At 64.0% G+C, this 325,876-nt stretch carries 322 protein-coding genes, 10 tRNA genes and 1 pseudogene; 194 read left to right on the top strand and 139 right to left on the bottom strand.

All coding sequences use genetic code 11. The features are described from left to right. The coding region (locus CYJ07_RS06935) for an aldo/keto reductase (RefSeq protein ID WP_197038277.1) at window positions 1–234 on the bottom strand (234 nt) is incomplete at its 3' end. Window positions 235–458: 224 nt separating this feature from the next. Here CYJ07_RS06935 and CYJ07_RS06930 point away from each other — a divergent pair. Further along, a complete protein-coding gene (locus CYJ07_RS06930; protein WP_197038276.1) occupies window positions 459–1,325 on the top strand; it encodes a helix-turn-helix transcriptional regulator in 867 nt (288 codons plus the stop codon). Window positions 1,326–1,337: 12 nt separating this feature from the next. Here the strand turns inward: CYJ07_RS06930 and CYJ07_RS06925 are convergent, their stop codons facing one another. Continuing rightward, window positions 1,338–1,649 (bottom strand): hypothetical protein, encoded by a 312-nt coding sequence (locus CYJ07_RS06925; protein WP_104202941.1) that lies wholly within the window; start codon window positions 1,647–1,649, stop codon window positions 1,338–1,340. A gap of 184 nt (window positions 1,650–1,833) precedes the next feature. On the opposite strand from CYJ07_RS06925, the gene CYJ07_RS06920 reads away from it, so the two are divergent. Next, window positions 1,834–2,172, top strand: a complete 339-nt coding sequence (locus tag CYJ07_RS06920; RefSeq protein ID WP_104202940.1) for a zinc ribbon domain-containing protein YjdM — start codon at window positions 1,834–1,836, stop codon at window positions 2,170–2,172. Between the two features lie 108 nt (window positions 2,173–2,280). Here CYJ07_RS06920 and CYJ07_RS06915 read toward each other — a convergent pair whose 3' ends face one another. Together CYJ07_RS06915 and CYJ07_RS06910 are read right to left on the bottom strand one after the other, a co-directional pair. After that, window positions 2,281–2,667: a septal ring lytic transglycosylase RlpA family protein gene (locus CYJ07_RS06915; RefSeq protein WP_104202939.1), complete on the bottom strand. Its 387-nt coding sequence runs from the start codon at window positions 2,665–2,667 to the stop codon at window positions 2,281–2,283. Between the two features lie 189 nt (window positions 2,668–2,856). Continuing rightward, the gene (locus CYJ07_RS06910; RefSeq protein WP_104202938.1) at window positions 2,857–3,744 is read right to left on the bottom strand and encodes a diguanylate cyclase; all 888 of its coding nucleotides are present in this window, start codon (window positions 3,742–3,744) and stop codon (window positions 2,857–2,859) included. 524 nt (window positions 3,745–4,268) lie between these two features. Between CYJ07_RS06910 and CYJ07_RS06905 the strand changes: the two genes are divergently transcribed. Both CYJ07_RS06905 and CYJ07_RS06900 read left to right on the top strand, forming a co-directional pair. Further along, window positions 4,269–4,661, top strand: a complete 393-nt coding sequence (locus tag CYJ07_RS06905; protein WP_104202937.1) for an HIT family protein — start codon at window positions 4,269–4,271, stop codon at window positions 4,659–4,661. A gap of 256 nt (window positions 4,662–4,917) precedes the next feature. Beyond that, window positions 4,918–5,292: a nuclear transport factor 2 family protein gene (locus CYJ07_RS06900; RefSeq protein ID WP_197038275.1), complete on the top strand. Its 375-nt coding sequence runs from the start codon at window positions 4,918–4,920 to the stop codon at window positions 5,290–5,292. An 81-nt stretch (window positions 5,293–5,373) separates the two neighbouring features. Here the strand turns inward: CYJ07_RS06900 and CYJ07_RS06895 are convergent, their stop codons facing one another. From CYJ07_RS06895 to CYJ07_RS06865, 7 genes are all read right to left on the bottom strand, one after another. Continuing rightward, window positions 5,374–6,690, bottom strand: coding sequence for a glycerophosphodiester phosphodiesterase family protein (locus CYJ07_RS06895; protein WP_104202935.1), 1,317 nt, complete (start codon window positions 6,688–6,690; stop codon window positions 5,374–5,376). Window positions 6,691–6,780: 90 nt separating this feature from the next. After that, window positions 6,781–7,392 carry a LysE family translocator gene (locus CYJ07_RS06890; protein WP_104202934.1) on the bottom strand — a complete coding sequence of 204 codons (612 nt, stop codon included), beginning with the start codon at window positions 7,390–7,392 and terminating at the stop codon, window positions 6,781–6,783. 74 nt (window positions 7,393–7,466) lie between these two features. Further along, entirely contained in the window at window positions 7,467–8,276 is an 810-nt protein-coding gene (locus CYJ07_RS06885) for an AraC family transcriptional regulator (RefSeq protein WP_231489559.1), read from the bottom strand. Window positions 8,277–8,804: 528 nt separating this feature from the next. After that, entirely contained in the window at window positions 8,805–9,110 is a 306-nt protein-coding gene (locus CYJ07_RS06880) for a hypothetical protein (RefSeq protein WP_104202933.1), read from the bottom strand. A gap of 355 nt (window positions 9,111–9,465) precedes the next feature. Next, on the bottom strand, window positions 9,466–9,891 hold the full coding sequence (locus CYJ07_RS06875; RefSeq protein WP_104202932.1) for a DUF2267 domain-containing protein: 426 nt from the start codon (window positions 9,889–9,891) through the stop codon (window positions 9,466–9,468). A 151-nt stretch (window positions 9,892–10,042) separates the two neighbouring features. Next, on the bottom strand, window positions 10,043–11,041 hold the full coding sequence (locus tag CYJ07_RS06870) for an NADP-dependent oxidoreductase (RefSeq protein WP_104202931.1): 999 nt from the start codon (window positions 11,039–11,041) through the stop codon (window positions 10,043–10,045). 43 nt (window positions 11,042–11,084) lie between these two features. Next, window positions 11,085–11,396 (bottom strand): hypothetical protein, encoded by a 312-nt coding sequence (locus CYJ07_RS06865; protein ID WP_104202930.1) that lies wholly within the window; start codon window positions 11,394–11,396, stop codon window positions 11,085–11,087. Between the two features lie 225 nt (window positions 11,397–11,621). On the opposite strand from CYJ07_RS06865, the gene CYJ07_RS06860 reads away from it, so the two are divergent. After that, complete coding sequence (locus CYJ07_RS06860; protein WP_197038274.1) at window positions 11,622–14,342, top strand: AsmA family protein; 2,721 nt, start codon at window positions 11,622–11,624, stop codon at window positions 14,340–14,342. A gap of 10 nt (window positions 14,343–14,352) precedes the next feature. Here CYJ07_RS06860 and CYJ07_RS06855 read toward each other — a convergent pair whose 3' ends face one another. Further along, window positions 14,353–14,706, bottom strand: a complete 354-nt coding sequence (locus tag CYJ07_RS06855) for a hypothetical protein (protein ID WP_104202928.1) — start codon at window positions 14,704–14,706, stop codon at window positions 14,353–14,355. A 274-nt stretch (window positions 14,707–14,980) separates the two neighbouring features. Here CYJ07_RS06855 and CYJ07_RS06850 point away from each other — a divergent pair, with 274 nt between their 5' ends. Further along, a complete protein-coding gene (locus CYJ07_RS06850; protein WP_104202927.1) occupies window positions 14,981–16,168 on the top strand; it encodes a GGDEF domain-containing protein in 1,188 nt (395 codons plus the stop codon). A 21-nt stretch (window positions 16,169–16,189) separates the two neighbouring features. Here the strand turns inward: CYJ07_RS06850 and CYJ07_RS06845 are convergent, their stop codons facing one another. Further along, entirely contained in the window at window positions 16,190–17,656 is a 1,467-nt protein-coding gene (locus tag CYJ07_RS06845; RefSeq protein WP_104202926.1) for a dihydrolipoyl dehydrogenase, read from the bottom strand. A 106-nt stretch (window positions 17,657–17,762) separates the two neighbouring features. Beyond that, entirely contained in the window at window positions 17,763–17,951 is a 189-nt protein-coding gene (locus CYJ07_RS06840) for a DUF3008 family protein (RefSeq protein ID WP_104202925.1), read from the bottom strand. Window positions 17,952–18,337: 386 nt separating this feature from the next. Between CYJ07_RS06840 and CYJ07_RS06835 the strand changes: the two genes are divergently transcribed. The 7 genes from CYJ07_RS06835 (at window position 18,338) to CYJ07_RS06805 (ending at window position 25,512) form a co-directional block, all read left to right on the top strand. Then, window positions 18,338–19,726: a putative bifunctional diguanylate cyclase/phosphodiesterase gene (locus CYJ07_RS06835; RefSeq protein WP_104202924.1), complete on the top strand. Its 1,389-nt coding sequence runs from the start codon at window positions 18,338–18,340 to the stop codon at window positions 19,724–19,726. Window positions 19,727–19,868: 142 nt separating this feature from the next. Then, the gene (locus tag CYJ07_RS06830) at window positions 19,869–20,069 is read left to right on the top strand and encodes a tautomerase family protein (protein WP_104202923.1); all 201 of its coding nucleotides are present in this window, start codon (window positions 19,869–19,871) and stop codon (window positions 20,067–20,069) included. A gap of 51 nt (window positions 20,070–20,120) precedes the next feature. Beyond that, on the top strand, window positions 20,121–20,873 hold the full coding sequence (locus tag CYJ07_RS06825) for a creatininase family protein (RefSeq protein ID WP_104202922.1): 753 nt from the start codon (window positions 20,121–20,123) through the stop codon (window positions 20,871–20,873). A gap of 108 nt (window positions 20,874–20,981) precedes the next feature. Continuing rightward, complete coding sequence (gene ftsH / locus CYJ07_RS06820; RefSeq protein WP_104202921.1) at window positions 20,982–22,916, top strand: ATP-dependent zinc metalloprotease FtsH; 1,935 nt, start codon at window positions 20,982–20,984, stop codon at window positions 22,914–22,916. A gap of 338 nt (window positions 22,917–23,254) precedes the next feature. Continuing rightward, a complete protein-coding gene (locus tag CYJ07_RS20270; protein ID WP_156085477.1) occupies window positions 23,255–23,797 on the top strand; it encodes a hypothetical protein in 543 nt (180 codons plus the stop codon). A gap of 63 nt (window positions 23,798–23,860) precedes the next feature. Continuing rightward, complete coding sequence (locus tag CYJ07_RS06810; protein ID WP_104202919.1) at window positions 23,861–24,298, top strand: phage holin family protein; 438 nt, start codon at window positions 23,861–23,863, stop codon at window positions 24,296–24,298. After that, window positions 24,295–25,512, top strand: coding sequence for a DUF3618 domain-containing protein (locus tag CYJ07_RS06805; protein WP_104202918.1), 1,218 nt, complete (start codon window positions 24,295–24,297; stop codon window positions 25,510–25,512). Before CYJ07_RS06810 ends, CYJ07_RS06805 begins: the two co-directional genes overlap by 4 nt. Window positions 25,513–25,579: 67 nt before the next feature. Here the strand turns inward: CYJ07_RS06805 and CYJ07_RS06800 are convergent, their stop codons facing one another. Further along, window positions 25,580–26,302 carry a YebC/PmpR family DNA-binding transcriptional regulator gene (locus tag CYJ07_RS06800; protein ID WP_104202917.1) on the bottom strand — a complete coding sequence of 241 codons (723 nt, stop codon included), beginning with the start codon at window positions 26,300–26,302 and terminating at the stop codon, window positions 25,580–25,582. Between the two features lie 149 nt (window positions 26,303–26,451). Here CYJ07_RS06800 and CYJ07_RS06795 point away from each other — a divergent pair, with 149 nt between their 5' ends. Both CYJ07_RS06795 and CYJ07_RS06790 read left to right on the top strand, forming a co-directional pair. Continuing rightward, a complete protein-coding gene (locus CYJ07_RS06795) occupies window positions 26,452–27,645 on the top strand; it encodes a M24 family metallopeptidase (RefSeq protein ID WP_104202916.1) in 1,194 nt (397 codons plus the stop codon). 108 nt (window positions 27,646–27,753) lie between these two features. Continuing rightward, on the top strand, window positions 27,754–27,975 hold the full coding sequence (locus CYJ07_RS06790; protein WP_104202915.1) for a hypothetical protein: 222 nt from the start codon (window positions 27,754–27,756) through the stop codon (window positions 27,973–27,975). An 81-nt stretch (window positions 27,976–28,056) separates the two neighbouring features. Here the strand turns inward: CYJ07_RS06790 and CYJ07_RS06785 are convergent, their stop codons facing one another. Next, window positions 28,057–28,668, bottom strand: a complete 612-nt coding sequence (locus CYJ07_RS06785) for a glutathione S-transferase family protein (protein ID WP_104202914.1) — start codon at window positions 28,666–28,668, stop codon at window positions 28,057–28,059. A gap of 131 nt (window positions 28,669–28,799) precedes the next feature. Then, window positions 28,800–29,249, bottom strand: a complete 450-nt coding sequence (soxR, locus tag CYJ07_RS06780) for a redox-sensitive transcriptional activator SoxR (RefSeq protein ID WP_104202913.1) — start codon at window positions 29,247–29,249, stop codon at window positions 28,800–28,802. Between the two features lie 396 nt (window positions 29,250–29,645). Between soxR and CYJ07_RS06775 the strand changes: the two genes are divergently transcribed. Next, the gene (locus CYJ07_RS06775; RefSeq protein WP_104202912.1) at window positions 29,646–31,535 is read left to right on the top strand and encodes an ABC transporter ATP-binding protein; all 1,890 of its coding nucleotides are present in this window, start codon (window positions 29,646–29,648) and stop codon (window positions 31,533–31,535) included. Between the two features lie 31 nt (window positions 31,536–31,566). Beyond that, complete coding sequence (locus CYJ07_RS06770) at window positions 31,567–31,983, top strand: RidA family protein (protein ID WP_104202911.1); 417 nt, start codon at window positions 31,567–31,569, stop codon at window positions 31,981–31,983. Between the two features lie 34 nt (window positions 31,984–32,017). Here the strand turns inward: CYJ07_RS06770 and CYJ07_RS06765 are convergent, their stop codons facing one another. Further along, entirely contained in the window at window positions 32,018–32,995 is a 978-nt protein-coding gene (locus CYJ07_RS06765) for a LysR family transcriptional regulator (protein WP_104202910.1), read from the bottom strand. A gap of 305 nt (window positions 32,996–33,300) precedes the next feature. On the opposite strand from CYJ07_RS06765, the gene CYJ07_RS06760 reads away from it, so the two are divergent. From CYJ07_RS06760 to CYJ07_RS06725, 8 genes are all read left to right on the top strand, one after another. Then, window positions 33,301–34,503 (top strand): efflux RND transporter periplasmic adaptor subunit, encoded by a 1,203-nt coding sequence (locus CYJ07_RS06760; protein WP_422666947.1) that lies wholly within the window; start codon window positions 33,301–33,303, stop codon window positions 34,501–34,503. 101 nt (window positions 34,504–34,604) lie between these two features. Next, window positions 34,605–37,781: an efflux RND transporter permease subunit gene (locus tag CYJ07_RS06755; protein WP_104202908.1), complete on the top strand. Its 3,177-nt coding sequence runs from the start codon at window positions 34,605–34,607 to the stop codon at window positions 37,779–37,781. Further along, window positions 37,774–39,216, top strand: a complete 1,443-nt coding sequence (locus CYJ07_RS06750) for an efflux transporter outer membrane subunit (RefSeq protein ID WP_104202907.1) — start codon at window positions 37,774–37,776, stop codon at window positions 39,214–39,216. Before CYJ07_RS06755 ends, CYJ07_RS06750 begins: the two co-directional genes overlap by 8 nt. Window positions 39,217–39,457: 241 nt before the next feature. Next, window positions 39,458–40,858 (top strand): ATP-dependent RNA helicase DbpA, encoded by a 1,401-nt coding sequence (dbpA, locus tag CYJ07_RS06745; protein WP_104202906.1) that lies wholly within the window; start codon window positions 39,458–39,460, stop codon window positions 40,856–40,858. A 29-nt stretch (window positions 40,859–40,887) separates the two neighbouring features. Then, window positions 40,888–41,757, top strand: coding sequence for a PA4780 family RIO1-like protein kinase (locus CYJ07_RS06740; protein WP_104202905.1), 870 nt, complete (start codon window positions 40,888–40,890; stop codon window positions 41,755–41,757). Between the two features lie 140 nt (window positions 41,758–41,897). Beyond that, the gene (locus CYJ07_RS06735) at window positions 41,898–43,694 is read left to right on the top strand and encodes a sensor domain-containing phosphodiesterase (protein ID WP_104202904.1); all 1,797 of its coding nucleotides are present in this window, start codon (window positions 41,898–41,900) and stop codon (window positions 43,692–43,694) included. 96 nt (window positions 43,695–43,790) lie between these two features. Then, window positions 43,791–44,390, top strand: a complete 600-nt coding sequence (gene aroQ / locus CYJ07_RS06730; RefSeq protein WP_104202903.1) for a gamma subclass chorismate mutase AroQ — start codon at window positions 43,791–43,793, stop codon at window positions 44,388–44,390. A gap of 38 nt (window positions 44,391–44,428) precedes the next feature. Then, window positions 44,429–45,700, top strand: a complete 1,272-nt coding sequence (locus CYJ07_RS06725; RefSeq protein ID WP_104202902.1) for an NAD(P)/FAD-dependent oxidoreductase — start codon at window positions 44,429–44,431, stop codon at window positions 45,698–45,700. A gap of 4 nt (window positions 45,701–45,704) precedes the next feature. On the opposite strand, the gene CYJ07_RS06720 is transcribed toward CYJ07_RS06725, so the two are convergent. Next, window positions 45,705–46,454 (bottom strand): NAD(P)H-dependent oxidoreductase, encoded by a 750-nt coding sequence (locus CYJ07_RS06720; protein WP_104202901.1) that lies wholly within the window; start codon window positions 46,452–46,454, stop codon window positions 45,705–45,707. 92 nt (window positions 46,455–46,546) lie between these two features. On the opposite strand from CYJ07_RS06720, the gene CYJ07_RS06715 reads away from it, so the two are divergent. Continuing rightward, window positions 46,547–47,428 carry a LysR family transcriptional regulator gene (locus tag CYJ07_RS06715; protein WP_104202900.1) on the top strand — a complete coding sequence of 294 codons (882 nt, stop codon included), beginning with the start codon at window positions 46,547–46,549 and terminating at the stop codon, window positions 47,426–47,428. Between the two features lie 4 nt (window positions 47,429–47,432). Here the strand turns inward: CYJ07_RS06715 and CYJ07_RS06710 are convergent, their stop codons facing one another. Continuing rightward, window positions 47,433–48,257 (bottom strand): helix-turn-helix domain-containing protein, encoded by an 825-nt coding sequence (locus tag CYJ07_RS06710; RefSeq protein WP_104202899.1) that lies wholly within the window; start codon window positions 48,255–48,257, stop codon window positions 47,433–47,435. A gap of 111 nt (window positions 48,258–48,368) precedes the next feature. Here CYJ07_RS06710 and CYJ07_RS06705 point away from each other — a divergent pair, with 111 nt between their 5' ends. Next, window positions 48,369–48,689, top strand: a complete 321-nt coding sequence (locus CYJ07_RS06705) for a DUF1330 domain-containing protein (protein WP_104202898.1) — start codon at window positions 48,369–48,371, stop codon at window positions 48,687–48,689. 143 nt (window positions 48,690–48,832) lie between these two features. After that, complete coding sequence (locus CYJ07_RS06700) at window positions 48,833–49,267, top strand: META domain-containing protein (RefSeq protein ID WP_197038273.1); 435 nt, start codon at window positions 48,833–48,835, stop codon at window positions 49,265–49,267. 31 nt (window positions 49,268–49,298) lie between these two features. Here CYJ07_RS06700 and CYJ07_RS06695 read toward each other — a convergent pair whose 3' ends face one another. Then, window positions 49,299–49,835, bottom strand: a complete 537-nt coding sequence (locus tag CYJ07_RS06695; RefSeq protein ID WP_104202896.1) for a GrpB family protein — start codon at window positions 49,833–49,835, stop codon at window positions 49,299–49,301. Between the two features lie 120 nt (window positions 49,836–49,955). Between CYJ07_RS06695 and CYJ07_RS06690 the strand changes: the two genes are divergently transcribed. Then, complete coding sequence (locus CYJ07_RS06690; protein ID WP_104202895.1) at window positions 49,956–50,159, top strand: putative motility protein; 204 nt, start codon at window positions 49,956–49,958, stop codon at window positions 50,157–50,159. A gap of 89 nt (window positions 50,160–50,248) precedes the next feature. On the opposite strand, the gene CYJ07_RS06685 is transcribed toward CYJ07_RS06690, so the two are convergent. From CYJ07_RS06685 to CYJ07_RS06670, 4 genes are read right to left on the bottom strand one after another with little or no spacing between them, the layout of a single operon-like run. Beyond that, window positions 50,249–50,953 carry a DUF899 domain-containing protein gene (locus tag CYJ07_RS06685; RefSeq protein ID WP_197038272.1) on the bottom strand — a complete coding sequence of 235 codons (705 nt, stop codon included), beginning with the start codon at window positions 50,951–50,953 and terminating at the stop codon, window positions 50,249–50,251. Further along, window positions 50,950–51,369, bottom strand: a complete 420-nt coding sequence (locus CYJ07_RS06680) for a VOC family protein (RefSeq protein ID WP_104202894.1) — start codon at window positions 51,367–51,369, stop codon at window positions 50,950–50,952. The genes CYJ07_RS06685 and CYJ07_RS06680 overlap by 4 nt, the downstream gene beginning before the upstream one ends. Continuing rightward, window positions 51,342–51,893, bottom strand: a complete 552-nt coding sequence (locus tag CYJ07_RS06675) for an SRPBCC family protein (RefSeq protein WP_104202893.1) — start codon at window positions 51,891–51,893, stop codon at window positions 51,342–51,344. Before CYJ07_RS06675 ends, CYJ07_RS06680 begins: the two co-directional genes overlap by 28 nt. Beyond that, window positions 51,880–52,344: an ArsR/SmtB family transcription factor gene (locus CYJ07_RS06670; protein ID WP_231489558.1), complete on the bottom strand. Its 465-nt coding sequence runs from the start codon at window positions 52,342–52,344 to the stop codon at window positions 51,880–51,882. Before CYJ07_RS06670 ends, CYJ07_RS06675 begins: the two co-directional genes overlap by 14 nt. 114 nt (window positions 52,345–52,458) lie before the next feature. Between CYJ07_RS06670 and CYJ07_RS06665 the strand changes: the two genes are divergently transcribed. Then, on the top strand, window positions 52,459–53,358 hold the full coding sequence (locus tag CYJ07_RS06665) for an arylamine N-acetyltransferase family protein (RefSeq protein ID WP_104202891.1): 900 nt from the start codon (window positions 52,459–52,461) through the stop codon (window positions 53,356–53,358). Between the two features lie 5 nt (window positions 53,359–53,363). Here CYJ07_RS06665 and CYJ07_RS06660 read toward each other — a convergent pair whose 3' ends face one another. Continuing rightward, entirely contained in the window at window positions 53,364–53,693 is a 330-nt protein-coding gene (locus CYJ07_RS06660) for a hypothetical protein (RefSeq protein ID WP_104202890.1), read from the bottom strand. 202 nt (window positions 53,694–53,895) lie between these two features. Here CYJ07_RS06660 and CYJ07_RS06655 point away from each other — a divergent pair, with 202 nt between their 5' ends. Both CYJ07_RS06655 and CYJ07_RS06650 read left to right on the top strand, forming a co-directional pair. Beyond that, window positions 53,896–54,819 carry a LysR family transcriptional regulator gene (locus tag CYJ07_RS06655; protein ID WP_104202889.1) on the top strand — a complete coding sequence of 308 codons (924 nt, stop codon included), beginning with the start codon at window positions 53,896–53,898 and terminating at the stop codon, window positions 54,817–54,819. Then, window positions 54,816–55,478 (top strand): glutathione S-transferase family protein, encoded by a 663-nt coding sequence (locus tag CYJ07_RS06650; protein ID WP_104202888.1) that lies wholly within the window; start codon window positions 54,816–54,818, stop codon window positions 55,476–55,478. The genes CYJ07_RS06655 and CYJ07_RS06650 overlap by 4 nt, the downstream gene beginning before the upstream one ends. Window positions 55,479–55,499: 21 nt before the next feature. On the opposite strand, the gene CYJ07_RS06645 is transcribed toward CYJ07_RS06650, so the two are convergent. From CYJ07_RS06645 to CYJ07_RS06610, 8 genes are all read right to left on the bottom strand, one after another. After that, window positions 55,500–56,099: a cell wall hydrolase gene (locus tag CYJ07_RS06645; protein ID WP_104202887.1), complete on the bottom strand. Its 600-nt coding sequence runs from the start codon at window positions 56,097–56,099 to the stop codon at window positions 55,500–55,502. Window positions 56,100–56,222: 123 nt separating this feature from the next. Continuing rightward, window positions 56,223–56,420 (bottom strand): hypothetical protein, encoded by a 198-nt coding sequence (locus tag CYJ07_RS06640; protein ID WP_104202886.1) that lies wholly within the window; start codon window positions 56,418–56,420, stop codon window positions 56,223–56,225. A gap of 325 nt (window positions 56,421–56,745) precedes the next feature. Continuing rightward, window positions 56,746–57,357: a cell wall hydrolase gene (locus CYJ07_RS06635; RefSeq protein ID WP_104202885.1), complete on the bottom strand. Its 612-nt coding sequence runs from the start codon at window positions 57,355–57,357 to the stop codon at window positions 56,746–56,748. Window positions 57,358–57,462: 105 nt separating this feature from the next. After that, a complete protein-coding gene (locus tag CYJ07_RS06630; protein WP_104202884.1) occupies window positions 57,463–58,056 on the bottom strand; it encodes an NAD(P)H-dependent oxidoreductase in 594 nt (197 codons plus the stop codon). Beyond that, window positions 58,053–58,811 carry a carbon-nitrogen hydrolase family protein gene (locus tag CYJ07_RS06625; protein ID WP_104202883.1) on the bottom strand — a complete coding sequence of 253 codons (759 nt, stop codon included), beginning with the start codon at window positions 58,809–58,811 and terminating at the stop codon, window positions 58,053–58,055. The genes CYJ07_RS06630 and CYJ07_RS06625 overlap by 4 nt, the downstream gene beginning before the upstream one ends. Window positions 58,812–58,851: 40 nt before the next feature. Further along, entirely contained in the window at window positions 58,852–59,811 is a 960-nt protein-coding gene (locus CYJ07_RS06620) for a DMT family transporter (protein ID WP_197038271.1), read from the bottom strand. After that, window positions 59,808–60,071 carry a hypothetical protein gene (locus tag CYJ07_RS20565; protein WP_269320536.1) on the bottom strand — a complete coding sequence of 88 codons (264 nt, stop codon included), beginning with the start codon at window positions 60,069–60,071 and terminating at the stop codon, window positions 59,808–59,810. The genes CYJ07_RS06620 and CYJ07_RS20565 overlap by 4 nt, the downstream gene beginning before the upstream one ends. Window positions 60,072–60,080: 9 nt before the next feature. Then, complete coding sequence (locus CYJ07_RS06610; protein WP_104202882.1) at window positions 60,081–60,749, bottom strand: dihydrofolate reductase family protein; 669 nt, start codon at window positions 60,747–60,749, stop codon at window positions 60,081–60,083. A gap of 169 nt (window positions 60,750–60,918) precedes the next feature. On the opposite strand from CYJ07_RS06610, the gene CYJ07_RS06605 reads away from it, so the two are divergent. Continuing rightward, the gene (locus CYJ07_RS06605; protein WP_104202881.1) at window positions 60,919–61,659 is read left to right on the top strand and encodes a dienelactone hydrolase family protein; all 741 of its coding nucleotides are present in this window, start codon (window positions 60,919–60,921) and stop codon (window positions 61,657–61,659) included. Window positions 61,660–61,819: 160 nt separating this feature from the next. On the opposite strand, the gene CYJ07_RS06600 is transcribed toward CYJ07_RS06605, so the two are convergent. The 4 genes from CYJ07_RS06600 to CYJ07_RS06585 form a co-directional block, all read right to left on the bottom strand. After that, complete coding sequence (locus CYJ07_RS06600; protein ID WP_197038270.1) at window positions 61,820–62,335, bottom strand: DUF1801 domain-containing protein; 516 nt, start codon at window positions 62,333–62,335, stop codon at window positions 61,820–61,822. Next, window positions 62,332–63,195: an NmrA family NAD(P)-binding protein gene (locus CYJ07_RS06595; RefSeq protein ID WP_104202879.1), complete on the bottom strand. Its 864-nt coding sequence runs from the start codon at window positions 63,193–63,195 to the stop codon at window positions 62,332–62,334. The genes CYJ07_RS06600 and CYJ07_RS06595 overlap by 4 nt, the downstream gene beginning before the upstream one ends. Window positions 63,196–63,310: 115 nt before the next feature. Beyond that, the gene (locus CYJ07_RS06590; protein WP_104202878.1) at window positions 63,311–63,580 is read right to left on the bottom strand and encodes a hypothetical protein; all 270 of its coding nucleotides are present in this window, start codon (window positions 63,578–63,580) and stop codon (window positions 63,311–63,313) included. A gap of 195 nt (window positions 63,581–63,775) precedes the next feature. After that, window positions 63,776–64,690, bottom strand: a complete 915-nt coding sequence (locus tag CYJ07_RS06585) for a LysR family transcriptional regulator (RefSeq protein WP_104202877.1) — start codon at window positions 64,688–64,690, stop codon at window positions 63,776–63,778. A gap of 186 nt (window positions 64,691–64,876) precedes the next feature. Here CYJ07_RS06585 and CYJ07_RS06580 point away from each other — a divergent pair, with 186 nt between their 5' ends. Continuing rightward, a complete protein-coding gene (locus CYJ07_RS06580; RefSeq protein WP_197038269.1) occupies window positions 64,877–65,149 on the top strand; it encodes an EF-hand domain-containing protein in 273 nt (90 codons plus the stop codon). A gap of 144 nt (window positions 65,150–65,293) precedes the next feature. Here the strand turns inward: CYJ07_RS06580 and CYJ07_RS06575 are convergent, their stop codons facing one another. From CYJ07_RS06575 to CYJ07_RS06565, 3 genes are all read right to left on the bottom strand, one after another. Beyond that, a complete protein-coding gene (locus CYJ07_RS06575; RefSeq protein WP_104202876.1) occupies window positions 65,294–66,181 on the bottom strand; it encodes a carbon-nitrogen hydrolase family protein in 888 nt (295 codons plus the stop codon). Window positions 66,182–66,193: 12 nt separating this feature from the next. Next, on the bottom strand, window positions 66,194–67,570 hold the full coding sequence (locus CYJ07_RS06570) for an APC family permease (RefSeq protein WP_104202875.1): 1,377 nt from the start codon (window positions 67,568–67,570) through the stop codon (window positions 66,194–66,196). 197 nt (window positions 67,571–67,767) lie between these two features. Further along, window positions 67,768–68,733: an arsenic resistance protein gene (locus CYJ07_RS06565; protein ID WP_104202874.1), complete on the bottom strand. Its 966-nt coding sequence runs from the start codon at window positions 68,731–68,733 to the stop codon at window positions 67,768–67,770. 125 nt (window positions 68,734–68,858) lie between these two features. On the opposite strand from CYJ07_RS06565, the gene CYJ07_RS06560 reads away from it, so the two are divergent. Next, window positions 68,859–69,665: a LuxR family transcriptional regulator gene (locus CYJ07_RS06560; RefSeq protein WP_104202873.1), complete on the top strand. Its 807-nt coding sequence runs from the start codon at window positions 68,859–68,861 to the stop codon at window positions 69,663–69,665. A gap of 80 nt (window positions 69,666–69,745) precedes the next feature. Here the strand turns inward: CYJ07_RS06560 and CYJ07_RS06555 are convergent, their stop codons facing one another. The 4 genes from CYJ07_RS06555 to CYJ07_RS06540 all read right to left on the bottom strand — a co-directional run bounded on the left by CYJ07_RS06555 (window position 69,746) and on the right by CYJ07_RS06540 (window position 73,337). Beyond that, entirely contained in the window at window positions 69,746–70,096 is a 351-nt protein-coding gene (locus CYJ07_RS06555; protein ID WP_104202872.1) for a VOC family protein, read from the bottom strand. 89 nt (window positions 70,097–70,185) lie between these two features. Beyond that, window positions 70,186–71,787, bottom strand: a complete 1,602-nt coding sequence (locus tag CYJ07_RS06550; RefSeq protein WP_231489557.1) for an SLC13 family permease — start codon at window positions 71,785–71,787, stop codon at window positions 70,186–70,188. A 161-nt stretch (window positions 71,788–71,948) separates the two neighbouring features. Next, window positions 71,949–72,677 carry an NAD(P)-dependent oxidoreductase gene (locus tag CYJ07_RS06545; RefSeq protein ID WP_104202870.1) on the bottom strand — a complete coding sequence of 243 codons (729 nt, stop codon included), beginning with the start codon at window positions 72,675–72,677 and terminating at the stop codon, window positions 71,949–71,951. Between the two features lie 252 nt (window positions 72,678–72,929). After that, entirely contained in the window at window positions 72,930–73,337 is a 408-nt protein-coding gene (locus tag CYJ07_RS06540) for a GFA family protein (protein ID WP_104202869.1), read from the bottom strand. A gap of 374 nt (window positions 73,338–73,711) precedes the next feature. Between CYJ07_RS06540 and CYJ07_RS06535 the strand changes: the two genes are divergently transcribed. Further along, window positions 73,712–74,548: a PhzF family phenazine biosynthesis protein gene (locus CYJ07_RS06535; protein ID WP_104202868.1), complete on the top strand. Its 837-nt coding sequence runs from the start codon at window positions 73,712–73,714 to the stop codon at window positions 74,546–74,548. A gap of 60 nt (window positions 74,549–74,608) precedes the next feature. Here CYJ07_RS06535 and CYJ07_RS06530 read toward each other — a convergent pair whose 3' ends face one another. The 4 genes from CYJ07_RS06530 to CYJ07_RS06515 all read right to left on the bottom strand — a co-directional run bounded on the left by CYJ07_RS06530 (window position 74,609) and on the right by CYJ07_RS06515 (window position 76,871). Continuing rightward, window positions 74,609–75,013 (bottom strand): hypothetical protein, encoded by a 405-nt coding sequence (locus CYJ07_RS06530; protein WP_104202867.1) that lies wholly within the window; start codon window positions 75,011–75,013, stop codon window positions 74,609–74,611. Next, on the bottom strand, window positions 74,997–75,194 hold the full coding sequence (locus CYJ07_RS06525) for a helix-turn-helix transcriptional regulator (protein ID WP_104202866.1): 198 nt from the start codon (window positions 75,192–75,194) through the stop codon (window positions 74,997–74,999). The genes CYJ07_RS06530 and CYJ07_RS06525 overlap by 17 nt, the downstream gene beginning before the upstream one ends. Before the next feature lie 118 nt (window positions 75,195–75,312). After that, entirely contained in the window at window positions 75,313–75,771 is a 459-nt protein-coding gene (locus tag CYJ07_RS06520) for a carboxymuconolactone decarboxylase family protein (protein ID WP_104202865.1), read from the bottom strand. A gap of 179 nt (window positions 75,772–75,950) precedes the next feature. Beyond that, window positions 75,951–76,871: a LysR family transcriptional regulator gene (locus CYJ07_RS06515; protein ID WP_104202864.1), complete on the bottom strand. Its 921-nt coding sequence runs from the start codon at window positions 76,869–76,871 to the stop codon at window positions 75,951–75,953. Window positions 76,872–77,002: 131 nt separating this feature from the next. Between CYJ07_RS06515 and CYJ07_RS06510 the strand changes: the two genes are divergently transcribed. Next, complete coding sequence (locus tag CYJ07_RS06510; RefSeq protein WP_104202863.1) at window positions 77,003–78,202, top strand: MFS transporter; 1,200 nt, start codon at window positions 77,003–77,005, stop codon at window positions 78,200–78,202. 78 nt (window positions 78,203–78,280) lie between these two features. Continuing rightward, window positions 78,281–79,171 (top strand): helix-turn-helix transcriptional regulator, encoded by an 891-nt coding sequence (locus tag CYJ07_RS06505; protein WP_197038268.1) that lies wholly within the window; start codon window positions 78,281–78,283, stop codon window positions 79,169–79,171. Window positions 79,172–79,201: 30 nt separating this feature from the next. Here CYJ07_RS06505 and CYJ07_RS06500 read toward each other — a convergent pair whose 3' ends face one another. Further along, window positions 79,202–79,933: a DUF899 domain-containing protein gene (locus CYJ07_RS06500; protein ID WP_104202861.1), complete on the bottom strand. Its 732-nt coding sequence runs from the start codon at window positions 79,931–79,933 to the stop codon at window positions 79,202–79,204. Between the two features lie 145 nt (window positions 79,934–80,078). On the opposite strand from CYJ07_RS06500, the gene CYJ07_RS06495 reads away from it, so the two are divergent. After that, on the top strand, window positions 80,079–81,002 hold the full coding sequence (locus CYJ07_RS06495) for a bifunctional helix-turn-helix transcriptional regulator/GNAT family N-acetyltransferase (protein ID WP_104202860.1): 924 nt from the start codon (window positions 80,079–80,081) through the stop codon (window positions 81,000–81,002). Window positions 81,003–81,054: 52 nt separating this feature from the next. Here CYJ07_RS06495 and CYJ07_RS06490 read toward each other — a convergent pair whose 3' ends face one another. Continuing rightward, entirely contained in the window at window positions 81,055–82,080 is a 1,026-nt protein-coding gene (locus CYJ07_RS06490) for a MerR family transcriptional regulator (protein ID WP_104202859.1), read from the bottom strand. 125 nt (window positions 82,081–82,205) lie between these two features. Here CYJ07_RS06490 and CYJ07_RS06485 point away from each other — a divergent pair, with 125 nt between their 5' ends. The 3 genes from CYJ07_RS06485 to arsH are packed head-to-tail and all read left to right on the top strand — an operon-like array spanning window position 82,206 to window position 84,584. Beyond that, a complete protein-coding gene (locus CYJ07_RS06485; protein ID WP_104202858.1) occupies window positions 82,206–82,628 on the top strand; it encodes a PadR family transcriptional regulator in 423 nt (140 codons plus the stop codon). A 52-nt stretch (window positions 82,629–82,680) separates the two neighbouring features. Beyond that, entirely contained in the window at window positions 82,681–83,841 is a 1,161-nt protein-coding gene (locus tag CYJ07_RS06480) for an MFS transporter (RefSeq protein WP_104202857.1), read from the top strand. After that, window positions 83,838–84,584, top strand: a complete 747-nt coding sequence (arsH, locus tag CYJ07_RS06475) for an arsenical resistance protein ArsH (protein ID WP_104202856.1) — start codon at window positions 83,838–83,840, stop codon at window positions 84,582–84,584. The genes CYJ07_RS06480 and arsH overlap by 4 nt, the downstream gene beginning before the upstream one ends. Window positions 84,585–84,685: 101 nt before the next feature. On the opposite strand, the gene CYJ07_RS06470 is transcribed toward arsH, so the two are convergent. Beyond that, window positions 84,686–85,405 (bottom strand): FMN-dependent NADH-azoreductase, encoded by a 720-nt coding sequence (locus CYJ07_RS06470; RefSeq protein ID WP_104202855.1) that lies wholly within the window; start codon window positions 85,403–85,405, stop codon window positions 84,686–84,688. A gap of 142 nt (window positions 85,406–85,547) precedes the next feature. On the opposite strand from CYJ07_RS06470, the gene gcvA reads away from it, so the two are divergent. Further along, complete coding sequence (gene gcvA, locus CYJ07_RS06465) at window positions 85,548–86,477, top strand: transcriptional regulator GcvA (protein WP_104202854.1); 930 nt, start codon at window positions 85,548–85,550, stop codon at window positions 86,475–86,477. Here the strand turns inward: gcvA and CYJ07_RS06460 are convergent. The 3 genes from CYJ07_RS06460 to CYJ07_RS06450 are packed head-to-tail and all read right to left on the bottom strand — an operon-like array spanning window position 86,454 to window position 88,139. Next, window positions 86,454–86,900 carry a GNAT family N-acetyltransferase gene (locus tag CYJ07_RS06460; protein WP_104202853.1) on the bottom strand — a complete coding sequence of 149 codons (447 nt, stop codon included), beginning with the start codon at window positions 86,898–86,900 and terminating at the stop codon, window positions 86,454–86,456. The genes gcvA and CYJ07_RS06460 overlap by 24 nt on opposite strands. 22 nt (window positions 86,901–86,922) lie before the next feature. Next, a complete protein-coding gene (gene sigJ, locus CYJ07_RS06455) occupies window positions 86,923–87,813 on the bottom strand; it encodes an RNA polymerase sigma factor SigJ (protein WP_104202852.1) in 891 nt (296 codons plus the stop codon). After that, window positions 87,813–88,139: a putative quinol monooxygenase gene (locus tag CYJ07_RS06450; RefSeq protein WP_104202851.1), complete on the bottom strand. Its 327-nt coding sequence runs from the start codon at window positions 88,137–88,139 to the stop codon at window positions 87,813–87,815. Before CYJ07_RS06450 ends, sigJ begins: the two co-directional genes overlap by 1 nt. Before the next feature lie 491 nt (window positions 88,140–88,630). On the opposite strand from CYJ07_RS06450, the gene CYJ07_RS06445 reads away from it, so the two are divergent. Then, window positions 88,631–89,089, top strand: coding sequence for a cupin domain-containing protein (locus tag CYJ07_RS06445; protein WP_104202850.1), 459 nt, complete (start codon window positions 88,631–88,633; stop codon window positions 89,087–89,089). 125 nt (window positions 89,090–89,214) lie between these two features. Here the strand turns inward: CYJ07_RS06445 and CYJ07_RS06440 are convergent, their stop codons facing one another. Then, window positions 89,215–90,099 carry a LysR substrate-binding domain-containing protein gene (locus CYJ07_RS06440; RefSeq protein WP_104202849.1) on the bottom strand — a complete coding sequence of 295 codons (885 nt, stop codon included), beginning with the start codon at window positions 90,097–90,099 and terminating at the stop codon, window positions 89,215–89,217. 115 nt (window positions 90,100–90,214) lie between these two features. Here CYJ07_RS06440 and CYJ07_RS06435 point away from each other — a divergent pair, with 115 nt between their 5' ends. From CYJ07_RS06435 to CYJ07_RS06425, 3 genes are all read left to right on the top strand, one after another. Continuing rightward, entirely contained in the window at window positions 90,215–90,973 is a 759-nt protein-coding gene (locus CYJ07_RS06435; protein WP_197038267.1) for an SDR family oxidoreductase, read from the top strand. 107 nt (window positions 90,974–91,080) lie between these two features. Beyond that, on the top strand, window positions 91,081–92,640 hold the full coding sequence (locus tag CYJ07_RS06430; RefSeq protein WP_104202847.1) for an MFS transporter: 1,560 nt from the start codon (window positions 91,081–91,083) through the stop codon (window positions 92,638–92,640). Between the two features lie 233 nt (window positions 92,641–92,873). After that, window positions 92,874–97,253, top strand: coding sequence for a DEAD/DEAH box helicase (locus CYJ07_RS06425; protein ID WP_104202846.1), 4,380 nt, complete (start codon window positions 92,874–92,876; stop codon window positions 97,251–97,253). A 68-nt stretch (window positions 97,254–97,321) separates the two neighbouring features. On the opposite strand, the gene CYJ07_RS20265 is transcribed toward CYJ07_RS06425, so the two are convergent. Beyond that, the gene (locus CYJ07_RS20265) at window positions 97,322–97,480 is read right to left on the bottom strand and encodes a hypothetical protein (protein ID WP_156085476.1); all 159 of its coding nucleotides are present in this window, start codon (window positions 97,478–97,480) and stop codon (window positions 97,322–97,324) included. Between the two features lie 281 nt (window positions 97,481–97,761). Between CYJ07_RS20265 and CYJ07_RS06420 the strand changes: the two genes are divergently transcribed. After that, window positions 97,762–98,769 carry a zinc-dependent alcohol dehydrogenase family protein gene (locus tag CYJ07_RS06420; protein ID WP_104202845.1) on the top strand — a complete coding sequence of 336 codons (1,008 nt, stop codon included), beginning with the start codon at window positions 97,762–97,764 and terminating at the stop codon, window positions 98,767–98,769. Between the two features lie 21 nt (window positions 98,770–98,790). Here the strand turns inward: CYJ07_RS06420 and CYJ07_RS06415 are convergent, their stop codons facing one another. The 3 genes from CYJ07_RS06415 to CYJ07_RS06405 form a co-directional block, all read right to left on the bottom strand. After that, window positions 98,791–99,147: a DUF1428 domain-containing protein gene (locus CYJ07_RS06415; RefSeq protein WP_104202844.1), complete on the bottom strand. Its 357-nt coding sequence runs from the start codon at window positions 99,145–99,147 to the stop codon at window positions 98,791–98,793. Window positions 99,148–99,239: 92 nt separating this feature from the next. Continuing rightward, a complete protein-coding gene (locus CYJ07_RS06410) occupies window positions 99,240–99,665 on the bottom strand; it encodes a VOC family protein (protein ID WP_104202843.1) in 426 nt (141 codons plus the stop codon). Window positions 99,666–99,934: 269 nt separating this feature from the next. Then, window positions 99,935–100,705: an SDR family oxidoreductase gene (locus tag CYJ07_RS06405; protein ID WP_104202842.1), complete on the bottom strand. Its 771-nt coding sequence runs from the start codon at window positions 100,703–100,705 to the stop codon at window positions 99,935–99,937. Between the two features lie 239 nt (window positions 100,706–100,944). Here CYJ07_RS06405 and ada point away from each other — a divergent pair, with 239 nt between their 5' ends. Continuing rightward, window positions 100,945–102,066, top strand: coding sequence for a bifunctional DNA-binding transcriptional regulator/O6-methylguanine-DNA methyltransferase Ada (gene ada / locus CYJ07_RS06400; RefSeq protein ID WP_104202841.1), 1,122 nt, complete (start codon window positions 100,945–100,947; stop codon window positions 102,064–102,066). Between the two features lie 10 nt (window positions 102,067–102,076). After that, window positions 102,077–102,559 (top strand): GNAT family N-acetyltransferase, encoded by a 483-nt coding sequence (locus tag CYJ07_RS06395; protein ID WP_104202840.1) that lies wholly within the window; start codon window positions 102,077–102,079, stop codon window positions 102,557–102,559. Here the strand turns inward: CYJ07_RS06395 and CYJ07_RS06390 are convergent. Beyond that, window positions 102,549–103,097, bottom strand: a complete 549-nt coding sequence (locus CYJ07_RS06390; protein WP_104202839.1) for an Lrp/AsnC family transcriptional regulator — start codon at window positions 103,095–103,097, stop codon at window positions 102,549–102,551. The genes CYJ07_RS06395 and CYJ07_RS06390 overlap by 11 nt on opposite strands. A gap of 67 nt (window positions 103,098–103,164) precedes the next feature. On the opposite strand from CYJ07_RS06390, the gene CYJ07_RS06385 reads away from it, so the two are divergent. Together CYJ07_RS06385 and CYJ07_RS06380 are read left to right on the top strand one after the other, a co-directional pair. Continuing rightward, entirely contained in the window at window positions 103,165–104,379 is a 1,215-nt protein-coding gene (locus CYJ07_RS06385; RefSeq protein WP_231489555.1) for an MFS transporter, read from the top strand. Between the two features lie 3 nt (window positions 104,380–104,382). Then, window positions 104,383–105,018 (top strand): LysE family translocator, encoded by a 636-nt coding sequence (locus tag CYJ07_RS06380; protein ID WP_104202837.1) that lies wholly within the window; start codon window positions 104,383–104,385, stop codon window positions 105,016–105,018. 30 nt (window positions 105,019–105,048) lie between these two features. On the opposite strand, the gene CYJ07_RS06375 is transcribed toward CYJ07_RS06380, so the two are convergent. Further along, entirely contained in the window at window positions 105,049–105,840 is a 792-nt protein-coding gene (locus tag CYJ07_RS06375; protein WP_104202836.1) for a helix-turn-helix transcriptional regulator, read from the bottom strand. A gap of 106 nt (window positions 105,841–105,946) precedes the next feature. On the opposite strand from CYJ07_RS06375, the gene CYJ07_RS06370 reads away from it, so the two are divergent. Further along, window positions 105,947–107,530: an MFS transporter gene (locus CYJ07_RS06370; RefSeq protein ID WP_104202835.1), complete on the top strand. Its 1,584-nt coding sequence runs from the start codon at window positions 105,947–105,949 to the stop codon at window positions 107,528–107,530. A 7-nt stretch (window positions 107,531–107,537) separates the two neighbouring features. Here CYJ07_RS06370 and CYJ07_RS06365 read toward each other — a convergent pair whose 3' ends face one another. Together CYJ07_RS06365 and CYJ07_RS06360 are read right to left on the bottom strand one after the other, a co-directional pair. After that, a complete protein-coding gene (locus CYJ07_RS06365; protein ID WP_104202834.1) occupies window positions 107,538–108,083 on the bottom strand; it encodes a putative glycolipid-binding domain-containing protein in 546 nt (181 codons plus the stop codon). Between the two features lie 104 nt (window positions 108,084–108,187). Beyond that, window positions 108,188–109,201, bottom strand: a complete 1,014-nt coding sequence (locus CYJ07_RS06360) for an AraC family transcriptional regulator (protein WP_104202833.1) — start codon at window positions 109,199–109,201, stop codon at window positions 108,188–108,190. A 79-nt stretch (window positions 109,202–109,280) separates the two neighbouring features. Here CYJ07_RS06360 and CYJ07_RS06355 point away from each other — a divergent pair, with 79 nt between their 5' ends. Then, window positions 109,281–110,459, top strand: a complete 1,179-nt coding sequence (locus CYJ07_RS06355; RefSeq protein WP_104202832.1) for an MFS transporter — start codon at window positions 109,281–109,283, stop codon at window positions 110,457–110,459. A gap of 31 nt (window positions 110,460–110,490) precedes the next feature. Here CYJ07_RS06355 and CYJ07_RS06350 read toward each other — a convergent pair whose 3' ends face one another. After that, window positions 110,491–111,522: an aldo/keto reductase gene (locus tag CYJ07_RS06350; protein WP_104202831.1), complete on the bottom strand. Its 1,032-nt coding sequence runs from the start codon at window positions 111,520–111,522 to the stop codon at window positions 110,491–110,493. Between the two features lie 99 nt (window positions 111,523–111,621). Here CYJ07_RS06350 and CYJ07_RS06345 point away from each other — a divergent pair, with 99 nt between their 5' ends. After that, window positions 111,622–112,551, top strand: coding sequence for a LysR family transcriptional regulator (locus CYJ07_RS06345; RefSeq protein WP_104202830.1), 930 nt, complete (start codon window positions 111,622–111,624; stop codon window positions 112,549–112,551). A 17-nt stretch (window positions 112,552–112,568) separates the two neighbouring features. Here the strand turns inward: CYJ07_RS06345 and CYJ07_RS06340 are convergent, their stop codons facing one another. Next, window positions 112,569–113,186 carry a TetR/AcrR family transcriptional regulator gene (locus CYJ07_RS06340; protein WP_104202829.1) on the bottom strand — a complete coding sequence of 206 codons (618 nt, stop codon included), beginning with the start codon at window positions 113,184–113,186 and terminating at the stop codon, window positions 112,569–112,571. Between the two features lie 103 nt (window positions 113,187–113,289). On the opposite strand from CYJ07_RS06340, the gene CYJ07_RS06335 reads away from it, so the two are divergent. Continuing rightward, on the top strand, window positions 113,290–114,030 hold the full coding sequence (locus tag CYJ07_RS06335) for an SDR family NAD(P)-dependent oxidoreductase (RefSeq protein WP_104202828.1): 741 nt from the start codon (window positions 113,290–113,292) through the stop codon (window positions 114,028–114,030). 87 nt (window positions 114,031–114,117) lie between these two features. Here CYJ07_RS06335 and CYJ07_RS06330 read toward each other — a convergent pair whose 3' ends face one another. Beyond that, window positions 114,118–114,807 (bottom strand): FMN-dependent NADH-azoreductase, encoded by a 690-nt coding sequence (locus CYJ07_RS06330; RefSeq protein WP_104202827.1) that lies wholly within the window; start codon window positions 114,805–114,807, stop codon window positions 114,118–114,120. Window positions 114,808–114,930: 123 nt separating this feature from the next. Here CYJ07_RS06330 and CYJ07_RS06325 point away from each other — a divergent pair, with 123 nt between their 5' ends. The 3 genes from CYJ07_RS06325 (at window position 114,931) to CYJ07_RS06315 (ending at window position 117,268) form a co-directional block, all read left to right on the top strand. Then, window positions 114,931–115,827, top strand: a complete 897-nt coding sequence (locus CYJ07_RS06325) for a LysR substrate-binding domain-containing protein (RefSeq protein WP_104202826.1) — start codon at window positions 114,931–114,933, stop codon at window positions 115,825–115,827. A 131-nt stretch (window positions 115,828–115,958) separates the two neighbouring features. Beyond that, window positions 115,959–116,585, top strand: coding sequence for a LysE family translocator (locus CYJ07_RS06320; RefSeq protein ID WP_104202825.1), 627 nt, complete (start codon window positions 115,959–115,961; stop codon window positions 116,583–116,585). 44 nt (window positions 116,586–116,629) lie between these two features. Continuing rightward, window positions 116,630–117,268 carry a LysE family translocator gene (locus CYJ07_RS06315; protein WP_104202824.1) on the top strand — a complete coding sequence of 213 codons (639 nt, stop codon included), beginning with the start codon at window positions 116,630–116,632 and terminating at the stop codon, window positions 117,266–117,268. 90 nt (window positions 117,269–117,358) lie between these two features. Here the strand turns inward: CYJ07_RS06315 and CYJ07_RS06310 are convergent, their stop codons facing one another. Together CYJ07_RS06310 and CYJ07_RS06305 are read right to left on the bottom strand one after the other, a co-directional pair. After that, on the bottom strand, window positions 117,359–117,706 hold the full coding sequence (locus CYJ07_RS06310; protein ID WP_104202823.1) for an antibiotic biosynthesis monooxygenase family protein: 348 nt from the start codon (window positions 117,704–117,706) through the stop codon (window positions 117,359–117,361). After that, window positions 117,703–118,902, bottom strand: a complete 1,200-nt coding sequence (locus CYJ07_RS06305; RefSeq protein WP_104202822.1) for a cytochrome P450 — start codon at window positions 118,900–118,902, stop codon at window positions 117,703–117,705. Before CYJ07_RS06305 ends, CYJ07_RS06310 begins: the two co-directional genes overlap by 4 nt. 87 nt (window positions 118,903–118,989) lie before the next feature. Between CYJ07_RS06305 and CYJ07_RS06300 the strand changes: the two genes are divergently transcribed. From CYJ07_RS06300 to CYJ07_RS06290, 3 genes are all read left to right on the top strand, one after another. After that, complete coding sequence (locus CYJ07_RS06300; RefSeq protein ID WP_104202821.1) at window positions 118,990–119,694, top strand: ArsR/SmtB family transcription factor; 705 nt, start codon at window positions 118,990–118,992, stop codon at window positions 119,692–119,694. A gap of 154 nt (window positions 119,695–119,848) precedes the next feature. Beyond that, on the top strand, window positions 119,849–120,397 hold the full coding sequence (locus CYJ07_RS06295) for an NADPH-dependent FMN reductase (RefSeq protein WP_104202820.1): 549 nt from the start codon (window positions 119,849–119,851) through the stop codon (window positions 120,395–120,397). A gap of 16 nt (window positions 120,398–120,413) precedes the next feature. Further along, the gene (locus tag CYJ07_RS06290; RefSeq protein WP_104202819.1) at window positions 120,414–121,268 is read left to right on the top strand and encodes an arylamine N-acetyltransferase family protein; all 855 of its coding nucleotides are present in this window, start codon (window positions 120,414–120,416) and stop codon (window positions 121,266–121,268) included. Between the two features lie 33 nt (window positions 121,269–121,301). Here the strand turns inward: CYJ07_RS06290 and nfo are convergent, their stop codons facing one another. After that, the gene (nfo, locus tag CYJ07_RS06285; RefSeq protein ID WP_104202818.1) at window positions 121,302–122,147 is read right to left on the bottom strand and encodes a deoxyribonuclease IV; all 846 of its coding nucleotides are present in this window, start codon (window positions 122,145–122,147) and stop codon (window positions 121,302–121,304) included. A gap of 120 nt (window positions 122,148–122,267) precedes the next feature. Here nfo and CYJ07_RS20260 point away from each other — a divergent pair, with 120 nt between their 5' ends. The 4 genes from CYJ07_RS20260 to pdxR all read left to right on the top strand — a co-directional run bounded on the left by CYJ07_RS20260 (window position 122,268) and on the right by pdxR (window position 126,015). After that, entirely contained in the window at window positions 122,268–122,891 is a 624-nt protein-coding gene (locus CYJ07_RS20260; protein ID WP_156085475.1) for a LolA-like protein, read from the top strand. 20 nt (window positions 122,892–122,911) lie between these two features. After that, window positions 122,912–123,424: an SRPBCC family protein gene (locus tag CYJ07_RS06280; RefSeq protein WP_156085474.1), complete on the top strand. Its 513-nt coding sequence runs from the start codon at window positions 122,912–122,914 to the stop codon at window positions 123,422–123,424. Between the two features lie 64 nt (window positions 123,425–123,488). Then, entirely contained in the window at window positions 123,489–124,493 is a 1,005-nt protein-coding gene (locus CYJ07_RS06275; protein WP_231489554.1) for a GGDEF domain-containing protein, read from the top strand. After that, window positions 124,477–126,015, top strand: coding sequence for a MocR-like pyridoxine biosynthesis transcription factor PdxR (gene pdxR / locus CYJ07_RS06270; RefSeq protein WP_104202815.1), 1,539 nt, complete (start codon window positions 124,477–124,479; stop codon window positions 126,013–126,015). Before CYJ07_RS06275 ends, pdxR begins: the two co-directional genes overlap by 17 nt. Before the next feature lie 6 nt (window positions 126,016–126,021). On the opposite strand, the gene CYJ07_RS06265 is transcribed toward pdxR, so the two are convergent. Genes CYJ07_RS06265 through CYJ07_RS06255 form a run of 3 tightly spaced genes read right to left on the bottom strand, consistent with a single transcriptional unit; the run spans window position 126,022 to window position 127,839 of the window. Then, window positions 126,022–126,759 carry a GNAT family N-acetyltransferase gene (locus CYJ07_RS06265; protein ID WP_104202814.1) on the bottom strand — a complete coding sequence of 246 codons (738 nt, stop codon included), beginning with the start codon at window positions 126,757–126,759 and terminating at the stop codon, window positions 126,022–126,024. Next, window positions 126,756–127,358: an FMN-binding negative transcriptional regulator gene (locus tag CYJ07_RS06260; RefSeq protein ID WP_104202813.1), complete on the bottom strand. Its 603-nt coding sequence runs from the start codon at window positions 127,356–127,358 to the stop codon at window positions 126,756–126,758. The genes CYJ07_RS06265 and CYJ07_RS06260 overlap by 4 nt, the downstream gene beginning before the upstream one ends. 16 nt (window positions 127,359–127,374) lie before the next feature. Beyond that, entirely contained in the window at window positions 127,375–127,839 is a 465-nt protein-coding gene (locus tag CYJ07_RS06255) for a GNAT family N-acetyltransferase (protein WP_104202812.1), read from the bottom strand. A gap of 210 nt (window positions 127,840–128,049) precedes the next feature. Between CYJ07_RS06255 and CYJ07_RS06250 the strand changes: the two genes are divergently transcribed. Beyond that, window positions 128,050–129,543, top strand: coding sequence for a DNA-3-methyladenine glycosylase 2 family protein (locus CYJ07_RS06250; RefSeq protein WP_104202811.1), 1,494 nt, complete (start codon window positions 128,050–128,052; stop codon window positions 129,541–129,543). Continuing rightward, window positions 129,527–130,051, top strand: a complete 525-nt coding sequence (gene ogt / locus CYJ07_RS06245) for a methylated-DNA--[protein]-cysteine S-methyltransferase (protein WP_104202810.1) — start codon at window positions 129,527–129,529, stop codon at window positions 130,049–130,051. Before CYJ07_RS06250 ends, ogt begins: the two co-directional genes overlap by 17 nt. A 34-nt stretch (window positions 130,052–130,085) precedes the next feature. Here ogt and CYJ07_RS06240 read toward each other — a convergent pair whose 3' ends face one another. Then, window positions 130,086–130,580, bottom strand: coding sequence for a MarR family winged helix-turn-helix transcriptional regulator (locus CYJ07_RS06240; RefSeq protein ID WP_104202809.1), 495 nt, complete (start codon window positions 130,578–130,580; stop codon window positions 130,086–130,088). A 69-nt stretch (window positions 130,581–130,649) separates the two neighbouring features. Here CYJ07_RS06240 and CYJ07_RS06235 point away from each other — a divergent pair, with 69 nt between their 5' ends. Both CYJ07_RS06235 and CYJ07_RS06230 read left to right on the top strand, forming a co-directional pair. After that, a complete protein-coding gene (locus CYJ07_RS06235) occupies window positions 130,650–131,630 on the top strand; it encodes a DMT family transporter (RefSeq protein WP_231489553.1) in 981 nt (326 codons plus the stop codon). Beyond that, window positions 131,627–132,268 carry a nitroreductase family protein gene (locus CYJ07_RS06230; protein ID WP_104202808.1) on the top strand — a complete coding sequence of 214 codons (642 nt, stop codon included), beginning with the start codon at window positions 131,627–131,629 and terminating at the stop codon, window positions 132,266–132,268. Before CYJ07_RS06235 ends, CYJ07_RS06230 begins: the two co-directional genes overlap by 4 nt. A gap of 32 nt (window positions 132,269–132,300) precedes the next feature. On the opposite strand, the gene CYJ07_RS06225 is transcribed toward CYJ07_RS06230, so the two are convergent. After that, window positions 132,301–132,612 carry a cupin domain-containing protein gene (locus CYJ07_RS06225; protein WP_104202958.1) on the bottom strand — a complete coding sequence of 104 codons (312 nt, stop codon included), beginning with the start codon at window positions 132,610–132,612 and terminating at the stop codon, window positions 132,301–132,303. A 147-nt stretch (window positions 132,613–132,759) separates the two neighbouring features. After that, window positions 132,760–133,428: an FMN-dependent NADH-azoreductase gene (locus CYJ07_RS06220; protein WP_104202807.1), complete on the bottom strand. Its 669-nt coding sequence runs from the start codon at window positions 133,426–133,428 to the stop codon at window positions 132,760–132,762. 246 nt (window positions 133,429–133,674) lie between these two features. On the opposite strand from CYJ07_RS06220, the gene CYJ07_RS06215 reads away from it, so the two are divergent. The 10 genes from CYJ07_RS06215 (at window position 133,675) to CYJ07_RS06170 (ending at window position 152,301) form a co-directional block, all read left to right on the top strand. After that, window positions 133,675–134,541, top strand: a complete 867-nt coding sequence (locus tag CYJ07_RS06215; RefSeq protein ID WP_104202957.1) for a LysR family transcriptional regulator — start codon at window positions 133,675–133,677, stop codon at window positions 134,539–134,541. A 73-nt stretch (window positions 134,542–134,614) separates the two neighbouring features. Then, window positions 134,615–143,878 carry a LysM peptidoglycan-binding domain-containing protein gene (locus tag CYJ07_RS06210; RefSeq protein WP_197038266.1) on the top strand — a complete coding sequence of 3,088 codons (9,264 nt, stop codon included), beginning with the start codon at window positions 134,615–134,617 and terminating at the stop codon, window positions 143,876–143,878. A gap of 30 nt (window positions 143,879–143,908) precedes the next feature. Next, the gene (locus CYJ07_RS06205; protein ID WP_104202805.1) at window positions 143,909–145,477 is read left to right on the top strand and encodes an SAM-dependent methyltransferase; all 1,569 of its coding nucleotides are present in this window, start codon (window positions 143,909–143,911) and stop codon (window positions 145,475–145,477) included. A 466-nt stretch (window positions 145,478–145,943) separates the two neighbouring features. Next, on the top strand, window positions 145,944–146,141 hold the full coding sequence (locus tag CYJ07_RS06200) for a hypothetical protein (RefSeq protein WP_104202804.1): 198 nt from the start codon (window positions 145,944–145,946) through the stop codon (window positions 146,139–146,141). 131 nt (window positions 146,142–146,272) lie between these two features. Next, window positions 146,273–147,511, top strand: a complete 1,239-nt coding sequence (locus CYJ07_RS06195) for a SctD/MshK family protein (protein ID WP_104202803.1) — start codon at window positions 146,273–146,275, stop codon at window positions 147,509–147,511. 37 nt (window positions 147,512–147,548) lie between these two features. Beyond that, window positions 147,549–147,947, top strand: coding sequence for a hypothetical protein (locus CYJ07_RS06190; protein WP_104202802.1), 399 nt, complete (start codon window positions 147,549–147,551; stop codon window positions 147,945–147,947). Beyond that, window positions 147,944–148,276: a tetratricopeptide repeat protein gene (locus CYJ07_RS06185; RefSeq protein WP_104202801.1), complete on the top strand. Its 333-nt coding sequence runs from the start codon at window positions 147,944–147,946 to the stop codon at window positions 148,274–148,276. The genes CYJ07_RS06190 and CYJ07_RS06185 overlap by 4 nt, the downstream gene beginning before the upstream one ends. Continuing rightward, on the top strand, window positions 148,273–150,474 hold the full coding sequence (sctV, locus tag CYJ07_RS06180; RefSeq protein ID WP_104202800.1) for a type III secretion system export apparatus subunit SctV: 2,202 nt from the start codon (window positions 148,273–148,275) through the stop codon (window positions 150,472–150,474). The genes CYJ07_RS06185 and sctV overlap by 4 nt, the downstream gene beginning before the upstream one ends. 43 nt (window positions 150,475–150,517) lie before the next feature. Next, complete coding sequence (locus CYJ07_RS06175) at window positions 150,518–151,855, top strand: type II and III secretion system protein family protein (protein WP_104202799.1); 1,338 nt, start codon at window positions 150,518–150,520, stop codon at window positions 151,853–151,855. Between the two features lie 17 nt (window positions 151,856–151,872). After that, window positions 151,873–152,301, top strand: a complete 429-nt coding sequence (locus CYJ07_RS06170) for a hypothetical protein (protein WP_104202798.1) — start codon at window positions 151,873–151,875, stop codon at window positions 152,299–152,301. A 49-nt stretch (window positions 152,302–152,350) separates the two neighbouring features. Here the strand turns inward: CYJ07_RS06170 and CYJ07_RS06165 are convergent, their stop codons facing one another. Further along, complete coding sequence (locus tag CYJ07_RS06165) at window positions 152,351–153,118, bottom strand: tetratricopeptide repeat protein (RefSeq protein ID WP_197038265.1); 768 nt, start codon at window positions 153,116–153,118, stop codon at window positions 152,351–152,353. 4 nt (window positions 153,119–153,122) lie between these two features. Between CYJ07_RS06165 and CYJ07_RS06160 the strand changes: the two genes are divergently transcribed. The 15 genes from CYJ07_RS06160 to CYJ07_RS06090 all read left to right on the top strand — a co-directional run bounded on the left by CYJ07_RS06160 (window position 153,123) and on the right by CYJ07_RS06090 (window position 164,112). Then, window positions 153,123–153,911 (top strand): hypothetical protein, encoded by a 789-nt coding sequence (locus CYJ07_RS06160; RefSeq protein WP_156085473.1) that lies wholly within the window; start codon window positions 153,123–153,125, stop codon window positions 153,909–153,911. 53 nt (window positions 153,912–153,964) lie between these two features. After that, window positions 153,965–154,144 carry a hypothetical protein gene (locus CYJ07_RS06155; RefSeq protein ID WP_104202795.1) on the top strand — a complete coding sequence of 60 codons (180 nt, stop codon included), beginning with the start codon at window positions 153,965–153,967 and terminating at the stop codon, window positions 154,142–154,144. 74 nt (window positions 154,145–154,218) lie between these two features. Then, the gene (locus CYJ07_RS06150) at window positions 154,219–154,620 is read left to right on the top strand and encodes a hypothetical protein (protein ID WP_156085472.1); all 402 of its coding nucleotides are present in this window, start codon (window positions 154,219–154,221) and stop codon (window positions 154,618–154,620) included. Window positions 154,621–154,652: 32 nt separating this feature from the next. Further along, the gene (gene sctJ, locus CYJ07_RS06145; RefSeq protein ID WP_231489552.1) at window positions 154,653–155,417 is read left to right on the top strand and encodes a type III secretion system inner membrane ring lipoprotein SctJ; all 765 of its coding nucleotides are present in this window, start codon (window positions 154,653–154,655) and stop codon (window positions 155,415–155,417) included. Continuing rightward, window positions 155,414–156,112, top strand: a complete 699-nt coding sequence (locus tag CYJ07_RS06140) for a hypothetical protein (protein WP_104202792.1) — start codon at window positions 155,414–155,416, stop codon at window positions 156,110–156,112. The genes sctJ and CYJ07_RS06140 overlap by 4 nt, the downstream gene beginning before the upstream one ends. Then, window positions 156,084–156,680: a type III secretion system stator protein SctL gene (gene sctL, locus CYJ07_RS06135; protein WP_197038264.1), complete on the top strand. Its 597-nt coding sequence runs from the start codon at window positions 156,084–156,086 to the stop codon at window positions 156,678–156,680. The genes CYJ07_RS06140 and sctL overlap by 29 nt, the downstream gene beginning before the upstream one ends. Next, window positions 156,677–158,014, top strand: coding sequence for a FliI/YscN family ATPase (locus tag CYJ07_RS06130; protein ID WP_104202790.1), 1,338 nt, complete (start codon window positions 156,677–156,679; stop codon window positions 158,012–158,014). Before sctL ends, CYJ07_RS06130 begins: the two co-directional genes overlap by 4 nt. After that, entirely contained in the window at window positions 158,011–158,490 is a 480-nt protein-coding gene (locus CYJ07_RS20430; protein ID WP_104202789.1) for a hypothetical protein, read from the top strand. The genes CYJ07_RS06130 and CYJ07_RS20430 overlap by 4 nt, the downstream gene beginning before the upstream one ends. Then, window positions 158,487–159,629, top strand: coding sequence for a type III secretion system cytoplasmic ring protein SctQ (sctQ, locus tag CYJ07_RS06120; protein ID WP_197038263.1), 1,143 nt, complete (start codon window positions 158,487–158,489; stop codon window positions 159,627–159,629). Before CYJ07_RS20430 ends, sctQ begins: the two co-directional genes overlap by 4 nt. Continuing rightward, window positions 159,622–160,278 (top strand): type III secretion system export apparatus subunit SctR, encoded by a 657-nt coding sequence (gene sctR, locus CYJ07_RS06115; protein ID WP_104202788.1) that lies wholly within the window; start codon window positions 159,622–159,624, stop codon window positions 160,276–160,278. Before sctQ ends, sctR begins: the two co-directional genes overlap by 8 nt. A 5-nt stretch (window positions 160,279–160,283) precedes the next feature. Further along, window positions 160,284–160,553 (top strand): EscS/YscS/HrcS family type III secretion system export apparatus protein, encoded by a 270-nt coding sequence (locus CYJ07_RS06110; RefSeq protein ID WP_167111613.1) that lies wholly within the window; start codon window positions 160,284–160,286, stop codon window positions 160,551–160,553. 6 nt (window positions 160,554–160,559) lie between these two features. Further along, window positions 160,560–161,405: a type III secretion system export apparatus subunit SctT gene (sctT, locus tag CYJ07_RS06105; RefSeq protein WP_104202787.1), complete on the top strand. Its 846-nt coding sequence runs from the start codon at window positions 160,560–160,562 to the stop codon at window positions 161,403–161,405. After that, window positions 161,402–162,451, top strand: a complete 1,050-nt coding sequence (locus CYJ07_RS06100) for an EscU/YscU/HrcU family type III secretion system export apparatus switch protein (RefSeq protein WP_104202786.1) — start codon at window positions 161,402–161,404, stop codon at window positions 162,449–162,451. The genes sctT and CYJ07_RS06100 overlap by 4 nt, the downstream gene beginning before the upstream one ends. Before the next feature lie 86 nt (window positions 162,452–162,537). Next, the gene (locus CYJ07_RS06095; RefSeq protein ID WP_104202785.1) at window positions 162,538–162,897 is read left to right on the top strand and encodes a YciI family protein; all 360 of its coding nucleotides are present in this window, start codon (window positions 162,538–162,540) and stop codon (window positions 162,895–162,897) included. Window positions 162,898–162,906: 9 nt separating this feature from the next. Continuing rightward, window positions 162,907–164,112, top strand: a complete 1,206-nt coding sequence (locus CYJ07_RS06090; protein ID WP_331280921.1) for an RNA polymerase sigma factor — start codon at window positions 162,907–162,909, stop codon at window positions 164,110–164,112. Window positions 164,113–164,127: 15 nt separating this feature from the next. On the opposite strand, the gene CYJ07_RS06085 is transcribed toward CYJ07_RS06090, so the two are convergent. Next, window positions 164,128–165,405 carry an MgtC/SapB family protein gene (locus CYJ07_RS06085; RefSeq protein ID WP_104202783.1) on the bottom strand — a complete coding sequence of 426 codons (1,278 nt, stop codon included), beginning with the start codon at window positions 165,403–165,405 and terminating at the stop codon, window positions 164,128–164,130. A 145-nt stretch (window positions 165,406–165,550) separates the two neighbouring features. Between CYJ07_RS06085 and CYJ07_RS06080 the strand changes: the two genes are divergently transcribed. The 4 genes from CYJ07_RS06080 to CYJ07_RS06065 all read left to right on the top strand — a co-directional run bounded on the left by CYJ07_RS06080 (window position 165,551) and on the right by CYJ07_RS06065 (window position 168,817). After that, entirely contained in the window at window positions 165,551–166,009 is a 459-nt protein-coding gene (locus tag CYJ07_RS06080; protein WP_104202782.1) for a LexA family protein, read from the top strand. Further along, complete coding sequence (locus CYJ07_RS06075) at window positions 166,006–167,283, top strand: Y-family DNA polymerase (RefSeq protein ID WP_104202781.1); 1,278 nt, start codon at window positions 166,006–166,008, stop codon at window positions 167,281–167,283. Before CYJ07_RS06080 ends, CYJ07_RS06075 begins: the two co-directional genes overlap by 4 nt. 272 nt (window positions 167,284–167,555) lie before the next feature. Beyond that, complete coding sequence (locus CYJ07_RS20895; protein WP_104202780.1) at window positions 167,556–167,903, top strand: con-10 family general stress protein; 348 nt, start codon at window positions 167,556–167,558, stop codon at window positions 167,901–167,903. A gap of 161 nt (window positions 167,904–168,064) precedes the next feature. Further along, window positions 168,065–168,817 (top strand): phosphatase PAP2 family protein, encoded by a 753-nt coding sequence (locus CYJ07_RS06065; protein WP_104202779.1) that lies wholly within the window; start codon window positions 168,065–168,067, stop codon window positions 168,815–168,817. A 58-nt stretch (window positions 168,818–168,875) separates the two neighbouring features. On the opposite strand, the gene CYJ07_RS06060 is transcribed toward CYJ07_RS06065, so the two are convergent. Both CYJ07_RS06060 and CYJ07_RS06055 read right to left on the bottom strand, forming a co-directional pair. After that, window positions 168,876–170,576: a methyl-accepting chemotaxis protein gene (locus CYJ07_RS06060; RefSeq protein WP_231489551.1), complete on the bottom strand. Its 1,701-nt coding sequence runs from the start codon at window positions 170,574–170,576 to the stop codon at window positions 168,876–168,878. A 201-nt stretch (window positions 170,577–170,777) separates the two neighbouring features. Beyond that, window positions 170,778–171,599, bottom strand: a complete 822-nt coding sequence (locus CYJ07_RS06055) for an acyl-CoA thioesterase (RefSeq protein WP_104202777.1) — start codon at window positions 171,597–171,599, stop codon at window positions 170,778–170,780. A 63-nt stretch (window positions 171,600–171,662) separates the two neighbouring features. On the opposite strand from CYJ07_RS06055, the gene tadA reads away from it, so the two are divergent. After that, the gene (gene tadA, locus CYJ07_RS06050; protein ID WP_104202776.1) at window positions 171,663–172,151 is read left to right on the top strand and encodes a tRNA adenosine(34) deaminase TadA; all 489 of its coding nucleotides are present in this window, start codon (window positions 171,663–171,665) and stop codon (window positions 172,149–172,151) included. Between the two features lie 24 nt (window positions 172,152–172,175). On the opposite strand, the gene mltF is transcribed toward tadA, so the two are convergent. Beyond that, window positions 172,176–173,642 (bottom strand): membrane-bound lytic murein transglycosylase MltF, encoded by a 1,467-nt coding sequence (mltF, locus tag CYJ07_RS06045; protein WP_104202954.1) that lies wholly within the window; start codon window positions 173,640–173,642, stop codon window positions 172,176–172,178. 153 nt (window positions 173,643–173,795) lie between these two features. Between mltF and purL the strand changes: the two genes are divergently transcribed. Further along, window positions 173,796–177,740: a phosphoribosylformylglycinamidine synthase gene (purL, locus tag CYJ07_RS06040; protein WP_104202775.1), complete on the top strand. Its 3,945-nt coding sequence runs from the start codon at window positions 173,796–173,798 to the stop codon at window positions 177,738–177,740. A gap of 137 nt (window positions 177,741–177,877) precedes the next feature. On the opposite strand, the gene CYJ07_RS06035 is transcribed toward purL, so the two are convergent. Then, window positions 177,878–178,372 (bottom strand): hypothetical protein, encoded by a 495-nt coding sequence (locus CYJ07_RS06035; protein WP_104202774.1) that lies wholly within the window; start codon window positions 178,370–178,372, stop codon window positions 177,878–177,880. A gap of 321 nt (window positions 178,373–178,693) precedes the next feature. Here CYJ07_RS06035 and CYJ07_RS06030 point away from each other — a divergent pair, with 321 nt between their 5' ends. Both CYJ07_RS06030 and radD read left to right on the top strand, forming a co-directional pair. Continuing rightward, window positions 178,694–179,497, top strand: coding sequence for a crotonase/enoyl-CoA hydratase family protein (locus tag CYJ07_RS06030; protein WP_104202773.1), 804 nt, complete (start codon window positions 178,694–178,696; stop codon window positions 179,495–179,497). Window positions 179,498–179,576: 79 nt separating this feature from the next. Next, complete coding sequence (gene radD, locus CYJ07_RS06025; protein ID WP_231489550.1) at window positions 179,577–181,346, top strand: DNA repair helicase RadD; 1,770 nt, start codon at window positions 179,577–179,579, stop codon at window positions 181,344–181,346. Between the two features lie 72 nt (window positions 181,347–181,418). Here radD and CYJ07_RS06020 read toward each other — a convergent pair whose 3' ends face one another. Next, window positions 181,419–181,868 (bottom strand): bactofilin family protein, encoded by a 450-nt coding sequence (locus CYJ07_RS06020; RefSeq protein ID WP_231489549.1) that lies wholly within the window; start codon window positions 181,866–181,868, stop codon window positions 181,419–181,421. A 327-nt stretch (window positions 181,869–182,195) separates the two neighbouring features. Between CYJ07_RS06020 and CYJ07_RS06015 the strand changes: the two genes are divergently transcribed. The 7 genes from CYJ07_RS06015 (at window position 182,196) to nadA (ending at window position 187,190) form a co-directional block, all read left to right on the top strand. After that, on the top strand, window positions 182,196–182,747 hold the full coding sequence (locus CYJ07_RS06015; RefSeq protein ID WP_104202770.1) for a bactofilin family protein: 552 nt from the start codon (window positions 182,196–182,198) through the stop codon (window positions 182,745–182,747). A gap of 83 nt (window positions 182,748–182,830) precedes the next feature. Then, complete coding sequence (locus CYJ07_RS06010; protein ID WP_104202769.1) at window positions 182,831–183,781, top strand: segregation and condensation protein A; 951 nt, start codon at window positions 182,831–182,833, stop codon at window positions 183,779–183,781. Further along, complete coding sequence (gene scpB / locus CYJ07_RS06005; RefSeq protein ID WP_104202768.1) at window positions 183,778–184,683, top strand: SMC-Scp complex subunit ScpB; 906 nt, start codon at window positions 183,778–183,780, stop codon at window positions 184,681–184,683. Before CYJ07_RS06010 ends, scpB begins: the two co-directional genes overlap by 4 nt. Further along, window positions 184,680–185,537, top strand: a complete 858-nt coding sequence (rluB, locus tag CYJ07_RS06000; RefSeq protein ID WP_104202767.1) for a 23S rRNA pseudouridine(2605) synthase RluB — start codon at window positions 184,680–184,682, stop codon at window positions 185,535–185,537. Before scpB ends, rluB begins: the two co-directional genes overlap by 4 nt. 222 nt (window positions 185,538–185,759) lie before the next feature. After that, a tRNA-Lys gene (locus tag CYJ07_RS05995) sits at window positions 185,760–185,835 on the top strand. Between the two features lie 16 nt (window positions 185,836–185,851). Beyond that, window positions 185,852–185,927, top strand: a tRNA-Lys gene (locus tag CYJ07_RS05990). Window positions 185,928–186,161: 234 nt separating this feature from the next. After that, complete coding sequence (gene nadA, locus CYJ07_RS05985) at window positions 186,162–187,190, top strand: quinolinate synthase NadA (protein ID WP_104202766.1); 1,029 nt, start codon at window positions 186,162–186,164, stop codon at window positions 187,188–187,190. 94 nt (window positions 187,191–187,284) lie between these two features. Here nadA and CYJ07_RS05980 read toward each other — a convergent pair whose 3' ends face one another. Further along, complete coding sequence (locus tag CYJ07_RS05980) at window positions 187,285–188,745, bottom strand: M48 family metalloprotease (protein WP_104202765.1); 1,461 nt, start codon at window positions 188,743–188,745, stop codon at window positions 187,285–187,287. A gap of 143 nt (window positions 188,746–188,888) precedes the next feature. On the opposite strand from CYJ07_RS05980, the gene CYJ07_RS05975 reads away from it, so the two are divergent. Both CYJ07_RS05975 and CYJ07_RS05970 read left to right on the top strand, forming a co-directional pair. Then, window positions 188,889–189,137, top strand: a complete 249-nt coding sequence (locus CYJ07_RS05975) for a sulfurtransferase TusA family protein (RefSeq protein ID WP_104202764.1) — start codon at window positions 188,889–188,891, stop codon at window positions 189,135–189,137. Next, entirely contained in the window at window positions 189,134–190,243 is a 1,110-nt protein-coding gene (locus CYJ07_RS05970) for an AI-2E family transporter (RefSeq protein WP_104202763.1), read from the top strand. The genes CYJ07_RS05975 and CYJ07_RS05970 overlap by 4 nt, the downstream gene beginning before the upstream one ends. Window positions 190,244–190,278: 35 nt before the next feature. On the opposite strand, the gene CYJ07_RS05965 is transcribed toward CYJ07_RS05970, so the two are convergent. Continuing rightward, a complete protein-coding gene (locus tag CYJ07_RS05965; protein ID WP_104202762.1) occupies window positions 190,279–190,755 on the bottom strand; it encodes a peroxiredoxin in 477 nt (158 codons plus the stop codon). 229 nt (window positions 190,756–190,984) lie between these two features. Here CYJ07_RS05965 and dapA point away from each other — a divergent pair, with 229 nt between their 5' ends. From dapA to purC, 4 genes are read left to right on the top strand one after another with little or no spacing between them, the layout of a single operon-like run. Next, window positions 190,985–191,869, top strand: a complete 885-nt coding sequence (gene dapA / locus CYJ07_RS05960) for a 4-hydroxy-tetrahydrodipicolinate synthase (RefSeq protein WP_104202761.1) — start codon at window positions 190,985–190,987, stop codon at window positions 191,867–191,869. A 51-nt stretch (window positions 191,870–191,920) separates the two neighbouring features. Next, window positions 191,921–192,889, top strand: coding sequence for a lipoprotein, NlpB (locus CYJ07_RS05955; RefSeq protein ID WP_231489548.1), 969 nt, complete (start codon window positions 191,921–191,923; stop codon window positions 192,887–192,889). After that, on the top strand, window positions 192,889–193,701 hold the full coding sequence (locus CYJ07_RS05950) for an MBL fold metallo-hydrolase (protein ID WP_104202760.1): 813 nt from the start codon (window positions 192,889–192,891) through the stop codon (window positions 193,699–193,701). Before CYJ07_RS05955 ends, CYJ07_RS05950 begins: the two co-directional genes overlap by 1 nt. A gap of 43 nt (window positions 193,702–193,744) precedes the next feature. Further along, on the top strand, window positions 193,745–194,458 hold the full coding sequence (purC, locus tag CYJ07_RS05945; protein ID WP_104202759.1) for a phosphoribosylaminoimidazolesuccinocarboxamide synthase: 714 nt from the start codon (window positions 193,745–193,747) through the stop codon (window positions 194,456–194,458). Window positions 194,459–194,578: 120 nt separating this feature from the next. Here purC and CYJ07_RS05940 read toward each other — a convergent pair whose 3' ends face one another. Together CYJ07_RS05940 and tsaA are read right to left on the bottom strand one after the other, a co-directional pair. Further along, the gene (locus CYJ07_RS05940; protein WP_104202758.1) at window positions 194,579–194,920 is read right to left on the bottom strand and encodes a hypothetical protein; all 342 of its coding nucleotides are present in this window, start codon (window positions 194,918–194,920) and stop codon (window positions 194,579–194,581) included. A gap of 68 nt (window positions 194,921–194,988) precedes the next feature. Continuing rightward, window positions 194,989–195,741 carry a tRNA (N6-threonylcarbamoyladenosine(37)-N6)-methyltransferase TrmO gene (gene tsaA / locus CYJ07_RS05935; RefSeq protein ID WP_231489547.1) on the bottom strand — a complete coding sequence of 251 codons (753 nt, stop codon included), beginning with the start codon at window positions 195,739–195,741 and terminating at the stop codon, window positions 194,989–194,991. Window positions 195,742–195,831: 90 nt separating this feature from the next. On the opposite strand from tsaA, the gene CYJ07_RS05930 reads away from it, so the two are divergent. Further along, window positions 195,832–196,359, top strand: a complete 528-nt coding sequence (locus CYJ07_RS05930) for a GNAT family N-acetyltransferase (RefSeq protein ID WP_231489546.1) — start codon at window positions 195,832–195,834, stop codon at window positions 196,357–196,359. A gap of 35 nt (window positions 196,360–196,394) precedes the next feature. On the opposite strand, the gene nadC is transcribed toward CYJ07_RS05930, so the two are convergent. After that, complete coding sequence (nadC, locus tag CYJ07_RS05925) at window positions 196,395–197,249, bottom strand: carboxylating nicotinate-nucleotide diphosphorylase (protein ID WP_104202756.1); 855 nt, start codon at window positions 197,247–197,249, stop codon at window positions 196,395–196,397. A gap of 78 nt (window positions 197,250–197,327) precedes the next feature. Here nadC and ampD point away from each other — a divergent pair, with 78 nt between their 5' ends. The 6 genes from ampD to CYJ07_RS05895 all read left to right on the top strand — a co-directional run bounded on the left by ampD (window position 197,328) and on the right by CYJ07_RS05895 (window position 205,416). Beyond that, window positions 197,328–197,897, top strand: coding sequence for a 1,6-anhydro-N-acetylmuramyl-L-alanine amidase AmpD (ampD, locus tag CYJ07_RS05920; protein WP_104202755.1), 570 nt, complete (start codon window positions 197,328–197,330; stop codon window positions 197,895–197,897). Between the two features lie 311 nt (window positions 197,898–198,208). Continuing rightward, a complete protein-coding gene (aceE, locus tag CYJ07_RS05915) occupies window positions 198,209–200,881 on the top strand; it encodes a pyruvate dehydrogenase (acetyl-transferring), homodimeric type (protein ID WP_104202754.1) in 2,673 nt (890 codons plus the stop codon). A gap of 61 nt (window positions 200,882–200,942) precedes the next feature. Beyond that, on the top strand, window positions 200,943–202,970 hold the full coding sequence (gene aceF / locus CYJ07_RS05910) for a pyruvate dehydrogenase complex dihydrolipoyllysine-residue acetyltransferase (RefSeq protein ID WP_104202753.1): 2,028 nt from the start codon (window positions 200,943–200,945) through the stop codon (window positions 202,968–202,970). Between the two features lie 239 nt (window positions 202,971–203,209). Beyond that, entirely contained in the window at window positions 203,210–203,866 is a 657-nt protein-coding gene (adk, locus tag CYJ07_RS05905) for an adenylate kinase (protein ID WP_104202752.1), read from the top strand. Between the two features lie 126 nt (window positions 203,867–203,992). After that, window positions 203,993–204,697 carry a tRNA (adenosine(37)-N6)-threonylcarbamoyltransferase complex dimerization subunit type 1 TsaB gene (gene tsaB, locus CYJ07_RS05900; protein ID WP_104202751.1) on the top strand — a complete coding sequence of 235 codons (705 nt, stop codon included), beginning with the start codon at window positions 203,993–203,995 and terminating at the stop codon, window positions 204,695–204,697. After that, window positions 204,697–205,416 (top strand): class I SAM-dependent methyltransferase, encoded by a 720-nt coding sequence (locus tag CYJ07_RS05895; protein WP_104202750.1) that lies wholly within the window; start codon window positions 204,697–204,699, stop codon window positions 205,414–205,416. Before tsaB ends, CYJ07_RS05895 begins: the two co-directional genes overlap by 1 nt. Window positions 205,417–205,498: 82 nt before the next feature. Here the strand turns inward: CYJ07_RS05895 and plsB are convergent, their stop codons facing one another. Beyond that, window positions 205,499–207,940 (bottom strand): glycerol-3-phosphate 1-O-acyltransferase PlsB, encoded by a 2,442-nt coding sequence (gene plsB / locus CYJ07_RS05890; protein ID WP_104202749.1) that lies wholly within the window; start codon window positions 207,938–207,940, stop codon window positions 205,499–205,501. Between the two features lie 106 nt (window positions 207,941–208,046). On the opposite strand from plsB, the gene CYJ07_RS05885 reads away from it, so the two are divergent. After that, window positions 208,047–209,168 (top strand): phospholipase D-like domain-containing protein, encoded by a 1,122-nt coding sequence (locus CYJ07_RS05885; protein WP_104202748.1) that lies wholly within the window; start codon window positions 208,047–208,049, stop codon window positions 209,166–209,168. 33 nt (window positions 209,169–209,201) lie between these two features. Here the strand turns inward: CYJ07_RS05885 and CYJ07_RS05880 are convergent, their stop codons facing one another. The 4 genes from CYJ07_RS05880 to CYJ07_RS05865 form a co-directional block, all read right to left on the bottom strand. After that, window positions 209,202–210,137 carry a phosphatidate cytidylyltransferase gene (locus tag CYJ07_RS05880; RefSeq protein ID WP_104202747.1) on the bottom strand — a complete coding sequence of 312 codons (936 nt, stop codon included), beginning with the start codon at window positions 210,135–210,137 and terminating at the stop codon, window positions 209,202–209,204. 1 nt (window position 210,138) lies between these two features. Continuing rightward, entirely contained in the window at window positions 210,139–210,768 is a 630-nt protein-coding gene (locus CYJ07_RS05875; RefSeq protein WP_104202746.1) for a lysophospholipid acyltransferase family protein, read from the bottom strand. Between the two features lie 52 nt (window positions 210,769–210,820). Continuing rightward, the gene (locus CYJ07_RS05870) at window positions 210,821–211,444 is read right to left on the bottom strand and encodes a CDP-alcohol phosphatidyltransferase family protein (RefSeq protein WP_104202745.1); all 624 of its coding nucleotides are present in this window, start codon (window positions 211,442–211,444) and stop codon (window positions 210,821–210,823) included. Between the two features lie 338 nt (window positions 211,445–211,782). Beyond that, window positions 211,783–212,427 carry a YecA/YgfB family protein gene (locus CYJ07_RS05865; RefSeq protein ID WP_104202744.1) on the bottom strand — a complete coding sequence of 215 codons (645 nt, stop codon included), beginning with the start codon at window positions 212,425–212,427 and terminating at the stop codon, window positions 211,783–211,785. 81 nt (window positions 212,428–212,508) lie between these two features. Between CYJ07_RS05865 and CYJ07_RS05860 the strand changes: the two genes are divergently transcribed. Both CYJ07_RS05860 and acs read left to right on the top strand, forming a co-directional pair. After that, window positions 212,509–213,084: a SprT family zinc-dependent metalloprotease gene (locus CYJ07_RS05860; protein WP_104202743.1), complete on the top strand. Its 576-nt coding sequence runs from the start codon at window positions 212,509–212,511 to the stop codon at window positions 213,082–213,084. 143 nt (window positions 213,085–213,227) lie between these two features. After that, on the top strand, window positions 213,228–215,177 hold the full coding sequence (gene acs / locus CYJ07_RS05855) for an acetate--CoA ligase (RefSeq protein ID WP_104202742.1): 1,950 nt from the start codon (window positions 213,228–213,230) through the stop codon (window positions 215,175–215,177). Window positions 215,178–215,233: 56 nt separating this feature from the next. Here the strand turns inward: acs and ku (CYJ07_RS05850) are convergent, their stop codons facing one another. The 5 genes from ku (CYJ07_RS05850) to CYJ07_RS05830 all read right to left on the bottom strand — a co-directional run bounded on the left by ku (CYJ07_RS05850) (window position 215,234) and on the right by CYJ07_RS05830 (window position 220,539). Further along, complete coding sequence (gene ku / locus CYJ07_RS05850; RefSeq protein WP_231489545.1) at window positions 215,234–216,388, bottom strand: non-homologous end joining protein Ku; 1,155 nt, start codon at window positions 216,386–216,388, stop codon at window positions 215,234–215,236. After that, complete coding sequence (gene ku / locus CYJ07_RS05845) at window positions 216,381–217,157, bottom strand: non-homologous end joining protein Ku (protein WP_104202741.1); 777 nt, start codon at window positions 217,155–217,157, stop codon at window positions 216,381–216,383. Before ku (CYJ07_RS05845) ends, ku (CYJ07_RS05850) begins: the two co-directional genes overlap by 8 nt. Further along, on the bottom strand, window positions 217,157–217,342 hold the full coding sequence (locus CYJ07_RS05840) for a hypothetical protein (protein WP_104202740.1): 186 nt from the start codon (window positions 217,340–217,342) through the stop codon (window positions 217,157–217,159). Before CYJ07_RS05840 ends, ku (CYJ07_RS05845) begins: the two co-directional genes overlap by 1 nt. Window positions 217,343–217,360: 18 nt before the next feature. Further along, on the bottom strand, window positions 217,361–219,925 hold the full coding sequence (gene ligD / locus CYJ07_RS05835; protein WP_104202739.1) for a DNA ligase D: 2,565 nt from the start codon (window positions 219,923–219,925) through the stop codon (window positions 217,361–217,363). A gap of 161 nt (window positions 219,926–220,086) precedes the next feature. Further along, a complete protein-coding gene (locus CYJ07_RS05830) occupies window positions 220,087–220,539 on the bottom strand; it encodes a hemerythrin domain-containing protein (protein ID WP_104202738.1) in 453 nt (150 codons plus the stop codon). A 419-nt stretch (window positions 220,540–220,958) separates the two neighbouring features. Between CYJ07_RS05830 and CYJ07_RS05825 the strand changes: the two genes are divergently transcribed. Both CYJ07_RS05825 and CYJ07_RS05820 read left to right on the top strand, forming a co-directional pair. Then, a complete protein-coding gene (locus CYJ07_RS05825) occupies window positions 220,959–222,251 on the top strand; it encodes an ATP-grasp domain-containing protein (RefSeq protein ID WP_104202950.1) in 1,293 nt (430 codons plus the stop codon). 15 nt (window positions 222,252–222,266) lie between these two features. Beyond that, window positions 222,267–224,309, top strand: a complete 2,043-nt coding sequence (locus CYJ07_RS05820; RefSeq protein WP_197038262.1) for a CocE/NonD family hydrolase — start codon at window positions 222,267–222,269, stop codon at window positions 224,307–224,309. Window positions 224,310–224,531: 222 nt separating this feature from the next. Here the strand turns inward: CYJ07_RS05820 and CYJ07_RS05815 are convergent, their stop codons facing one another. From CYJ07_RS05815 to CYJ07_RS20945, 3 genes are all read right to left on the bottom strand, one after another. Further along, entirely contained in the window at window positions 224,532–225,050 is a 519-nt protein-coding gene (locus CYJ07_RS05815) for a ferritin-like domain-containing protein (protein WP_104202737.1), read from the bottom strand. Window positions 225,051–225,090: 40 nt separating this feature from the next. Next, window positions 225,091–225,930, bottom strand: a complete 840-nt coding sequence (locus tag CYJ07_RS05810) for a manganese catalase family protein (protein WP_104202736.1) — start codon at window positions 225,928–225,930, stop codon at window positions 225,091–225,093. Window positions 225,931–226,096: 166 nt separating this feature from the next. Continuing rightward, window positions 226,097–226,384: a con-10 family general stress protein gene (locus CYJ07_RS20945; protein WP_104202735.1), complete on the bottom strand. Its 288-nt coding sequence runs from the start codon at window positions 226,382–226,384 to the stop codon at window positions 226,097–226,099. 338 nt (window positions 226,385–226,722) lie between these two features. Between CYJ07_RS20945 and CYJ07_RS05800 the strand changes: the two genes are divergently transcribed. Further along, a complete protein-coding gene (locus CYJ07_RS05800; protein WP_104202734.1) occupies window positions 226,723–227,385 on the top strand; it encodes a LuxR C-terminal-related transcriptional regulator in 663 nt (220 codons plus the stop codon). A 165-nt stretch (window positions 227,386–227,550) separates the two neighbouring features. Here CYJ07_RS05800 and CYJ07_RS05795 read toward each other — a convergent pair whose 3' ends face one another. From CYJ07_RS05795 to CYJ07_RS05780, 4 genes are all read right to left on the bottom strand, one after another. Next, window positions 227,551–231,504: a hybrid sensor histidine kinase/response regulator gene (locus CYJ07_RS05795; protein ID WP_104202733.1), complete on the bottom strand. Its 3,954-nt coding sequence runs from the start codon at window positions 231,502–231,504 to the stop codon at window positions 227,551–227,553. Window positions 231,505–231,582: 78 nt separating this feature from the next. Then, the gene (locus tag CYJ07_RS05790) at window positions 231,583–232,098 is read right to left on the bottom strand and encodes a hypothetical protein (RefSeq protein ID WP_104202732.1); all 516 of its coding nucleotides are present in this window, start codon (window positions 232,096–232,098) and stop codon (window positions 231,583–231,585) included. A gap of 94 nt (window positions 232,099–232,192) precedes the next feature. Further along, window positions 232,193–233,974, bottom strand: coding sequence for a sodium:solute symporter family protein (locus tag CYJ07_RS05785; protein ID WP_104202731.1), 1,782 nt, complete (start codon window positions 233,972–233,974; stop codon window positions 232,193–232,195). 6 nt (window positions 233,975–233,980) lie between these two features. Then, window positions 233,981–234,241, bottom strand: a complete 261-nt coding sequence (locus CYJ07_RS05780) for a DUF4212 domain-containing protein (protein WP_104202730.1) — start codon at window positions 234,239–234,241, stop codon at window positions 233,981–233,983. A 761-nt stretch (window positions 234,242–235,002) separates the two neighbouring features. On the opposite strand from CYJ07_RS05780, the gene CYJ07_RS05775 reads away from it, so the two are divergent. The 3 genes from CYJ07_RS05775 to ttcA all read left to right on the top strand — a co-directional run bounded on the left by CYJ07_RS05775 (window position 235,003) and on the right by ttcA (window position 238,522). Continuing rightward, complete coding sequence (locus CYJ07_RS05775; protein ID WP_104202729.1) at window positions 235,003–236,823, top strand: putative nucleotidyltransferase substrate binding domain-containing protein; 1,821 nt, start codon at window positions 235,003–235,005, stop codon at window positions 236,821–236,823. Between the two features lie 39 nt (window positions 236,824–236,862). Beyond that, window positions 236,863–237,492, top strand: a complete 630-nt coding sequence (locus tag CYJ07_RS05770) for a 3'-5' exonuclease (protein ID WP_104202728.1) — start codon at window positions 236,863–236,865, stop codon at window positions 237,490–237,492. Window positions 237,493–237,583: 91 nt separating this feature from the next. Continuing rightward, window positions 237,584–238,522 carry a tRNA 2-thiocytidine(32) synthetase TtcA gene (gene ttcA, locus CYJ07_RS05765; RefSeq protein ID WP_104202727.1) on the top strand — a complete coding sequence of 313 codons (939 nt, stop codon included), beginning with the start codon at window positions 237,584–237,586 and terminating at the stop codon, window positions 238,520–238,522. Between the two features lie 91 nt (window positions 238,523–238,613). On the opposite strand, the gene fnr is transcribed toward ttcA, so the two are convergent. The 11 genes from fnr to ccoN all read right to left on the bottom strand — a co-directional run bounded on the left by fnr (window position 238,614) and on the right by ccoN (window position 249,745). After that, window positions 238,614–239,360, bottom strand: a complete 747-nt coding sequence (gene fnr, locus CYJ07_RS05760; protein ID WP_104202726.1) for a fumarate/nitrate reduction transcriptional regulator Fnr — start codon at window positions 239,358–239,360, stop codon at window positions 238,614–238,616. Window positions 239,361–239,482: 122 nt separating this feature from the next. Beyond that, complete coding sequence (gene hemN, locus CYJ07_RS05755) at window positions 239,483–240,898, bottom strand: oxygen-independent coproporphyrinogen III oxidase (protein ID WP_231489544.1); 1,416 nt, start codon at window positions 240,896–240,898, stop codon at window positions 239,483–239,485. Window positions 240,899–241,005: 107 nt separating this feature from the next. After that, a complete protein-coding gene (locus tag CYJ07_RS05750) occupies window positions 241,006–241,707 on the bottom strand; it encodes a sulfite exporter TauE/SafE family protein (protein WP_104202725.1) in 702 nt (233 codons plus the stop codon). Further along, window positions 241,707–241,952, bottom strand: coding sequence for a cbb3-type cytochrome oxidase assembly protein CcoS (gene ccoS / locus CYJ07_RS05745; RefSeq protein WP_104202724.1), 246 nt, complete (start codon window positions 241,950–241,952; stop codon window positions 241,707–241,709). The genes CYJ07_RS05750 and ccoS overlap by 1 nt, the downstream gene beginning before the upstream one ends. After that, window positions 241,949–244,426 carry a heavy metal translocating P-type ATPase gene (locus tag CYJ07_RS05740; RefSeq protein ID WP_104202723.1) on the bottom strand — a complete coding sequence of 826 codons (2,478 nt, stop codon included), beginning with the start codon at window positions 244,424–244,426 and terminating at the stop codon, window positions 241,949–241,951. The genes ccoS and CYJ07_RS05740 overlap by 4 nt, the downstream gene beginning before the upstream one ends. 11 nt (window positions 244,427–244,437) lie before the next feature. Further along, window positions 244,438–244,947, bottom strand: a complete 510-nt coding sequence (locus CYJ07_RS05735) for a FixH family protein (RefSeq protein WP_104202722.1) — start codon at window positions 244,945–244,947, stop codon at window positions 244,438–244,440. 5 nt (window positions 244,948–244,952) lie between these two features. Then, window positions 244,953–246,392: a cytochrome c oxidase accessory protein CcoG gene (gene ccoG, locus CYJ07_RS05730; protein WP_104202721.1), complete on the bottom strand. Its 1,440-nt coding sequence runs from the start codon at window positions 246,390–246,392 to the stop codon at window positions 244,953–244,955. Window positions 246,393–246,518: 126 nt separating this feature from the next. Next, window positions 246,519–247,448 (bottom strand): cytochrome-c oxidase, cbb3-type subunit III, encoded by a 930-nt coding sequence (gene ccoP / locus CYJ07_RS05725; protein WP_104202720.1) that lies wholly within the window; start codon window positions 247,446–247,448, stop codon window positions 246,519–246,521. After that, on the bottom strand, window positions 247,445–247,684 hold the full coding sequence (locus tag CYJ07_RS05720) for a cbb3-type cytochrome oxidase subunit 3 (RefSeq protein WP_104202719.1): 240 nt from the start codon (window positions 247,682–247,684) through the stop codon (window positions 247,445–247,447). Before CYJ07_RS05720 ends, ccoP begins: the two co-directional genes overlap by 4 nt. A gap of 2 nt (window positions 247,685–247,686) precedes the next feature. After that, a complete protein-coding gene (gene ccoO, locus CYJ07_RS05715) occupies window positions 247,687–248,295 on the bottom strand; it encodes a cytochrome-c oxidase, cbb3-type subunit II (RefSeq protein WP_104202718.1) in 609 nt (202 codons plus the stop codon). A 22-nt stretch (window positions 248,296–248,317) separates the two neighbouring features. After that, the gene (gene ccoN / locus CYJ07_RS05710; RefSeq protein WP_104202717.1) at window positions 248,318–249,745 is read right to left on the bottom strand and encodes a cytochrome-c oxidase, cbb3-type subunit I; all 1,428 of its coding nucleotides are present in this window, start codon (window positions 249,743–249,745) and stop codon (window positions 248,318–248,320) included. Window positions 249,746–249,905: 160 nt separating this feature from the next. Between ccoN and CYJ07_RS05705 the strand changes: the two genes are divergently transcribed. The 10 genes from CYJ07_RS05705 to CYJ07_RS05660 all read left to right on the top strand — a co-directional run bounded on the left by CYJ07_RS05705 (window position 249,906) and on the right by CYJ07_RS05660 (window position 258,775). Beyond that, on the top strand, window positions 249,906–250,634 hold the full coding sequence (locus CYJ07_RS05705) for an alpha/beta family hydrolase (protein WP_331280920.1): 729 nt from the start codon (window positions 249,906–249,908) through the stop codon (window positions 250,632–250,634). Between the two features lie 137 nt (window positions 250,635–250,771). Further along, window positions 250,772–250,847: transfer RNA gene (locus tag CYJ07_RS05700), tRNA-Val, on the top strand. A 50-nt stretch (window positions 250,848–250,897) separates the two neighbouring features. Beyond that, window positions 250,898–250,974, top strand: a tRNA-Asp gene (locus CYJ07_RS05695). A gap of 27 nt (window positions 250,975–251,001) precedes the next feature. Continuing rightward, window positions 251,002–251,078 (top strand) — tRNA-Asp (locus CYJ07_RS05690). A 47-nt stretch (window positions 251,079–251,125) separates the two neighbouring features. Continuing rightward, window positions 251,126–251,202, top strand: a tRNA-Val gene (locus CYJ07_RS05685). A 3-nt stretch (window positions 251,203–251,205) separates the two neighbouring features. After that, window positions 251,206–251,282: transfer RNA gene (locus CYJ07_RS05680), tRNA-Asp, on the top strand. 279 nt (window positions 251,283–251,561) lie between these two features. Further along, window positions 251,562–253,505 carry an FAD-dependent oxidoreductase gene (locus CYJ07_RS05675; protein WP_479688550.1) on the top strand — a complete coding sequence of 648 codons (1,944 nt, stop codon included), beginning with the start codon at window positions 251,562–251,564 and terminating at the stop codon, window positions 253,503–253,505. A 465-nt stretch (window positions 253,506–253,970) separates the two neighbouring features. Then, window positions 253,971–255,893 (top strand): PrkA family serine protein kinase, encoded by a 1,923-nt coding sequence (locus CYJ07_RS05670; protein WP_104202715.1) that lies wholly within the window; start codon window positions 253,971–253,973, stop codon window positions 255,891–255,893. A gap of 24 nt (window positions 255,894–255,917) precedes the next feature. After that, window positions 255,918–257,201, top strand: a complete 1,284-nt coding sequence (locus CYJ07_RS05665; RefSeq protein WP_104202714.1) for a YeaH/YhbH family protein — start codon at window positions 255,918–255,920, stop codon at window positions 257,199–257,201. Window positions 257,202–257,218: 17 nt separating this feature from the next. Then, window positions 257,219–258,775: a SpoVR family protein gene (locus tag CYJ07_RS05660; protein ID WP_104202713.1), complete on the top strand. Its 1,557-nt coding sequence runs from the start codon at window positions 257,219–257,221 to the stop codon at window positions 258,773–258,775. 75 nt (window positions 258,776–258,850) lie between these two features. On the opposite strand, the gene CYJ07_RS05655 is transcribed toward CYJ07_RS05660, so the two are convergent. Beyond that, window positions 258,851–259,165: a high-potential iron-sulfur protein gene (locus CYJ07_RS05655; protein ID WP_104202712.1), complete on the bottom strand. Its 315-nt coding sequence runs from the start codon at window positions 259,163–259,165 to the stop codon at window positions 258,851–258,853. 346 nt (window positions 259,166–259,511) lie between these two features. Here CYJ07_RS05655 and CYJ07_RS05650 point away from each other — a divergent pair, with 346 nt between their 5' ends. Then, window positions 259,512–259,934 carry a CopD family protein gene (locus CYJ07_RS05650; RefSeq protein ID WP_104202711.1) on the top strand — a complete coding sequence of 141 codons (423 nt, stop codon included), beginning with the start codon at window positions 259,512–259,514 and terminating at the stop codon, window positions 259,932–259,934. 47 nt (window positions 259,935–259,981) lie between these two features. Here the strand turns inward: CYJ07_RS05650 and CYJ07_RS05645 are convergent, their stop codons facing one another. After that, window positions 259,982–260,446: a DUF2231 domain-containing protein gene (locus tag CYJ07_RS05645; protein ID WP_104202946.1), complete on the bottom strand. Its 465-nt coding sequence runs from the start codon at window positions 260,444–260,446 to the stop codon at window positions 259,982–259,984. Window positions 260,447–260,584: 138 nt separating this feature from the next. Between CYJ07_RS05645 and coxB the strand changes: the two genes are divergently transcribed. From coxB to CYJ07_RS05620, 5 genes are all read left to right on the top strand, one after another. After that, the gene (gene coxB / locus CYJ07_RS05640) at window positions 260,585–261,544 is read left to right on the top strand and encodes a cytochrome c oxidase subunit II (RefSeq protein WP_231489543.1); all 960 of its coding nucleotides are present in this window, start codon (window positions 260,585–260,587) and stop codon (window positions 261,542–261,544) included. After that, complete coding sequence (gene ctaD / locus CYJ07_RS05635) at window positions 261,541–264,072, top strand: cytochrome c oxidase subunit I (protein WP_104202710.1); 2,532 nt, start codon at window positions 261,541–261,543, stop codon at window positions 264,070–264,072. The genes coxB and ctaD overlap by 4 nt, the downstream gene beginning before the upstream one ends. Continuing rightward, the gene (locus CYJ07_RS05630; protein ID WP_104202709.1) at window positions 264,069–264,419 is read left to right on the top strand and encodes a hypothetical protein; all 351 of its coding nucleotides are present in this window, start codon (window positions 264,069–264,071) and stop codon (window positions 264,417–264,419) included. Before ctaD ends, CYJ07_RS05630 begins: the two co-directional genes overlap by 4 nt. A gap of 116 nt (window positions 264,420–264,535) precedes the next feature. Beyond that, window positions 264,536–264,811 carry an Lrp/AsnC family transcriptional regulator gene (locus CYJ07_RS05625; RefSeq protein WP_104202708.1) on the top strand — a complete coding sequence of 92 codons (276 nt, stop codon included), beginning with the start codon at window positions 264,536–264,538 and terminating at the stop codon, window positions 264,809–264,811. Between the two features lie 77 nt (window positions 264,812–264,888). After that, entirely contained in the window at window positions 264,889–265,773 is an 885-nt protein-coding gene (locus tag CYJ07_RS05620; protein WP_104202707.1) for a DNA/RNA non-specific endonuclease, read from the top strand. A 105-nt stretch (window positions 265,774–265,878) separates the two neighbouring features. Here the strand turns inward: CYJ07_RS05620 and CYJ07_RS05615 are convergent. From CYJ07_RS05615 to CYJ07_RS05605, 3 genes are all read right to left on the bottom strand, one after another. Then, window positions 265,879–265,965: transfer RNA gene (locus CYJ07_RS05615), tRNA-Leu, on the bottom strand. Between the two features lie 36 nt (window positions 265,966–266,001). Continuing rightward, a tRNA-Leu gene (locus CYJ07_RS05610) sits at window positions 266,002–266,088 on the bottom strand. A gap of 58 nt (window positions 266,089–266,146) precedes the next feature. Further along, window positions 266,147–266,233 (bottom strand) — tRNA-Leu (locus CYJ07_RS05605). A 231-nt stretch (window positions 266,234–266,464) separates the two neighbouring features. Here CYJ07_RS05605 and rnr point away from each other — a divergent pair. The 11 genes from rnr (at window position 266,465) to hemH (ending at window position 277,120) form a co-directional block, all read left to right on the top strand. Beyond that, window positions 266,465–268,864 carry a ribonuclease R gene (gene rnr, locus CYJ07_RS05600; RefSeq protein ID WP_104202706.1) on the top strand — a complete coding sequence of 800 codons (2,400 nt, stop codon included), beginning with the start codon at window positions 266,465–266,467 and terminating at the stop codon, window positions 268,862–268,864. Beyond that, complete coding sequence (rlmB, locus tag CYJ07_RS05595) at window positions 268,864–269,694, top strand: 23S rRNA (guanosine(2251)-2'-O)-methyltransferase RlmB (RefSeq protein WP_104202705.1); 831 nt, start codon at window positions 268,864–268,866, stop codon at window positions 269,692–269,694. The genes rnr and rlmB overlap by 1 nt, the downstream gene beginning before the upstream one ends. Before the next feature lie 151 nt (window positions 269,695–269,845). Next, window positions 269,846–270,226 (top strand): 30S ribosomal protein S6, encoded by a 381-nt coding sequence (gene rpsF, locus CYJ07_RS05590; protein WP_104202704.1) that lies wholly within the window; start codon window positions 269,846–269,848, stop codon window positions 270,224–270,226. A 23-nt stretch (window positions 270,227–270,249) separates the two neighbouring features. Beyond that, a complete protein-coding gene (rpsR, locus tag CYJ07_RS05585) occupies window positions 270,250–270,477 on the top strand; it encodes a 30S ribosomal protein S18 (RefSeq protein ID WP_010629658.1) in 228 nt (75 codons plus the stop codon). Between the two features lie 12 nt (window positions 270,478–270,489). Further along, a complete protein-coding gene (locus tag CYJ07_RS05580) occupies window positions 270,490–271,344 on the top strand; it encodes a YybS family protein (protein ID WP_104202703.1) in 855 nt (284 codons plus the stop codon). A 15-nt stretch (window positions 271,345–271,359) separates the two neighbouring features. Further along, entirely contained in the window at window positions 271,360–271,806 is a 447-nt protein-coding gene (gene rplI, locus CYJ07_RS05575; RefSeq protein WP_104202702.1) for a 50S ribosomal protein L9, read from the top strand. A 262-nt stretch (window positions 271,807–272,068) separates the two neighbouring features. Beyond that, the gene (locus tag CYJ07_RS05570) at window positions 272,069–273,568 is read left to right on the top strand and encodes a carbohydrate porin (protein WP_104202701.1); all 1,500 of its coding nucleotides are present in this window, start codon (window positions 272,069–272,071) and stop codon (window positions 273,566–273,568) included. A 157-nt stretch (window positions 273,569–273,725) separates the two neighbouring features. Further along, window positions 273,726–275,114 (top strand): replicative DNA helicase, encoded by a 1,389-nt coding sequence (gene dnaB, locus CYJ07_RS05565; RefSeq protein ID WP_104202700.1) that lies wholly within the window; start codon window positions 273,726–273,728, stop codon window positions 275,112–275,114. Between the two features lie 75 nt (window positions 275,115–275,189). After that, on the top strand, window positions 275,190–275,483 hold the full coding sequence (locus tag CYJ07_RS05560; RefSeq protein ID WP_104202699.1) for a hypothetical protein: 294 nt from the start codon (window positions 275,190–275,192) through the stop codon (window positions 275,481–275,483). Between the two features lie 143 nt (window positions 275,484–275,626). Then, on the top strand, window positions 275,627–275,929 hold the full coding sequence (locus CYJ07_RS05555) for a DUF6482 family protein (protein ID WP_104202698.1): 303 nt from the start codon (window positions 275,627–275,629) through the stop codon (window positions 275,927–275,929). Between the two features lie 123 nt (window positions 275,930–276,052). Further along, window positions 276,053–277,120: a ferrochelatase gene (gene hemH, locus CYJ07_RS05550; RefSeq protein ID WP_104202697.1), complete on the top strand. Its 1,068-nt coding sequence runs from the start codon at window positions 276,053–276,055 to the stop codon at window positions 277,118–277,120. Window positions 277,121–277,133: 13 nt separating this feature from the next. Here the strand turns inward: hemH and CYJ07_RS05545 are convergent, their stop codons facing one another. The 6 genes from CYJ07_RS05545 to CYJ07_RS05520 are packed head-to-tail and all read right to left on the bottom strand — an operon-like array spanning window position 277,134 to window position 282,966. After that, entirely contained in the window at window positions 277,134–277,526 is a 393-nt protein-coding gene (locus CYJ07_RS05545; protein WP_104202696.1) for a Na+/H+ antiporter subunit G, read from the bottom strand. Between the two features lie 8 nt (window positions 277,527–277,534). Continuing rightward, entirely contained in the window at window positions 277,535–277,804 is a 270-nt protein-coding gene (locus CYJ07_RS05540; RefSeq protein WP_104202695.1) for a K+/H+ antiporter subunit F, read from the bottom strand. Further along, window positions 277,798–278,295 (bottom strand): Na+/H+ antiporter subunit E, encoded by a 498-nt coding sequence (locus CYJ07_RS05535; protein WP_104202694.1) that lies wholly within the window; start codon window positions 278,293–278,295, stop codon window positions 277,798–277,800. The genes CYJ07_RS05540 and CYJ07_RS05535 overlap by 7 nt, the downstream gene beginning before the upstream one ends. Beyond that, window positions 278,292–279,800 (bottom strand): monovalent cation/H+ antiporter subunit D, encoded by a 1,509-nt coding sequence (locus CYJ07_RS05530; protein ID WP_104202693.1) that lies wholly within the window; start codon window positions 279,798–279,800, stop codon window positions 278,292–278,294. The genes CYJ07_RS05535 and CYJ07_RS05530 overlap by 4 nt, the downstream gene beginning before the upstream one ends. Then, window positions 279,797–280,138, bottom strand: coding sequence for a Na+/H+ antiporter subunit C (locus CYJ07_RS05525; protein ID WP_104202692.1), 342 nt, complete (start codon window positions 280,136–280,138; stop codon window positions 279,797–279,799). Before CYJ07_RS05525 ends, CYJ07_RS05530 begins: the two co-directional genes overlap by 4 nt. Then, window positions 280,138–282,966, bottom strand: a complete 2,829-nt coding sequence (locus CYJ07_RS05520) for a monovalent cation/H+ antiporter subunit A (RefSeq protein WP_104202691.1) — start codon at window positions 282,964–282,966, stop codon at window positions 280,138–280,140. Before CYJ07_RS05520 ends, CYJ07_RS05525 begins: the two co-directional genes overlap by 1 nt. 257 nt (window positions 282,967–283,223) lie before the next feature. Between CYJ07_RS05520 and CYJ07_RS05515 the strand changes: the two genes are divergently transcribed. From CYJ07_RS05515 to CYJ07_RS05480, 8 genes are all read left to right on the top strand, one after another. After that, window positions 283,224–285,551 (top strand): putative monovalent cation/H+ antiporter subunit A, encoded by a 2,328-nt coding sequence (locus CYJ07_RS05515; protein ID WP_104202690.1) that lies wholly within the window; start codon window positions 283,224–283,226, stop codon window positions 285,549–285,551. Then, entirely contained in the window at window positions 285,544–285,975 is a 432-nt protein-coding gene (locus CYJ07_RS05510; protein WP_104202689.1) for a Na+/H+ antiporter subunit B, read from the top strand. The genes CYJ07_RS05515 and CYJ07_RS05510 overlap by 8 nt, the downstream gene beginning before the upstream one ends. Before the next feature lie 15 nt (window positions 285,976–285,990). Further along, window positions 285,991–286,338, top strand: coding sequence for a Na+/H+ antiporter subunit C (locus CYJ07_RS05505; RefSeq protein WP_104202688.1), 348 nt, complete (start codon window positions 285,991–285,993; stop codon window positions 286,336–286,338). Then, entirely contained in the window at window positions 286,335–287,852 is a 1,518-nt protein-coding gene (locus tag CYJ07_RS05500) for a Na+/H+ antiporter subunit D (protein ID WP_104202687.1), read from the top strand. The genes CYJ07_RS05505 and CYJ07_RS05500 overlap by 4 nt, the downstream gene beginning before the upstream one ends. Then, window positions 287,849–288,322: a Na+/H+ antiporter subunit E gene (locus CYJ07_RS05495; RefSeq protein ID WP_104202686.1), complete on the top strand. Its 474-nt coding sequence runs from the start codon at window positions 287,849–287,851 to the stop codon at window positions 288,320–288,322. The genes CYJ07_RS05500 and CYJ07_RS05495 overlap by 4 nt, the downstream gene beginning before the upstream one ends. Window positions 288,323–288,337: 15 nt before the next feature. Further along, window positions 288,338–288,607: an MrpF/PhaF family protein gene (locus CYJ07_RS05490; RefSeq protein ID WP_104202685.1), complete on the top strand. Its 270-nt coding sequence runs from the start codon at window positions 288,338–288,340 to the stop codon at window positions 288,605–288,607. Further along, window positions 288,600–289,007, top strand: a complete 408-nt coding sequence (gene mnhG / locus CYJ07_RS05485; RefSeq protein WP_104202684.1) for a monovalent cation/H(+) antiporter subunit G — start codon at window positions 288,600–288,602, stop codon at window positions 289,005–289,007. Before CYJ07_RS05490 ends, mnhG begins: the two co-directional genes overlap by 8 nt. 125 nt (window positions 289,008–289,132) lie before the next feature. Continuing rightward, complete coding sequence (locus tag CYJ07_RS05480) at window positions 289,133–290,434, top strand: lytic murein transglycosylase (RefSeq protein WP_231489542.1); 1,302 nt, start codon at window positions 289,133–289,135, stop codon at window positions 290,432–290,434. Between the two features lie 45 nt (window positions 290,435–290,479). Here the strand turns inward: CYJ07_RS05480 and CYJ07_RS05475 are convergent, their stop codons facing one another. Next, window positions 290,480–291,073, bottom strand: coding sequence for a hypothetical protein (locus tag CYJ07_RS05475; protein ID WP_104202683.1), 594 nt, complete (start codon window positions 291,071–291,073; stop codon window positions 290,480–290,482). 123 nt (window positions 291,074–291,196) lie between these two features. Between CYJ07_RS05475 and rloA3 the strand changes: the two genes are divergently transcribed. Further along, entirely contained in the window at window positions 291,197–291,814 is a 618-nt protein-coding gene (gene rloA3, locus CYJ07_RS05470; RefSeq protein WP_104202682.1) for a retropepsin-like aspartic peptidase RloA3, read from the top strand. A 14-nt stretch (window positions 291,815–291,828) separates the two neighbouring features. Here the strand turns inward: rloA3 and CYJ07_RS05465 are convergent, their stop codons facing one another. Then, window positions 291,829–292,542, bottom strand: coding sequence for a 16S rRNA (uracil(1498)-N(3))-methyltransferase (locus tag CYJ07_RS05465; protein WP_104202681.1), 714 nt, complete (start codon window positions 292,540–292,542; stop codon window positions 291,829–291,831). Window positions 292,543–292,634: 92 nt separating this feature from the next. On the opposite strand from CYJ07_RS05465, the gene phaR reads away from it, so the two are divergent. From phaR to CYJ07_RS05430, 7 genes are all read left to right on the top strand, one after another. Then, window positions 292,635–293,129, top strand: coding sequence for a polyhydroxyalkanoate synthesis repressor PhaR (phaR, locus tag CYJ07_RS05460; protein WP_104202680.1), 495 nt, complete (start codon window positions 292,635–292,637; stop codon window positions 293,127–293,129). 93 nt (window positions 293,130–293,222) lie between these two features. After that, window positions 293,223–294,518 (top strand): phosphoribosylamine--glycine ligase, encoded by a 1,296-nt coding sequence (purD, locus tag CYJ07_RS05455; protein ID WP_104202679.1) that lies wholly within the window; start codon window positions 293,223–293,225, stop codon window positions 294,516–294,518. Window positions 294,519–294,559: 41 nt separating this feature from the next. Continuing rightward, complete coding sequence (locus CYJ07_RS05450; RefSeq protein ID WP_104202678.1) at window positions 294,560–295,000, top strand: acyl-CoA thioesterase; 441 nt, start codon at window positions 294,560–294,562, stop codon at window positions 294,998–295,000. Next, on the top strand, window positions 295,000–295,872 hold the full coding sequence (locus tag CYJ07_RS05445; RefSeq protein WP_104202677.1) for a phosphoribulokinase: 873 nt from the start codon (window positions 295,000–295,002) through the stop codon (window positions 295,870–295,872). Before CYJ07_RS05450 ends, CYJ07_RS05445 begins: the two co-directional genes overlap by 1 nt. 36 nt (window positions 295,873–295,908) lie before the next feature. Then, complete coding sequence (locus CYJ07_RS05440; RefSeq protein WP_104202676.1) at window positions 295,909–296,250, top strand: histidine triad nucleotide-binding protein; 342 nt, start codon at window positions 295,909–295,911, stop codon at window positions 296,248–296,250. A 170-nt stretch (window positions 296,251–296,420) separates the two neighbouring features. After that, on the top strand, window positions 296,421–297,065 hold the full coding sequence (gene coq7, locus CYJ07_RS05435) for a 2-polyprenyl-3-methyl-6-methoxy-1,4-benzoquinone monooxygenase (protein ID WP_104202675.1): 645 nt from the start codon (window positions 296,421–296,423) through the stop codon (window positions 297,063–297,065). 14 nt (window positions 297,066–297,079) lie between these two features. Beyond that, window positions 297,080–297,682, top strand: a complete 603-nt coding sequence (locus CYJ07_RS05430; protein WP_104202674.1) for a DNA-3-methyladenine glycosylase family protein — start codon at window positions 297,080–297,082, stop codon at window positions 297,680–297,682. 74 nt (window positions 297,683–297,756) lie between these two features. Here CYJ07_RS05430 and CYJ07_RS05425 read toward each other — a convergent pair whose 3' ends face one another. The 3 genes from CYJ07_RS05425 to CYJ07_RS05415 all read right to left on the bottom strand — a co-directional run bounded on the left by CYJ07_RS05425 (window position 297,757) and on the right by CYJ07_RS05415 (window position 299,949). Continuing rightward, window positions 297,757–298,176 carry an OsmC family protein gene (locus CYJ07_RS05425; protein WP_104202673.1) on the bottom strand — a complete coding sequence of 140 codons (420 nt, stop codon included), beginning with the start codon at window positions 298,174–298,176 and terminating at the stop codon, window positions 297,757–297,759. Window positions 298,177–298,237: 61 nt separating this feature from the next. Further along, entirely contained in the window at window positions 298,238–298,909 is a 672-nt protein-coding gene (murU, locus tag CYJ07_RS05420; RefSeq protein WP_104202672.1) for an N-acetylmuramate alpha-1-phosphate uridylyltransferase MurU, read from the bottom strand. Further along, window positions 298,906–299,949, bottom strand: a complete 1,044-nt coding sequence (locus CYJ07_RS05415; RefSeq protein WP_104202671.1) for an aminoglycoside phosphotransferase family protein — start codon at window positions 299,947–299,949, stop codon at window positions 298,906–298,908. The genes murU and CYJ07_RS05415 overlap by 4 nt, the downstream gene beginning before the upstream one ends. A 138-nt stretch (window positions 299,950–300,087) precedes the next feature. Here CYJ07_RS05415 and CYJ07_RS05410 point away from each other — a divergent pair, with 138 nt between their 5' ends. The 8 genes from CYJ07_RS05410 (at window position 300,088) to CYJ07_RS05375 (ending at window position 307,951) form a co-directional block, all read left to right on the top strand. Next, window positions 300,088–302,514, top strand: a complete 2,427-nt coding sequence (locus tag CYJ07_RS05410; protein ID WP_104202670.1) for an LPS-assembly protein LptD — start codon at window positions 300,088–300,090, stop codon at window positions 302,512–302,514. 92 nt (window positions 302,515–302,606) lie between these two features. After that, window positions 302,607–303,272, top strand: a complete 666-nt coding sequence (locus tag CYJ07_RS05405) for a SurA N-terminal domain-containing protein (RefSeq protein WP_104202669.1) — start codon at window positions 302,607–302,609, stop codon at window positions 303,270–303,272. Further along, entirely contained in the window at window positions 303,272–304,327 is a 1,056-nt protein-coding gene (gene pdxA / locus CYJ07_RS05400; RefSeq protein WP_104202668.1) for a 4-hydroxythreonine-4-phosphate dehydrogenase PdxA, read from the top strand. Before CYJ07_RS05405 ends, pdxA begins: the two co-directional genes overlap by 1 nt. A gap of 26 nt (window positions 304,328–304,353) precedes the next feature. After that, on the top strand, window positions 304,354–305,166 hold the full coding sequence (rsmA, locus tag CYJ07_RS05395; protein WP_104202667.1) for a 16S rRNA (adenine(1518)-N(6)/adenine(1519)-N(6))-dimethyltransferase RsmA: 813 nt from the start codon (window positions 304,354–304,356) through the stop codon (window positions 305,164–305,166). Further along, entirely contained in the window at window positions 305,163–305,561 is a 399-nt protein-coding gene (gene apaG, locus CYJ07_RS05390; protein WP_104202666.1) for a Co2+/Mg2+ efflux protein ApaG, read from the top strand. The genes rsmA and apaG overlap by 4 nt, the downstream gene beginning before the upstream one ends. Window positions 305,562–305,623: 62 nt before the next feature. Next, complete coding sequence (locus CYJ07_RS05385; RefSeq protein ID WP_104202665.1) at window positions 305,624–306,451, top strand: symmetrical bis(5'-nucleosyl)-tetraphosphatase; 828 nt, start codon at window positions 305,624–305,626, stop codon at window positions 306,449–306,451. 25 nt (window positions 306,452–306,476) lie between these two features. Next, entirely contained in the window at window positions 306,477–306,815 is a 339-nt protein-coding gene (glpE, locus tag CYJ07_RS05380) for a thiosulfate sulfurtransferase GlpE (RefSeq protein WP_104202664.1), read from the top strand. After that, a complete protein-coding gene (locus CYJ07_RS05375) occupies window positions 306,812–307,951 on the top strand; it encodes a tRNA nucleotidyltransferase/poly(A) polymerase-related protein (RefSeq protein WP_104202663.1) in 1,140 nt (379 codons plus the stop codon). The genes glpE and CYJ07_RS05375 overlap by 4 nt, the downstream gene beginning before the upstream one ends. Window positions 307,952–307,987: 36 nt before the next feature. On the opposite strand, the gene CYJ07_RS05370 is transcribed toward CYJ07_RS05375, so the two are convergent. The 3 genes from CYJ07_RS05370 to folB are packed head-to-tail and all read right to left on the bottom strand — an operon-like array spanning window position 307,988 to window position 309,843. Further along, entirely contained in the window at window positions 307,988–308,917 is a 930-nt protein-coding gene (locus tag CYJ07_RS05370) for a DHH family phosphoesterase (protein ID WP_104202662.1), read from the bottom strand. Between the two features lie 57 nt (window positions 308,918–308,974). Next, window positions 308,975–309,478 (bottom strand): 2-amino-4-hydroxy-6-hydroxymethyldihydropteridine diphosphokinase, encoded by a 504-nt coding sequence (gene folK, locus CYJ07_RS05365; protein ID WP_104202661.1) that lies wholly within the window; start codon window positions 309,476–309,478, stop codon window positions 308,975–308,977. After that, on the bottom strand, window positions 309,478–309,843 hold the full coding sequence (gene folB, locus CYJ07_RS05360) for a dihydroneopterin aldolase (RefSeq protein WP_104202660.1): 366 nt from the start codon (window positions 309,841–309,843) through the stop codon (window positions 309,478–309,480). Before folB ends, folK begins: the two co-directional genes overlap by 1 nt. A 131-nt stretch (window positions 309,844–309,974) precedes the next feature. Here folB and plsY point away from each other — a divergent pair, with 131 nt between their 5' ends. Continuing rightward, a complete protein-coding gene (gene plsY / locus CYJ07_RS05355; RefSeq protein ID WP_422666945.1) occupies window positions 309,975–310,565 on the top strand; it encodes a glycerol-3-phosphate 1-O-acyltransferase PlsY in 591 nt (196 codons plus the stop codon). Window positions 310,566–310,660: 95 nt separating this feature from the next. Here the strand turns inward: plsY and tsaD are convergent, their stop codons facing one another. Then, window positions 310,661–311,698, bottom strand: a complete 1,038-nt coding sequence (tsaD, locus tag CYJ07_RS05350) for a tRNA (adenosine(37)-N6)-threonylcarbamoyltransferase complex transferase subunit TsaD (protein WP_104202659.1) — start codon at window positions 311,696–311,698, stop codon at window positions 310,661–310,663. 253 nt (window positions 311,699–311,951) lie between these two features. Here tsaD and rpsU point away from each other — a divergent pair, with 253 nt between their 5' ends. From rpsU to rpoD, 3 genes are all read left to right on the top strand, one after another. Further along, window positions 311,952–312,167, top strand: coding sequence for a 30S ribosomal protein S21 (gene rpsU / locus CYJ07_RS05345; protein ID WP_010629611.1), 216 nt, complete (start codon window positions 311,952–311,954; stop codon window positions 312,165–312,167). 146 nt (window positions 312,168–312,313) lie between these two features. Next, window positions 312,314–314,161 (top strand): DNA primase, encoded by a 1,848-nt coding sequence (gene dnaG / locus CYJ07_RS05340; protein WP_104202658.1) that lies wholly within the window; start codon window positions 312,314–312,316, stop codon window positions 314,159–314,161. A gap of 215 nt (window positions 314,162–314,376) precedes the next feature. Continuing rightward, window positions 314,377–316,236, top strand: coding sequence for an RNA polymerase sigma factor RpoD (rpoD, locus tag CYJ07_RS05335; protein ID WP_104202657.1), 1,860 nt, complete (start codon window positions 314,377–314,379; stop codon window positions 316,234–316,236). 98 nt (window positions 316,237–316,334) lie between these two features. Here rpoD and CYJ07_RS05330 read toward each other — a convergent pair whose 3' ends face one another. Continuing rightward, window positions 316,335–316,994 carry a hypothetical protein gene (locus CYJ07_RS05330; protein ID WP_104202656.1) on the bottom strand — a complete coding sequence of 220 codons (660 nt, stop codon included), beginning with the start codon at window positions 316,992–316,994 and terminating at the stop codon, window positions 316,335–316,337. A gap of 51 nt (window positions 316,995–317,045) precedes the next feature. After that, window positions 317,046–317,990 (bottom strand): LysR substrate-binding domain-containing protein, encoded by a 945-nt coding sequence (locus tag CYJ07_RS05325; protein ID WP_104202655.1) that lies wholly within the window; start codon window positions 317,988–317,990, stop codon window positions 317,046–317,048. A 165-nt stretch (window positions 317,991–318,155) separates the two neighbouring features. On the opposite strand from CYJ07_RS05325, the gene CYJ07_RS05320 reads away from it, so the two are divergent. The 6 genes from CYJ07_RS05320 (at window position 318,156) to CYJ07_RS05295 (ending at window position 324,634) form a co-directional block, all read left to right on the top strand. After that, window positions 318,156–319,535, top strand: coding sequence for an L-serine ammonia-lyase (locus CYJ07_RS05320; protein WP_104202654.1), 1,380 nt, complete (start codon window positions 318,156–318,158; stop codon window positions 319,533–319,535). Window positions 319,536–319,818: 283 nt separating this feature from the next. Continuing rightward, a complete protein-coding gene (locus CYJ07_RS05315) occupies window positions 319,819–320,592 on the top strand; it encodes an ABC transporter ATP-binding protein (RefSeq protein WP_104202653.1) in 774 nt (257 codons plus the stop codon). Beyond that, entirely contained in the window at window positions 320,589–321,341 is a 753-nt protein-coding gene (locus CYJ07_RS05310; protein ID WP_104202652.1) for an ABC transporter ATP-binding protein, read from the top strand. The genes CYJ07_RS05315 and CYJ07_RS05310 overlap by 4 nt, the downstream gene beginning before the upstream one ends. A gap of 135 nt (window positions 321,342–321,476) precedes the next feature. Further along, a complete protein-coding gene (locus CYJ07_RS05305; RefSeq protein WP_104202651.1) occupies window positions 321,477–322,697 on the top strand; it encodes an ABC transporter substrate-binding protein in 1,221 nt (406 codons plus the stop codon). A gap of 61 nt (window positions 322,698–322,758) precedes the next feature. Beyond that, on the top strand, window positions 322,759–323,646 hold the full coding sequence (locus CYJ07_RS05300) for a branched-chain amino acid ABC transporter permease (RefSeq protein WP_104202650.1): 888 nt from the start codon (window positions 322,759–322,761) through the stop codon (window positions 323,644–323,646). 4 nt (window positions 323,647–323,650) lie between these two features. Further along, the gene (locus tag CYJ07_RS05295) at window positions 323,651–324,634 is read left to right on the top strand and encodes a branched-chain amino acid ABC transporter permease (RefSeq protein WP_104202649.1); all 984 of its coding nucleotides are present in this window, start codon (window positions 323,651–323,653) and stop codon (window positions 324,632–324,634) included. A 66-nt stretch (window positions 324,635–324,700) separates the two neighbouring features. Here the strand turns inward: CYJ07_RS05295 and CYJ07_RS05290 are convergent, their stop codons facing one another. Next, window positions 324,701–325,606, bottom strand: a complete 906-nt coding sequence (locus CYJ07_RS05290; protein ID WP_104202648.1) for a LysR family transcriptional regulator — start codon at window positions 325,604–325,606, stop codon at window positions 324,701–324,703. Between the two features lie 114 nt (window positions 325,607–325,720). Here CYJ07_RS05290 and CYJ07_RS05285 point away from each other — a divergent pair. Beyond that, a pseudogene (locus CYJ07_RS05285) lies at window positions 325,721–325,876 on the top strand (S-(hydroxymethyl)glutathione dehydrogenase); the annotation flags it as partial.

Raw genomic sequence — 325,876 nt, 5'->3', positions numbered from 1 at the left:
GAGATTCTTCAGCGCCTGGCCGGTGATGGTCTCCGATAGCCCTTCGGAGTAGACGTCGGCGGTGTCGATGAAGTTGATGCCTGCGTCGAGCGCGCGGGCGATCAGGTTCTCGGCATCGCGCTGCTGCAGGTCGCCGATCTTGCTCCATAGCTCGCCCTCGCCGCCGAAGGTCATGGTGCCCAGGCATAGCTCGGAGACGAACAGCCCGGTATTGCCAAGTTTGCGATAGTGCATGTTGTCACTCCTGGTGGAAACGCTCCTTGGTGCGCCGTAGAGCGCCGTGATGACGACGAGCGGGCGTATACTGATGGGGCCCGATTGATCATTCAGCGTCGTTGCTTTTTTCAGCGCTGCCAACCGAAACGGCGGCTACGGCAACGACAACCTTAGGTGAGCCACAACCGGGGGATAAGGGAGGCTCTATCCTGGTATCCATACTTCCCCCCAAGGATTCGGTAGTGCTCAGTAGCGTTCGGCGGCGTGAAATCGCCGCATTCCTCAAGGTCAGGCGGGCGCGGCTGCAGCCCGAACAGCTTGGCCTGCCGCGCGGTGCCCGTCGGCGCACCCCTGGGCTGCGCCGGGAAGAGGTGGCGGAGCTGGCCGGCATTAGCACGGAGTGGTACGCCTGGCTGGAACAGACGCGCGACGTGCGCCCCTCGCAGGAAACACTGCAGCGCATTGGCGTGGCGCTGCGCCTCGACCCCGCAGAGCAGCAGCATTTGCTGACGCTGGCCGGTTACGGTGGAGAATCCCGGGGGCAGGAGGCGGCGCGCGAGGCGGTGGTGAGCTCGCCTCTTCAGAGCCTCATGGATCAGTTGGGAAGTTGTCCGGCGTGGGTCATTGGGGCGCGCTCGGACATCCTGGGCTGGAACCGGGCCGCCACCGTGATTCACGGCAACCTGGGTGCCCTGTCGGGCCTCGAGAGGAACGGCATCTACCAGCTTTTTCTCGGTCCTCGCATGCGGGTGATGCTGAAGGATTGGGAAGCGCATGCCCGCGACTGCGTCGCCAAGCTGCGCTTGGTCCATGCCAACTACATCGACGACCCCTGGTTCAACGAACTGGTCGACCTGCTATGTGAAGACAGCGCCGAATTCGCCGCTTGGTGGAGCGAGCACGACGTGCTGCTGCCCCTAGATGGCGTGAAGGTCTACGACCATCCCGCCATGGGCCGGCTGGCTTTCGACTACGCTATTCTCCGGGTGCTCGGCGGCAACGGCGTTCCTTTGCAACTGATCACCTACATGCCCCGGAGCGGTACCGACACGCGTGAGAAGATGGAGTCCCTGATACACCATCCCGTTGATGTGCTGTTCCCTCAGTAGGCGAGCGCACGCTCAACGACCCGCTTCCCACGGTGCCGGGGGGAGGACGTTCGGTCCCTTGGCAGCTTCGGTTGCGTTGCGGTCGGCGTCCTCCGAGCCCAGCCCCTGGGCGACGAGGGCGTCTGCCACTTTACGCGCCGCGAGGGCGAACTCCACCCGAGCCGCCGTCAGTGCGCTCAGGTCTTTCGTGGTGACGTCTCGCTCCAGGCGGTCGAGCTTGAGCTTGGCGCGTGCCAGCCTTCGGCACAGTGCGTCGTCCGCCTTGGGGCAGGGCGTGGTTGCCAGTGAGTCCGGCGCATCGCCCGGCATGTTCAGAAGGTTCATCCTGCGCTCTCCACACTACCCATCGGAAAAGAGCCATCGCCAACGCATGCAGCTCTCATCAATATATATCGGCCCGAGACGTCTGAACTGAAGTCTCGAATGATAGTGGGTACGGAGTAGGACGACGGGTAACACACTCCCCCATCTGGCATGATGCTCGCTTTCCAGATCCAGGCGAATGACGATGAGCAAATTACCGAACTGTCCCGAATGCGGCTCCGAATATACCTACGAGGATGCCGCCATGTACGTCTGCCCCGAGTGCGGCCATGAATGGGCGCAGGGGGCGGTTGCGGTGAGCGCCGACGAAAAAGTCGTTCAGGATGCCAACGGCAATGCGCTTCAGGATGGCGATAGCGTCACCGTGATCAAGGACCTCAAGGTCAAGGGGTCCTCTTCGGCGGTCAAGGTGGGCACCAAGGTGAAGAACATTCGCCTGGTGGAAGGCGACCACGATATCGACTGCAAGATCGACGGCTTCGGGCCGATGAAGCTCAAGTCCAAATTCGTCAAGAAGGCGTGATTCACAGCGCGACGCCATCCGGCGGATCGCGCCGGTGGTCTTTTCGACCGCGAGGGACAGTTCCGCCATTGCGGCCCATTGGGCCGCTCATGCTGCGGCGTTGCTGCGTCACTGCACGGCAGTGACCTGGACCGGGGCGATGCCGCGGCTGAGCATGCCGAGTTCCCGTGCCGCGCGTTTGGAGAGGTCGATGATGCGCCCCCGGACAAAGGGACCGCGATCGTTGATCAGCACTTCCACTTCCTGCCCCGTGTCGGGGCGCGTGACGAGCACCTTGGTGCCGAGAGGAAGGCTGGGATGCGCGGCGGTCAGGGCCTGCTGATCGAAGGGCTCGCCACTGGCGGTGGTGGCACCCTGGAGGCTGTCGCTATAGTAGGATGCCAAGCCCTCCTGGATGTCAGGAGGCGTTTCGTGCGCCTGGGCTTGACCGGCCGTAGCGAACGCCAGAATCCCTGCCAGGCACAAGGCCCGGATCGGGCTAGGTAGTGCTCCCATATCGGTTACCTCAGGGCTATCGTGCAGCGTTTATCGCTTTCATCGATGAGGTGCTGGGTGAGCAGCCTGGATAGTAACCGCCCGGAGGCATCGCGGCAACCCGCAAGTAGACGAAGTTAGCGCTTGTTCGCCTGAGATGGGCGCGGATTGGCCATGTATCATGCTGCAGATGTACCCGGCGCTGTCCGCTCAGGCACCACTGGCCCGTTGCAATGAACTTGTCTGCCCCGAGGCGATCAGTCGCAGGCGCGGAACGGCAACGGTCTGATTGCGACCGTTCTCCTTGGCGGCGTAGAGCCCTTCATCGGCCTGACGCACTAGGGTATGCGCATCGATGTGACGCTTGGGCAGGAGCGCGGAGACTCCGATGCTGACGGTGACGCGTTCCGTGACCGGCGAGGCGGGGAAGGGAAGGGCGTGCTCGGCCAGCATTTCATGCACCCGCTGGGCCATGCGTGAAGCGCCGTCCAGGTCGGTGCGAGGCATCAGAATGACCATCTCCTCACCACCGTAGCGGGCGACCAGATCGCCCGGACGGGCAGCCGCTTCCCGCAACACGCTGGCTACCTGGCACAGACAGGCATCGCCTTCCAGATGACCGTAGGTGTCGTTGAAGACCTTGAAGCAATCGATGTCGATGAGCACCAGGCTGAGCGGCTGACGCTCGCGGGCGGCACGGCGCCACTCCAGGTCCAGCACCCGCTCGAACTCGCGGCGATTGGCGATGCCGAGCAGACCGTCGCTTGCCGCCTGCTGCTGCAGTGCCTTGCTGCGCTCCTCCAGCCGCTTGCGGTCCCGCACCAGGCGCGCCTCGCGGGCGCGGTAGGCTCGGCGCATGGGCAGAAGGATCAGCACCACGGCGAGTATCACACCACTGACGAAGGCGACCACTGCACCGGTATGCAACAGTTTGGGGATCAGCGTCGAAAACAGGGCCGAAGCATTGGGGAACAGGGCCGCCTTGGCGGGAACCATGCCGCCGAGCGAGAGGGCTGCATCCAAGGCTAGCGCGACAGCCAGGACAAGGCCGGCAAGGCCGGGGTTGATGTACAGCGTGGGCTTTGATTTCGTACGCATGTCGTTGCCTCGTTGCTGAATCCGTTCCTCGTCTGGCTGAGTCTTGCCGCGCTAATGGTCTGGGCGCGTCAGCCAAAAAAAAGAGGCCGCAAAGCGGCCTAAGTACGCAGGGAACTAAAGGGATCTTGCTGCATATCGCAAGCAAATCGACACTGCGGCCAGGCCGTGACTGAGAATGTCCTACCTCGCTACTACCACTCTCTAAGCGATAAGAATGCCAGAAATTTGTTTTTCCTGTCGTAACAATAAGATGTTTTTGGTTATCGGCCTCTGGAGCGATGGGAGAGGCGGCGAGACCGGGTTCGGAGATAGGGAAACGTTGCCGTTTGACGACACATATTGGGCGGTTTCGATTAGTCGTTTCGAATCATTGGGTTACGAGTAGCCTTTTGGCGACGCCCGGCGGCGATGGAATCGCCCCAGGGATGCAGCGGTCGACAGTGATTGGGCGATAGGCGGTCGGCGCCGCCTGTGGCATCTTTGGCCTTACGAACATCCCGTACCACGACACGGAGAGAAGCGATATGGCAAGTATCTTTACCCGCATTATGCAAGGCGAGCTGCCGGGACACTTCGCTTGGGAGGACGACCGGTGCGTGGCGATCATGTCCATAAACCCGATGAAGCCGGGACATCTGCTGTTGATCCCGCGCGAGGAGATCGATCACTGGGACGACCTGCCCGCCGCCCTGAGCGCTCACCTGATGACGGTTTCGCAAAAGCTGGCCAAGGCGCAGAAGCAGGCGTTCCCCTGTCAGCGGGTGGGCATGATGATCGTCGGCCTTGAAGTTCCCCATGTGCATCTGCATCTGGTGCCGATCGATGCGATGCAGGACATTCGGCTCGAGGGGCTGCCTCAGGCCGAGCCCGATGCCTTGGCGCAGGCAGCCGTGCGCATTCGCGACGCACTGGCCTGAACCGCGTCGTGGGGCGGGCCCGACCCGGCGACGCGCCTAGCACGTTTAGGTTCCTCTTCGCTGCCCTGCTGGAGACGCCACGAATGACGCCATGCGGCGCGCTTCACTATGTACGTCCTGGCTTACATGGCTGGGCGGTAAACGCTGATACCACTTGGGTGCCGCTGATCTAGTATGGATTGCTCCGTTAGCCTGCTGCGTTCGTGGTGGGCAACGGGTCGTGACGATCAGGTAGGTGAGCCAGGGGAGGGCAAACGTGCACGAAAGATTGCTTGAAACGCGCCAGCAGTGGTACGCCGCCTATCTGGATGGCAACGTTGGCCTGATGGACGAGATCGAATGCGACGATTTCATCGTCGTCAACGAAAGGGGATTGCAGGGAAAGATGGACCAGCTTGGTTACGTGGCGGATGCCGTCGGGTCGAACCGCTGGTATGCGCGGGGCAGCCGGGCCGAAGATCTGACCCTCAAGCTTGTGCCGCTCGGCGATGTGGTCTCGATTCACGGCATGGGGCAGGTCGTCGGCGACGTCAAGCAGCGCGCCCCCCTCTTCTTCAGCGAGCTGTGGCGAAAGATCGACGGCCACTGGCAGGTACTCTCGCTTCACTACACCTTCAGCGCCGCCTGGTAGCACCTGGGCCACGGGGGCGCCTTATCGCGCTGCACGAGGAAATCACCCTGACCGAGGACGTGTCGGTCAGGGCGCCTTCGGTCAGTCTCGCTGTTGCAGGCAATTGGCATAGAACGACACGGTGGCGGGCCAGTCGGAGAAGACGCCGATGACGCCGACATCCTGCACCAGCGTATCGAGCGTGATCAGCTTGTCGCCGTCACGACGTATCACTTCTTCCGTGGTCTGGTGATACCACTGTCCTCCCTCAGCCAGAGGGCCTGAACGCTCCAGTGTCCAGGTGATCAATTCCAGTCCCGCTTCGCGAGCTCGTTCGGCATAGACCGATGGCACGATCCGGCTGTCGCCCTCGCCGAAGTCGGGATTGGCTTCCAGCAGCATCCAGAGCGGTGGCGCCAGTATCTTCACGCCCTGTTCGGCCAGCTCCTCCATGCTCGGCGACCAGGTGGCGGGGTCGGTATGATCGAATCCTTCGTCATCGTAGCGATCGTCGAGATACACCGCCTGCTCGCCGAATTCGGGCTCATGCTCGACCCAGTAGCGCACGTCATCCAGGCTGAAGGACTGAGCGTAGACATCGCTTGGCGAGACGTCGGCGGCCTTGTACTCGTCGACGAGCTTCTGGGCGTAGTCCTCCTGGCTCATGCCGTTGAAGGGCATCTCGACCTCGGGCTCCTTGAGTTCGGGTGTCATCTTGACGCCCAGCTTCCGGAACAGGGCGATGCTGTCGGCATGGCTCATCAGAGTGCCGCGTGTGGCATACAAGTCGCTGCGCCAGGCGGGGTTGCCGGCCATGTACGCCTCGACGCTGCGGGCTTCGGTATTGGCGCCCTCCATGGTGCCGCGCAGAGTGCGGAACTCGGCCAGGGTGATGTCGCTGGTGCAGCAGCGTATATCGGCGGCATTGGTCAGTTCGCCGCTGTCCGGGTCGACCTGGGGCGGAACGCTGCATTTTTCGGCCAGTTCGGTTTCGACGATGTTGGTGGTGGTATGCAGGTCGCACTGGGAGTGGCGACACACTAGTTCGTTGTCGCTGGTGAAGGTCACGTCGCACTCGATGATGCCGGCACCCCCCTGCGCCCCGGCCAGGTAGCCTTCCAGGGTATGTTCGGGGAACTGCAGCGGGGCGCCGCGATGGGCGATGGAGAGCTCGGTGGGCTGCCATTCGGTATGGCGTGCGGCGCATTCCAGCAGCTCATTCTTGAGTTCGCGCTCGCGCTCGGTCTCCTCGCTCATGTCGTTGACCAGGAAGAGCGGGCGCGGGCCGAGCGTGACGTTCTTCGCCGCTTCGAGCAGGGCATCGCTCCACTCGGGAGAATTCTCGGATTCGCTCTGGGCCATGGCGGTGCCGGTAAGCAGCAGGCCCAGGCAGGCCAGGGTGGGGAGGGATCTATGCATGACGTGCCTCGCTTTCTTCCTTGTTGGCGTGTGCCGCAGGCAAGCCGCAGCCGTTTATGAGCGTAGCCAGACGCAGCGATGGCGGCCAGGCTAGCGTTCCGCCAGCGCCAGGCGTGCCGCCAGGGCGAGAAAGCCGGCCGCGAAGCCACGGCGTAGCCAGGCGAGCGTCTGGGGACGGGCCGTCACCTGCCGACGCAGAACGGCAGCGGTGACGCCATAGACGATAAAGACGATAAATGTCAGCAACATGAAGGCGAGGCTGAGCTCGACCATCTGCCAGAGCGGAGCGCTGGCGTGCGAGTCGATGAATTGCGGCAGGAAAGCCAGGAAGAAGAGCGTGAGCTTCGGGTTGAGCAAGTTGAGCAATATCCCGGCGGCGATCAACTCGCGGGCCGGGCGGGTCGCGCTTTCGCCGCCGGGCGTCAGCGCGTCGCGCGAGGTCAGGGTGCGCCAGGCGATATAGAGAAGGTAGGCGACGCCCAGCCCCTTGAGCACCTGGAATGCCATTGCACTGGTGTTAAGCAGCGAGGCGAGCCCAGTTATCGCCGCGACCGTATGCGGTACGATGCCCAGCGTGCAGCCAAGCGCGGCCAGCCAGCTGGCGCGAACACCCTGTGACAGTCCCGTGGCCAAAGTGAAGAGCACTCCCGTGCCGGGAGAGGCGACGACCAGCAGTGCGGTCAGCAGATATTCGATCGACATGGCGAGGCTCCGACGATGTATTACAGTCATCGTCGTCGCGGCGGGCGAGGAAATCTTGAATGAAATTGCAGCCGTCAGACGCGGCAGAGCGCTCGGCGATAGCGGCCCGGGGAGAGGCCGAATTGGCGCACGAAGGCACGTGTCATGTGGCTCTGGTCGGCGAAGCCGGCTTCGAGCGCCGCCTGGCATAGCGAATGGCCGGCCGCGATCAGGCGCCGGGCCTCGAGCACCCGACGCTGGAGCAGGTAGGCATGCGGCGTGATGCCCAGCATACGGGTGAAGCCGCGCAGCAGCTGATAATGGCTCACGCCCGCGATACCGGCCAGCTCGGCCAGCGTGACGCATTGCTGCGGGGCATCGTCGAGACGTTGCCGCACCCGGGCGATGTTGCCGGGAACTGCCGGCATGTCGAGTCGGCACGATGCATGGCGGTCGAACGCCTGGCCCAGCAACCGGCAGCAGTGCTCCTCCACCGCCAAGGTATCGCCTGGCGCGGATACGACCTGGCGAAATAGCTGCGTCAACTGCTCGCCCAAGTGGGCATCGCGGAAGGTGGGGCGAGTCAGTTCGACCGAGGCCGGAGGCACTTCCGCGACCTGGCGGAGCAGGCCGGGATCGAAATAGAGCATGTGCCAGGTGCGCCCGGTGGCGTCGAGCGGGGCGCCGTCGTGCATCTCGCCGGGGTTCACCGTGATGATGTCGCCCGCCAGGGCATCCACCCAACCGGTGCCGCTCCAGGAGCGATGACCACCGGCCGCGATCACGCCGATGCCGAACTGATCATGGGAGTGACGGGGAAAGACGCGATTCGAGGCCAGGCTCATCGCGACCAGGCCGGGCAGGCCCGTGTTGTAAGGAACCGCACGATGAAGATCGGCTGGCATCGTGTCTCCTGCGTATCGGGCCCGGCCCACTGTCTCGTCGGGAATTATTGTTGGATTTTGATGAAGGGTCGTTGGAAGAAAGCTGCCTGGCGCTCAGTTCGGCGAGTTCGTGCCGCTTGCCGGCTTCGCCGACTGGCTGTGGGAAAGTTTAGTACGCCTACGCTAGTCAGGCCTATGGGTCAGCCAAGCGAACTTGGCAGGCGATTGAAATAAGCCCTGATAACTTCCTGGGCCGCCTGCTGGCGACGGGCCTGATCGGCCCAGTAGCGAAGGACGTCTTCGTTGAACCCGGTACGGGACGGTTGCGAAACGGTCATAGGCTTGCCCTCCGTTGGGGTGCAATCCCAGCATAGACCGTTTTTGTGCAATGCAGCATTGGTTTTTTGTAACCGCTGCTCGCTTTCTCATGCCATCGGTGCTGATAGCCAGCGGAGAGGCATTTGCTACGCGACGCTCCGATGCAAGACGCCCCAGCCGGCGGTTGCCGAGTGGGGCGTCTACAGGGTCAACGGTAACACGGGTATTCCTCTAGCGGTGGTCCTCGTACAGCTCGGCCTTGGCATCTCGCATCACGTCTTCGCAGGCGGCTTGGTGGGCCAGCTGGGTCAGCAGGCTCTGGGTGACGGCGAAGCCCTTGCCCAGGCAGGTGTCCACCTCTTCGCGGCTGACCTCGGGGGTCACGCTGTAATCGATCTTGATCGTTCTGCCGCTACCGTCCAGCCTGTCGGCGAGGCTGCGTATGAACCAGGCAAGTCGCTCTCGCCATCCCGCCGCTTCCTCCACGCCTTCGTTTACGCTGAACGTGCACCGCCATTCAGGTCTGTAGACTCGCATGAGTACCTCCTGCATTGGCTTGGTAGTGAATGATCGATCGTTGTTGCTCGCTCCGCTTGTTGGACGAAAAGACTTTCTAAGCGTACCAAACTTGTACCGGGCTTTCACGAACTGTGCCGCTTCGCTACGCTTATCATTTTCCGCTACTCGGCTCCATGCCTGACGGGCGAGCCTCTCGCGGTCGTAGGGTGAACGTCCGCAAGGAATATATCGGCGCGAGCGAGAAAAACCTGAGCGGTGATTGAACGGTTTCCCACCGGGCGCCAAGGTGTGCTGGGTAAATGCGTAAAATGCCCGGCTGCCTTCTCGGCAACCGGGCGTTTCGACGCTTAACGAGGGGGTTAGCCGGTGGCCGCTAGGCCGCCCATAGTTCGCGCGTTTCGTCTGGCAGGGCGTGACGCAGCTTCTCGACCAGCCCGGCATCGACGTGGTGAGAGAGTACTTGAAGAGCGGCCGATACCGCTTCGGCGTCGATTTTTTGCGTCATGCCCGGAGTCGCCTGGACCTGCTGGATGAACTCCTCTCGCGTACGCAGCGGCATGGGTTGACGTGCCGGGTCGTACTGTTCGTAGAAGGCGCCGCGCAGCAGCATCGGCAGTTGTGCGGCGAGATGCGCTGCGAGATCGGCCGGCAGCTTATCGCGTAGCGTACGCAGCGTAGCAGTCAGCGTATGCCAGGCCGACGGTTTACTGATCCCGGGCTGAGCCTCCATCAGATCGTCGAGCCAGACGTGGGTCTTCTGCAGGGTCTTGTCGAAGACATCGAGACCAGTAGCGCTCATCGTTCACCTCCTTATGCGTGCTTGCGAAAGGATGTCAGGTGACATGACAAAGACTAGTCAGGAGACTGACGACAAACCAAGCGGGAGTCGGTAACGACTCTTGGGGATGGGTAACCTTGCGCTACCGACTCCCGCGTTGGGCGCAGAAGGGTTACAGGCGTACCAGCATCTTGCCGCGGTTGGCGCCTTCGAAGAGCTTGAGAAAGGCGTCGGGCGTCCGCTCGAGGCCCTCTTCGACGGTCTCTTCGTAATCGATCTCGCCCTTGGCGACGCGAGGCCCGACCTCTTCGAGAAAATGCGGATATTCGGTCCAGTGATCGAAGATGATGAAGCCCTGCATGCGCGCACGCTGGACCAGCAGCATTGCCAGATTGCTGGGGCCGGGGTCGGGCGTTTCGTCGTTGTAGCGCGAGATCAGGCCGCATACGGCAATGCGTGCGCCGACCTTCAGGTTGTTCAGCGCCGCCTCCAGGCAGGCACCGCCGACGTTCTCGAAATAAACATCGAAACCGTCGGGGCAAGCCGCCTTGAGATCGGCGCTGAGCTGCTGAGCGTCCTTGCCGCGGTAGTTCACCGTGCGAATACCGAGTTGTTCCAGCCATTCCAGCTTGTCCGGCGCCCCGGCGATACCCACCACCGTGCCGCCCCGCGACTTGGCCAGCTGTACCGCGAGCGAGCCCACGGCACCGCCGGCGGCACTGACCAGTACGTTGTCGCCCTCGCGCAGGTTGGCGATGCGGTTGAGCCCGGTCCAGGCGGTCATGCCCGGCATGCCGAGTACGCCCAGGTAGGCCTGCTCGGGTACTCCGAGGTCCGGCAGTGGTTCCACCACCTCGCCTTTGAGCTGGGCGAGATCGCGCCAGCCCGCCATGTGGCGAACCCGATCGCCGATCTTGAAGCGAGCATGGCGCGATTCGATCACCTCGCCGACCGCGGCCCCCTCTAATGGGGCACCCAGCTCGAACGGGGCGACGTAGGTCTGCACGCCGCTCATGCGGCCGCGCATGTAGGGATCCACCGAGAGCCAGGTATTGCGTATGCGCACTTCGTCATCGCTCAGCTCGGGCAGCGTTGTGTGACGCAATTCGAACAGCTCCCGCGGGGGTGTTCCCTGGGGATAGTCGTGAATGGTGAAAAAGTTTGCCTGCATGTCGCGCTCCTTGGCATGGCCTCGCCGCGGCGTCAGGCGGGCGTCAGCGATACGGATCCTGCTCGTAGAGCTCGGCTTTGGCATCACGCATCACGTCTTCGCAGGCCGCCTGCTGGGCGAGTTGGTTGAGCAGGGTATGGGTGACCTCGAAGCCCTTCACCAGGCAGGTGTCGATGTCCTGGCGGCTGACTTCGGGTTCGACGTGACATTCGATCGATACCGTGCGGCCCTTGCCATCGAGTCGATCGGCGAAGCGCCGCAGGCGCCAGGCGAAGCGTTCACGCCAACTCGCCTCGCGACCTGCCCCCTCGTTGACGGCAAACGTGCAGTGCCATTCCGGTCTGTATACCCTCATGAGAACCTCCCGTTCCGATTGGGAACATCTCGCTGCTATCCCTGGTGCATGCGTTCTTCGGTTTTCAGACTTCCTTTTTTCAGCATAGAAGCTTTGACGGCGTGAGGCAGGTTAGGGCTTGTGTCGAAACGGTTATGGCTGCGTAGGGGAGGGGACAATTGGACCGTTGGCGAATCCGTGTCCATGGTTAGGGCAACGGCTTACGCTAACCCCAGGGATGGAACGATGACGAAGTCAGTACGGCGATTCGGCATGATCCTGGGCATCGTCCTGGGCCTTGTGTTGCTGCTGCTCGTGTCGGCGGCGCTGTTTCTGGAATCCGCCTGGATGCGCGGCTGGCTGGAAGACCGGGCCAGTACACAGCTGGGCCGCGACGTCGAGATCGGCGACCACGACATTGCCTGGGGATTGCCGCTGACCCTGCGGCTCGACGAGGTGCGCGTCGCCGATGTCGACTGGGCCGATGACGACACCATGGCGAGCGTCGATGAGCTCGCCCTGACCCTCAACGTGCCCGAGCTGCTGCAGGGCCGACTCGAGTTGGAGCGGGTCGAGGTGAACCGCCCCGAGATTCGCCTGCTGCGCCGCGAAGACGGCACCACCAACTGGGACGATCTGCTTGATGAAGAGCCGACGCAGGAGCAGGAGATCCCGCTATGGCCTAAGGTCTTCGTCATCGAACAGGGGCTGCTGACCTATCGCGATGACACGCGAGCGATCGATATCGAGGTGGCCTTCGAAACCCCCGGCGAGAGCGTCGATGAGCTCAGCCTGGAGCTGGACGGCGAGGGGAGCTTGCAGGACGATCCCGTGGCCTTCCAAGGGCTGGCGCACGTCGAGGTGGAAGAGCGTCGCGGTGACATTGAGGATTTCGAAGGACGCATCGGCGAGAGTCGCCTGGAGGGGACGATGTCACTCGACCTGGGGCGCGAGGTCCCGCGGCTGGTGGCGGAGCTGGAGGCCGATGCGCTGGACCTGAATCGCTGGGGGCTGACCGAACCGGGAGGTGCCGAACAGCGCGACCAGCCCGAGGCCAACGGCGAGACCGACGCCGACGAGGAGCGCGCGGATCGGCCCGACTGGGATCGTCGCATCGGCGAGACGCTCGAGGGCTTGGAGAGCTTCGAAGCCGATCTAGACTTGGCGCTTGGCCGCCTGCGCTATGGCGACCAGACGCTGCATGACCTGACGGTGGTGGGTACCCTCGAGGAAGGGCGGCTTACCATCGAGCAACTGCGAACATGGCAGCAGGTCGGCGAGGACGAGCCGCGCGAGCTGAACCTGAGTGGTTGGCTCGAAGTCGATGAGCAACGTCTGGTAGCCGACCTGCAGGCGCGCTTCGAGCGCCTCGACCTGACCGCGGCGCTGGCCCCCTTCGGCCTGGGCCGGCTGGGTACGCTGGAAGGCAGGCTGGAGACTCGGGTGGTCAACGGCGGTCTGGTATTCGAAGACACCGAGCTCGATTATCGCGCGCCGCACTGGGGCCTGACGCTGGCGCTGCGCGCCGATTCTCGCAATGTCGAAGGCGAGGGCGAACACCGGGTGCACCTGGTGGGTGACGGCACCTACGAAGGGGAGCCCTTCGCCTTTGACCTGCTGGTGGGGCCGCTGCTCGACCTGACCGACGACGAGACGCCTTATCCCGTCTCCGGCGAGGTGACATCGGGTGAGACCCATCTGGCACTGGATGGCAGCGTCGTACAGCCGTTCGCGCTCGAGGCGGTGGAGGGCAACCTCACCCTGGAAGGTCCCTCGCCGGCGGACATCACGGAGCTGACCGGCATCAACCTGCCCGAACTGCCTCCCTACCGTGTGAGCGGTTATCTGCGCTACCGCGACGACCTGCTCAACCTGAGCGACATGGAGGGCACCTTCGGTGACAGCGACGTGGCCGGCGACGTGCGCCTACGCTTCGGCGAGCTGCCCAAGCTCTGGGCGACGCTGACCTCCGAGCAGTTGGAGGCGGACGACCTGCTGCCGATGCTGGGCATGTCGCCGGATACGGACCCGGGCGAGACGGCTTCGGCCGAACAGCAGCGCTGGGAGGCGGAAGAGCAGCAAGGAGGGGCTGTATTTCCCGATCGCGAGTGGGACCTGGAAGCGCTGCGCGGCACCGATATCGTGCTGGAATATGAGGCGGCCGATGTCCAGGCGAAGCATATACCGTTCACTGACATGGCCTTGACCCTTGAGCTGGAGCGGGGCGTGATGACGGTCGATCCCCTGCAGGTGGGGCTCGGCGGCGGTGAGGTCCGAGCTTCCTGGTATATGGATGCGCGTCAGGCCGCTCTCGAGGGGAACCTTGAGCTGGCGCTCGATCAGGTCAACCTCAAGGCGCTGCTGGACGAGGCCGGGCTGCCCGATGTGGCCGAAGACACGCTCGGCACGATCGGTGGTCGCGGCAACATGAGCTATCACGGGCGCTCCATGCATGAGGTGATGGCGGGTCTAGACGGTGAACTCGAATTGGCCATGTCACAGGGTTGGATGGACATCATCGCGGCCGAACTGCTGCCGTTGAACGTGGCCAATGCACTGTTAGCAGCACTGGCCGACGAGGAGCAGGTGCGTCTTGAATGCAGCTATGCGCACCTGGTGGCCGACGACGGTCTGGTCGATCTGTCGCAGTTCTTCATGGCCACCGAGATCGCCCACTTCATGGGAGCCGGTGCCATCAACCTGGAAACGGAACGCATGGATCTGGCCTTCGAGGGTCACAACAAGGACCCGACCCTGTTCACCGGCAATTCGCCGGTAACGCTCAAGGGCTCGCTGCGCGAGCCGGAAGTCGACGTGGTGACCCGTGAACTGCTGGCGCGCGGCGCACTCTCCGCGCTGGGAGCGCTGGTGGCACCGCCGCTGGCGATCCTGCCTTGGGTCGATCCGGGCGGCGGCGAGGAGGTCGGCATGGGCTGTGAGCGGGCGCTATCTCAATTCGAGGAATAGGGAGAGGGCATCACTCCACCTCGATCCACGCCTCGTGACCGCAACTCAGGCAGTGGTAGAGTGCCTCGAAGCCTGTCGCGGAGTCGTGAGCTTCGCGCACCGTGCCTGGCCGGTAAGTGAACGAGCGCAGAGAACAGACCGGACAGCGCAGCGTCGTGTGACGAGGAGCGCTCGGTAGGGGCGGTGTGGCGTCGTCCGGTGACGTGAAAGTATTATCGGTGGCGTCGTCAATGACACGGTCGAGTTCGCGCCCCAGGGTCTCTGCCAGTTGGCGGGCGGCATCGTTCTGGTCCGGAGCGGCGAGTCTTGCCAGTTGTGTGACGCCATCCTTGATCGACCGCAACCGGGAAGCGATATCTGCCATTACGATTCTCCTGTGTTTGAGCGTCCGCTCCGAGGAGCGCTTTGGCGATGGATCCTTTCATCAGCATAACGCCAGCTGACCGGCTTGGCGGGTTCGTCATGGAGTATTGGTCCGGCGAGGCGGTTCGTCGGATTGCGTGAAAAGCTGTCCCGCACGAGTGCAAAGCGTTGGACTCCGTTATGTTGCAATCTGGTAACTTGTTAATTCGACTTTAGCCAAGCTCGGCCTGACGCACTGCAGCGCATACGCCGGGCACGATTCGAAAGGACAGGCAATGAGCAAGCCAGAGCGCGTCATGGTGGAGCAGCATGCTTGCCCGACTCGAAATGATCCACCCGACGCCCCCCAGGGTGTTTTGTCACGCATCTGGCGCAACCTGCTGACCTCAGGGGGGCGTACCTCGGAGCGCAGCCCCGACTACTTGCGCATCACTCTGCTCAACCTGATCCAGAGCGCCGCCATCTTCGTCTGGGGCACTTTCCTCATCCTCAACTTGGTGACAATGAAGGAGGGGACGTTCGGCCGTTTGGCCATCGACATGGCGGGCCTGGCGGTCGCCGTAGGTGTCATCGTCGCCCTGCGCCGCGGCGTTTCGGTGACGATGGCATCACGCATTACCCATCTATGCTTGTTCGTCTTCTTGCTGGGACTGGCCATCGTCGGAGCCAACAATCCCCTGACCATGACCCTGCCATTGATTTATCCTGCCTTGGCCTTCCTGTTGCTCGACGACATCCGGCGCGGCCTGGCCGGCACCCTGCTGATGACGGCGGCGCTCAACATTGCGCTCTCGTCGGGCTTCGGACCCGGGCTGCGCGATAGTGCCATGCTGCTCGATGGAGCCCTGACCTTCACCATGGCGATGTGCTTTCAAGCGGCTGTCATGGCGCTTTACGTGCATCACCGCAAGCAGGCGATGACGCGGCTGCGTGAGGTCAGCGATCAGCTCTCCGAGCTGGCCAGCCACGATCCGCTGACCGGTCTCTACAATCGCCGAACATTCGTCGACGTGCTCGATCGTGAGCTGTCACGCCATGACCGGGACCACCGCCAGCTGGCCTTCCTGCTGTTTGATATCGACCGCTTCAAGGCCTTTAATGACCACTATGGACACCCTCAAGGCGACGAACTGCTCAAGCGGCTGGCGAGCGTCGTTGGGCGGGTTTTCTCTCGCGGCGAGGATATCGTGTTCCGGCTCGGCGGCGAGGAGTTCGGCGTGGTCTTCCATACCGAGACCCGTGAGCAGGCGGCCGCCATGGCCGATCAACTGCTTGCCGCCGTGGAGGCGATGGGCGAGCCGGCACCCGTGGGGCCGCGCGCCACCGTATCGGTTTCCGCGGGACTCTATCTGGTGGGACACGGTCGCGGCATTACTCCCAACCATGTCTATCGTCAGGCCGACGAGGCCCTCTATCGCGCCAAGTCGTCGGGCCGGGCACGCTGGCTATACGCTAACGATTGAGCCGATCAGGAATAATCTTGATCAACCCCCCGGGCCGAACTCCATGCACCGCTCGGTGAGAGCGGGTCCCTGCTGCAGGTTGGCGCTCAAGTCGCGCAGGGCGCTGCGTAGGCCCTCTTCGAGAACCGGATGGTAGAACGGCATCTCCAGCATACGGCTGACCTCGCTGCGCTGTTCCATGGCCCAGGCCAGCAGGTGGGCGAGATGCTCCACGTGGGGGCCGAACAGCTCGGCGCCGAGAAACTGTCCCGTGCCGTGTTCGGCGTACAGGCGCATCAGTCCGCGATTCCGGCGTATTACCACGGCACGGCCCTGGTCCTCGAAGGAAGCTTCGCCCACGGCGACACCGCTGCATCCGTCCAGGTGCTGTTCGAGCTCGCGCCGGCTATGGCCGATGGTGGCCATCTGCGGGTCGGTGAAGACGATGGAGAAGGGGGTGACGCGCCGGCCTGCGCGCCTGTCCGGATAACGCCCGGCGTTGTCGCCGGCGATGCGCCCCTGCTGGTTGGCCTCGTGGAGCAATGGACGCTCCTGATTGGCGTCACCGGCGATGAAGATTGCGCTGCCCTGCCCATCGGCGGTTTGGCACTGCAGGGTGAAGGGGTTGTAGTGCGGCACGCCCTTGTCGTTAAGTACAAGGCCGGCATTCTCGAGATCGAGCCGGTCGAGATTGGGGCGTCGGCCGGTCGCTGCCAGCAGATAATCGAAGCGTTCGGTCAGGCGCTTGCCGTTGCTGCGCTCGAGGAAGGTAATGGCCACTCGGTCGCCATCGCGTTCGATGTTCTCGATCTTGGCCGCCGGATCGAGATAGAAACTCTCGTTGAAAGTGCAGTCGGCATAGTCGCGAAGGGCTTCGTCCTCGAACGGGCCGATGGAGCCGCTCTTGCCGAACACGCGCAGACGCACGCCGAGGCGCTGCAGCGCCTGGCTCAGTTCCAGGCCGATGATGCCCGGACCGAAGACGGCCACCGACTCGGGCAGGTCCTGCCATTCGAAGACGTCGTCGCTGGTCACCAGGCGATCGCCTGCGGCGTCCAGCATATCGGGCCAGTGCGGACGAGAGCCGGTGGCGATCACAATGCTGCGGGCATGCAGGCGCAGCCGATCGCCAACGAGCAACGTATGCGGATTCTCGAACCGGGCGTGGCCGGACAGGCGATTGTCCGGCTCGATGCGCTGCATCGAATCGAAGACGCTTTCCACGAAGCGGTCGCGTTGCTCGCGTACCCGAGCGAGAACCGCCCGGCCGTCGACTCGCACGTTCCCGGTATAAATGCCGAAACCGGAGGCCTCACGGGTCTGATGGGCGGTCTCGGCGGCCGCGATCAGTAGCTTGGAGGGCATGCAGCCCACCCGAGCACAAGTGGTACCGGGCTCGCCGCCTTCGATCAACGCGACTCGATCGCTATAGTGGCGGGCGGTCTGCCAAGCACTCAACCCTGCCGTACCGGCACCGATGATGGCGACATCGACGTCGCGCTCCTGCATCGCTAGCCTCCTGTCGTGATTCTTGGCGTTACGTTACAGCGTAGCCCGCCCACGTCAGGAAGCGTCAAAGCGAAAACCGGTCAAGGTGTGGCGACATATCCTTGGGTCACGATTTCCTGTTGTGCTCGGGTTTGTTCTTCTGGCTGGACGAAGCCATCTTCTCCAGCTCCTGCTCATCCATCGATTCGTACATCTGCTTGGCGGCGCCCTCGAGTTCGCTGACTTTCTTCTCGCCACGCTTGGCTGAGAGGGCGGCACCGGCAGCCATCTGCTGGGCCTGGGACTTGGCTGGCATGGTGTCCTCCTTCTTCTATCAACGATCTTGCGTTTTCGTGGGATCTCATTCTCCGGCTTGCTTGAATTATCTTAGTCAGTCGGAATGAGTCCAGATGTTTCAATACGTTACCAAACTTGTTGCCGAGTAGTCATGAACAAGCGGTGATTGTGACATCGTGTGGGAATGTGCTGAAACGGCGCACGTTTCAATAACTTGAGAAGAAGGCTTAAAAAAGGGTTTAAAAGAGTAACCGGAGGCTTTTGACTGAGTCTGTTACTCCATGGTATTTGACGATTTCATACCGACGTTTTTGCCCCTGGCCAAGTACGAGCCGTTGGACATGCGGCTCCTTAATCAATAATTACTAATCCTTGTGCTGCCATTTTCATGGGGAAGGGAATCTCATGCGCCAGTTCGCCACCCGGCGCCGGTCGCCTAGCAGGGCGTCCAGCCAAACCCGACACGACCATTCACGTGACAGTCGACACTCGCTCTCTCCCCCGGCGTTCGGTGACGACGAGCCCCGCTGTGACGACATCACCGGTCTGACGACACGCCGCCAAGCCGAGCGGCAGCTGGCGACGCTGTTGGCGCAGGCCGCGGCACGGGAGACCCGCGTAGGCATCCTGCATCTCGATATCGACAGGCTCAAGGAGATCAATCACTCGCTGGGCTATGTCACGGGCGATGCCTATCTGCAACGAGTGGGGCAGCGCATCGCGAACTTCATCGGTGAGACCGGCAGCGTCAGCCGGCTCGGCAGTGACGAGTTCATGGTGGTGCTGCCGGACGTGGCGGATGTGGATGAGCTGTTGCCGCAGATCGAGGGCTTGCTGACCTCAATTCGGCAGCCGGTCGAACTGGAGGGACAGGAGGTGCTCGGCAGCTGCTGCATCGGTGCCAGTCTTTATCCCGATGACGGCCATACGGTCACCATGCTCATGCGGCACGCCAACCTGGCGCGGCGCCGGGCGCAGGTCGGTGGCAGCGGACAGTTCTGCTTCTTCTCGCCGGAACTGCTCGACGACGGCCCCGATTGCATTGCCCTGCGTTGCGACTTGCGCGGGGCACTGGAGCGCCGTGAGCTGGAGTTGCGCTACCGCCCCATCCTCTGTGCCCAAAGTGGTCAGGTGGTGGCGGTGTCGGCTCAACCCCGCTGGCACTCGCCCCGCTTCGGCGTGCTGGAGCCGGGCGAATGGATGCGTGCGGCGCGCGACATCGGCCAGGTGGACGCGATCTGCCAGTGGGTATTGACCCATGCTTGTCGACACGCCTACTCGTGGCACGAGGCGGGGTCGGGCGTGCGGGTGGTCGTGAACGTCGCCGACGAGGGCTTGAGGGGGAACGTACTGCCCGAGCGGGTGCGAGACGCCCTGCTCGACAGCAGCCTGCCGGCGGAATTGCTCGAAATCGAATTGACCGAGAGTAGCCTGATGCAAGACCCCGAGCATGCCATCGACATACTCGAGCAGCTCAAGGTCATCGGCGTGCGTTTGGCTATCGATGGGTTTGGCAGCGGCTATTCGATGCTCAGCCATATCAGCCGCTTGCCCGTTGATACCCTCAAACTCGGACCGCTATTCATCGACGGCTGCCTGGACAACGCTCGTCATCAAGCGATCGTACGTTCGGTCATCGGCATGGCCCATGAGTTGGGTATCCGCGTTGCCGCCAGCGGCGTCGGCTCACGCAGCCAGGTCGACTACCTTCGCGAGCAGGGCTGCGATCTTCTGCAGGGGCGCCTGTGGTCGCGCATGGAGTATAGCGACCCGAAGCCAATGCAGCGGAAGTAGCGCTCACGACATGAGGTTCGCTGGGGCGCTTGCGGGAGGAAAGGACCAGCGGCGGCGCAGGAGCAGCCGACACTCCAGTCGACATTGTTGCGAGGCGACCGCATTCGGCCGAATATGTCTCTGTCATCAAAAGGAGTCGGCCATGCCCATCGTGACCATTCAGCAATTCTCCCGCGACCTGGATCGCAAGCGCGAACTGGCGAGTCGCATTACCGAGGCATTTGCCGACGTTTATGGCTTGCCAAACGATAGCGTTCAGGTCTTCTTCCATGAAGTGGACGGCGAGAACTGGGCCAAGGGTGGCATGATGGGGTGCGACAGATCCCAGGTGGGCCAGAGCTGATCGCACGTCATCGCATGGGAAGTCACCAAGAGCGCTAACGGGGAGAACAGCATGAGGCTGCAACATGCCACCTGGCCCGAGGTCGAGGCCTACCTGCAACGCGATACCGGCATCATCGTGCCGATCGGCTCCACCGAGCAGCACGGCCCCAACGGCCTGGTTGGGACCGATGCCATCTGCCCCGAGACGATCGCCTGGGAGATAGGCGAGCGCCACGGGGTGCTGGTGGCGCCGACCCAGAACCTGGGCATGGCCCAGCATCACCTGGCGTTTCCCGGCACCATCAGCCTGCGGCCCAGCACGCTGATCGCCGTGTTGCGCGATACCATCACCTCGCTCTCGCGGCACGGCTTCACGCACGTATACTTCCTCAACGGGCACGGCGGCAACGTCGGCACCATGAGTGCCGCTTTCGCTGAGGTGTATACCGAACGCAGCATGCGATTCGGCCCTCGGTCCGATGCCGAGCTCCACCTTACCTTTGGCAACTGGTTTGCCGGACCGCGGGTACGGGAACTGTCGACGTCTTTCTACGGCGATGCCGAAGGCTCACACGCCACCGCTTCCGAGATCTCTCTCTCCTGGTTCGCGCGACCCGAGGCAATGAAGGAGGTGGTGATGTCGCCGCGGATCGCACCCGTCGGCAGCGCCCAATGCGATGCCGACGAGTTCCGCCGTCGCTTTCCCGATGGCCGCATGGGCTCGGATCCGTCGCTTGCCAGCGTCGAACATGGCCAGCGGCTATTCGAGGCCGGGGTGGACGATGTGTGGGAGAGTTACCGGGCCTTTGCCGGCCGTTCCTAGACTTTTACTGCAATCCGTTCCCACTCTCCGTTTCGCCGCGCCGACCTTGCAAAGGTCGGCCGGGGTAACCATGGTCATTAGGCACATTCCAAGGAAGCGAGTGCCTCAATGACCTCTGATTCGCAGAAGCCATCGAACGCCCCTTCCGGTGGTCGTTCACCCATGGACATGGAGCCGGGCTCCGCGTCGCCCCGGCAGCAGCGCCCGCAGTGGCTGCTGTTTCTCTGGTTCGCCATCGCCATATTGCTGCTCTTCAATTTCCTGGAGAACAATGAACAGCGCGCCCAGGTCGAGCTGACCTACTCCGAGTTCCTCGAAGCCGTTCAGGAGGGGCAGGTCGAGGAGGTCACGTTGCGCGGCCAGTCGATGGAGGGCCGTTTCAACGAGGCGGGGCAGGAAGCCCGCGAAGAAGAGCAGGTCGAGACCTTCGAGACCACCCGACCCGATGTCGAGGATTCCCGCCTGCTCGAGCGCCTGGAGGCCAACGGCGTGCACGTCGCTGCCGAGCCCATCGATCCGCCCTGGTGGCAGCGCGTGCTGCTGGGGGCGCTGCCGTGGATTCTGATTCTCGGTCTGCTGTTCTGGTTCTGGGGCCGGATGCAGCAGCGCGCCATGTCGGGAGGCGGTGGTCTTTTCAGCATGGGCAAGTCCGGCGCGCGACAGATACGCAGCGAGGAGAGCCAGGTGCGCCTCGATGACGTGGCTGGCTCCGAGAATGCCAAGCAGGAGATCACCGAAGTGATCGACTTTCTCAAGGAGCCCGACCGCTTTCACGCCCTCGGCGCCAAGATTCCGCGCGGAATCCTGATGATGGGGCCGCCGGGCACGGGCAAGACGCTGATGGCGCGTGCTGTGGCCGGCGAGGCCGGGGTGCCGTTCTTCAGTATCAGCGGCTCGGAGTTCATCGAGATGTTCGTCGGCGTAGGGGCCTCGCGGGTGCGTGACCTGTTCAAGCAGGCCAAGGAGCAGGCCCCGGCGGTGATCTTCATCGATGAGCTCGATTCCATCGGCCGCTCGCGCGGTGCGGGCATGGGAGGCGGACACGACGAGCGCGAACAAACCCTCAATCAGATCTTGGCCGAAATGGATGGCTTCGAGGTCGAGGAATCCGTGGTGGTACTGGCCGCGACCAACCGCCCCGACGTACTGGATTCTGCGTTGCTGCGTCCGGGCCGCTTCGATCGCAAGATCACGCTGGAGAATCCGCATCGCGAGGCGCGTCGTCGCATTCTTGAGGTGCACACCCGCAAGATGCCGCTGGCCGACGATGTCGACCTGGCGCGGTTGGCGGAGATTACCATCGGCTTCTCCGGTGCCGACCTTGCCAACCTGACCAACGAGGCGGCGCTGTTCGCCGGTCGGCGGGGCCAGGACGAGGTCGACTGGGCCTGCTTCGCCGATGCCCGCGACCGGCTGCTACTGGGCGAGACCAAGGACGTGGGTCTGGCCCAGGACGAACGCCACGTAGTCGCCTATCACGAATCGGGTCATGCCCTGTTGGCCTACCTGCTGCCGAAGGCTGATCCGCTGGAGAAAGTGACCGTGTTGCCGCGTGGCAGGGCGCTCGGCGTAACGGCACAGGTACCCGACGAGGAGCGCTACAACCTGGGCGAAGCTTACCTGCGCGATCGCATCACCGTGATGTTCGGCGGACGCCTGGCCGAAGCGGTCACGTTCGGTGAGGTCAGTAGCGGCGCCGAGAACGACATCGAGCAGGCGACCCGTCTGGCGCGCCGCATGGTGGGGCGCTGGGGCATGAGCGAGCGCGTGGGACCGGCGGCGTTTTCGGAGAGCCATGAGCATGTCTTTCTCGGCAAGGAGATGGCCCAGGCCCGCGAGCACAGCGAGGCCATGGCGGGCGTGGTTGACGAGGAGATCCGTCGCTTGCTGATTGAGCTGGAAGCGCGCGGGCGCGAACTGCTCGAGCGCAACCGCCGGGCGCTGGATACTCTCGCCCAGGCGCTCGAGGAGCGCGAGACCCTGGATGCCGCCGAGATCCGCGAACTGATCGATGGATTGGTGGAAGTGGAAATGGTGGAGTGAGGCCGCCCATCCGGCTGGAAATGAGCCGCTCGGGTCTCGGGTCGGTGAGGCTCCGCAGAGGGTGGGCTTCGCTGCGGCGAGCCTGGCGCGATGCCGGAGCGGGACAGCATGATGAGTGGGCTTGATTGCGTATCTTTGTGTTAGTCGAAATGAGGTGAAACGTTACCTAACTTTTCCTTTCTTGCTGGGATTTCACTCTTTTTGGGTGCAGCGGTCGCGCTGCATTGACAGCGGAGGCATGGGGACTATTTTTCGAGTGTTAGCTGGAAATTCGTGAATGGATAAGCCACGTCGGTATTGGCGGGCTTTGTCAGATGGCGAGACAAGGAGGTGGCGTAATGAGCGATACCCATAGCCGCGACAATGCTGGAACTTCGAGCGGGGCAAATCCCGGTGCCAACGACAGCCGCGATCACGGGCTGAACCGCGAGGAACTGAAGCGAGAAGCGAGCGAAACCAAGGACGAGCTGCGCGACGCCGCGCGCCAGCAGGCCGAAAGCCTGCTCGACCGTCAGAAGTCGGCGGCAGCCGATCAGGCGGAAAGGGTCTCGACGGTGCTGCACAAAATGGCCGACGAGTTCGACAAGCAGGAACAGCCCTATTTCTCCGGTTGCGTCAACGAGCTGGCCAAGCGCTCCGATGCCTTCTCGCAGACTCTGCGCGAGCGCGACCTTTCCTCGCTGATGGAACAGACACGCTACTACAGCCGCCAGCATCCCGCTGTGTTCTTTGGCGGGGCGGTTGCCGCAGGCTTCATGCTGTCCCGCTTCCTGCGTAGCTCCAGCCAGGACGATACGTCGCGCTACGGCCAGGACGATACGTCGCGCTACAGCCAGGGCGATACGTCGCGCTACAGCCAGGGTGATTCACCGCGCTACTGAGCGTCTCGGCACTCGCCGTTAACGTTCGCCAATGTCGAGTAACGCTAAGGGAGGCAAAACCTCATGGAAGCGGATAACAGAATCAGGACGGAAAGTGCTTCGCTCGGCTCGCTATTTACGGAGTTGGCCCGTGAAGTGACGGCCCTCGTGCGCAAGGAGTCCGAGCTGGCCAAGGTCGAGATGAGCGAGAAGACCACCAAGGTCATGGGTGGCATCGCATCGATCGCCACGGCCGGGGCAGTGCTGTTCAGCGGTTTTCTCGTACTCCTCGCTGCAGCGGTCTTCGGTCTCAATACCGTGCTTCCTCCGGAAACGACACCTTGGCTCTCCGCCCTGATTGTGGGTGGTGTGGTCGTCGTGATCGGCTTGATCATGCTGCAGGCAGGGCGCAATAAGCTCAAGAAGGAAAACCTAATGCCGACGCGCACCATGGCCAGCCTGCGTCGCGACAAGGAGCTGACCCAGGAGCATGAAGAGGCGGTCAAGGAGGAGCTCAAATGAGCCAGCAGGATGACCGGCGCACATCGGACGAAATCGAACACGAGATTCATCAGACGCGGGCGCGTCTGGATGAGACCCTTCACGAAATCGAAGAGAGATTCTCTCCCCAAAAGCTTATGAATACTACCTACGATTACCTACGTCATGGCGGGGCCGAAGATGCCGTCACCTCAATCGGAAGAGCGATCCGTGAAAACCCCTTGCCCGTCATGGTGACCGGCATCGGTCTGGGTTGGCTGCTGCTCGCACAGCGCCGCTCGAGCCATGCACACGACGACCATGGGCGTTATGCTGGCGGTTATCCCGGCTCGACGATGCCTGCCACGCGCATGCCCGACGGTGGCGGCATGCCAGGTAGCACAGTCAGCGGCGCCGGTACCACCACCATGGGGCATGACCCCGCTGCGCTGGGGGCCTCCCAGCAGCATGGTTCGGATGAGCACGGCCATGGCGGCATGACGCAGAAGGCCCAACAGATGGCCGGCAACATGAAAGAGCGCGCCCAGCACATGGGTAGCCAGGTACGTGACCGTGCCCAGCACATGAGCGATCAGATGCGCGAGCGCGCTCAGCACATGGGCGGACGGATGCGCTCCCAGGGCCAGGGAGGGCAGTCGATCACTCATCGCGCGCGCGATGCCGGCTCCCAGGCTGGTCACTTCGTTCAGGATCATCCGCTGGTAGCCGGGGCTCTCGGGGTTGCCATGGGTGCCGTGCTCGGCAGCCTGTTTTCGCCGACTCGGGTGGAGAACGAGTATCTCGGAGATATCCGCGACCGCGCCATGCATCGTGCCACCGAAGCTGGCCAGGAGCAGGCCGAGCGGGCGCAGGAGAAACTGCACGAGACCGCGGAGCGGGTGAAGTCGGAAGCCCGCGAACACGGTGCCCAGCCAGCTCGTGATACGAGCCCCTCCAATGCGTCCAGCTACGTGGAGAATCGGTCGAGCGAGGAGCGCTACGCCAAGGCCGGTTCGACTTCCACGGGGGCTGGCTCGACTTCCACGGGGGCCGGTTCGACTTCCACGGGGGCTGGCGCAAGCACCGGAAGCGAATCGGCGGCGAAAAAGGGTGGGACTGGCGCTAGCGGTTCCCATGCCCCCGGCAGCACCTCCGGCTCCGGCACTTCGGGTTCCAGTACCCCGGGCACCGGTTCCCCAGGCTCCTCCGGCTCGAAGCCCGGCGGCAGCGGCTCCACGCCGCCCCGCGGTGCTTGAGAAACATCAAGCCTGAAAAGGTGTGACTGCGCCGCACCGTGCCTGAAGGCCGGTGCGGCGCGCTGCGTCAGGTGACTACTTCGGCGTTGTGGTAAACGTTCTGCACATCGTCCAGCTCGTTGAGAGTGTCGAGCAGCTTCTCGAACATGGCCACGTCGTCGCCCTCGACCGGGGTGGTAGTCTGCGGAACGAACTGGATCTCGTCGACCTCGAACTCGATCTCGCCGAAGGCATCTATCAGCGCCTGCTTGGCCTTGGCGTATTCGGTATGTGGGGCGAAGACGGTGATATGGCCCTCCTCGTTCTCGATGTCGGTGACATCGACATCGGCCTCCATCAGCGCCTCCAGCGTAGCTTCCTCGTCGCTGCCGGAGAAGGCAAGGATGGCACAGTGGTCGAACATGTGGCTGACGCTGCCCGGCGTGCCGAGCTTGCTCTTGGCCTTGTTGAAACAGGCGCGCACGTCGCCGAAGGTGCGGTTCGGGTTGTCGGTCAAGCAGTCGACGATGACCATGCAATTGCCCGGACCGAAGCCTTCGTAGCGAGCCGGCGAGTAGTCTTCGCCACCCACCCCGCTAGCCTTGTCGAGCGCCTTCTCAATCACGTGGCTGGGCACCTGGTCCTTCTTCGCACGCTCCATCAGCCCACGCAGCGCCAGGTTGCCGTTGGGGTCGGTGCCGCCCTGCTTGGCGCAGACATAAATTTCGCGCCCGTACTTGCTGTACACCTTGGTCTTGGCGGCGGCCGTCTTGGCCATGGATTCCTTGCGGTTTTGAAAGGCCCTGCCCATAACGTTGTCCTGTTGCATCGGATACGAGGCTGGATTCTACGAAACCGACATGGCTCGGAACAGCCTTATTTCGCCTTCGCCATGGGTGGCATGACCAGAGTCATGACTACACTGCCAGGGGACAACCCTTGCCGCCGGAGGCCCTGTAGATGGACCATCATCGTTACCGCCACGCCCTTGCCGAGCAACTCGAGTCCGCCGAGCTGGCCTTTCCCGTCAGCGAATTCGATGCCCGCCTGAGCCGCGTGCGCCGTGCCATGCGTGAGTCCGGCCTGGACGCCCTGCTGCTGACCGATCCCGCCGATATCTACTACCTGACCGGCTACAACACCTTCGAGGTGTCGGTACATACCTGCCTGGTGTGTTCCGCCGAGCGGTTGGTGCTGCAGGTCCCCTCCATCGAGACCGGACCGGCAGTCGTGACCGCACGGGCGGACGAACTACTGGGCTATCGCTGGGAGGGTATCGGCGAGGTGATCGAACCGCTGGCCGAGACGCTCGCACCTTTTCGCGCCATCGGCCTCGATCTGTATGGCGCCGGGCTGCGTCATGGCGTACTGCGTGAACTGCAGGCGCGCCTGGGCGCCGAACGTTTTCGCGACGACGGTGGTGATCTCGTCGACCGTATCCGCATCGTCAAGAGCCAGGCGGAGCTGGCCTGCCTGCGCGAGAGCGCCAGGATCACCTCGCTGGGGCTCGATGCGGCCACCCAGGTCCTTGCCGCCGGCATGACCGACGGTGACGTGGCGGCGGAGGGAGCCCGCGCCATGCTGGCGGGCGGCAGCGAGTTCATGAGCATGCAGCCTATCGTTACCGCCGGGCGGCGCAGCAGCGTGATCCACATGAACCATCAGCGGCACCGTATCGCCTCGGATGAGCCGGTCTTCCTCGAATTCGGCGCGGCCTATCGTCGCTACACCGCGCCGATGATGCGCACCGCAGTGGCGGGGCGGGCCAGCGCCGAGATGCAAGCGCTACGCGACGTTTGCCGAAGTGTCTACGATGCCCTGATCGATGCCATGCGCCCCGGCCGCAGCTTCGACGATGCCGCCCGCGCCGCCGAGGCCGCGCTCGCGCCCCACGCCGAGCGGGTGTTCTTCTCCGGAGTGTTCGGCTATGCCGTGGGGGCGCAGTTCCCGCCGAGCTGGGTCGAGGGCAGCGGCTACATCGCCCGCGGGCAGCCGCGCGAATTCGAGGCCGACATGGTCTTTCACCTGCCGCTGTGCCTGCGCATTCCGGGACAATGGGGGATCGGACTGAGCGATACCGTGCGGGTCACGCCAGAGGGCGGCGAGGCGCTGACCGACAACGACTGGCAGCTTCACCAAAGCGCTGTGCCCTGAGCGAACTGGACGATGTGAGCCATTCACTATACTGGGAGTAGCATAGGGACATCCCGCGCGGCGGGATGACCGTCGTGCCTGACCGGCAACCAATGGAAGGAGGATCTCATGACTCAGACCTTAACGGCGACGTATCACGACCTCATGAAGGCGACCAACGCCTACGATGATCTGATCTCGAAGGGTTACCCGCGCGAGAAGCTCCATTTCGACAAGGAGGCCAGTCAGATCAAGGTCATCGTACCGGATGAATCGAAGCCGGAAGCGGAGGAGATCCTGGGTCGCCATCAACCCGACGACATGTGGGCCCGCCCCTACGAGGCGCAATGACCGAAAGAGTGCGTGCCAGGCGCTGACGCCCCATGCCGGCTCTCGGCCGTGTCGTTGAGTCGAGAGAGGTTCGAACGAAGCTTAGCGCATGGCCTGATCGTCCAGCGCCTTGGCGCGCCGATAAGCCTCGCGATCGCTGACACGGGCCCAGTAGTCGGTAAAGGCGGGGCAGGGCTCCAGGCTGCCGTACTGTAGCCCCCATCCTATATGCGAACCCAGGTAGACGTCGGCTGCCGTGAAATGGGCGCCGGCGATGTATTCATGCTCACTTATTGCCAGTTCCAACGTTTCCAGCACCGACTCGATGGTGCCGTAGCCGACCCGACCCTGCTGCTCGATATTGGGTTCCATGCCGAGATCTCGGTCGGTCACCGCAGCTTCGAAGGGGCCGGCGGCGAAGAATAGCCAGCGATAATAGCTGCCACGATCGGCCGGCGGTGGGGCCAGGTCGGCGTCGGGAAAGGCATCGGCCAGGTAGGCGCAGATCGCGGCGCACTCGGTCACCACCGTGTTGCCGTGACACAGGACCGGCACCTTGCCCATGGGGTTGAGAGCCAGAAAGGGTAGCGACTTCATGGCCGAACCGAAGGCGACGAGTTCGGTGCGATAGGGGGCACCTACCTCTTCCAGCATCCAGCGAGCGATCCGCCCGCGGGACATGGGGTGGGTATATAGCACGAGTGGATCGTTCATTGTTGTTCTCCAGGGGGTGACGACAGAATAGCAGCTTGTGTCGTCTTCACTCCGTGGCGCTTAAACGTTGCGCCTTCGCTCGGTCACGCTGTCGAAACCCCGCTCACCGAAACGACAGGAAAAGACATGCTTCAATCGGGATCCAGCAGCCGGGGCCCGCTGCCCTGTTCGGCCAGTTCATCCGCCGGGTTGCGAAGGGGGCACTCCTCCATCGACAGACAGCCACAGCCGATGCAGTGGTCGAGCTGGTCGCGCAGCTGCGTGAGGCGATCGATGCGCTCGTCCAGCGCCTCTCGCCAGCTGGCCGAGAGGCGCCGCCAGTCGGCGGCGGTCGGCGCGTGGGAGTCGGGCAGGGTCTCGAAGGCGCGCCGTATCTCGTCCAGGCTGATGCCGGTGCGCTGGGCGACCTTGATGATCGCCACGCGGCGCAGCACGTCCCGGGAGAAGCGGCGCTGGTTGCCGGCGTTGCGGCGACTCTTGATCAGCCCCTTGGCCTCGTAGAAGTGAATGGCCGACACCGCCAGGCCGCTACGGCTGGCAACCTCGCCGACACTGAGTTCGCGCTGGAGTGGGGCCGACATTTCGCGTCTTCCTGGGACAGTGGAGGATGACTTTTTAACGTGTCGCTGGAAGTCTGACAAGCCATCAAGGGGACCTCTACAGTGAACTTTGTCACGCATTCTTAATATATAAGCGTGCTTGATATATAGGATTTCGAATAGTGATTTTCCTTTTGGTGAGGTGGCTCCTACTGTATTCGCTTTCACCGAACTCGGCGGCGAAGAAGTGCTTGACCTCGACTTAACTTGAGGTCTTAGGCTCCCTTCATCGCCGCTCGAAGGTTGGCAACTACCCGAGAGGTAATCGCCATTGCGAGGGAGTCAGGCGAGGCTGATGGAGTCATCCTTCGTTGGATAACTATCATCGCCAAACGGTAAAAAGTGAATTTCCGAAGTTTTCTTGACGATGGAGTTGTCATGTTTCGTTTTTTCGAAACCCTGGTGAATCCCTATCCTTCGGGGCAGACCGAGACACCGCCGCGTGGGCTCGCCGCCTTCGTTCTTCATTTTTCGCGTCCGCTGTTGCCGCTGCTCGCGGCACTGGCACTGCTGACGGCCCTGGTCTCGGCCGCCGAGGTAGTGTTCTTCAGCTACATGGGCGACCTGGTGGACTGGCTCTCGGATGCCGAGCGTGAGGGGTTCTTCGCCGAGTATGGCTGGCGCCTGGCCGGCATGGCGGCACTGGTGGCGATTGGCCTGCCGCTGCTCACACTGTTCCAGTCGCTGGTGATGCACCAGGGCATCTTCGGCAACTATCCCATGATCGGCCGCTGGCTGGCGCACCGCCACATGCTCAGCCAGAGCCTGGCGTTCTATCAGGACGAGTTCGCCGGGCGCGTCTCGCAGAAGGTGATGCAGACGGCCCTGGCGATCCGCGAGACGGTCACCAAGCTGCTGGACCTCATGGTCTACGTGCTGGTCTATTTCGCCGGCGCCATGCTGGTGATGGGCCAGGCCGAGCCCTGGCTGATGCTGCCGCTGGTGGTATGGCTGGCCGGCTACGTGGCCATCCTGTGGTACTTCGTGCCGCGCTTGCGGCGGGTCTCCATGGCGCAGGCCGACGCCCGCGCGGTGATGACCGGGCGTATCGTCGACAGCTACAGCAACATCCAGACCATCAAGCTGTTTGCCGACACCCGGCGCGAGCAGGCCTACGCCCGCGAGGCCATGGAGCAGTTCATGGTCACCGTGCATCGCCAGATGCGCCTGGCTACCGGTCTTACCGTGAGCCTGACTCTGCTCAACTCACTGCTGCTGGCCGGGGTGGCGGCGGTTGCCATCGGCGCCTGGTATCTCGAGGCCGTGTCGCTCGGCATCATCGCCGTCGCCATCGCCCTGGTGATGCGCATCCGCTTCATGTCCAACTGGATTCTGTGGGAAGTGGCGGGACTGTTCGAGAACATCGGCACGGTGCAGGACGGCATCAACACCATCGCCCGCGAACCGGCGATCAAGGACGCACCCGATGCCACCGCGCTCACGGTCCCCCGTGGCGAGATTCGCTTTGACGCGTTGCGCTTCGGCTACGCCCGTCCGGACGGCGAGACGAATCGGGTGTTCGATGGCCTCACGTTGAACATCGCCCCGGGCGAGAAGGTGGGGCTGATCGGCCGCTCGGGGGCCGGCAAGTCGACCCTCGCCAACCTGCTGCTGCGTTTTTACGACTTGGAGGGCGGGCGCATCCTGATCGATGGTCAGGACATTTCCCGGGTCACTCAGGAGTCGCTGCGCCAGAAGATCGGCATGGTCACCCAGGACACCTCGCTGCTGCATCGCTCGGTGCGCGACAACATCCGCTACGGCAGCCCCGACGCCAGCGAAGAGGAGATCTTGGAGGCGGTACGCCGCGCCCACGCCGACAGCTTCATCGACGAACTGGTGGATCTCGAAGGTCGTCGAGGGCTGGATGCCCACGTCGGCGAGCGCGGCGTCAAGCTCTCCGGCGGCCAGCGCCAGCGTATCGCCATCGCCCGGGTGCTGCTCAAGAACGCGCCGATCCTGGTGCTCGACGAGGCCACCTCGGCGCTCGACTCCGAGGTCGAGGCGGCGATCCAGGAGCAGCTCTATACCCTGATGGAGGGCAAGACGGTCATCGCCATCGCTCATCGCCTGTCGACCATCGCCATGCTGGACCGCCTGGTGGTGATCGACGAGGGGCGCATCGTCGAGAGCGGCACCCACCGTGAGCTGCTTGCCCAGGATGGCCTCTATGCCTCGCTGTGGCGCCGGCAGTCCGGGGGGTTCCTGGCGTTGGACCTCGACGAGGACGCCGAGCGCAGCGACCGGGCGCTGGGCGTGGAGTCGTGAGCAAGCACGCCCACAACAGGAGGAGAAGGTAGTGAAAGGAGTGGAACGGGAAGTCGTCAATCCGCGTGGGGTGCCGGATACGCTGCAGTACGGTTTCAGCCAGGCCGTTATGGTGAAAGGCGGTTGTAGAGTCCTGCTCTCGGGCCAGGTCGGTGTCGACGCCCATGAATGCCTGGTCGGTCCAGATCTCGAAGGGCAGGCCTTCGCTGCGCTGGACAATATCGAAGCGATCCTCGGCACGCTGGGCGGCGATCTGTCGGACATTGTGATGATGCGCATCTATATCGCCGAGGCCGCCCGCTACGATCAGGAGGGGGTGGTGAAAGCGCTGCGCTCGCGCTTTCCCCAGTCGCCACCGGCGACCTCCTGGATGATCGTAAGCGGCCTCTCCGAGCCGGAATGGCTGATCGAGATCGAAGCGGAGGCGGTAATGCCCGACATCGCATGACGGAGCAGCGGCAGGCAACGCGCCGGCAACCGGCTCAAGCCGTCTCGTCGACGGCCTCGGCCGAAGCGCCAGTGTAAACCGGAGGCTGCCACGGCTCGGGTGCCGATAGGCTCTCGATCCGCATGCTCTCGACGACGAAATCGACGAAGGTGCGAACCTTGGGCGAGATGAGTTGCCCGCCCGGAAAGACCGCGTTCAGCTCCACCTCGGGGCCCTCCCAGCCTTCGAGGATGCGCCGTGGCCGCGTGGGTTCCGCACCGAGGCAGACAACGAACTCATTGGCGAGCATGATGCCCTGTCCATCTTCGAGCATGCCACGCAGGGCGAAGGGGTCGTTGGCGATGGCCACCGGGTCGACTTCCACTTCGACGGTTTCCTGGCTCGCGCTGTTGCGCAGTTGCCAGACGTAGCGCTGGCCGCGTTGATCCATGGCTTTGGCCAGGACCGGGTGAGAAGCCAGTTCCGACGGCACTCTGGGTTCGCCATGACGAGCGAGGTAGGTCTCACTGGCATAGACGAACGAGCGAAAGCGGGCCAGGGGACGCGCCACCAGGCTGGAGTCGGGCAGGGCGCCCACACGCAGCGCCACGTCGATCTGGTTGGCGACCAGATCGAGGCGCTCGTTGGAGAGCACCAGTTCGATGCGCACCTGGGGGTGCAACTGGCGGAAATCCCGTATCAGGACCGAGGTGAATTCGGTGCACATGGTGAAGGGGGCAGTGACTCTGAGCCAGCCACGGGGGCTCTCCTCGAGATGGTGCACGGCTCTTTCCGCCTCGCCCAGATCGCGGGCGATGCGGTTGCAGTAATCGAAGTAGATGGAGCCGGCCTCGGTCAGGCTCAGGCGGCGGGTCGTCCGGTGCAGGAGGCGCGCGCCCAGGCGCTGTTCGAGAGCCTGCACCTTGCGACTGACGGTGGTCTTGGAGAGGCGCAGCTGGTTGGCAGCGGCGATGAAACTGCCTTGCTCCACCACCTTGGCGAAGATCAGGGCGTCGTTCAGATCCTGCAGCATATCGATGTCCTGTGCCGTGCCTGCAACGTCAGGGAGGGAGTGCTGCGAAAGACGAGAATGGCCGCACGGAGACTATCCCGCCAATGGGACAGTATTTCCCTGTCGGCCTGACTAATCAAGTGTTCGGCAACGTAATAGAGTGGCATACGGCAAAGTTTGCTGATGTCGAATCACAACGCCAATAAACGACATAAACAAAGTCACGCAAAAACTAAGTCAATTAAAGAATTTGCCTGCCGGATCCAAACCGACAACTGCAAACTGCTACTTGGTACTAGGAGAGGGAAACAATGAACGTCCACAAGATGTTCGTGAAACAAGGGAGCCGGCGAATCTTCATGGTCACCGCCATGGTTGTCGGACTCATCGTTCTGGCGGGTTGCGATAGCCTGGCGGATGGCGCCGAGGAGGAGGGTGCTCAGCAGGGCCCGCCACCGCCTCAGGTCAGCGTCGCCCAGGTGCTGGTCGAGGACGTCGAGCTGTGGGATGCGTTCACTGGCCGCATCGAGGCGGTGGAAACGGTGGACCTGCGTCCTCGCGTTTCGGGCTACATCGATAGCATCCACTACACCGAAGGCCAGGAGGTCGAGAAGGGCGACGTGCTGTTCACGATCGACCCGCGCCCCTATCGTGCCGAGCTGGAACGCGCCGAGGCCGAGCTTCAGCGGGCCCAGGCCCGGGCCGAGCTGGCCCGCAGCGAGGCCGCCAGGGCCGAGGCGCTGGCCCAGAGCCGCTCGATCTCCCGCGAAGAGTTGGACCAGCGGCGGGCGGCGGCGGCCACGGCCGAGGCCGACATACTCGCCGCCCGGGCCAGTGCCGAGACGGCCCGGCTCAACATGGAATTCACCGAAGTGCGCGCACCGATCGCCGGACGCACCGGTCGCGCCCTGGTGACGCCGGGCAACTTGGTGTCCGAAGCCACCCCGCTGACCCGTATCGTCTCCCTGGACCAGGTCCACGTGCATTTCCATAGCAATGAGCAGGCCTACCTGCATTACGACGCCATGGCGCGCAGCGGCGAGCGTTCCAGTTTCCGCCTGGGCGGCATACCGGTGCGCGTGGGGCTGGCGTCCGATGAAGGCTTTCCCTACCGCGGCGAGGTCGACTTCGTCGACAACCACCTGGATGCCGAGGCCGGTACCATCCTGACCCGCGCCGTGCTCGACAATAGCGAAGGCCGCTTCGCCCCGGGCATGTACGCCCGTGTGCAGCTACTCGCGGGGGAGGCAGAGGGCTCGCTGCTGATCGACGACAAGGCCGTGCTCACCGACCAGGACCGCAAGTACGTCTACGTGGTCGACGAAGAGGGACGCGCCATGCGTCGCGACGTGCAGTTGGGGCGCATGGCCGATGGGCTGCGTGTCGTCGCCGCCGGTCTCGAACCCGGTGACCAGGTGGTCGTGAATGGCGCCCAGCGGATCTTCTTCCCCGGCATGCAGGTGGCGGCGGAAAGCGTCGACATGCGCGGCCAGGCTGAGGGTGGCAGCGAGCTGGCCGCCGTGCGCTGAACGCCCCAGGCGGCACCGCTCGATGTGACATAACAAACGTATAAACCCCTGAACGATCTTCGGCGCGGACTTGGCTGTCCGCACCGGGAGGGAGTCTTGTCATGGATTTCGCCAAGTTCTTCGTCGACCGGCCGATCTTCGCCGCGGTGCTGTCGATCCTGATTTTCATCGCCGGGGCGATCACCATCCCGCTGCTCCCGGTCAGCGAGTACCCCGATGTGGTGCCGCCCACCGTACAGGTGCGCGCGGTCTATCCCGGCGCCAACCCCAAGGAGATCGCCGAGACGGTGGCCACGCCACTGGAGGAGGCGATCACCGGGGTCGAGAATCTGATGTACATGAAGTCGGTGGCCGGCTCCGACGGGGTGCTGGCGATGACGCTGACTTTCCGTCCCGGCGCCGACCCGGACGAGGCCCAGGTTCAGGTGCAGAACCGGGTCAGCCAGGCGCTGGCCCGGCTGCCCGAGGCGGTGCGTCGACAGGGCGTGACCACCGACAAGCAGTCGCCCGACCTGACCATGGTGCCGCAGCTGATTTCGCCCGACGGGCGCTATGACAGTACCTACCTGCGCAACTATGCGGCACTGCACGTGCGCGACGAGCTGGCACGCCTGCCCGGGGTGGGCCAGGCGATGCTGTTCGGCGCCGGCGACTACGCCATGCGGGTGTGGATCGACCCCGATCGTGCCGCTGCCCTCGGACTCACCGCGGGCGATATCATCGCCGCGATCCGCGAGCAGAACGTGCAGGTTTCGGCGGGGCAGCTCGGTGCGCCGCCGACGCCCACGAGCTCGGACTTCCTGATTTCGATCAACGCCCAGGGGCGCCTGACCACCGAGGAGGAGTTCGGCAACATAGTGGTCAAGGCCGGCAGCGACGGCCAGATCACCTATCTCTCCGACGTGGCGCGCATCGAACTCGGTGCCGCCGAGTATTCGCTGCGCTCGCTGCTCGATAATCAGCAAGCGGTGGCCATCGGTATCTTCCAGGCGCCGGGCTCCAATGCCATCGCGCTGTCGGATGCGGTACGCGACAAGATGGACGAGTTGGCTGAGCGCTTCCCCGACGGCGTGGAATACGAGATCGTCTACGACCCCACCGTGTTCGTGCGCGACTCGATCAAGTCGGTGATCAAGACCCTGCTCGAGGCGGTGCTGCTGGTGGTGCTGGTGGTGACGCTGTTCCTGCAGACCTGGCGCGCCTCGGTGATCCCGCTGCTGGCAGTGCCGGTGTCGATCGTCGGCACCTTTGCCGTACTCTACCTGCTGGGGTTCTCGATCAATACGCTGACCCTGTTCGGGCTGGTGCTGGCGATCGGCATCGTGGTCGACGACGCCATCGTGGTGGTGGAGAACGTCGAGCGCAACATCGAGGAGGGGCTCGCCCCGCTAGCAGCGGCCCACCAGGCCATGCGCGAGGTAAGCGGGCCGATCATCGCCATCTCGGTGGTGCTGTGCGCGGTGTTCGTGCCGATGGCCTTTCTCGAGGGCGTTACCGGGCAGTTCTACCGTCAGTTCGCGGTGACCATCGCCATCTCCACGGTGATTTCGGCGATCAATTCGCTGACGCTGTCGCCGGCGCTGGCGGCGATGCTGCTCAAGCCCCACGACGCGCCGAAGGACCGCCTGTCGCGCCTGATCGATTTCCTCTTCGGCTGGTTGTTCCGGCCCTTCAACCGCTTCTTCGGCGCCAGCTCCGAGCGCTACCAGCGCGGCGTGACGCGTAGCCTGCGTCGGCGCGGCGTGGTGTTCGCCGTCTATGCGCTGCTGCTGGTGGGTACCGGGACGATGTTCCAGCTGGTACCCGGCGGCTTCATTCCCACGCAGGACAAGATGTACCTGATCGGCGGAGCCAAGCTGCCGGAAGGGGCCTCGCTGGATCGTACCGAGGAGGTGATCCGGCGCATGACCGACCTGGCGCTGGAAACCGACGGTGTCAGTTCGGCGGTGGCCTTCCCAGGGCTCAATCCGCTGCAGTTCACCAACACGCCCAACACCGGCACGGTGTTCTTCGGCCTCGACCCGTTCGAAGCGCGCTCGCGCAGCGCCGAGGAGATCGTCGCCGAACTCAACGGCAAGTTCGGCGGCCTGCAGGAGGCGTTCAGCTTCGCCTTCACCCCGCCGGCGATCCTCGGTATCGGCTCGGGTTCGGGCTTCTCGCTGTTCATTCAGGACCGCGCCGGGCTGGGCTATGGCGAACTTCAGCAGGCTGTCGATGGTTTCAGCGGCGCGCTGATGCAGACGCCGGGCATGGGCTATCCGATCACCTCGTACCAGTCCAACGTGCCGCAGCTCGACCTGCACGTCGACCGGGTCAAGGCCAAGACCCAGGGCGTGGCGTTGACCGACCTGTTCGAGACCCTGCAGGTCTACCTGGGCTCAGTCTACGTCAACGACTTCAACCGCTTCGGTCGTACCTGGCAGGTCATGGCCCAGGCCGACGGCGATTACCGTATGGACGTGGAGAACATCGATCGCCTGCGCACCCGTAACGCGTACGGCGAAATGGTGCCGATCGGTAGCATGATCCGGGTCGACCGGACCTTCGGGCCCGACCCGGTGATTCGCTACAACGGCTACCCGGCCGCCGACCTGATGGGCGAGGCGGACCCGCGAGTGCTGTCGTCGAGCCAGGCGATCGAGGTGGTCGAGCACCTTGCCCCGGCGGTGCTACCGGCGGGCATGACCTTCGAATGGACCGACCTCAGCTACCAGCAGGTCAACCAGGGCGGGGCGGCGCTGGTGGTGTTCCCGCTGGCGATCCTGCTTGTATTTCTGGCGCTCGCCGCGCTCTACGAGAGCTGGACACTGCCGCTGGCGGTGATTCTGATCGTGCCGATGTGCATGCTCTCGGCGCTGATCGGGGTGAAGCTCACCGGCGGTGACAATAATATCTTCGTGCAGGTGGGACTGGTGGTGCTGATCGGCCTGGCGTGCAAGAACGCCATCCTTATCGTCGAATTCGCCCGCGAACTCGAGATACAGGGTCGCGGCATCGTCGAGGCCGCGCTGGAGGCGTGCCGCCTGCGCCTGCGGCCGATCATCATGACCTCGATCACCTTCACCGCGGCGGTGGTGCCGCTGATGCTGGCCGGCGGTGCCGGCGCCGAGGTGCGCCAGGCGCTGGGCACGGCAGTGTTCGCCGGCATGCTCGGCGTGACCCTGTTCGGTCTGTTCCTGACCCCGGTGTTCTACGTCGCCTTGCGCAAGCTGGTCACGCGCGGGCAGGAAGAGCCGCCCCGAGAGGAGATGCCGATGGAGGGGCAATACCATGCGTAACCTGATGATCCTGCCGTTGACGCTGGCGCTGGCCGCCTGCGCCGTGGGCCCCGACTACCGGACGCCGGAGCCGACGGCTCCCGCCAGTCTGGCGCGTGCCGAGGCGGGGCTGATCACGACCGAGGCAGCCGAACGCGACTTCTGGCGCCGCTTCGACGACCCGATGTTGAACGAGTTGGTCGATGCGGCGTTCGACGCCAATCACGACCTGCGCATCGCCCTGGCCAGTCATGACCGCAACCTGGCGCTGCTGCGCCAGGCGCGCCGCGACCTGGCGCCCAGCGTCACCGCCCAAGCCGGCGCCGCCCACCAGCGCGCCAGCGCCGACCAGATGCCGGAGGCGACGCGCTCCCAACGCGACTTCGACAGCTTCGACGCCGGTGTGTCGGCGCTATGGGAACTCGACTTCTTCGGTCGCGTGCGGCGCAACGTGGAGGCCCAGCGGGCGGAGGTGGAAGCCTCGGCCGCCGACCTGCGCGCCATGCAAGTGGTAGTGGTCGGCGAACTGGTCGACCAGTACGTGCGTCTGCGCGGCTTGCAGGAACAGCTGCGCGTGGCGCGGGCCAACGCTGACAACCAGCGCGAGTCGCTGGCGCTGGTCGATGCCCGGCTCGAGGCGGGGCGTGGCACCGAATTCGACAGCGTGCGTGCCCGGGCGCAGCTCGAGAGTACCCTGTCGCGCATCCCGTCGCTGGAAGGGGAGATCGCCGCGATCACTCATCGGCTCGCCGTATTGACGGGTCGCGAGCCCGCCGCCTTGATCGCTCGATTGGAGACACCTGCGCCACTGCCGGCGCTGCACGACCAAGTGGCCGCGGGGCTTCCCGGCGAGCTGCTGCGTCGCCGCCCCGACATCGCTGCGGCGGAGCGGCGTCTGCATGCCGCCACCGCGCGTATCGGTGTGGCCACCGCCGACCTCTACCCGCGATTCACCCTGAACGGCCTGCTGGGCACCCAGGCCGCCAGCACTAGCGACCTGTTCGGCCGCGACAGCGAGACGCGGCTGATCGCACTGGGTGTCGACTGGTCGTTCCTCGACAGCGGTCGGGTGAGGGCGCGAATGGCGGCGGCCGACGCCGATGCCGATGCCAACCTGGCCCGCTATGAGCAGGCAATCCTGCTGGCCCTGGAGGAGACCGAGACGGCGCTCGCCCGCTATGCCCAGGCGCGACGTGAGCGCGAGCACCTGGAAGCGGCCGCCGAAGCCAGCGCCGAGGCGGCCCGTCAGGCACGGGTGCGCTTCGAGGTGGGGGTGGTCGACTTCCTCGCGGTGATCGACGCCGAGCGTTCGCTGCTGGAAGCCGAGGACAGCCTGGCGCGCGGTAATGTTCGCGCCGCCACCGCGTTGGTAGGGCTCTACCGGGCGTTGGCCGGTGGCTGGGAGGAGCGCATCGGTGAAAGCGTGAGCGGCCCGAGGGAGGTTGAAACCACCTAATCGCCCCACAGCAACGCTCGAGCAACGCGAGAGTGACAGACGGGCAGGGTGCCGGTGGAGGCCGGCACCCTGCCCGGCATCCTCCGTCATCATCGTGACCTTGAGCCGTAGTTCCCCATCGCCCGTCGCTTTCTGCTATTCTGTCTGCCTTCCTTTATCCTCGGCTCGTGCCTCTCGGTACCCCGCCTTCGTTTGCTTGCCGCCTCGGCAACCGCACAATCCGTTGCAGGTCCTCTTTATAGTGTCCGATTCTCCCAACGATGGGGCTTTTGCCTCACTGCCGCTGACGCCAGAGCTGCTGGCCAATCTCGATTCGCTCGGCTACCGCGCCATGACCCCCGTCCAGGCGAGGAGCCTGCCTTTGATGCTGGCGGGCCGTGACGTGATCGCCCAGGCGAAGACCGGCTCGGGCAAGACTGCGGCGTTCGGCCTGGGGCTGTTGTCGCGTCTCGTCGTGACGCGCTTTTGCGTACAGACGCTGGTGCTCTGCCCGACCCGCGAGTTGGCCGACCAAGTGGCGGGGGAGATTCGGCGGCTGGCGCGTACCCTGGCCAACGTCAAGGTCCTTACCCTGTGCGGCGGGTCCCCTTTCGGACCACAGCTTGCCTCGCTGGCTCATGGTGCGCATGTCGTCGTGGGTACCCCGGGCCGGGTGGAGGAGCACCTGCGCAAGGGGTCGCTCGTTCTCACTTCTCTCGAGACTTTGGTGCTGGACGAAGCCGACCGGATGCTCGACATGGGTTTCCAGGCCAGCATGGAGGCGATTGTCGCCGAGACGCCGGCCAGCCGTCAGACCCTGCTGTTCAGCGCAACCTACAGCAACGACATCCGGCGCATTGCCGAGGGACTGATGCGTGACCCTGCCGAGGTGGCGGTGGCCGAGGTCCATGACGAGACCACCATTCGCCAGCGCGTCTACCGGGTGGCGGACGAGCCGGAGCGCTTCTCTGTGCTGTGCAGGTTGCTTCTGCAATACAAGCCGCGTTCCAGCGTAGTGTTCTGCAACACCCGGCGCGAGACCCAGGAGGTCGCCGATGCCCTTTGCGAGGCTGGCTTCAGTGCTCTGGCACTGCATGGCGACCTGGAACAGCGCGATCGTGACCGCATCCTGATCCTGTTCGCCAACCACAGCGTTTCCGTTCTGGTGGCGACCGACGTGGCAGCACGCGGGCTGGATATCGAAGCGCTGGATGCAGTGTTCAATTACCAGATTGCCCGTGACCTCGAGGTGCATATACACCGCGTCGGGCGTACCGGCCGTGCCGGCAGCTCCGGTGTGGCTTGCACTCTGGTCACCGAGCGCGAAGCCTATCGGCTGGAGCGGTTGGTCGAGTTCCTCGGTGAGCCGCTCGAGGATGCGCCGCTGCCGCCGCGCGATGTATTGGCACAGGCACCCTTCAAGCCGGATATGGCCACGCTGCAGCTCGACGGCGGCAAGAAGCAGAAGGTGCGCCCTGGCGATATCCTTGGCGCCCTGACCGGCGATGGCGGCATCGCCGGCGATCAGGTCGGCAAGATCAAGGTACTGGAGCGCAGCGCCTACGTGGCCGTGCAGCGCGAGGTCGCCAAGGCGGCGCTCGCCCAGCTCGGCACGGGCAAACTCAAGGGGCGCTCGTTCCGCGCCCGGCGTGTCAGCCGCTGATTGGCCGCTGAGAGAGAAGAGGGGGAAAGGTGAAGATACCCAAGCGATTGCAGCCACTGGTCGATGACGGTCTGATCGAGGCGGTCGAGAGTCAGCTGATGAGTGGCAAGGAGGCCCAGGTCTACGTGGTGCGTTCCCACGGGGAGCGTCGCTGCGCCAAGGTCTTCAAGGAGGCGAAACAGCGCAGTTTCAAGCAGGCGGTGCAGTACCAGGAGGGGCGCCGCGAGCGCAACAGCCGCCGCTCGCGAGCCATGGCCAAGAAGACCCGCTATGGCCAGAAGGAGCAGGAGCAGGCCTGGCTCAACGCTGAGGTCGATGCCCTCTACCGGCTGGCTGCAGCGGAGGTGCGGGTGCCGCAGCCCTATGGGTTCATCGACGGTGTGCTGCTGATGGAGATGATCAGCGATGCCGAGGGCCTGACGGCCCCGCGCCTGGACGATGTGACCCTGAGCTCCGAGCAGGCCCGCGAGTACTACGACAAGATCATTCGCGACGTGGTGAAGATGCTGTGTGCGGGCCTGGTTCACGGTGACCTGTCCGAGTTCAACGTACTGCTGGCCGCCGATGGCCCGGTGATCATCGACCTGCCCCAGGCAGTGGATGCCGCGGGTAACAACAGCGCCGAGATGATGTTCGAGCGAGACGTCGACAATATGCGCCGCTACTTCGGCCGCTTTGCCCCGGAACTGTTGAGCACCGACTATGGTAAAGAGATCTGGGCGCTCTACGAGGTCGGTGAGCTGCATCCGGAAAGCCAGTTGACGGGCTGCTTCGAGCATGACACCCGCGTGGTGGACGTCGATGACCTGCTGGCCGTGATCGAGGATGCGCGGGAAGAACAGGCCGAGCACCTGGCAGCGCAGGCTCGCAACGAGCAGGATGACGAGGACGAGCGTTAGGGCGATCTGCCGGTTTGAGCTGCAAGAGGGGAGATCGGCCGTTTCGCGGCAAATCCAAGTTATGGTCACGATAGCTAGGTTTGATTAGGCTGAAGGGGCGACGTTTAACGTGCCGGCGCACAACGGCGGAGACCCCTTGAATGGACGAGCACGGTTACGGCCCCGAGCAGGCGCACCAGGAACGGGAGCAAGGTCGAGAGCAGGCGCGACTTTATGCCCTGCGCCAACTCAATCTGCTGGATACGCCGCCGAGCGAGAGCTTCGACCGCATCACCCGGATGGCCAGCAAATTCTTCGGCATGCCCATCGCCGCGGTCTCGCTGACCGATGCCGATCGCCAGTGGTTCAAGTCGCGGGTGGGGGTGGAGCACTGGCAAATCCCGCGTTTTCAGGCGTGCTGTGGCGAGGTGGCCGACTCGTCGGACGTGGTGATCGTGCCGGACCTGCTGGAGTCGCCGACCTATCGCGACAGCTTGCTGGCCCGGTCGGGTATTCGCTTCTATGCCGGCGCGCCTCTGCAGACCCAGGAGGGTTATACCCTGGGCGCCATGTGCGTGCTCGATACCCAGCCGCGCGACATCAGCGAAGAGGAGGTGGCGATTCTCCAGGACATGGCCGCCATGGTCATGGCCCAGATCGAGATGCAGCATGCCTTCGGACGCATCGATCCGCTGACCGGCCTGCCCAACCGCAGCCAGTTCGTCGAAGACCTCGACGACCTGCTGCGGGACGCGCCCGGTCAGCAGCGCTATGCCCTGTTCACCGAGGTGCTCGATATCGCCCAGGCCAGCATGCTGAATCGGGTGATGGGGCCCGCCTACCTGGATGAACTGACCCACGTGGCGGGGCGCGGTCTGCAGGAAACGCTGGGCATCGCGCAGCGGCTCTACTCGGTCGGACCCTGTCAGTACGTGCATCTGGTGGAAGGCAATGACGAAAGCGAGCTGCTTGATGAGGCGCTGCGCCTGCGTCAGGCGCTAATGTCCCTCGACCTGATTCGCGAGGCCCCGGTGCTGGTGCGTCCCGCCATCGGCGTGGCCCCGCTGAGCCTGGGGGCGGAGGGAGCGGCGGATAGCCTGCGCACCGCCCATAGCGCCTGCCAGGATGCCCGTCAGACGGAGTCCGGCGCTGGCGTCTATTCGCACGCTCTCGATGCACGCTACCGGCGACATTTTCGGCTGCTGTCCGATTTCCGCGAGGCGCTGGAGAGCCGCGACCAGTTGCGCCTGGTTTATCAACCGCGCGTCGAGCTGGGGTCGCGCGCTTGTCGCGGCGCGGAGGCGCTGCTGCGCTGGCGTCACCCGGAGCTCGGCGAAGTCTCGCCCGTCGAATTCATTCCGCTGATCGAAAATACGCCGCTGGCCACCCCGCTGACCGCCTGGGTCTTACGCACCGCGATTGACCAGGTAAAGGCCTGGCACGATCAGGGGCTGGCGCTCTGCGTGTCGCTCAACGTCTCGGCCTGCAACCTGGACGAGGCCGACTTCGCCCAACGCTTGTTGGCCCGAATAGCGGAAGCGGGGCTGCCGCTTGCAGCCATCGAGATCGAGCTGACCGAGACCGCGCTGTTCTCCCAGGGACGGGCCGCCTGGCAGCAGCTCGATACGCTGGAAGCGGCCGGCATGCGCATCGCCATCGACGACTTCGGTACCGGCTACAGCAGCCTGGCCTACCTGCAGGACATCCCCGCCAAGATCGTCAAGATCGATCGCACCTTCATTCGCGGGCTCGATGTCGAGTCGCGCAGCCGCACCCTGGTCAAGTCGATGCTGAGGATGGCCCACGATCTGGGCTATCACGTCGTCGCCGAAGGCGTGGAGACGAAGCGGACCTGCGAATACCTCGAGGCGCTTGGCTGCAACGAGGTGCAGGGCTACTGGTTCGCCAGGCCCATGGAAGCCGCGGCATTCCAGAAGTGGCTCGGCGAGTTGCGCTAGCGACACGGGCCCGAACAGTCGAATCGCAAGCGAAGGGAGGCCGAAACGCCGATTCCTTGCCACAATGGCTGCGAATCCCCAACGGAGAGTGACTCCATGCATCCTGATAGCGCGCGACGCTTCCTTTCGTGGCGGCATACCGCCTTTTCGGTCGTCCTGAGTCTGCTGCTGGTCGGTTGCCAGCTCCAGCCGCCGGAACCGCCCGACGAGGACAAGGCGGTGATCGACCGTATGTTGGTACTGGTCGACGAGCGACTGGACGTGGCCCCGGCGGTGGCGAAGGCGAAGTGGAACTCCGGCGCGCCCATCGAAGCCCCCGAACGGGAAGCGCAGATCCTCGACCAGGTGACGGCGCAGGCCGGGGAAGCCGGCGTCGACGAGGACTTCGCCCGGCGCTTCTTCGAGAAGCAGTTCGAGGCCAGCAAGCAGGTCCAGCGACGCCTTCACCACCAGTGGCTGCAGGAGGGGCGCTCGCCCTTCGCCGATCCCCCCGACCTCGCCGAGGACGTGCGTCCGGTGCTCGACCGGCTGACCCCGCAGCTGATCGAAGCGCTGGCCGACATCGAGCGTATCGCAGAGGTCGAAGGTTCAGGTCGCTATCTGCAGCGGCGCGCTCAGGAGCTGGTACGCGACGACTTCGACGGTGAGCCTCGCAACGTTTCCATCCAGCCGTTGATGGAGAGACTGGCACGCTGACACCATCATTCTGGCACGCCAGCCATGGAGGAGCGTGAATGATCCAGGCCAACGCTGGCTCTCGTGTCGCCGTGGTGGGCGCGGGGGTAATTGGCATGACTACCGCGCTGGCGCTCCAGCAGCGCGGTCTGTCGGTCACGGTGCTGGATTCCCAGGGGCCGGGCGAGGGAACCTCCTCCGGCAATGCCGGTTTTCTCGCCATCGAGTCGATCGACCCGCTGTCGACGCCCGCCATGCTGCGCCAGGCGCCACGCCTGTGGCTGGACCCGCATGGCGCCGTGGCCTTGCCGTTTCGCTATTTGCCGCGGCTGCTGCCCTGGCTGGCGCGCTTCATCGCCGCGGCCCGCCCCGCTCAGGTGACGCAAGGGCGCCAGGCACTGGCGGCGCTCAACGAGTCGGCCGTGGCCGCCTGGCGGCGCTGTCTGGCCGGTATCGGCGCCGAGGAGGAGCTGGTGGCCTCGGGCTACCTGCTGGTGTGGGAATCCGACCGGGGGCGTGCCGAGGCCAAGCGTCACATGGCCCATCTGCAGCACTGGGGGGTCGAGGTGGAGTGGCTCGAGGCCGAAGAAATCCGCGCGCGGGAGCCGGGATTGTCGGGACGTCTGAGCCATGGCCTCTTATTTCCCGGTGCCCACCAGGTGCGTGACCCGCTTGTCCTGGTTCGTCGTCTGGCGCAAGCGTTCGAGGCCCGTGGAGGCGAGATTCGCCAAGCCCGGGTCGAGCGCCTGATACCCACGCCGAGTGGCGTGACGCTGGCAACCGATGAGGGGGAGCTGGCCTTCGCCCAAGTAGTGGTGGCGGCAGGTGCCTGGAGCCATCATCTGGCCCGGGGCGTCGGCCTCGAGGTGCCACTGGAAACCGAGCGCGGCTACCATTTGACGCTTCCCGGGCGGGGGACTGCCCTGCGTCGGCCGGTGGGCTCGGCAGAGCGCCGCTGTGTGATGACGCCGATGACTTGCGGCCTGCGAGTAGTCGGCTTCACCGAGCTGGGTGGGCTCTCGCTGTCGCCGATCAAGCGCCGCTATGCGTCGCTGCGTCGTCATACCGCCCGGCTGTTGGCGGAAGCGTCGGGGCTCGACGCTTCCACGGAGTGGATGGGCTTTCGCCCGACGCTGCCCGATTCGCTGCCGGTCATCGACACCCATCCCGACTCTGCGAACATTCACTTCGCCTTCGGTCACCAGCACCTGGGTCTGACTCAGGCGGCGATTACGGCGGAGCTCGTCACAGCGCTGGTGGCAGGAGAGAGGCCGGCGCTGGACATGGCACCCTACCGCGTGAACCGCTTCCACGGGCGGCGGCCCGCCTAAGCTTTCAAAGCCGCCAGGCCTCGGGATGCCCCGCCTTCAGCACGCCCTGCTCGTCCCAGTCGTCCCAGCCGGCGAAGGGAATCGGCGCTTCGTTGTCGAGCCCTTCGAGCCGCTGCGCCCAGGCCTCCTTCTCGGCTTCCAGGCGCTGGTGGAATGCCGTTTCCGCCTCGTAGCTCAGCCCGCCGCCCTGAACGCCGTAGGTGACCTGGGGCGGCAATACGCTGACGCCGAGGTAGTAGAGCGAATAGTGGATCGGCCATAGCAGCGCCACGATATGCCCGCTGCGGCCGTGGCGGGTGAAGGTCGGTGCCGGGGCGCCGGTGGTCACCGAGAGCATCACGCGCTTGTCGGGGAAGCGACCTCGGTTGTAGCGCATCCTGCCGGAGTAGAGCCCGCCGTAGACGAACACCCGGTCGAACCAGCCCTTGAGCATGGCCGGTTGAGCATGCCACCACAGCGGGAACTGCAGGATCACCAGGTCGGCGCGCTCGAGGCGCGCGATCTCACGCTGCACGTCGCTGGGCAGACTCCCCTGGTCGTAAGCGTGGCGCTGCTCGGTGAGCGGAAAGAAGGTGTCGGGCTCGGTGCGCTCGGGGTAGTGCGCCGCTCCCTCCACCGGATCGAAGCCCTCGGCGTAAAGATCCGAGACTTCCACCCGGTGACCCTGCCGTTCGAGGGTTTCCATGGCGACGTCCTTTAGAGCGCCGTTGAAGGAGCGAGGTTCGGGGTGGCAAAACACGATCAGCACGTCCATGGCGGTGTCTCCGGTTAGCCAAGGGGGAACACCTCCAGGCTATGCGGTACTCTGTTGAACGGACATTCTCAAAAAACGACAACGAACCTTGCATGAATGAACAGGCATTGCACTGGGATGACCTGCGCGTGGTACAGGCCATCGCCGAGATGGGTACGCTCTCCGGCGCCGGGCGTCGGCTGGGGGCCAGCCATGCCACGGTCTTTCGGCGGCTGAACGCCATCGAACAGCGCCTGGGCGTGGCGCTGTTCGAGCGTTCGCGTACGGGTTACGCGCCGACGCCGGCGGGGGAGGACCTGGCGGCTACTGCGGCCCGTGTGGCGGCCGAGGTACATGGCGCCGAGCGGCGCGTGGCGGGACGCGACCTGCGCCTCTCCGGCAGCATCCGTGTGACCACCACCGATACGCTGCTGATGGGACTGCTGTCGCCAATCTTCGCCGACTTCCAGCGCGCCCACCCCAAGATCGTCCTCGAGGTGGCGGTCTCCAATCAGCTGTTCAATCTCTCTCAACGTGATGCCGATGTGGCGGTGCGGCCCTCGCTGTCGCCGCCCGAACACCTGGTGGGGCGGCGGGTCGGACGCATCGCCCAGGCGGTCTACGTCCGCGCCGGTACCGCTACCGATGCCTGGGTGGGGCCGGATCGACACCTAGGCTATCTCGCACTAGACACATGGATGGCCGAGAACGGCGCGAACGAGCATTGCCGTTATCGCGTCGATACCATGTTCGGCATGCTGGCGGCCGCCCGCGACGGGCTCGGCCGCGCCGTGCTGCCCTGCTACCTGGCCGACGCCGAACCGTCGCTCGTGCGCCTTGGGGAACCGATTGACGAACTCGCCACTGACTTGTGGTTGCTGACCCACCCCGACCTGCGCCGGGTGGCGCGCATCCGTGCCTTCATGGCCTTCGTCGCCGAGGCGGTACAGGCAAGCCAGGTGCGGCTGTCGGGGCAGGGCGATAGCCGCGCCTGAGAAGTTACCGTACCTGTTCGTCGGCGGCCAGCCGCTGCATGATCTCACGGGTCGCCTCGTCGGCAGGGAAGAACGACTCGATGGCGAGCTCCTCCAGCGTCACGTCGAGTGGGGTGCCGAATACCGTAGTGGTACTCAGCAGCGTTAGGACGCTGCCATCCGGCAGGGCCAGCTCGAGCGGCACGGCGATCCCGGCGTATTGTGCGCGTGAAGTCGGGTGGTGGGGGCGAGCGCCGATGGGCACGGGAAAGCTGCGCAGCTCGTCGGCCAGGTCGGCCAGGGAGCCATCGGGCATGCTTTCGCTCTGACGGGCCAGGCGCTCGAGTATGTGCGCCCGCCATTCGCGGAAATTGAGTATGCGCGAGGCGAGCCCTCGCGGGTGGAGGCTCAGGCGCAGCACATTGACGGGGGGCTCGAGCAGCGCCGGGTCGACGCCCTCGAGCAACAGGCCGAGCGGGCGATTGGCGGCGACGAGCGACCAGTGGCGATCCACGGCCAGCGCCGGGTAGGGCGCATGAGCATCCAGCAACTGGTCGACCACGCGGCGTACCGTGGCCAGCTCCGGCGTATCCAGCGCACGTTCGCCGTAGGCCGGGGCCAGGCCGGCGGCGAGAAACAGCCGGTTGCGCTCGCGCAGGGGGATGGCCAGTTGCTCCGCCAGGCGCAGCAGCATCTCGCGGCTGGGAGAGGCGCGTCCGGATTCGAGAAAGCTCAGGTGGCGCTGGGATATGTCGGCGTCCGCGGCGAGTGCCAACTGGCTCAGCCGGCGCCGCTGGCGCCAATGGCGCAGTAATTCTCCAACGCTGGGTGTCGGTGTCTGGGTCGTCATGCTGGCACGATACCTCCGCTCGGTAAGTGTGGCTATTACCTCACGGGTAATCGCCACGACGACGAACCGGGGCGATGATCGATGGCGAACCCACCACAAGAGGAAAGCGCCATGCCCGCCTACGCCATCGCCCGCCTGCAGGACGTCACCATGGGGCCGGAGATCGTCGAATACCTGCAGCACATCGACGCCACCCTGGCACCCTACAGGGGCAAGTACGTCGTCCACGGCGGCAAGACCGAAGTGCTGGAAGGCAGCTGGCAGGGCGATACGATCGTGCTCGGCTTTCCCGACATGGAGAGTGCCCGCGCCTGGTATCGCTCCGACGCCTACCGGCGCATCATGCCGCTGCGCACCGCCAATGCCGTGGGCGATGTCATCCTGGTGGAAGGCGTCGAGGAATGGCACCGGGGCGTCGACATTCTCGGCTGAGAACACGTTTCGTGCCGGTAGGCCGGTCGTGATACCGGCAAATCTTGACTGGCTATTCGCCATGGCTTCTCCGACAGTAACGGCGTATGGAGCCCGCCGCGCTAGCGGCGGGAGAACTACATCGCTTGTCGAGGGAACGAGAAATGAAAAGGCGTTTCGCCACGTTGTTGGGGTCGCTGGCTATCGTCCTGGCGGGTTGTGCCAGCATGGAGAGTCCGATGCATGATGAGCCACTGGAGAACACCTATTGGAAGCTGATCCGAGTCGGCGATGTCACTGCCGAGGCGGTGGACAACCAGCGCGAGGCGCATTTCGTGCTGCACGCCGAGGAGAACCGCCTGGCGGGCTCCACCGGCTGCAACCGCCTGGCAGGCAGCTACCGGTTGGAGAACGACTCCCTGCGCTTCGGCCCCTTGGTCACCACGCGTATGGCTTGCCTGGAGGGCGCCGAGACCGAGCAGGTTTTTCTTGGCGCACTCGAAGCAGCGACGACTTGGCAGATTGAAGGCCAGGCGCTGACTCTTGAGGATGCGGACGGCGAAACCGTGGCGCACTTCGAGGCGGTGCATCTTTACTGAGGGGCTCAGGCTCCTTATGGAAGAAGCTCCGTCATCCCGACCCGACGATCGAGCGCACGAAATCCCTCTTGGCCTGGGTATAGGCTTCGCGGTCCGCTTGGTGACGGGAAGCCAGTTCGCGCTTGAGAACGGCGTAGCGAGTGGCCTGGATCGGATCGGCGCGCAAGGCATCACGAAAGGCCAGCCGCTGGTGCCACAGCTCGCCGTCGTGAACCACCACGTGCAGGTGATGGGTTCGCCGGCCATGGGCGTGGCGCATGAACCAGCGTCGGTCGGTCAGGCTGGCGTTGAATACGGCGGAGGTCACGTAGCCGTGAGCTAGAATGGGCTCGAACAGGGAGTCGGCCACGGCCATGGAAGCGACGCCGGCCATGACGTCGATGATGGGTTTGGCCGACATGCCCGGTATCGCGGTGCTGCCGATATGCTGCACGTCGATCAGGCTTTCAGGGAAGCCTTCCTGCAAGCGGCGACACTCGGCGTCGAAGCGTATGGGCCAGCGGGGGTCGTAATCTACCAACTCGACCCGCTCATCAATGGCGAGGCGCAGGGATTCCGCTTCCGTCATGTGGCGCTCCTTGGCGAGTTGTCTACGCCGTCGAACCCGCTTGTTGATCGACCTTTTGCCAGCGACGCCATTCGCTGTTAATTTGACGAAACAGAAGAACCAAGAACAGGAGAGCGGGACATGGATTCAGCCGTCAACAGTATCGTCAGCCAGGCGTTGGTCATGCAACAGGCCCAAACCGCCCAGCAGGCGCAGATGCAGGTCTTCAAGCAGGCCCTGGACATGCAGAAGGATCAGGTGACCGCTCTGTTGGAGTCGGCTTCGCTGCAGCCGCAGCTCGCCAGCGACGGCTCGCTGGGGACATTGGTCAACACCTACGCCTGAAGCCCTCTTCAAGCAATCATTTCCGCGCCCCTGTCCAGGGGCGTTTACTTTTGCCCGTCTCGATGGCGTGCCGCTTAACAGCGGGCACGTCATGCCTCGTACTCGTCATGGCGTCGGTTCCACACGTAGGGCGGCGTCTGCGGCCAGCCTTGCGGTGAATCCTCCCAGCTTTCCTGTCGGCCGTAAGGCGTCAGGTCCAGATAGGTCCACAGGCTGCCCAGGTACTCAACGCCTCGCTTGCCGGTGGCGTAGGTACGAAACACCCGTTCGCCATCGTGCAGGAAAACACTGATACCGTGGCGCTCGCCGCGGTCCGCATCAGGGGCATCGCAACAGGTCGTCGCGCCCATGTCTCGGTTGAAATCGCTGCCTTGGGACGAGTACCACGTCGGGTGTTGCCAGCCCATGCGCTGGCGGTAGCGCTCAAGCTTCTCTCGCGGCGCCCGCGAGACCAGCGCCAGCGTGGTGTCGCGGGCATGCAGGTGCGCGGGATGAGTCATGGCATCGACCACCCACGAGCAGCCGTCACAGCCGGCCTCCCAATCGGGGCCGAACATGAAGTGGTAGACGATCAACTGGCGCCGACCTTCGAAGAGATCGACCAGGGTGACCGGGCCCTTCGGCCCTTCGAAGACGTAATCCGGGCGCACCTCGACCATCGGCAGCCGCCGGCGAGCGGCGTTCAGTCTATCGCGCTCGCGCGTGTGGGCCTTCTCGCGGGCGATCTGTGATTCGAGAGCGGCCTGCCACTCCGCTTGGGAAACGATGGGCGGCAGGGCGATTGGGGGCGTCATTGTCGCGTCTCCACAGAAGCTCGGGCCAGGTTGAGCTGCCACGACACGCCGAAGCGGTCATTGAGCCAGGCGAAGCGTTCGCTGAAGCCGTAGTCGTCTGGTGGCATCAGCGTCTCACCCTGTTCCGATAGCTGCTCGAGTAGGCGCTCGAACTCCTCACGGCTGTCGCACTCGACGAACAACGATATCGAAGGGGTGAACGTGAAAGGGTGCGCTATGTGGCTGTCGATACAAGTATAGCGCCGACCCGCCAGGGTGAATTCGGCCTGCTTGATGCTGCCTTCCCTATCCGGTGCTTCGGGGCCATAACGCTCGAGCCGGACGATGTCGGAATCGTCGAACAGCGAGACATAGAAGTGCATGGCCTGCTCGGCATTGCCTTCGAACATCAGTTGCGGGGTGACATGATGCGGCATCGGTACTCCTCCTCCAGGCGTTCGAACGTGGGCCAGAAAGGGGCAGGGCGGTAGCTCTGCAGCACGTCCTCGAGAATGGTGAGATGGGTATGCCAGCCGCTGGCCACGGTGATCCGGGTGTCGTCATCGGCGAGGCGGCGGTGCGTCACGACCAGGCGCACCTGATCGCCGGCCTCGCTGAGTTCGAAGGTGACCTCCGAAGGGGCTTCGTCGCCACCGCCCCAGGTCCAGGTGAGCACGTGGGGTGGCTCGTAGCGCAGCACCTTGTGATACGTCGTGAAGCTGCCATCGTAGTGACGAAATCGCTCGGTTGGCGGCGTTCTGTCGGGCGTCAGCGCGGTGTTGTGGAAGCGTAGAGCGAAGGAGGCGCCCTGGCGGGCTTCCATGGCACCGGGGGCGAGCCACAGGCCACGCTTGTCGGATTCGGTGAGATAGGCCCAGACCCGCTCGATGGGCCCCGGCAACAGGCGCTCGAAGCGGATGCTGTCCTCGGCGATTGGCCGGCCGTAATCAGCGTCGTCCATCCGCTTTTTCCTCCTTTGGTGACGTGCCATCAAGTTCCGCCTTCAGGGCCGCTTCCAGCGCATTTAAGCGCTGGCTCCAGAAACCTTCGTAGAAGCTTAGCCACCGCTCCGCCTCAACCAGCGGCTCCGGCTGCAGCCGGCAGTAATGGGCGCGCCCTTCGATACGTCGCTTTACCAGCCCCGCCTGCTCCAGCACGCGCACATGCTTGGAAACGGCAGCCAGCGAGATGTCGAACGGCTCGGCCAACTCGCCGACCTTGCACTCGCCGGCCGTCAGTCGTTGGAGCAGGGCGCGTCGGGTCGGATCGGCCAGGGCGTGGAAGATCCGGTCCAGGTGTGTTTCGTTATGTTCAACCATATGGTTTAAATAGTGGCTCCATGCCTCTTTGTCAACCAAGTGGTTGAGAGAAAAGTCGGCGTGCCATTCGGCATCGTGAATGGCTATGAGCACGATAGAAATTTGTTTCCTTTACCTGAGGTTAGCTTGAGGTATTAGCCTGCGTTTCAAGCTCACTCCTAGGGCATTCACTAAGGCTCTAGGCCACTCGGTACAGGAGAGTTCATCATGCAGGCTGAAACGATTGACCATCCACTCCATGAATCGGCCCGGTGGGAGACTCCGGCGCTCGATCTCGAGGCTTACCTGGCACGTGTCGGTTATCGGGGCGACCTGACTCCCAGCCTGGAGACATTGAAGGCCCTCCAGCAGGCGCATCTCGCCGCGGTGCCGTTCGAGAATCTTGAAATCATTACCGGTGGCGAAATACGCCTCGACCTGGAAAGCCTTCAGGACAAGTTGGTACGGCGCCGGAGCGGCGGTTATTGCCATGAGCAAAACATACTGTTTGCTACAGTGCTGGATCGGCTTGGTTTCGACGTCGAGGGCCGTAGCGCAAGAATGCTGATGGGCGACGACGAGCGTGTGGTCACCCCGCTCGGCCATACGATGCTGGTGGTGAAAGTGGCTGGCCGCGACTGGCTGATCGATGTCGGGGTAGGCAACATCGGACCGCGAGAGCCAATTCTGCTCGAGGCCGGTAACGAGGTGAGTCACGGCCCGTGGGAGTATCGCCTGGAGCGCTCTCCGCTGGGGTATTGGCTGCTGCGCCATCGGCGGCACGGTGACTGGTTCAATCTTTACCAGTTCAGCGACGAGCCCTACTACCGTGCCGACTTCGCCGAATACAATTACCTAGTGTCACATCATCCTGCGTCCCCTTTCGTGCGGCGAATCGTGGCTCAGCACAATGGCGCTGAGTTACGTCTTGCGCTGACCGATCTGGAGTTGAAGGTCTTCCGGCCGGGTAGCGAGCCGGAGCTGCATCAGATCGCTGCCGGTGAACTGGCCGGCGTGCTGCATGAGCGGTTCGGGCTGAAACTGACACCGGAGCAGGAGAGCATCCTGCTCCGGCGAGCCGAGACGCTCGCTGAGACTTCCTCCGAAGGTGAACAGCTTGGGACCTGAGGGGGCTAACGTCGGCGCCTCTGCTGCGCCGCCTTGCGTATCGCCCGGCGCTGCTCCAGCGCCTGTTCCGCATCTTCCTTCAGCGGCAGGCGCGAGGCCCACAGGATGTCATCGCGGCAGTGGCCCATGTCTTCGAGCATATGGTCATCGTAGGCCAGCAGGTGCAGGAAGCGTCGGCGGAATTGCCGGCGAAACCGGTAGGTCTGCCACCAGCGCTCGATGGCGCGGATCAGTCCCAGGGGCGGCATAGCCGGCATGTAGAAATCGGGCTCGGGTTCCGGCGCGTCGCGTCGCTCGACGGGCTCGATTCGATGCAGCGGTTCGTACTGGCTCATCTCTCACCTCCTGATGGCGAAAGCGACCGGCGCCGCCGCCGCTTTCGCCATTGCTCTGCCTGAGTGACGTTCGAGACCGCCGTCCCCTCGCGAGAGATAGGAAGCTTCGATCTCGATCTTAGAAGGAGGATGGAACGAGCCTTTTGATCAATCCAACGAAAAGGTCTACATTGAGTTTTAAATAAAACTGAACGGTAAGGCCATGACACAACACGCCGAACTATCGAGCGCCCCCCTCTCGTTGCCGCTGCTGGACAGCGACGTGCTGCGTACCTTCGTGGCCATTGCCGAATGCGGCAGCTTTACTCGCGCGGCGCGCCAGGTGTTCCGTACTCCATCGGCGCTCAGCATGCAGATCAAGCGTTTGGAGGAGACTCTCGGGCAGGCGCTGTTCGTGCGTGAAGCCCGTCAGGTGCGACTGACGCCGGAGGGGGAGGTGCTGCTGGGCTACGGGCGAAGGTTGCTCAAGCTCAACGAAGAGGCGGTGACCCAGTTCCTGGCGCCCAAGCTGGAGGGGCGGGTAGCCTTCGGCACCACCGACGACGTGGGCACGCGCATCCTGCCCAGCGTGCTGGCGCAGTTCGCACGCTCGCATCCGGCGGTGCAGGTCGATGTGGTGGTGGGCAGTAGCCGCGAGATGCTCGCGCGCCTGGATGCCGGCGAGCTCGATCTGGTGCTGCTCACGGCCGGCAATCCCGGGCAGGAGCCGCGTGGCGAGATCGTCCACAGCGAACCACTGGTGTGGGTCGGGCGTGAAGGCGGCATTGCTGCCCAGCGTTCCCCGCTGCCGGTGGCCTTGGCGCATCAAGGCTGTGCCTGGCGGGGCATGGCGCTTGACGCTCTGGGCCGTGCCGGGGTGAGTTACCGTATCGCTTACTCCTGTGAGCACTGTGCCGGTCAGGAGGCCGCCATGCTCGCCGATCTGGCGGTCGCGCCATTTCCCGTGAGCCTGGTCCGCCCGCCGCTGCGACGCATCGATCCGAGCCTGCTGCCGCCGCTCGGCGAGTACCAGCTGGCGATAGTCAAGCGGGGCGGTATCGGCCAGGCTTGCGAGGCCTTGGCGGGCCATGTGATGGCCGCGTTTGGCGACCTTTCACCGCAACACGTACGCAAGGATACCGCATGATCAAACTGCACCACTGCGTCGGGGCGCGCTCGTTTCGTCCGCTATGGATGCTCGAAGAGCTGGACGTGCCCTACGCGCTGACGATGCATCCTTTCCCGCCCCGTGTGCATGACGAGGCTTTCCTGGAGATCAATCCGCTGGGAACGGTACCCGCCTTCATCGACGGCGAGGCGCGCATGACGGAGTCGGCGGCCATCTGCGAGTACCTCGCATGGCGTTACCCCGAAGCGGGCCTGGGCGTGGCCCCTGTCGAGCCGGACTATGCCGCCTACTTGAATCTCCTGCACTTCGGCGAGGCGACCCTGACCTTTCCGCAGACTTTGGTGCTGCGCTACACCCACTTCGAACCGACGGAGCGGCGACAGCCGCAAGTGGCCGAAGACTATACCCGCTGGTTCCTGTCGCGGCTGCGCACGCTTGAACCGCTGTTGTCGCAGCGGGCATACCTGTGTGGACGCTTCACCGCCGCCGATATCTCGGTGGGATATGCACTGCTGCTGGCGGAGTCTCTCGGGCTGGACGAGCGTTTCAAGCCGGCGGTGGCGGACTACTGGCAGCGCCTGAAGTCGCGTGAAGGGTATCGGCGCGCGCTCGAGGCGGAGCATGCCGCGGCGCTGGCGCAAGGGGTTTCGCCGACGCCGGCACCGGCCACACGCTGATCCGCGTATCGGGCCGACTGGCTAGTCGTCGGCGGGTCGATACAGCAGGAAGTGCTCGGTTTCGCCGGTTTGAACGAACTGACTGGCCCAACTGGGCATTACGCTGCGGTCATGAAAAAAGAGAGCACCGTTGGTACGGTCGGGCAGCTCCTGGTTGAGTGCCCTGCGAGCGACTCTCCTGGCGACCTCGAACGCTTCCTCTTCGACCACGGTGTCGGCACGTCCATCGCACCACCAAGAGAACTGGCAGGGGGGGCGTTCGGTTCCTTCTTTTACCACCTCGCAGACCGAGTCGGGGAAGGCCTCGTGGGCGAGCCGGTTCATCACCACGTTGGCAACGGCTTCCTTTTCCGTTTCGGACTTGCCCTTGGCCTCCCAGTAGAGCGTGCGCGACAGGCAGGTCAGCGGATCGTCGAGCGGTGCTTCGCCGGCAGGGTCGATGGCCCGTGCTTCGCCGGCCGTCAGCGGACCGCTCTCGGGCACCTCGCCCTGGCGGGCGGCTTGCTCCAGCTCTCCCGCCTTGTCGACGGCGGCTTCCGCCGACCGTTCCGGCTCGGCAACGGCTGACGGGCTGTTCAGCAGCAGTGCCAGCAGGCAGGCGGCTATCCCAAGATGACGCATGGGCGGCTCCGTGTCTCGCTCCCCCGCTCGTTGAGCCAGCGTGCCTGGGGAGATGAAAAGGGTGGCAGAGCCGTAGCAGGCCTTTCAACGCGCCGTGCCTGTCGCGGTCGGTTGTGTGTTGCGTCAGCTGTGCTCCTCGCGCAGGCGATTGAGCTGGCGCTTGATCTCGGCACGCTCGAGAATCAGCAGATCGAGCAGTTGATCCTGCTGCTGACGAGTGAGTCCCTCGTCACTCATCATGCTGTCGAGCAACGATTCGATGTCCGTCTCATGCGGAGTGGAGGAAATGGGGGCGGTGCGGGGAAGTAGTGACACGAACATGGCGCGTTCTCCTGCGTGAGATCCTTGGCGACATTAGCCATAACGAGAATGCCCGGATCCATTTGGGCTTATTGTTTTTCCTAGCGTGGTCACTTGGCTGAGTAGCGTCAACTCCGATTCGACCGAAACCGTGCCGTAACGTGCTTCTGTGGTGACTTTCGACTTCCAGCAATTGGTCTTGGTGCGAGAGTATTACAATTCAATTCGAGTTCTTGCTACTTTGGTAATTATTTTTTTGCATTTGTTAGGGAGCTCTGCGTTTGATCTCTTGCAGCGGTGGTCTGGCTTCGCCTGGAGTAATGGCTGTCGAGCGCAAACACACTTATCACTTTACGCTGGCTTGAGGCCGGTAGAAAAAGAAGGCATCGGTCTCGGTGGTGAGTTGGAACTCATGTGCCCAGTCGGGCATTACGCTGCGGTCATGAAAATAGAGAGCGCCATCGGTCTTGTCGGGTAATTGCCGGTTGAGCGCTCGCCGCGCCACCTCCTTGGTGATTTCGTAGGCGTTGCCTTCGACGACTTCATCGGGGCGTCCGTCGCACCACCAGGAGAACTGGCACGGGCTCCGTTCGGAGCCCTGCTTGACTACTTCACAGATGGTATTGGGAAAATCCTCATGGGCCAGTCGGTTCATGACGACGCTGGCCACCGATTCCATGTCGAGGCCAAGGGTGCCTTTCGCTTCCCAGTAGATGGTGCGTGCCAGGCAAGTCAGCGGATCATTCAGTGGATTGGTGCCAGCAGGGTCGACTACCTGAGCTTCCTGCCGAGTAATCGGCTCGGCCAAGGCACTCGCCTCCTTGTCGGGTGCAACGACTTGCTCCAAAACTTCGGCCTTGATGATGATGACTTTCTCCTCGGATTCCGGTTCGGCGAAGGCGAGAGGCGCCAACAGCAGGGCGGAAAGGAGGTAGCCGGCTACCCTGGAATGGCGCATGAAGAGAACCTTTTCGTATCGTTATAGTGGGTTCCATTTCGTAACTCGATGCGTTGCGTAACGTTAAAAGTAAAGCGTCAGCGCGCCATGTCCAGTGGGTATCTCTTAGCAAGGCCAGTGCCGTAAAGTCCTCTCGATTTGTGTCTTAAAACGTGTCACTCGTTCGGCTGACAAGCTTTCGCTGCCGTAGATTGACAGCATTCGAAGACGGCAGCCCGGGGCGCAAGTCCGTACAATGGCGGTCTTCAACACGCGCTTTACCGGCTGCCACAGCACCAGCCGGTCGACCCACCAGGGCGAGCCCAGAGACGTGACGACGAGCATGTGCTTGAGCCTGTCCAGCCTCGGCGCGATCGGACCTAGGTCGTCAGCATGATCGTAGGCGATGCCAGGCGCCCAGACGCGATCGAACCAGCCCTTGAGAATGGCAGGAAAACCGAACCACCAGGTGGGAAAAACCAGCACGATCGCCTCCGCCGATTGCAGCCGCTCAGTCTCGGCGCTGACCCGTTCGGCGTCGTAACGGATGTAGTAGCTGCGCCTTTCGGCGGCGGTCAGGGCCGGTTCGAAAGCCTGGGCGTACAAGTCCTCGAGTTCCACGCTATGCCCAGCACGCTCAAGCACTTCGACGACATGCTCCGTTAGGGAAGAACACAGGCTTTCGTCCAAGGGGTGGGCCTTGACCACCAGGCACTTCATCGTGCGTTTCCTCTCGCTTCCTCAGCATCGCCTGGCAGAATGGCCACGGTGTGTCGTTCGGTGTCGTACAAGAGCAGAGCTTCCCGAGTGTCGTCGAGCGAGGCGACAAGCTCGCCCTGATGATTCCAGGCTGCCGAGCGTCCCGCGCCCGCATCGCCGTCGCAGGGGCCCAGGCAATTGGCGAGCAGCACCGTCATGACGTGCTCGCGGGCAATGGCGGCATAGTGCGCATGGGCGGCCTCCATGCCGCCGGCTTGTTTAGCCACGCTGGCTAGGTATATCTGCGCGCCGAGGCCTGCGGCTGCTGAGGCATGCTCGGGTTGCAGCGATTCATAGCAGATGGCCGGCACGATGCGCCGACCGTCGGCTTCGAAGACCAGCGACCGTTCTCCAGCGCTGAAGTAGGGCAGCTCGTCGGTATGCAACATCTGCTTGGCATACGCCTGACGCGCTGCATGCGGCTGGAACAGCACCATGCCGATGCGCGGTTTGTCGGGCGTGACCAGCGGCAGCCCCGCGGCGATTGCGATGCCGTGGGCGTCGCTGAGCTGCTGCAGAGCGTCCAGCCGGGCATCGTCCGGATGGGTGGCCAGTCGCTTCGCCAGCGAGGGCGCGTAGCCGGTCAATGAAAGTTCGGGGAAGACGGCCAGCCCTGCCCCATGCGACACGGCCAGCGCGACGCACTCCGCGTGCCGAGCCACGTTGCGTTCGATATCGCCCGTTATGGAGGCGCACTGCACGGCACAGAGTTTCATCGCTTGTCTTCCTTCCGTTCGGTTCCGCCAAACGCTTATATTATTCGCGGGATCGGTTTCTATACAGGGCGCCGGTCCTCTTCTTTAGCTCTCTGATCCTCTCCAGTGGTCGCCCATCGATGGCCGCGAGTCCCACCCCAATCAGCCCCATGCCGGCAAGGTGTCGAGGTTCCAGCCGTTCGCCCAGGAAGAGCGTGCCAAGCAGAATGGCGCTGATCGGTATCAGGAAGGTTACCAGTAGCAGATTGGTGGCCCCTGCAGTGGCCAGCAGGCGAAAGTAGACGATATACGCCAGCATGGTGGACAACAGGGCCAGGCCGAGCAGCGCCGACCAGGTTTCGAGCCCCGGCCAGGGAGGCTCCCAGAAGCGTTCCTCCATCAGGGCCAGGGGCATCAGCACCGTGGCCGATGCCGTGACCTGTCCGCAAGCAGTGATCATGGGTGAGCAGCCAAGCGTGCGGAAGCGACGCCCGAATACACCGGCGAAAGCATAGGAAAGGGCACCTGCCAGCACTGCGATCTGAGCCCATGAGCGGTTGCTCGTTCCTGCCTGAATATCCGCACCGAGCATGAAGGCAACCCCGGCAAAGCCGATCAGGACGCCGGCGACGCGACCCGAGGTCAGAGGCTCGTCGCGAGTTAGGTAGTGCGCCACGACGACGGTGAAGAGGGGCGTGGTGGCATTGAGAATCGACGCCAGGCCGCTGGTGATATGTCCCTGGCCCCAGGCGATAAGGCTGAATGGGATCATGTTGTTGAGCAGGCCCATGGCGAAGAAAGCTGCCCAGAGCGCCGGATCGCGCGGCATGCGCTTGCCCAGCAGTATGATCAGCGCATTCAGCGCCAACGCCGCCAGCCCCACACGCAACGCCACGATGGTAAGCGGCCCCAACTCCTTTACGGCCACCCCCACGAAGAAGAATGAGCCGCCCCACAGCAGAGACAGCGTCACCAGGAGCAGCCACTCAAACGGGCCCATGGTTCGATGGATCGTATTCATCTGCAGCGCTCGGATAGGGAATGAGATTCCAACCTAGAGCGGCGCAGGGCGTGGAAAACTCCGTTTCTTGCGAATGAAGTCGGCTTCGAGGCCAGCACCACGGCGCTGACCCTGTTCATGATACCCTTGTTGTGGGTAGCAGCTCGGTACGGGTCCAAGTCGGCGAAACGGTAGGCAGACAGCATGCCATCGCGTATCTCCTCTCCACCGACCTGATCCAGACGCCAAGTGGCCCGCGCCCGCACCAGCCGCTCATGCATCACGGAGCGCTAACCTTCCTGCTGCATCTTCTCGCGTCTTGCCACTTCCGCCGCAGTGGGCGGGTCCATGGCGAAATCGCCGGTCTTCACCGCGCCGTCGCGTACATACTTCGCGATCACGATACCGTTGGGTGACACGCGATTGGCCGCGAGTTCGAATGCTGCCGGCTTTGCGCCATCGTCGAACAGCTTCTTGCCTTTTCCCAGCACGACGGGGCAGATGAAAAGATTGATCTCGTCGACCAGATCGTTCGCGAGCAGCGAGTGGATCAGCTCGGTGCTGCCTTGGGTGACGAGCGCCGGACCGTCGTCCTGCTTCAGCTTGGCGACATCCGCCACCGCATCGTGGAGGGCTACCGAGTCCTTCCAGGTCAGCTCCAGGCCCTTTCGTGTCGCCACGTATTTATTGATCGAATTGAAGGTCTTGGCGATGGAATCGTCCGGCCCTTCCTCGGCATACGGCCAGTGCGCGGCGAAGATCTCATATGTCTTGCGGCCGAGCAGCAGGTCGAACGGCTGGCCGAACAGCTTGTCGATCTCTTCTCCGAATACCTCGTCCACCAGCGGCGCGACCCAGCCGCCGTAGCGGAAACCACAGGTCGGATCTTCCTGCGGCCCGCCGGGTGCCTGCATGACACCATCCAGTGACACCATCGCGCCAACGATCACTTTTCGCATGAGCTCATCCTCCTGGTTTGCTTTGCATCCAGTCGTCGAATGAGGTGCTGCGAAATCGACGGGGCGGCAAAGCAACGACCTCGTCAACAGGGCCGGTCTCTGGTTAGATGGCTTTGGTGACATTCGTCGCGGACGACATCCATTCTCCATCGACAACCCGGAGCCCATCATGTCTCGTGCTATCGAAATCCCCGCTGCCGACGGCACCATGGACGCTCATGTCTTCACGCCAGGGGGCACCGATCGCCCCCTTCCCGCCGTGGTGGTGTTTACTGATATCGGAGGTCTGCGCCCCTGCTATCACGAAAAAGCCCAGCAGATCGCGGACAATGGCTATGCCGTGTTGATGCCCAACATCTACTACCGCGATGCGAGCGGCCACGTCGTGCCGGAAGGCAAGTCGTTCCGCGACCCGGACGTGCGACCGACGCTGGTCGAGTATGCCGGCCGCCTCACGCCCGAAGCGCAATCCCGCGACTTCGCCGCCCTGTTGGACTGCATCGATAACGAGGGTGAGTTCGCGGAGGGAAAGATAGGCGTGGTGGGCTACTGCATGACCGCGACCTTCGCACTGCGGATGGCGTCCGAGTACCCAGACCGCGTCGCCGCTGCGGCGGGTTTCCACTCGGCCCGGTTGGCGGAAGCCGACGATCCGAACAGTCCCGTGCCCGTAGTTGGCACCATTAAGGGGCGCGTCTATTTCGGCCACGCCGACAAGGACGAGCTGCTGCCCCCCGAGCAGATTGCCCGCATGGACGAAGCGCTGGCCGCAGCTGGCGTGCACTTCACCACCGAGCTCTACAAGGGCGCCGCCCACGGCTTCACGGCCAAGGACGCCCCCTCCTACGATGCCGCCGCCGATGCCCTGCATCACAAACGAATCGCCATGCTGCTGGAAGAGACGCTGTAACGGGAGCGCGTCCTTCATCCCGGCGGTCCCGCTGTACAGGGCCGCGATGTCGTGAGAAAACCCGCCTTGGGCGAGGGCTAAGGGAGCCTGTTCCTGATTACTAACTTAAGGCTTCTTTTCGGCCACAGAGAGCACTGCTGAGGGTAGGCCGCGCCATACATCAAAACATTTTCTCCCCAGGTAGCTCGGATGCTTGCCCGATCCAGTTCGCCATGAGTTCCTCGTCCAGCGGATCGTCCTCATGGATATGGAAATAGCGGGTATTCGGAACCTTTGACTCGCCAGGCGGCATTGGGTGCAACGAAGCGCCATTGAGGAACGTCACCTTGATGTACTTCGTGAAGCAATGGAAGGCGAGAAACCAGCCCTGGCCCTCGATGCCGTAGAAGGGCGTGTTCCATCTCACGGCCTTGCGCACATCGGGCACGGTCTGGACGATAAGCGCGTCGAGGCGGCGCCCGACTTCGCTCTTCCAGCCCGGCATGGCCGCGATGTAGGCTTGGACCGGGGCATCGCCATCGGCCTTGGCGATCTGAGGGTTGCCGCCCGAGAGGAGAGCGGGCTCCTTGTCGGAACCTTTCATAGGCTTGGAAGCCTTCGCGGCGGTTTGTTTGGTTTCTTTTTTCATGATGACCTGTAAGCGTTCATTCCAGCGTCTGCCTTGTGGTCGAATCACCCAGTTGCTTCCACGTTACCTCGAATGAAATCACGTAGCGTGGTCGTCCCGCGTTCAGGGCGGTCCGGCCATTCGGCCTTGTCGTCTACAACCGTACCCGTCATGCAAGCATAGGACTTCGCGGCTTCTTGCGAGAAACCGAACTGCAAGAATGTCTTCTCCCAATCTTCGCGCGGGATAGTTTCGACCTCGACCGTAATGCCGAGCGCCTCAGCGAACGCGTCGGCCACGTCGCGTGGAGAGTAACGCTCCGGCCCTTCCACAAAGTGAAGTCCGGTTTCGTGTGCCGATTCCATAAGTCGGCGCGCGGCCGCCTCGCCCAGGTCCTGTGGTGCGACCATCGGAAAGGCGAAATCGGCCGGAAAGAAGCTCGTCAGCGTGCCGTGCTTACGCACGGTGTCGAGCATCCCGAGCCAATTGCTCATGTAGTAGGCGCCACGATTAATTGCCGTAGGGATGGATTGGGCACCAAGCTTTTCCTCGAATTCGTAGAGCACGGTGAGATCGCCGCATCGCTCCCCAGGGCGTGCGCCGTAGGTGGATGCGGCAGCTATCTTCTGCAATCCCGACCCGTCCAGGGCTTCAACGATAGCCGTGACGCTCGCCCGCTCTTCGGTGTCAGTGTCGCCGGAAGGCGCGGCGGGGGGATTGAGTAGGAAAGCGCGCGTGCCGGTGCGGAACACATCACGCAAACCTGTGATGTCATGGATGTCGACGACAGCGATACGGGCACCTGCGTCCCTCAAGTCCGAGCCGTGTGAGGCATCGCGCGTGACGACGGTGACTGGCTCGCCGCGTTTCAGCAGCGCACGGGCCGTCGCTGATCCACCCTGGCCGGTTCCTCCAAGAATGATGTGCAAGCCTGTTCTCCTTCCTCTCAACTGGGCAACTGCAATATGGCGTCCATAGGATTAAATACTCGAGACTAGGAGGCACGACCCACCGATGCCCGTCATCCCTATCTACGGTGAAGTGTCACTCCTCGTAGGGGGCATCGGTACGCGGCGCGCTTGGCAACTGCTCATCCAGAGATTGGCGGTACTTTATGCATCCCTTCATGAACTCAGGCCATTCCGGTACCACGGGAACCGGATCGGTACTGTCGGGTAGCAGTCCCCAGAGGGCAGGGTGATGCCAACAGAGATCGTGTCGGCTGCAGTCGCGGTGCTCACGGATACCTTGGCGTAATCGCTTGGTTTCTTCGATCAGTGCTTCGCGACTCATCCGTTCGAGGTCTTCATCCATAATGGTCTCCGTAATAATGTCCGGAGCAGCGATGGCCTGGTCTGCATGACGTTAGATATAGCGTAAAGCGCATCAGTGCGCCTGTTACCTTGTCTGCTAGTGGCATCGGGCCTACAGGAAGCACACCCTGGGCTCGGTGCCGGGGTTCGGATGCGTACGCTAGAGAGCTGAATGTCGAGCCGGCGCGAGCTGATCTCAGCCCTCGACCGAAAGCTTGCAGGGAATGGCTTGGGCGAGAAAGTCGATCAGGGCCCTCACGGAGGGAACGAGACCCTTGCGTGAGGCGAAGACCGCCTGGATCGTGCCGAAGGGTGAGCGCCACTCCGGCAGTACGTGGACGAGATCCCCTTTGGCAAAGCTCACCCGGCAGATGTGAATGGGCAGCAGCGCCACGCCAAGCCCCTGGCACGCTGCGGCAAGCAGCATGTCGAAGTTACTGCACATCAGGCGCGGGCGCAGGGTGATCAGGCGCGTCTCCTCGTTCGGCCCCGTCAGTTCCCAGCGGACCTCATCCGTTTCTCCCCCCATCGAAAGCGTCGGCACCTCGGCGAGTTCGTCGATGGTCAGCCCCTGTTTGCAGGCGGCGTGCACGGCAGGGCTCACCGCCATCACCAGGTGATTCTGCCCCAGCGGGCGCATGATCAGCGAGGCGTCCGCCATGTCCGGCCGGCTGCGAACGCGGATGGCGATGTCGAGACGATCCTCGATCAGATCGGCGCGACGGTCGAAGACCTGCATGTGTACGCGGACCTTGGGATAAGTCTTCATGAAGGCCGGCAGCACTTCCTCGATGAGGTTCTGGATCAACCCCTGCGGACAGCTGAGCCGCACGATGCCGTTGGGCTCAGCATATGCTTGCGCCGCCACCGTTTCCGCCGCTTCGGCGCCGGCGAGCACGGTCTGGCAGTGCTCGAAGAACGCATGACCCACGTCGGTGGTGCGAATCTTGCGGGTCGACCGCTCCAGCAGGCGAACCTGGAGCCGCTCCTCGAGCCGCGCGATGCGCTTGCTGAGCGTTCCCTTGGGTACGCCGATATGGCGCGAGGCAGCGGAGAAGCCCTGATAGGTCACCACGGCATGGAAAAAGTAGAGGTCATTGAGATCGTTCATCGCATCGCTACCGGGCGGGAATCCATCGCAGTTTAATCGTTTCCCAGGGGAAACGCTAAGTTTGAATATCACGCTCTAGTCAGAGGATTGGTGTCCTCTAGAATACAACCATCGGGTCGGCACTAGTAACACCATCAATCGAGAAGTGCGGACCTAATCCCTGTAACGAATCGAGAGAGTGAAATGATGAAAACTCAGAAAACCGCCCTGTTCCTGGCACTTGCCCTTGCCTCCGGTGTTGCCCTGGCCGAAAGGGGCGCCGAGGAAATGCAGATGCCGTTGGCCGCCTCATCCGCCCATTCCGACCAGAACAGCTTCGAGAAGCTGGACCTCGACGCCGATGGTCGTCTCTCCCGCGAAGAAGCCGAAGCGGGCTCCCTGCCGGGTATCTTCCAGTTCATGGACCGCAACCACGACGGCGTGCTTACCCGTCAGGAGTTCAACTACCGCGAGCGTTGATCGCGAGTGTCTGGCATGACCAAGCGCTGCGGGCGAGTTCACGAAGCTAGCCCGCACAAGAGAGGGAGGCGTACGCCTCCCTCTTTTCTTTTTAGATGCTTTCTATTTTTCATTCTGTCGCGGAATAGTGGCCTCGCGGACCGTTCATCGTTCAGGATTCCAGCGGCGTGGATCGATACGGCCATCGTACATCGGCAGTTCCAGCACCGGGTCGTCGTTGCGACATTGCGACCACATGCGGTTCAAGCCCGCCGTGCCGAAGGTACGTACACGCTCGACCTCATCCAGGTTCAGGACATCGGTAAGGGTGCCCGAGGACGCCCCGGGCATTTGCGTACGAACGTTGCCCTCGGGGTCGACGATCAGGCTCTGGCCTTCGCCGGAGGGAGTGGCCGCGTTGGCGCTGACCATGAACACCTGGTTAAAGATGGCGTTGGCCTGCACCAGCACCAGTTCCTGGGCGCGGTCACAGGTGGAGGTGGCGGCCTGGTTGATGACCACCTCGGCCCCCAGCCAGGCCAGTTGTCGTACCACTTCGGGAAACCAGATGTCGTAGCAGACCGCCAGGCCGACCCGGCCCACGCCGGGTATATCGAATACTTCGACGCGTCTCCCCGGCCGAAAAGGCTCATACGGGCGCCAGGGGAAGCACTTGCGATAGGCGGTCACCCGCTCGCCCTGGGGCGAATACACCGGTGCGGTGTTGTACAGGTGGCCATCCTCGCCCCGTTCGCAGACCGTGCCCGGCAGCAGCCAGATGCCCAGATTGCGGGCGATACGCGCCAGGTGCCGGTGGCGGGGGCCGTCGATCGGCTCGGCGGCGGCCTCCCACTGAGCGCGTCGCTGCTCTGGGGTGCCGGTGGCGCCGCAGAGATGGAATTCGGGGCAGACCACCATCCTTGGCGGCTCGAACCCGGCCCCGAAGTCGCTCAGGTGCTCCGCCAGTGCGGCCTCGAAATCCCGCAGCTCGGCGTCCGTGCCGGGCGGTCGGGAGGCGTCCTGGAGAACCAGGACAGGCAAGTATCTGGGCATGGGGTGTCTCCGTTACAGGTTGGCTTCCACTCCGGCGGGCGCCGGCTCGGGTTCCGATTCGTCGAAGTCCACTTCCGGCGGTTCGCGACGGAAGAAGCGGGTCAGATAAATCAGCTGTGCCAGCCCGATGGACAGCCAGACCAGCCCCAGGACCACGGCATTGATGTCCAGCTTGCTCATCAGCCAGAGGTTGATCAGGGCACCCACCAGCGGCACGACCACGCCCTTGAGGACACCATAACGGCGCATCGCATCCGCATCCCTGTTGACCAGGAAGATCACCGAGAGGTTAACCATAGTGAAGGCGATGAACGCGCCGAAGTTGATGAACGAGGCGGCGGACAGCACATCCATGAACAGGGCGATGATGCCGATGGCGCCGGTCAGTACGATGCTGAACACCGGGGTGCGAAAACGCGGATGCAGGGCACCGAACAGCTTGCGCGGTAGCACGGCGTCTCGCCCCATGGCGAACAGCAGGCGAGAGGCACTGGCCTGGGCGGCCAGGCCGGAGGTGAACTGCGCCAGCACCATCCCGGCCAGGAAGATGGCCCCGAACAGATCCGCGCCGATCATCCTGGCGATCTCGAAGGCGGCGGAATCGGCGTTGACGAAATTGCTGCCCGGATGCGCCAGTTGCGTGGTGTAACCCACCAGCACATAGATACCACCGCCGATCAGCGCGGTGAGCATGATCGCCCGCGGAATGTTGCGCTTGGGCTCGATGGTCTCCTCGGTCAGGGTGGTAACGGCATCAAAGCCGAGGAAGGAGTAGGCGGCCACCGCGGCGCCCGCGGCAATGGCGGTAAAGCCGGCATCGTCACCCAGGAACGGTCCCAGGCTGAACAGCGCATCGGTACCGCCGGTGGCGAATACGTGGCGCACCGACAGCAGCACGAAGAAGGCGATCACCAGGATCTGGAACGCCATCAGCAGCGAGTTCACCTTGGCCGCCAGCTTGATGCCGTAGACGTTGAGGAACGTGGTGATGCCGATGAAGCCCAGCAGGAAGATCCAGCTCGGCACTTCCGGGAACCGTGCGTTCAAGTAAGCGGCGCCGATCAGCCAGATCACCATGGGCAGGAAGAAGTAATCCAGCAGCACGCTCCAGCCCACCATGAAGCCGACCCGCGAGTCGATGGCCTTGCGCGCGTAGGTGTAGGCCGAGCCGGATACCGGATAGGTCCGCGCCATGATGCCGTAGCTATACGCCGTGAACAGCATGGCGACGGTCGTGATCAGGTAGGCCGTGGGCACGGCGCCCTCGGTGGCGCTAGCGATCACGCCGAAGGTGCCGAGCACGATCAGTGGCGTCATGTACGCCAGCCCGAACAGCACCACGGCCTTCAGGGATAGGGTTCTTTCCAGTTTGATATTGTTTTCCGTCATGATCCGTCTCCAGGACACGTTGGCGCCGTCGCCTGGCCTTTGCCAAGCCGGTACGACGCGTTCGTGTGGCGAGCGGGGTCCCGCCACACCACTCCTCTACAACGGTATTGAGCGGCCTTCGGAGCGTATATAACCCCAGCGTGGTATGGCCTGCGAGTATGGCCGGGAGCGGCGAAGGGAGTCAGAAGGTCGTGAAACTAAGCGTGCGAGGGCTCGGGGAGCAGCTTGCCCGGCACCCAGGTCAGGTAGGCCACCATGCCGAACAGTTCGACCAGCGACTGGAAGACGATGACTACAGCGGCAGCATGCCAGGCCTCGGGCAGCGTCAGGGCGATGGGCAGCACCACGAAGGAGTTGCGGGTGCCGAAGCTGAACGTCAGGGTTCTGGCCGAACGCGTGGGAAGCTGGAATATTGTGCCGAGGGTCTTGCCCAGGAAAGCGGCGAAGATCAAGTAGGCGACGAAGATCAGCCACACCTTCAAAAGCACCCCGCTGAGGTCGGCGACGGTCGTTACCTGTGATGCCGCAATGACGAAGACTACCAGCGCAAGCAGCGGCACGGGCAGCATGCCCAAGCCGTGAACGCACCGTCGGGCATTGAGGCTGCGCTTGGCCAAACACTCGGTCGCCCAGGCCAGGGCCAGGGGGGTGAGGATCAGCCCTCCAAACGCGCTGAGCAGATGGTGGCTGATCGCAGACTGCAACCATTCCACGCCCAGGAAGAGCCAGAGATAGATGGGTAAGGCCAGCAGCTGTACGAGCAAGAGCACCGGCGTGGCGGCAATGGCCCTGCCAGCATCGCCTTTGCCAAGGTGGGTAAAGCTGATGAACCAGTCGGTACAGGGGACGAGCAGAACCAGCAGCACGCCGGCCTGCACGGCGGGCGACATGGGCAGGATGGCCATCAGCCCGCCCAGAACAAGAGGAATCACCACGAAGTTGCCGAGCAGCAGGGCCGCCATGAAACGCCCATCCTTCATGCCCTGGCCAATCCGCGTCAGGGGAACCTGGGTGAAGGTGGCATAGAGCAGGCCCCCAAGCAGTGGCCAGAGGAAGGCTTCCAGCCGGGAGGTCATCTCCGGCAGGCCTAGCCCGATAGCCAGTCCCGCCAGGATAAAGGCCAGATAAATCCAGGATTGCCGTCGCTCCAGCCAGTCGCGCATGAATGCTCTTTCCTCCGTAAGGTTACAATGATCACTGTCGGCAGTAAGCTACCGAGGGTTTCTGTGAGAAAGGCGCCGGAAGGGCGGTAAGTTTCCCCATTCATTTGATCCGGACACACGAATTGGTGAAACAGAGCGAACGTGACGAGCTTCTGGCCGCTGCCGTCAAGGCCCTGGCGACCCCCGAATTGCCCCATCGATTCTCGGCGCTGGCGAAAGGTCTGGCCGCCTTCGACAACCTGATCGTCATTGCCTACCACGGCGAACACCGGCCGGCCGTGCTCTATCGGGAGTACACCGATCCGGTAGTCTACCTGCCGATGGACAGCCAATACCTGGGCGGAGCCTATCTGCTGGATCCGTTCTATCGCGAGCATCTCAAGGGCAGCGTGCGGGGGATACGACGGCTGATGGAGGTGGCGCCGGATCATTTCCGACGCACTCACTACTACAACAATTACTACAAGCAGACCACGCTACTCGATGAAGTCGCGGTCTTCGCCAGCATTGACGTGGACATTACGCTAACCGCCTGCCTTGGGAGGGATCGATCCAGCGGGAAGCCCTTCGGTAAGCGTGAGATCCAAGCGCTGCGGCAGAATGCGAAGGTCCTCTGCGCCTTGTTGGAAGCGCACTGGCGGGACTATCGCCCCGCCAGTGCCGCCGAGGCGGTGCCGGCGCCACTGGTCGAGCGCCTGCGCGAGGCCTTGGAGCAGGAATACCGCATCCGGCTGAGCCCGCGCCAGGCCGAAGTCGCCCTGTTCATCCTGCGAGGTCACTCCTCCTTGTCCATCGGCCTGCACCTGAACGTCAGCGCCCAGACGGTGAAGGTCTTCCGTCGCCAGCTCTACGCCAAGTGCAGCATCTCCTCACAGGCGGAGCTGTTCGCGCTGCTGATGCCGCTGTTCGCGCGGCTGACCGGCCACGGCTGAGCCAAGGGGCACGAAGGATTCCCGCTAACGCCTGCCGCTCTCGGCAATGGCCACGCGATACACCCTTTGGCCGGGCGCATTCACTCATGCTGCAGGATATTGACGAGCTTGCCGAAGGGATCACGTACATAAAACCGCCGCACGCCCCACGGCTCGCTGGCCGGTCCATACTCGATGGCCACGTTTGCCTCCTCGCACCGCGCCAAGGCCGCTTCGATATCGTCGACTTCGATGGAGAGATCGGGCAACGGCGTGCCGGAGCCGCCCTCGGTGCCGAAGCTCACCTGAACGGTCATCTTTTCGTTCGTGCCGTACGTTCGAAACCAGCCGTGATCCATCAGGAGCTCGAGGCCCAGGATATCTCCGTAAAAGGCTTCCGCCTTGGCGAGGTCCGAGGTCGCTGTGTTGGACATGATGCGTTTGACTTGCATGGCTACCTCGATTCTTGTTGTTACGCCAGAACGTCATAGCGCTTCGGTCGAAGCAACGGCAGAAACTTCTGATGTCCCACGTCGCGCCATCAGAACTGTAGCCCAAGTGCTACGCCGCCGAGCAGATAACAGAAGGCGGTGATCAATACGATACCGATCAGATTGAGAACGACCCCGCCACGTGCCATCTGGGCGATGGTGACCGCTCCGGTGCCGAAAACAATGGCGTTAGGTGGCGTGCCGACCGGCAGCATGAAGGCACAGGTCGCGGCTAAGGCGGCCGGGATGAGCAGCGTCATCGCGTCGGCGCCGATACCGACCGCCACGCCCCCGAGCACGGGGATAAAGGTAGCGGCCGTCGCCGTGTTGCTGGTCACTTCGGTCAAGAAGAGCACGATCGTGGCGACAGCCGCGACCAGCAGCAGGATCGGGAGCACCTCGAGACCGGTAATTTGCTCGCCAAACCAACTATCCAATCCGGTGCCGGCGACCGCGCCGGCGAGACTCAGGCCGCCGCCGAACAGCAGCAATACGCCCCAAGGCAGCCCGTCCTCGGCATCATGCCAATTCAGCACCATCTCGTTGCGACCTCTGGCTGGCAGGATGAACAGCGCAATGCCGGCGGCGATAGCGATGGCGGTATCATCGAGTTCACCGAGCGGTCCCAGCCATTCGCCCACCCCGGGGATGTTGCCGAGAACGCCGGGCACGACCCACAGGAACGCTGCCGAGCCGAAGACGATCATCACCATTTTCTCGCCTTGGCTGAGCAGTCCGAGCTTTTGGATCTCACCGTCGATCATTTCCTTGCCGCCGGGTATCTCCGCGACGTCGAAGCGGTAGAGCACGCGCGTCATCAGTACCCAGGCCACCAGGATGAAGGTAAAGGCCAGCGGCACACCAAGCATCATCCATTCGAGGAAGCCGATGGTGCGGCCCAGTTCATCGGCGGCGTAGCCGGCGACGATGGCGTTAGGCGGGCTGCCAAGCAAGGTGCCAAGACCGCCCATGCTCGCCGACCAGGCGATCGCAAGAAGGAGGCAGACGCCAAAGCGCTGTATATTCTCGTCGAAGATGAAGTCGACGTGGCCTGCCCGGTGATGATCGTGGCTGGAGGCGACCGTTTCCGCAGATTCGCCGCTACGCTCGGCCACCAGACGGAGCACGGACAGCCCGATCGGCAGCATCATCAGCGTCGTCGCGGTGTTGGAGACCCACATCGACAGGAAGCCCGTAGCGAGCATCATGCCAAGTACGATCCGTTTCGGCTCGATCCCCACACGAGCAAGCGTCAAGAGCGCGATGCGCCGGTGGAGATTCCATTTCTCCATCGCGATGGCGATGAGGAAGCCGCCGAGGAAAAGAAACACGATGGAGCTGGCGTAGGGCGCCGTAGCCTGGCCGACGGTCCGCTCCGTCAGCATCGGAATCAGCACGATCGGTAGCAGCGCCGTGGCCGAGAGCGGGATCGCCTCGGTCATCCACCAGACCGCCATCAGGGTGGCGATCATCGCGACCCAACGTGCGTCTGACGACAGCCCTTCGGCTTGGCCCATGGCGAGCCAGACGAGCAGCGCCGCGACCAACCCGAAGACGCGCAAGCCCCAAATCATCTTGGCTGATCGCCCACCCTTCCCTTGCCCCCCGGGCGGGTCCGCATTACTGCCGGGCGGGCGATGCTGTTCGTCCATGTCCAGTCTCCCTCTTCCCTAATGCTGCTTCCTTTGTGGAGCGTAGCCCAAAAGCATTGGACACGGCATAGGCAAGGTCTCGGCCGCCCATCGGGTGTCCGTTAGTTCCAGAAAGACAAAAGCGTAACGGGGGCCAGCGGTGTGTCTCGCCCTTTCTCGCTCTACGCATAGCCCTCGTTGTAAATCACCGGCATCTGCCCTTTCCATTGGTTCCAGGTGGCGTCGTTGGTAATCAACTCGGCCATGAAGTGCGCCACGTTGATCCGGCTGGTCTTGCCCGCATTGAATACCGCGCTGCGTGTGGGGGAGGGATGCACCTCGTACGCCGTGACTTCATCGGCGTCGATGAGAGAATCCGGCCGGACCGCGACCCACTCGACTGCCCGGGCCCTCTGGCCGACCTGAGTGCGCAGGTAATCGGCTGCCAGCTCATTATCCACATGAGGAGGCAGCAGCACACGAACCAGGCCGATGGCGCACCGCTGGCCAACGGAGATCGGCTCGTCGAGATCGGGGTTGGGGTTGCCGGCGGAATTCATGAGCACGAACTTCACGGGCCGCGGTGGTCGAGCCGACCGGGCAGCCTCGCACAGCCATTGGGTGGCATCTGCCACGAGCCGGCGCGGCGGCCCATACATTCCTCGCAGGGTGAGATTGTGCCCCAGGCACGACGCGATCGCCGTGCATCCACCGACATGCTGGACGAGATCGTCTTCGCTGAGCTCATGGAGCGTTGCGTGAAAGATGGACAAGGAGGGGTGGGACTTAAGATCGTTCGGCAGTTTTTCGGGCGAACGAACGATGACCTTCACCCGCTGGCCGCGCTCGAGTAGCTGTGCCACCAACAGCCGCCCCGTCGCGCCGCTGGCGCCCACTACCAGTGTGGTCATGGTGTCTTCCTTGTAGTGTGCCAACTGGGGAGTGCTGGCAGGTTCCCTTGTGAGATTAGCGCTCTTTCCTTGAGCGTAGACTTACCCTACGTGGCGCAAACAAGCGCAGGCATGATCAATCAAGCGGAAGGGGCGCTCGTCACTCTGCTTCGAAAAGGCAGACGAGATGTAGGCTGGTGCAACCAAAAGTGGCGGGCCTAGGCGCACCACTTGGTTGGTGGGGTCGATAGCCTTGGCTAGCTGCGGGTTCCTTCATGATTGTTTTTCATACGCCTCGACGCCCTCGGGTATCGTATACCAGGCTTGCTTTTCGCTCACCCAGACATGGACGATGGGGTTGATGATGCTCGTGTCCGACAGGTTGGAGGGTTTGAGCTTGATCTTCTCCGGGGCGTTCGGGTTGTAGTGATAGATCCGATTGCCGCAGGTGGGGCAGAATTTCGCGGCATTGATGTTCCCGCTCTCTGCCGCCCTTTGCCAATCCGCCATTTCTCCTTGGAACTCCACCGCATCGGCATTCACCACCGCAGTGATGCTGAAGGCGCTCGTGGAGAGTTTCTGGCACTCCTTGCAATGGCAGGCGAAAACCTTCAAGGGGGGTTCCAGCAATTGATAGGTTACCCCGCCACATTGGCAAGAGCCTTTGATTGGGTATTCCATGATTCTTGCTCCGAAAAGAATTGAAGCCAACGATGACGGGGCCGAATGCACCGAATCCACTTCAGCGCGCAAGACAGGGATGATGCACCTTAGCTGGCGAGGAACGTCTCGGATGGCTGAACCTCTCTAGGCCGCCTCCTTCGCGCCACGCGCTGCCCCGGTATGGCTGGGTGGCAACGACCCCGTTCTCAACGTTACCGCATTTTTTTCGCCGTGCCACTTGGCCGAACACCAGATTCGCACGCATTACCACGACGCGAGCATCGATATACTTCGGCCATCAACTTCAGTGAACGCGACAGACGGCAGCGGCCATTGTGTTCGCCCCGGTTCGGCCCACAATGAGGGGACCCATCGCTCCCAAGGAGACAATCATGAGCGGAACCCTCTATCGCCTTGCTGCCTTCACCGACGACCCGCGCGGCGGCAACCCCGCCGGAGTGTGGCTGGGCGAGGCGCTGCCCGAGCCGACAGAGATGCAGCGCATCGCCGCCGAGGTGGGTTATTCCGAAACCGCCTTCATCGCGAGGACGGGTGAGCGACGCACGGTGCGTTACTACAGCCCCGAGGCGGAGGTGAGCTTCTGCGGCCATGCCACGGTGGCAAGCGGCGTGCTAATGGGTCAGTTGGGCGGGGCCGGCAGCTACATGCTCGACACCGCCGTGGGCGAGGTGATGGTTACGGTCAATCAGGTGGAAGGGAAATGGCAGGCCTCGCTGGTCTCGGTGACGCCCGAGTTCCGGCCCGCCGAGCCGGAGTTGGTCGAGGAGGTGCGTGAGCTGCTCGGCTGGCAGGCAGAGGAACTCGATCTCGAGATTCCGCCCGCACTGGCCTACGCCGGGGCCTGGCATTTGGTACTGGCGTGTAAGGAGAAAGCGCGCCTCGAACGGCTCGAATACGACTTCGAAGGGCTCAAGGCGCTGATGCTGCGCGAGGGCCTGACCACATTGCAGCTGGTTTGGCGCGAGGGCGAGGAGCACTTCCACGCTCGCGATCCCTTCCCGGTGGGCGGCGTGGTGGAGGACCCGGCTACCGGCGCGGCGGCCGCAGCCCTGGGCGGTTACCTGCGCGACGCGGGCCTGCTCCAGACACCCGCCCGGCTGACGATCGTGCAGGGCGAGGCGATGGGACGGCCCAGCCGGATCGAGGTTGATATTCCCTTGAGCGGCGGCATCGTCGTGACCGGACAGGCTGTTGAGCTTGGCCGCTAGCGGCAGATCCCAGCGGACGTTCGAGTACCGAGGCGTAACGACCGGCGACCCGCCGGTAACTCAAAGGCGCCGGCGCAGGATGACGGTAGCGAGTAGGTGCGTGCCGCCACCAACGGCGCATATCAACGTGAAGGCGCCCGGAGCGCCGCGGGCGATCTCCCAGAAGAAGCCGACCAGCGCGACGGCGAGCACGACGAAGTAGGCGGCGCGCAGGGCATGCAACTGGATCAGGGCGTGACGTTCATCCAGCGGTGAGTCGTGGCTGAGCAATTGAACCGACTCGAAACGTTGGCCGAAGCGCATTACCGCAGCATAGCCCAGCATGATGGCAAGCATTGCCAGACCCACGCCGGGGGCGCCCGCGGCCAGCCACGAAAGCAGGCACATCGCGATGCCGAGCGCTACGGCGAACAGCGGTACGACCAGTGGCTTGGAGCCGTCGCGCGCGTCACGGTGTGCAGTCATCGAATACCTCCTCGACGGGTTTGTCGAAATAGCGCGCCAGGCGAAAGGCCAGTGGTAGCGAAGGCACGTAGCGGCCGACTTCTATGGAGTTGATGGTATTGCGTGAGACACCCATGGCCTCGGCCAGGGCCGCCTGGGTCAAACCTCGCGCCTTGCGCAGCGAGCGAATGCGATTGTCCATAGGCCAAGCTTGTTTGGCACTGAGTGTTGTGACAAGCAAGCTTGGCATCTCGGGCATGACAATGACTGACGTCCGCCGAGGTGCGCCGCTCGCGCCAAGGTCGAGCGGCGCGCTATCCTCAAGTGGGCTGATAGCTGCCGGCATCGGCGGCAAAGCTGATCGACAGGCGGTTCCAGGCGTTGATGGTACAGATCGCCAGGGTGAGGTCGGTCAGCCCCTTCTCGGAGAAGTGCTCGCGGGTCGCCTCGAACAGGGTATCGTCGATGCCATTCCCGGCGACCAGGGTATTGGCCTCGGCCCAGGCCAGGGCGGCGCGCTCGCGGGGAGTGTAGAAGGGCGTTTCGCGCCAGGCGCTCAGGGCGTATAACCGCTGTTCGGTCTCGCCGGCCTTGCGGGCGTCCTTGGTGTGCATGTCGATGCAATAGGCGCAACCATTGATCTGCGAGACGCGGGTGTAGATCAAACCCAGCAGCCCGTCGCCCAGTTCGCCCTCTTCCCCTGAGCGGGAAACGTGGCGCTGAAGTTCGATCATTGCCTTTAGACCGGTGGGGCTGGCGGAAAAGTAGTTCATGCGCATGGAAGGAGCTCCTGACGGTGAATGACAAGCCCCAAGCTAGCCCGGGCGTCGGGCGCGGCATTGTAGATTTTCGACCTGCTAGTGTTCCTGTTCGAATATCGTGGATGGCATGCAGAGAGGGCATGGGGTCGCTGGGCGAATCGGTACGAAGTCCGATCCAGCGACTTGTTCGTCTCTTCTCATATGCCGCATCGCTGTTCCGCCTTCCGAAGCACGGGTCCAACCTCTTCGATTAGGAAATCGATGAAGGCCCGTATGCGACCCGCCATGTGGCGTCGATCGACATAAACCACATGGATATCCTCCGTGTGACTGAGATCGTGCTCGGCCAGCACTCGGAGGAGCCTGCCGCTGGTAATGTCGTCAGCGACATGGAAGGCGGCTAACCGGCCCATGCCGAGTCCTGCCAGTACGAGCTGACGTAGTGTTTCGCCGTTGTTTGCTTCTGCATTGCCTGTGATGGGCGCATCGATTCTATCTTCAACAAAACGCCACGGTCCGATAGTGCGCTGGAAATTGAAATTGAGACAATTATGGAGTGCTAGGTCGGCCGGCCTGTCTGGTGTGCCGTATTGCGCTAGATAGTCGGGTGAGGCGACCATATAAAGCCGAGTCGTGCCGAGCCGCCGTGCCTTGAGGTCGGAGTCCGGTAGGGGACCCATGCGTATGGCAATATCGGCTCGTTCTTCCACCAGATTGGCTGTCTCATCGGAAAAACTGAGATCAAGCTTTATCCGAGGGTACTGAGCCAAGAAGCGTGGTAGCAGCGGTGCGAGCAGGTTGTTGCCGAATGGAATTGACGCATATACGCGTAATCTGCCGCTGGGCGCAACGCCTTCCGTCGCAGCGCGGTCCGCCTCATCAATGTCGGCAAGAATGCGCACACTGCGCTGATAATAGGCTTCTCCTTCAGGTGTCGGCGCCAGGGTCCTTGCGGTGCGTGTCAGAAGGCGTATGCCAAGGCGTACTTCCATTCGGGCAATCAGCTTGCTGACGGCCGATGGGGTGAGTCCCAATTCGCGTGCCGCTGCGGAAAAGCTTCCCGCCTCGATAACCCGTACGAAGACTTCCATTTCGCCGCTGCGGTTGCCGTAGTTCATATGCTGTCGATCCGTGAAACAAATTCACATATGCTATTCCAAAGTGCCATGTAGTCAAATAATTTCTCTCGCAGCATGCTTGGGCCGAGCCCCTTTCCTTAGGGTCAAGTTTTCCAAGTGAGGATCTCAGCATGGTGCCGCAGTACTCCGGCCTTCCTATCGCTCTTTACGCTTTGACGGCAACTGCCTTCGGTATCGGCACGACGGAATTCGTGATAATGGGCCTTCTGCTGGAAGTTGGCAGGGACCTCGAAGTATCAATCTCAGCGGCTGGGCTTTTGATCACAGGTTATGCTTTGGGTGTCGTTGTAGGTGCACCATTGCTGACAGCACTTACGGCGGGACTCCCTAGAAAGCAGTTACTGCTGGGCCTGACGGCCCTGTTCACCTTTGGAAATCTTTGCTGCGCGATCGCGCCTGATTATTGGATGCTGATGTCTGCGCGCATAATGACGGCCTTCGCTCACGGCGCTTTTTTCGGTGTTGGTGCGGTGGTGGCAACGAGCCTTGTGCAAAAGGAGAAGCAAGCGACAGCGATTGCCGTCATGTTCACCGGCGCCACGCTGGCAAACATCCTTGGGGTGCCACTCGGAACCTACATTGGACAGGCATTTGGCTGGAGGGCGACTTTTTGGGCCGTCACCGGCATTGCTATCGTTGCCTTCATCGCTACTGCACTGCTCGTGCCCGAAACGAAACAAGAATCACGGCAGGGGGTTCGTGCGGAGTTGGGTGCGCTCAAGCGCAAACAGGTTTGGCTGGGTCTGGCGATGACGATACTTGGCTATGGGGGTGTCTTCACTGCCTTTACCTATATCGCTCCCATTCTGACGCGTGTTACGGGCTTCGCCGAGACGTCAGTAGGGCCGTTGTTGATCCTGTTTGGTGCCGGTCTCATCCTTGGCAACTTGGTGGGTGGTCGCCTCGCTGATCGCCGTCTCATGCCGACAGTCGTCGGCTCCCTGGGATTTTTGGCGATTGTGCTAGCCTTTCTGTCGATTGCCCAGCATCAAACCATTCTCATGGCTGTCGCCGTCTTTCTCCTGGGGGCTGCGGCTTTCGGTACAGTGCCGCCACTACAGATGCGTGTCTTGAAGTCGGCGGAGGGAGCGCCAAGCCTTGCCTCGGCGGCGAATATCGCTGCGTTCAATGTCGGAAACGCTGGCGGTGCGGCGCTAGGTGGCTTCGTGATTGAAAGCTTTTTGGGCCTTCATGCTCTGGGTTGGGTGGCAGCACTGGTTACCCTTTCCGGCCTTGCAGTGGCTTTGTGGAGTTGGAGGCTCGATCGTCTTACCCGACCCGCTGCTGCCTCATGCATGGCCAGAACTTGAAGGCTAGGTGCAAGAAGTCAGCGTACTATAGAAAGAACGATACCCAAGACGACTCAGAACGCAGAGGATCTCCTGACGGTGAATGACAGGCCCCAAGCTAACCTGGGCGTCGGGCGCGGCATTGTAGATTTTCGATCTGTCGGTGTCGCGCCCGCGGCCGGCCTGCGCTTGCAGCAGTTCGCCCCCACCTCCGCGCTGCGCTCTCACGTGCAGTGCTTCTGGCACGCCAAGGGTGTCGCCGCCCCGGGGGCGGATGCGGTGGAATTGCTGCACCCCGATGGCGGCCTGGGACTTTTGTTCAACTTCGGTGGTGCCTTGAGCCGCGACGGGAAGGCCGTTGCCGGTGCCTGTTGGGTCGACGGCCCCAAGCTGCGCACGGCGCGACTGACAGTTGACGAGGATCTCGACCTGCTCGGCGTGCGCTTCCTGCCGGGAAGCGGGGCGCTGTTTCTGGGCGAGGCGTTGTCCGCGCTGGTTGGAGGGGATCTGGTGCCGGGCGATGCTCTGCGTCACCTGGCGCTCGAGGCGCTCCACGAGAGGTTATGCCAGGCGCCCGATCTCGCTGGGTGCATTGCGCAGCTGGAACGCTTCCTGCTGGAGCGGCTGCGCCATGCCGAGGCGCTGCATCCGGCATTGCCGGCATCGCTCGAATGGCTGCGCCGCCGCTCACGCCAGGGACATGGCCCGGGCAGCATCGCGGCCCTGGTCGACGGATTGCCGATCGGGCAGCGTCGGCTGGAGCGGTTGTTCCAGCACCACGTGGGGCTCTCGCCCAAGCGCTATGCCCGCCTGCTGCGCATCGCACGCAGCCGCGAGCTGATCAAGCAGGGTGGGGCGGCGGTATCGCTGATCGATACCGCCTACGCGGCCGGGTACTTCGACCAGTCGCACTTCATTCATGACTTCAAGGCGGTCACCGGCTTCACCCCGGGCGGTTACCTGGGCCACGTGCAGCGGCGTTATGGGTAGTTGCGACTGGCCCGATTCGGTTCGTCCACACTATCTCGCCGATTCGTATTCGTCGTGGCGTTTCACCCAGTCCATCAGGTTGTGATGGGGCCCTGTTTCGTTACGGCCCCTGGGTGTCATGTCGAGCAGCATGTAGGTGCTGTCGACGAGTTCGTCGCCGCGCCCGTAGGTCGAATAGGTGTGGAAGATATCGCCACCGGCGTCTCGGTAGAACACGCTGAGACCGCTCAGATCTTCGATCGAGACATCGGTCTTGGTGAAGTTGTAGGTGACCGCGCCCTGAGCGATTTCCTCGGGTCGGAACGAGACATGATAGTCGTAGTTGAAGTCGCTTTCGTACGAGGATACCCACTTCGCGCGCCAGCCCATGCGCTTGCGATAGGCTTCGAGCTCGGCGAGCGGTGCGCGCGAGACTCGCACCAGGCTCACATCATGATGCTCAAGATGCACCAGCGTGCCTTCGATGTGGTCGGCCGTGAAGGAGCAACCGACGCAGCCCGCTTCCCAGCCGGGGCCGAACATGAAGTGGTGGACGATCAACTGGCTGCGCCCGTCGAACAGCTCGGCGAGCGTCTTGTGCCCTTCGGGCGTATCGAAGATATATTCCTTCTCGACTTTCACCCACGGCATGGCACGGCGCTTGGCGTTCAGGTCGTCGCGCAGGCGAGTGAGCTCCTTTTCCCTTGCTAGTAGTTCCTTGCGGGCGGCGAGCCATTCTTCACGGGAGACGACGGGTTGAGATATTTCATCGTGCGTTGACATGAGGATTTCTCCTTTTGTGAGGTTGCACGAGTTCATCGTCCTGGAGGAGTCGGATTCGACAGGTGCGCGAGTGCACGGCCGTTGACATACTTGCTAAAAGCAACTAATAGTTTGCTTTAGGCAACTTTTGGCAAGGGCTTCTTCCGTGGATACACATCAGCTTCTTGATGAGCGCGCCGGGATCGTGCGGAGCTTCAACCGTTTCTATACGCGGCAGATCGGGGTGCTGCACGAGCATCTTCTGGAGAGTCGGTTCTCTCTGACCGAGGTCCGCATCCTGTACGAGTTGGCACATCGGCCGTTGCTTACCAGTTCGGACCTCTGCCGGGAGCTTGGCCTCAATGCGGGTTACGTGAGCCGTGTTCTCAAAGGGTTCGAAACGCAAGGGCTCATCACCAGGTCTCCTTCGCCCTCCGATAGGCGTGCCGCCCAGTTACAGCTTACGGACTTGGGCAGGGCGACTTACATGCCGCTGGATGAGGCCTCCCAGAGTGAAGTCGTTGCCATGCTGAAGCGGCTTTCGGAGCCTGAGCAGCAGCAATTGATCGATGCCATGAACCAGATCAAGAGCCTGCTCAGCGAAGCGGATTCGAACTATGTGTTGCGCGACCCACAACCAGGCGACATGGGCTGGATCGTCCACCGCCAGGCGGTTCTGTATGCGCAGGAGTACGGCTGGAGCAGCGAGTACGAGGCATTGATTGCGGAAATCGCCGCGAAGTTCTTGCGTGATTTCGATCCGCGTGCGGAGCGGTGCTGGATCGCCGAGAGGAATGGACGAGTTGTTGGGTCCGTGTTCGTCGTCAAGGAAAACGAAACGACGGCAAAACTACGGCTCCTCTATGTCGACCCCAGCGCCCGAGGGCTTGGGATAGGTGGCCGCCTCGTAGACGAGTGCTTGAAATTCGCCCGCCAAGTCGGCTACGAGAAAATGGTCCTATGGACCAACAGCGTGCTCACCGGTGCACGAAGAATTTACGAAAGAGCTGGCTTCGAACTGATTGACGAAGCGCCGCATCACAGCTTCGGGAAGGACCTGATAGGCCAAGTCTGGAGTCGCGAACTTTAGCAAAAATAAGAGCGGCATGCGGCCAGCGCCGATGGCGCCGGCCGTGGGTAGGTCATGCCGCCGTCAGGTGGGCGATGGCCTGGCCCAGGTAGGCCTCTAGGCGCTCGTCCAGCCAGGTGCCTTCGCGCAGTGCGGGCTCCTGTGCGTTGGCCTGGCGGATCTTGCTGTGAGTGGCCGGGTCATCGCCGGCGAAGCGGCGCAGTAGCTCCAACCAGCGCCGTGCCAGACGCTGCACCTCGGGCGCTTCCGGGGCGATCCCCTGGTCCAGTCGTTGGCGCAGCTCGGCGATCAGCGGCGGCCACTCGGGCAGGCAGCGGGGATAGTGTTCGCGCATGTGGGCGAACTCCGCATCCGATAGGTGGCGGCGGTAAATCGCCAGCTTGCTCTCGGCGAAAGCCCGGGTCATGTATTCCGTCACCTGGGGCGAGACCCCGAGTTGTTGCTGTGCGGCGGGTTCGTTGGCATGCATGGCGTTCAGCTTGTCGAACAGCGTCGGGTCGGCGGCGGTGTCCCGCTCGAGCTGTGCCATCCAGCGCGCGGCCAGGGTCTGGGCCTTCGGATCCTGCGGAGACACGTTGCGGGCGAGCAACGCTTCGGCGGCTTCTATCATCTCCCGCCACGCCGGCTGTTGAGTCGCCTCGACCTGGTAGAGAGGCAGGCGGTCGAGTTCGTCACGCGAGAAATATCGGTCGTACATCGTCATCAGCTCCAGTGTATTCAGCCATTCGGTCAGGTCCGGCTCTTCGGTGTCGACGAACTGGCGATGCAGCCGCTGGAGGCGGTCGAGCAGCCGAGTCTGCTGTGCGATCCGTTCTTCCAGCATGCCGATCTGCCGCTCGACGATGTTCGCCAGAGGCGGTTCCGGCCGATCCAACAGGTCTCCGATGTCGGCCAGCGACACGCCGAGGGAACGCAGCGCCTGAATGCGATGCAGACGCGCAATGTCCCGGCGGCTGTATAGCCGATAGCCGGCCTCGGAGCGCGTGGACGGCACGAGCAGACCGATGTCGTCGTAGTGGTGAAGCGTTCTAATGGTCAGGCCGCTGCGTTTGGCCAGTTCACCGATACGTAACAACATCGGGGGCTCCTCTCGTCCAGGCGAGATACAGGCTGGAGGCTCACGTCGCGTGAGGGTCAAGGGAGATTATAGGAAGATTACCGACGCGCTTGACGCCTCGATGATCGAGGTATAGGTTTCGAGGCATGACCCAAGCGAAAACCGAGACGGCCGCAGGCCGCAAGGTTCCCGACTACAGCGATCCCTCCTACTGGCGCGGCACGATCAAGATGTCGCTGTCGAAGTTCTTCGTGCTCAGCGTGCTGCACCGCAAGCCGATGCACGGCTACGAGGTAGTGCAGGCGGTGGAGAAGAGCACCAAGGGCTGTTGCAGCCCCTCGGAGGGTACGGTCTACCCGATGCTCAACGAGTTCGAGACGGGCGAGTATCTGAGCTCGACCGCCGAGGTGGTGCAGGGGCGAACGCGCAAGGTCTACGCGCTGACGGAAAAGGGGCGTGAGGCCTTCCAGGTGGCGGTGGATGCCTGGCTGGAAGCCACGGACTGCATCCTCGAGAGCCGCCGCATGGCGGGCGGGGCGAATAGCGACCGGGAGGGGAGCGAGACGTGAAGGCGAGTCTTTTTTCAGGCATTGATACCTCGATGGTCGAGGTAAATGGTGCATGAACCGTTCCCGAGTGGTGATCGCCTTGGGTGTTTCCCAGACCCTCGCCTGGGGCTCGACCTACTACCTACCGGCCATTCTGGCGGTACCCATGGCACGCGATCTCGGCCTTTCCACCGGGACGGTATTCGCGGCGTTCTCCTCGGCGCTGGTGGTGTCGGCGCTGTTGGGGCCTGCGGTGGGGCGGCGCATCGACGGCTTCGGTGGGCGCGACGTGCTGACGGTTTCCAGTCTGGTGTTCGCCCTGGGGCTGGTGCTGCTGGGGCTGGCAGACGGGCCCACGATGCTCTGGCTCGGTTGGCTGGTCATCGGCGTCGGCATGGGCATGGGGCTGTACGAATCGGCCTTTTCGACCCTGGCGGGGCTCTACGGCCGCGAGGCACGCGGCCCCATCACCGGCATTACACTGCTAGCGGGCTTTGCCAGCACGGTGTGCTGGCCGATCACCGGCTGGCTCAACGCCGAATTCGGCTGGCAGAACGCCTGCTTTACCTGGGCAGGGGTGCACCTGCTGCTGGGCTTGCCGCTCAACCGCCTGTTGATTCCCTTCGGCATCCAGCCGTCCGCACCCCGCGCCGAGACGTCGCCCTCCGAAGTCGAATCGACCTGGCTGCCCATGGCGCTGCTGGCCTTCGTCTTCGCTGTGACCTGGTTCGTCAGCACCGGCATGGCGGCGCATCTGCCATGGCTACTGCAGATTGCGGGCCTGTCGCCAGCTTCAGCCATCGCCGCGGCGGCGCTGGTGGGGCCGGCTCAGGTGGCGGCGCGTCTGCTCGAGTTCTCGCTGCTGCAGCGCTTCCACCCACTGCTTTCGGCAAAGCTGGCGGTCATCGCCCACCCAATCGGGGCGCTCGGCGTAATGACGCTGGGCACGCCGCTGACGTTCGTCTTCGTAGTGCTGCACGGCGCCGGCAACGGCATCCTGACCATCGCCAAGGGTACGCTGCCGCTGGTCATCTTCGGGCCGCAGGGCTACGGCCTGCGCCAAGGCGTGCTGATGGTACCGGCACGCTTCGGCCAGGCGCTGGCACCGCTGGCCTTCGCCCTTCTGATCGAGCAATTCGGTACCCAGGCGCTGTTGTTTTCCTCCGCCCTGGGGCTCGCGGCCCTGATGGCGATGCTTGTTCTACAAACCCACTCCATGAAGGAGGCGACATGAGGCTCCGAACGCTTACCGATCCTGACTACCTGCCGGCCCTCGACGAGCGCTTCGCTCGCCAGCGACCCGGTCAGGGCCTGCCCGATCCGCTGGGTCATCCGCCGCGTATCCTGCTGCTCTACGGTTCATTGCGCGAGCGCTCCTACTCGCGCCTGGCGGTGGAGGAGGCGGCACGGCTGCTGCGTCACTTCGGTGCCGAGACGCGCATCTTCGACCCTTCCGACCTGCCGTTGCCGGACCAGGTGGCCGGCGACGAGCACCCCGCCGTACGCGAACTTCGCGAGCTGGCCATCTGGTCGGAGGGCCAGGTGTGGTGCAGCCCCGAGCGCCACGGCCAGATCACCGGCGTGATGAAGACCCAGATCGACCACTTGCCGCTGAGCATGGGGGCGGTGCGGCCCACCCAGGGGCGCACGCTGGCGGTAATGCAGGTCAGCGGCGGCTCGCAGTCGTTCAATGCGGTGAATACCCTGCGCCTGCTGGGCCGCTGGATGCGCATGTTCACCATCCCCAATCAATCCAGCGTGCCCAAGGCATATCAGGAATTCGACGACGCCGGGCGCATGCGGCCCTCGCCGCTCTACGATCGCATCGCCGATGTGATGGAGGAACTGGTGCGCTTCACCCTGCTGCTGCGGCCCCACGCCGAAACACTGGTGGACCGCTACTCAGAGCGACGCGAAGCGGCGGGCGCCAAGTCCGACCCGGTAACGGACAAGGCGGCGGTCGGCCAGACCTCATAGCGTCGGGGTAAGACGGCAGTGGCTGTGTGATCGATAAGCAAAGGCCATCTCCCTTGAGGAAATGGCCTTGTTTCATCGCAACGTGCTGAGGGCGGCGACTCTCAGGCTGGCAATGGCATGCTGGGTGTGGTCATGCTGGCGTGGAGTTCACCGACCAGTCGATCGATATGCGCCAGGGCGCTCTCGACCGAGGCGGCCAGCTCCTCGCCACCTTCCTCCTGGTGCTCGACGGCGATGTCGTGGAAGCCGCCGATACCGATGAACTGCAGGGCGGTGCGCACGCTCGGCTCCAGGTGATTGAGTGCGGCAAGGGGGCGCCCCGGGCCGAAGTCGAAACCACCGCGGGAGGAGAGCAGCACCGCGTGGCGCGGACGGTCGGCCAACAATGGCACATAGCCCTCCAGCGGCAGGTGGGGATGGGCGACGTATTGCGGATCGAAGTCGACGGTGCGGCCGATGCGGACGATATTATCGATCCAGGACTTGAACGCGGCCGGCGGCCCGAAATTGTACATGGGCACGCCGAGCACCAGGATGTCGGCCTGGAGGACCTCGTCGACTAGCGCATCACTCTCGGCGAGCAGTTCTCTCATCGGTTCGGTTTGCTGCTTGGCGGGCGTGAAGGCGGCTTCGATCCATTCGACGCTGGTCAGCTGCGGAGGAGTCGCGCCGATATCGCGATAGACGACCTCGGCCTCCGGATCCAGTGTGCGCCAGCGGGAAATGAAGTGGTGGGTCAGGCGGCGGGTATGCGAGCCGTGGATCTGGCTGCCGGCGCGACCGGGTCGTGGGCTGGCATCGAGGTGAAGTAGGCGTGTCATGGGTGGCTCCTTTTCTGCAAATTGGCGTCGCTGAGGTGAATTGCTTTCAGCCGTTACTTGACAGCTCGTGTCATCAAGCCAGAAGCTCCATGGGAGCGACAAACGATGATTCTTTTCCGCTAAGGAAAAATTAAACTCAGCCATGACGCCACGCCGATTGCCCTCCCTTTCCGCCCTGCGCGCCTTCGAGGCGGCGGCGCGACACCTCAGCGCCAAGCGGGCGGCAGAGGAGCTCTCGGTGACGCCAACGGCGATAAGTCACCAGATTCGTCAGCTCGAGGAGAGCCTCGGCGTGGTTCTGTTCGTGCGGCGACCGCGACAGCTGGTGCTGACGGCGCAAGGGCAGACGCTTTTGGCGGTGCTGAGCGACTCCTTCGATGCCATCGCCGAGGTGGTGGCGAAGCTGCGTCGACCGTCGGCGCGCCACAGCGTGACGCTCTCGACCACGCCGGCCGTTGCCGCGCGCTGGCTACTGCCCTGGGTCTGCCTGCTGCGCGACGCGCATCCGGATATCGACTTGAGCATTCAGGTCTCCCACGAGTGGGTTGCCCTGGACGGCATCGTCGCCGACATGGCGATTCGCTATGGCGAGGGCCCCTGGCCCGGGCTGGTCGCGGAGAAGCTGTTCGACAATGTCTTCGTACCCGTCTGCAGCCCCGTACTGAGGCTTCGTGAACCCGCCGAACTGGTGAGCCAGACGCTGCTGCATTTCTCTTCGCCCAAGGCCGTCGCACCGGTGGACTGGGCGGCCTGGCAGCGTCAGGTCCAGGTGCCGGGTCTCGACGTCAGCGCCGGTCTGCTGTTCTCCGACGAGACCCATACCATCACCGCTGCGCTGGACGGCCAGGGCGTAGCGCTCATGAGCCGGCAACTGTTCGAGGAAGAGCTGCGCCAGGGGCGCTTAGTCCAGCCGTTCGGCCCCGAAATCAAGACCGCTCCCTTTCATTTGGTCTATCCACGCGAGCGACTCGAGGAGCCGGCCATCGCTGCCGTGCGTGACTGGGTCATGGGGTTGAGGGACGCCCCGTCCAGGGAGAGCGCCTGTCGGTCAATAGTCGAGGGCCAGTCGTAGCCTGTCCTTGTGCTGAATGCCGTTCTCAAAGATCGGCTCGTCGTAGTGGGTCAGAAAGTGATCCCGTTCCACGGCGACGACCCGAAACCCCGCACGCTGGTAGAATGCGAGCTGATAGCCGAAGGTGCCGGTGCCCAGCTCCAGGCGCCGCGCGCCCAGTTCGCGGGCCATGTTCACGGCATGCTTCAGCAGCTTCGCGCCGATGCCTTTTCCTCGATGCTCCGGGGCGACCGTGATGTTCATCAGCTCATGAATGCCGTCGCCAATGGGCTGGATGACATAGGCGCCGATAGTTTCCTCCCCCACTGTTGCGACACAGCAAGTCGAATGCTTGAGGTAGCGCCTGATGTTGTCCGCCGAAGGGTCCGCTTCCAGCAGGAGTTCGAAAGGCGCTTCGGCGTTGGGTACTGGCTTGATCACCATGCCTGGATTCCTGATAAACGATTCAAGAAGTTGCTGGGGTTAAGGGCTCTAGCAGTGCGAGCTTGTCGGGATTGCGCACGATGAAGATATCCGTGACCCCGCCGTCAGGATCGTAGCCGAAGGTGACTGCGGCCGTGACGCTGCCCCGCTGCTGCAGGACGATGCCGCGCAGGCCGTTGATATCGGCCTCGAGCCATTGGTAATCGGCCCAGTAGTCATGCAGCCGGTTCGTCAGGAAGGCCAGCACATCCGCCTGGCCATGTAATGGCTCGGGTATGGTGGGCACCTTGCCGCCGCCGTCGGCGCTGAGGCGAATCTCGGCCGAAAGCAAGGCGGCGAGCTGTGACGTGGCACCTTCGGTAATGGCGAGTCGGAACGCCTCCAGAAGCGCCTGCTGGCGTTCGCGAGGCGGGGCATGTCGAGCCTCGGTGATCTTGAGATTGCCACGCGCACGGGACACGAGCTTGCGACAGGCGGGTTCCTTGATGCCGAGCATGGCGGCGATCTCGGCATACGAGGTGTCGAAGATCTCGTGCAGCAGGTAGGCGGCGCGTTCCCTGGGCGACAGCCGCTCAAGCATCAGCAGGAAGGCGGTGGAGAGCGAGTCGGCCAGCAATGTGCCGCCCTCCGTGTCGGAAACGGCGGGCGTCGGGATGGGCTCGGGCAGCCAGGCGCCGACATAGTCGACCCTGGCCCGGTGGGCGTTGCTCAGCAGATCGAGGCAGCGCCGCGTGCAGGTCGTGGTCAACCAGGCGGCGGGAGCCTCGATGGTTTGTCGGTCCGCCGCCTGCCACTTGAGGAAGGTGTCCTGCACCGCATCCTCGGCATCCGCGCGCGAGCCGAGGAGGCGATAGGCCAGTCCCACCAACATGGGCCTGGCCTTTTCGAAATGGAGTAGGTCCGCAGGTGACATCATGGAGTCTCGGTGGCTGGGGTACCCTTGGCCCAGGCCACGGTGGCGGCGTGGATCTCGGGCGGATGAGCGAGCAGTGGCGACACTGCGGTGACATAGGCGTCGTAGGCCGGCCCCTGCATGAAGGCCTGCGGATCCACACCGTCTGCATAGCGCTGGAAGACGCGGATCGTGTCGGGATCGGCATCATCGTAGCAGTAGAAATAGGCGTCGTGGGCCTGGCGCGCCTCGATGCTGGGCATCAGGTGGGCCTCCCAGGCGCGCCGCACCTCGTCGCGCTTGCCGGGCAGTGCCTTGTGCTTGATGAATAGAGTGTTCTGGCTCATGGGTCGCTCCTGAATCGTGGGGGTGAAGGCAGAGAGATGAAGGCCGAGAGGCCGTCACGGATATGACGATTCAGGAGTGGGACTTGTGACAGGGGCAGACGAATCCATCGCTTCCTCCTGCTGCGGATGGAGCGGCAGGAGGCGGCCATGCTCACGATATAAACCGATGTCGCGCAGCATACGGGGGGCGCACTCTCTCAGTGCGAGATGGTCCCGATAGCTGGCTGCGTTACGGCCTCTCTTCCGTCGGGCGATCAAGTTGCGCAGGTTCATGTCGTTTCCTCGACGCTGTTGTGTCTGCGCAACTTGCCGGGTCCTGCCGTGTGGCACACTCTGTTTATTGCCACCAAAGCCGATTCGATTTTCGTTGTCTTCCGTCAATGGTTGCAGGCAAATGAATCGTTTCCCCACGCTGCGGATGGAATGGCACGTTATGATCGTGCGATGCCCGTCGGCGACTCGATAGCGGCTCCACACGAAGGAGGACGGCCATGTTCCTATCGGCGCAGGATATCGAAGCCCTCGAGGGCGTCAGGAAGGTGCACTTGCTCAATGCCCAGGCCGTTCGCATCAACAAGTCGCTGGGCGATGCCGTGGGCATGACGCAGCTTGGAATCCATATGATCAGCGTGCCGCCCGGCCACTTCTCCACGGAGTACCACTGCCATCGCTACGAGGAGGAGGCCATCTACGTGCTTTCGGGGTGTGGCGTGGCCACCCTGGGCGACTGGAAGCAGCCTATCGCCCCCGGCGACTTCATCGGCTGTCCGACCAATGGCGTGGCGCACGAGATGTACAACGACGGTAACGAACCGCTGGTATGCCTGGTGATGGGCCAGCGGCTGGCGCAGGACGTTTCCGACTACCCCCGCCTGGGCAAGCGGCTGTATCGCAACAGCGGCGAGTGGGACCTGGTCGATTGCGATGCCATCGTGCGCGTGCAGCGCTAGATCAGCCTGGGGCTCCACGACCCCGAGACGACCCCGGTATCGGAAGCGGCCATGGGCCGTCGTCAGCAGTGTTTGAGGTGAGACGCGCTGCACCTGCTCGACGCCCATCCTGACGGCACATCGAACTAGCCAAGTTGCTCGATGATGAGGTTAGCCACCACGCGAACCGAGGGCAGCTGGCCGCGTCGATGTGGCATGAGCAGAGTGGTCGTTATCTCGCCGGCAGACCAGTCGGGGAGTATTCGGACCAACGTGCGGTCCGCCATCGCTGCGCGACACATGGAGCCAGGCAGGCAGGCAATGCCCAGCCCGGCAATCGCGCCCTCCAGGAGCCCTGTGCCTTCGTTGGCGTAATAGCGGGGCTGGGGTGTCACCACGGCGTTTTCTTCGCTGCTCGACAAGGTCCAGCTACGGTCATTCGGCGTGGTGAAAAGCCCGTCCATGGTGTCGATGTCGGCAGGAGTGGCAGGCAGCTTTCTGTCGGCGAAGTAGCCCGGTGACGCCACCAGCCAAAAGGTTTCGGTTCGGATGCGGCGCTGTACCAGACCGGAATCGGGCAGCGGACGCAAGTGATCGCGAATCGCGATGTCATAGCCCTCCTGGACGATATCGACGAAGCCGTCGGTGGCATGCAGAACGATGCGGATCTTGGGGTACGCCTTGGCGATGCGCGGCAGTAGCGTGGCCAGCGATTGCTGTGCCGTCGGCACCGAGGCCGTGATTCGGACCGTGCCGCTGGGCTCGGCGAGGCGCCCCAGAATAATATTCTCCGCGGCTTCCGCCTCGACCAGCATGGCGGCGGCGTGGCGATAGAGTTCCTGACCGAGTTCGGTCACGGTGAAGCTGCGGGTGGTTCGGTGGATCAGTCGTACACCAGCTCTTCGTTCCAGTTCCGCCACGCGCTTGCTGAGCGTCTGCTTTGGCAGACCGAGTGCCCGGCTGGCCGCGGTGAAGCCGCCGTGGTCCACGACCTGAACGAAGACTTGCAGGTCGTTGAGATTGAGTGCCATTTATTGTCTCCATGCAGAGATTAAGTATCAATTTTCCCCCGTCTACTAAGTAAATGTCCATGTAATTACTCTTTTCTCAGCGCATATGGCGCTCACAACACAAGAGGAAAGAGTCATGCAATACCAAGGAAAGAACGCCGTTGTTATCGGTGGTACCCACGGCATGGGCCTCGCCACGGCCAGGCTGCTGGTCGAGGGTGGAGCCCGTGTGCTGGTGACCGGGCGCAACGAGAAGCATCTTGAGGCCGCGCGCGACGCGCTGGGCGAGCGGGCCCAGGCGATTCGCTCCGATGCCGCCGACATGAACGACATCGCTCTGCTAGGCGCCGTGGTCGGGCAGCGACTCGGCTCCATCGACTTGCTTCATGTCAACGTCGGAATCGCCGAGCTCGAACCGTTCGAGCTGGTCACCGAGGCTTCCTACGACCGCCAGTTTGCGGTGAACACCAAGGGAGCCTTCTTTACCGTGCAGCGACTCTCGCCGCTGCTTCGTCGAGGCGGTGCCATCGTCATGACCTCCTCGGTGGCGGACGAGGGAGGCGAGGCCGGCATGAGCGTCTATAGCGCCACCAAGGCCGCCCTGGTTTCCTTCGCTTCCGGCTTCGCGGCCGAGCTGCTGACGCGGGGAGTCCGCGTCAATGTTGTCAGTCCGGGCTTCATCGATACACCCACCAAGGGCGTGGCTGGCCTGTCGCACGAGGAACGTGAGGCCTTCAAGCAGGTGGGCGACAGCGTGACGCCGATGCAGCGCAACGGTACCGCCGAAGAGGTAGCGCGCGCCGTGCTGTTCCTGGGCTTCGAGGCCACTTTCACGACCGGTGCGAAGCTCGCCGTGGACGGCGGGCTCGGCCAGAAAATTTCCGCTCCGCAATGAACTCAACCGGGGCGCACCCGTCGGAGCGCCCCTCATGGATTATCTCTTCAGGCGCGTTCGACCGGTTGGCTGAGCAGTGCCTGCCATTACCTGCGAGAGGAAGAGGGATGACTACCACGACGTCACTGCACGGGCCGGCATCGACCGATGACCGTGGCGAAAGCCCCAAAGCGGGGAGTCGCGAATGGTGGGGGCTCGCCATGCTGGCCCTTCCGTGCCTGCTCTATTCGATGGATCTGACGGTTTTGAATCTGGCCGTTCCGCACATCATCGCCGATCTCGGGCCGAGTGCGGAGCAGACGCTATGGATCATGGATATCTATGGTTTCGTCCTCGCCGGCGCCCTGATCACCATGGGCGCCATCGGCGATCGAATCGGTCGTCGTCTCCTGCTGATGCTGGGTGCTGCCGCCTTCGGTCTCGCTTCGTTCTTCGCGGCTTTCTCCAGCAGTGCCGAATTGCTGATCGCGGCGCGTGCCCTGCTGGGCCTTGCCGCTGCCACCCTGGCACCGTCCACGCTCTCGCTGATCCGCAGTATGTTCGGGGACGAACGCCAGCGCAGCTTCGCGATCGGCGTCTGGATGGCAAGCTTCGCCATCGGAGGGGCTATCGGCCCACTGGTCGGCGGGGTGCTGTTGGAATACTTCTGGTGGGGATCGGTGTTCCTGATCGCCATACCTGTCATGGTCATGCTTCTCACCGTCGGCCCCTTTATCCTGCCGGAGCACAGGGACGCTTCCGGCACGCGCATCGATGTGATCAGCGCCGTCATGTCGATCCTGACCATGCTGGCCCTGGTCTATGGGATGAAACACGTTGCCGTGGGAGATCTCAGTGCCATGTCTGTTGCTTCGCTGCTGCTAGGCGTGGGGCTGGGGTGGGCATTTGCACGCCGCCAGCAGCGACTTGTCAGTCCCATGATCGATATACGGCTGTTGCGCTCGTCACGCTTCCTAGTGGCGCTGCTGGTCAACCTGGCAGGCTTCTTCTTGGCATTCGGCACGCTGCTGATCCTGGCCCAGCATCTCCAACTTGTGGTTGGGATGGGGCCGATGGAAGCGGGGATGTGGACGCTGTTTTCGGCAATCGGCTTTGTGAGTGGCTCGTTTCTCGCTCCGGCCATGCTTCGCTTCCTGCAGTCGACAACCATCATGGCGTTCAGTCTTGTCATCGCAGCCTTCGGCTTTGGCCTGCTCGCCTATGCGCTGCTCGAGCAAGCATTCCCGCTGCTCGTGATCGCAACGTTCGTGTTCTCGATCGGGTTGGCGCCTGTGTTCACGCTTGCGACCGACCTGATCGTAGGCTCCGCTCCGGCGGAGAGGGCAGGTTCCGCTGCTGCACTTGCTGAAACCAGCTCTGAACTGGGCGGGGCGCTCGGGATTGCCGTGCTCGGTAGCATCGTTGTCGGCCTTTATCGCGCCAGGATCGGCCCGCTACTGCCTGACGAACTGTCGCCCGACGCCCTTGCGGGAGCGCGAGATAGCATCGGTGCTGCCATTGAAGCCTCGGCTGCGTTGCCGGGAGAGGCTGCAATACGCCTCGTGGCCGCGGCCCAGGACAGCTTTGCCGGAGCCTTCATGGTTGCCGCAATGATCGGAGTCGCCATGTCGATTATTGCCGCTGCTGTCGTAATGGCGCTCCGCAATGTCAGCGGCAGCGGCCATTAGCATCCGACGAAGCAGTGCACTTCGAGGCTGAGCGCTTCACTGCCGATTCGCTATGCATGATGCACGCAACGAAGGAGCTGGCTTCAGGTTGCCTTCGCACTGGTGGCCAGTCCCTGGGGCTGGCCGGCTAGGAAGTCCTAGCGGCACTTAGCCATATCGTTTTCTATCGGCGCTATCGCGTTCTGCCATCCGCTCGATTACGTTTGAAGAGACATGAGCTATCCGGAGCGCCCATGCCGCTCGACATCTTCCATCCCGCTGTCGGCCAGTGGTTCGAACGCGATCTCGGTGTGCCCACCGAGGTCCAGGCGCGCGCCTGGCCGGCCATCGGCGAGGGCGGACACGTTCTGATCGCCGCGCCCACCGGGTCGGGCAAGACGCTGGCGGCGTTTCTTGCCGCCATCGATGGGTTGGTGCGTCGTGGGCTGGAGAGTGAGCTGCCCGACGAAACCGTGGTGCTCTACGTCTCGCCGCTGCGGGCGCTCTCCAATGACATCCAGCGCAACCTGCAACTGCCCATCGTCGGCATCGGCGAGGCGCTCTCGACAGGGGGCCGGGAGGCACCTGAGATTCGCGCCTGGGTGCGCACCGGGGATACCTCCTCCTCGGAGCGCGAGCGCATGCGCAAGCGTCCGCCGCATATCGTGGTGACCACGCCGGAATCGCTGTACGTGCTGCTTACCTCCGAGTCGGGGCGGCGCATGCTGTCGAACGTGCGCACGGTGATCGTCGACGAGATCCACGCGATCGCCGGTACCAAGCGCGGCTCGCACCTGGCGCTGTCGCTGGAGCGCCTGGCCGGGCTGACGTCGCAGCCGCCGCAGCGCATCGGGCTTTCGGCGACGCAGAAGCCGGTCGAGGCGGTGGCGGCGTTTCTCACTGGGAAAGCCGAGTGCACGATCATCGATACCGGCCACGTGCGCGAGCGCGACCTGGCCATCGAGGTGAGCGGTTCGCCGCTTACCGCGATCATGGCCAACGAGGTATGGGAGGAGGTCTACGACCGCCTGGCGGCGCTGGTGCGTGAGCATCGCACCACGCTGATTTTCGCCAATACCCGGCGCGTCTGCGAGCGGGTGGCCCGACACCTCGCCGACCGGCTCGGTGAGGAGTGGGTGACCTCGCACCACGGCAGCCTGGCCCGCGAGCATCGCCTGGACGCCGAACAGCGCTTGAAGCAGGGCGAGCTGCGCGCGCTGGTGGCTACCGCCTCGCTGGAGCTGGGTATCGATATCGGCGAGGTGGACCTGGTCTGCCAGCTCGGCTCGCCGCGCTCGATGTCGGCCTTCCTGCAGCGGGTGGGGCGCTCCGGCCATGGCGTGGGGCGCGTGCCCAAGGGGCGCCTGTTTCCGCTGACCCGCGACGACCTGGTGGAAAGTACGGCATTGATGGGTGCGGTGCAGGCCGGCGAGCTCGATCGGCTGCACATCCCCGAGGGGCCGCTCGACGTACTGGCTCAGCAGATCGTTGCCGAGGTTGCCGGGGCGGGCGAGACCGACGAGGCAGAGCTGTTCGAGCGCATCCGTGACGCCTGGCCCTACCGGGCGCTGACGCAGGAGAGCTTCGACGCGGTAGTGCAGATGCTCGCCGACGGCTATACCACCCGGCGCGGACGGCGCGGCGCCTACCTGCATCGCGACCGGGTCAATGGCCGCCTGCGTCCGCGGCGCAACGCGCGGCTCGTCGCCCTGACCAACGGCGGGGCGATTCCCGACCACTTCGACTACGACGTGATCCTGCAGCCCGAGGAGATTCGCGTCGGTACCGTCAATGAGGACTTCGCCTTCGAGAGCATGCCGGGCGATATCTTCCAGCTCGGCAACCAGGCCTACCGTATCCTCAAGCTCGCCACCGGCAAGCTCTATGTCGAGGACGCCCGCGGTGCGCCGCCGAGCATTCCGTTCTGGTTCGGCGAGGCGCCGGCGCGCACCGCGGAACTCTCCGAAGCGGTGTCGCGCCTGCGCGAAGGCGTCGACCGGCAACTGGCCGAGGGCGACGAGAGCGTCGCCCAGCAATGGCTGGAAACCGAGTTTGGCCTCACGCCCGCCGCCGCCGATCAGCTCGTGTGTTACCTCGCCGTGGCGCGGGCGGCGCTGGGCCGGCTTCCTACCCAGCATCACCTGGTACTGGAGCGCTTCTTCGACGAGGCCGGCGACATGCACCTGGTGCTGCACGCGCCGTTCGGCTCCAAGCTCAACCGGGCCTGGGGCCTGGCGCTGCGCAAGCGCTTCTGTCGCAAGTTCAATTTCGAGCTGCAGGCGGCGGCGCTGGAGGACAGCATTGTGCTGTCGCTGGGGCCGACCCACAGCTTCCCGCTTGACGAGGTGTGGGGCTATCTCAACAGCAAGACGGTACGCGAGGTGCTGATCCAGGCACTGCTCGACGCGCCGATGTTCGGCTTGCGCTGGCGCTGGAACGCCTCGGTGGGGCTCGCCGTGCCGCGCACGCGCAACGGCCGGCGGCGCCCGCCGCAGCTGCAGCGCCAGGATTCCGAGGATCTGCTCTCGGTAGTGTTTCCCGATCAGCTCGCCTGCGCCGAGAACCTGGCTGGGGCGCGGGAGATTCCCGATCATCCGCTGGTCAGCCAGACCCTGCACGACTGTCTCTCCGAGGCCATGGACATCGAGGCCCTGGAGCGGCTGCTGGCGCAACTCGAAGCCGGTGAGGTCGCCGTCAGCGGGCGCGACTTGGCGGCGCCCTCGCCGCTCTCCGAGGAGGTGGTCAATGCGCGGCCCTACGCCTTTCTCGACGACGGCGCCCAGGAAGAGCGGCGCACGCTCAGCGTACGCACCGGCGATGCGTTCGATGTGGCAGAGGCCGCCGCGTCGGCGCGCTACGCCCCCGAGGTGGTGGCCCGCGTACGCGAGGAGGCCTGGCCGTTGCCGCGCGATACCGACGAGCTGCACGATGCCTTGGTGATGACGGGCTTCATTGCCACAAGCGAGACCGACGCCGACTGGCGCCCTTGGCTCGAGGCGCTAGCCGAGTCGCGGCGTGCCACCGTGGTCACGCCGCTTGGCGGCGAGCCACTGTGGGTGGCGGCGGAGCGCCTTGACGACTTGCTCGCAATCCACCCCGAGGCGCTACTCGAACCGATGATCGACGCGGTGGGCGAGGCACCGGAAAATGCCGACGAAGCACTGATCGAGCTGCTGCGTTCGCGGCTGGAAACGCTGGGGCCGGTCACGGTGGCAAGCCTGGCCACGCCGCTAGGCGTATCGATCGAGCGCACTATGGCGGCGTTGGCACGCCTGGAGGTCGAGGGCTTCGTGCTGCAGGGCGCTTTCCTGGGCGGCAGCGAGGTGGCCTGGTGCGAGCGGCGCCTACTGGCGCGACTGCATCGCTACGCCATCGACCGCCGGCGCGCCGAGATCGAGCCAGTGAGCATCCAGCATTACCTGCGCTTTCTGCTCGACTGGCACGGCCTCACCGAACGTCCCGAAGGGCCCGAGGCGCTGGTCGGTGCGGTGGAGCGCCTGGAGGGCTTTCCCGTTGCCGCAGGAGCCTGGGAGAGCGACGTGCTGCCGGCACGGGTGGCCGATTTCACCCCGCACATGCTCGACCAGTTGCTGGCCAGCGGCCGTTTCATCTGGCTGCGCCTGCTGCCGCCGCGCCTGGCGGAGGGGGATGAGCGCCAGCGACCCGGGCCGCTGCGCAACACGCCGATCGCTCTTATCGACCGCCAGGCGTTGGCCGACTGGCGCCAAGCCGCACCGCCGCCGGAATTGGACGAATTGCCACTATCCGGCGGGGCGCGCCGGGTGCTCGAGGCGTTGCAGGGCGGCGGAGCGATGTTCTTCACCGACCTGCTCGGTCCCACGCGCATGTTGCGCACTCAGGTCGAGGAGGCGTTGGGCGAGCTGGCCTCCTGGGGGCTGGTGACCTCGGACAGCTTCACCGGCCTGCGCGCCTTGACTGCCCCGGCCAGCAAGCGCCCTCCCATTGCCGCGAGCGGGCGTCGTCGGCGTCGACACGCACCGGGCGTGGATGCTGCCGGGCGCTGGTCGTGGCTACCCGCTCCCGAGCGGGAATCGTCCGCCGAGAAGCGCCGCATCACGACCGACATGGAGAGCCTGGAGCACATCGCCTGGGTGCTGCTGGAGCGCTATGGCGTGGTATTTCGCCGAGTGATCGAACGCGAGCCGGCGTTGCCGCCATGGCGCGAGCTGCTGTATGCCTATCGCCGCCTCGAGGCGCGTGGCGAGCTCCGCGGCGGACGCTTCGTGCAGCAATTCGCCGGCGAGCAGTTTGCCCTGCCGGAGGCGGTGGGTGCCCTCAAGGCCATGCGGCGACGGCCACCGGACGACACCCGGGTGGTGGTGGCCGGTGCCGACCCGCTCAACCTGATGGGCATCCTCACGCCCGGCATGCGGCTGCCGGCCGTCTCGGGCAACCGCCTGCTCTACCGCGACGGCGTGCCGGAGGCGGTGCTGCAGAACGGCGAGGTGCACTTCCTCGAGACGCTACCCGCCGAGGTGAAGTGGGAAGCACAACAGATGCTGCGCCGTGGTCCGGGATACCGTTCTTCCGTCCTGGTGTCGTCTGCTCCCGACGACTCCGCGCCGAGCGGTCACGACCGTGCGGTGGGGTCCCGCCTGCGCTCGCGCAGCTGAAACAAAAGAAGCAGCCCCTGGCACCGCAAGGTGCCGGGGGCTGTCGAACGATCTGTCGCGGGTCTGGATTACTTGCGCCGCACACGGTTCCGGTAAGGCTCGCGCTCATGCTCCTCGATACGCACTTCCTTGCGGATGGGGCGCCGCTGCTTCTCGCTCATGGCGTAGGCCAGAGCCAACAGTGCCACTGCGGCCACGCTCACGGTCAGCGCTTCGATGATTCCCATGCGCATGTCCTCCTGTGGGTGGATGGGGCGACCCCCGGGACGCTCACTGTCCCTACGAGAGGCGTGCCTACGAATTGAGGGTGGCAGTTTTCTCGCTGGTCGACAAATGCTTTGACCCAATGGATTCGATTAAGTTTTAACGCTGTGTTCACTAAAACGGCTGTGGTTGTCTGAGCCAGTGAGGGCTGCCAAGGTTCTTCAGGCAATCGCAGAATCGATGTCGTTTCGATGAACCGTCCTATTATTCCGTGACGTTCGTCATTACGTTAGAGGAGAGTGCAATGAAAGTGGTTACCGTACGCCGCCCCGGCGGCCTGGATCGTCTTGAGGTGGGCGAGCAGCCCGCGCCCGGTGAGCCGGAGCCCGGTGAGATTCGCGTCCGGGTTCATGCCAGCTCGCTCAATTTCCACGACTACGGCGTCGTCTCGGGCAACATGCCGACCGAGGATGGCCGCATCCCGATGTCGGATGGTGCCGGTGTGGTCGAGGCGGTCGGTGACGGCGTCGAGGAGTTTGCGGTGGGCGATGCCGTGGTCTCCACCTTCTTCCCCTACTGGCTCGATGGCCCGGCACGGGTGGGCGACTTCAAGACCACGCCCGGCGACGGCGTCGACGGCTACGCCCGAGAGCAGGTGGTGCGCCCGGCGACCTGGTTCACCCACGCGCCCGAGGGTTATAGCCATGCCGAGGCCGCGACCTTGACCACCGCAGGGCTGACCGCCTGGCGCGCGCTGGTGGTCGATGCCGGCCTCAAGGCGGGTGATACCGTCCTGACCCTGGGCACCGGCGGGGTGTCGATCTTCGCCCTGCAATTCGCCAAGGCAATGGGCGCACGAGTGATCGCCACGTCGTCTTCGGACGAAAAGATCGAGCGCCTGCAGCAGTTGGGCGCCGACCATACGCTCAACTACAAGGCAGAACCGGAGTGGGGCAAGCGCGTCAAGGAGCTCACCGAAGGGCGCGGTGTCGATCACGTGATCGAAGTTGGGGGGCCCGGCACGTTGCCGCAGTCCATCGAGGCGGTGCGCATCGGCGGCCACATTTCGTTGATCGGCGTGCTGACCGGCCGAGGCGGCGAGGTGCCCACCGCCAAGCTGATGGCCAAGCAGGCGCGCCTGCAGGGACTGATCGTCGGCAGCCGCATTCACCAGCAAGAGATGATCCGTGGCATCGAGGCCAGCGGCATGCGGCCGATCCTCGATAGCAGCTTCAGCCTCGACGAGATTGCCGATGCCTTCCGCCACGAAGAGGCCGGCCGCCACTTCGGCAAGATCTGTCTCGAATTCTGAGACCCGATCCTGGCGCAGGTATTACAGCTCGACGACCGCCTTGAACCCGCCCCAGAACATGCGCTTCATGTCGAAGGGCATGGTCTTGGGGTCGAAGCCGGCGATGCGGGGATCCTGCATCACCTTTTCGTTCACCTGGTCGCGCTGTTCCCGGGACTCGTAGACGATGTAGGAAAAGATCACCGTCTCGCCCTCCTTCAGGTCGACGCTCTGGGGAAACGAGGTCAGCTTGCCGGGCTGCACGTCGTCGGCAACGCACTCCATGTACTCCAGCGCACCGTATTCTCGCCAGACCTCGCCCGCCTGCCGGGCTATGGCAATGTACTCGTCGAGCTTGTCCTTGGGGACCGGCAGCACGAAACCGTCGATGTATTTCATCATTTTTCTCCCTATAGCGTGCCCAGGCGGCGAAAGCGCTCGATCGCCGCGCCCGTTGAAATCCTCGAAATCCTACTGCTGCAAGCGAATGCTTACTCCGCCTTGTCGTAGTTGATCATCCAGGCAACGCCAAATCGATCCACCAGCATGCCGAAGCGATGCGCCCAGAAGGTTTCCTCGAGCGGCATCTGCACGGTGCCGTTGTCGGCCAGGGCGTTGAAGAGCCGCTCGGCTTCCTGTACGGAATCGACGCCGACCGCAATGCTCGCACCCTTGATGCCTTCGTAGGGCGCTGGGCACATGGGAGAGTTGTCCGAGGCCATCAGCATCTGGCTGCCGATGCGTAGCCGGGCGTGCATCACCAGGTTGCGGGCTTGCTCGGGTATTTCCATACCCTCGCTGTCGGGCATCTCGGCGTAGGTGGCCATGGCCTCGAGCTTGGCGTCAAAGCAGCGCTGATAGAAATCGAAGGCATCGCGGCAGTTGCCGTCGAAGATCAGGTAGGTGGAAAGCTGCATGGTGGGTCTCCAGAGGGTTGTTGTTGGTGTTACTCCTCTTCGTCGATTCACCGTAGTCGATTTCGACTCGATCGCTCACTTTCTTTCTGCCGATCGGTGGGGCGGCAGCGCTTCAAGGACATTATGTTCGCAGGAGAAGCTGTCGAGATTGACTTTTCAGGTAAGTAAGCGCTCACCGGGGCGCCGCTTCTGACTGGAGGGTAGCAGGGCGTTTGAGCATGCTGAATAGGAAACGGTGCTGCCAAGAGGGCGGCACCGTTTCCTGACGGTCAGGTGCGGTTGATCGAGACGCCGCCGTCGACCGGCATCGCCGCCCCGGTGACGAAGCTCGCTGCGTCGGAGGCGAGATACAGGGCTGCCTGGGCGATCTCCTCCGGCTTGGCCATTCGCTTGAGTGCGTGCAGACCTTCGACAAAGGCCAGTACTTCCGGACCGGCATCGGGCGCATTGGTGATGCTCGCGGGCGTGTCGGTGCCGCCGGGCAGTAGCGCGTTGGCACGGATGCCATGCGCGCCCAGCTCCACGGCGAGGCATCTCACCAGGCCGAGAATACCGGCCTTGCCGGCGGCATAGGCTGCCATGCCCGGCATGCCGGCGGTATGGCCGACGAAGCTCGACGTGAACAGCAGGCAACCGCCGCCACGCTGTAGCAGCGCGGGAATCTGGTACTTGGCGCCGAGGTAGGCGCCGGTCAGGTTGATGTCGATCACGTCATGCCAGTCGCTCGTCGCCAGGTCGTGCACCGGCTGTGAGGGGCCGACCATACCGGCATTGTTGAAGGCGATATCCAGGCCGCCGAAGCGCTCGACGGCAGTTTCGACCAGGCGTTGAGCCAAAGGCTCGTCCCGTATGTCGCCGCTGACGGCCACGGCCGTGCCTCCGGCTTGCGCAATGGTGGCGACCAGGGCATCGAGTTCGGCCTGGCGGCGTGCGCTCACTACGACCCGCGCGCCTTCGCGAGCGAAGAGCAGGGCGGTGGCATGGCCGATTCCCGAGCTGGCTCCGGTGACGATGGCGACTTTTCCGGCAAGTGTGTTCATCTGGAAGTCCTCTATGGGTTGGCTGGGGACGTCGTCGCGTCCCCCATGCCGAACACTGAGGGAAAGCGCCGGTGGACTCACTCCGCTTCTTGCCGCTGAATCGAAAAGCCCAGGCAATGCTATGCTGCGGATGTTGCGAGGGGCTGGCTCGTTTTGAAAGCAAGGGACGGAGTGTGTCCGGCGGGCCCAAGGTTCATCCTGGACTCATGGATAACGCCGAACCCCCACGGAGGCCCGTCATGATCGAGACACCGACAGAGTCACTCGTCACCTTCGATTCCGATGAAACGAAATGGGCGGCGGTACTGGCCCGCGACGCGGCGGCGGAAGACGCTTTCGTCTATGCGGTGCGTACCACCGGGATCTATTGTCGTCCCACCTGCGCATCGCGCCGACCGCGCCGTGAAAACGCCGAATTTCATGCCGATGCGGCGGCCGCCGAGCAGGCCGGCTATCGGCCGTGCCAGCGCTGTCGACCCCAGGAGCTATCGTTGACCCAGCGGCACGTCCAGAGTGTCGCCAAGGCCTGTCGTCTCATCGAAACATCGGACGAACTCCCCTCGCTCGACGAATTGGCACAAGCCGCGGGCCTGAGCCGCTTCCATTTCCACCGTATATTCAAGTCGATTACCGGCCTGACGCCCAGGGCCTACGCCGTGGCATGGCGTGCCGAGCGGGTGCGGGCCGAACTGCTGAACAGCGAGACGGTGACCGAGGCAATCTACGAAGCGGGTTACCACTCCAGCGGACGCTTTTACGCCGATTCGACCCACATGCTTGGCATGACGCCGAAGCGATATCGTTCGGGAGGGGAGGGCATGAAGATCCACTTCGCTCTGGGCGAGTGCTCACTGGGCACGATACTGGTAGCGGCCAGCGAAAAGGGCATCTGCGCCATTTCCCTGGGGAACGATCCGGAACGGTTGTTGCAGGAGTTCCAGGATCGCTTCGCGAACGCCAACCTGGTCCCGGGGGGAGCGGATTTCGACGCCTGGGTGGCCCGAGTGGTGGGCTTCGTCGAGGCTCCCGGCGTCGGGCTGTCGCTGCCGCTGGACATTCGTGGCACTGCCTTCCAGCAGCGGGTCTGGCAGGCGCTGACCGAGATCCCGGTGGGTACCACCATCAGCTATGCGGAGCTGGCGGAGAAAATCGGCTCTCCTCGGGCGGTGCGCGCCGTGGCCAGGGCCTGCGCCTCCAATACCATTGCGCTCGCCATTCCCTGCCACCGGGTCGTGCGTACCGACGGGGCGCTCTCGGGCTATCGGTGGGGCGTAGAACGCAAACGGGCACTGCTCGAACGGGAAGCCGCCGGTCGGTCGGGCGTCTCGGGGGCTAGGATTCTTTACATGGAACCGACTTAGGAAATAGCCGGTGCAGGTACGCAACGCCACCGCTCGGGATGTCGCCGAGATGGCCGCGATATTGAATGCCTATGTTGTGGTGGGGGGTGTCACGGCCGTCGAAGCGCCCTTGAGCGAAGCGAAGGCCAGGGAATGGTATCTCACCGGAGAGCATTCCCTCTGCTGCGTCGTCGCCGAGGATCGCGATGGCAAGATGCTGGGCTTCCAGGCGTTGGACCTGAGCCAGTCGCTACCCGACGGCTGGGCCGACATCGCGACGTTCGCCAGAACCTTCCCCAGGCCGCCGGGGGTAGGCACGGCGCTTTTCGCCGCCACGTTCGAGCAAGCGCGGCGTGCCGGCCTGCATGCCATCAATGCCACCATCAGGGCCGACAATGCGGCAGGGCTCGCCTATTATGCCCGGCTTGGCTTCGAAACCTATGATGTATGGCGCGGCGTTCCCCTTCGGGACGGAACGCCGGTCGATCGTATCTTCAAGCGCTTCACCCTGTAGCGATGTCGAGCGGGTTCCTCTTTTCTTCCAGCGCTTCGGTGATTTCCGCTTGCGGGGTGCGTTCGAGGAAGGTCGACAGCACCACGTAGCTGCGGGTGGCCTTGACGCTCGGCAGGGCATAGAGCCGGGCGAGCAGGCCCTCCAGGGCACGGCTGCTGGCGCAGCGCACCTTGAGCAGCATGCAGGTATCGCCGGCCACGGAGTGGATCTCCTCGACTTCGGGCAGTTCCGCGAGCGCCAACAGTTCCTGTGTCTTGCCCCAGCCGGTGGAATCGACATGAACGAAGGCCAGGAAGGGCTTGCCCGTGGCGGGACCATCCAGTACCGCCACGGTGCCGCGGATGCGCCCCGTGGCACGCAGCCGTTTCACCCGTTCGTGCACGGCCGGAGCCGAGAGCCCGGCGCGGCTACCCAACTCGGCGTAGCTGAGTCCGGCATCCTGAGCCAGTTCACCTAATATTCTTCGGTCGAAGGCATCCAGCGGACGAGCCTCTTGGGCCTTGTCCCGAACGGTTTCTGTTTTTTCCAGGTTCGGCATTTTCGCAATTGCTCCGAATGAGATTCCTTTCTTCAATGTTAGTGTCTAACGTCATTTGGAGCGAGCTGTGATCACTCGTCCTCTTCTTTTATTGACCGTGGCCATTGCAGTGATCGGCGCCAATTCGCTGGCGCTGAGTCCCATTTCCGTGGCGGTGGCGGGATCGTTCCCGGGACGTAGTGCTGCCGACGTGATGACGGCAGCGGCGCTCTACGGCCTCGCCACGGCGGGCAGCGCGCTCTTCCTGGCTTCCATGGCCGACCGTGTCGGCGCCGAGCGCGCGCTGGTGCGTGCCTTGGTGACGTTGTCCACGGCGCTGGGGCTTGCCGCGTTCTCGCCTGGGCTCTGGATGTTGATCGCCGCTCAGGCCCTTGCCGGGCTGGCGGCGGGCGTGGCGCTACCGGCGATCTATTCGCTGACCGCCCAAGTGGCGAAGAAGGGGCACGAGAGCGAGACCTTGAGCTTCGTGCTGACGGGATGGACCCTGAGCCTGGTGGCGGGTGTCGGGCTCGCGGCGATGCTGGCCGACCTGGTGCATTGGCGGGCCGTGTTCGCGACGCTGGCAGTGGCGGCACTTTGCCTGGCGCTGGGGGTGGCAGGCTGCCGTGAATGGGGGGAGTCGGCTCGTACGGTTCTGCCGACCTCTCCGCTGACCGCGCTGCGAGTGTCCGGGGTGTCTGCCGTGCTGGTCAACGTAGGAGCCTTCATGACGGCGTTCTATGGCCTGTACTTCTACCTCGGCCCCCACCTGGGCGATGTCCTGCAGCGACCTGCCAGCTTCTCAGGCCTGGCCATTGCGATCTATGGCACCGGCTTCGGCATTGCCGCGCCGCTGGGGCGCTGGGTCGACCGCCACGATGCGAGCACGGCGGCCTGCGTCACCTTTGCCGGCTTGATCCTCGCCTACTTCGGATTGATGCTGACGGCGGCGTTGCCCCTGCTCCTGCTGGCCTTCTGCCTGGCCTGGGGCATCGGCAACCATGTCGGTCTCAACCTGCTGCTGCGCCGCTTGGGAGAACTCGACCCGGCGCAGCGCGGTGCGATCATGGGGCTCTACAGCGCCATCACCTATGTCAGCGTCTTCACCGGTGCGCTGCTCTACCGGCCGATCTTCCTGCACTTTGGCTTTGCCGCCTGCGCCTGGGCTTCGGCGATGCTCGTGTTGCCGGCGCTCGGCTGGGCATTGCATCAACGACGCAGTAGCCGGGCAGTGCCGAGCGCACCGGTAACGGCCCCGCCCACTGGGAAATCCGTTGCACAGCCACCCGCACGAAGGACATGAGCCGTGTTCGAATACACACTGATCCACTGGGGTACGTTTCTGTCTGCGGCTGTACTCCTGAACCTGTCTCCAGGGCCGGATATTGCCTACATCATGGGGCAAACGATACGCAGTGGCCGCAAGCACGGCTTCGCCGCCATGCTCGGCATCTGGACCGGCGCGGGCTTGCATGTGCTTATGGCAGCGATCGGGCTCTCGGCTATTCTTGCCACCTCTGCCCTGGCCTTTTCCGTCGTCAAGTGGGTGGGAGCGGCATACCTGATGTGGCTTGGCATCAAGTTGCTGCTATCTCGAGGCGAGCCACTCACCCATCGCGATGGGGGCGCTGGCCAACGCATGTTCCCTGTGTATTGCCAGGGGGTACTCGTTTCCGCGTTGAATCCCAAGGTGGCGATATTTTTCCTCGCGTTCTTGCCTCAGTTCGTTGTGGAGGGCGCCGGTCATCCGAGTGCCCAGCTTTTCCTGCACGGCATTCTGGTCATCGCTGTTGCCGCGTTCATAGAGCCACCTTTAGTAATGGTTGCTGCAAAGCTGGGCGATTTCTTGAATAAGAGGCGGAGGGTCGGCCTGTGGATGGACAGGAGCCTTGGCGTTCTGTTCGTCGTCTTGGGGGCACGGCTTGCCGCTAGCGCCAGGTGAAAAGCGGTCGAACGGTATGCGACCGCACGCTCAGGCTGAGGAGAAATAGGCCACCATCTTGAGATGCCGGTGCTCGTCGACGATCAGCGTCTCGTGATCGTAATCCCGCTGAGTGCCGTCGGCATCCGCTATCGTGCCGATACCGTGCCCGAAGGTCTCCAGGTCCGGCTTTTCCCACCAGCGGCGGAAATCCGGTGACAACACGGTCAGTTCCTTGATCAACGCCTGCATCGCCGGGTCTTCGGGGGCGGCCGCCAGGTCGCAGCGAAACTGGGCGAGCAGTCTGTAGGCATCTCGATGCCAGGCGGGTAGGCGCCTGCGCAGGGTCGGGTCGGCGTAGACCATGCGCAGGATGTTGCGCTCCGGTAGCGCGCGGCCGGCGAAATCGAGCAGGCGATCTGCCTCTGCGTTCCAGGCGATGACGTCCCAGCGCAGGTTCATCACGTAGACGGGGCGGGCCAGGCCGTCCATCAGCGTCTGGATCCGCGGCGGGATGAATTGCCACTGATATGCCTCCACCGGGGGTGGGCGTCGGTGGGCAAGGAGGAACAGGTGGCAGCATTCGGCGTCGTCAAGCTTGAGGGCTTGGGAGACGCGAAGCAGAAAGCTCTCCGAGACGTTGATGTCGCGTCCCTGTTCGAACCAGGTGTACCAGGTCAGGCCCACACCGGCGAGAGTGGCTACTTCCTCCCGGCGGAGCCCCGGCGTGCGCCGCCGCCCGGCAGATGACAGCCCCACGTCGGCCGGCGTCAGCTTGTGGCGATGGTGAAGCAGGAACTCGGTGAGTTCGCTGCGCGTGCGTTCGAGGCTTCTTCCGCTCATGCCGGTGTCCTTGGCCGTTGCCGATAGTAATAGGATAACTGGCTATATTGTACCCCCATAAAGTGAGCCCGAGTATGTCGTTTCCGATCCTTTCTCAGGAGGCGACATGACATACCACAGCGATAATTATCCGGCGCCCGCCGTTACCGGGGCGGGCATCCGTGAGTGGGCGGGGCTGGCCGTGCTGGCGCTGCCGACCCTGCTGCTTGGCCTCGACGTCACCATTCTCTATCTGGCGCTGCCCGCCATGGCGGTGGATCTGCAGCCGAACAGTACCCAGGCGCTGTGGATCATGGATGCCTACGGATTCATGATCGCGGGATTTCTGATCACCATGGGCACCCTGGGCGATCGCATCGGCCGTCGGCGGCTGCTGTTGATCGGCGCCCTCGCTTTTGCCACCGCTTCGGTGATTGCCGCCTACGCTACGAGTGCCACCATGCTGATCGCAGCACGAGCGGCGCTGGGAGTGGCGGGCGCCACGCTGATGCCATCGACGCTGGCGCTGATCAGCAATCTCTTCGGCGTGGCGCGCCAGCGCGCCCTGGCGATTGGCATCTGGGCCACGATGTTCGCCCTTGGTATGGCCGCCGGGCCGGTGGTGGGCGGCTTGCTGCTGGACCGGTTCTGGTGGGGGGCGGCGTTCCTGATCGCCGTGCCGGTGGTGGGTGTGCTGCTTGTCGCGGCACCGCTGCTGCTGCCCGAACATCGCGCCATTACGCACGGTCGGCTGGACCTGGTCAGCGTCCTGCTGTCACTCATGGCCATTCTGCTCGCCATCTATGGTTTGAAGGAGATGGCGAGAGTTGGGTGGGCACCGGCGCCTGCGGTTTCCCTGGTGACCGGCGTTGGGCTGGCCATCCTCTTCGTTCGCCGACAGTACCGTCTTGCCCATCCGCTGCTCGATATGCGCTTGTTCGCCAGCCGGACCTTCAGCGCCGCGCTGCTCGTACTGCTCATCGGCTTGATCGGGGTCGCCGGCGTGATGCTGCTGGTCACTCAGTATCTGCAACTGGTGGCCGGGCTCTCACCGTGGGTGGCCGGGCTGTGGATGGGCCCGCCGGCGCTGATGATGGTCGCTGCCGGTATCGCAGCGCCATTGATCGCGCGGCGTGTTCGGCCAGGCCATGTCGTTGCCGGGGCGTTGGCGTTATCGGCGCCGGGCTACTGGCTGCTCGTCGGGGTCGATATCTCCCCCGAGGGGGTGGGCGTGGCCGTGGCGGGGTTTTCCCTGGTTTATCTGGGTCTGGGCACTCTGGCGGCGCTGGGTACGGATCTTGTCGTCAGCTCGGCACCGGCGGACAGGGCCGGCTCGGCCGCGGCCATGTCGGAAATGGTTCAGGAGTTGGGTGTCGCGTTGGGGGTGGCCCTGCTCGGCAGCCTGGCCACCTTCGTCTACCGCACGCGGATGAGCGAGAGCAACCTCGACGATCTCCCGTTCGAAGTCGCCGGCGTTGTGGAGGAGGGGCTCTGGGGAGCGGTTTCCGCCACGGGCCATCTGCCGGCGGAGATCGTGTTGGAGGCCCAGCGGGCCTTTACCGCGGGGCTTAATGTCACGGGGGCGATAGGCGGTATCGGCATTCTTGCTCTGGCTAGCGTGGCAGCCGTCTTCCTCAGGCACGTCCACGCGCTCGATGAGGCCGTTCCCAGTGAAGCCGCGGAAGGGCGCGGCTCATGCCCGATACCTTAGCGGTCGCCTAGTCGAGCGTCTCGAACAGCCCCTCGTAGGTGACGACGAGACGGTCGTCGTCGACCTCCAGGTCGGCCTCGAAGCCCTTGGCGATGCCGAGGTCGGTGTAGCGCCAGCGGTTCTTGTCGAGCATCGTGTAGCGCTGGCGGGAGGGCAGCAACTGGAGAGAGGGCAGGTCCACATATAGCGTGGTCAGCTCGCCCGGTCCTTGGAGCTGGTGCATGGCCAGCGTGTTGCAGAACGGCGTTGCCGACAGGTCGATTTCATCGCACTCCGCGAGGTCGGGGCGTGGTCGGCCGTTCACCTGCCAGCCCTCGCCGCTGCGCTCGATCTGCAGGGTCTCGACCGTGGGGCTGGCGAGGTGCAGCTCCAGGCGATGGGTGCGCCAGTCGCGATCGAGTTGCCACAGGTAGGATAGGCCGAACGCCTCGGCGCCCGCGTGTACGACGGTGGCGAGCGCCAGGATGCCGTCGTCGTCGGGCTGCAGGTGCAGGATTTCCAGGCCCGGCTCATCCAATCGACGCCACTTGCGTGTTATCGATAGCGCTGACATGTCGGCACCTCTTTGTTTCACGGATTGGGTTGCTTCACAGACAGGGTCGTTTTACTGGCCCGATGGCTGGATGGCTTCACTGGCTGACGGTATATCGAGCCTTGTCATGTCGCGACCGGGTCCATGCTCCGTTCTGGTTGCGCCGCGGCACGTATCGCGCCGGGGGATTGTCCCGTGATGCGCTTGAAAGCGCGGCTGAAGGCGGCTTGCGAGCCGTAGCCCAGTCGCAGGGCGACGGTCTCGATCGGCATCCGGTCGCGTCCTATCCACTGCGTCGCCAGGCGCATCCTTAGTTCGGTCACGTAGCGATGCGGCGTCATGCCGGTGACCGCCAGGAAGCGTTCGGCGAAGACCGAGCGCGAGCTGCCCATTTCCGCGGCCAGCTCGGCCACCGTCCAGTGACGGCCCGGATCGCGATGCAGGGCGCTGATGACTCGCCCCAGACGCGGGTCGCGCAATGCCTCGACCCAGCCGGTCGCATCGCCGCAGCCGCACTCGACCCAGCCGCGCACGATATACGCCGAGATCACGTCGGCGAGGCGTGCCAGGATGCCGGCGAACCCCGCGCGCTCCGTGCGCGCTTCGCGCTCCATAGCTTCGAGCATAGGCAGAATTTCGGGATGTCGCTCGAGTAGCGTGCCGACTCGCATCACTTCGGGCATCAAGGCCACGAGGGGATGCATGCCGCCGAGATCGAACTCCAGACAGGCGCTGAAGAACACGGCGCGGGCCGTCGGACAGCTTGTCGCCGTACACGCTTCGACCGAGCTGACCGCTTCGCAAAGCGTGGCGCTCTCGTAGTCGGCGATGTCGCGGCTGGGCTGATCCGGTGCCGAGAGCAACTCGTGTCGGCCTCCGCGCGGCAGGAGCAGGGCGTCGCCTGCCTCCAGGGCGTGCAGCGCCCCGCCGGGGCTGCGCAGGAAGACCGGGCCTTGGGCGATGAAGTGGAACTGGGCCCACCCCTCCTTGGTGCCGAAGCATAGGCCAAAGGGCGGTGTCACCTGGATGCGGCGATAGCGAATGCCACGCAGCCTCATGCCCATCAGCAATTCGCTGACCCGGTCGCCGGGAAGCGAAGCGGGCAGTGCCGGTACCGTTTCGGACGAATGATCAATCATTCGAGAGCATTTAGCATGGATCGTCCGGCGTGTCCATTTTATTCTGCATCGCAACAACCCCCTGATACAGGAAATGAAGATGAATGAGCTGACACAACGGGCCGAGCCCGCCTGGGCGGCGGTGATCTCGGTAACGCTGGGCGTCTTCGGGCTGGTCACGGCGGAGTTCCTGCCCGCCAGCCTGCTCACGCCCATGGCGATGGACCTGAGCATTACGGAAGGCATGGCGGGCCAGGCGGTGACCGCGACCGCGGCGGTCGCCCTGATGACGAGCCTGCTGATCACGGCGGTCACGCGGCGCATCGACCGGCGCTTGGTGCTGCTGGCCTTTTCCCTCCTCCTGATCGCTTCGAACCTGATCGTTGCGCTGGCACCCAACCTGCTTGTGCTGCTGATCGGGCGCGTGCTGCTCGGCATGGCCTTGGGCGGATTCTGGACCATGTCGATCGCCACCATCATGCGCCTGGTGCCGGAGGACCGGGTGCCGCGCGCGCTGTCGATCATGTTCAGCGGCGTTTCCGTGGCGACCATCGCCGCGGCACCGCTGGGCAGCTTCTTCGGCGATCTGATTGGCTGGCGCAACGTCTTCCTGGCGGCGTCGCTGCTGGGCCTGCTGGCCCTCGTGGTGCAGTACGCCACCCTGCCGCGCATGGCGCCTAGCGGCGTGACTCGCCTGCGCACCCTGTTCGATGTGCTGATGCGGCCGCGAGTCGGTCTCGGCATGCTGGCGGCGGGGCTGGTCTTCACCGGTCACTTCGCCTTCTTCACCTATATTCGTCCTTTCCTCGAGAGCGTGACCGGTGTCGGCGTGCACGGCATAGCCGCCATCCTGCTCGGATTCGGTGTGGCCAACTTCGTGGGCAACTTCCTCGCTGGCGCGCTGGTCGAGCGTAGCCTGCGCCTGACCCTGGTCGTGGCACCGCTGCTGATGGGCACGCTGGGGCTGAGCCTGGCCAGCCAGGGCGGCGTGGCCATGCTGGATGGCGCCCTGGTCGCGCTCTGGGGGCTGGCCTTCGGCGCCATCCCGGTGGCCTGGTCCACCTGGCTCTCGCGCACGGTGCCGGACGAGGCCGAGAGCGCGGGCGGGTTGCTGGTGGCCGCCATTAACATGGCCATCGCGACCGGCGCGGCCGTTGGCGGCCTGATCTTCGATGTCAGCGGCGTCACCTGGGTCTTCGTCGCCAGTGGGGGCATGCTGTTCCTGGCCACGCTGGTCATCGTGGCGGGCGTACAGGCACGGGTGGCTGCCACCGCCTGATCTCGGCCGGCCAGGCGCCGAGCGACGACGGTCAGACGGGAGCGGGATTGCGCTCGGCGAACTGACCGTTCCAGTAGGGATAGTAGGGATAGGGCGGCGTCACGCGACTGGCTTCGTCGAGCCGCCCTATCTGCTCCACGTCGAGTCGCCATCCGCCGGCGCCCAGGTTGTCTCGCAGTTGGGTCTCGTTGCGTGCGCCGATCAACACGCTGGACACGGTGGGGCGTCCGAGCAGCCAGTTGAGGGCGATCTGGGGAATCGACTTGCCCGTCTCTTCGGCAATCTCGTCGAGCACATCGACGATCCGGTACAGGCGCTCGTCCTCCACCGGCGGCGCGAAGTCGACGGTTTCGTGCAATCGACTCTGTTCGGGAAGCGCCTGGCCGCGTCGAATCCTGCCGGTCAGGCGCCCCCAGCCGAGCGGGCTCCAGACGATCGCCCCCAGGCCCTGGTCCTGCCCTAATGGCATCAGCTCCCATTCGTAGTCGCGTCCGACCAGTGAGTAGTAGGCCTGGTTGGCGACGAAGCGGGAATAGCCGTAGCGTTCGGCTACCGCCTGGGATTTCATGATCTGCCAGCCGGAGAAGTTCGAGACGCCGAGATAGCGCACCTTGCCGGCGCGAACCAGATCGTCCAACGTCGCCATCACGCTCTCCACCGGCGTCATGGCATCGAAGTGGTGCAGTTGAAGAATGTCGATGTGGTCGGTACCGAGCCGTTTCAGCGCCTGGTCCGTCGCCTTGAGCAGATGGTGGCGGGAAGCGCCGACGTCGTTCGGCTCATCGCCCACGCGCAGTGTCAGCTTGGTGGAGAGAACGACGCGATCGCGCCTGCCCTTGATGGCGGCCCCGAGAATCGACTCGGACGCGCCATCGGAGTAGGCGTCGGCGGTGTCGAACAGGTTGACTCCGGCGTCGAGGCAGATGTCGATGAGACGGGTCGCCTGCTTGACGTCGGTATTGCCCCAGGCGCTGAACAGCGCGCCCTTGCCGCCGAAGGTGCCCGCCCCCAGCCCGAGTGACGATACCTTGAAGCCCGATTGGCCCAAAAAGCGATATTCCATGGTTCAGCTCCTATCGGTGGAATGCCGATGGAGCATAGGCCGTTGCGCTTTAAAGTTATGCGGCATAAAACGGCAAAGACATTCAACGAAGTTTTGAAAATGAGCCGAGTCGAGGATCTTTCGCTATTCCTGCGCATTCTCGACCTGGGGTCGATCAGCGAAGCGGCACGCAGCCTGGATCTGTCCGCGGCCGTCGCCAGCCAGCGCTTGAAGCGCCTCGAGCGGGAGCTCGGCGTGCGACTCCTGCAGCGCACCACCCGACAGCTGCGTCCGACGCCGGAGGGCCGCAGCCTGGCCGAACAGGGGCGGGAGGCGGTGGAGGACCTCGAGGCGCTGATGGGTGGGCTGCACCGGTCGACACGCGAGGTCGCGGGCACCCTGCGCCTGACGTTGCCCCCCACGTTTGGCCGCCTCTATGTGTCGCCGTTGTTGCCCGATTTCCTGAGCCGACATCCCCGGCTACGGCTCGATCTCGACCTGTCCGACCGGCGGCGGGACATCGTGGCTTCGGGGTTCGACCTGGCCATTCGCATCGGTTCGCTTGCCGATTCCAGCCTGGTGGCGCGCCGGCTGGCCGCGAATCGCCGCGTGCTGTGTGCTTCTCCCGCTTATCTGAAACGCCACGGCACTCCGCATACGCCCGAGGAATTGACCCGGCATGAATGCCTGCTGCTGACCGACGGCGAAGGAGAGTCCGGCATCTGGCGGCTTCGCGATGTCAGCGGCGAGAATGTGGGCGTCAAGGTGAGCGGGCGCATCCGCAGCAGCCAGGGCGAGCTCCTGCGCGACGCCGCTGTGGCGGGGTTGGGTATCGTGCAGCACTCCACCTGGCATGTATGCGACGACCTGCGGGCCGGCCGGCTGCTGCGGATTCTGCCGGACCACGCGCTGCCCGAGACGGGCATCCATGCGGTCATGCCGCAGCGTCGCCTGGTGCCGCCCAGGGTGCGCGCCTTCATCGATTTTCTCGTAGAAGAGTGGGAGCCCGCTCCTCCCTGGGAGCGCCATGCAGATGACGGCAAGGGCTAGCCAAGCCGCTCCTGGCGCTAGGCTTCGTGTGAAACGCCGACGAGAGCTTCCCAGCCTGACATCGCACAGTCGGCGATGGCCAGCAGCGTCTCGCGCGAGGCGCCGTCACGGGCCTGGATCGACATGCCGTGCTGCAGGGTGACGAAGTAATTGGCAATCGCACGGCAGTCGGTGGAGGCGGGCAATTCGTTTTCATTTATGGCGCGCTGCAAGCGCCGCTCCAACTGGCATACGTTATGTTGGCGACGAGCTTTCAGCGCATCGCAGACTCCGGGATTGGCGCCCTGCATCTGCGGTGCGGCTAGTACGATCAAGCAGCCCCTGGGTTCGTCACCGCGTGTGAAGGCCTCGGCCGTGGTGCGCAGCACTTGCGCGATGGCGTCGCGTGCGGTCGGCGCCGTTTCCACCTGTTCCCAGATACCGCTGCCTTCCGTGCGACTGTAGAGTTCTACCGCCTCCTTGAACAGCGCTTCCTTGCTGCCGAACGCCGCATAGAGACTGGGTGAATTGATACCCATGGCGCGGGTCAGGTCGGTCAACGAGGCGTTATCGAATCCTTTGGTCCAGAACACTTCCATGGCTTGACGCAGGGCGCTTTCCCTATCGAAGCCGGGGGGCCGACCGCGCTGGGGCATGTCGCACTCCTTTCTGTATCGATAGCTACAAAATATCTTGACAGACTGCCGGGTGTCTAGCCATCTTGTTTTTGTATCGTTCACTATATAAATGGAGGCAAGCATGCAACGACTCGAAGGCAAGGTGGCACTGGTGACTGGTGGAAGCCGAGGGATAGGCGCTGCCATTGCCCGACGATTGGCAGGGGAGGGGGCAGCCGTCGCGCTGACCTATGTCAACGGCGAGGCGCAGGCACAGTCGGTGGTGGACGGGATCGTGTCGGCGGGTGGGCGAGCTATGGCTGTGCGTGCCGACAATCGTGACGCCGCAGCACTCGAGGCCGCTGTCGAGCGTACGGTAGCCGAGTTGGGTGGGCTCGATATCCTGATCAACAACGCAGGCATCTTCCCGAGCGGGACGATCGAAGAGGCGACGCTGGAAGAACTGGACCGCACCATTGAGATCAACCTGCGCGCTCCCGTCGTGACTGCCATGGCGGCGGTGAGGCATATGCCGGAGGGAGGGCGCATCATCACCATCGGCAGCAACCTGGCCGTGCGAGTCCCCTGGCCCGGCATCAGCTTGTACGCCATGAGCAAGGCGGGCCTGGTGGGACTGACGAAGGGGCTGGCGCGAGACTTGGGACCGCGCGGGATCAACGTCAATGTCGTGCATCCGGGCTCCACCGATACCGACATGAACCCGGCCGATGGCGAACTCTCCGATCCCCAGCGCAGCTTGATGGCGATCCCACGCTACAACGAAGCCGACGACGTGGCCGGCCTGGTGGCCTGGCTGGCGGGCCCGGAAGGTCGTTCGGTTACTGGCGCCGAGTTCACCATCGATGGCGGCGCCAATATCTGAGAGATCGTAATGCCCCGATGCTGTTCGGGGCCGAAGTCGCGTTGGCCCGCTGCCTTTCGGTGCGGGCCAACGTCGCTTCCCGTTCTCTCAGCAGGCTAGCGGCTCGAAGCTCTCCGCCAGATCGGACACCAGCGCCTCGATACGACGCTCGGCCTGGGCCAGCGAGGCCTGCAGTCGCTCGTCGCCGAACTCGTCGTACTCCACCGCGATACTCTGCACGTCGTCGATGCCCAGGTAGCCGAATACGGTGCGGATATGTGGCTCGACGTGGTTGGCCTGTGCCATGCGCTCACCCGCCTCGTAGCCGTAGTCGCCCCGGGAGCTCAATATCACTAGCCGCTTATTCATGTCGGTCAGCATCGGCCAGTAGGGTAGGCCGGCGCGGGAGCGGTCGAAGCCGAAGGTGCGACCGACGCGTACGATATTGTCGATATACGCCTTGAAGCCGGCCGGGACGCCGAAGTTGTACATCGGCACACCGGCCACGATCACGTCCGCTGCCAGCAGCTCGTCGACCAAGGCGTCGCTCTCGGCGAGCGCCGCATGCATCCAGGGCTCGCGCTGCGCCGGCTGGGTGAAGGCCGCATGAATCCATTCGCCGGTGACGGGCCTTGGCGGTTGCTGACCGACGTCGCGATAGACGATGCGGTCGGCGGGGCGGGCAGCCCGCCACTGTTCCACGAAGCGGGCGCTCAGGCGCCGTGTGTGTGAGCCATGCGGCTCAATGCCGGAGCGGCCGGGACGGGCACTGGCATCGATATGCAGCAAAGTAGCCATGGCGGTATCCTCAAAGAAAATTCAAGCATGGATGGACGCTACGAAGCATCGAGCCTGAAGCAAAAGCTGACAAACGAGCATTTTTCGTCAGATAGACAAGCTGAACTAAGCTATGGAGGGGCCATGAATCGCCGCCTGCTACCGCTCTCCCAACTGCGCGCCTTCGAGGCGGCCGCCAGGCATCGCAGCTTCAAGCGCGCTGCCGAGGAACTGGCGGTGACGCCAGCGGCGATCAGCCATCAGGTGCGCGAGCTGGAGGATCTGCTGAAGGTGTCGCTATTCGAGCGCCGGACGCGTCAGGTCGTGCCCACGGCGGCGACTGAGGCGCTCTATCCCGTCCTGCGGCAAGGCTTCGATGCCTTTGCCGAAGCGCTCGATGCGCTGCGGGAGCGGACGCGTTCGGCCAGCGTGACGCTTTCCTGCACGCCAGCCTTTGCCAGCCAGTGGCTGCTGCCCCGGTTGGCAGATTTTCATGACCGCCATCCCGATATCGACCTGCACATTCATGCCAGCGAAGCCACGCTGGATCTTTCCCGTGGCGTATGCCTGGCGATTCGCTACGGCATGGGGCCTTATCCGGATCATGAATCCGTCGAGCTGGCGCAGGACACCTTCGCCCTGGTCGCCAGCCCGCGCCTGGGCCTGGCGCGAGTCGAGGATCTCAAGGCGGTGCGCCATGTCGTCTTCGACTGGTATTGCCCCTCGCTGGGACTACCCACCTGGCCGCAGTGGTGCCAGGCCGCCGATTGCTCGCTCGCCGAGCTGGGGCCCAGCCTGAGCTTTTCGGACGAGAGCCATGCGGTGCAGGCAACCATTGCCGGGCAGGGGGTGGCCCTGCTGAGTCAGACCTTGATCCGAGCGGAACTCGAGCGTGGTGTGCTGCACGTGCCCTTCGGCCCGAGCCTGCCGGGGCTTCGCTACCATCTGCTGATGCCTCGTGGACGGTCCGACCACGCCGAGCTTCAGCGAGTCGCGGCATGGCTGAGAGCGGCCTTTGCCAATGAGACGGCGGTGGGCTGAGTGCTCCTTCGTGAAGCCGGATCGCATGCCTGTGCTTGCCGGACGGGGCGGGACCGGGCACATTGTGAAATGTGCCGGCATGACAGTTCGCGTGACGTCGATCCGGCTCCGCCATTGGTGAGACAACGCAGATGAATATCGAGCTCTGGCTGGCCTTCATGGCCGCTTCCGCTGTGATGCTGGCAATCCCGGGACCGACGATCCTCACCGTGATGAGCTACTCGCTGTCCTCTGGGCGGCGTGCCAACTTGCCGCTGGTCGCCGCTGTCGCCTTGGGCGATTCCACGGCCCTGGCGATGTCGCTGCTGGGCCTCGGTGCATTGCTGGCCGCCTCGGCGTTCTGGTTCACCGTGGTCAAATGGATCGGCGGACTCTACCTGATCTACCTGGGTATCAAGCTACTGCGTGCCGGGGCGAGTACGAGCGTCGTGCTGACTCCGGCGGAGTCCGTGTCGCGCTGGAAGCTTTTCGGCAATACCTACCTGGTCACAGCGCTTAATCCTAAGGGCATCGTGTTCTTCGTGGCTTTCCTGCCACAGTTCCTTGACCCCAAGATGCCAGTGACGCCGCAGCTGTGGGTGCTGGCCGCCACCTTCGTCGCACTGGCCACGCTGAATGCCGCTCTCTACGCGCTCTTTGCCGCTAGCGCCCGTCGCCTGCTGTCCACGCTGCGTGCCCAGCGCGGCTTTCACCTGCTGGGCGGCTCGTTGCTTTCGGCGGCTGGGGTATGGGCACTGCTGGCCAGACGCCCGACCTGACGCATGCCGAAGCTGAACGGCTCCCGTCCGACAAGGAGAACGTCGTGATACCGCTGACCGATCTGCTGCTTTTCGCCATGGCCGCCCTGATCGTGGTACTGACCCCGGGGCCGAACATGATCTACCTGATCTCGCGCTCGATCTGCCAGGGGCGTGCTGCGGGCGTGATTTCGCTATTCGGCGTGCTGGCCGGCTTCCTGGTGCACATGTTGGCGGCGGCCGTCGGCCTGACCGCGCTGTTCCTGGCCATCCCGCTGGCCTACGAAATACTCAAGTGGCTCGGCGCCTTGTACCTGCTCTTCCTGGCCTGGCAGGCGGTCAGGCCTGGTGCCCGCTCGCCTTTCGAGGCGCGCACGCTCGCCGTGGACCGGCCGCGCAAGCTGTTCCTGATGGGATTTTTGACTAACCTGCTCAACCCCAAGATCGCCGTGTTCTACTTGGCGATCTTCCCGCAGTTCGTCTCGCCCGAGCATGGCCCCGTCTTTCTTCAGAGCCTGGTGCTGGGCTTCACGCAAATCGGGGTGAGCTTTACGGTCAACCTGGCGATTGCCCTGTCGGCGGCGGGCATCGCCACTTGGTTCCAGCAGCGCCCGACCTGGCTGGCCGTGCAGCGCTATGTCATGGGCGGCGTGTTGGCCGGCATGGCGGCCAAGCTCGCCACGGAGCCGCGGCACGTCGCCTAGGACGAGGGCCAGGGGAAGCTCATCGCCGTCGCTCGGTTGACCTCTTGTGCCGAGATCGGCGCCGCCCCCGGCTTGCCGCGTCCAGCGGGTTCAGACGTCGTGCCGTTCGCGGCTGTCGGCCGGGGCCTGTTCACGCTCGTGCATGCCATAGTCGCGAATCACGCCTGCCACTCGCAGCCGGTAGTCGGCGAATACCGTGTTTCGTCCCTTGGCCTGGGCGCCACGATGACGCTCGAGCTGGCGCCATTGGGCGATGGCCTGTTCGTCGCGCCAGAAAGAGAGCGACAAAATCTTGCCGGGCTGGGTCAGGCTCTCGAAGCGCTCGATGGAGAGGAAACCGTCGATTTTGTCCAGTAGCGGGCGCAGTTCAGCGGCGATGTCCAGATAGTGCTCGCGATGGCCCGGCTTGGGCTCGACTTCGAAGATGACGGCGATCATGGGTTGGGCTCCTTGTTTGTTGGCGTGGGGGAGGCGAAAAGCGGCAGGCGTGCGTTCTGAGAATGTTGGTAGGCCATGTTCTCCAGCAGCGTGACGGGCTCGAGCCCTGTGGCGAGCAGCCGCCGTACGCCTATCTCGGCGATCGTCACCGCCAGGGTCTCGCCGGGGCAAGCGTGTCGCCCTGTGCCGAAGGTGTAGCAGGCTTGTCGTGCGCGTTGGGGATCGAAGTGGCCCGGGTCGGGGAAGCGTGTGGCATCGTGATTGGCGGCGGCGAGGACGACCAGGATGACTTCGCCCGCGTGCAGTGTCTGGCCTGCGATCTTGGTGTCGTGGGCAACGAAGCGGCGCGTGTTGTGGATCGGCGGGTCGTGGCGCAGCACCTCCCGAATCGTTGCCTCGAGATGGCGGGTAGAGGAGTCGGCACGCTCGCAAGCTTGCGGCGAACGGCCCAGCGCCACCAGGGTATTGCCGATGAGGCCCGCCGTGGCTTCGTAGGTCTGCAGCAACAAGCCGATGGCGTTGGCCATGAGAGCCTCTCGATCCTCGAAGCCTCGTCGATGCGTCTGGTCGGCGAGTCTCATCAGCAGTCCTTCCTCTTTTATAGGCAAGCCAAGCCTGGCTTGCAGCGTGACGTACAGGTTCTCCGCCGCCTGCTTGCCGGCTTGCTGCTGTGTTTCGCTGCTGCCCGGCGCGATACAGCGAGCGAAGGCATGGCCCCATTCCGCAACGGCCTGGTGCTGCTCTGCCGCCAGGCCCAGTAGCTCGGCCATGACCAGGATCGGGAGCCGGAATGCATACTCGGTCACCCGCTCGGGAGTGCGATCTTTCGCATCCACCAGCAGGCGATCGGCGCAGTTCTGGATTCGCCGCAAGGTCGAAGTCTCGTGCAGAGCGCCCAGTGCCGCCGAGATCGCCTGCTTGATCGGGGCGTGATCCGCATCGTCCCGCATCCTCGCCATATCGCCGTACAGTTTTCCGGCCCGGGAGCCGAGCAGGGAATCCGGCACGGGCTGGTCGACCGGGCGTACCCGACAGGCCTCGTGCGCGAGAACCGATTCGACGACGTTGGCGCTGGCGGCGATCCAGCCGCCGAATGCATCATCGCGAACCAGCCGGTCCTGCCGGGCCAGCTCCGCATAGTAGGGGTAGGGGTCGTGGTGAGTGGTCGCTTCGAGCGGCGACGTCGGCATGTGCATGGGCAAGATCCGAACGATTGGCGTCGCTCAAGTGTGCCGTCGGGGGCTATGCTTGTCAGGCAGAAACCCTTCGCTGATGGCCTAACGATGATTGCAGAACCCGACTTGGCGCGCCTGGCACGTACCCTCGGCGAGCCGACCCGCCTGAACATGCTGTCCCTGTTGATGGAAGGACGTGCGCTAACGGCCAAGGAGCTGGCCTATGGTGCTGGCGTGCAGCCGGCGACGGCGACGGAGCATCTCAAGCGCTTGCAGACGGATGGGCTGGTGGAAGCGACATCCCAGGGGCGCCACAAGTACTTTCGGCTCGCGACGCTGGAAGTTGCCCATGCCGTCGAGTCGCTGATGGTGGTAGCGAGACCGCTGCCGGCCAGAACGTTGCGTCGCCAGCCGAGCGAAGCGATGTCGGCGGCGAGATACTGCTACGACCATGCGGCGGGACGCCTGGGTACCGGTATCGCCGAATGGCTGTTTCGACATCGGCTGATCTACCCGGAGGGCGAGGCCGTCGCCCTCACGCCGGAGGGAGAACGCTGGTTCACTGCCTTCGGTATCGATATCGCCGAGGTGCGGCGTCGACGCCGTCGCTTCGCCTATTGTTGCCTCGATTGGAGCGAGCGATGCGACCACTTGGGAGGCGCCCTGGGAGCGGCGCTGACGCAGCGTTTGCAGGAGTTGGACTGGATTCGCCGATGCAAACGCTCTCGGGTGATCGAGATCAGCGAGTCGGGACGTCGGGCGCTGAGCGAGACGTTCGGGCTGGAATTCGAAGCGGCGAGCGCAGCCTCGTGAACGGTGCCCATGGCCGAGCGACCGGCTCACGCTCGTGGAGAGACAGCATAGGCGCAAGCTATCGTCCCCATTGGGATTGTCACGTTTGACCTCAACAGAGCTTGAGGTCGTATAAGAGTCGTGTCTCTCATCCAAACTAGCAGGAGGACACGCCATGAATGATGCCATCAGGCTCGCCGTAATCTACGGCAGTGCAAGGGAAGGACGTTTCTGCGACACCGTGGGCGCCTGGGTCGTCGACTGCATAAGGCGCCGCGAGACGTTCTCGCTGGATGTGATCGACCCCGCCGTCGAACCCGTCTCGGCCTTCGGAGATCGCCTTGCCGCCGCGGACGCCTTCATCGTGGTCACACCCGAGTACAACCACTCCTATCCCGCCGCGCTCAAGGCCCTCATCGATAGCTACAACTCGGAGTGGCAGGCCAAGCCGGTGGCCTTCGTCTCCTACGGCGGGGCCTCGGGCGGGCTGCGTGCGGTAGAGCACCTGCGCCACGTATTTGCCGAGCTGCATGCGGTGAGCATCCGCGACGGCGTCATGTTTCCCAATGCCTGGGAGCAGTTCGATGCCCAGGGCCGACCCCATCAGGCCCAGCGTTTCGAGCGCGGCATGACGACCATGCTCGCACGCCTGAGCTGGTGGTCCCGGGCGCTGCGCGAGGCACGTGGCGTGCGGAACTACGCCGATGCGGTAACACTGGACTGAGAGCGGGAGAGACGTCATGCAGGAACGATACGTACCGGTCGACCTCGAGGCCTACTGTGCGCGGATCGGTTACGCGGGTGGCCTCGCTCCCACGCTGGAGACGCTGCGTCGCCTCCAGGCTCATCACGTGGCCGCCATTCCCTTCGAGAACCTCGATGTCCTGCTGGGAAGGGGGATCGCTCTCGCACCGCAGGCCATCGATGCCAAGCTGATCGCGGCTCGGCGCGGCGGCTATTGCTTCGAGCAGAACGCTCTGTTCAAGCGGGTATTGGAAGCGATCGGCTTCGAGGTGGTGGGGCTGCTGGCGCGCGTGCAGTGGCAGGCCCCGCCCGAGTCGCCGCCATCGCAGCGCACCCACATGCTGCTGCGGGTGAGCGTGGATGGGCGGCCCTGGCTGGCCGACGTCGGGTTCGGTGGCAATGTGCCGGCGGCACCGCTGGCACTGGATATCGACGTCCCCCAGCCGACTCAGCATGGCACCTATCGGCTGATCCCGGTGGGAGAAGAGCGGCAGCTGCAGCTTCGCCTGGGACAGGCGTGGGCACCACTCTATCAGCTCTCGCCGCAGCCGCAGCTGGCGGTGGATTACGAGCTGCCCAACTGGTATACCTCGACGCATCCCTCGTCACACTTCCTCCACCAGTTGAGCGTGGCGCGAACCACGCCCGAGGCGCGCTACGCACTGAAGAATGCGCGCCTGACGGTGCGCCTGCCCACCGGTGAGGAGACCCAGCGCAGCCTCGGGTTGGACGAGCTGGAAGCGACGCTGCGTGGCACCTTCGGCCTGCCGGTGTCGGCCGAGTGGCGCGCCGTGCTCGAGCGTACCGTGGCCGCCGAGCGCGAAGCCGAGCCGCCGCTGGCTTCGGCCTGAACGTTCACGGCTCCAAGTCACTGGCGGCACGTATCAGTCGGTGGCCTGGGCGCGCAGCCAGGCGATCTCCTCGGCCCATATCTCGGGCTCGATGGTTTCCAGCACCATGGGAATACCGTCGATGCGCGGGTCGCGCATCAGGGTGGTGAAGGCCTCGAGCCCGATGTTGCCCTGGCCGAGGCTGTGGTGGCGGTCGACGCGACTGGCGAGCTGGCTCTTGGCGTCATTGAGGTGCATGCCGCGCAGGTACTCGAAGCCCACCACGCTGCCGAACTCGTCCAGGGTGGCGGTGCACGCCTCGGCCGTGCGTAGATCGTAACCTGCGGCGAAGGCGTGGCAGGTATCGATGCACACGCCGACCCGCGCCTTGTCGTCGACCTGTTCGATGATCTCGGCGAGATGCTCGAAGCGCCAGCCCAGGTTGGTGCCCTGGCCCGCGGTGTTCTCGATCACGGCGGTGACGCCGCGGGTCTTGTCGAGGGCATGGTTGATCGACTCGGCGATGCGGGTCAGGCACTCGCTCTCGCTGATCTTCTTCAGGTGGCTGCCGGGATGGAAGTTGAGCAGGGTCAGGCCCAACTGCTCGCAGCGCTGCATCTCGTCGAGAAAGGCGTCGCGCGACTTGGCCAGCCCCTCGGCGTCGGGATGGCCGAGATTGATCAGGTAGCTGTCGTGGGGAAGGATCTGGCCGGGACCGAAACCGTGCTCCTGGCAGGCCCTGCGAAAGGCCTCGACGGTGGCGTCATCCAGCGGCTTGGCTCGCCACTGACGCTGGTTCTTGGTGAACAGGGCGAAGGCGTCGGCACCGATCTCCACGGCGCGCAGCACGGCCTGATCGGGCCCTCCGGCGGCACTGACATGGGCGCCGAGGTATTTCATCGGGTGTCTCCGTGATGTTGGGAACGCCTCTACCATAGCACGTGCCGTTTCTCGTCACCCCGCGAGACCCTGCTAGTCTCTAATGAGAAAGGCAAGAGTCAGAAGGGCAAGGAGACGCTCATGCTGCCGCTCGTTCTGGTCTCGATGACCGCCGCCGTGGAGGACGATCCCATCACCGCTTCCCTCGCATGTGTCGATGCGCTGGAGGGCTATCGCCTGACCCTGCGTAGCCAGGGCGAGCGCGGCGAAGAGGTCATTCACTACAGCTACTGCCGCCCCGGCTACGTGCGCATGGACTTGGAGTCGCCCTACCGCGGGGCGGTGCTGATCTACCGCCCCGACACGGGCAAGGTTCAGCTGTGGCCCTTCGGTTCGCCGGGCGGGCGTACGGGCCTTTCGCTGCGCCCTACCAACCGCATGGTACGCAGCGCGCGAGGGCATCGGGTCGATCAGTCTGACGTCGGCACGCTGCTGCGCAACGTTCAGCGGCTTCAGGCCCAGGGCAGCACTCGACGACTGGAACCGGCGACCCTCGACGGGCAGCGTGTGCAACACGTGGTAGTGGAGACCGAGCCCGGGCGGTCGCCTGGCGAGGTGGCGCGCTACGAGCTATGGCTCGACGACGAGACGCTGTTTCCGCGTCGTGTGGCGAGCTACGATCGGCGCGGCGAACGACTCGAGAGAGTCTCCCTGGAAGCGCTGGACCTGGCTCCCGTATTTTCCCCATCGCACTTCAACCCTTGATCCGTTCGCAGGTTGCCGCCGTGACCGTATTCCGGTTCGACACACGCTGGGTTCTGGAAGCGCCTGCCGAGGTGGTCTTCGAGGCGCTGACGGATTCGCTGCGCTGGCCGGAGTGGTGGCCCGGACTGGTCGAGGTGCGCCAGTATCGGGCCGGTGACGAATGTGGGATCGGGCGTACCCAGTGTTTCGTCTGGCGCAGCCCGCTGGGCTACCGCCTAAGCTTCGATATTCGCATCGTCCGGGTCGAGCGGCCCTGCCTGATCGAGGGGGAGGCGAGCGGTGACGTCGTCGGCATCGGGCGCTGGCAGCTGCGGGAGGAGGGCCCCTGGACCTGCGTTCGCTACCGTTGGCAGGTGCGTACCGTGCGCCCCTGGATGAGCCTGGCCTCGCGCCTGGCGCGACCGCTCATCGTCTGGAACCATCATGTCCTGATGCGTCGGGGGGCCAGAGGCTTGGCTCGCCATCTCGACTGTCCTCTCGGTAACCAGCGGCACGAAGCGATCCTCGTCCCCGCCGGGGAGCATGACAGTTGATGCGAGCAAACGGTATGCTGCCACGACAACGACACCTATAAAGCATTCGACACCCAAGGCAATGATGGATCCGCGCGAATCCCGCCAGGCCGCAAGCGACGACAAGGGCAGCGAGAGTGCTGCCTCCCCAGCCGAATGCCAGCAGGCTCGATATGAGCTCGAGGTGGCACGGCAGGAGATCGTCCGCCTCAACCGTACCTTGGAGCGCATCCAGCAGATCGCTCGGCTCGGCTATTGGAAGGCCAGTCTGACGGCAAACGAGCTTTACTGGTCCAATATCATCTACGATATTTTCGGCGTGTCTCAGGCGTCCTTCACCCCCAGCGTGCGGGCTTTCAAGGCCATGGTGCATCCCGAGGATCGCGACAGCGTCGATGCCAGTATGCGGCGGGCGCAGGAGACCGGCGTCCACGACGTGGTGCATCGCATCATTCGCCCCGATGGCGAGGTGCGCTGGGTCCATGAGCTGGCCGATTACGTCCCCGAGGGCGACGACCAGGTTCTGGTGGGCACGGTACGCGACATCACCGAGCAGAAGACCCTCGAGTTGCGTCTGCGCCAGCTCTCTCGCACCGATGAACTCACCGGGCTCTACAATCGGCGCTACTTCATGAAGCGCCTGGTCCAGGAGTTGGCGCGCTTCCGCCGCCATGGCCGACCGGCGGCCGTGGTGCTGTTCGACTACGATCACTTCAAGCGCATCAACGACACCCATGGCCACGCCGCGGGCGATCAGGTCCTGGTCAACGTGAGCAAGCTGCTGCGGACCCGCCTGCGAACCAACGACCTCCCGGCGCGACTGGGAGGCGAGGAGTTCGCGCTGCTATTACCGGAAACCGACCTTCCGAGCGCGATCGAGGCGGCGGAAAAAGTGCGTGAGATGGTGCTGCGTCAAACCTTCACCACGGAAACGGGAAATCGTTTCACCACCTCGATTACCTGCGGCGTGGCGGCCTTTCAGGATGGCGAAGAGACCCTGGAAGCCATTCTCCAGCGTGCCGACCGGAACCTCTACCAGGGCAAGCGTACCGGCCGTAACCGTGTCGTGAGCGATGCATCGAGCGCTTGAAACGGGAGGCTTCCCATCTGTTACTGACAGCCCGGCGCGCGCCGACTGGCTGGTCGATGCGCTGGGCCTCGCCCTGGCGGGAGCGCAGCCCGGTACCCTGGCGCAACACCTCTATCGCACCCTGCGCGACTGGATCCAGTCGGGGCGCCTGGTGCGGGGGCAACGCTTGCCTTCCACCCGTCAGTTGGCTCGCGAGCTGGGGCTGGGGCGCAATACGCTGCTGGCGGCCTTCGATCAACTGATCGCCGAGGACTTTCTCGCCACCCGACAGGGAGCGGGCACCTTCGTGGCTGACCTGGTCTTTCAGGAGGGGCGTGGCGGCGCCGAGCCCAGCGCTACACGGGAGACGGCGCCGCCGTTTGCACCATGCCCGCTCTCCTCGCGCGGCGCCGAGCTGTTGACCTACAGTGACGTCCTGCCGCAGCGTCATGCCGCCTTCGTTCCCGGTGTGCCGGCGCTGGATCGCTTTCCCCAGGCGCTGTGGCGACGGCTACTGCGCCGGCACCTGCAGCACATGCCCCTGGCCTGGCTGGATTATCAGACCCAGGGTGGGGTGCCGGAGCTGCGCGAGGCGCTGAGCGATTATCTGCGCCATTCCCGCTCCGTGCGCTGTCGGCCCGAGCAGATTCTCATCGTGCAGGGTGCTCAGCAGGGCTTCGAACTCGTCGCGCGGCTGCTTGCCGATGCCGGCGATGAAGTGTGGATCGAGGAGCCAGGCTACAACGGCGCCCAGGCCTGCTTCGCCGCTGCCGGGCTCGACATGACGCCCGTGGCGGTGGACGAGGAGGGCATGAGCGTGGCGTCGCTGGCCGGGCGAGGGTGTCCGCGGCTGATTTATGTCACGCCCTCGCACCAGTACCCCAGCGGGGTGACCATGAGTTTGGCGCGGCGGCTGGCGCTGCTGGATGCCGCCGAGCGTCACGGCGCCTGGATCGTCGAGGACGACTACGACAGCGAGTTCCGCTACGGTCAGCGTCCGATCGCCGCCCTTCAGGGGCTGGTGGACGGAGCGCGCGTGATCTACGTCGGTACCTTCAGCAAGGTGATGTACCCCGGCATGCGGTTGGGCTACTTGGTGCTGCCCGAGCCGCTGGTCGCGCCGTTCCGGCGGGCTAACGCCCGGCTCAATCGCGAAGGGCAGTATGCCGTGCAGGCCGCTCTGGCCGAGTTCATTGCGCGCGGCCATTTCTCGCGCCATGTGAGCCGCATGCGCGAGTGCTATCGCCGGCGCCAGGCGCGGCTGCGCAAGGCGTTGGCGCCGGCCGTGGCGCAGGGCCTCGCCCTCTCCGCCGGCCAGGCCGGGATGCACCTGGTCGCCTGGCTCGACGAGCCGGCGCTCGAGAGGACACTGGTCGAGCGTGCCGTCGACCAGGGCATCACGCTCTCGCCGCTGTCGCGGTATTACCTGAAGCCCCCGGGGCGCCCCGGGCTGGTGCTGGGCTACGCCGGCACGCCCGAAGCCGAGATCGAACGTGCGGGGAGATGGCTGGCCCAGGCGTGGTGTGAATCGAAGCGCGGTTAACGCTCCTCAGGCGTGCAGCGGCAGCGCCGACAGCGAGCTCAGCTGTCTGCCCTGGGCGTCGAAGTTTTCCGGTGAGAGCCAGCGTTCGAGGCGCGCCTCGATCGCCGGCCACTCTCCGTCGAGAATCGAGAACCAGGCCGTATCGCGGTTGCGCCCGTTCATCACCCGATGCTGGCGGAAGACCCCCTCGAAGCGAAAGCCCAGACGCTCGGCGGCACGACGCGACGCGGCGTTGAGCGCATCGCATTTCCACTCGTAGCGGCGATAGCCCAAGGCGAAGGCGTGGCGCATCATCAACAGCATGGCCTCGGTGGCCGCCGGCGTGCGCCGCAGCGGCGGAGTGAAGTGCAGGTGGCCGACTTCGATGCTGCCGTGCTCCGGCACGATATTGAGATAGCTGGCCAGGCCCAGGGCCCGGCCGCTCGCGGGGTCTACCAGGGCGAAGAACAGCGGATCCTGGCTCGCTGCGCGCGCCTTGAGCCAGTCACGATGCTCGGCGGCGCTGCGAAACGGCATGCCGCCGGAGTAGGTCCAGCGGGCCTCGGACGCATCGAGGGGGCCTTCGCCGGGTGACAGGAAGGCGACATGCAGCGGGTCGGCGTGGCGCTCGGGCGACAGCGGCTCGAGGTGGACCCGCCTGCCCTCGAGGGTCTCGGGCCGGGGGCGTTGGGCCGTCTGCCACTCGGGCAGCGGGGCGCCGACCGGTTGCCCGTGGTCGTTGCAGTGCCTCTCGGTAGGGTTCATGCGCCATGTTCCTCGTTCGCGAGACGCTGCATGTAGCGCCATAGCTGGCGTGCCTCGGGGTCGCGACTCTCGGCCAGTGCGCCTTCGACTCCCGCCTGGTCGGCCTGGGATCGCTGGCGGCCGAGTTTGGCCTTGCCCTGGAGTGACTCGATAGTGAGGCGAAAGCCGACGACGCCGGCCTGCATCTTGTTGAAATAGTCCGGTTCGAGGTCGGGCAGCGTCGGCTCGTAATGCGCCATGGTGCGATGGAGCAGGGCGCGTGTGGCCTCGGAATCGAGCAGTTCTAGGGTGCCGGCGGCGTGCACCGCCACGTAGTTCCAGGTGGGCACGGCGGGACGCGAGGCGTACCAGCTCGGCGAGATGTAGGCGTGCGGGCCCGAGAAGATCGCCAGGGCCCGGCGACCATCGAGTGAGTGCCAGTGTGGATTGGCCCGAGCGAAGTGGCCGTAGAGGGTGCCCAGTTCGCCGGCGCTGCGGTCCAGCAGCAGCGGCAGGTGGGTGGCTTCCAGATCGTCGCCGACCAGCGCGGCGAAGCCGTAGCGGTCGATCAGTTCCCAGGCCTGCTCGCGCTCGAGCCGCATCGATGGAGGAATATACATATCGCCTCCGCTTCCGTCAGGCCCGGCTCGCTGTTGTTTCAAACAGCAGGCCGTAGTGATGGAAGGTCGTGTCGCGCTGCCAGCCGAGCGACTCGTAGAGGGCCTGGGCGGCATGGTTCTCGATCTGGGTGGCGAGCTTGAGGTGACCAACGCCCTGGGATTCGGCCAACTCCCGGGCGGCCTGCATCAGGGCACGGCCGACTCCGCCACGACGCGCCGATGGTGCCACGAAGAGATCGTTGAGCAGCCACAGCGGCGCCAGGCGCACGGTGGAGAGCAACGGGTAGAGCTGCACGAAGCCCTCCAACTCACCCTTCGCTCCCTCATGCACCAGAATATGCGAATCGCCACACTCCAGGCGTGCCTGCAGGAAGCGTCGGGTGCCTTCGATATCGGGTGCCTGGTGGTAGAACTGTCGGTAGCCGTCGAGCAGCACGCTGAGCGGGGCAAGGTCGTCGGGAGTGGCAGGTCGGATGGCCATGGGGGCTCCTCTCGTTGCGTTGGGATGCTTGCCAGTGTGGGGGCTGGATGGCCCCTTGCTAAGAGCCAGTTCGGTGTCGTTTTGGGGAACCACTTCGTCGCACAGGCGACGGCCTGCATCGACTTGCCGAGCCGAGTGGTCAGCAGAGCCGTTGAACATTCGCGTCCGAAAACCGCCAGTCGGTCGCTGCGTCGGCGCTAGAATGGAGCCATGAACCTGACCCCCGAGACCTGCTACCAGGCGCTGCTGGCGCGAGACTCCCGTTACGATGGGCGTTTCTTCACCTGTGTCACCAGCACCGGCATCTATTGCCGTCCAATCTGCCCGGCGCCTGCGCCCCGGCTCGAGCACTGCCGCTTCGTCGGCACGGCCGTAGCGGCCCAAGAGGCGGGCTTTCGCCCCTGCCTGCGCTGTCGGCCGGAGAGTGCGCCGGATTCGCCCGCCTGGGCCGGCACTTCGACCACGGTGGCCCGGGCGCTGCGGCTGATCGAGGAGGGCGCGCTGGACGACGGCGACGTCGAGGCGCTGGCCGAGCGTCTGGGGCTCGGCTCGCGCCAGCTGCGCCGACTGTTCCGGCGTCATGTCGGCGCCTCGCCGCTGGCCGTGGCCCAGACCCGCCGGGTGCTGCTGGCCAAGCAACTGCTGCATCAGACCGACTTGCCGCTCATCGACGTGGCGCTGGCCAGCGGTTTTGGCAGCGTGCGCCGCTTCAATGAGGTCTTCCGGGCTCTCTTCGGTCGCCCGCCGAGCGCCCTGCGCGGTCGACGCGACGTGGCCACGGACTCGCCGAGTCTGACGCTGCTGTTGTCGTACCGGCCGCCCTACGACTGGCAGGCGATGCTGGCATTCCTGGCACGGCGGGCGGTCAAAGGGCTCGAGCAGGTCGATGGAGAGACGTATCGCCGCGTCGTTCGCCTGGGTGGCACCGTCGGTCGTGTCGACGTGAGCCATGCGCCCGAGGCAACGGCGCTGCGGGTCACGATCCGGCTGCCTGAATTGGGGCAGCTGCCGAGTCTCATCGTTCGCCTGCGGCGCCTGTTCGACCTGCAGGCCGATCCCGACGCCATACGCTGCGGCCTGTGTCGCGACCCGGACCTGGCGACGCTGGTGGCGAGTCGCCCCGGTCTGCGGTTGCCGGGCGGCTGGGACCCGTTCGAAATCGCGGTGCGAGCGATCCTGGGACAACAGGTGAGCGTGACGGTGGCGACCCGACTGGCCGAACGGCTCGTCGAACGGTTGGGCGAGCGGCTGCCCGGTGACGGCGAGACCGAGCTCGATCGGCTCTTCCCCGCGCCCGAGCGCTTCACCCTGGAGGCAGTGAAGGCGATCGGCATGCCCACGGCCCGGGCCACGGCGCTGGTTCGTCTGGCCGCGGCCTACAGCGAACGGCCATCTTTGTTCGACCGCCGCGGCGATCTCGACGCCAGCGTGGCACGGCTGCGTGAATTGCCGGGCATCGGCGAGTGGACGGCGCAGTACATCGCCATGCGCGGCCTGCAGGAGAGCGACGCCTTCCTGGCTTCGGATGTGGCGCTGCAGCGCGTGCTCGCCCGAGAGGGCCGGCGCCCGACACCGCGCGAACTGCTCGCCCGCGCCGAAGCTTGGCGACCGTGGCGCGCCTACGCCGTGATGCACCTTTGGCATGCCGATGCGCCGGCAGCGGCGATCCGGCAGAAGGAGACATGCGATGCAACTCTGGCTTGATTCCCTGGCTTCCCCCGTGGGTGAGCTGCGCCTGGTGGGCGATGCCCAAGGCGTGCTGCGCGCGCTGGAATTCCACGACTACGACGAGCGCCTGCATCGCCTGCTGACTCGCCATTACCGCCACTACGAATTCGTCGAGGGCAAGGCGCCGGCATCGATCCGCCAGGCGCTGGAGGCTTACTTCGACGGTGAACCGTCCTATCTGGATGCGGTGCCCGTCGCCACCGGCGGCACCGAGTTTCAGCGCCAGGTATGGCAGGCGCTGCGCGGGATTCCTATGGGCGCCACGCTCAGCTACGGCGAGCTGGCGGCGCGGGTCGGACGACCCGGTGCCAGCCGCGCCGTGGGACTGGCCAATGGCGCCAATCCGATCGCCATCGTGGTGCCCTGCCACCGCGTGATTGGCGCCAATGGCACCCTGACGGGCTACGGCGGTGGGCTGCCGCGCAAGCGCTGGCTGGTCGCGCATGAGCAGCGCCTGAGTGGCGCGACGCTGGCGCTTTTCTAGCCATCGCCCGATGCCTGGCCCAGATTAGCTCGGCTCAGGCGTCGTCGACGGCAAGGCTCTCGAGCAGCTTGCCCAGCAGCTCGCCCAGTATCGCCTGTTCCTCGCGGCTGAGTGCGGCGAGCATCTTCGCTTCGTTCTCCACGTGCCGGGGCAGCATGCGGTTCATCAGTTCGAGCCCCGCATCGGTCAGCGATACTAGCGTGCCCCGCCGATCCTCGGGGTTGGGCGAGCGTTCGATCAGTCCCGCCTTCTCCAGCCGATCCAGCCGGCTGGTCATTCCCCCTGACGAGACCATCAGCGCCTCGAACAGCTGCGTCGGCCCCAGCTGGTAGGGTTCGCCCGAGCGGCGCAACGTGGCCAGTACATCGAACTCTCCCGTCTGCAGGCCGTACTCCTTGAAGAAGGTCTGCAGTCGGGCCTGAGTGAGCTGTTGGGTCGTCTTCATGTACCCCACTACTTCCATTGGCAGCAGATCGAGTTGGGGCATTTCTCGCTGCCATTGGGCAATTGCCTGCTTGACTCGGTTCATACGAGCATTTATCTTCCTATCAAGATACTTTTCGTCAAGATTCTTCTTGGCGTGCTAGAGGAGCCGATCATGGCGAATTCATCGATATCACGCAACCGCACCGGCTGGTATGCCCTTGGCTGCCTGTTCCTTGTCGGCAGCCTGCTGGCGTTGTCACTGGCCGTGGCCAAGCTCGCCGATGGCGCCGGCGCGCCTCGCCTGAGCTTTCTCATGATTGCCGTGGCGGGGGCGGGAGCCTTGCTGCTGGGTCTGGCGGCGCTGCAGCGCCAACCGATGCCGCTCAACCGGCGAACGCTGGAGTACGCACTGATCTCGGGCGCGCTGTTCGCCCTGCCCAATGCGCTAGGCTTCCTGGCGGTACGCCACGTGGGTGCCGGCTTCGTATCGCTCAGCTTCGCTTTTCCCATCCTCGTCACCTGGATGTTGGCGGTGGGACTGGGACTGGAGCGCCTGCATCCGCTGCGTCTGCTGGGCGTCCTGCTGGGTCTGGCGGGCGGGATGCTGCTGGCGTGGGCCAAGGCGGGTGGCATGTCGGGTGCCCAGAGCTGGGTGGTGCTGGTACTGACGATTCCGCTGATTATCGCGCTGGGCAATATCTATCGCACCCTGCGCTGGCCGGGCGATGCGGGCCCAGTTTACCTCGCTGCGCTGATGCTGTTAGCCGGTGCGCTGGCGCTGGCGCCCTTCGCGCTGACGCTGGAAGCAGGGCAGACAGCCCAGTTGCTCGGCTCGGCCGAGATGATTCGGCTGCTGCTCGCCGAAGTCGTGGTTTTCACGGTGCTCTACGTCTTTTATTTCGTACTGCAGAAAATCGCCGGCCCCGTCTACCTCAGTCAGATCGGCATGGTGGCGGCCCTGGTCGGCACGCTGATCGCCGTTACCCTGCTGGGAGAGGCGATGCCGCCCAACCTGGCGTTGGCAGGCGCACTGGTCGTGTGCGGTGCCATCGTCTTTCACCGCGGGAATCGGGCCGCCGGCCCGCATCGCGCACTGCGCACGTCGATCTCGGCGGAGCGTCCTGCCACTTCGACTTCGGGAGAAAACGCATGAGTTTGATGGAAGCCCTGCAGTGGCGCTATGCCGCCAAGCGTATGAACGGCGAGAAGGTACCCCGGCAAACCCTCGATTCCATTCTCGAAGCCGTGCATCTGGCGCCGTCGTCATACGGCCTCCAGCCCTACACTGTGCTGGTGGTGGAAGACCCAGCGCTGCGCGAGCGAATCCGATGCGCGGCATGTAACCAGCCCCAGGTCAACGAATGCTCCCACCTGCTCATTTTTGCCACCTGGGCCGAGGTGGATGGTCGGCACGTGGATGAGCTGATCGCGCTGACAGCTGCGGCCCGAGGTCTCGATCCGGAGGAGCTGGAAGGATATCGGCAGTCGCTCCACGCCGCCGTTGCCGGTTTTTCCACGCCGGAGGGGCGGCATCACTGGGCGGCGCGGCAGGCCTATATTGCGTTGGGCACGGCCCTGACCGCCGCAGCGGCGGAGCGGGTCGATGCTTCTCCCATGGAGGGCTTCGATCCGCCGGCACTGGATGCATTGCTGGGGCTCGAGGAGAAGGGGCTTCGCAGCGTGGTGCTGCTGGCGCTCGGCTATCGCGATATCGAACGGGACCGTCTGGCCGGGCTGGCCAAGGTGCGCTGGCCACGTGCGCGAGTCGTGCTGGAGTGGAGCGGGGCCTGACGGCCCCGTTTGACGCCCGTTCCTCTAGACGCTTAGACGCTGCCTTCCTTCTCGATCACCAGTACACGGGTCTCGCCGATGGGGCAGGCGACATGTTCGGTGCCCACCGAGGCAAAGAAGATGTCGCCCACTTCCAGCAGCTGCGCATGTTCGATGCCTTCGCTGCGGTAACGCATCTCGACGCGGCCATCGAGCACCACGAAGACCTCTTCACCGTCGTTGACGTGCCAGCGGTAGGGATGGTCGGTCCAGTGCAGGCGGGTGGTAATGCCGTTCATGCTGGCGATGGTCTTGGCGCCCCAGGCACGCTCGGCGGCGAAATCCCGGCTGCGGGTGATCTCCATGGTCCAGTGTCCTTCTCGGTGCGATGTTTCCCGAGCGAGCGCCCAGGACTCGAACACGAGCCGAAGCGCCTCCTCGAACTCGTGCAGGTGGATATTATGCTCGGCGGACAAGTCGTTTCGCCACTCCCCATGCCGATTTGCGATGGGTCAGGAGGGGATCCGAGCGGTCTGTTGGGACTGTGCAAGATTTCTTGCGAGTTGCGCGGCCTGAAAGCAGGCCTGCTCGCGTGCCGCGCCATCGACTTCGGTGCCGAAGAGCGTCTTTTCGACGATGACCGATTCGACTTCCTTGATGCCGACGAACTTCAGCCACTGCTCGAAGTAGGACTTCTGGTAGTCGAACTCCGGCGCGGGAGTGAAGGAGTCGGCCACGTAGCTCAGCCCCCTGGCGTATATGACGATGGCTTTCTTGCCTGTGAGTAGACCACTGAAACCCTTTTCCGGATCGAACGAGAAGAGAATGTCTTTCTGCGATACCAGATCGATGAAGTGCTTGAGCCTATAAGGGATGCTGAAGTTCCAGATCGGGATCGAGAACAGGAGCAGGTCTGCCTCGTGCAGGTGGGACGCGAGCTGATGCAGGCGATCCCAGGCCTGCTGCTGACTTGCCGTCAGTGGGATTCCCTCTAGCCCCGCATATTTGGCGGCCATGGCATGGGCATCGAATTCGGGTAGTTCAGTTTCCCAGAGATCAAGATCTGTCACTTGGACGTGCGGCATGCAAGCCCGATAGTCGCTTACGAAAGCGCGCGCGACCTCCAGCGATGCCGATCGATGCTTACGCGGTGAGGAGGCGATATGCAAGAGGGTGGGCATGGTATGAAGTGTCCGTGTCAGTTTTGTTATTGCTCCATGTCAGCATTTCCCGGCGCATTATATAAATCAAATTGCGTGATGGTATTTATAATAAACCTAGATGAGGCGTTTTCTGAAATTCTGCTACTCTGGTGGTGGGGTGGCAAAGAGCTAGAGAGGGCAGATGGCAATCATCCGCGGCGTGTCGCGCACGCTGCCGAATGATACATAAAAAGAAAGCTCCATTTATCATGGAAAGATATGCATATGCTCGATTTGCTTCTCTTGAGAAGTTTCGTCGCCGTCATCGATGAAGGAAGCTTCACCCGCGCCGCCAATCGTCTGCACCTGACTCAGCCGGCCATAAGTGGGCACTTGCGTCGGTTGGAGGCGCAGGTCGGTAAACCCTTGCTCCGGCGTACGACGCGGGCTTTCGAGGTAACGCCGGATGGTGAATGTCTGGCGGCCTACGCACGTGCCATCCTGGCACTCAACCGCGATGCCATGACGCAACTTTCCCGTTCCTCCTACCAGGGTAACGTGCGTCTGGGTATCGCCGAGGACTGTGTCAGTCCCTCGCTGATGCGCACCCTCAAGAGCTTCGTTAACGACAACCCCCAGGTCGAGCTGGGCGTTCGAGTCGGCATTCCCGGTGACATGGTCGTTGCCATGAAGCGCGGCGATGTCGACCTGGTACTAGGCGCTCAATGCGGCTCCCAGGAGCCAGGGCGCTTGCTGTGGCACGAGCCCTTGGTCTGGGCCTGGGCCGAGCGATCTCCCATGCGCCTTCCCTCTCCGCTTCCCCTGGCCTTGTTCCCGGAAGCGTGTCCTTACCGAGAGGCGGCCTTGACCAAGCTCGCCCTCTCCGGCATTCCCCAGCGCATGGCAATGCTCTGTACGAGCGGCGCGAGCCTGCGAGCGGCAGTGGAAGGAGGATTTGCGCTGGCGCCAATGCCGGCCAGTCAACTTGGCTCGGGTCTCATCGCTTTGTCGGAAGATCATGGTTTGCCACCGCTGCCGGACGCCGAGTTCATGCTGATGGCCAGCCCGTCGGGCGACCAGGCCATGCTGTCTGCCCTGGCGGATCGGATTGCCGAGCATCTGGCTCCTACGCGCATAGCGGAACCCGCCTAAGCACGCGAAGGCGAACAACTAAAACAGGCAATGACCCACGTCATGTGTCCTCGTCATGGAGGAGAGAACAGTGATGAGGCTGAGTAGCGTATGGCGGCTTGCCGCCAGAATTTCATCTGGCAGCGATTCGACTTTCTCCATGGCGCTGTTGGTGGCGTCCGCCAAGCCGCGCCCTCCTAGCCCCCCGGCGTTCACGCCGCAACAGACCGTGACCCCAGCGACACCTCAACTGACTGGGGGAACGCCGTTCCAGCCGATCAACACCAGCCACACTCCCATGGAGGGCTACGGCGTCTACTCGCCGGAATATCTGCAGCAATTGGAGCTCAACTCAGAACCTCCTGTTTATGGTCCTGCGGTACCGGACAATTTCGATTCCTCGAGTTTCGATCCGCTGTACTTCGATCCTCTGGACCAGAACGACGTTTTCCTCCCTGTCGATAACGCATCCGAGCAAGAGCCTGTCATCGACGAGGAGGCGGTCGAGCAGGCAGAAGACCTCGCCGAGGAAATTACCGAGGGGAAAGGGCTCAATCTTTTCCATGACTCCGAGATGAACAGAGAGGAGGTTATCGAGCAGCTCGAAGCGGGTGGCTACGAGGTGGAGTCATCCGAGTGGGGGCTTGCCGGCGACAACGTTACCCGGACGACGATCACCGACCCCGAGACAGGCGAAACCATCCACGAATACTACGATCACGACACCGATCGATATTGGGTCGAGGTGACGGGCGAAGATGGCGAAACGCTGAGCCAATCACCTCTCCGGGACGATGAGGGGCGCAAGTTCACCGTCAGTGAGGACGAAGAGAGCGGCGAAAGGACGACGCGCCTCGAAGACGACTTGGGCGATGGCAGCGTCGTCGAGATAACCGAACTGCCCGGCAGCGATGTCGTAACGATCACGACCACCGATAGCGACGGCAACAGCGAGACGGTAGTGGTGGCCGAAGATGGCACCCAGACGACGCTGGATCCTGAGCAGGAGACGACTCGTGAGGGCATCGATGATATCGCCGAAGACGTCTCCGAGGGCAAGAGCATCGACCAGATAGCCGAGGAACGGGAGCTCACTCGCGAACAGGTGATTGCCCAGCTCGCTGCGGCTGGCTATGAAGTCGAGTTTGAGACCGATGAGCTGACCAATGGCGGGGAGCAGTACACTACCAGGATCGTCGATGCAGAAGATGGCGAGGAGGTGATCGCGAGTTACAGCTCCGGGCGAGGCATCGGAAGCTCTTCGATCTATATCGACGCCGAGGGCAACGAGACTCGCCGGACCGAATATGGCAATGGCACGATAGTTGAAATCGTAATTGAACCCGATGGACGTGAAACCAAGACGACCACGGTAGTGGAGAACGATGGAGAGGCCAGCGAGTATGAAGTTCAGGATGGCGACTATCTGATCGCCATTGCCGAACGCCACGGTGTGACGCTGGAGGAACTCGGGGAGAGTAACCCCGAACTCTTCGATTCGCCTCGCGACCCTAATGTTATCCACGTAGGCGAAACGGTGGTCATTGAGGGTGCCACGCAGACGACGGTCGAAGTAACTGACAATGGTTATACGCTGACCACCTCGCCGGATGGGAGTAAGACACTGCGGCGTGACGAGGATGGCCTCGAAATCGACATCGAACCCGCAACGCATGAGGAGTCACTTACCGAACTGCTGATGGGGCTGGACGGCGACACGGACGAGGAACAGGCCCTACAGGGGATTCTCGAAAGTATCCTTCTGGGAAGCGAGGAGCTGGCCCGCATCGAGGAACTGGAAGAGGAGCTGGAGGGGCTGGAGAAAGCGACACAGGACGCTATCGAGGAGATCCTCGGGGAAGAGGGCGATGCGGAGGACACTATCAAGCCCGCCTCCGATGCGGCCGGCGATAATCCCGGTACGCCACCGGACGAGGCGGCGCCTTCCGGTGGGGAGTGGGAAGCTGTGCGGCGCAACGGGGTATGGGTTTGGGTTGATGCCGAGCTCGTCGAGGCGGTCGAGGCAGAGGAGGCGGCACGTCGTGCCCGTGACGAAGCAATGACCAGCGTCCTGCAAAGACAAGCGGAGCTGGATGTCTACGCCCTGGACCCGGAGTACGAGAACGCCTGGAACAATGCCCTTGAACGCCTCAACGCCGCGGGTGAGGCTCATGGTGTCTACTGGGAGCTGCCGGATCCGGATAGCTCCCTGAAAGAGGCACAAGAACGGCTGGAGGAGATCACTACCTGGATCGAGTACCTCGATGCGGAGCGCGAGTGGCAGGAACTGCAAGGGGAGGCGGAGGATATCGAGGAACGCCTCGTCACGCTCTATGAAGAAGACGAGGAGTTTTCACGGTATTTCGATGAGGATGGTTACGAATATACCGTGAGCCGCGGCCGGGCCGGTTCGAAGACGGAACATACGGGCGAGCTGGAGAACCAGGAGATTATCGAGCGGGACGGCCAGCTTTATTTGGTCAACACCTACGAGAACATGGACGAGGAGGTTGAAGTCCCTCTCACTTACGCCCCGGGCGACGCGCCAAGGGAGCGCCCTGATCTGGCGCGTGGGCTCGACCGTGAGTGGGATGAGCTGATGAGTGGGGGCGACTCCCTCAAGTTGGCCGATATCAAGCAAGACGCGCTCGCTGCCGAACGTGAAGAGAACCCGCACTATTTCGAGGAAGGGGGATACGAGTATGAAGTAACGTCCCGGGGGCGAGGGGGGCGGAGCACTCGGGACAGGCATACTGGGGAGTTAATGACGCAGAACGTCATCGAGCGTGATGGGCAACTCTACTTGGTGAATACCTATGCCTCCGAGGAGGTTGAGATCCAACTGACCCATGCCCCTGGGGAGTCCGGTCGTACTGACGCGCAGCAACAGGTCGATGGGAACTGGGCGCACTGGAAAAGGGAGCGGGATGCCTCGGCAGACGGCTTGATCGATGTTACGGAGCGCTATAACGAGGCGAAGGAAGACTATCAGGAGATGCGTGCCGAGCAGTTCGCTGAACAGCGCGAGAGTCTCGAGGGCGAGAATGGTGAGATTGCCAATGCTCAGCAGACCCTCGACGACGCTGAGGAACGGCTCGGGGAAGGCTCGCTGGTGTCTGACGATGAGGATACTGTACCGATCGAGCGAGACGGTGAGACCTGGTACGTGCATCCGGAGGTGGCCGCGGCCCATGAAGTATTGAACGACGCCGAGGAGCGGCTCGCGGAATATTCGCGTCTTGAGGAGGCTGCACTCGAGGCCTATCGGGAACAGCACCCGGAACGCTTCGGCGATAACTACCGCTACTATGATGCGAGCCGCGACCATCGGGGAGAGGGTCGCATGCAGTCTGCTGGGAGGTTCAGTGAGAACGACGTCACTGTCACTGTTGAGGACGGCCAGCTACATCTGACTATCGTCTATGAAAACTACACACTGGAAGATGAACTGACCTATACCCCCGATGAAGCTCCGGAGTGGATGGAGCGTACCGAGGCAGAGCAGCAGCTCGATCGGCAGTGGGCGGACTGGATCGTCGAAGGCAGCCTGGAGGAGGCCAGGACGGCCGTAGAGGAGGCTCAGACATCCTATGACGATACCGTCGAGGAGTATGGCCTCGGCGGGACGGAGAAGCTCACCGGCTCCCTGCCCGATGACGTGGATCCGGTGCTGGTGCCGATCATTGATGAAGAGATGGGAGAGGGGATGCGCTGGGTGCATCCCGAAGTGGCGGCGGCGCAGGAGGAGTTGGTGTTGCTTGAGAGGCAACGTGACTCTCTCAAGGCGGGTGAGTGGCACGCACGAATGGAAGCCTATCGTGCTTCCCAGCCGTCGACCTGGCAACTGCTCGACGGCGGGACCTCGGCCGGGCCAGCACAGGAAGGGCCTGGGCCCGCAGAATCCTGGCAGTGGGAGAATGACTACCTCGAACTGGAGGGAGGGTATCTTGAGGCCCAGCAACACCTCTCCGACAGTCGCGAGGCGCGTATCCTCACTCAGCTGGGCATCATACGGGCCGGTGTTTCATTCATGGAGAAGGCGCCGGAAGAGTGGAAGGAACAGCATCCGGAGTTGGATCTAGCCGATGAACTGGACCTCCTGGAAGATAAGGCAAAGGCTCTCCTAGAGGCCTTGGATGAGAACGCTGACCACCGACTAAACATCGAGAGGGCCAGTCGGTTCAACGCGCACCTGCTGGGACAGGAGGAGGCGCATCGCCTCGATCCGGACAACTGGCCGGCGATTGCTACGGCATTCAGGGATCAGGAGGCCGATGAGGCGCGTGTCGAGGCGGGGTTGGACGACCTGCCGGAGGAGCGTGTCATCACCATCGACGAGGAGCTGGACGCAAATCTGAGCGCGGTGCTCGGGACGGACGACGCCGAGCTGATCGACCCGGTGGCCGACCAAATCCGTGAGCTTGGCGATAAGGGAGACGAGGTTGAGATCATCCCGATTCTCTATCAGGAGAGTGGCTCCACTTACGACACAGCCCTGTTCCGTATGAGCGAAGACGATACCCATCCCTGGCTCATCGACGACAGCGGCAGCCGCTATCGAAACTTTGCGGACTTCCAGTACAACAATTATCTGTCCGAGAATGGCCAGGTCTATGTACCGGAGAACTTCGCCGAGATCGCTAATATCAGCGGCGACATTCAGTACGAGTGGGAGCAGGCTCGTGAGAAGAGCTTTACCGAAGAGTGGCTCGACCCGGTGATTGGCATCGGTACCAGCATTGCCACCCTTGCTTCCTTCATTCCGGTCTTGGCACCGGTCGCTGCACCGCTAGCCGTTGCGGGCGGTGCCTACTTTGCTGCGCGCAGTGTCGGCAACCTCGCCAACATGCAACGGCATGGCCGGTCCTGGGCCAGCACGGAAGGCCTGATGCAAGGCGCCATGCTGGCGACGTCTGTGCTGCCGATGGCATCGAGCGGTCTACGTCTCGCCGGAATGACGGCGCGCGGAGTCGAGGGAACGGTGGCGGCACGTACCAGCATTGGCGCGTTCAATGCCAACAGACTGAACCCAAGGCACGCTAATTATAGTTTGGAGTATCGCCAGGCATCGCAGATGCTCTCCCAGCCGGGTGGGGTCTTCGCGGCGGCCCGCTGGTCGGATGTCGGTGCCATGGGGATAGGTACGCCGCTATTGGGCTACTCCGTTTATAACATCGCGGCGCACGGGGGCGAGATGTCGAGCCTTGAGCGAACCGACGCTTGGCTAGGCGTTGCCAGCGGCATCTATGGTACCGGGATGGGTTACCGGGGGTTGCGGGCCTCGTGGCCGAATCAGAGGGGGGCGAGGGAGCAAGCGCCCCCCGCCTTACCGGAACTCAACCGCACTTCTACCCCTTGGAGTACGTCCGGGGAGTTTTCCACGACGACGAGGCTCTACCCGACGGCACACATGCGTGCCGGCTCGGAGGCCATCGATACCGCAGCGTTGCAGGCCAGCTTAGGAGGGGAGTCCCCTACGCCTACCACGGCCAACCATCCCCCTCATGTTCCCGATAGTCTGGCTGGCCCTTTCCCTGGCCATATGCCAGAAGCTGCCTTCCCGCGGATCTCTCGCCAAGAATTGGCAGTCGCGTCGACCGATCCACAGAGTGTGGCTCGGTTGACGTCGACGCAATTTTCAGATTTTTCATTTTTCCAACTGGCACGTTTTAGTCTTGCACAGATGAGGACTGTTCGTGCCTCACAACTGAACGCTTTGTCGAATGATCAGCTCGCAGCGTTCACACCCGAACAAGTTGCAGCGCTGGATCCTCAAGTGCTTGGCAAGCTAGCGCCGGAGAAATTCGCCTCGCTGTCGACAAGGCAGCTGAGCAAGCTGACCGAAGACCAAGGAGATGCGCTACGCTCCTGGCAACTGGAGAGGCTGCCCAGCGAACAGCGGGCATTGCTCCCATTGACAACACGCTCATTTCCAGGGGAGGAAGTATCGGCCGCTTACCAGAACATCCCTGACACTAGTACAAAGGGTAATACTCTCACAAAGTTCCGGGATTTCGTTTGGTATTTAGTCCAGCAGAACTCCCGGCTAGGGGATGAGGGGGCTGTGCGCTTCGATCTTCTAATTCCGTGGCTGGGGGGCTCACCGAACTCGACGAAATCGCACACCAGTCAAGCGATTCCTTCAACTGAGGGTCGTGCGTGGCTTTATCATCCTGGGCATGCGCGCCAGAATCACATCGAGGCGATAAGCCGAGCAATCACCAATGGGGAGTTGCCAGCAGGATATCATGTCCACATTATTCGCTCTCAGAGAAAGCCTGGTGAATTTGTCTTGACCGATGGAACGATACCGTTGAGCGGAACAATACAAGGCGATGGGGAAATTGTCTGGCCAGCCCGCCGTACTGGGTCAGTAGAGAATATTGCCGTCACTACTAACAACGAAAATCAGGCAGTGATTCGGATCGAGAGTGTAAAAAGTGACGGAAGTTCTCATGCGAAGGATGTAAAGTATAACGAGGATGTTTACATTGTCGTATCCGAGTTGTCGGCGGGTGCCATACGAGACCGTTTCAGGCATGACCAGGGGCGGTTATATATTGCCGAGTATGACAGTGATCGTGCCAGTGGCTGGAATGTTCCCACGAGGCCAGAGGCAACGACTCTCGACATCGGGAAATTACCAGGGGAGGCTATTGTGTTCATTCCCCCCTCCCATCTGGCACAGGTGGACAAGCTGTCCGGAATGCTAAGGCCTGAACAGGTGCCGCATCTGACGGAAGATCAGGTTGGGGCGTTAAACGATGCTCAACTTGAGTCATTGACCGATAGCCACATTCAGTCATTGACCGATGACCAGATCCGAGCGCTAGGGGGGCGGATTCGGATATTGACGGCCGATCAGATCGGAGCGATGAGCGACAGCCAACAAGGGGCATTCACGCATTCCCAGTGGGATGCTCTCCTGAGGCCTCAACTCGATCGGATCAGCACCTCGTTGTTGCAGCAGCATGCGACACCGACGGCATTGGAGAACGCTGCGCGCCAAGGTACGATTTCCTTGGTCAGGGATGGCTCAGGAAACGCAAAGGTCGTGTTGGTTCACGGGATAGACAATGGAAATAGAAAGAATATTGATACGCGCCCAGTGCTAGGGAGATCCAGCAGCGAGCTCTTCGTCCTGCAGGCATCCAGGCTGTCGGCATACAACCTGGCGGCAAAGAAAAGCAGTGCAGAGATACTGAACAGCATCCCCCTCGACGATAATATTCACGGTGCACTGTTGAGAGCATTAAGCCCTGATGCCCGTAGTATCTTGTCTGAGATTGATCCGCAAAACGTCCGGGTACAGATGGTGCGTGACCCCTTATCGCCTAAGGGAACAACACCTCAAGTCCGGGAGGCGAATACTCTGAGTGAACCCAAGCCACTAGGCTGGTTGTCTCGGTTAGTTTCCTCCATGTCCCCATCAGAGCGGCAAGGGAGCTGGGCCGCCGGTATTTCGGCCGGCCTGTTCCTGGGGGCGGCCGAACTGCATCGGCATGTACCTTTGGTCGCCGAGCCTTTGAATCGCCTGGATGTACTGGCCCCTGCCATGGTGATTTCCAGTGTGGCGGCTGCGACTCGCGGTCTGGGGATCTTCAGTGATTCCAGCTATAAGCTTAAGTTTGATTCAAAGAGAGAAAGAATCGAAACGGGAGAAAGTATTACTGGGGAGTTGCTGAACTGGGGGGTAAGCCGTATTTACGCGGCCAGGAAAGCCTTTAACCTAAACAATGATAGTTTGTTGGCAGCCAGCAATGCGACCGAAGAATTCTGGCTTGGCTATCAACTGCTGAAAAATCTTCCGACCCAGGAAGGCTCGGCTCAACAGGGCTGGACTCAATCCGAGCAAGCATTTGCCATTCGGGAGGCAGCCAATGAATATCAAAAACGTCTCAAGGAAGCAGTGGGGGAGGAGGCGCTGTTTTTGAAAGCACTCGATCCTCGCCTGGGGGCGGGGCGTGCATTCCTGGGTGGAATATCACTGACCCATCTGCTGAATGTCGCCGTATCCTGGCAGTTTCTTACTAGCGGGGGCGTTTTCCCCCATCTCTTTTCGAATGATTCGCCGTGGTTGATGGTCGCCGACAATGCCGGGCTTGCAGGCTTCATGATTGCCAACTTGACGCTAGGTATGAGTGCGGCGGCCAAGCTGGGGGCTGGCCTACGCAACATTGATCCAACGTCGAGTCCCCTGCGAAAGGCGTGGATTCAGAGCGCTACGACCAATGGTTCTTATTTCTACGGCATTCTGACTCCGTCCTGGGCCGGTAGTGCTACTGCCGTGATGGCAGCCAATGCCCTCGCCAGTGGTAATCATTGGCTTGCATTGTCCTATGCTAGCGCGACTATCCCCCAAGTTTTTTTGGGCTATTATGGCTTGAAAGGCCTTCGCGATGACTCCATCGCCATGCGTAACGTGTGGCGCGATGTCATTGCATCAAAGTGGCCCAATAGCAAGGCTGTTTTTGCACCAGAAAGAAGCTGGCTCTCCCTGAATCGCGATCCTGACAGAGCCTGGTTAAGTCCAAAAGGCAGGACTTGGCTTGCACAGCATTTAGCTGGCCTCCCTGTTACAGGACTGTCCGCCCTTACCATGGGGGAGTCTCTTAATCAATTTTTTTCTCAGGATGGTTCGATCCTGCTAGGAAGCACTCTGGCAGCGGCCACTGCCATGCAGGCCAGCTTTCTTGCGTACATCTATGGATTGAAGTTCAAGCCATTGAACTTTCACATGCATGGATTCGATTGGCTAGCGGAGGGGAACCGAACTGACTGGCGCGGCAGACTTCATACGGAAGATACAGCCCCTTTATGGGTGGCGAACGATGAACAAAAAATATGGAGAGGCGTCGGTAGTACTCTGTTTTTAAGTATGGCAATCCCCGCCGCCATCGAAAGCTGGCTACGTAGTCAGCGACTGGAGACTGAGGAGCCGGTCGAGGAAGAGGAACAAGAGCCCGAGCAGGAGCCTGCCGAAACTCAACCTCCCTCACCGTCGCCGGACTCTTCTCCATCGCCGGAATTCTTTCCGTCGCCGGAGCCTTCGTCATCGGCGGAGTCTTCACCATCGCTGGAATCTACGCCATCACCAGATTCCTCTCCATCCCCGACACCTGCTTCGACGCGACAGTACACTTACGCTGTAGCAGAGAACAGGCGCACCAACCCGGCTCTCGAGGGGCAGGGGCATGACTGGGTCGAGGTCGAGTCACACCTGTCGCTGGGAAGCATCGCCATCAGCCGGGGACACGATGTCGCGGAAGTGGTGGAGCTTAACCTCGGCCATATTGGTGATCCCAGCGCCCTGCAGCCAGGAGACCGGGTTTATCTACCAAAGCGGGAGATGGCTTAGCGCTATCGAGAACGACGGGAAGCCCAGTTGATGCATTCTGCTATTGCCAAGAGTGAAGCGAATCCATATCCGGCACTGGGGTTACGGCTCGATCCTCGCTTTGTCGGTGTGTTGATCGAGTATGTCAGGGCGAAGGGGGGGATTTCCTTTGCCGAGTTCATGGACCGCTCTCTCTATGGGCTCGATGGTGAAGGGGGATATTACAATTCGGGAGTCGTCTCGATCGGCAATGCGAGGGACGACGATTTTGTCACGGCACCGGAGCGAAGCCGTTACTTTGGCCGTACGCTTGCGAAAGCGCTGGTCGATATGCATACGGCGATGGGCCGTCCCCGGCGCTTCGATGTGGTCGAGATGGGGGCGGGTAATGGGACGCTGGCTCGCGATATCATCGAAACCTTGCAGGTCGAGCATATCGAGCTTCATGACGCACTTCGCTATACGATTGTCGAGCGCAGCCGGGCCTTGATTGTGCGTCAACAGGGCATCCTGGCGGAGCGGCCACGGGTTCGCTGGCTCCACGCAGGCGCAGACAGTTTGCCGTTGCGGAGGGTCCGAGGCGTGTTTCTCTCCAACGAACTCCCTGATGCCTTTCCGGTGCACCGTGCCGTGATTCGGCGTGGGGAGCTCAAGGAAATTTACGTCACCCTCGATTCGCATGGGAACTTCAGCGAAGAGGAGCGATCGCCGAGTGCGGCTCTCGCCGCCGTGCTCATGGACCTGAACAAGGTGTTCCCGATCGCTGCACAGCCAGAGGGCGAGCGGTTGACGGTCAATGTCAGGGCCATGCATTGGATGCGCGAGCTAGGAATGGCTCTCGATGAGGGCTATGTGCTGACTTTCGACTACGGAGAGCCGGGCGCCATCAGGAAAGCCCCCTACACCGTCTTTGACTGGGAGCAGTATCCTTTGAACATAGGCTACCAATATCCCGGTGCGGTCGACATGACTTCGCATGTTGACCCAATCATCCTTGCCAAGATCGGATCTGGTGAAGGGCTGGAACCCATAGCTACCGCTAAAGCTCCTCAGGGGGTATATGCCCAGCCTGCATTTCTGGAAGCGTATGGATTGAGGGAAAGCCTGCGTAGAGAGAAAGATTCCATTAGGCGGAATAGGGGCTTGAGACTGTTAGGAAAAGATTATTCCAATTTCTTTGCCTTGGTTCAGAGAAAAACTCGCCAGCTTTCAGGCCCTGACAAAAGAGCCAGCCGGAAAGACCCTCTTTCTAGGATGCCACCAGTTCGGCATAAAGAAAGTGCTCACGTCTATCGCCTTGGCGATATCCCGGCGTTGAACGACATATCGCGGCGAGGAAAATTTCCGGCTGGCTACTACGTTCATTTCATGCAGCTTCCCAACATGGATATCAATTTGTCTTCGTTCCGCCGGGGCAAAGTAATCTGTAGTGGGTGCATCGGAAGGGATGGTCGCATCCTCTGGCCCGATGGCCTTAGGGTGCGTGCTGCTCATGACACATATATCGTAATTACTTGTCTCTCAGCGCCCGAGATGAAGAATCACTTGGATCGTGGCGAGTCGGTCACCTGCTGTGGACCCTGTGTTCAGGGTTGCCTGCTTGGTGAGACTAAGCAATAGCAGAGAGGCCGCTGTTCGCAGGAGGCACGGTTGGCACTTCGCCACCATGGGATAGGGTGGCGCTACTAGGGTTTTTATCGAATTTCTGCACTTTCTCAGAGTTATTTTCTGTGCGCCTGATTTTTTCTGAATTCAGTGGTATGGATTAAAGAAAATTATTTATTTTATGGCGTGTGAAAAGCTTAATTAAACTGTAGCTTTTATGTGCTTGAGAGGGGTTTTTAACAATTCATTGCGGGGCGTTATTGTATTTCTCGACATGCTTTATATGTTTTTATTGAGTTTCGTGATAAGTGGTTTTAAGTCGTTTTTTTCTCCTTTCTTGCATTGCACTAGCTGTTCGTTTGTCTATGATTTGGTGGAGCGGTAACCCATTCGATCCAGTTCTTCTTCCTCGGCGCGCTGATACGAGTTGGGGAGTAGGTAGCCGCTACTCAGATTTTCCATCCTAAAAAGGAGACATGGCATGGCGATCTTCAAGATCAAGGAAAAGAAAAAGGCTGCTGATGGTGTTTCAGGTGCTGGCGGCGGCGGTGGCATCGATGTACAGCAGCTAAAAGACGTCTTCGATCAAGCCGCCAAGAAATCGATGGAGGTCAGTAAGGTCAAGACCGAGGGAAACACCGAGGTCGATACGGCCAGGGCGGCACGTCCCAATAACTGACATTGCCACGACGGACGCTGGCGGGCACCAGCGTCCGTCCAGGCTTTCGCAATCCAGGCTGCGTATCTTGGCTGCTGTCATGTTCGAGATGGGGGCTCGGGCTTGATGGTATTTCATGACAGGTGGCGTCCATGGCTTCCGTGACTTCGTTCTTGATGCCGACGACCGAGGTGTTCTCCACGCTGGAAGTGAGGAGCGGCCTTCATGCGGGAGTGTCCGTGCCGCTCGAGCAGCCGGTCTGCCGTATCGGCTCCGCGACCCGCTGCGACGTAATACTGAGCGATGCCGACGTTGTCGGTGAGCATGTCATTCTGCGCTTTCACGCGCGCATGGTGGCCATCGAGGCGGTCGGTGGCGCTGTCGAGGCCAACGGTAAACCGCTGGCGCAAGGTACCGGTTGGCGTACGCCTATACCGGTCACCCTTGCCATTGGCGAAGTGAAGCTCACGCTTACCCGCCCTGAGCTGTTGCTTCCGCCAGCTCTGCAGAGCGCCCTGCGAGGGGTGGGCACGCTTCAACGTCGTGTGCAGGCAAGCGTGCCCGTAGTAAGGGCAGCCCTGAATCGTCGGCTTGCTCCTTTGCAAGCCGCCCTGCAGCGCTTCGCTCTACCCATCGCATTGACTCTTCTAGGCAGACTGGTGTGGTTGTGGTCACGCACTGGGCAAGCCCTGGCACCGGTGAGTCAGCGCCTCGGTGCCTGGTTCGCACCGTTGGGAAGCTTCGTCTCCCATCAATGGCGTCGGGCGCCGATCCCGGCGCACTGGCGCCAACGCCTGGCTCAGGCGCGCCAGGGTCCGGCGCATGTTTTGGCCAGGCGCAGCGCCGCGGTGACGGCACTCTGCACGACCCTGGCGATCGTTGGTATCTATCAGCTCGTTGGCGTCGGCACGGCAGGGGCCAACATCTCTGCCAGCGCGCTCCATTCCACGGGCATGCTGCATCCACAGGCAGCCGAGGCGGCCCGCTCGCTGATGGTCGTCGATACGCCACCCGGCGAGGCATTGGTCCAGCGGCTCGCCGAGGTCGGGTTGGAGGGGCTGCAGGTCCGAGATGCCGGTAATCATCTGGTCGTCGACGGTGAGTTCCCCCCCGAACGCTATGACGAGTGGCGCGACGTGCAGCTCTGGTTCGATCAGCACTATGGCGGTAGCCAGTTGCTGATCAGCGAAGCCCGTCCGCAGCTGTCGACCGATTCGCCAGCCCTGCAGTTTCAGGCGGTGTGGTTCGGTGAGAATCCTTATGTCGTTGGCCCCCGGGGGGAACGCCTCTACCCCGGTGCCGCCCTGCAGGAGGGCTGGGTGCTGGCCGAGATCGCCGACAACCGCGTCACGGTACGCCGTGGCAGTGATGAATTCTCCCTGACGCTGTAGCGAAACGCTGCCGGCATCTTGCCATGGAGGCGACGCCATGAGAGTTACCGCCGATCGTGTTCATGACGATCATCGTCTTCGCACCAGCGCAGGGACGGTGCCCCATGTCGGCGAAGCCGGCGGCAGCAAGCCCGTCGATCCGGAGCGACAAGCCGATTTCGCCAGAGCGGTGGAGGGCAGCCAGGCGCGTCGCCAGGAGGGCGGCACGCTGCGTGAGCAAATCGAGCGCATGGCGCAGCCCGCTGCCGGCGATCCTTCGCTTTATGCCGATGAACGCAGCATCGGGCTGCTGCAGCACGTGGTCGATGCGGTGTTGCCCGAGATGGACACGCAGACCGAGGTCGTCGAGATGGCAGCGCAACTGCTCAACGAGGAGATCGCGCAGCGCCTGGAGTGGGCGGAACGCCGTGCCGAGGCCGAGGAGTTCGAGCGATGAGGGATGGTGACCAGGGAGCGGCGGAGCTGATGCACATGATGGGGCATCTTTATCTCAAGAGCGGCGAAACGAAGCGTGGTCTGGTGCTATTGCTGATCGCGGCGCATATCGCCCCCGATCATGCCGGCATCCTGCACACGCTGACCCGGGCCTTCATCGCGGTAGGCGACACGCCGAGGGCGCTCGAGGCGATCGAGCGCCTCGAGCGTCTACAGGGAGCCTCGTCCGGGCTGATATTGCTGCAGAGCCGGGTGCTGTGGGCGGCTGGGCAGAAGGATGAGGCCCGACGTCTTTTCCGCGTTTACCTGCAGCAGCGGAGGGAGGCATGAGCGTGGCCCTGTCGAAGCTCAACCTCGTTGCCCAGCGGGCCGCTCAGCGCAGCGACGTGGTTATCGCGCTGTTCATCGTGCTGGCAGTGGTCATGATGATCATCCCGCTGCCGACGGCGCTGGTGGATGCGCTGATCGGCATCAACATCGGCTTCAGCCTGCTGATCCTCGTCGTGGCGTTCTACATCTCGCACCCGGTCGAGTACTCCTCACTGCCGCCGATCATCCTGCTGGCCACGTTGTTCCGCCTGGCGCTGTCGATCACCACCACGCGCCTGATCCTGCTCGAGGGCGATGCCGGGCAGATCGTGTCGGCGTTCGGTAATTTCGTCATTGCCGGCGAAGTGGTGATTGGCCTGGTGGTGTTTCTGATCATCACCGTGGCTCAGTTCCTAGTAATCACCAAAGGGGCCGAGCGGGTCGCGGAAGTGGCTGCCCGCTTCATTCTTGATGCGATGCCGGGCAAGCAGATGAGCATCGACAACGACCTGCGCAACGGAGATATCGAGCAGGGAGAGGCGCGCAACCGGCGTCAGCGCCTGGAGCAGGAGAGCCAGCTCTACGGGGCGATGGACGGTGCGATGAAGTTCGTCAAGGGCGATGCCATCGCCGGACTGGTGATCCTTTGCGTCAACCTGATCGGCGGCCTGTCGATCGGCATGGTCAAGCGGGGCATGTCGTTCGGCGAGGCGGTGAATACCTATTCGCTGCTGACGGTCGGCGACGGACTCGTGGCCCAGATCCCGGCGCTGCTGATCGCCGTCGGCGCCGGTACCGTGGTGACGCGGGTCAGCTCGAACTCCGGCCACAGCGGTGACCTGGGCAGCGAGATCGTCGGCCAGCTCGGCAGGAGTTCCCGGGCGCTGGGGCTGACCGCCGTCATCCTGCTCTTCGCTGCCTTCATCCCGGGGTTCGCTCCCGGCGTTTTCCTCACCTTGGCGGCCGGGCTGGGCTTCGCGGCCTACGTGATACGTCGCCGGGAGCGCAGGCTCTTGGCGCAGGTTGATACCGGAGGGGAGCTGTCGTCCCCCGCGCCCATGCCGGCAAGCGCCGCCCCCGCCAGGGAGGCGGCAACGCCGGCTGACCAGGAGCCCGCGCCGGACGCCGGCACGGCGCCGGAGCCAGGTGAATCGCATCGTGTGGTGCTGTGCCTGGCGACCTCGCTGGCTGAGGCTCTCTCTCTCGATGCCCTGCGCTGGGAACTCGACGATGCGCGTCGCCGTGCCGGGGCGAGCCTGGGGATCGAGATGCCGAGCGTCGGCCTGCGCGCCGATGCGTCGCTGGAAACCGCCCATTTCGCCATCGAACTCGATGAAGTCCCGATCATGCAGGGAGAGCTTCCCCCCGGGCGAGTGCTGCTCGACGACGATCCTGTGCATCTGGAGCTGCTGGAGGTCGAGGCCGTCGAGCATCCATCGCCGTTGGGTCGGCACTCGGGGCGCTGGGTGGCTGTGCAGGAGGTCGAGCGCCTGGATGAGGCCGGGATCGGCTATCGCCGGGACGACCAGGTGCTGTGCCTGTGCCTGGAACGCACCCTGGCTCGTTATGCCGGGGAGTTCGTCGGTATTCAGGAGACCCGGACGCTGTTGTCGCGCATGGAGCAGGACTATGCGGAGCTGGTGGGTGAGGCGGTGCGCGTGGTTTCGCTGCAGAAGATTTCGGACATACTGCGCCGCCTGGTGAACGAGGGTATTCCGCTGCGCGCGCTGCGCACCATCCTCGAGGCGGTGGTGACCTGGGGACCCCAGGAAGCGAACGTGCCGCGGCTGACTGAGCGGATTCGGGCCGCCCTGTCGCGCCAGATCTGTCATCGCTTCGCTCGGGCCGATCGGGTATTGCCGGCCTGGGTGGTGACTCGTCAGCTCGAAGAGGCTATTCGCTCGACGCAGCGCAGTGCCGATGGCCCCGCCAGGAGTGGCAGCGTACCGGCATCGCTGTCGCGCGCCTTGAACCGCTGGTTTCAGCAGCGCCTGGAGGCGCTGGACAACGATGTATCGCCGGTAGTGGTGGTTTCCGCCGACGTGCGTCCGGTGCTGCAGCAGTGGGTAAAACGACACGAGCTGGACCTGCCGGTGATTGCCTGGTCCGAGGTGGCGCCGGAATTCAGCCTCCAGTCGCTGGCCCAGGTCAGGTTGCCGCAATTGCACTCGCGGGGCGATGGCGAAGCCGCCGACGCGCCCAAGGGTGAAGCGGAATGAGCAATTCGAACGACAACCCTCCCGTCAAGGAGCAGTGACTGCGATGGCAGCCAGACCCTCGATTTTTCCTCTCTCCCTCGGCTCGGTACTCTTTCGCTGCCTGGCAACGCTGCTGTCCTGGCTCGTGCTGGTGGCTTCCGCGCAGGCCCAGAATGCCGATAGTGGCGGGGAACAGGGGCTTACGCTGGAAACCGGGCAGGGACGCATCCTGCGCTTCGGTGAACCGGCCGAGTCGGTGTTCGTGGCCGACCCCGATATCGCCGACGTACAGGTCGTTTCTCCCGGTGTGCTCTACCTCTTTGGCAAGGCACAGGGCGACACCAACCTGATCGTATTGGGAGCGGACGAGCGTACCCAAGCGTCGATGCGCCTGCAGGTGCGTGACGGCGCCCAGGCGGTCAACCAGGCCCTGCAAGGAGCGGGAGGCGGGGCGCCGATCGTGCTGCGCATGGCCGGCAACCAGCTGGTGGCGGAGGGTGAAAGCGCGGATGTCGACAGCGCCATCGCCATCCAGTCGACGCTCGAGAGCCACACGCCGGAACAGGGGCGAGCGCTGGATGCCACCACTTACCAGGGCAGCACCCAGATCAACTTGCGCGTGCGCTTCGCTGAAGTGTCGCGCGAGGAATTGCTGCAGTACGGCGTCAGTTGGAGCGCGTTGATCAACAACGGTTCCCTGTCGCTGGGTGTGCTGCCCGGCTCCCAGGCAGGCATGTCCTTCGGCACCCTGGGAGCCGGTAGTGACAGCATCGATGGGTTGCTGCAGGCACTGCAGGAGAACGGCCTACTGCAGATCCTGGCCGAGCCCAACATCACCGCGGTGACCGGGGAAACCGCCAGCTTCCTGGCCGGTGGCGAGATCCCGATCCCGGTGCCGGTCAATCGCGACCTGGTCGGCATCGAGTACAAGCAGTTCGGCGTCTCGCTGCTGTTCACGCCGGTACTGCTGCCCAATGACCGCATCTCGCTGCAGGTGCGCCCCGAGGTGAGCAGTCTGACCGGCAGCAGCGTGGAGATCGGCGGCATCAGCGTGCCGGGGCTGCAGGTCCGGCGCGCCGATACCCTGGTGGAGGTGGGCAGCGGACAGACCTTTGCCATCGCCGGCCTGTTCCAGCGCGACACCTTCAACAATATCGAGCGTGTCCCGGTGCTGGGCGATGTCCCGATTCTCGGCAATCTGTTCCGTTCGCGGCGCTTCCAGCGCAACGAAACCGAGCTGGTGATCCTGATCACCCCCTACATCGTCGAACCCGTCTCGTCGCCGTCGTCGGTGCGACAGCCAATGGACCATGCTCGGGTCGTCGGGGACGAGGGGATGCTCGACACGAGCAGCGCCTACCGGGTCGCGAGTGACGACCCCTTCGGCTTTCACCTGCAATGAACAAGGAGAACGAGGGTATGCGCTATCACACGGGCTGGCGATCCTGTCGACTTCTCCCCCTGGCGCTGCTGCTGAGTGGCTGCGTCTCGTCGATGGGGCCGAGCTCCTGGGAAACCGGCTATCGACAGGTGGACGAGCCCGCGGGGAACGATGCCGAGGCGCTGCGACGTGCCATTGCGCCCAACAGCTGTCGGGTGTCACCCGGGCAGGCCGGCATCGTCCCTCTGCCGCCCGGCTGTGCCAACGACCTCAACCTGCAGGCCATGGTCGAGCGCCCCGGCGATCTGCTCCACGGCCGCGAGATGGGGCCCGCACGGGGCGCCCCGGTAGCGGCGGCTGCCCGTGAGCGCCTGGAAGATCGTGAGCGTGCCAACAGCCGTCGCATTCAGCTCGAGTCGGAAGCGCGCGGTTCTGCCAGTCGCAGCGCCACCACGGGGGATTTGTGAACGTGCACCTGCAGCCACTGCTTCCCCGAGACACCTGGCCCCAGGTGCTTTATCGCGCCATGGCCAGGCCCATGGCACGGGCCCGGGTGGCGGGGTCGGCGATCTCGCCGATGCGCGAAGCCTGCTCGATCAGTGATTGGCGCTGGCTGGGAGACATTTCCGGAAGGGTGACGCTGTGGGCCTGTTCCAGCTCCTGGGCCAGCACCAATATCAGGACCATATTGCGGAAGTGGCGTTCCTCGGCCAGCGGTGAGTCGCTGACACGACGCATCAGCTCGATGGCCTCGTCGTCCTCTCCGGTCAGCGAATGTGCCAGCGCCAGGTTGGTAAGGGCATCGGGGCTATGCGGCGAGAGTGCCGCCGCCTGGGAGAAGGCGTGCTGCGCTGGTTCGCCTTGGCCCATCAGGGCGTGGGCGGCGCCCAGGCGGCTCCAGGCAGCCAGAGTGTCTATTTCCGGCGCCGCCTTCTGCAGGTTGCGTACCGCACTCTCGACCTCGCCGAGGCGCAGTTGGGCCGTGCCCAGCCCCAGCAGGGCATCGGTGTTTTCGATATCGAGGGTAAGGGCGGTACGGAAGGAGGCCTTGGCGGCCTCCGCGTTGCCGGCGTTGAGCCGGGCATTGCCGAGCCGCACATGGATCTGCGGATCGTCGGCGGACAGCTCCGCCGCCCTTTCATACATGGCGGCGGCCGTGGCGTGGTCGCCGCGCTGGCCGATGTCGTCCGCCAGGCTGAGCAGGCGGGCTTCCTCCCCGGCCTGGCCGCTGCCGATGGTCGAGCAGGCACCGAGTGTCAGACAGGAGAGCAGGAGAGCGGCCATTCGTATGTCGTTTCGCATCACCAATGAAACCTCCTCGTATGTGGATGCACGCCCCAAGTTTGCTTGTCGTGAAATACGCCTTTTAAGGAGCTTTCCGTTGCGGGTATTCCAAGGGAGCCTGTCTCCTTGTAAGGCAAATACGTTTCGATACTACTGCACCTTTATTCTTCTTGGTATAGGAAAAAACCTTTCGATATCGATGCGAAATGGTTATGCAATATTCGCTCTTCTTGGCGTGGGCCTGGCCGCTACAGCAGGAAATTGTGTTGCGGAAGAGCAGGTGAATAGTTGGCCGGTGGATGAGTGGAAAGAGCGCGAGTATCGCTACGTCATCATCGATCAGGATGTGCGTGACGTACTCCGGGAGATGGGCCACAACCTGTCCCTTCCCGTGGAGATTTCGCATGAAGTAAGGGGGCGGGTGCGAGGCGATATACGCGCCGGTACCGCCGAAGAGTTCCTCGAAAGAATCAGCGCAGCCAACGGCCTGGCCTGGTTCTTCGATGGCAGTGTACTGCATGTCGCCACGCGGGGAGAGATGTCGCAGCGCCGCTTCGAACTCGATGGAATCGACTCGCAGCAGTTGATGGAAAACATCGAAGCATCCCGTATCGGTACGCCGCTGCGGGTGCGGCTGGTGGATGGCGGTTCGACGCTCCAGGCCTGGGGGCCGCCAGCGTGGATAGACAATGTGGCAAGGCAAGTCGAGCGCCTGCGTCAACCGACCCCGCGCGGTCCATCAGCTGTCAGGGTGTTTCGCGGCGGAACGACCGAGACAGCCGTCAGCGAATGATGGCGAAACGAAGAAAGTAGACGAAACGAAGAGAAGAAAAGGAGGAAGCGAACATGGCGACTGAAGCCGTGGGTGCACCCGGTGGCAACGACCTCACCAGCACGGATCAGCAGGCTTTTGATGCCGCCGTCGAGAACGCCCAGGCCCAGGCCATCGTCGGTCAGGCAGTGGGTTCCTTGGCGATGATGCACTTGATGGATTATGCCGGCGACATGCTCAAGGACGAAGGCTGACGTCGACACGAATACGGCAGGGATTGTCTGCCGTCCAGGCACACGTTATGAGGTAATTCGTGATGATGTCCACGATGACGACAGGCACAACGCCCGCCCCAATGGCGGAGGGCATGGTGAATTCCGGAACGCTTGCCGAGCAGAATCTGTTCGAGCACATGGCACGCGCTTCCGGCTCGACTCTGCAAGCCGTGACCCCGGCCGAGCTGGGCGAGAACATTCTCAATCGGCTGGAAGGTACCCTCGAGCGGATGCAGGTGTTCTCCGGGCAGGGCGGCGAGGGGAGTGACGCTTCCAAGCCCGTGGCAGGCAGCGAGGGTGCCGAGGGAGACAATGCCGAGGCGCTGGGCGACGCCCAGTTCGAGCGCATGATCGAAGCGTTCGGCTCGATGTTCGACCATGCGGTCGAGTCTCGGCTGATGGCATCCTGCGCTGCCCAGACATCGGGCGCCTGCTCGACGCTGCTACGGGGATGACCGGCTTGCCACTCGCCCAACGATGCAGGGGGTTGCTCCGAGCGCTGTCGATTCTCGCCCTGGCGCTGCTGCTGCAGGCGTGTGATACCGAGCTGTATACCGACCTCAGCGAGCGCGAGGCCAACGTCATGGCGGCGGCGCTGGCCAGGCACGGTATTCCTGCCAAGCGGATCGCTGCAGATGGCGACCGCATGACAGTCACCGTCGATGAGGATCGCTTTGCCGAAGCGGTGGAGATACTGGATCGCCTGGGGTTGCCCCAGGAGCGCTTTTCCAATCTTGGCGAGGTCTTCCAGGGTAACAGCCTGGTCTCGTCGCCGGTGCAGGAGCGCGCACAGATGCTCTATGCACTCAGCGAAGAACTGTCGCATACGGTGTCGCAGATCGACGGCGTTCTCACGGCCCGGGTGCACGTCGTCCTTCCCGAGAACGACCTGGTGCGCCAGGACAGCACACCCTCGTCGGCTTCGGTGTTCATTCGCCACGCACCCGAACTCGAGGTGGGACCGCTGATCCCGCGGATCAAGACCCTGGTGGCCAACGGCATTGCCGGGCTCTCCTACGACAACGTATCGGTGGTGCCGGTGGCGGCGGTCAGGCTGGAGCCTCGGGTGCAAATACTGCCACCGCAGACGAGTGCCTTTCTCGGCATCGCCATGCCGGCGAGCAGCGTCGGTCGTGTCAGTTGGCTGTTCGGTATCGTCGCCGTCGCTCTGCTGGGGCTGGTCGGGGCGGTGGGGTGGATGACCTGGCAGCGGCGTCGGCGCGCGCCCTACGACCTGGAGCCGCCGACATGAGCGGAACGCATACCGTCGCCGAACGGGAACCGTCGGCCTCGGCATGGCGATCCTTCGTCGAGTCGCCGGCGCGCTGCATGGCGCGCCCCTGGCTGCAGGATTGCCTGGGGGGGATTGCCGACGACGCCATTCTGGAGGCGCTGATGCGTCATCCTCGCTTTCAGCGCCGTCTGGCGCAGCGGTTGATTGACCGGCATGGCCTGACGCCGCCCGAAGCGCTGCCCGTACCCACCGAAGAGGACGCCCGGTTGCTGGCGCTGCCGGCGCGGGCCGGTGCCACGCTGGCCCATTATTGTGGCGTGATCTGGCATGCCACCGCTTTCGTGCGCGAGATTCGTGCACCGCGCGTGGTGGCACTCAAGCAGCGCTTCGGCGATGCCGCCTTCGCTGCCGCACTGGCCAACCGCGAGCTGGCGGTGGCGACAGCGGCCGCTGACGACATCGAAACGCTGGCACGGGAGGTCAGGCGCGGTGGGGAGGCCTGCGTCTCGGCCTGGCTGTCGCTGCAGCCGCCCGAGCTCGCCGCCTGGCTGAGGCTGGGGCTGGCCGCCGGCTTGCCGGAGGAGGAGGCGCTGGAGGCAGCCTCCCCCGAGGTTCGCCGGCAGGGGCCGCGCATCGTGCGCTGTGCCGCCGCCATCGTCGATGCAGAAATCAAGGAATCAGAGCATGCACGAACTGCCGACGCGTCCGGGTAAGGTCATCCTGCGTAGCGACGAGGCCCAGGCCTGGATCGATGGTTACGCTTTTCTCGAGCGCGCCCAGGCGCATGCCAGGGAGATGGAGTCGAGAACGCGACATACCGCCGCCAGCGCCTACGCCGACGGCTTCGAAGAGGGGCGGCGGGAAGGCGAGGCCCAGGCGGCCGAACTGCTGGCACAGACCACCCAGCGGGTCGAGCGCTACCTGGCGGGGCTCGGCCAGTCGCTGGCCGAGCTCTCCCTGCGCATGGTGCGTCGCGTACTCGGCGAGTTCGACGACGCCGAACTGGTGAGCCGCTGCGCGCGCCAGGCCCTGCGCGAATTGCGCCATGACATGCGAGTCAGCGTGCGCGTCGCGCCGGAGCGGGTGGCGGCCGTGGAGGCGCTGTTGGCTCAGGGGCCGCCATTGCCCGAAGGCCCCGCCTATCGAGTCGAAGGCGATGCGCAGCTGGGCTCGGGCCAGTGCCTGCTGGTCAGCCCGGTGGCAATCGTCGACGTCGGGCTCGATGCCCAGTTGACCGCCCTGCGCCGCGCGCTGGCGAGTGGCCAGGAGCCGCGTCGATGACGCCCCCCGAGATCGACCTCGAATCGCTGCTGCCGCGGTTGGGCGCGCGGCTGGAAGATGCCGAACTGCGCCCGGTGCACGGGCGGGTGCGGCGCATTCGCGGTCTGCTGGTGCATGCCAGCGTCGACGGCACCGGCATCGGTGAGCTGTGCTATCTGCGGGATCCTCTCAGCGGGCGCCATGTCGCCGCCGAGGTCATCGGCTTCGAGGAGGAGCACGCCATCCTCTCTCCGATCGGCGACCTGCAAGGTATGTCCACCCGGGCCGAGGTCATCGCCACCGGAGGGCCACAAGGCGTGCCGGTGGGAGAGGCGCTGCTGGGGCGGGTGATCAGTCCGCTGGGCACCTTCATCGATGCTGCACCGGGTCGCGACACCGATACCCTGCGCCTCTGCCCCGTACATGCCGAGCCCCCCAGTCCTCTGGCGCGGCAGCTGATCCAGCATCCGCTGGCGCTGGGCATTCGTGCCATCGATGGCCTGCTGACCGTGGCGCGTGGCCAGCGCGTCGGCATCTTCGGCGAGCCCGGGGTGGGCAAGTCGTCGCTGCTCTCCGCCATCGTGCGCGGCAGCGAGGCGGAGGTCATCGTGCTGGGATTGGTCGGCGAACGCGGGCGCGAAGTACGCGAGCTGCTGGACGTGCAGCTCGATGCAAAGGCCCGGCAGCGCACGGTCTGCGTGGTGGCCACGTCCGATCGCCCGGCCATCGAGCGGGCGCGGGCCGCCATGGTCGCTACCACCGTGGCGGAGTACTTCCGCGACCAGGGGCGCGACGTCCTGCTGCTGGTCGACAGCATCACCCGCTTTGCCCGCGCCCAGCGCGAGATCGGCCTGGCCGCCGGCGAACCGCCAACCCGGCGCGGCTATCCGCCTTCGCTCTTCGCCGCTCTGCCGCGCCTGCTGGAACGGGCGGGACCGGGGGCCAGCGGGAGCATTACGGCGCTCTATACCGTGCTCACTGAGGGCGACGGCAGCCTCGATCCGGTCGCCGAGGAGACGCGGGCCATTCTCGATGGCCACATCGTGCTCAGCGCCGACCTGGCCAAGCGCGACCACTTTCCAGCCATCGACGTCCTCGCCAGCCGCAGCCGCCTGATGGATACCGTCATCTCGGACGAGCAGCGATGCAACGCCGGCCGGATTCGCGACCTGCTGGCACGTCATCGCGACGTCGAGCTGCTGCTGCAGGTCGGTGAGTACCGCGAGGGCAGCGACCCTCTTACCGACGAGGCGGTGGCCAGGCATGCCGCCATCGAAGCCTTCCTGCGCCAGAGCGAGAAGGAGTACAGCGACTTCAAGGAGACCCAGAAACGCATGAATGAACTGCTGCTATGACCGACCGCTTCCGACTCGAGCAACTCATGGCGCTGCGTGAGCGGCGCGAGCGACTGGCCGAGGCCGCCCTGATGGCGCAGCAGCGGCGCTGTCGGGACGAGGCGCGCCGCATCGACGAGCTCGACCTTACCCTGGCGCGTGAGCAGGACGATTTCGATCGGCTCGAACAGGCCTGGTTCGAGGCGGCGGAGGGCTCCCCCCTGTCTCCGGCGGAACTGGAGCAGGCGCGCCAGGCCATCGACGACCATCAGCGGCGCCAGGCCGAACTGACCGACGCGCGGTCGGTGGCCGAGCGGGAGCGATGCCGGCTGCTCGAGGAGTGTGCCCGGCAGGCCGAGGTCTGGAAGCAGCGCTCCCATGCCCGGGAGGCACTGGGGAAGCTGTTCGAGCGTCGCCGCGGAACCGACCGCATCGTGCAGGAAGGCCGCCTCGAGGCGGACCTCGAAGACACCCTGCCGCGCGGAGGGCCGGAATGACGAAGCTAGACCTGATGCCGGTGACGGAGTGGCAGGGTCCGGTGGCGAGGACAGGGGACACGATGAATACCGCATGCCTGCCCCGGTTGTCGCCGGAGCAGATGACCATGCTCAACGCACTGCACCGCCCCCGCCCCGCGCCCGTTCTCTCCTTGGGCGAGCGGGCGCTGCGGTTGAGCATCGTCCCGGAGGCCGAACCGCCTCCCTTGCCCGTGGCGCTGGGACTATCGATAGGCGGCGCCCCCGCGCTGCTGCAGCTCTGCCACGACAGCCTGGCGCTCTTGACGGATCGCCTGGCGCTGCGTGCTGGGCTGGAGACGTGCGAGCCCGACCTCATGGCGCTGTGGCTAGAGTATGCCCTGCTGGAGTGGATCGAGCCCCTGGAAGCGCGACTGGGCGTTGCTCTGCGCCTGGATGAGGCGGCCCCTTCGGCCGAGGAGGCCTCGGCCATACGCATCTCGCTGCGCCTGGAGGCCGACGGGCGCGCCGGTCAACTGATGCTGTCGCTGGGCGCCGCCGCCATGCGGGCTGTCACGCCGCTGCTGGACGCGCTTCCTCCCGTCGAACCCAGGCCCTGCTCGGCGCTGCCTCTTCCCGTGCAGTGGGTCGCGGGCCATCAACGGCTGCGGCTGGACGAGCTGCGCAGCTTGATGCCCGGCGACGTGGTGCTGCTCGAACGGCCTGCCGAGGCACTGGCGATCGCCGGGCGCCCGATGGCCGTGGTGGTGGAGCAGAAAGATGGCCTGAAGTTGCTTACGACACCAACCGCCGGGCATGGCGACGACCTCGATGTGCCCCAGCCGGCGCGGGCCGGCAACGATCCTCTCGGTAACTATCCCCTCAATAACGACAGGAGCCGTGACGACATGGCAGAAAATCCTCGCAACCCGAAACCGTCGCCCACGGATGCGGCGGCCCTGGATGGCCTGCCGATGCGTCTGGTGTGCGAACTCGGCCGCCTGGAGCTTTCGCTCGGTGAACTGCGCGAGCTGGGGCCGGGGAGCGTGCTGCCGCTGTCTCGGCCGGCGGAGGGCGCCGTGGACCTGATGGTCAATGGGCGGCTCATGGGGCGGGGGCGGCTGGTGGAGATTGGCGATAGCCTGGGTGTGCAGATAGTGAGGCTCACGGGCGATGAGTGAGTTCGAGCCCAACCTGGTCGGCATGATCATCGTCATGGCCGGCCTGGGGCTGCTGCCCCTGGCGGTGGTGACCATGACCTCGTTTCTCAAGATTGCCGTGGTGTTGTTCCTGATTCGCAACGCCCTGGGCATCCAGCAGACGCCGCCTAACCTGGTGCTCTACGGCATCGCCCTGGTGCTGACGGTCTACATCACCACGCCACTGGTTGGCGAGATTGCCTACCGGCTCGAGAACCACGGTGGGTCGCTGGAGAGCGTCGAGGACATACGTGAGACCGGTATGCTGCTGCGCGGGCCGCTACAGGAGTACCTGTCGCTATACGCCAACGAGCGTGAGCGCGTCTTCTTCATCGATGCCACTCAGAACATATGGTCGGAGCAGGCGCGCGAGAATCTGCAGGATGACGACTTGGTGGTACTGATTCCGGCCTTCGTTACCTCCGAACTCGTGCGTGCCTTCGAGATCGGCTTTCTGATCTACATCCCGTTCCTGGTCATCGATCTGGTGGTGGCCAACGTGCTGATGGCGATGGGCATGGTGATGGTCGCGCCGCCGCTGATCTCGGTGCCGCTGAAGATCTTTCTTTTCGTTGCCGTGGACGGCTGGTCGCGCCTGATGCACGGCCTGATCCTCAGCTACGGAGGCTAGCCACCGTGTCCGGCGAGATCTTCCTCACGCTGATGAACAATGCCCTGTGGACCGTGCTGTTGCTCTCCGCACCCGCGCTGCTGGCGGCGATCGTGATCGGCTTCGGCATCGGCCTGCTTCAGGCGCTAACGCAGATTCAGGATCAGTCCCTGCCCCAGGCGGTCAAGGTCATCGTGATCATGCTGGTGCTGATCGTAGGAGGGCCGCTGCTGGTGGGGCAGCTCGTCAACCTGACCGACCAGGTGCTGGACAACTTCGCCGCCTGGTCGCGCTGAGGTCCCATGACATTCGACGAGTTCTTTCCCCTCCTTGTCGAGCTGGTCTATCCCATGCTCGTGGCCGCTTCCATCGGCATGACCCGAGCATTGGGGGTGATCCTGATCACGCCGGCCTTCAACCGGCTCGGCCTGACCGGGATGATTCGCTCCGCCGTGGCCGTGACCATTGCCTTGCCGGCGATACCGTTCATCTTTTCCGCGCTGCCGGCGCTGGGGCCATTGTCGGCCTTCGGTCTCGCCGCCCTGCTGATCAAGGAACTGATGATCGGCGCCGTCATCGGTGTGGTATTCGGCATTCCGTTCTGGGCGGCGGAGGTGGCGGGGGAAGTGGTCGACCTGCAGCGTGCCTCGACCATGGGGCAGTTGCTCGATCCGATGGGCAGCACCGAGTCGGGCGTCACCAGCACGCTGCTGGTGGTGACTCTGGTGGCGCTGTTCTTCGTCTCGGGTGGCTTCATGATCATGCTCGAGGGGTTCTACGCAAGCTATGCGCTGTGGCCAGTCGAGCGCTTCGCGCCGGTGCTGGAGTCACGCGCCGCCTTGGCGATGCTGGGTATGCTGGACCAGGTAATGCGGGTGGGCGTGATGATGGTCGCTCCTCTGGTGATCGCCCTGCTGGTCGCCGACCTGATGCTCGCCTACCTGGCACGCATGGCGCCCAGCCTGAACGTATTTTCGCTGTCGCTGGCAATCAAGAACCTGCTCTTCACCTTCCTGATGCTGCTCTACATCGTGTTCCTGATACCGTTGCTGGTAGAGGAACTCGGCACGCTGGGTGATGGCTATCGACGCCTCGAGACGCTGCTGGGTGGCACCTTCTGGCTGCCTGGGGAACAGGAGCGCGCATGAGCGAAAAACCCAGCGAAGAGAGATCGCTGCCGCCCTCCGAAAAGAAGCTGCGCGACGCGCGCAAGAAGGGGCAGGTAAGCAAGAGTTCGGACATGGTTACCGCCATGGTGATGCTGGGTTGCACGCTCTATCTCGTCATGGCCGCCGGCGGCATCGAACAGCGAGTGCGCCACCTCATCAGCACCACTACGCGCCTCTATCACGAGCCTTTCGACACTCTGTGGCCACGCATGCTGGCGCTGGGAGCGGAAATCGTGGTGCGCTCGGTACTGCCGATCATCGTCATCTCCGTCGTGGCCGCCGTGCTTACCAACATCCTGATCATGCGCGGCCCGGTATTCTCGGTGGACCCGGTCAAGCCGAAGTTCGAGCGCATCAACCCCGCCGAGGGCTTCAAGCGAATCTTCTCGGCCCGCGGCGTGATCGAATTCGTCAAGTCATTGATCAAGATGGCCGCGCTGGGTACGGCGTTCGTGATCGTCTTTCGGCTGGGGTTGCAAACCCTGATGGACTCGCCGCGCTGTGGCTTCGATTGCCTGGATGGCATCTTCATGGCGCTGCTCGAGCCGCTGATCATTACCGCCCTGGTCGCGTTTCTCGCGGTCGGGACGATCGACGTGCTGATGCAGCGTTGGTTGTTCCGGCGCGACCAACGCATGACCCGAACCGAGCACAAGCGCGAACGCAAGGACATGGAGGGAGACCCCGAGATTCGACGTGCCCGTCAACGCGAGCGGCGAGACATGTACGCCCACACCGCGCGAACCGGCCTGGAGCACGCCTCGCTCATGCTGGGTGCCGCCGGCGACTGGCTGGTGGGACTGCGCTACGTCAAGGGCGAGACACCCGTGCCGGTGGTGGTATGCAAGGCTTCCCCCGAGCAGTCCGCCGCGCTGTTCGAGGCGGCTGCCGCCCAGGGGATTGCCGTGGCGAATCGGCCAGGGCTGGCGGCCCGAATCGCCAAGCAGGCCGGTAACGGAGGGCCGGTTCCTCAGGATACGTTCCAGGCGGTCGCCGACGAGTTGGTGGCGGCCGGGTTGATCTAGAAGAAAATGTCGATTCCGAGGAAGGTCGTACGACTCATGAGTGACAGCCAATGAGCTAGTCTTGTGAACGACCAGGAGAAACTGCCATGCAATACATGCTGATGTGCTGTATCGACGAGGCGCTGTGGGAGGGACTGCCCGATGCCGAACGTGATGCGGTGATGAACGACTACAACGCCCTGATCCAGGAAATGGTTACCAGCGGGCACTATCGTGGCGGTGCCCGCCTGCAGTCGGTCGCGGCCGCCACCACCCTGCGCGAGCAGAACGGCAAGGTGGTGACGCTGGACGGGCCCTTCGCCGAGAGTCGCGAACAACTGGGCGGCTTTCACGTGGTGGAGTGCCGCGACCTGGACGAGGCCTTGGGGCTGGCCCAGCGCATCCCGCCGCTGCGGGTCGGCGGCTCGGTCGAGGTGCGACCGGTGGACCCCGCCTATCGATTGTGAGGGATTTGCGTGACCCTGGACGACATCTATCGTCGCGAGTATGGCCGCGTGCTGGCCAGCCTGATTCGTCGATTCGGCCATTTCGAGCTGGCCGAGGACGCCGTGCAGGCGGCTTTCGAGGCGGCGATGGTGCAGTGGCCGGTCCAGGGCTGGCCGCCGAACCCAGCCTCGTGGCTGATCGCCACCGCCCGCCACAAGGTGGTCGATCAGTTGCGCCATCAGCAGATGCGCGAGCGCAAGGGCGACGAGCTGCGCCAGCACCTGGAACTGGTGCTGGAACGCGACCTCGAGGCCGAGCCGCTCGACAGCCTGCGGCTGATTTTCGCCTGCTGCCATCCGGCCCTGGCACGACCCGCCCAGGTGGCACTGACACTGCATACCCTGGGCGGGTTGCGTACCGAGGAGATCGCCCGCGCCTTCATGGTGCCAGTGCCGACCCTGGCCCAACGGCTGGTACGGGCCAAGGCCAAGATACGCGACGCCGGCATTCCCTTCGAGGTGCCCGACGACGACATCCTGGGCGAACGTCTGGAAGCGGTGCTGGCGGTGATCTACCTGATCTTCAACGAAGGTTATGCCGCCAGCTTCGGCGACGACTGGGTGCGCACCGATCTATGCCGCGAGGCGATTCGCCTGGGGCGCATGCTGGTGCGGTTGCTGCCGGCCGAGCGCGAGGCGCGCGGCCTGCTGGCGCTGATGCTGCTGCACGACGCGCGGCGCGATGCCCGCACCGACGACAACGGCGACATCGTGCTGCTGGAGGACCAGGATCGCTCACGTTGGGACCGGGACGGCATTGAGGAGGGACTCGCCCATGTCCAGGAGGCGTTGCGCGGTGCCTCGTTCGGCCCCTACGCGGTACAGGCCGCCATCGCGTCGTTGCATGCCAGGGCAACGGCCCCGGAGGAAACCGACTGGCGGCGCATCGCCGCTCTTTACAGCCTGCTCTATGCCCTTCAGCCGACGCCCGTGGTGGCGCTCAATCGCGCGGTAGCCATTGCCATGGCCGACGGGCTGGAGGCCGGTCTCGAGCTGCTCGAGGCGATCCACTTACCCCATTACCACCTGCTCCCGGCAACCCGCGCCGACCTGCTGCGCCGGCTGGGCCGTCATGACGAGGCCGCAGCGCATTACCGTGAGGCGCTCGCCTTGGTGACGCACGATACCGAGCGACGCTTTCTCGAGCGCCGTCTGGGCGAGGTGCTGGGGAGCTAAGCCTTCGACGGTTCGCTATACCAACCAGGCCGAGGCGAGCCCCGCCGTCGCCGAGGCCAGCATCGGCCAAGCGATGTAGCGGGACAGGCGAGCGTTGCCGGCCGTAGCGGTTAGCACCACCTTGAACAGGTTGTTCACCGAGGCGGCCAGCACGATGCCCAGCATGGCGGTGTGGGCCTCGATGGAAGTCAGCGCCAGACGGCTCAGCGACAGGGTAATGGCGTGCACATCGGCGATACCCGAGACGGCGGACAGCAGAAAGATACCGGCGCTGCCGAGCCAGGCCTGCAACCACTCGCCGAGCAGCATGACCGTGGCCAGCAGGGCGCCGAGCATAAGGGCCAGGCGCAGCTCCAGCGGGTTCTGGGTCATGGGGCGGTCGGCCTTGAGCGCGCGGCGATGCCGGCGCCACAACCATAGAGCGGGAAGGTAGAGAGTGACGCCCATAACCGCAACCGGTACCGTCAGCTGCGGCAGCAGAGTGGGGCCGACGAGGGCGGCATAGAGCAGTATGCGCGGCAGCATGGTGCCGCAGGCCAGCAGGATACCCGCGGCGAGCATCGGTGACAGCGACGGATCGCGCTGCGCCTGGCGGGCATATTGCAAAGTCAGCGCGGTGGACGAACTCAACCCGGCGAACAGGCCGGTGAAGAGGATGCCCTTTTCGGTGCCGCCGAGCCGCACGGCGAAGTAGCCGACGAAGGAGATCGAGGCGATCAGCACCACCAGCCACCAGATCTCGTAAGGGTTGAGCACGCCCCCGGGACCCATGTCCTCGTTGGGCAGCAGGGGCAGCACGACCACGCTGATCAGGAGCAGCTTGAGGCCAGCGTCGAGTTCGTTGGCTTGCAGCTTGTGCAGCAGGCCGTGAATCTCGCGCTTATTGTCGAGAATCAGCGCCGTGACCACGGCACAGGCCGTGGCCAGGGCCAGGTCCACGGCAACCGCCAGGGCGCCGAAACAGAAGGTGAGCAGCAACCCGACCAGGCCGGTGATGCTGTAGTCCCGGCTCTGTTCCATGCGTTCGCGATAGGCGACCAGGGCGATGATCGCCATGGCCAGGAAAATCAGCGGGAAGGCCCAGCGCGTCAGGCTTTCCGCCAGCAGTGCCGCGATGCCGCCAAGCAGCCCCACCAGGGCGTGGGTGCGTACTCCGGCCACGCGCTCGCCCCACTCGCGTTCACGCGCGACCCAGCCGCGTTCGATGCCGATCAGGGCGCCCAGTAACAGCGCTACGCCGAGTTCGATGAAATCCTTATGAGTAAAAAGAAACTCACGAGTAGCTTCTTCCATTACATCCCTGTCCCTGGAGGTTCTGCCCTTCAGGGTGGTCTGTAACGAAGCCTTGATCAATCCGGTGCCAGCGACGGTGGGCAGTTGCCTTCCGACGAGGGGTGTCGAATACTGTATGGAAATACAGTTATCGTGAGGTGCTTCCATGACGCTCGCTCCACCCCCCGCGCTGCCTGTCGTCGGCCGGGCCTCGGCGCCCACCGGCGCTCATGGCCTGCCCCTGCTGGGATGTCGGGTTCGGGCCGGTTTTCCCAGTCCCGCCGACGATCATCTCGATGTCGACCTCAATCTGCACGATTACGTGGTGCGGCGCCCTGCGTCCACCTACTTCGTGCGTGCCGAGGGCGACTCGATGCTGGGCGACGGTATCCATGACGGCGACCTGCTGGTGGTGGACCGCGGCCTGGAACCTCGCTCCGGTCGCGTGGTGGTAATCGCCGTGGATGGCGAGCCCACCGTCAAGCGATTGGCACGCCGGGGCGGGCGTACCGTACTGCTGGCCAGCAATCCACGCTTCGCCCCGATCCCGCTGGAAGGGCGCGAGTGCCATGTCTGGGGCGTGGTGACCTACGTGATCCATGCGCTGCCGGGAGCGTCGTCATGATCGCCATGGTCGACGGAGACAGTTTCTACGTCAGCTGCGAGCGGGCCTTCAACCCGCGGCTGGAAGGCCTGCCGGTGGGCGTGCTGTCGAACAACGATGGCTGTGTGGTGGCACGTTCCCGCGAGCTCAAGGCGCTGGGTGTGGCGATGGGAGCGCCGCTGCATCTGCTGCCGCCCGCCATTCGCCGCCAGTCGGTACTGCTGTCGAGCAACTATGCCCTTTATGGTGATGTCTCGCGACGGGTGAATCGTGTATTGGCCGATTTCTCCCCCGATGTGGAACCCTACTCCATCGACGAGAGTTTCGTCGGTTTCGCCGGCTTCGCCCCCGATGCGCTGGAAGCCCACTGTCATCGGCTGCGCGATACGGTGCGACAGTGGACCGGAATTCCGGTTGGGGTGGGGGTGGCACCGACCCGAGTGCTGGCCAAGGTGGCCAATCGTCTGACCAAGCGGATCCCGGCCTACGAGGGGGTCTGCCGTCTCGATGCCGATGGCGACGTGACCCGCCATGTCCTGGAACAGCTGCCGGTTACCCAACTGTGGGGGGTGGCGCGGCGCACCGGTGAACGGCTCGCCCTGATGGGCATCGAGACGGCCTGGCAGCTGCGCCAGGCCGACCCCAAGCAGATTCGTGACGCCTTCTCGGTGGTGCTGGAGCGAATCGTCTGGGAACTGCGCGGCCATTCGGCCATCGAGCTGGAGGATGTGAACGCGCCGCGTCAGCGCATCCTGGTATCGCGCTCCTTCGGCCGGCTGAGTGGTGAGCTCGACGACCTGCAGGCGGCCGTTCGCCAGCATGCGACGCGCGCCGCCGAGAAGCTGCGCCGCCAGGGGAGCCTGGCGCGGGCGGTGCTGGTCTTCCTGCGCACCGATCCCCATCGGCTTAGCGATCCGCAGTACGCCAACAGCCAGGTCGTGGCGCTTGAGGAACCCAGCGATTCCACGCCGGCCTTGCTCGAGGCGGCCCGCCGGGCGCTGGCGGCGATCTTTCTCGAGGGGCATCGCTATCAGAAATGCGGCGTGATACTGCTCGATCTGGTGAACGCCGAGCGGCGCCAGCTTTCGCTGCTGGACGATCCTGCGGACGAATGGCGCCGCGACCGCAGCCGGCGGTTGATGGCTACGCTCGACCGGCTCAACCGCGAGATGGGACGAGACACCGTGCGTTTCGGCCTGCCTCATGCCGACAGTGCCTGGGCGCTGCGCTGCCAGCGGCGCACCGGGCGCTATACCACGCGCTGGGACGAACTGATGCGGGTCCGGACGGGGTAGATGGGGTAAGTGTTAGCTTGAGGGGCAAGAGTTGTGGCAGGTCTCCACCAGCCGTGTTTCAGGCATGACTGCTGTCCGCTTCAATGGGTAATACGCTGCAGAAAGGTACGGACAAAGGATGGTGCAAAGAAGAGAAGGTAAAGATAACAAAGCCTCACAGAAAGACGCGCGCGCTGGCTTGCAAGAAGTGCACAGCGCTCTCTATGTTGAAGGCGCACAGCAAGGATGTATCGCCATTCACGAAGCCGTGTGAAACGGAAAGGAGGCAAATCATGGCGGATAAGCGCAACGATCAAGACAAGATGTCAGTCAACGAAGCGGGTAAGAAAGGCGGTGAAACCACTGCCAAGACCCATGATCGCGAATTCTACGAGGATATCGGTCACAAGGGCGGTCAGCAGAGCGGTGGCAACTTCGCCAACGATCCTGAGCGCGCCTCGGAGGCCGGCCAGAAAGGCGGTCAGCAAAGCGGCGGCAATTTTGCCAATGATCCGCAGAAAGCTTCTGAAGCCGGCCAGAAAGGCGGCCAGCAGAGCAGCGGCAATTTTGCCAACGATCCGCAGAAGGCTTCCGAAGCCGGTCAGAAAGGCGGCAAGAACAGCGGAGGCGGAAACCGCTAACGCTGCTTGAAATTTGCAGAACGAGGCCGTCACGGCATTAGCCGTGGCGGCCTTATTTCTGTCAGTCCATTGGCGTCGATCGGCTCAGTACCTGATCGGCTTGCTCTGAGTGAGCGAACCGAATAACTATAACGTTGGGCATATCTTGGCAAGGAGAACGCATGAAGGGATTCGCAGGAGCCGATCTGAGGCGCCGTGCCTCATCGGTGCTGGCCTGGCTGGGGCAGCACGAGTTCTCAACTCTGCTCTCGGTGCTGGTGCTCTCCGGCGGCATCTGGACATTCGTCGAACTGGCGGACGAAGTCACCGAGGGCGACACCTTGAGCGTCGACGAAACCGTTCTGCTGATGCTGCGCAACCCGGCCGATCATGCCGACCCTCTCGGCCCTGGCTGGGTCGAGGAGATGGGGCGGGACTTCACTGCGCTCGGTGGTGTCGGAGTGCTTGTCATGATCACGGTCGGTGCACTGGGATATCTGCTGCTCGCACGCCGTTTCCGGGCCGCTCTGTTCACGTCCGTTGCCGTACCCGGTGGCATGCTGCTCAGTACGCTGATGAAGATAGGCTACGATCGTCCTCGCCCCGACCTGGTCCCCCATGAGTCGCTCGTCTATACCGCGAGTTTCCCCAGCGGCCATGCCATGATGTCGGCGGTGACCTATCTCACGCTCGCGGCCCTGCTCAGTCGGGTGCAGGCCGAAATGCGTTTGAAGGCCTATTTGTTGACGATGGCGATACTGCTCACCCTGCTGGTGGGTGCGAGCCGTGTCTATCTCGGCGTTCACTGGCCGACGGATGTGCTTGCCGGCTGGACGGCCGGAGCGGCCTGGGCGGCGCTATGCTGGCTTGCGATGAGGTGGCTCCAACGGCGCGGGCAGATGGAGTCGGATGGGGCGAGTCAGGCCGGCCCTTGATCGAGAAATTACTCAGCAAGGGGTAGGCGCCCCGGTGTGGCCAGGGCGCCTACTTCCATCAGAAGGTTTCCCATTCCTCCTCGCCGGCGTGCGCCTTGCGCGGCTTGGGATCCGTCGCGGGCCGCGGCAGCGAGGCGAGTCGGGCAGTGGGGGCGGCGCGCTGTGGCGCCTTCGCCGCCGCAGGGGCATCCTCGCCGAGGATGAAGGTACCGATCAGATTGCTGAGGTGCTGGGCATGACGACGCATCTCGGCGGCGGCGGTGGAGGACTGCTGGACCATGGCGGCGTTCTGCTGGGTCATGGTGTCCATCTCGGCCACGGCGGTGTTGATCTGGCCGATGCCGGCATTCTGCTCGCGCGCCCCGGCGCTGATCTCGGCGATTACGTCGCTGACTCGGGCCACGCTGGAGACGATCTCCTGCATGGTGGCACCGGCACGCTGGACGATCTCGCTGCCGTCGCGGGCGTGGGCCACGGAGGTGTTGATCAAGGCGCGGATCTCCTTGGCCGCTTCGCCGGAGCGACTGGCCAGGGTGCGCACTTCCTGGGCGACCACGGCGAAGCCGCGCCCATGCTCGCCGGCGCGCGCCGCTTCCACCGAGGCGTTGAGCGCCAGGATGTTGGTCTGGAAGGCGATGCCATCGATCAGGCTGACGATCTCGGCGATGCGGCTGGACGAGGCATCGATGTCGGCCATGGTGCGCTCGACCCGCTGCATGGCGCTCTCGCCGTCGCGGGCGACCTGGGTGGTGGCCACTACCAGCTGGTTGGCCTGTTCAGCCGACTCGGTGCTGTGGTTCACCGTGGCGGTGATTTCCTCCATCGAGGCGGAAGTCTCCTGCAGGTTGGCGGCGGCCTGCTCGGTGCGGGTGGCGAGCTCGTCGCTGCCCTGGGCGATCTCCTCGGCGGCCTGGTTCACGCTTGTAGTGCTGCGGCGTACGTCGCGCAGCGTATCCTGCATGCGCGAGACGAAGGCGTTGAACTGGCGGGCCAGCTCGCCGATCTCGTCGCGGCTCTCCACCTTCAGCCGGCGAGTCAGGTCGCCCTGGCCCTTGGCGATGTCGCGCATGGCTTCGGCGGTGCGCCGGATCGGGCGCACGGTGCGGCGCACCAGCCAGATCGACACGATCGCCACGCCGACAAAAAGTCCCAGCCCCAGCAGCGTCGAGGTCAGGATGGAGTGGCGCAGTTCGGCGGCCGCCTGCGTCTCGGCGCTCGCCATGGCGGCGTCGATTTCGGTGGCATAGACCCCGGCGCCGATCATCCAGCCAAACTCGGGTACGTTTGCCGCGTAGGAGTACTTGGGCTCGACGGTTCCTGTGCCCGGGTGCTCCCACGGGTACTCGTAGAAGTCGCCTCCCCGCTGTGCCGCTGCGATCAAGTCACGCAGGATATAGGAGCCATCCGGGGCCTGGAGATCGTACATGTTGGTGCCTTCGCGCTCGGGCATGGGCGCGGTGACCACGTTGAGACCATCGTACTGGTAGGCGAAGACGTAGTTGCCTCCCTCGAAGCGGATGGCGCGCAGGATCTCGGCGGCACGCTCGCGCCGCTCGGCGTCGCTGAGGTCGGCTGCCTTCAGAATGGGCTCGATGGCCGTATGAGCACTCTCGACCACGTCGCGCACCCCGGCCTTGCGGGTCTCGATGAGCAGCTGACGCTGATGCTCCAGGTTGACTCGATTGTCCTGGATGCGGGTATAGGCCTCGATGACCACCAAGCTGAGGGTGGTCAGCAATAGGGGCAGCAAGACCAGCATCAGGAGGCGGGCCTGAAGGCTCAAGGCGAATGAGGTTTTGGGAACCGATGCTTTCATTGCGGGAACCTCGGAAGAAGAAGGAGTGCTGCAGAAACGGGTGGCAAGCACTCACTAACTTCGGCGGATTTCGCCGATTCTTGAGGTCCTCCAGGCCTGCGGAGGCTACGACATTAGGCGTATATCAACCGTTGGTCGCCTACGCTAGCGAGCATCGCGCAGGCGGGTAAGGCCCTCTTGCGCCGAGGAGGCGACCAAGCGGCCGTGGCGGTCGTAGATGCTGCCGCGAGCGAAGCCGCGAGCACCGCCGGCCCAGGGGCTGTCCATGTCGTAGAGCAGCCAGTCGTTCACTTTCACGTCGCTGTGAAACCAAAGGGCATGGTCGAGGCTGGCGATCTGCAGGCGTGGATCACGGAAAGTGATGTCATGAAGCACCAGCGCCGTGGTCAGCAGATTGAAGTCGGAGCTGTAGGCCAGCAGGTAACGGTGCAGGGCGGGGTCGTCGGGGAGCTCCCCGGTCAACCGGAACCACAAGCGCTTGCGCGAGGGTTGCCCGGGTTCGGCTTCGTCGCCAAGGTGCAGAAATTCGATGGGATGACCTGGGAAACGTTCCAGACGAGCGTTCGGATCCCGTTCCAGCACATCGGGCAGGGCGAGCTCGGGCATGGCCATCTGGTGGGCCATGCTTTGTTCCTCGCCATGAAAAGAGGCGCTGCAGAAGAAGATCGGGCGCCCCTTCTGGATCGCGGTGACGCGCCGGGTGGTGAAGCTGCCGCCATCGCGTACGGCGTCGACCTGATAGACTACGGGGCGATGGGGATCGCCGGGGCGCAGGAAGTAACCGTGCAGTGAATGCGCCTGACGGCTGGGGTCCACCGTGTGCGTGGCGGCCGAGAGCGCCTGGCCGAGAACCTGGCCGCCGAACAGTTGCGGCAGGCCAAGATCCTGGCTGCGGCCGCGAAACAGGTTCTCCTCGATCTCTTCCAGGCCGAGCAGGGCGACGAGCTCGTTCAGGGCGTCGGTCATGGGGCTTCCTCAAGGGCGACTCATACGGTTGTTTCAGGCATCAGCATAACGGAGTCCTGGCCGATGCGCAGTGACGAATTCTACATGCATCGGGCGCTGGACCAGGCGCACGAAGGATTGGCGGTTGGTGAAGTGCCGGTGGGGGCGGTCGTGGTGGATGCGACGGGGGAGATCGTCGGGGCGGGCTTCAACGCGCCGATTTCGCGCCATGATCCCAGCGCCCATGCCGAGGTGCGCGCGCTGCGCGATGCCGCCGTTCGCCTGGGTAACTATCGCCTCGATGGCTGCACTCTCTATGTCACTCTCGAGCCTTGTCTCATGTGTACCGGTGCGATCATCCATGCCCGCATCGCCCGGCTGGTGTATGGCGCCGCCGAGCCTCGCACGGGCATGGTGGAGTCGAAAGCCAACCTGTTTGCCCAGCCGTGGCACAATCACCGGGTGAGCGTGCAAGGGGGGGTGCTAGCGGTGCGCGCATCGCGGCTGCTCAAGACGTTTTTCGAGGCTCGCCGGGATAGCGGCGACGATACGACCGGGCCTGGCTGTCGCTAGTCTTCGGCTGGAAAATGCTCAGCGCTAGAGAATGGGATCGATGATATCGAAGAGTGGGGGGGAGGCGGCCTCGCCCGATCCCGGTTCGGCGAGCTGAAGATACTGCTGCTGGCTGCGGTCGACGTAGGTCAGAATCTCGTAATAGCGGCGAATGTTGCGTACGTAGATGACCGGTTCGCCGCCGCGGGCATAGCCGTGGCGGGTCTTGCTGTGCCACGCCTGCTGCTGCAGTAGCGGCAGGGCTTCGCGCACGTCGGCCCAGCGATCGGGATCGCCGCCGAGCTCCTCGGTGATCTTGCGCGCATCGTAGAGATGACCGAGACCGACGTTATAGGCTGCCATGGCCATGTACAGCCGATCCTCGCCCTGGATCGATTCGGGTAGCCGGTCCATCAATTGTCGCAGATAGCGCGCCCCGCCATTGACGCTCTCGGCCGGGTCGAGGCGGTCGTCCACGCCAAGCTCGTTGGCGGTGGGCTGGGTCAGCATCATCAGCCCGCGCACCCCGGTAGGCGAGGTGGCCTGCGGATCCCAGTGAGATTCCTGATAGGCTAGCGCCGCCAGCAGCTTCCAGTCGAAGCCGGTGTTGCGGGCCGCTTCGCGAAACAGCTCGGCATAGGTGGGTAGGTGCTCGTTGAGCTGCGAGATGAAGACTCTCGCACCGACGTACTCGAGATAGTCGTCATGGCCGAAGTGCTGGGCAACCAGCCGGTCGAGCTCACCTTCGTGCTTCAGCTCGTCGAGGAAGCGGTTGGCTTCCTGCTGCAACCCCAGGCCGCCGCGAGCGGGAAAGGCCCAGGCCATGGAGAGCGGCTTGCCGAGAAGGAAGCCGCGCTCGACGCCGGGGAAGAAGATGCGATTGGTGCGGAACTGGTGTTCATAGACGACTGCCGCATCCAGCCGGCCATCCTCTACCCGACTGAGCAGCTCGGCCACTTCCAGCTCCGATGACTCGCGCCAACCCAGCTCGGGGTGCTCGGCCTGCAGCTCGCGCAGCACGCGGTCGGTGCCCGAGCCGCGGATGGTGCCGATCGAGAGCCCGGCGAGCGACTCCGGCTCGCTGACCGGAGGCAGGCCGCGGCGATAGACCAGCACGGGCTGCAGTTCCAGAATGGGACGGCTGAAGAGCAGCCCCTGCTGAGTGGGATCGAGCGGCAGGGCGGCGGCGCCCAGGTCGCCTTCCTCGCGCACGGCGTTCAGCACGCTATCGGCATTGTGCCGGGCATCCAACGCCAGGCTCACGCCGAGGTGGTCGGCGAAGCGCCGCATCAGCTCGTACTCGAAGCCGATGGGGCCGTGACGGCCCTCGTAATAAGTCGTGGGCGTGTTGCGCGTATGAATGCTGATGAAATCGCGCTCGCGCACCGTTTCCAGCAGGTTGTCGGCTGAATGGTAATGACGGTAGGGAAACAGGCACAGCACGCCCCCCAGCAACAGCAGGGCAGCGAGACGCAGGCGACTCGGTGAGAGACGGCTCGAAAATACAGGCATCCGGACGGTGATCGGCGATGAGAGCTCCACCATAACGGCCCGAGCCGCGACTGTCATCCGCCGCATTTCGTCCCACCCTCCGTTTCCAGTATCATAGCGGCTTTCTGCGCCGCCCTGCGGCCCTTCCTCCGCTTGCTTCAGAGGCTTCAAGACATGCTCGAACTTCGAGGCGCGCCTGCCCTTTCCGCTTTCCGTCACGACAAGCTGCTGGCTGCCCTGCGCGCACGGGTTCCCGAGGTCGAGTCCCTGCATGCCGCCTATGTGCATTTCGTGGATCATGAAGGTGAACTGACCGAAGACGAGCGGGACGTGCTCGACCAACTGCTCGACTACGGGGCCAGGCACGAGGACGAGTCCCCTCAGAGTTCCGCGGACGGCGAGGGCCAGCTGTTCCTGGTGGTGCCGCGTATCGGCACCCTGTCGCCGTGGTCGTCCAAGGCCACCGATATCGCCCACAACTGCGGCCTGGGCCGGGTGCGCCGTATCGAGCGGGGCATCGCCTATCGGGTTGCGCTCAAGGCGCCGATGTCGGAAGCGGCCTTCACCGCGATCCTGCATACCCTGCACGACCGCATGACCGAGACCGTGCTTACCGATGCCTCCGATGCCGCCCGGCTGTTCGCGCATCATGAACCGGCGCCGCTGGGGCAGGTGGCTATCCTGGAGGGGGGCCGGGAGGCACTGGAGAAAGCCAACGTCGGACTGGGCCTTGCGCTGGCCGACGACGAGATCGATTACCTGGTCGATGCTTTTCGCGATTTGGGTCGCGACCCCACCGATGTCGAATTGATGATGTTCGCCCAGGCCAACTCGGAGCACTGCCGGCACAAGATCTTCAACGCCGACTGGGTAATCGACGGCGAGGCGCAGCGCCATTCACTGTTCAAGATGATCAAGAACACTCACCGGGCCTCGCCCGATGGCATCCTGTCCGCCTACAGCGATAACGCCGCGGTCATCGAGGGCAGCGAGGCGGGACGTTTCTTCGCCGCGCCGCTGACCGGCAAAGCCGCAGAGCGTGCCACCTACGGCGCGCATCGCGAGCCGATCCATATCCTGATGAAGGTGGAGACTCACAACCATCCGACGGCCATCGCTCCCTATCCGGGAGCGGCCACCGGCGCCGGCGGCGAGATCCGCGACGAGGGAGCCACCGGCATCGGCGGCAAGCCCAAGGCCGGCCTGACCGGTTTCACCGTCTCCAACCTGCGCATTCCCGAGTTCGTCCAGCCCTGGGAGGCATTCGATTACGGCAAGCCCGAACGCATGCAGTCGGCACTGGACATCATGCTGGAAGGCCCCATCGGGGGCGCCTCCTTCAACAACGAGTTCGGCCGTCCCAATCTCACCGGCTATTTCCGCACCTACGAGCAGGACACGCTGGGTTTGGGTGGCATCGAACGCCGTGGCTACCACAAGCCGATCATGATTGCCGGCGGCTACGGCAACATTCGCGAAGGGCACGTCGCCAAGGGCGAAATCCCGGTCGGCGGTAAGCTGATCGTGATGGGCGGGCCGGCCATGCTGATCGGCCTGGGTGGCGGCGCGGCCTCATCGATGGCTTCCGGTGTTTCCAGCGCCGATCTCGATTTCGCCTCGGTGCAGCGCGAGAATGCCGAGATCGAGCGGCGCGCCCAGGAAGTGATTGATCGCTGCTGGGCGCTGGGCGACACCAATCCCATCCGCTTCATCCACGACGTGGGCGCCGGCGGGCTTTCCAACGCCCTGCCGGAGCTGGTCAAGGACGGCGAGCGCGGAGGCCGCTTCGAGCTGCGCGCGGTACCCAATGCCGAGCCGGGCATGAGCCCGTTGGAGATCTGGTGCAATGAGGCTCAGGAGCGCTACGTGCTGGCGGTGGCGCCGGAGGATCTCGACACCTTCGATGCACTTTGCGCGCGAGAGAGATGCCCCTACGCCGTGGTCGGTGAGGCGACCGAGGCGCATCATCTGGAGGTGCGCGACGGTCACTTCGCGACGAAGCCGGTCGACCTGCCGATGAGCGTGCTGTTCGGCAAGCCGCCAAAGATGCAGCGTGAATTCCAGCGCGAGAGACTCGACCTGCCCGGGGTGATGCTCGACAACCTCGACCTGCGCGAGGCCATGGAGCGGGTGCTGCGCCTGCCCACGGTGGCCTCCAAGAGCTTCTTGATCACTATCGGTGACCGTTCCATCACCGGCATGGTGGCCCGGGACCAGATGGTAGGCCCTTGGCAGGTGCCGGTGGCCGACGTCGCGGTGACCACGGCGAGCTACGACACCCATGCCGGCGAAGCGATGGCCATGGGCGAGCGGTCTCCGGTGGCGCTGATCGACCCGGCGGCGAGCGCCCGCCTGGCGGTGGCCGAGACCATCACCAACCTGGCTGCGGCACCCATCGCCAAGCTCGGTGACATCAAGCTTTCCGCCAACTGGATGAGTGCCGCCGATCACATGGGCGAGAATCAGGCGCTGTACGACGCCGTGCATGCGGTGGGCATGGAGCTTTGTCCCCAGCTCGGCATCGCCATCCCGGTTGGCAAGGATTCCATGTCGATGCGCACCGCCTGGCAGGCCGGCGACGACGAGGCCGAGGAGAAGAGCGTGACCTCGCCGCTCACGCTGGCGGTCACCGGCTTTGCCCCGGTCACCGATGCGCTGTGTACGCTGACGCCGCAGATCAACCTGGAGCAGGACGAGAGCGACCTTATCCTGATCGACCTGGGCGGTGGTCGTAATCGTCTGGGCGGCTCGGCGCTGGCCCAGGTCTACGGACAGCTCGGCAATGAGTGCCCCGACCTCGACGACCCGGAGGATCTCAAGGCGTTCTTCGCCGTGATCCAGGGACTCAACGCCGACGGCAAGCTGCTCGCCTATCACGACCGCAGCGACGGCGGCCTGCTGGTCACGCTGCTGGAGATGGCCTTTGCCGCGCATGCCGGCCTCGAGATCAAGCTCGATTGGTTGATCGACGAGCCCACCCAGGCGGTGGATGCGCTGTTCGCCGAGGAGCTCGGCGCGGTGATCCAGATCAATCGTCGGCATACCGAGGAAGTGCTGGCGCAGTTCGCCGCGGCTGGCATCGAGACCTGCGGCGTGATCGCCCGTCCGCGTTACGACGACCAGGTGCGGGTGACCCTGTTCGAGGAACCGCTGCTCGAGACCACCCGGCTGCTGGCCCAGCGCACCTGGACCGAGACCAGCTATCGCATGCAGGCCCTGCGCGACAACCCCGAGTGCGCCAAGAACGAGTTCGACGGCCTGCTCGACGGCCGCGACCCGGGCCTCTCGGCCAGCCCCACCTTCGACGTCGACGAGGATATCGCCGCGCCGTACGTCAACGTGGCGCGCCCGGCGGTGGCAATCATGCGCGAGCAGGGCGTCAACGGCCAGCTGGAGATGGCCTGGGCCTTCGACCATGCCGGTTTCGAGGCGGTGGACGTACACATGAGCGACCTTCTCGAGGGGCGTGTCGATCTCGAGAGCTTCAAGGGGCTGGTGGCCTGCGGTGGCTTCTCCTACGGCGACGTGCTGGGCGCCGGCGGTGGCTGGGCCAAGTCGGTACTGTTCAACGCTCGCGCGCGGGAACAGTTCGCTGCGTTCTTCGCCCGCAGCGACAGCTTCGCGCTGGGCGTATGCAATGGCTGCCAGATGTTCTCCCAGCTCAAGGAGATGATTCCCGGCGCCGAGAACTGGCCGCGCTTCGTGCGCAACGAGTCCGAGCAGTTCGAAGCCAGGGTGGCGATGGTGCAGGTGGAGAAGAGCCCGTCGATTCTGCTGGCCGGCATGGAGGGGTCGCGCTTGCCGATCGCCGTGGCCCATGGTGAGGGGCGCGCCGAGTTCCGCGACAGCGCGCACCTGCGCAGCATGCAGGGTAGTGCACAGGTGACGCTGCGCTACGTCGACAACTACGGTCAGGTGACCACCCAATACCCGACCAATCCCAATGGCTCACCGTCGGGCATTACCGGGCTGACCACGCCGGATGGCCGCGTCACCATCATGATGCCTCACCCCGAGCGGGTGGTGCGGGCGGTGACCAACTCCTGGCGGCCGGCCGACTGGACCCGTGACGGAGCCTGGATGCGCCTGTTCCGCAACGCCCGGGTCTGGCTGGGCTGAGCTAGCGACGAAGACGAAGAGGCGGCCTGCGGGCCGCCTCTTCGTTGATATGCTGCGTTGGGTACGCTGCATGGATTCGTTGCGTTGCTTTTCCCGCGAGGCGCTCGGCCTAGCCATCTACCGGCAGTGCCGGACCACTAGGCGCGCATTCCTTCCTGCTCGGCGTCGTCGCGGGTGGCCAGGAAGCCCTCCAGGACAGCGTGCTCTGCCTGTTTCTGCTTGATGATGGCGGTCATCACCGGGAACAGGGAAGGAACGGCGCTGGCCTCGCGAAGGTGCTTGTGGAAGCGCAGCGAATAATCGGCGTCGTGGACGGCCTGGCGCAGAGTCTCCAGCGCCATGACCGGATCACTGACGAAAGCGTGGGGTATGGCGGAGCTCGATGAACCCTGCGCCATGGCGGAGTCGGTCAGCCCCAGTTGGTGCGAGACACGACGCAACTCATCAATGCGCATCTCGCACTGAATCCCGAGGGAGGCCATCAGGCGGCTGACGGCGGTATCGTAGGGCAGGAAGCTGAAAGCAAGTCGTCGATAGCGTGTCAGTTCGGCTCGTTCGTGAGCCTCTGCCAACGTCAACAGCTCATCGAGCACCAGCACCAATCTGGCAATTTTTGTTGGTATTTCCGACATGGCGGTGTCCTCTTTGACGGAGCGAAGCGTCAATGCTTCCCCTCGGGCGCATCCTGTCCCGACGGTGCCTCCAAATCACATGATTTTCATCAAGTTTCGCGTAATTCCAGCGCGAATTCCCAGCAAGTCCATTCACAGGTATGACGAAAACCAATCCCACCGACACCCCATTGCCCAGTCGTGGCTTAGGCCTTCGTCTGACACGGCTCTGAATGCTCAATATAGACGAGGCGTACGGAATCTACCTGCTCTACGCTAAAACGTGTGTTTGAATATGCCTTGGAGGAGCGGGTTTTCCCAACATAATCAGGAGCCAACGGCATGGAAAAATTTCACGACCGGGTGACGCTGAGCGTCGAGGACCATGTGGCCGAGGTCGTGCTGAGCCGGCCGCGTGAACATAACGGTCTGGACTGGGCGATGATTGAGGGTCTGCTGGCGGTGCAGCGTCGTCTGGTCGAGAGTGAAGGGCTGCGTGCCGTGGTTTTGGCGGGTGAGGGGGAGAGCTTTTGTGCCGGGCTCGACATGGCGGCGATCCTGGCACGTCCCGAGCGCTTGCCAACACTGTTGGCAGCCGACAATGGGGGTGTCAATCCGGTGCAGCGCCTGGCCCTGGGCTGGCGCGCGGCTGGCGTGCCGGTGATCGCCGCCCTACATGGACACGTCTATGGCGGCGGCCTGCAGATCGCGCTGGGCGCCGACATCCGCGTGGTGCATTCTCAGGCTCGGCTGGCCTTGCTTGAGATCGTCTGGGGCATCATCCCCGACATGGGGGTCAGCGTGACGGCCGAGGGCATTCGCGGCGATGTGCTGCGCGAGTTGGCTTGGACGGGGCGTAAGGTCGAAGGACGCGAGGCAGTCACGCTCGGTCTGGCCACACGGCTTTCCGACGAGCCGCGACGCACCGCACGCGATATCGCCATGGCGGTGGCGGCGCACTCGCCCAGGGCGGTGGCCGCCGCACGCGAACTCTTCACTCGCGCACCGGGCATGACGGAGCGTGAGCGCCTGGCGCTGGAAGCGCACCTTCAGCGAGGACTGCTCGGTGGCGATGAGCAGCTCGAGGCTGTCGCCGCTCGGTGGGAGGGCAGGCCGCCTCGCTTTCCCGGCTCCGACGGGCCCTGACGCGGGGCGCGGCGACAGGTAAGATGGCGATCCCGTATTTCTGTCCGGCCGTTTCATGCCCCTGCCGACCGTACCTACCATGAGCGCCCATCCGCTGCCGACCCTGCGTCCCTACCAGCAGGAGGCGGTCGAGCGGGTGGTTGCGCACTTCCGCGGCTCCGACGAGACGGCGGTGGTCGTGTTGCCCACCGGCAGCGGCAAGTCGTTGGTGATCGCCGAGCTGGCGCGCCTGGCGCGGGGGCGGGTACTGGTACTGGCTCATGTGCGCGAACTGGTCGAGCAGAATCATGCCAAGTTCCTGGCCTACGGCCTCGAGGCGGATATCTTCAGCGCGGGGCTGGGGCGCAAGGAGAGCGGGCGTCAAGTGGTTTTCGGCTCGGTGCAGTCGGTGGTGCGTCACCTGGCGCTCTTCGACGACAGCAATTTCACGCTGCTGGTGATCGACGAATGCCATCGGGTCTCGCCGGAAAAAGACGCCAGCTATCGTCGCGTGATCGAATCGCTGCGACAGGCCAATCCACGCCTCAAGGTGCTGGGGCTGACCGCCACGCCCTATCGCCTGGGGCAGGGTTTTATCTATCACCGCCATCACCATGGCATGGTGCGCGGCGATGATGACTGCTTCTTTCGCGACTGCGTGTTCGAGCAGCCGCTGCGGCTGATGGTCAAGCAGGGCTACCTGGCGCGTCCGGTGCGCATCGATGCAGCCGTCGAGCGCTACGATTTCTCGGCACTGCGTCCGGCATCCAGCGGCGTGTTTCGCGAGGAGGAACTCAACCGGGTGGTGGGGGGTAGCCGCGCCACGCCGGGCATCGTTGCCGAGATCGTCGAGCGCGCCCGTGATCGCGGGGGCGTGATGCTGTTTGCCGCCAGTGTCGCCCATGCTGAGGAAATACTGGGCTATCTGCCGGCCGGGCAGTCGGCCTTGGTAACGGGCGAGACGCACCTGTCCGAGCGCGAGCGAGTGATCGCCGACTTCAAGGCGCGCAGGCTCAAGTACCTGGTCAACGTCGCGGTGCTCACTACCGGCTTCGATGCGCCCCACGTGGACCTGATCGCGATCCTGCGACCTACCGAGTCGGTGAGCCTTTACCAGCAGATCGTCGGAAGAGGACTGCGCCTGTCGCCGGGCAAGACCGATTGCCTGATCCTCGACTACGCCGGCAACCCCTGGGATCTTTACGCGCCCGAGGTGGGCAGCCCGCGGCCGGCCTCGGACACCGAGCCGGTGCAGGTCGAATGCCCCGCCTGCGGCCACGCCAACCTGTTCTGGGGACGGCGCGACGGTGAAATCGTCATCGAGCACTTCGGCCGCCGCTGCCAAGGGCTGGTTGATGACGCATCGAACAGGCGACAACAATGCGATTTTCGTTTTCGCTTCAAGGTATGCGATAGCTGCGGCACCCAGAACGACATCGCCGCGCGCCGTTGCCACGGCTGCCAGACACTGCTGGTCGACGCCGACGACAAGCTCAAGGAGGCGCTGCGTCTCAGGGATGCCAGGGTGCTTCGTGTCAGCGGCATGCAGCTCGAGGCCACCGTCAACGGACGCGGCCTGCCGCGGCTCAAGGTGACCTACCACGACGAGGACGGTGTGACCCTGGCCGAATGGTTCGCCTTGGAGACGGCGGCCCAGCGCGCTGCCTTCAGCGCCATATTCCTGCGCGATCATCTACGCGCCCCGGGGGTACGCTGGCAGCCGACGACGCCGGAAGAGGTGATCGCCGAGCGCCGACGGCTGCGCGCGCCGGACTTCGTGGTGGGGCGCAAGGTTGGCCGTCACTGGCAGGTGCACGAGAAGTTGTTCGATTACACCGGGCGCTATCGCAAGGCCGAAGCGGCGGAGTGAGGGGGCGATCCGTTCGCCGCCAAGCGTCGGTTAAGATCGGTCGCTCGGCCTGCCGGACATCGCATCATGGCGTCATGGCGCGGGTGTTGCGTCGGGTGCGTCGGAGTCGCTGTCGTCGCAATCAAACGAGGCGAGCGTCTGGCCGCTGTCGGCAATCCCGCTGAAAGCACTCTTGAGGGCATCGCTGTCGGGATCCATGTCGATACTGCCATGGAAAGCACTGCCGTCCTCGAGCACCAGGCATGGCGCGACGATCGTGCCTTTGACGTTTGCGCCCTTGTGGATCGTGGCGCGATGCGATGCCACGAGGTTGCCCTCGACCTCGCCAGAGACATGCAGGGTGTGAGCATATACGTCACCTATGATCTGGCCGCTAGTTCCCAGGGTGACGGTGTTCTGTTTGCAGGTGATCGTTCCCTTGACGTATCCCTCCACGGTCAGGTCCTCGTCGGCATCGATGTCTCCCTGCACTCGGGTATGGCTGCCGACCACCGAAACGCCAGGCCGTGTTACGGAGGACATCTCCTGCCGAGGCGATGGGGGCCGGCTGGTATCGGTTGCGACGGCACTTGTCGCCGTTGCTTCCGGCTGTCGTTGCTTTGCCTTGTGGAACATGCAGCCTCCTGGCAGTAAGAGTCTTGATGCCCCGCGTCATGCTCGGACGGTCCTTTCCTCGTGGCACCGAACCTTTTCTGAAGGGCATGTCGTCGTATCGACGAATAGCCAAGCAGCCTAGCTCGCTTCCAGAGATAGCAAAGCGCGGAGCTGTGCGAGATCCGGTGCCCTATTCTCGTCACTATGCTCGGGGTTGGGCGCCTATAAGGGACATGCAGAGCATGGAGAAGGAAAATGGGTATTCAGACTTGGCTTATCTTTCTTGGCGTGGTTGTCATGACCTTGATCATCTGGGATGGAGGGCGGCGCAAGTTGAAAAGCCGCGCCGCGGGTTCCGCTACACCGGGGAGCGCTGCATCGGTTGCCTGCATGTCCCAGCAAGGCCTATTGCCGGCCGCGACGATGAGTGAACCGATTATCGGGACGGAAAGCGCCGGGGGGATATCCGTTGCCCGGAGTGGCGACGAAGGGAGTCGTATCGGTGTGGCTACGCGAGTGACGGGCAAGCTCATTGCCAATGAGCCGGTGATGGTCAAGGGCAGTATAGAAGGAGCCGTTATCGCCAAGGACCATCACGTCACGGTGACCGTGAACGGAAGAGTGGCGTCATATCTGGAAGGGCGCGAGATCAGCGTCGATGGGCAGGTGGCGGGAATGCTCAAGGCCGGCGACAAGATCACGCTACGGTCGCGGGCTCGTGTACGGGGTGTCATTGAAGCCAGGCGCCTGGAGTGTCTTGCCGGCGCGAGCCTCCAAGGGGAAGTCGTTCGGCTGACGGTTGGCTGAACCGGACTTACCCTCTCCCTCACGCTCTTGGTAGACTGCGTGATCGATCTTCAGACGAGTCCAGCCGGGAGGCCATCCCCCGCGTGAGCGAGACGCCCCATACGGCTGCCCCCGAGCAGCATGCTACGCCTGACGCCGCCGTCCGGACGGAGGCGCTCGCCAGGCTGTTCGACGAGCCGATCACTGAACTCCCCGAGGATCTCTACATCCCGCCGGAGGCGCTGCGGATCTTTCTCGAGGCCTTCGAGGGGCCGCTCGATCTTCTGCTCTACCTGATCCGTCGTCAGAACCTGGATATTCTCGCCATCGACGTGGCCGCCATCACCCGGCAGTACATCGAGTACGTCGAGCTGATGAAAGCGATGGAGATCGAGCTGGCCGGCGAATACCTGTTGATGGCCGCCATGCTGGCCGAGATCAAGTCGCGTACGCTGCTGCCGCGTCCACCGAAGGAGGGGAACGAGGACGACGAGGAGGATCCCCGCGCCGAGCTGATCCGTCGCTTGCAGGAGTACGAGCAGCTCAAGAGTGCTGCCGAGGCGCTGGCGGAACTCCCCCGGGTAGGGCGCGACTGGTTTCCGGCCCGGGCCGCGCTGCCGCCGCTGCAGGCGCGGGTGATTCATCCCGATGTCGAACTCGACGAGCTGTTAGGGGCGCTCGCCGGCATCCTGCGCCGGGCCGAGCTCAACCAGGCCCACCATGTCGGCCGTGAGGTGCTCTCGACCCGAGAGCGCATGCTGGCGATCATGGAGCGCTTGAATCACGAGCACTACACGCCGTTCGAGGCGCTGTTCACCCTGGAGGAGGGACGCGCCGGCGTGATCGTCACATTCATGGCCATCCTCGAGCTGGCCAAGGAGGCGATGATCGAGATCGTGCAGAACGCGCCTCTGTCGCCGATCCACGTGCGCGCCCGAACGCCGCGCGACACCAAAGAAGACGAGATGCTGGAAGGCGAAGAATACGATGTCGAAAGCCCCTTCGCCGAAGATGCGGGAGCGGCGGACCTGTCGCAGGGGAACGATCGAGCATGACTGCCATGGAACTGCCCGACAGCCTCGACGATATTCTCGAGGCGGCGCTGCTGGCGGCGGCCGAGCCGCTCTCGCTGGAACGCCTCGAGGGCCTGTTCGACGACCATGAGCGGCCGCAGCGTCGCCACTTGAGGGAAGCGCTGGAGCGGGTCGCGGCACGACATGAGCGCGGCGCCTTGGAACTGCTCGAGACGGCTTCGGGTTACCAGCTGCGCATTCGCTCACGGCTCTCGCCGTGGATCTCGCGTTTGTGGGACGAGCGTCCACAGCGCTACTCTCGCGCCCTGCTGGAGACCCTGGCGCTGATCGCCTATCGTCAACCGGTGACCCGTGGCGATATCGAGGAGGTGCGCGGGGTGGCGGTGAGCAGCTCGATCATGCGTACGCTGGCCGAACGTGGCTGGATTCGCGTGGTCGGACAGCGCGACGTGCCGGGCCGCCCGTCGGTCTATGCCACCACGCGCCAGTTTCTCGACGACTTCGGCCTGAAGACACTGGATGAATTGCCGCCCATGCATGAACTCAAGGGAATGGCGGAGCCGATATTCGAAGACGAGGCGCCGCCGCCGCCGAACCGCTTGCTGGCCCAGGCCGACGAGGCGGGCGAAGAGGACGAAGAGACGAATGTCGAGGAACTCGGCGCCTCGGCCTGGGACGCGGGGGAGCAAAACGAACCTGCGGCTGCGGGCGAGGTTGCCGCGGAAGCGGGAAGGGAAAAGAGTGCTAGCGAGACGACGGCCGGGACGGCCGACGCGACACACGCCGGGAAGGCGTCCGACAGGCCAGGGTTGAGCTTCGCCGATCTCGAAGCGCGCCTGGCCGAACGTGCCCGCACCAGCGTCGACGATGACGGCGGAGCGGGGGCGGAATCCACCGATGATGAGAAGCCCGACAACACATGACGAGCCATTCAGAAAAGCTGCAGAAGGTCCTGGCCCGTGCCGGGCTGGGTTCGCGTCGCGAGATGGAAACGGCTATCGAAGCCGGCCGCATCAAGGTCAACGGCAAGGTCGCCACGCTCGGCGATCGCATCGAGATGCGCGACAAGGTGACCTTCGACGATCGCCCGGTGACCCTGCGCGGGGCCGAGGAAACGCCCCGTCGCGTGATCATGTACAACAAGCCGGAAGGCGAGCTGTGTACACGCAAGGACCCGGAAGGACGGCGCACCGTGTTCGAGCGTCTGCCGCGCCTGAAGGGTGAACGCTGGATTGCCATTGGCCGGTTGGATATCAATACCAGCGGGCTGCTGCTGTTCACCACCGACGGCGAGCTGGCCAACCGGCTGATGCACCCCTCCACCCAGATCGAACGCGAATACGCCGTGCGCGTGATGGGAGAGGTGCGCAAGGAGCACGTGAAGGCCATGGTCGAGGGCGTGATGCTGGATGACGGTCCGGCGCGTTTTACCGACGTGCAGGAGTTCGGTGGCGAAGGCATCAATACCTGGTTTCACGTGGTGATCATGGAGGGACGCAACCGCGAGGTTCGCCGGCTGTGGGAATCCCAGGGCCTCACCGTCAGTCGGCTCAAGCGGGTGCGCTACGGCAATATCTTCCTCGACAAGCGGGCCAAGGCCGGGGAGTGGGTGGAGCTTTCACAGGACGAGATCGACGATCTGGCCCTCTCCGCCGGCCTGGCGCCACGCAAGGTGCCCGAGCTGACCCCCGACGAGAAGAACCGCTGGAGCCGCGACAAGAACAAGCGTCGCCCGGTGCAGGCGATGCGCAAGCCCAGGAATCCCAAGGGCCGCTAGATAAACGCTCACAAATGTCTGTGCGAGCGAATCGCTGTGTTGCTGTGGTGCTCAGGCCCGTCACATATACCCCATATGCTTCAGGCCTTGCGCTCCTCGCGCCTAGCGCTTCATTTCGCTCGCCGATTTGTCCAGTGCTTCCCTGGGACGGAATGGTCGCCTAAAGTCAAAAAGTCCTTGCCAGCCAAGGGGGCGATCAGTAATATCTGCACCCGTTCGGAAGGGTCGTTAGCTCAGTTGGTAGAGCAGTTGGCTTTTAACCAATTGGTCGTAGGTTCGAATCCTACACGACCCACCATTCCGGGCCTGTGATCGGGTCGTTAGCTCAGTTGGTAGAGCAGTTGGCTTTTAACCAATTGGTCGTAGGTTCGAATCCTACACGACCCACCAGCTTCCGCGCCCCCGCCTCCTCGAGGCGGGGGCGCCTTGCGTTTGGATTGACTTCAACGCTGGCGCATCGGAAAGGGTATCCAAGGTCCCTGGCGTATGGTGTAAGATGGCGTGACGGGCACGATGGCGAGAGACGCCGTCCGGCCCAAGGCGCATCGTCCGTGCGGAGCGCGCGAACCGCGATGCACCCGGTACACGCAGGGGGAGCCCCTGCCAGTCGCAGTGGTAGACACGATGACGATCATGACTTCCCGAGTCGAGGTGCGCGAGCACCTGGCCCGCGCCTATTGCCCCACCCGCATTCCTGCCCAGGACGAGGCTCGCATCGACGAGATCAAGCGCCTGCTCAAGGTCCACAATGCGGTACTGGTGGCGCATTACTACACCGACGACGCCATTCAGCAGTTGGCCGAGGAGACCGGTGGCTGCGTCGCCGACTCCTTGGAGATGGCCCGCTTCGGCGCTCGCCACGAGGCCGATACCCTGGTCGTGGCCGGAGTACGCTTCATGGGTGAGACGGCCAAGATCCTGTCCCCCGAAAAACGCGTGCTGATGCCGACGTTGGAAGCGACCTGCTCGCTCGATGTCGGCTGTCCTGCCGACGAGTTCAGCGCCTTCTGCGACCAGCATCCCGACCGTACCGTGGTGGTTTATGCCAACACATCGGCGGCGGTGAAGGCGCGCGCCGACTGGGTGGTGACTTCTTCCATCGCGGTGGACGTCATCGAGCATCTGCAGGCTCGCGGCGAGAAGGTCCTGTGGGCGCCGGACAAGCACCTGGGGGGGTATATCCAGCAGAAAACCGGCGCCGACATGCTGTTGTGGGACGGGGCGTGCATCGTGCACGAGGAGTTCAAGGCCAAGGGCATCGAGGACCTGAAGGGGCTCTATCCCGACGCCGCCGTGCTGGTGCACCCGGAGTCGCCCGCCTCGGTGGTGGCGCTGGCCGACGTCGCCGGCTCGACCTCGCAGCTGATCAAGGCGGCTCAGACGCTGCCGAACGACAAGCTGATCGTCGCCACCGACCGCGGCATTTTCTACAAAATGCAGCAGATGGTGCCCGAGAAGATCCTGTTCGAGGCGCCCACCGCCGGCAATGGCGCCACCTGTCGCAGCTGCGCACACTGCCCGTGGATGGCGATGAACGCGCTGGACAACCTGGCCGGCGCCCTGCGCGAGGGCAGCGGGGAGATCTTCGTCAATGCCGACTTGCGCGCCCGCGCACTCAAGCCGCTGGAGCGCATGCTCAATTTCAATTCTTGAGCTTCGGGCTTCGGGCAAAAGCCCGTGACGTTGTCACTGGCTTTTGCCTTATAAATTGCTCGCGGCTCGCGGCTCGCGGCTCGCGGCTCGCGGCTCAGAACTTCTCCATCGTCTCGCGATAACCCACGAAATCCTCCCGTCGCTGCTCGATGCGCGCCAGGGCGTTGCTGTCCCCGCTCTGTTCCGCAACACGACGGGCCACATCGAGCTGGCGAATGGCGCGATCGATCTCGCCGGTAAGCTGCATGTGTTCGGCCCGGGCCAGGTGGCCCCAGGCTTCACGACCGCTGCGTCCGGCGGCTTCAGCCAGCAGGGTGAAGACCTGCGGGTCCTCGGGCCGGCGATCGGCCAGTTCGCGCAAGATGCGATACGCCTCGTTGGGGTCTCGCTGCAGCATCGCTTCGCCGAGCAGCTGGGTAGCTGGCACATAGCCCGGCATCAGCCGCAGCAGGCGCCGGCTGCGCTCGATGGCATCGTCGTAGCGTCCCGCCTCGAAGGCGATTTCGGCTGCGCTGGCCGGGATCATGGCGAGGTCGGGTAGCTCGCGGGCCAGGGCGTCGAGCTCACCGAGTGCGCTATCGACCTGGCCACGTTCGGCGGCGATCAAGGCATCCAGGTAGCGTCTGGCCGCTGCCGGGGCGTCATCCTGGGCCAGGCGCGTGGCGGCTTGCTGCGGGTCGCGTTCATGTACCGTCAGCAGCGCCCGCGCGCGAACCAGATGATAGGTCGGATCGCCTTCGCGACTATGGGTGGGCTCGAGCTGGGAGGCGCGCGACTCGGCGTCGCTAATGCGCGATTCGGTGAGTGGGTGCGTCAGCAAAAATTCCGGCGGATTGCCGCCCTGCAGGCTGACCTGGCGCTGCATGGCGCGGAACATCCGTACCATCGCCTGTGGGTCGTACCCTGCCTGGGCCATGGCCTGCAGCCCAAGGCGGTCGGCTTCCTGTTCGAAGCGCCGCGAGTAGGCCAGCTGGTCCTGAATGAAGGCGGCTTGGGAGCCCATGGCGGCGGCGATGCCGGCATCGCCGCCGCCGCTGGCGGCGATCAGCATGCCGGCGAGCATGGCCGCCATGGCGGGCAGCTGGGTCTGCTCGGCGCGTGCCTGGCCGCGCGCATAGTGGCGCTGCGACAGGTGGCCGAGCTCATGTGCCATCACCGAGGCGACAGCATCCTCCTCGTCGGCGAAGGCGAACAATCCGGCATTCACGCCGATCACACCGCCCGGCACGGCGAAGGCGTTCAGGGCGCGGCTATCCACCAGGGTCACCACCGGGCGTGTGTCGGTGAGCTCGCTGTGAGGCAGCAAACGCGTCACCAGTGCTTCGAGGTAATCCTGGGCAATGGCGTCCTGCCAGAGGGGAGCCCGGGCGCGGAATTGGCGCAGCCAGGCACGACCGAGGCGAAACTCCTCGCCGGTCACGGCCTGGCTGCTGCCGGTGAGACTTGGCAAGCCATAGTCGTCTGCCGCGGCGGCAGGGGCAGGGGCGGTCAGCGTCAAGCTCAGGGTCAGCGCGAGGGCGCCGCGGCTCAACTGTGTTCGTGGGTTGCGCAGCATGTGCTGTCTCTTCGAAGCGGCAGTCGGTTAACTATCCGACATTGATTCGGCCTGCAAAGTGCCTTTAAATCTCAGGGGTTTCGCCCTTTTGTGCAAGCACAAAGGGCCATTGCGGCAGTTCGTTCATTTTCCCGGGGGACACCATGGCGCTGCAACCAGATGACGTGCTCGATGCCTGCGGCCTGCCTTGTCCGCTGCCGCTGCTCAAGGCCAAACAGGCGCTGGCCCGACTGAGCGGCGGGCAGCTCCTTGAGGTCATGGCGACCGATGCCGGTTCCTGGCGGGACTTCGAGACCTTCGCCGAGAACAGCATCCATGAGCTGGTGGCGCGCGAGGAGCGCGGCGAGATCTATCACTACTGGCTGCGCAAGGGCGCGGAGCCCACCACATGACCCTACGCCAGGTATTCAAGGGTTGGATCGATCACTATTTCTCCGATGAGGAGGCGGTCATCCTCCTGGTGCTGCTGGTGCTGGGGTTTGCCGCGGTAATTCTGTTCGGTCGCATGCTGGCGCCTTTCTTCACCGCTCTGGTGATCGCCTTCCTGCTGCAGGGCGCGGTCAATGCGTTGACGCGGCAGGGCGTGCCGCACCTACTGGCGGTGATCATCGTCTTTCTCGCCTTCATCGGTGTGCTGCTGACGTTGGCCTTCATCCTGATGCCGTTGATCTGGAATCAGCTCGTGGGGCTGGTTCAGGAGACGCCGCGCATGTTCGCCAGCGGGCAGCGCTGGCTGGATGAGGTGCAGGAGCGTTATCCCAACCTGGTGACTCCCGATCAGGTCCAGGAGTGGATCGCCGTGGCCGGGCGCGAATTCACTCAGTTCGGACAGCGTGCTCTGACGCTGTCGCTGGCGTCGCTGGGTAACATTCTGGCGCTGATCATCTACTTGGTGCTGGTGCCAATCCTGGTGTTCTTCCTGCTCAAGGATCGCCAGCAGCTCGTGGGCTTCACGCTCTCGCTATTGCCTCAGCAGCGCACACTAATGACGCGTATCTGGCAGGAAATGGACGCTCAGATCGCCAACTACGTTCGCGGCAAATTCATCGAGATACTTATCGTCGGCACGGTGTCGTTCTTTACCTTCGCCTTCTTCGGACTGCCCTATTCGGCGCTGCTGGCGGTACTGGTGGGGTTCTCGGTACTGGTGCCCTACATCGGGGCGGCGGTGGCTACGCTACCGGTGGCGGCGGTGGCCGGCTTCCACTTCGGCATGACCGAGCAGTTCCTCTACGTGCTGGTCGCCTATGGCGTGATCCAGGCGCTCGATGGCAACGTGCTGGTACCGATTCTGTTCTCGGAGGCGGTCAACCTGCATCCGGTATCGATCATCCTGGCGGTGCTGTTCTTTGGTGGCGTGTGGGGGTTCTGGGGAATTTTCTTCGCCATTCCGCTGGCCACCTTGCTCAAGGCGCTGGTCTATGCCTGGCCGCGGGGGATTCGGCATTACTATGATTCGCGCGGGGCGCTGGAGCTGGAGGAGCCGGCCGGCAAGTAGGCAGGGCGCACCTCCAGCCGGCCGGGGTGGCGGGGTCAGCCGCCGGCGTGGAGTGTCTGGGCGGCCTGCAGTACCTCGTCGGCGTGCCCCTTCACCTTGACCCCGCGCCATTCGCGGGCCAGCTTGCCTTCGGCATCGATCAGGAAAGTGCTGCGCTCGATGCCGAGATGCTCCTTGCCGTAGAGCTTCTTGAGCTTGATGACGTCGAACAGCCGGCAGACCGTTTCGTCCTTGTCGGAGATCAGGGTGAAGTTGAAACCCTGCTTGGCCTTGAAGTTTTCCTGGGCACGGATGCCGTCGCGGGAGACACCCAGCACGACCGTATTGACCGCCTCGAAGTCCGCCTTGCGATCGCGGAAGTCGCCGCCTTCGGTCGTGCAGCCGGGTGTGCTGGCCTTGGGATAGAAATAGACGACCACCTGGCGTCCCTTCAGCTCGGAGAGAGTGATCGTGGTGTCGCCGGTGGCGGGGGCGGTGAAGTCGGGCACGGGCTGGCCGATGGCAAGCGTCATGGGCGCTCCTTTCGATGATGACCGATGTTGGACGGACGGGGAGGGCCGGCGCGTAGATACCGGCTCGCGAGGCCCGATTACACGCAACCCGGCCCGAGCTGTCAAAGAGCCAACCGCCGCGCTGTACACGCTTGTGCCGCCTGAGTACCATTTACCCTTTGCATCGAGGGTGCATTGCAGAGCGGCGCCCGAGTGCAGCAGAGCGGCTCATGCGTAGAGGAACGACAGGATGATCACTGGCAGTATCGTCGCCCTGGCGACGCCGATGAAGGCCAATGGCGACATCGACTGGGAGGCGTTGCGCCGCTTGGTGAATTTCCACCTGGACAACGGCACCGACGGCATCGTTGCAGCCGGCACCACAGGTGAACCCACCACCATGTCGTTCGCCGAACACTTCGACGTGATTCGGGCCGTGGTGGAAGAGGTCAATGGGCGCATTCCGGTGATCGCCGGTACCGGTGCCAACGCGACATCCGAAGCCGTGGAGTTGGCGCGCTATGCCAGCGAAGTGGGGGCCGACTACTGCCTGTCGGTGTGCCCCTACTACAACAAGCCGACTCAGGAAGGTCTCTACCGCCACTTCAAGGCCGTGGCCGAAGGCAGCCGACTGCCGGTCATCCTCTACAACGTGCCCGGCCGCACCTGCTCCGACCTTTACAACGAGACCGTCATGCGCCTGGCCGAGGTCGACGGCATCATCGGGCTCAAGGACGCCACCGGCAACCTGGAGCGTGCCGAGGATCTCATCGCTCGCCTCAAGGGCAGCGGCTTCATGCTCTACTCCGGCGATGACGGTACCGCCTGCGAGTTCATGCTGATGGGAGGCAATGGCGATATCTCGGTGACCGCCAACGTCGCTCCCAAGGCCATGCATGAGCTATGTGTCGCCGCGGTGGCGGGAGACGCCGACCGAGCTCACCAGATCAATACTCGACTGATGCCGCTGCATACCAATCTGGGAATCGAATCGAACCCGATCCCGGTCAAGTGGGCACTGCATCGCATGGGGCTGATCGAGCCGGGCATACGCCTGCCACTCACATGGCTGTCCGAGAAGTACCATGCGACGGTGGACGAGGCCCTGCAACTGGCTGGCGTCATCGAAGACTGACGCTCGCGGGTAGATCCCCGAGGTCCCGATAACTGACTGCAAGGTGGAAGCATGAATTCTGCGCTGAAATGGATGCCGCTGGTGGCGGCCGTTGCCTTGGCTACCGCCGGCTGTGCCCGAGAAGGCTTCTATGACGATCGTAACATCGACTATGTGGAGGCCCAGCGCAGTGCGCCCCTGGTCCTGCCGGAGGGACGCAACGAGCAGCGTTACCGGGATGCCATGCCGGTACCGGAAGCCAGCAGTGACCTGCATCGAAGCGACAAGCGCTTTCGCGCGCCGAGCCCCGAGCGCCTGTCGTCGGGCGGTGCGGAGCGCGACTTCGTCGAGCGGCGCGAGATCGGTAACGACCGCTGGCTGGTGGTGGGCGCCGACCCGGGCATGGTGTGGCCGCAGCTGCAGGATTTCGCCCGCGCACGGGGGCTGCAGGTACAGGCCAGCGACGACCGCCGTGGCGTGCTGGAGACCAGCCAAGGCCGGCTGAGTGTCCGTCCCGGGCTGCGTGCCGGCGATAGCGAAGTGCGCTGTGATCAGAATGGACGCTCGGTGGAAGCCTGCCTCGATGCGCTGGAGCAGCACTTCAGCGCACGCACCGCCACGGCAAGTGCCGCTTCGCTGGCCGGCCAGCAGATCGCCGGCGAGGATCGCCTGCGCATCGAGCGGCTTCCCGACGGCGAATGGGGAGTGATCATTCCGCTCGACATCGACCGCGTCTGGGCCGAGCTGAGTCACCAGCTCGAAGCCGACTTCACCGTGGAGGGGCGTCGCGAACTGCTCGAGCAGAGTCCCGAACGGCACGACTTCCTAGTCGATTACATGACGCTTACCGAGCGCGACCGCAATCCGCTGCAGATCATCTTCAGTCCGGACGTACGCCAGATGTCGCAGAACATTCGCCTGGTGCTCGAGTCCGCGGGGCCGCAGCGCACCGTGCTGCGGGCCGTCAATGAAAGTGAGCGCGCCTTCTCAGACGAGGACGCGCGTGAGCTGCTCGAGCGGGTGTCGGGCCTGCTGCGCTGATGAGTCTTCTGCAATCCATCGAGGCGGCATCGGCCGAGGATACGAGCAAGCTCAATTTCGCCTCGCTGGGTAGCGGCAGCAAGGGCAACGCCACGCTGGTCAGCGATGGTGAGACGCAGGTACTGGTGGATTGCGGTTTCGGTCTGCGCGAGGCCGAGCGCCGTCTGGCAAGGCTCGGCGTGCATCCGCGTCAGCTCGATGCGGTGCTGGTCACCCACGAACACGGCGATCACCTGCGCGGGGTGGGGCCGCTGGCTCGCCGCCACGGAGTGCCGGTATACATCACTCCCGGCACCTGGCTCTCGGGGCGGCTTGGCGAGGTCCCGCAGCGTTACTGGATCACTCCCCAGTCGCGCTTCGCCATCAAGAGCCTGGTGATCGATCCGATCACCGTGCCCCACGATGCTCGCGAGCCCGTTCAGTTTCGCTTCGAATCGCGAGATCGTCGCCTAGGGGTGCTGACCGACCTGGGGCATCCCACCGATCACGTGATCGAAGCCTTCAGCGGCTGCGATGCGCTGATACTCGAATGCAACCACGATCGCCACCTGCTCGAGATAGGGCCCTATCCGCCACGGCTCAAGCGCCGGGTTGGCGGCAACTGGGGCCACCTGGCCAACAGCCAGGCCTCCATGCTGCTCAAGCGGTTGGGCCTCGACCGGCTGCAATACATCGTCTGTTCGCATCTGTCCGAGCACAACAATCGTCCCGAGCTTGCCCTCGAGGCCTTGTCGCCACTGCTCGACGGCGATGCGTCGCGCCTGATCGTCGCCGCCCAGGACAGCGGGCTGCACTGGCAGGCGATCAACTGAATTGCCACCTTTCAGGTCATGCCTTCATCCTTTGGAGACTCCCATGGAAAAGCGCCAAGAACTCTACGCCGGCAAGGCCAAGTCGGTGTACGCCACCGACGACCCCGACCTGCTCGTGCTGCACTTCCGCGACGACACCAGCGCCTTTGACGGCGAGCGCATGGAGTCCCTGGCGCGCAAGGGCATGGTCAACAACCGCTTCAATGCCTTCATCATGGAGAGGCTGCAGGCGGCGGGCATTCCCACTCACTTCGTCAAGCGTCTCTCCGACACCGAGAGCCTGGTCAAGAAGCTCGAGATGATTCCGGTGGAGTGTGTGGTGCGCAACCTCGCGGCCGGTGGCCTGGTCAGGCGCCTTGGCGTCGAGGAGGGCAAGGAACTCGTGCCGCCCACCTTCGAGCTGTTCCTCAAGAACGATGCGCTGCACGACCCGATGATCAACGAGTCGTTGGCCGAGACATTCGGTTGGGCCACGCCCGAGCAGCTCGCCGAAATGAAGGCGCTGACCTTCAGAGTCAACGAAGTACTCAAGCAGCTCTTCGCCGACGGCGGCCTGCTGCTGGTGGATTACAAGCTCGAGTTCGGCCTGTTCAAGGGCCAGATCGTGCTGGGTGATGAGTTCTCGCCGGATGGCTGTCGTCTCTGGGATGCCGAAACGCGCAACAAGATGGACAAAGATCGATTCCGCCAAGGCCTGGGCGGGGTGATCGAGGCCTACGAGGAAGTGGGCCGGCGCATCGGGATCGGCTTCGACTGAACGTCGCTGCCTGAAGTTCTGCGAGTCCCGGCCTGGGCAGCAGTCTACTGCCCCAGTCATACCAACGGCGCCCTTCCAGAGCCCGACGAGTCGCCGGCTCGTCGGCGGGAGCGCGCCGTTTCAGTTGCTGGAAACCGGCGTCAGCGGTTCGTCGTCCTGATCCGGATCATGATCGAAGGTGGCGACGATCGTGTTCTGCTCCTCTTCGACTTCGATATCCTCGCTCGCGTCGATGAGCAGGCTGCTTCCTTCCACGACGCCGTTCAGGGCCGTCGCCGTGAGCGTGAGTTCGAAGCGCGGGTCCTCTTCGTAGGTATAGAGAAATTCATGCTTGGTGCATTGATCGCCCAGAACCCTCATGCCGCCTTCCCGATAAGTGAAGTCATCGGCCTCTATGCGAATGCTCTCCTTGCCGTCGCCGCTGATCCTCAGTGCGACGAAGCCTTCCAGTGTCAAAGGCATGGCCAGATCCTCTAGCGCGTGTGTTGTCGGGGCTCATGCTGATCAGCGTAGGTCAAACGGAGTTGCTGTCACAGCGCAGCGGGCGGGGGAGGCACGATGTCGACTACCCGCAGAACGGTTTGCCCCAATGCGTCGACCATGGCCTGGAAGCGTACGTCCACGTCGCGCAGCCGCACGCCATAGGTCCGTTCCGTCATCCGTCGGTGATAGGCCGGCCGGGGATCCTGGGCCAGCACCTGGCGGATCAGTTCGCGCAGCGAGTCGCCATCGGAGCGGGCGGCGAGGGTGCTCTCGGCCTCGGCACTGAACGACACCGAATGCTGGGGAGGTGGCTCGGGGGCGAAGCCGGCACGGGCATCGGGGCGAGACTCGGTCCAGGGCAGATAAGGTTTGATGTCAAGCACCGGTGTGCCGTCGACCAGATCGCAACCGCCCAGCACCAGACGTACGCCGCGGTGAGTATCGACACTGCGGAGTTCCACCAGCGATAGCCCCAGCCGGTTGGGTCGATGGGTACTGCGACTGGCGAACACGCCGACCTTGGCGTTGCCACCGAGCCGTGGCGGACGCACCAGTGGCGACCATGCCGTGCCGGGTTCCGGGCTCAGATGGAAGACGAAGGTCAGCCACAGGTGGCTGAAGGCGTCCAGGCCGCGTATCGCCAAGGGGTCGTCGAAGGGCGGGACGAAGACCAGCGAGGCATGGGCGGCCGGCGCCAGGCCGGGTTGACGAGGCACGCCGAACTTGTCGGGAAAGTCGCTCGCGATATGGCCGATGGGCTGCATCGCGTAGTGGCCGGCGGAAGGAGAAGGGGGCGTCATGGGACGAGTATGCCTTCCATTGGCCGCGGCGGCGAGCTTGTGTACCCTGCATGCCGGGTAATTCACTCAGGGCATGAACAGATGGAATCGATGACGACAAGTGAAGCTTCGTCGCGTGAGGCTCGGACGCCGCGGGTACTCTACCGCCAGGCCCAGGCGCGTGACGGTGCCGACCAGGCGGAAGTCTTTCATCACGCCGTGATGCAGGGCGCTGCGACCCATTATAGTGTGCCCGAGCGCGAGGCATGGGCCGGCTCGATGCCGCGTGAGGCCAGCGCCTGGGCGGCACGCCAGGCGTTTTATACGACGCTGGTGGCCACCTGCGACGGTCGTTGCGTGGGGTTCCTGGAGGTCGACCTTCCCCGAGCCCACGTCGAGACGCTCTACGTGTGGCCCTCGCTGGCGCGACGGGGTATCGGCTCGACGCTGCTGGTGCATGCCGAGCGCATGCTGATCGAGCACGGCACCGACAAAGTGACCGTCGACGCCAGCCTGATGCTGGCCGAAAGCCTGCTGCGCCGCGGCTGGCACGACCTCGGCGTCGAATGGGTGACGCGGGAGGGTGTACGCCTCGAAAGGAGACGCCTTGAGAGGCGCCTCTCGGCTGTCGAGACCTGAGCCGAGCGCGTGTCGGCGAGCGCGGCTCTATGCGTTCAGGCGTCGTGCAGCTCGACGATACGCATCGACAGGTCGATCGCGCGAACATCCTTGGTCAGTGCGCCGCTGGAGATGCAGTCGACGCCGGTCTCGGCGATCTGACGTAGGGTGGTTTCGTCGACGTTGCCGGAAGCCTCCAGCGTGGCCCTGCCGGCGCTGCGCCGCACCGCCTCGCGCATATCGTCGAGCGAGAAATTGTCCAGCATGACGATATCGGCGCCCGCCGCCAGGGCCTGATCGAGTTCGTCGAAGGTTTCCACTTCCACTTCCACCGGCAGGTCGTTGGCAATGCGGCGTGCCGCCTCGACGGCAGCCGCGATGCCGCCGCAGGCAGCGATGTGGTTCTCCTTGATCAGGAAGGCGTCGTAGAGTCCGATTCGGTGGTTATGGCCCCCGCCGCACGTTACCGCATATTTCTGTGCCAGACGCATGCCGGGCAGCGTCTTGCGGGTGTCGAGCAGGCGCACGCCGGTGCCGTCCAGCAGATCGACGTAGCGGCGGGTCCGGGTGGCGGTGGCGGAGAGCGTCTGCAGCAGATTGAGGGCGGCACGCTCGCCGGTGAGCAGGCAGCGGGCGGAGCCTTCGATTTCGAGGAAGCACTGGCCGGCTTCCAGGCGGTCGCCATCGGCGGCGCTCCAGCGCAGGCGGACGCTGGGATCGAGGCGGCGAAAGATCTCCTCGACCCAGGCCATGCCGCACAGGATCGCGTCCTCGCGTGTGATGACACGCGCCATGGCTCGCTGCGATTCGGGGATAAGCTGCGCAGTGATGTCGCCAGGCCCCACATCCTCGGCCAGCAGGTGGGCGGCGGCTTCACGGATCGCTTCGACTAGGGCGTCCTGATAATGCATGGCAGGCCTTTTCAATGTTCATGGAGCGTCGGGACCGCCATTATAGGGAAACATCAGCGAGGACGTCAGGGGAGTACCATGCGAATCGACAAGGGCTGGCTGGAGGCGGCGCGCCGCGTGCCGTCGCCCAACCAGGACGAGCGTCCCGCCGGCGAGGTCTCGGCGATCGTGCTGCATTCCATCAGCCTGCCGCCCGGCCAGTTCGGCGGCGAGCACATCGAGTCTCTCTTCACCAACTCGCTCGATCCGGACTCCCACCCGTACTTTGCCACCATCGCGGGGATGCGCGTTTCCGCACACCTGTTGATCCGCCGCGATGGCGAGTGCGTGCAGTTCGTGCCCTTCGATCGGCGTGCCTGGCACGCGGGGCGTTCGTGCTGGATCGACGGTGGTCAGGCGCGTCGAGGGCTTAACGATTTCACCGTGGGCATCGAACTGGAAGGGGATGAGGTCCACGCCTATCGTGACCCGCAGTATCGGACCCTGGCGCTGGCCACGAGAGCGCTGATGGTGGACTACCCTGAAATGAATCCCGCGCGCATCACCAGCCACGCGAGGGTGGCGCCACTGCGCAAGAGCGATCCCGGCCCCGCCTTCGACTGGGCCTACTTCCGCCAGTGTCTCAAGGCGTTGAGAAATGGGAGCTGAAACGCATAGCGATTATTCATACGGTAGTTTTATTACATTCGGCATTCGAGGCACCCTATTAGCGGGATAGTTGTCGTAACATCTTGTGTTGCAATGCAATATCGAAAATATGGAAAAAAATTCCATTCCTATCCGATTGGCAGGGAGGCCACTTTACGGTATGTTCTACGCCATTCGTTGTATACGCGTCTGTAATATGACTACAAGAGCCGCGTCGCGGCCTGGCATTCCCCTGATCGTCAGTAGTGCGACCCGCCCCATCGGCACGCCTGGGGCCATCTGACATCACATTGTCACTCGGAGAGACGTCTATGAGTCTGGAGGCAAGAGAAGATTTCGATCCGGTCGAAACCACGGAATGGCTGGATTCCCTGGAGTCGGTCCTGGATCGTGAGGGCGAGGAACGCGCTCGGTACCTGCTGACACGCCTGGCCGACCGGCTGCGCCGTGACGGCATGCAGGCACCCTTCTCGGTGTCCACACCGCATCGCAACACCATCCCGGTGCACCGCGAGGCGCCGATGCCGGGTGATCTGTTCATGGAGCGGAGAATTCGCTCGCTGATCCGCTACAACGCGATCGCCCAGGTCATTCGCAACAACCGTGCCAACCCGGGCCTGGGTGGCCACATCGCCAGCTTCATGTCCGCCGCCACGCTCTACGACGTGGGCTTCAATCATTTCTTCCGCGCGCCCAACGGCGACTTCGAAGGCGACCTGGTCTACATCCAGGGACACGTCGCTCCCGGCGTCTACGCCCGGGCTTATCTCGAAGGCCGCCTCACCGAGGCGCAGATGGACAAGTATCGCCAGGAAGTCGACGGCGATGGTCTGTCGTCCTATCCGCACCCTTGGCTGATGCCGGACTTCTGGCAGTTCCCCACGGTTTCCATGGGCCTCGGGCCGATCCAGGCGATCTATCAGGCCCACGTCATGAAGTACCTCGATTCGCGCGAGCTCAGGGCAATGCACGATCGCAAGATCTGGTGCTTCATGGGCGACGGCGAATGTGACGAGCCGGAGTCGCTGGGCGCCATTCATCTGGCCAGCCGCGAGAAACTCGACAACCTGATCTTCGTGGTCAACTGTAATCTTCAGCGTCTCGACGGCCCGGTGCGCGGCAACGGTCGCATCATGGACGAGCTCGAGGGCGTCTTCCGCGGTGCCGGCTGGAACGTGCTCAAGGTGGTCTGGGGCCGGCTGTGGGATCCGCTGTTCGAGAAGGACAAGAAGGGCATCCTGCAGAAACGCATGGACGAGGCGGTCGACGGCGAGTATCAGAACTACAAGGCCATCGATGGCGGCTACACTCGTGAGCACTTCTTCGGCAAGTACCCCGAGACCGCCGAGATGGTCAAGGACATGTCCGACGAGGACATCTGGCGCCTGAATCGTGGCGGCCACGATCCGTTCAAGGTCTATGCGGCCTATCACGAGGCGGTGAACAGCGCCAATGGCCGTCCCACCGTGATCCTGGCACACACCGTCAAGGGTTACGGCATGGGCAGCGGTGAGGGCGAGGCTTCCATGGAGGCTCACCAGGTCAAGACCATGGAATACGAGGCGCTGCGGAAGTTCCGCGATCGCTTCGGCATTCCGCTGTCCGACGAACAGCTCAAGGAAGTGCCCTACTACAAGCCGGAAGACGATTCGCCCGAGCTCAAGTACATGCACCTGCAGCGCGAGCGTCTGGGCGGCTATCTGCCCCAGCGTCGCAGCGACTTCGAGGCGCTGCCGATCCCCTCGCTCGAGGACAAGACCTTCGCCACCCAACTGGCCGGCTCCAAGGGGCGTGAGATCTCCACCACCATGGCGTTCGTGCGCGTTCTCAACGGCCTGGTGAAGGACAAGAAGATCGGCAAGCAGGTGGTGCCCATCGTACCCGACGAGGCGCGCACCTTCGGTATGGAGGGGATGTTCCGCCAGCTCGGCATCTACACGTCGGAAGGCCAGAAGTACGAGCCTGTCGACAAGGGCCAGATCATGTTCTATCGCGAGGACAAGAAAGGTCAGATCCTCGAGGAGGGCATCACCGAGGCGGGCGCCATGTCGGCGTGGATGGCGGCGGCCACCTCCTACAGCAACCACAACCTGACGCTGCTGCCGTTCTACATCTACTACTCGATGTTCGGTTTCCAGCGCATCGGCGACCTGGCCTGGGCCGCCGGCGACCTGCAGGCGCGCGGCTTCCTGGTCGGCGGCACCGCGGGACGCACTACGCTGAACGGCGAGGGTCTGCAACACCAGGACGGCCATAGCCACTTGCAGGCGGCGACCATCCCCAACTGCCGCAGCTACGATCCCACTTACGCCCATGAGCTGGCGGTGATCGTGCAGGATGGCCTGAAGCGCATGTTCTCCGACAAGGAAAATTGCTTCTACTACCTGACGGTGATGAACGAGAACTACGAGCACCCCGAACTCGAGGAGGTGCCGACCGAAGACATCATCAAGGGCATGTACCTGCTTCGCGAGCATCAGGGCGACAAGGGGCATGTGCAGCTGCTCGGCTCCGGTACCATCCTGCGCGAGGTCGAGGCCGCCGCCCAACTGCTCGCCGATGAGTGGGGCGTGGGCGCCGACGTGTGGAGTGTCACCAGCTTCAACGAGCTGCGCCGCGAAGCGCTGCTGCTCGAGCGCGAGGCATTCCTCAATGCGGCCGACGAGCCGGTCAAGCCGCACGTCACGCGTTGCCTGGAAGGTCGCAAGGGGCCGGCGATCGCCTCGACCGACTACATGCGGTTGTTCGCCGACCAGGTTCGTGCCTGGGTGCCGACCGACTACCATGTATTGGGGACCGACGGCTATGGCCGCTCCGACACGCGCGAGAAGCTGCGCCACTTCTTCGAGGTCGATCGTTACTTCGTCACCGTAGCGGCGCTCAAGGCGCTGGCCGACCGCGGCGAGCTGGATCGCAAGGTCGTCGCCGAGGCGATCAAGAAGTACGGCATTGATCCCAACAAGCCCAATCCGCTGACGAGTTGATCCGGTGGCCAGGCGGGCGCGAGCCCGCCTGTTCCAGGCACGATTTGGAAGGAGCGCGACCTTGAGTAGCGAAATCATCAAAGTTCCCGACATCGGCGGCAGTGAAGATGTCGAAATCATCGAAATCGCCGTATCCGAAGGGGATGTCATCGAGCCCGAGGACACCCTGATCACGCTGGAGTCCGACAAGGCCAGCATGGACGTGCCGTCGCCCAAGGGCGGCAAGGTCGTGAAGGTGCTGGTGAAGGAGGGCGACACCGTCTCCGAAGGCGACGACATCGTCGAGCTCGACGTCGAAGGGGGCGGTAGCGACGATGCCGGTTCCGAGGACAAGGGCGAAGGGGAGGCCGAGACCAAGCGCGAGGAAGCTCCCAAGGAGTCGACGTCCCAGGCTTCCGATGAGAAACCGGCGGCCGGGAAATCCTCCGGCGGCGGCAAGCGCACCGTCGAGATCAAGGTACCCGACCTGGGCGGTTCGGAGAACGTCGAGGTAATCGAAGTCGCCGTCTCCGAAGGCGACGAGGTGAGCGAGGAGGATCCGCTGATCACTCTGGAGTCCGACAAGGCCTCCATGGACGTGCCCAGCCCCTATAGCGGCAAGCTGGCCTCTCTCACCGTCAAGGAGGGCGATACCGTCTCCGAAGGCGACGTGATCGGCACCATGGAGATCGCGGGGGAAGGCGACGAAGGCGATCAGGCCGAGCCCGATGCGGTGGAAACCACTCAGGAGCCCGCCGAGCAAGCCGAGGCGCCGGCCGAAGAGGAGGCCATCAGCGGTGAGCCCGAGCGCAAGGAGATCCGCGTGCCCGACCTCTCCGGCTCGAGCGACGTGCCGATCATCGAGATCGCCGTCAGCGCTGGTGACGAGGTCGACGAAGAGGATCCGCTGATCACCCTGGAGTCCGACAAGGCCTCCATGGACGTGCCGAGCCCCTACAAGGGCAAGCTGATCGAACTCAGCGTCAAGGAGGGCGACACGGTTTCCGAGGGTGACCTGATCGGCTACATCGAGGTCGCCGGTGCCAAGCCCCGTGCGGCGACGCCGAAGGCCAGCAAGGCGCCGAGCGAGCCGAGCGAAAAGCCGGCATCGCCCACCCAGGCCAAGCCGACGCCGGCCGGTACGCCGAGTCCCGAAGCCCAGATGGCCGACCACAAGCCGCGCGACGGCAAGCTGGTCCACGCCGGCCCCGCGGTGCGCATGCTGGCGCGTGAGCTGGGGGTGGATCTGGCGCGGGTCAAGCCCAGTGGACCGAAGGAGCGCGTGCTGAAGGAGGACGTCCACGCCTACGTCAAGCAGGTGATGGCGGGCAAGGCACAGACGCCTGCCGCCGCACCGGCCGCCGCGGGCGGCGCTGGCATCCCGCCAGTGCCGGACCAGGACTTCAGCCAGTTCGGCGAGGTGGAAGAGAAGCCGATGGGGCGCCTGCTCAAGATGGGTGCGACCAACCTGCATCGCAGCTGGCTCAATGTACCCCACGTCACCCAGTTCGACGAGGCGGACATCACCGAGCTGGAGACCTTCCGCAAGTCGATGAAGGCCGAGGCGGAAGCGCAGGGCGCAAAGCTCACCCCGCTGCCGTTCCTGGTAAAAGCGTGCGCCTTCGCCCTGCGCAAGTTTCCGCAGTTCAACGTCAGCCTCAAGAGCGACGGCGAGACCCTGGTATGGAAGAAGTACGTCCATATCGGCGTCGCCGTGGATACCCCGGATGGACTGATGGTGCCGGTGATTCGCGACGCCGACCGCAAGTCGCTGATCGAGTTGGCCAAGGAGAGCGTGGAGTTGGCCGGCAAGGCGCAGTCGAAGAAGCTCAAACGCGAGGAGATGACCGGTGGCTGCTTCACCATCTCCAGCCTGGGCTCCATTGGCGGCACCGCCTTCACGCCGATCGTCAACGCCCCTGAGGTCGCCATTCTGGGAGTCTCCAAGGCCCAGATGAAGCCGGTGTGGAACGGCTCGGACTTCGAGCCGCGGCTGATGATGCCGCTCTCACTCTCTTACGACCACCGTGCCGTCAACGGGGCCGACGCGGCGCGCTTTACCGCCTTCCTGGCGGCGGCGCTCAGCGACATACGGCGCCTGCTGATGTAACCGTTGCCTGAGGCAGCATTCGACGGCGCCCTCCGGGGCGCCGTCGGCATTTGCGCCCTCCACTTTAGGGTGGGAGACCAAAGTGCAACCCGGCCTTAATTGGCTGAAAATGCAGCAGCTTTGGGTGGGGGCGTGAGGCTTGCCCAGTAGCCTGTGGTTGTCTGGTGTCGCCGCCGCGGTTATCGTTCATGACATTCCATTTACTCACAAGAATTTCTACTCTCTCAAGGAGCAGCTAGATGCGTTTGATCCTGTTGGGCGCGCCGGGGGCCGGCAAGGGAACTCAGGCCCAATTCATCTGCGAGCGGTACAAGATTCCGCAGATCTCCACTGGCGACATGCTGCGTGCGGCGGTCAAGGAGGGCAGCGAGTTGGGGCTGAAGGTCAAGGAGATCATGACCAGCGGCGGCCTGGTGTCCGACGACCTGATCATCTCCCTGGTCAAGGAACGCATCGCTCAGCCCGACTGCGAGAACGGCTTCCTGTTCGACGGCTTTCCGCGCACCATCCCCCAGGCCGACGCCTTGAAGGAAGCCGGCGTGAAAATCGATCATGTGCTGGAGATCGCCGTGGCGGACGAGGAGATCGTCAAGCGCCTGGCAGGTCGCCGCGTGCACCCGGGCTCCGGTCGGGTGTATCACGTCGAGTACAACCCCCCCAAGCAGGAGGGCAAGGACGACGTGACCGGCGAACCGCTGATCCAGCGCGACGACGATCGTGAATCCACCGTGCGCAATCGTCTGGCGGTCTATCACGAGCAGACCGCGCCGCTGGTCGACTATTACCAGCAGTGGGCCCAGGAGGAGCCGCAAGCGGCGCCTGCCTACCACCGGGTGGAAGGCGTCGGCAGCGTCGACGAGATTACGCAGAAGGTGATCGAGGCGCTGGAGGGCTGAGAAAAAGACCTATTGTGTTTTATCCCTGGCCCGCTTCGGCGGGCCATGCTCGTTGTGGGCTGGCCATCGTCCCGCACCGCGCGGCGGCGTATAATGGTTCGCCCATGCTCAGACGCGATATCTCCTATGCCGATACTGCTGGCCCTCGATGCCTCCTCCAGCGCTTGCTCCGCCGCTCTGCTGCTTCAGCGTGACGGCGCCGAGGAGCGGCTCGTGTCCCGCTTCGCCCTCACCCCCCGCGAGCATACTCGCCGCCTGCTGCCCATGGTCGATGAGGTGCTGGCCGAAGCGGGCGTGTCGCCCGCCGAGTTGGACGCGGTGGCCTACGGGCGCGGCCCGGGCTCCTTCACTGGGCTGCGTATCGCCGCGGGGGCGGCCCAAGGGCTGGCCTATGGCCTGGATCGACCGCTGTTGGGAGTGTCCACCTTGGAGGCTCTAGCGCTGGGAGCGCATCGGCGCCACGCCGCCGAGCATGTCGTGACTGCACTGGACGCGCGTATGGGCGAGATCTACGTCGCGGCCTGGCACTGTCGTGACGGTGCGACCGAAGCGCTGTCAGCGGAGGCGGTGATGCCTCCCTCCCGGCTTCGCCTGCCGAGAGGCCCGGGGGAGGGCGGCTGGCTCGGCGTTGGCTCCGGGTGGGCGCTTTGGGATGAGCTGGCGGAAGAGGTTCGCAGCACGATCGACCGCTGCCTGATTGAGCCTGAGCCGGCCGCCGAGGAGATGGTGCTGCTGGCCGCGCGCGCCTATGCGGCCGGCGAGCGTCATGCCGCCCACGAAGTCCAGCCGATCTATCTGCGCGATCAGGTCGCCTGGCAGAAAGGCGGGTAATGGACACGGACGCTTCGCTTTGCGACGGCGCTCCCGGCAGTGGCGAGCTGGCGCTGCGGTGGGAAGCGGGCGCTCTGGTGCTGGCCGGCGACCCCGCCCGCTACGGCAAGCCGCTCAAGGTCGATTTCGCCGAAGGGCGTGCGGCGCACCGGCGACGCTTCGGCGGTGGCCGCGGCCAGCTCATCGCGCGGGCCTGCGGTCTTGCCGCGGGCGCCACCCCCAGCGTGATCGATGCGACGGCTGGCCTGGGGCGGGACGCTTTCGTGCTGGCGAGCCTCGGCGCCGAGGTTCTGCTGATCGAGCGCATCGCGGCGATCCACGCCTTGCTGGAAGATGGCCTGGCGCGTGCCGCCAGGGACCCGGAGGCTGCGCCGATCGTTGCCCGCATGCACCTTACCCGCGGCGACGCCACTCGTGAACTCGCCAGCTTGGTGGTGAACAGCGGCGTGCTCCCCCAGGTGATTCATCTCGACCCCATGTTCCCCCACCGCGAGAAGTCGGCGCTGGTCAAGAAGGAGATGCGCCTGTTCCGCGAACTCGCCGGCGACGACGGCGACGCTCCGCGACTGCTGGAAGCGGCGCTGGACGTGGCCACGCATCGCGTGGTGGTCAAGCGCGCGCGCAAGGCACCGCCCATCGAAGGGCCGGCCCCCCACCACGTCATCGAAGGCAAGACCAGCCGCTACGATCTCTACGTGCACCGTTCCCTGAAGTCCTGAAACCTTATCCTCTAGCCCCGTAAGCGTATGTCGTATGCTTGCGGGAAACACCGCGCAACGCAGCGATTCGCTCAGCGTTTCCCTAACCGTGGCTGACGAGCTGTAACCTGTGCCGCAGCGCCGGGTCGAACAGCTCGCGCGACTGCTGCGCGGCGGCGCGCAGCCGCTCGTCGTACCACAACCGATCGTCACGCTCCCATAGCCAGCCCTCGGCCTCGAGGCTGTCGATCAGACTGGCGAACAGCTTGCGGTCGAAGAACTCCGGCGCATCCCGCCCCGACAGCAGCGCGAGGCGCTCGGTCAGCTGCTGACTGCGCTCGGCAAGGGCCTCGCGGCCAAGCTCGCCGGGCGGCTGGCCGAGCAGGCTCGATAGCAGCAGGTAACCGCGCTCGAGCGACGGTTGCATCAAGCGGCCCAGTAGGTCGAGTCGCTCGCCATCTCCCAGTGCCTCGGGGCGCTGCCAGCCCGCCTCGTCGCGGCGCAGCAACCCCTCCGAATCGAGAGCCGCGAGCATGTCGGGGAGGGCTTGTTCCAGCGGCATCGCCTCGAGGAACAGCTCGCGGGTGAGGATCGGCCAGGGCGGCTCGAGACGCGCCTGGAGAGTGGCGAGGTCGTGGCGTGGCGTATGGCGAAAGGCGAACGCGACCAGGCCGGCCAGGGCGAAGAGATGCAGCACGTTGTTGCGATACCACACCAGCAGGTTGGCCTGCTCCGGGGTGATCACCAGGATGTCGCCCAGCGCCTGCGCGCGGCGCTCGAGCATGCCCAGCGCCAGGACCTGTTCGATCCACTCCTCCGGCTCACCCTTCGGCAGGCTGACATGGCTGCCTCCCGGGCAGCGACGCTGGAGGGCGGCGAGCAAGGCGAGCTGGCGGCGCATGAGGCTCGCCTCGATGGCGCGGTGGGGGGTGGTCAGCATCACCAGGGCCACGAGGTTGACCGGATTGAGTGCCGCCGCCGCGTTGATCCGTCGCGCCAGCTGGTCGCCGAGCCTCGGTACCGCCGTCTTGATCCAGGCCGGTTTCGGCTCGACCGTGTCGGCACGCCAGTCGCGCGCAATGTCGTCGAGCCAGGGCCCGAGGTGCAGCGGCTCACCGACGTTGACCGCCACCCGGCCGAAGGGCTGGCGCAGCTTGCCGAGGACGCGCAGCAGCGCCAGCGGCGACTCCTTGCGCTTCTTGCCACCTCGCAGCTCGCGCTGATAGCTGGCATTCTCGATGATACGCTCGTAGCCGATGTAGACGGGGACGAAGGCAAGCCGAGGTGGGCTGGTGCCGCTGGCGCTGCGGATAAACGAGCGCAAGGTCATCGTCAGCATGCCGGGGCGCGGCTCCAGCATGCGGCCGCTGCGCGAACGGCCCCCTTCGATGAAATACTCCAGCGGATGGCCGCGCTCGAGCAGACGATGCAGGTACTCGTTGAAGACCGCGGCGTAGAGCGGCTTGTCGCGAAAGCTGCGACGCAGGAAAAAGGCGCCGCCGCGGCGCAGCAGCGGGCCGATCATCGGCATGTTCAGGTTGCGCCCGGCGGCAATGTGGGGCGGCATCAAGCCGTCGCGGTAGAGCACGTAGGAGAGCAGCAGGTAATCGATGTGGCTGCGATGACAGGGCACGTAGACCAGCGTGTGGTCGCCGGCGAGCGCCTTGACCCGATCGAGGCCGCGTACCTCGACGCCGTCGTAGAGGCGATTCCACAGGCGACGCAGCAGACCGTCCATGAAACGCAGCACCGGGTAGGTCATGTTCGAGGCGATCTCGCGACCGTAGCGTAGAGCGCGCCGCTGCAGCCGCTCGGGAGAGCGCTTCTCGCGCTCGGCCTGCTCGTGGATCACCCGTCGCACTTCGGGACTCGTCGCCACACCCTCGATCAGGGTGCGGCGGTGGGAGAGGTCGGGTCCCAGCACTCGGGTGCGCATGCGTCGGAAGTGAATACGCAGCAGGCGGGCACCCTTGCGGTTGGCCACGGCGGGGCCGCGTGCATCGAGCAGGTCGCGAAGGCGCAGCGGGGCGCCGAAGTGCACCTCCACGCTCTTTCCATTGACCAGGACCGACAGCGCCCGACGCAGCCGCCCCGTCAACTGCCAGCTGTCGGCGGCCAGCAGGCTCCAGAAGCCGAAGCGCTTCCCCGGGGCGCGTCCCCAGAATATGCTGACGGGCACCAACTGAACATCGGCGTCAGGATGCGCCGCCAGATGTTCCAGGGCGAGGCGAAAGGGGGCCTCGTGCCTGGCGGCACGCCGCCATAGTCGCCGCTGACGTGAGGGCAGGGCCACGCAGGCGGGCAGCTCCTGACCGTCGAGGCGGTGACGACCTCGAGCCGGCGGCAGACCGTGCCGTTGGCTCAGGCTGTCCAGCAGCAGAGCGTCGGAGAGCGCGGGGTGGGGCAGCACATAGAGCGTGGGGAGCGCCGGGTCGAGCGTCAGCTCGGTGGGCTCGGGTTCGACCAGCCGGGTTTCCACCCAGACTTCGATGAAGCGTCTAAGCGGGGCGCACAGCGCAGCGAGCAGCGTTTGGATCAGGGGCATCCCATACCTCGATATCGAACCAGGGGCCAGTATACGGTGACGCTGCCCGCAGGTCAGGGGGACGTACCATGCGGCGGGTTTATCACGGGCAGGAAGGGGGCATGCCATGCATGGCGTATGGCGAGAAGGCAATCGTTTCGAATTGCTGGCGGAGTCGTCGCGTTTCCTGCCGGCAATATTCGCGGCGATCAAGGGAGCGCGTCGTTCGATACTGATCGAGCTCTATCTGGTGGAGTCGGGGCGCCTGGCCACGATGCTGATCGAAGCGCTGGAACAAGCTCGACAGCGCGGTGTGAGCGTCGCCTTGCTGCTGGATGCCTACGGCGCGATGGGGCTTTCCAGCGAGGATCGGCGTCGGCTCGAGTCGGCGGGCGTGGCATTGCGCTGGTTCAACCCGCTGGGGCTTCGCTCCCTGGCGCGCAATCTCACCCGCAATCATCGCAAGCTGGTGGTGATCGACGGCCGTGAGGCCTTCACCGGCGGATTCGGCGTCTTCGACGAGTTTCTCTCTGCTTGGTACGAAATAGCGGTGCGCATCGAGGGGCCAGTCGTGGCCGACTGGGTGCGACTGTTCTCGCGCTTGTGGGACTCGCCGATGACCCGTGGCGAAGGGGATCCCGCGCTGGTTCGTCAGCTGGCGCTTTCGCTGGGTGAGAGTGAGGACTATCGAAGCATGCGGGGGCGGGTGGTGTGGGGGCAGGGGTATCGCTATCAGGCCATTCGTCACTCCCTGCATGCCCGGGTTTCCTCCGCGCAGCGCCGGATCTGGCTGTGTACCCCGTATTTCGTCCCCACCCTCAGCTTACGGATGCGCCTGGTGAGGGCCGCGCGCCGCGGCGTCGACGTGCGCTTGCTGCTGCCGGGGCGCGATCACGATCATCCGGGGGTCCGCTATGCCGGCCAGCGCTTCTACAAGCGACTGCTGCGCGCCGGAGTGCGCATCTTCGAGTTCCAGCCCGCCTTCATCCATGCCAAGTTCACGCTGGTCGATCAGTGGTCGAGTATCGGTTCGTGCAACTTCGATCACTGGAGCCTGCACTGGAACCTGGAGGCCAATCAGGAAGTGGAGGACCCCCGCTTCGCCGCCGAAGTCGTCGCCCTGTTCGAGCGCAACTTCGCCGCCAGCCGCGAAATCTCCCGCGAGGAGTGGGCACGTCGGCCGCGCTGGCAGCGCTTCAAGGAGTGGTTGTTCGGCAGTCTCGATGCCTGGCTGACACGGCTGCGTTAATGCTGACGGCCTCGGGCTCGCTTACTGTGTCACCTAGGGCACCCACCAATAGCGCACCACATGGAAGAAGATCGGTGCTGAAAAGCATACCGAATCCAAGCGGTCGAGCATGCCGCCATGGCCTTCGATCATGTGCCCCCAGTCCTTCACTCCCCGGTCACGTTTGATCGCCGACATTACAAGCCCACCGAAGAATCCGAGCAAATTGATCAATAGCGCGACCAGCCCGGCTTGCCACGGATTGAACGGAGTGATCCACCAGAGCGATGCACCGGCCAGAGAAGCCAGGGCAATGCCGCCAACGAAACCCTCGACGGTTTTCGACGGCGAAAGGTTCGGCGCGATCTTGCGCTTGCCGAACAGTTTGCCGCAGACGTACTGCAGCACGTCGGAAAGTTGTACGACGATCACCAGGTAGGCGATAAGGAGGAGGTGCCGACCTTCGAAACCGGGTATGTCGAGGGTCAGCAGCGCGGGCACGAAGGAAATGCAGAATACGGCCAGCATCAATCCCCATTGGACCGTGGACGCGCGCTCGAGAAAGCGCGCGCTGTCGCCCCCCAGAGAGGCCAGGATTGGCAGAAGAAGGAAAACATAGACGGGAACGAAGATCGAGAACATGCCGTACCAGTCGATGGCGATCAGCAGGTATTGTATCGGCAAGACGAAGTAGAAGGCTGCCACCAGTGCGGGATAATCGCTGCGCCGGGTTGGGGCCAAGGTAATGAACTCACGCAGGGCAAAGAATGACACCCCATAGAACAGCAGGATGACGGCCGTTTGGCCCAGCAGGAACGCGAATCCGATCACGGCCACCATCAACCACCATGCCTTGATCCGTGCGTTGAGGTTGTCAATGACCGGGGAGGAACCCGCACCTGCGCGCCACTTCAGCACGAAGCCCACCAGGGAAGCCAGCACCAGAAGGCTCCCGATACCAGCGAAGAGCAAAAGGGTATGGCGATCCATGTCAGGCTTCCTCCGCCGGCGCTAGTTCCTGCAGTGCCTCTACGGCACGTGCGAGGAAGGACTCCTTGCTCTCGTCCTGTTCGGCCATCAGCGGTGCACCAAAGCTAACAGTGCACAATAACGGCAGCGGCAATAATTGACCCTTGGGCATCACCCGCTTGAGATTGTCGATCCACACCGGTACCAGTTCGACCTGTGGACAGGCCTTGGCCAGATGAAAGATGCCGTTCTTGAAGGGGAGGAGCTTCACCTCGTCATCGAGATTACGCGTGCCTTCCGGAAACAGAATCAATGAGTCACCCGCGGCCAGGGCTTCGAGCATCGGCTCCAACGGATTGTGATCGCTGGCGGTGCGCTGGCGATCGATCAATACGCCCCGGAACACCTTGCCGATGAGGAAGCGGCGCAACGTCCCCTTGGCCCAGTAATCGGCACCGGCGACTGGGCGGGTCCGTTGGCGCAGCGCTGATGGCAGTGAAGCCCAAATCAGGACGAAGTCGCCGTGGCTGGCATGGTTGGCATAGTAAATGCGCTGTTTCGCCTTCGGCGTGGTGCCTAACCACAGGCTACGCATGCCGGTGATGGCACGGGCACTAGCGATGACGCTATAGGCGACAACGGTATCGAGCATGCAGACTCTTCCGAAGTGAACAGTGAAGTGAAATGCGTCGTGCACAGGATGGCTATTCGTTGACCGGTTGCCCTGCGACTTCCGCCAATCCCTGTCTTATACGGTTATACAGCGTGGCCAACAGCAGCACGGCAATCAGCATCAACGACCAGTCGATCCAGCCCAGCGGCAGCCAGCCGCTGGCGACGCCTGCACCCAGTACACCAAAGCCCAGTGCGCGATCGCTCTTGCCCATCGGACCGTCGTATCGGCGCGAAGCGCCTATCATCGGACCGAGTGCTCCAGCATATTCGCTGATCATGGCGAGCAATATCACCAGCCCCACCCAGAGCGGGTTTACCCCGGGAAGCAGGGCGAACGGCAGATAAAGAGCGCTGTCGGCGACGACATCGGTCAGTTCGTTCAGGTAGGCGCCCAGCCGACTCTTTTGTCCGAACTCGCGAGCGAGCATGCCATCGACGGCATTGAGTGCCATGCGCAGCAACATCCAGAGCGGAATCAGGGCGAACAGCCAGCGTTGATCGGCAAAGATGGCCACCACGGCTGCTATCGACAGCGAAGCCAGGCAGGCACTTAGGGTGACCTGGTTGGCCGTGATGCCGTGTTCGAACAGGCAGCGAACGGCAGGGCGCAGAAGGCGCTGGAAGCGTGGCTTGAGACGATAGATGGAAACCAAGGTCTTTTATTTCCTATGGCATGCTGTTACCCGAACAGGACGCTTGGCGCCTTCCGAGCGGGGGCTAAGCAATGGGGATCCTGTGGCGATGGGGGAAATGGGCCATGCCATTGACTGCCTAGCCAAGCGAGCGTGAGTACACGTTCTTGCCCTGGCTTTTCTCACTCATCTCGGGATGATGACTCGCCATACCGACGCCCCTGCTGAAAGCGCACGAGCGTATCGACAGGTGTGAGAGGACACAATCCCCAAGCGGGAATAACGTCAATTTCCTACAGCAAGAAACGTATATGTCTTACGTCGGAATCAAGACGCAATTGGGTTGAGAGGCTTCGAAGTCAGTTCTTGCCTTTGCCTCGCCTCGCGGGCTGCTTCTTGCGCGGCATGGGCTTGGGCGTTTCCGGTGGCACGCGGTAGTGCAGGTAGAGGTCGAGCACCAGCTCGGGCAGCTGGCTGACCAGCGACTCCATGCGGGCGGTGTCCGCGGCCAGTTCGGCCATGTCCGGCTCGTCGTCGAACAGGCCGGAAAGCGCCATGAACGGCAGCAGCAGAGTGGCGACGTTTTCCTCGTCCTGCTCGAACCAGGCGGCCTCGTCGAGGAAAACGCCTTCCATGAAGCCGGCACACCAATCGCCGATGGGAGTTTCCTCCGCTGGCAGGCCGTCCAGCGTCAGCTCGAAGGGCAGTTCCGGCAACCCGCCCTGCTCCAGCGTATCGATGGCATTGCGCCGCAGTTTTTCCAGCAGCGCCAGGATCTCGCTGCGCTCGGTGTCGTCGGCGAATTCCGGTTCGCCATGGAACAGCTCGGCTACCCAGGTGGCGGCCTCGAGCTCGCGCGGAGCCACGGCCAGGGCGACGAGAAAGCCGTGGGCCGAAATCAGGTCCAGTGCGTCGGGGTCGACGCATTCGGAATCGAGAAATTCGTCGAGGCGTTCGAGCTCTTCGTCCTCGAGCAGGGGCTGGGGCAGGGGCGTGTCGGACATCGGGCCTCTCGCATGGCAAGGTGAACGGATAGCATCAGCAGGGCTGGACGCCACCGTGGCGGGGCGTCATTCTAGCACCCCATGAAACAACCCGCGCTTCCCGAACTCTCTCGCGACTGGCTGGCAAGCCTCGACGACGCGGCGCTGCAACGCGCCCTGCTCGACCGCGTGGAGGCCGCCTGGCAGCTGTGCCGCCAGTACCATCCCGATCTGCCCAGGCCCAAGGTCTGGTGCGACCTGCGCGGCAAGTGCGCCGGCCAGGCTCACTATGGCCGCGGCGGGCTGCGCTTCAATCCGGTGCTGTATCGCGAGAATCGCCACGCCTATCTGGTCGAGGTGGTGCCCCACGAGATGGCCCACTGGCTGGTGAGGCATCTGCGTGACGGCCACCGCGCGCGGCCCCATGGTCGTGAATGGCGTACCGTGATGGAGCGTCTGTTCGGCCTGCCGCCGCGGGTCACCCACGCCTTCGACACGCGTCGGGCCAGCCCCATGCCGTATCGCTACCATTGCGGCTGCCAGGATCACTACTTCACCGCTCGGCGCCATGCGCTCGCTCGCAAGGGACGTCGCTATCGCTGTCTGTCGTGCGCTCAGACCTTGGTCTATCAGCCTTTTGTTGACGCTGAAAAATCATTACAACTGGCTGATATTTAAAGGAAAAATCGTGATACCAATGTCTAAGAGGAAGGCGTGTCCAGGCGGTATATGCTGGAAGGCAGATTTGGTGCCGGCGCAACCAAGAACAAGCAGCCGGTAACATCCACCGAGAGGGTGCATCTCCTGGAAGAGGCTATTCAATGACCGATCAGCAGAAAGTCTATCCGGTAAGCGACGACTTCGCCGCCAATGCCTGGATCGATCGCGAAAAGTATCAGACGCTGTACAAGCAGTCCGTCGACGACCCCGAGGGATTCTGGGCGGAGCAGGCTAAGCGCGTCGACTGGTTCAAGGCGCCGACGAAGATCAAGCACACCTCCTTCGATGCGAACAACGTCGATATTCGCTGGTACGAGGACGGCACCCTCAACGCCAGCGTCAATTGCCTCGATCGGCACCTGGAGACCCGCGGCGATCAGACCGCCATCGTCTGGGAGGGTGACGATCCCAACGATTCCAAGCACGTCACCTATCGCGAGCTGCATGCCAGGACCTGCCAGCTGGCCAACGCGCTCAAGGAGCTCGGCATTGGCAAGGGCGACGTGGTCACCCTCTACATGCCGATGATTCCCGAGGCGGCGGTGGCCATGCTGGCCTGCGCGCGCATCGGTGCCGTGCATTCGGTGGTTTTTGGCGGCTTCTCCCCGGATGCCCTGGCCCAGCGCATCATCGGTGCCGACTCGAAGCTGGTTATCACCGCGGACGAATCCGTGCGCGGCGGCAAGCACGTGCCGCTCAAGGACAACGTCGACGCCGCGCTGACCCGCCAGGGTACCGAGGTATGCGAGAACGTGCTGGTGGTCAAGCGCACCGGCGGCGAGATCGAGTGGAAGGAAGGGCGCGACGTCTGGTATCACGACCTGGTCGACAAGCAGGCGAGCGACTGCCCGGCCGAGGAGATGAACGCCGAGGATCCGCTGTTCATTCTCTATACCTCCGGCTCCACCGGCGCGCCCAAGGGGCTCAAGCACACTACCGGCGGCTACCTGGTCTACGCCAGCATGACCCATCAGTACATCTTCGACTACCAGGATGGCGAGGTGTACTGGTGTACCGCCGATGTGGGCTGGGTCACCGGCCACAGCTACATCGTCTACGGTCCGCTGGCCAACGGTGCCACCACGCTGATGTTCGAGGGCGTGCCGAGCTATCCGAGCCACGGCCGTATGGGCGAGATCGTCGACAAGCACAACGTCAGCATCCTCTACACCGCGCCGACCGCGATCCGTGCCCTGATGGCGCACGGCGACGGCGTGATGGACTCGAGCAAGCGTGACAGCCTGCGCCTGCTCGGCTCGGTGGGCGAGCCGATCAACCCCGAGGCGTGGGAGTGGTTCCACCGCGTGATCGGCAATTCCAAGTGCCCCATCGTGGATACCTGGTGGCAGACCGAGACCGGCGGCATCATGATCGCGCCGCTGCCGGGCGCCATGGATCTCAAGCCGGGCTCGGCCACGCTGCCGTTCTTCGGCGTGGTGCCGGCGCTGGTCGACAACGAGGGCAACGAGCTCAAGGGCGCCGTCGACGGCAACCTGGTGATCCTCGACTCCTGGCCCGGCCAGGCACGCTCGATCTGGGGCGACCACGATCGCTTCGTGCAGACCTACTTCTCGACCTACAAGGGCATGTATTTCACCGGCGACGGTTGCCGCCGCGACGAGGACGGCTATTACTGGATCACCGGTCGCGTCGACGACGTGCTCAACGTCTCCGGCCATCGCATGGGCACCGCCGAGATCGAGTCCTCGCTGGTGGCGCACGAGGCGGTGGCCGAAGCCGCCGTGGTCGGCTTCCCCCACGACATCAAGGGCCAGGGCATCTACATCTACGTGACCCTGACCGATGGCGTCGAGCCGAGCGACGAGCTCAAGAAGGAGCTGACCCAGTGGGTGCGCAAGGATATCGGGCCGATCGCCTCGCCCGACGTCATCCAGTGGGCGCCGGGCCTGCCCAAGACCCGCTCGGGCAAGATCATGCGCCGCATCCTGCGCAAGATCGCCGCCAACGAGACCGAGGGCCTGGGCGATACCAGCACCCTGGCCGACCCGAGCGTGGTGGAGGATCTGATCGAGAATCGCGCGAACCGGTGAGCCAAGCGCGACGCCTAACGAGACTCTAGCCGGCCTTCGGGGCCGGCTTTTTCGTTTCAACCCGCGTTGGCGATCGCCTCGACCAGTTCGGCCTTGCTCATGCGGCTGCGGCCGGGGACATCGAGCTTTTGCGCCCGCTCGTAGAGTTCGTCGCGCGAGAGCCGCTCCAATTCGGCGGGGCGGCGCTTCCTGCGCGGCGGCGCCTTGCCGTCGCCGCTCGCCTTCTTGCCCGTACTGCGCTTGGCTTTCGCCTTGCTGTCGGTGTCGGGGCTGTCTCGCTTGTCGGCGGACTTTCGCGAGGCTTTTACGTTTCGGCTTTCCTGTTCGGGCGGGCGCCCCTCGGTGAGGCTCTGCTTGAGCACCTGCATCAGGTCGATCACTTCGCCGCCCTGTTCCGGTTCGACATCGGGCTCGGACGACACCTCCTCGAGCGCCACCACGTCCTCTCCCTTGGCCAGCTTCTCCTCGGCGCGCTCGACGATTCGCTGACTCTGCAGGTCCTGCAGCGCCTCGCGTTCGAGCATCTCGTGGCTGAGCGCGGCGATGGCCTTCTCCATGGCCTTCACGCGCCGCTTTTCGGGAGCGTGCTCTTCGGGTAGATCGATGTCCGCCGGCGAGCGGATCTCGTCGGCGAAGCGCAGCGTCTCGGCACGCAGGATGCCTTTATCGGCGATGATCGCCACCAGATACTCCTTGCCGCGCATGACGAAGGTGGCGACGCCGGCGCGCTCGGAGGCCTCCATGCTGCTGGCCAGGAGGCGGTAGGCCTTGGTGACGCCCTTGTCGGGCGTCATGAAGTAGGCGCGCTCGAAGTACATTGGGTCGATTTCGTCGAGGCCGACGAAGCGTTTGAGATCGATCTCCTGGGATTTCTCGGGGGCCAGCGATTCGAGCTCGCGATCCTCGACCACGACGAATTCATCCTTTTCGACCTCGTAGCCTCGAATCAGCTCGTCATGGTCGAGCGTACGTCCCTCCTTCTCGCAGAAATAGCGGCGTGCGAGCGGCGTCCCGTCACGATCGACCATGCGCATCGACACCGGCTTGGCGCGGTTGGCGGGGTAGAGGTTCACCGGCAGGCTGACCAGCCCGAAGGTGATGGTACCCGACCACATGGGCCGGGGGCCGCTGGCATGGAAGCGCTTCTTCTTCTCTTCGTTCTCCGACGCCTCGTCCTTCGGCTTGCGCTTGCTTGAGCGTTGGCTAGGCACGCTTGCGCTCCTTCTTCAAGCTGGCCTCGAGCGCCTTGGACAGATCGTCGGAGGGCTCGCGGCGGCGGATGGGGGTGACCTTGACGCTCTTGCCCTGGCGCTTGGCCTCGATCAGTTCCAGCACGCGGGCGCGGTACTCGTCGTGGTAGTCGTCGGGCTCGAATTCCGCTTCCAGCATGCCGATTAGCTGACGCGCCATGTCGAGTTCCTTGGCATCGAGCGGCTTGCCCTTGGGCGGTTCCAGGGCGTCCACCGAGACGACCTGTTCCTCGTGGCGCAGCGACATCAGCATGGGCACGCCGCGATGCAGACGCAGGGCGCCGACATAGGACTTCTTGCGCATAACCCAGCGTGCCAGACCCTCGCGGCCGCTATGATCGAGCGCCTCGGCCAAGGCGAAATAGTCCGATTCGCTGCCGTCCGGACCCAGGTAGTAGGGGCGGTCGTACCATCGGTGATCGATGGCCTGCGGCGGCATGAAGCGAATGACCTCGATGTCGCGGCCCGAGTCGGGCTCAAGCGCCTCGAGCTCCTCCTTGTCGAACATCACCAGGCTACCCTCGTCGGTGCGATAGGCGCGACGCGTATCGGCGTAGGGGACGATCTCGTCGGTCTCGGGGTTGACCATGGCCTGCTTGACCGGGGAGCGATCCTTGGCGTGCAGCAGGCGAAAGTGCACGCTGCGATCCTGCACCGCCGAGTAGAGCTTGACGGGGACCGACACTTCGCCGAAGCGGATCACGCCCTTCCACATTGCCCGTGCGCCCATCAGCGATCCTCCTCGTGGCATTCGGGACATACCGTCTCGCGACCCTCGAAGCGTTCCGCCACGCACGCGGGACAGATGGGGCGGTCGCAGTAGATGCAGTGATAGCCTGCCTCGTAGTGAAACGTGCACAGGCAGAACTGACAGGTTTCGGGGCCGGATTCCAGCCACCAGGGTGCATCGCTCATGTCACCTCCCGGTTGCGATCATTTCACGCTGAGAGACCCGAGCAGGTCGGCGTCCAAGGGGCGTGCGGCCGCGGCGAAATCGGCCCAGGGATCCTGGCGCAGAGCCGAGAGTCGGCGGCGCAGATTCTCGACATTGTAGCGGTCGGCGCGCAGCGCCGCGTTGAGCTCGTCCCAGCGGATCGGTACCGCCACAGGGGCGTTCTCGCGGGCGCGTACCGTGTAGGAGGCCACCGCCGTCGCGCCCCGGCCGTTGCGCAGGTAGTCGATGAAGATGCGCCCCTCGCGTTTGGCCTTGGACATGTTGGTGGTCAATCGCTTGGGATCGTCCTTGGCGTGCTGTTCGGCGACGGCGCGGGCGAAGGCCTTGGCCCGGTCCCAGTCGGCGCTGGGTTCGAGCGGCACCACCAGATGCAGCCCCTTGCCGCCAGTGGTGCGCAGGAACGGCGTAAGCCCCAGCGACTCGATACGCTCGCGCAGGGTCCCCGCGACACGCAGGATCTCCTGCCAGGCGATGCCTTCGTCCGGGTCGAGATCGAACACAAGATAGTCGGGCTGCTCCAGATGGTCGATGCGGCTACCCCACGGGTGGAGTTCCAATGCCCCGGCCTGGACCAGGCTAACCAGGTCGGCGGCGGTCTCGACGTAGACGTATTCGGCGCTGCCTTTCTTTTCCGGCACGTTGACGCGCGGCACGCTGTTCGGGATGGCGGTGCGCGGATGCTTCTGGAAGAAGCATTCGTCGTTGCGGCCCTGGGGGCAGCGCACCAGCGACAGCGGGCGCCTCGCCAGGTGCGGCAGCACCCACTCTTGAATCTGTTCGTAGAAACGCGCCAGGTCGAGCTTGGTCAGCCCCTGCTCGGGAAACAGTACCCGGTCGGGGTGGGTCAGGCGCACGCCGAGCAGCGACGTCTCGCCCTTGCGGCTTGCGCCGGCCTTGCGACGAGGGGTGGGCTTGTCGTCGGCTGCCCCTTCGCCTTCGGCGGCCATCTGCTTGGATGCGGTCATGCGTATCTCCTCAGGGTTGCGGTCCTCGCGCAGGCCGCGAAAGGCCGGGTGGCGCAGGCGTCCGTCGCGGGTGCGCTCGGTGAACTCCACCTCGATCACCAGATCGGGGCGCACCCAGTGCACCGAACGGCTGTCCGGCACACTGCCGTGGAAGGGTGAGCGGTCGATCTCGAGCGTTTGCAGGGTCTCGCTCAGGCGTTCCAGCAGGCGGTTGTTGAAGCCGGTGCCGACACGGCCGGTATAGACCAGTCCTTCGTCGCCGTAGGCGCCCATGAGCAGGGAGCCGAAGCCGCTGCGCGAGCCGCCGGGATCGGTATAGCCGCCGACCACGAATTCCTCGTGGCTGACGCACTTGACCTTGAGCCAGTCGCGGCTGCGCTTCTGCTGGTAACGGCTGTCGGCGCGCTTGCAGATGATGCCCTCGAGCCCCATGTGGCAGGCGCGCTCATGGAACGCCTTGCCCTGGGTCTCGATATGGTCGGAATAGCGGAGGGTGGCGTCCTTCGTCCCGGTGGCACCGAGCAGTGCCGCGAGGGTGCGCTTGCGCTCGATCAGCGCCACATCGCTGAGGTCGTGGCCCTCTAGGTAGGGCAGGTCAAAGAGCTGATAGACGAGTTGGGCGGTGCGGCCGCTGGAGAGCGCTTCCTGCAGCTGGCCGAAGCGGGTAATGCCGTCCCGGCCCATCGCCACCACCTCGCCGTCGAGTAGGGCCGTTTCCACCGGCAGCGCCTCCAGCGTCTTGCGCAGGTGAGGAAAACGCTCGGTCCAGTCCTTGCCGTTGCGGGTGATCAACCGGACCTGGCCCCGCTCGACGCGGGCCAGCAGGCGGTAGCCGTCGAGTTTGATTTCGTGAATCCAGTCGCCTCTGGACGGCACGTCGCGGGCCAGGGTGGCGAGCTGCGGCTGCATCTCGCGCGGCAGCTTCGCGCGCCGGGCGCCGTCGAGTGTCGACGGATCGGGCAGGGCGGGGGAGGGCGTTTCCGGTGCCTCGCCATGGTTCGACGACCAAGTGGCGTCGCGGTCTTCGGCGATCTGCGCCATGCTGCGACCGCTGGCGATGCTGCTGTCATCATCGACGCTGAGCGAGGCATCCATGCGTGGCTTGTCGTCGTGGCGCTTGATCATCAACCAGTTGCGGCCATGCTTGTCCTGACGCTTCCCGCTCATGCGGGCCAGGGTCCAGCTGCCCTTGAGCCGCTCGCCGTCGAGCTCGATATCGATGCGATCCTTCTTCGGGCGGCCCTTGACTCGCCAAATGCCGCGGTCCCACAGCATCACGGTGCCGCCGCCGTAGGCTTTCTCGGGAATCACACCCTCGAAATCGCCGTAGTCGAGCGGGTGGTCCTCGACCTCCACGGCCAGGCGTTTCTCGCCGGGTTCCAGGCTCGGTCCCTTGGGCAGCGCCCAACTCCTGAGAACGCCATCCTGCTCCAGGCGCAGGTCGAAGTGGTCGTGACTCGCCGCATGCTTGTGCATGACGTAAAGGTCGCCCGAGCCCGTGACGCGGTCTGTCTCACCGGCGGGTTCCCGGGTGCGCGTGAAATCGCGCTTGCGGCGATACTCCTCGAGTCTCTCCATCGGCTCCGTCCCTTGGCCGTCGAGTTTCCCTTGACGAGGTCTCGTGTCTCAGCCTAGTTGTGCCCAGCGCAAGCGCCAACCCACTGCACCCAACGCAGCGGGCCCCGGCGTCTTCACGCCGAGGCCCATGCTGTCCTATGGTGAGGAGTCGCGCTGCGCGATCAGGCTGCCATCAGCTCCTTCTTGCGTGCCTGCATCTTCTCGCCCAGTTCTTCGAGTTCACGCTCGGACATGGTCTTCCTGGCCTGCGGAAACATCTCTTCCTCTTCTTCCTCGGCATGATGCTCGATCAGCTCCTTGAGCACCTTGGCGCGGCCGGAGAATTGCGTTCCGCCGGGGTCGGTCTTCTTCAGGTCGGGCAATACCAGGTCTTCTACGGCGCGGTGCTCCTCGTGGGCCTCGTAGTACATCTTATCGTTCTCTTTGCCGCTGGCCTTCTTGAAGGCGGGATAGAAGATCTCTTCCTCGATCTGGGTATGGACTTGCATCTCCTTCTCGATCTTGGCCAGCAGATCGGGGCGCTTCTTCTCGGCTCGCTCGGTCGTATTGACCAGCTGCTCGAGCAGGTCGCGTACTTTGTCGTGGTCTTCCTTGAGTAGATCGAGGGCATTCATGATGTTACCTCCTGTAGGCATCAATTCCTTTTGGCTTCTCACGGTGATATCGCCAATTCGCCGTGGCGAATCGAACGTTGAATTGGCATCGGCCGAATCGTTTGTTTCAAATTAGACGGGACTGACAGCGTGTCAAATCGCGCTTCGCTTCTTTAGCTTTATACAGATTGCCTGTTGCCTGAATGCTCAAAGGTTATGCATCGGTCTCTGAGTGTGCTACTGCGGCGTATCGTTGCGGCGACAGAAAAGAGGCATTGCGTGCTTTTTTGTTTCTTCGGGTTTGCGAGGGTAAAGAATCGTCTTCTACATGGAACCTTGTCCGCATCGTACTTATCTTCTGAGATGATGGAAGTACAGGAGTCTGAGCCTGGACCCAGGATGCCAGGCGCTCCCATCAATACGATCAAGGAGAGATAATGATGAAACGGAACATTTTCGTCGTCGCGCTGGAGGACCAACAGCGCCAGGAGCTCGAGACCCTACGCCACTCCGATGAGTTCGAGGTGCACAGTCTGCTATCGGTCAAGACGGCCGTGGAATCGGAGCGCTTCTCTTTCAATGCGCTGCTGGACGAGGCGCGCAGCAAGCTCGAGTCCTTTTCAGGCTCCATTGATGCCATCGTGGCTCAATGGGATTTTCCCACCAGCGTCCTGGTACCGATCCTGTGCCGAGAGTACGGCATTCCCTCGCCTTCGGTCGAAAGCGTACTGAAGTGCGAGCACAAGTACTGGAGCCGTCTGGAGCAGCAGAAAATCGTTCCCGAGGTCGTGCCAGAGTTCTGCGGCGTCGACCCCTTCGCGGAGGATCCGCTTTCCCAGGTCACGCTCGACTACCCGTTCTGGATCAAACCGATCAAGGCGTTCTCTTCTCATCTTGGTTTCAAGATCGAGAATGAGGAGCAATTTCGCGAAGCGATCAAGGAGATTCGCGAGGGCATTCGTCAGCTGGGCGATCCGTTCAACGAGGCGCTGGGCCATGTCGGCCTGCCGCCGGAAATCCAGGAAATGGATGGTAACTCCTGTATCGCCGAACAGATCGTCTCCGGCGTGCAGGGCGCCCCGGAGGGTACCGTCTACCGCGGCGAGTTCAATGTTCACGGCATTATCGCCCAGCCCAAGGCAGAAGGTAGCGAAGTCCCCTTCGATCGACTGGAGTACCCCAGCAATCTGCCGGAAACGCTGCATCACAAGATGGTCGAGGTTTCCAAGAAGTTCCTCGAGCATATCGGCTATGACAACGGCTGTTTCAACGTCGAGTTCATGTGGGACGAGGAGACCGACCAGCTCTGGCTGATCGAGGTGAATACGCGTATCTCACAGTCACACAGCGAGATATTCATCATGGTCGACGGCATGTCGAATCATGAGGTTGCCGTCGATATCGCACTGGGAGAGCGTCCCTCGCTGGTCAATCGCCAAGGGGAGTTCCCGGTCGCCGCCAAGTGTTTCATTCCCTATGAACACAAGGATGGCATCGTGCGGCGGGTACCGAGCGAGGAGGAGATCGAAGAACTCAAGCGGCGCTACCCGGGCACCATGGTGCGGCTCGATGTGGAGCCGGGCGATCGACTCGGGGACCTGATGCATCAGGACAGCTTTAGCTATCGCTTGGGAACCCTCTACATTGCGGGTGAGGATCACGATCAGATAGAGGAGCGCTACAAAGCGTGCCTCGAAGAGCTCAAGTTCGAGATCGAACCCGTACAGGACTGAACTCAAGGAGGTTTTGTGAGTGTCGTAGAGTCGTTTCCTTACCAGGTTCGCGAGATCGAGAACGTCTTTATCCCGATGCGCGACGGGGCGCAGCTGGCCGCACGGATCTGGCTGCCCGAGGAGGCCGAGCAAACGCCGATGCCGGCGATTATGGAGTACATTCCCTACCGTAAGCGCGACATTACGCGTGGGCGGGATGCCGCCAACCATGCCTACCTGGCCGGCCATGGCTATGTCTGTGTCCGGGTCGACATGCGCGGCAGCGGCGATTCGGACGGCGTGCTGACCGACGAGTACACACAACAGGAGCAGGAGGATGGCGTTGACACCATCGCCTGGCTTGCCGAGCAGCCTTGGTGCGATGGCAATGTCGGCATGATGGGCATCTCCTGGGGTGGCTTCAACAGTCTGCAGGTGGCGGCCAAGCAGCCGCCGGCGCTCAAGGCGATCATCAGCATCTGCTCGAGCGACGACCTCTACGCCGACAACATGCACTACATGGGTGGTTGCCTGCTCGGCGACAACCTGTCGGAAGCGACGGTAATGTTCGCCTTCAATACGCTGCCACCGGATCCGCTGATCGTAGGCAACCGCTGGCGCGACATGTGGTTCGATCGCATGGAGAACAGTGGGCTGTGGCTGGAGCAGTGGGTCGAGAACCAGCGCCGTAACGCCTATTGGTCGACCAGCTCGGTGAAAGAGTACTACTCGGACATTCAGTGTCCGGTCTACGCCATCGGCGGCTGGGCGGACGGCTTCACCAATACCGTGCTGCGTCTGATGCAGCATCTTGAAGTGCCGCGCAAGGGGCTGATCGGGCCCTGGGGGCACAAGTACCCCCACCAGGGGATACCGGGGCCGGCGATCGGTTTTCTGCAGGAATCGCTGCGCTGGTGGGACTACTGGCTCAAGGGCAAGGACAACGGCATCATGGACGAACCCATGCTGCGAGCTTGGGAGCAGGATAGTATGCCGCCCGACCACTCCTACTCGGAGCGCCCAGGACGCTGGATTGGCGAGTCGAGCTGGCCCTCGGAGAACGTCCATACCAGGCGCTACGGATTGGGGCCCTACACCATCCACATGGGCGAAGGACATGGTGGCCCGCACCAGCGCGACGAGCACGAGAGCGCGCTGGCGCTACAGTCGCCACTCAGTGTGGGCCAAGCCGCGGGCAAGTGGTGCTCCTACGCCGCCACGCCCGACCTGCCCGGGGATCAACGCGAGGAGGACGGCGGCTCGCTTATCTTCAGCAGCCGCCAGCTGGCCGAGCCGCTCGATATCTTCGGCATGCCCGTGGTGGAATTCGAACTCTCCTGCAACAAGCCGCAGGCGATGCTGGCGGTGCGCCTGTCGGACGTGGCGCCGGACGGCAAGTCCACCCGCGTCACTTACGGTCTGCTCAACCTCTCCCACCGCGACAGCGATGCCAACCCCGAGCCGCTGGTGCCGCATCGCCGCTACCGCGTGCGCATCCCGCTGAACGGGATCGCCCAACGCTTCTCGGCCGGTCACCAGTTGCGACTATCCGTCTCGACGTCCTACTGGCCGCTGGCCTGGCTGCCACCGGAGCCCGCCCAGGTCGACATCTACCCAGGCAGTTGCGCTCTGGTGCTGCCGGAGCGAACACCGGGCGAGGAGGACAAGCGCTTGCCCGAGTTCGACGAGCCGGAGGAGGCGCCGCCGCTGGATGTCCATACCTTCGAGGCCAGCGAACACAACTGGTTGCTGCATCGTGACCTGGCGACCAAGGAATCAACCCTTGAGGTGATCAACGATCAGGGACACTTCCGTATCGAGGACATCGGGACGGAGATCCGTCGCAGTACGCGCGAGTGGTACAGCACCTTCCACGACGACTTCACCTCGGCGCGTGGCGAGACCTATACCGAGCGCTCCTTCAAGCGCGACGATTGGAACGTGGAGATCTATACGCGCAGCATCCTGAGCTGCGATGAGAGCAACTTCTTCATTCACGCTCAGCTCGATGCCTACGAGGACGACTATCGGGTCTTCTCCAAGAACTGGGAGAAGGTAATTCCCCGCGACCATATGTGAGGCGCGCCGGCAATGGCTGGCCTGGCCGCATCCTCGGGGTGCGGCCTTCTTCTTGTGGTTTCTTCTTCGGCACGGGCTGGTGCCCGGTCGAAGCGGCCAAGCGGCGCTGGCCAGGTGAATGCTTGGTGGCTCGTCGCGGGCGCAAGCAAAAAAACCCCGGCCTATGCCGGGGTAAGGAGGGCCTACGAAACGCCCTTCACTCACGGAGAGTTGGGGTGTGTATTACTTTTTGGCGGTGAGCTGGTCATCCTCCGAGCGCTCCAGGAACTGCCGAGTGGTGTCGTCGAGATGGTCTGACAACCACTGCGCCATGGCTTCCTCTTCGCGGAGGATCTCTTCGCAGATGCGCGCGATTTCCGGCTTCGAGGCCTTCTCCGCCGCCTGGATCAGTGCCTTGTAGCTGGCGATCTCGAAGTGCTCGAAGGCATAGCTTGCCAGGCCGCCCTTGACGACCTCATCGCCAGCCATCATGCCCCCCATGGCTTGGCCGAAAGCCGCCAGCTTGCCGCCGAGATCCTTCATGGCCGACAGGTCGGCGCCGAGCAGCGAAATGCACTGCTCGATCTTTTCTGCCTGACCGCGGGTTTCGGTCAGGTGCTGTTCGATGCGCGCCTTGAGCTGCGGATAGTGTTCGAGCCGGCTGGCCTGGGCCTCCAGCATCTTCTCCGCCTGCTTTTCCATGGCGTGAGCATCGCGCAGCCAATCTTCGAGATGCTTGGGAGTCTGCGGTACGGTGCCCATGTGTTACCTCCTTGCGGTTGCGATGGTTTGAACTCTCCGCTCACTGCTTGGGCGGATTGATCTGCTCTTCCTGAGCTCCGGAGTGCGGCTTGGCCGGGCCGAGCTTGGGCTCCTGGCCCTCGGGTGCCGGCTGGTTCTTGACCGAGAACTCGCCGCGACCGTCGAAAGACGGACCCTGCGACCAGCGGCCCTGCGGAGCTTCTTTGTCGAGCAGTGTGTTGAGGTAATAGTAGGAGTGCTGCATGGCTTCGTGAGCCTCGGGCGTGGCGTTGGGTACCGGGAGCTGTGCCTCCATGCCGCCCATTTCCTCGATAACGGCCAGCCACTGTTGCTGATGCATGGTGTCGCGGGCTATCAGGAAGGAGAGAAAGTCCTTCATGCCGTGGTCGTCCGTCCAGTTGTACAGGCGCGACGCCAGCACCCGACCGCTCGCTTCGGCGGTAACGTTGGCTAGCATATCGGCGGCCACGTTACCGGTGGCGTAGATGTGGCTCATGTCGAACGGGACGCCGTTCGAATTGACGGGCATGGCGGACAAGCCCGATGAGAGCAGATGCCTGGGGTTGGCGCCGCCGAGTATGGCGCGTACCACAGGATCCTGGGCCGATTTCTCCTGGTAAGAGACGGGAGCGCCTTCCAGGTTGAGCGCCACTGCATGGGCAAGCATCTCTATGTGGGCCAGCTCCTCGGTCGCCGTCGACATCAGCATGTCGCGGATCCTGTCATCACCGCGGGCCCCCATGGCCTGGAAGAAGTACTGCATCGCAACGCGGATTTCGCCCTCGACACCGCCGATCGCCTGCTGCAATAGCATGGCGAACTCCGGATCGGGCTTGTCTACCTTGACGGGGTATTGGAGCTTTGACGAATGGTGAAACATGACGTCTCCTTCGTCTTGCTTGCGCCGGTAACGGCTAAGGCAGTGCGCATCTAACCCCAGACCAGGGAAAGTGACCTGCCAGCGGCCGCCCGGTGGGTGAGAAGAAGCTGCCGGAGACCATTCTCCGGCAGCCTGGGTTGTTCAAAGCTTGGGGAAAGGACGGTGCTTAGCTGTTCTTGCCGCCCTTGCGACCGGCCTCAGACGCTTTTTGGCGATCGTTGGCGAAGTTGCCGCCGCTTTGCTGACCGCCTTTCTGGCCGGCTTGTGAGGCTTTCTGGGGATCGTTGGCGAAGTTGCCACCGCTGTGCTGGCCGCCCTTGCGACCGGCCTCGGAGGCCTTCTGGGGATCGTTGGCGAAGTTGCCACCGCTGTGCTGGCCACCCTTGCGACCGGCTTCGGAAGCCTTCTTCGGATCGTTTGCGAAATTACCGGGATTCTGGTTACGCTGTGGCATCGTGTTTCTCCTTAACGTTACACCTGCATGCGTCTATGCATGCAATCCGTACTTCCCTTTACCGGCATCCGGCATCACTGGCGTATGCCATCGTCTTTGAAGATAGAAGGCACGTGAAACAGCCTTCAAGGACGATGCTGTATTCTTATGCAAAGAAAGGTGTCGCTTTTTCTGGCCGGGCACGTCTTGCTGGCGAAACATACCGACCATCCATTGTCGACAACCGCGTGCATATACTTGGGAAAGCGTTCCGGCATGGGGTAACATGCGGTTATCAATCGATGAGCCCAGTGTGGCGGCTCTGGCCCCGCGCTCGAGGAACCGGAGGAGTATCATCCATGGCCTTTGCCCAGAAATTCATCGTTGCCGATGACCATCCGCTGTTCCGCGCAGCGCTGACGCAGGCACTGCGCCAGCTGGCGCCTCAGGCCGAAATCGTGGAGTCCGACACCATGGAAGCGACTTGCGAAGTGGTGACACGTCATCCGGATGCCGATCTGATTCTTCTCGACCTTCACATGCCCGGCGCCCATGGCTTCTCCGGCCTGATCCAGCTACGGGGCCAGACGCCCGACATTCCGGTGGCCGTGGTATCGGGCAGCGACGAGCCACATGTCGTGCGTCGCGCGATCGATTACGGGGCCTCCGGCTTCATTCCCAAGTCCTCATCACTAGCGCTGATCGCTGAGGCGGTGGGAGAGATCCTGGACGGCGAGGTATGGCTGCCGCAGGAACTGGCCGACGCGTTGGGCGACGGCAGCGAGGAGGAGGCGCGGTTTGCCGAGGCTATTGCTTCGCTAACTCCGCAGCAATTCCGTGTGCTCAACATGCTCACCGAGGGCCTGCTCAACAAGCAGATCGCCTATGAGCTGAACGTTTCGGAAGCCACTATCAAAGCTCACGTTACCGCCATTCTGCGCAAGCTGGGGGTGCATTCCCGGACGCAGGCGGTGATCGCGGCCCAGAAGCTCGAGGTGGAGCCGCCCAAGGTGGAATCCTGACCTTCGGCCATGAGCTTGAAGCGCGGCGCTTTGCGCCTGGAAGTTTGAAGCTGAAAGAATAACCGCCTCCGTGGCCAGGGCCATGGAGGCGGTTTTGTTTAGGCTGGCTTCGGGCTTCGGGCTTCGGGCTTTGGGCTTCGGGCTTCGGGCTTCGGGCTTAGAGTGTCAGCTCTCCTGCCGTGTGGCACGGCTGGCCTGTAGCGTTCGCGTCAGCAGGGCGCGCAGCGCGGCGGGGCGAACCGGCTTCTGCAGCAGCTGATAGCCGCTTCGCCGAACCTTTTCCGCGACCTCCTCGGTACGGTCGGCGGTTATCACGATGCCTGGCACGGCATTCTCCAGCCGCTCGCCCAAGGCCTCCAGTGCCATCAGACCGGTGACCTCGTTGTCGAGATGGTAGTCGGCCAGTATCGCATCCGGTTCGCCGTCCAGGTTGCGTAGGACTGATTTGGCGCCGCCGATACTGGTCGCGGTATAGACCTCGCAGCCCCAGCCCGAGAGCATCGCTTTCATGCCTTCCAGAATCAGCGTCTCGTTGTCGATGCATAGGATACGGGTACCGGCCAGCTTGTTGCCGGCGCGGCGCGGTGCTGCATCCTCCTCGGCGCGCTCAGCCTCGCTGCGAGGGGCGACGACGGGAACGCTGACCGCGAACATGGTGCCGTAGCCTTCCCGCGAGCGCACCGTGATCGGGTGGTCGAGCACCCGACTCATACGGTCTGCGATCGACAGTCCCAGCCCCAGCCCCTTTTCGCTCTCCTTGTGTCGCGAGACCTGATCGAGGCGGCGAAACTCCTGGAATATTTCGGTCTGTTTGGATTCGGGAATCCCGGGACCGCTATCCCACACCTCGATGGTGAGCCGCTCCCCGCGGCGTCGACAGCCCAGCAGCACCCGACCCTCCTGGGTGTAGCGAAGCGCGTTCGAGAGGAAGTTCTGGACGATACGACGCAACATCTGGGGGTCGCTATCGACCCAGGTGCGGGTGGGTACCACCACCAGGTCGAGACCGCGCTCTTCGGCCATGACTTCGAACTCGGCGCGCAGCGGACGGAAGATATCGGCCAGGGCGAAGTGGCTGCGTCGCGGGGTGAGGGCACCGGCGTCGAGCTTGGAAATGTCGAGCAGGGTACCGAGCAGTTCCTCGGCCGCCTGCAGCGAGTTGTCGATATGGCCGATGGTGCGCTTCATGTCGATGGCGTCCAACTCCTGGGACAGCGCCGAGGTGAACAGCCTGGCGGCATTGAGCGGCTGCAGCAGGTCATGGCTGGCGGCGGCGAGGAAGCGTGTCTTCGAAGCATTGGCGTCCTCGGCCACCTGCTTGGCCTGACGCAGGGCCTGCTCGGCCTCGGCTCTCACGCGGTTCTCCTGGCGCAAGGCGCTGTTGGCCTCGGATAGCGCCTGGGTTCGCTCGCGTACCCGCTCTTCCAGCGTTTCGTTGGTCTCCTTCAGCGCGATCTCGGCCAGGCGGCGCTCGGTGATGTCCTGGTAGAGGGCGAAGAAGCCGAGTATCGCACCGCTGTCGCCGAAGTGCGGGGTGTAGGTCACCAGCATGTAGCGCAGGTCGTCGGTAATGCGCATCGAGACTTCGAAGCTGACCCGCTCGCCGGCCAGGGCACGATGTATCCAGGGCTCGCGCTCGCGCGCCATGTCGTCGCTGATCACGCTATCGACGTGCTTGCCGATCACCTCGTTGCGGTCGATGCCGAAGGCCTGTTCGTAAGCACGGTTGGTGAAGAGGTAGCGGCACTCCTTGTCGAAATAGGCAATCAACGCCGGCACGTTGTCGGTATAGATGCGGATGTTGTTCTCGGAACGGATCAGCGCTTCCTCGATGCGCTTCTGCTGGGTGATGTCCTGGTAGGTGTAGACGAAGCCGCCGCCGGGCATGGGATTGCCTTGTACCTCCAGCACGCTGCCGTCCTGGCGGTAGCGTACGTAACGATGGGGCTGACCCTCGCGAATGTTGTCGATTAGCAGCTGCACGTGCTCTTCCGGATCGCCGGGGCCGTATTCGCCGTTATGGGCGTTGTAGCGGAAGATCTTGTCCATCGGTGCCCCGACCCGGATCAGGTGGTCGGGAAAGCGGAACAGCTCGAGATAGCGCTGGTTCCAGACCACCAGGCGCATGTTCTGGTCGACCACGCTGATGCCCTGATTGATATTCTCGATGGTGGCCTGGAGCAGAGCGCGGTTGAACTCCAGCACCTGCGAGGCTTCGTCGACGATGGAGATCACGTCGGAGATGCCGATGCCGCGCCCCTGCAGCGCCGAGTTGACCACGATGCGTGCCGAGGAGGCGCCCAGCACCGAAGCCAGGAAGCGCTCGGTGAATTGAATCACGTCGATGGAGGCCCGATTGCCGTCTTCCAGCGGCTTGCCCGTGCGGCGCGCGTAGTCCTCGAAGGCTCGGGCCACCTGGCTGGCGCCGAGGAAGCGTTCGCACAGCACCTTGAGATCGCCGACGGTGGTGGCCCCGGTCCAGGGGCGGTTGACCGAGGTCTGTCGGGTCTCGACGCTATCGACGAACAGCGAGGCCTGAATGCGTTCCACGACTCGCTGCGAGGTGATCTGGGAAACGAAGATATAGCAGAACAGGTTGACCCCGAGCGAGAGCATCACGCCGTGGGTGAAAGGATCGCCGAAGTTGAGCCCGAACAGCGAAGTGGGTGTCAGCCACGGATGATTGAAGGGTCCGCCGGCGAGCCAGTGACTCGGCAGGACGCCGCCCTGAATCATCGTCGGCATCAGCAGGCTATAGACCCAGATGGCGAAGCCGGCGTTCATGCCCACGATCACCCCGAGACGGTTGCCACGTTTCCAGTAGAGCCCGCCGAGCAGGGCGGGGGCGAACTGGGCCGCCGCGGCGAACGACAGCATGCCGATCGAAGCCAGCGAATTGAACTCGCCGATGAGATGGTAGAAACCGTAGGCCAGCGCCAGGATTGCGCCGATGGTGATGCGCCGTGCCTGGAGCACCAGGCGACCGTAATCGCGCGGCCGGGTGTCGAGCCAGCGCAGGCGGAACAGCAGCGGGATCACGATCTCGTTGGAGATCATGATCGAGACCGCCACCGTGGCCACGATCACCATGCCGGTGGCCGCGGAGAAGCCACCGATGTAGGTGAGCAGGGTTAGCCACTGTTGGCCGGCCGCCATCGGCAGCGCAAGCACGAAGGTATCGGGCTCGACCGTTCCGCCTGGAAACATCGACAGCCCGGCGGCGGCGATCGGGAGAATGAAGAAGGCGAAGGCCACCAGATAGAGCGGGAACAGCCAGCGTGCCTTCGCGGCGTCGTCCGGGTGAGTGTTCTCCACCACTGCCACATGGAACTGGCGTGGTAGGCAGAAGACCGCCAGCATGGCGAGCAGGGTCTGGGCCCAGAAACCTCGACCGAAGTCCTGGTCGGCCAACTGGCGCTGCAGCTCTAGCTGGGTATCGGCGAGGGCCATCAGCTCGCCGAGCCCGTCGAACATGCCCCAGGTGACATAGATCCCAAGTATCAGAAATGCCAGCAGCTTGACTATCGATTCGAAGGCGACGGCATGAATCAGGCCTTCATGGTGTTCGGTGGCGTCCGTATGTCGTGTGCCGAACAGAATGGCGAATGCCGCCATTACGACCGCGACGAAGAAGGCGGTGTCGGCGAACAGCGGGGCGTGAGTGATATCGGCGGCGTCGGTCAGCACGGCAAAGGAGGTGGCGACGGCCTTCAGCTGCAGGGCGATATAGGGCAGCGTGCCGACCAGAGCCACCAGGCTGGCGAAGGCGGCCAGTGACTGCGCCTTGCCATAGCGCGAGGCGATGAAGTCGGCGATCGACGTGATGTTCTGCCGTTTGGCCACGCGGATCATCTTGGCCAGAATCGGCCAGAACAGCAGAAACGTGAGGATCGGCCCCACGTAGATACTGGCGAACGACCAGCCGGCGGTAGCGGCCTGGCCGACCGCGCCGTAGAAACTCCATGAGGTGCAGTAGATGGCCAGCGCCAGGATATAGATGACGGGGCGCCGACGGCTGGCGCCATGCTTGCGGGCACGCCGGTCGCCGAGCCAGGCAATGATGAACAGCACGGCAATGTAGAGCAGCGAAACGGCGATCAATAGCCAACCGGCGAACATGCGCTTCCCCCCAGAAGATTGCCGACCATTCTAAAGGGTATTGCGACGCGAGGGCACGCGCCGGGCCGTTGGCGGACCTTACCCGTTGGTGCAGACCGCTTCGTACAGCGGCGAGGATGCATCCACTTCGTGCAGTGCCTGCAGGTTCGGGCTGCGGTCCTCGCCGGTCAGCGGCACCATTTCACGGGTTGCGCAATTCATCAGGTGAGGCTGGTGGTCCAGGCGATCCACGTACTCCCTCTCGAAGCGGTAGAGAATGAATTCGACCAGGGACTCTCCATCGACCTCTTGATACCTCGTGCTGCTCTGATCGACCACGCTGAAGCCGACCGTCAGAGGGAGGGCGTAGGTCCAGGGGCGCCAGAACATGCGCTCTTCCTCGGTTTCGACCACCTGCGCCGTCGCCGGCAGCTGGCTGCGCTTGTGCTCGAACCAGCTGTACTCGTGATTAATCTGGTAGCCGAGGATGCCCAGCCCGGCAAAGACCGGAACGATCCAGCGGGGCAGTCTCTTGGCGCTCAGGGTTCGGAGCAGGAGTCCGACGCCTGCGGCGCCCAGTCCGGCGAAGACCGCCGCAATCAAGTGCCAAATCATGTTGGGAGCTTCCTGACAGCCATCGGGCTTCCCGTAGGAAGCCCGATGTGAGATGGGTTCCGGCGCCGGGACGACGCCGGGGTGGGATTATGACTCAGTGATCGACCGCCATGCCAGCTCCCTTGGGATAGCGAACGCTTTCCACCAGTTCCTGGATTTCCTGTGGCGGCTCCTGGGTCACCCTGGAGATGGCGAAGGCCACGGCGAAGTTGATGAGGGCGCCGACCGCCCCGATGGACAGCGGCGAAATACCCATCACCCAGTTGTCCGGCGTGTCAGGCAGGTTGTTGGTGCCCGGGATGAAGAACCAGCCTTTGTAGACGAAGATGTACGCCAGAGTGAAGACCAGACCGGACAGCATACCGGCGATGGCACCCACGTTGTTCACCCGCTTGGAGAAGATCCCCATCATCAGTGCCGGGAACAGCGAGGCGGCGGCGATACCGAAAGCTAGCGCCACCACCTGAGCGGCGAATCCTGGCGGATTGGCCCCCAGGTAGGTGGCCACCACGATGGCGACTGACATCGATATCCGCGCCGCCAGCAGCTCGCCCTTCTCGGAGATATTGGGATTGATCGAACCCTTGATCAGGTCGTGACTGATCGCCGAGGATATCGCCAGCAGCAGACCCGCGGCCGTCGACAGGGCTGCTGCCAGACCGCCCGCGGCGATCAGGCCGATAACCCAGCCGGGCAGGTTGGCGATCTCCGGGTTGGCCAGTACCAGGATATCGTTGTTGACGCTCAGCTCGTTGCCTTCCCAGCCGCGATCGGTGAAGTCGGCGCTGTCGTTGTAGAACTGAATGCGGCCATCGTCGTTCAAGTCCTCGAAGGAGATCAGGCCGGTTTCTTCCCAGGTGCGGATCCACTCGGGACGGTTTTCATAGAGGATGGGGTTGGTGGCGGCTTCCTCCATGTTCTCGACCTGGCCGGCCATCTCGGGATAGACGGTTGTCGCCAGGTTCAGGCGCGCCATGGATGCTACGGCCGGAGCGGTCAGGTAGAGAAGACCGATGAACACCAGGGCCCAGCCGGCGGACCAGCGCGCGTCGGCCACTTTCGGCACGGTGAAGAAGCGGATGATGACGTGGGGCAGACCGGCGGTACCGATCATCAACGTCAGGGTGAACAGCACCATATTGAGCTTGTTGTCCACATCCGCCGTGTACTCATTGAAGCCCAGCGCGGTGACCACTTCGTTGAGCTTGGTCAACAGCGGCACACCGGATTCGGCATGGTCGGAGAACAGACCTAGCGGGGGAAGCGGATTGTTGGTCAGCTCCAGGGAGATGAACACCGCGGGAATGGTATAGGCGACGATGAGCACGATGTACTGGGCCACCTGGGTATAGGTGATCCCCTTCATGCCACCCAACACCGCATAGAAGAACACCACCACAGCCGCAATGATCAGACCGGTGGTTGCATCGACCTCCAGGAAGCGAGAGAAGGCTACGCCCGCGCCCGCCATCTGGCCGATGACGTAGGTCACCGAGGCCACGATCAAACAGATCACTGCCACCAGTCGGGCTTGCTTGCTGTAGAAGCGGTCGCCGATGAACTCGGGAACGGTGAACTTGCCGAACTTGCGTAGGTAGGGAGCCAGCAGCATGGCCAGCAGTACGTAACCTCCGGTCCAGCCCATGAGGAAGGTGGAGTTGGCATAACCACCTGCGGCGATGAGGCCCGCCATGGAAATGAATGACGCCGCTGACATCCAGTCGGCGCCGATCGCCATGCCGTTGGTGACCGGGTGAACCCCACCGCCGGCGACGTAGAAATCCTTGGTAGACCCTGCCTTGGCCCAAATCGCGATGCCAATATAGATGGCAAAGGATCCGCCAACAAATAACAGGTTGATGGCAAATTGACTCATGCTGGCTTACTCCCCGAGGCCGAACTGCTTGTCGAGCCGATTCATCTTCCAGGCATAGAAGAAGATCAGGACGATGAAGGTCAGGATGGATCCCTGTTGGGCAAACCAGAATCCGAGATCTGTACCGCCGACAGGAATTCCTGAAAGCAGGGGGCGGAACAGGATGGCGCAGCCGTAGGAGACGAATGCCCAGACGATCATGCAGCCGGTTATGAGGCGCAGGTTCGCCTTCCAGTATGCAGTCGCGTTGGATTTGTCATCAGCCATAGTGTTGCTCTCCACTTGTTTTTAAGGTTGGGAAGTCGCACCGAGGGAGGTCGAGTTTCATCAGGGAGGTCACACGAAGCGAATCGAATCAGGTGGCCTCGACGACGGCGCGGCACGCGCCCTTTTTCTTGTCTGATCCCTGCGAACGAGCCGCTCTTCCCACCACTTCGTACTGCCGATTGTCGAGTCGCCTTATCGACTTACGATCGCCGGTATGACTCATGGGCAATACTGGTCAATAACGAAAAAAAATAAATCCCAGACTTTGGTATCATGAGCAGACTATAATGAACTGATATTAATTATTTTTCTTTATATACAGTGTGTTATGGTAATTTTCCTCTCCTGTTCCGATGCCGGTGGATGAGCCGATAGACGAATGTCTAGCACAGAGGTTATTGGACTTTTGTCTAGAGGCTTTGCTCTGTGTCGATAGCCCCACGACCATTGTCTAACATGCTTGCATTGGTTCTCGTCGGGTCAAATAAACCTTAGTACGTTGGTCTAGGTTATATCCGAAAAGTCGGCCCTGTTATGCTGCATTGAACCGCGCCATTGGAAACGCATGCCCAGGTGTCTTGCGACGTTCGGGCAACAAAGCCATAGGTGACGTGGGTAGGGCTTTTCTGGCACAGAGGTCGCCATCTAGGCTTTCCGCCAGCTTGCCCGGTCGGAGATGGCGGCGCGCTACATCGAAGTCGTATGCCGATGCCGACCGACGATCAGGCGGTTCATGACGGCCGTTCAACGAGGGCAACAGCATGGTCGAGGTCGATCTCTCACAACCGCCTTTCTCCCTGCTCGACGAGGCGGGGCGAGAGCGGGTTCGCCATGGCGTCGACCTGGCCTATTTCGAACGCGACGAGATCATCCTCGAAACCGGTCAGCCCGGCGAGTACGTCTTTTTGATTCACAAGGGCGAAGTGGCCGAGCTGGATACCACCCAGCCGGGCGCCCGCGAGCGAATCGGGCATTACACCGCAGGGGATCTGTTCGGCGCCATCAGCATTCTCAACGGCAAGAGCCGCTACCGCTTTCGCGCCGAGCAGGAAAGCCTCTGCTACCTGCTGCCCAAGGCGCTGTTCCTGCAGCTCTGCGACGACTATCCGGCCTTCGCCGAGTTCTTTCGCCATACCCTGGCGCACAAGGCTCGGCTACTGACCGAGCAACGTGCCGAGAGCGGCGTGACCATGGCCGGCTTCATGTTGGCGAGAGTCAGCGAATGCATGCGCCCTCCGCTGTGCATGGGACCGCACACCACCATCGCCGAAGCCGTGACCAGGCTGCATGAGAGTCACGCCGACAGCTTGCTGGTCGAAGGCGAGCGGGGCGCCGGCATGGTCACAAAGACCGATCTGCTCAATGCGCTGGTGCTCGAAGGACATGGCCGGGACAGTCCGCTGCGAAACATCGCCCACTTCGAGTTGGTGACCGTGCGGCCCGACCAGTACCTGTTCGAAGTGCTGGTGTCGATGACCCGCTGCAAGGTGGAGCGGGTGGTGGTCATCGAACAGGAAGCGCCCATAGGCGTGGTTGAGTTGACCGATGTGCTGAGCTACTTCTCCAGCCGCAGCTACGTGGTCAGCTTGCAGGTGGAGCAGGCCGATAGCCTCGACGCCCTGTTCCGTGCCAGCCGTCGGACCCCCGAGCTGATCAAGGCGCTGATGGCTCAAGGCGTCAAGCTGCGCTTCGCCATGGGACTGCTGGCGGCGCTCAACGGGCGCATCATGTCCAAGGCCTGGGGATTTCTCGTCGACGAGCGCTACCAGCACGACAGCTGTCTGATGGTGATGGGCAGCGAAGGGCGCGGCGAACAGATCCTCAAGACCGACCAGGACAACGGCCTGATCCTGGCCGATGGCCTGGAGTGGCCCGGTGTCGACGAGCAGATGCAGCGCCTCACCGAGACGCTGATAGATCTGGGCTACCCACCCTGCCCGGGCGATATCATGGTTTCCAATGCCGAATGGCGGGGAACCGTATCGCAGTGGCGCGAGCGCATCGCCCGCTGGGCTCAGGCCCGCGACGGCGACAGCCTGATGAAGCTGGCCATCATGCTTGATTCGCATGCGGTGGCGGGCAATCCGGCGCTGCTCGACAGCGTCCGCAAGGCACTTTTCGAGCAATGTTCGCGCGACGAGCTCCTGCTCTCTTATTTCGCTCGCACGGCGCTGCGCTTCTCCACGCCGCTGACGCTGTTCGGCTCGTTGAAGAAGCCGCAGCACGGTATCGATATCAAGAAGGGGGGAATTTTCCCCATCGTGCACGGGGTGCGCACCATGGCGCTCGAACGGCGAATCCAGCCGACCTCGACCCTAGAGCGGCTGGAGGCACTGGCCGCCGACGGGCGCCTGAGTGAGCGTGTCGCCGAAGATCTGGCCGAAGCGCTGTCGCTGTTCACCGAGCTGCGCCTGAAACAGCAACTGGAGCGTCTGGACGGGCAGGTCCCCAACAAGAGTTCCGATCGCGTGGTGGTGCAGCAGCTGTCGTCGCTCGAGCGCGACCTGCTGCGCGAAGCGCTGCATATCGTTAAGGATTTCAAGCAGAGTCTGTCGCAGCGCTATCACCTCGAATACTCCTGATGCAATGCGACGGTTCGAGAACAAGACGGGAGGTATGGCATGTTTCGCGCCCTGCGCCGGGCCAATGACCGGCGTCGCCACGCCAATGGCGAATATGGCTGGCTCTTTCATCCCTACACCGGCGACGAGCTGGTGGCCATCGACTGCGAGACGACCGGTCTCGACACGCGTACGGCGGAGCCCGTGTCGATCGGGGCGGTCAAGGTCCGCGGCGATCGCGTGCTGACCAGCGAGTCGTTGAGCCTGCGCCTCAAGCGCCCGGCCACCCTGACCGGCGACTCCATTCGCGTGCACGGACTGCGTGGTATCGATCTCGATGACGGGGAGTGTCTCGACGAGGCGCTGGCACAACTGCTCGACTTCGTCGGCAACCGGCCGCTGCTGGGCTGGCGGCTCGATTTCGGATTGAGCATCCTCAACCGCCAGATCCGTCCGCGCTTTGGCTTCGACCTGCCCAACAGCGGGATCGATGTGGCCCAGCTTTATCACCGCCAGCAGCGGCGCAGCGTGATGGAACCCGAGCCGCGCTCGCTGCGCTTCGATACCGTCGCCGAAGCGCTCGACGTGCCGGTCATGGGACGCCACACGGCATTGGGCGATGCGGTGACCACGGCACTGATGTACCTGCGGCTGGCGCGTGGTGCGGTACCGATTCGACACAAGGCTTGAGCGGGCATTTCGCCGCATCGACATCGCCACTCGGCGGAGGCGGTGGTAGGATGGCCGGCGTCATCCAACCAAGCCGTGGCACCCCATTACCATGCAAGACGCCATGATGTTCGACCCGCTGGCGACCGCCGGCTCCGTTAACGACACTCGCTCCGAGGCACAGCAGACCGCTGCGCCGGGAGATGCGCTGGACGCCAAGGCGAGACGCGAATTCAACAAGCTGCAGAAGCGCCTGCGGCGTCAGGTGGGCCATGCCATCATCGACTACGGCATGATCCACGAGGGCGACCGGGTCATGGTCTGCCTGTCGGGGGGCAAGGACAGCTATACGCTGCTCGAGATCCTGCGCAATCTACAGCGCAATGCGCCGGTGAACTTCTCGCTGGTGGCGGTCAACCTCGACCAGAAGCAGCCCGGATTCCCCGAACACGTGCTGCCCGATTATCTCGAGTCTATTGGTGTCGATTACCACATCCTCGAGCGCGATACCTATTCGGTGGTGAAGGAGAAGACACCGGAGGGCAAGACCACCTGTGCGCTGTGCTCACGGCTGCGGCGCGGCTCGCTCTACGGTTTCGCCGAGGAAATAGGGGCCACCAAGGTGGCTCTCGGGCACCATCGCGAGGATATTCTCGAGACGCTGTTTCTCAATATGTTCTACGGCGGCAGCCTGAAAGCCATGCCGCCCAAGCTGCTCTCCGACGACGGCAAGAACATCGTCATTCGGCCATTGGCCTATTGCCGCGAGGCGGACATTGCCGAGTATGCGCGGCTGATGGCGTTTCCCATCATTCCTTGCAACCTGTGCGGCTCCCAGCCCAACCTGCAGCGCCAGGTGGTCAAGGAGATGCTCGCGGAATGGGAGCGCAAACATCCCGGGAGGCTCGAGAGCATGTTCAAGGCGGTCACCAATGTGGCCCCTTCGCAGCTCGCTGACCGTGAACTGTTCGACTTCGAGGGGCTCGAAGCCAAGCGGGAGAAGCGTCTCGCCAGTCGTATCGATGCCCTGGATCTGACACGCGACGTCTAAAGGTTCGATGTAAAACGCCCCGCTCGGCCATGCCGGGCGGGGCGTTTCGCTGTCGATCGATGCCGTCCTGGTGTCGTGACGGGGGACGGGCTCAGGGCTCGTCCTGGGCCTGGGTCGCCAGCGCCTCAAGATTGAGAATATGCACTTCACGGCCCGAGACCTCCACCAGCCCCTGCTGCTGGAAGCGACCGAGTATGCGGCTGACCGTCTCCACCGCCAGGCCTAGATAGTTTCCGATATCGGCTCGCGACATGGAGAGGCGAAAGCTGTAGGGCGAATAGCCGCGCCGCCGGAAACGATCCGACAGGCTGGTGAAGAAACTGGCCAGGCGCTGGTCCGCGGTCTTGCGTGAGAGCAGGCGCATCATGCGGCGATCGTCCCGCAGCTCCTTGCTCATGCTGCGATAGAGCTGGCCGCGCAGTTCGGGCAGCATCTCGGAGAGCGCATCGAGGCGGTCGAAGGGAATCTCGCAGACCGTGGTGGTTTCCAGGGCGATCACGCTGCCGGGATAGGTTTTTTCGTCGATACCGTCGAGACCGACGAGTTCGCTGGGTAGATAGAAGTTGGTGACCTGGTCGTCGCCCGACCCTTCGGTGGTCATCTGCTTGAGGCTGCCGGAGCGTACCGCGAAGACACTGTTGAAAGGGTTGCCCTGGCGAAACAGCGCCTCGCCCTTCTTCAGCGGCGCGCGCCGACGGATGATGGCATCGAACTGCTCCATGTCCTCGAGTTCCAGGGCCAGGGGTAGGCACAGCGAGCTCAAACTGCAATTCTGGCAGCGCGTTTCGTGCAGCAATGAACGCCGCTTGCCGACCGCATTGGCTGCGTTGACCGGCATGGTCTACCCCCTCTGTTCGTATAGCATTGAGGGCATTATGGAGCATTATGCAACCTGAGCAAATGCCCACTGCGACCATTTACCACGCCTGCGAATAAGCTCACGCGGCCCGTGTCGGCACGTCAGACGATGCGCGAGTAGCGAGCGTCGGGATGGCGGGGCAAGTGGGTGTCGAAGGCCATGGCCAGATGACGGATCAGTAGCCGGCCGAGGGGGGTGGCAACCAGGCGCTGGCCTTCGCACATGAGTAAGCCGTCACGCTCCGGCGCTTCCAGGCGTGCCAACGCATCGGCGAGATAGCTCGGAGCGTTGATGCCGAAGGTCTCGCTCAGTTCCTCCAGGTCCAGCTCCATGTCGCACATCAGGCGTTCGATGGCATGCCGCCGCACGCGATCGTCGAAGGTCAGACGAAGGCCTCTGGCGGTGGGTAGCCGGCTGGCGTCCAGCGCGGCCTCGTAGTCCTCCAGACGGGAAGGGTTCTGGGCGTAGACGTCGTCGATGCAGGAAATCGCTGACACGCCGAGGCCGACCAGATCGCACTGGGCGTGGCTGGAGTAGCCTTGGAAGTTGCGTTGCAGAGTGCCTTCGCGCTGAGCGATCGCCAGACTATCGGTGGTACGCGCGAAGTGATCCATGCCGATATGCACGTAGCCGGCCGCCGTGAGCATGGCGATCGTAGTGCGCAGTATCGCCAGCTTCTCCTCGGGGCCGGGCAGCTCCTCACGGCAAATGTTCTGCTGCGCGGCGAAGCGCTCCGGCATGTGGGCGTAATTGAAAATGGAGAGACGGGCAGGGGCCATGGCGATGACCTGCTCCAGGGTCGCCGCAAAGCTGTCGCGGGTCTGCAGCGGCAGGCCGTAGATCAGATCGAGGTTGAGGGACTGGAAGCCCAGACGATCGGCTTCGTCGAGCAGCGCCTCGGTCAGAATGCGCGGCTGCACGCGGTTGACGGCGCGCTGCACGCGCGGATCGAGATCCTGCACGCCCAGGCTCAGACGGTTGAAGCCCAGCGCCTGAAGGTGGCGCAAGGTAAACACGTCGGCCTCACGGGGGTCGATCTCGATGGCGTAGTCGCGGTCGCGCGCGCTGGAAAGTCCGAACCGAGCGTCGAGCCGGTCGATCAGATCGCTCATCTGGTCGAGACTGAGGAACGACGGCGTACCGCCGCCCCAGTGGAGCTGTGCGACTTCGCGGCGGGTGTCGAGGTGCGGCTTGATCAGCACCATTTCGCGGTCGAGGCGTGAGATGTAGGGTTCCGCCACGCGCGAGGCCTTGGGCGCGATCTTGTTGCAGGCGCAGTAGAAGCAGGCCTTGCGGCAGAACGGGATGTGCACGTAGAGCGACAGCGGCCGACCGTCGGCGTTGCTGCGTGCCAGGGCGGCCCGGTAGTCGGTCTCGCTGAAATCCTCGCGGAAAGAGAACACCGTCGGGTAGGAGGTGTAGCGTGGCCCGCTGGTGTCATAGCGGCGTAGCAGCGCCTCGTCCCAGACGAAAGGGTCGGCCGTCGCTCGATGCAGGGGCATCGCGGGAAGGGACATGAGAGCACTCCGGCATTGACATGTGACTCAATGCTAGCGGTACCGGCTCCCGAGCGGGTTGAGCTGCGTCAAACGAAGTGGCAATGCCCGTCGGGGCCGGTCTGTCTTCAGTGGCCGGATGTGCCGTGCGGCAGCAGGACGGCGAGTTGCCACAGGGCGAAGGCGATGATCGACAGGGCGGCGAGGGTGCGGGTGGCACGGTGCCGGATCAGCGTGCCCAACTGGCGTGCAGCGAAGCCGGTCACGAGAAGCGCCGGCAGCGTGCCGAGGCCGAACGCGCCCATCAGTGCGGCGCCGCGCAGTGGATCGGCGATGGCCAGGCTCCAGGCGAGCATCGAGTAGACCAGCCCGCACGGCAGCCAACCCCAGACCGCGCCCAGGCCGATGGCCTGCGGCACCTTGACTACCGGCATCAGGCGTTTGCCGATGGGCTCCAGATAGCGCCACAGGCGCCTTCCCAGGGCTTCCACCCACAGCAGGCCCTTCCACCAGTTGGCAATGTAGAGCGCCATCAAGATCAGCATCACGGCGGCGAACAGCTGCAGTCCCAGGCGTGCCGCCGGCGACAGGGCGATCACGGTGCCGAGCGAAGCCACCAAGGCACCGGCGGACATGTAGCTCGCGATGCGACCCAGGTTGTAGCCCAGCAGCAGCCCCGACAGGCGCGCGGGGCTGCGCATGCTGGGTGGTACGGCGAAGGTGAGGGCGCTCATGATGCCCCCGCACATGCCGATGCAGTGGGCGCCGCCCAGCAGGCCGAAGACGAAGGCCGCCAGTAGCGGCGGCAGGCCGAGTCCGGTGGGATCCATCAGCGTCCTGATGCGGTGTCGGAGTCGTCGGGAGTGCCGTCGCGGCGTTCGCGCTCCTGGGCGGCCCGCTGTCGACGTGCCCGCTCCTCGGGAGGAAGGTCGTTCACGTCCTCGTCGAAGAGAATGCGATGCGCCGGCCCCTCGAGGTCCTCGAACTGGTCGTTCTTCACTGCCCAGAAGAACGCCCACACCGCCAGGCCGAGCAGGATCAGCGACAGGGGGATGAGCAGGTAGAGAATGGTCATGCGTTCACCAGGCGAGCGGATGCGGTGGAGGACGAGGACGCCAGCCGGTAGCGGTTGAGACGCAGGGCGTTGCCGACCACGACCAGAGAGCTGCCCGACATGCCCAGTGCCGCGACCCATGGGGGCACGATGCCGATGGCCGCCAGTGGCAGCGCCGCGAAGTTGTAGCACACCGACCAGATCATGTTCTGGCGCATGATGCGCCGAGTGGCGCGCGCGATTTCGATGGATTCGACGATACGCATCAGGCGCGGGCTCAGCAACACCGCATCGGCACTGGTACGGGCCAGGTCGGTGGCGCCGTTCATGGCGATCGAGACGTCGGCGCCGGCGAGCACCGGGACGTCATTGATGCCGTCGCCGACCATTGCCACCTTCTCGCCTGCAGCCTGACATTCGCGGATGCGCTCGAGCTTGCTCTCGGGGCTGGCGCCGGCACGCCACTCGTCGATGCCGAGCTGCTCGGCCAGAGCGCGTACGGCATCCATATTGTCGCCCGAGAGCAGCTCCACCCGCATGCCGCTCGCCTTGAGGGCGACCACCGTGTCGGCAGCGTCCTCGCGGACGCGATCACGCAGAGCGAACCAGGCGCGCGGTTCGCCGGATTCGGCGAGCAGCAACCATTGACCGATACCGGGCGGCTCGGGCATCGGGCGGCCGTCGACGGCGAATTCCGGCCGCCCCAGGCGCCAGCGCTGCCCGTCGAAGCTGCCTTCGACGCCTTGGCCGGTGCGGCTCACCCGCTCGCCGGCTTCCACCGTGGCCTGTCGCCAGGGGCGGAAGGCACGAGCGATGGGGTGCTCGGAGTGGGCTTCCAGCGCGGCGGCGATCACTCGTGCCCTATCTGCCGACAACCCCTCGAGGGTGCGGGTCTCGACCAGTTGCATCTCGCCACAGGTCAGGGTGCCGGTCTTGTCGAAGATCACCCGATCCACCTGTGACAGCGACTCGATGGCGTCCGCTCGGGTGATCAGCACGCCACGCCGGCGCAGCTGTCCATGGCCGACGGTCAATGCGGTGGGGGTGGCCAGGGCCAGGGCGCAGGGACAGGTGACCACCAGAACCGATAGCGTCACCCACAGCACCCGCGAAGGATCGATGAACCACCAGGCGGCGGCCACCACGGCGGTAACCACCAGCAGCCGCAGCACGAACAGGTGCGACATTCGTGCCGCCAGCTGTGCCAGGCGCGGTCGGCTGGCGAAGGCGCGGTCGGTGAGATCGACGATGCCGGCGACGCGAGCCTCCTTGCCGGCGTGTGTGACGCGCACCACCAGCGGGCTTTCGATGTTCTGGCTGCCACCGGTGACGTGATCGCCGATGCGGCGAGTGACCGGCAGGTATTCCCCGGTGAGCATCGACTCGTCGAGACTCGATTCACCCTCCTCGATCACGCCGTCGGCGGGGACCCCATGGCCGGGCCGGATCAGTACGCGATCTCCGGCGGCAAGCTCGCTTGCCGGCAAGATGCGCTCTTCGCCGTCGTCGGTGAGGCGCACCGCCGACAGCGGCAAGGCGCCGGATAGGGCGTTGCCGGTATGGCCGCTGCGACGACGAGCGCGAGATTCCACGTAACGGCCGAACAGCAGGAAGAAGGTGAACATGGTCACCGAATCGAAATAGACCTCGCCGCTGTCCGACAGCACGGCGTAGCCGCTCGCCAGGTAGGCGCCGGCGATGGCGATCGACACCGGCACGTCCATGCCCAGCGCGCGCGCGCGGAGATCGCGTATGGCGTTGCGGAAGAAGGGCTGGGCCGAGAAGAACACCACCGGCGTGGCCAGGGCGAACGACAGCCAGTGAAACAGGGCATGGAAGTCGGCGCTGATGCCCTCCGGCCCGGCGACATAGATCGGGATCGAGAACATCATCACCTGCGCCATGCCCACCGCGGCGACGATCAGCCGGCGCACGTTCATGCGCTCCTCGTGATGCAGCCGCTGCTGAGCGGCATCCGGTTCGTAGGGCTGGGCGGCATAGCCGATGGCCGCCATCTCAGCCAGAATCCGTGACAGCTTCAGCCGCGCCGGATCCCATGCCACGCGTACCCGGTGGTGGCTCAGGTTGACGGCGCTCGAGGTCACCCCTTCGAGGGCATTGAGACGATGCTCGATCAGCCAGGCGCAGGCGGCGCAAGTGATGCCGTCCACCGCCAGGGTGGCGTGGACGCGGTCGGTATCGCCTTCGGCGTGCACGAACTGTCGCTGCAGACCAGGGTCATCGAACACGGCCCAGGTCTCGGCCCTGACCGCCTGACGCTCGTCGGGACGCTCCGGCAGCTCGGTACGATAGCGATAATAGCTGGCGAGCCCACCATCGACGATGGCATGGGCGACGGCCTCGCAGCCGGGGCAACAGAGCGGGTGCGCCTGGTCGTCGAGTACGATCGACCAGGGAGCCCCTGACGGAACCTGGCTGCCACAGTGGTAGCAACCGGCATCGGCCGGCGTCACGTGGCTGGCGGTCTGGGTCATGGTGGTTTGCGTCAACTGCGTGCCGGAACGCGGGGGGTCATGGTGAAGCTCTCCTCGCTGGGAAGCTTCGCCTCGCCCACCAAACGCCATTCGGGCTGCTCGGCACTGGGATGAAGCTGCAGGTACCAGCGGTAGCGCAGGTTGTCAGGCGCCTGGCCCAGGTAGAGGCCGTCACGAACGTGCTCGAGGGTGAGCTCTTGATCGCGATCGTTCTCCGTGGGAAAGATCATTTTCAGGTAGAGCCGCTCCGGGCGGTCTTCGCCGTCCAGCTGTACGACGATGTCGCTGGTCAGCGGATCGATGCGCAGGTCGGCGGCGAGTCCCAGCTCATGGGCACGCTGCTGCTTGGCGAGTTCCATGTTGATGGCGCGCCCATGCTCGTAATAATCCTCCTGGACCAAGCCGTCGAAGGAGCGCACCGACAGCACGGCGAAGCTGGTGCTGACGGCGATCGCCAAGAACAGCAGGCCGATCATGAACCAGGGCCAGAACTGCTTGTACCAGGGGGAGGGGGTCGTCATGTTCACTATCTCCGGGTCTCGCCGATGAAGCGCGTCTCGCGATCGATGGCGATGTGCTCGTCCTGACGCGATTGTAGATGGAGCACGATCGGTTGACTGGGGCGTTCGATGACGTCGGGCGGCGCGGTCACCTGGATGGCGAAGGTACGAGCGGCGCCGGCCGGGACGCCAAGCGAATCGGTATCGAGTTCGAGACCGGGCATGCCGCTGACCTCGAGGCGGTAGTCGTGGTCGCGGTCGTCACGGTTGCGTACGGTCAAGGTATAGACGTTGCTGATGCGCCCGTCGCGCGTCATCTGATAGAGCTGGCCGCGCTCGCGCTCGGCCTCGAAATCGAGCGGCATTCGCTCGCCCAGGGCCCACACGAACAGCCCGATCATCACCAGCAGGGCAGCCAGATAACCGAGCAGGCGCGGGCGCAGGATATGGGACCGCTTTCCTTCAAGAGCGTTCTCGTTGGTGTAGCGAATCAGCCCCCGAGGATAGCCCATCCGATCCATCACGCTGTCGCAGGCGTCGATACAGGCCGCGCAGGTGATGCATTCGTACTGCAACCCGTCGCGGATGTCGATGCCGGTGGGGCAGACCTGGACGCATAGATCGCAGTCGATACAGTCGCCGTGGCCGGCTTCGCGCGCCTGGGCGTGGGTGAGGTTTTTCTTGCGCGCGCCGCGAGGTTCGCCGCGGGCCGCATCGTAGGAGACGATCAGGGTGTCAGCGTCGAACATTACCCCCTGGAAGCGGGCGTAGGGGCACATGTAGATGCAGACCTGCTCGCGTAGCCAGCCGGCGTTGAGATAGGTGAAAACGAGAAAGAAGCCGACCCAGAAGTAGGACCATCCATGCGCCCCGAGCGTCGGCAGGTCGACCACCAGCTCGCGGATCGGTGTGAAATAGCCGACGAAGGTCACCCCGGTGGCCAGGGCGATGGTGAGCCAGGCGGCATGCTTGGCGGTCTTGCGCCAGGCCTTGTCGAAGGTCAGCGGCTGCCTGTCGAGCTTGATGCGACGGTTGCGCGAGCCCTCGAGGCGATGCTCCACCCAGATGAACAGAAAGGTCCAGACGCTTTGCGGGCAGGTATAGCCACACCATACGCGGCCGGCAAATACGGTGACGAAGAACAGGCCGAAGGCACAGATGATCAGCAGCCACGACAGCAGCATGAATTCCTGCGGATAGAAGGTGGCGGCAAAGATATGGAATTCGCGGCCGGGAAGGTCGAACCAGATCAGCGGTCGATCGCCCCAGGTGAGCCACGGCAGGCCGAAGAAGGCCAGCATCAGGACCCAGTTGGTCACCCGGCGGAGACGCTGGAAGAAGCCCTTGATCTCGCGCACGTAGATATGACGCCGTTTGGCGTACATGTCCTGGCGGGTCGCGTCGTGCGGCCGCTGTTGACCCACGCTGTCGTGGGTCACGTCGTGGGTGGGGATCTTTTCAATCATGTCGGACTCGCGGCGGGCACGGGGCCTGCGGGGGTAGGCAATGAAGTGGCTTCATTGTATCGAGAGCCCGTCGCCAGGCGGGGATGTGCGACCGCGGGTCGCACATCCCCGCTTGGGCGGGTGGCCTCAGTCGCGCTCGCGCAGGCTGTAGACGTAGGCGGCGACCAGGTGGACGCGCTCTTCACCGATATAGGCTTCCTGCGCCGGCATGTGGCCATTGCGGCCGTTGCGCAGGGTCTGGCGCACCGAGTCGAGAACACTCTGGCCCGGGGCCAGGTAGAGCCAGGTATTGTTGGTCAGGTTGGGAGCCCCCAGTGCCTCGTTGCCGGTACCGTCGGGCCCGTGACACGCGGCACATACCGAGGAGAATACGGCGGCGCCCTGCTCGGCACGCTCGGCATCGTGCTCCAGGTCCGAGAGCGACAGCACATGGTTGGCGACGTTCTCGATGTTCGCCTCGCCCAGCTGCTGCCAGGAGGGCATCAGGCCGTTGCGTCCGCGCACCAGGGTGGTGACGATGTGCTCGGGCTCGCCGCCGTAGAGCCAATCGTCATCGGTCAGGTTGGGGAAGCCGTAGCCACCGCGCGCGTTGGAACCGTGGCACACCGCGCAGTTGTTGAGGAAGATTCGCTCTCCCACCTGCATGGCCTCGGCGTCCTGGGCCAGCTCGGGGATGGGGATCTCCTGATACTGGACGAAGATCGGCGTGAAGTGCTCCTCGGCTCTGGCGACTTCTTCCTCCCACTGCCCCTCTTGGCTCCAGCCGAGCAGACCGGCGAAGTTGCCGAGCCCGGGGTAGAGCAGTAGATAGCCCAGCGAGAACACCACGGTGCCGACATAGAGCTGGAACCACCAGCGTGGCAGCGGGTTGTCGTACTCCTCGATCTCGTCGGCGGCATGGCCGGTGGTTTCCACGTTGCCGTCGGCATCGGGCACCTTGTCGGTCTTGCGGTTGGCATAGAGGATCCAGAAAGCGAAGGCGATGGAGCCCAGCGTGATCAAGATGATCCAGGCGCTCCAGAACCCGGAAAGGGAGTCATCCCAAAGATTGCTCATGCGTTTTCGTCTCCCCTGTCTTTACGGGAATCGGCTTCGCTTTCCTGCTCGCGGGGCGAGCGCTGCTGCGAGGCGCTGCTGTCTCGGTTCGGTTGTTCGTCATCGTCGGCGAAGGGCAACTGGGCCGCCTCGTCGAAGTCCGGCTTGCGTCGCCGGGAATAGGCCCACCAGGTAATGCCGAGGAAGGCGATGATCAGAAGGCCGGTGATGATGCCTCGGAAGGTCCCGGTATCCATGATCAACGGGTGCCCTCGAGCACGGTTCCCAGCTGCTGCAGGTAGGCCACCAGCGCCGTGATCTCTTGCTGGCCGCGCACTTCGCGCGTGGCGCCTTCGATGTCCTCGTCGGTATAGGGCACGCCCAGGGCGCGCAGGACTTCCATCTTGCGCGGGGTGGCCTCGCCGTCGAGGGTGCGCTCGAACAGCCAGGGGTAGGCGGGCATCACCGACTCCGGCACCACGTCACGCGGGTTGTACATGTGGGCGCGGTGCCAGTCATCGCTGTAGCGGCCGCCGACACGGGCCAGGTCCGGGCCGGTGCGCTTGGAGCCCCACAGGAAGTTGTGCTCGTAGACCGATTCGCCGGCCACGCTGTAATGACCGTAGCGCTCGGTCTCGGCGCGGAACGGGCGGATCATCTGCGAATGGCAGCCCACGCAGCCCTCGCGGCGGTAAATGTCGCGGCCTTCCAGCTCCAGCGCCGAGAGAGGGCGCAGGCCGTCGACCGGTTCCGTGGTCTGTTTCTGGAAGAACAGCGGCACGACCTCGGCCAGGCCGCCGAAGCTGATCACCACCAGGATCAGCACGGCGAGCAGGCCAACGTTCTTTTCGACGATCTCGTGTTTCATTGGTGTCGGTTTCCCCGGTTGCTCAGGCGGTCTGCGGCAGCGGCTGCTGGCTCAGGGCCTGGCTGCGCTTGACGGTCATGAAGACGTTGTAGGCCATGATCAGCATGCCGATGACCCAGAACAGGCCGCCGATCAGGCGCACGATATAGCCCGGGCCGCTGGCCTCGACGGCCTCGACGAAGGTGTACATCAGCGTGCCGTCGGGGTTGATGGCGCGCCACATGAGCCCCTGCAGGATGCCGTTCACCCACATGGCGGCGATATACAGGACGGTGCCGATGGTGGCGAGCCAGAAGTGCACGGCGATCATGCCGACGGAGTACATCTCGGTGCGGCCGAACAGGCGCGGAATCAGGTGATACATGGAGCCGATGGTGATCATCGCCACCCAGCCCAGTGCGCCGGCATGCACGTGACCAATGGTCCAGTCGGTGTAGTGGGACAGGGCGTTGACCGTCTTCACCGCCATCATCGGGCCCTCGAAGGTGGACATGCCGTAGAACGACAGGGCGACAACGAGGAAGCGCAGCGTGGGATCGGTGCGCAGCTTATGCCAGGCGCCGGAGAGTGTCATCATGCCGTTGATCATGCCGCCCCAGGAGGGAGCCAGCAGGATGATCGACATCACCATGCCCAGCGACTGCGCCCAGTTGGGCAGCGCGGTGTAGTGCAGGTGGTGCGGGCCGGCCCACATGTAGACCATGATCAGCGCCCAGAAATGGACGATCGACAGGCGATAGGAGTAGACCGGGCGCTCGGCCTGCTTGGGCACGAAGTAGTACATCATGCCGAGGAAGCCGGCTGTCAGGAAGAAGCCCACCGCATTGTGGCCGTACCACCACTGCACCATGGCGTCGATGGCGCCGGCGTAGATGGAGGTGGAGTACATCATCGTCACCGGGATTGCGGCATTGTTGACGATATGCAGCACCGCCACGGTCAGGATGAAAGCGGCGAAGAACCAATTGGCCACATAGATATGGGAAGTCTTGCGCTGCTTGATGGTCATCAGGAAGACGATGGCATAGCTGACCCAGACCACCGCAATCAGGATGTTGATCGGCCACTCGAGCTCGGCGTACTCCTTGGTGGTGGTGTAGCCCAGCGGCAGCGTGACGACGGCGGACACGATCACGGCCTGCCAGCCCCAGAAGGTGAACGCGGCGAGCCTGTCGGAGAACAGCCGTGTCTGGCAGGTCCGCTGTACCACGTAGTAGGAAGTCGCCATCAGGGCGGAGCCGCCGAAGGCGAAGATGACGGCATTGGTGTGCAGCGGACGCAGGCGGCCGAAGCTCGTCCACGGCAGATCAAGATTGAGTTGCGGCCATACCAGTTGCGAGGCGAGGATGACACCGAGGAGCATGCCCACGATGCCCCACACCACTGTCATGATCGCGAACTGCCGAACTACCTTGTAGTTGTAGGTCGGGTGCTCTAGTGCTGTGCTCATGTCAGGTTCCCATCGAACGCGTAACGGGAACTCGCGATGGCGAAGGCCATGACGGGGTCCCCGGTGGGTGATGCAGGTCAGAAAGCAGGGCGGATTCTAGCGCAGCCGCCTGACAGACTGAAACTAGGATACCGGCGAAACTCGTATAGGAATTTGACGCGTGTCGGACTTTGCACGATTTACTCCGTTAGCCATTGGGCCCATTTCGCTGCGCGAGCGGGGGCTCGACCGGGAACCCGGTCATTGGCTCGTCGAAGGCTACGGTCCGCTCGACATTCGTGGCGACGGAAGCACCGGACGCCTGCTGATCGCCCATGGTGCGGGGGCTGGGCAGGCGTCGACCTATATGAGTCGTTTGCGTGATGCGCTCAGTGTGCAGGGGGTTCAGACCCTGGCGATCGAGTTCGCCTATATGCAACGCATGCGTCGGGAAGCGAGACGAATTCCGCCGCCACGCATTGACCGCCTCGTAGAAGAATTGTCGCGCTGGTGCGACATTCTGACACATCCGCAAGGAGGTACCCTGTGGCTCGGAGGCAAGTCGATGGGTGGGCGCGCCGCCAGTCTTTTGGCGGCACGTGACCGGGCCGCCGGCCTGGTGCTGTGCGGCTACCCTTTCCATCCTCCGGGCAAGCCCGACAACCTGCGCCTGTCGCACTGGCCGCTGATCGATTGCCCTGCCCTGGTGGTGCAGGGCAGCCGTGACCCCTTCGGCACGCGCGAGGAAGTCGTCGGCTACGCGCTGGGGCAGGCTCGGGTACATTGGCTGGAGGATGGCGATCACGACTGGAAGCCTCGCCGAGCCTCGGGTTATACCCAGGAGGGTCTGATCGAGGAGGGCGCGGCGGCAATCGCTGCTTTCATGCGCGAGAATCGGACCGTGACATAGGCCATGCCACGGCTGGCACGGGCTTCAGCCGCGCGGGGCTGTCGCACGTCGCGATCCTGGCATTCGACCACCATGATAAGCGGCGAAAGGCATTGACAACCAAGACGATCCCTGTAGAATTCAGCGCCACGTGACCGGGGTGGTTAGCTCAGCTGGGAGAGCACCAGCCTTACAAGCTGGGGGTCACAGGTTCGAACCCTGTACCACCCACCATCGCTCTCGAATAGCAAGCGATAGCGTGCGATCACGTAGGAAGCAGCAGCGGACCGGTAGTTCAGTCGGTTAGAATGCCGGCCTGTCACGCCGGAGGTCGCGGGTTCGAGTCCCGTCCGGTCCGCCATCGTTTCCAGCTAGCGTCATCTGTTGTGGACCGGTAGTTCAGTCGGTTAGAATGCCGGCCTGTCACGCCGGAGGTCGCGGGTTCGAGTCCCGTCCGGTCCGCCATGATGTCCTGGTTTGACAAGTCCTCATCGCAGCGATGCGATACCCGTGGGTGATTAGCTCAGTTGGTTAGAGCACCAGCCTCACATGCTGGGGGTCACTGGTTCGAGTCCGGTATCACCCACCATGCGGACCGGTAGTTCAGTCGGTTAGAATGCCGGCCTGTCACGCCGGAGGTCGCGGGTTCGAGTCCCGTCCGGTCCGCCATTACGTTTTCGACCCCGAGCCCTGCGGCTCGGGGTCTTTCGTTTCGTCTATACTCACTCCGCTTTTCGCCTAGCAGCGCCTCAGCCGCGCTCGGTGGCGCCGGCCTGGTGCCGGCCCGTCGTTGGCGGGATATCTTTTTCCTTTGCGCATCCCGCCTGGCTATCATACAGTTGTTTGAAAACAGCCGTGACCGAATTTCAGGAGGAGTCTGGCGTGCGCTATCCTCATCTTTTCCGTCCGCTCGAGGTGGGTCACCTGACCCTGCCCAACCGCGTGCTGATGGGTTCCATGCATACCAACCTCGAAGAGGCACCCCATGGCTTCGAGCGTCTGGCGGCCTTTTATGCCGAACGTGCGCGCCAGGGAGTGGGGCTGATCGTCACCGGCGGCATCGCGCCCAATCCGGAGGGGGCGGTCTTTCAGGGAGCGGCCACGCTGGAGCGTGCCGAGCAGGTCGTGGACCATCGCCACGTGGTCGAGGCGGTTCACGCCGAGGATGGACGCATCTGCATGCAAATTCTTCATGCCGGGCGTTACGCCTATACCCCCGAGCTGGTGGCACCGTCGCCGATCCAGGCGCCGATCAATCCCTTTGCCCCACGCGAGCTCAGCGGCGACGAGGTGGAGCGCCAGATCGACGATTACGTGCGTTGCGCCTCCCTGGCACGCGAAGCCGGCTACGACGGCGTCGAAGTCATGGGTTCCGAAGGCTACCTGATCAACCAGTTCCTGTGTCTGCGTACCAACCGGCGCGACGACCGCTGGGGCGGCGCCTTCGAGAATCGCATGCGTCTGGCGGTTGAGATCGTCCGGCGTATCCGGGAAGCGGTAGGCGATGAGTTCTTGATCATATTTCGCTTGTCGATGATCGACCTGGTGGAAGAGGGCAGTACCTGGGAGGAGGTCGTCACCCTGGGTCGGGCCGTCGAAGCGGCCGGTGCCAGCATGATCAACACCGGCATCGGCTGGCACGAGGCGCGCGTGCCCACCATCGTCACCAGCGTGCCGCGGGCGGCCTTCACCGAAGTGACCCGACGCATGAAGGCCGAGCTCACGATTCCGCTGATCACCACCAACCGTATCAACATGCCCGACGTGGCCGAGCGGGTCCTGTCCGAAGGGCACGCCGACATGGTGTCCATGGCGCGTCCCTTCCTCGCCGATCCGGCCTGGGTGGCCAAGGCCGCCGAAGGACGCGCCGACGAGATCAATACCTGCATCGCCTGCAACCAGGCGTGTCTGGATCACACGTTCCAGGGCAAGCTGACCTCCTGTCTGGTCAACCCCCAGGCGTGTCACGAGACCGAGCTCGAAGTGTTGCCGGCCGAGACGCCGCGTGATGTCGCCGTGGTCGGCGGCGGTCCGGCGGGACTGGCGGCGGCACTCACCGCCGCCCGACGCGGCCACCGGGTGGTGCTATTCGAGCGTACCAAGGAGCTGGGCGGGCAGTTCAACCTGGCGCGCAAGATTCCCGGCAAGGAGGAGTTCGACGAGACTCTGCGCTACTTCCGGGTCATGCTCGACAAGCATGGCGTGTCGGTGAAGCTCGGCGTCGAGCCGGATGTGCAGACGTTACGCGCCTTCGATGCCGTGATTCTGGCTTCCGGTGTGCGCCCGCGCCGCCTCGAGCTGCCGGGCATCGATCATCCCAAGGTCATGAGCTATCCCATGGCGATTCTGCATCCCGAGCGGGTGGGGCGGCGGGTGGCGATCATCGGCGCCGGCGGCATCGGCTTCGACGTGGCCGAACTGCTCACTCATGCGGGGCATCCTGCGCTGGATAGAGAGGCGTGGTGCGCCGAATGGGGTGTCGACCTGAGCGTCACCGAACGCGGCGGCGTTCGCCCTCCCGTGCGCCCCGACACGCCACGCCAGGTCTTCCTGCTGCAACGAAAGTCCTCCAAGCCGGGCAAGGGGCTGGGAAAGTCCACCGGCTGGGTACACCGGATGTCGCTTCGCCATCGCGGCGTCGAGGCATTGGCCGGCTGCGAGTATGTCGGTATCGACGAAGAGGGGTTGCACATCCGTCACAACGAGGAACCGCGGCTGCTCGAGGTGGACAGCGTGGTGATCTGCGCCGGCCAGGACCCGGTGCGCGAACTGCTCGAGCCGCTCAAGGAGGCCGGCGTGGCGGTGCATCTGATCGGCGGCGCCGACGAAGCCGCCGAGCTCGACGCCAAGCGCGCCATCGACCAGGGAACGAGAGTGGCAGCCGGGCTGTGACCCGGCCGGCCTTGCGTTGAGAGCGATATTCGCGGGGCCAGCTACGCTGATGAAATCTCTTGCTCATATTCACGACCCCGTTGCGCGGGTCGTTCATCCGGGCCCGGCCACTGCGCCGGGCCTTGTCGTTGCCGAACGCCACCTAGGTATCTCATGCTTCTATAATAGCCGGCAGGCCGCGCACCACGCGGCTTGGCCCCTGGTTCGACTGCTCTCTCAGCTGCGCTGATCAGGGGCGGGCGAGCGCATTGGCGCTGCGTCATAGCAGCGTTGACTGAACGAAATAGTTTATTAGCGAACCCTCGACGCTCCCTGCGTTCTCATGGTTAGTCATCCACTGCGTTGATATTTTGCCGCCCATTAGGCCCGGATGCTGTCTAGGCTGATGAGTAACCCGAGGTTGAGTGACCCGAGGCGGCCATCTGATACCAGATGGTTCAAGGGGTGGCCAAACAGGAGGCTTCGATGAGCATCTTCGATCATGTGCAGAACCGCTTCTCTCGTGTCCAGCAGGAGGAAATGACCCTGCAGGAGTACTTGGAGCTGTGTCGCGAGGATCCCATGGCCTATGCCAGTGCCGCCGAGCGTATGCTGAAGGCCATCGGCGAGCCCGAGGTGATCGACACCGCCAAGGATCCACGGCTCTCGAGGATCTTCTCCAACAAGGTGATTCGCCGCTATCCAGCGTTCTCTGAGTTCTATGGCATGGAGGAGGCGATCGAGCAGATCGTGGCCTACTTCCGCCATGCAGCCCAGGGGCTCGAGGAGCGCAAGCAGATCCTCTATCTGCTGGGGCCGGTGGGGGGCGGCAAGTCCTCGCTTGCCGAGCGGCTCAAGCTGCTGATGGAGCGGATCCCCTTCTATGCCATCAAGGGGTCGCCGGTCTACGAGTCACCGCTGGGGCTGTTCTCGCCCGAGGAGGATGGCGAGCTGCTGGAGAAGGAGTACGGCATCCCGCGCCGTTACGTTAAGAGCATCATGTCGCCGTGGGCGGCCAAGCGACTCAAGGAGTATGGCGGCGACATCTCGCAGTTCCGTGTGGTGCGCCTATATCCCTCGCGGCTCAACCAGATCGCCATCTCCAAGACCGAACCGGGCGACGAAAACAACCAGGACATCTCCTCTCTGGTGGGCAAGGTCGACATCCGTCAGCTCGAGCTCTACTCCCAGGACGATCCGGACGCCTACAGCTTCTCCGGTGGGCTGTGCAAGGCCAACCAGGGGCTGATGGAGTTCATCGAGATGTTCAAGGCACCGATCAAGGTGCTGCATCCGCTGCTTACCGCCACTCAGGAGGGCAACTACAACCCCACCGAAGGCATGGGGGCGATTCCCTTCGACGGCGTCGTGCTGGCGCACTCCAACGAGAGCGAGTGGCAGGCATTCCGTAACAACCGCAACAACGAGGCTTTCCTCGATCGTGTCTACATCGTCAAGGTGCCCTACTGCCTGCGCGTGACGGAAGAGATCAACATCTACAAGAAGCTGCTCGAGCACTCCTCGCTCGACCAGGCGCCCTGTGCCCCCGATACCCTGCGCATGCTGGCGCAGTTCTCGGTGCTCTCGCGGCTCAAGGAGCCCGAAAACTCCAGCATCTATTCGAAGATGCGCGTCTACGACGGCGAGAATCTCAAGGATACCGACCCCAAGGCCAAGTCGATCCAGGAGTATCGCGATGCCGCTGGGGTTGACGAGGGCATGGAAGGGCTCTCGACCCGCTTCGCTTTCAAGATCCTGTCGAAAGTCTTCAACTTCGACAATCACGAGATCGCCGCCAACCCGGTGCATCTGCTCTACGTGCTGGAGCAGCGCCTCGAGCAGGAGCATCTGCCCAAGGAGACCTTCGAGCGTTACCTGCGCTATATCAAGGAATTCCTGGCGCCTCGCTACGTCGACTTCATCGGCAAGGAGATCCAGACCGCCTATCTCGAATCCTATTCGGAGTACGGCCAGAACATCTTCGACCGTTATGTCACCTACGCCGATTTCTGGATTCAGGACCAGGAGTATCGCGATCCCGAGACCGGCGAACTGTTCGATCGCCAGTCGCTAAACGAGGAGTTGGAGAAGATCGAGAAGCCGGCGGGCATCTCCAATCCCAAGGACTTCCGGCACGAGGTGGTCAACTTCGTGCTGCGTGCGCGGGCTCAGAACAATGGTATGAACCCGAGCTGGCAGTCCTACGAGAAGCTGCGCGGGGTGATCGAGCACAAGATGTTCGCCAACACCGAGGAACTCTTGCCGGTGATCTCGTTCAACGCCAAGGCGTCGACAGCGGATCAGAAGAAGCATGAGGACTTCGTGGAACGCATGAAGGATCGGGGCTACACCGAGAAACAGGTGCGCCTGCTCTCCGAGTGGTACCTGCGGGTGCGCAAATCGCAGTAAGCCGGCGCGAGCCAGGAGGTCAGCATGACCTATTTCATCGATCGACGCGCCAATGCCAAGAACAAGAGCGCCGTAAACCGCCAGCGCTTTCTCGATCGTTACCGGGCGCACATCAAGCGCTCGGTGGAGGAGGCGGTCAATCGGCGTTCTATCACCGACATGGAGCGCGGCGAGAAGGTCTCGATTCCCGCGCGGGACATCTCCGAGCCGGTCTTCCAGCACGGCCCGGGGGGCAAGCGCACCATTGTCAGCCCCGGCAACAAGGAATTCGTCGAGGGTGACCGCCTGCGTCGCCCCAGCGGCGGCGGTGGCGGCGGGGGCTCCGGCGAGGGCAGTGCCTCCAACCAGGGCGAAGGCATGGACGAGTTCGCCTTCTCCCTGACCCGCGAGGAGTTTCTCGACTTCGTCTTCGATGGTCTGGAACTGCCGCATCTCGAGCGCAAGGCGCTCAAGGACCTGGATGAAGTAAAGCCGGTGCGCGCCGGGGTTTCCCGCGACGGAGTCCCGTCGCGGATCAATATCGTGCGATCCATGCGCGAGGCGTATGCCCGGCGTATCGCCATGCGCGCTCCCATACGCCGCGCCCTGCGCGAAGCGCAGGAGGCGCTGGCCGAGGAGGAGCGCAAGGATCCGGTGCTGCGTAACCCATCGCGCATCAGCGAACTCAAGACGGAGATCGAACGGCTCGAGAAGCGTCTCGAGGCGGTGCCGTTTATCGATACCTACGACCTGCGCTACAACAATCTGATCAATCAGCCGCAGCCGTCGAGTAAGGCAGTAATGTTCTGCGTGATGGACGTCTCGGGGTCGATGACCCAGGCGCACAAGGACATTGCCAAGCGCTTCTTCCTGCTGCTGTATCTCTTTCTCGAGCGCAACTACGAGAAGGTCGAGCTGGTCTTCGTGCGCCACCATACCGCGGCCAAGGAGGTCGATGAGGAGGAGTTCTTCTACTCGCGGGAGACCGGTGGCACGATCGTCTCCAGCGCCCTGACGTTGGTTGACGAGATTATTACCAAGCGTTACCCGCCGTCGCAATGGAACCTCTACGTGGCGCAGGCCTCGGATGGCGACAACTGGGATGACGACTCCGTTACCTGCCGTGAGCGGCTGGTGAAGACCCTGATGCCGCGCCTGCAGTACTACACCTATGTGGAGATCACGCCGCATGCGCACCAGGCGCTATGGGAAGAGTACGAATCGGTTGCCGCCGAGTACCCAGACCGCTTCGCCATGCGCCAGATCGTCGAGGCGGGCGACATCTATCCGGTTTTCCGCGAGCTGTTCAAGCGCCGCGCCGCCCACTGAGCGGATGAGGAGGCACCATGACCCGACGCAAGCCGATTGCCACCGGATCCGACTGGAACTTCGAGGTGCTCGAAGCCTATGAGCAGGAGCTGGCCCGCCTGGCCGACGAGTACCGGCTGGACACCTATCCCAATCAGATAGAGATCATCACCACCGAACAGATGATGGATGCCTACGCCAGCGTGGGCATGCCGGTGGGCTATCACCATTGGTCGTTTGGCAAGCAGTTCCTGGCGGTGGAACAGGCTTATCGGCGCGGCCAGATGGGGCTGGCCTACGAACTGGTCATCAATTCGGACCCCTGCATTGCCTACCTGATGGAGGAGAATACCCTGATGATGCAGGTGCTGGTGATGGCACACGCCTGCTACGGGCACAACTCCTTCTTCAAGGGCAACTACCTGTTCCGCACCTGGACCGATGCCAGCTCGATCGTCGATTACCTGGTATTCGCACGCAAGTACGTGGCCGAATGCGAAGAGCGCCATGGCGTGACGGCGGTAGAGCAACTGCTCGACGCCTGCCATGCGCTGCAGAACTACGGCGTGGATCGCTACAAGCGGCCGTCGCCGATCTCCGCCGAAGAGGAGGTGCGGCGCCAGGCGGAGCGTGCGGAGTACCTGCAGGCTCAGGTCAATACCTTGTGGCGCACCATTCCCGGGCGCCAGTCGGTCGATACCCTGCCCGGCGGCACGGAGGACAGCGACGATCCGCTGGGATTGCGTTCAGGGGGGCGTTATCCGCCCGAGCCCCAGGAGAATCTGCTCTACTTCATTGAAAAGAACGCGCCGCTGTTGGCGCCTTGGCAGCGTGAGATCGTACGCATCGTGCGCAAGCTGGCGCAGTACTTCTACCCCCAGCGTCAGACCCAGGTAATGAATGAGGGGTGGGCTTCGTTCTGGCACTATACGCTGATGAACCGCCTCTACGACGAGGGGCTGGTCGACGAGGGGCTGATGCTCGAGTTCCTCCAGTCGCATACCGCCGTGGTCAGCCAGCCCGGCTTCGACAGCCCCTTCTACAACGGGATCAACCCCTATGCGCTGGGGTTCGCCATGTTCAGCGATATCAAGCGCATGTGCGAGGATCCCACCGACGAGGATCGCGAATGGTTCCCCGATACGGCGGGGGGGGATTGGCTGGAAACCGTGCACTTCGCCATGCGCAACTTCAAGGATGAATCGTTCATTCAGCAGTTCCTCTCGCCCAAGGTGATTCGCGATCTGAAACTGTTCGCCATCGTCGACGACGATCAGGAGGAGATGCTCGAAGTGGCCGCCATCCACGACGAGCGTGGCTATCGGCGGGTACGCGAGGCACTGGCGTCGCAGTATGCCCTATCGCTGCGGGAGCCCAACATCCAGGTCTATGAGGCCAATATCCGGGGCAACCGCTCACTGACCCTGCATCATGTACAGGATACTCGCCGACCGCTGGGGCGCAGCGTCTACCCGGTGATCCGGCATCTTCACCAGCTGTGGGGGTTTCCCGTGCGGCTCGAGTCGATTTCGGAGGATGGCAGCGTCGTGCGGCGTTACCAATGGCCGCTTCCGGACGAGGAAGTCCAGGAGTAGAAGGCTTAAAGGAGTGGGAGGAGGAGAAGCGACAGCGCCTGGGCAGCGCTGTCGATGGCGAGTCAGGGCTTGGCGTCAGTCACGAGTGACCCATGATTGACACCAGCCGTCGGGTTCGACGCTGTTCTGGGGAAAAAGTTGGCAGCTCTGGCTGCGTCGTTCGAAGAACATGCAGTTCGCGCAGACTTCCCCCTCTTCGTAGGAAGGATGGTCGCTGGCCTGCTCGGCGTCCTCGACATAATTCAGGGCCTGGGCCTGTTCGTCATTCGGGTCCAGGCGCGGCAGTTCCTGAGCGTAGGACTGGCGCGAAAGGATGCCGACACCCAAGGGCAGGGCGGCTACGCCCAGCAGGCTGTTGCGAAGGAATGCGCGTCGGCTCTGTTTGCCCATCGTGAGGTCTCCTGCTCTGGCACGATTCAATGCATATCGTCACCCCAACGTGCAGCATGGCGCATAGGGTGAGCGGGGTATGCCCCAACGCTGCGTTGTCACGGCGAGGTGTATGGGGTCCGGCTGGATGAAGTTAAGCAGAGGAAACACTTTTTCTTCTGCAAGAGCAATTGCCGTGCGTATCTCGACGTTGCTGTAAGGTATCGGGGGATTGCGTCGCGATACGTCCGGTAAGCAAGGGCGCTGTGCCGGGGCGAGAGGCCGGTTGGTGCCGGTAGCGGTAGGCCTGGCTCAGGTTCTCTACATTGGGTAGGGTAGCTTCACACTGGACCGCAAGGACGCTGTCATGACGTGGATTAAATTCCTGCATATTGCCACGCTGGTCTGCTGGTGCGGGGCGCTTCTCTACCTGCCGGCGCTGCTGCTCGCCAACGCCAAGTCGCGCAGTGCTTCCTCGTTCGATGTGCCCGCGCCGATCATCCTGCGTTTTCTTTTCACTCATATCGCCACGCCGTTCGCCCTGCTCGCGATCATGAGCGGAACCCTGCTGTTCATTGTCGGACAGATAGCGGGAGGCTGGCTGGTGCTGAAGCTCACCGCCGTCAGCGGCATGGTGCTGTGCCATGTGCTGTGCGGGGCGCTGATTGTGCGGCTGGAACGGAAGCGGCGGCGTGGGCTGGTAGCGGCCAGCGCCCTGATCGCGATGACGGCGGCCGCGCTGATGCTGGTGGTGTTGGTGCTGGTATTGAGCACCCCCTTCGAGGCATGACAAGGAGAGTCACAATGCGCTATTCGACCCGCCGTGCATGTCCCGTTTCACTTGTCGTCGATCTCGACGCCCACCGCCCTGTCGTAGACGAGCATGCCGCCGATAATGCCGGCCAAGATGATCAGCCCCGCCGTCATCAGCGTGAGCCCAATTGCCCAGGGCATCAGGTCGACGGGGTCCAGGTAGCGCCACAGCCAGTTGAGCGAAGCCAGCGACAGCATCATCACGGCCAGTATGGCGTGGCACCAGCCCATGATCATGTGGCGGATGCGTCGCACCGTGATCAGGTCGATCAGACCCGCGATGCTGGCGGCCCAGCCGCCCAGTGCGCCCACTCCCGCCAGCCACAGCCCCATCTGGGCCCAGAACCGGTCGCCGGTGAGGAGAAAGGCGGCATCGCTGCCGACCACCAGCATCAGGCAGGCAATGGGAAAGTGCACCATGGTGGGATGCAGGGGATGTCCGACGATGGCGGCGCGGCTCTTGATCGAGCGTTTCGGTTCGTCAGCCATGTTCGCGTCCTTTGCGATCGGATAGGTCGACTACCCTGCATTCAACGCCTTGGGGCGCGTGCGGTCAACTGCCCACGCCGGCCCGGGCGGCTCGCCGGGCTCCCGCTCGTGTGGCTGCTTGCCGGTTGTGCTGGCGAGATGTCGATACTCGACCCGACCGGGCCGGCCGCGCGAAGCCAGTTCTGGATCTGGTGGGCCATGCTCATCGTCACCGTCGTCGTATCGCTCGGCGTGTATGCACTATGGCTCTACACGTTTCGTCGTCGCCACCAACCCGAGCGCACGCCACGCGAGGAGCGTCGCGTCATGCTGCGCTGGGTGCTGGGTGGCGGCATCCTGCTGCCGGTGGTCAGCATCGTGGCGCTGATGATCTTCGCTGCGCCCACCGGGCGGGGCATGCTGCCCCTGCCGCTGACGGATGCCGACCCTGAGCGCATCGAGGTGATTGGCCATCAATGGTGGTGGGAGGTGCGCTATCCCGGTGGCGAGGGAGAGGCCGATGTCGTCACCGCCAACCGGCTGGTGATGCCGGCGGGGGAACCGGTCGACTTTCGACTCGGCAGCGCCGACGTCATCCATGCCTTCTGGCTGCCCCGCCTGGGAGGCAAGCGCGACATGGTGCCGGGGCGTTTTAGCACCATTCGCCTCGAGGCCGATTCGCCGGGGGTCTTCGGCGGCCAGTGCGCCGAGTTCTGCGGTGCTCAGCACACCGGCATGCAGCTGCACGTCGAGGCGCTGGAACGCGAAGACTACGACGCTTGGCTAGCCGAACGGCGCGCAGCGCCCGAGCCGATCGAGGAGGACGATACGATCCGCGCCTTCGGCGAGCACTGCGCGGCCTGCCACCGGGTCGCCGGCTTTCCCAAGGTGCTGGTCGTCGACGATGTCGAACACGACATCGAGGGGCCGGACCTCACGGACATCGGCTCGCGCCCGACGCTAGGCGCCGGTGAGCTGCCCATGGAAGAGGGGGCTATCGCCTACTGGCTGCAGCATCACCAGACGCTCAAGCCGGGTAACCGGATGCCGCCTCACAACCACATCGAGACCGAGACGTTGCAGGACATCGGTGCCTGGCTGGAGACACTGGAACCATGAGCGAGAGCAAGGATGCTTCCCTGACGCCCGAGACCCGCCGGCTTCACGAGGGCCTGGCCAGGGTCTGGGCCAACCCGCGCGGCCTCGGTGCGCTGACCGTGGTCAACCACACCACTCTGGGGCTGCGCTTCATGGCCACCGGGGCGGTCTTCTTCCTGATCGGGGGGCTGCTGGCGATGCTGATTCGCACTCAGCTCGCCTTTCCCGATAACAATTTCATGTCGAATGAGACTTACAACCAGGTCTTCACCATGCACGGCACGGTGATGATGTTCCTGTTCGCCATTCCCATTCTCGAGGGGCTGGCGATCTACATGATCCCCAAGATGATCGGTGCGCGCGACCTGGTCTGCCCGCGTCTGACCGCCTTCGGCTACTTCTGCTATCTGTTCGGCGGCATCATTCTCACATCGAGCCTGTTCCTGGACATGGCCCCCAACAGCGGCTGGTTCATGTACACCCCGTTGAGCAGCGGCGATTACTCGCCCGGCAGCGGTTCGGACTTCTGGCTGCTGGGCATCACCTTCGTCGAGATCTCAGCGCTTTCCGCGGGGGTGGAGCTGGTGGTATCGATCCTGCGTACTCGTACCGAGGGGATGGCGCTGCACAAGATGCCGCTGTTCGCCTGGTACATCCTGGCCATGGCGCTGATGATCGTGGTGGGGTTCCCGCCGCTGATACTGGGCAGCATCCTGCTCGAGCTCGCGCGCGCCACCGGCATGCCGTTCTTCGACCCCGCCGGCGGCGGCGACCCGGTACTGTGGGCGCATCTGTTCTGGCTGTTCGGCCACCCCGAGGTCTACATCATCTTTCTGCCGGGAGCGGGTATCGTCGCGACGCTGATCCCGGTCTTCGCTCGGCGCCCCATCGTCGGCTACGGTTGGGTGGTGGCGGCGATCGTCATCATGGGGTTCGTCAGCTTCGGCCTGTGGGTGCACCACATGTTTACTCTCGGCATCCCACAGCTGGCGACGGCATTCTTCTCGGCGGCGAGCATGCTGGTGGCGATCCCCACCGGCATCCAGATATTCGTCTGGCTCTCGACGCTGTGGCTGGGGCGGCCGGTCATGTCGTTGCCGATGCTATGGATCCTCGGCTTTCTGGTCATCTTCGTGCTGGGCGGGTTGACCGGGGTGATGCTGGCGCTGGTGCCGTTCAACTGGCAGGTGCACGATACCCACTTCGTGGTGGCCCACATGCACTACGTGCTGGTGGGCGGCATGCTGTTCCCGCTGCTGGCCGGGCTCTATTACTGGCTGCCTCAGGTGTCGGGCCGCATGCCCTCCGAGCGGCTGGGCAAGTGGAGCTTCTGGCTGATCTTCCTCGGTTTCAACATCACCTTCCTGATCATGCACTGGACGGGACTGCTGGGCATGCGCAGGCGGGTATTCACCTACGATACCGCCATGGGCTGGGACATCTACAACCTGATTTCGTCGGTCGGCGGCTTCATGATGGCGGGCGGGGTGGCGTTGCTGATCCTCGATGTGGCCTTGCACTTCCGCTTCGGCAAGCCGGCGTCGCAGAATCCCTGGAATGCCGACGGACTGGAGTGGGCCATGCCCAAGCCGCCCACCCCCTACAACTTCGTCAGCCTGCCCCGACTCGAAACGCGAAATCCGCTATGGGATGCACCGGAGCTGCCGCGCACCATCCTCGAGGGCCAGCACGGTCTGGCCACCATCGACCATGGGCGTCGCGAGACCTGGGGCAGCGATCCACTTACCGGCAAACTGCGCGAGGTCATTCATCTGCCGACCAACTCCTGGTGGCCGCTGCTCGCCGCCCTGACCCTGGCGCTGGTATGCATCAGCCTGCTGGTGAGGCTTTATCCGCTGGCCGCTGCCGCAACGCTGGTGGCCGTGGGGTTCCTGCTGCGCTGGTCGTGGGAGAACGGGGCGCACCCCAAGGCTGCGCCCGACGCCACGGTGGCACCCGGCCAGCCGCCGCTGCATTCTCGAACCATGAACGGCCCTGGCGTATGGACCATGTCGGTTTCCCATCTGGCCAACGGTTCGCTCTATCTTTCCCTGCTGTTCGGCTGGTTCTATCTCTGGACCGTGGCCCCAGAGTGGCAGATGCCGGCCGCATCACCGCTTGCGTGGCCATTGCTGGTCGGCGCCGGAGTTGCGCTGACGCTTGGCATACTGCTGTTGGCCAAACTGGTACGGCGGCTGCGGCGCGGCCACGACGCCAGCCTGGGCACGGGACTTTTCGTCGTCGCGATACTTGGTGCGCTGCAGTCAGTGCTGCTGATCGGGACGATCTGGCTGGCGAAGCTCGCGCCCACCGAGAGCGCGCATGACGCTACGCTGCTGGTGGCACTGCTCTACATATTGATCCACGCGCTGCTGGGCGCCCTGCTGTGTCTGCTTCAGGGGCTGCGAGTGGGCTATGGCTTCGTCGGCGCGGAGGCCCCCCTGGAACCGGTGGTGGTGTTGCGCCTGTGGTACTACAACCTGGTGGTCTACTGGAGCCTCTTCGTGGCCATCTGGGTCATGCCGACAGTTCTGGGAGGGACCTCATGAGTCATTTGCTGAGATTGACCCACCCGATCCATCTGGTCGGCGGCCTGACGCTCTGGGGGATCTGGTTCGTGGCCATCTACGGCGGGCTGTCGGTCGCCTGCACGGTAGCGCCGCCATCTCCCGACCGCGATGCCCTGACCGGCATCAACGTGGTGCTGGGCGTGTCGACCCTGGGCACGGCGATACTGTTGCTATGGCTGACCTGGGCCTGCATGAAGGCGTCGCGACGGACCCAGGTGCGGCGAGAGCGATTCTTCGCCCTCGCCTCGGCGGGCATCTATCTGTTTTCCGCAGGCGCGACCCTGTTCGTCGGCTATCCGGTGATGTTTCTACCGCCCTGTATCTAGCCGGCGCGAAGCGTGGCGGCCAAGCCTGGCGGATTCAGCCATAGCGTGCGGCCTGTTATACTCGCGCCAGCGCGGCGGTGCATGCCGCACGAATACCTAACCGGGGAGGGTGCCCGATGCAGAATGCCGTGATCCTGATCAACACCGACAAAGGGCAGGTCAAGGCGGTTGCCGAGCGGCTCGCCGATGTCGAGGGCATCAGCGAGGTCTATTCCACCTGCGGCCGCTACGATCTGGTGGCGATCGCCCGTACCCGTGACTTCGAGAGCCTGGCCGAGCTGGTCACCGAACGTCTCAACGCGGTCGATGGCATTCGCGACACCGAGACCCTCAACGCCATGCAAGTGCATTCCCGCCACGACCTGGAGACCATGTTCTCGTTGGGCTGGTAAGCGAGCGCCGCGTTAGCCGCTTCATTCTCTTACGACCGTCGGCATAGGTCGACGGTCTCTTGCCTGGATCGTTACGAATGGCCACTGCTCGCTCACGGTCGCGGCGCCGACGCGCGTCGCTCCCGCGTTGGCGCCCACGGCTGCGCCGATTCGCCGTGACTCTCGTATTCGTGCTGGTCGGCAGCGGCCTGTGGTACGGCCAGGAGCAGGCCTACCGCGACCAGCTGAGCTGGATGGGCGTTCCCGCCTGGGAGCGCCTCACGCCGCTTTCCGTGTATCGCGTGCTACGCAACGACGGCTTCTTGGTGGGCTGGTCGGACGTTCGGGTCAACCCGCTCTGGGTCAGCTATCTGCTGCATGAGGTCGAGGACCCGCGAGCCGGCCAGCGGCCCGATTTTCGTCAGGATTGGCGCACCCTGTGGCCGATCTCCACCGAGAGTTACTTCGGCAGCGGCTACGACCGAGGCCACCTGGCGCCCAATTATGCCATCGCCACGGTGCACGGACGCGAGGCCCAGCGGCAGTCGTTCTTGATGAGCAACATCTCGCCCCAGCGGCCCGATCTCAATCGACGGCTGTGGCAGCGCCTGGAAGAGGTAGTGATCGATCACTTCGTGCCGCGCTTCGGTGTGGTGCAGATAATCACCGGTCCGGTGTTTCCCGAGCGCTTTTTCGATAACGTGACCCAGCGGGTGGGGTTGGTGGAGATTCCCGAGGCTTTCTACAAGATCGTCGTGGTACCGGCCGAGGAGCCGCTGGCACTGGCCTTCATCATGCCGCAGCAGGTTCGCGGCGATGAACCGCTGGACGACTTTTTGGTGAGCGTCGACGAGGTGGAGGCGCGCACCGGGCTGAATTTCTTTCCGCAGTTGCCCGAAGCAGTCGCCGAGAGGCTGGAAGGGCGGGTGACGACTCGGGGGTGGGCGCTGGAGGAGGTGGCTCGGCTGCCGGCCAGGTATTGATCAGCCACCATGGAGGCGCTGAGCACAAAAAAACCGCGATCTTCGTATCGCGGTTTCCTGTGTCGTTGCCATTTGCTGCATGACGCGATGTGCTTATGAAAAGCGTGGTGCCCAGGAGAGGACTTGAACCTCCACATCCGTAAGGATACTAGCACCTGAAGCTAGCGCGTCTACCAATTCCGCCACCTGGGCGCATCATGCAGTCGTCGTGTTCGCGGTCCCGAGGGATGGTGCCCAGGAGAGGACTTGAACCTCCACGTCCGTAAGGACACTAGCACCTGAAGCTAGCGCGTCTACCAATTCCGCCACCTGGGCGAGCACGGCGAATCGAGCTGACAAAGAGCGTGGGCGCCTACCCGACCATTGAATCAAATGGTGCCCAGAAGAGGACTTGAACCTCCACATCCGTAAGGATACTAGCACCTGAAGCTAGCGCGTCTACCAATTCCGCCATCTGGGCAGGCGACGCGTATGTTACCCAATTTGGGCCCCATTGCAAGAGTGCCATGAGGTGAAGACGAGAAATTTCATCCGGTACATGATGCCGGGTAACGGCCATGGTTGGGTCGCAACGGCGCCGGCGCTATACTGCGGGCATGACAAACGACTCCATTAGCAATATCCCACGCGCGCGGTGCCTCGCCAGCGCCCTTTCCCGAACGCTGCCCTGGTTGCCAAGGATGCCCCACGCATGACCCATTGGACGCTCAGCGACGACCCCCACGCCAGCCGCGAAGCCCACAAGTACGACAAGCCGGCACCCAGCCGCGAGTACCTGTTGGCCCGCCTGGAAGAGTACGGCAAGCCGATCACCCACGAGAAGATGAGCCGCATGCTGGGCCTCGACGACGAGGACCTGCAGGAAGCGGTGCGCCGACGCCTGGCGGCCATGGAACGAGACGGCCAGGTACTGCGCAACCGGGCCGGCGCCTATGCGCTGATCGACAAGCTCGATCTGATCAAGGGCAAGGTATTGGGCCATCGCGACGGCTTCGGCTTCGTGCTGCGCGACGACGGCAAGAAGCCCGACCTGGTGCTGCCGCCACGCCAGATGCGCCGAGTCTTTCATGGCGACTACGTACTGGTGCGTATCAGCGGGCGCGATCGCCGCGGTCGCGACGAGGCGACCATCGCCGAGGTGTTGGCGCGCAATACCCAGACCATCGTCGGTGTCTTCCGTGCGAATACCTCGGAATTCGGCGTATTGATTCCCGAGAACCCGCGCATCACCCAGGAAGTGATCATTCCGCACAGCGCCTGCGGCGGTGCCCAGGATGGCCAGGTGGTGTCGGCCAAGATCGTGCAGCAGCCCGATACCCGCGTGCAGCCGGTAGGGGAGGTGGTCGAGGTGCTCGGCGAACGCATGGATCCGGGCATGGAAATCGACATCGCCATTCGCAGCTACGAGATCCCGGCCGAGTTCCCGCCCGAGGTGCACGATCAGATCGCCGAGATGTCCGCCGAGGTGGCCGAGCAGGACAAGCAGCACCGCATCGATCTACGCGACGTGCCGCTGGTGACTATAGACGGCGAGGACGCCAAGGACTTCGACGACGCGGTATGCGCCTGGAAGACCAAGTCCGGCAGCTGGAAGCTGCTCGTCGCGATCGCCGACGTGTCGCACTACGTGCGCCCCGGCAGCCCACTGGACGAGGAGGCGATCCGCCGCGGCAATTCGGTCTATTTCCCCGGGCAGGTGGTGCCGATGCTGCCCGAGCTGCTCTCCAACGGGCTGTGCTCGCTCAATCCCCATGTCGACCGTCTGGCTCTGGTCTGCGAGATGAACATCTCCAAGGGCGGGACGATCAGTCGTTACCATTTCTACGAGGCAGTGTTTCGCTCGCATGCGCGCCTGACCTACAACAAGGTGGCGTCCATCCTCGACGCGGACGACCCCGAAGGTGATGCGCTGCGTGAGGAGCATCGCGAGCTGGTGCCGTCACTGCAGAACCTGCACGCGCTCTACAAGGTATTGCGTCAGGCCCGCGAAGAGCGCGGCGCCATCGACTTCGAGACCACCGAGACGGCGATCATCTTCACCGAGGAGCGCAAGATCGAGAAGATCGTGCCGCGGACGCGCAACGACGCCCACAAGCTCATCGAGGAGTGCATGCTGGCGGCCAACGTCGCCACCGCCCGTTTCCTCGACAAGCACGACCTGCCGGCGCTGTACCGTATCCACGAGCGTCCCTCGCCGGAGCGTCTCGACAAGCTGCGTCTGTTCCTCAACGAACTGGGACTGTCGTTGGGCGGAGGCGACGAGCCCACGCCCCAGGACTACCAGGCCCTGGCCGAGGCGATTCGCGGCCGTCCGGACGCGGACGTGATCCAGACCGTGATGCTGCGTTCAATGAGCCAGGCGGTCTATTCGCCTCACAACGAGGGGCACTTCGGCCTGGCCTACCCGGCCTACGCTCATTTCACCTCGCCGATTCGCCGCTACCCCGACCTGCTGGTACACCGCGCCATTCGTTCGGTGATCCGCGGTCCGCGCCAGACCAACACCGTGCTGCGTGCCGAAGGGGCGCCGGTGGAACCGCCAAGCAAATGGTCACCTTACACCTTCGAGCAGATGCTCGAACTCGGCGAGCACTGCTCGATGACCGAGCGCCGCGCCGACGACGCCACCCGCGACGTCGAGGGCTGGCTCAAGTGCGAGTTTATGTCCGACAAGCTCGGCGAGGTCTATGAAGGCACCATCGTCTCGGTGACCCAGTTCGGCATCTTCGTGCGTCTCGACGAGTTCTATGTCGAGGGGCTGGTGCATGTCACTTCGCTGCCTTCGGACTACTACCACTACGAGCCCGAGAAGCATCGTCTCAAGGGCGAGCGCACCGGCATGAGCTATCGCCTGGGCGATGGCGTCACGGTGCAGGTGGCTCGGGTCGACCTCGACGAGCGCAAGATCGACTTCGTGCTCGAGGACGAGAAGCCGCGTCCCAAGCGTCAGCCGCGCAAGCGCCGGGGCGGCGCCGAGGCGACGGATACGCCGCGTCCCGCCAGCGGCAAGGGCAAGGACGACGACAAGGGCGAGCGTGGCAAGGGCGGCAAGCGTCGCCGCGGGCCGCGCAAGTCGAGGGCGCGCGGCTGATGTCAGGTCGCAAGGGCAGGTCGCGCGAGGCAGGAAGAGGGGCGGCACGCCGCAAGTCGGAGCTGCCCGGCGTGCCCGGCGGTCTCGATGCGGTATTCGGCGTGCATGCGGTACGAGCCCTGCTGCAGCGAGGCGAAACGCCACGCGAGCTGTGGGTGCAGGAGGGCGATGCGACGGCTCGGCTGGCCGAGCTGGTCGAACAGGTCCGCGCCGGCGGTTGTCGCGTGCGAAACCAGCCGCGAGAAGTGCTGGACGAGCTGGCGCGGGAAGCTTCTCATCAGGGCATCGTCGCCTTCGCCGCGCCGCTGGCCTTCGAGAGCGAAGCGTCGCTGTGGTTCAAGCTCGAAGCCTGGCCCCACGAGGCGCCTCCCTTGCTGCTGGTGCTCGACGGAGTGACCGACGTGCACAACTTCGGTGCCTGTCTGCGTAGCGCCGACGCCGCCGGCGTGCACGGCGTGATCGTGCCCAAGGATAAGTCCGCACCGCTCAATGCCACGGTGCGCAAGGTTGCCTGCGGCGCTGCGGAGAGCGTGCCGGCCTACCAGGTCGTGAACCTGGCGCGTGCCCTGGCCCGACTCAAGGAGTTCGGCGTCTGGATCACCGGAACCGCGGGCGAAGCGGAGACGATGCTCTTCGATGCCGATCTCACCGGCCCCACGGCCCTGGTGATGGGGGCCGAAGGCAAGGGTATGCGTCGTTTGACCCGTGAGGCCTGCGACGGTCTGGTCAAGTTGCCCATGACCGGCAGCGTCTCCAGCCTCAACGTCTCGGTGGCCACAGGCATCTGCCTGTTCGAGGCGGTTCGTCAGCGCGGCGCGGGCCGGGATTGAAATCGCTCGCCGCCTTGCAAGTGGCGGCGTGGCTCACTAGAATGCATGCGCCCGTTCCTGTGTGAGCGGGCGTAATTATTTGACTATCACTCCTTGCTTCCCCTGAGTGCGAAAGCCTCCCGAGGAAGCTGCCAACCCGCAAGGAGACCCCATGCGTCATTACGAAATCGTGTTCATGGTCCACCCGGACCAGAGCGAGCAAGTGCCGTCCATGGTCGAGCGTTACTCCAGCATCGTCACTGAAAGTGGTGGCACCGTGCATCGTCTGGAGGACTGGGGCCGTCGTCACCTGGCCTACCCGATCAACAAGATTCACAAGGCTCACTACGTGCTGATGAACGTCGAGTGCAGCGGCGAGACTCTCGAGGAAATCGAGAACATCTTCCGCTTCAACGACGCCATCATTCGCAGCCTGGTGGTGCGCTGCAAGGAAGCCATCACCGAGGCTTCGCCGATGATGAAGCCGGCAGACGACAAGCGTGCGCGTCGCGATGAGCGCTCGCGTACCGAAGAAACTGCCGAAGCCAACTGATCGCACGTCCAAGGAGTTTTGACATGGCACGCTTTTTCCGCCGCCGCAAGTTCTGCCGTTTCACCGCTGAAGGCGTGAAGCAGATCGATTACAAGGATCTGGACACGCTGAAGGCCTACATCACCGAGACCGGCAAGATCGTACCCAGCCGCATTACCGGTACCAAGGCACGCTATCAGCGCCAGTTGGCCACCGCCATCAAGCGCGCGCGCTACCTGGCACTGCTGCCTTACACCGACAGCCACCAGTAAGCCGCTGACCCGATGTTGCCGATTGCCCGCTGGCTGATGCGGGGTACGCCCTACGCGGCTGGTGGGGCGGCCCTGGCCGCGATCGTGCCTTGGCTGTTCTGGCTAAGTGCGGCCATCGTCGCCCTGGTGACGCTGCGTCGCGGCATGCTATCGGCGCTGCCGGCGCTGGTCGCGGGCGCCTTGCCTGCCGGCTGGTGGTGGACGCAGGGCGACGTCATTCCGCTGGCCAGCGTGCTGCTGGTTACGCTGATGGCGGTGGTGCTGCGCGAGCGCATGCGCTGGAGCGAGGCATTGATTGCCGGCACTCTGGCCGTTGCGGTGTTGGTTCAACTGGGCGTCTTCATCCCGCCGGGCGGTACCGGGCCGCTGCTGGAGCAGCTGCGGCAGAGTTCGGACGAGATCGATCAGGTACTCGGCGAGCTGGTACGCCAGGGGTATGACACCGAGGAGTTGGCTACGCTGCTGATCGGTGGCATCACCGGCCTGATGGTACTGATCGCGGCCATCGGCTGTCTGGCGCTGGCGCGCAGCTGGCAGGCGGGGCTCTACAACCCCGGTGGCTTTCGCGAGGAGTTCCACGCGCTGCGCCTGGCGCCGCGAGAGCTGGCATTGCTGGTGCTCCTGGGCGTGGTCGGCATGGTGCTGGGGCTGCCCTCGCTCTCCATGCTGGCCTGGGTTCCGCTGTTGGTAGCCGGCATCGCGCTGGTCCACGGCTTCATCGGACTGAAAGGCATGAACGGGCTGTGGCTGATCGCTTTCTACGGACTGCTGATCACCACCTGGCCCATGATTCTGATCGTGCTGTTGGTGGCTTTCATCGACGTGTTCGCGGATTTTCGCAGCCGTCTGGCCCCCCGCAGCGACTGACAAGAGGTTAACGAGATGGAAGTCATTCTGCTCGACAACATAGGCAAGCTGGGCGGTTTGGGTGACAAGGTGTCCGTCAAGCCCGGTTATGGTCGTAACTACCTGGTACCTTACGGCCTGGCCGTGCCGGCGACCAAGGACAACGTGGAAGCCTTCGAAGCGCAGCGCGCCGAGCTCGAGGCACAAGCCGCAGAGCGCAAGGCCATCGCCGAGTCTCGTGCCGCACAGCTGGCCGAAATCGAACTGTCACTGGTGGCCAAGGCCGGCGAAGAGGGCAAGCTGTTCGGCTCCATCGGTCCGCGTGATCTGGCCGAGGCGCTGGGCCAGGCTGGCATCGAAGTCGCCAAGAGCGAAGTGCGCATGCCCGAAGGTCCGATTCGCCAGACCGGCGAATATGACATCGACCTGCACCTGCACGCCGAAGTCGACGCCACCGTTCGTGTGGTCGTAGTGGCCGAGTAAGTTTCCGCCACGCATCACCCTCAAGGGGCGCGAGGAGTTTCCTCGCGCCCCTTGTTCATGTCTGAAACTTAGACATTGGTAGTAATATTACGTTTTATTTTTGCGCCACTGTTCTTAAACGATTAAGTTTGCCTGGGCTGGATGCGCCGCGTCCGGACCAGGGCAGCAGGACTTCGTGGCGCTTAAGTCGCGCCCAACTATCGATACAGCTCAGCGCCTGCCCCGTTCACCTTGCGAAAACCAACAAAAAGGAACAACTGCGATGAAGACTGCTTTGCTACGAACTCCGCTCGTCGCTGCCGTCGCCATGGCCAGCCTCGGTTTCTGTGCTGGCGCCAGCGCCGACACCGCAAGCCTGGAGCAGCGCCTGCTCGAACTCGAAAGCCGTATCGCAGCCGCCGAACAGCGGGCCGCTGCCGCCGAGCAGCGCGCCGAGCTGGCCGAAGCCCAGGCCGAAAATCGGCTTGCGGCGGACGAAGTCGAGGAGCGCCTGGCCAAGGTCGAGCGTCAGGCCAGCGGTGAAGAGGGCTTCTCCTTCGACGTTTATGCCCGTTCCGGTCTGCTGCTGGGAGAGGATCGCAAGAGTATCGAAGGCGGCCCCTACGTGACGCCTGCAGGTGGCTTGGGCGGTGCCGTGGGGCGCCTGGGCAACGAGCCCGACACCTACGCCGAGGCCATCCTCAATTACCGCATGCAATACGACAATGGCGCCAAGGCGCTGTACCGCACCATGCTGGCCAGTGGTACGCGGACGAGCGATGATTGGGACGACGATTCCGACCTCAATGTGCGCCAGGTCTATGCCGAGTTCAGCGAGCTGCCGAGCTTCACCGGGGCTTTCGAGAATGCCTCGATCTGGGCCGGCAAACGCTTCGACCGCGACAACTTCGACATCCACTGGCTCGACAGCGACTTCATCTTCTTGGCCGGTACCGGCGCCGGTATCTACGACATGCAGCTGGCCGACAATTGGCGCTCCCACTTCTCGCTCTACGGGCGCAGCTTCAGCGATTATCCCGTCGATAGGGAGAATCCCGGCGTCACGGACGATACCGACAGTTTGATCCTCACCTCCAACAACTACTTCGGCAACTGGCAGTGGATGGTCAATGCCCTGTCGGCGGCCGACAATGAGGAGCGTGACATCGGCGAGGGCCAGGCTGCAGCAAACGGCGGCTTCCACACCATGGTGGCCTACCATGGCGACAGCTTCTTCGGCCTGGGCGAGGGCAGCTTCAAGGTGGCGCTACTGCATGGCCGGGGCCTGGGCGCTGAGGTCAAGGGGCTCGGCAGCGACGGCAACCTCACCGATGACGCCCAGGCCACCCGCCTCGGCCTCTACGGCACTACCTACCTGACGCCCAGTTGGCGCATCGCCCCGGTGCTGTTCGGTGAGATGAGCAAGGACCGCTACGTCGACGGCGACGAATACGAGTGGCTGACGCTGAGCGCGCGGCTGGCCAACGAGATCACCCAGAACTTCGAGATGCAGTACGAGGCCAGCTACCAGTACATGGATCTCGCCCCCAACGGCTACGATGGGCGCAACGCGGTGAGCGGCGACTTCGGCAAGTTCACCATCGCGCCGACCTTCAAGCCGCAGGTGGGTGGTTTCTGGCAGCGCCCGGAAGTTCGTGTGTTCGCCTCCTATACCGATTGGACGAGCGAACTCAACGACTACCAGGTGGATTCCGCTTTCGGTAGTGACGGCTTCACCGGTGGCCAGTGGAGCTTCGGCGTCCAGACCGAGGTCTGGTTCTAAGTTCAAGCCGGCCCGCCAGGTCGGGCCACGCTCGTATGCTGTTTCGATCCCTTGCCGCGACCGGTTTCGGTCGCGGTTTTTGTCGTTTCGAAAGGTAGGGTGGACCCAAGCCATCGGGTAGAATGGCACGGCCCGCCATTACCAAGGTTGTCACGCCATGAACGACACGCTCGAGCTCGATAGGGAAGCCGCCGCGCTGAAGGTGCCGCCGCATTCGCTGGAGGCGGAGCAGTCGGTCCTCGGGGGGCTGATGCTCGACAATGCCGCCTGGGACAATGTGGCCGATCGACTGGTGGCAGACGATTTCTATCGCTACGAGCATCGCCTCATCTTCAATGTCATGACCGGTCTCGCCGAGACGGGGCGACCGATGGACGTGGTGACCCTCTCCGAAGCGCTGGAGGGACGTGACCAGCTCGATACCACCGGTGGGCTCGCCTACCTGGCCGAGCTGGCGCGCAATACGCCTTCGGCCAGCAACATCCGCGCCTACGCCGATATCGTTCGCGAGCGGGCGACCCTACGCAAGCTGATTCGCGCCGCCAGCCAGATCGCCGACGGCGCTTTCAGCCCCCAGGGCCGGCCGGCCGATGAACTGCTCGACGAGGCCGAGCGGCTGGTGTTCCAGATCAGCGAGGAGCGCCCCAAGTCGGGCGGCCCCATCGGTATGAGCGAGCTGCTGGCCAAGGCGGTGGATCGTATCGACGAGCTGTTCAACATGAAGGGCGAGATGACCGGTCTGTCGACGGGCTTTCGCGACCTCGACGAGATGACCTCGGGCCTGCAGCCTTCCGACCTGGTGATCATTGCCGGCCGTCCCTCGATGGGCAAGACCACCTTCGCCATGAACGTCGTCGAGCACGCGGTGATCGCCAGCGACAAGCCGGTGATGGTGTTCTCCATGGAGATGCCGGCGGATGCTCTGATGCTGCGCATGCTGTCGTCGCTGGGCCGTATCGATCAGACTCGGGTGCGTACCGGTCAGCTCGAGGACGAGGATTGGCCGCGGCTGACCTCGGCGGTCAACCTGCTCAAGGACAAGCAGCTGTTCATCGACGATACCGCCGCGCTGTCGCCCAACGAGATGCGCTCGCGCATTCGCCGTGTGGTGCGCGAGCACGGCAATCTGGCGATGGTCATGATCGACTACCTGCAGCTGATGCAGATCCCCGGTTTCTCCGAGAATCGCACCGGCGAGATCTCGGAGATCTCGCGCTCGCTGAAGGGCATGGCCAAGGAGTTCGGCTGCCCGGTGATCGCGCTCTCTCAGCTCAACCGCTCGCTGGAGCAGCGTCCCAACAAGCGCCCGGTGATGTCGGACCTGCGCGAGTCGGGCGCCATCGAGCAGGACGCCGACCTGATCGCCTTCGTCTATCGTGATGAGGTCTACAATCCGGATAATCCGGACAATCAGGGACTGGCCGAACTGATCATCGGCAAGCAGCGTAACGGCCCCATCGGCACCGTGCATATGGCCTTCATCGGCAAGTACACGCGCTTCGAGGACCTGGCGCCGGACAGCTACGGCGAGGCCTTCGGCGAGTAAGGCGCAACGCGCTTGAGCCATGGGCGCGAAGCCGTATAATGCCGACCCCCGATAGCTGGCAACCGAGGAGAGACCATGGCAGGCGGATTTCGGCGCGGCAAGCGTCAGCGCACCCCAAAACTGGAGGCGCGCGGTGAACTTCAGTCACTGGAACGCGAAGGCCCTTTCAAGGAGTGGTTGGGCATGCCGGATCTCTACCGCTTTCACCTGGTCGTCGACGGCGAAGCCTACAGCTACCAGACCGAGGATGCCGAACTCACCGTGGCGGTAGGCGACCGCGTGGTGTTTCGCTACAAGGAGACCAAGGCAGGCAAGTGGGTCGACCGCAACTCCCTGGCCAAGGCGATCGATCCTTCGGATTATCAGTGATACCGAATGGTGTCGGAACCCTTGGACAAGGTCACTGTCATACAAAAGTTAGAATTTCGTCATGTAATTGATATCGGGCACAGTCAAGCTGTGCCCGAATCGTATATTCTCAAACGGACGTAGAACGAGACATGGAGGGAGCCATGCAATTCGAAGAACTCAAGGACTTCGCCGCCCGGAGCGACAATTTCGAGATTCGAGTGATCACTCACGCCGGCAGTCGCTGCTACCAGGTGGAGCTCGAAGACGTCGAGGGCCGTCGGCACATGCTGACGCGGCGCGGCAAGCCGATCGTATTTCGCGCGCTGGAGGACGTTTACCTCGAACTGCAGCGCGCCGGCATTCATCATGCCTTTCTGGTCCAGCACGTGCCGGAGGACGAGGTGATCGGCCGCGAAGCGCACTACCACGATTCGCTGACATCGCGCACCCCGCTGGTATTCTGACGCTTCCGATCCTGCTACCTTCTCTGCAAGTTATACAAATTACTTTGATAGTATAACTTCATACCGCCCACGGCTCCGGCCTGATACACTAGGCGCTCCGTCGTTCAGTAAGGAGCGCAGTGCATGCCCTCACCGCAAGTGGAGCCGTCGGGCCGCGAACGCCCCGCCCATGCTCCGCCGGATCATCCACCGGTATCACGCGCCAGGGTTGGCGTCGTACTGGCCAACCTGGGAACGCCGGATGCCACCGACTACCGGTCGATGCGGCGGTATCTCAACGAATTCCTGTCCGACAAGCGAGTGGTCGACTACCCGAGCTGGAAGTGGCAGCCGCTGCTGCAGCTGATTATCCTGACCCGTCGACCGTTCAAGTCCGGCGCGGCCTATCGCAGCATCTGGAACACGGAAAGGAACGAGAGCCCGCTGCTGACCATTACCCGCGAGCAGACACGCAAGATGGCCGAAGCCCTGGAGGCACGTCACGGCGACCGAGTGCGCGTCGACTTCTGCATGCGCTACGGCAATCCTTCCACCGACAGCGTTTTGCGCCGCTTGCAGGCCGAGGGCTGCGAGCGCATCCTGTTTTTCCCGCTCTACCCGCAGTACGCCTCGCCGACTACCGCCACCGCCAACGACCAGGCATTTCGCACGCTGATGACGCTCAAGCATCAGCCGGCCCTGCGCACGGTGCCGGCCTACTTCGAGCATCCGGCCTATCTCGAGGCCTTGGCCAATTCGGTGCGCGAAGCGTATGCCGCCGCCAAATCGCCGCCGGAGGTGCTGGTGAGCTCCTATCACGGCGTGCCCAAGCGCTTCCTGCTCGAGGGCGATCCGTACCACTGCCAATGCCAGAAGACCACGCGCCTGCTGCGCGAGAGGCTCGGCTGGCCCGAGGACGCCATCCAGACCGCCTTCCAGTCTCAGTTCGGTCCGGAGGAGTGGGTGGGGCCCCAGACCGTGGACCATGTCGCCGAGCTGGCACGCCGGGGATACAAGCATATCGCCGTGGTGTCGCCGGCGTTCGCTTCCGACTGCGTGGAAACCCTGGAGGAGATCAACGAGGAGATCCGTGAGAGCTTCCTGGCCGCCGGCGGTGAGAGATTCACCTACATTCCTTGCCTCAACGACCGCGACGACCATATCGCCGCGCTACTGGCGATCGCCGAGAGCGAACTGGCCGGCTGGCTGTAGCCGGCCGCCTCGCTCAGCCGTGGCCGCGGTCGGGATGGGGGACGGGCTTCTCGCCGATCTCCTCCGGGCGTAGCTCGGGTGGGCGTCCGCCGGTTTCGTCGATGTGCTTGAGCTGCATGTGCAGCCCGGTCTTTGCCATCAGGTGAGCGCTCACCGGAGCGGTGATGAACAGAAACAACGTGATCAGCATCTCCTGAATGTCGGGCTTGCCCTGGGTGACCCAGAAGTAGAGCATCGAAGCGATCAACATGCAGCCGATTCCCAGGGTGGTGGCCTTGGTGGGGCCATGCAGACGCATGTAGAAATCGGGCAGGTGGGCCATGCCCAGCGAGCCAATGAAGGCGAAGACGCCGCCGGCGACAAGGAAGAAGGCGATCACGCCCTCGAGAATCACGTAAAGGGTCATAAGGCCTCCTATTCGATGATGTCGCCGCGCAGCAGGTACTTGCAAACCGCCACGGTGCTGATGAAACCGAGCATGGCGATCAACAGCGCCGACTCGAAATAGGTCTTGGTATTGAGCCACAGTCCCATCAACACGATCAGCGCGATGGAATTGATGTACATGGTGTCCAGCGCCAGGATGCGGTCGGGCATGTCCGGCCCCACGGCGAGGCGATAGACGTTCAGCAGCAGGGCGAGGACCACCAGTGTCAGGCTGATCATCAGTGCGATGTCTAGCATTCGTAGATCTCCTTCAGCGGCTGCTCGTAACGCTCGCGGATATGCGCGATCAATGCCGCTTCATCCTGCGCATTCAGGGCATGGATCAGCAGGGTCTTGCCGTCCATGCGCAGGTTGGCCGATACGGTCCCCGGCGTCAGGCTGATGGTGTTGGCCAGCAGCGTGATGGTGAAGCGTTCCTTTAGCATCAGCGGGTATTCCACGAAGTGAGGGTGCATGCGACGGCGCGGGTTGATGATCAGCCAGGCGACTTCGATGTTGGCGATCAGGATGTCGCCCAGCACGCGAAAGACGAAACGCAGCAATAGCCAGGGCTTGGCGATACGCGGCTGGGCGTCCCAGAAGCGATGGGTCGCCAGCGGAATCGTCACCGCCAGGAAACCGCCCAGCAGCAGGTGGCCGAAGGCCAGGCTGCGCACCAGCAGCAGCCAGACCACCAGCAGCAGGATCGACATCAGCGGCGTCGGCAGCCAGGGGCGTATCTTGATCATCGGGTACCTCCGGCGGTGGGCAGCAGAGCATCGATCATCAGCCGTGGATCGGCCAACTGCTCGGCGGTGGCGTTCGTGTAATCGCTCACCGGTCCGGCGAGCACCACCAGCAGCGGCGAGGCGGCTAGCAGCCAGGTCACGCCGAACCACTTGCGCCACGACAGCGTTTCTCCGGCAGGCTCGCCCTGACTGCGCCAGAACAGGGTGGAGCCGGCGCGGGAGAGCGCGATCAGCGAGCACAGCCCAGTCAGCAGCAGGGTCGGCCACAGCCAGGGTTGCTGGTTGCCTTCGGCGGCGGCGAGCAGCAGCGCCTTGCCGATCGCGCCGGAAAGCGGCGGCAGGCCGGCCACCGACACAGCGCCGAGGAAGAACAGGGCTGCGAGCCAGCCGCCGTGCTGCAACGGGCGGCCCCGAACCAGGCGGGTGCCGGCCTTGCCGCGCTGTTCGCCGATCAACTCGGCGAGCAGGAACAGTCCGCCGGTGATCAGGGTGGTATGGATCAGATAGTAGAGCAGGGCGGAGACGGCCCTTGGCGAGCCCATGCCGATGCCGGCGAGCAGGGTGCCCACCGAGACCAGCACCAGGTAAGCCACCAGCAAGCGCAGGTCGCGTGCCGCCAGCACGCCGACACCGGCCGCAATCAGGGTCGCCAGCGCCAGCCACCAGACCCAGGCCTGCTCCAGGTTGGCCAGCGGCCCCGCGGCTTCGCCGAAGATCAGCGAATAGACGCGCAGGATGGCGTATACGCCCACCTTGGTCATGATGGCGAACAGCGCCGCCACGGGGGCCGGTGCCGCTGCATAGGTGCGCGGCAGCCAGAAGTAGAGCGGCAGCATGGCGGCCTTGAGCCCGAACACCACCAGCAGCATCAGCCCGCCGGCCACCACCAGTCCTTCGCGTTCGGCGGGCAGTTCGGCGAGGCGCGCGGCCATGTCGGCCATGTTCAGGGTGCCGGTAGCGCCGTAGAGAACACCCACGGCGATCAGGAACAGGGCGGAGCCGGCCAGGTTGAGCACGACATAATGCACCCCGGCCTGGATGCGTGCCTTGCCGCCGCCGTGCAACAGCAGGGCATAGGAGGCCAGCAGCAGAACCTCGAAGAAGACGAAGAGGTTGAACAGGTCGCCGGTCAGGAAAGCCCCGTTGATGCCCATCAGCTGCCACTGGAACAGACCATGAAAGTTGCTGCCGCGCTCGTCGTCGCCGTCGCAGGCGAAGACCACGGCGCCCAGCGCCAGCACGGCGGTGAGCAGTACCATCAGGGCCGACAGGCGGTCGAGTACCAGCACGATGCCGAAGGGGGGCTGCCAGTCGCCCAGGGCGTAGTAGGTCACCTCGCCACCTCCGGCCCGACTGACAAGGGCGATGCCGACCGCCACCAGCAGGGCGGTGCTGCCCACACCGATAAGGCGCTTCAAGCGAGTGCCGCCCTGGCGGCGGTACAGCAGCAGGATTCCGGCCACCAGGGGCAGCACGATAGGCAGAACGATGAGATGCGGCATCAGTTGCGCTCCTCGTCATCGTGCGAGCGACCATCGACGTGGTCGTTGCCGACCTCGCTGCGTGCGCGCATCGCCAGGATCACCACGAAGGCGGTCATGGCGAAACCGATGACGATGGCGGTGAGCACCAGCGCCTGCGGCAACGGATCGGCATAGGGGCCGCCGCCGTCGACGATGGCCGCGCCGTCGGTGGTGAGCCCGCCCATGGAGAACAGGAAGAGGTTTACGGCATAGGAGAGCAGGGTCAGGCCGACGACGACCGGGAAGGTGCGCCCGCGCAGGGTCAGGTAGAGCCCGCAGGCGGTCAACACGCCGGTGGTGATGGCGTAGAGGCTTTCCATCAGGATGTCTCCTTGCTGGGGCGCGTGGTGGTGTCGACGCTTTCGACGGGCTCCTTGGCCGGCCGATGGGGTGTGGTGACCTTGCCCAGGTTGGCCAGGATCATCAGGGTGGCGCCCACCACGGCGAGGTAGACGCCGAGGTCGAAGAGCAGCGCGGTCGCCAGCTCGAAATCGCCCACCAGCGGCAGGTGAAAGTGACCGAAGGCCGAGGTCAGGAAAGGATAGCCGAACAGCCAACTGCCGAGGCCGGTCAGCGTGGCGATGCCGACCCCGGCGATGGCCACCGGCTGATAGGGAAAGTCGAGTCGCTGCTGTGCCCATTCCACACCGCGCGCCATGTAGAGCAGGATCAGCGCCACAGCGGTGATCAGACCGGCGATGAAGCCGCCGCCGGGCAGGTTGTGGCCGCGCAGGAAGATGAAGGCGGACACCAGCAGGGCCAGGGGAAGCAGCGCCATGGAGATCGAGGTGAGGATCGACGGATAGCGGTCCGGCGACCACACGCGCCCCTCGCCGTCGCTGTGCGGCATGTACAGCCGCAGTCGATTGAGCAGCTTGAAGATGGCCAGGCCGGCCAGGGCCAGCACGGTGATCTCGCCCAGGGTGTCGAAGCCGCGGAAGTCGACCAGGATGACGTTGACCACGTTGTGGCCGCCGCCGCCGGGCACGCTGTTCTCGAGGAAGAAACCCGAGATCGGCGCGTTGTCCCGGGTCAGTACGGCATAGTTGAGGCTCGCCACCACCAGGCCGAGGGAGCCGGCCAGGACGATATCGCGCAGGCTACGGCGGCGCGAGGATTCCGGCGGCGTTTTCTGCGGCAGGAAGAACAGCGCCAGCATCAGCAGGATCATGGTCACCACTTCCACCGAAAGCTGGGTCAGGGCCAGGTCGGGGGCGGAAAAACGCGCGAAGGTCAGCGACACCACCAGTCCCACGACCGACAGCAGCAGCAGCGAGACCAGGCGATAGCGATGCGTGATCGCGGTGCCGATGCCGCCGAAGAGCAGCAGGCCGGCACCCAGCAGCAGGATGCCGTCTAGGGGTTGGTTGCCTTTCGCGCCGGTCAGGCCGCTCATGACGGTGAGTCCCAGCGCACCGGCGATCAGGGTAGCGAACAGCAGCCAAGTCATGTAGCGCTGCAGCGAGCCACCATCGAACCAGGCCAGGCCGGCTTCGGCGGCGTTGCCCAGGCGCTGCATGGCGGATTCGAAGACCAGTCGCGCATCGACCGGATGGAAGCTGCGGGCGAAGCGTTGCAGGTCGGCGTGGCGCCAGTAGAGGCCCGCGCCGGCGATCAGCGCGATCAGGCTCATGAAGAGCGGCAGATTGACGCCGTGCCATATCGCCAGGTGGAAAACCAGCGGCTCGTCCAGCACGGCGCGGGTGGCGGGCGCGAGCACGCCCTCGGCCAGCACCGGCGCGACCCCCACCGCCACACACAGCGTCACCAGCAGTTCCACGGGCGCGCGCATCAGGCGCGGGGGCTCATGGGGAGGCTTCGGCGGCGCTTCCTGGGCGGGCTTGAAGAAGACCGCATGCGCCAGGCGCAGAGAGTAGGCGACGGAGAGCACGCCCCCCAGGGTGGCCAGGGCCGGCAGCAGCCAGCTCAGCCCGCCCAGCACCGGAGTGGCCAGGGTCTCGGTAAAGAACATCTCCTTGGAAATGAAGCCGTTGAGTAGCGGCACGCCGGCCATGGCGGCTGCGGCCAGGGTAGTCAGCACGGCGGTGACCGGCATGGCGCGGCGCAGTCCGCCCAGGCGCCCGAGCTCTCGGGTGCCGGTTTCGTGGTCGACGATACCCGCGCTCATGAACAGTGCCGCCTTGAAGGTGGCGTGGTTGATGATATGAAAGAGCGCGGCGAGCACGGCCATGGGGCTGCCGATACCCAGCAGCAGCGTGATCAGCCCCAGATGACTCACGGTAGAAAACGCGAGGATGCCTTTCAGGTCGGTCTTGAGCAGTGCGAACCAGGCGCCGTACAGCAGCGTGGCCGCGCCCACCAGCGATACCGTCACCGACCACAGCGCGCTGTCGGCAATGGCCGGGTGCAGTCGCGCCATCAGGAAGATGCCCGCCTTAACCATGGTCGCCGAATGCAGGTAGGCGGAGACCGGCGTCGGCGCGGCCATGGCGTGCGGTAGCCAGAACTGGAACGGAAACTGGGCCGACTTGGTGAAGGCGCCCAGCAGTACGAGGACGAGCATCAGCGGATAGCGCGGGTCGGCAACGACGAGATCGCCACTCGCGAGTACCTGATCCATGGAGTGGCTGCCCACCATGTCGCCAAGCAGCAGCAGGCCGGCAAGCAGGGCGAGGCCGCCGGCACCGGTCACGGCCAGGGCCATCCGAGCCCCCTTGCGTGCATCGCTCTGGTGGGACCAGAAGCCGATCAGCAGGAAGGAGGAGATGCTGGTCAGTTCCCAGTAGAGCCACAGCAGGATCAGATTGTCCGCCATGACGATGCCGACCATGGAGGCCATGAACAGGATCAGATAAGCATAGAAGCGACCGAAGGGTTCCGTCGGCGAGAGATAGTAATGCGCATAGAGCAGGATCAGCAGGCCGATGCCAAGGATCAGCAGATTGAACAGCAGCGACAGGCCGTCCAGCCGAAACGCGAGTTCCAGGCCCAGGGCGGGCAGCCACTCCAGGGAGAAACGTAGTGCCTCGTCAGCCGCCAGCGCCGGCCACAGGGCCAGGGTCAGGATGAGGGCGAGGGCCGGTGGCACGGCAGTGGCCAGGCTACAGAAGCGTCGGCCACGGTGCGCGCTGAGCATGGGCACCAGCATGCCCAGCAGCGGTAGCAGGGGTATCCACAACAGTGTCATCGTTCGCTCATCCTGCGGGGTCCGTGAGGGGAGGGGCATAGTTTGCCTACGGGACAGGACGACGCAAGCATCAAGCGTTTGTTTCCCGTCCCTGGGCCGCACCGCTTCTATAATGCCGTCTCCTGGCACGTCAACGCAAAGCGAGCGCATCCGCGGTTCCTTGCCATTCAATACCTTGTCTCTATAAAGTGGGTTGCGACGAACCGGTGGGAGCGATGCTTCGGCGTGGCTCCGACTACGACTGGGGAGGACGCCGTATGCAGCTGGCCGTGCTGGGAGGCTTCGTGGTGGCGGGGATGGCACCGCTGCTGCACCGCTGGTTCGGGGCACGCACGCCGCAAGTGATGGCCCTGCTGCCGGCTTCGATGGCGATCTGGCTGCTCGGGCAGTGGCCGACCATCGCGGCGGGCGAGGCGCTGCTGCTCGAATGGAGCTGGGTGCCGGGGCTCGATATTACCCTCAGCTTCCTGATCGATGGCCTGGCCTGGCTGTTCGCCATGCTGATCACGGTGATCGGCAGCCTGGTCCTGGTTTATACCGGCGATTACCTGCGCGGTCACCGCGACCTGTCGCGCTTCCTGGTGGTGATCGTCGCCTTCATGATGTCGATGCTCGGCCTGGTGCTGTCCGACAGCCTGGTGACCCTGTTCGTGTTCTGGGAGCTCACCAGTATCACCTCCTTTCTGTTGATCGGTTTCAATCACGCAGACCTGTCGGCGCGCAAGGCCGCGCAGCAGGGGCTCTACGTCACCGCCGGCGGCGGGCTCGCGCTGCTTGCCGGCTTCGTCATGCTGGCAGCGGCCGGCGGCAGCTGGTCGCTGGCCGAACTGATGGAGCGAGGCGATACGCTGCGTGACCACGCCCTTTACCTGCCGCTGCTGCTTTGCCTGCTGATCGGTGCCTTTACCAAGTCGGCCCAGTTCCCGTTCCATTTCTGGTTGCCCAACGCCATGGCCGCACCGACGCCGGTCTCCGCCTACCTGCATTCGGCGACCATGGTCAAGGCGGGGGTCTATCTGCTGGCCCGGCTGCATCCGGCCCTCGGCGGCACCGAGACCTGGACGGTCACGCTGTCGCTGGTGGGCGCCATCACCATGGCCACCGGCGCCTTCCTCGCGATACAGCACACCAACATCAAGAAGCTGCTGGCCTATTCGACGGTAATGGCGCTGGGGACTCTGACCCTGCTGCTGGGGCTCGGCACCCCGGGAGCGCTCGTTGCGTTCGTGACCTTCCTGCTGGCGCACTCCCTGTACAAGGGAGCACTGTTCATGGTGGCCGGCATTCTCGATCACGAAACCGGCACCAAGGACGTCACCCACATGGGCGGGTTGCGCCACGTGATGCCACGCACCGCTGCGGTGGCCGCCATTGCCGCGCTGTCGCTGGCCGGTCTGCCGCCCCTGCTGGGCTTCGTCGGCAAGGAGTTGATGCTGGAGTCGGCACTGGCCGCCGAGCACTATCGCGTGCCGATCGTTGTGCTGGCGTTCGTGGCCGCCTTCCTGACTCTGGCGGTGGCGGTCATCGTCGCCCTGAGGCCGTTCTTCGGCCCTCCTCGTCGAACGCCTCGTACGCCCCACGAGGCCCCGCCGGGCATGCTAGTGGGGCCGGCCCTGCTGGCTGGGTTGTCGCTGCTGCTCGGCCTGGCGCCGGGGTGGCTCGACGCGCTGGTGGCGGTGACGGTAGCCGGGCTCGGCGCCGACGATCACGAGGTGCATCTGGCACTCTGGCACGGTATCAACCTGCCGCTCGTCCTGTCGCTGGCGAGTTTGGCGCTGGGGCTGGCGGTGTGGCGCCGCTGGGATCGCCTGCGTGCTCATCTGGCGCGATTCAGGCCGCTCATGGCGCGGGGGCCCGAAGCCGGTTACGAGGCCCTGATGGCGGGGATGGTGGCCGGTGCCGAATGGCAGACCCGCATGCTGCAGAACGGCCATATGCGCAATTACCTGATCGTGACGCTGCTGACATTGCTGGGGCTGGTCGGCCACGCGCTGTTCTTCCGCCACGCGCCGAGTCTCGAGGTGCCGCTCGACCTCTACCTGCACGAGGCCATGGTCGCCGGCCTGATGGTGGCTGGGGCGGTGACTGCCTGCGTGATGCGCTCGCGCCTGGCTGCCGTCGCCGCCGTGGGCATCATGGGCTTCTCCATCGCCTTGACCTTCGTCCTGTTCAGCGCTCCGGACCTGGCCATCACCCAGCTGCTGGTCGAAACCCTGACGGTGATCCTGTTGGTACTGGTGCTTTTCCGCCTGCCGCGTTTCGTCACCTTGTCCACGCCCACCGAGCGCATCCGCGATCTGGTTGTGGCGGGGTTGTCCGGAACCCTGGTCACACTGTTGATGCTCTCGGTGCTGGCCGGCGAGCGGCTGCCGCGCATCTCCGACTACCTGGTCGCCAATAGCCAGCCACAGGGGCACGGCCACAACATCGTCAACGTCATCCTGGTGGACTTCCGTGCCCTGGACACTCTGGGCGAGATGTTCGTGCTGGCGCTGGCAGCCGTCGGGGTACTGGCCATGCTGCGCTTCCATGCCGAGGAGAGCGATGCCGGGCGGACCCCGGCGCAGGAGCGTGACGATGGTTAGATCGGGCACTCTGATCCTCAGCGTGGCGGCGCGCCTGCTGCTGCCGCTGCAGCTGCTGTTCTCGCTGTTCCTGCTGCTGCGCGGCCATGACGAGCCTGGCGGCGGCTTCATCGCTGGGCTGGTGGCGTCGGGTGCCTTTGCGCTCTATCTCTTCGCCTACGGAGGGCGGGCCATGCATGCCATGCTCAAGGTCTCGCCGCGCGACCTGATCGGTGTCGGGCTACTGCTCGGCGTGCTCTCGACCCTGCCGGCCTGGTGGCAGGGCGAGCCGTTCTTCACCGCGCAGTGGTGGACGGTCCCGGTGATCGGCTTCAAGGCTTCGACGCCGTTGCTGTTCGATATCGGTGTCTATCTCGTGGTACTTGGCTCCGTGCTGACCGCCATCACCGCCCTGGTGGAAACCGATAGGGAAAACGATGCCTGACGTCGAGGAGGCGCCATGGAACCCTTGTTAGCCGTTGCCATCGGCATTCTGTTTGCCGCGGCCATCTACATGATGCTGCGGCGTTCGATCGTCAAGCTGGTAATCGGCCTGATGCTGCTCTCCAATGCCGCCAATCTGCTGATCTTCGTCTCTGCCGGTCTGACTCGCGGGGGGCCGCCGCTGGTGCCGCAGGGAATGGTCGCGCCGGAGGGCGTCGTGGCCGACCCGCTGCCGCAAGCGCTGGTGCTCACCGCCATTGTCATCGCCTTCGGCGTGCTGTCGTTCGCCGTCGTACTGGTGCGCCGCGCCTGGGAAATCGTGCGCGCCGACGACCTCGACCGGATGAGGGATACCGATACGTGAACCCGCAGATCGCGTTGCCCATCCTGATCCCGCTGCTCGCCGGAGCCGTATCGCTGGTGTTCTGGCGCTCACGCCTGATGCAGCGGATGATCGCGGTGGCCGGTACCGCGCTGCTGCTGGCGTCCAGCATCTGGCTGCTGGCGTCGGTCAGCCGTGAGGGGATCCTGGTACTCCAGGTAGGCGATTGGCCGGCTCCCTTCGGCATCAGCCTGGTAGCCGATCTGCTCGGTGCCATCATGGTGGTGCTCACGGGTATCATCGGTTTCGCGGTGGCGCTCTACTCCCTGGCCACCACCGGCCGCGGCCACGAGGCCTACGGCTATTTTCCGCTGATGCATCTGTTGCTGGCCGGGGTCTCCGGTGCCTTCCTCACCGGTGACATCTTCAATCTCTACGTCTGGTTCGAGGTGATGCTGGTCGCTTCCTTCGCGCTGCTGATACTCGGTAGCGAGAAGGCGCAGATGGAAGGGGCGATCAAGTACGTCACCCTCAACCTGCTGTCGTCGGTGATCTTCCTGGTGGCCGTGGGGCTGCTCTACGGCATGGTCGGCACGCTCAACATGGCCGATATCGCGCGCCGCCTGGCGAGCCTGGAAAACAGCGGTATGGCCGATGTCCTGGCGATGATGTTCATGGTCGCCTTCGGCATCAAGGCCGCGGCCTTTCCGCTGTTCTTCTGGCTGCCGGCCTCCTATCACACGCCGCCGGTCGCGGTGTCGGCGCTGTTTGCCGGGCTGCTGACCAAGGTCGGCGTTTACGCCCTGTTCAGAGTGTTCACGCTGATCTTTCATCACAGTCCGGGCTACACCCATGAAATCCTGCTGTGGGGCGCGGGGCTTACCATGCTCTCGGGGGTGCTGGGGGCGGCGGCCCAGTACGAGTTCCGGCGCATCCTGTCGTTTCATATCGTCAGCCAGATCGGCTACATGATCCTGGGGCTGGCGCTGTTCACGCCGCTGGCCATCATCGGCGGCGTCTTCTACATCGTCCACCATATCCTGGTGAAGACGAATCTCTTCCTGATCAGCGGCATCGTCCATCGCTTGCAGGGCAGCTACCAGTTGAAGCGCCTGGGAGGGCTCTACCGCAGCCATCCGTGGCTGGCCGTGCTGTTCCTGATACCGGCGCTGTCGCTGGCCGGCGTGCCGCCGCTGTCGGGGTTCTTCGCCAAGTTCATCGTGATCCGTGCCGGTATCGAGGCCGAGGCCTACGGAGTGACCGCCATTGCGCTATTGGTGGGGCTGCTCACGCTCTACTCGATGGTCAAGATCTGGTCCGAAGTGTTCTGGAAGACGGCGCCCAGCGTTGAGGAGGATAATGCCCATCCGGCGGTCGGCCAGCAGGAGTTGTGGTTGATGTCGCTGCCGGCGGTGGGCCTGGCGCTGTGTACGCTGTTCATCGGGCTCAACGCCGAGCCTCTCTACGCCCTGGCCGAGGCCTCGGCGGGCGAGCTGCTCGCGCCCGAGCGTTATATCGAGGCGGTGTTGGGACCGCTCGGGGAGAGCTCGCCATGATCGGGGCCGCCTGGAACTTGCTGCTGGGCGTCGCCTGGGTCGTGCTGACCGGCGACTTCAGCGGTCGCAACCTGCTCGCCGGCCTGGCCTTCGGCTACCTGGTGCTGGCCCTGATCCAGCCCCAGGTGCCGGCCCTCGCCGGCTATGCCCAGCGCCTGCCGCGACTGATCCGCTTCGTGGGCTTCTTCTTCAAGGAGCTGCTGCTGGCCAATCTCAAGGTCGCCTTCGATGTGGTCACGCCGCCCTGGTACATGAAACCCGGCGTGATCGCCATGCCGCTCAAGGCGCGCAGCGAATTCGAGATTGCGCTGGTGGCCAATTTGATATCGCTGACGCCGGGCACCCTGAGCCTGGACGTTTCCGACGACCGACGAGTGCTCTATATCCACGCCATGTTCCTCGATGACGAGGCCGAACTGCGCCGCAACCTGGCGGAGCTGGAACGCCGCGCGCTGGAACTGTTCCACTAGGAGAGGGGACGATCCGTGTCGACCGTGATCATGCTGAGCCTGATACTCATGACGCTGGCGCTGTGCCTGGCCTTCGTGCGTCTTTTCATAGGGCCCAGCCTGCCGGACCGAGTGGTGGCGCTGGAACTCTTCTCCTCAATGATCGTCGGCATCGTCGGAGTGGTGGCCATCGCCACCGACGTGCCGAGCCTGCTGGATGTGGCCATCGTCATGGCGCTGATGGCCTTCATGGCAGCCATCGGCTTCGCGCGTTTCCTCGAGCGCGGGGGGCCGCGCGATGATTGAGGCGCTCAAGGCCGGCCTGATCCTGGTCGGCGCCATCTTCATGTTCCTGGCGGCGCTTGGCCTGGTACGCCTGCCCGACCTGCTGACCCGCATGCATGCCACCACCAAGGCGGCCACGCTCGGGGCCACGCTGATCATGCTGGCGGTGGCGCTGCACTTCGGCGAGGTGGCGGTGGTGGCGCGGGCGCTCGGAGTGATCATCTTCATCATGATGACGGCGCCGGTTGCCGCCCACGTGATCGGCCGTGCCGGCTATTTCGTCGGCGCCAAGCTGTGGCACGGTACGGTAAAGGACGAACTGCGCCCCCACTACGATCCCCTGACCCATGAGCTCAAGAGCGGTATGGAGCCCGACGATGACGCTCGGGTACGGGGCCCGGGGGACGATGCGAGCGGGTAGCGCCAGCGCCGATGCTGCTAAGGACGGAATAGCGATTGCCGCCAGCGACGCTCTGGTCTAGCCTCCGCTTCTGACTCCCAATCGCTGCTGTTCATCGGTGGCTTCAATGCAAGGAATGCTACGCCATGTTACGTCCACTCTTGCCTGTCGTTTCACTGACCCTGCTGCTGGCCGGGTGCCAGCATGGCCCGCTGACCAGCGCCGTGGCCGACGAACGCGAGCCGCAGGCCACCGAGCCGGCCGAAGTCTCGCCCGGGGCCGATGCCGCTGACGCTACGGCTCGTGGCGAAGCCGACAGGAGCGCACCGAACGATTTTCCGGATTGGCTGCAGGACTTCCGGCGCAAGGCACGCGCCGAGGGGATCAGCGAGGCGACGCTGGCGCGCGCGCTGGATGACGTGCGCTATCGGCCCCGAGTCATCGAGCTCGACCGCTCACAGCCCGAGTTCGTGCGTCCCATCTGGCAGTACCTGGATAGCGCCGTGTCGCCGGCCCGGGTCAGCGAAGGTCGGGCCAAGCTCGCCGAACATCGCGAGACGGCGCGGCGCATGGAGCAGCGCTATGGCGTGCCGGCCGAAGTGGTCGTGGCGATCTGGGGCCTCGAGAGCAACTATGGCGGCAACTTCGGTGATTTTTCCACCCTCGAGGCGCTGGCCACCCTGGCGTTCGACGGTCGTCGTCGCGATTTCGCCCGTGGCGAGCTGATGGCGGCGCTGCGTATCCTCGACGCCGGCGACATCGCCCCGGAGCGCATGGTCGGCTCCTGGGCCGGCGCCATGGGTCATACCCAGTTCATGCCTTCGAGCTTCGAATCCTATGCCGTCGACGGCGACGGCGATGGACGTCGCGACATCTGGGGCAGCATTCCCGATGTCATGGCGTCAACGGCCAACTACCTGGCGCGTGCCGGCTGGCAAACCGGACAGCCCTGGGGCGTGGAAGTCCGTTTGCCGCAAGGCTTCGACTACTCCCAGACCGAACTGACGACCCGCCGTAGTAGCCAGGAGTGGGCGGAGCAGGGCGTTCGCGGCATGAGCGGCGATTCGCTGCCGCCGTTCGAGCAGGCGTCGGTTATCGCGCCCGCCGGTGCTCGGGGGCCGGCCTTCCTGGTGGGGCCCAACTATCGCGCCATCCTGCGTTACAACAACGCGACGAGCTACGCCCTGGCCGTGTCATCGCTATCCGACAGGATCGCCGGCGATTCGGGGATACAGGGCGAATGGCCGCGCGATGTGCAGCCGCTGTCGCGCAGCCAGGTGCGCGACCTGCAGCGAGCGCTCAACGAGCGCGGTTTCGACGTCGGCGAGCCGGACGGTGTGATGGGACCGAACACTCGCCGCGGCCTGCGTGAGTACCAGCGCAGCATCGGCGAGACCCCGGATGGTTTCGCCACAGCGAGCCTGCTGGAGCGACTGCAGCGGCGTTGAGGTGCCGGCCGGGCTCGCGTGAAGCCCGGCAGGCAACAGCAGGGATCAGTTGTTGCTATCGTTGGTCCAATCGTCGAGCGTCTCGCTGATGCGGCGTCCGGCCCGCTCGGCCCCCTCCTGGGTACGCTCCCAGGCGCTCTCGGCGCCTTCGCCGATACGCTCAAGACCTTCACGCGTCTGGTGCCAGGCGCTTTCGGCACCCTCGCCGGCACTGTCCCAGGCCTCGCGGGCGCGCTGACGGGCGGTGTTCATCCACTCTTGGTCATAGCGCGGCATGGCCTCCAGCGCCTCGGCGTCGGTATCGACGATGATGTCGTGCTGGGTCTCGCCCTCCTCCTCGAAGTTGACCAGCCGATAGTGCTGATTGGTGATGACCAGCGTGTCGCCGTTCTGGCCCACCGAGTCGTGGGTGTCGACCACGATCGCGTGCACCTTTCGGTCATCGCCGAGGAGAATGTCGGTGACCTCGCTGGGCTGTCCCTCGGGGGCGGATTCGAAATGCACTTCGGCATCGAGAATGTCGCGTGCGGAATATAACCCCTGCGCCTCGAACTGTGCCTGTACGCCGATGGCCAGGCCGGCCACCAGCAGGCCGGTGGAAGCGACGAATGCGGTCCTTGTCAGGCGTGACTGTGTCATCGTTTTGCCCTCCTTATCCTTGGTGACACGGACAGTGTAGACGACGTAACGTGCGTGTCAGTGACGGAACCGACCGCCATGGATCGGGTCCATCAAGCGTCAATCACGCAAAGGGAGGATGAGATGCCCCAGAAAGGATGTGGGTTCGGCCGTGCGGTACGGGGCCGTCAATGGAATCTGCGCGGCCTGGTCGGCGGGCTATTGCTGGCAGCCAGTCTGGCGCAGGGGGCCGTGGCGGACGAGAAACCGGTATTCGGCTGGGTCGAGAAGGGCACGATTGAGCCTTGGGGCGTCGAGGTGAAGGCCAAGTTGGACAGCGGCGCGCTGACTTCCTCGCTCGATGCGCGCGATATCGAACGCTTCGACAAGGAGGGCGAGGAGTGGGTGCGCTTCCGCCTGAAGCTGGAGAACGAGGCCAACGGCGAGAGCTTCAGCGAACAGTTGGAATTGCCCCTCTACCGCAGCCTCAAGCTGCGCGGCGCGGGTGGCGTCGACCGCCGCCCGGTGGTGCTGATGAAGGTATGCCTGGGCGATACCGTCTTCGAGGAGCAGTTCAGCCTGCGTGATCGCGGCGACATGAACTATCCGCTGCTGCTCGGGCGCCGCACCATCGGACATCTGGGGCTCCTGGACGTCCGCGAAACCTTCCTCACCGACCCGAGCTGTGGCGAGGACGCGCCGCTGGTGGAACACGACCCCGACGAGGACGATGCTTTCGACGACGTGGCCTCGACCGATTAGTGCGCAAGAGGCCGCTAGAAAAGTCGTGCCAGCAGGGCGATGACCGCCGTCTCCACGCGCAGGATACGCGGCCCCAGGTGGATGCCTTCGCAGCCGGCCGCCAGCAGCCGCTCTACTTCGTGGGGGATGAAGCCGCCCTCGGGGCCCACCAGCAGCACAGTGGGCTCGTTCACTCCCCGCGGGCACGCCTGTGCCATGCCGGGATGGGCGAGCAGACCACGGCGACCGTTGAGCAGAGCCGGCAGACGCTCCTCGACGAAGGGCCGAAATCCCTTGGCCAGGTGCACTTCGGGCAGGATCGTGTCGCGCGCCTGTTCGAGCCCCAGCACGAGATGCTCGTGGATCTTCTCCGCGGCGAGTTCCGGAGACTGCCAGTAGCTCTTCTCCACCCGCCGTGTATGCAGCAGCGTGACCTGCTTCACCCCCAGCGCGGTGAGATGCTCGAGGCTTCTCGCCAGCATGCGCGGCCGCGGCAGTGCCAGCACCAGATGCACCGGCAGCGGGGGGGGAGGCGGAGCGTCGAGCGCGTCGAGAACAAAGCGGGCCTCGTCGTCGGTCAACTGCACGAGCTCGCCGCTGCCGATCCCGCCCCCGGCCATGCCGAGCGTCAGGCGGTCGCCGACCTGGGCTCGGTGGACCTCCTTGAGATGACGCAGGCGGCGTGAATCGCGCACGCACGCCTGGCGGTCGTGCTGGATCTCCTCAGGGGCAAGCAGGATCAGGTTCATCGGCTCTTGTCTCGGTTCGATTTGCAAGGGCGTTGGCGCGGTGCACAATAGCAGCCATGGGCAAGCCTGCCCGGATAACAAGGAGTGCCGCTGTGCGCGTAATTCGCAAGTATGCCAACCGCAGGCTCTATGATACGCAACAGAGCCGTTATGTAACGCTCGAGGATCTGCGACGGCTGATTCTCGACGAGGAGCCCTTCCGGGTCGAGGATGCCAAGTCCGGCGAGGACCTCACCCGCACGATCCTGCTGTCGATCATCATCGAGCAGGAGCAGGCCGATGGCGAAGCCGAAGTGTTCTCCAACGATCTGTTGGCACAGTTCATCCGGGTCTACGACATGGCTCAGCCGCTGCCGCTGGCGCGCTACCTCGAGCAAGGCACCCAACTGATGCTCGAGCAGCAGAAGCGCATGCAGGACCAGTGGCAGCAGGCCATGCGGCATTCGCCCATGGAGCTGATGCGCGAGATGGCCGAAGAGAACATGCGCTTCTGGCAGCAAGCCATCGGACAGGGGCAGCCCGGCAAGAAGAACTCGAAGGGCGAGGAAGGCAAGGAAGAAGAGAAGGGCGGTGGCGAATCCTCCTGAGCGACGAACGCCGCGGCTTTCTGCCATAATGCCGCGACGTTTTCCCAGCCGTACCCCCACGGCGCTATCAGCGAGAGACAGGTAAAGCAGCGGATGAAGGTTCTGATCATCGGCGGCGGTGGCCGCGAACACGCCCTGGCCTGGAAGATCGGTCAGTCGCCCCGCGTGGAGCGAGTCTTCGTGGCACCCGGCAATGCCGGCACGGCACATGAGCCGGGCCTGACCAATATCGCCATCGAGGCGTCCGATCTGGAGGGTCTGGTGGCCTTCGCACGCGACGAAGGCGTCGAGCTGACCGTGGTCGGCCCCGAGGCACCGCTGGTCGAGGGTGTGGTCGACCGTTTCCGCGAGGCGGGACTGGCCATCTTCGGGCCGACCCGAGGCGCCGCCCAGCTCGAAGGCTCGAAATCGTTCACCAAGGATTTTTTGGCGCGCCATGCCATTCCTACCGCTGACTATCGCACCTTCACCGAGGTCGGGCCGGCGCTGGCCTATTTGGCCGAGCGGGGCGCACCGATCGTGATCAAGGCCGACGGCTTGGCAGCGGGCAAGGGCGTGATCGTGGCCATGACCCTGGCCGAGGCCGAGGCGGCGGTACGCGACATGCTCGAAGCCAACGCTTTCGGCGACGCGGGCGCCCGCGTAGTCATCGAGGAGTTCCTCGAGGGCGAGGAGGCCAGCTTCATCGTCATGGTCGATGGCACCACGGTACTGCCCATGGCCACCAGTCAGGATCACAAGCGTGCCCTCGATGGCGATGCCGGCCCCAATACCGGCGGCATGGGCGCCTATTCGCCGGCGCCGGTGGTCACCGACAGCGTGCACGAGCGCATCATGGAGCGCGTCATCATGCCCACGGTGCACGGGATGGCGGCCGAGGGGCACGCCTATACCGGTTTTCTCTATGCCGGGCTGATGATCGACACCGAGGGCAACCCCAAGGTGATCGAGTACAACTGTCGCTTTGGCGATCCCGAGACCCAGCCGATCATGCTGCGCCTGCAGTCGGACCTGGCCGAGCTGTGCCTGGCCGGGGCGTGCGGCGAACTGGCCGGCCATACTTGTGAGTGGGATCCGCACGCCGCGGTGGGTGTGGTAATGGCCGCGGGTGGCTACCCTGGCAGCTATCGCAAGGGCGATGCGATAGAGGGTCTCGAGGCCGCCGCCGCGACCGGCTGCAAGGTGTTTCATGCCGGCACCGCCGAGGACGACCAAGGGCGCATCGTGACCGGCGGCGGCCGGGTGCTGTGCGTGACGGCACTGGGGCAGGGTGTGGCGCAGGCCCGCGACCTGGCCTACGAGGGCGTGGCTGCGATCCGCTGGGAAGGCGCCCAGTATCGCCGTGACATCGCCTACCGCGCCATTGCCCGCGAACGCCAGGCCGGCTGACGCGTGACCGGCACGATTACAACAAGATTCAGGGAGCGAGCATGGAACGCATCAAGCTGGAGTTTCCGGAAAGCGACATCATCCATCGTCACCCCATGTCGGTGCGTATCGCCGACATGAACTACGGCCGCCATCTGGGGCACGATGCCCTGGTGTCGCTGCTCCACGAGGCTCGTATCCAGGCCTTCGCCGATCTCGGGCTCAGCGAATGGGACCTTGGCGGCTTCCCCAGCGTAGTGGCGGACCTGGCCGTGCAGTACCAGTCCGAGGCTCGCTGGCCGGATGCGTTGGTGGTGGAGACCGCCGTGCCGGCGCCTGCCGGCAAGGCGATCGCGGTCTTCCATCGCGTGTGCCACGCCGAGGGCGGCCGCCCGGTGGCCACCGCACGGCTCACCCTGCTGCTGGTTGATCCGGCACAGGGGCGTCCCGTGGCGGTGCCTCGGAGCGTAGGCGACGCCCTGGCCCGAACAGGGGCCGCCTGATGTCTCGCGAATATCCCATCATCGCCGTGACCGGCTCCTCGGGGGCCGGGACCACCACGGTGAAGCGCACCTTCGAGCGCATGTTCTCGCGCGAGGACGTGCATGCGGCCTTCGTCGACGGCGACGCCTTCCATCGCTATACCCGCGAGGAGCTGGCGCGGATTTTCCGCGAGGAGCCCGAGCGCAAGAATCAACTCTCCCATTTCGCCGTGGAAGCCAACCTGCTCGACCGCCTCGAAGCGCTGTTCCACGAGTATGGCGAGCATGGTACCGGCACCTTCCGCCACTATATCCACGCCGAAGACAAGCAGATGATCGAGGCGGGCTACCAGGTGGGCACCTTCACGGAGTGGCAGCCGCTGCCCTGCGGTACCGACCTGTTGTTCTATGAAGGGCTGCACGGTGGGCTGGTCACGGCGGAGCACGACATCGCGCGGCACGTCGACTTGCTGGTGGGCGTGGCGCCGACCATGAACCTGGAGTGGATCCAGAAAATCGACCGCGACATCAAGATGCGCGGCTACTCGCAGGAAGCGGTGATCGACACCATCCTGGGGCGCATGGACGACTACGTGCGCTACATCCAGCCGCAGTTCTCGCGCACCCACATCAACTTCCAGCGCGTGCCCACCGTAGACACGTCCAACCCCTTCGAGGTGCAGGACATCCCCAACGACGCCGAATCGTTCGTGGTGATCCGCTTTCGTGACCCCTCGACGGTGGATTTCCCCTGGCTACTGGCAATGATCCAGGATTCGTTCATGAGTCGCCCGCACACGCTGGTGGTGCCGGGCGCGCGCATGTCGCTGGCCATCGAACTGATCCTGGCGCCGCTGGTGCGCCACCTGCTGGCCCAGCGGCGCTTCCGTTGATCGCGTCGCCAACTCTTTCCACAGGAGCATGAACCGATGGACTGCCTGTTCTGCAAGATCGTGAATCGAGATGTCCCGGCCGATATCGTCTACGAGGACGAGCACGTGCTGGCGTTCAACGACATCAACCCGCAGGCCCCGACCCATATCCTGATCATTCCCAAGTCCCACATCGCTACGCTCAACGATATCGAGGAGCGCGACCTGGCCCTGGTCGGCCGGCTGCCGTACGTTGCGGCTCGACTGGCGGAGGAGCGCGGCTTCGCCGAGGAGGGCTATCGCGTGGTGATGAACTGCAATGACCAGGGTGGGCAGACGGTCTATCATATCCATATGCACCTGATGGGCGGTCGCCGCTTTACTTGGCCGGCTGGCTAGCTGGCGCCTTACGGTGGAATACCGCGCGCGTCGAGGCGTGCGACGCCATCAGGTGCACCTCGTTCCGCTGACGCCACCTTCGAGGTGGCGTCGATGCGATGTGCCATGGTCATCGAGCGGACTGCGCGTCGACGGGGTCGCCGCACCGTCCGCCTCGCGAAGAGGATGAGATGAACCGTCATTACTCCCGTGCCGACAATCTGATTCACCAGTTCGATACCGTATTGCGTACCCTCCTGCCACATGCAGCGCGCGCGTCGCGGCCCTCACCGGCGACGCCGAACATTCACGACGAGGACATGAGCGCCGAGGAGCGGCGCCATGCCGCGGGCCTGATGCGGGTCAACCATACCGGCGAGGTCTGCGCCCAGGCGCTCTATCAGGGTCAGGGTTTCACCGCCAAGCTGCCCGAGGTGCGCACCCAGATGGAGCATTCCGCGCAGGAGGAGATCGACCACCTGGCGTGGTGCGACGACCGGCTGCAGGAGCTGGACAGCCACACCAGCGCACTCAATCCGCTGTTTTATGCCGCCTCCTTCGGGCTGGGTGCGGTGGCGGGTGCCATCGGCGATCGTATCAGCCTCGGTTTCGTCGCAGCCACCGAGGAGCAAGTGGGGCGTCATCTCGATGAGCACATGGTCAAGCTGCCCGCGGGCGACCGTCGTTCCCGCGCCGTGCTGCGTCAGATGGCCATCGACGAGGCCCACCATGCCCAGCTGGCGCTGGAGGCGGGCGGGGCGCGTTTCCCCGCGCCGGTCAAGTTCGGCATGAGCATGATGTCCAAGGTAATGACCAAGAGCGTCTACCATCTCTGAGCCGAGTCCAGGTCATGTCCGACATCCATGAACGCTTCGTCGAGGTCGCTCGTGAGCTGAGTCCGCTGCTCGCCGACGCCATCGAGCGGGGTGGGCCGGTCACGCTCACGGTCGACGACAGCCAGCCCTTGGCCGAGCGTCTGTGTCGCTCGGTGGCGGGACAGCAGCTCTCGGTGAAGGCGGCGCGCTCGATCTGGGGGCGCGTGCTCGCCGCGGCGGGTGAAGCCCCGCTGATGGAATTCCTCGTCGAATCCAACCAGGACGTCCTGCGGAGCTGTGGCCTGTCGGGCGCCAAGACCAGGGCGCTGTGCCTGATCGCCGAGGAGGCGCGGGCCGGTCGCCTCGAGGCCGACATCCTTCGCGAGCTCGATCATGCCGAACGCTCGCGGCGCCTGACCGCGCTGTGGGGCGTGGGACAATGGACGGCCGACATGGTGTCGATCTTCTATTTCGGCGAGCCGGATGTCTGGCCGGAAGGGGACGTGGCCGCACGCAAGACGCTGGAGCGGCTCACCAGCCCACGGCGCAAGACCCTGCGCACGGCCTCACGCTTCGCTCCATACCGCTCGCACCTTGCGCTGTATCTATGGCGCCATGTCGACGCCCCGCCCGTCTAGCTGGCACTACACGAATGCAAGGGGCCCGCCTTGGCGGGCCCCTTGCATTCGTGAGGCTAGGTGGTTTCGCCGAATCACTCGTCGACGATGCTGTAGGAGTGGGTGACTTCGACGCCGCCCTTGGCCAGCATGATCGAGGCGCTGCAGTACTTCTCGGCGGAGAGTGCCACCGCGCGCTTGACCTGGTTCTCCTTGAGCTTGTGCCCGCTGACGGTGAAGTGAACGTGAATCTTGGTGAACACGCTCGGCACCGCGTCGGCGCGTTCCGCCTCGATGCTCGCGACGCAGTCGGTGACGCCGGCGCGCGACTTCTCGAGGATCTCCAGCACGTCGAAGGACGTGCAGGCGCCCATGCCCATCAGCAACATCTCCATGGGGCGCGGCCCGGTGTTGCGCCCGCCGTGATCGGGCGGGCCGTCGATTACGACGCTATGGCCGCTGCCGGACTCGGCGACGAACTGGCGGCCATCGGTCCACTTGACGCTGGCTTTCATGTCTCGGGTTTCCTTGTCGGTGCGATCAGTTCGTGCAGCTTACCACTGCGCTGCATGCAGCTCAGCCCTGCTGCCATCGCAGTTCGCGGTCGAGTTCGGCCAGACGCTCGGGCGTGCCCACGTCGACCCAGCGGCCGCTATGATGGGTGCCGCCGACGCGTCCGGCACTCATCGCCTCGCGCAGCAGCGGCGCCAGGGGAAACTCCCCCGGCGTGCGGTCGGCGACCAGGGCGGGGTCGAGCAGGCCGAGCCCGGCATAGGTCAGGCGCGGCTCGCCCTGCGGATGGAGTCGGCCCCTCTCGTCGAGGTGAAAGTCGCCCGAAGAATGATGCACGGGGTTATCCACGAGTACCAGGTGGGCCAGATCATCGCCGAGCGGTGGCAGAAAGGCCGGGTCGAAATCGCTCCAGACGTCGCCGTTCACCAGCAGGAAGGGAGCGTTGCCCAGCAGCGGCAGTGCCTGGCGGATGCCGCCGCCGGTTTCCAGTGGGCTCGTCTCGCGGCTCCAGGCGATCGACACCCCGTAGGCGCTGCCGTCGCCCAAGGCTGCGACGATCTGCTCGGCGCGATAGCTGACATTGATCACCACCTCGCGAATGCCGGCCGTCGCCAGTCGCTCGAGGTGATGCACGATGAGTGGCTTGCCCGCCACCGGCAGCAGCGGCTTGGGGCAGTGGTCGGTCAGCGGGCGCATGCGCTTGCCGAGGCCGGCGGCGAGAATCATCGCCTTCATCGGGTTCCCTCCGGCGCCAGCGAGGCCAGCCGGCGCTCCAGGGCGGGGCGGAACTCTCCGATGAGCCAGCGATAGAAGGGTTCGTGCTCGGGAAGCTCGGCGAGGCTCGCTTCCAGATGGGCGAGAAAGTGAGGCAGGCGCTCGAGATAGCCCGAGCGGCCGTCACGCAGGGTCAAGCGGCAGAAGATACCGAGTACCTTGAGCGAGCGCTGGGCGGCCATGGCCTGCACCTGCCGGCGGAAGCCCTCGGCACTGGTGGTGCTCGGCAAGCGACCATCGGTCATCGCCCGCTGCCGGAACGCTTCGGTCCAACTGGCGAAGCGCTCCGCGGAAAAGTGGCAGTAGCGGCCGCGCAGCAACGAGATGAAGTCGTAGCTGATGGGGCCGGCCACGGCGTCCTGAAAATCGATCAGGTAGAGACGCTCGTCGCGCACCATCAGATTCATGGCATCGAAATCGCGATGCACTGTCACCACCGGCTGGGCCAGGGCCGAATCGATCAACGCTTCGCGAAGTTCGCCCCAGCCGGGCGGCGGCATGACCGTGCCCAGCCATTTGACCAGACACCAATCGATGAACAGGTCCAGTTCGCGACCGAGCAGAGCGGCGTCGTAGTTCGGCAGAGCGCCGGGGCCGGCGCGATCCTGCAACTGGTGTATCAACTCGAACGCACGCTCGTGCCAGATCAGCGTGTCCGGATGGGTTTCGCCGGCGAAGCGGGTCTGCAGTGGGGTGTCGCCCAGGTCGTCGAGTTCGAGGAAACCGGCCTCCAGGTCCACCGCGTGCAGCGCCGGCACCGGCAGCCCCCCGGCCCGCCAACGACGCGCGATATCGACGAAGGGGCGACTGTCTTCCTGGGTGGGCGGCGCATCCATGAGCATGCGCGTGTCGCCGTCGGGCAGGCGGAGGCGAAAGTAGCGGCGGAAGCTGGCATCGCCCGCGGCCAGGCGCAGGTCGAGCGCCTCGGTGGGTAGCCGGTGCCGCTCGGCCGCCCAGTGGCGCAGAGCGTCGAATCGCGTCGATGTGTCGGCCTGGGTCATGCTGGCTCCTTGCTGTGTCGGACGGTGCCGGTTGACGCCCGTGGGGCACCGCCGCATGCTGACCGCTCGGGGCGCATACGACAGGCTGGGTGCGGTCTGTATAATACCGATTCTCTTCGCCAAGGACATCGAGGGACCATGGGCAAGCGACATGCGGGAACGGCGTTGGCCGGCTTGATCTCTTCCGGCCTGACGATCGGTGCGCCACTGGCGATGGCGCTCGAGCCATTGCCGGCCTGGCAGCTGGACTGGCACCCCTGGGGAGACGATCGGCCCGACGCGGCGCTGTGCCGCGGTGTCTACGTGATGCCCGCCTATCGTCTGCCCGCCGCCGACGACCCCGGGAAGGTCAGCGCCGAGGCCGACAACGCCTACTACGGTGAGGATGGCGAGACCATTCTCAATGGCGAGGTGATCCTGCGCCGTGGCGACAGCCAGCTCGAATCCCCCGAGGTGCGCATGCCACCCGAGCGTGAACACGCCGAGGCCGAGGGGCCGCTGGCGCTGCGCGATCTCAATATGCTGGTGCGCGGGGAGGCCGCCGAGGTCTCGCTCAACAGCGACGCGGCCCGCATCGATTCGGCCCACTACGTGATCCATGACCAGCACCTGCGCGGCGACGCGGTGCAGCTGTCGCGGCTGGAGGATGGGCGCTACCGGCTGACCTCGTCGAACTTCACCACCTGCGATCCCGGCGATTCCCTGTGGCGGCTGGCGACGAGCGATCTGGTTCTCGATCGTGAGAGCGGCTTCGGCACCGCGCGCCATGCGCGTCTGGAGGTGGGGCGAGTCCCAGTGTTCTACTGGCCCTGGGTACGCTTTCCCATCGACGACCGTCGCCAGACGGGCTTCCTGTGGCCCGCGCTGGGGCTCTCCAGCGACAGTTTCGATTATGCCCAGCCGTTTTACTGGAACATCGCGCCCAATCACGACGCCACCATCACGCCGCGCTGGATCAGCGAGCACGGACTGCTGCTCGGGGGCGAATACCGCTACTTGTTTCCCAGCGATGCCGGCCAGATCGAAGGGGCCTACCTGTCGAGTGACGACGGCGGCTCCAGCGATGATGAAGCCCGGCGCTTCGAAGGCGAGGATCGCTGGTACATCGACTACATGCACAGCGGCGCCTTCGACGCACGTACCCGTTACAACCTGCGCTACGGCGCGGCCAGCGACGGACGCTACTTCGACGACTTCGGCAGCGCCTTCGGCGATGGCCCCAACAATATGCCGCGACTGGCCCTGCTCAACTACCGCGGCGAAACGTGGAACCTGCAGGCGCGCGCCCAGGGGTACCAGCGGCTCGAATACCCGCTGCGCGACCGTGACAAACCATTCTATCGGCTGCCCAGCCTCAATGCCGCCGCACGCTGGTCCCAGCCCGGTGGGCTCTACCAGCAGTGGCGCTCCGATGTCACCTACTTCTGGCGCGACGTCGACCGCAATCGCGTACCGCTGAGGGAGTCCGCCACCGGGACGAGACTGCATCTCTCGCCGGCGACAGGCTGGCGCTTCGATGAAACCTGGGGGCACCTGGAGCCGCGGGTGGAGTGGCTTTACACCGCCTACGACCTCGACTACGGCGAGAGGCTGACTGAGCGCAGCACCTCGCTGCAGCGTGCGGTACCGGTCGCCTCGATCGACGGTGGCCTGGTATTCGAGCGCGAGCTTGAGCTCGGCGGGCGCGATTACCGCCAGACTCTGGAGCCGCGACTCAACTACGCCTACGTGCCGGCCCGTGACCAGAGCGAGTTTCCCGATTTCGACAGCGACGAACGCGCCTTCTCCTGGAACCAGCTCTGGTCGCCCTACCGCTTCACGGGCTCCGATCGCGTCGGCGATCTCAATCGCATTTCCTACGCGCTGAGCAGCCGATTCCTTGAGGATGAAAGTGGTCGCGATCGCTTCATGCTGGGCGTGGGGCAGGCGTACTATTTCGACGACCGCACCATCGACATGGCCGGCGATCCCGACACGCTGCCTTCGCCGCGGGCCGCTGACGGTGAGCGCCTCTATCAGGCGACCCGCGATAGATCTCCTTGGGTGACTCGCCTGGACTGGCGTATCAGCGAGCGCTGGAGCACACGCTACGAGTGGCTCTACGACGATCATAGAAGCCGTACGGAGCGGAACAGCGTCGGCGTCGCCTATCGCGATCCCCGCGGTCATGTATTGAACCTTGCCTACCGTTGGCAACTCGAAGGATTCGATCCGTCCGGGGAAGCCGAAGATCGCCTGGGGTATGACCGCGAGGAGTATGAGCTCTCCTTCGCCTACAAGGTCAACCCGCGGTTTGATGTCATCGGACGTTATCTCTACGACCATACCAACCGCCGCAGTCTGGATCAGATGGGCGGTGTGCAGTGGAACGACTGCTGCTATGGTCTGCAGCTGGTATGGCGAGAGTGGATCGAGGACAACGACACCGCCAATACCATCGAGGACGACACCACCGAGCGTGGTATCTTCCTGCGTTTCGTGTTCAAGGGACTGGGCGGTGTCGGCGGCAATGCCGCCGGATTTTTCGAAACGGCCATACCCGGCTATCGTGCCACAGAGTTCTAAGCAAAAAGTACTGAGCAAGAGTACTGAGCAAAGAGTTCTGAGCCGGCCCGGGTTGGCCCCTTGGCAGTCATATTATGAGAGGAAAGTACGACATGCGGATTCCGCGACTTGCGACCCTAGGCGCCACCCTGGGGTTGGCCCTGTGCCTTGGCGTCTTGCCGTTCGCAGCCCAGGCTCAGGACTATCAGCCGGTACAGCGGCAATCCCTTGACCGCATCGTGGCCGTGGTCAACCAGCAGGCCATCATGCAGAGCCAGCTCGAGGAGCGCATGGCGCAGGCGCGCGAACAGCTGACCGCGCGCGGCCAGCAGCTGCCGTCCGAGGCGATGCTGCGAGAGCAGGTTCTCGAGCAGATCATCGTCGAGGAAATCCAACTGCAGATGGCGGCCGATGCCGGGCTCTCCATCGACGATACCGCTCTCAACCGCCAGATTCGCGAGATCGCCGAAAGCAACGGCATGACCCTCGACCAGTTCGCCGATGCGCTGGAGGCTGACGGTTTAACCATGGCGACCGTGCGTGAGGATATCCGCCGCGAGATGCTGCTACGCGAACTGCATCAGCGTCGTATCGGCGGTCGCGTCAATGTCAGTGAACGCGAGGTCGAGCGCTTCATGGAGCAGCAGGGCGGCAACGTGAGCCGCGAGCAAGCGCGTCAGATGGTCTTCCAGCGCAAGGCCAATGAGGCATTGGAAGCCTGGCTCCAGGAAATTCGCGCCGAGGCCTTCGTCGACAATCGGCTCGCCGAAGGTCGCTGATGTCGACGTCGCCTGGCGCGCCCGTGCTGGCTCTCACCACCGGCGAACCCGCCGGCATCGGGCCCGAACTGGTGCTGCGGCTGGTGATGGAGGAACGACTGCCGGGGCGGATTGTGGCGGTAGGCGATCCGCGGCTGCTGGCCGAGCGAGCGGCTGCGCTCGGTCTCGGGATCGTCCTGCACGAGCTGGCTCCGGGCGAGGCGATGCCGCAAGCGAGGCCCGGCGTGCTGCCGGTATGGCCGGTAGCGCTGCGTCGACCCAGCCACCCCGGCAAGCTCGATGTGGCCAATGCCGGCTACGTACTCGAAACGCTTGATGTGGCGATCGATGCCTGCCGTCGCGGGCAGGCCGGCGGCATGGTCACCGCGCCGCTGCACAAGGGCGTGATTCTCGATGCCGGCCATACCGGTTTCCGTGGCCATACCGAATACCTGCGCGACGCCTGCGGCGTCGAGGAAGTGGTCATGATGCTGGCGACTGACAGCGCCCTGCACGCTCGCGAGCCGGGCTGGCGGGGCAGCCCGGCGCTGCGCGTGGCGCTGGCCACCACTCATCTGCCATTGCGGGAGGTGGCCGACGCGATCATCGCGACGAGCCTCGAGCGTGTTCTACGTATCCTGCATGCCGATCTGGCGCGCTGGTTCGGCATCTCGACGCCGCGCATTGCCGTGTGCGGTCTCAACCCCCATGCCGGAGAGGGCGGTCACCTCGGCCGCGAGGAGCTCGAGGTGATCTCGCCCTGCCTGGCGCAGCTGCGCCGCGAGGGGCTTGCGCTTGACGGGCCGCTGCCGGCCGATACCCTGTTCACGCCTCGGCACCTGGCCGGTATCGATGCCGTACTGGCGATGTACCATGACCAGGGCTTGGCCGTGCTGAAATACGCCGGTTTCGGCCGCGCCGCCAACGTGACCCTGGGGCTGCCGATCGTGCGCACCTCGGTGGATCACGGTACGGCACTGGACCTGGCCGGCCGGGGAGTCGCCGATGCCAGCAGCCTGCGCATCGCCGTCGCACTTGCCGCCGACATGGCAAGACGCGGCGCGGCCGCTCTCTGACGATACGACCAAGACAAGGAACTACCATGGCATCGCGCCCGCCGATTCATCGCGCTCGCAAGCGCTTCGGCCAGAATTTCCTGCGTGACCCGGGCATCGTTTCACGCATTGTGCGCGCCATCGGGCCCCGCTCCGGCGACCGCCTGGTCGAGATCGGCCCCGGTCAGGGCGCCCTGACCGAGCCCTTGCTCGAAGCGGCCGACGGCCATCTGGAAGTGATCGAGCTGGATCGCGATCTGATTCCGGGGCTGCGCGTGCAGTTCTTCAACCATCCCGACTTCGTCATCCATGAAGGCGATGCGCTGAAGTTCGACTTCCGTGCGCTACGCGGCGAGGGGCCCTCGCTGCGGGTGGTTGGCAACCTGCCGTACAACATCTCCACCCCGTTGATCGTCCACCTGTTGGAAGCGGGCAGTGCCATCGCCGACATGCATTTCATGCTGCAGAAGGAAGTGGTCGACCGCCTGGCTGCCGCGCCGGGCGGCGGCGACTGGGGACGTCTCTCTGTGATGGCGCAGTATCGCTGTCGCGTGGATGCCCTGTTCACGGTGCCGCCGGAGGCTTTCGTGCCTCGTCCCAAGGTCGATTCGGCCATTGTCCGGCTGACGCCGCACACGGCGTTGCCGTGGCCGGCCGATGACGAGGCGCTGTTGTTCCAGGTCGTGCGCCAGGCATTCGCCCAGCGACGCAAGACCCTGCGCAACAACCTCAAGGGCGTGGTCGACGCCGGCGCGCTCGAGGCGCTGGGCATCGATCCCGGTCGGCGTCCCCAGACGCTCGGCGTCGAGGAGTTCGTGCGCATCGCCAATCATCTGGCCGCAACGGAGGCGACGACATGACCCAGGTTTCGGACATCCCGCTGGAGCGTCAGGTGCTGGTCGACGTGGAGCCCGTCTTTCGCGGTGACGAGTCCTCTCTCGACGAGTCACGCTTTGTCTTCAGCTATACCGTGACCATCCACAATCACTCGATGCGCAGCGTGCAGCTGCTGGCGCGGCACTGGAGAATCACCCAGGGCAGTGGCAAGGTACAGGAAGTGCGCGGAAAGGGCGTGGTCGGGCAACAGCCCATGATTGGTCCCGGGCAAACCTTCCGGTATACCAGTCGGGCCATCCTCGACGGACCGGTGGGAGTGATGGAAGGCGCCTATACCTGCGTCGACACGGCCAGCCAGCGCCCCTTCGAGGTCGCCATCGCCCCCTTCCGCCTGGCCAGCCCCAATCAGGTTCACTGACGCGTACCGACGCCAATACGCAGGCGTCCCGGACGTCGCCACAGCGCCATAGGGAACGTGCCATGACCACCTACGCCATTGGAGATCTGCAGGGCTGTCACGCCGAGTTCGTCGAGCTGCTGGAGCGGATCGACTTCGATCCGCGCCGCGATCGGCTGTGGTTGGCGGGTGACCTGGTCAACCGCGGTCCGGCGTCGCTGGCCTGCCTGCGCGAGGTCCGTGCGCTCGGCGAAGCGGCGGTCACCGTGCTCGGCAACCACGACCTGCACCTGCTCGCGGTGGCCCGCGGCGGCGGGCGGCTGAACCGCAAGGACACGCTGACGGCGATTCTCGACGCTCCCGATCGGGAGGCGCTGCTCGACTGGCTGCAATCGCGTCCACTGCTGGTCCGCCAAGCCTTCGATGGCCAGGGCGATACCGTGATGACCCATGCCGGGCTGCTGCCACGGTGGACCCAGGACGAGGCGGCGGAATACGCCGCCGAGGTGGAGGCGCGCCTGGGCAGCGAGCGCAGCGGAACCTTTTTCGAGCGCATGTACGGCAATGTCCCCGCCTGTTGGGAAGCCTCGCTCGATGGCATCGAGCGCCTGCGTGCCATCGTCAATGTGCTGACCCGGATGCGCTTCATCGATGCCGAGGGATGCCTCGACTTCAGTGCCAAGGAAGGGCTAGACAGTGCCCCGCCTGGCTTTGCACCCTGGTTTCGCTATCCGCGTGCCGACGACGTGCGCCTGGTATTCGGTCACTGGGCGGCGCTCGAAGGCCATACCGAAGGCGCCCAGGTCCGTGCCGAGGCGCTCGATACCGGTTGTGTCTGGGGCGGCACCCTCACGGCCCTGAACCTTTCCACCGGCGAGCGCATTGACGTGCCCAGCCATAAGCGCCGTTGACCATTTCGCGACCCGGGAGGCCCGCATGTCGACCCCCTCGTTTCAACACCTGACGATTGACACCCTCGAGCGCTGGCTCGAAAACGATTCTCCGCTCACGCTGGTGGACATCCGCGATCAGAGGAGTTTTCAGGCCGGACACATCCCGGGCAGCCGCCACCTGAGCAACGACAGCGTGCCGACACTGTTCGAGACCGCCCCGCGCGAGCAACCGCTGGTGGTGGTCTGCTACCACGGGCACTCCAGCCAGCAGGCCGCGTCCTGGCTGGCCGGCCAGGGCTTTGCCGAGGTCTACAGCCTCGACGGCGGATTCACCGAATGGGAATACCGCCTGCCCGCCAGGGTGGAGCGTGGCAGCCCATGAGCCGAGGGCGCGATCGCTGCCTCGAGGGGCTCGAGGTTTACCGCGTGGGGGGGGCGGTGCGCGATGCCCGCTTGGGTTGGCCGGTCGCCGACACCGACTGGGTGGTGGTGGGGGCGACTCCGGCGCAGATGCGTCAGCGCGGCTTTCGCCCGGTAGGTCGCGACTTTCCCGTGTTCCTGCACCCCGATACACACGAGGAGTATGCCCTGGCGCGCACCGAGCGCAAGTCCGGCCACGGCTACACCGGCTTCGAAGTGCACGCCAGTCCCGAGGTGACGTTGGAGGAGGATCTGGCTCGGCGCGACCTGACCATCAACGCCATGGCCGAAACGCCGGAGGGAGAGCTGGTCGACCCCTACGGCGGTCGGGCTGACCTGCAGACCGGCGTGCTGCGCCATGTTTCGCCGGCCTTCGTCGAAGACCCTCTGCGGGTGCTGCGCACCGCGCGCTTCCTGGCACGCTATGCCGGCCTCGGCTTCGTCATCGCCGACGAGACCCTAGGGTTGATGCGCGAGCTCGCCGACAGTGGCGAACTTGCCCATCTGGTGGCTGAGCGGGTCTGGACCGAGACCGAGAAGGCGTTGAGCGAACCGGAGCCTGCGATCTACTTCCGCACACTGGACGACTGCGGGGCGTTGGCGGTGCTGATGCCGGAGCTCGTCGATGATGCTGCGCTCCTGCAGCGGGCCTTGGTGCGGATGGAGCGCCTGCCCGCCGAGCTGGAAGATGAGGAGCGCCCCCGCTGGCGCTGGGCACGACTGGTGGAGCATCTCGATGACGCGCAGCAGGAATCGCTGGCCGAGCGGTTGCGGCTGCCGCGCATCTATCGCGACTTGGGCCGTCAGGCGGCCTTGACCCGGCGCTTGCGCGAACGGGGCGAGCTCAGTGCCAAGGCGGTACAGGATTGGCTGGATGGGATCGACGCCTGGCGGCGAAGCGAACGTGTTCGACCCATGATCGCACTGCTGGCGGTCGATGCCCCGGCTCTGGCCGAAGCGCTCGGGCGGGCCTGGCGGGTGGTGTCGCGACTCGAAGCGCGGGAGCTGCTGGCGGAAGGGTTTCGCGGCGGTGAGCTGGGCGAAGAGCTGGCCCGGCGGCGCCGGGCCATTCTCGAACGCGAGCTGGAGCGGACTTAACGGCCTGTCGACAGGCTGCGAGCTGCGCCGGTTCGTTCAGCCCTCATCGTTGATCCGCGCGATGATCTCACGCAGCGTCGCTTCAGCCTTGTCGTTGTCGATCTGGCAGGTACCGGCATTGAAATGACCGCCGCCGCCGTAGTCGAGGCAGAGTTCGCCGACGTTGGTATGGCTTGAGCGATCGAGTATCGACTTGCCGATGGCGAACACGGTGTTCTGCTGCTTCAGCCCCCACAGCACATGGAGGGAGATGTTGCACTCGGGGTAGAGCGCGTAGATGACGAAGCGATTGGTGGCGTAGATGGTTTCCTCGTTGCGCAGGTCCAGCACCACCAGGTTGCCGTGTACCTCGGCGCAGCGACGGATCTGCTCATTGGCCGGTTCGCTGTGCTCCTCGTAGAGTGCGATGCGCTCGCGCACGTCGGGCAGGGCAAGGATCTCGTCGATGGAGTGTTCGCGACAGTAATCGATCAACTGCATCATCAACTGGTAGTTGGAGATGCGAAAGTCGCGGAAGCGGCCGAGTCCGGTGCGCGCATCCATGATGAAGTTGAGTAGCACCCAGCCCTGCGGCGACAGCACTTCCTCGCGGTTGAATTGGGCCGAATCGCCCTTGTCCACCGCCGCCATCATGTCGTCCCAGCGCGAGGGAAACGTCGCGTGCCCGCCGTAGTGGCGCCACACCACCCGGGCCGCCGAGGGGGCCTCGGGGTCGATGATATGGTTGTCGGCGCGCCTGGCATTGCGCAGGGTTTCGCTCAAATGGTGATCGAAAGCCAGATGGCAGCCGGATACGTAGGGCAGGTTGGTGGTGATATCGCGCTCGCCGACGGCGATCTTGCCGTCCTGCATGTCCTTGGGGTGAACGAAGAGGATGTCGTCGATCAGGTCGAGGTGCTTGAGCAGAGCCCCGCATACCAGGCCATCGAAATCACTGCGCGTAACCAGGCGAAACTTGGCGGACATAGCGTCTCCTTCTTCTTGGGCAAGCCGCATTCATGATCGAACCCGACGCAGTCTACCTCAGCGCTGCGCTGGCCAATCAAACGCTACCGGCCACAGGCGCTGATCGCCGAGGTCGAATTCGGCCCAGAGTTCGGCATAGGGGCGCCCCGCCACGGGGTGACGAGAGTCCGGCAGCAATTCAGCCAGCGGCAGCAGCACGAAGGCATGCTGCAGTATCTCGCCGCGTGGCAGCATGACGCCATCGTGCTCGCCCACCAGATCGTTCACCGTCAGCAGGTCGATATCGAGCGTGCGCGGGCTGAACTTGGGGCTCCCGGGGCGCCGCCCGTGGGCGCGCTCGACGCGCTTGCACCAAGCCTGCAGTTCGCCCACCGACCAGTCGCTCTCGAACGCCGCCACCAGATTGTAGAAGTTGCGCCCATCCTCGAAGCCCACCGGCTCGCTCTCGTAGACCCGCGAGACGAGCAGCTCGCCGAAGCTGGCCGCCAGGGCATCCAGGCAAGCCCGGACATGGTATTCGCGGTCGATATTGCTGCCGATGCTGACGCTGACCCAGGCCATCAGGGTGCCTCCGGAAGCGTGCCGCGTTCGATGCGTACGCCTACGGCCGCTGCCGCCGGCACGGCACCGGGCTTGCGCAGGGTCAGCCGCAGCCAGGGAGTGGGGAATTCGGCGAGCAGGAGCTGGGCCAGCCGCTCGGCGAAGGTCTCCACCAGGGCGAAAGCATGCTCGTCGGCGAAATGGGCGATGCGCTGACTGATGGCGGCATAGTCGAGCGTCCGGGCCAGGTCGTCGTCGGTGGCGGCCGGGCGGATATCGGTGGCGAGTTCCAGGTCGAGCGTAAGCCGCTGACGGATGGTGCGCTCCCAGTCATAGACGCCGATGACCGTCTCGACCTCGAGCGACTCGATCAGTACGCGGTCCATGCGCGGCTCCCGTGTGGTGAAAGAGGCCCGATTGTACGTGAGCGCAGATGGCGATGACAGGCTCGGGCGCTGTCCCCCCGGCGCCGCGGCTGGCATCATCCTGTAATCACCGTTGAGGGAGGCGAAGCCAGGTGACGCACGAAGGGCTACTGCTGCTGTTGGCGCTTTTGCTGCTGGGCTATGTCAGCGGCTCCTGGCTGGGGGCGCTGTGGATCTGCCGACTGGCGGGGGTGGGCGATCCGCGCCTGGCGGGTTCGGGCAACCCGGGCTTCTCCAACGTGTTGCGTCTGCATGGTCGCCGGCTGGCGGCGGCGACGCTGGCTCTCGACGCCGTCAAGGGCATGCCCGCCCTGGGGCTGGCCATGGCGTTCGGCTTGCCGCCCTGGGCCCAGGGCGTGGTCGGTCTCGCCGTGCTGCTGGGCCATAGCTATCCCCCCTGGCATCGCTTTCGTGGCGGCAAGGCGGTGGCCAGCGCCTTCGGCGTGCTGTTGGTACTGACCCCCTGGGTGGCGCTGTGCTGTGCTGCCCTATGGGCCGTGCTGGCGTGGCGAGTGCGCACCGCCGCGGTGGCGTCGCTGTCAAGCGCCGGCGTGGCACCGCTGGCCAGCCTGTGGCTGGCGCCGGATTACGTGCTGGTGGTGATGGCCTTCACCGCGCTGGTGCTGGTGCGGCATCTGCTCAATATCCGCCGCCTGGGGCGCGGCGATGAGCCGGGACTCTAACCTGCGAAACTAACCCTCGAGCCGGCGGGCCCGGGCCGGTTGCCAAGTCGAGCGCATCCGGGCTGCGAGAGCCAGTCGCAAAGAGGGGGCAGCCGTCAGGCGCCGGCCGGTGCCTCGAGAGTTTCCATCGGCCATCGCGGTACCGCTTTCATGATGCCGGTTTCGTCACGCTCGCCGGCGAGCAGACGCCGCGCACCGGCCAAGGCGATCATGGCGCCGTTATCGGTGCAGAAGCGACCGCGAGGATAGTAGACCTGGGCTTTGCGCTTCTCCGCTTCGTGAGCCAGGCGTTCGCGCAGGCGTGCGTTGGCGCTTACCCCACCGGCCATGACCAACCGTTTCAGTCCGGTGTCGTCCAGCGCCCGTCGGCATTTGATCACCAGGGTGTCGACCACGGCTTCCTCGAAGGCGCGCGCCACGTCCGCACGTGTCTGGTCGTCGAGCTGCCCCGCCCGTTCCAGCTGGCGCAGGGTGGTGAGGGTATGGGTCTTGAGCCCCGAAAAGCTGAAGTCGAGTCCGGGGCGGTCGGTCATGGGACGGGGAAAGCGGAAACGCCCCGGATCGCCCGACTCGGCCAGTCGCGCCACTTGAGGGCCGCCGGGGTAGGCCAGTCCCAGCATCTTGGCGGTCTTGTCGAAGGCCTCGCCGGCAGCATCGTCCACCGATTCGCCGAGCAAGCGGTAGCGCCCGACGCCTTGGACCTCGACCAACTGAGTGTGGCCGCCCGACACCAGTAGCGCGACGAAGGGAAAAGCGGGCGGTGAATCCTCGAGCATAGGCGCCATCAGGTGGCCTTCCATGTGATGCACGCCGAGTACCGGTATGTTCAGCGCTCGCGCCATGCCATGGGCGGTGCTGGCGCCCACCATCAGTGCGCCGACCAGCCCGGGCCCGGCGGTATAGGCGATGGCGTCGAGTTCGTCGCGACGCAGGCCGGCATCGTCGAGCACCTGCTGAATCAGTGGCAGCAGGCGTCGGGTGTGGTCGCGAGAGGCGAGTTCGGGTACCACGCCGCCGTATTCGGCATGCATGGCGACCTGGCTGAAAAGGGCGTCGGCCACCAGGCCTCGCTCGGTGTCGTAGATCGCGACGCCGGTCTCGTCGCAGGAGGTCTCTATGCCCAGTACTCGCATGATGTAGGCTCGCGCAAAGTGAGAGGCGACATTCTAACAAACCAGCGCGGCGACGGCTTCCCGCATGCCGCGTCGAGAGGCCTTGACGATTTGCAAAGCGTCGATCCGACGACTAAACTACCGTGCGCTGTACAACTGGGTCGTGCATCCAGAGACGCTTCCCCGCCGATTTGGCACCGCGTGGGCGGACGGGAAGTGGCGAAGAGGGTGTACGTACGAACCGAACTCAAGATCTAAGGTAGGTGAGTGCTTAATGCCTTCTGTCAAAGTACGTGATAACGAGCCGTTTGACGTCGCACTGCGCCGTTTCAAGCGTTCCTGTGAAAAAGCCGGCATCCTCTCCGAAGTGCGTCGTCGCGAGCACTACGAGAAGCCGACTGCGGAGCGCAAGCGCAAGGCCGCGGCTGCGGTGAAGCGTCACGCCAAGAAGCTGCAGCGTGAGCGCAAGCGCTTCGAACGGCTCTATTGATCCGTACTGGGGGTGACCGGCGCAGCCTGCGGCGGTAACCCTGGAAGGATGCGCAAGCGGCCGCCGTCAGGTGGCCGCTTGTCTTTCCGTTAACGGCGCCACGCCCTCTCTTCTCATATGTCCCGCCGGGAGGTGGCAAGACCCCAATGGCCGGCCAGATTCCCCAGCGCTTCATCGATGATCTGCTTGCTCGCGTTGACGTGGTCGAGGTCGTGGGCGAACGAGTGCCGTTGAAGAAAGCCGGGCGCAATTATTCCGGCTTGTGTCCCTTTCATCAGGAGAAGACGCCGTCTTTTACCGTGAGCGCCGACAAGCAGTTCTACCACTGCTTTGGCTGCGGCGCTCACGGTAACGCGCTGCGCTTTCTGATGGAGTACGACAAGCTACGCTTTCCCGAAGCGGTGGAGCAGTTGGCTGCGAGGCAGGGGATCGAGGTGCCGCGGGAAGGGGCCGACGATCCGCGGGCCCAGGCCCGCGAGCGCAAGCGGCAGGAAGGCGTCAATCTGTTGGAGCTGTCGGCAAGCTTTTTCCGCGAGCGCCTGAAGATGCCTGAAGGCCAGGCGGCACGCGAGTATCTGGCTCGCCGCGGCCTGTCCTCCGAAGTGCAGCGCGACTTCGGCATCGGTTACGCTCCCGATGACTGGGAGGCGCTCAAGCGCCATCTGGGGCAGCGAGGCATCCCGGAACCGGTGCAGGTGGAGTACGGCCTGCTGGTACACCGCGAGGAGAGCGGGCGCACCTATGATCGCTTTCGCGATCGGGTAATGTTTCCGATCCGCGACGTGCGCGGTCGTACCATCGCCTTCGGTGGGCGCGTGCTCGGGGATGCCAAGCCCAAGTACCTGAACTCGCCGGAAACCCCCGTCTTCCACAAGGGTCGTGAGCTCTACGGATTGTTCGAGGCGCGCCAGGCAAATCCTCGCCTGGAACGGGTGGTGATCGTCGAGGGCTACATGGATGTGGTGGCGCTGGCTCAGTTCGGCATTCGCAATGCCGTGGCCACCTTGGGCACGTCGACCAGCGAGGACCATCTGGCCCGGCTGTTTCGCCTGGTCAGCGAGGTGGTGTTCTGCTTCGATGGCGACCGTGCGGGACGCCAGGCAGCCAGCCGGGCGTTGGAGACGGTACTGCCGCAGATGATCGACGGCCGCGAGGCACGCTTCCTGTTCCTGCCGGAAGGCGAGGATCCGGATACCTTGGTGCGCCGCGAAGGGGCCGCCGCCTTTGAGGATCGCATCACCTGTGCCAGTCCGCTGTCCGAGTTCCTCTTCGAGCAGGCGGCACGTGGGCGCGACCTGACGCGGGTCGAAGACCGCGAGCGCTTTGCCAGCCAGGTGCTGAAGGCCGCGGAGCGGCTGCCGGAGGGCATGCTCAGGACGGTGTTGCTGGGAGAGCTCTCGCGGCGCACCGGCGTCGATCAGGCGCGTTTCGAAGCGCTCATGCAGCGCCAGGAGGAGCCGTCGCCTCACCTGGTGGTTGAAGAGTCGCCGCGCGATGCGCCGCTGCCGCTCGGCCAGACCGCCGCTGCCGAGCCTGTCAGGGCGGGTAAGACGGCGGAGGCGGGAGGGCGTGGGCCGCTGGGACCGGTGGCGCGCGTGGTGCAGCTGCTGGTTCACGAGCCGGCGCTGATCGAGCGTCTGCCCGACGGCGACGACTGGTGCCCCGTCGAGGATGCCGATGGCGAGCTGTGCCGGGAGCTGGTGCGGCTGCTGCGTGCAGGGCGCTATCGCAGCCCGCAGGTACTACTGGCCCATTTCCAGGGCAGCGAATCGGGGCAGCGCCTGGCGGCACTGGCTCGGCGCGAATTGCTGATACCCCGCGAGACGCGAAGCCGGGAGCTGGAAGGATTGATCGAATATCTGCAGCGCCATCGCCAGCGCCGGTCGCCGCAGGAAGAACTCGATGCGCTGCTGGAGCGGGAGCGCGGCGGGGAGCGTCTATCGATGGAGGCCAGGCAACGGCTGATGGAGCTGTTGATGGAGCTCAAACGATAGCCGGGCGATGGGTTGAATTTTCCGCCATCGCCACCACATTAAGGGAACTGAACTCCAGCGTCGGCACAACCGATTAAATTAACACACCTGAATGACAGAGCAAATGGGCCGTACTGGCGGGGATGCGATGTTTCCCGCTATACTATTGGGCTTCATGAGTTTTCTCCACCTCACCGCTCAGGTGCTTCATTCTTCTTCGTCGAGATAGGGTTTCTATGGCTGGAAATGCGCAGCAGCAGTCACGTCTGAAGGAGTTGATCGCGCGCGGCAAGGAACAGGGCTACCTGACCTATGCCGAGGTCAACGACCACCTTCCCGAGGATATTGCCGATCCCGATCAGGTGGAAGATATCATCGGCATGATCAACGACATGGGGATCAGCGTCGTCGAGGAGGCTCCCGACGAAGATACCTTGATGATGTCCGATCACTCCGCTGACGAGTCGGCTGCCGAGGAGGCCGTGGCCGCCCTGGCGGCGGTGGAGAGCGATGTCGGTCGCACCACCGACCCGGTGCGCATGTACATGCGCGAAATGGGCACCGTGGAGCTGCTGACCCGCGAGGGCGAGATCGAGATCGCCAAGCGCATCGAGGAGGGCACCCGCGAAGTCATGTCGGCACTGGCGTGGCTGCCCGGGGCGGTGGACTCTATCCTCGAGGCCTATGACGCCACTCAGGACGAAGAGGCGCCAGGACGTCTTTCCGACCTCTTCTCGGGCTTCATCGATCCGGACGAAGGAATTCCCGGCGTGGCTGAAGCCGAGGTGCCCGAAGAAGACCTCAGCGATGACGGCGACAGCGACGACAGCGATAGCGACGACGAAGACGATGACGACACCGAGGCCGAGGAGGAGAGCACCGGCGGCCCCGACCCCGAAGAGGCCAAGGCCCGCTTCGAGCAGATTCGTGAACAGAACGAGCTGGTGCGTACCACCATTGCCAAGCACGGTCGCGAAAGCGCCGAGGCTCGGGCAGAAATGGAGCGTCTGGCGGAGCTGTTCTCGCCGATCAAGCTGGTACCGAAGCACTTCGAGCGCCTGGTCGGCCAGGTGAGGATCAGCGTCGAGCAGATTCGTGCCCAGGAAAAGGCGATCATGCAGCTCTTCGTCAAGAAGGCGAAGGTGCCACGCAAGCACTTCATCAAGGAATTTCCGGGCAACGAGTCGCGTCAGGAGTGGGTCGACGTGTTCATGGCCGATCAGAGCAAGTTCGCCGATCGCCTGGAACCGCTGCGTGCCGACATCCAGCGCGCCCAGCGGCGTATCGCCTTCGAGGAGGACATGGTCCAGCTGTCCGTGACCGAGCTCAAGGAGATCAATCGTCGTCTCTCCATTGGCGAGGCCAAGGCGCGCCGGGCCAAGAAGGAGATGGTCGAAGCCAACCTGCGTTTGGTGATCTCGATAGCCAAGAAGTACACCAACCGCGGCTTGCAGTTCCTGGATCTCATCCAGGAGGGCAACATCGGCTTGATGAAGGCGGTGGACAAGTTCGAATATCGGCGGGGCTACAAGTTCTCGACCTACGCCACCTGGTGGATTCGCCAGGCGATCACGCGCTCGATCGCCGACCAGGCGCGGACCATCCGTATTCCGGTGCACATGATCGAGACTATCAACAAGCTCAACCGCGTATCGCGTCAGATGCTGCAGGAGATGGGCCGCGAACCCACTCCGGAAGAACTGGGCGAGCGTCTCGAAATGCCCGAGGACAAGGTGCGCAAGGTGCTTAAGATCGCCAAGGAGCCGATCTCCATGGAGACGCCCATCGGGGACGACGACGATTCCCACCTGGGCGATTTCATCGAGGACGGAACCATGCAGCTGCCGGTCGATCTGGCCACCGGCGAAGGGCTGATCGAGGCGACCCGCAACGTCTTGGGCGGTCTGACCGCACGCGAGGCCAAGGTGCTGCGCATGCGTTTCGGCATCGACATGAATACCGATCATACCCTCGAGGAGGTCGGCAAGCAGTTCGACGTTACGCGCGAGCGGATCCGTCAGATCGAAGCCAAGGCGCTGCGCAAGCTGCGCCATCCGAGCCGTTCGGAGCCGCTGCGCTCATTCCTCGACGAATAACGCCCGGACCCTCGCTCGTGATCACGCAAGACGCCCGCAGCCATGCTGCGGGCGTCTTGCGTTTGATGGCAGGCAGCGGGCTGTCCCGACGCTGGCGTTCAGGGCATAGACCGGGCTTGCTGCCAGCGCCTCGCGAGCAGTACCAGCTCGATGGCGGCAATCAAGATCAGGCTGTAGCCGAGCAATTCGGTGATCTCCTCGGCGGCATCCTTGAAGGTGCGTTGATACTGGTCTTCCAGAATGGCCATCCACATCTCGCTGCGTCCATACAGGCGAGAGAAGACGTAGGTGACGAGGAAGCCCGAGGCGAAGAGGCCGAACGAGAAGCTGTTGCTGTAGGCCTTGAATTCGTTCAGGAAGCGTTGGCGTCGCCACAGCACGATGGCGAGACAGGGAAGCAGGACCAGCGTCGTCAATAGCTGCCAGGCGCCGTCGAAGACATAGATATCCAGATAGTAGTCCTGCTCACGGATCAGCGAGGTGGCGCTCAACGCCAACAATAACAGCGAGACGGTAGGGAGCTCACGCCTGACGGGAGGCATGCAGAGCAGTAGGCAAATAATGACGAGCAGGGTGCTCTGACAGAATTCGGTGAAACCCAGCTCTCCGAAGGAGCGCCTGGCGGGAAGATACAGCGCCTCGAAATAGATGCCCTGCAGAAGCGTGGCGATCAGAAGGATGTAAAGGGCTGCTCGAAGGCAGGCCGCACCGAAGCCGATAGTCGCCGTGGGCTGCGGCGACACAGAAGTTCGTGGCATGAGGATTCCGCTGGGGGAGGACTAACATACGGTAATGCATGGATTGTAGCGTCATCGATCCGGGCCTGCCATGGCCAGGCTTCGGCTACGTTGCGCCTCCTCGACGATCCAGTCATGCACCGCGGCGACTCGGCGGTCGTCCAGGGCGCCGCTGGTATGCACGATGCCGTAGCGCTTGCCGGTAGGTATGCGCTGGGGGAAGGGGGCGATCAGGCTGCCAGTCTGCAGTTCGTCGGTCAGCAGGGCCTGACGCGCAATGGCGACGCCCATACCCGCTATCGCCGCCTCCAGGGCCAGGCGATAACGGTTGAAAGTATAGCCACGGCGCACGTTGAGCGACGGTGCCTCGATGGCATGCAGGTAGTGCTCCCACTCGGCGTAAGGGTGTCCCCCCCGCCAGGCGGTGACGTCGTGCAGAAGCGGGTACCAAGCGAGATCCTGTGGCTGCGAGAGGGCGGGGCGACGGCGCATCAGCGCCGGGGAGCAGACAGGGAAAATGACCTCCTCCATCAATGGCGTGATCGAAAGGCCCGGGTAATGGCCATCGTTCAAGTCGATGGCCAGGTCGAACTCCCCCTCGCGCAGCGACAGGCTGCTGTCCTCGGCGATCACCTGGAGTTCGATATCGGGGAAGCGCGCCTGGAGTCGCGGTAGCCGCGGCATCAGCCATTTGCTGAGAAAGGCCGGTACGCTCCGTAGCCGAATCACGCCGCTCATCACACCGCTGCGCAGACGCTTCACCTCGAGGCCGACCGACTGGTAGGCCTCGTCGACCACGGCGGCGAGCCGCTTGCCCTCTTCGGTCAACTCCAGGCGTCGTGGCAGGCGGCGAAAGAGCTTGAACCCGAGACGCTCTTCGAGTTGCTTGATCTGCTGGCTCACCGCACCGGTAGTGACATGCAGCTCCTCCGCCGCGCGGGTGAAGGAGAGATGGCGGGCGCTGACGGCGAAAACCTTCAGCCAAGCGTGGGTCTGGGCATGCAAGAGACGGCTCATGGTTTAGTCATACTACACTGGGAAGGAGTTATTCTCGTTTGTCCGACACGGAAAATGCCACCACCATAGTGGCATTCATGCCCTAATGGCAAAGATGTTTTAGCCAGGCTGATCCGTCCGTGACTCGGACTGAATATCGGCCCAGGCGGCAACGAGGTGAACTGCATGGCAATCAGCGTCTTCGATCTGTTCAAGGTGGGCATCGGCCCCTCCAGCTCACATACCGTAGGGCCAATGCGAGCTGCCTTCGATTTCGTCCAGGCGCTGCGCGAGCGAGACCTGCTGGAGCGGGTGGCGCGGATCGAAGTGCAGCTTTACGGTTCGCTCAGCGCGACAGGCAAGGGCCACGGTACCGACCGTGCCGCGATCATGGGTCTCATGGGAGAGCGACCGGACAGGATCGATCCGGCCATCGTCACGCCCTGCATCGAGGAGTTGCTCGAGTCCAATACCCTGATACTGGATGGCCGTTTGCCGATTCCCTTCCTGTGGGCACGCGACATGCAGTGGTACGAGGAGTGCCTGCCCTACCATCCCAATGCCATGACGCTCGTCGCCCATGGGCATAGCGACGAACTCTGGCGTAACACCTATTACTCGGTAGGGGGCGGCTTCGTCGTCGACGAGGATCAGGCGGCTCGGGGCGAACTGGACCAGGACAAGACGGTGTTGCCCTATGACTTCAACTCCGCCGCCGAGCTGATGGCCCTGTGTCGAATGCACGATCTGCGCATCAGCGAGCTGATGCTGGAAAACGAAAAGGCCTGGCGCAGCGAGGGAGAGGTGCGCGAAGGCCTGTGGCAGATATGGCAGTCCATGCAGGCTTGTGTCGAGGCCGGGCTGCAGCATGAAGGTGTGCTGCCCGGCGGGCTTAACGTCAGGCGGCGTGCTGCGGCACTGCATCGGCGCCTGCTGGCGGCACAGGACGATCGCGGCCTGATCGCCACGACGTTCGGTGCGATGGATTGGGTCAACGTCTTCGCCCTGGCGGTGAACGAAGAGAACGCTGCAGGCGGGCGTATGGTGACTGCGCCGACCAATGGCGCGGCAGGCATCATCCCCGCCGTCTTGCACTACTACATGAAGTTCCAGTCCGACGCCAGCGAGCGCGATGTGGTGGATTTCCTGCTCGCGGCCGGAGCGGTGGGTATTCTGTGCAAGAAGAACGCTTCCATCTCCGGCGCCGAGGTAGGCTGCCAGGGTGAGGTCGGCTCGGCCTGCGCCATGGCCGCGGCGGGTCTTGCCGAGGTGATGGGCGGTAGTGTGGCCCAGGTGGAGAATGCCGCTGAAATCGGTCTGGAGCACAACCTGGGACTGACCTGCGATCCGGTGGGCGGTCTGGTGCAGGTGCCCTGCATCGAGCGTAATGCCATTGCCTCGGTCAAGGCGATCAACGCCGCCCAGATGGCCCTGCGCGGCGATGGCGATCATTTCATCTCGCTGGACAAGGCGATTCGCACCATGCGCGACACCGGGCGCGACATGCAGGACAAGTACAAGGAAACCTCCCGCGGCGGATTGGCGGTCAACGCTATCGAGTGCTAAAGGAAACGTACACGGGTTTGGCCCCTCTCGCCCTGGCTCGCCGGGCGGGAAGACGCGACACCGAACGGTGTCGCGTTTTCGTTTGCAAGCTATTGAATGGATGCGCCTCTACGCCATTGGTCGAGTTCGACCCTCAGGCTATTGCTCCCGAGGAATCTCTCCTCTAGCTTACGTTAACGTAAAGGTTAGAAGTCCCGGGCTGAGCCAAGAACAAGCAGCAGCCTTCACGACAACGACAACAATCGACATGGGTCGTCGCCAAGCGATCCGGAGAGGACGTCACATGACCCAGGAGTTCATACTGGAAACTCACGGGTTGACCAAGCAGTTCCGCGGCTTCACGGCGGTGGACGATGTCAACCTGCAGATCCGGGAAGGACACATCCACGCCCTGATCGGTCCCAATGGGGCCGGCAAGACGACAGTCTTCAACCTTCTCACCAAGTTCCTGCCGCCTACCCGGGGCGAGATCCACTACCGGGGCAAGCCGATCACTGGCATGAAGGCCAACGAGATCGCTCGCATGGGGCTGGTACGCTCGTTCCAGATCTCCGCGGTGTTCGCCCATATGACCGCACTCGAGAACGTGCGTGTGGCGCTGCAGCGGCCGATCGGCACCTCGTTCCACTTCTGGAAGTCCGAGCGCACGCTCGATCACCTAAACGAACGCGCGATCGAGCTGCTCGATGAGGTGGGCCTGCGCGACTACGCCGACGTGCTGACCGTGGAGATGCCCTACGGCCGCAAGCGTGCGCTGGAAGTGGCCACCACGCTCGCCATGGAGCCGACCCTGATGCTGCTCGACGAGCCGACCCAGGGCATGGGTGCCGAGGACGTGGATCGCATCGTTGAACTGATTCGTCGGGTGGCCAGGGGCCGCACCGTGCTGATGGTGGAGCATAACCTCAGCGTAGTGAGCCGGCTTTGCGATCGCATCACCGTGCTGGCGCGCGGTGCCGTGCTGGCGGAAGGCGACTATGCCACGGTTTCCGCCGATCCGCGGGTCCGCGAGGCGTATATGGGCAGCGAAGCCGAAACAGAGGAGGTCGACGCATGAACCAGGTCGCGGAACGTCCCGCAGCCGCCCAGTATCGGGAGCACGACGGTGTCGATATGCTGCGCGTCCGGGATCTGCACGCCTTCTACGGCGAATCCCACATCCTGCATGGTGTCGATCTCGAGGTCCGTCGTGGCGAGCTGATCACGCTGCTGGGGCGCAACGGCGCTGGGCGCAGCACCACGCTCAAGGCGATCATGAGCATGGTCGGTCGTCGCACCGGTTCGATCGTGATCAACGGCACCGAGACCATCGCCATGAAGCCGCATCGCATCCCGCGGCTAGGTATCGGCTATTGCCCCGAGGAGCGCGGCATCTTCGCCAGCCTCGACGTGGAGGAGAACCTGCTGCTGCCTCCGACCGTGCGCTCGGGAGGCATGTCGCTGGATGAGATCTACGCGATGTTCCCCAACCTCTACGAGCGACGTCGCAGCCAGGGCACCCGACTCTCGGGTGGCGAGCAGCAGATGCTGGCGATGGCGCGCATTCTGCGTACCGGTGCACAGATGCTGCTGCTTGATGAAATCACAGAGGGGCTCGCGCCGGTCATCGTCCAGACGCTTGGCGAGGTGCTGCTCAAACTGCGCGACCGCGGCATGACCATCGTGCTGGTGGAGCAGAACTTTCGCTTTGCCGCGCCGCTCGCCGACCGTCATTACGTCATGGAGCATGGACGTATCGTCGAGGAGATCGCGGCGGCGGAGCTGCCATCGAAGCGCGACCACCTGCATACGCTGCTGGGTGTCTGAACCTCTCGACCACAACCCGCGCCGCCTCGGTAGCGCACCAAACCACAACAGCAACTTTCGTAACCACCACCACAGCGATCTGTGACGCAGCTCGCCACAACAACAAGCCGCCCGAACGGGCCATGGAGACGAAAAATGACCTTCATCAAGAAGACCCTCGCCAGCAGCATTGCCATCGCCGCCGCCGCCTCGATGGCCGCGACCGCTCAGGCCGAGATCAGCGACGGCGAGGTGCGCATCGGCTATCTCGCCGACATGTCCGGCACCTACCGCGACCTGGCCGGCCCGGGTGGTCTCGAGGCCCTCCAGATGGCGATCGAGGACTTCGGAGGCAGCGTCGACGGCATGCCGATCGAAGTGTTCAGCGCCGACGACCGCAACAGCGCCGACGTGGGGGCCAACACCGTGCGCGAGTGGGTCGATCAGCGCAACGTCGACCTGGTGGCCGGCATGGTGGCTTCATCGGTGACCATCGCCGTGACCAAAGTGCTCGAGGAGAACGACGGCTTCGGCATCGTTTCCGGCTCGGCGGCATCGAGCATCACCAATGAGCACTGCACGCCCAACCATATCCACTGGGTCTACGACACCTATCCGCTGGCCAATGGCACCGCCCGGGCGGTGGTGGAGCAGGGCGGCGACTCCTGGTTCATGCTCACCGCCGACTACGCCTTCGGTCATGCCCTGGAAGCCGACGTGACCAAGGTGGTGGAGGAGAACGGTGGCGAGATCGTCGGTGGCGTGCGCCATCCGTTCCCCACCGATGATTTCTCGTCCTACATCCTCCAGGCCCAGGGCTCCGGGGCCAAGATCATCGGCCTGGCCAATGCCGGCGCCGATACCGTCAACGCAATCAACACCGCCAGTCAGTTCGGTGTGGTCGAGGCCGGCCAGCAGCTCGCCGGCCTGCTGGTATTCCTCAACGACGTCTACGCCATGGGACTCGATACCACCCAGGGGCTGCTGCTCACTACCGGCTGGTACTGGAACATGGATGAGCAGGCGCGTGAATGGGCCGAGCGCTACTACGAGCGCGTGGGCAGCATGCCGACCATGGTCCAGGCCGGCATCTACTCCAGCACCATGCACTACCTCCAGGCCGTCGAGGCGACCGGCAGCGACGACACCCAGACGGTGCGTGAGTACATGATGAAGCAGCCGATCCACGACTTCTTCGCACGCAACGGTCGCGTCCGCGAGGATGGCCGCATGGTGCATGACATGTACCTGGCCCGCGTGAAGTCACCGGATCAGTCCACCCACGAGTGGGACCTCTACGAGATCCTCACCTCCATTCCCGCCGAAGAGGCTTACCGTCCGCTCTCCGAGAGCCAGTGCAAGCTGGTCCAGAACTGAGCGTGATACGTTACGGCGGCGGCTGCGGCCGCCGCTCCTCTGACGGCGAGGAGAATCCGACATGACGATGATTTTCGGGGTGCCGGTGGCGGTGTTCATGGGCCAGCTGCTGCTGGGCCTGATCAACGGCGCCTTCTACGCCCTGCTGAGCCTGGGCCTGGCGGTGATCTTTGGCCTGCTGAAGATCGTCAACTTCGCCCACGGGGCCATGTATATGCTGGGTGCGTTCACCACCCTGCTGGGAATGCAGTATCTAGGCGTCAATTATTGGGCCGCCCTGCTGCTGACGCCGCTCGTGGTGGGACTGGGTGGCATGCTGGTCGAGCGTGTACTGCTGCGTCGCATCGCGCATCTCGATCATCTTTACGGGCTGCTGTTGACCTTCGGCCTGGCGCTGATCTTCGAAGGCAGTCTGATCAACTTCTTCGGCGTCTCCGGCGCTCGCTATCCGACTCCCGATGCACTTCAGGGAGGGTATCAGCTGGGCTTCATGTTCCTGCCCAAGTACCGTGCCTGGGTGCTGCTAGCGGCGATCATCGTGTGTGTATTTACCTGGTACATGATCGAGCGCACGCGGCTTGGCGCCTATCTGCGAGCCGGCACCGAGAACCCGGCGCTGATGCAGGCTTTCGGGGTCAACGTGCCGCTGCTGGTCACGCTCACCTACGGCTTCGGTGTGGCACTGGCGGCCTTCGCCGGGGTGCTTGCCGCACCGCTTTATCCCGTATCGCCGACCATGGGTTCCAATCTGCTGATCGTGGTCTTCGCGGTGGTGGTCATCGGCGGCATGGGCTCGATTCTGGGCGCGATTCTCACCGGCCTCGGCATGGGGCTGATAGAGGGTCTGACCAAGGTTTACTATCCGGAAGCCGCCAATACGGTGATTTTCCTGGTGATGATACTGGTGCTCCTGCTGCGACCCGCCGGCCTGTTCGGCAAGGAGGCATGACGACATGGCTAATTCACAGACACTGACCCCGGCCATGGCGCGTGCTCGACGTGCCAACCTGCGGCGCAACGCCTTCTATCTGGCGCTGATCGCGGTGGGATTGGTGGCACCGCTGGCCATCTATCCCGTGTTCCTGATGAAGGTGTTGTGCTTCGCCCTGTTCGCTTGCGCCTTCAACCTGTTGCTCGGCTACGCCGGCCTGCTCTCCTTCGGCCACGCGGCGTTTCTGGCAACCGGGGGCTACGTGACCGGCTACCTGCTGTCGAGCTACCCGGCGCTGACGCCGGAAATGGGCATCATCACCGGCACGGTTGCTGCGGTGGCACTGGGTGTGATTTTCGGCGCCCTGTCGATTCGCCGCCAGGGCATCTACTTCGCCATGGTCACCCTGGCATTGGCACAGCTGATGTTCTTCATGTACATCCAGGCGCCATTTACCGGTGGCGAGGATGGCCTGCATGGTGTGCCGCGCGGCCACCTGTTCGGCATCATCAGTCTGCGCAGCAACCTGGCGATGTACTATTTCGTCTTCGCTGTGTTCCTGCTCGGCTTCGCCTTGATCCAGCGCACCATCCACTCGCCGTTCGGCCAAGTGCTCAAGGCGATTCGTGAGAACGAGCCGCGCGCCGTTTCGCTCGGTTACAACGTCGATGCCTACAAGCTGGTGGCCTTCGTGATTTCCGCGGGTCTCGCCGGGCTGGCCGGCTCCACCAAGACGGTGGTGTTCCAGCTCGCCTCGCTGACCGACGCTCACTGGCACATGTCGGGCGAGGTGATCCTGATGACCCTGCTGGGGGGCGTGGGTACCCTGTTCGGGCCCGTGGCGGGTGCCGGCCTGGTCGTCAGCCTGCAGCATCTGCTGGCGCAGTCGCCGCTGGGCAACTGGGTGAGCCCGATTCTCGGCCTGATCTTTGTCGTCTGCGTGCTCAGCTTTCGCAGCGGGATCGTGGGCGAAATACAGAAGATGTACCGCAAGAACTTCAAGTAAGCGATTCCCTTCGCAGGGCCGCTTTTCGCAAGGCCTCTTCCTGGCGCCCTTCGGGGCGCTTTTTTGTTACGCCGGCTTGGAGGAGGCGGCCTGCGCCAGCCGAGCGGGCAGGTTCTCGACCAGGTAGTCGACGAACAGGCGCACCTTGGCGGCATGCTGGCGATGTCGAGGCATCACCGCCCAGACGCCGGCATCGCAGCACTGGAAGGGGTGGAGCACCTCGAACAATTCGCCGCTGGCCAGGTAGGGCAGCACGTAGTAGTCGGGTAGCTGAGCCAGGCCCAGGCCCTTCAGCGCTGCATCCAGCAGGGCCGGGCCGGAGTTGGCCTGCCAGGGACCGTGGACACGAACTTCGCGATGCACGCCGTCGATGTCGAAGCGCCATAGATCGCGCGAACCCACCAGGCAGCGATGCTTGCTCAGCTCGGCGACCGTATGGGGCTGCGAGTTGCGCTGGAAATAATCGGGCGAGCCGATCACGAATTCGCGCCGTTGGCACAGGCGCCTGGCCACCAGCGAAGAATCCTGCAGGGTGCCCATGCGGATCACTACGTCGTAGCCCTCGTCGATCACGTCGACCTGGCGATTGGTCAGGTGCAGGCGAGTCTCGAGTTGCGGATACTCGCGCAGGAAGTCGTTGACCAGCGGGGCGATGAAGCGCTCGCCGAAGGTCGTGGCGGAGCTCAGGCGGAGAATGCCTTCGGGACGTTCGCGCAGGGCCTGAAGAGCCGATTCCGCTTCGTGGAAACCTTCGATCAGCTCGCGGCAGCGCGCATAGTAGCGCTCGCCGGCGTCGGTCAGGCGGATCTGGCGCGTGGTGCGATAGAGCAGGGGGAGGCCGAGCTGCTGTTCCAGTTGGGCGACCTGACGGCTGATATGGGAGTTGGAAACCTGCAGCTGGCGTGCCGCGGCGGCAAAGGTGCCGAGCCTGACCACCTCCACGAAGGCTTCGATACCGTCCCAGCGTGCCATGGATCACCCCTATTATTGCTGAACGGGAATAATGTAGTGATTCTGTTGCAGTTTCATCGCCACGGCAAGGGCGCCTAGACTAAGCGTCTCATTATCCAACTGCAGGAGTTCGCCATGAAATCGCGCGCCGCCGTTGCCTGGGAAGCGGGCCAGCCGCTCGAGCTCACCGAGATCGACGTCGAGCCGCCCAAGGCGGGCGAGGTGCTGGTGCAGATCAAGGCCACCAGCGTCTGCCATACCGACGCCTATACCCTCTCTGGCGCCGACCCG

The organism is Billgrantia saliphila, from assembly GCF_002930105.1.
Taxonomy (GTDB): domain Bacteria; phylum Pseudomonadota; class Gammaproteobacteria; order Pseudomonadales; family Halomonadaceae; genus Halomonas; species Halomonas saliphila.
This window is presented reverse-complemented; position numbering and strand designations above follow the sequence as displayed.

What these genes read in the sequence shown, in the direction of transcription:
- CYJ07_RS06925 (WP_104202941.1), bottom strand. Translation starts at nt 1,649, where the DNA reads ATGAACCTTCTGAACATGCCGGGCGATGCGCCGGACTCACTGGCAACC.
- CYJ07_RS06920 (WP_104202940.1), top strand. Translation starts at nt 1,834, where the DNA reads ATGAGCAAATTACCGAACTGTCCCGAATGCGGCTCCGAATATACCTAC.
- CYJ07_RS06915 (WP_104202939.1), bottom strand. Translation starts at nt 2,667, where the DNA reads ATGGGAGCACTACCTAGCCCGATCCGGGCCTTGTGCCTGGCAGGGATT.
- CYJ07_RS06910 (WP_104202938.1), bottom strand. Translation starts at nt 3,744, where the DNA reads ATGCGTACGAAATCAAAGCCCACGCTGTACATCAACCCCGGCCTTGCC.
- CYJ07_RS06905 (WP_104202937.1), top strand. Translation starts at nt 4,269, where the DNA reads ATGGCAAGTATCTTTACCCGCATTATGCAAGGCGAGCTGCCGGGACAC.
- CYJ07_RS06895 (WP_104202935.1), bottom strand. Translation starts at nt 6,690, where the DNA reads ATGCATAGATCCCTCCCCACCCTGGCCTGCCTGGGCCTGCTGCTTACC.
- CYJ07_RS06890 (WP_104202934.1), bottom strand. Translation starts at nt 7,392, where the DNA reads ATGTCGATCGAATATCTGCTGACCGCACTGCTGGTCGTCGCCTCTCCC.
- CYJ07_RS06885 (WP_231489559.1), bottom strand. Translation starts at nt 8,276, where the DNA reads ATGCCAGCCGATCTTCATCGTGCGGTTCCTTACAACACGGGCCTGCCC.
- CYJ07_RS06880 (WP_104202933.1), bottom strand. Translation starts at nt 9,110, where the DNA reads ATGCGAGTCTACAGACCTGAATGGCGGTGCACGTTCAGCGTAAACGAA.
- CYJ07_RS06875 (WP_104202932.1), bottom strand. Translation starts at nt 9,891, where the DNA reads ATGAGCGCTACTGGTCTCGATGTCTTCGACAAGACCCTGCAGAAGACC.
- CYJ07_RS06870 (WP_104202931.1), bottom strand. Translation starts at nt 11,041, where the DNA reads ATGCAGGCAAACTTTTTCACCATTCACGACTATCCCCAGGGAACACCC.
- CYJ07_RS06865 (WP_104202930.1), bottom strand. Translation starts at nt 11,396, where the DNA reads ATGAGGGTATACAGACCGGAATGGCACTGCACGTTTGCCGTCAACGAG.
- CYJ07_RS06860 (WP_197038274.1), top strand. Translation starts at nt 11,622, where the DNA reads ATGACGAAGTCAGTACGGCGATTCGGCATGATCCTGGGCATCGTCCTG.
- CYJ07_RS06855 (WP_104202928.1), bottom strand. Translation starts at nt 14,706, where the DNA reads ATGGCAGATATCGCTTCCCGGTTGCGGTCGATCAAGGATGGCGTCACA.
- CYJ07_RS06850 (WP_104202927.1), top strand. Translation starts at nt 14,981, where the DNA reads ATGAGCAAGCCAGAGCGCGTCATGGTGGAGCAGCATGCTTGCCCGACT.
- CYJ07_RS06845 (WP_104202926.1), bottom strand. Translation starts at nt 17,656, where the DNA reads ATGCAGGAGCGCGACGTCGATGTCGCCATCATCGGTGCCGGTACGGCA.
- CYJ07_RS06840 (WP_104202925.1), bottom strand. Translation starts at nt 17,951, where the DNA reads ATGCCAGCCAAGTCCCAGGCCCAGCAGATGGCTGCCGGTGCCGCCCTC.
- CYJ07_RS06835 (WP_104202924.1), top strand. Translation starts at nt 18,338, where the DNA reads ATGCGCCAGTTCGCCACCCGGCGCCGGTCGCCTAGCAGGGCGTCCAGC.
- CYJ07_RS06830 (WP_104202923.1), top strand. Translation starts at nt 19,869, where the DNA reads ATGCCCATCGTGACCATTCAGCAATTCTCCCGCGACCTGGATCGCAAG.
- CYJ07_RS06825 (WP_104202922.1), top strand. Translation starts at nt 20,121, where the DNA reads ATGAGGCTGCAACATGCCACCTGGCCCGAGGTCGAGGCCTACCTGCAA.
- ftsH (WP_104202921.1), top strand. Translation starts at nt 20,982, where the DNA reads ATGACCTCTGATTCGCAGAAGCCATCGAACGCCCCTTCCGGTGGTCGT.
- CYJ07_RS20270 (WP_156085477.1), top strand. Translation starts at nt 23,255, where the DNA reads ATGAGCGATACCCATAGCCGCGACAATGCTGGAACTTCGAGCGGGGCA.
- CYJ07_RS06810 (WP_104202919.1), top strand. Translation starts at nt 23,861, where the DNA reads ATGGAAGCGGATAACAGAATCAGGACGGAAAGTGCTTCGCTCGGCTCG.
- CYJ07_RS06805 (WP_104202918.1), top strand. Translation starts at nt 24,295, where the DNA reads ATGAGCCAGCAGGATGACCGGCGCACATCGGACGAAATCGAACACGAG.
- CYJ07_RS06800 (WP_104202917.1), bottom strand. Translation starts at nt 26,302, where the DNA reads ATGGGCAGGGCCTTTCAAAACCGCAAGGAATCCATGGCCAAGACGGCC.
- CYJ07_RS06795 (WP_104202916.1), top strand. Translation starts at nt 26,452, where the DNA reads ATGGACCATCATCGTTACCGCCACGCCCTTGCCGAGCAACTCGAGTCC.
- CYJ07_RS06790 (WP_104202915.1), top strand. Translation starts at nt 27,754, where the DNA reads ATGACTCAGACCTTAACGGCGACGTATCACGACCTCATGAAGGCGACC.
- CYJ07_RS06785 (WP_104202914.1), bottom strand. Translation starts at nt 28,668, where the DNA reads ATGAACGATCCACTCGTGCTATATACCCACCCCATGTCCCGCGGGCGG.
- soxR (WP_104202913.1), bottom strand. Translation starts at nt 29,249, where the DNA reads ATGTCGGCCCCACTCCAGCGCGAACTCAGTGTCGGCGAGGTTGCCAGC.
- CYJ07_RS06775 (WP_104202912.1), top strand. Translation starts at nt 29,646, where the DNA reads ATGTTTCGTTTTTTCGAAACCCTGGTGAATCCCTATCCTTCGGGGCAG.
- CYJ07_RS06765 (WP_104202910.1), bottom strand. Translation starts at nt 32,995, where the DNA reads ATGCTGCAGGATCTGAACGACGCCCTGATCTTCGCCAAGGTGGTGGAG.
- CYJ07_RS06760 (WP_422666947.1), top strand. Translation starts at nt 33,301, where the DNA reads ATGTTCGTGAAACAAGGGAGCCGGCGAATCTTCATGGTCACCGCCATG.
- CYJ07_RS06755 (WP_104202908.1), top strand. Translation starts at nt 34,605, where the DNA reads ATGGATTTCGCCAAGTTCTTCGTCGACCGGCCGATCTTCGCCGCGGTG.
- CYJ07_RS06750 (WP_104202907.1), top strand. Translation starts at nt 37,774, where the DNA reads ATGCGTAACCTGATGATCCTGCCGTTGACGCTGGCGCTGGCCGCCTGC.
- CYJ07_RS06735 (WP_104202904.1), top strand. Translation starts at nt 41,898, where the DNA reads ATGGACGAGCACGGTTACGGCCCCGAGCAGGCGCACCAGGAACGGGAG.
- aroQ (WP_104202903.1), top strand. Translation starts at nt 43,791, where the DNA reads ATGCATCCTGATAGCGCGCGACGCTTCCTTTCGTGGCGGCATACCGCC.
- CYJ07_RS06725 (WP_104202902.1), top strand. Translation starts at nt 44,429, where the DNA reads ATGATCCAGGCCAACGCTGGCTCTCGTGTCGCCGTGGTGGGCGCGGGG.
- CYJ07_RS06720 (WP_104202901.1), bottom strand. Translation starts at nt 46,454, where the DNA reads ATGGACGTGCTGATCGTGTTTTGCCACCCCGAACCTCGCTCCTTCAAC.
- CYJ07_RS06715 (WP_104202900.1), top strand. Translation starts at nt 46,547, where the DNA reads ATGAATGAACAGGCATTGCACTGGGATGACCTGCGCGTGGTACAGGCC.
- CYJ07_RS06710 (WP_104202899.1), bottom strand. Translation starts at nt 48,257, where the DNA reads ATGACGACCCAGACACCGACACCCAGCGTTGGAGAATTACTGCGCCAT.
- CYJ07_RS06705 (WP_104202898.1), top strand. Translation starts at nt 48,369, where the DNA reads ATGCCCGCCTACGCCATCGCCCGCCTGCAGGACGTCACCATGGGGCCG.
- CYJ07_RS06700 (WP_197038273.1), top strand. Translation starts at nt 48,833, where the DNA reads ATGAAAAGGCGTTTCGCCACGTTGTTGGGGTCGCTGGCTATCGTCCTG.
- CYJ07_RS06695 (WP_104202896.1), bottom strand. Translation starts at nt 49,835, where the DNA reads ATGACGGAAGCGGAATCCCTGCGCCTCGCCATTGATGAGCGGGTCGAG.
- CYJ07_RS06690 (WP_104202895.1), top strand. Translation starts at nt 49,956, where the DNA reads ATGGATTCAGCCGTCAACAGTATCGTCAGCCAGGCGTTGGTCATGCAA.
- CYJ07_RS06685 (WP_197038272.1), bottom strand. Translation starts at nt 50,953, where the DNA reads ATGACGCCCCCAATCGCCCTGCCGCCCATCGTTTCCCAAGCGGAGTGG.
- CYJ07_RS06680 (WP_104202894.1), bottom strand. Translation starts at nt 51,369, where the DNA reads ATGCCGCATCATGTCACCCCGCAACTGATGTTCGAAGGCAATGCCGAG.
- CYJ07_RS06675 (WP_104202893.1), bottom strand. Translation starts at nt 51,893, where the DNA reads ATGGACGACGCTGATTACGGCCGGCCAATCGCCGAGGACAGCATCCGC.
- CYJ07_RS06665 (WP_104202891.1), top strand. Translation starts at nt 52,459, where the DNA reads ATGCAGGCTGAAACGATTGACCATCCACTCCATGAATCGGCCCGGTGG.
- CYJ07_RS06660 (WP_104202890.1), bottom strand. Translation starts at nt 53,693, where the DNA reads ATGAGCCAGTACGAACCGCTGCATCGAATCGAGCCCGTCGAGCGACGC.
- CYJ07_RS06655 (WP_104202889.1), top strand. Translation starts at nt 53,896, where the DNA reads ATGACACAACACGCCGAACTATCGAGCGCCCCCCTCTCGTTGCCGCTG.
- CYJ07_RS06650 (WP_104202888.1), top strand. Translation starts at nt 54,816, where the DNA reads ATGATCAAACTGCACCACTGCGTCGGGGCGCGCTCGTTTCGTCCGCTA.
- CYJ07_RS06645 (WP_104202887.1), bottom strand. Translation starts at nt 56,099, where the DNA reads ATGCGTCATCTTGGGATAGCCGCCTGCCTGCTGGCACTGCTGCTGAAC.
- CYJ07_RS06640 (WP_104202886.1), bottom strand. Translation starts at nt 56,420, where the DNA reads ATGTTCGTGTCACTACTTCCCCGCACCGCCCCCATTTCCTCCACTCCG.
- CYJ07_RS06635 (WP_104202885.1), bottom strand. Translation starts at nt 57,357, where the DNA reads ATGCGCCATTCCAGGGTAGCCGGCTACCTCCTTTCCGCCCTGCTGTTG.
- CYJ07_RS06630 (WP_104202884.1), bottom strand. Translation starts at nt 58,056, where the DNA reads ATGAAGTGCCTGGTGGTCAAGGCCCACCCCTTGGACGAAAGCCTGTGT.
- CYJ07_RS06625 (WP_104202883.1), bottom strand. Translation starts at nt 58,811, where the DNA reads ATGAAACTCTGTGCCGTGCAGTGCGCCTCCATAACGGGCGATATCGAA.
- CYJ07_RS06620 (WP_197038271.1), bottom strand. Translation starts at nt 59,811, where the DNA reads ATGAATACGATCCATCGAACCATGGGCCCGTTTGAGTGGCTGCTCCTG.
- CYJ07_RS20565 (WP_269320536.1), bottom strand. Translation starts at nt 60,071, where the DNA reads ATGCATGAGCGGCTGGTGCGGGCGCGGGCCACTTGGCGTCTGGATCAG.
- CYJ07_RS06610 (WP_104202882.1), bottom strand. Translation starts at nt 60,749, where the DNA reads ATGCGAAAAGTGATCGTTGGCGCGATGGTGTCACTGGATGGTGTCATG.
- CYJ07_RS06605 (WP_104202881.1), top strand. Translation starts at nt 60,919, where the DNA reads ATGTCTCGTGCTATCGAAATCCCCGCTGCCGACGGCACCATGGACGCT.
- CYJ07_RS06590 (WP_104202878.1), bottom strand. Translation starts at nt 63,580, where the DNA reads ATGGATGAAGACCTCGAACGGATGAGTCGCGAAGCACTGATCGAAGAA.
- CYJ07_RS06585 (WP_104202877.1), bottom strand. Translation starts at nt 64,690, where the DNA reads ATGAACGATCTCAATGACCTCTACTTTTTCCATGCCGTGGTGACCTAT.
- CYJ07_RS06580 (WP_197038269.1), top strand. Translation starts at nt 64,877, where the DNA reads ATGAAAACTCAGAAAACCGCCCTGTTCCTGGCACTTGCCCTTGCCTCC.
- CYJ07_RS06575 (WP_104202876.1), bottom strand. Translation starts at nt 66,181, where the DNA reads ATGCCCAGATACTTGCCTGTCCTGGTTCTCCAGGACGCCTCCCGACCG.
- CYJ07_RS06570 (WP_104202875.1), bottom strand. Translation starts at nt 67,570, where the DNA reads ATGACGGAAAACAATATCAAACTGGAAAGAACCCTATCCCTGAAGGCC.
- CYJ07_RS06565 (WP_104202874.1), bottom strand. Translation starts at nt 68,733, where the DNA reads ATGCGCGACTGGCTGGAGCGACGGCAATCCTGGATTTATCTGGCCTTT.
- CYJ07_RS06555 (WP_104202872.1), bottom strand. Translation starts at nt 70,096, where the DNA reads ATGCAAGTCAAACGCATCATGTCCAACACAGCGACCTCGGACCTCGCC.
- CYJ07_RS06550 (WP_231489557.1), bottom strand. Translation starts at nt 71,787, where the DNA reads ATGGACGAACAGCATCGCCCGCCCGGCAGTAATGCGGACCCGCCCGGG.
- CYJ07_RS06545 (WP_104202870.1), bottom strand. Translation starts at nt 72,677, where the DNA reads ATGACCACACTGGTAGTGGGCGCCAGCGGCGCGACGGGGCGGCTGTTG.
- CYJ07_RS06540 (WP_104202869.1), bottom strand. Translation starts at nt 73,337, where the DNA reads ATGGAATACCCAATCAAAGGCTCTTGCCAATGTGGCGGGGTAACCTAT.
- CYJ07_RS06535 (WP_104202868.1), top strand. Translation starts at nt 73,712, where the DNA reads ATGAGCGGAACCCTCTATCGCCTTGCTGCCTTCACCGACGACCCGCGC.
- CYJ07_RS06530 (WP_104202867.1), bottom strand. Translation starts at nt 75,013, where the DNA reads ATGACTGCACACCGTGACGCGCGCGACGGCTCCAAGCCACTGGTCGTA.
- CYJ07_RS06525 (WP_104202866.1), bottom strand. Translation starts at nt 75,194, where the DNA reads ATGGACAATCGCATTCGCTCGCTGCGCAAGGCGCGAGGTTTGACCCAG.
- CYJ07_RS06520 (WP_104202865.1), bottom strand. Translation starts at nt 75,771, where the DNA reads ATGCGCATGAACTACTTTTCCGCCAGCCCCACCGGTCTAAAGGCAATG.
- CYJ07_RS06515 (WP_104202864.1), bottom strand. Translation starts at nt 76,871, where the DNA reads ATGAACTACGGCAACCGCAGCGGCGAAATGGAAGTCTTCGTACGGGTT.
- CYJ07_RS06510 (WP_104202863.1), top strand. Translation starts at nt 77,003, where the DNA reads ATGGTGCCGCAGTACTCCGGCCTTCCTATCGCTCTTTACGCTTTGACG.
- CYJ07_RS06500 (WP_104202861.1), bottom strand. Translation starts at nt 79,933, where the DNA reads ATGTCAACGCACGATGAAATATCTCAACCCGTCGTCTCCCGTGAAGAA.
- CYJ07_RS06490 (WP_104202859.1), bottom strand. Translation starts at nt 82,080, where the DNA reads ATGTTGTTACGTATCGGTGAACTGGCCAAACGCAGCGGCCTGACCATT.
- CYJ07_RS06485 (WP_104202858.1), top strand. Translation starts at nt 82,206, where the DNA reads ATGACCCAAGCGAAAACCGAGACGGCCGCAGGCCGCAAGGTTCCCGAC.
- CYJ07_RS06480 (WP_104202857.1), top strand. Translation starts at nt 82,681, where the DNA reads ATGAACCGTTCCCGAGTGGTGATCGCCTTGGGTGTTTCCCAGACCCTC.
- arsH (WP_104202856.1), top strand. Translation starts at nt 83,838, where the DNA reads ATGAGGCTCCGAACGCTTACCGATCCTGACTACCTGCCGGCCCTCGAC.
- CYJ07_RS06470 (WP_104202855.1), bottom strand. Translation starts at nt 85,405, where the DNA reads ATGACACGCCTACTTCACCTCGATGCCAGCCCACGACCCGGTCGCGCC.
- gcvA (WP_104202854.1), top strand. Translation starts at nt 85,548, where the DNA reads ATGACGCCACGCCGATTGCCCTCCCTTTCCGCCCTGCGCGCCTTCGAG.
- CYJ07_RS06460 (WP_104202853.1), bottom strand. Translation starts at nt 86,900, where the DNA reads ATGGTGATCAAGCCAGTACCCAACGCCGAAGCGCCTTTCGAACTCCTG.
- sigJ (WP_104202852.1), bottom strand. Translation starts at nt 87,813, where the DNA reads ATGTCACCTGCGGACCTACTCCATTTCGAAAAGGCCAGGCCCATGTTG.
- CYJ07_RS06450 (WP_104202851.1), bottom strand. Translation starts at nt 88,139, where the DNA reads ATGAGCCAGAACACTCTATTCATCAAGCACAAGGCACTGCCCGGCAAG.
- CYJ07_RS06445 (WP_104202850.1), top strand. Translation starts at nt 88,631, where the DNA reads ATGTTCCTATCGGCGCAGGATATCGAAGCCCTCGAGGGCGTCAGGAAG.
- CYJ07_RS06440 (WP_104202849.1), bottom strand. Translation starts at nt 90,099, where the DNA reads ATGGCACTCAATCTCAACGACCTGCAAGTCTTCGTTCAGGTCGTGGAC.
- CYJ07_RS06435 (WP_197038267.1), top strand. Translation starts at nt 90,215, where the DNA reads ATGCAATACCAAGGAAAGAACGCCGTTGTTATCGGTGGTACCCACGGC.
- CYJ07_RS06430 (WP_104202847.1), top strand. Translation starts at nt 91,081, where the DNA reads ATGACTACCACGACGTCACTGCACGGGCCGGCATCGACCGATGACCGT.
- CYJ07_RS06425 (WP_104202846.1), top strand. Translation starts at nt 92,874, where the DNA reads ATGCCGCTCGACATCTTCCATCCCGCTGTCGGCCAGTGGTTCGAACGC.
- CYJ07_RS20265 (WP_156085476.1), bottom strand. Translation starts at nt 97,480, where the DNA reads ATGGGAATCATCGAAGCGCTGACCGTGAGCGTGGCCGCAGTGGCACTG.
- CYJ07_RS06420 (WP_104202845.1), top strand. Translation starts at nt 97,762, where the DNA reads ATGAAAGTGGTTACCGTACGCCGCCCCGGCGGCCTGGATCGTCTTGAG.
- CYJ07_RS06415 (WP_104202844.1), bottom strand. Translation starts at nt 99,147, where the DNA reads ATGAAATACATCGACGGTTTCGTGCTGCCGGTCCCCAAGGACAAGCTC.
- CYJ07_RS06410 (WP_104202843.1), bottom strand. Translation starts at nt 99,665, where the DNA reads ATGCAGCTTTCCACCTACCTGATCTTCGACGGCAACTGCCGCGATGCC.
- CYJ07_RS06405 (WP_104202842.1), bottom strand. Translation starts at nt 100,705, where the DNA reads ATGAACACACTTGCCGGAAAAGTCGCCATCGTCACCGGAGCCAGCTCG.
- ada (WP_104202841.1), top strand. Translation starts at nt 100,945, where the DNA reads ATGATCGAGACACCGACAGAGTCACTCGTCACCTTCGATTCCGATGAA.
- CYJ07_RS06390 (WP_104202839.1), bottom strand. Translation starts at nt 103,097, where the DNA reads ATGCCGAACCTGGAAAAAACAGAAACCGTTCGGGACAAGGCCCAAGAG.
- CYJ07_RS06375 (WP_104202836.1), bottom strand. Translation starts at nt 105,840, where the DNA reads ATGAGCGGAAGAAGCCTCGAACGCACGCGCAGCGAACTCACCGAGTTC.
- CYJ07_RS06370 (WP_104202835.1), top strand. Translation starts at nt 105,947, where the DNA reads ATGACATACCACAGCGATAATTATCCGGCGCCCGCCGTTACCGGGGCG.
- CYJ07_RS06365 (WP_104202834.1), bottom strand. Translation starts at nt 108,083, where the DNA reads ATGTCAGCGCTATCGATAACACGCAAGTGGCGTCGATTGGATGAGCCG.
- CYJ07_RS06360 (WP_104202833.1), bottom strand. Translation starts at nt 109,201, where the DNA reads ATGATTGATCATTCGTCCGAAACGGTACCGGCACTGCCCGCTTCGCTT.
- CYJ07_RS06355 (WP_104202832.1), top strand. Translation starts at nt 109,281, where the DNA reads ATGAATGAGCTGACACAACGGGCCGAGCCCGCCTGGGCGGCGGTGATC.
- CYJ07_RS06350 (WP_104202831.1), bottom strand. Translation starts at nt 111,522, where the DNA reads ATGGAATATCGCTTTTTGGGCCAATCGGGCTTCAAGGTATCGTCACTC.
- CYJ07_RS06345 (WP_104202830.1), top strand. Translation starts at nt 111,622, where the DNA reads ATGAGCCGAGTCGAGGATCTTTCGCTATTCCTGCGCATTCTCGACCTG.
- CYJ07_RS06340 (WP_104202829.1), bottom strand. Translation starts at nt 113,186, where the DNA reads ATGCCCCAGCGCGGTCGGCCCCCCGGCTTCGATAGGGAAAGCGCCCTG.
- CYJ07_RS06335 (WP_104202828.1), top strand. Translation starts at nt 113,290, where the DNA reads ATGCAACGACTCGAAGGCAAGGTGGCACTGGTGACTGGTGGAAGCCGA.
- CYJ07_RS06330 (WP_104202827.1), bottom strand. Translation starts at nt 114,807, where the DNA reads ATGGCTACTTTGCTGCATATCGATGCCAGTGCCCGTCCCGGCCGCTCC.
- CYJ07_RS06325 (WP_104202826.1), top strand. Translation starts at nt 114,931, where the DNA reads ATGAATCGCCGCCTGCTACCGCTCTCCCAACTGCGCGCCTTCGAGGCG.
- CYJ07_RS06320 (WP_104202825.1), top strand. Translation starts at nt 115,959, where the DNA reads ATGAATATCGAGCTCTGGCTGGCCTTCATGGCCGCTTCCGCTGTGATG.
- CYJ07_RS06310 (WP_104202823.1), bottom strand. Translation starts at nt 117,706, where the DNA reads ATGATCGCCGTCATCTTCGAAGTCGAGCCCAAGCCGGGCCATCGCGAG.
- CYJ07_RS06305 (WP_104202822.1), bottom strand. Translation starts at nt 118,902, where the DNA reads ATGCACATGCCGACGTCGCCGCTCGAAGCGACCACTCACCACGACCCC.
- CYJ07_RS06300 (WP_104202821.1), top strand. Translation starts at nt 118,990, where the DNA reads ATGATTGCAGAACCCGACTTGGCGCGCCTGGCACGTACCCTCGGCGAG.
- CYJ07_RS06295 (WP_104202820.1), top strand. Translation starts at nt 119,849, where the DNA reads ATGAATGATGCCATCAGGCTCGCCGTAATCTACGGCAGTGCAAGGGAA.
- CYJ07_RS06290 (WP_104202819.1), top strand. Translation starts at nt 120,414, where the DNA reads ATGCAGGAACGATACGTACCGGTCGACCTCGAGGCCTACTGTGCGCGG.
- nfo (WP_104202818.1), bottom strand. Translation starts at nt 122,147, where the DNA reads ATGAAATACCTCGGCGCCCATGTCAGTGCCGCCGGAGGGCCCGATCAG.
- CYJ07_RS20260 (WP_156085475.1), top strand. Translation starts at nt 122,268, where the DNA reads ATGCTGCCGCTCGTTCTGGTCTCGATGACCGCCGCCGTGGAGGACGAT.
- CYJ07_RS06275 (WP_231489554.1), top strand. Translation starts at nt 123,489, where the DNA reads ATGGATCCGCGCGAATCCCGCCAGGCCGCAAGCGACGACAAGGGCAGC.
- pdxR (WP_104202815.1), top strand. Translation starts at nt 124,477, where the DNA reads ATGCATCGAGCGCTTGAAACGGGAGGCTTCCCATCTGTTACTGACAGC.
- CYJ07_RS06265 (WP_104202814.1), bottom strand. Translation starts at nt 126,759, where the DNA reads ATGAACCCTACCGAGAGGCACTGCAACGACCACGGGCAACCGGTCGGC.
- CYJ07_RS06260 (WP_104202813.1), bottom strand. Translation starts at nt 127,358, where the DNA reads ATGTATATTCCTCCATCGATGCGGCTCGAGCGCGAGCAGGCCTGGGAA.
- CYJ07_RS06255 (WP_104202812.1), bottom strand. Translation starts at nt 127,839, where the DNA reads ATGGCCATCCGACCTGCCACTCCCGACGACCTTGCCCCGCTCAGCGTG.
- CYJ07_RS06250 (WP_104202811.1), top strand. Translation starts at nt 128,050, where the DNA reads ATGAACCTGACCCCCGAGACCTGCTACCAGGCGCTGCTGGCGCGAGAC.
- ogt (WP_104202810.1), top strand. Translation starts at nt 129,527, where the DNA reads ATGCAACTCTGGCTTGATTCCCTGGCTTCCCCCGTGGGTGAGCTGCGC.
- CYJ07_RS06240 (WP_104202809.1), bottom strand. Translation starts at nt 130,580, where the DNA reads ATGAACCGAGTCAAGCAGGCAATTGCCCAATGGCAGCGAGAAATGCCC.
- CYJ07_RS06235 (WP_231489553.1), top strand. Translation starts at nt 130,650, where the DNA reads ATGGCGAATTCATCGATATCACGCAACCGCACCGGCTGGTATGCCCTT.
- CYJ07_RS06230 (WP_104202808.1), top strand. Translation starts at nt 131,627, where the DNA reads ATGAGTTTGATGGAAGCCCTGCAGTGGCGCTATGCCGCCAAGCGTATG.
- CYJ07_RS06225 (WP_104202958.1), bottom strand. Translation starts at nt 132,612, where the DNA reads ATGGAGATCACCCGCAGCCGGGATTTCGCCGCCGAGCGTGCCTGGGGC.
- CYJ07_RS06220 (WP_104202807.1), bottom strand. Translation starts at nt 133,428, where the DNA reads ATGCCCACCCTCTTGCATATCGCCTCCTCACCGCGTAAGCATCGATCG.
- CYJ07_RS06215 (WP_104202957.1), top strand. Translation starts at nt 133,675, where the DNA reads ATGCTCGATTTGCTTCTCTTGAGAAGTTTCGTCGCCGTCATCGATGAA.
- CYJ07_RS06210 (WP_197038266.1), top strand. Translation starts at nt 134,615, where the DNA reads ATGAGGCTGAGTAGCGTATGGCGGCTTGCCGCCAGAATTTCATCTGGC.
- CYJ07_RS06205 (WP_104202805.1), top strand. Translation starts at nt 143,909, where the DNA reads ATGCATTCTGCTATTGCCAAGAGTGAAGCGAATCCATATCCGGCACTG.
- CYJ07_RS06200 (WP_104202804.1), top strand. Translation starts at nt 145,944, where the DNA reads ATGGCGATCTTCAAGATCAAGGAAAAGAAAAAGGCTGCTGATGGTGTT.
- CYJ07_RS06195 (WP_104202803.1), top strand. Translation starts at nt 146,273, where the DNA reads ATGGCTTCCGTGACTTCGTTCTTGATGCCGACGACCGAGGTGTTCTCC.
- CYJ07_RS06190 (WP_104202802.1), top strand. Translation starts at nt 147,549, where the DNA reads ATGAGAGTTACCGCCGATCGTGTTCATGACGATCATCGTCTTCGCACC.
- CYJ07_RS06185 (WP_104202801.1), top strand. Translation starts at nt 147,944, where the DNA reads ATGAGGGATGGTGACCAGGGAGCGGCGGAGCTGATGCACATGATGGGG.
- sctV (WP_104202800.1), top strand. Translation starts at nt 148,273, where the DNA reads ATGAGCGTGGCCCTGTCGAAGCTCAACCTCGTTGCCCAGCGGGCCGCT.
- CYJ07_RS06175 (WP_104202799.1), top strand. Translation starts at nt 150,518, where the DNA reads ATGGCAGCCAGACCCTCGATTTTTCCTCTCTCCCTCGGCTCGGTACTC.
- CYJ07_RS06170 (WP_104202798.1), top strand. Translation starts at nt 151,873, where the DNA reads ATGCGCTATCACACGGGCTGGCGATCCTGTCGACTTCTCCCCCTGGCG.
- CYJ07_RS06165 (WP_197038265.1), bottom strand. Translation starts at nt 153,118, where the DNA reads ATGGCCGCTCTCCTGCTCTCCTGTCTGACACTCGGTGCCTGCTCGACC.
- CYJ07_RS06160 (WP_156085473.1), top strand. Translation starts at nt 153,123, where the DNA reads ATGTCGTTTCGCATCACCAATGAAACCTCCTCGTATGTGGATGCACGC.
- CYJ07_RS06155 (WP_104202795.1), top strand. Translation starts at nt 153,965, where the DNA reads ATGGCGACTGAAGCCGTGGGTGCACCCGGTGGCAACGACCTCACCAGC.
- CYJ07_RS06150 (WP_156085472.1), top strand. Translation starts at nt 154,219, where the DNA reads ATGACGACAGGCACAACGCCCGCCCCAATGGCGGAGGGCATGGTGAAT.
- CYJ07_RS06140 (WP_104202792.1), top strand. Translation starts at nt 155,414, where the DNA reads ATGAGCGGAACGCATACCGTCGCCGAACGGGAACCGTCGGCCTCGGCA.
- sctL (WP_197038264.1), top strand. Translation starts at nt 156,084, where the DNA reads ATGCACGAACTGCCGACGCGTCCGGGTAAGGTCATCCTGCGTAGCGAC.
- CYJ07_RS06130 (WP_104202790.1), top strand. Translation starts at nt 156,677, where the DNA reads ATGACGCCCCCCGAGATCGACCTCGAATCGCTGCTGCCGCGGTTGGGC.
- CYJ07_RS20430 (WP_104202789.1), top strand. Translation starts at nt 158,011, where the DNA reads ATGACCGACCGCTTCCGACTCGAGCAACTCATGGCGCTGCGTGAGCGG.
- sctQ (WP_197038263.1), top strand. Translation starts at nt 158,487, where the DNA reads ATGACGAAGCTAGACCTGATGCCGGTGACGGAGTGGCAGGGTCCGGTG.
- sctR (WP_104202788.1), top strand. Translation starts at nt 159,622, where the DNA reads ATGAGTGAGTTCGAGCCCAACCTGGTCGGCATGATCATCGTCATGGCC.
- sctT (WP_104202787.1), top strand. Translation starts at nt 160,560, where the DNA reads ATGACATTCGACGAGTTCTTTCCCCTCCTTGTCGAGCTGGTCTATCCC.
- CYJ07_RS06100 (WP_104202786.1), top strand. Translation starts at nt 161,402, where the DNA reads ATGAGCGAAAAACCCAGCGAAGAGAGATCGCTGCCGCCCTCCGAAAAG.
- CYJ07_RS06095 (WP_104202785.1), top strand. Translation starts at nt 162,538, where the DNA reads ATGCAATACATGCTGATGTGCTGTATCGACGAGGCGCTGTGGGAGGGA.
- CYJ07_RS06085 (WP_104202783.1), bottom strand. Translation starts at nt 165,405, where the DNA reads ATGGAAGAAGCTACTCGTGAGTTTCTTTTTACTCATAAGGATTTCATC.
- CYJ07_RS06080 (WP_104202782.1), top strand. Translation starts at nt 165,551, where the DNA reads ATGACGCTCGCTCCACCCCCCGCGCTGCCTGTCGTCGGCCGGGCCTCG.
- CYJ07_RS06075 (WP_104202781.1), top strand. Translation starts at nt 166,006, where the DNA reads ATGATCGCCATGGTCGACGGAGACAGTTTCTACGTCAGCTGCGAGCGG.
- CYJ07_RS20895 (WP_104202780.1), top strand. Translation starts at nt 167,556, where the DNA reads ATGGCGGATAAGCGCAACGATCAAGACAAGATGTCAGTCAACGAAGCG.
- CYJ07_RS06065 (WP_104202779.1), top strand. Translation starts at nt 168,065, where the DNA reads ATGAAGGGATTCGCAGGAGCCGATCTGAGGCGCCGTGCCTCATCGGTG.
- CYJ07_RS06060 (WP_231489551.1), bottom strand. Translation starts at nt 170,576, where the DNA reads ATGCTGGTCTTGCTGCCCCTATTGCTGACCACCCTCAGCTTGGTGGTC.
- CYJ07_RS06055 (WP_104202777.1), bottom strand. Translation starts at nt 171,599, where the DNA reads ATGACCGACGCCCTGAACGAGCTCGTCGCCCTGCTCGGCCTGGAAGAG.
- tadA (WP_104202776.1), top strand. Translation starts at nt 171,663, where the DNA reads ATGCGCAGTGACGAATTCTACATGCATCGGGCGCTGGACCAGGCGCAC.
- mltF (WP_104202954.1), bottom strand. Translation starts at nt 173,642, where the DNA reads ATGCCTGTATTTTCGAGCCGTCTCTCACCGAGTCGCCTGCGTCTCGCT.
- purL (WP_104202775.1), top strand. Translation starts at nt 173,796, where the DNA reads ATGCTCGAACTTCGAGGCGCGCCTGCCCTTTCCGCTTTCCGTCACGAC.
- CYJ07_RS06035 (WP_104202774.1), bottom strand. Translation starts at nt 178,372, where the DNA reads ATGTCGGAAATACCAACAAAAATTGCCAGATTGGTGCTGGTGCTCGAT.
- CYJ07_RS06030 (WP_104202773.1), top strand. Translation starts at nt 178,694, where the DNA reads ATGGAAAAATTTCACGACCGGGTGACGCTGAGCGTCGAGGACCATGTG.
- radD (WP_231489550.1), top strand. Translation starts at nt 179,577, where the DNA reads ATGAGCGCCCATCCGCTGCCGACCCTGCGTCCCTACCAGCAGGAGGCG.
- CYJ07_RS06020 (WP_231489549.1), bottom strand. Translation starts at nt 181,868, where the DNA reads ATGTCCTCCGTAACACGGCCTGGCGTTTCGGTGGTCGGCAGCCATACC.
- CYJ07_RS06015 (WP_104202770.1), top strand. Translation starts at nt 182,196, where the DNA reads ATGGGTATTCAGACTTGGCTTATCTTTCTTGGCGTGGTTGTCATGACC.
- scpB (WP_104202768.1), top strand. Translation starts at nt 183,778, where the DNA reads ATGACTGCCATGGAACTGCCCGACAGCCTCGACGATATTCTCGAGGCG.
- rluB (WP_104202767.1), top strand. Translation starts at nt 184,680, where the DNA reads ATGACGAGCCATTCAGAAAAGCTGCAGAAGGTCCTGGCCCGTGCCGGG.
- nadA (WP_104202766.1), top strand. Translation starts at nt 186,162, where the DNA reads ATGACGATCATGACTTCCCGAGTCGAGGTGCGCGAGCACCTGGCCCGC.
- CYJ07_RS05980 (WP_104202765.1), bottom strand. Translation starts at nt 188,745, where the DNA reads ATGCTGCGCAACCCACGAACACAGTTGAGCCGCGGCGCCCTCGCGCTG.
- CYJ07_RS05975 (WP_104202764.1), top strand. Translation starts at nt 188,889, where the DNA reads ATGGCGCTGCAACCAGATGACGTGCTCGATGCCTGCGGCCTGCCTTGT.
- CYJ07_RS05970 (WP_104202763.1), top strand. Translation starts at nt 189,134, where the DNA reads ATGACCCTACGCCAGGTATTCAAGGGTTGGATCGATCACTATTTCTCC.
- CYJ07_RS05965 (WP_104202762.1), bottom strand. Translation starts at nt 190,755, where the DNA reads ATGACGCTTGCCATCGGCCAGCCCGTGCCCGACTTCACCGCCCCCGCC.
- dapA (WP_104202761.1), top strand. Translation starts at nt 190,985, where the DNA reads ATGATCACTGGCAGTATCGTCGCCCTGGCGACGCCGATGAAGGCCAAT.
- CYJ07_RS05955 (WP_231489548.1), top strand. Translation starts at nt 191,921, where the DNA reads ATGAATTCTGCGCTGAAATGGATGCCGCTGGTGGCGGCCGTTGCCTTG.
- CYJ07_RS05950 (WP_104202760.1), top strand. Translation starts at nt 192,889, where the DNA reads ATGAGTCTTCTGCAATCCATCGAGGCGGCATCGGCCGAGGATACGAGC.
- purC (WP_104202759.1), top strand. Translation starts at nt 193,745, where the DNA reads ATGGAAAAGCGCCAAGAACTCTACGCCGGCAAGGCCAAGTCGGTGTAC.
- CYJ07_RS05940 (WP_104202758.1), bottom strand. Translation starts at nt 194,920, where the DNA reads ATGCCTTTGACACTGGAAGGCTTCGTCGCACTGAGGATCAGCGGCGAC.
- tsaA (WP_231489547.1), bottom strand. Translation starts at nt 195,741, where the DNA reads ATGACGCCCCCTTCTCCTTCCGCCGGCCACTACGCGATGCAGCCCATC.
- CYJ07_RS05930 (WP_231489546.1), top strand. Translation starts at nt 195,832, where the DNA reads ATGACGACAAGTGAAGCTTCGTCGCGTGAGGCTCGGACGCCGCGGGTA.
- nadC (WP_104202756.1), bottom strand. Translation starts at nt 197,249, where the DNA reads ATGCATTATCAGGACGCCCTAGTCGAAGCGATCCGTGAAGCCGCCGCC.
- ampD (WP_104202755.1), top strand. Translation starts at nt 197,328, where the DNA reads ATGCGAATCGACAAGGGCTGGCTGGAGGCGGCGCGCCGCGTGCCGTCG.
- aceE (WP_104202754.1), top strand. Translation starts at nt 198,209, where the DNA reads ATGAGTCTGGAGGCAAGAGAAGATTTCGATCCGGTCGAAACCACGGAA.
- adk (WP_104202752.1), top strand. Translation starts at nt 203,210, where the DNA reads ATGCGTTTGATCCTGTTGGGCGCGCCGGGGGCCGGCAAGGGAACTCAG.
- tsaB (WP_104202751.1), top strand. Translation starts at nt 203,993, where the DNA reads ATGCCGATACTGCTGGCCCTCGATGCCTCCTCCAGCGCTTGCTCCGCC.
- CYJ07_RS05895 (WP_104202750.1), top strand. Translation starts at nt 204,697, where the DNA reads ATGGACACGGACGCTTCGCTTTGCGACGGCGCTCCCGGCAGTGGCGAG.
- plsB (WP_104202749.1), bottom strand. Translation starts at nt 207,940, where the DNA reads ATGCCCCTGATCCAAACGCTGCTCGCTGCGCTGTGCGCCCCGCTTAGA.
- CYJ07_RS05885 (WP_104202748.1), top strand. Translation starts at nt 208,047, where the DNA reads ATGCATGGCGTATGGCGAGAAGGCAATCGTTTCGAATTGCTGGCGGAG.
- CYJ07_RS05880 (WP_104202747.1), bottom strand. Translation starts at nt 210,137, where the DNA reads ATGGATCGCCATACCCTTTTGCTCTTCGCTGGTATCGGGAGCCTTCTG.
- CYJ07_RS05875 (WP_104202746.1), bottom strand. Translation starts at nt 210,768, where the DNA reads ATGCTCGATACCGTTGTCGCCTATAGCGTCATCGCTAGTGCCCGTGCC.
- CYJ07_RS05865 (WP_104202744.1), bottom strand. Translation starts at nt 212,427, where the DNA reads ATGTCCGACACGCCCCTGCCCCAGCCCCTGCTCGAGGACGAAGAGCTC.
- CYJ07_RS05860 (WP_104202743.1), top strand. Translation starts at nt 212,509, where the DNA reads ATGAAACAACCCGCGCTTCCCGAACTCTCTCGCGACTGGCTGGCAAGC.
- acs (WP_104202742.1), top strand. Translation starts at nt 213,228, where the DNA reads ATGACCGATCAGCAGAAAGTCTATCCGGTAAGCGACGACTTCGCCGCC.
- ku (WP_104202741.1), bottom strand. Translation starts at nt 217,157, where the DNA reads ATGGGCGCACGGGCAATGTGGAAGGGCGTGATCCGCTTCGGCGAAGTG.
- CYJ07_RS05840 (WP_104202740.1), bottom strand. Translation starts at nt 217,342, where the DNA reads ATGAGCGATGCACCCTGGTGGCTGGAATCCGGCCCCGAAACCTGTCAG.
- ligD (WP_104202739.1), bottom strand. Translation starts at nt 219,925, where the DNA reads ATGGAGAGACTCGAGGAGTATCGCCGCAAGCGCGATTTCACGCGCACC.
- CYJ07_RS05830 (WP_104202738.1), bottom strand. Translation starts at nt 220,539, where the DNA reads ATGAATGCCCTCGATCTACTCAAGGAAGACCACGACAAAGTACGCGAC.
- CYJ07_RS05825 (WP_104202950.1), top strand. Translation starts at nt 220,959, where the DNA reads ATGAAACGGAACATTTTCGTCGTCGCGCTGGAGGACCAACAGCGCCAG.
- CYJ07_RS05815 (WP_104202737.1), bottom strand. Translation starts at nt 225,050, where the DNA reads ATGGGCACCGTACCGCAGACTCCCAAGCATCTCGAAGATTGGCTGCGC.
- CYJ07_RS05810 (WP_104202736.1), bottom strand. Translation starts at nt 225,930, where the DNA reads ATGTTTCACCATTCGTCAAAGCTCCAATACCCCGTCAAGGTAGACAAG.
- CYJ07_RS20945 (WP_104202735.1), bottom strand. Translation starts at nt 226,384, where the DNA reads ATGCCACAGCGTAACCAGAATCCCGGTAATTTCGCAAACGATCCGAAG.
- CYJ07_RS05800 (WP_104202734.1), top strand. Translation starts at nt 226,723, where the DNA reads ATGGCCTTTGCCCAGAAATTCATCGTTGCCGATGACCATCCGCTGTTC.
- CYJ07_RS05795 (WP_104202733.1), bottom strand. Translation starts at nt 231,504, where the DNA reads ATGTTCGCCGGTTGGCTATTGATCGCCGTTTCGCTGCTCTACATTGCC.
- CYJ07_RS05790 (WP_104202732.1), bottom strand. Translation starts at nt 232,098, where the DNA reads ATGATTTGGCACTTGATTGCGGCGGTCTTCGCCGGACTGGGCGCCGCA.
- CYJ07_RS05785 (WP_104202731.1), bottom strand. Translation starts at nt 233,974, where the DNA reads ATGAGTCAATTTGCCATCAACCTGTTATTTGTTGGCGGATCCTTTGCC.
- CYJ07_RS05780 (WP_104202730.1), bottom strand. Translation starts at nt 234,241, where the DNA reads ATGGCTGATGACAAATCCAACGCGACTGCATACTGGAAGGCGAACCTG.
- CYJ07_RS05775 (WP_104202729.1), top strand. Translation starts at nt 235,003, where the DNA reads ATGGTCGAGGTCGATCTCTCACAACCGCCTTTCTCCCTGCTCGACGAG.
- CYJ07_RS05770 (WP_104202728.1), top strand. Translation starts at nt 236,863, where the DNA reads ATGTTTCGCGCCCTGCGCCGGGCCAATGACCGGCGTCGCCACGCCAAT.
- ttcA (WP_104202727.1), top strand. Translation starts at nt 237,584, where the DNA reads ATGCAAGACGCCATGATGTTCGACCCGCTGGCGACCGCCGGCTCCGTT.
- fnr (WP_104202726.1), bottom strand. Translation starts at nt 239,360, where the DNA reads ATGCCGGTCAACGCAGCCAATGCGGTCGGCAAGCGGCGTTCATTGCTG.
- hemN (WP_231489544.1), bottom strand. Translation starts at nt 240,898, where the DNA reads ATGTCCCTTCCCGCGATGCCCCTGCATCGAGCGACGGCCGACCCTTTC.
- CYJ07_RS05750 (WP_104202725.1), bottom strand. Translation starts at nt 241,707, where the DNA reads ATGGATCCCACCGGACTCGGCCTGCCGCCGCTACTGGCGGCCTTCGTC.
- ccoS (WP_104202724.1), bottom strand. Translation starts at nt 241,952, where the DNA reads ATGACCATTCTCTACCTGCTCATCCCCCTGTCGCTGATCCTGCTCGGC.
- CYJ07_RS05740 (WP_104202723.1), bottom strand. Translation starts at nt 244,426, where the DNA reads ATGACCCAGACCGCCAGCCACGTGACGCCGGCCGATGCCGGTTGCTAC.
- CYJ07_RS05735 (WP_104202722.1), bottom strand. Translation starts at nt 244,947, where the DNA reads ATGACGACCCCCTCCCCCTGGTACAAGCAGTTCTGGCCCTGGTTCATG.
- ccoG (WP_104202721.1), bottom strand. Translation starts at nt 246,392, where the DNA reads ATGATTGAAAAGATCCCCACCCACGACGTGACCCACGACAGCGTGGGT.
- ccoP (WP_104202720.1), bottom strand. Translation starts at nt 247,448, where the DNA reads ATGAGCAATCTTTGGGATGACTCCCTTTCCGGGTTCTGGAGCGCCTGG.
- CYJ07_RS05720 (WP_104202719.1), bottom strand. Translation starts at nt 247,684, where the DNA reads ATGGATACCGGGACCTTCCGAGGCATCATCACCGGCCTTCTGATCATC.
- ccoO (WP_104202718.1), bottom strand. Translation starts at nt 248,295, where the DNA reads ATGAAACACGAGATCGTCGAAAAGAACGTTGGCCTGCTCGCCGTGCTG.
- ccoN (WP_104202717.1), bottom strand. Translation starts at nt 249,745, where the DNA reads ATGAGCACAGCACTAGAGCACCCGACCTACAACTACAAGGTAGTTCGG.
- CYJ07_RS05675 (WP_479688550.1), top strand. Translation starts at nt 251,562, where the DNA reads ATGGGTTCCATGCATACCAACCTCGAAGAGGCACCCCATGGCTTCGAG.
- CYJ07_RS05670 (WP_104202715.1), top strand. Translation starts at nt 253,971, where the DNA reads ATGAGCATCTTCGATCATGTGCAGAACCGCTTCTCTCGTGTCCAGCAG.
- CYJ07_RS05665 (WP_104202714.1), top strand. Translation starts at nt 255,918, where the DNA reads ATGACCTATTTCATCGATCGACGCGCCAATGCCAAGAACAAGAGCGCC.
- CYJ07_RS05660 (WP_104202713.1), top strand. Translation starts at nt 257,219, where the DNA reads ATGACCCGACGCAAGCCGATTGCCACCGGATCCGACTGGAACTTCGAG.
- CYJ07_RS05655 (WP_104202712.1), bottom strand. Translation starts at nt 259,165, where the DNA reads ATGGGCAAACAGAGCCGACGCGCATTCCTTCGCAACAGCCTGCTGGGC.
- CYJ07_RS05650 (WP_104202711.1), top strand. Translation starts at nt 259,512, where the DNA reads ATGACGTGGATTAAATTCCTGCATATTGCCACGCTGGTCTGCTGGTGC.
- CYJ07_RS05645 (WP_104202946.1), bottom strand. Translation starts at nt 260,446, where the DNA reads ATGGCTGACGAACCGAAACGCTCGATCAAGAGCCGCGCCGCCATCGTC.
- coxB (WP_231489543.1), top strand. Translation starts at nt 260,585, where the DNA reads ATGTCGATACTCGACCCGACCGGGCCGGCCGCGCGAAGCCAGTTCTGG.
- ctaD (WP_104202710.1), top strand. Translation starts at nt 261,541, where the DNA reads ATGAGCGAGAGCAAGGATGCTTCCCTGACGCCCGAGACCCGCCGGCTT.
- CYJ07_RS05630 (WP_104202709.1), top strand. Translation starts at nt 264,069, where the DNA reads ATGAGTCATTTGCTGAGATTGACCCACCCGATCCATCTGGTCGGCGGC.
- CYJ07_RS05625 (WP_104202708.1), top strand. Translation starts at nt 264,536, where the DNA reads ATGCAGAATGCCGTGATCCTGATCAACACCGACAAAGGGCAGGTCAAG.
- CYJ07_RS05620 (WP_104202707.1), top strand. Translation starts at nt 264,889, where the DNA reads ATGGCCACTGCTCGCTCACGGTCGCGGCGCCGACGCGCGTCGCTCCCG.
- rnr (WP_104202706.1), top strand. Translation starts at nt 266,465, where the DNA reads ATGACCCATTGGACGCTCAGCGACGACCCCCACGCCAGCCGCGAAGCC.
- rlmB (WP_104202705.1), top strand. Translation starts at nt 268,864, where the DNA reads ATGTCAGGTCGCAAGGGCAGGTCGCGCGAGGCAGGAAGAGGGGCGGCA.
- rpsF (WP_104202704.1), top strand. Translation starts at nt 269,846, where the DNA reads ATGCGTCATTACGAAATCGTGTTCATGGTCCACCCGGACCAGAGCGAG.
- rpsR (WP_010629658.1), top strand. Translation starts at nt 270,250, where the DNA reads ATGGCACGCTTTTTCCGCCGCCGCAAGTTCTGCCGTTTCACCGCTGAA.
- CYJ07_RS05580 (WP_104202703.1), top strand. Translation starts at nt 270,490, where the DNA reads ATGTTGCCGATTGCCCGCTGGCTGATGCGGGGTACGCCCTACGCGGCT.
- rplI (WP_104202702.1), top strand. Translation starts at nt 271,360, where the DNA reads ATGGAAGTCATTCTGCTCGACAACATAGGCAAGCTGGGCGGTTTGGGT.
- CYJ07_RS05570 (WP_104202701.1), top strand. Translation starts at nt 272,069, where the DNA reads ATGAAGACTGCTTTGCTACGAACTCCGCTCGTCGCTGCCGTCGCCATG.
- dnaB (WP_104202700.1), top strand. Translation starts at nt 273,726, where the DNA reads ATGAACGACACGCTCGAGCTCGATAGGGAAGCCGCCGCGCTGAAGGTG.
- CYJ07_RS05560 (WP_104202699.1), top strand. Translation starts at nt 275,190, where the DNA reads ATGGCAGGCGGATTTCGGCGCGGCAAGCGTCAGCGCACCCCAAAACTG.
- CYJ07_RS05555 (WP_104202698.1), top strand. Translation starts at nt 275,627, where the DNA reads ATGCAATTCGAAGAACTCAAGGACTTCGCCGCCCGGAGCGACAATTTC.
- hemH (WP_104202697.1), top strand. Translation starts at nt 276,053, where the DNA reads ATGCCCTCACCGCAAGTGGAGCCGTCGGGCCGCGAACGCCCCGCCCAT.
- CYJ07_RS05545 (WP_104202696.1), bottom strand. Translation starts at nt 277,526, where the DNA reads ATGACCCTTTACGTGATTCTCGAGGGCGTGATCGCCTTCTTCCTTGTC.
- CYJ07_RS05540 (WP_104202695.1), bottom strand. Translation starts at nt 277,804, where the DNA reads ATGCTAGACATCGCACTGATGATCAGCCTGACACTGGTGGTCCTCGCC.
- CYJ07_RS05535 (WP_104202694.1), bottom strand. Translation starts at nt 278,295, where the DNA reads ATGATCAAGATACGCCCCTGGCTGCCGACGCCGCTGATGTCGATCCTG.
- CYJ07_RS05525 (WP_104202692.1), bottom strand. Translation starts at nt 280,138, where the DNA reads ATGGAAAGCCTCTACGCCATCACCACCGGCGTGTTGACCGCCTGCGGG.
- CYJ07_RS05520 (WP_104202691.1), bottom strand. Translation starts at nt 282,966, where the DNA reads ATGACACTGTTGTGGATACCCCTGCTACCGCTGCTGGGCATGCTGGTG.
- CYJ07_RS05515 (WP_104202690.1), top strand. Translation starts at nt 283,224, where the DNA reads ATGCAGCTGGCCGTGCTGGGAGGCTTCGTGGTGGCGGGGATGGCACCG.
- CYJ07_RS05510 (WP_104202689.1), top strand. Translation starts at nt 285,544, where the DNA reads ATGGTTAGATCGGGCACTCTGATCCTCAGCGTGGCGGCGCGCCTGCTG.
- CYJ07_RS05505 (WP_104202688.1), top strand. Translation starts at nt 285,991, where the DNA reads ATGGAACCCTTGTTAGCCGTTGCCATCGGCATTCTGTTTGCCGCGGCC.
- CYJ07_RS05495 (WP_104202686.1), top strand. Translation starts at nt 287,849, where the DNA reads ATGATCGGGGCCGCCTGGAACTTGCTGCTGGGCGTCGCCTGGGTCGTG.
- mnhG (WP_104202684.1), top strand. Translation starts at nt 288,600, where the DNA reads ATGATTGAGGCGCTCAAGGCCGGCCTGATCCTGGTCGGCGCCATCTTC.
- CYJ07_RS05480 (WP_231489542.1), top strand. Translation starts at nt 289,133, where the DNA reads ATGTTACGTCCACTCTTGCCTGTCGTTTCACTGACCCTGCTGCTGGCC.
- CYJ07_RS05475 (WP_104202683.1), bottom strand. Translation starts at nt 291,073, where the DNA reads ATGACACAGTCACGCCTGACAAGGACCGCATTCGTCGCTTCCACCGGC.
- rloA3 (WP_104202682.1), top strand. Translation starts at nt 291,197, where the DNA reads ATGCCCCAGAAAGGATGTGGGTTCGGCCGTGCGGTACGGGGCCGTCAA.
- CYJ07_RS05465 (WP_104202681.1), bottom strand. Translation starts at nt 292,542, where the DNA reads ATGAACCTGATCCTGCTTGCCCCTGAGGAGATCCAGCACGACCGCCAG.
- purD (WP_104202679.1), top strand. Translation starts at nt 293,223, where the DNA reads ATGAAGGTTCTGATCATCGGCGGCGGTGGCCGCGAACACGCCCTGGCC.
- CYJ07_RS05450 (WP_104202678.1), top strand. Translation starts at nt 294,560, where the DNA reads ATGGAACGCATCAAGCTGGAGTTTCCGGAAAGCGACATCATCCATCGT.
- CYJ07_RS05445 (WP_104202677.1), top strand. Translation starts at nt 295,000, where the DNA reads ATGTCTCGCGAATATCCCATCATCGCCGTGACCGGCTCCTCGGGGGCC.
- CYJ07_RS05440 (WP_104202676.1), top strand. Translation starts at nt 295,909, where the DNA reads ATGGACTGCCTGTTCTGCAAGATCGTGAATCGAGATGTCCCGGCCGAT.
- coq7 (WP_104202675.1), top strand. Translation starts at nt 296,421, where the DNA reads ATGAACCGTCATTACTCCCGTGCCGACAATCTGATTCACCAGTTCGAT.
- CYJ07_RS05430 (WP_104202674.1), top strand. Translation starts at nt 297,080, where the DNA reads ATGTCCGACATCCATGAACGCTTCGTCGAGGTCGCTCGTGAGCTGAGT.
- CYJ07_RS05425 (WP_104202673.1), bottom strand. Translation starts at nt 298,176, where the DNA reads ATGAAAGCCAGCGTCAAGTGGACCGATGGCCGCCAGTTCGTCGCCGAG.
- murU (WP_104202672.1), bottom strand. Translation starts at nt 298,909, where the DNA reads ATGAAGGCGATGATTCTCGCCGCCGGCCTCGGCAAGCGCATGCGCCCG.
- CYJ07_RS05415 (WP_104202671.1), bottom strand. Translation starts at nt 299,949, where the DNA reads ATGACCCAGGCCGACACATCGACGCGATTCGACGCTCTGCGCCACTGG.
- CYJ07_RS05410 (WP_104202670.1), top strand. Translation starts at nt 300,088, where the DNA reads ATGGGCAAGCGACATGCGGGAACGGCGTTGGCCGGCTTGATCTCTTCC.
- CYJ07_RS05405 (WP_104202669.1), top strand. Translation starts at nt 302,607, where the DNA reads ATGCGGATTCCGCGACTTGCGACCCTAGGCGCCACCCTGGGGTTGGCC.
- pdxA (WP_104202668.1), top strand. Translation starts at nt 303,272, where the DNA reads ATGTCGACGTCGCCTGGCGCGCCCGTGCTGGCTCTCACCACCGGCGAA.
- rsmA (WP_104202667.1), top strand. Translation starts at nt 304,354, where the DNA reads ATGGCATCGCGCCCGCCGATTCATCGCGCTCGCAAGCGCTTCGGCCAG.
- apaG (WP_104202666.1), top strand. Translation starts at nt 305,163, where the DNA reads ATGACCCAGGTTTCGGACATCCCGCTGGAGCGTCAGGTGCTGGTCGAC.
- CYJ07_RS05385 (WP_104202665.1), top strand. Translation starts at nt 305,624, where the DNA reads ATGACCACCTACGCCATTGGAGATCTGCAGGGCTGTCACGCCGAGTTC.
- glpE (WP_104202664.1), top strand. Translation starts at nt 306,477, where the DNA reads ATGTCGACCCCCTCGTTTCAACACCTGACGATTGACACCCTCGAGCGC.
- CYJ07_RS05375 (WP_104202663.1), top strand. Translation starts at nt 306,812, where the DNA reads ATGAGCCGAGGGCGCGATCGCTGCCTCGAGGGGCTCGAGGTTTACCGC.
- CYJ07_RS05370 (WP_104202662.1), bottom strand. Translation starts at nt 308,917, where the DNA reads ATGTCCGCCAAGTTTCGCCTGGTTACGCGCAGTGATTTCGATGGCCTG.
- folK (WP_104202661.1), bottom strand. Translation starts at nt 309,478, where the DNA reads ATGGCCTGGGTCAGCGTCAGCATCGGCAGCAATATCGACCGCGAATAC.
- folB (WP_104202660.1), bottom strand. Translation starts at nt 309,843, where the DNA reads ATGGACCGCGTACTGATCGAGTCGCTCGAGGTCGAGACGGTCATCGGC.
- tsaD (WP_104202659.1), bottom strand. Translation starts at nt 311,698, where the DNA reads ATGCGAGTACTGGGCATAGAGACCTCCTGCGACGAGACCGGCGTCGCG.
- rpsU (WP_010629611.1), top strand. Translation starts at nt 311,952, where the DNA reads ATGCCTTCTGTCAAAGTACGTGATAACGAGCCGTTTGACGTCGCACTG.
- dnaG (WP_104202658.1), top strand. Translation starts at nt 312,314, where the DNA reads ATGGCCGGCCAGATTCCCCAGCGCTTCATCGATGATCTGCTTGCTCGC.
- rpoD (WP_104202657.1), top strand. Translation starts at nt 314,377, where the DNA reads ATGGCTGGAAATGCGCAGCAGCAGTCACGTCTGAAGGAGTTGATCGCG.
- CYJ07_RS05330 (WP_104202656.1), bottom strand. Translation starts at nt 316,994, where the DNA reads ATGCCACGAACTTCTGTGTCGCCGCAGCCCACGGCGACTATCGGCTTC.
- CYJ07_RS05325 (WP_104202655.1), bottom strand. Translation starts at nt 317,990, where the DNA reads ATGAGCCGTCTCTTGCATGCCCAGACCCACGCTTGGCTGAAGGTTTTC.
- CYJ07_RS05320 (WP_104202654.1), top strand. Translation starts at nt 318,156, where the DNA reads ATGGCAATCAGCGTCTTCGATCTGTTCAAGGTGGGCATCGGCCCCTCC.
- CYJ07_RS05315 (WP_104202653.1), top strand. Translation starts at nt 319,819, where the DNA reads ATGACCCAGGAGTTCATACTGGAAACTCACGGGTTGACCAAGCAGTTC.
- CYJ07_RS05310 (WP_104202652.1), top strand. Translation starts at nt 320,589, where the DNA reads ATGAACCAGGTCGCGGAACGTCCCGCAGCCGCCCAGTATCGGGAGCAC.
- CYJ07_RS05305 (WP_104202651.1), top strand. Translation starts at nt 321,477, where the DNA reads ATGACCTTCATCAAGAAGACCCTCGCCAGCAGCATTGCCATCGCCGCC.
- CYJ07_RS05300 (WP_104202650.1), top strand. Translation starts at nt 322,759, where the DNA reads ATGACGATGATTTTCGGGGTGCCGGTGGCGGTGTTCATGGGCCAGCTG.
- CYJ07_RS05295 (WP_104202649.1), top strand. Translation starts at nt 323,651, where the DNA reads ATGGCTAATTCACAGACACTGACCCCGGCCATGGCGCGTGCTCGACGT.
- CYJ07_RS05290 (WP_104202648.1), bottom strand. Translation starts at nt 325,606, where the DNA reads ATGGCACGCTGGGACGGTATCGAAGCCTTCGTGGAGGTGGTCAGGCTC.